Origin of the sequence: Streptosporangium amethystogenes subsp. fukuiense (assembly GCF_042665875.1) — a bacterium.
In the GTDB taxonomy this organism is placed as follows: domain Bacteria; phylum Actinomycetota; class Actinomycetes; order Streptosporangiales; family Streptosporangiaceae; genus Streptosporangium; species Streptosporangium fukuiense.
Genome location: NZ_JBHTEE010000001.1, coordinates 3,838,118 through 4,299,490, shown reverse-complemented (window position 1 = coordinate 4,299,490; position 461,373 = coordinate 3,838,118). Strand labels below are relative to the sequence as shown.

At 70.2% G+C, this 461,373-nt stretch carries 396 protein-coding genes, 1 tRNA gene and 2 riboswitches (2 of these 399 only partly in view); of the genes, 252 read left to right on the top strand and 145 right to left on the bottom strand.

The window, feature by feature from the left end; genetic code table 11:
- Positions 1–163, bottom strand: the 5' portion of a protein-coding gene (locus ACFQVD_RS18135; RefSeq protein WP_343963979.1) for a hypothetical protein. Its footprint begins 92 nt before the window's first position; only the first 163 of its 255 coding nucleotides appear in the window; it begins with the start codon at positions 161–163; its stop codon lies beyond the left edge, outside the window.
- Between the two features lie 84 nt (positions 164–247).
- Between ACFQVD_RS18135 and ACFQVD_RS18130 the strand changes: the two genes are divergently transcribed.
- Complete coding sequence (locus ACFQVD_RS18130; RefSeq protein ID WP_343963977.1) at positions 248–1,300, top strand: excalibur calcium-binding domain-containing protein; 1,053 nt, start codon at positions 248–250, stop codon at positions 1,298–1,300.
- A 27-nt stretch (positions 1,301–1,327) separates the two neighbouring features.
- Here the strand turns inward: ACFQVD_RS18130 and ACFQVD_RS18125 are convergent, their stop codons facing one another.
- From ACFQVD_RS18125 to ACFQVD_RS18110, 4 genes are all read right to left on the bottom strand, one after another.
- Complete coding sequence (locus tag ACFQVD_RS18125) at positions 1,328–2,704, bottom strand: NCS2 family permease (RefSeq protein WP_343963975.1); 1,377 nt, start codon at positions 2,702–2,704, stop codon at positions 1,328–1,330.
- A gap of 36 nt (positions 2,705–2,740) precedes the next feature.
- Positions 2,741–4,984 carry a molybdopterin cofactor-binding domain-containing protein gene (locus ACFQVD_RS18120; protein ID WP_343963973.1) on the bottom strand — a complete coding sequence of 748 codons (2,244 nt, stop codon included), beginning with the start codon at positions 4,982–4,984 and terminating at the stop codon, positions 2,741–2,743.
- A gap of 129 nt (positions 4,985–5,113) precedes the next feature.
- On the bottom strand, positions 5,114–8,077 hold the full coding sequence (locus ACFQVD_RS18115) for an AfsR/SARP family transcriptional regulator (RefSeq protein ID WP_343963971.1): 2,964 nt from the start codon (positions 8,075–8,077) through the stop codon (positions 5,114–5,116).
- 92 nt (positions 8,078–8,169) lie between these two features.
- Positions 8,170–8,604, bottom strand: coding sequence for a helix-turn-helix transcriptional regulator (locus tag ACFQVD_RS18110; RefSeq protein WP_343963969.1), 435 nt, complete (start codon positions 8,602–8,604; stop codon positions 8,170–8,172).
- Between the two features lie 1,495 nt (positions 8,605–10,099).
- On the opposite strand from ACFQVD_RS18110, the gene ACFQVD_RS18105 reads away from it, so the two are divergent.
- From ACFQVD_RS18105 to ACFQVD_RS18090, 4 genes are all read left to right on the top strand, one after another.
- Positions 10,100–11,392, top strand: coding sequence for a helix-turn-helix transcriptional regulator (locus tag ACFQVD_RS18105; protein WP_343963967.1), 1,293 nt, complete (start codon positions 10,100–10,102; stop codon positions 11,390–11,392).
- 82 nt (positions 11,393–11,474) lie between these two features.
- Positions 11,475–12,089 (top strand): copper resistance CopC family protein, encoded by a 615-nt coding sequence (locus tag ACFQVD_RS18100; RefSeq protein ID WP_343963965.1) that lies wholly within the window; start codon positions 11,475–11,477, stop codon positions 12,087–12,089.
- Complete coding sequence (locus tag ACFQVD_RS18095; RefSeq protein WP_364155299.1) at positions 12,086–14,128, top strand: cytochrome c oxidase assembly protein; 2,043 nt, start codon at positions 12,086–12,088, stop codon at positions 14,126–14,128. The genes ACFQVD_RS18100 and ACFQVD_RS18095 overlap by 4 nt, the downstream gene beginning before the upstream one ends.
- A 178-nt stretch (positions 14,129–14,306) precedes the next feature.
- Positions 14,307–14,720 carry a sensor histidine kinase gene (locus ACFQVD_RS18090; RefSeq protein WP_343963961.1) on the top strand — a complete coding sequence of 138 codons (414 nt, stop codon included), beginning with the start codon at positions 14,307–14,309 and terminating at the stop codon, positions 14,718–14,720.
- Between the two features lie 34 nt (positions 14,721–14,754).
- On the opposite strand, the gene map is transcribed toward ACFQVD_RS18090, so the two are convergent.
- Positions 14,755–15,603 (bottom strand): type I methionyl aminopeptidase, encoded by an 849-nt coding sequence (gene map, locus ACFQVD_RS18085; RefSeq protein ID WP_343963959.1) that lies wholly within the window; start codon positions 15,601–15,603, stop codon positions 14,755–14,757.
- A gap of 44 nt (positions 15,604–15,647) precedes the next feature.
- On the opposite strand from map, the gene ACFQVD_RS18080 reads away from it, so the two are divergent.
- A complete protein-coding gene (locus ACFQVD_RS18080) occupies positions 15,648–15,830 on the top strand; it encodes a hypothetical protein (protein ID WP_030921218.1) in 183 nt (60 codons plus the stop codon).
- Between the two features lie 22 nt (positions 15,831–15,852).
- Here the strand turns inward: ACFQVD_RS18080 and ACFQVD_RS18075 are convergent, their stop codons facing one another.
- Positions 15,853–16,431 (bottom strand): hypothetical protein, encoded by a 579-nt coding sequence (locus ACFQVD_RS18075; protein ID WP_343963956.1) that lies wholly within the window; start codon positions 16,429–16,431, stop codon positions 15,853–15,855.
- Between the two features lie 123 nt (positions 16,432–16,554).
- Here ACFQVD_RS18075 and npdG point away from each other — a divergent pair, with 123 nt between their 5' ends.
- From npdG to ACFQVD_RS18055, 4 genes are all read left to right on the top strand, one after another.
- Complete coding sequence (gene npdG, locus ACFQVD_RS18070; protein ID WP_343963954.1) at positions 16,555–17,220, top strand: NADPH-dependent F420 reductase; 666 nt, start codon at positions 16,555–16,557, stop codon at positions 17,218–17,220.
- 130 nt (positions 17,221–17,350) lie between these two features.
- Positions 17,351–17,524: a hypothetical protein gene (locus tag ACFQVD_RS18065; protein ID WP_343963952.1), complete on the top strand. Its 174-nt coding sequence runs from the start codon at positions 17,351–17,353 to the stop codon at positions 17,522–17,524.
- A 32-nt stretch (positions 17,525–17,556) separates the two neighbouring features.
- Complete coding sequence (locus ACFQVD_RS18060) at positions 17,557–18,729, top strand: trans-sulfuration enzyme family protein (protein WP_343963950.1); 1,173 nt, start codon at positions 17,557–17,559, stop codon at positions 18,727–18,729.
- A gap of 91 nt (positions 18,730–18,820) precedes the next feature.
- Positions 18,821–19,732, top strand: a complete 912-nt coding sequence (locus ACFQVD_RS18055) for a threonine/serine dehydratase (RefSeq protein ID WP_343963948.1) — start codon at positions 18,821–18,823, stop codon at positions 19,730–19,732.
- 48 nt (positions 19,733–19,780) lie between these two features.
- Here ACFQVD_RS18055 and panB read toward each other — a convergent pair whose 3' ends face one another.
- Entirely contained in the window at positions 19,781–20,629 is an 849-nt protein-coding gene (gene panB / locus ACFQVD_RS18050) for a 3-methyl-2-oxobutanoate hydroxymethyltransferase (RefSeq protein ID WP_343963946.1), read from the bottom strand.
- 208 nt (positions 20,630–20,837) lie between these two features.
- Between panB and ACFQVD_RS18045 the strand changes: the two genes are divergently transcribed.
- The 3 genes from ACFQVD_RS18045 (at position 20,838) to ACFQVD_RS18035 (ending at position 24,491) form a co-directional block, all read left to right on the top strand.
- Positions 20,838–22,040 (top strand): MFS transporter, encoded by a 1,203-nt coding sequence (locus ACFQVD_RS18045; RefSeq protein WP_343963944.1) that lies wholly within the window; start codon positions 20,838–20,840, stop codon positions 22,038–22,040.
- A 233-nt stretch (positions 22,041–22,273) separates the two neighbouring features.
- The gene (locus ACFQVD_RS18040; RefSeq protein WP_343963943.1) at positions 22,274–23,836 is read left to right on the top strand and encodes an MFS transporter; all 1,563 of its coding nucleotides are present in this window, start codon (positions 22,274–22,276) and stop codon (positions 23,834–23,836) included.
- A 7-nt stretch (positions 23,837–23,843) separates the two neighbouring features.
- Positions 23,844–24,491 (top strand): TetR/AcrR family transcriptional regulator, encoded by a 648-nt coding sequence (locus tag ACFQVD_RS18035; RefSeq protein ID WP_343963942.1) that lies wholly within the window; start codon positions 23,844–23,846, stop codon positions 24,489–24,491.
- A 182-nt stretch (positions 24,492–24,673) separates the two neighbouring features.
- Here the strand turns inward: ACFQVD_RS18035 and ACFQVD_RS18030 are convergent, their stop codons facing one another.
- The 8 genes from ACFQVD_RS18030 to ACFQVD_RS17995 form a co-directional block, all read right to left on the bottom strand.
- Positions 24,674–26,458 carry an NAD+ synthase gene (locus ACFQVD_RS18030; protein WP_343963940.1) on the bottom strand — a complete coding sequence of 595 codons (1,785 nt, stop codon included), beginning with the start codon at positions 26,456–26,458 and terminating at the stop codon, positions 24,674–24,676.
- Between the two features lie 236 nt (positions 26,459–26,694).
- Entirely contained in the window at positions 26,695–27,585 is an 891-nt protein-coding gene (locus tag ACFQVD_RS18025) for a TolB family protein (RefSeq protein ID WP_343963938.1), read from the bottom strand.
- 58 nt (positions 27,586–27,643) lie between these two features.
- On the bottom strand, positions 27,644–29,710 hold the full coding sequence (locus tag ACFQVD_RS18020) for a sensor histidine kinase (protein WP_343963936.1): 2,067 nt from the start codon (positions 29,708–29,710) through the stop codon (positions 27,644–27,646).
- Positions 29,711–29,742: 32 nt separating this feature from the next.
- Positions 29,743–31,236: a BTAD domain-containing putative transcriptional regulator gene (locus tag ACFQVD_RS18015; protein WP_343963934.1), complete on the bottom strand. Its 1,494-nt coding sequence runs from the start codon at positions 31,234–31,236 to the stop codon at positions 29,743–29,745.
- A gap of 85 nt (positions 31,237–31,321) precedes the next feature.
- A complete protein-coding gene (locus tag ACFQVD_RS18010) occupies positions 31,322–33,274 on the bottom strand; it encodes a histidine kinase (RefSeq protein ID WP_343963932.1) in 1,953 nt (650 codons plus the stop codon).
- 175 nt (positions 33,275–33,449) lie between these two features.
- A complete protein-coding gene (locus ACFQVD_RS18005) occupies positions 33,450–34,463 on the bottom strand; it encodes a terpene synthase family protein (protein WP_343963930.1) in 1,014 nt (337 codons plus the stop codon).
- Positions 34,464–34,558: 95 nt separating this feature from the next.
- A complete protein-coding gene (locus tag ACFQVD_RS18000) occupies positions 34,559–35,104 on the bottom strand; it encodes an EF-hand domain-containing protein (protein WP_343963928.1) in 546 nt (181 codons plus the stop codon).
- Between the two features lie 35 nt (positions 35,105–35,139).
- Positions 35,140–35,970, bottom strand: a complete 831-nt coding sequence (locus tag ACFQVD_RS17995; protein WP_343963926.1) for a terpene synthase family protein — start codon at positions 35,968–35,970, stop codon at positions 35,140–35,142.
- A gap of 183 nt (positions 35,971–36,153) precedes the next feature.
- On the opposite strand from ACFQVD_RS17995, the gene ACFQVD_RS17990 reads away from it, so the two are divergent.
- The 3 genes from ACFQVD_RS17990 to ACFQVD_RS17980 all read left to right on the top strand — a co-directional run bounded on the left by ACFQVD_RS17990 (position 36,154) and on the right by ACFQVD_RS17980 (position 39,723).
- On the top strand, positions 36,154–37,515 hold the full coding sequence (locus ACFQVD_RS17990; RefSeq protein ID WP_343963924.1) for a glutamine synthetase family protein: 1,362 nt from the start codon (positions 36,154–36,156) through the stop codon (positions 37,513–37,515).
- Between the two features lie 276 nt (positions 37,516–37,791).
- Entirely contained in the window at positions 37,792–38,517 is a 726-nt protein-coding gene (locus ACFQVD_RS17985; protein WP_343963922.1) for a hypothetical protein, read from the top strand.
- 264 nt (positions 38,518–38,781) lie between these two features.
- On the top strand, positions 38,782–39,723 hold the full coding sequence (locus ACFQVD_RS17980; RefSeq protein WP_343963920.1) for an acyl-CoA desaturase: 942 nt from the start codon (positions 38,782–38,784) through the stop codon (positions 39,721–39,723).
- Between the two features lie 30 nt (positions 39,724–39,753).
- Here the strand turns inward: ACFQVD_RS17980 and ACFQVD_RS17975 are convergent, their stop codons facing one another.
- On the bottom strand, positions 39,754–40,617 hold the full coding sequence (locus ACFQVD_RS17975; RefSeq protein WP_343963918.1) for an alpha/beta fold hydrolase: 864 nt from the start codon (positions 40,615–40,617) through the stop codon (positions 39,754–39,756).
- Complete coding sequence (gene iscB / locus ACFQVD_RS17970; protein WP_343963916.1) at positions 40,614–41,972, bottom strand: RNA-guided endonuclease IscB; 1,359 nt, start codon at positions 41,970–41,972, stop codon at positions 40,614–40,616. The genes ACFQVD_RS17975 and iscB (ACFQVD_RS17970) overlap by 4 nt, the downstream gene beginning before the upstream one ends.
- A 549-nt stretch (positions 41,973–42,521) precedes the next feature.
- Here iscB (ACFQVD_RS17970) and ACFQVD_RS17965 point away from each other — a divergent pair.
- The 3 genes from ACFQVD_RS17965 to ACFQVD_RS17955 all read left to right on the top strand — a co-directional run bounded on the left by ACFQVD_RS17965 (position 42,522) and on the right by ACFQVD_RS17955 (position 47,840).
- A complete protein-coding gene (locus ACFQVD_RS17965) occupies positions 42,522–43,223 on the top strand; it encodes a type 1 glutamine amidotransferase (protein WP_343963914.1) in 702 nt (233 codons plus the stop codon).
- Positions 43,224–43,430: 207 nt separating this feature from the next.
- Positions 43,431–46,412, top strand: a complete 2,982-nt coding sequence (locus tag ACFQVD_RS17960; RefSeq protein WP_343964134.1) for a bifunctional [glutamine synthetase] adenylyltransferase/[glutamine synthetase]-adenylyl-L-tyrosine phosphorylase — start codon at positions 43,431–43,433, stop codon at positions 46,410–46,412.
- Positions 46,413–46,616: 204 nt separating this feature from the next.
- A complete protein-coding gene (locus tag ACFQVD_RS17955; protein WP_343963912.1) occupies positions 46,617–47,840 on the top strand; it encodes a hypothetical protein in 1,224 nt (407 codons plus the stop codon).
- Between the two features lie 39 nt (positions 47,841–47,879).
- Here ACFQVD_RS17955 and ACFQVD_RS17950 read toward each other — a convergent pair whose 3' ends face one another.
- The 5 genes from ACFQVD_RS17950 to ACFQVD_RS17930 form a co-directional block, all read right to left on the bottom strand.
- A complete protein-coding gene (locus ACFQVD_RS17950) occupies positions 47,880–48,716 on the bottom strand; it encodes an LLM class flavin-dependent oxidoreductase (protein WP_343963910.1) in 837 nt (278 codons plus the stop codon).
- 72 nt (positions 48,717–48,788) lie between these two features.
- Positions 48,789–49,400 carry a C40 family peptidase gene (locus ACFQVD_RS17945; RefSeq protein ID WP_343963908.1) on the bottom strand — a complete coding sequence of 204 codons (612 nt, stop codon included), beginning with the start codon at positions 49,398–49,400 and terminating at the stop codon, positions 48,789–48,791.
- Positions 49,401–49,797: 397 nt separating this feature from the next.
- Positions 49,798–49,983 carry a hypothetical protein gene (locus ACFQVD_RS17940; protein ID WP_343963906.1) on the bottom strand — a complete coding sequence of 62 codons (186 nt, stop codon included), beginning with the start codon at positions 49,981–49,983 and terminating at the stop codon, positions 49,798–49,800.
- A gap of 205 nt (positions 49,984–50,188) precedes the next feature.
- The gene (locus tag ACFQVD_RS17935) at positions 50,189–51,151 is read right to left on the bottom strand and encodes an ArsR/SmtB family transcription factor (protein ID WP_343963904.1); all 963 of its coding nucleotides are present in this window, start codon (positions 51,149–51,151) and stop codon (positions 50,189–50,191) included.
- A gap of 1,996 nt (positions 51,152–53,147) precedes the next feature.
- On the bottom strand, positions 53,148–53,381 hold the full coding sequence (locus tag ACFQVD_RS17930) for a hypothetical protein (protein ID WP_343963902.1): 234 nt from the start codon (positions 53,379–53,381) through the stop codon (positions 53,148–53,150).
- A gap of 36 nt (positions 53,382–53,417) precedes the next feature.
- Between ACFQVD_RS17930 and ACFQVD_RS17925 the strand changes: the two genes are divergently transcribed.
- On the top strand, positions 53,418–53,594 hold the full coding sequence (locus tag ACFQVD_RS17925) for a Scr1 family TA system antitoxin-like transcriptional regulator (protein ID WP_386271574.1): 177 nt from the start codon (positions 53,418–53,420) through the stop codon (positions 53,592–53,594).
- Between the two features lie 106 nt (positions 53,595–53,700).
- Here the strand turns inward: ACFQVD_RS17925 and ACFQVD_RS17920 are convergent, their stop codons facing one another.
- Positions 53,701–54,204, bottom strand: coding sequence for a hypothetical protein (locus ACFQVD_RS17920; RefSeq protein ID WP_343963900.1), 504 nt, complete (start codon positions 54,202–54,204; stop codon positions 53,701–53,703).
- A complete protein-coding gene (locus tag ACFQVD_RS17915) occupies positions 54,201–54,422 on the bottom strand; it encodes a hypothetical protein (RefSeq protein ID WP_343963898.1) in 222 nt (73 codons plus the stop codon). The genes ACFQVD_RS17920 and ACFQVD_RS17915 overlap by 4 nt, the downstream gene beginning before the upstream one ends.
- A gap of 1,110 nt (positions 54,423–55,532) precedes the next feature.
- On the opposite strand from ACFQVD_RS17915, the gene ACFQVD_RS17910 reads away from it, so the two are divergent.
- Together ACFQVD_RS17910 and ACFQVD_RS17905 are read left to right on the top strand one after the other, a co-directional pair.
- A complete protein-coding gene (locus ACFQVD_RS17910; protein WP_386271571.1) occupies positions 55,533–65,822 on the top strand; it encodes an RHS repeat-associated core domain-containing protein in 10,290 nt (3,429 codons plus the stop codon).
- A gap of 91 nt (positions 65,823–65,913) precedes the next feature.
- Positions 65,914–67,263, top strand: coding sequence for a WD40 repeat domain-containing protein (locus ACFQVD_RS17905; RefSeq protein ID WP_364155340.1), 1,350 nt, complete (start codon positions 65,914–65,916; stop codon positions 67,261–67,263).
- A gap of 206 nt (positions 67,264–67,469) precedes the next feature.
- On the opposite strand, the gene glnA is transcribed toward ACFQVD_RS17905, so the two are convergent.
- A complete protein-coding gene (gene glnA, locus ACFQVD_RS17900; protein ID WP_343963892.1) occupies positions 67,470–68,894 on the bottom strand; it encodes a type I glutamate--ammonia ligase in 1,425 nt (474 codons plus the stop codon).
- Between the two features lie 170 nt (positions 68,895–69,064).
- Complete coding sequence (locus tag ACFQVD_RS17895) at positions 69,065–70,084, bottom strand: hypothetical protein (RefSeq protein WP_343963890.1); 1,020 nt, start codon at positions 70,082–70,084, stop codon at positions 69,065–69,067.
- A gap of 126 nt (positions 70,085–70,210) precedes the next feature.
- Here ACFQVD_RS17895 and ACFQVD_RS17890 point away from each other — a divergent pair, with 126 nt between their 5' ends.
- From ACFQVD_RS17890 to ACFQVD_RS17875, 4 genes are all read left to right on the top strand, one after another.
- Positions 70,211–70,672, top strand: coding sequence for an RDD family protein (locus ACFQVD_RS17890; RefSeq protein WP_343963888.1), 462 nt, complete (start codon positions 70,211–70,213; stop codon positions 70,670–70,672).
- 101 nt (positions 70,673–70,773) lie between these two features.
- Positions 70,774–71,799: an RNA polymerase subunit sigma-70 gene (locus tag ACFQVD_RS17885; protein WP_343963886.1), complete on the top strand. Its 1,026-nt coding sequence runs from the start codon at positions 70,774–70,776 to the stop codon at positions 71,797–71,799.
- The gene (locus tag ACFQVD_RS17880; protein ID WP_343963884.1) at positions 71,796–72,146 is read left to right on the top strand and encodes a hypothetical protein; all 351 of its coding nucleotides are present in this window, start codon (positions 71,796–71,798) and stop codon (positions 72,144–72,146) included. The genes ACFQVD_RS17885 and ACFQVD_RS17880 overlap by 4 nt, the downstream gene beginning before the upstream one ends.
- Positions 72,147–72,178: 32 nt before the next feature.
- The gene (locus ACFQVD_RS17875) at positions 72,179–73,300 is read left to right on the top strand and encodes a serine hydrolase domain-containing protein (RefSeq protein ID WP_343963882.1); all 1,122 of its coding nucleotides are present in this window, start codon (positions 72,179–72,181) and stop codon (positions 73,298–73,300) included.
- Positions 73,301–73,435: 135 nt separating this feature from the next.
- Here the strand turns inward: ACFQVD_RS17875 and ACFQVD_RS17870 are convergent, their stop codons facing one another.
- The 10 genes from ACFQVD_RS17870 to ACFQVD_RS17825 form a co-directional block, all read right to left on the bottom strand.
- Complete coding sequence (locus ACFQVD_RS17870; protein WP_343963880.1) at positions 73,436–74,230, bottom strand: class I SAM-dependent methyltransferase; 795 nt, start codon at positions 74,228–74,230, stop codon at positions 73,436–73,438.
- Positions 74,230–74,910, bottom strand: coding sequence for a DUF4191 domain-containing protein (locus ACFQVD_RS17865; RefSeq protein WP_343963878.1), 681 nt, complete (start codon positions 74,908–74,910; stop codon positions 74,230–74,232). Before ACFQVD_RS17865 ends, ACFQVD_RS17870 begins: the two co-directional genes overlap by 1 nt.
- 141 nt (positions 74,911–75,051) lie before the next feature.
- A complete protein-coding gene (locus ACFQVD_RS17860) occupies positions 75,052–77,430 on the bottom strand; it encodes a beta-glucosidase (protein WP_343963876.1) in 2,379 nt (792 codons plus the stop codon).
- A gap of 263 nt (positions 77,431–77,693) precedes the next feature.
- Positions 77,694–78,623 carry a lipoyl synthase gene (lipA, locus tag ACFQVD_RS17855; protein WP_343963874.1) on the bottom strand — a complete coding sequence of 310 codons (930 nt, stop codon included), beginning with the start codon at positions 78,621–78,623 and terminating at the stop codon, positions 77,694–77,696.
- 117 nt (positions 78,624–78,740) lie between these two features.
- Positions 78,741–79,418, bottom strand: a complete 678-nt coding sequence (gene lipB, locus ACFQVD_RS17850; RefSeq protein WP_343963872.1) for a lipoyl(octanoyl) transferase LipB — start codon at positions 79,416–79,418, stop codon at positions 78,741–78,743.
- A gap of 28 nt (positions 79,419–79,446) precedes the next feature.
- Positions 79,447–80,184, bottom strand: coding sequence for a Type 1 glutamine amidotransferase-like domain-containing protein (locus tag ACFQVD_RS17845; RefSeq protein ID WP_343963870.1), 738 nt, complete (start codon positions 80,182–80,184; stop codon positions 79,447–79,449).
- Positions 80,185–80,222: 38 nt separating this feature from the next.
- Positions 80,223–81,119: a TIGR01777 family oxidoreductase gene (locus tag ACFQVD_RS17840; protein WP_343963868.1), complete on the bottom strand. Its 897-nt coding sequence runs from the start codon at positions 81,117–81,119 to the stop codon at positions 80,223–80,225.
- A gap of 290 nt (positions 81,120–81,409) precedes the next feature.
- Positions 81,410–82,876, bottom strand: a complete 1,467-nt coding sequence (gene sucB / locus ACFQVD_RS17835; RefSeq protein ID WP_364155349.1) for a 2-oxoglutarate dehydrogenase, E2 component, dihydrolipoamide succinyltransferase — start codon at positions 82,874–82,876, stop codon at positions 81,410–81,412.
- Between the two features lie 36 nt (positions 82,877–82,912).
- Positions 82,913–84,292, bottom strand: coding sequence for a dihydrolipoyl dehydrogenase (gene lpdA, locus ACFQVD_RS17830; RefSeq protein WP_343965919.1), 1,380 nt, complete (start codon positions 84,290–84,292; stop codon positions 82,913–82,915).
- 197 nt (positions 84,293–84,489) lie between these two features.
- On the bottom strand, positions 84,490–86,034 hold the full coding sequence (locus ACFQVD_RS17825) for a leucyl aminopeptidase (protein ID WP_364155353.1): 1,545 nt from the start codon (positions 86,032–86,034) through the stop codon (positions 84,490–84,492).
- Positions 86,035–86,124: 90 nt separating this feature from the next.
- Here ACFQVD_RS17825 and ACFQVD_RS17820 point away from each other — a divergent pair, with 90 nt between their 5' ends.
- From ACFQVD_RS17820 to ACFQVD_RS17810, 3 genes are all read left to right on the top strand, one after another.
- The gene (locus ACFQVD_RS17820; protein WP_343982896.1) at positions 86,125–86,472 is read left to right on the top strand and encodes a GntR family transcriptional regulator; all 348 of its coding nucleotides are present in this window, start codon (positions 86,125–86,127) and stop codon (positions 86,470–86,472) included.
- 90 nt (positions 86,473–86,562) lie between these two features.
- Positions 86,563–87,561, top strand: a complete 999-nt coding sequence (locus ACFQVD_RS17815; protein WP_343982899.1) for a DUF1648 domain-containing protein — start codon at positions 86,563–86,565, stop codon at positions 87,559–87,561.
- A 53-nt stretch (positions 87,562–87,614) separates the two neighbouring features.
- Positions 87,615–88,538, top strand: a complete 924-nt coding sequence (locus ACFQVD_RS17810; RefSeq protein ID WP_343982902.1) for a CPBP family intramembrane glutamic endopeptidase — start codon at positions 87,615–87,617, stop codon at positions 88,536–88,538.
- A 138-nt stretch (positions 88,539–88,676) separates the two neighbouring features.
- Here ACFQVD_RS17810 and ACFQVD_RS17805 read toward each other — a convergent pair whose 3' ends face one another.
- On the bottom strand, positions 88,677–89,630 hold the full coding sequence (locus ACFQVD_RS17805) for an adenosylcobinamide-GDP ribazoletransferase (RefSeq protein WP_343982905.1): 954 nt from the start codon (positions 89,628–89,630) through the stop codon (positions 88,677–88,679).
- Between the two features lie 156 nt (positions 89,631–89,786).
- Positions 89,787–90,830, bottom strand: coding sequence for a bifunctional adenosylcobinamide kinase/adenosylcobinamide-phosphate guanylyltransferase (locus tag ACFQVD_RS17800; protein ID WP_343982907.1), 1,044 nt, complete (start codon positions 90,828–90,830; stop codon positions 89,787–89,789).
- 208 nt (positions 90,831–91,038) lie between these two features.
- Here ACFQVD_RS17800 and ACFQVD_RS17795 point away from each other — a divergent pair, with 208 nt between their 5' ends.
- Positions 91,039–91,245 carry a hypothetical protein gene (locus ACFQVD_RS17795; RefSeq protein WP_030910294.1) on the top strand — a complete coding sequence of 69 codons (207 nt, stop codon included), beginning with the start codon at positions 91,039–91,041 and terminating at the stop codon, positions 91,243–91,245.
- A 138-nt stretch (positions 91,246–91,383) separates the two neighbouring features.
- Here the strand turns inward: ACFQVD_RS17795 and ACFQVD_RS17790 are convergent, their stop codons facing one another.
- The gene (locus ACFQVD_RS17790) at positions 91,384–92,382 is read right to left on the bottom strand and encodes an aldo/keto reductase family protein (RefSeq protein WP_343982911.1); all 999 of its coding nucleotides are present in this window, start codon (positions 92,380–92,382) and stop codon (positions 91,384–91,386) included.
- Positions 92,383–92,426: 44 nt separating this feature from the next.
- Between ACFQVD_RS17790 and ACFQVD_RS17785 the strand changes: the two genes are divergently transcribed.
- Positions 92,427–93,713: an SMI1/KNR4 family protein gene (locus tag ACFQVD_RS17785; RefSeq protein WP_343982914.1), complete on the top strand. Its 1,287-nt coding sequence runs from the start codon at positions 92,427–92,429 to the stop codon at positions 93,711–93,713.
- Positions 93,714–93,872: 159 nt separating this feature from the next.
- Here the strand turns inward: ACFQVD_RS17785 and ACFQVD_RS17780 are convergent, their stop codons facing one another.
- Entirely contained in the window at positions 93,873–94,481 is a 609-nt protein-coding gene (locus ACFQVD_RS17780) for a DUF3043 domain-containing protein (protein WP_343982916.1), read from the bottom strand.
- Between the two features lie 147 nt (positions 94,482–94,628).
- Here ACFQVD_RS17780 and ACFQVD_RS17775 point away from each other — a divergent pair, with 147 nt between their 5' ends.
- The 7 genes from ACFQVD_RS17775 to ACFQVD_RS17745 all read left to right on the top strand — a co-directional run bounded on the left by ACFQVD_RS17775 (position 94,629) and on the right by ACFQVD_RS17745 (position 101,496).
- A complete protein-coding gene (locus ACFQVD_RS17775) occupies positions 94,629–95,456 on the top strand; it encodes a PspA/IM30 family protein (protein ID WP_343982919.1) in 828 nt (275 codons plus the stop codon).
- Positions 95,453–95,731 carry a PspA-associated protein PspAA gene (gene pspAA, locus ACFQVD_RS17770; protein ID WP_343982922.1) on the top strand — a complete coding sequence of 93 codons (279 nt, stop codon included), beginning with the start codon at positions 95,453–95,455 and terminating at the stop codon, positions 95,729–95,731. The genes ACFQVD_RS17775 and pspAA overlap by 4 nt, the downstream gene beginning before the upstream one ends.
- A gap of 9 nt (positions 95,732–95,740) precedes the next feature.
- Entirely contained in the window at positions 95,741–96,643 is a 903-nt protein-coding gene (gene htpX, locus ACFQVD_RS17765) for a zinc metalloprotease HtpX (protein ID WP_343982925.1), read from the top strand.
- A gap of 54 nt (positions 96,644–96,697) precedes the next feature.
- A complete protein-coding gene (pspAB, locus tag ACFQVD_RS17760) occupies positions 96,698–97,273 on the top strand; it encodes a PspA-associated protein PspAB (RefSeq protein WP_343982928.1) in 576 nt (191 codons plus the stop codon).
- A gap of 204 nt (positions 97,274–97,477) precedes the next feature.
- A complete protein-coding gene (locus ACFQVD_RS17755; protein ID WP_386271559.1) occupies positions 97,478–99,931 on the top strand; it encodes a serine/threonine protein kinase in 2,454 nt (817 codons plus the stop codon).
- A 1-nt stretch (position 99,932) separates the two neighbouring features.
- Positions 99,933–100,685 carry a maleylpyruvate isomerase family mycothiol-dependent enzyme gene (locus ACFQVD_RS17750; RefSeq protein ID WP_343970195.1) on the top strand — a complete coding sequence of 251 codons (753 nt, stop codon included), beginning with the start codon at positions 99,933–99,935 and terminating at the stop codon, positions 100,683–100,685.
- A gap of 100 nt (positions 100,686–100,785) precedes the next feature.
- Positions 100,786–101,496 (top strand): SIMPL domain-containing protein, encoded by a 711-nt coding sequence (locus tag ACFQVD_RS17745; RefSeq protein WP_343970192.1) that lies wholly within the window; start codon positions 100,786–100,788, stop codon positions 101,494–101,496.
- Positions 101,497–101,600: 104 nt separating this feature from the next.
- Here ACFQVD_RS17745 and nadA read toward each other — a convergent pair whose 3' ends face one another.
- Positions 101,601–102,755, bottom strand: coding sequence for a quinolinate synthase NadA (gene nadA / locus ACFQVD_RS17740; protein WP_343970189.1), 1,155 nt, complete (start codon positions 102,753–102,755; stop codon positions 101,601–101,603).
- 211 nt (positions 102,756–102,966) lie between these two features.
- On the opposite strand from nadA, the gene ACFQVD_RS17735 reads away from it, so the two are divergent.
- Positions 102,967–103,320, top strand: coding sequence for a HesB/IscA family protein (locus ACFQVD_RS17735; protein WP_030910261.1), 354 nt, complete (start codon positions 102,967–102,969; stop codon positions 103,318–103,320).
- Between the two features lie 159 nt (positions 103,321–103,479).
- A complete protein-coding gene (locus ACFQVD_RS17730; RefSeq protein ID WP_343970180.1) occupies positions 103,480–104,466 on the top strand; it encodes a carbohydrate kinase family protein in 987 nt (328 codons plus the stop codon).
- Between the two features lie 149 nt (positions 104,467–104,615).
- Here the strand turns inward: ACFQVD_RS17730 and ACFQVD_RS17725 are convergent, their stop codons facing one another.
- From ACFQVD_RS17725 to ACFQVD_RS17715, 3 genes are all read right to left on the bottom strand, one after another.
- Complete coding sequence (locus ACFQVD_RS17725) at positions 104,616–105,038, bottom strand: CBS domain-containing protein (RefSeq protein WP_343970177.1); 423 nt, start codon at positions 105,036–105,038, stop codon at positions 104,616–104,618.
- Between the two features lie 62 nt (positions 105,039–105,100).
- On the bottom strand, positions 105,101–105,370 hold the full coding sequence (locus ACFQVD_RS17720) for a sulfurtransferase TusA family protein (protein ID WP_343970174.1): 270 nt from the start codon (positions 105,368–105,370) through the stop codon (positions 105,101–105,103).
- A 25-nt stretch (positions 105,371–105,395) separates the two neighbouring features.
- Positions 105,396–106,532: a cysteine desulfurase family protein gene (locus tag ACFQVD_RS17715; RefSeq protein WP_364155370.1), complete on the bottom strand. Its 1,137-nt coding sequence runs from the start codon at positions 106,530–106,532 to the stop codon at positions 105,396–105,398.
- A 216-nt stretch (positions 106,533–106,748) separates the two neighbouring features.
- Here ACFQVD_RS17715 and ctaC point away from each other — a divergent pair, with 216 nt between their 5' ends.
- The 4 genes from ctaC to ACFQVD_RS17695 all read left to right on the top strand — a co-directional run bounded on the left by ctaC (position 106,749) and on the right by ACFQVD_RS17695 (position 110,926).
- Positions 106,749–107,498 (top strand): aa3-type cytochrome oxidase subunit II, encoded by a 750-nt coding sequence (ctaC, locus tag ACFQVD_RS17710; RefSeq protein WP_343974191.1) that lies wholly within the window; start codon positions 106,749–106,751, stop codon positions 107,496–107,498.
- A gap of 62 nt (positions 107,499–107,560) precedes the next feature.
- Positions 107,561–109,150, top strand: a complete 1,590-nt coding sequence (gene ctaD / locus ACFQVD_RS17705; protein WP_343974194.1) for an aa3-type cytochrome oxidase subunit I — start codon at positions 107,561–107,563, stop codon at positions 109,148–109,150.
- Positions 109,147–109,542, top strand: a complete 396-nt coding sequence (locus ACFQVD_RS17700) for a cytochrome c oxidase subunit 4 (RefSeq protein ID WP_343974197.1) — start codon at positions 109,147–109,149, stop codon at positions 109,540–109,542. The genes ctaD and ACFQVD_RS17700 overlap by 4 nt, the downstream gene beginning before the upstream one ends.
- A 154-nt stretch (positions 109,543–109,696) precedes the next feature.
- On the top strand, positions 109,697–110,926 hold the full coding sequence (locus ACFQVD_RS17695; RefSeq protein ID WP_343974200.1) for a L,D-transpeptidase: 1,230 nt from the start codon (positions 109,697–109,699) through the stop codon (positions 110,924–110,926).
- A 260-nt stretch (positions 110,927–111,186) separates the two neighbouring features.
- Here ACFQVD_RS17695 and qcrB read toward each other — a convergent pair whose 3' ends face one another.
- Genes qcrB through ctaE form a run of 4 tightly spaced genes read right to left on the bottom strand, consistent with a single transcriptional unit; the run spans position 111,187 to position 115,427 of the window.
- A complete protein-coding gene (qcrB, locus tag ACFQVD_RS17690; RefSeq protein ID WP_343974203.1) occupies positions 111,187–112,836 on the bottom strand; it encodes a cytochrome bc1 complex cytochrome b subunit in 1,650 nt (549 codons plus the stop codon).
- Complete coding sequence (gene qcrA, locus ACFQVD_RS17685) at positions 112,833–113,957, bottom strand: cytochrome bc1 complex Rieske iron-sulfur subunit (protein WP_343974206.1); 1,125 nt, start codon at positions 113,955–113,957, stop codon at positions 112,833–112,835. The genes qcrB and qcrA overlap by 4 nt, the downstream gene beginning before the upstream one ends.
- On the bottom strand, positions 113,954–114,793 hold the full coding sequence (qcrC, locus tag ACFQVD_RS17680) for a cytochrome bc1 complex diheme cytochrome c subunit (RefSeq protein WP_343974208.1): 840 nt from the start codon (positions 114,791–114,793) through the stop codon (positions 113,954–113,956). The genes qcrA and qcrC overlap by 4 nt, the downstream gene beginning before the upstream one ends.
- A 16-nt stretch (positions 114,794–114,809) precedes the next feature.
- On the bottom strand, positions 114,810–115,427 hold the full coding sequence (gene ctaE / locus ACFQVD_RS17675) for an aa3-type cytochrome oxidase subunit III (protein WP_343974211.1): 618 nt from the start codon (positions 115,425–115,427) through the stop codon (positions 114,810–114,812).
- Positions 115,428–115,622: 195 nt separating this feature from the next.
- Here ctaE and ACFQVD_RS17670 point away from each other — a divergent pair, with 195 nt between their 5' ends.
- The 3 genes from ACFQVD_RS17670 to ACFQVD_RS17660 all read left to right on the top strand — a co-directional run bounded on the left by ACFQVD_RS17670 (position 115,623) and on the right by ACFQVD_RS17660 (position 118,243).
- On the top strand, positions 115,623–116,021 hold the full coding sequence (locus tag ACFQVD_RS17670) for a hypothetical protein (protein ID WP_343974291.1): 399 nt from the start codon (positions 115,623–115,625) through the stop codon (positions 116,019–116,021).
- A 19-nt stretch (positions 116,022–116,040) separates the two neighbouring features.
- A complete protein-coding gene (gene trpD, locus ACFQVD_RS17665) occupies positions 116,041–117,087 on the top strand; it encodes an anthranilate phosphoribosyltransferase (protein ID WP_343974214.1) in 1,047 nt (348 codons plus the stop codon).
- A gap of 226 nt (positions 117,088–117,313) precedes the next feature.
- On the top strand, positions 117,314–118,243 hold the full coding sequence (locus ACFQVD_RS17660; RefSeq protein WP_343974217.1) for a sensor histidine kinase: 930 nt from the start codon (positions 117,314–117,316) through the stop codon (positions 118,241–118,243).
- On the opposite strand, the gene ACFQVD_RS17655 is transcribed toward ACFQVD_RS17660, so the two are convergent.
- The 3 genes from ACFQVD_RS17655 to ACFQVD_RS17645 all read right to left on the bottom strand — a co-directional run bounded on the left by ACFQVD_RS17655 (position 118,186) and on the right by ACFQVD_RS17645 (position 121,457).
- Complete coding sequence (locus tag ACFQVD_RS17655) at positions 118,186–118,473, bottom strand: Lrp/AsnC family transcriptional regulator (RefSeq protein WP_030910213.1); 288 nt, start codon at positions 118,471–118,473, stop codon at positions 118,186–118,188. The genes ACFQVD_RS17660 and ACFQVD_RS17655 overlap by 58 nt on opposite strands.
- A 43-nt stretch (positions 118,474–118,516) precedes the next feature.
- Positions 118,517–120,241 carry a DEDD exonuclease domain-containing protein gene (locus tag ACFQVD_RS17650; RefSeq protein ID WP_343974222.1) on the bottom strand — a complete coding sequence of 575 codons (1,725 nt, stop codon included), beginning with the start codon at positions 120,239–120,241 and terminating at the stop codon, positions 118,517–118,519.
- A gap of 97 nt (positions 120,242–120,338) precedes the next feature.
- The gene (locus ACFQVD_RS17645; RefSeq protein WP_343974224.1) at positions 120,339–121,457 is read right to left on the bottom strand and encodes a phosphotransferase family protein; all 1,119 of its coding nucleotides are present in this window, start codon (positions 121,455–121,457) and stop codon (positions 120,339–120,341) included.
- Between the two features lie 238 nt (positions 121,458–121,695).
- Here ACFQVD_RS17645 and ACFQVD_RS17640 point away from each other — a divergent pair, with 238 nt between their 5' ends.
- From ACFQVD_RS17640 to ACFQVD_RS17605, 8 genes are all read left to right on the top strand, one after another.
- Positions 121,696–122,958, top strand: coding sequence for an NYN domain-containing protein (locus ACFQVD_RS17640; protein ID WP_364155386.1), 1,263 nt, complete (start codon positions 121,696–121,698; stop codon positions 122,956–122,958).
- 63 nt (positions 122,959–123,021) lie between these two features.
- Positions 123,022–123,651 (top strand): hypothetical protein, encoded by a 630-nt coding sequence (locus ACFQVD_RS17635; protein WP_343974230.1) that lies wholly within the window; start codon positions 123,022–123,024, stop codon positions 123,649–123,651.
- A 150-nt stretch (positions 123,652–123,801) separates the two neighbouring features.
- Positions 123,802–124,779: a C40 family peptidase gene (locus ACFQVD_RS17630; protein WP_343974233.1), complete on the top strand. Its 978-nt coding sequence runs from the start codon at positions 123,802–123,804 to the stop codon at positions 124,777–124,779.
- A 72-nt stretch (positions 124,780–124,851) separates the two neighbouring features.
- Entirely contained in the window at positions 124,852–125,550 is a 699-nt protein-coding gene (locus tag ACFQVD_RS17625; protein WP_343974235.1) for a class I SAM-dependent methyltransferase, read from the top strand.
- Between the two features lie 342 nt (positions 125,551–125,892).
- Positions 125,893–126,052: riboswitch (cyclic di-AMP (ydaO/yuaA leader) on the top strand.
- An 82-nt stretch (positions 126,053–126,134) separates the two neighbouring features.
- Positions 126,135–126,677 carry a C40 family peptidase gene (locus ACFQVD_RS17620; protein ID WP_343974238.1) on the top strand — a complete coding sequence of 181 codons (543 nt, stop codon included), beginning with the start codon at positions 126,135–126,137 and terminating at the stop codon, positions 126,675–126,677.
- Between the two features lie 192 nt (positions 126,678–126,869).
- Positions 126,870–127,709: a hypothetical protein gene (locus tag ACFQVD_RS17615; protein ID WP_343974241.1), complete on the top strand. Its 840-nt coding sequence runs from the start codon at positions 126,870–126,872 to the stop codon at positions 127,707–127,709.
- 210 nt (positions 127,710–127,919) lie between these two features.
- Positions 127,920–129,197, top strand: a complete 1,278-nt coding sequence (locus tag ACFQVD_RS17610) for a M48 family metallopeptidase (RefSeq protein WP_343974244.1) — start codon at positions 127,920–127,922, stop codon at positions 129,195–129,197.
- Positions 129,194–130,318 (top strand): glycosyltransferase family 4 protein, encoded by a 1,125-nt coding sequence (locus ACFQVD_RS17605; protein ID WP_343974247.1) that lies wholly within the window; start codon positions 129,194–129,196, stop codon positions 130,316–130,318. Before ACFQVD_RS17610 ends, ACFQVD_RS17605 begins: the two co-directional genes overlap by 4 nt.
- Here the strand turns inward: ACFQVD_RS17605 and ACFQVD_RS17600 are convergent, their stop codons facing one another.
- Positions 130,319–132,112 (bottom strand): AMP-dependent synthetase/ligase, encoded by a 1,794-nt coding sequence (locus ACFQVD_RS17600; protein WP_343974249.1) that lies wholly within the window; start codon positions 132,110–132,112, stop codon positions 130,319–130,321.
- Between the two features lie 198 nt (positions 132,113–132,310).
- Here ACFQVD_RS17600 and ACFQVD_RS17595 point away from each other — a divergent pair, with 198 nt between their 5' ends.
- The 7 genes from ACFQVD_RS17595 to ACFQVD_RS17565 all read left to right on the top strand — a co-directional run bounded on the left by ACFQVD_RS17595 (position 132,311) and on the right by ACFQVD_RS17565 (position 138,910).
- Positions 132,311–133,078 carry a metallophosphoesterase family protein gene (locus ACFQVD_RS17595; RefSeq protein WP_343974252.1) on the top strand — a complete coding sequence of 256 codons (768 nt, stop codon included), beginning with the start codon at positions 132,311–132,313 and terminating at the stop codon, positions 133,076–133,078.
- Between the two features lie 56 nt (positions 133,079–133,134).
- Positions 133,135–133,572, top strand: coding sequence for an SRPBCC family protein (locus ACFQVD_RS17590; protein WP_343974255.1), 438 nt, complete (start codon positions 133,135–133,137; stop codon positions 133,570–133,572).
- Positions 133,573–133,615: 43 nt separating this feature from the next.
- A complete protein-coding gene (locus tag ACFQVD_RS17585; RefSeq protein WP_343974258.1) occupies positions 133,616–134,785 on the top strand; it encodes an ArsA family ATPase in 1,170 nt (389 codons plus the stop codon).
- Complete coding sequence (locus tag ACFQVD_RS17580; protein ID WP_343974261.1) at positions 134,778–135,755, top strand: hypothetical protein; 978 nt, start codon at positions 134,778–134,780, stop codon at positions 135,753–135,755. Before ACFQVD_RS17585 ends, ACFQVD_RS17580 begins: the two co-directional genes overlap by 8 nt.
- 28 nt (positions 135,756–135,783) lie before the next feature.
- Positions 135,784–136,728: an ROK family glucokinase gene (locus ACFQVD_RS17575; RefSeq protein WP_343974264.1), complete on the top strand. Its 945-nt coding sequence runs from the start codon at positions 135,784–135,786 to the stop codon at positions 136,726–136,728.
- 203 nt (positions 136,729–136,931) lie between these two features.
- Positions 136,932–137,642 carry an endonuclease/exonuclease/phosphatase family protein gene (locus tag ACFQVD_RS17570; protein WP_364155398.1) on the top strand — a complete coding sequence of 237 codons (711 nt, stop codon included), beginning with the start codon at positions 136,932–136,934 and terminating at the stop codon, positions 137,640–137,642.
- Between the two features lie 140 nt (positions 137,643–137,782).
- The gene (locus ACFQVD_RS17565; RefSeq protein WP_343974270.1) at positions 137,783–138,910 is read left to right on the top strand and encodes a hypothetical protein; all 1,128 of its coding nucleotides are present in this window, start codon (positions 137,783–137,785) and stop codon (positions 138,908–138,910) included.
- A 15-nt stretch (positions 138,911–138,925) separates the two neighbouring features.
- Here the strand turns inward: ACFQVD_RS17565 and ACFQVD_RS17560 are convergent, their stop codons facing one another.
- Both ACFQVD_RS17560 and ACFQVD_RS17555 read right to left on the bottom strand, forming a co-directional pair.
- Positions 138,926–139,402: a hypothetical protein gene (locus tag ACFQVD_RS17560; protein ID WP_343974273.1), complete on the bottom strand. Its 477-nt coding sequence runs from the start codon at positions 139,400–139,402 to the stop codon at positions 138,926–138,928.
- 66 nt (positions 139,403–139,468) lie between these two features.
- Positions 139,469–140,233 carry an alpha/beta hydrolase gene (locus ACFQVD_RS17555; protein WP_343974276.1) on the bottom strand — a complete coding sequence of 255 codons (765 nt, stop codon included), beginning with the start codon at positions 140,231–140,233 and terminating at the stop codon, positions 139,469–139,471.
- 149 nt (positions 140,234–140,382) lie between these two features.
- Here ACFQVD_RS17555 and ACFQVD_RS17550 point away from each other — a divergent pair, with 149 nt between their 5' ends.
- Positions 140,383–141,102, top strand: a complete 720-nt coding sequence (locus ACFQVD_RS17550; RefSeq protein ID WP_343974279.1) for a lysophospholipid acyltransferase family protein — start codon at positions 140,383–140,385, stop codon at positions 141,100–141,102.
- A gap of 35 nt (positions 141,103–141,137) precedes the next feature.
- Here ACFQVD_RS17550 and ACFQVD_RS17545 read toward each other — a convergent pair whose 3' ends face one another.
- The 5 genes from ACFQVD_RS17545 to ACFQVD_RS17525 all read right to left on the bottom strand — a co-directional run bounded on the left by ACFQVD_RS17545 (position 141,138) and on the right by ACFQVD_RS17525 (position 147,607).
- Positions 141,138–142,145, bottom strand: a complete 1,008-nt coding sequence (locus tag ACFQVD_RS17545; protein WP_343974282.1) for a LacI family DNA-binding transcriptional regulator — start codon at positions 142,143–142,145, stop codon at positions 141,138–141,140.
- Between the two features lie 105 nt (positions 142,146–142,250).
- Positions 142,251–143,219, bottom strand: coding sequence for an acetylxylan esterase (locus ACFQVD_RS17540; protein WP_343974285.1), 969 nt, complete (start codon positions 143,217–143,219; stop codon positions 142,251–142,253).
- Positions 143,220–143,522: 303 nt separating this feature from the next.
- Positions 143,523–144,380 carry a homocysteine S-methyltransferase gene (gene mmuM / locus ACFQVD_RS17535; RefSeq protein WP_343974288.1) on the bottom strand — a complete coding sequence of 286 codons (858 nt, stop codon included), beginning with the start codon at positions 144,378–144,380 and terminating at the stop codon, positions 143,523–143,525.
- A gap of 192 nt (positions 144,381–144,572) precedes the next feature.
- Complete coding sequence (locus ACFQVD_RS17530; RefSeq protein ID WP_364155402.1) at positions 144,573–146,903, bottom strand: VIT domain-containing protein; 2,331 nt, start codon at positions 146,901–146,903, stop codon at positions 144,573–144,575.
- Positions 146,900–147,607, bottom strand: a complete 708-nt coding sequence (locus ACFQVD_RS17525) for a hypothetical protein (protein WP_386368570.1) — start codon at positions 147,605–147,607, stop codon at positions 146,900–146,902. Before ACFQVD_RS17525 ends, ACFQVD_RS17530 begins: the two co-directional genes overlap by 4 nt.
- A gap of 266 nt (positions 147,608–147,873) precedes the next feature.
- On the opposite strand from ACFQVD_RS17525, the gene ACFQVD_RS17520 reads away from it, so the two are divergent.
- Positions 147,874–148,341 (top strand): Dps family protein, encoded by a 468-nt coding sequence (locus ACFQVD_RS17520; protein WP_343979769.1) that lies wholly within the window; start codon positions 147,874–147,876, stop codon positions 148,339–148,341.
- 203 nt (positions 148,342–148,544) lie between these two features.
- Here ACFQVD_RS17520 and ACFQVD_RS17515 read toward each other — a convergent pair whose 3' ends face one another.
- A complete protein-coding gene (locus tag ACFQVD_RS17515; protein WP_343979766.1) occupies positions 148,545–150,347 on the bottom strand; it encodes a hypothetical protein in 1,803 nt (600 codons plus the stop codon).
- A gap of 253 nt (positions 150,348–150,600) precedes the next feature.
- Entirely contained in the window at positions 150,601–151,434 is an 834-nt protein-coding gene (locus tag ACFQVD_RS17510; protein WP_343979763.1) for a helix-turn-helix domain-containing protein, read from the bottom strand.
- Here ACFQVD_RS17510 and ACFQVD_RS17505 point away from each other — a divergent pair.
- Positions 151,433–151,975: a TIGR03086 family metal-binding protein gene (locus tag ACFQVD_RS17505; protein WP_343979761.1), complete on the top strand. Its 543-nt coding sequence runs from the start codon at positions 151,433–151,435 to the stop codon at positions 151,973–151,975. The two genes, ACFQVD_RS17510 and ACFQVD_RS17505, sit on opposite strands and share 2 nt — an antisense overlap.
- Positions 151,976–152,042: 67 nt before the next feature.
- Here ACFQVD_RS17505 and ACFQVD_RS17500 read toward each other — a convergent pair whose 3' ends face one another.
- Both ACFQVD_RS17500 and ACFQVD_RS17495 read right to left on the bottom strand, forming a co-directional pair.
- Positions 152,043–152,861 carry an HPP family protein gene (locus tag ACFQVD_RS17500; RefSeq protein ID WP_343979759.1) on the bottom strand — a complete coding sequence of 273 codons (819 nt, stop codon included), beginning with the start codon at positions 152,859–152,861 and terminating at the stop codon, positions 152,043–152,045.
- Positions 152,862–153,145: 284 nt separating this feature from the next.
- Positions 153,146–153,679: a GNAT family N-acetyltransferase gene (locus tag ACFQVD_RS17495; protein WP_343979756.1), complete on the bottom strand. Its 534-nt coding sequence runs from the start codon at positions 153,677–153,679 to the stop codon at positions 153,146–153,148.
- A gap of 37 nt (positions 153,680–153,716) precedes the next feature.
- Between ACFQVD_RS17495 and ACFQVD_RS17490 the strand changes: the two genes are divergently transcribed.
- Complete coding sequence (locus ACFQVD_RS17490) at positions 153,717–153,902, top strand: hypothetical protein (RefSeq protein WP_343979753.1); 186 nt, start codon at positions 153,717–153,719, stop codon at positions 153,900–153,902.
- 97 nt (positions 153,903–153,999) lie between these two features.
- Here ACFQVD_RS17490 and ACFQVD_RS17485 read toward each other — a convergent pair whose 3' ends face one another.
- Both ACFQVD_RS17485 and ACFQVD_RS17480 read right to left on the bottom strand, forming a co-directional pair.
- The gene (locus ACFQVD_RS17485) at positions 154,000–155,967 is read right to left on the bottom strand and encodes a serine hydrolase (RefSeq protein WP_343979750.1); all 1,968 of its coding nucleotides are present in this window, start codon (positions 155,965–155,967) and stop codon (positions 154,000–154,002) included.
- Positions 155,968–156,138: 171 nt separating this feature from the next.
- Positions 156,139–159,441, bottom strand: a complete 3,303-nt coding sequence (locus ACFQVD_RS17480; RefSeq protein ID WP_343979747.1) for a P-loop NTPase fold protein — start codon at positions 159,439–159,441, stop codon at positions 156,139–156,141.
- A gap of 199 nt (positions 159,442–159,640) precedes the next feature.
- On the opposite strand from ACFQVD_RS17480, the gene ACFQVD_RS17475 reads away from it, so the two are divergent.
- Positions 159,641–160,771, top strand: a complete 1,131-nt coding sequence (locus ACFQVD_RS17475) for an alkaline phosphatase PhoX (protein ID WP_343979744.1) — start codon at positions 159,641–159,643, stop codon at positions 160,769–160,771.
- Here ACFQVD_RS17475 and ACFQVD_RS17470 read toward each other — a convergent pair.
- From ACFQVD_RS17470 to ACFQVD_RS17450, 5 genes are all read right to left on the bottom strand, one after another.
- Positions 160,749–161,678, bottom strand: a complete 930-nt coding sequence (locus ACFQVD_RS17470) for an ABC transporter ATP-binding protein (protein ID WP_343979741.1) — start codon at positions 161,676–161,678, stop codon at positions 160,749–160,751. The two genes, ACFQVD_RS17475 and ACFQVD_RS17470, sit on opposite strands and share 23 nt — an antisense overlap.
- Entirely contained in the window at positions 161,659–162,693 is a 1,035-nt protein-coding gene (locus ACFQVD_RS17465) for a taurine ABC transporter substrate-binding protein (RefSeq protein ID WP_364149438.1), read from the bottom strand. The genes ACFQVD_RS17470 and ACFQVD_RS17465 overlap by 20 nt, the downstream gene beginning before the upstream one ends.
- Before the next feature lie 12 nt (positions 162,694–162,705).
- Positions 162,706–163,509: an ABC transporter permease gene (locus tag ACFQVD_RS17460; RefSeq protein WP_343979735.1), complete on the bottom strand. Its 804-nt coding sequence runs from the start codon at positions 163,507–163,509 to the stop codon at positions 162,706–162,708.
- Positions 163,506–164,588, bottom strand: coding sequence for an LLM class flavin-dependent oxidoreductase (locus ACFQVD_RS17455; RefSeq protein WP_343979732.1), 1,083 nt, complete (start codon positions 164,586–164,588; stop codon positions 163,506–163,508). Before ACFQVD_RS17455 ends, ACFQVD_RS17460 begins: the two co-directional genes overlap by 4 nt.
- A gap of 188 nt (positions 164,589–164,776) precedes the next feature.
- Positions 164,777–165,679, bottom strand: a complete 903-nt coding sequence (locus tag ACFQVD_RS17450) for a bifunctional helix-turn-helix transcriptional regulator/GNAT family N-acetyltransferase (protein ID WP_343979729.1) — start codon at positions 165,677–165,679, stop codon at positions 164,777–164,779.
- Positions 165,680–165,788: 109 nt separating this feature from the next.
- On the opposite strand from ACFQVD_RS17450, the gene ACFQVD_RS17445 reads away from it, so the two are divergent.
- Together ACFQVD_RS17445 and ACFQVD_RS17440 are read left to right on the top strand one after the other, a co-directional pair.
- Positions 165,789–166,787 (top strand): lactonase family protein, encoded by a 999-nt coding sequence (locus ACFQVD_RS17445; protein ID WP_343979726.1) that lies wholly within the window; start codon positions 165,789–165,791, stop codon positions 166,785–166,787.
- Between the two features lie 332 nt (positions 166,788–167,119).
- Positions 167,120–168,145 (top strand): 6-phosphofructokinase, encoded by a 1,026-nt coding sequence (locus tag ACFQVD_RS17440; protein ID WP_343979723.1) that lies wholly within the window; start codon positions 167,120–167,122, stop codon positions 168,143–168,145.
- Positions 168,146–168,299: 154 nt separating this feature from the next.
- Here ACFQVD_RS17440 and ACFQVD_RS17435 read toward each other — a convergent pair whose 3' ends face one another.
- Positions 168,300–169,157: an MHYT domain-containing protein gene (locus ACFQVD_RS17435; protein ID WP_343979720.1), complete on the bottom strand. Its 858-nt coding sequence runs from the start codon at positions 169,155–169,157 to the stop codon at positions 168,300–168,302.
- A 77-nt stretch (positions 169,158–169,234) separates the two neighbouring features.
- Between ACFQVD_RS17435 and macS the strand changes: the two genes are divergently transcribed.
- From macS to thiI, 3 genes are all read left to right on the top strand, one after another.
- Positions 169,235–170,344 carry a MacS family sensor histidine kinase gene (gene macS, locus ACFQVD_RS17430; protein ID WP_343979717.1) on the top strand — a complete coding sequence of 370 codons (1,110 nt, stop codon included), beginning with the start codon at positions 169,235–169,237 and terminating at the stop codon, positions 170,342–170,344.
- 83 nt (positions 170,345–170,427) lie between these two features.
- Positions 170,428–171,066, top strand: coding sequence for a response regulator transcription factor (locus ACFQVD_RS17425; RefSeq protein ID WP_343979714.1), 639 nt, complete (start codon positions 170,428–170,430; stop codon positions 171,064–171,066).
- A 116-nt stretch (positions 171,067–171,182) separates the two neighbouring features.
- Positions 171,183–172,385 (top strand): tRNA uracil 4-sulfurtransferase ThiI, encoded by a 1,203-nt coding sequence (gene thiI / locus ACFQVD_RS17420; RefSeq protein ID WP_343979711.1) that lies wholly within the window; start codon positions 171,183–171,185, stop codon positions 172,383–172,385.
- Positions 172,386–172,443: 58 nt separating this feature from the next.
- Here the strand turns inward: thiI and aroF are convergent, their stop codons facing one another.
- The gene (gene aroF / locus ACFQVD_RS17415) at positions 172,444–173,481 is read right to left on the bottom strand and encodes a 3-deoxy-7-phosphoheptulonate synthase (protein WP_343979708.1); all 1,038 of its coding nucleotides are present in this window, start codon (positions 173,479–173,481) and stop codon (positions 172,444–172,446) included.
- 342 nt (positions 173,482–173,823) lie between these two features.
- Between aroF and ACFQVD_RS17410 the strand changes: the two genes are divergently transcribed.
- The 3 genes from ACFQVD_RS17410 to ACFQVD_RS17400 all read left to right on the top strand — a co-directional run bounded on the left by ACFQVD_RS17410 (position 173,824) and on the right by ACFQVD_RS17400 (position 176,555).
- Entirely contained in the window at positions 173,824–174,444 is a 621-nt protein-coding gene (locus ACFQVD_RS17410) for a molybdopterin-dependent oxidoreductase (RefSeq protein ID WP_343979704.1), read from the top strand.
- A 59-nt stretch (positions 174,445–174,503) separates the two neighbouring features.
- Positions 174,504–175,697 carry a histidine kinase gene (locus ACFQVD_RS17405; protein ID WP_343979700.1) on the top strand — a complete coding sequence of 398 codons (1,194 nt, stop codon included), beginning with the start codon at positions 174,504–174,506 and terminating at the stop codon, positions 175,695–175,697.
- A gap of 66 nt (positions 175,698–175,763) precedes the next feature.
- Positions 175,764–176,555 carry a LytR/AlgR family response regulator transcription factor gene (locus ACFQVD_RS17400; protein WP_343979698.1) on the top strand — a complete coding sequence of 264 codons (792 nt, stop codon included), beginning with the start codon at positions 175,764–175,766 and terminating at the stop codon, positions 176,553–176,555.
- 571 nt (positions 176,556–177,126) lie between these two features.
- On the opposite strand, the gene ACFQVD_RS17395 is transcribed toward ACFQVD_RS17400, so the two are convergent.
- Complete coding sequence (locus ACFQVD_RS17395; RefSeq protein WP_343979696.1) at positions 177,127–177,975, bottom strand: deoxyribonuclease IV; 849 nt, start codon at positions 177,973–177,975, stop codon at positions 177,127–177,129.
- A 245-nt stretch (positions 177,976–178,220) separates the two neighbouring features.
- Between ACFQVD_RS17395 and uraD the strand changes: the two genes are divergently transcribed.
- From uraD to alc, 9 genes are all read left to right on the top strand, one after another.
- Positions 178,221–178,796 (top strand): 2-oxo-4-hydroxy-4-carboxy-5-ureidoimidazoline decarboxylase, encoded by a 576-nt coding sequence (uraD, locus tag ACFQVD_RS17390; protein WP_343979693.1) that lies wholly within the window; start codon positions 178,221–178,223, stop codon positions 178,794–178,796.
- Between the two features lie 115 nt (positions 178,797–178,911).
- Complete coding sequence (gene uraH, locus ACFQVD_RS17385; protein WP_343979690.1) at positions 178,912–179,223, top strand: hydroxyisourate hydrolase; 312 nt, start codon at positions 178,912–178,914, stop codon at positions 179,221–179,223.
- A gap of 1 nt (position 179,224) precedes the next feature.
- Positions 179,225–180,109, top strand: coding sequence for a factor-independent urate hydroxylase (gene pucL, locus ACFQVD_RS17380; protein WP_343979686.1), 885 nt, complete (start codon positions 179,225–179,227; stop codon positions 180,107–180,109).
- Between the two features lie 5 nt (positions 180,110–180,114).
- Positions 180,115–180,990: an FAD binding domain-containing protein gene (locus tag ACFQVD_RS17375; RefSeq protein WP_343979803.1), complete on the top strand. Its 876-nt coding sequence runs from the start codon at positions 180,115–180,117 to the stop codon at positions 180,988–180,990.
- Entirely contained in the window at positions 180,990–181,496 is a 507-nt protein-coding gene (locus tag ACFQVD_RS17370; RefSeq protein WP_343979683.1) for a (2Fe-2S)-binding protein, read from the top strand. Before ACFQVD_RS17375 ends, ACFQVD_RS17370 begins: the two co-directional genes overlap by 1 nt.
- A complete protein-coding gene (locus ACFQVD_RS17365; protein ID WP_343979680.1) occupies positions 181,493–182,878 on the top strand; it encodes an 8-oxoguanine deaminase in 1,386 nt (461 codons plus the stop codon). Before ACFQVD_RS17370 ends, ACFQVD_RS17365 begins: the two co-directional genes overlap by 4 nt.
- Positions 182,879–183,010: 132 nt before the next feature.
- Positions 183,011–184,222 (top strand): glycerate kinase, encoded by a 1,212-nt coding sequence (locus tag ACFQVD_RS17360; RefSeq protein ID WP_386271531.1) that lies wholly within the window; start codon positions 183,011–183,013, stop codon positions 184,220–184,222.
- 124 nt (positions 184,223–184,346) lie between these two features.
- Positions 184,347–185,660 (top strand): allantoinase AllB, encoded by a 1,314-nt coding sequence (gene allB / locus ACFQVD_RS17355; protein ID WP_343979672.1) that lies wholly within the window; start codon positions 184,347–184,349, stop codon positions 185,658–185,660.
- Positions 185,661–185,706: 46 nt separating this feature from the next.
- Positions 185,707–186,660 carry an allantoicase gene (alc, locus tag ACFQVD_RS17350; RefSeq protein WP_343979669.1) on the top strand — a complete coding sequence of 318 codons (954 nt, stop codon included), beginning with the start codon at positions 185,707–185,709 and terminating at the stop codon, positions 186,658–186,660.
- Between the two features lie 46 nt (positions 186,661–186,706).
- Here the strand turns inward: alc and pknB are convergent, their stop codons facing one another.
- The 4 genes from pknB to thiO all read right to left on the bottom strand — a co-directional run bounded on the left by pknB (position 186,707) and on the right by thiO (position 190,817).
- Positions 186,707–188,644, bottom strand: coding sequence for a Stk1 family PASTA domain-containing Ser/Thr kinase (gene pknB / locus ACFQVD_RS17345; protein WP_343979666.1), 1,938 nt, complete (start codon positions 188,642–188,644; stop codon positions 186,707–186,709).
- Positions 188,645–188,719: 75 nt separating this feature from the next.
- Positions 188,720–189,478, bottom strand: a complete 759-nt coding sequence (locus ACFQVD_RS17340) for a thiazole synthase (protein ID WP_343979663.1) — start codon at positions 189,476–189,478, stop codon at positions 188,720–188,722.
- A 5-nt stretch (positions 189,479–189,483) separates the two neighbouring features.
- Complete coding sequence (thiS, locus tag ACFQVD_RS17335; protein ID WP_030910039.1) at positions 189,484–189,684, bottom strand: sulfur carrier protein ThiS; 201 nt, start codon at positions 189,682–189,684, stop codon at positions 189,484–189,486.
- Positions 189,681–190,817 (bottom strand): glycine oxidase ThiO, encoded by a 1,137-nt coding sequence (gene thiO, locus ACFQVD_RS17330; RefSeq protein ID WP_343979659.1) that lies wholly within the window; start codon positions 190,815–190,817, stop codon positions 189,681–189,683. The genes thiS and thiO overlap by 4 nt, the downstream gene beginning before the upstream one ends.
- Before the next feature lie 271 nt (positions 190,818–191,088).
- Here thiO and ACFQVD_RS17325 point away from each other — a divergent pair, with 271 nt between their 5' ends.
- The 3 genes from ACFQVD_RS17325 to thiE are packed head-to-tail and all read left to right on the top strand — an operon-like array spanning position 191,089 to position 193,311.
- Positions 191,089–192,267, top strand: coding sequence for an NAD(P)/FAD-dependent oxidoreductase (locus ACFQVD_RS17325; protein ID WP_343979655.1), 1,179 nt, complete (start codon positions 191,089–191,091; stop codon positions 192,265–192,267).
- 50 nt (positions 192,268–192,317) lie between these two features.
- Positions 192,318–192,692 (top strand): Rv2175c family DNA-binding protein, encoded by a 375-nt coding sequence (locus ACFQVD_RS17320; RefSeq protein WP_343979651.1) that lies wholly within the window; start codon positions 192,318–192,320, stop codon positions 192,690–192,692.
- Positions 192,670–193,311, top strand: a complete 642-nt coding sequence (thiE, locus tag ACFQVD_RS17315) for a thiamine phosphate synthase (protein WP_343979648.1) — start codon at positions 192,670–192,672, stop codon at positions 193,309–193,311. Before ACFQVD_RS17320 ends, thiE begins: the two co-directional genes overlap by 23 nt.
- Before the next feature lie 113 nt (positions 193,312–193,424).
- Here thiE and ACFQVD_RS17310 read toward each other — a convergent pair whose 3' ends face one another.
- Positions 193,425–194,492: a polyprenyl synthetase family protein gene (locus ACFQVD_RS17310; protein WP_343979646.1), complete on the bottom strand. Its 1,068-nt coding sequence runs from the start codon at positions 194,490–194,492 to the stop codon at positions 193,425–193,427.
- 401 nt (positions 194,493–194,893) lie between these two features.
- On the opposite strand from ACFQVD_RS17310, the gene metF reads away from it, so the two are divergent.
- Entirely contained in the window at positions 194,894–195,826 is a 933-nt protein-coding gene (gene metF, locus ACFQVD_RS17305; protein WP_343979644.1) for a methylenetetrahydrofolate reductase [NAD(P)H], read from the top strand.
- A 24-nt stretch (positions 195,827–195,850) separates the two neighbouring features.
- Here metF and ACFQVD_RS17300 read toward each other — a convergent pair whose 3' ends face one another.
- Positions 195,851–196,399 (bottom strand): GNAT family N-acetyltransferase, encoded by a 549-nt coding sequence (locus ACFQVD_RS17300; protein WP_343979640.1) that lies wholly within the window; start codon positions 196,397–196,399, stop codon positions 195,851–195,853.
- Between the two features lie 51 nt (positions 196,400–196,450).
- A complete protein-coding gene (locus tag ACFQVD_RS17295) occupies positions 196,451–196,927 on the bottom strand; it encodes a YbaK/EbsC family protein (protein ID WP_386271527.1) in 477 nt (158 codons plus the stop codon).
- Between the two features lie 119 nt (positions 196,928–197,046).
- On the opposite strand from ACFQVD_RS17295, the gene ACFQVD_RS17290 reads away from it, so the two are divergent.
- Complete coding sequence (locus ACFQVD_RS17290) at positions 197,047–197,850, top strand: L,D-transpeptidase family protein (protein ID WP_343979637.1); 804 nt, start codon at positions 197,047–197,049, stop codon at positions 197,848–197,850.
- Between the two features lie 369 nt (positions 197,851–198,219).
- Entirely contained in the window at positions 198,220–198,666 is a 447-nt protein-coding gene (locus tag ACFQVD_RS17285) for an SAV_6107 family HEPN domain-containing protein (RefSeq protein ID WP_030910014.1), read from the top strand.
- A 106-nt stretch (positions 198,667–198,772) separates the two neighbouring features.
- On the opposite strand, the gene ACFQVD_RS17280 is transcribed toward ACFQVD_RS17285, so the two are convergent.
- The 3 genes from ACFQVD_RS17280 to ACFQVD_RS17270 form a co-directional block, all read right to left on the bottom strand.
- Positions 198,773–199,906 carry a PP2C family protein-serine/threonine phosphatase gene (locus ACFQVD_RS17280; RefSeq protein ID WP_343979633.1) on the bottom strand — a complete coding sequence of 378 codons (1,134 nt, stop codon included), beginning with the start codon at positions 199,904–199,906 and terminating at the stop codon, positions 198,773–198,775.
- A 222-nt stretch (positions 199,907–200,128) separates the two neighbouring features.
- Positions 200,129–200,623, bottom strand: a complete 495-nt coding sequence (gene bldD, locus ACFQVD_RS17275; protein WP_030910010.1) for a transcriptional regulator BldD — start codon at positions 200,621–200,623, stop codon at positions 200,129–200,131.
- 602 nt (positions 200,624–201,225) lie between these two features.
- Positions 201,226–202,470 carry an arginine deiminase gene (locus ACFQVD_RS17270; protein ID WP_343979626.1) on the bottom strand — a complete coding sequence of 415 codons (1,245 nt, stop codon included), beginning with the start codon at positions 202,468–202,470 and terminating at the stop codon, positions 201,226–201,228.
- 321 nt (positions 202,471–202,791) lie between these two features.
- On the opposite strand from ACFQVD_RS17270, the gene pyrR reads away from it, so the two are divergent.
- The 17 genes from pyrR (at position 202,792) to ACFQVD_RS17185 (ending at position 219,699) form a co-directional block, all read left to right on the top strand.
- A complete protein-coding gene (pyrR, locus tag ACFQVD_RS17265; protein ID WP_281178467.1) occupies positions 202,792–203,361 on the top strand; it encodes a bifunctional pyr operon transcriptional regulator/uracil phosphoribosyltransferase PyrR in 570 nt (189 codons plus the stop codon).
- Entirely contained in the window at positions 203,358–204,287 is a 930-nt protein-coding gene (locus ACFQVD_RS17260) for an aspartate carbamoyltransferase catalytic subunit (protein ID WP_343979617.1), read from the top strand. Before pyrR ends, ACFQVD_RS17260 begins: the two co-directional genes overlap by 4 nt.
- Positions 204,287–205,615: a dihydroorotase gene (locus ACFQVD_RS17255; protein WP_343979614.1), complete on the top strand. Its 1,329-nt coding sequence runs from the start codon at positions 204,287–204,289 to the stop codon at positions 205,613–205,615. The genes ACFQVD_RS17260 and ACFQVD_RS17255 overlap by 1 nt, the downstream gene beginning before the upstream one ends.
- Positions 205,616–205,736: 121 nt before the next feature.
- Positions 205,737–206,873 (top strand): glutamine-hydrolyzing carbamoyl-phosphate synthase small subunit, encoded by a 1,137-nt coding sequence (gene carA, locus ACFQVD_RS17250; RefSeq protein WP_343979611.1) that lies wholly within the window; start codon positions 205,737–205,739, stop codon positions 206,871–206,873.
- On the top strand, positions 206,866–210,162 hold the full coding sequence (carB, locus tag ACFQVD_RS17245) for a carbamoyl-phosphate synthase large subunit (RefSeq protein WP_343979608.1): 3,297 nt from the start codon (positions 206,866–206,868) through the stop codon (positions 210,160–210,162). Before carA ends, carB begins: the two co-directional genes overlap by 8 nt.
- A gap of 50 nt (positions 210,163–210,212) precedes the next feature.
- Complete coding sequence (locus ACFQVD_RS17240) at positions 210,213–211,064, top strand: dihydroorotate dehydrogenase electron transfer subunit (protein ID WP_343979797.1); 852 nt, start codon at positions 210,213–210,215, stop codon at positions 211,062–211,064.
- The gene (locus ACFQVD_RS17235) at positions 211,054–212,028 is read left to right on the top strand and encodes a dihydroorotate dehydrogenase (RefSeq protein ID WP_030909991.1); all 975 of its coding nucleotides are present in this window, start codon (positions 211,054–211,056) and stop codon (positions 212,026–212,028) included. The genes ACFQVD_RS17240 and ACFQVD_RS17235 overlap by 11 nt, the downstream gene beginning before the upstream one ends.
- Complete coding sequence (pyrF, locus tag ACFQVD_RS17230) at positions 212,025–212,738, top strand: orotidine-5'-phosphate decarboxylase (RefSeq protein ID WP_343979603.1); 714 nt, start codon at positions 212,025–212,027, stop codon at positions 212,736–212,738. The genes ACFQVD_RS17235 and pyrF overlap by 4 nt, the downstream gene beginning before the upstream one ends.
- A gap of 185 nt (positions 212,739–212,923) precedes the next feature.
- On the top strand, positions 212,924–213,247 hold the full coding sequence (gene mihF / locus ACFQVD_RS17225) for an integration host factor, actinobacterial type (RefSeq protein ID WP_030909986.1): 324 nt from the start codon (positions 212,924–212,926) through the stop codon (positions 213,245–213,247).
- A gap of 193 nt (positions 213,248–213,440) precedes the next feature.
- Positions 213,441–214,013, top strand: a complete 573-nt coding sequence (gene gmk / locus ACFQVD_RS17220; protein ID WP_051752025.1) for a guanylate kinase — start codon at positions 213,441–213,443, stop codon at positions 214,011–214,013.
- A 12-nt stretch (positions 214,014–214,025) separates the two neighbouring features.
- On the top strand, positions 214,026–214,289 hold the full coding sequence (rpoZ, locus tag ACFQVD_RS17215) for a DNA-directed RNA polymerase subunit omega (protein ID WP_030909981.1): 264 nt from the start codon (positions 214,026–214,028) through the stop codon (positions 214,287–214,289).
- A 9-nt stretch (positions 214,290–214,298) separates the two neighbouring features.
- On the top strand, positions 214,299–215,522 hold the full coding sequence (gene coaBC / locus ACFQVD_RS17210; protein ID WP_343979594.1) for a bifunctional phosphopantothenoylcysteine decarboxylase/phosphopantothenate--cysteine ligase CoaBC: 1,224 nt from the start codon (positions 214,299–214,301) through the stop codon (positions 215,520–215,522).
- A 78-nt stretch (positions 215,523–215,600) separates the two neighbouring features.
- A complete protein-coding gene (locus ACFQVD_RS17205; RefSeq protein WP_030909976.1) occupies positions 215,601–215,969 on the top strand; it encodes a hypothetical protein in 369 nt (122 codons plus the stop codon).
- Between the two features lie 343 nt (positions 215,970–216,312).
- Complete coding sequence (gene metK, locus ACFQVD_RS17200; protein WP_343979587.1) at positions 216,313–217,500, top strand: methionine adenosyltransferase; 1,188 nt, start codon at positions 216,313–216,315, stop codon at positions 217,498–217,500.
- A gap of 106 nt (positions 217,501–217,606) precedes the next feature.
- On the top strand, positions 217,607–217,897 hold the full coding sequence (locus tag ACFQVD_RS17195) for a FitA-like ribbon-helix-helix domain-containing protein (protein WP_343979583.1): 291 nt from the start codon (positions 217,607–217,609) through the stop codon (positions 217,895–217,897).
- Between the two features lie 5 nt (positions 217,898–217,902).
- Positions 217,903–218,349 carry a type II toxin-antitoxin system VapC family toxin gene (locus ACFQVD_RS17190; RefSeq protein ID WP_343979580.1) on the top strand — a complete coding sequence of 149 codons (447 nt, stop codon included), beginning with the start codon at positions 217,903–217,905 and terminating at the stop codon, positions 218,347–218,349.
- Positions 218,350–218,781: 432 nt separating this feature from the next.
- A complete protein-coding gene (locus tag ACFQVD_RS17185; protein WP_343979577.1) occupies positions 218,782–219,699 on the top strand; it encodes a TIGR03619 family F420-dependent LLM class oxidoreductase in 918 nt (305 codons plus the stop codon).
- 369 nt (positions 219,700–220,068) lie between these two features.
- On the opposite strand, the gene ACFQVD_RS17180 is transcribed toward ACFQVD_RS17185, so the two are convergent.
- Entirely contained in the window at positions 220,069–220,545 is a 477-nt protein-coding gene (locus tag ACFQVD_RS17180; RefSeq protein ID WP_343979574.1) for an ATP-binding protein, read from the bottom strand.
- 228 nt (positions 220,546–220,773) lie between these two features.
- On the opposite strand from ACFQVD_RS17180, the gene ACFQVD_RS17175 reads away from it, so the two are divergent.
- Entirely contained in the window at positions 220,774–222,345 is a 1,572-nt protein-coding gene (locus tag ACFQVD_RS17175; protein WP_343979572.1) for a hypothetical protein, read from the top strand.
- Positions 222,346–222,472: 127 nt separating this feature from the next.
- Positions 222,473–222,883, top strand: coding sequence for a hypothetical protein (locus ACFQVD_RS17170; RefSeq protein WP_343979569.1), 411 nt, complete (start codon positions 222,473–222,475; stop codon positions 222,881–222,883).
- Between the two features lie 8 nt (positions 222,884–222,891).
- Here ACFQVD_RS17170 and ACFQVD_RS17165 read toward each other — a convergent pair whose 3' ends face one another.
- Both ACFQVD_RS17165 and ACFQVD_RS17160 read right to left on the bottom strand, forming a co-directional pair.
- Positions 222,892–224,910, bottom strand: coding sequence for a hypothetical protein (locus ACFQVD_RS17165; RefSeq protein WP_386271518.1), 2,019 nt, complete (start codon positions 224,908–224,910; stop codon positions 222,892–222,894).
- A 218-nt stretch (positions 224,911–225,128) separates the two neighbouring features.
- Complete coding sequence (locus tag ACFQVD_RS17160) at positions 225,129–226,478, bottom strand: M14 family zinc carboxypeptidase (RefSeq protein WP_343979563.1); 1,350 nt, start codon at positions 226,476–226,478, stop codon at positions 225,129–225,131.
- A gap of 111 nt (positions 226,479–226,589) precedes the next feature.
- Between ACFQVD_RS17160 and ACFQVD_RS17155 the strand changes: the two genes are divergently transcribed.
- From ACFQVD_RS17155 to rpe, 9 genes are all read left to right on the top strand, one after another.
- A complete protein-coding gene (locus ACFQVD_RS17155; protein ID WP_343979560.1) occupies positions 226,590–228,047 on the top strand; it encodes an amidohydrolase in 1,458 nt (485 codons plus the stop codon).
- 24 nt (positions 228,048–228,071) lie between these two features.
- A complete protein-coding gene (locus tag ACFQVD_RS17150) occupies positions 228,072–230,381 on the top strand; it encodes a primosomal protein N' (protein WP_386271515.1) in 2,310 nt (769 codons plus the stop codon).
- A 49-nt stretch (positions 230,382–230,430) separates the two neighbouring features.
- On the top strand, positions 230,431–232,089 hold the full coding sequence (locus ACFQVD_RS17145; RefSeq protein ID WP_343979557.1) for a hypothetical protein: 1,659 nt from the start codon (positions 230,431–230,433) through the stop codon (positions 232,087–232,089).
- A 40-nt stretch (positions 232,090–232,129) separates the two neighbouring features.
- Positions 232,130–233,506: a hypothetical protein gene (locus ACFQVD_RS17140; RefSeq protein ID WP_343979555.1), complete on the top strand. Its 1,377-nt coding sequence runs from the start codon at positions 232,130–232,132 to the stop codon at positions 233,504–233,506.
- Between the two features lie 76 nt (positions 233,507–233,582).
- Positions 233,583–234,131 (top strand): peptide deformylase, encoded by a 549-nt coding sequence (gene def, locus ACFQVD_RS17135; RefSeq protein ID WP_343979553.1) that lies wholly within the window; start codon positions 233,583–233,585, stop codon positions 234,129–234,131.
- 5 nt (positions 234,132–234,136) lie between these two features.
- On the top strand, positions 234,137–235,066 hold the full coding sequence (gene fmt, locus ACFQVD_RS17130) for a methionyl-tRNA formyltransferase (RefSeq protein WP_343979550.1): 930 nt from the start codon (positions 234,137–234,139) through the stop codon (positions 235,064–235,066).
- Between the two features lie 5 nt (positions 235,067–235,071).
- Complete coding sequence (locus ACFQVD_RS17125; protein WP_343979547.1) at positions 235,072–236,589, top strand: RsmB/NOP family class I SAM-dependent RNA methyltransferase; 1,518 nt, start codon at positions 235,072–235,074, stop codon at positions 236,587–236,589.
- A gap of 99 nt (positions 236,590–236,688) precedes the next feature.
- Positions 236,689–238,542, top strand: a complete 1,854-nt coding sequence (asnB, locus tag ACFQVD_RS17120) for an asparagine synthase (glutamine-hydrolyzing) (protein WP_343979544.1) — start codon at positions 236,689–236,691, stop codon at positions 238,540–238,542.
- Between the two features lie 330 nt (positions 238,543–238,872).
- A complete protein-coding gene (gene rpe, locus ACFQVD_RS17115; RefSeq protein WP_343979541.1) occupies positions 238,873–239,529 on the top strand; it encodes a ribulose-phosphate 3-epimerase in 657 nt (218 codons plus the stop codon).
- 121 nt (positions 239,530–239,650) lie between these two features.
- On the opposite strand, the gene ACFQVD_RS17110 is transcribed toward rpe, so the two are convergent.
- The 5 genes from ACFQVD_RS17110 to ACFQVD_RS17090 form a co-directional block, all read right to left on the bottom strand.
- The gene (locus tag ACFQVD_RS17110; RefSeq protein WP_386271507.1) at positions 239,651–240,697 is read right to left on the bottom strand and encodes an ABC transporter ATP-binding protein; all 1,047 of its coding nucleotides are present in this window, start codon (positions 240,695–240,697) and stop codon (positions 239,651–239,653) included.
- Positions 240,694–241,692 (bottom strand): ABC transporter ATP-binding protein, encoded by a 999-nt coding sequence (locus ACFQVD_RS17105; protein WP_343979538.1) that lies wholly within the window; start codon positions 241,690–241,692, stop codon positions 240,694–240,696. Before ACFQVD_RS17105 ends, ACFQVD_RS17110 begins: the two co-directional genes overlap by 4 nt.
- Positions 241,693–241,706: 14 nt before the next feature.
- Positions 241,707–242,687, bottom strand: coding sequence for an ABC transporter permease (locus tag ACFQVD_RS17100; RefSeq protein ID WP_343979535.1), 981 nt, complete (start codon positions 242,685–242,687; stop codon positions 241,707–241,709).
- Between the two features lie 125 nt (positions 242,688–242,812).
- Positions 242,813–244,597, bottom strand: coding sequence for an ABC transporter substrate-binding protein (locus ACFQVD_RS17095; RefSeq protein WP_343979532.1), 1,785 nt, complete (start codon positions 244,595–244,597; stop codon positions 242,813–242,815).
- Positions 244,598–244,613: 16 nt separating this feature from the next.
- Positions 244,614–245,615 (bottom strand): ABC transporter permease, encoded by a 1,002-nt coding sequence (locus tag ACFQVD_RS17090; RefSeq protein WP_343979529.1) that lies wholly within the window; start codon positions 245,613–245,615, stop codon positions 244,614–244,616.
- 327 nt (positions 245,616–245,942) lie between these two features.
- Here ACFQVD_RS17090 and ACFQVD_RS17085 point away from each other — a divergent pair, with 327 nt between their 5' ends.
- From ACFQVD_RS17085 to ACFQVD_RS17065, 5 genes are all read left to right on the top strand, one after another.
- Positions 245,943–246,758: an oxygenase MpaB family protein gene (locus ACFQVD_RS17085; RefSeq protein WP_343979525.1), complete on the top strand. Its 816-nt coding sequence runs from the start codon at positions 245,943–245,945 to the stop codon at positions 246,756–246,758.
- Between the two features lie 121 nt (positions 246,759–246,879).
- Positions 246,880–247,010, top strand: a riboswitch (FMN riboswitch).
- Positions 247,011–247,339: 329 nt separating this feature from the next.
- A complete protein-coding gene (locus ACFQVD_RS17080; protein WP_343979522.1) occupies positions 247,340–247,975 on the top strand; it encodes a riboflavin synthase in 636 nt (211 codons plus the stop codon).
- Between the two features lie 106 nt (positions 247,976–248,081).
- A complete protein-coding gene (locus tag ACFQVD_RS17075) occupies positions 248,082–249,296 on the top strand; it encodes a bifunctional 3,4-dihydroxy-2-butanone-4-phosphate synthase/GTP cyclohydrolase II (RefSeq protein WP_343979519.1) in 1,215 nt (404 codons plus the stop codon).
- 73 nt (positions 249,297–249,369) lie between these two features.
- Positions 249,370–249,840, top strand: a complete 471-nt coding sequence (gene ribH / locus ACFQVD_RS17070; protein ID WP_343979516.1) for a 6,7-dimethyl-8-ribityllumazine synthase — start codon at positions 249,370–249,372, stop codon at positions 249,838–249,840.
- Between the two features lie 130 nt (positions 249,841–249,970).
- Complete coding sequence (locus tag ACFQVD_RS17065) at positions 249,971–250,429, top strand: PH domain-containing protein (RefSeq protein ID WP_343979514.1); 459 nt, start codon at positions 249,971–249,973, stop codon at positions 250,427–250,429.
- Between the two features lie 71 nt (positions 250,430–250,500).
- On the opposite strand, the gene ACFQVD_RS17060 is transcribed toward ACFQVD_RS17065, so the two are convergent.
- Together ACFQVD_RS17060 and ACFQVD_RS17055 are read right to left on the bottom strand one after the other, a co-directional pair.
- Positions 250,501–251,169, bottom strand: coding sequence for a potassium channel family protein (locus ACFQVD_RS17060; RefSeq protein WP_343979511.1), 669 nt, complete (start codon positions 251,167–251,169; stop codon positions 250,501–250,503).
- The gene (locus tag ACFQVD_RS17055; RefSeq protein WP_343979509.1) at positions 251,162–252,502 is read right to left on the bottom strand and encodes a TrkH family potassium uptake protein; all 1,341 of its coding nucleotides are present in this window, start codon (positions 252,500–252,502) and stop codon (positions 251,162–251,164) included. Before ACFQVD_RS17055 ends, ACFQVD_RS17060 begins: the two co-directional genes overlap by 8 nt.
- 145 nt (positions 252,503–252,647) lie before the next feature.
- On the opposite strand from ACFQVD_RS17055, the gene ACFQVD_RS17050 reads away from it, so the two are divergent.
- From ACFQVD_RS17050 to ACFQVD_RS17035, 4 genes are all read left to right on the top strand, one after another.
- Positions 252,648–253,544 carry an AAA family ATPase gene (locus ACFQVD_RS17050; protein WP_343979507.1) on the top strand — a complete coding sequence of 299 codons (897 nt, stop codon included), beginning with the start codon at positions 252,648–252,650 and terminating at the stop codon, positions 253,542–253,544.
- Positions 253,528–254,736: a vWA domain-containing protein gene (locus ACFQVD_RS17045; RefSeq protein ID WP_343979505.1), complete on the top strand. Its 1,209-nt coding sequence runs from the start codon at positions 253,528–253,530 to the stop codon at positions 254,734–254,736. Before ACFQVD_RS17050 ends, ACFQVD_RS17045 begins: the two co-directional genes overlap by 17 nt.
- On the top strand, positions 254,729–255,853 hold the full coding sequence (locus ACFQVD_RS17040) for an XdhC family protein (protein WP_343979502.1): 1,125 nt from the start codon (positions 254,729–254,731) through the stop codon (positions 255,851–255,853). The genes ACFQVD_RS17045 and ACFQVD_RS17040 overlap by 8 nt, the downstream gene beginning before the upstream one ends.
- A gap of 65 nt (positions 255,854–255,918) precedes the next feature.
- Positions 255,919–256,503 carry a nucleotidyltransferase family protein gene (locus ACFQVD_RS17035; protein ID WP_343979784.1) on the top strand — a complete coding sequence of 195 codons (585 nt, stop codon included), beginning with the start codon at positions 255,919–255,921 and terminating at the stop codon, positions 256,501–256,503.
- A 160-nt stretch (positions 256,504–256,663) separates the two neighbouring features.
- On the opposite strand, the gene ACFQVD_RS17030 is transcribed toward ACFQVD_RS17035, so the two are convergent.
- Positions 256,664–257,569 carry an endonuclease/exonuclease/phosphatase family protein gene (locus ACFQVD_RS17030; RefSeq protein ID WP_343979499.1) on the bottom strand — a complete coding sequence of 302 codons (906 nt, stop codon included), beginning with the start codon at positions 257,567–257,569 and terminating at the stop codon, positions 256,664–256,666.
- Positions 257,570–257,730: 161 nt separating this feature from the next.
- Between ACFQVD_RS17030 and ACFQVD_RS17025 the strand changes: the two genes are divergently transcribed.
- From ACFQVD_RS17025 to ACFQVD_RS16995, 7 genes are all read left to right on the top strand, one after another.
- Complete coding sequence (locus ACFQVD_RS17025) at positions 257,731–258,771, top strand: LLM class F420-dependent oxidoreductase (RefSeq protein WP_343979496.1); 1,041 nt, start codon at positions 257,731–257,733, stop codon at positions 258,769–258,771.
- 121 nt (positions 258,772–258,892) lie between these two features.
- Positions 258,893–259,960: a M24 family metallopeptidase gene (locus ACFQVD_RS17020; protein WP_343979493.1), complete on the top strand. Its 1,068-nt coding sequence runs from the start codon at positions 258,893–258,895 to the stop codon at positions 259,958–259,960.
- A gap of 26 nt (positions 259,961–259,986) precedes the next feature.
- Complete coding sequence (gene efp / locus ACFQVD_RS17015; protein ID WP_343979490.1) at positions 259,987–260,547, top strand: elongation factor P; 561 nt, start codon at positions 259,987–259,989, stop codon at positions 260,545–260,547.
- Complete coding sequence (gene nusB / locus ACFQVD_RS17010) at positions 260,547–260,957, top strand: transcription antitermination factor NusB (protein WP_343979487.1); 411 nt, start codon at positions 260,547–260,549, stop codon at positions 260,955–260,957. Before efp ends, nusB begins: the two co-directional genes overlap by 1 nt.
- 254 nt (positions 260,958–261,211) lie before the next feature.
- A complete protein-coding gene (locus ACFQVD_RS17005; RefSeq protein WP_343979485.1) occupies positions 261,212–261,970 on the top strand; it encodes a class I SAM-dependent methyltransferase in 759 nt (252 codons plus the stop codon).
- 55 nt (positions 261,971–262,025) lie between these two features.
- On the top strand, positions 262,026–263,246 hold the full coding sequence (gene dinB, locus ACFQVD_RS17000; protein WP_343979781.1) for a DNA polymerase IV: 1,221 nt from the start codon (positions 262,026–262,028) through the stop codon (positions 263,244–263,246).
- 147 nt (positions 263,247–263,393) lie between these two features.
- Positions 263,394–263,795, top strand: a complete 402-nt coding sequence (locus tag ACFQVD_RS16995; protein WP_343979778.1) for a DUF3040 domain-containing protein — start codon at positions 263,394–263,396, stop codon at positions 263,793–263,795.
- A gap of 109 nt (positions 263,796–263,904) precedes the next feature.
- On the opposite strand, the gene ACFQVD_RS16990 is transcribed toward ACFQVD_RS16995, so the two are convergent.
- The 3 genes from ACFQVD_RS16990 to ACFQVD_RS16980 are packed head-to-tail and all read right to left on the bottom strand — an operon-like array spanning position 263,905 to position 268,546.
- A complete protein-coding gene (locus ACFQVD_RS16990) occupies positions 263,905–266,319 on the bottom strand; it encodes a transglutaminase TgpA family protein (RefSeq protein ID WP_343979482.1) in 2,415 nt (804 codons plus the stop codon).
- Entirely contained in the window at positions 266,316–267,572 is a 1,257-nt protein-coding gene (locus ACFQVD_RS16985; protein ID WP_343979479.1) for a DUF58 domain-containing protein, read from the bottom strand. Before ACFQVD_RS16985 ends, ACFQVD_RS16990 begins: the two co-directional genes overlap by 4 nt.
- Positions 267,569–268,546 carry an AAA family ATPase gene (locus tag ACFQVD_RS16980; RefSeq protein WP_343979476.1) on the bottom strand — a complete coding sequence of 326 codons (978 nt, stop codon included), beginning with the start codon at positions 268,544–268,546 and terminating at the stop codon, positions 267,569–267,571. The genes ACFQVD_RS16985 and ACFQVD_RS16980 overlap by 4 nt, the downstream gene beginning before the upstream one ends.
- Before the next feature lie 491 nt (positions 268,547–269,037).
- On the opposite strand from ACFQVD_RS16980, the gene mraZ reads away from it, so the two are divergent.
- From mraZ to ACFQVD_RS16890, 18 genes are all read left to right on the top strand, one after another.
- The gene (gene mraZ, locus ACFQVD_RS16975; protein WP_343979473.1) at positions 269,038–269,469 is read left to right on the top strand and encodes a division/cell wall cluster transcriptional repressor MraZ; all 432 of its coding nucleotides are present in this window, start codon (positions 269,038–269,040) and stop codon (positions 269,467–269,469) included.
- A gap of 226 nt (positions 269,470–269,695) precedes the next feature.
- The gene (gene rsmH, locus ACFQVD_RS16970; RefSeq protein WP_343979468.1) at positions 269,696–270,688 is read left to right on the top strand and encodes a 16S rRNA (cytosine(1402)-N(4))-methyltransferase RsmH; all 993 of its coding nucleotides are present in this window, start codon (positions 269,696–269,698) and stop codon (positions 270,686–270,688) included.
- Positions 270,689–270,746: 58 nt separating this feature from the next.
- Positions 270,747–271,181, top strand: a complete 435-nt coding sequence (locus ACFQVD_RS16965; protein ID WP_386271496.1) for a hypothetical protein — start codon at positions 270,747–270,749, stop codon at positions 271,179–271,181.
- A 1,103-nt stretch (positions 271,182–272,284) separates the two neighbouring features.
- Positions 272,285–274,015, top strand: coding sequence for a peptidoglycan D,D-transpeptidase FtsI family protein (locus ACFQVD_RS16960; RefSeq protein WP_449343695.1), 1,731 nt, complete (start codon positions 272,285–272,287; stop codon positions 274,013–274,015).
- A gap of 40 nt (positions 274,016–274,055) precedes the next feature.
- On the top strand, positions 274,056–275,600 hold the full coding sequence (locus ACFQVD_RS16955) for a UDP-N-acetylmuramoyl-L-alanyl-D-glutamate--2,6-diaminopimelate ligase (RefSeq protein ID WP_343982938.1): 1,545 nt from the start codon (positions 274,056–274,058) through the stop codon (positions 275,598–275,600).
- Positions 275,601–275,612: 12 nt separating this feature from the next.
- Positions 275,613–277,151, top strand: coding sequence for a UDP-N-acetylmuramoyl-tripeptide--D-alanyl-D-alanine ligase (locus ACFQVD_RS16950; RefSeq protein ID WP_386271493.1), 1,539 nt, complete (start codon positions 275,613–275,615; stop codon positions 277,149–277,151).
- A complete protein-coding gene (gene mraY, locus ACFQVD_RS16945; RefSeq protein ID WP_343980755.1) occupies positions 277,148–278,206 on the top strand; it encodes a phospho-N-acetylmuramoyl-pentapeptide-transferase in 1,059 nt (352 codons plus the stop codon). The genes ACFQVD_RS16950 and mraY overlap by 4 nt, the downstream gene beginning before the upstream one ends.
- Positions 278,188–279,609 (top strand): UDP-N-acetylmuramoyl-L-alanine--D-glutamate ligase, encoded by a 1,422-nt coding sequence (gene murD, locus ACFQVD_RS16940; protein ID WP_343980752.1) that lies wholly within the window; start codon positions 278,188–278,190, stop codon positions 279,607–279,609. Before mraY ends, murD begins: the two co-directional genes overlap by 19 nt.
- Positions 279,606–280,886: a putative lipid II flippase FtsW gene (gene ftsW / locus ACFQVD_RS16935; protein WP_343980749.1), complete on the top strand. Its 1,281-nt coding sequence runs from the start codon at positions 279,606–279,608 to the stop codon at positions 280,884–280,886. The genes murD and ftsW overlap by 4 nt, the downstream gene beginning before the upstream one ends.
- A gap of 14 nt (positions 280,887–280,900) precedes the next feature.
- On the top strand, positions 280,901–281,989 hold the full coding sequence (gene murG, locus ACFQVD_RS16930; RefSeq protein ID WP_343980746.1) for an undecaprenyldiphospho-muramoylpentapeptide beta-N-acetylglucosaminyltransferase: 1,089 nt from the start codon (positions 280,901–280,903) through the stop codon (positions 281,987–281,989).
- A 116-nt stretch (positions 281,990–282,105) separates the two neighbouring features.
- Positions 282,106–283,512 (top strand): UDP-N-acetylmuramate--L-alanine ligase, encoded by a 1,407-nt coding sequence (gene murC / locus ACFQVD_RS16925; protein WP_343980743.1) that lies wholly within the window; start codon positions 282,106–282,108, stop codon positions 283,510–283,512.
- Between the two features lie 49 nt (positions 283,513–283,561).
- On the top strand, positions 283,562–284,221 hold the full coding sequence (locus tag ACFQVD_RS16920) for a cell division protein FtsQ/DivIB (RefSeq protein WP_343980761.1): 660 nt from the start codon (positions 283,562–283,564) through the stop codon (positions 284,219–284,221).
- 225 nt (positions 284,222–284,446) lie between these two features.
- A complete protein-coding gene (gene ftsZ / locus ACFQVD_RS16915) occupies positions 284,447–285,817 on the top strand; it encodes a cell division protein FtsZ (RefSeq protein WP_343980740.1) in 1,371 nt (456 codons plus the stop codon).
- A gap of 91 nt (positions 285,818–285,908) precedes the next feature.
- Positions 285,909–286,613 (top strand): YggS family pyridoxal phosphate-dependent enzyme, encoded by a 705-nt coding sequence (locus ACFQVD_RS16910; protein ID WP_343980737.1) that lies wholly within the window; start codon positions 285,909–285,911, stop codon positions 286,611–286,613.
- 119 nt (positions 286,614–286,732) lie between these two features.
- A complete protein-coding gene (locus ACFQVD_RS16905; RefSeq protein WP_343980733.1) occupies positions 286,733–287,236 on the top strand; it encodes a cell division protein SepF in 504 nt (167 codons plus the stop codon).
- Between the two features lie 82 nt (positions 287,237–287,318).
- Positions 287,319–287,606: a YggT family protein gene (locus ACFQVD_RS16900; RefSeq protein WP_030909817.1), complete on the top strand. Its 288-nt coding sequence runs from the start codon at positions 287,319–287,321 to the stop codon at positions 287,604–287,606.
- Positions 287,607–287,655: 49 nt separating this feature from the next.
- Positions 287,656–288,513 carry a DivIVA domain-containing protein gene (locus ACFQVD_RS16895; RefSeq protein WP_343980728.1) on the top strand — a complete coding sequence of 286 codons (858 nt, stop codon included), beginning with the start codon at positions 287,656–287,658 and terminating at the stop codon, positions 288,511–288,513.
- Positions 288,514–288,556: 43 nt separating this feature from the next.
- Positions 288,557–290,335 (top strand): hypothetical protein, encoded by a 1,779-nt coding sequence (locus ACFQVD_RS16890; RefSeq protein ID WP_343980726.1) that lies wholly within the window; start codon positions 288,557–288,559, stop codon positions 290,333–290,335.
- 237 nt (positions 290,336–290,572) lie between these two features.
- On the opposite strand, the gene ileS is transcribed toward ACFQVD_RS16890, so the two are convergent.
- Positions 290,573–293,731, bottom strand: a complete 3,159-nt coding sequence (ileS, locus tag ACFQVD_RS16885; protein ID WP_343980758.1) for an isoleucine--tRNA ligase — start codon at positions 293,729–293,731, stop codon at positions 290,573–290,575.
- Positions 293,732–294,202: 471 nt separating this feature from the next.
- Between ileS and ACFQVD_RS16880 the strand changes: the two genes are divergently transcribed.
- Genes ACFQVD_RS16880 through ACFQVD_RS16870 form a run of 3 tightly spaced genes read left to right on the top strand, consistent with a single transcriptional unit; the run spans position 294,203 to position 296,122 of the window.
- Positions 294,203–294,610 carry a TraR/DksA family transcriptional regulator gene (locus ACFQVD_RS16880; protein ID WP_386274343.1) on the top strand — a complete coding sequence of 136 codons (408 nt, stop codon included), beginning with the start codon at positions 294,203–294,205 and terminating at the stop codon, positions 294,608–294,610.
- Complete coding sequence (locus tag ACFQVD_RS16875; protein ID WP_343980719.1) at positions 294,574–295,200, top strand: signal peptidase II; 627 nt, start codon at positions 294,574–294,576, stop codon at positions 295,198–295,200. The genes ACFQVD_RS16880 and ACFQVD_RS16875 overlap by 37 nt, the downstream gene beginning before the upstream one ends.
- A complete protein-coding gene (locus tag ACFQVD_RS16870) occupies positions 295,193–296,122 on the top strand; it encodes an RluA family pseudouridine synthase (RefSeq protein WP_364149521.1) in 930 nt (309 codons plus the stop codon). Before ACFQVD_RS16875 ends, ACFQVD_RS16870 begins: the two co-directional genes overlap by 8 nt.
- Positions 296,123–296,236: 114 nt before the next feature.
- Here the strand turns inward: ACFQVD_RS16870 and ACFQVD_RS16865 are convergent, their stop codons facing one another.
- Genes ACFQVD_RS16865 through ACFQVD_RS16840 form a run of 6 tightly spaced genes read right to left on the bottom strand, consistent with a single transcriptional unit; the run spans position 296,237 to position 303,825 of the window.
- A complete protein-coding gene (locus tag ACFQVD_RS16865) occupies positions 296,237–297,757 on the bottom strand; it encodes a serine/threonine protein kinase (RefSeq protein WP_364149523.1) in 1,521 nt (506 codons plus the stop codon).
- Between the two features lie 60 nt (positions 297,758–297,817).
- Positions 297,818–298,129 (bottom strand): AzlD domain-containing protein, encoded by a 312-nt coding sequence (locus ACFQVD_RS16860; protein ID WP_343973915.1) that lies wholly within the window; start codon positions 298,127–298,129, stop codon positions 297,818–297,820.
- A complete protein-coding gene (locus ACFQVD_RS16855; protein WP_343973912.1) occupies positions 298,126–298,806 on the bottom strand; it encodes an AzlC family ABC transporter permease in 681 nt (226 codons plus the stop codon). The genes ACFQVD_RS16860 and ACFQVD_RS16855 overlap by 4 nt, the downstream gene beginning before the upstream one ends.
- A gap of 23 nt (positions 298,807–298,829) precedes the next feature.
- Entirely contained in the window at positions 298,830–299,663 is an 834-nt protein-coding gene (locus ACFQVD_RS16850) for an AraC family transcriptional regulator (protein ID WP_343973909.1), read from the bottom strand.
- Entirely contained in the window at positions 299,660–301,498 is a 1,839-nt protein-coding gene (locus tag ACFQVD_RS16845; RefSeq protein WP_386271486.1) for a serine/threonine-protein kinase, read from the bottom strand. Before ACFQVD_RS16845 ends, ACFQVD_RS16850 begins: the two co-directional genes overlap by 4 nt.
- Before the next feature lie 50 nt (positions 301,499–301,548).
- Complete coding sequence (locus ACFQVD_RS16840) at positions 301,549–303,825, bottom strand: protein kinase domain-containing protein (RefSeq protein WP_386271484.1); 2,277 nt, start codon at positions 303,823–303,825, stop codon at positions 301,549–301,551.
- A 450-nt stretch (positions 303,826–304,275) separates the two neighbouring features.
- On the opposite strand from ACFQVD_RS16840, the gene ACFQVD_RS16835 reads away from it, so the two are divergent.
- The 5 genes from ACFQVD_RS16835 (at position 304,276) to ACFQVD_RS16815 (ending at position 312,691) form a co-directional block, all read left to right on the top strand.
- Positions 304,276–305,208, top strand: coding sequence for a chorismate mutase (locus ACFQVD_RS16835; protein ID WP_364149532.1), 933 nt, complete (start codon positions 304,276–304,278; stop codon positions 305,206–305,208).
- 97 nt (positions 305,209–305,305) lie between these two features.
- Positions 305,306–308,827, top strand: coding sequence for a DNA polymerase III subunit alpha (gene dnaE / locus ACFQVD_RS16830; protein WP_343968620.1), 3,522 nt, complete (start codon positions 305,306–305,308; stop codon positions 308,825–308,827).
- A gap of 290 nt (positions 308,828–309,117) precedes the next feature.
- Positions 309,118–310,464 carry a galactose-binding domain-containing protein gene (locus tag ACFQVD_RS16825; RefSeq protein WP_343968622.1) on the top strand — a complete coding sequence of 449 codons (1,347 nt, stop codon included), beginning with the start codon at positions 309,118–309,120 and terminating at the stop codon, positions 310,462–310,464.
- A gap of 75 nt (positions 310,465–310,539) precedes the next feature.
- Positions 310,540–311,685 (top strand): MFS transporter, encoded by a 1,146-nt coding sequence (locus ACFQVD_RS16820; RefSeq protein WP_343968624.1) that lies wholly within the window; start codon positions 310,540–310,542, stop codon positions 311,683–311,685.
- A 40-nt stretch (positions 311,686–311,725) separates the two neighbouring features.
- Positions 311,726–312,691, top strand: a complete 966-nt coding sequence (locus tag ACFQVD_RS16815) for a hypothetical protein (protein WP_343968626.1) — start codon at positions 311,726–311,728, stop codon at positions 312,689–312,691.
- 55 nt (positions 312,692–312,746) lie between these two features.
- On the opposite strand, the gene ACFQVD_RS16810 is transcribed toward ACFQVD_RS16815, so the two are convergent.
- Positions 312,747–315,050 carry a transglycosylase domain-containing protein gene (locus ACFQVD_RS16810; RefSeq protein ID WP_386271481.1) on the bottom strand — a complete coding sequence of 768 codons (2,304 nt, stop codon included), beginning with the start codon at positions 315,048–315,050 and terminating at the stop codon, positions 312,747–312,749.
- Positions 315,051–315,120: 70 nt separating this feature from the next.
- Positions 315,121–316,437 carry a UDP-N-acetylglucosamine 1-carboxyvinyltransferase gene (gene murA, locus ACFQVD_RS16805; protein ID WP_343968630.1) on the bottom strand — a complete coding sequence of 439 codons (1,317 nt, stop codon included), beginning with the start codon at positions 316,435–316,437 and terminating at the stop codon, positions 315,121–315,123.
- A gap of 98 nt (positions 316,438–316,535) precedes the next feature.
- On the opposite strand from murA, the gene ACFQVD_RS16800 reads away from it, so the two are divergent.
- Positions 316,536–317,081 (top strand): hypothetical protein, encoded by a 546-nt coding sequence (locus ACFQVD_RS16800; RefSeq protein WP_364149540.1) that lies wholly within the window; start codon positions 316,536–316,538, stop codon positions 317,079–317,081.
- A gap of 15 nt (positions 317,082–317,096) precedes the next feature.
- On the opposite strand, the gene ACFQVD_RS16795 is transcribed toward ACFQVD_RS16800, so the two are convergent.
- Together ACFQVD_RS16795 and ybaK are read right to left on the bottom strand one after the other, a co-directional pair.
- Positions 317,097–318,554, bottom strand: coding sequence for an amidase (locus ACFQVD_RS16795; RefSeq protein WP_343968634.1), 1,458 nt, complete (start codon positions 318,552–318,554; stop codon positions 317,097–317,099).
- An 87-nt stretch (positions 318,555–318,641) separates the two neighbouring features.
- The gene (gene ybaK, locus ACFQVD_RS16790; RefSeq protein WP_343968636.1) at positions 318,642–319,142 is read right to left on the bottom strand and encodes a Cys-tRNA(Pro) deacylase; all 501 of its coding nucleotides are present in this window, start codon (positions 319,140–319,142) and stop codon (positions 318,642–318,644) included.
- A 99-nt stretch (positions 319,143–319,241) separates the two neighbouring features.
- Between ybaK and hisD the strand changes: the two genes are divergently transcribed.
- The 12 genes from hisD to ACFQVD_RS16730 all read left to right on the top strand — a co-directional run bounded on the left by hisD (position 319,242) and on the right by ACFQVD_RS16730 (position 330,899).
- The gene (gene hisD / locus ACFQVD_RS16785) at positions 319,242–320,546 is read left to right on the top strand and encodes a histidinol dehydrogenase (RefSeq protein ID WP_343968638.1); all 1,305 of its coding nucleotides are present in this window, start codon (positions 319,242–319,244) and stop codon (positions 320,544–320,546) included.
- Between the two features lie 41 nt (positions 320,547–320,587).
- A complete protein-coding gene (locus ACFQVD_RS16780; protein ID WP_343968640.1) occupies positions 320,588–321,673 on the top strand; it encodes a histidinol-phosphate transaminase in 1,086 nt (361 codons plus the stop codon).
- Between the two features lie 330 nt (positions 321,674–322,003).
- Positions 322,004–323,311 carry an RNA-guided endonuclease IscB gene (gene iscB, locus ACFQVD_RS16775; RefSeq protein WP_343968642.1) on the top strand — a complete coding sequence of 436 codons (1,308 nt, stop codon included), beginning with the start codon at positions 322,004–322,006 and terminating at the stop codon, positions 323,309–323,311.
- 87 nt (positions 323,312–323,398) lie between these two features.
- Complete coding sequence (gene hisB, locus ACFQVD_RS16770; RefSeq protein WP_364149545.1) at positions 323,399–324,004, top strand: imidazoleglycerol-phosphate dehydratase HisB; 606 nt, start codon at positions 323,399–323,401, stop codon at positions 324,002–324,004.
- A gap of 28 nt (positions 324,005–324,032) precedes the next feature.
- Entirely contained in the window at positions 324,033–324,188 is a 156-nt protein-coding gene (locus tag ACFQVD_RS16765) for a hypothetical protein (protein ID WP_343968644.1), read from the top strand.
- Positions 324,182–324,817 carry an imidazole glycerol phosphate synthase subunit HisH gene (gene hisH / locus ACFQVD_RS16760; protein WP_343968646.1) on the top strand — a complete coding sequence of 212 codons (636 nt, stop codon included), beginning with the start codon at positions 324,182–324,184 and terminating at the stop codon, positions 324,815–324,817. The genes ACFQVD_RS16765 and hisH overlap by 7 nt, the downstream gene beginning before the upstream one ends.
- An 18-nt stretch (positions 324,818–324,835) precedes the next feature.
- The gene (locus tag ACFQVD_RS16755; RefSeq protein WP_343968648.1) at positions 324,836–325,177 is read left to right on the top strand and encodes a hypothetical protein; all 342 of its coding nucleotides are present in this window, start codon (positions 324,836–324,838) and stop codon (positions 325,175–325,177) included.
- A 4-nt stretch (positions 325,178–325,181) separates the two neighbouring features.
- Positions 325,182–325,904, top strand: coding sequence for a bifunctional 1-(5-phosphoribosyl)-5-((5-phosphoribosylamino)methylideneamino)imidazole-4-carboxamide isomerase/phosphoribosylanthranilate isomerase PriA (priA, locus tag ACFQVD_RS16750; RefSeq protein ID WP_343968650.1), 723 nt, complete (start codon positions 325,182–325,184; stop codon positions 325,902–325,904).
- Positions 325,905–325,914: 10 nt separating this feature from the next.
- Positions 325,915–326,685 carry an imidazole glycerol phosphate synthase subunit HisF gene (hisF, locus tag ACFQVD_RS16745; RefSeq protein ID WP_343968652.1) on the top strand — a complete coding sequence of 257 codons (771 nt, stop codon included), beginning with the start codon at positions 325,915–325,917 and terminating at the stop codon, positions 326,683–326,685.
- A 404-nt stretch (positions 326,686–327,089) separates the two neighbouring features.
- Positions 327,090–329,390 (top strand): xanthine dehydrogenase family protein molybdopterin-binding subunit, encoded by a 2,301-nt coding sequence (locus ACFQVD_RS16740; protein WP_343968654.1) that lies wholly within the window; start codon positions 327,090–327,092, stop codon positions 329,388–329,390.
- Positions 329,391–329,466: 76 nt separating this feature from the next.
- Positions 329,467–330,435: an FAD binding domain-containing protein gene (locus tag ACFQVD_RS16735; RefSeq protein ID WP_343968656.1), complete on the top strand. Its 969-nt coding sequence runs from the start codon at positions 329,467–329,469 to the stop codon at positions 330,433–330,435.
- Positions 330,432–330,899, top strand: coding sequence for a (2Fe-2S)-binding protein (locus ACFQVD_RS16730; protein WP_343968658.1), 468 nt, complete (start codon positions 330,432–330,434; stop codon positions 330,897–330,899). The genes ACFQVD_RS16735 and ACFQVD_RS16730 overlap by 4 nt, the downstream gene beginning before the upstream one ends.
- A gap of 289 nt (positions 330,900–331,188) precedes the next feature.
- Here the strand turns inward: ACFQVD_RS16730 and ACFQVD_RS16725 are convergent, their stop codons facing one another.
- The 3 genes from ACFQVD_RS16725 to ACFQVD_RS16715 form a co-directional block, all read right to left on the bottom strand.
- Positions 331,189–332,595: a glutamine synthetase family protein gene (locus ACFQVD_RS16725; protein ID WP_343968660.1), complete on the bottom strand. Its 1,407-nt coding sequence runs from the start codon at positions 332,593–332,595 to the stop codon at positions 331,189–331,191.
- Positions 332,596–332,693: 98 nt separating this feature from the next.
- Positions 332,694–333,251 carry a hypothetical protein gene (locus tag ACFQVD_RS16720; RefSeq protein ID WP_343968662.1) on the bottom strand — a complete coding sequence of 186 codons (558 nt, stop codon included), beginning with the start codon at positions 333,249–333,251 and terminating at the stop codon, positions 332,694–332,696.
- A 315-nt stretch (positions 333,252–333,566) separates the two neighbouring features.
- Complete coding sequence (locus ACFQVD_RS16715; protein ID WP_169750203.1) at positions 333,567–333,728, bottom strand: hypothetical protein; 162 nt, start codon at positions 333,726–333,728, stop codon at positions 333,567–333,569.
- Between the two features lie 397 nt (positions 333,729–334,125).
- On the opposite strand from ACFQVD_RS16715, the gene ACFQVD_RS16710 reads away from it, so the two are divergent.
- From ACFQVD_RS16710 to ACFQVD_RS16690, 5 genes are read left to right on the top strand one after another with little or no spacing between them, the layout of a single operon-like run.
- A complete protein-coding gene (locus tag ACFQVD_RS16710; protein ID WP_343968666.1) occupies positions 334,126–334,365 on the top strand; it encodes a hypothetical protein in 240 nt (79 codons plus the stop codon).
- A 25-nt stretch (positions 334,366–334,390) separates the two neighbouring features.
- Positions 334,391–335,632 carry an NAD(P)/FAD-dependent oxidoreductase gene (locus ACFQVD_RS16705; protein WP_343968668.1) on the top strand — a complete coding sequence of 414 codons (1,242 nt, stop codon included), beginning with the start codon at positions 334,391–334,393 and terminating at the stop codon, positions 335,630–335,632.
- Positions 335,629–336,315, top strand: coding sequence for a DUF1365 domain-containing protein (locus ACFQVD_RS16700; protein ID WP_343968670.1), 687 nt, complete (start codon positions 335,629–335,631; stop codon positions 336,313–336,315). Before ACFQVD_RS16705 ends, ACFQVD_RS16700 begins: the two co-directional genes overlap by 4 nt.
- Positions 336,312–337,529, top strand: a complete 1,218-nt coding sequence (locus tag ACFQVD_RS16695; protein ID WP_343968672.1) for a cyclopropane-fatty-acyl-phospholipid synthase family protein — start codon at positions 336,312–336,314, stop codon at positions 337,527–337,529. Before ACFQVD_RS16700 ends, ACFQVD_RS16695 begins: the two co-directional genes overlap by 4 nt.
- Positions 337,529–338,320: a DUF1295 domain-containing protein gene (locus ACFQVD_RS16690; RefSeq protein WP_343968675.1), complete on the top strand. Its 792-nt coding sequence runs from the start codon at positions 337,529–337,531 to the stop codon at positions 338,318–338,320. The genes ACFQVD_RS16695 and ACFQVD_RS16690 overlap by 1 nt, the downstream gene beginning before the upstream one ends.
- Positions 338,321–338,371: 51 nt before the next feature.
- Here ACFQVD_RS16690 and ACFQVD_RS16685 read toward each other — a convergent pair whose 3' ends face one another.
- Complete coding sequence (locus tag ACFQVD_RS16685) at positions 338,372–339,004, bottom strand: TIGR03085 family metal-binding protein (RefSeq protein ID WP_343968677.1); 633 nt, start codon at positions 339,002–339,004, stop codon at positions 338,372–338,374.
- A 168-nt stretch (positions 339,005–339,172) separates the two neighbouring features.
- Here ACFQVD_RS16685 and ACFQVD_RS16680 point away from each other — a divergent pair, with 168 nt between their 5' ends.
- Together ACFQVD_RS16680 and ACFQVD_RS16675 are read left to right on the top strand one after the other, a co-directional pair.
- Positions 339,173–340,972 carry an ABC transporter ATP-binding protein gene (locus ACFQVD_RS16680; protein WP_343968679.1) on the top strand — a complete coding sequence of 600 codons (1,800 nt, stop codon included), beginning with the start codon at positions 339,173–339,175 and terminating at the stop codon, positions 340,970–340,972.
- Between the two features lie 29 nt (positions 340,973–341,001).
- Complete coding sequence (locus ACFQVD_RS16675; protein WP_343968925.1) at positions 341,002–342,741, top strand: ABC transporter ATP-binding protein; 1,740 nt, start codon at positions 341,002–341,004, stop codon at positions 342,739–342,741.
- A gap of 79 nt (positions 342,742–342,820) precedes the next feature.
- Here the strand turns inward: ACFQVD_RS16675 and ACFQVD_RS16670 are convergent, their stop codons facing one another.
- The 4 genes from ACFQVD_RS16670 to ACFQVD_RS16655 are packed head-to-tail and all read right to left on the bottom strand — an operon-like array spanning position 342,821 to position 346,137.
- Positions 342,821–343,357, bottom strand: coding sequence for a GNAT family N-acetyltransferase (locus ACFQVD_RS16670; protein ID WP_343968681.1), 537 nt, complete (start codon positions 343,355–343,357; stop codon positions 342,821–342,823).
- Positions 343,354–344,349: an ABC transporter substrate-binding protein gene (locus ACFQVD_RS16665; RefSeq protein ID WP_343968683.1), complete on the bottom strand. Its 996-nt coding sequence runs from the start codon at positions 344,347–344,349 to the stop codon at positions 343,354–343,356. The genes ACFQVD_RS16670 and ACFQVD_RS16665 overlap by 4 nt, the downstream gene beginning before the upstream one ends.
- Positions 344,350–344,368: 19 nt before the next feature.
- A complete protein-coding gene (locus ACFQVD_RS16660; RefSeq protein WP_343968685.1) occupies positions 344,369–345,133 on the bottom strand; it encodes an amino acid ABC transporter ATP-binding protein in 765 nt (254 codons plus the stop codon).
- Positions 345,130–346,137, bottom strand: coding sequence for an amino acid ABC transporter permease (locus tag ACFQVD_RS16655; protein ID WP_343968687.1), 1,008 nt, complete (start codon positions 346,135–346,137; stop codon positions 345,130–345,132). The genes ACFQVD_RS16660 and ACFQVD_RS16655 overlap by 4 nt, the downstream gene beginning before the upstream one ends.
- A 334-nt stretch (positions 346,138–346,471) precedes the next feature.
- Here ACFQVD_RS16655 and ppk2 point away from each other — a divergent pair, with 334 nt between their 5' ends.
- Positions 346,472–347,419, top strand: a complete 948-nt coding sequence (gene ppk2, locus ACFQVD_RS16650) for a polyphosphate kinase 2 (protein ID WP_343968689.1) — start codon at positions 346,472–346,474, stop codon at positions 347,417–347,419.
- Positions 347,420–347,430: 11 nt separating this feature from the next.
- Here the strand turns inward: ppk2 and ACFQVD_RS16645 are convergent, their stop codons facing one another.
- From ACFQVD_RS16645 to ACFQVD_RS16630, 4 genes are all read right to left on the bottom strand, one after another.
- Positions 347,431–348,240 carry an ABC transporter permease gene (locus ACFQVD_RS16645; protein ID WP_343968691.1) on the bottom strand — a complete coding sequence of 270 codons (810 nt, stop codon included), beginning with the start codon at positions 348,238–348,240 and terminating at the stop codon, positions 347,431–347,433.
- Positions 348,237–349,112 (bottom strand): ABC transporter permease, encoded by an 876-nt coding sequence (locus ACFQVD_RS16640; protein WP_343968693.1) that lies wholly within the window; start codon positions 349,110–349,112, stop codon positions 348,237–348,239. The genes ACFQVD_RS16645 and ACFQVD_RS16640 overlap by 4 nt, the downstream gene beginning before the upstream one ends.
- A gap of 121 nt (positions 349,113–349,233) precedes the next feature.
- Positions 349,234–350,466, bottom strand: coding sequence for an ABC transporter substrate-binding protein (locus tag ACFQVD_RS16635; RefSeq protein WP_343968695.1), 1,233 nt, complete (start codon positions 350,464–350,466; stop codon positions 349,234–349,236).
- A 16-nt stretch (positions 350,467–350,482) separates the two neighbouring features.
- Positions 350,483–351,511: an ABC transporter ATP-binding protein gene (locus ACFQVD_RS16630; protein WP_343968697.1), complete on the bottom strand. Its 1,029-nt coding sequence runs from the start codon at positions 351,509–351,511 to the stop codon at positions 350,483–350,485.
- Between the two features lie 175 nt (positions 351,512–351,686).
- Between ACFQVD_RS16630 and ACFQVD_RS16625 the strand changes: the two genes are divergently transcribed.
- From ACFQVD_RS16625 to ACFQVD_RS16555, 15 genes are all read left to right on the top strand, one after another.
- The gene (locus tag ACFQVD_RS16625) at positions 351,687–352,415 is read left to right on the top strand and encodes a FadR/GntR family transcriptional regulator (protein WP_343968699.1); all 729 of its coding nucleotides are present in this window, start codon (positions 351,687–351,689) and stop codon (positions 352,413–352,415) included.
- 29 nt (positions 352,416–352,444) lie between these two features.
- The gene (locus ACFQVD_RS16620) at positions 352,445–353,152 is read left to right on the top strand and encodes a cache domain-containing protein (RefSeq protein WP_343968701.1); all 708 of its coding nucleotides are present in this window, start codon (positions 352,445–352,447) and stop codon (positions 353,150–353,152) included.
- Positions 353,142–353,489 (top strand): phosphoribosyl-AMP cyclohydrolase, encoded by a 348-nt coding sequence (hisI, locus tag ACFQVD_RS16615; protein WP_343968703.1) that lies wholly within the window; start codon positions 353,142–353,144, stop codon positions 353,487–353,489. Before ACFQVD_RS16620 ends, hisI begins: the two co-directional genes overlap by 11 nt.
- Positions 353,486–354,061 carry a Trp biosynthesis-associated membrane protein gene (locus tag ACFQVD_RS16610; RefSeq protein ID WP_343968705.1) on the top strand — a complete coding sequence of 192 codons (576 nt, stop codon included), beginning with the start codon at positions 353,486–353,488 and terminating at the stop codon, positions 354,059–354,061. The genes hisI and ACFQVD_RS16610 overlap by 4 nt, the downstream gene beginning before the upstream one ends.
- Before the next feature lie 188 nt (positions 354,062–354,249).
- Entirely contained in the window at positions 354,250–354,660 is a 411-nt protein-coding gene (locus ACFQVD_RS16605) for a DUF4190 domain-containing protein (protein WP_343968707.1), read from the top strand.
- Between the two features lie 76 nt (positions 354,661–354,736).
- Entirely contained in the window at positions 354,737–355,177 is a 441-nt protein-coding gene (locus ACFQVD_RS16600) for a DUF2752 domain-containing protein (protein ID WP_343968709.1), read from the top strand.
- Between the two features lie 169 nt (positions 355,178–355,346).
- Complete coding sequence (trpC, locus tag ACFQVD_RS16595; RefSeq protein ID WP_343968711.1) at positions 355,347–356,156, top strand: indole-3-glycerol phosphate synthase TrpC; 810 nt, start codon at positions 355,347–355,349, stop codon at positions 356,154–356,156.
- A gap of 78 nt (positions 356,157–356,234) precedes the next feature.
- Positions 356,235–357,404 carry a tryptophan synthase subunit beta gene (gene trpB / locus ACFQVD_RS16590; RefSeq protein ID WP_343968927.1) on the top strand — a complete coding sequence of 390 codons (1,170 nt, stop codon included), beginning with the start codon at positions 356,235–356,237 and terminating at the stop codon, positions 357,402–357,404.
- 58 nt (positions 357,405–357,462) lie between these two features.
- The gene (gene trpA / locus ACFQVD_RS16585) at positions 357,463–358,257 is read left to right on the top strand and encodes a tryptophan synthase subunit alpha (RefSeq protein WP_343968713.1); all 795 of its coding nucleotides are present in this window, start codon (positions 357,463–357,465) and stop codon (positions 358,255–358,257) included.
- 232 nt (positions 358,258–358,489) lie between these two features.
- A complete protein-coding gene (locus ACFQVD_RS16580) occupies positions 358,490–358,999 on the top strand; it encodes a MauE/DoxX family redox-associated membrane protein (RefSeq protein ID WP_343968715.1) in 510 nt (169 codons plus the stop codon).
- Positions 358,999–359,763, top strand: a complete 765-nt coding sequence (locus tag ACFQVD_RS16575; RefSeq protein WP_343968717.1) for a DsbA family protein — start codon at positions 358,999–359,001, stop codon at positions 359,761–359,763. The genes ACFQVD_RS16580 and ACFQVD_RS16575 overlap by 1 nt, the downstream gene beginning before the upstream one ends.
- A 26-nt stretch (positions 359,764–359,789) precedes the next feature.
- Positions 359,790–360,914: a prolipoprotein diacylglyceryl transferase gene (lgt, locus tag ACFQVD_RS16570; protein ID WP_343968719.1), complete on the top strand. Its 1,125-nt coding sequence runs from the start codon at positions 359,790–359,792 to the stop codon at positions 360,912–360,914.
- Entirely contained in the window at positions 360,911–361,630 is a 720-nt protein-coding gene (locus ACFQVD_RS16565) for a VIT1/CCC1 transporter family protein (protein WP_343968721.1), read from the top strand. Before lgt ends, ACFQVD_RS16565 begins: the two co-directional genes overlap by 4 nt.
- Positions 361,627–362,472 (top strand): hypothetical protein, encoded by an 846-nt coding sequence (locus ACFQVD_RS16560; RefSeq protein ID WP_386271466.1) that lies wholly within the window; start codon positions 361,627–361,629, stop codon positions 362,470–362,472. The genes ACFQVD_RS16565 and ACFQVD_RS16560 overlap by 4 nt, the downstream gene beginning before the upstream one ends.
- A 71-nt stretch (positions 362,473–362,543) precedes the next feature.
- Positions 362,544–363,164, top strand: coding sequence for a hypothetical protein (locus ACFQVD_RS16555; RefSeq protein ID WP_343968725.1), 621 nt, complete (start codon positions 362,544–362,546; stop codon positions 363,162–363,164).
- On the opposite strand, the gene ACFQVD_RS16550 is transcribed toward ACFQVD_RS16555, so the two are convergent.
- Entirely contained in the window at positions 363,130–364,809 is a 1,680-nt protein-coding gene (locus ACFQVD_RS16550) for a bis-aminopropyl spermidine synthase family protein (RefSeq protein ID WP_343968727.1), read from the bottom strand. The two genes, ACFQVD_RS16555 and ACFQVD_RS16550, sit on opposite strands and share 35 nt — an antisense overlap.
- A 199-nt stretch (positions 364,810–365,008) precedes the next feature.
- On the opposite strand from ACFQVD_RS16550, the gene gltB reads away from it, so the two are divergent.
- The 5 genes from gltB to pyk all read left to right on the top strand — a co-directional run bounded on the left by gltB (position 365,009) and on the right by pyk (position 375,210).
- Positions 365,009–369,514, top strand: coding sequence for a glutamate synthase large subunit (gene gltB, locus ACFQVD_RS16545; protein ID WP_343968729.1), 4,506 nt, complete (start codon positions 365,009–365,011; stop codon positions 369,512–369,514).
- Between the two features lie 70 nt (positions 369,515–369,584).
- Entirely contained in the window at positions 369,585–371,063 is a 1,479-nt protein-coding gene (locus ACFQVD_RS16540) for a glutamate synthase subunit beta (RefSeq protein WP_364149585.1), read from the top strand.
- 229 nt (positions 371,064–371,292) lie between these two features.
- Positions 371,293–372,966: a S8 family peptidase gene (locus ACFQVD_RS16535; RefSeq protein WP_343968731.1), complete on the top strand. Its 1,674-nt coding sequence runs from the start codon at positions 371,293–371,295 to the stop codon at positions 372,964–372,966.
- Positions 372,967–373,187: 221 nt separating this feature from the next.
- Positions 373,188–373,607 (top strand): hypothetical protein, encoded by a 420-nt coding sequence (locus tag ACFQVD_RS16530; RefSeq protein ID WP_343968733.1) that lies wholly within the window; start codon positions 373,188–373,190, stop codon positions 373,605–373,607.
- Positions 373,608–373,779: 172 nt separating this feature from the next.
- Positions 373,780–375,210: a pyruvate kinase gene (gene pyk, locus ACFQVD_RS16525; protein ID WP_343968735.1), complete on the top strand. Its 1,431-nt coding sequence runs from the start codon at positions 373,780–373,782 to the stop codon at positions 375,208–375,210.
- A 247-nt stretch (positions 375,211–375,457) separates the two neighbouring features.
- Here the strand turns inward: pyk and ACFQVD_RS16520 are convergent, their stop codons facing one another.
- The 4 genes from ACFQVD_RS16520 to ACFQVD_RS16505 form a co-directional block, all read right to left on the bottom strand.
- On the bottom strand, positions 375,458–376,264 hold the full coding sequence (locus tag ACFQVD_RS16520) for a maleylpyruvate isomerase family mycothiol-dependent enzyme (protein WP_343968737.1): 807 nt from the start codon (positions 376,262–376,264) through the stop codon (positions 375,458–375,460).
- A gap of 39 nt (positions 376,265–376,303) precedes the next feature.
- Positions 376,304–376,924, bottom strand: coding sequence for a GNAT family N-acetyltransferase (locus tag ACFQVD_RS16515; protein ID WP_343968739.1), 621 nt, complete (start codon positions 376,922–376,924; stop codon positions 376,304–376,306).
- 71 nt (positions 376,925–376,995) lie between these two features.
- Positions 376,996–377,766, bottom strand: a complete 771-nt coding sequence (locus ACFQVD_RS16510) for a helix-turn-helix domain-containing protein (RefSeq protein ID WP_343968741.1) — start codon at positions 377,764–377,766, stop codon at positions 376,996–376,998.
- A gap of 63 nt (positions 377,767–377,829) precedes the next feature.
- Positions 377,830–377,902 (bottom strand) — tRNA-Leu (locus ACFQVD_RS16505).
- A gap of 93 nt (positions 377,903–377,995) precedes the next feature.
- Between ACFQVD_RS16505 and ACFQVD_RS16500 the strand changes: the two genes are divergently transcribed.
- The 6 genes from ACFQVD_RS16500 to ACFQVD_RS16475 all read left to right on the top strand — a co-directional run bounded on the left by ACFQVD_RS16500 (position 377,996) and on the right by ACFQVD_RS16475 (position 384,007).
- Entirely contained in the window at positions 377,996–378,610 is a 615-nt protein-coding gene (locus tag ACFQVD_RS16500; RefSeq protein WP_343968743.1) for an ANTAR domain-containing response regulator, read from the top strand.
- A gap of 338 nt (positions 378,611–378,948) precedes the next feature.
- Positions 378,949–380,121, top strand: a complete 1,173-nt coding sequence (locus ACFQVD_RS16495; protein ID WP_386274339.1) for a branched-chain amino acid ABC transporter substrate-binding protein — start codon at positions 378,949–378,951, stop codon at positions 380,119–380,121.
- 158 nt (positions 380,122–380,279) lie between these two features.
- Positions 380,280–381,248 (top strand): branched-chain amino acid ABC transporter permease, encoded by a 969-nt coding sequence (locus ACFQVD_RS16490; RefSeq protein ID WP_343968745.1) that lies wholly within the window; start codon positions 380,280–380,282, stop codon positions 381,246–381,248.
- Positions 381,245–382,414 carry a branched-chain amino acid ABC transporter permease gene (locus ACFQVD_RS16485; RefSeq protein ID WP_343968747.1) on the top strand — a complete coding sequence of 390 codons (1,170 nt, stop codon included), beginning with the start codon at positions 381,245–381,247 and terminating at the stop codon, positions 382,412–382,414. Before ACFQVD_RS16490 ends, ACFQVD_RS16485 begins: the two co-directional genes overlap by 4 nt.
- A gap of 65 nt (positions 382,415–382,479) precedes the next feature.
- The gene (locus tag ACFQVD_RS16480; protein ID WP_343968930.1) at positions 382,480–383,244 is read left to right on the top strand and encodes an ABC transporter ATP-binding protein; all 765 of its coding nucleotides are present in this window, start codon (positions 382,480–382,482) and stop codon (positions 383,242–383,244) included.
- Positions 383,234–384,007, top strand: coding sequence for an ABC transporter ATP-binding protein (locus ACFQVD_RS16475; RefSeq protein WP_343968749.1), 774 nt, complete (start codon positions 383,234–383,236; stop codon positions 384,005–384,007). Before ACFQVD_RS16480 ends, ACFQVD_RS16475 begins: the two co-directional genes overlap by 11 nt.
- A 70-nt stretch (positions 384,008–384,077) precedes the next feature.
- Here ACFQVD_RS16475 and ACFQVD_RS16470 read toward each other — a convergent pair whose 3' ends face one another.
- Entirely contained in the window at positions 384,078–384,626 is a 549-nt protein-coding gene (locus ACFQVD_RS16470) for a DUF4352 domain-containing protein (protein WP_343968751.1), read from the bottom strand.
- Positions 384,627–384,868: 242 nt separating this feature from the next.
- On the opposite strand from ACFQVD_RS16470, the gene ACFQVD_RS16465 reads away from it, so the two are divergent.
- From ACFQVD_RS16465 to ACFQVD_RS16455, 3 genes are read left to right on the top strand one after another with little or no spacing between them, the layout of a single operon-like run.
- Positions 384,869–385,732, top strand: coding sequence for an ABC transporter substrate-binding protein (locus ACFQVD_RS16465; protein WP_343968753.1), 864 nt, complete (start codon positions 384,869–384,871; stop codon positions 385,730–385,732).
- 3 nt (positions 385,733–385,735) lie between these two features.
- The gene (locus tag ACFQVD_RS16460) at positions 385,736–386,584 is read left to right on the top strand and encodes an amino acid ABC transporter permease (protein WP_343968755.1); all 849 of its coding nucleotides are present in this window, start codon (positions 385,736–385,738) and stop codon (positions 386,582–386,584) included.
- Entirely contained in the window at positions 386,581–387,342 is a 762-nt protein-coding gene (locus ACFQVD_RS16455; RefSeq protein WP_343968757.1) for an amino acid ABC transporter ATP-binding protein, read from the top strand. Before ACFQVD_RS16460 ends, ACFQVD_RS16455 begins: the two co-directional genes overlap by 4 nt.
- Before the next feature lie 215 nt (positions 387,343–387,557).
- Here the strand turns inward: ACFQVD_RS16455 and ACFQVD_RS16450 are convergent, their stop codons facing one another.
- The gene (locus ACFQVD_RS16450; protein ID WP_386274337.1) at positions 387,558–387,977 is read right to left on the bottom strand and encodes a PaaI family thioesterase; all 420 of its coding nucleotides are present in this window, start codon (positions 387,975–387,977) and stop codon (positions 387,558–387,560) included.
- 67 nt (positions 387,978–388,044) lie between these two features.
- On the opposite strand from ACFQVD_RS16450, the gene polA reads away from it, so the two are divergent.
- The 12 genes from polA (at position 388,045) to ACFQVD_RS16390 (ending at position 409,114) form a co-directional block, all read left to right on the top strand.
- Entirely contained in the window at positions 388,045–390,738 is a 2,694-nt protein-coding gene (polA, locus tag ACFQVD_RS16445) for a DNA polymerase I (RefSeq protein WP_343968759.1), read from the top strand.
- 352 nt (positions 390,739–391,090) lie between these two features.
- On the top strand, positions 391,091–392,095 hold the full coding sequence (locus ACFQVD_RS16440; RefSeq protein WP_386368561.1) for a polysaccharide deacetylase family protein: 1,005 nt from the start codon (positions 391,091–391,093) through the stop codon (positions 392,093–392,095).
- Between the two features lie 337 nt (positions 392,096–392,432).
- Positions 392,433–393,929, top strand: coding sequence for a 30S ribosomal protein S1 (gene rpsA / locus ACFQVD_RS16435; RefSeq protein ID WP_343968763.1), 1,497 nt, complete (start codon positions 392,433–392,435; stop codon positions 393,927–393,929).
- 246 nt (positions 393,930–394,175) lie between these two features.
- Positions 394,176–394,625 (top strand): GNAT family N-acetyltransferase, encoded by a 450-nt coding sequence (locus ACFQVD_RS16430; RefSeq protein WP_343968765.1) that lies wholly within the window; start codon positions 394,176–394,178, stop codon positions 394,623–394,625.
- A gap of 311 nt (positions 394,626–394,936) precedes the next feature.
- Positions 394,937–395,536, top strand: a complete 600-nt coding sequence (gene coaE / locus ACFQVD_RS16425; protein ID WP_343968767.1) for a dephospho-CoA kinase — start codon at positions 394,937–394,939, stop codon at positions 395,534–395,536.
- Positions 395,537–395,665: 129 nt separating this feature from the next.
- A complete protein-coding gene (locus ACFQVD_RS16420) occupies positions 395,666–396,853 on the top strand; it encodes an ArsB/NhaD family transporter (RefSeq protein ID WP_343968769.1) in 1,188 nt (395 codons plus the stop codon).
- 313 nt (positions 396,854–397,166) lie between these two features.
- The gene (locus ACFQVD_RS16415; RefSeq protein ID WP_343968771.1) at positions 397,167–400,199 is read left to right on the top strand and encodes an AfsR/SARP family transcriptional regulator; all 3,033 of its coding nucleotides are present in this window, start codon (positions 397,167–397,169) and stop codon (positions 400,197–400,199) included.
- Between the two features lie 284 nt (positions 400,200–400,483).
- Positions 400,484–405,421, top strand: a complete 4,938-nt coding sequence (locus ACFQVD_RS16410; protein ID WP_343968773.1) for a LamG-like jellyroll fold domain-containing protein — start codon at positions 400,484–400,486, stop codon at positions 405,419–405,421.
- Between the two features lie 836 nt (positions 405,422–406,257).
- Positions 406,258–406,818 (top strand): hypothetical protein, encoded by a 561-nt coding sequence (locus tag ACFQVD_RS16405; RefSeq protein ID WP_343968775.1) that lies wholly within the window; start codon positions 406,258–406,260, stop codon positions 406,816–406,818.
- Positions 406,819–407,054: 236 nt separating this feature from the next.
- Positions 407,055–407,597, top strand: coding sequence for a hypothetical protein (locus ACFQVD_RS16400; RefSeq protein WP_343968777.1), 543 nt, complete (start codon positions 407,055–407,057; stop codon positions 407,595–407,597).
- A gap of 496 nt (positions 407,598–408,093) precedes the next feature.
- A complete protein-coding gene (locus tag ACFQVD_RS16395) occupies positions 408,094–408,591 on the top strand; it encodes a hypothetical protein (protein ID WP_343968779.1) in 498 nt (165 codons plus the stop codon).
- Between the two features lie 208 nt (positions 408,592–408,799).
- Positions 408,800–409,114: a GNAT family N-acetyltransferase gene (locus tag ACFQVD_RS16390; protein ID WP_343968781.1), complete on the top strand. Its 315-nt coding sequence runs from the start codon at positions 408,800–408,802 to the stop codon at positions 409,112–409,114.
- Here ACFQVD_RS16390 and ACFQVD_RS16385 read toward each other — a convergent pair.
- A complete protein-coding gene (locus ACFQVD_RS16385; protein ID WP_343968783.1) occupies positions 409,095–410,114 on the bottom strand; it encodes a peptidoglycan-binding domain-containing protein in 1,020 nt (339 codons plus the stop codon). The two genes, ACFQVD_RS16390 and ACFQVD_RS16385, sit on opposite strands and share 20 nt — an antisense overlap.
- A gap of 757 nt (positions 410,115–410,871) precedes the next feature.
- On the opposite strand from ACFQVD_RS16385, the gene ACFQVD_RS16380 reads away from it, so the two are divergent.
- The gene (locus tag ACFQVD_RS16380) at positions 410,872–411,828 is read left to right on the top strand and encodes an AraC-like ligand-binding domain-containing protein (protein ID WP_343968785.1); all 957 of its coding nucleotides are present in this window, start codon (positions 410,872–410,874) and stop codon (positions 411,826–411,828) included.
- 240 nt (positions 411,829–412,068) lie between these two features.
- Positions 412,069–417,780: a LamG-like jellyroll fold domain-containing protein gene (locus ACFQVD_RS16375; protein ID WP_343968934.1), complete on the top strand. Its 5,712-nt coding sequence runs from the start codon at positions 412,069–412,071 to the stop codon at positions 417,778–417,780.
- A 222-nt stretch (positions 417,781–418,002) separates the two neighbouring features.
- On the opposite strand, the gene ACFQVD_RS16370 is transcribed toward ACFQVD_RS16375, so the two are convergent.
- From ACFQVD_RS16370 to ACFQVD_RS16355, 4 genes are all read right to left on the bottom strand, one after another.
- Positions 418,003–418,164, bottom strand: a complete 162-nt coding sequence (locus tag ACFQVD_RS16370) for a hypothetical protein (protein ID WP_386271452.1) — start codon at positions 418,162–418,164, stop codon at positions 418,003–418,005.
- Positions 418,165–418,173: 9 nt separating this feature from the next.
- Entirely contained in the window at positions 418,174–418,353 is a 180-nt protein-coding gene (locus ACFQVD_RS16365) for a GMC oxidoreductase (RefSeq protein ID WP_386271450.1), read from the bottom strand.
- A 715-nt stretch (positions 418,354–419,068) separates the two neighbouring features.
- Positions 419,069–419,287: a DUF397 domain-containing protein gene (locus ACFQVD_RS16360; protein ID WP_343968787.1), complete on the bottom strand. Its 219-nt coding sequence runs from the start codon at positions 419,285–419,287 to the stop codon at positions 419,069–419,071.
- Positions 419,269–420,096: a helix-turn-helix domain-containing protein gene (locus ACFQVD_RS16355; protein WP_343968789.1), complete on the bottom strand. Its 828-nt coding sequence runs from the start codon at positions 420,094–420,096 to the stop codon at positions 419,269–419,271. Before ACFQVD_RS16355 ends, ACFQVD_RS16360 begins: the two co-directional genes overlap by 19 nt.
- A gap of 252 nt (positions 420,097–420,348) precedes the next feature.
- Here ACFQVD_RS16355 and ACFQVD_RS16350 point away from each other — a divergent pair, with 252 nt between their 5' ends.
- Positions 420,349–420,768, top strand: coding sequence for an ATP-binding protein (locus ACFQVD_RS16350; protein WP_343968791.1), 420 nt, complete (start codon positions 420,349–420,351; stop codon positions 420,766–420,768).
- Entirely contained in the window at positions 420,765–421,001 is a 237-nt protein-coding gene (locus ACFQVD_RS16345; RefSeq protein ID WP_343968793.1) for a hypothetical protein, read from the top strand. Before ACFQVD_RS16350 ends, ACFQVD_RS16345 begins: the two co-directional genes overlap by 4 nt.
- Before the next feature lie 196 nt (positions 421,002–421,197).
- Here ACFQVD_RS16345 and ACFQVD_RS16340 read toward each other — a convergent pair whose 3' ends face one another.
- The gene (locus ACFQVD_RS16340) at positions 421,198–422,211 is read right to left on the bottom strand and encodes a hypothetical protein (protein WP_343968795.1); all 1,014 of its coding nucleotides are present in this window, start codon (positions 422,209–422,211) and stop codon (positions 421,198–421,200) included.
- 397 nt (positions 422,212–422,608) lie between these two features.
- Between ACFQVD_RS16340 and ACFQVD_RS16335 the strand changes: the two genes are divergently transcribed.
- From ACFQVD_RS16335 to ACFQVD_RS16325, 3 genes are all read left to right on the top strand, one after another.
- Positions 422,609–424,186, top strand: coding sequence for a hypothetical protein (locus ACFQVD_RS16335; RefSeq protein WP_343968797.1), 1,578 nt, complete (start codon positions 422,609–422,611; stop codon positions 424,184–424,186).
- Positions 424,187–424,303: 117 nt separating this feature from the next.
- Positions 424,304–424,723, top strand: coding sequence for an ATP-binding protein (locus tag ACFQVD_RS16330; protein ID WP_343968799.1), 420 nt, complete (start codon positions 424,304–424,306; stop codon positions 424,721–424,723).
- Positions 424,720–424,938 carry a hypothetical protein gene (locus tag ACFQVD_RS16325; protein WP_343968801.1) on the top strand — a complete coding sequence of 73 codons (219 nt, stop codon included), beginning with the start codon at positions 424,720–424,722 and terminating at the stop codon, positions 424,936–424,938. The genes ACFQVD_RS16330 and ACFQVD_RS16325 overlap by 4 nt, the downstream gene beginning before the upstream one ends.
- Before the next feature lie 130 nt (positions 424,939–425,068).
- Here the strand turns inward: ACFQVD_RS16325 and ACFQVD_RS16320 are convergent, their stop codons facing one another.
- Genes ACFQVD_RS16320 through ACFQVD_RS16310 form a run of 3 tightly spaced genes read right to left on the bottom strand, consistent with a single transcriptional unit; the run spans position 425,069 to position 428,724 of the window.
- Positions 425,069–425,842, bottom strand: coding sequence for a sporulation protein (locus ACFQVD_RS16320; RefSeq protein WP_343968803.1), 774 nt, complete (start codon positions 425,840–425,842; stop codon positions 425,069–425,071).
- A 17-nt stretch (positions 425,843–425,859) separates the two neighbouring features.
- Complete coding sequence (locus tag ACFQVD_RS16315) at positions 425,860–427,110, bottom strand: SPFH domain-containing protein (RefSeq protein ID WP_343968805.1); 1,251 nt, start codon at positions 427,108–427,110, stop codon at positions 425,860–425,862.
- 48 nt (positions 427,111–427,158) lie between these two features.
- A complete protein-coding gene (locus ACFQVD_RS16310; RefSeq protein WP_343968807.1) occupies positions 427,159–428,724 on the bottom strand; it encodes an SPFH domain-containing protein in 1,566 nt (521 codons plus the stop codon).
- A gap of 199 nt (positions 428,725–428,923) precedes the next feature.
- Between ACFQVD_RS16310 and uvrB the strand changes: the two genes are divergently transcribed.
- Together uvrB and ACFQVD_RS16300 are read left to right on the top strand one after the other, a co-directional pair.
- Positions 428,924–431,035 carry an excinuclease ABC subunit UvrB gene (gene uvrB, locus ACFQVD_RS16305; RefSeq protein WP_343968809.1) on the top strand — a complete coding sequence of 704 codons (2,112 nt, stop codon included), beginning with the start codon at positions 428,924–428,926 and terminating at the stop codon, positions 431,033–431,035.
- 136 nt (positions 431,036–431,171) lie between these two features.
- Positions 431,172–431,483 carry a PadR family transcriptional regulator gene (locus tag ACFQVD_RS16300; RefSeq protein ID WP_343968811.1) on the top strand — a complete coding sequence of 104 codons (312 nt, stop codon included), beginning with the start codon at positions 431,172–431,174 and terminating at the stop codon, positions 431,481–431,483.
- Between the two features lie 28 nt (positions 431,484–431,511).
- Here the strand turns inward: ACFQVD_RS16300 and ACFQVD_RS16295 are convergent, their stop codons facing one another.
- Positions 431,512–432,261: a hemerythrin domain-containing protein gene (locus ACFQVD_RS16295; RefSeq protein ID WP_343968813.1), complete on the bottom strand. Its 750-nt coding sequence runs from the start codon at positions 432,259–432,261 to the stop codon at positions 431,512–431,514.
- Between the two features lie 222 nt (positions 432,262–432,483).
- On the opposite strand from ACFQVD_RS16295, the gene ACFQVD_RS16290 reads away from it, so the two are divergent.
- The gene (locus tag ACFQVD_RS16290; RefSeq protein ID WP_343968815.1) at positions 432,484–433,749 is read left to right on the top strand and encodes an APC family permease; all 1,266 of its coding nucleotides are present in this window, start codon (positions 432,484–432,486) and stop codon (positions 433,747–433,749) included.
- A 45-nt stretch (positions 433,750–433,794) separates the two neighbouring features.
- Here ACFQVD_RS16290 and ACFQVD_RS16285 read toward each other — a convergent pair whose 3' ends face one another.
- The 4 genes from ACFQVD_RS16285 to ACFQVD_RS16270 form a co-directional block, all read right to left on the bottom strand.
- Entirely contained in the window at positions 433,795–434,409 is a 615-nt protein-coding gene (locus tag ACFQVD_RS16285; protein WP_343968817.1) for a hypothetical protein, read from the bottom strand.
- A gap of 52 nt (positions 434,410–434,461) precedes the next feature.
- Positions 434,462–435,061, bottom strand: a complete 600-nt coding sequence (locus ACFQVD_RS16280; protein ID WP_343968819.1) for a DUF4126 domain-containing protein — start codon at positions 435,059–435,061, stop codon at positions 434,462–434,464.
- Between the two features lie 238 nt (positions 435,062–435,299).
- The gene (locus ACFQVD_RS16275; RefSeq protein WP_343968820.1) at positions 435,300–436,433 is read right to left on the bottom strand and encodes an NAD(P)H-dependent flavin oxidoreductase; all 1,134 of its coding nucleotides are present in this window, start codon (positions 436,431–436,433) and stop codon (positions 435,300–435,302) included.
- A 70-nt stretch (positions 436,434–436,503) separates the two neighbouring features.
- A complete protein-coding gene (locus ACFQVD_RS16270) occupies positions 436,504–437,301 on the bottom strand; it encodes an acyltransferase (protein WP_343968821.1) in 798 nt (265 codons plus the stop codon).
- A 155-nt stretch (positions 437,302–437,456) separates the two neighbouring features.
- Between ACFQVD_RS16270 and ACFQVD_RS16265 the strand changes: the two genes are divergently transcribed.
- The 13 genes from ACFQVD_RS16265 to ACFQVD_RS16205 all read left to right on the top strand — a co-directional run bounded on the left by ACFQVD_RS16265 (position 437,457) and on the right by ACFQVD_RS16205 (position 450,566).
- Entirely contained in the window at positions 437,457–439,127 is a 1,671-nt protein-coding gene (locus tag ACFQVD_RS16265) for a CTP synthase (RefSeq protein WP_343968823.1), read from the top strand.
- Entirely contained in the window at positions 439,124–439,771 is a 648-nt protein-coding gene (locus tag ACFQVD_RS16260; RefSeq protein ID WP_343968825.1) for an NUDIX hydrolase, read from the top strand. Before ACFQVD_RS16265 ends, ACFQVD_RS16260 begins: the two co-directional genes overlap by 4 nt.
- A gap of 12 nt (positions 439,772–439,783) precedes the next feature.
- Positions 439,784–440,710 (top strand): tyrosine recombinase, encoded by a 927-nt coding sequence (locus tag ACFQVD_RS16255; protein WP_343968936.1) that lies wholly within the window; start codon positions 439,784–439,786, stop codon positions 440,708–440,710.
- Positions 440,711–440,809: 99 nt separating this feature from the next.
- Positions 440,810–441,757 carry a ParA family protein gene (locus ACFQVD_RS16250; RefSeq protein ID WP_343968827.1) on the top strand — a complete coding sequence of 316 codons (948 nt, stop codon included), beginning with the start codon at positions 440,810–440,812 and terminating at the stop codon, positions 441,755–441,757.
- Positions 441,758–441,787: 30 nt separating this feature from the next.
- A complete protein-coding gene (locus ACFQVD_RS16245) occupies positions 441,788–442,612 on the top strand; it encodes a segregation and condensation protein A (RefSeq protein ID WP_343968829.1) in 825 nt (274 codons plus the stop codon).
- Complete coding sequence (scpB, locus tag ACFQVD_RS16240; protein WP_343968831.1) at positions 442,605–443,183, top strand: SMC-Scp complex subunit ScpB; 579 nt, start codon at positions 442,605–442,607, stop codon at positions 443,181–443,183. Before ACFQVD_RS16245 ends, scpB begins: the two co-directional genes overlap by 8 nt.
- A complete protein-coding gene (locus ACFQVD_RS16235) occupies positions 443,180–445,072 on the top strand; it encodes a pseudouridine synthase (RefSeq protein WP_343968833.1) in 1,893 nt (630 codons plus the stop codon). The genes scpB and ACFQVD_RS16235 overlap by 4 nt, the downstream gene beginning before the upstream one ends.
- 80 nt (positions 445,073–445,152) lie before the next feature.
- On the top strand, positions 445,153–445,512 hold the full coding sequence (gene aroH, locus ACFQVD_RS16230; RefSeq protein ID WP_030919183.1) for a chorismate mutase: 360 nt from the start codon (positions 445,153–445,155) through the stop codon (positions 445,510–445,512).
- Positions 445,513–445,546: 34 nt separating this feature from the next.
- Positions 445,547–446,620 carry a prephenate dehydrogenase gene (locus tag ACFQVD_RS16225; RefSeq protein ID WP_364149633.1) on the top strand — a complete coding sequence of 358 codons (1,074 nt, stop codon included), beginning with the start codon at positions 445,547–445,549 and terminating at the stop codon, positions 446,618–446,620.
- A gap of 247 nt (positions 446,621–446,867) precedes the next feature.
- Positions 446,868–447,524, top strand: coding sequence for a (d)CMP kinase (cmk, locus tag ACFQVD_RS16220; protein ID WP_343968838.1), 657 nt, complete (start codon positions 446,868–446,870; stop codon positions 447,522–447,524).
- Positions 447,521–448,942 carry a ribosome biogenesis GTPase Der gene (der, locus tag ACFQVD_RS16215; protein ID WP_343968840.1) on the top strand — a complete coding sequence of 474 codons (1,422 nt, stop codon included), beginning with the start codon at positions 447,521–447,523 and terminating at the stop codon, positions 448,940–448,942. Before cmk ends, der begins: the two co-directional genes overlap by 4 nt.
- 390 nt (positions 448,943–449,332) lie before the next feature.
- Entirely contained in the window at positions 449,333–449,875 is a 543-nt protein-coding gene (locus tag ACFQVD_RS16210; protein WP_343968842.1) for an RICIN domain-containing protein, read from the top strand.
- Between the two features lie 142 nt (positions 449,876–450,017).
- On the top strand, positions 450,018–450,566 hold the full coding sequence (locus ACFQVD_RS16205) for an RICIN domain-containing protein (RefSeq protein ID WP_343968844.1): 549 nt from the start codon (positions 450,018–450,020) through the stop codon (positions 450,564–450,566).
- 70 nt (positions 450,567–450,636) lie between these two features.
- On the opposite strand, the gene ACFQVD_RS16200 is transcribed toward ACFQVD_RS16205, so the two are convergent.
- Positions 450,637–451,791 (bottom strand): SIS domain-containing protein, encoded by a 1,155-nt coding sequence (locus tag ACFQVD_RS16200; protein WP_343968846.1) that lies wholly within the window; start codon positions 451,789–451,791, stop codon positions 450,637–450,639.
- Complete coding sequence (locus ACFQVD_RS16195; RefSeq protein ID WP_343968848.1) at positions 451,788–453,083, bottom strand: D-tagatose-bisphosphate aldolase, class II, non-catalytic subunit; 1,296 nt, start codon at positions 453,081–453,083, stop codon at positions 451,788–451,790. Before ACFQVD_RS16195 ends, ACFQVD_RS16200 begins: the two co-directional genes overlap by 4 nt.
- Positions 453,084–453,204: 121 nt before the next feature.
- On the opposite strand from ACFQVD_RS16195, the gene ACFQVD_RS16190 reads away from it, so the two are divergent.
- From ACFQVD_RS16190 to ACFQVD_RS16175, 4 genes are all read left to right on the top strand, one after another.
- Positions 453,205–453,975 (top strand): GntR family transcriptional regulator, encoded by a 771-nt coding sequence (locus ACFQVD_RS16190; protein WP_343968851.1) that lies wholly within the window; start codon positions 453,205–453,207, stop codon positions 453,973–453,975.
- 100 nt (positions 453,976–454,075) lie between these two features.
- Positions 454,076–454,972, top strand: a complete 897-nt coding sequence (locus ACFQVD_RS16185; protein ID WP_343968853.1) for a Gfo/Idh/MocA family protein — start codon at positions 454,076–454,078, stop codon at positions 454,970–454,972.
- Positions 454,973–455,068: 96 nt separating this feature from the next.
- A complete protein-coding gene (locus ACFQVD_RS16180; protein ID WP_343968855.1) occupies positions 455,069–456,085 on the top strand; it encodes an NAD-dependent epimerase/dehydratase family protein in 1,017 nt (338 codons plus the stop codon).
- Positions 456,086–456,116: 31 nt separating this feature from the next.
- A complete protein-coding gene (locus ACFQVD_RS16175; RefSeq protein ID WP_343968857.1) occupies positions 456,117–457,172 on the top strand; it encodes a dihydrodipicolinate synthase family protein in 1,056 nt (351 codons plus the stop codon).
- On the opposite strand, the gene ACFQVD_RS16170 is transcribed toward ACFQVD_RS16175, so the two are convergent.
- Positions 457,169–458,374 carry a hypothetical protein gene (locus ACFQVD_RS16170; protein WP_343968859.1) on the bottom strand — a complete coding sequence of 402 codons (1,206 nt, stop codon included), beginning with the start codon at positions 458,372–458,374 and terminating at the stop codon, positions 457,169–457,171. The two genes, ACFQVD_RS16175 and ACFQVD_RS16170, sit on opposite strands and share 4 nt — an antisense overlap.
- A gap of 62 nt (positions 458,375–458,436) precedes the next feature.
- On the opposite strand from ACFQVD_RS16170, the gene ACFQVD_RS16165 reads away from it, so the two are divergent.
- The 3 genes from ACFQVD_RS16165 to ACFQVD_RS16155 form a co-directional block, all read left to right on the top strand.
- Positions 458,437–459,606: a DegT/DnrJ/EryC1/StrS family aminotransferase gene (locus ACFQVD_RS16165; RefSeq protein WP_343968861.1), complete on the top strand. Its 1,170-nt coding sequence runs from the start codon at positions 458,437–458,439 to the stop codon at positions 459,604–459,606.
- Positions 459,607–459,677: 71 nt separating this feature from the next.
- Positions 459,678–460,925, top strand: coding sequence for an extracellular solute-binding protein (locus ACFQVD_RS16160; RefSeq protein WP_343968863.1), 1,248 nt, complete (start codon positions 459,678–459,680; stop codon positions 460,923–460,925).
- Positions 460,926–460,979: 54 nt separating this feature from the next.
- Positions 460,980–461,373, top strand: the 5' portion of a protein-coding gene (locus ACFQVD_RS16155) for a carbohydrate ABC transporter permease (protein WP_343968865.1). The gene runs 473 nt beyond the window's last position; the window shows 394 of its 867 coding nt (coding positions 1–394); the start codon lies at positions 460,980–460,982; the stop codon falls past the right edge of the window.

The following is a 461,373-nucleotide window of genomic DNA, read 5'->3' as shown; positions in this document are numbered from 1 at the left end:
CCCCGCCGGTTTTGGTCCCGCCGATCCAAGGTCCGGTGATCCCGGCTCCGAAGGCCCGGGGCCCGGTGGTCAGGACCCCGGTGACCCGAGGTTCGCCGGCCCAGGTCAGGGCGGGCAGGGGCAGGGCGGGCAGGGTCCGGATGCGCCGGGACCGGCTGGTCACGGGGCTGCCGGTCAGGGGCCAGGCGGCCAGGGGCCAGGCGGCCAGGGGCCGGGTGGTCAGGGGCCGGGTGCTCTGGGAGTGGGCGTGCCCGCAGCGGGGGGCCCGGGAGCGGGCGTGCCGGCCCCCGGCGGCAGGCAGGCCGGAGGGTTGCCGCCGAGCGGGGCGCCGGGGGTGCCCCAGGCGAGCCGGGTCACGACCGCGATCCTGGTGTCCACCCTGGTCGTCGTCGTGCTGATCACCGGCGTGCTCGGCACCATCGCGGTGCTCATGACCCGCAACCCCGACATGCCGCTCGGCGCCAAGCCGCCCAGCAGGCTGGCGGTTCCCATCCACTTCGCCCCGGTGACCGAGGCGAAGGCCGGAGCCTGCACGCTTCCGGAGACCTATCCCGACGACCTCGGGCAGAACTGCTACTCGGTCGCCGCCGGGGTCACCGTGAACGCCGTGCGGAAGATCGAGGCGATCCAGGAGAAGAACGGCACCTACTCGGTCAGGATCGCTTTCGCGCCCACCTTCCGCGAGCAGATCACCGACCTGACCGAGGAGGTGGTCAAGGAGGACGACCCGGTCAGGCAGCAGATCGCGATCGTGGTGGGGGAGAAGGTGGTGGCGGCCCCCCGGGTCGCCCAGGCGATCACCGCCGACAGCCTGAGCATCGCCGGCTCCTTCACCAAGGAACAGGCGGACGCGATGGTCGTCCGGCTGCTCGGCTCAAGCGGCATCGGCACCGAGCCGACCACGGACCCCCAGCCGAACGACACCTCGGTCTTCACCCCGCCGGCCGATCCGTCCACGAACCCGCAGCCCGACCAGCCGGTGAACCCGTCGAACAACGGCGTCCCGGACACGACCGCGACGAACCCGCCGGGGACCGACGGAACAGGGACCAACGGAACAGGGACCAACGGAACAGGGACCGATGGGGCAGGGACCGATGGGGCAGGGACCAACCCCGCCACCCGGAACACCTCTCCGGCCACGTCGGGCGATGGAGACCTCGACCCCAGGTACGCCACCTGCAAGGAGGCGAACGACAACGGATACGGCCCCTACCACAAGGGGATTCACCAGGAGTACGACTGGTACATCGACGGGAACAAGAACGGTATCGCCTGCGAGCTGAACGACAGGTCCTGAGCGCGACCCCGTGCGATCCGGACCGGCTCAGAAGAACAGCGTCCCGATGCCGTCGACGCCGAAGTAGATCGCGAAGATCAGGCTGACCACCCAGAGCAGCCACGGGATCCTCCCGGCCCGGCCGAGGGCCGCCTGGATGACGGTGTAGGAGATCACGCCCGCGCCCACCCCGTTGGTGATGCTGTAGGTGAACGGCATCAGCACGATCGTCAGGAACGCCGGGATCGCGATGGCCAGGTCCTCCCAGGGCACGTTCCTGACCTGGGTCATCATCAGCGCGCCCACCAGGACCAGCGCGGGCGCCGCCGCGGCGGCGGGGACGACGGTGGCGAGCGGTGTGAAGAGCAGGGTGAGCGAGAACAGGGCGCCGGTGACGACGGCCGCCAGGCCGGTCCTGGCTCCCTCCCCGACCCCGGCCGCCGACTCCACGAACACCGTGTTCGCCGAGGAGCTCGTGAGACCCCCGATCGCAGCGGACACGCCGTCCACGGTGAGGATCGCCCCCAGCCGGGGCACCCGGCCCTGCTCGTCCACCAGGCCCGCCTCGTCGCTCACCCCGATGATGGTGCCCATCGCGTCGAAGAACCCCGACAGTACGAGCGTGAACAGCACGATGGTGGCGGTCAGCGCACCGGCGCGGGCGAATCCGCCGAACAGGTCCACCTGGCCGACCAGTCCGAAGTCGGGTGCCCCGACCACCGCTTCCGGCATCCGGGGGATCACCACACCCCAGAGCTCCGGCGGGACCGTGGTGAAGGTGTTGACCACGACGGCGAGCACAGCGGTGATCACGATGCCGATCAGGATGGCGCCCTGGACCTTGCGTACGAAAAGGGCGATCACCACCAGCAGCCCCAGGCAGAACAGCGCCACCGGCCAGCCCGTCAGGCGCCCGGTGGTGCCGAGCTGGACCGGCGATCCCGTACCCCTGCCGACGAAACCCGCGTCCACCAGCCCGATCAGCGTGATGAACATCCCGATACCCACGCTGATCGCGTGTTTCAGTGCCAGCGGGATGGAGTTCATGATGAGCTGCCGCAGCCCGGACACGGCCAGCAGCACGATCACCAGCCCCTCCAGCACGACCAGCCCCATCGCCTGAGCCCACGTCATGTGCGGTGCGGCCTGGTAGGCGACCACCGCGTTCAGCCCGAGCCCGGTCGCGACCCCGAGCGGCGCGTTGCCGATCACTCCCATGAGCAGCGTGCTCACCGCCGCCGCGAGGATCGTCGACGTGGTCAGCTGATGGGTCGACAGCTTGGCCCCCGTGACGTCCGTCGCCCCGCCCAGGATGATCGGGTTCAGCAGGATGACGTACGCCATCGCCATGAAGGTGGTTAGCCCACCCCGGACCTCGCGGCCGACCGTCGTCCCCCTGGCCGAGAGCTCGAAGAAGCGATCCATGGTCTCCCCTCCGGAGGCGGAGGGGATGAGCGGTTCCTACCCGTTCAAAGCGATGTCATGGGGGCGAATGGGCACCCGGGGCAACGGCAGACCGGTCGCGGCCCGTACGGCGGCGGCCACCGCGGGGGTGGCCGAGAGGGTGGGGGGCTCGCCCGCGCCGCGCAGGCCGTAGGGGGCGTGCGGGTCCGGGTTCTCCATGATCGACACCCGCATCGGCGGCATGTCGAGGATGGTGGGGATCAGGTAGTCGGTGAACGAGGGGTTTCGCACCACCCCGTCCTGGACCTGGATCTCCTCCATGAGTGCCAGCCCCAGCCCCTGGGCGGAACCGCCGTGGATCTGGCCCTCCAGCGCCAGCGGGTTCATGATCCGGCCCACGTCCTGGACCGCGGCCAGCTCCACCACCTTGACCAGGCCGAGTTCCACGTCCACGTCCACGACCGCGCGGTGCACGCACAGCGCGAGCTGGGTGTGGGAGTCGCCCTGCCCGGTGAGGGGGTCCAGCGGGAAGGTGGGCCGGTGCCGGTACTCCCTGGTCTCCTCCACGGCCCCGGCCACCTCCAGGGCCCGTACCAGCGACGATCCGTCGGCCCGCAGCTTGTCCAGCCGCTCCCGCACGGCCTGGCAGGCCGCCCTGACCGCGCCGCCGGTGACGTAGGACTGGCGGGACGCCGACGAGGACCCGGCCGACCCGACGGAGGTGTCCGCCCGCGCGACCGTCACCGTGTCGATCTCCAGTTCGGTCCTGGCGATCTGCTCCTGGACCATCAGCAGACCCTGTCCCACCTCGGCCGCGGCCGTGTGCACCAGGACGTGCGGTTCCCCGCCGATCAGCTCCACCCGCACCCTGGCGGTCGAGTGGTCGTCGAAGCCCTCGGAGAAGCAGATGTTCTTGATACCCACGCCGTAGCCGACCCCGCGCCGCACGCCCTCGCCGTGGGTGGTCTGTGAGATGCCGCCCGGCATGTTCAGCAGGTCCGTCCCGCCCGCGTCGTCCGAGGCGTCCTCCGAGGCGGTGGGGGTGGCGGGCAGCGGCATCGCGGCGAGTTCGGCGAGCATCTCGGCCAGCGGCGCGGGTGAGTCGATCACCTGCCCGGTGGCCAGCCTCGACCCCTCGGAGACCGCGTTGCGGATCCTGACCTCGACGGGGGAGATCCCGCACGCCTCGGCCAGCCTGTCCATCTGCGACTCGTAGGCGTAGCAGGCCTGCACCGCGCCGAAACCGCGCATCGCCCCGCAGGGCGGGTTGTTGGTGTAGACGCCGTAGGCGTCGATCCACACGTTGTCCACCTCGTAGGGGCCGACCCCCAGCGAGGCCGCGTTGCCGACCACGGCCGGGGAGGTGGAGCAGTAGGCGCCGCCGTCCAGCAGGATCTCCGCTTTGACGTACAGCAGCCTGCCCTCGCGGGTGGCACCGTGCTCATAGCGCATCCGGGCCGGGTGCCGGTGGACGTGGCCGTAGAAGGACTCCTCGCGGTTGTAGACGATCTTCACGGGACGGCCCGTGCGCAGGGCCAGCATGCACGCGTGGACCTGCATGGACAGATCCTCACGGGCGCCGAACGCGCCGCCCACCCCGGCCAGCGAGAGCCGCACCTTCTCCTCGGGCAGTCCCAGGCACGGCGCGATCTGCCTCTGGTCGGCGTGCAGCCACTGGGTGGCGATGTACAGGTCCACCCCGCCGTCCTCGGCGGGCACGGCCAGCCCGGACTCCGGGCCGAGGAAGGCCTGGTCCTGCATGCCGACCTCGTACTCGCCGGTGACGACCACGGGGGCCTCGAACACCGAACCGACCCGGATCGGCTGGTGGCGCAGCACGTTGCCCCCGTCCTGGACGGCGGGGCAGGAAGCGTCGAAGGCGGCCCGGCGTGGGTCGGTGACGGCCTCGCGGACCTCGTACTCCACGACGACGGCCGCGGCCGCCCGCCTGGCGCGCTCGGGGTGGTCGGCGGCGACCAGCGCGACCGGCTCGCCCTGGTAGCGGACCTGGTCGACGGCGAGCACCGGCTGGTCCCTGTGCTCCAGTCCGTAGAACTTCTCGCCGGGCACGTCCTCGTGGGTGAGCACCGCGTACACGCCGGGCATGCCCAGCGCGGGGCCGACGTCGATCGAGCGGATCCACGCCGACGGGTGCGGACTGCGCAGGGTGACCCCCCAGATCATGTCCGCCAGATACAGGTCGGAGGAGTAGGCGAACTCGCCCGTGACCTTCAGCGTCCCGTCGGGACGCAGGACGCTCTCGCCGATGCCCAGGCTCTGCCGCGTTTCGATGCCGCTCACTCCGGTAGTACATCAGCCTGGCACGGGGCCGGACATGGCAGACACGGGGGAACGCGGGAGGCGGTCGTTAGCGACTCTTACGGTTGTGCCCGGCGGGTGCGCGTGATCGGCCCACCGGGCCGGCGGTCCTCAGAGGGCCATCATCCGGCCCGGGGAGGTGGACGGTTTCTCGCGGACGGCCCCGATGGCCGCCCGCTCCGCCGACGCCTTCCTCTCCACCTCGTCGTTCCCCGTCGCCCTGGCGGACGCGATGGAACGCCCCAGGTGGGTCACAGCCTGCTCGGTCTCGCCGAGGAGCAGCAGGGAGCGGGCCAGGCCGAGCAGCAGGTACGGTTCGGCGACGACCACCTGCGCGGCGCGCGCGCAGTCGAGGCCGGCCTCGAAGGAGGCCCTGGCCGCCGCGGCGTCCCCCAGGTCGAGGTGAACGCCGCCCAGTCTCTCGTGCACGGCCGTCTCCTGATACAGGTTGCCGTCCCTGCGGCACTTGAACAGGGCCTCGTCCAGCATGGCCAGTGCCTGCTCGAACCGGTGCAGGCCGTGGTACCCAGAACCGATCATGGTGAGCGCGTAGTGCTCACCTGACCTGTGCCCGATCGCGTCCGCGACCTCCCGCTGTTTCTCGGCGCAGCCGATGCACTTCTCGTAGCAGCCGAGTTCGAGATAGTTCATGGCGAGATTGCCCAGCGCCTTCTGCTCACCGTGCCGCTCGGAGAGCCGGCGGCACAGGATCAGGTGCTGCCGGAAGTGGTGCAGGGCCTCTTCGAGACGGCCGACCATGTTCAGCGCGAGGCCCACGAGGCTGTGCGCCCCCGCCTCCAGCCGGTGATCCTCCAGCCGCTGCCCGGCCGCGAGGGTCCGCCGGCTGATCGTGAGGAGGCGAGCGGGAAGGCCGGCGTGGTGGAGGTGCCAGAAGAGCGCGAAGACCAGGGCGACACCGAGACGCGAGGTCCGCTCCCGGGGAGCGGACATCGCCTGGAAGGCGGCGGACAGGAGATTGGCCTGTTCCCGGTTCAGCCACTCGTGGGCCTCCTGGTAGGAGCCGAGCGGAAGAGGGCCGGCACCGAGATCGACGTCCGCCGACTCCGCGCGAGGGTAGCGGGCCAGCTTCACGGCCAGCCGGGTGGTCCCGACATAGAAGCTCAGCGCCCGGTCCAGCATGGCGTCGCGATCCGTCTCCGTCTCCTCGCGGGCGACCTGCTCGCCTGCGAACAGCCGGATCAGGTCGTGCGGCCGGTACCTTCCCGGCTCGTCCTCCTCCAGCAGGTGCGCGTCGACCAGTCGTTCCATCGCGCGCTCCGCGGTGTCCGCGGGGACGTCCAGCAGGGCGCCGACGACAGGTGCCGTCACATCGGCCGTCTGCAGTACGCCGAGCGCGCGCAGCGCGCGGGCGGCCGTCCGGTCCAGGTGGTGGTCGCTGCCGGCGAGCATGTCGTGACTGACCGCGAGGCTGGACCGGACCGCGAGATCGCCCGCCGCCAGCTCTCGCAGCCGCCCCCGCTCGTCCTCCAGCCGGTTCACCAGGTCGACGACGCCCCAGCGCGGCCGGTTCGCCAGCCGGGCTCCCGCGATGCCGACGGCCAGTGGCAGGCCCCCGCAGAGGTCGATCAGGCGCGCCGTCGCCTGAACGTCCTCGGCGACCCGCTCCTCCCCGATCAGCCTCGCGAGCATCGTGGAGGACTCGGCGCGCCGCATCCTGGAGATCGGCATACGGACACAGTCGTCGAGCAGGGTGAAGCTCTCCCGGCTGGTCGTCAGGATCGTGTTGCCCATCGGCACCGACAGCAGCGGACGGATCTGTGCCAGGTCGGCGGCGTCGTCCAGCACGACGAGGATCTGGCGGCCGTCGAGTTCGCCACGCCACAGGGCGGCGGCCTCATCGAGGTCGGCGGGAATGTCGCGCGGGGACATGCCGAGATCACGCAGGAACCTGCTGATCACCTCGATCGGTTCCAGCCGCCTCATGCCGGGCGTCGCCCCGCGCAGGTTCACGTACAGCTGCCCGTCGGGGAAACGGTCGCGGACCAGGTGCGCGGCCCGGAGCGCCAGGGTCGACTTGCCGGATCCGGGTGTCCCGGTGATCGCGACGACATGCCGGGGCGGGCGGCCGTCCCAGGGAGAGAGCAGCGTTCTGAGCCGCACGAGTTCCTCCGCGCGTCCGACGAAGTCGGTGGGGTCGCGCGGCAACTGGTGGGCCACCTTCCCCCGGGCGGCGGCGCGGTGCCGCGAATGTGAGGGCTCCCGGAGCGGGGGAACCCGTTCCGGGAGCGCGGGGAGCGTCGCCGAGGGCAGATCGAGCAGGGGATCGGCACGCAGGATCAGCTCATGGCACCTGCGGAGACTCTCGTGCGGCTGGATGCCGAACTCCTCGGCCAGCAGGTGCCGGATCTCCTGGTAGACCTTCAGCGCCTCCACCTGTCGGCCGCAGCGGTAGAGCGCGACCATGTGCAGCTCGCGGAGCCTTTCGCGCAGCGGGTGCTCACAGGTCAGGGGGGCCAGCAGGGCCGCGGCCTCCTGGGGGCGCCGGAGCAGGAGCAGCAGGTCCGCGTGCAGCTCCAGCGAGGTCAGGCGTAGTTCGTTCAACCTGTGCCGCTCGAACTCGGCGAACGGGCCGGGAATCCCGCCCAGGCACGTGCCCCGCCACAGTTCCGAGGCCCTGTTCAGGGAGTGCAGGGCGGTCTCGTACGAGTCCTTCGCGTGCGACTTCCTGGCCAGGTCAAGGCAGCGCTCGAAGACCAGGGCGTCCACCTGCTCCGGCGCGAGCCGCAGCGAGTATCCGCCCGGCACGGAGACCAGCGGCCTCGAAGGTCTCCGCGGATCCCGGTCCGGGTCCAGTGCCCGTCTCAGCCTGGACACGTATGTGTAGACGCTCTGTTCCGCCGTCTTCGGCGGCCTCTCGCCCCATACTCCGTCGATCAGCCGGTCCCTGGTGACCGGCTGTCCCGCGTTGATCGCCAGGATGCAGAGGACGGCCTGCTGCCTGGGCTCTCCCAGATCGAGTTCGAGTGAACCCCTCCGGCCGGTCACCGGTCCCAGAACGTCGACACCGAGTCCCTCCGCGGCGCCGGTGGTGGTAATGGCTTCCGTCTCGTCCACCAGGCCTCCACACGCGGTTGGGCATGACACAGCGAAGTCGAGGAGAACGACCTTATCTGACAAGTTCGCGGCGCGGAGTTCCCGCTGATCGCCTAGACGATCCCTGCCTTGGCGATGCGGACCCCGGCCTGGAATCTGCTCTGCGCTCCGAACCGCTCCATCGCGGTGGCCATGTGGCGGCGTACGGTGCGGGAGGTCAGGCCGAGATGGCGGGCGATCACCTCGTCCGTCAGGCCCTCCGCGGACATCCTTAGAACGGTCCTTTCCTGGTCCGTCAGCGAGGAGAGCGGCTCCCGCTCGCGGAGGCGTGGCTCGGCCTGTGACCAGACGCGCTCGAACAGCTCTCCCAGCAACGTGACCAGCGCGGGGGCGCGCACCACCGCCATCCGGGAGGTGTGGCCGGTCATGGCGACGCGGCCGTCGACCATCAGGAATCTCTCGGAGATCAGCGGATCGACCCTCAGTTCCACCGACTCGGGGAAACCGGCCGCTCCGGACGGTGAGTCGACGACGACCCTCGTCCGCACGCCAGGTGGAATGACGGCCGAATTGAAGATGCGAGAAAACGCGACGCCGGTTCTGGGATTGGGCAGGAGAACGGCCACGCTGCGCCTCGCGGACGAGCAGAGGGCGTTGATATCGGGGCGTATCTGGTCTCTCCCCTCTGCCGAAGGAGGGGGCAGGAAAGAATGGGTCATGTGCCCCCCGCGAACTGCGCTTGACCGAACACCCGCGTGTTCCTCCCGGCAGGTGACGCCGCCCTCGGATCGGACTCCGATGGATTTCCGAGGTGATTCGCGATGCGGAAGGGGAGGCGTGTGACACGTGTGCCGGATCCGCCGTCGTACGCGCGCGAGGAAGGGGCGTCCATCGATCGTCCCTCCGTCCTGTCGTTCCGGTCCGCGATGACGAGAGAGGCGCCAGGAAAGGGATTCTCAGACCGGAGGTCCGGAGCAACAGAATCCCGGCCGGTGGTCCTCGCCGGATCTTTCTGGAATTCCCGCCCTCCGACTGTCGCAGGCGGTCCTAGAGATCATCTAGAGATGCCCGGGGGCGGGCCGCACGGGTCCGAGCAGGAGGTCGGGATCCGGGGGGCGAGGCGAGGGCGGGCCGTCCGGTGACCTTCCTTCGGACGAGCCGCGCTCGCGGCCTCACCCGGGGGTGCTTTTACCCGCCTGAAGCAGACAGGCCGCTCCCTCTTCGGGGAAGCCGGCTGACCGGTTTAGGACATTGACTTGATAGCGGATTAGTTCAATGTATTTCTAGAGTAATGGCTGGTTCAAAAGCGGGGGGTCGAGAGACGCGGTCGGTGACACGGAGGCCGGTGACAAAGGGGCCGTGAGCCGACAAGTCCGCGGGCCGGTCGGCGGCACGGGCGGTCGGCTCGAATTCCGCGAGCCGACCGGCCCGCGGACCGGTCGGCGATGAAAGGCGGGCGGAAAGGCATGGCCGATGAGAGGGGGCGGGTGGGCGCCGTCGCCCCCCTCGGTTCGAGCCGTGACCTGCAATAAAATCTATACGTATGTAATGGGATCTATATGTAGGTGTTGCCTGCGGCCGGGATCCTCCGTGAAGGGTGACGCTCTTCCACGGAAGGGTTCTGGATCCCGGCTCCGCCGCTACCCGCGGGTCCCGTCTCGCGGAGCGCGCACGCCGGAGGCCTGCACGCTCACGCCGGTGCGGGCCGCACCGGCTCCGCCGGGGTGGAGTGGCTCGCCGGCTGGAAGCTCTCCACGAGGGCGGGAGGGGTTCTTTCCGTTCCCTGTCCTTACGGCGGGCTGAGCCGTCGCTCAGTCCGGGTAGCCCCAGCCCAGGTGGGACTGGGCGGCGCTCGTCTGCAAAGAATACTTACCGGTGTCCTTCAGGGGGGCAGACGAATCAGCACTCGCGGTCGTAGCATTGCCAGTGACGGCAAAAGCAGCCGTAAATAGCATGGCGAGGGCAGACAAGGCAAGACGTCGGCGCACGGGGAGACTCCTGTCGTAGGTTCTGCTGCTCAAATGATATCTTTCAAGGGGTAACGTGACTGGTCAAGACTTGGTGGGGCAGCGCATCAAAACCGTCCGCCGGCAACGTGGTTTTTCCCAGGCGCAGCTCGCCCATCCAGAACTGTCGGACAGTTACGTATCTCTCATCGAGAGTGGCAAGCGTACTCCGACCCCCGCGGTGCTGGAGCTGCTGGCCGAAAAACTCGACTGTTCCCTTACATATTTGATCAATGGTGTCACGGCCGAGCAGATGCAGGAGATCGAGCTCGCGCTCAGCTACGCGCAGCTGGCCATGGACAACGGCGAGGTCGTCGAGGCTCGCACCCGTTACGCCGAACTCCTCGCCGACAGCGGACTGGCGGGCCTGCCCCAGCTGCGGCAGGACGCCGAGTACGGCCTGGCCCTCTCGACCGAGGCCTGCGGCGATCTGGAGCAGGCGATCGTCCTGCTCAACGGGCTGCGCGAGGGTGACGAGGCGGCCCTGAGCCCCGAGCGTCACGTCGCGGTCGCGGTCGCGCTCTCGCGCTGTTACCGGGAGAGCGGGGACCTGGCCCGGGCGGTGCAGGTCCCCGAGGAGATCCTCACCGGCGCGGTCCGGCCGGCCTGGACGGACGGCCTGATGCGGTTGGGCGGCCAGCTGCTCGCGGCCTACATCGAGCGCGGCGACCTGCTCCGGGCGCGTCACTTCTCCGCCGAGATGATCGCCGCCGCCGAGCTCCTCGCCAGCCCGCAGGCGCTCACCCTGGCGCACTGGGGCGCCGCGATCGTCGCGGTCGAGAGCGGCCACGCCGACGAGGCGGTCACGCAGGCCGAGCGTGCCCTGGCCATCCAGTCCGAGTACGGTGACGCCCGAAGGCTGGCCCGGCTGCGCGGCGACTACGCCCAGGTCCTGCTGATCGTGCGGCCCATGGAGGCCGAGGCCTGGCGTGACGTGCTGTTGAAGGTGGAGAAGGAACTGGCGGAGAGCTCTGCCAGCTCGATAGACAAGATGCGCTGCGCGATGAACCTCGTCCGGGCGGAGCTGCTGCTCGCCCAGCCCGAACGGGCCGAGGAGCGCATGCGCTTCGTCTGCGATCTGCTCGACGGCATGCCGAAGGTCATGCAGGCGGAGGCCCGCCTGCTGCACGGTGAGACCCTGGCGGAGCTGGGCCTGCAGGAGCAGGCCTCGCAGGAACTGCTCGCCGGGACTGAGTGCCTGGAGCAGGCGCCGGAGACCCGCTTCACCGCCCATGCCTGGCTGACCGCGGCCCGGGTCCTGGAACGTATCGACGAGCCGGACCGGAGCGTCGACGCCTACCGGCGGGCGCTGGCCGGCGTCGGGCTGTAGGAGGGGCGGAGGACCCGCGCCGAAGCCGGATCGGACAGGGGGGTCGAGACCGCGTGGTCACGTGGGTAGCCTTGGGGTTGCCATGAAGACTTCCCCTGTCGCGGTCGCCCTCGCGCTTCTCGCCGCCCTCGTGCTCGGCACGGCCTTCGCCTCGCCGGCCTTCGCCCATGACCGGCTCAAGAGCAGTGACCCCGCCAAGGGCGCCAAGGTCGAGAGCCTGGAGGAGGTGAAGCTGACGTTCACCGCCTCGGTGCGCTTCCCGAACGTCGTCGTACGTTCCGGGGACGAGAACCACCAGGACGGCAAACCCGTCCTCGACGGCGCGGTGGTGACCCAGAAGGTCAAGGAGGATCTCCCTCCGGGTGACTACGTCATCGCGTATCGCGTCGTCTCCTCCGACGGCCACCCGATAGAGGGGGAGATCCCCTTCACCCTGCTCGGTTCCGCCTCCCCGTCGGAATCGGCGTCGCCGTCCGCCACCGCCGCCGAGTCCCCGGCGGTGGCCGAGAGCCCGGTCACCGCGGAGACATCGGCAGAGAACGCGCCGGCCGCCGCGCTCAGCCCGGCAGCCGCGGTCGGCGACGAGGAGCCCGGCTCCTCGCAGGGCGTGCCCGGCTGGATGTGGATCGTCGTCGGCGGCGTGACCGGCATCGGCATCGGCATGTTCCTCAGCGTGCGCAACAAGAAGCGGCCATGAGCGGGCCCGCGCGCTCCGCGCAGGCGGCGCGGAGCGAGACGCCGGGGAACAGCCGGGCGGTGAGGCTCGCCCTGGCGGCCGCGGTGGCGGCCGCCGCCGCCCTGGTGATCGCGATGATCGCCGGAGGCGCCGCGACCCCGCGCATCATCCCCGGCCTGCCCGACCAGGGAACCTTCACCCGCTGGGGACTGCCGCTGGCGAAGCTGACGATGGACGCGGCGGGCGTGCTCACCGTCGGCGTGCTCCTGGCCGCCACGGTCCTGCTCCCCAACGACAAGGGTCTGCTGGGCAAACCCGCGCTCGGCTACGTCAAGGCCGCCTCCTGGGTCGCGCTCGTCTGGGCCGGGGCCGCCGCCGCCACGATGGTGTTCAGCCTCTCCGAGGCGCTCGGGCTGCCGGTGGCCGACGTGCTCGGCGGCAACGAGCTCACCAGCTTCGCCAGCCAGGTCTCCCAGGGCATCGCGCTGACCCTGGTCGTGCTCTTCTCGGTCGCGATCGCGCTCTTCGCCCGAGGGGCGATCACCGCCGGCGCGTCCGGCGGCCTGCTCGTCCTCGCCCTGGTCACCCTGCTCCCGCCCGCGCTGACCGGCCACTCCGCCTCCTCGCCCAACCATGACCTGGCCACCACCGGTGTCGCGCTGCACCTCGTCGTCCTCGCGCTCTGGGTGGGTGGCCTCGGCGTGCTCTGCGCGCACGCGCTGCGCCGGCAGCCGTACCTGGAGATCGCCGCCGCCCGCTTCTCGGCCCTGGCACTGTGGTGCTTCGTCGGGGTGGGACTGTCCGGCCTGTTCAGCGTCCTGGCCAGGCTCACCTCGGTCTCCGAGCTCTTCACCTCCGCCTACGGCCTGCTGCTGCTGGCCAAGACCGCCGCGTTCGCGCTGCTCGGCGTCGTCGGCTGGTGGCACCGCAAGCGGACCCTGCCGTCGCTCGCCGCGGGCGGCCCCGGCACCTTCGTCCGCTTCGCCACCGGTGAGATCGTCGTCATGTTCGCGGCCATCGGGCTGGCCGTCGCGCTCTCCCGCACCGCGCCGCCCCCGGCGGTGCTGCCCGTCGACAGGGCCTTCGAGGTGCTCGGCTACACCATGCCGCCGGAGATCTCGCTGGCCAACCTGGCCTCGCTGTGGTGGTTCGACCTGTTCTCCGGCACGGTCATCGCGCTGCTGGCCGGCCTCTACCTCGCCGGTGTCGTACGGCTCACCCGGCGTGGCGACTCCTGGTCCAAGGGGCGTACGGCCGCCTGGTTCACCGGTGTGCTGATCCTGCTGGTCGCCACCCAGAGCGGCGTCGCCCGCTACGCCAAGGTGCTGTTCAGCGTGCACATGGCCGAGCACATGACGCTGTCGATGATGGTGCCGATCTTCCTGGTGCTCGGCGCGCCCGTCACCCTGGCCCTGCGTGCTCTCAAGCCCGCCGCCCGCAGGGGCGACCGAGGGCCGCGCGAGTGGCTGACCACGATCCTGCACAGTAGGTACGTCCGCTTCGTCACCCATCCGGCGATCGCTACCACGATCTTCATCGTCTCCACCTACGCGTTGTACTTCACACCGCTGTTCGCCGCCGCGATGGAGGAGCACCTCGGCCACATCGTGATGACCGTGCACTTCCTGGTCAGCGGCTCCCTGTTCTTCTGGGTGATCATCGGTATCGACCCCGCTCCCTACCAGCTGCCGCACGTGGCCCGGCTCCTCCTGCTGTTCGTGACCATGCCGTTCCACGCCTTCTTCGGCATCGCGCTGATGAGCATGACCACCGTGCTGGCCTCCGACTGGTACGACCAGCTGGGCAGGACGTGGGGCGCCTCCGCCGTCGAGGACCAGCAGACCGGCGGAGCCATCGCCTGGGGGTTCGGCGAGATCCCGACGCTCGTCGTGCTCCTCGCACTGGCCTTCCAGTGGTGGCGCGCCGACGACCGCAGAGCCCGCCGGGCCGACCGCCGCGCCGACGCCGCCGCGGCCCGGACCGGCGGCAGCGGCGACGCCAAACTCGACGCCTACAATGAGTACCTGGCCAAACTCAATAAGCGCGACGGCGTGAAATAGCCGGACGGCCACGGCCTGCTATCTTCCAGCCCTCTCACCGGCACCTCCCGGTAGCCTGGTGTTTCAGGGGGCTCGTGCTCACCGCAGCGGGCGCAGCGCTTCGTCATCGCGCGCCACGCCCAGTCACATATTCGGTCGGGGGGCCGGTGGCTGCAACGTGCATCAGGAAGGTTGAGCAGTGTCCGAGGAACTGCGCGTACGTGAGGGCCGGAGTCGTAGCCTGGCCCAGGCCCTTGAGGGGCATCTCACCGAATGGTCCGAGCGCACCGGGACCACCGTCGAGATCTGGGCGCTGCCCGCCGGCGAGGTTCCGGCCGCGATCACCAAGGCCGTGATGGCCACGCTCGGGGAGGCGCTCACCAACGTCGAGCGGCACAGCGGCGCACGGGTCGTGGCCGTCGCCGTCACCCTCGGCCCCAGTGGCCTGCGCATGACGGTGAGCGACAACGGCGTCGGCTTCTTCGGGCGGGCCGAGGGCCGGGGCGTCACCGCCATGCACGCCCACTTCGACCAGGTCGGCGGCACGCTCAGCGTCAACGGCGTTCCCGGCGAGGGAACCACGGTCAGCGGAGTGGTGCCCCGCCAGGACTAGGCGGCACGAAAGGCGCGGCGCCGGGCGAGCTCCGCTAGGGCAGGGTCAGGATCTCGTGGCCGGTCTCGGTCACCAGAATGGTGTGCTCGAACTGGGCGGTCCGCTTGCGATCCTTGGTGACGGCGGTCCAGCCGTCGGGCCAGACGTCGTAGTCGATGGTGCCGAGCGTCAGCATGGGCTCGATCGTGAACGTCATGCCCGGCTCCAGCGTGACCGCCAGTGACGGGTCGTCGTAGTGCGGGACGATCAGGCCCGAGTGGAACGTGGTGCCGATGCCGTGGCCGGTGAAGTCACGGACCACGCCGTAACCGAACCGCTTGGCGTAGGCCTCGATCACGCGACCGGCCACGTTGAGCTGCCGGCCGGGAGCGATGGCCTTGATGGCCCGGTTGGTGGCCTCACGGGTGCGCTCGACCAGCAGCCGTGACTCCTCGTCGACGTCGCCGACCAGGAAGGTGGCGTCGGTGTCGCCGTGCACGCCCCCGATGAAGGCGGTGATGTCGACGTTGACGATGTCGCCGTCGCGCAGCACGGTGTCGTCGGGGATGCCGTGGCAGATCACCTCGTTGATCGAGGTGCACAGCGACTTGGGATATCCCCGGTAGCCGAGCGTGCTGGGATACGCCCCCCGCTCGCAGAGGAACTCGTGGCCGATCCGGTCGAGCTCGTCGGTGGTGACGCCGGGCGCCACGTGCCTACCGACCTCTTCGAGCGCCTGAGCCGCCAGCTTGCCCGCGATCCGCATCCGCTCGATGATCTCGGGGGTCTTGACGTCGGACTCCCCGGTCTTCGGGGACTTCTTCCCGACGTACTCCGGCCGCTGGATGTGAGAGGGAACCTTGCGGAGGGGAGAGATCCGCCCGGGCTGGAGCAGTGTCGTCATGGTTGCACAGTCTAGTTGCGCTTCCCACTGGGCAGGATTGCCGCATGACTGACCAATGGTGGTTCTGCCTGAAGCACATGGCCGTCGAACCCGACGAGGGTTGCCCGAACAAGGACCGGATGGGGCCGTACCCGACGCGCGAGGCCGCGGCCAACGCGCTGAAGACCGCGGCCGATCGGAACGAGGACTGGAAGAAGGAGGACCAGGCATGGGAGGACGACGACTGAGGACGGAGCGTGGCCGGTACGCCTAGTCGGTGACCTGCGGGCCGCTGACCCGATCCAGCAGCCTGGCCAGGCGGTCACGCAGGGTGGGGCGCCGTTCGACCTCGCCCGCGGCCATGCTCACCAGGTGCTGTGCCCCGTCGAAGGAGAACGGCGCCCGTTCGGGGACCGTCAACGCGTCGTGGGCCAGGCCGGTAAGGTCCGTGTCACCGCCGTCCAGGGCCAGGATCGTGGTGCCGGTCCTGCGGGCGTCGCTCACCCGCTCCAGCAGCGCCTCGGGGGCGCGCTCCTCGGCGACCACGAACAGGGTCTCGCCCCGCCCGGCCTGCCGGATCCGTTCCAGCCCGACCCGCAGGTGCGCGGGCGCGCCGGGGGCGGGTGCCCAGCGGACCAGCGTCGGGGAGAGCTGGGGCAGCCCGGAGAGCCTGGCCTCGTCGCTCAGGTGCGCGGTCAGGTGCCAGGGCTCCTCCTCGGGCGTGCCGACCACCAGCAGGCCGCCGACCGAGCGGGTCGCGCGCAGGGCGAGGCCCAGCTCGCGGGTCCGCTCGATCCAGCCCGTCGAAGCCAGGATCTCGCGCAGCAGTGTCACCGACCCAGCGTCCATGGGCACCATCGTGCACCAGCCCCCCCGCAATGATCCTGGGAATGCGCCCCTGAGAGGATTCGGGACAGACGTTATGGTCGATGAAGTCCGATCTTGAGGGTCGGGGATGATGAGGAGCGGTGAGTGAGCACTGACAGTCCGGACGTGGGCGGAATCTCGATCGGGATCCTGGGCGGGACCGGGGACCAGGGCAAGGGGTTGGCGCGGCGGTTCGCCCTCGCCGGGCACAGCGTGCTGATCGGCTCACGCAGCGCCGAGCGGGCGCAGGCGGCGGCGGCGAGCATCGGCGGATCGGTGCGCGGCGCCGACAACCCGACCGTGGCGGCCGAGGCCGACGTGGTGATCGTGGCCATTCCCTGGGACGGGCACCGCTCCACGCTGGAGTCCCTCCGCACCGAGCTGGCCGGAAAGATCGTCATTGACTGCGTCAACCCGCTCGGCTTCGACAAGCAGGGCGCGTACGCACTCGCGGTCGAGGAGGGCAGCGCCGCCCAGCAGGCAGCCGCGGTCCTGACCGAGAGCCGGGTCGTCGCCGCCTTCCACCATGTCTCCGCCGTCCTGCTGCTGGACCCCGAGGTCGACAAGATCGACCTGGACGTGCTCGTGCTGGGCGACGACCGCGAGGCCACCGACACCGTCCAGGCGCTGGCGGGCCGCATCCCCGGCATGCGCGGCGTGTACGGCGGCCGCCTGCGCAACGCCCACCAGGTTGAGGCGATGACCGCCAACTTCATCTCGATCAACCGCCGCTACAAGGCCCACGCCGGCCTGCGCGTCACCGACATCTAGGTCATCTGACGATTTCGGCTGCCCGGAGGTCTGTGCCGCCGGGGGGTGGGGAAGGCCGTCCGGCGCCGGTCCCGATCGGCGTTCTCGATGTTCACAGACGTCAGACCCGGCCTCCTCGGCGGTCCCGGCGGTGCCGGCCCTGTCGCGCGCCGGTGCTCGTCAGGTGGTCGCGCGCGGCCGCCTGGCGATCTCCTTGGCGAAGGAACGGCGCCGGGCATCCGGGACCGTCACGGTGCTCTTTCCGGTGCCCTGGGCCGGGGTGATCTGTGCTTTTGATGACGAACATCGCACCAGTCAGATCTGACAAACGGCCTGTTAACCGGACATTCTTATCTCATGACTGATTTTCGCCCGGAGACCCGCACCGTCCACCTTCCCCAGCCGCAGCTGAACGGCAGCCGCCCCATCGCGGTGCCGCTCTACCAGACCTCCGGCTTCGTCTTCGAGGACCCGGCCGTCTTCGCCGACGGGATGGGCCGTCCGGACGGGGCCTTCGTCTACGGGCGCCTGTCGAACCCGACGGTCCGCTCCCTGGAGGAGGCCGTCGCCGGTCTGGAGGGCGGTGTCGGGGCCGTGGCCACCGGTTCCGGAATGGGGGCCGTCAACTCGGTGCTGCTCGCGCTGCTGGAGCCCGGTGATCACCTGATCGCGCAGCAGGCGCTCTACGGCGGCACCGCCTCGATGATCAACGACCTGGAGCGGCGCTTCCGGATCTCGGTCTCCTACGTTCCCGGGGACGACCCGGCGGCGCTGCGCGCGGCCGTGCGGCCGGAGACGAAACTGGTCTACCTGGAGACCATCGCCAACCCGGTGACCCAGGTCGCCGACCTGCCGGGCATGTGCGCGGCGGCACGCGAGGCCGGAGTCGTCTCCGTGGTCGACAACACCTTCGCCTCACCGATCCTGTGCCGGCCGCTGGAGCACGGGGCCGACATCGTGGTGCACTCCACGACCAAGTACCTGAGCGGGCACACCGACGTGCTCGGCGGGATCGCCGTCTTCGCCGCGGAGGAGCTGTACCGCAGGGTGTGGGCCTTCAACGTCAAGCTGGGCGCCACCGCGGACCCGTTCGCCGCCTGGCTCACCCTGCGCGGCATCCAGACACTGCCGCTGCGGATGGAGCGCCACTGCTTCAACACCCGCGAGCTGGCCACCCGGCTGAACGACCACCCCGCGGTCTCCGTCGTGCACTGGCCGGGCCTGCCCTCGCATCCCTCGTACGGGCTGGCGGCCAAGCTCCTGCCCGACTTCGGGGGTGTCTTCTCGTTCGACCTGGTCGGCGGCCGGGCGGCGGGCGAGCGGTTCATGAGCTCGGTGCGGCTGGCCCTGCTGGCCCCCTCTCTCGGCGGTGTCGAGACGCTCATCCTGCACCCCGCGACCACCTCCCACCGCTCCCTGACGGCCGAGGAGCTCGCCCGGCACGGGATCGGTGAGGGCACCGTACGGGTGGCGGTCGGCATCGAGCACATCGAGGACCTGTGGGCCGACTTCGAGCAGGCGCTCGCCTGAAGGATCCACGGTGTCTCCTAGACTGCGGCGCGGGGCCGCCGGAAGGACGGGGCGGCCGCTTTCCGAGCCGCTTCGCGGAAAGGGGGCGCGCGTGAGCGTGTCGATCGGGGACGTGCGGCGGGCCGCCGAGCGCATCGCGGGGTACGTCCGGCGTACACCGGTGGTCGAGGTGTCGCCGGGGCTGTTCTTCAAGCTGGAGGGATTGCAGCACTCTGGGTCGTTCAAGGCGCGAGGAGGTTTCAACCGCGCCCTGTCCGGCGGGAAGATCCCCGAGGCCGGGCTGATCGCGGCGAGCGGGGGCAACCACGGCCTGGCGGTGGCGTACGTGGCGCGGAGTCTCGGCGTCCAGGCGGAGATCTTCGTGCCCACGGTGTCCAGCCCGGTGAAGGTGGCCGGGTTGCGCGCGCTGGGCGCGCGGGTGACCCAGGTCGGTGCCGTCTACGCCGACGCCTACGAGGCGTCCGTGAAGCGCGCGGCCGAGACCGGTGCCCTGGACGTGCACGCCTACGACCAGGCGGAGGTGGTCGCGGGGCAGGGCACGGTCGGCCTGGAGATCCTTGAGCAGACCGGGGGAGTCGACACGGTCCTCGTCGCGGTCGGCGGCGGCGGGCTCGTCGCCGGGATCACCGTCGCGCTCGACGGCCAGGCCCGGGTGGTCGCCGTCGAGCCCGAGCTCATCCCGACCCTGCACCGGGCGCTGGAGGCCGGCCGGCCGGTCGGGGTCGAGGTCGCGGGGGTGGGGGCCGACGCCCTGGGCGCGAGCCGGGCGGGCGAGATCGCCTGTGAGATCACGGGCACGGCGGGGATACGGAGCCTGCTGGTCTCCGAGGAGGCCATCGTCGAGGCGCGGCGCGAGATGTGGCGGGAGCACCGGATCGCCGCCGAGCACGCCGGCGCCACCGTGTACGCGGCCCTGCTGTCCGGCGCCTACACCCCGGCCGAAGGGGAGCGGGTGGCCGTGGTCGTGTGCGGTGCCAACACCGACCCCGCCACGCTCGTCTGAACGCCCCGGCGCCGCCAGGGTTTCCTGGGACGCCGGGGCTCGGAATCGTCAGCTGTAGCTGTGCTCGGGAGCGGGGAAGGCGCCGGTCGACACCTCGTCGGCGAAGCTGCGCACCGCCCGGTCCATCTCGTGGGCCAGGTCGAAGTACTTCTTGACGAACTTGGCCGGGCTCGCGGTCAGGCCCATCAGGTCCTGCCAGACGAGGACCTGCGCGTCGGTGCCGGGCCCGGCACCGATGCCGATCGTCGGGATCGACAGGGACGAGGTGACCCGCTCGGCCAGCTCGGCGGGAACGCACTCCAGGACCACGGCGAACGCTCCGGCGTACTCCAGGTCCTTGGCGTCGGCCATCAGCTCGTCACCCGACTGGCCGCGGCCCTGCACCCGGTAGCCGCCGAGCGCGTTGACCGACTGGGGGGTCAGGCCCAGATGGGCCATCACCGGGATGCCCGCCGAGACCAGCGCCTCGACCTGGGGGAGCACCCGCCGCCCGCCCTCAAGCTTGATCGCGTGGGCGCCGGCCTCCTTCATGAACCGGGCGGCCGTCTCCAGGGCCTGCTGGGGAGAGGACTGGTAGGAGCCGAACGGCAGGTCGGCCACGACCATCGCGCGGGAGGAGCCGCGTACCACGGCCGCGGTCAGCGGCATGAGATCGTCCACCGACACCGGCAGCGTCGAGTCGTAGCCGTACACGACCATGGCGGCCGAGTCGCCGACGAGCAGCACGGGAATGCCGGCCTCGTCGAAGACCCTGGCGGTCATCGCGTCGTAGGCGGTGACCATCGGCCACCGCTCGCCGCGCTCCTTGGCGCCGGCGATGTCGCGCACGGTGATCCTTCGCCCGGCCTTGCCGCCGTACAGAGGGGTCGGCCGGCTGGGGAGAGAGGAAGAGGACATGGGACCTCCAGTGAAGTCTCGAGGCGCCCCTGATGGCGTCCCCGGACGGTTCCGATGATTGCACGCGTTCGGCAGGTTCAACAGACCCGGTCGGTTCGGTAATCCGACGGTGGGGGTCCGGGTGGCCTACCACACACCCGCGCGGTAAATCCGGTGGCGGACATGTCGGGGGCATACGGCACAATGCTGACGGAGGTAAGTAATCACAATGGCTGTAGAACCTTACCGCCGCCTGCTGGCACTGCCGGGCGTGCGGTCGTTGTTGCTGGTGGGGCTGCTCGCCCGCATTCCCTCGACCGCGGTCGCCATCACGCTGACGATGCATGTCGTCGACCCCGGCGGTCTCGGCCTCGGCTTCGGCGCGGCCGGTCTGGTGACCATGGCGAGCACCGTGGGCATGGCCGTCGGCTCACCTCTGGCGGGCAGGTTCGTCGACAGGCACGGCCTGCGCCCGGTGCTGGCGGTGACCACGCTCGCCCAACTCGTCTTCTGGTCCACCGCGTGGGCGATGCCGTTCCCGGTGCTGCTCGTCGCCGCGGTGCCCGCGGGGCTTCTCGCCCTCCCGGTGTTCAGCGTGATCAGGCAGTGCCTCACGGCGCTGGTCCCGGTCGACCAGCGCAGGATGGGTTTCTCCCTCGACTCCATAATCGTGGAGCTCTCCTACATGGCCGGCCCCGCCCTGGCGATCGCGGGGGTGACCTCCCTCGGCAGCGTCCCCACCATGGTCCTCGTCGCGGCCGGTCTGGTCGGCTCGGGGACGGCGCTGATCGTGCTGAACCCGCCCATCCGCTCGGCCGAGGAACTCCGTGAGCCGGCGACGAAGGTCGCGCGCCGCCAGTGGCTCACCCCGGGCATGCTCGGACTGCTCGGCACCGTCGTCGCGGCGGCCTTCGTGCTGGCCGCCACCGAGCTGTCCCTGGTGGCGACCATGAAACAGGACGGCGACACCGCGTGGATCGGGCTGGCGATCGCCCTGTGGTGCGCCTACTCGCTGACCGGCGGCTTCGTGTACGGCATGCTGCCCCGTGGGCGCTCGCCGCTGGTCCTGATCGGAGCCATGGGGGTGCTCACCATTCCCGTCGGGCTGGTCGGCGGCGACTGGTACTGGCTGGTCCTGGCCCTGCTGCCGGCGGGCGTGCTGTGCGCTCCCGCGCTGTCCTCCTCGATCGACACCGTGAGCCGCCGGGTTCCCGCGAAGGCCCGCGGTGAGGCGATGGGGCTGCACGGCACGGCGCTACTGATCGGCAGCGCCTCCGCGGCGCCCATCGCGGGCGTGATCATCGACGGCCCCGGTCCGGGCTGGGCCTTCGCCGCCGCGGGGCTGGGCTGTGTGCTGATGGTCGGAGTCGCCCTGCCGTTCTGGCGGCACACCGAGAGCTCGGTGAAGGAGCCGCTCCCGGTCGCGGCCTGAACCCCTGCCCCGGCCGGCGTCGCCCTTGCCGGGGCCGCCCCCTGGCCAGGTCCGGCTCCCGCCCGGCCTGGCCAGGGGGCGTTGCCTGTTTGGCCACGGCAGTCTGCCTTGCCGGTTCGTCGCCAAATGTCAGCACATGTCCTGATAAATACGAAACGACACGGTTGCGTATCGAAAAAGATGGCGCTACGGTGGTGTTTCGAAACTCATACGTATCGAAAAACGGGGCCTTCGTGGAACAACAGCTTGGTCACCCGAGACGGTGGCAGATCCTGGGAGTGCTGGTCTTCAGCCTCCTGGCGGTCGTGCTCGACAACACCATCCTCAACGTCGCGCTGAAGACGATCGCCGATCCGAAGGTGGGTCTGGGAGCCAGCCAGAGCCAGCTGGAATGGGCGATCAACTCGTACACGCTCGTCTTCGCGGGCCTGCTGTTCACCTTCGGGGTGATCGGCGACCGTACCGGCCGCAGGCGCATGCTCATGGTGGGCATGGTCCTGTTCGGTCTGGCCTCGCTGGCCAGCGCCTACGCCCAGGACCCCATGCAGCTGATCGTCGCCCGGGCGTTCATGGGCATCGGCGGTGCCGCGATCATGCCGGCCACGCTGGCCATCATCTCCAACGTCTTCCCCCCGCAGGAGCGCGGCAAGGCGATCGGCGTCTGGGCCGGCGGCGTGGGGCTGGCCGTGGCGGTCGGGCCGATCACCGGCGGCCTGCTCATCGAGCACTTCTGGTGGGGGTCGGTCTTCCTGATCAACCTGCCGATCGTGCTGGTCAGCATGGTGCTGATCGGCCTGGTCGTACCCGAGTCGCGTGATCCGCGCCCGTCCAGGCTCGACCCGGTCGGCGTGATCCTCTCCGTCGTCGGTCTGGTCGCCCTCACCTACGGCATCATCCGGGGAGGCGAGCTGGCCACGGTCGCCAGCGCGGAGGTGCTCATCCCGACGATCCTCGGCATCGCCGTGCTCGGCGCCTTCGTCTGGTACGAGCGCCGCATCGACCACCCGGCCTTCGACGTCCGCTACTTCCGCGACCCGCGCTTCGCCACCGCGGTCGGCATGGTCGGCATCGTGTTCTTCGCGATGATGGGCGCGATGTTCTTCCTGGTCTTCTACCTGCAGATCGTGCTGGGCTTCAGCCCGCTGCAGGCGGGCGCCCTGATGATCCCCTTCGCCGCCGCTCAGCTGATCTTCGCCCCGCTCAGCCAGCAGATGGCCACGCGCTTCGGCGGCAGGCTGACCGCCACCGTCAGCATGGTCATCGTGGCCGGCGCGCTGGCCTCCTACTCACTGATGGACCAGCACACCCCGATCCTCCTGCTGGAGGTCGTGTTCTTCGTCCAGGGCGCGGCGATGGCCAACATCATGCCTCCGGCGACGACCGCGATCATGGAGGCGCTCCCCAGGGAGAAGGCGGGCGTCGGTTCGGCCATGAGCAACACCGTCCGCCAGGTGGCCGGCGCGCTCGGGGTCGCGCTGCTCGGCTCGCTGCTCTCGGCCACCTACCGAGACCAGATCGCCCCCGCGCTGACCGGTCTGCCCGATCAGCTCAGGCACGTCGCCGGGGAGTCGCTGACCGGAACGCTCGGCGTGGCCCAGGGGCTCGGCGGGCGGGGTGCGGCGCTGATCGAACCGGCGAAGCTGGCCTTCGTCGAGGGCATGCACATCACCGCCCTCGTCTCCGCGGCCATCGCGCTGGTGGGAGCCCTGGTGGTGCTCAGGTGGCTGCCCGGCACTCCTTCCGAGGCGCCCGTCCCGCGGGGTATCGATCGCGAGAAGGAACCGGCAGTAGTGTAGGGGTGCGATGACGACCACCGACGAGACCCAGATGGCCGATACCCGGACAGCCCAGGCTCAGACGACCCGTCCCGCGGGCCGTCCCCGCAGCGCCAGGGCGGAGAGGGCCATCATCGAGGCGACCCTGGACCTGGTCGGGGAGAGCAGCGGCCTCTCCGAACTGTCGATCGAGGGCATCGCCGCTCGCGCGGGGGTCGGCAAGACCACCATCTACCGGCGCTGGTCCAGCAAGGAGGACCTGCTCGTTGACGCGCTGGCGACCCTCAAGAAGCCGTTTCCCGCGCCGGGGGGCGTCTCGGTCCGTGAGGATCTGATCACCTACATGCGGGTCTTCCAGCAGGACGCGTGCGACACGCGCAACCGCTGCGTGATGAACATCGCGATGAACGAGGCCGAGCGGCACCCGCGCCTGGTGGAACGCATCCGTCAGGCGACCATCGAGCCGCGCAGGGCGGCGATCGCCGCCCTGCTGCGGCGCGGCATCGCCACCGGCGAGCTCCGGGCCGACCTCGACGTTCGCATCGCGATGGCGACAGTGGTCGGCGCCGTCATGTGGTACATCCGCACCGAGGGCCCGGAAGAGAACGGCGAACTCCCCGCCGACCTGGCCGAACGGATCGCCGACCAACTCCTGGCCGGCCTCGGCCCCGGCTGAGACTCACCGCGGCCCCGCCTCGCCCGGTGAGACACGGTGAGGCACGGTGAGGCACGCAGAGAGACACACGGTGCCGGGCCGGACCTCCGCCCTCCCGCACGCGTTCTCCAGTCCCGCCGCGCCGGCGTCCGGCCGGTCGCGAAGGGGACACGGCCGCGGGCCGGGACCGCGGGAGGTCCCGGTCAGCCGGCGGTCTCGCGCCAGCGGTTGGTGATGGGGAGGCGGCGGTCGCGGCCGAAGTTCTTGGGAGTGATCTTGGGGCCCGGAGGATACTGGCGGCGCTTGTACTCGGCCAGGTCGACCAGGCGGATCACCCGGGCGACCAGCGCGGGATCATGTCCGGCGGCGATCAGCTCGGCCGAGCCCATGTCCCTCTCGACGTAGTCGCCCAGCAGCCGGTCCAGGACCCCGTACTCGGGAAGGGAGTCGGTGTCGCGCTGGTCGGGGCGGAGTTCCGCGCTGGGCTCCTTCTCGATCGAGTTCTCCGGGATCGGCGGCACCGCGAAGGGGTGCAGGAACTCGCCCGAGCGGCCCGCCTGGGCGTTGCGCCAGCGCGACAGCTCCCAGACCAGGGTCTTGAGCACGTCCTTGATGGGCGCGAAGCCACCCGCGGAGTCGCCGTAGAGGGTGGAGTAGCCGGTGGCCAGTTCGCTCTTGTTGCCGGTGGTGAGGACGAGGTGGCCGTGCTGGTTGGACAGGCTCATCAGGAGCATGCCGCGCACCCGGGCCTGGAGGTTCTCCGCGGCCAGGCCGGAGAGCTCGATCTCCTTCTCGAAGCCGCTGACGATGTCGGCGATCGGCACGGTGTGAGCGTTGATCCCCTGCCGGTCGACCAGTTCCTGGGCGTCGCTCAGCGAGTGGTCGGAGGAGTAGCGGGAGGGCATCAGCACCGCGTGCACCCGGTCGGGGCCGAGGGCGTCGGAGGCGATCGTGGCGGTCAGCGCCGAGTCGATGCCGCCGGACAGGCCCAGGATGACCGACTCGAAGCCGTTCTTGGCGACGTAGTCGCGGACCGCGAGGACCAGCGCCGAGTAGATCTCGGCGGTGTCGTCGAGCTGCTCGGCGAGCGTGGGGGGCTCCGGCTCGTACGGCTCCAGGGGGCGGGGCGACACCTCCAGCCGCTCCACCGTGATCACGCTGTTGTCCCCGGCGTCCACCTGGAACTCCCCGAGCCCCCCGTACCTGGCCTCGGGCAGCTCCAGGTCCGTGACCAGCAGTTCCTCGGAGAAGCGCGCCGCGCGCGCGATGAGCTCGCCGGAGGCGGAGACGACGAGCGAGTCGCCGTCGAAGACCAGCTCGTCCTGGCCGCCGACCTGGTTGACGTAGGCGAGGGCGCAACCGGCCTCGCGGGCACGCCTGGCCACCAGCGCCAGCCGTACGTCGTCCTTCTCCTTCTCGTACGGCGAGGCGTTCGGCACCACCAGCAGCCCGGCTCCGGCCTCGGCCGCCACGGCGACGGGGCCGCCCTCCTGCCAGAGGTCCTCGCAGACCGCGATCGCCACGTCGACGCCGTGCAGCCGGAAGATCGGCAGCCGGTCGCCGCGGACGAAGTAGCGGTACTCGTCGAAGACGCCGTAGTTGGGCAGGTGGTGCTTGGCGGTCTTGACGACCACCCGGCCCCGGTGGAGCAGTGCCGCCGCGTCGAGCGGGGCGCCCTTGGGCTGGCCGACCCGCGGGGCGAGATTCGCGCGGTCCACGTAGCCGGCGACGACCGGGATCTCGCCGAGTCCCGCCTCATCCAGCCGTCGCGCGGCCTCCTCGATCGCGGAGATCGACGCCTCCACGAACGAGGTGCGCAACACCAGGTCCTCGGCGGGATAGCCGGTCAGGAACATCTCGGTGAAGACGACCAGGTGCGCGCCGCGGTCCGCGGCGCGCCGGGTCCACTCGACGAGCCTGTCGGTGTTGGCGGCCAGGTCACCGACGGCGGGATTGCTCTGGGCCAGGGCGATACGGAGTTGAGCCACACGCCCATCCTATTGGGACGTACCACGGGATCACCGTTCAGGTGATCTCTCCGGGCGCGCTTTGCCCATATCTCCTGCTATATCGGGATGAAAGGTGCGGTCCAGATCCGGGGACCGTCCGGGAAGCCGGTGAGGTGCGGCGAGAACGGCACGTTCCGGGTTCCGCCGGCCGGTTGCCCGTCGGCCGGCGTCCGATGTCGCCGTCCGGCGGGCAGCACGTGGGCCGTCAAGAGGCGTCAGTCGAGAACCCCGACCAGCCCGAGGTTCCTCGCCCCCGCCGGCTCGGTCACCCGCTGCAGCTCCTTGCCCGCGCGGGAGAGGATCACGATCGTGTTGGCGGTCGTGCCCCTGACACGGACCGCCAGGCGGCCGTCGCGCAGGTAACGCGCGCCGAGCAGCCGCCCCTTGACCGGGATGGCGACCTTCGCCCCGGTCCTGGTGTCGTAGATCGACGGGGAGAACGACAGCGGCCAGGAACCGTCACCGCCCGGGGCGTTCGCGCCGATGGCGTTGACCACCACCCTGCGGCCGTCGGGTGACAGGCTCTCCACGTGGTTGGCGAGCTTGATGCCGGGGCTGCGGCTGGAGACACGCCTTCCGGTGTCCAGGAGGTAGACGCCGTTGACGTCGCCCGCGTACCCGGCGAGAGTCCTGCCGTCGGCCGACCAGGTCAGGTGGCAGGGACCGAGGGTCTTGCCGGCGTTGACCGAGCCCTTGCCGTCGGCGCCGACCACGGCCACGGTGGTGGCCTCGGCCGTGCCCCGCACCGGGTAGGCGAGCCGCTTGCCGTCGGCGGTCCAGGCGGGGGTCAGGCAGGGACCGCCGTAGGCGGCGTTCTTGGCGATCACCTTGTCCCCGGTGGCCGACTTGACGTGCAGCCTGCTCTTGTCGTCGATCCAGGCGACCTTGCCGCCGCCGGGCGCGACCGCGAACTGGCCGGCGAAGGCCCCGCCTCCGGCGGTCAGGCGGCTCCAGCCTCCCCGGTGGGTCAGCGCCTCGACCCCGTTGCCGGTGTGGCGGAAGTAGACGGCGCCCGCCACAGGGGCCGTCCGGGGTGAGGCCACCGCGGGGGTGGCGGTGGCAGACACGGCGAGTGCGGCGCCGGCGGCCAGTGCCCAGTACTTCAAGGAGATCTCCTCGGGTCGATTCCTTAACGGAGTTAGAGTCCCGAGAGTGACAGAAGGTTTACCGGCGGTCGGCCGTGATCGGCAGCACGGCCTCCACGACCGTGCCGCCGCCGGGTGCCGCCTCGATCACGCAGGTCCCGCCCAGCTCGGCGGCGCGCTCGCGCATGGAGAGCAGTCCGACTCCCGAGCGGGGGCCGGCGGGCAGCCCGTGCCCGTCGTCCTGGACACGCACCACCAGTGACTCCCCGCGCCGCAGCGAGATGGTCGCGGAGCTGGCCCTCGCGTGCTTGCGGACGTTGGTGAGCCCCTCCTGCGCGATGCGGTAGGCGGCCACCTCGGCCGCCGCGGGCAGGTCCGACAGGTTGCCCTCGGTCTCCACGGCGACCCTCGGTGTGCCCTCCTGGGCGAGGGCCCGCACGGCCCCCGCCAGGCCCAGATCGTCGAGGGTGGGCGGCCGCAGGCCGTACACCAGTTCCCTGATCTCCTCGCTGACCGCGTCCATGCCGGCGCGCAGCTCCGCCAGGAGCCGGTCGGCGGAGTCGGGGGCGGTGCGCAGGCTGATCCTGGCCATGTTGATGACCATCGCCATGTCGGTCAGCGCGTGGCCGAGCCCGTCGTGCAGGTCCCTGCGCAGACGGCGGCGCTCCTCCTCGCGGGCGGTGAGGATACGCTCCCGGGAGTGCTGCAGGTCGGCGGTCATTCGCGCCGCGTGCACCACGTCGGCGACGTACGGCGTGGCCACCGCGATCAGGCGGTCGTTGTGCGCGGCGGCGAACCTGCGGGGGCCGGGGGAGCCCAGCAGCAGCAGCCCGACCGGCTCGCCGTGCCAGACCAGTGGTACACCGCGTGGCGCCGGGCCCAGCAGGCCGACCTGTATCTGCCTGGCGCCGGGCCCGTACACCTCGACCGCGACCCCGGTGACGCTCAGCCCGTCCTTGACCGCCGCGGCGACGGCGGCGAGCGCGTTGGTCGGTTCGGTCTCGCGGACCTCCCTGGCCAGGCGCGCGGCGAACGCCCGCGGATCGCCGTGCGTGCCGTACATGAGCCGGTCCACCAGGCCTCTGAGCCTGCGCCGGAGCGGATGGAAGATCATTCCGGCGAGCAGGGCCGCGATCAGGCCGCCGATCCGGTCGTATCCCCACAGGGCCAGCCCGGCGACCGCGCCGACCGCGTAGATGACGCTGACCGCGGCGATCAACCCGGCGGCGACGAAGGCGCGGCTGACCACGGTGTCGATGCCGTAGAGCCGGTAGCGCAGCACCGAGAAGGTGATGGCCACCGGGATCAGCCCGGTCCAGAATGTGGCGGCCGGCCACCAGTCGGATCCGGCGAGCAGGCAGGCGACGTAGAAGGCGAACGCGAAGAGCGGCCAGGCGATCTGCCGGCGCAGTACGGAGCCGGCCCGCCGGAAGCGCAACACCAGGGAGACCAGCGCCAGTAACGCGAGAACCGATATCAGGAGGGCGAACGCCTGGCGCAGGGCCATGCTGTAGGGGGCCGTGGCCTCCAGCGCGAGCGGGTTGGGAATGATCCGCGGCCAGGGGTAGCTCGCCTGATCGGGTTTCGGGCGGGTGAGGTCGAGCAGCGTGGCGATCACCGCCACGACCGCGCTGATCGCCACCATCGGCCGCCAGCGCCGGGAGGGCAGCCTGCCGTCGGGGGAGTAGAGCGGGAGTGTGACCGCCAGCAGGATCCCGCCGACCTGGTGGCCGATGACCATGGGCCAGCGGAGGTAGCCGGCCATGTCCATGTCTCCCGCCGCGGCGAAGGCGAACATCACCGACTCGGAGAAGATGTCGATCGCGCACAGCAGGCCGCCCACGCACATCAGCCATGCCGTGGCCGGACGCGCGCGGTGGACCAGCAGGAAGGCGCCCACCACGGGGAACATCAGCCCCGCCATCAGCTGGGGCGTGCCGTTCGCCTCCGGGTGCCACTCGGGCGGCACGTCGAGGCGGAGCACGACCCCGCCGACGATGAGTCCCACGGAGAGGGCGGCCATCGCCACGGCGGCGAGCCGCCGTGGCGAGCGCAGCAGAGTGCGCGCGAGCGGCACGGCGGGCCCGGCGGGCACCGTGAGCGCGTCGACGGCCCGCCTGGGCACGTCGCCGACACCGTCGAGCACCCGACCGTGCTCCCGTGCCCGCGGGTGCATCGCTATCTGCCCACGTCGCCAGGGTTGACCAGCCCGGACTCGTACGCGGTGACGACGAGCTGGGCCCGGTCGAACAGCCCGAGGTGGTCCAGCAGCTTGACCACCGACTGTGAGACCGACCGCTCGGAGACCGCGAGGGTCGCCGCGATCTGCCGGTTGGTCAGCCCTCTGGCGACCAGCTTCATCAGGTCGAGGTCCGCGTCGCCGAGACCGGCGAGGCCGGGCGGCGCGGACGGGTTGGTGCGCCCGGCGAAGGCCGCGATCAGGCGGGTGGTGACGGCGGGGTCGATCAGCGCGTCCCCGGCCTGCGCGGCTCGTATCGCGGTGATGAGCTGCTCGGGCGCCGACGTCTTGAGGACGAACCCGCTCACCCCCGCGCGCAGCGCCGCGTAGAGGTTGTCGTCCGTGCCGAAGGTGGTCATCATGACGACCTTCGGCGGTGCCTCGTCGGCCAGAATCCGCCGCGCGGCGGTCAGCCCGTCCAGCCTGGGCATCTGGATGTCCATCAGCACCAGGTCCGGAGCGGTCTCCCGGACCACTGCGATCGCCTGCTCGCCGTTCTCCGCCTCCCCGACGAGCTCGAAGCCGGGCTCGCTGTCCAGCACCACGCGCAGGCCGGTGCGGACCAGGGCCTGGTCGTCCACCACCACGATTCGCAGCCCGGGCAGCGCCCGCGCCCGCTCCTCGGTGGCCGCCGGGCGTGGTGCCGCCGGTTCCGCCGGGCGCGCGGCGACCGGCTCCGCGGGCGGGTCGAGGTGAACGGCCTGGGCCAGCATGTCGGACTCCAGGCGCTGCAGGGCGGCGCCGAGGTCGAGGCCGAGCTCGTCGCGGAGCATCCCCCTGGCCCGTCGGAGCGCTCCCAGCGCGTCCCCCTGCCTGCCGTTGCGGTACAGGGCCAGCGCGAGCAGCCGCCAGGCCTCCTCCCGCAGCGGGTGCGCCGAGGCGTGCGCCTCCAGGTCGGCGACCAGGGCACCGGAGTGACCGAGGAGGAGTCCCGCGTCGGCGCGGCGTTCGACCGCGATCAGCCGCAGCTCCTCCAGCCGGCCCGCCTCGGTCACCGCCCACGGCAGGTCGGAGAACTCGGCCAGGGCCGGGCCACGCCAGAGTGCGAGGGCGGTCTCCAGCCGACTCCACACCTCGGCGGGCTCGCCACCGGCCTTGACCGCGTTCTCGAACATCCAGGAGTCCACCTGGTCCGCTGAGGCGCGCAGCGCGTAGCCCGGCGGGGCGGAGACCAGTACCTCGGCCTCCTCCCGCGGCGCGCGGCCGGGTTCCAGGGCACGCCGCAGCCGCGACACGTATCCCTGGATGGTCGACAGGGCCTGGGTCGGAGGTTCACCCGGCCACAGCTCGTCGATCAGCATGGTCACCGGGACGGCGCGGCCACCGGCTACGAGGAGCCGGGCCAGCACCGCCATCTGGCGCTGGCCGCCGAGATCGAGCAGTGCGCCGTTGTGGCGCGCCTGGAACGGTCCGAGAGCACGAAATGTCAGCATTGCAGGCGTAAGGGTAGAGCTACCTGGGCCAACGTCATAGGGCAATACTCACCATCGTTCGCAGGCTGTAAGAAATCATCGGTGGTCATATCTCCACATTCAAGTTCACCGGAAGAACGGCTTCGACCATGGTGCCCCCTTCGGGAGGTGTCGTGATCATGCATGTCCCGCCGAGTTCGGCGGCTCGCTCGCGCATCGAGGCCAGCCCGATCCCCAAGCGACGCTCCGCGGGGATGCCGACCCCGTCGTCGTGCACCCGGATGCTCAAGAAGTCCTCGCCGCGTTCCAGCGACAGCCGCACCGTCGTGGCGCCGGCGTGCTTGCGGGCGTTGGTCAGCGCCTCCTGCGCGATCCGGTAGGCGGCCACCTCGGTGGCGGCGGGCAGCCCCGACAGCTCGCCCCTGACCTCCACGGTGGCGCCGGAGCCCGCCATCTCCGCCACCGCGCCGGCCAGGCCCAGCTCGTCGAGGGTGGGCGGTCGCAGGCCGTACACCAGGTGCCTGATGTCGCTGGTGACGCTGTCCATGCCGGAGCGCAGCTCGCTGAGCATGCGCTCGGCCGTCTCGGGGGAGACGCGCAGGGAGTGCCTGGCCGCGTTGATGGACATCGCCATCCCGCTGAGCGACTGGCCGAGGCCGTCGTGCAGGTCGCGGCGGAGGCGGCGGCGTTCCTCCTCGCGGGTGGTGACGATCCGCTCCCGGGAACGCCGTAGCGCGCCGACCAGCCGGACCGCGTGGGCCGCGTCCGCCACGTACGGCGTGAGCGCGGCGATGACCCGCTCGTTGTGCGCGGCCGGCAGGCGCCTGGCACCCGGGGGGCCGATGAGCAGGCGGCCGACGGGCTCGCCGTGCCACACGAGCCGGATGTCGCGCGCCACCTCCTCCAGCGTCCCCGCCGTCGCCTCCTCGGGCCAGCCGCCGGAAAAGCGCACGCCCGTACCGGTGACGGCCAGACCGTCGCGCAGCACCTCCAGGGCGGCGGCCAGCCCGCCCGCCGGATCGGTGTGCTGCAGCCTGCGCCCGAGTTCGGCGGCCAGTGCCACCGGGTCGCCCTTGCTGCCGTAGAGCAGGCGGTCGGCGCCGCGCTGGAGCACCCGCCGTATCGGCTGGAAGAACGCCCCCGCGCAGAGCGCGGCGACCAGGCCGCCGATCCGGTCCACGTCGGACAGGAACAGGCTGGAGGCGGTGCCCACCGCCACGTACACCCCGCCGATCACGCCGACCAGGCCCGCGCCGACCAGGGCCCTGGTGACGAGCGTGTCGATCCCGTAGAGGCGGTACCGCAGCACCGAGAAGATGATCGCGAGCGGGACCAGCGGAATCGTGAACGACGCCAGCCACCACACCGGGTTGCCGAGCACCCAGGGGACGATGACCATGGCGATCGCGACCAGCGGCCACAGGATCTGCCTGCGCCCCTCCGGGCCCGATCTCCGGAACCGGGCGGCCAGCGAGACGAAGGCCAGGAGTATCACCGCGTTGGTGATCATGTACAGGAACAACGTGAAGGGGTGCGGCTCCGACCGCTCGGGCGAGGATATGAATTCCATCGCGAACGCCTCGACCGCCAGGACGGCGACCGAGCCCCAGACCAGCGGTCGCCAGCGCGGGGAGGGCAGTCTCCCGTCCGGGTAGAGCAGCGGCAGCAGCACGACCAGAAGCAGGATGGTCAGACTCCAGCTCACCCCGGCGACCGTCCAGAGCACCTTGGGTGCGGTCGTCCAGTCCCGTATCACCCCCAGCAGGGCGAGGTTCACCGTGAGGCTGTTCAGCGCGGAGAACAGTCCGCCCAGGCAGAGCAGCCAGCCGATGACCAACCGGGGCCGCTGGAACGCCAGCAGCGCCCCAAGGATGGGGAACGCGGTGCCGGCCACGTCCTCCGGCGCGAACGGCAGCGGCGTGTAGGAGGGTGGTGGGAGCTGCGCCGTGACCCAGACGTTGACGCACACCATCGCGACGGACGCGCTGGTGATCAGCACCGCCGCTACCCGCCCCTGGACGGGCGTCACCCTTGGGATCGACAGGTTCAGCCCGCGCATGGTGGTTCAGGCCCTTCATCTGGTACTTGGAAGGACCTTAACCGGCTTGAAACGCAAACCAATCAATAAGAGATCAAAGCAGGGCGTATCTCGTACGAAGCCCCGGAGCCGGCGGGCGCTTTCACCCGGCCCGCTCCCACCCGGGCGGACTCGCCCGGGTGGGAGCGGGTGCCGGTCACGGCACGTCGTACCGGCTGGACTCCAGGAGCCATTCCAGCTGCGCTCTCGGCGCCGCGAGGAACGCGCACGCGACCTTGCTGACCTCCCTGGCCTGGCCGGTCGACAGCTCGAACCGGTCGAACAGCGCCGGCAGCCGGCGCGCGGAGATCCGCAGATCCTCGGCGCGGACGGCGATCCGGTCGTTCACCCAGGTGACGGCGGCGCCGTCGGAGAGCCCGAACGCGGTCGCGGCGACCGTCACGTAGTTGTGCACGTCGCCGTTGGCCCGCTCCTTGTGGTGCGAGGCGACGTCGTTGCACCACGCGGTGACGTCGTTGCAGGCGTCCACCAGCGTCCGCCACGTCGTGCTCTCGCGCAGCCCCGCGGGTACCTCCACCCCCAGGCACGGCTCCACCAGGTCGAACAGGTAGGGGCCCGCGGTGCCCCGCCGCAGCCGCGGATACTCCGCGGGGGAGGGCACCCGGCCCGCGCACCGGTTCTCGGCCTCGGTGCGGCACGCCTCGCCCTGCGCCGCCAGCCCCGCCAGGAACCGGTGCCGCCACCGGGTGCTCATCCGCCCCGCGGTGATCTTCCAGAGGTCGGCGAAGGCGACCTCGACGGGCGAGGAGGCGTGGCCGGGAGCGCGCGCGACGAGGTCGAGCCTGGCGAAGGCGGTCTCCACGATCTCGGCCGCGCGCCCGGCGGGCTTCTCGTCCCACTCGTCGTCGAAATGGAACAGCCAGGTCAGCCATTTGGCGAACAGCAGCGCCGCCTCCACGCCGAACCCGGCGAAGGCCCGGCCCGCCATCCGCTCGAACCCGGCGCGCGGGGGAGCCTCCAGCCCGGTCTCGCGGGCCCAGCCGGCGAGTCCGGCGCCGATCAGGTCGACCGAGGGATGCATCCGGCACGGTGCGGACATCGCCGGTACGAGCTCGGCGAGGGGGAGCAGCGAAGCCGCGGCCACCCCGGAGAGGGGTGGCGGCTCCGGGCATCCCGCGGTCCCGGGGGGCGGGGCGGCGAAGGGACGCATGACAGGTGCGGGAGATGGGTGCAGGGAGTGCGACAAGGGCTGTGAGTGGGGTCGGGGAAAGGTCAGGGGATCGCCGAACGTTGGGGTGAGAGCCACTACAGCGGACCGAACAGCCAGTTGCCGGCCACGTCCGGATCGGCGCTCGTGTAGAACTGCCGGGTCGCCTCGACCAGTTCGCCCACGGACACCGCGCCGTCGCCGTCGCCGTCGAGCCGCTGGAAGGCGGCCGTCACATCCTCGCGGGAGGTGCCGAACGCGGCCATCATGACCCAGAACTCGTCCGGCCCGACGACGCCGTCGCCGTCGGGGTCGCACAGCCAGGCCACCGCCTCGGCCGCGGGCCCGAAGACCGCGTCGAACCGGTCGCCCTCGACGAACGCGGAGGTCATGCCGGCGCGGAACTCCTCCGCTGAGATCGCACGGTCGCCGTCGGCGTCGATCTCCGCGGCCAGTGTCCGCCAGATCCCCTCGAAGCCCTGCTCGAGCCTGCTGCCGGCCGGGGAGGTCGGCGACTCACCGAAGCCGACGAGGATCCGGGCTCCGAGGCCGAGAAGGTCCTCGCGCCCGATCGATCCGCTGCCGTCGACGTCCATGTGCTCGAAGGCACGGTCGAGCTTGCGGTTGAGGAGCCTGGTGCTCATCGTTTACTCCGTCGTCACTTGATGGACTCGAACTATTACCCTAAGTGACGATAGCGGGGCGTTTCCAGGAGCCACTCCAGATAAGCCCTCGGGATGGTCAAGAAAGCACATGCCACCCGCGTCACGTCCTGGGAGACGGCGAGGCCGAGATCGTGTCGTTCGGTGAGCGCCGGGATCGCGCGGGCCGCCGTCCACAGCTCCTCCATCCGGGCGGCCACGCGGTCGATCACCCGCTCCTCCGCCCTCCGATTGGAGCGTTCCAGGAACGCGCCTGGCACGCCGTCCTGTTCGGCCGCCGCCTCCGCGCACCAGGCGGTCACGTCGCCGCTCGCCTCGACGAGCGCCCGCCAGCGCGGGCTCCGCCGCACCGGGGCGGGCACCTCCACCCCGTAGCAGGGCTCCACCAGGTCCAGCGGCAGGCGGCCGAAGGCGTTCGCGGGCACGCCGGTGGCCAGTCCGGCGGTGAAGCGCTCGCGCCACGCGTCACTCATCCGGGGGGCGCAGGCTCCCCAGAGATCGGCGAAGGCCCGTGTCAGCGGTGCCGTGCCCGGCTCGCCGCCCCCGGCCACGGCGAGGACCGGGGTGAGCGCCGCGGGCTCCTCGCGCAGCCGTGCCCCCCAGGTCAGCCAGCGGGCGAGCAACGTGACCGCGCGGGTTTCGCAGCGGGCGAACGCCCGCCCGGCCAGCCAGGAGGCGGCGGGGTCCGGGGCCAGCCCGGCCAGCCGGGCCCAGTCGGACGCCGCGGCCTCGACCAGGTGTATCGACGGGTGGACGGGGCAGGGCATCGTCAACGCCGCGAGGCGTTCGGTGAGCCTGACCGGTGGCGAGACCGCGTACGGTGGTTCGTGAACTTCGGTGCGCGTCATCGTTTCCCCCCGGATCGAACTTCCAGCGGCTCCGGTCGCACACTGTAAGAGGGGACGGGGCCTGTCACGCGGAGGCGCGACGCGCATCTCACTGTTCTTCCTCGTAACGTGTGCGAAACACTTAGCGGGCAAACTGATAGACCACCAGGCGTGTCGCAGCACGTCGGCAATGAAGGAGAAGCCTTGGACCGCCAGCAGGAGTTCGTTCTCCGCACCCTTGAGGAGCGCGACATCCGGTTCATCCGGCTGTGGTTCACCGATGTGCTCGGGTTCCTGAAGTCGGTGGCGATCGCCCCGGCCGAACTTGAGGGAGCCTTCGCCGAGGGCATCGGCTTCGACGGCTCGGCGATCGAGGGCTTCGCCCGGGTCTACGAGTCGGACATGCTCGCCAAGCCCGACCCGTCGACCTTCCAGATCCTTCCGTGGCGCAGCGAGACGCCGGGCGCGGCCCGGATGTTCTGCGACATCCTCATGCCGGACGGCTCGCCCTCGCACGCGGACCCGCGCTGGGTGCTCAAGCGCACCCTGTCGAAGGCCTCCGACATGGGCTTCAGTTTCTACACCCACCCGGAGATCGAGTTCTTCCTGCTGAAGAACCGGCCCGAGGGCGGTGAGCGGCCCGAGCCGATCGACGACGGCGGCTACTTCGACCACACTCCGCACAGCTCCGGCCACGACTTCCGGCGTAACGCGATCATGATGCTGGAGTCGATGGGCATCTCCGTCGAGTACAGCCACCACGAGGGCGGTCCCGGCCAGCAGGAGATCGACCTGCGCTACGCCGACGCGCTCACCACCGCCGACAACATCATGACCTTCCGCCTGGTCATGAAGGAGGTCGCGCTGGAGCAGGGCATCTGGGCGAGCTTCATGCCCAAGCCCTTCACCGAGCATCCCGGCTCCGGCATGCACACCCACATGTCGCTCTTCGAGGGCGACCGTAACGCCTTCTACGAGCCGGGCGCCGACTACCAGCTCTCCAAGATCGGCCGCTCCTTCATAGGGGGCCTGCTGGTGCACGCCGCCGAGATCACCGCGGTCTGCAACCAGTGGGTCAACTCCTACAAGCGGCTCTGGGGCGGCGCCGAGGCGATCGCCGGAGCCGGCGGCGAGGCCCCGAGCTACATCTCCTGGGGACACAACAACCGCTCGGCCCTGGTCCGGGTGCCGATGTACAAGCCGCACAAGGGCGGCTCGACCCGCATCGAGTTCCGCTCGCTCGACTCCGCCTGCAACCCCTACCTGGCCTTCGCCGTGATCCTGGCGGCCGGTCTGAGGGGAATCGAGGAGGGGTACGAGATGCCCCCCGGCGCCGAGGACGACGTCTGGGCGCTGACCTCGGCCGAGCGCAGGGCACTGGGCATCCAGCCGCTGCCCCAGTCGCTGGACGAGGCCATCGCGGTCATGGAGCGCAGCGAGCTCGTCGCCGAGACCCTCGGCGAGCACGTCTTCGACTACTTCCTGCGTAACAAGCGCGCCGAGTGGAACGAATACCGCCGCCAGGTCACCGAATTCGAGCTCGGCCGCTACCTGCCGGTCCTCTAGCCGCCTCCGTGTTTCCGGCGCGGCGGGCGTCAGGGCTCCCGTCGCGCCGACGACCACGCGGACCGTGCCGTACGGTCGCCGGGGGTGTGCCGACATGTCTCGGAGACGGGTAATCCGACGCCGCCCGCCGAACGTCATACCGGTGTTACCCGCTGCTAATCGAGGCGTCATCGACCCCGAGTTGGCTGTATGTACAAGCAGTCCGGTAAAATCGGCCAGTCCGAATACCGTTGTTTTTAAGGATAAATCGCCCTAAAAGGCGACAGGAGGTGCGGCATGACGACGGCTGCCGAGCTGCAGACCGTGCTGACCGTTCCGGCGCGTTTCCGCGGCCCCGAGGGGTCCGCGAACGGCGGATGGATCGCGGGCACGGTCTCCGAGGCGTTGCACGGCGCCCGGCACGACTCGGCCGTCGAGGTCACGCTGCACGCGCCCACGCCACTGGACACCGAGCTGTCCCTGCGCCACCTCGCCAACACCACGACCCTCACCGACGGTGAGAGGCTCCTCGTCGAGGCCATCACGGTCACCGAGGAGTTCGACGTACCGGCCTTCGTGCCCTTCAACGAGGCGGCGCGGGCCGAGGGCGGCTTCGCCGGCCTCGTCGAACACGCCTTCCCCGGCTGCTTCGCGTGCGGCATGCGCGATCCCGGCGACGGCCTGCGGATCTTCCCCGGCCCGGTCTCCGGCACCGGCCTGATCGCCGCCGGCTGGCGGGTCCCGATGACCGTCACCGACGAGGACGGCGCCGTCCCCGACGCGATCGTCTGGGCGGCCCTCGACTGCCCCACCGGCTGGGCGCACTTCCAGCCGGGCGAGTTCGCCCTGCTCGGCCGGCTGACCGCGCGGCTGCACCGCCGGATCTATCCCGGCGGCACCTACTCCGTCGTCGCCCGCGCCAGTGGCCGCGAGGGACGCAAGCTCTTCGGGGAGAGCGCCATCTACGAGACCGACGGCACCCTGGTCGCCGCCGCCAAGGCCGTCTGGATCGCTCCCGCCTAGGTCCCGCCCTCCGAAACCCCTGCCCGCCGTGGCCCGCCGGGCGGTTCCCCGCCTCGGCGGGATCCGCCGGACGGGGCCTGGCGCGGGCGATCGCGGAGCACCCCGAGACAGGCGGCACGCCGCTCGGGGAGGCCCGGCGAAGGTCTGTGATCCACCGCACCGGGCCACACCCGTGGAGATTGTCATCGGGCTGACAAGCGCGAGGTGATAAATCGCCCTGAGGCGTCGAGCTTTCCGCGCGGCGGGCGATTAGCTTCGGCAGGCATGGCATCCTCCTCCGCCGTCGCGCCGCAGGACCTCGCCGACCGGCCCGTGCCGTGGTTCGAACGCCTCCTGATCGTCCTGTTCGTCGTCGCCCCCTTCCTCGCCGTCCTGGCCGCCGTGCCCTTCGCCTGGGGGTGGGGGCTCGGGTGGCGGGACGTGGTCATCGCCGCGGTGATGTACCTCGTCACCGGGTTCGGCGTCACCGTCGGCTACCACCGGCACTTCACCCACCGCTCGTTCCAGGCCCCCACCTGGCTCCGGGTGGTGCTGGCGATCGCCGGGGGCATGTCGTTGCAGGGCCCGGTGATCCGCTGGGTGGCCGACCACCGCCGGCACCACAAGTACGCCGACAGGGACGGCGACCCGCACTCGCCGTGGCGCTTCGGGCCCGGATTCGCCGGGCTGTCCAGGGGACTCCTCCACGCCCATGTCGGCTGGCTGTTCAGTCCCGAGCAGACCTCCAGGCGGCGTTTCTGCCCCGACCTCCTCGCCGACCGGCCGATCAGGTTCCTCTCGCACAACCTGGCCTACGTGCCGGTCGTGCTGCTCTCGGTGGGCCTGCCCGCGCTGGCCGGGGGACTGTGGGGCGGCTCCTGGCAGGCCGCGCTCACCGCGGGTTTCTGGGGCGGTCCGGTACGCGTCTTCGTCCTGCACCACGTGACCTGGTCGATCAACTCGATCTGCCACACGTTCGGCAGGGAGGAGTTCTCCGTCAGGGACCGCTCCCGCAACGTGTGGTGGCTCGCGGTGGTCTCGCTGGGAGAGGCGTGGCACAACCTGCACCATGCCGACCCCACCTGTGCCAGGCACGGTGTCCTGCGCGGCCAGGTCGACCCGAGCGCCCGGCTGATCTGGCTGCTGGAACGGGCGGGCTGGGCCACCGACGTCCGCTGGCCCGACGCCGGACGGCTGGCCGCCCGCCGGGTGACCAGGACCGCCTGACGCCGGTGCCCGTCCGCGCGTTCCCCGCGGTCAGTGGGTGAGGCGCTCGGCGATCAGCGAGGCGCAGCGGTCGTCGAAGAGGATCGTGTAGTGGTTGCAGTCCTCGACCACCTCGTCCTTCAGCGAGGGCAGCCGCGCGGTCCAGGCGGCGGCGAGCTCGTCGGGCAACATGCCGACCGGCTGGTTCAGCAGTCCCCGGGGGGCACGCAGCAGCGACAGGGGGGAGGTGATCGCCGACAGCGCGGCACCGATCGCCTCGTCCTCGGTGAGCATCCACCGGCCGTCCTCGCGGACCGGCTCCTGCCGTGCCCGCGAGCGCACCGCGCCCTCCGGTCCCGAGGCGTCGTAGCGGACGTACTCCTCCGCCTCCTCGGTCCACGCGTCGACGAAGGCCGGGTGGGCCTTGAAGAAGTCCACGTACGCTTCGACGCTCGGGAAGGTCTGCTCCAGCCGGGCGACGGCGGGCCCGAGTATGGCCTCGATGACCGCGTCGGGGTCCGCTCCGGGAGGCATCGGCAGCGGGAGGCCGCCGTCGACCAGCACGACCCTGGCGTAGTCGTGGCCCGCCGCGGCGAGCGCGGTGACGTAGGCGCCCATCGAGTGGCCGGTGAGCACGATGTCGGACTCCGCGCCCACGGACCGGGCGACGAGGTTCACGTCCTCGGCGTGCCTGGCCAGACCGTACGGGCCGGGGAGCCCGGCGCTGTGGCCCCGGCCGCGCAGGTCCATCGCGACCAGCGACCAGTCGGCGGGCAGCCTGCGGGCGACGCCGGTCCATGACATGAGCGAGGCGGTGATGCCGTGCACGGCCACGATCACGCGCGGCCCGGTTCCGAACCTGGCGACGCGCAGCGCGCCGCCGGGGACCTCGACATCACTCAGGACGGGATTCATCGGATACCTCCAGCGTGGAGACCCCCGCCTTCAGGCGGGGGAGGAAACGCGGCCCGGTGCCGCGTTTCCGGGTGGGTGGTGTAGCCGTAGCCGTCGGCTCGCTGGAGCAAGTGGACGTGGCGGTGGCCGATTCCCTGCACGGTGCCGTGCCGGGTGGTGATGTTGAAACTGCCGGTGGAGCGGACCGCGACCCGCCCGGTGTGAACTCCGGCCTTCTTGCCGGCCGGGACGGTCGCGCGGACCAGGTCGCCGGTGGCGAACCCCCTGACCTGCTTGGTCCGGGGTAGCCGCAGGCGGGGAAAGCCGTAGCGGTCGGGGCGGGTGCGGGCGTAGGCGCCGCGACCGGTCGCCTTGACCACCAGGACCGCCGATGGCCAGGCGGTGACGTCCCCCAGCGGGCCGACGTGCAGCGCGTCCAACGTGTGGGACTTGGCGGCACCGGTGCGAGAGCGGTTCCACTTCGTGCGGCCACCGGAGGCGGTGTGAACCGACAGGCCGGTCGCCTCCAAGGCCCGCCACAGCGCCCACCGGGTGGCGTTGACCGCCGCCGCGTCGCGCAGCGGAGCCTTCGCCTGCTTGAGGATCCTCGCCAGCAGGGCGGGCTTGTCCTTGAGGAACTCCTGCACGGGGGTGGCGTTCTTGGTCTGGTTGCAGCCGATGCAGGCCAGGGTGAGGTTGCTGATCCGATCCGAGCCGCCCCGGCTGAGGGGGTGGATGTGGTCGAGGTTGAGCGGTACGCCGCTCGCGCCGCAGTAGGCGCAGGTGCGCTCCCATTTGGCCAGCAGGTATTCGCGGACCTCGTACCCGGCCAGGGTGCCCTGCTGGTACTTCACCCCTTCGAGCGGCCGCCCGGCAGACAGGGCGTGGGTGTCGAAGGAGACCCTCTCCACGTGAACGGCTGTGACGGGCGCCCACCGGGTCAACCGCGCCACCCACGACATGGTGGTCTCGACGCGGTGTCGCAGGGACGGTGCGAGCCACCCTGGCGGTTTGGTGCGGTTGAGGAACCGGGGTGCGCGGTGGCGCAGGTTGCGTGACCGTCTCCCCCGCCGGTACGCGGCCCGCGAGGCGAGCTTGTCGCGGATCGCCGCGCCTCGGTGGTCGAGCTGGATCGCATACCGTCCGGCCCGGCTTCCGTCGTGGCCGGTGAACACGGCCAGGCCGGTGTGTTTGGAACCGGGATCGATACCGATCGCGACGCCGTTCACCACGCAGTCGGCGGCCGACCGGTCTTTGAGGCGGATGACGAACGGAGTGTGGCGCACCACCACCGCCCGCCCGGCCGCCAGCAGGCGGCGGGCACGGGCAGGGTGGCAGGGGTCAAGCGGGTGGCCGCGCCTGTCGAGGACGAACACGGCCGGATGAACCTCACGGTTCGCTCCCTCAGGCGCCGAGGCGCCCTCGGGGTGACGCCGGTCCGGCGGTGCGGCCGAACCGATCTCCCCTCGCCCAGGTTCCATGCCGGTGCCCGGCGTCGCCGGGAGTCCGTGAGCCGTTTCGTGCCCACCCCCGGGCGTGTCTGCTCCCACGGATTCCAGAGCGGCAGGCTGAGGAAGCACCCGCCGGTGGGTCTGCTCACCTACATGAAACGTAGCCATCTGGATCACACCTCCAGTTCGTGACGGCTAGGGCTGGTCAACGCGGGGCTTGTAAAGCGCATCGCTGCGCATCAAGCCCCCTCCTTCAGGAGGGGGTCGTTGACCGGCTCTCCTCAAGTACGGATACCTCTGCCTTCCGGCGAAGGGGAGAAGGCGGCCCGGTGCCGCGTGCCTCGGCAATGTATCCGGTGGCGGCCACGGCCAGGTCACCGGGAGGACGGCGGCGGGTGCCTCCGCTCAAGGATCCCGGTCTCCTGCGTCCACTCCCGCGCTGGGCTTATCCCCATTTCAGCCCATAATTGCCGTATGAGAATTACCGTCATCGAGCACGAGGCGGACGCGGGCCTCGGGTTCCTCGCCGATTGGCTGTCCGGAGCCGGGGTCGCCTGCGAGATCGTCCGGCCCTACCTGGGTGAGGCCGTGCCCGAGCGGGCCGCCGACGGGCTGATCGTCCTCGGCGGCGAGGCGGCGGCCTGGGAGGACGAGCAGTATCCCTGGCTGCCCGCCACCCGAGACCTGATCCGCGGCTGTGTCGAGGCGGGCGTGCCCACCCTGGGGATCTGCCTGGGCGCCCAGCTCATGACGCTCGCCTGCGGCGGCGCCGTCGAGCGCGGAGAGCACGGGCTGGAGGTCGGCGCGACCGAGGTCGTCCCGCTGCCGGCCGCCGGGGCGGACCCGCTGTTCACCGGTCTCGCCCCCTCCCCCGCCGTCCAGTACCACCGCGACGCGATCACGCGGCTCCCCGCGGGCGCGGTGCCGCTGGCCACCGGCGACCCCTACCCCAACCAGGCGTACCGGCTGGGGGAGAACGCCTGGGCGGTGCAGTTCCACCCCGAGGCCACCCCGGAGATCTTCGCCGGCTGGACGGCCGGCTCGGCCGACCGGCTGACCGACCTGGGTCACCCGGTCGAGGAGCTCAACGCGCAGGTGAAGGAGGCCGGAGAGCGGCTCGTCGCCGCCTGGAAGCCGCTCGCCGAGCGTTTCGCCACCGCCGTCCAAACCGCGTGACCGAGCGATTACGTTCCGAATCCGCTAACGACGGCGCACAGTTTCGGGATTAACCTGTGCGGCGACGCTCCGAATGCCCAAGGTGCGCGCCGAGGCCGACGCGACCGCGAGGGGCGTGCACCTTTGATCGCTCGGGGTAAGGATTGAGGAAGGGCACCCGTGCCTGTGATCGAGGACCATGGAGGGTCGGTGGAGACCGTGCCCCGGATGCAGACGACCGCCGGGCGTCTGGCCAGGCTCGGCTTCGCCGACGGGGCCAGGGCCGAGCGGCTGCTCGACGAATTGGGGCCGGAGGCCTTCGGAGACATCGACCTGCTGACCTCGCTGGTCGCCGCGGCCGATCCCGACCTGGCGCTCACCTCGCTGAACCGGCTGGCCGAGCAGGACCCCAGCGTTCTTGGAGCGCTCCGAGCGGATTCCGGGCTGCGAGACCGGTTGCTCGGCGTCTTCGGCGTCAGTGCCGCGCTCGGCGACCATGTCGTCAGGCACCCGGAGCACTGGCGACTGCTCGGCGGGGCGTCGGCGATGGGGCGCCCGGGCGAGGGGGAGCTCCGCGCGGAGCTGCTGCTCGCGGTCGGCGCCGAGCCCGACGACCCCGAGCCGAGGGCCGCGGACGCCTCCACCGACACCCTCTCGGCGCTGCGCGTCGCCTACCGGGGCCGCCTGCTCCACCTCGCCGCGCGCGACGTCACCGGGGCCGTCTCGCTGTCGGAGGTGACCGCCGAGCTGTCCGACCTGGCCGGGGCCGCGCTGGAGGCGGGGCTCGCCGTCGCCAGGTCGGAGCACCCGGAGGCGGGGGCGGTGCGGCTGGCCGTCATCGGCATGGGCAAGTGCGGGGCACGCGAGCTCAACTACATCAGCGACGTCGACGTCGTCTTCGTGGCCGAGCCGAGAGAGGGTGCCGACGACTCCCTCGACGAGCACGGGGCCATCAAGCTCGCCACCCGGCTGGCCCAGGGCGTGATGCGCGCCTGTTCGACCAGCACCCCGGAGGGGGCGCTGTGGGAGGTCGACGCGGCGCTGCGCCCCGAGGGCAAGGCCGGGCCGCTGGTCCGCACCCTCGCCAGCCACCTGGCCTACTACCGGCGCTGGGCCAAGACGTGGGAGTTCCAGGCACTGCTGAAGGCGCGACCGGTCGCGGGTGACACCGAACTCGGCGAGCAGTACGTCGCCGCGGTGAACGAGATGGTCTGGCAGGCCGCCACCCGGGACAGGTTCGTCGAGGACGTGCAGGCCATGCGCCGCCGGGTGGAGGACCACGTCCGCGGTGGCGAGGCGGAGCGCCAGCTCAAGCTCGGGCCGGGCGGGCTGCGCGACATCGAGTTCGCGGTGCAGCTGCTCCAGCTCGTCCACGGCCGTCTCGACCCGCTGCTGCGCCGCCGTGCCACGCTTCCCGCGCTCGCCGCCCTCTCCCGCGGCGGCTACGTGGGCAGGGACGACGCCAAGGCCCTCGCCGAGGCGTACACCTTCCTGCGCCAGGTCGAGCACCTCATCCAGCTGCACCGGCTCCGCCGCACACATGTGGTGCCCGAGGGAAACGCCGACCTGCGCCGCCTCGGCAGGAGCCTGGGCATGACCGCCGACCCGGTGGGAGAGTTCACCACCAGGTGGCGGCGGCACGCCATGGAGGCACGACGCCTGCACGAGAAGCTGTTCTACCGGCCGCTGCTGCAGGCGGTGGCCCGGCTGCCCGAGTCCGAGGACCGGCTCTCCACCGCCGCGGCCAAGGCCCGCCTGGAGGCGCTCGGCTACAAGGACCCGGCCGGGGCGCTGCGCCACATCAGCGCGCTGACCACGGGGGTCTCCCGTCGTGCCGCGATCCAGCGCACCCTCCTTCCGGTCATGCTCGGCTGGTTCGCCGACGCCCCCGACCCCGACGCCGGCCTGCTCGGCTTCCGCCAGGTCTCCGACAAGCTCGGCTCCACCCCGTGGTACCTGCGACTGCTGCGCGACGAGACCGCGGTGGCCTCGCAGCTGGCCCGGATGCTCGGTACCAGCCGTTACGTGACGGGGCTGCTGATGAACGCACCGGAGTCGGTCGCGATGCTCGGCTCGGACACCGAGCTGGCCCCCAGGCCCGCCGAGGCGCTGCTGTCGGAGGCGCGGACCGTGGTCGCCCGTCATCCGGGGGACGCCGAGGGCGCGGTGGCCGCGGTCCGGGGGCTGCGCCGCAGGGAACTGCTCCGCACCGCCGTCGCCGACCTCTCCGGGCTCATCGACATCGAGGAGGTCGGCCGGACGCTGTCCGGGCTCAACGACGTGACGATCCAGGCCGCGCTCGACGCCGCGATCGACAAGGTCGAGATGGAACGCCGTACCCCGCTGGGCACCAGGTTCGCGGTGATCGCGATGGGCCGCCTGGGCGGGATCGAGTCCTCCTACGGCAGTGACGCCGACGTGATGTTCGTGCACTCGCCGCTGGAGGGGGTGGCCGAGCGCGAGGCCACCGAGACGGCGTTCGAGGTGGCCAACGAGTTGCGCCGGCTGCTGTCCCTGCCCGCCCCCGACCCGCCGCTGCTCATCGACCCCGGCCTGCGTCCCGAGGGTAAGGCCGGGCCACTGGTCCGCACCCTGGCCTCGTACGCCGCCTACTACGAGCGGTGGTCCTCGCCGTGGGAGTCGCAGGCGCTGCTGCGCGCCCGCTTCTCCGCCGGGGACGCCGAGCTCGGCGTCGGCCTGCTGCACCTGGCAGACCCGCTGCGCTATCCGCCGGAGGGCATCTCCGAGGCGGCGGTGGTGGAGATCCGCAGGCTCAAGGCCCGGATGGAGGCCGAACGCCTCCCGCGCGGCACCGATCCCGCCCTGCACACCAAGCTCGGCCCCGGCGGGCTGTCCGATGTGGAGTGGGTGGCCCAGCTCATCCAGCTCCGCCACGCCGGGCGCCTCCCGGCGTTGCGGACCACCCGCACTCTGGAGGCACTGAGCGCGGCGGTCGCCGAGGGGCTGCTCGCGGAGGCCGACGAGGCGGTGCTCGCCAAGGCATGGCGGTTCGCCTCGCGCATCCGCGACGCCATCGTCGCGGTCCGGGGCCGGGCCTCGGACACGGTCCCGGTGGACGCCCGCGAGCGCATGCTCATCGCCCGTGCCCTCGGCTACCCGCCCGACGGTACGGAGGACTTCGTGGACGACTACCGCCGCGCCACCCGCCGGGCCCGCCGGGTCGTGGAACGCGTCTTCTACGAGGGCTGACCGTTCTCGCGGCCGACAGGACCGGGGCCTGCTCCGGCCACGCGCGAGGAAGCGGCGACCCACCCGAAGCCCGCGCGGCGGGCGAGGGTCTCCGTTCCCCGGGGCGGAGTGAACGCCTGCCACCCGACCCGGACCGTCACGAAAACCGACCCGTTTTGGTGATCTCGTTGCGCCGCCGGATGAGGGCGTGTATCAACGGTCCGGGTGATCCTTTTGATATCGGTTTACATTGATCTGGCCATCGGCCTGATCCTGGCCTTCCTGCTCCTGTCGCTCCTGGTGAGCGGGATCAACGAGGCCATCGTCCGGTTGCTCGGGATCCGCAGCAAGTTCCTCTGGGCCTATCTCAGGGACACTCTGGACGGTTCAGAGGACGGCAGGTCGTGGATCCCGTCGAAGATAGCCGACGTCTTCGCGAAGCTGCCCTTCTCCGGTAACGATCCGCGCCCGGCGCACAGTCCCGATCCGGCGCCCGCCGTGGTCGAACCGATGCGGGTCGACTCCGCCACGGTCCTGGCCGCCGAGAACGCCGAGGAGAAGGTGTCGGAGGAGATCGCCGAGGGGATCGCTCCGGAGGGCACCGCGGGAAAGACCGCAGAGGAGACCGGACCCGATGAGGCGGGCGCCGGTGGGCCCGCGGCCGAGGACCGCGCGGAGCCGCCCACGCCCCCGGTCGACATGACCGCGCGGCTGTACGAGCGGCTCCAGGAGATCGACCACCCCAAGGGCACCCGCACCAGCATCGCGAACATCCCGCCCGAGCGGTTCTCCGGTGCCGTGATGGAACTGGTCGCCGCGGAGGAGGGTGGGATCGACGGCCTGCTCGCCAAGCTGGAGGCCATCCGCAGCCCGCTCGCGGGCCATCTCAAGGGCGTCTGGGAGGGTGCCCAGCGGGACGCGCAGAAGTTCCGGAAGGGCGTCGAGGACTGGTTCAACGGGGAGATGCAGCGCCTGTCCACCCTCTACGCCCGCTACGTCAGGTGGGTGGTGTTCGCGCTGGGTCTGGTGCTGACCCTGCTGTTCAGCATGGACGCGCTGGAGTACGGCAAGACCCTGCTGCGCGACAACGCCTACCGCGCCGGGGTGGCCGCCATCGCGGGCGGCGGTGGGGAGGGGTACGCCGAGTTGAAGGAGAAGTGCGCCGCCGCCGGTGCCGAGCTCGCCGAGCCGTACCGGTGCGTGACCGAGTCCCTTAGCTCCCCGGCGCTGGTCAAGATCTTCGACCACGCGATCGTGAGCGTCACGATCCCCCCCGACGGCTCCGACGATCCTTCCTTCCACTGGAACGGCGGAGCCTGGTGGGACCGGCTCGTCACCCCCGGCCACTGGCCGGGTTACCTGCTCACCATGGTGGCGCTGCTGTTCGGCGCCTCGTTCTGGTGGGACGTGCTGCGCCGCCTGACCGGCGTCCGGGGCAACCGTTCCTAGCCCCGGCGCGCCGCTGTTCGGTGCCCGGCGCGACCGCCCCTAGCGGAGCTCGGCCAGCAGCAGGTCGACCTGGGGGAGCGGGTCGGGTCCGAACGGGCGGACCACGACGGTGCGGGCACCCGCCTCCCACAGTGACCTGACCTGGTCGGCGGCCTCCTCGGCGGAACCCACCGCCATCACCACCTCGTCCGGGGCGATCTTCAGGAACTCGGCGGAACCCTCGGCCAGCGCGGTGACCGTCGCGGCGTCGCCGCCGACGTAGAGGTTGACGAAGACCACCAGCTCGTGATCGCCCCCGCCGGTCAGCGTGAGGGCCTCCTCGATCTTCCCGGCACCGACCCCCTCGGGCAGGATCGTGCCCTGCGCCACCCGTCCCGACAGCTCCAGCGAGCGGGGCCGCAGCACCCCGGCCAGCAGCGGCGGCACGACGGCGGGGGGATGCACCAGGCGCACCCCGTCGAGGCTCACGGCCCTGCCCTGGAGGGTGACCGTCTCACCGCGCAGCAGGTCCCGTACCGTGGTGATCGTCTCCTCCAGCAGCGCCAGCGGCGAGGGCGCGAGAGCGCCCACCTGGCGCATCCAGTCCTGGACGCCGTGCCCGATGCCCGCCGCGAGCCGGCCCGGGTGCAGCCGGGCCAGGTTGCCCAGCTCCATGGCCAGCAGGGCGGGGTTGCGCAGCGGCGCCGGGGTGATCCCGATGCCCACCCGCAGGCGCTCGGTGACGGCGAGCGCGGTGGCGGCCGACGAGATCGCCCCGGTCCAGCCGAGATCCTCCACCACCCAGACGTCGTCCACCTCGGCCGCGTCCAGATGGCGGCAGAAGGGGATGAGCGACTCGGGGGGAAGGTCGCGATCGAACATGACACCCAGACGCATGTCTCTCCTACGGTTGATGTCTTACCCGGTTCCTGCCGTGCGGTTCTCCTGGCGCCCCGTTCTCGGGGCGGCTCAGAGGGCCCCCGCGTAGCGGAAGTAGCCGGCGAGGTCGTCGAGGGCCGCGACGCGGTCGATCCGCACCTCGGTCCCGGTCCTCCGTGCATTGATCATCTTGCCCTGGCCGATGTAGACGCCGACATGATGGGTGCTGACCTTACGCTTGCCGATCTTGCCGTAGAAGACGAGGTCTCCCGGCCTGGCCATGGCGGCGGGGATCCTCTTGAGCCGCTTCACATGGTCGTCGGTGTTGCCGGGCCCCAGCACGTCGCGCCCGTAGGCGAGGTGGTAGACCCAGCGGGCGAGACCTGAGCAGTCCAGGCCGAGGGTCCGGGTGGCCGGGCAGGGCCGGATCGTCCCCGTGTAGCCCTGGCAGGTGCCCAGGGAGGGGCCCGGCCTCTCGCTGTGACCGCCGCCCCAGGAGTACGGGATCCCGCCGCCCCGCCAGCCGGGCTGGTGCCGTCCGGCCTCGATCGCGTACGCGATGGTGGTGATCCGGTTGAGGGCGGCCGGCAGGGTCGGCACCGAGGCGCTCAGTAGCAGGAGCATTCCCAGCAGCACGGCCGCCGCGGCCTGCCGCCGGTGCCCGAGAAGATCGCGAAGTCGGTGAGGGCCGGCCTCTGTCACGTCACCTCGCCTGATTTATCCGCATAAGTCACGACCAGTCTGCCCAAAAACCCGACCCAGCGCGTCTTATGAAGACTTCGGGGAGACTCCGCCCGGTCACCTTCACGGTCGACCCGCGACCGTACGAGTCCCGTCGGCTGCTCGCCGCCCGCAGGCTCCACGGGGCCACACGGCACCTACGTTGAGGGGTCGCTGCCCGCAGGACTATCCGTCGGTCAGGACACCGGGCCGCTGCCACCCGGGACGTCCCGCGGCCCTGGCCCGGCCCTCACCGGGCGTCCCCTCGCCTTGATGAGCTTTTGCGAGCGCGTGGAAAGCGCCCGGCATGCCGCGACCCGCGTGCCGGGCACGCGGGTCGCGGTGAAGCGGGCGACGCCGTTCGCCGCCTCCCTGGTGATCAGTTGCCGTCCCCGTCGTCGTCCGCACCGCCGTCGTCGTCCACCGCGGGCCCGGTCGTGTTGACCACGTCCGGGCCGTCGTCCCTGTCGTCGTCACCGTCGCCCCCGCAACCGCCGACCAGGCCGACGAGCGCCGCCGTCGCCGCGGCGGCCAGCGCCGCCTTCCGGGTGCTCTGAGCAAGCATGCGCAACCTCCAGGTAGTGATCTCCGACCGGGCCCGTTGCCGCCCGGCCCCACCCCCTCTGTCCCGTTCACCGGAGATCTAACGACAGGAGGGGGCCGTCCTTGAACGTGGGGACTGTGGAATACGCGGCCTTCCTTTTGCCCCGTCCGGGTCGACTAGCGCCTCCGCGCTCTGTCGGCCTCCGTGAGCGAGCCATGGGACACGTTCAGCCAATGGCGGAGTCGCCGGCCAGCAGGGACAACCCCAGGGGGGTCAACGCGTGGAGGACCGCGCTGCCCATCCGAGAGGTCGAGATCAGTCCGGCGTTACGCAGCACGGTGCTGTGCTCACTGGCGGACGCGCGGGAGATGGCGAGCTGGTCGGCCAGCTCGCTGGTCGTGGCCGGGCGTCGCAGCGTGGCCAGGACGGCCGCCCGGGTACGGCCGAGCAGGGGACCCAGCGCGTCCGTCGCGGTGGCCGGCCGATCTCCGGCATACATGGGGTACACCAGCACGGTGGAGTGGCGGGGCCGGTAGGCCAGCAGGGGGCCGGAGGCGAAGTACGACGGGATGAGCAGTAGCCCGCGCCCACACAGCTGAACATCGTATTCAACGTGGGTCTGAATATGCAGAACCGGTGGCTCCCAGCGAAAGCGATCGCCCAGCGTCGCGAGCAGAGCGTTGACCCCGCCGCGTAGCAGTGTCTCGGCGCGCAGACCCCGGTCCACGACGGCCGTGTCGCGTACCAGTGGCCACCAGGGGGCCAGTGAGGAGGAGAAGTAGCCATACAGGTCGTCGATGAGGGTCTGCCACGCAACCGCCTCGCCGCAGGCCAGCTCGCGCCTCCATGATCCGCTCACGGCCGACAGCGGCAGCCGGCCCAGATCGTCTGCGAGCTGCTCCGCGGGAGTCCGCCTGGCCAGCTCCACACCCATGGAAAAGTCACTGGCGTCCGGCTGGAAAAGGAAGTCCGGTATGAACCTGCCCTGGCGGGGGACCACGTCCAGCAGCACTCCAGCGCGTTTCGCCAGGCTGCCTTTCACCAATCGGCGCCATTGCTGGAGCTCGGGTCGTGAACAGCCCATGCCGGATGGCAGGCGGACGCTCAGGGCGGTCTCCAGCAGTGCGTTCGGGCTTGGCGCGAAGGTGATGTCAGCCAGGTCGGCGGCAGTGAAATGCAGGCGTGTCATGTCGGCTGATTCTTCTTGGAGCGGCCTTTCTGGAAAAGCCTTTCGGCCAGGGCCGAAACATGTGGTGGACCCGTTCGGGCCGTGACAGGCTTCTTCGCGGGTCGACCTCCTGGGCATTGGAGAATGCATTGAAGAACGCCATGGTGCAGATCTCGCCGTGCCGGTCATCGCGTCTCGACCATCGTGGCGCCGACAACGCCCTGGGATTTAGTCCAGGTGCCGAGGTGTCCCGGGGGCGGGAACTTCTCGGTGCCTGAGGAGGTACGAAGGGCCCGAGCGCTGGGGTGTTCCCGCCACCACCGACAGCGGTTACGCCTCCGTGTCGAAGTACGGAAATAAGGCAAGAGGGCTCAAAAAAAGTCACGCTGAGCCCGAAGTGTTCTGGTGCCGGCTGGGCGGCGCCATTCCCGTGAGGAGCAGAATGAAGAAGCTGGGAAAAGCGCTACAGATGGTCGCGGTCAGCGGGGTGCTGGCAGCCGGCGCACTGACCGGATCGGCGACGGCCGCACACGCGACTCCCTCCAACTGTCAGGGCATTTATACGTCGCACACCTACGAAGTGTTCTGCTATCAGGGAACGGGCGAGTTTCGAGCAGTGGTCAGGTGCTACAAGCTCGGTACCGAAAAGTACACGACCAGGTACGGAGAGTGGAAGAGGGCCGGCACCGCGAGGTCCGTGGCTACTTGCACGAGCACCGAAGATCCGGCGAGCGGTTATTGGCAGTTTCGATAAGGGCCGATGGCCGGCAGGTGGCAGCGGCCTGCTCGCCTGAAGTTCACACAGTCGCGACAGTGAGATGACAGTGGTCAACCGCTTGGCCGAGCCCATTCATGACAACCACGCGGAGCAGCCGGCGAGCTGACGACCGCGAAACCGCTGTCATCAACTCCCACCGGTGAAGAACGGCCCGGCACCGATTGTGGTGCCGGGCCGTTCTGTTCGGTCTCTGTTCGGTCGGGCGTCGCTCAGCAGCGACAGACAACGACAACGTTTTCCCAGCTCGGCGCCCGTTTCTGGGAAACCGCGCCGTCACACGTCGTAGATCCGATCCGCCATGATGACCGACCTGCGGCGATTTCCTAGAAGGCGTTCTGAGCTGGGCTCTTGGCGTTCACTGGTTCTCATCGTTTCGCGCTGCTTCTCGCGCCCATGTGCCCTGAGCGTGCCCGCCCCTCGTGAATCTGGGTGATCCCCGATGCCCCGCCTGCCCACCTGAGGAAACATGTCGACCAGGAGCCTGAGCAGGGGTTACGGTTGCGACTGGCTCTCGACGTTTCTCGCTGCTCTTGGCCATCCCATGGAACAGTGACGGAACAGGGCAGGAGGTTCCCTCATGGCAATGCCGAAGAAGGGTTCACGGCTGATCACCGTCGACGGCACTGGGTTCCGCTGGCGCATTCGTCGTAAGCCCACGTACTGCCAGGGGAACAGCTGGGGCCCAATGACGTTCGCGGTGGAACCGGCCGACGCGTCGGGTCGCGTACTCCTGGTGTCACTTCCCTGCTCCCGGCCGGACGCGTGGTTGGGAGAGCGAACGACCGCCGTACGGCCGGCGCTCGTGACGGCGACCATACGCATGGCGCTTGATCGCGGTTGGGATCCGCAGCGAACGGGCAACGCTTACAACCTCGAACTCACCGATGGTGACCTGACCGACTTGATGAACGGCCCGCCTGCGTACAGCGTCCCTTTCATGCGGAGATAACTTCCTCCACAACCACGTCACCTCGCCTGACTTGTTGATATAAGCCATGACAAGTTTGCCCAATAACCCGGTCCGGCGTGTCTCATGAAGGCTCCGAGGAGACTCTTCGGTCACCTTCGCGAACGACTCGCGGACCCGACCGCGCACCGCCCTGGACCGTACGAGGTCACCTGGCACCTACGCCGAGGAGTTCGACCTGTTGGCCGGGGCGCGCAGCCGTTGCGCATCACCTTCATGCACGCGACCGCGATGCCCCGGAGGCGTGGTCCGGGGCATCTTTCCCCGACCGGTCAGACGGCGCTCTCGCCGAGCCAGACCAGGTCGGAGCCCAGCCGGCGCGCGGCCCGGTGGGCGTTCGTCCACCGGCCGAACCCGTACCCGTTCCTGGTGACGGTCGCCGCCGTCCCGTCCGGCGGCGCCAGCCCGTACGCCACCACCTCCGGCGAACTGCGCCCGTCCCTCTCGTCGTCCTCGTCGAACTCCTGGACCAGGGCGAACATGCGCGGGAGAGCATCGGGCGGCATGCGCACTCTCCGGGCAACGCTCGCCGAAACTCTGACGTGACCTGTGTAGAGACTCGGGGAGGCGCCGTCTACACCGAAGTGGCAGAGGGTGTGGAGAACTTCGCGCAAGCGTACGATTCCCTACGTAGCACCGCGCTCACCCCGGATGAGTCCGCGACCGTCATCCGCTCCGCGATCGGTCGTGCCAAACTCGCGAAAGGGAGGAGTACGTGATGATCAGCCCCGAGGAACTGGCGGGCGTCGCCTGGCACATCAGCACCCGGAGCCCGGTCGGCAGGGGCGACGCCGCCCCTGCCGAGTGCGTGGACGAGACGGTCGTTCAGTAACCGCGAACCTCGGCCGCTTGGCGGATCTTCGCTCCGCCGTACTGACCGCGCGGGACGCATCCGGGACACGGGCAGGGGAACCTGCCGTGGGCGTTGGGCATGTATCTCCAGCCGGTCACCTGGTTCACGCCGCGAACGCGGTGGACCTCCTTGGCGGTGATCGCCCGTGGGATGAAGACCTCGTAACCCCGGGGGTCCTCGCACCCGGCGATCAGGGCCGCGGCCTCGGCACTGGGAAGCCGTTCGTGTCCCCCGGAGAAGTAACCCACGAACACCGGCTCGTCATCGGGCACCCGAAAGTCGACGGCCACCATCACGGTGCGTCGGCCACCGCGTTTCAGCTCGCGGGCCCACTGGTGAGTGAGCTGGTAGGAGGGGAGAATCGGCAGGCAGAAAACTCCCGGCAGGCCGTCATGGTTCCGGCTCCGCGCGCGGATACCGGCCCGCCGCACCGAACGGACCTTCTTGGCCGCGGTGAGATGGACGAAAAGGGTCATGAGCCGTGCCGTCCGGGGTGTGACATCCGGCCTGCCAAAGGCACCTCTTTCAGGAAGATCAACAAGAGCGTGGTCAGCAGCGTAACCCGGCAGGTGAATATGCCAAACAGCTTTTTCATCGCGAAGTGGGCCGCGGCTGTCGCTTCGCTTGGCCGAAGGCCACGCACTACTGCGTCGAGATCGACGCGGTGAACCGTGACCGTGGAGGCCGACTCCATATCGAGTACCACGACACGTGGTGATGTGAGTCGGACCGACCGCGTCGCCGAAGCCTGTGGGCACCCCGCCGCTCGCGGGTCCATGGCGAGTATGTTCCTGTGCCGACATGAGGGCCCTGGGTTCAGGGTACGGATTTTCGGGCCGTCAGGGGAGAAGCGCATCCTGTCCTTATAGAGCTTTGTGATCTCCGCGGTTTGATCTGCTCGCCTAATGCTCATTGATGTCGACAACAGCGCCTCCGCTGGAGGGGTCGCCTAAGCCTGCCTAATCCCGGAATAATTAATGTGATCTATATCATAGTTTGAACTGATATGTCCTGCCAGCTGCGTTCATGCCGGAACGCTGTTGAGTATTCCTGTCCCCGCCAAGATTGCCCCTATCGCCATCTATGCCGCCACCGGCTATTCGGCTATACAAGGGATGATCTTCTTTACGTGGAACTTACGGCGACCAACGAGGCCTACATGTCTTTACGCCGGGGGGACCTATCGCGGCAGGATTGGTGACGCATGATGTTTTCGCGTGCGCGGGTTAGGGCAACTGGCGTGATGGGGCGCAGCGGTTTTGGTTTGGCCCCAAAAGGGGCGGGGCGCTGGTCGGCTCGAACAGCATTGGTGGTTTTGGTCGCGCTGATCCCGAGTCTCGTTCAGCTGACGATCCAGCCTGTGATGGCGGACCCCGTTCCGGCGCATTTGGACATCCCTTCGTCGCCGTCCTCCGGCTCCTCTAGTAGTGGCCCGGTTCAGCTCTCTGGAACTGCCCGAAACCTTCCTCACCTGGTCGAACCCGAAGCCACGCAGTCCAAGCTCGACACCGCCACCGGGAAGGCCGGCAAGCGGCCCAAGGTCGCGTTACCGCTGGACCAGCCCCATGAGTTGGCCGATCCGGATATTGCCGGCTTGAGAACACCACCACCGCTTCGTACGGAGACATCGGAATCCGGCTCGCAACAGGCCGTGCGTCCCGCCGAACGAACACCGGTTGTCACCCCGGCGCTCCGCCCGGCGAGAACGGGGAGCGACTCGCAGAGGTCGCGTTCCGTCAGCCTGACCGCCGCCGAACCCGTCGTGTCCCTGCCGGCAGCCGGCCCGGGCACCTCTGGCACGGGCATGATGATCCTGTCGTCACCGAAGCCGTGGTTCGAGGCCAGGGTGATCGACCCTGACGGGCGCAACGTGGGGCTGAGCATCGAAGTCGAGCACGACCCGTCCGTTCCCGCACAGGGCACCGGCCAAATCTGGACGTACATCGGAGGGACGGGCAGCGCATCGGGCTCGACCATCCGGTACACGATCGACTCAGGGAAGCTTCAGGACGGCTGGACGATTCGCTGGCGGGCGCGCGGTCTGACCTCCAGTTCGACCGGCGCATGGTCGGTGTGGCAGACAGCCAAGCTGGATGTCAGCAAGCCCGCCGTGTCCCTGCTGGCATCAGGCCCAGGCACCGCCATCTCCGGAACGATGATCCTTTCGTCGCCCAGGCCGTGGTTCGAGGCCAAGGTTACCGACCCCGACGGGCGCAACGTGGGGCTGAGCATCGAGGTCGAGCACGACCCGTCCGTTCCCGCACAGGGCACCGGCCAAATCTGGGCCTACACCGGAGGAGCGGGCGACCCGAACGGTTCCACGGTGCGGTTCACCGCCTCGTACGGTGTTCTAAAGGATGGCTGGCTGATCCGCTGGCGGGCGCGCGGCATCACCCCCACCGAGAGCTCCCAAACCTTGTACGGCCCCTGGTCCGGCTGGCAGACAGCCAAGCTGGACATCAGCAAACCGGCCGTGTCGGACCTGGCGGCCGGGCCCGGCGCCTCGGGCGACGGTCAGTCGATGCTGTCGTCCTTGACCCCGTGGTTCGAGGCCAGGGTGATCGACCCTGACGGGCGTAATGTGGGTATGAGCGTCGAGGTCGAGCACGACCCGTCGGCCGCCGGCCAGGGCAATGGCCGCATCTGGTCTTTCACCGGTGGCTCCGCCGATCCCTCAGGATCGTACGTCTCTTACAACATGCCCTCCGGACGGCTGAAGGATGGCTGGCTGATCCGCTGGCGGGTCCGCGGCATCACCCCGACCGAGACCAGCGACACCCTTTACGGCCCGTGGTCGGGCTGGCAGGCCGCCCGGGTGGACATCAGCAAGCCTGCTGCGTCGAACCTGGCTTCCGGACCGGGTACGACGGTGTCGGGACTGACGGTGCTGAGCACGTTGACGCCCTGGCTGGAGGCGAAGATCTCCGATCCCGACGGGCGTAATGTGGGTATGAGCGTGGAGATCGAGCATGATCCGTCGGTCCCATCGCAGGGCAGCGGCAAGATCTGGAGCTCCACGGGCGGCGCGGGCAACGCGAACGGATCCGTGGTGAGCTTCACTGTGAGCTCGGGCGTGCTGAAAGATGGCTGGCTGATCCGCTGGCGGGCGCGCGGCATCACCCCCACCGAGAGCTCCCAAACCTTGTACGGTCCGTGGTCGGGCTGGCAGACCGCCAGGTTGGACATCACCAAACCCGCCGTATCCGCGCTGTCGGCCACGCCCGGCGTATCCGGGACAACCTTGTCCACGCTGACCTCGCTGACGCCGTCCTTCGGCGCGACCGTCAGCGACGCCGCAGGACGCAATGTCGGCCTGTCGGTCGAGGTCGAGCACGATCCCTCCGTCCTGTCGCAGGGCAGCGGCAGGATCTGGAGCTACACGGGCGGCGCGGGTAACCCGTCCGGCTCGGCCATCGGCTTCACCATCGACTCAGGGAAGCTTCAGGACGGCTGGCTGATCCGCTGGCGGGCGCGCGGCATCACCCCCACCGAGAGCTCCCAAACCTTGTACGGTCCGTGGTCGGGCTGGCAGACCGCCAGGTTGGACATCACCAAACCCGCCGTATCCGCGCTGTCGGCCACGCCCGGCGTATCCGGGACAACCTTGTCCACGCTGACCTCGCTGACGCCGTCCTTCGGCGCGACCGTCAGCGACGCCGCAGGACGCAATGTCGGCCTGTCGGTCGAGGTCGAGCACGATCCCTCCGTCCTGTCGCAGGGCAGCGGCAGGATCTGGAGCTACACGGGCGGCGCGGGTAACCCGTCCGGCTCGGCCATCGGCTTCACCATCGACTCGGGCAAGCTCCGTGACGGCTGGCTGATCCGCTGGCGGGCGCGCGGCATCACCCCGACCGAGAGCTCCCAGACGCTGTACGGGCCCTGGTCGGTGTGGCAGACCGCCAGAATCCAGGTGAACAATCCCGCAGGCAGCGGGCTCGGCGCGGTCCCCGCCACCCAGGGGACGGGCCTGTGGACGTTCTCCTCGCTCACGCCCTGGCTCTACTCGAAGATCACGAGCCCGAACGGTGCCGCGGCGTACCTGGGTGCCGAGGTCGAACACGATCCGTCAACCCCTGATCAGGGCGCGGGTCTGATCTGGTCGGGCCAAGGCACGACCGCGTACGCGTCCGGGTCCAACGTGTGGGTGCAGGTGCCTTCGGGCAAGCTCACGGACGGCTGGCGAATCCGCTGGCGCGTGCGCGGCGTACCGACGTCCGGCATGGCCGGCGCCTGGTCGGACTGGCAATCGGCCGTGGTGGCGCTCACTCAGCCGAGCGTGGCCGGCGCCGGCATGACCCCCGGCACCTCCGGCGCCGCCGGCTGGACGATCTCCTCTCTCACCCCGTGGGTGTTCGGCAAGGTCACCTCGTCCGAGGGGCGCGCCTCCTATCTCGGCGTCGAGATCGAGCACGACCCGTCGGCCTCCGCCCAGGGAACCGGGCTGATCTGGGCCGGGCAGAGCACCACCTCCTACGCGTCCGACGCCAATGCCTGGCTCCAGGTCCCTTCGGGCAAGCTCACGGACGGCTGGCAGATCCGCTGGCGCTCGCGGGGCGTGACCACCACCGGCGTCAAGGGTCCCTGGTCGGACTGGCAGGCGGCACGGGTGAACCTGAACGTCCCGTCCGTGGAAGGGCTCGGCATGGCCCCGGCCAGGCGCGGCACCGCGTCGTGGTCGGCCACCACCCTGACACCCTCCCTGTACGCCAAGGTCACCGACCCCGACAACCGCGCCTCCCAGCTCGCCGTCGAAATAGAGCACGACCCGGCCGTCCCCGAGCAGGGCACCGGCCAGATCTACGCCGGCAAGTCCACCACCTCCTATCCCTCCGGCAGTAACGCCTGGATGGCCGTCCCGACGGGCAAGCTGCAGGACGGCTGGCTCTTCCGGTGGCGTGTGCGCGCCGTCACCACGACTGGAGTGAACGGCCCCTGGTCGGGGTGGCAGTCGGGTGTCGTGACGGCGCTGCCGTTCATCAGCTTCGCACCCGAGCACAACAGCCAGGCCGGGAGCCTGGAGCCGACGCTGTCGGCGCACGCCCAGTCCGCGAACGAGAACCCCGTCACCTACTGGTTCCAGCTCTGCGCGGGCACGCCGTCGAACTGGACGTGGTGCGAGAGCACCCCCACCTGGGAGAAGTCGGGAACCTGGTCGCTGTCCAACTCCAGCGTCTCCGGCGCGCACAAGTTGGCCTGGGGGCAGACCTACTGGTGGCAGGCCAAGGCAACCAGCGGCACCATGACCGTGACCTCGTCGTGGCGGGCCTTCACTCCCACGCCCGAGCAGGGCACGATCAACTCCTCCCTCGGCGAGGGCACCAACGGACGGGCCTTCAACCACTCTTCCGGAAACTTCACCCACACCGAGACGGACGTGGCGGTGGCCGTGACCGGGCCACCGCTGTCGGTGATGCGCACGTACAACAGCCTCGATCCCCGCACCGGCGAGGCGTTCGGTGCGGGCTGGTCGACCCGTTGGGACATGCGGATCGAGCCCGAACCACAGACGTCCACCTTGCTGGTGACTTATCCGGGCGGCGAGCAGCTACGCTTCGCCGCCAAGGGCGACGGCACGTACGCCTCGCCGTCGGGCACATACGCCACCCTGGCGAGCTTGCCCGAGGGCGGCTGGCGGCTGATGGACAAGTCGGCCACCTCGTACTGGTTCGATGCGAGTGGCCGCCTCACCAAGGTCGCCGACCACCGTAACCGCACCCAGGAGCTGATCTACGGCGCGGACGGCAAGCTGGCCAAGGCCACGGGCACCGGCGGCAGGTCGCTGACATTCACCTGGACAGGCGACCACGTGACCGGCGTGTCCACCGACCCCGTCAACGGCGCGCCCCTGACCTGGACCTACACCTACGACGGCGACAAGCTGGTGAAGGTCTGCCCGCCCAACACCGGAACCGCCTGCTCGGTCTACTCCTACGGGGACGCCTCCCGCTACCGCAGCGCCGTCCTGGACTCGGGTCCCGAGGGCTACTGGCGGCTCAACGAGACGGCCACCGCCACCGGAACCAAGATCGTCAACTCTTCCCCGGTCCTCGGCTCGGAGGAGGCCAAGCTCACCGGCACCACGGCCGACGCCACCAGCGTCCCCGGCGCGCTCACCGGCTCGCCGGACACCGCGCTGCGCTTCAAGAGCACCGCGGGCTCCACGTACGTCGCGCTCCCGCAGGCGACGATCAGTGGCCAGGGTGGCCACCTCGCGGTGGAGGCGTGGTTCAGGACCACCGGCTCCGGCACGATCATCGGCTACCAGAACTCGGCGGCCAACACCCCCACGGCCTTCACCCCCGGCCTGTACATCGGCACGGACGGTAAGCTGCGCGGCCAGTTCTACACGGGTACCCCCGCACCGATCACCTCGTCCGGCCCGGTCAACGACGGGAACTGGCACCACGTGGTGCTCTCCGGCGCCCACGACTCCCAGACCCTCTACCTGGACGGTCAGGCCGTCGGCACACTGGCCGGAAAGATCACCCACGTCGGCCAGTGGGAGACGCGGATCGGAGCGGGCTTCGGCTCGTCGGCCTGGCCCGCCACCACGAGCTCCACCGCGGCTTTCCCGTTCGCCGGTGACATCGACGAGGTCGCCGTGTACGGCAAGCCGCTCGGCGCGCAGGTCGTCAGAACCCACTACGCGGCCCGCCAGCCGCAACCGCAGCTGACCAAGGCCGTCGCGCCCTCAGGCCGGACGGAGGCGGAGAACGTCTACGCCGCCGACGGCGGACGCCTGACCCAGCACACGGACGTCAACGGCGGAGCGTGGAAGCTGTCGGCGCCGGTCCACGCGAAGGAGACCACCGTCTACACCTCGGCCACGACCACGGTGACCGACCCGCACGGCGGGACGCTGACGTACGTGGACGACGTCTCGCGCGGCGGCCGGCAGGTCTCCATGGCCGACCAGCTCGGCCAGACCAGCCGCTATACCTACGACGTCGGCGGGTACCCCGCCAAGATCTTCGACCCGAACGGCAACGTCACCGAAGTGGCGTTCAACGCCCGCGGCAACCTGGTGTCCAAGAAGACGTGCCGGACGGCGGACAACTGCTCCAGCGAGTACTTCAACCACTACCTCAACATCGACAACCCGTTCGACCCGCGCAACGACCTGAGGACCGGGCACCGGGACGCCCGCTCGGCGTCGGCGACCGATGAGACGTACATGACCTCGTGGTCGTACAACGCCTTCGGCGAGGAGACCAAGCACACCACGCCGCCCACATCGGACTTCCCGCAGGGCCGCTCGACGGCGAAGGTGTACACCGACGGCAGCGAGCCCGCCGTCGGCGGCGGCCTCACCCCGGCCGGTCTGGTGAAGTCCAGCAAGGACTTCAAGGGCAACGAGACCACGTACGCCTACACCGCCGCCGGCGACCTGGCGACGGAGACCAGTCCGACCGGCCTGGTCAGGAAGTACGAGCACGACGCGCTCGGCCGGCTGGTCACGCAGACCGAGATCTCGGAGGCGTTCCCCGACGGCGTCAAGACGACGATCACCTATGACGGGCTGGGCAAGGTCACCTCCCGCACGGGCACCGGTGTCAAGAACGACGTCACCGGGGTGACGCACACCTCGCAGTGGACCGGCACCTACGACGCGGACGGTCTGCCACTGACCGAGTCGGTGGCCGACCTGACCGGCGGCGACGCCACGCGCACCACCACCTACACCTACGACGACTACGGTCGGGTGGAGACCATCACAGGTCCGGAAGGCGGCGTGCAGCGGTTCGGGTACGACCACAAGGGCCAGAAGACCGGCTTCACCGACGAGCGCGGCACGACGTACCACTACGGCTACACCGCCCGCGGCGAGCCGGCCACGACCACGCTCAAGGGCTGGACCGGCAGCCCGGTCAACCCGCAGCCGGCCGCTGATGTGGTCATGAGCTCCATGGCCTACGACCCGGCGGGGCGGCTGGCCTCGCAGACCGACGCGATGGGGCGTACCACCGCCTACACCTACTTCACCGACAACCTCCCGGCCGAGAAGATCGCCAAGGGCGCCCGGCTGAACGGCTCGACCACGCCCAGGGACGTGGTGCTGGAGTCCAGGCTTTACGACGCCGCGGGCAACCCCACCCGGCAGATCACCGGCAACGGCACACTGCGGGTGGATGCCACCTACGACGCCGCCCGGCGCCTCGTCACCCAGACCGTGGATCCCGGCACGCTGAACCGCGTCACCACCGCCGCGTATGACGCCAACGACAACATGGTCAAGGTCAGCCAGAGTGTGGGGGGCACCGGCCGCACCGAGATCACCGAGTACGCCTACGACGCCGCGGACAAGCCGATCCGCCAGACCGTGCGCAACGACGGGCAGGACCTGGTCACGACCTTCACCATGGACGACCGCGGCCTGGTCACCGAGGTGACCGACCCGCGAGGCAACGCCTCGGGCGCCGACCCGGCAGCGTTCACCACCTCCGTGACCTACGACGCGGCCGGCCTGCCCACCCGGATCCAACTGCCGCCGGTCACGGTGGAACGCGCGGGCGCCCCGACGTCCACCCTGCGCCCGACCACCAAGCTGGGCTACAACACCTTCGGAGACAGGACGCGCCAGGTCGACGCCGAGGGTCGTACCACCACCTCCACGCTGGACCGGGCCGGGCGGATCGTCGAGCAGATCTTCCCCGCCTACACGCCGCCCGGCGGGCAGCCGATCACGCCCAAGGCGAGTGCCGGGTACGACGCCGCGGGCCAGCTGATCAGCTCCACGGACCGGAGTGGCCAGACCACCACCGCCGTCTACGACGCGCTCGGCCGCAAGGTGCGGGCCACCGCGCCCAGGGCGGGCGCCGCACCGGCCGCGGTCTGGATCTACGACTACGACCTGCTGGGCGAGGCTCTGGGGACCATAGACCCCACCGGGGCTCGCTCGGAGTCCACCTATGACGACCTCGGCCGTCAGATCACCCTGACCACTATCGAGCGGAAGCCGTCTCAGGCGGTCTACGTCACCAGGATGGAGTACGACGACGCCAACCGGGTGGTCAAGACCATCCGGCCGACCGGCGACGCGAGCACGCGCGCGTACGACGCCACCGGAGCGCTCACCGCGCAGACCGACGCGCTGGGCAACACCACCACCTTCGCCTACGACCTGGCCGGGCGGCCCGTCAAGACGACCAACCCGCTGGGCCTGTCCACCACGGCCACCTACGACCTGGCCAACAGGAAGACCGAGACACGAGAACTGGACGCCGACGGCGCGACGCTGCGTACCAGGACGTTCGGCTACGACCTGGCCGGCAACCTGATCAGCCAGACGTCGCCGGAGGGCCACACCGTCAACCAGGTGTTCGACGCCGCGAACCGGCTGATCGAAGTGCGGGAGCCGGTCTCGGCCACCGAGAGGATCACCAGCACCTTCGGCTACAGCGCCACCGGCGGTCAGACCCGCTCCACCGACGGACGAGGGAACGCCACCTACACCACCTATAACAGCCTCGGACTGATCGAGTCGGTCATCGAGCCCAGCACCGCCGCGCACCCGAACCCGGCCGACCGGACCTGGACGACCGGCTACGACGCCGCGGGCAACCCGGTGACCAGCCTCATCCCCGGCGGCGTTCGCGTCGACCGCGTCTTCGACGAGCTGAGCCGGCTGACCAAGGAGTCGGGCATCGGCGCCGAGGTGGCCACCGAGGACAAGACCTTCGGCTACGACCTGGCCGGCAGGGTCGTCAGCGCGAACGACCTGAGCTTCACGCTGAACGACCGCGGCCTGCTGCTGAAGACCACCGGCACGGGCGGCGACGTGAACGCTTATGCCTACGACGCCAACAGCCGGCTCACCCAGCGTGTCGACATCACCGGCACGACCGCGTTCACCTGGGATGACGCCGACCGGCTCACCCAGTCGGCGGACCCGGTCAGTGCCACCGTGATCGACTACGGCTATGACAAGGCCTCCCGCCTGACCTCCATGACCTACGGCGCGGCGGGCGCGCGCCGGGGCTACACCTATGACGCGCTCAACCGGCTGACCAAGGACCGGCTCACCACCTCATCGGGCGGCGCCATCGCCTCCATCGAGTACGGCTATGACCTTGACGACAACCTGACCTCCAAGACGACCTCGGGCACCGCGGGCGCGGGGCAGAACACCTACACCTACGACTGGTCCAACCGGCTGACCTCCTGGACCGCCCCCGACAACAAGAAGACCGACTATGCGTGGGACGCCGCGGGCAACCGGATCAAGGCCGGAGACAAGACGTTCGCCTACGACGAACGCAACCGCCTGACCTCGGGCGACGGCCACACCTACACCTACACCGCACGCGGCACGCTCAAGGAGGACGCCAAGGGCATCGTCCACATCACCAAGTTCGACGCCTTCGACCGCCTCATCAACGACGACACCGTCACCTACGACTACGACGCACTCGACCGGATCCAGAGCCGCACCCAGGGCGGGCAGACAGCCCACCACGTCTACGACGGCCTGACCGACAACCTCGTGGCCGTCACCGACGCCGCCAACGTAAAGAAGGCGAGCTTCGGCCGCGACGCGCTGGGCCGCACGCTCGGCATCAGCGATGGCGGCAGCAGCGCCCAACTGGCCTTCTCCGACCTGCGGGGAGATCTGGTCGGCGCCTTCACCGCGGACGGGACGGCGCTGGTGGACTCGGTGGCCTACGACCCGTTCGGCGAGGTGATCACCCGTACCGGGGCCACGCACACGCTCGGCTACCAGGGTGGCTACACCGATCCCAGCAGCGGCAAGGTCAACATGGCGGCCCGCTGGTACCAGCCGAGCACGGGCAGCTTCGTCTCCCGTGACACCCTCACCCAGAACCCCGACCCCAGCGTGCAGCTCAACCGCTACGCCTACGCCAATGACAACCCGCTCACCAACATCGATCCCGACGGCCACAAGGCCAAGAAGGCCACAAAGGTAGCGGTGAAGGCGACGAAGACGACGATGAAGACGACGAAGTCGTCATCCGGCACTTCGGTAAACAGCGCCAAGTGTCCCAAGGGCGCCAAGAAGGGCAAGGGGGCGATCTGCAACGACGCAGCCGGCGAGTACAGGGACTGCAGGAAGGAAAAAAACAGCACGGGAATCTGCCAGGGTATGAAGAACGACTACGTCAGTTGTCGCGGTGAGAAGCGGGCCGGGAACTACAAGGGCAATCACGGCGTCTGCTCTGAGTTCGCGAACGATTACGTTACATGCCGCACGGGAAGCGACTACTACAGCGGGCAGAGTCATGGTGTCTGCAGCGGCGCGGGCAGGGAGGTTCGCCGCTGCCAATACGGAGAAATCGATAACGATAAGGCAGGGTACGGCCAGTCGACCGGATCCTGCAGAAACGTGCGATTCGACTATTACTCGTGCCGCGCGGACAAGAGAGGCGACGATCCGGGATGCAGCACCTTCTCCGAGGTCAGCTACAAATGCGCGCTGCACAAAAACGTCCAGTGCAACGACCTGGAGGGTAAGTTCCTCTCGTGCTACAAGGGAGGTAGAGGAGGCTCGGCGAACGAATGCGCCTTCGGCGTGAACATGCTGGTCCATTGCCGCGACAGCGCGAACAGGAAGGTCTTCGAGGACAAGAACACCTGTAACAACACCTGGAAGACCTTCTTCAAGGAATGCCAGGGATCGAACGGACTCGACGGCACGGTCTGCACCAAGGGCGAGAGTTGGCAGGACGTGTCATACGCGATCTGCGAGAAGCGCAAGCACGGCCACATGTGCGTGACCTACATCAGCCCGCAGGACGGACTGAAGATCGACAAGGGCGGCAGTCTGCCTCTCGTGTTCGTGACCGCCGGGCTCGACATCTGCGCGGCTGTTCTGGGCCCGACCAAGCCGGTGGTCGCCGGGGGCTGTGGCGTCGCGAAAGCGGTGATCGACATCATCAACGGCATCATCGATGAGATCGAACAGAGCGCGATCAGCACCGCGCTCGACGGAAGCACCGCACACGGTGAGGGTGGAGGCATTCAGATGATCACTTGGACCTATGACTGCCCGGTCAGCACCGCGACCCGCCAGTACGGCCCCAAGGACTGCGGCCCGCAGCACGAGCGCGTCATCCGAAAAGAATACGCACCATTGTGAGCCGGATGGTTTGGAGACCGAAGTGAATGACCTGCCAGAAGCCCGGCAAGCGGATCCGCGCGGCGGCGCCCGCTGGAGAACGTCCGCGATCATGCTTGCCGTGCTCCTGGCTGTCTCCCTGGTCGTCGCGGGACTCGCGTGGAAGCGTGAGTACGACAGGGCCTTGGCTCAGGAACGCGTCGCACTGGCTCATGGGCTCGCGCTGCACGCCGCGGACCTGCGCGACGCCGCCCCAGGCACGGCCCGGAACCTCGGTGTGGCCGCAGTCAAGATCCACTCTGACGGGCAGACCCGGGCGGGACTGATCGACACGCTGGTCGCGAGGCATGGCAGCGAGCTCACACCGAACGCCTCCAGGAAGGTGGCGCTGAGCGGCGACGGGCGGCTCGCTCTGACCGGTGACGGCGACGAGGTGAGCGTGTGGGACCTGACGACCTGGCTCGATCCCAAGGTCATCCTGAAATCCGATCGGGTCGCCACCTTGAAGGGCCACAAGGAGGGCGTGGACGCGGTGGCACTGTCCTTCGACGGGCGGACCGCGCTGACCGGCGACGAAGGCGCCACCTTCGTATGGGATCTCACCGATCCGGCCAAGCCGATCCGGGTGGCCGTGTTGGCGGGTGAGAGGAACACCGACAGCGTGCGGGCGCTGGCGTTGTCACACGACGGTCGTACGGCGGTGATCGCCAACGACGTCGGCGACATGGCCGTGTGGAATCTGACCGACAGGTCTCGTCCAGCGCGCCTGTCGGTGACGAGAGCGCACACCTCCTCCATCCGCGGCCTCGGGCTCAGCGCGGACGGCCGGACCGCCGTCACCGTGGACAACGATGATGCGGTGACGGTCTGGGATCTCGCCGACCCCTTGCATCCGGTCAAGTCGGCCGACCTGCCCCCGCCCGAGAGATCCGAGAGATCCATGGTGGCGACGGCGATGAGCGCGAACGGACGTGTCGTCCTCGTCGGGAACGGGCCTCGGGTCGAGGTCTGGAACCTCGATGACCGGTCGCGTCCGGCTCGCACGGCCGTGTTCGAGGTGCCCCTCGGTTACATGTACGACATGACCTTGACCTCCGATAAGAAGACCGCCCTGCTCGCCGGACCGAGCGATTCCGTGTTTCTCTGGGACCTCTCCGACCTGTCCAGGCCGACACGGCTGGCCGCGTTGAAGGGATACGCGAGGGAGATTGAATCCGTGGCTTTCAGTGCCGATGGCGGCATCGCCCTGGCGGCCGGCCCCAGCGGGGTCTCCCTGTGGGATCTCAGGAACCTGGCCGAGGTCGTCGCTGACCCGGAGGAGGCGGCTTGCCACGGTAACACCAACGAGCGGCTCAGCAAGGCGGACTGGGCTCGCTACGCGGGAGACGCGGACTGGTCGGACTACGGGGGAGAGGTCTCGGGCGGCCTTGCCGTTTGCTTCATCACTCCGGACCCCACATGACGCCCTTGACGGGAAGTGCGCGGTAGCGGAGGGCCATTCCGGGCCACGGGCGGCCGGGTTCACCACCTGCGCGCACTTCGTGCCGCCGAGGGAGGAGCACATGCGACAGGCCGTCGAGCGTGCCCTCCTGTGAGGGGCGGTCGACGGCCTTTCGCGAGACGCCTTAGTTTCCTGACCGGCGTTTACCCAAGTCAGAAGCCAGCGGCTCAGACGTCGTAGTAGAGCTCGAACTCGTGCGGGTGGGGGCGCAGGCGGATCGGGTCGATCTCGTTCTCCCGCTTGTAGGAGATCCAGGTCTCGATCAGGTCCGGCGTGAACACGCCGCCCTCCAGCAGGTACTCGTGGTCGGCCTCCAAGGCCGCGAGCACGTCCGTCAGCGAACCGGGGACCTGCGGGATGTTACGGGCCTCCTCCGGGGGAAGCTCGTAGAGGTCCTTGTCGACCGGCTCGACCGGCTCGATCTTGTTGCGGATGCCGTCGATGCCGGCCATCAGCTGGGCGGCGAAGGCGAAGTACGGGTTGCACGACGGGTCCGGGACGCGGAACTCGATGCGCTTGGCCTTCGGGTTGGAGCCCGTGATCGGGATGCGGATGCACGCCGAGCGGTTGCGCTGGGAGTAGACCAGGTTGACCGGGGCCTCGTAGCCGGGCACCAGGCGGTGGTAGGAGTTCACCGTCGGGTTGGTGAAGGCCAGCAGCGACGGGGCGTGCTTGAGCAGGCCGCCGATGTAGTAGCGGGCGGTGTCGGACAAACCCGCGTAGCCGACCTCGTCGTAGAAGAGCGGCGCGCCGTCCTTCCAGAGCGACTGGTGGCAGTGCATGCCGGAGCCGTTGTCACCGAAGATCGGCTTGGGCATGAAGGTGACCGTGTGGCCGTGCTCCAGGGCCGTGCTCTTGACGATGTACTTGTACAGCATCAGGGTGTCGGCGGCCTTGAGCAGCGTGTTGAACCGGAAGTCGATCTCCGCCTGGCCGGCCGTGCCCACCTCGTGGTGCTGCATCTCGACGTCGATGCCCGCGTCGATGAGGCGGCGCACCATCTCCGAACGCAGGTCGGTGAAGTGGTCCATCGGCGGGACCGGGAAGTAGCCGCCCTTGAACCGCGGCTTGTAACCGAGGTTGCCGCCCTCCTGGGCCTTGCCGCTGTTCCAGGCACCCTCGATCGAGTCGATGTGGTAGTAGCTGGTGTGCGCGTTGGTCTCGAAGCGCACGTCGTCGAAGATGTAGAACTCGGCCTCGGGGCCGAAGTAGACGGTGTCGGCGATGCCGGTGCCCTTGAGGTACTCCTCCGCCTTGCGGGCGACGTTGCGCGGGTCACGGCTGTAGGCCTCGCCCGTCAGCGGGTCGTGCACGAAGAAGTTGATGTTGAGCGTCTTGTGCTGCCGGAACGGGTCGAGCACGGCCGTGGACGGGTCGGGCAGCAGCAGCATGTCCGACTCGTGGATGGCCTGGAAACCGCGGATCGACGAGCCGTCGAACATGAGACCGTCGGTGAAGACGCCGGCTCCGAAGTTCTCCGAAGGGAACGTGAAGTGGTGCGTCGTCCCCGGCAGGTCGGTGAACCTGACATCGACGAACTGCACTCCTTCGTCCTTGATGAACTTCAGGACGTCGTCGGCGGAGTTGAACACGCGAACCTCCCATGGGGCACGGGCTATCAGGCCGAAGGTATGCCTGCGCCGTTACCGCCCCGTGTCTCGTTTGTTTCACTCGTGTTAAGCGAAAGTCGCCTTCACGCTAGTTCTCGGACCCCGTCTGGACGGGTATACCGAGCCTTCCTTTGCCCGGTTTTGCCGGATTTTCACGTGTTCGACTTCAGCACCCTGCACTCGTCCGAGGGCTCGTCCTCAAGCGAGTAGGGGTCCACGGGAGGGCCGTCGGTCTTCAGCTTCCGGTCAGCAGGCGAGTCCGGATAGAACGGGTGTACGTAGGCGTCGTCGACGTCGCACCGGGCCGGGGCGGCCCCACCACCGTTCCAGTTCTTGACCCAGAAGCGCAGCCGGCCGTCCTGGCGCCACACGTCCAGTTCACCGATGTTGTGTACGACGAGCCTGGTCAGGGTGTCCGGTCGGCCTGGTCGCTGGATCGCGTACACGAACAGATAGTTGACCTTGACCTGGACGCCCCTGAGGCCGTTCTCCTTGAAGACGGACAGCCGGGTCTTGCCGTGGACCTTGAAGGTCTCGCTGGCGAGTTCGGCGCTCTTCGGGGCCAGGCTGGCCACCCAGGCCCGGCTCTCGTACGCGTTCTTCCTGCCGGGGTGCTTGAGTCCCTTGACGAACGGTGCGCGCTGCTCGGGGTCCAGCAGCCGGATCAGCTTGTTCGGTCTGCCGCCCAGCAGCACCTTCCGGTCCAGGTGCGAGGCCGCCAGAAGCTCTTTCGCGTGCCGGATGGCCGCGGCCACCTCCTTGCGGCTCAGCCCGCCGATCGCTCTGGGCTCCGGCATGACCAGCCCCTTTACGCCATTGGCGTACTTCTGGGCCGGTGAGCCGTCGAAGGGGGAGACCTGTGCCGGCTCCACCGGGGCCGGTTCGGCGCTCCGCCCGGCCGTCGGATCGGCGGACGGATCGATGCCGAAGTCCGCGAGGACAGCGGCGCGGACCTGCTCGGCGGTTTCGGGCCGGTAGACGACGAACCCTCCGGCCGCCGCCACCAGGACGGCCACCGCGACCGCGGTCCACCGCCGCCTGCGGCGACGCCGGAGGCGGGGCTGCCGTGCCCATTCCTGCTCGGCGATCTTCATCATCCGCTTGCGTTCGCGACTGCCGATCTGAGCGGTGAGCGCCTCGAAGCGCTGGTCGATGTCACCGTTGTCGGGCACGAGGTCTCCGGGGGGAATGTGCTTGCCGAGATGTCAGTGCAAATGATCCATTGCTCTGGCCCGATCCAGGTAGCCGAGGGATCGGGCGGATGCGGGAGCGGCACCGGGGGCGGCTACCGTTGGGGCATGAGCAGCAAGCAGCCGCGTTGGACCCAGACCTGGCTCGGTGGCGTCAGATCGGCCGGAGTCGACCTTGGTTATCCGGGGGAGCGGCTCGGGCTGCCCGCAGAGGGCAGCGGCTCGGTGGCCGGGTTCGGCCGCAGGCTCGGCGCCATCGTGGTCGACTGGCTGATCTGCACCTGGGCCATCACCCAGGGGCTCCTGCGGATCGACCCCGCCCATTCGGCCTGGGTCCCGATCCTGGTTCTGGCCGCCGAATACCTCCTGCTGGCGGGCACCATGGGGATGACCTTCGGGATGCGCCTGTTCGGCATCAGGATCGCCGCGCTCGACGGTGGCCGCCCCGGGTTCGTCTCCGTGCTGGTACGGACCGTCCTGCTGTGCCTGGCCCTGCCCGCCCTCATCTGGGACCGCGACCAGCGGGGCCTGCACGACCGCGCGGCGAACACCGTGGTAGTACGCCTCTGAGGCGCGTCCCCACGCCCGCAGCCGATTCCTTTTCCCTCCGGCGACCGTCACAACGGCGGGCGCCCGCGCCGGGCGGGCCGCGGTATGGGAGAGATGTCGTTGTGATCAAGGAAGAGGAGAGCGCGGTCCTGGCCGCCGCGCTGGCGGGTGACGAACCGGCGTTCGGCACGCTCGTCGAGAGGTACCGGCGGGAACTGCGGGTGCACTGCTACCGGATGCTCGGCTCCTTCGAGGAGTCGGAGGACCTGGTGCAGGAGACGTTCCTGCGCGCCTGGCGCAAGCGGGAGAGCTTCCAGGGGCGCTCGACCTTCAGGGCCTGGCTGTACCGGATCGCGACCAACGCCTGCCTGGACTTCCTGGACCGTCATCCGCGCCGCCCGCGCCCGCGTGAGGCGCCGGTGCTGGCCACTCCAGGCGTGTCCGCACCGTCGCCGACCGAGGTCTTCTGGCTGCGTCCCTACCCGGACCGGCTCCTGGAGCCGCCCGCGCCCGCCGGCGCCGAGCCGGACGCCGAGGTGGTCGCCAAGGAGACGATCGAGCTGGCCTTCCTGGCCGCCATCCAGCACCTGCCTGTCCGGCAGCGGGTGGTGCTGATCCTGCGCGACGTGCTCGGCTGGTCGGCACAGGAGGCCGCCGCGCTGCTGGAGGTGAGCGTCGCGACGGTGAAGAGCGCCCTGCAGCGGGCCCGGTCGACGATGCGGGAACACCTGCCCGCACAGCGCCTGGAGTGGGCGCCCTCCTCGGACCCGACCGAGGGGGAACGCGCGGCGCTGCGACGCTACATGGACGCCGTCGAGCAGGCGGATCCCGAGATCCTGGCCGGGGTGCTGCGCGCGGACGCCTGGCAGGCGATGCCACCGGCCCCGATCTGGATCCTGGGCGGGAAGGCGATCGTCGAGGCGTGGCGCCCGGCCATGATCGGCCCCGAGGCGTGGGGTGACTGGCGCGTCCTGCCGACCCGCGCCAACCGGCAACCCGCGGCGGCGGCCTACCTCAGGCGCCCCGGCGAGTCCGAGTACCAGGGCTCGTGGCTCGGCGTCCTGCGGGTCGAGGACGGGCTGGTGACCCAGATCACCACCTTCGGTGCCGAGATCTTCCCGGCGTTCGGCCTCCCCGCGGCGCTGTGACGGACAGCGGCGAGGACCCCGGACGGTTCGGACCGTCGTTCCGGGTACGGAGGGTCGTCGTCGAGCCCGGCGGCTCGCTGGATGGGGCCGGAGCCGGATGGCGGGACGCGATCGTCCTGCTTGAGCGCGGACGGATCGAGCTCGTCCGCTCCGACGGCGATCGCCTGGCCTTCCGCCGCGGCGACGTGCTGTGGCTGGACGGGCTGCCGGTGCGAGCCGTGCACAATCCGGGACGGGAACCCGCCGTCCTGCTCGCGATCTCACGCAGGTCCGGGTCCCACCGAGCCCGGGCTTCCGGAAACCGACCCCCACGGAGCGATTCCTTTCGCGGTCCCCGGCCGTCGTAACGGTCACACACCGCAGCACGGAAGGGATGATCATGAACGATATACAGAAGCGGGTCCAGGAGGCGGCCGACAGGCTCGTGGAGTCCGGGACCGAGCGGGGCCTGCAGGTCGCCGTGTACCGGCACGGCGAACCGGTGGTCGACGTCGTCGCGGGTGTCGCCGACCCGGCCACCGGGCGTCCCGTCACGCCGGACACACCGTTCTACAGCGCCTCGACCGGCAAGGGCGTCACCTCGACCGTGCTGCACGTGCTCGTGGAGCGGGGCGTTCTCGGCTACGACACGCCGATCGTCGAGCTATGGCCTGAGTTCGGCGCCCATGGCAAGGAACGCGCGACGGTGCGGCATGCCCTGACCCACTCGACGGGCGTGCCCGGCGTGCCCGCCGGGACCACGCCCGAGGACCTGTGCGACTGGGACGGGATGTGCGCGGTGATCGCCGATGCCAAGCCCTGGTGGGAGCCGGGTACCAGGACCGGCTACCACCCCCAGTCGTTCGGTTACCTCATCGGGGAGATCGTCCGCCGGAGCACCGGCAGGCCGATCTCGCAGGTCCTGCGGGAGGAGGTCGCCGGACCGCTCGGGGTGGCCGGTGAGCTGTTCTTCGGCGTTCCGGAATCCGAACTGGGCAGGCTGGCCCGGCTGGAGGACGCGCCGAACGACTTCGAGATGTCCGCGGAGATGTTCGCCGACATACCGTTCTTCAGGGTGGTGGACGGCTACACGGCGGCGCCGATGGCGGCGATGCCGGATGCCGGTTTCGGCAACCGTGTCGACGTGCTGACCTCCGACATCCCGGCGGGCGGCACCATGTCCGCCCGTGCCGTGGCCCGCATGTACGCCGCACTGCTGGGCGAGGTGGACGGCGTCAGGCTCGTCTCACCGGAACGGCTGCGAGAGATCACCGAGGTGGCGGTCACCGGCGTGGACGAGGTCACCGGCACTCCGGTCACCAGATCCCTCGGGTACGCCGTCGGTGCCACCGAACTGCTCGACGCCCCTACCCTGTTCGGGATGGCGGGCAGCGGTGGCTCGGCCGCCTACGCCGACACGGCCGGCGGGATCGCGATCGCCATGACCAAGAACCTGGTCTCCGGCGGAGACTTCGGCACCTTCGACGAGATCGGCCGGATCGTCATGAACGCCGGCCGCTAGGCCCGCGCTCCCGGCCGGTCCCGGACGACCGCCCGCGACATCGGATCTCACCTGGCAACCGGCCTGTGACGATCTCCGGCGGGCGGGAAAGGCGGCCGGGACGCCGTCCGTGTCGCATGGCGGGCGGGTGCGCGTCTACCGGACGCAGGTGAAGATCGCGGTGCCGGGCAGGTGGTGGCCGCGCAGCGGGCTCCAGCCGCCCCACTCGCGGTCGTGGCCCGGCGGCCACTCAGGCTCGGTCAGCTGCCGCAGCACCAGTCCGGAGGCGGTGATGAGCCCGATCCAGTCGGCCATCGTGCGGTGGTGCTCGACATAGGACGGACGCCCGTCCTCGCCGATCTCCACGTACGCCGAGCGGTCGAAGTAGGAGCGGTCGGAGGTCAGCCCGGCGGGGCCGGGGTCGTCGGGGAAGGCCCAGCGGATGGGGTGGCTCACCGAGAAGACCAGGCGGCCCCCGGGGCGCAGCACCCGGTGGACCTCGGCGAGGACGGCTCCGGCGTCGGCCACGAACGGCAGCGCGCCGTAGGCCGAGCAGGCCAGGTCGAACGCCCCGTCGGCGAAGGGCAGGACCTCGGCGTCGGCCTGGACCACGGGGAGCGCGGCGCCCGCGTCCAGGTCGATCCGGCGCGAATGCTGAAGCTGGCGGAAGGACAGGTCGAAGGCGGCCACCCTGGCGCCCTGGCCGGCCAGCCAGCGCCCGCACTGCCCGGCACCGCAGCCGATCTCCAGCACGTTCTTGCCCGCGACATCGCCCAGCAGGCGGGCGTCGGCCTCGTCCAACCCCTCGGGACACCAGACGAACCCGGAGTCGCGCAGGAACTCCCCGTGCTCGGCCTGGTAGTCGTCGGCGGCACCGTCCCACCAGCCGCGGTTGGCCCGGGAGGTGGCCGCGGCGTCCACCTGATGGCGGCCCACCCCCGCGGAGCCCATCAGCGCATCTTCGGGCGGGGCATCTTCGCGCCGCGCGGCAGCGGGCCCTTGGGCATCGGCAGCGTCTGCGGCAGGGCCTTCAGCCGGTTGTTGATCTCGTACAGGGCGGGCTTCTTGAGGTTGCGGGGCAGCTTCATCAGGTGCCGCTGCAGCTTGGCCAGCGGGATCTGCCCCTCGCCGTCACCGGACTGGATGTCGTAGACGGGCACGTCCAGCGCGACTCGCTGGACGCGCTTCTTCTCGGCGACCAGTATCCTCTGCACCCGGCTGCCCGGCCCCTCCGAGACCAGGATGATGCCCGGGTAGCCGACCACGCGGTGCACGATGTCCTGGTCGCGGGTGACCGCGACGGCCGGGGTGACCTCCCAGTTGCCGCGCATGCCCTGCAGGATCGCGGCGGCGGCGCCGACCTGCCCGTGCAGCATGGAGTACTGCGCCTTCTGGGCGAGCTGGCCGAACACCACCAGCCCGACGGTCAGGGCCAGCAGGATCCCGATGAAGAGCAGGTACCAGAACCAGCCCGTGACCAGGCCGATCACCACGAACAGCGCGAGCGTGCCCAGCGCCGAGGCGTAGACGATCGGCATCCCCTTGGGGTTGGCCTCCTTGATGATCTTCGCGATCATGCGGAGTTGCTTGATGCGCCCCGGGCGCTCTGAGTCTTCGGGCTTCTTGGCCATGTCTGAAGGATACAAATCCATGGCTCAAGAAGTGAAAACGTGACCTGCCCGGGGCCGGCTCCGGCGCCGGGGCCGAAGGCCGCGGAGCACCGGAAAGGCCGGTGGCGCCAGCAGGAACGCCCCGACCGGCTTTTACCTGGATTATCCGGTCACGGTCCCGCTCAGGCGGCGGTCGGCGACGCTGCGGCCCACCTCGACCGTGTAGTCCCCCGGCACCGTCGACCAGCCCCGATCCGTCCACACCTGGAAGGCGCGTTCGGGCAGGTGGACCGTGGTGACCACCGTCTCACCGGGGGCCGCGTCGACGACGGAGAATCCGGCGAGGGCACGGGCGGGCCGTCCCGGGTCCCGGTCCTGGGGGGCGAGGTAGAACTGGACGATCTCGCGGCCGGGGCGTTCGCCGGTGTTGGTCACCGCGACGGTCACGGTCTTCCCGGTGACGGCGACGGAGTCGTAGGACCATGCGGTGTAGCCCAGGCCGTGGCCGAACCAGAACGCCGGTACACGGCCGGCGCGCTCCCAGGCGCGGTATCCGACGAAGACGCCCTCCTCGTAGGCGAGTTCGCCCCCGGTGGGCGTCACCTGCAGAACCGGCGCGTCGGGCTCGCGGACCGGCCAGGTGGTGGGCAACCGCCCCGAGGGCTCCGCGTCGCCGAACAGCACGTCGGCCAGCGCGTTGCCCGCCTCCTGCCCGGGAAACCAGGTCAGCAGCACCGCGGGGACCCGCTCCAGCCAGGGCATCTCCACCGGAGAACCGGCGTTGACCACGACGATCGTGCGAGGGTTCGCCTCGACGACCCTGGCGATCAGCTCGTCCTGGCGTCCGGGCAGGGCCAGGCCGGTGCGGTCGAAGCCCTCGCTCTCCACCTCGGGGGTGGTCGAGGCGACCACGATCGCCACGTCCGCCCCCGAGGCGGCCCGCACCGCTTCGGCGATCAGCGCGTCGTCGCCGGGGGAGGGGGCGGCGTGGCACAGGGCGAACGCCACGAACGCCATGCCGGTGAACTTCGCCCGGGGATGCCGTACGACCAGCTCGACGGGAACACCGGAGGTGAGCGTGACGGTGAACCGGCGCTCCGGAGGCGCCAGGAACGCGGCGGCCGGGTCACCGCCGGTCAGCGAGATGGTCTCGTCGAGGACCGTCTTCCCGTCGACCTCGACGGTGAACGCGCCGACGCCCACCACGGAGAACTCATGCGGGCCGCTCACGTCGGGCAGGCAGGCGGCGCGGATCTCGACGGCCGCCAGACGGCCGGTGTCGACGTCCGAGGGCAGCCGGCCGATCCAGCGGGCCTCGGCGCCTGCCAGCCGGTGCTCGGCCAGGACCCCGCCCTCCGCGTCCAGGAAGAGGGCCCGACAGGGGACGGCGAGCGGCGCCAGCCGTATCCGGGGGTCGGTGCCGAGCGCGTGGCGCACCTCTACGTCCCCGCGCGCACGGAGCCCCTCCAGCGGTGAGACGATCCGGTCGGGGAACACCTGGGCGCTGCCGCCCCCCATGATCCGGGCCTCCGCGGCCGCCGACCCGATCAGTGCCACGCTCCGCACGCCCGCGAGCGGCAGCAGGCCGCCCTCGTTGCGCAGCAGCGTGAACGACCGCGCGGCCACCTCACGGGCGAGGGCGGTCCCGTCGATCGCGGCACACCCGTCTGCGGTCGCGTCATCGGGGGTGAGCCGCAGGGCGCCGACCCGCAGGGCCAGGCGCAGGACGCGGCGGACCTGGTCGTCGACGACCTCCTCGGCGACGCGGCCCTCGCGGACCGCCGCCTCCAGCTTCGCGCCCCATGGGCCTGACGGGCCCGGCATGGCGACGTCGAGGCCGCCCTCGGCGGTCGCCTCGGTGGACCTGGCGGCCATCCAGTCGGAGACGACGAAGCCGTCGAAGCCCCACTCGCCCTTCAGCAGGTCGCGCTGGAGTGCCCGGTGCTCGGTCATCGTGGTCCCGTCGACCGAGTTGTAGGCGGCCATCACGCCCCAGGCGCCGGCCCGTACGACCCGCTCGAACGGGGCCAGGTAGACCTCCCGCAGAGCCTTCTCACCGACCTTGACGTTCACTGTGAACCGGTCGGTCTCCGAGTCATTGGCCACGAAGTGCTTGGGCGTGGTGGCCACGCCGCAGGATTGGACGCCCTCGACGTAGGCGGCGCCGATCTCGCCGGTCAGGTACGGATCCTCGGAGAAGCACTCGAAGTGCCTGCCCCCGAGCGGGCTGCGGTGCAGGTTGAGCGTCGGGGCGAGCAGCACGTGCACGCCCTTGCGCCGGGCCTCCGCCGCGAGCAGCCGCCCCGCCTCGCGGACCAGCTCCACGTCCCAGGTCGCGGCGAGCGCCGTGGGGCTGGGCAGCGCGATCGACGGATCGTCCGACGACCATTCCTCGCCCCGGACACCGATCGGGCCGTCGCTCATCACCAGCCGGGCGAGCCCGATCTGTGGCAGCGCGGGCAGGGACCACATGTCGGCTCCGGTCAGCAGACGCACCTTGGTGCCCAGGTCAAGCTTTCCGATCAGCTCTTCGATGTCCATGCCGACAGTCTCACCTTGGAACCGACCGCTTGGTAGGTCTGGCGGCAACCTCGTCGCACAACGTGGGAGACCCTGCCCCTGGAGCAGCCGGGCGATCGCCGACACCAGAGAGGGAGACGGACGAAGAACCCCGGGTGCCGACCGGAGCCCGCCTTGAGCCGGTCGCAACCGTTCCCGGGGAGGAACCCGAACGGAAACCGGAAGGGTCCCGCTCCTGGCCAGGAGCGGGACCCTTCCGGTTCGCCAGAGCGCGCGGGCCGGGCTCAGGCGTGCTGGCGGGCCTCGACCGCCTGCTTGTACAGGCGGCCCGCCCGGTAGGAGGAGCGAACCAGCGGCCCGGAAAGGACTCCGGCGAAACCGATGGCCTCCGCCTCCCTGCCCAGCTCCACGAACTCCTCCGGCTTCACCCAGCGGTCGACGGGGTGGTGGCGCGGGGTGGGCCGCAGGTACTGGGTCACGGTGAGCAGGTCGCACCCGGCCTCGTGCAGGTCGCGCATGGCCTGGACGACCTCCTCGCGCTCCTCACCCATGCCGAGGATCAGGTTGGACTTGGTCACCAGGCCGGCCTGGCGGGCCTTGGTGATCACTTCAAGGGAGCGCTCGTAGCGGAAGGCGGGCCGGATGCGCTTGAAGATCCGCGGCACGGTCTCGACGTTGTGCGCGAACACCTCGGGCCTGGCGGAGAAGACCTCCTCCAGCTGGGCCTGGTCACCGTTGAAGTCGGGCACCAGCAGCTCGACGCCGCAGCCGGGCAGCAGCGCGTGGATCTGCCGCGCGGTCTCCGCGTACAGCCACGCGCCGCCGTCGGGCAGGTCGTCGCGGGCGACACCGGTCACGGTCGCGTAGTTGAGGCCCATCTGCCGCACCGAGTCGGCCACGCGGCGCGGCTCGTCGGTGTCGTACGCCTTGGGCTTGCCGGTGTCGATCTGGCAGAAGTCACACCGCCGGGTGCACTGGTCGCCGCCGATGAGGAAGGTGGCCTCGCGGTCCTCCCAGCACTCGGAGATGTTGGGGCATCCGGCCTCCTGGCAGACCGTGTGCAGCCCCTCGCGCTTGACCAGCGCCCGCAGCTCGGTGTGGTTCGGGCCCGTCCTGAACCTGGTCTTGATCCATTCGGGCTTCTTCTCGATGGGGGTCTCGGCGTTGCGGACCTCCAGGCGGAGGAGCTTCCGCCCTTCGGGTGCGACGGTCATGCGAGCTCCTTCGTCGGTCGAGGGACCGAGGTGTTGCACGTCGAGGTGGGGTAAATGTGGTCACGCTCGCTCACCTGTCCAGCTTATGTCCCACCGCGAGCCGCGAGGCTCCGGGGGTCAGCGCCGGAACAGGTCTTCCTCGGGCAGCTCGAAGGCCCGCGCGCCGAGCGCCTCCGCCAGGTGCTTCTCGGCGTACGGCAGGACCTCGTCGACCACGATCCGCCGGCCGGTCTCGGCGGACAGCGAGGAGACCCCGGCGTCGCTGATGCCGCACGGGACGATCCGGTTGTACCAGCTCGGGTCGTTGGAGCAGTTGAGCGCGAACCCGTGCATCGTGACGCCGCCGGAGACCCGGATGCCGATGGCTCCGACCTTCCTGTCCGGCAGGCCGTGCGAGGGGTCTCCGGCCACCCAGACGCCGCCGCGCCCCTGGACTCGGCCCGCCTGCACCCCGAAGTCGGCGCAGACGGCCACCAGGGTCTCCTCCAGGAGTCGCACGTAGGCGTTCACGTCGAGCGGGCCGCCGAGCCTGATGATCGGGTAGCCGACCAGCTGGCCGGGGCCGTGCCAGGTGATCCGGCCGCCCCGGTCGACCTCGACGACGGGAGTGCCGTCGGAGGGCCTCTCGTGCGGCGCGGTTCGTTTTCCCGCCGTGTAGACCGGCGCGTGCTCAAGCATCAGGCAGGTGTCGGGAATCTCCTCGGCCACGCGGCGTGCGTGGATGCGCCGCTGAAGATCCCAGGCCTGCTCGTAGGGGAAGTCAACGCCAAGACGGACGATTGCCAGGTCACTCACGTCTCAAGAGTAGTTGACCCGTTCGTGGTCACGACGTGAGAAGCCGAGGCTCGATGCGGAACTCCTTGGCCCCACCCGCCCCGTCGTGCTCGACCTTGTAGGCGTAGGCGCCCGGGTGCACGCTGACGGCCTGGATGAACTCGGTGCCCACGTAGTGCAGCGCCACCCCCTCGTCCGCCGCGTAGCCCCCGGGCAGTTCGCCCGAGGCCACCGCCTCGTGCAGCAGCGCGCGGCGCTGCGGGTCGGAGTCGTAGTGGACGCCGCACGAGTGGGGCAGCAGACCCAGGCCCTCGGACCACACCCGCAGCGTCGGGCCGAAGGAGTCGGTGTTGCCGCCCACGTGCCAGCAGAGCGCCCCGGCGCTCTGGCCGCTCAGCACCACGCCGGCCCGCCACGCCTCCTCGAAGATCTCGTCCAGGCCGTGCAGCCGCCACAGGGCCGCCAGGTTGGCCACGCTGCCGCCGCTGACGTAGATGACGTCCTGGCCGAGCACCCACTCGCGCGGATCCTCGACGTTGGGCATCGGGAACACCGTCAGGTGGCTGACCTCGACGTCCCACTCGCGGAAGGCGCCGTACATCTTCAGCAGCCAGTCGGCGTCGTCGCCGGTGGCGGTGGCGAGCAGGCCCAGCTTCGGCCGGTCCTGGCCGGTCAGATCGAGGGCGTACCGCAGCAGCGCGCTCGCCTCGATGAACCCGTGGCGCTCGGACGGGCGGAACGAGCCGCCCCCGATGGCGAGGATGTGAGACTGCCCGGAACTGCGCATACGTGACCTCTTCGACGGCTTTGGCGGAAACAGGGACCCTAGAGTACGGCGGCCAGCGCCTCGTTGAGGCGCGTATGCCGGAACGTGTAACCAGACTCCAGGAGGCGCCGGGGCAGCACCCGCTGCCCGGTCAGCACCCCCTCCTCCGCGAACCCCCCGATGGCCGTGCGCAGCGCGAACCCGGGTACGGCGAGCGGCATGGTGGGCCGGTGCAGGGCCGCTCCGAGCGCCTTGGTGAACTCCGCGTTGGTGACCGGCTCGGGCGCCGTCAGATTCACCGGCCCCGAGATTTCAGGATTTTTCAGTATGTGTTGTACGGCGAGAACCCAGTCGTCGATGGAGATCCATGACCAGTACTGCTCTCCCGAGCCCAGAGGCGCTCCCAGCCCGAGTTTGAAGATCGGCAGGATCTTGGCCAGAATGCCGCCCGCGCGGCTCAGCACCAGGCCGGTACGGAGTCGGGCCACCCGGACGCCCGCCTCCTCGGCGGGTGCCGTCTCGGCCTCCCAGGGCGCCACCACCTCCCGGGCGAGGAATCCCTCGCCCGGCGGGGCCGTCTCGTCCACCTCGCGGTCCCCGGTGTCTCCGTAGTAGCCGATCGCGGACGCCGACAGCAGCGTCGGAGGCCTGTCCGGCAGCTCCGTCAGCGCTCTCACCAGCGTCCTGGTTCCCTCGACCCGGCTGCGGACCAGTTCGCGTTTGACGTCGTCGTTCCAGCGGCGGTCGCCGATTCCCGCTCCGGCGAGATGAACCACGGCCCGCGCGCCCTGCAGGGCCGCCGGGTCGATGAGCCCTTTGCCCGGGTTCCAGAACGTCTCGTCGGCGCCCTGCGGCGCCCGCCGTACCAACCTGACCACCCGGGTGTCGTCGGCCCGCAGGGCCTTGACCAGAGCCGATCCCAGCAGGCCCGAGGAGCCGGTCATGATGATCGTCATATCGCCCAATGTAATCGACCTCCTTCGAGGTCTTCGGAAACCGAAGGCCGATCGGATTCGCGCCGTTTCCGAGAGAGCCCCGATCCCGTACCGGCGGCGCCTTTGGCGTACCGAAAAGGCGAGGCGCGACACGCGGGAGAGAACGCACCGGGCCGGCCCGCGAAGTCGCGGGCCGGCCCGGTGCGTCTGGATCCTTCCACTGCGGTCAGGCGGCGCCTCGCCGAGTTCCCGACGCCTGGTGAGGCACCGCCTGACCGATCCTTGGCACGGCGAGATCCGCCTGGCGGAGCCTAGGCGTTGAGGCCCAGCTGGTTCTCGAAGCGGCCCTCCTCCAGGCGACGCTTGATCGTCGTCAGGAAGCGGGCGGCGTCGGCGCCGTCGACCAGGCGGTGGTCGTAGCTGAGCGCGAGGTAGACCATCGAGCGGACGGCGATGACCTCGCCCTCGGCGGTGTCCAGGACGACCGGTCGCTTGACGACCGCGCCGGTGCCCAGCATGCCGACCTGCGGCTGGTTGAGTATCGGCGTGTCGAACAGCGCGCCCCGGCTGCCGGTGTTGGTCAGCGTGAACGTGCCGCCGCCGAGCTCGTCCGGGCTCACCTTGTTGGTGCGGGTGCGCTCGGCCAGATCGGCGATCTTACGGGCCAGCCCGGCGATGTTGAGGTCGCCCGCGTCCTTGATCACCGGGACGATCAGGCCGCGCTCGGTGTCCGTCGCGAAGGCCAGGTGCTCGGCGTCGAAGTAGGTGACCTCGTTGGTCTCGCTGTTGATCGTGGCGTTCAGCTTCGGGTGCTGCTTGAGCGCCTCGATCGTGGCGAGGGCGAAGAACGGCATGAACGAGAGCTTGACGCCCTCACGCCGCTGGAACTCGGCCTTCGCGCGGTCGCGCAGCTGCGCGATCTTGGTGACGTCGACCTCGACCACGGTGGTGAGCTGGGCCGAGACCTGCAGCGACTCGACCATGCGCTTGGCGATGGTCTGGCGCAGCCGCGACATCTTCTCGGTGCGCCCGCGCAGCGTGGTGTCCACCGCGACCGGCTCGGGGGCCTGCGCGGGCGCGGCCGCCGGAGCCTGGGCGGCGGCCTGCGGGGCCTGGGCCGGGGCCTGGGCCGCCGCGGCCCGCTCGCGCTGGTCGCGGGCCGCTTCCAGCACGTCCTGCTTGCGGATGCGACCGCCGACACCGGTACCGCTCAGCGAGTCGAGGTCGACGCCGTGCTCGCCGGCGAGCTTGCGCACCAGCGGGGTGACGTACGGGCTCTCACCGGAGGGCTGAGCGGCGGGCTCGGCGGCCGGTGCCGTCGCGATCGGGGACGGCGGCGCGGCCGGGGAGCTCTGGACGGCCTGGGGGACCGGGGCCTGCACCGGTGCCGGTGCCGGTGCCGGGGCGGGGGCGGGGGCGGGGGCCTGCGGGGCGGGCTGCGGGATCGAGGAGACCGGCTGTGCCTGCTGCTGGGGGGCTGGCTCGGGCTCGGGCTCCGGTTCGGGGGCCGCCTCCTGTGCCGGGGCGGCGCCCTCGGTGCCGTTCTCGTCGATGACGGCGAGCTCGGCGCCGACCTCGACCGTCTCGTCCTCGGCCACCACGATCTTCGTGAGGATGCCCGCGGCCGGAGACGGGATCTCGGTGTCGACCTTGTCGGTGGAGACTTCGAGAAGCGGCTCGTCGGCCTCGACGCGCTCGCCCTCCTTCTTCAGCCAACGGGTGACGGTGCCCTCCGTGACGCTCTCACCGAGCTGGGGCATCTGTACGGACTTCGGCATTGGTGTCTTCTCTCGCGTTCCGAGTGAGGGCTTACGTTAGTTGTGGACGTGGAGCGGCTTGCCGGCCAGCGCCAGCATCGCCTCGCCGACGGCCTCGGACTGGGTCGGGTGGGCGTGGATGAGCTGGGCGACCTCGGAGGGCAGGGCCTCCCAGTTGTAGATCAGCTGCCCCTCGGTCACGAGCTCGCCGATGCGACGGCCGACCATGTGCACGCCGAGCACCGGGCCGTCCTTCGCAGAGATGATCTTGACGGCGCCCTGCGTCTGCAGGATCTGGCTCTTGGGGTTGCCCGCGAGGTCGTAGGTGAACTCGACGACCTCGTGGCCGCGCTCCCTGGCTTGGGCGGAGGTGATGCCCACCGAGGCCACCTCGGGATCGGAGTAGGTGATCCGCGGCACGCCGTCGTAGTCGATCGGCACGGGGTTCAGCCCCGCGATGTGCTCGGCCACCAGGATGCCCTCGGCGAAGCCCGCGTGGGCGAGCTGCAGGGTCGGGATGAGGTCGCCGACCGCGTACACGCCGGGCACGCTGGTCTGGCAGAACTCGTTCACGGTGACGGTGCCGCGCTCGATGGCGATGCCCGCCTCCTCGAAGCCCATGCCCGCGGAGACCGCGCCGCGGCCGACCGCGACGAGCAGCAGCTCGGCGTCCAGGGTCTTGCCGTTGGCCAGGCTGACGACCACGCCGGTGTCGGTGGTCTTGACGCCCTCGAAGAAGACGCCCAGCTCCTGCTTGATGCCGCGGCGGCGGAAGGAGCGCTCGAGCAGCTTGGAGCTCGACTCCTCCTCCAGCGGCAGCAGGTGCGGCAGGCCCTCGACGATCGTCACCTCGGCGCCGAAGGAGCGCCAGACGCTGGCGAACTCCACGCCGATGACGCCGCCGCCCAGGACGACCACGGAAGTGGGCACCCGGTCGAGCTTGAGCGCGTGCTCGCTGGTGATGACACGCTCGCCGTCGATCTCCAGGCCGGGAAGGGACCTGGGCGCGGAGCCGGTCGCCAGCACGATGTTGCGGCCCTCGTAGATCTCGGAGCCCACCGCCACCCGGTTCGGGCCCGCGAGACGGCCCTCACCCTCGATGATCGTGATGCCCTTGCTCTTGAGAAGGCCCTGCACGCCCTTCCAGGCGCGATTGACGATCTTGTCCTTGAACGCGTGGACCGCGGGCACGTCGATGCCCTCGAAACGGGCCTTGACGCCGTAGGTCGCGCTTTCCCGCGTCTCGTCGGCGACCTCCGCGGAATGCAGAAGCGCCTTGGTGGGAATGCACCCCCGGTGCAGACAGGTGCCGCCGATCTTGTCTCTCTCGATCAGCGCGACCGTCTTGCCCAGCTCGGCCGCCCGCAGAGCGCAGGCATACCCGCCGCTACCGCCACCCAGGACGACGATGTCGTAGGGGCCGCTGCCATCAGCCACAGGAAAGCTCCTTGTCGGATTGGAATACCGTGTTCACGGTCGCGCCCCTTCCGTGCCCTGGCCGGCCGCGCGGATCCTCGATCGCATCCACGTCGCCGCCTGACTCGGCTCGGCGCCCAGTCGGTGCCCGCCCTTGGCCCGGCACCGACAACCGCATCTTTTCATCTGTCTGTGTTGCTTGTGACCCGCACGCGCGGCTACGCCGACGCCTGGGCGGACCCGGTCGCGTAGCGCTCGGCCAGGCCGACGAGCGTCCGGGTGACCGCCCCGGTACCGCCCTTCGGCGTGTAGCCGTGCGGCTCCCCCTTGTTGAAGGCGGGACCGGCCATGTCAATGTGTGCCCAACGGACACCGTCCGGCACGAATTCCCGCAGGAAGATCGCCGCGGTGAGCATCCCGCCGAAACGCTCGGGGTGCAGGTTGGCGATGTCGGCCACGGGCGAGTCGAGCCCCTTGCGAAGCTCGTCGGGCAGGGGCATGGGCCACGCGGCCTCGCCCTGCGCGCCCGCCGTCGCGACGATCTCGGCCCGGAGGTCGTCGTCGTTGGCCATGACGCCCGCCGTCCGCCAGCCCAGCGCGACGATCTGCGCGCCGGTGAGCGTGGCGACGTCGACGATCACGTCGGGCTCGTCCTGACCGGCGCGGGCGATGCCGTCGATCAGGACCAGGCGGCCCTCGGCGTCGGTGTCGAGCACCTCGACCGTCTTGCCCGCGAAGCTGGTGAACACGTCGGAGGGACGCTGCGCGGTGCCGCTCGGCATGTTCTCGGCCAGGCAGAGGTAGCCGACCGCGTTGACCTTCAGGCCCAGCCTCGCGATCGCGAGCATCGCGCCGAGGACGGCGCCCGCGCCGCCCATGTCCGACTTCATCCAGTCCATCGCGGCCGACGGCTTGAGCGACAGGCCGCCCGAGTCGAAGGTGATGCCCTTGCCGACGTAGGCGAGCTTCTTCTCGGCCTCGGGGTGGCTGTAGGCGAGGCGTACCAGGCGGGGCGGGTTCGCCGATCCCTGGCCGACGGCGACGATGCCGCCGTAGCCGCCCTCCTTGAGCGCCTTCTCGTCCAGGACCTCGACCGACAGGCCGGCCTCGCCGCCCACCTGGTCGGCGATCTCGGCGAAGCGCGCGGGCCACAGGTCCGAAGGCGGGGTGTTGACCAGGTCACGGACGAACGAGACCGACTCGGCCAGCGTGCCGGCGCGCCCGATCGCGGCCTCGGCGCCCTCGGCGTCGGTCAGCACGGCCAGCTCGGCCACCGGGGCGCTCGGCTCGTCGGCGGTCCGGTACCTGGTGAAGGAGTACGCGCCGAGCAGGCCGCCCAGGGCGACGGCGCCGGCGTGCTCGGCGCTCGCGGTGGGCAGGGCCAGCGCCACCCGGCCGGTGCCGGCCAGGGCGCGGACCGCGGTGCCCGCGGCACGGCGCAGGGCCTCGGCGTCGTAGCCGTTCTCGGGGGCGTCGCCCAGGCCGACGACGACCAGCAGGGGCGCGGTCAGCGCGCCGAAAGTGGGGATCTTGGAGATCTCGCCCGGCTTCCCCTTGGCGCCCACACTACCGAGCGCGGCGGCGAGCCTGCCGCCGAGAGCCTGATCGAGGCCGTCAGCCCCGGGAGCGGGGCGCAGGCCGTCCGGTCCGGTATGGACGCCGACGACCAGTGCGTCGGTATCGAACGAGACAGCGTTGTCAGTTGGGGTCAGCCGCACAGTGGTCACACAAGCCGATGCTAGTAGGGCTTGCGCAGTACTCATAAACGAGGGTTCGTCCTACGAATCGCACCGTCCGATGGTGCTACCGGGAGTGGCATCATCGAGAGGGATGGTGCTAATGTCACTAGCACTATGTTGCTCACCTTGGATATGGGCGATCCCCGGCCACTGCACGAGCAGGTCGCCGAGGCGATCAGACGTGCCGTCGCCGAGGGGTCCTACGCCCAGGGAGACCGGCTCCCACCGGCGCGCGACCTGGCCGCCGCGCTGGGCATCAACGCCAACACGGTGTTGCGTGCCCTGCGGGACCTGCGTGACGAGGGGGTGCTGGAGTTCCGTCGCGGCCGCGGCGTGAGCGTGCTCAGCCGCCCCAACCCGCGCAGCGTCATCGAGGAGAAGCTGCGCTCCCTGCTCGCCGAGGCGGTCCAGTACGGCTACCGCCATGACGACGTCATCGAACTCATCAGAGAACTGTCTTGATTTCCTCCCCAGGGCTGAAGCCCGGGGTCCCCACGCTGAAAAAGTCAGATGATCGGGTCGGAGACCCGGTCCTTCGAAGGGAAGACCGAGATGGGCCAGCGAGCCCGATTCCTGTCCGTGGCGGCCGGCTGGTCCGTGCTGGTGGCCGCCGTCCTGGTCGCCGCGCCGCTGACGCTGCGAGACCGGCTGCCCGATCCGATCGCCACGCACTGGGGCGGCTCGTCCGGCGCTCCCGACGGCTCGATGCCGTTCACCGCCTCGGTGCTGTTCCAGGTCGGCCTGTGGGTGCTGATCTCGGGCGTCCTCTGTGCGATCGTGCTCGTCAACGCCGGGAAGCTCAGGAACAGGGCGAACCGCATGGCGCTCGGTGCCGTGCTGGGCGGTGGCGGCCCGTTCTTCCTGGGGTTGCAGGCGACCACGTTGTCGGCCAACCTCGACGTCCCCGACTGGAGGCAGGCAGATCACCTGGGGTGGAGCGCGCTGCTCGTGGTCGCGGCGCTGCTGCTGGGCGGCTGGCTCGGCGCCCTGATGGCCCGTCCGGGTCCCAACGATTCCCCGGAGCCGAAAGCGACTTCTCCACGCCGGGTCCCGCTCGGTCCCGGCCAGCGCGCGGTATGGGTTTCCTGTTTGCGCAACGGCCTGCTCGTCGCGCTCGGCTGCTCCTTCCTGGCCGCGGGGATGGGGCTCGCGGTGCTCGCCCTGCTCGGTGGCGACGGCATGCTCTGGATCCCCGCGACGATCATGGGTCTGGTGGGTCTGGTAGGCGTGATCTTCAGTTCGGTACGGGTGCAGGTCACCGAGGAGGGCGTCGTCCTCTTCTATGGACCGCTCCACCTGCCCCGCAAGCGCATCCCGATCACCAGAGTGGAGCGGGCCTGGTCGGAGGAGCTGTTCCCGTCCAATGTCGGAGGCTGGGGTGTCCGCGGCCTGCCGGGTGGCACGACGGTCATGCTCCGCGGCGGGGAGTGCCTTGTGATCGGCTACGTCTCCGGTGGTCGCTTCGCCGTCTCGATCGACGACGCCGAGAACGGCGCCGCCTTGCTGAACACCCTCGTGGCCAGGACGTCCACCGCTTCCGGCCTCCGCTGACCTCCACCTTCGCGGACCTTCCCCCCCGAAACCGAGCATTGGAAGGTGATCTCATGCCCCGCCGATCCACTGATCTGTGGCTGTTTCTGCTCGTCGCGTTCGGCCTGTCCTGGCTGTTCGCCCTGCCCCTCTGGCTGACGGGTGCGCGGATCGGCGCGCCCGCGTTCATAGCGGTCGGAGTGGCGATGATGTTCACTCCGACGCTGGGCGTCCTCGCCGTCCGGCTTTGGGGCAGACGGCTCGGAGAACTCGCCACCGGTTGGCGTGAGTGGGCCGGGCGGACCGGCCTGTGGATGGGGGAGCGTCGCGGGCGCACGCTCGCGCTCGTCGCGCTGGCCTGGTTCGGCACCCCCCTGCTGGTGATCGTCGCGATCGCGCTCAGTGCCGCCCTCGGCCTGCTCTCCGTCGACCTGTGGGGGCTCAGCCTGTTCCGCGAGAGCCTGGCGGCGGCCTCCCCGGGCCGATCGCTTCCGGTGGAGCCAGGAGTCCTGGCGGTCGTGCAGATCGCGGTGGTCTTTCTGATCGCTCCGCTGATCAACTCGATCGCGGCATTCGGAGAGGAGTGGGGGTGGCGGGGCTGGCTGCTGCCCCGCCTGATGACGCTCGGCACCTGGCGGGCGCTCCTGGTCTCCGGGGTGATCTGGGGAGTCTGGCATTTCCCGCTCACCCTGCGCGGATACAACTACCCCGAGCTGGGTGCGTGGGCGGCACCGATGTTCATCGTCTTCTGCGTGGTCTTCGGAGCGCTGCTCGGCTGGTTCCGTCTCTACTCCGGGAGTGTCTGGCCAGCGGTCGTCGGGCACGGCTCCCTGAACGCCTCCGCCGGCCTGACCCTGCTGGTCGGTAACGCGGCGGACCCGCCCAATCTGGCCATCGCGGGGATCACCGGGCTGGTCGGCTCGGCGCTGCTGGCCGCGGTCTTCGCGCTGGTGATCAAACGCTGGCCGATCGAGCCACAGCCCCAGGCCATCGGCTGAGAGTCGAGGAGAGGAATGCTCCTGCAGCCCTCGCCGATGGGCCTCCTCTGTCCGGTCCGTCCGATTCGCCGAATCCGGCTGCTCTGCTCGGGTCAGGCAGGTCCGCAGGGTCTGGCACGGCTGGAGGAGGCTGGAAGGTCAGCTCACGAGTACCGTGCTCACCAGCAGGGCCGTGACGGTGGTGATCTCGACCAGGGCTCCCAACACGTCCCCGGTGATGCCGCCGAGCCGGCGCACCGCTCGGCGCCGCACCACCCAGGCCGCCAGCAACCCGAGGAGTACGGCCGCCGGCAGTCCCCAGGAGGCGGAGAGACTCCCCAGCCCGGGATCAAGGTCGCTGAGGCCGCCCGGTGCGGCTCCCCGGGAGCCGGAGAGCGAGTCGATTCCCGAGGCGAGCCCGTGGTTGTCCTGATGAGTGCCGAGGAACGCAGAAGAGGACGACCGGACGTCGAGGGCGCCGGTGTCAGGCAGGAAGAGCAGCGCGGCCGACCCCGCGAGCACCAGCACGGTCATGCCCACCGCGACGCTCCGTCGCACGGTGCCCGCGACCATCGCACCGAGCCCGCCGGGGCGGGCCGGGGGGATACCCGCTCGGCAGGCCCAGGTGAGGGCCAGCCGCCCGGCCGCGCAGGCGGTGACCAGGACGATCGGCCCCGACCCCGTGTAGGCGAGTTCCGACAGGGCCGCCACCTGGAGTAGCAGGGTGCAGACCAGGGTCACCACCCCGAACGGGCCGATGTCGGACCGTTTCATGATCTCCAGCGCCCGTTCGGCGGGCTTCCCGCTGCCCAGCCCGTCGGCGAGATCGGCAAGCCCGTCCAGGTGCAGCCCCCGGGTGAGCAGTGCGAGGACCGCCACGGCGAGCACCGACGCCGGAAGCGGCGTCATCCCCAGCCGGAGCGCCATCGCCAGCACCAGTCCCGCGACGGCCCCGAGCACCGCCCCCACCAGCGGGGCCATCGCCATCGCGACACCCCCCGCCCGGCGGTCGACCACCCCGGGCCGGACCGGGAACACGCTCAGTGTGCCGACCGCGAGACGCACCCCGTCGGCGAACGTCGACGACCTGTCGGGAGGCGGGGGCGCGGGCATGACCGCAGATCATAGCCCTCCCGGGCGCCCGGGACGCGGGGATGGTGGGGCCGGCGACGTTCTTTGATCCGGGTACTCGGCGTCTCTTGGCGAACGGAGGCTCGGAGGGACCGGCGCTGTCCCCGGGGTCTCGGTGTCACCTCGTCGAGGAGAGGCTCAGTAGGGAAGGGGGAGGAGACGGCCGGCGACGACGAGGGTGACGTCCTCGGATTCCGCGGCGAGGCGCTGGTTCAGGCGGCCTAGGACATCACGGAACATCCGGCCGCTGGCGGTGGCGGGCACCACGCCGAGGCCGACCTCGTCGGAGACCGCCACGACCCGGGCCCGGGTCTGCCGCCAGGCCGCCACCAGGTCGTCGCACCGGGGCGCGACCGCGTCCAGGCCGTCCCCGCCCGACCAGGCGTCGCACTCGTCGAAGACGGAGGCGACCCAGGTGCCGAGCCCGTCGATCAGCAGCGGGGTCCCGGCGGACCGCAGCAATCCGGCCAGGTCCGCGGTCTCGGTGGTCTCCCAGTGGGCGGGTCTGCGGTCACGATGCGCCCGGACCCGGCGCAGCCACTCGGGATCGCCGTCGCCGGACGGCCCGGTCGCGACATAGCGGACCTCGGGTTCGGCCGCCAGCCGTAGTTCGGCCTCCGCGGACTTGCCCGACCGGGTCCCGCCCAGCAGCAGGGTCCTTCGGGGCGGGGGAGCCGGAAGTGGCGGGGGCTCGCCGATGTCGAGGACCGTGCCATCCGGTACGGCGCGCACCCCCCACAGGTCTGCCCGCCTGGCCAGCTCCGCCTCCGTCGGTACCCGGTGGTCGAGGTCGACGGCCAGCACGTGTGTTCGCTCGCCGACCAGGCCCCGCCGGCGCAGGTCCCCCAGCCGTGCCGGCCGGTCGAGCACGTCCAGCAGCACCAGGTCCAGAGCCGCTCCCGGGCCTGCGGGCTCTCGCTCCTCGTAGGGGGGAGGGGCGGGCGGGCCGGCGGGGGCGTAAAGGACGCGACGGTCGCCGGGGGTGGTGACGGTGAGGCCGTCCGGACCGGGCGAGGCGCGGTAGCCGGGTGGGAGCGGGCCGGCGGACGGCAGCCGCACGGAGCCGCCGAGCAGCACGGACGTGGGGCGGCGGCCGGGGGCGATCCGGGCGCAGGAGACGCACCCGCAGCCCGGGGCCGGCCAGCCCGCCGCAGCCGCGGTACCGGAGATCAGGACCTTCACACCCGGCCTCCCATCGGGTTCAAGGAGTTGCGAGCCGCCACCTTCCGGCGGAAGCGGATGACCTCCGCAGCGTACGGGGGGTCGGGAACAGCCGGGCGACGGGGCACGAGACCATGATCCTGCCTCCACGCTCGGGGGCACCCTGGAGAGGTAGGGTTCGCTGAGCCGCCGAACGGCACTGGCAGGATCCGTGAGAAGGAGCTATGGCATGACGTGGCGCTGGCGTTATGAAAACGCGAATGGCGGCGAGGTAGTCGAGGGGGTCGCGCCGTCCGACACGTTCCCGAGCCAGGCCGATGCCGAGTCGTGGCTCGGTGAGAACTGGCGTGAGCTGCTGGAGGCGGGGGTCGAGAAGGTCACCCTGCTCGAGGACGAGAAGATCGAGTACGAGGGAATGTCCCTGCGCCCGGAGTGAGGGAAGGACCCGCTGATCGGGCGGGCCGCTCGGCAGAGGGGCGGATGCGAACCGGCGATCACCGAGGAACGGCGAGTGGTGCACCGGCCCTTCGCCCCTCGGTGAGAAGGGGCGAAGGGATCTCGACCGGGACAGGTTCTAGGGACGCCGTTTGGGGCTGACGGTCTTGGCGGGGTCGCGCTCGACGACCGGGCCGAGGACATCGTCGATCTTCTTGAGCACCTCGGCGTCCAGCCTCACCCCGGAGGCCCTGACGTTGTCGCGGACCTGCTCGGGCCTGCTGGCGCCGACGATGGCCGAGGACACGTTCGGGTTCTGCAGCACCCAGGCCACCGCGAGCTGGGCCATGCTCAGCCCGAGATCGGCGGCGATCGGCCCCAGTCGCTGGACGCGGGTGAGCACGTCGTCGTCGAGCATCCGGGAGATGAAGTTGCCCCCGGTGGGGTCGGTGGCTCGGGAACCGGCCGGGGGCGGCTGCCCCGGCAGGTACTTGCCGGTGAGCACGCCCTGGGCGATGGGGGAGAAGACGATCTGGCCGACGCCCTCCTTCTCGCTCAGCGGTACCACCTCTGCCTCGATGACCCGCCACAGCATGGAGTACTGGGGCTGGTTGGAGACCAGGCGGTCGAAGCCCATCTCATCAGCGATCTTCAGGGCCCGGCCGATCTGCTCGGCGGTCCACTCGCTGACGCCGACGTAGAGGACCTTGCCCTGGCGTACGAGGTCGTCGAAGGTCTTGAGGGTCTCCTCAAGCGGCGTCTCGTAGTCGAAACGGTGTGCCTGGTAAAGGTCGACGTAGTCGGTCTGCAGACGGCGCAGCGAGCCGTGCAGGGACTCGGTGATGTGCTTGCGTGACAGGCCGCGATCGTTGGGCCCCTGACCGGTCGGCCAGTAGACCTTGGTGAAGATCTCCAGAGACTCGCGGCGGACTCCCGCGAGGGCGCGGCCGAGAACCTCCTCCGCCTTGGTGCCCGCGTACACGTCGGCGGTGTCGAAGGTGGTGATCCCCTCATCGAGCGCCGCCCGCACACACTGCTTGGCGGCGTCCTCCTCTACCTGGGAACCGTGGGTGATCCAGTTGCCGTAACTGATCTCACTGACCATGAGACCGCTCCGGCCAAGGTGGCGGAATTCCATGCTCTGACATTAGTAGGTGACCGATTCGGGATACTCTGCCGGGCGTGTTGCGGTTGATCACTTCGCGGAGGGTACGGCTGGCGCTCGCCGCCGGGCTGCTGGCGGCGGTCGTCGTGCTGGTCGTCCGCCTGTGGCGGAGACCGGAGGGCGGTCCGGGGGGCGACTCCCCGAAGAAGGCGTCGATCGGCTCACCGGCGGAGAAGACGGCCTCCGGGGCCGGGCACGCGCGGCGCCGGCCTCCCGCGCCGCTCCTCGGCGTCCCCACCGAGGAGGATCTCAGGCGGTACGCCACCGGTCCCCCTTCCGCCTTCCGGTCCGCCTTTGAGCGGACGTTCGCGCCCAGGCAGCCGCGCGAGCCGCTGGACGGGGCGGTCAAGGGCCGCCTGGTCCGCTGGGGCGCCGTCGGGATCGGGCTCTGCCTGCTCGCCTTCGGCACGCAGGTCCTGGAGAAGGCGGTCTTCTCGGAGGGGACGCGGGCCGCCGAGGGAACCGCCCTCTGGAGCCCGCCGGGTGTGAAGGACGGGTGCGAGCCGAGGGCGGGGCAGGTGCTGGAGCCGGGGATGCGTCACCCGGCGGAAGAGGGGCCGATGATCCGGCCCACCGGCCCGTGCCCGGTCGATGTCGTGGCCGTCACGGACTCCGACGTGGCCGACCCCACCTCGCCGCCGGACGAGCCCTCCGCGGCGGTTCCCGACGCGGACTGCCGGCCGCAGGCGAGGGTCCCGCGGGTGCGGGTGATCGACCCCCGGATGACCAGGGCGGTGAACCGCCAGTGGCGCCGCATCGAGCGGTGGCTCGCGGCCAACGCCCCGGAGAGCCTTCGCACGCTGGGCAGGCCCGCCAGGGCCCGCACGATCGCCGTCGCCGAGGCACAGATGGGCCTGCGCTTCCCCGACGACCTGCGTGCCTCCCTGCTACGGCACGACGGGGCCCGTGTCGTGGGCGACATCTGGCCGTTCGGCTTCATCGGCAACCGGAACCAGGGGGTTCGCGAGATCCGTGACACCTGGCGGCGGTTCTGCGGGATGGACGGGGAGGACATCGGCGCAGAGGCAGGCGTCGACGCGCGGGCGGAACGGTGGGACGGGCGGATGATCCCGTTCGGCGCCAACGGAGGCGGCGACCACCTGGTGATCGACTCCGTGGCGCGCGACGTCGGGCGGACCGACCACGAGGGCCGGATGAGCTTCACGCCCGGCGGCATCCGGATCCGCTCGTACTACGGCCTGCTGAAGGCGACGGCCGACGCCCTGGAGACCGGCGGGTCGGTGGGCTACTGGAAACCCAAGGTGACCGGCGGAGAGTTGGCCTGGGACGTCGTGCGGTCGTGATCGCCGTCCCTCCCGCCCGAGAGCGGGTGCGGGGACTGCCGGGAAAGCCCTTCGGATCCGCTCCGCGGCCGTTGCGCGGGACAAGAAGAACCCCGCCCCTTTCGAAGGAGGGGCGGGGTCCGAAAGCCGGTGGGCCGAGGTGCTCCCGGGGGCCGCGAACTACTTCTTCGGCGGGACCGGCCTGCCGCCGGGCAGGACGGTGGGCGGGGGGAAGCGCAGCTTGCGGATCTGCAGCGCGCGCATGGCGGCGTAGAAGCCGACACCCTTGAGGTTCTCGCCGGGGAACTTCTCGGCGGCGAGCTTCTTCACCTTCCAGGACACCCAGATCGAGGTGAGCAGCACGCCGACCATCATGATCGGCCAGCCGATCGTGATCACCGCGACGTAGACGTAGCCGCGGACGTCGGTCGGAAAGGGGATCCAGGTGAGCAGCAGGATCAGCAGGGAGAACGGCAGGAAGTACTGGCTGACGACGCGGCGGGAGTCGACCCAGTCGCGCGCGAACTTCCTGACGGGCCCCCTGTCGCGGGCCGGGTAGTAGCGTTCGTCGCCGCGCAGCATCCCCTCGCGCGCCTTGGCCCGGTCGTTCGCCTGGCGCTCGCGGAGCTGCTTGTAGGCCTCTTTGCGGTTGTTGGGGGCGTTCACCGGCTGTCGGCGACGGCCTTCGGCGTCCCGTCGCTTGGGTGTGGGACGCCCCTTGCCCGCAGGCTTAGGATCGTTAGCGGAGGCGGGGGAGTCGTCCGCGGTGGTCTGGGTACGTCGGAACACAACGTCAGCCTACCGGGAGTGCAACTTAGTGACGCCCCCGCGCGTTATGCGTAGGGTGAACCCTATGGTGGCTCCGGTGCTTTTCGGGGGGCTGGAATCACTTGGGGTGACCCGAAGCGCACTTGAAGAAGGGGACGGCCGACGCGCATGAGCGTGATGAAGAGACTTTCGCTGATCTTCAGGTCCAAGGCGAACAACGCGTTGGACAAGATGGAGGATCCTCGCGAAACCCTGGACTACTCATATCAGCGCCAGCTGGAGTTGTTGCAGAAGGTACGCCGGGGCGTGGCGGATGTCGCCACCTCGCGCAAGCGTGTGGAGCTTCAGATCAACCAGATCGAGGCGCAGGCGCGCAAGCTTGAGGAGCAGGGCCGTAAGGCGCTCGGGGTCGGTCGCGAGGACCTGGCCCGCGAGGCGCTGACCCGCCGCGGCAGCCTGCAGACCCAGATCGCGGACCTCCGTGTGCAGCACGACAACCTGCAGGCCGAGGAGGAGAAGCTCACCACGGCCTCCCACCGGCTGCAGGCCAAGGTCGACTCCTTCCGTACCAGGAAGGAGACGATCAAGGCGACCTACACCGCGGCCGAGGCGCAGACGCGGATCAACGAGGCCTTCTCCGGCATCTCCGAGGAGATGGGCGACGTCGGTCTGGCGATCCAGCGCGCAGAGGACAAGACGGCCTCCATGCAGGCCCGCGCGGGTGCCATCGACGAGCTGCTGGCCAGCGGCGCGCTCGACGACTTCAGCGGGCAGCGTGGCGACGACATCCAGGCCGAGCTCGACCGCATGGGCGGCGGCCACGACGTGGAGCTGGAGATCGCCCGGATGAAGGCCGAGCTCGGTCAGGGCACCGGGCCCCAGGGGGCGATCACGTCCGGCCCCGCCCAGCAGCAGCCCCAGCCGCAGCAGCAGCCCCAGCAACACCCTCAGTCCAACCAGACGCAGCAGCTGCGCCAGCCCGGGGAGGGCCTGTGATCGTCCGCATCATGGGGGAGGGGCAGATCGACATCGCCCCCGCCGATCTCGACGTGCTCAACACCCTGGACGCCGAGCTGGAGGCCGCGATCGAGGCGGGTGAGGAGGAGGTCTTCCGCACCCGGTTGCACGCCCTGCTCGACAAGGTCCGCCATGTCGGCAAGGCGCTGCCCGACGACAGCCTGGAGTCCTCGGAGCTGATTTTGCCCCCGGCTGACGCTTCCATGGAGGAAGTTCGGGAGATGCTCGGCAACGAGGGCCTGATTCCCGGATAGCCTGGGCATATGGTACAAACCCGGTTCGCCCCGGACCGGGGCCTGACCAGGCGCATGGTGATCACCATGTTCCTGCTCGGATTGCTCTATGTCGTCTTCGTGGCCGTACTGATCGCGTTGGGCGTCCGTGCGGTCGCGGTACTGCTGATCGCCGGCGTCATGCTCTTCGTGCAGTACTTCATGTCCGACCGCATCGCGCTGTTCGCGATGCACGGACGTGTCGTGTCCCCGCAGGAGGCGCCGGAACTGCACGGCATGATCGACCGGTTGTGCGCTCTGGCCGACATGCCCAAGCCGCGGGTGGCGATCGCCGATTCGGATGTTCCGAACGCGTTCGCCACCGGCCGCAACCAGAAGAACTCCGTGGTCTGCGTGACCACGGGGTTGCTGCGCCGGCTCGACGCCGGCGAGCTGGAGGGCGTGCTGGCCCACGAGATGTCCCACGTGGCGCACCGGGACGTCGCGGTCATGACGATCGCGTCCTTCCTCGGCATAGTCGCCGGGCTGATGACCAGGGTCGCGCTCTACAGCGGCCTGGGACGCGGGCGCGACGACCGGGGCGGGCTGCCGATCGGCCTGATCATCATGCTCGTCTCGATCCTGGTGTACGCGGTCAGTTTCCTGCTCACCCGGGCCCTGTCGCGCTACCGGGAACTGGCCGCCGACCGTGCGGGAGCGCTGCTCACCCAGCGCCCGTCGGCCCTGTCCAGCGCCCTTGTCAAGATCAGCGGCGAGATGGCGCGCATCCCGACCAGGGATCTGCGCGAGGCCGAGCCGTTCAACGCCTTCTTCTTCGCGCCGGCCCTCTCCGGCAAGGCGAGCCTGAGCGCGCTGCTGGCGACCCACCCGCCGCTGGAGCAGCGCCTTGACCAGCTCGGCAGGATCTCCGCCCAGCTCGGGCAGGGCGGGTGACGCGGCGGGAGCGCCGTTCCGTGGAAGTGGAAGCCGTGAAGGGGAAGGGACCGGATGCGCTGGTGGGATGCCCTGCTGGGCCGAGGTAAACCGGCCAAGGCCGACCTGGACGCGCTGTTCGCGCTGCCCTCGGCCGCGGTGACCCTGCAGGCGGCCACCGACCTGGCGCCGACCGGGCTTGGGGCGGTCTGCTTCCGCTCGGCCGAGGGCGGGGCGTTCGCCGCCCTTGAGCGCGACATCACCCAGTTGCTGGACGCCGGAGGCGGCCCGCCGGTGGAGGTGTCGAAGGACGCCTACGGCTACACATGGCTGCTGGTCCGCCGCACGCCCGAACTGCTCGGCGATCTGGTCACCGACCTGCACGCGGTCAACTCCTCCCTCGAGGCGGCGGGTTTCGGCCCCTCGCTGCTCTGCTCGCTGGTCTCCTTCGCGGCCCCCGACGGTCGCGGGCTCGCCATGGTCTACCTCTACAAGCAGGGCACCTTCTACCCGTTCGCCCCGCTGCCCGGGCAGACGGGGCGCCGGGACAACGCGCTGGAGCTGCAGGTACGCGGTGCGATCGGCGGTGAACTGGAGATCGAGCCGGATCTCGGCCGCTGGTTCCCCCTCTGGGGCGCGCCCGGCCTCTGATCCGTCCGTCCGGCCCGGTCCGGGCCGGCCCTCCGCAAGATCGTCTCTGGCTCTCACGCAAGGGGTCCCGCCCGTTCCGAGGATCCTGAAAGGCCGTCTGGAACGCGCTACCGAGGTCCGTCCGACTTGCGGTTTGATGTACGTCCTGTGACCCTTTGCCCCCACAATGGGTCCGGAAGTTCATCACGGAAGAAGGGTGTGACCATGGCGGACCTCGCGTCCTTGCGGCCCGGGGATCCCGAGCACGTGCGGGAGTACCGGCTCACCGCCCGGCTCGGTGAGGGTGGCCAGGGAACGGTCTACCTGGGAATCTCCCCGACCGGTGCCCGTGTCGCGGTCAAGCTGCTCCGCGCCGACCTCGCGCAGGACGAGGAGGCGATGGAGCGTTTCGTCCGTGAGGTCAGCACGACCCAGCGGGTCGCTCCCTTCTGTACCGCCGCGGTGATCGACACCGGGGTCGACCAGCATCGCCCGTACATCGTCAGCGAGTACATCGACGGCCCGACGCTCGACGCGGTCGTGGCCACCGAGGGTCCCCGGCACGGCGCCTCCCTGCACCGCCTGGCGATCGGCACGGTCACCGCGCTCGTCGCGATCCACCAGGCGGGAATCGTCCATCGCGACTTCAAGCCCTCCAACGTGCTGCTGGCCCCCGACGGCCCCCGAGTGATCGACTTCGGTATCGCCAAGGCGCTCGACCGCACCTCCACGCTGACCGCGATGGCGATCGGCACCCCCTCCTACATGACCCCCGAGCAGCTGGCGGGGGAGAACGCGGGCTCACCCGCCGACATGTTCGCCTGGGGCTGCACGATGGTCTTCGCGGCCACCGGGCAGCCGCCGTTCGGTACGGACAGCCTGCCTGCGATCTTCAACCGGATCATGAACATGGAGCCCGACCTGGGGGCGATCGCCGATCCGGCGCTGCGCGACCTGGTCGGGCAGTGCCTGTCCAAGGACGCCACCCAGCGGCCCACGGCGGGCGAGGCGCTGCTGCGGCTGCTCGGCCACGCGGGCGGGCCGGCGGCCGGCGCCGTGCTGCCCACCGCACCCCGCGGCATCCTCGCCGAGGGCTCGGCGGCCGCGGCGCAGCAGACCGGGCCCGGCCCCGGCGGCTACCCCGCCGGGAGCGAACCCGCCCCCACCGCCACCACTTACGGGCGGCGGCACCCGGGAGGCGACGACCGCACGCGGCAGGGCTATCCGCATCACCCGGAACAGCAGCCGTATCCCCAGCAGGGCGGTCCCGGCGGGGGATACCCCGGGCAGGGCCCGCAGGGCGGCCCGGTGGGCTACCTCCAACACTCCGAACCGCGTGGTCACACCCAGCCGTCCATGCCCCACGGTTACACGCAGCCGTCCGAGGCCCACGGCTACGCCCAGTATCCGCAGCAGGGGCCGGGATACCCGCAGCAGGGATACCAGGGGCCCCAGGGGCCCACGGGACCACAGCCCTACGGCGGTCCCGTGCCCCATGCCTCCCACGACGGTGCCCCGTACCAGAACCCCGGATCACCCGGATATCCGGGACACCCCGCGCCCGCCAGGAGCGGGCGCGGAGTGTGGCTCGCGGTCGCGGGCGGCCTGCTGGCCACCGCCCTCGTGGCCGGAGGCGTCGTGCTGGCGGTGCGCGGCGGCAGTACCGAGACGCCGGGCGACCCCCAGGCGGGCACCACCCAGAACGGCGACCCGCAGACCGGCGGTACGGAGCAGGCGAGCCCCCCCGCCTCCGCGACCCCGACCCCCGAAGCGCCGACGGTGCCGCAGGCGACCAACAAGATCAAGCTGCCCGGCAGTTCGATCACGCTCCATGAGAGCCCCCAGGACCCGATCAAGCTGAGTTCCTACAGTCTCGACTGGGAGAAGACCCTCTACGTCAGAAAGTACGGCACCGACCGGTTCGCCAAGAACGACAAGTACTTCCACTACACGCTCAACGCCGCGGGCACCCAGGCGCTGGGGACCGACCGGATCTACGACGCGCAGAACTACTCGATCGTGTCGGTCATCGACCAGCGCACCGGCGCGGCGAGCAAGATCAGGATCACCAAGGCGCCGGTCTACCCGACGCTGCCGCAGTGGTCGCCGGACGGCAAACGCGGACTGGTGACGCTGTACGAGGCCGTGGACGACACCAGCAAGGAGTACGGCTTCGCGATCATCGACACCGTCACGAAGAAGGCCAGGATCGTCCGGGTGAAGGAGAAGGACGCGGGCACGTGGAGCTACTTCTGGCGGGGTGACGGCCGTGCCGTCGGCACCTGGGCGCTCACCGGCAAGACCCAGCGCATCCGCTTCTACGACCTGCAGGGCACCGTGCTGCAGACCCTGCTGGACGTGGGAACCCCGATCACCGTCGAGGGCGACGACATCTCCCCGTCGGGATCGTCACTGCTCACGTACTGCAAGGAGAGCGAGAAGGAGATCTGCGTCTGGTCCACCGCCTCCGACGCCCCGGCGAAGGTGCGGATCCCGTTCGAGACCGAGCGGCTCATCGGCTGGTACGACGACAAGCACATCGCGGGCTGGCGGCGCAAGGGTTCCGGCTACGAGGCCGTGGTGTTCGACTTCAAGGGACGGTCGCAGCGGGTGCTGGCCACCACCACCGACGCCAAGGAGTACGAGAAGCAGTTCATGCGCTTCACCCGGGAGGGCTGACATGAGGGAATGGACCCATGCCGAGCATGTCTCGGCGGCCGCCACGGAGATCGCCCGGATGGCCGATGTCCTGAGGGGGCGGGAGATGTCCGTTCCCGTGCTGACCTGTCCCGGCTGGGATCTGGCCAGGCTCGTCACCCACACCGGTGGCGTACACCGGTGGGCGGCCACCATGGTCGCCGACCTGGCCGAGCGGCGCTACGACCGCCGCGGGATGGACATGGGCCTGCCCGCCGACGCGAGCGGTTATCCCGCCTGGCTCGGTGCGGGGGCCGCCTTGCTGTCCGAGGCGCTGCTGTCGCAGGATCCACAGGCGCCGATGTGGACCTGGGGCGGGGAGCGGCGGGTGCGCTTCTGGTCCAGGCGGATGCTCCACGAGACCCTGGTGCACCGGATGGACGCCGAGCTCGCGGTGGGCATCCCGACTCTGGTCCCCGAGGACGTGGCGGCCGACGGGGTCGAGGAGTTTCTCGACATCCTGCCGTACGCCCTGTGGAACCCGGGTGTGGCCGAGCTGAGGGGCGGGGGCGAGACGATCTCCCTGCAGGCCGACACCGGAGCCGGGTGGGTGATCACCCTTGACCCCGACCGCTTCCACCACCGGCGGTCCCTGCAGCCGGGGAGCGTGACCGTGCGCACCGCCACCTCGGCGGACCTGCTCCAGGTCGTGTGGGGGCGGCGCAGCGTCGACGACTACGCCGTCGAGGGCGACGCGGGGCTGCTGGGCTGGTGGCGGGAGCTCGCCCGGATCTGACCGGCGGAAGGTAAACACCCGCCCCGGGATTCGGCCAAGACACGGCAGATCTCCAGGAAGGTCCGCCGCCGAGACCGCCGCCCCGTGGTGCCATGCCCCTATGATCAAGATGTCTCAGGCGGTGACCTCGGCCGCGCTCGTCTCCGTGGGCCTGTTCGGTGGCACGGCGCTCGCGGACTCCACGCCCTCCACGGCGACGGTGAGGGAGGACCGGCCGCAGATAACGATCGTGGGCGAGGGGCGGCTGTCGGTCACCCCGGACGTCATGAAGCTGGACGCCGGTGTCGAGGTGGTCCGTTCCACCGCGGGAGAGGCGTTCACCGCCGCCCGTGCCGCCGCCGCCGCGCTGACGAAGGCGTTGCTGGCGGCCGGCATCGCGGCCAAGGACCTGCGGACCAACGAGCTGTCCCTGGGCCCCCAGTACAAGGACTACCCAACGATCTCCGGCTACCGGGCCGCGCAGGGGGTCGAGGCGGTGGTGCGGGACCTGGACACCGCGGACGACGTGATCGACGCGGCGGTCGCGGCCGGCGAGGCGGTCCGGCTGGACAGCGTCTCCTTCGAGGTCGCCGACAACCGTGCGCCGCTCAGGCTGGCCCGCGAGGCCGCGTTCAGGGACGCCAGGACCCGCGCCACGCAGTACGCCAGGCTCGCGGGGCGCAGGCTCGGCCGCGCGCTGGAGATCAGCGAGGAGAACGTCACCCCGCCGCGGCCGTTCTTCGCCGCCGGCGCGATCGCGGACAAGGCGTCGATCAGCCCGGGCCGCCAGGACGTGTCGGTCAGCGTCAGGGTGGTCTACGAGCTGGATTAGGCCCCGCTCACGCGGTGCTCCCCCGATCCCGGGTACGCGACAGGTTCCCGGCACACGACGGGCCCCGGCGGGTCACCACCCGCCGGGGCCCGTCCACCTCGTGCTCAGGGCAGCGCCAGCATCCTGTCCAGGGCGACCCCGGCCCAGTGGGCGGTGTCGTCGTCCACGGTGATCTGGTTGACGACCTGGCCGGCGGCGAGCGACTCCAGCGCCCACACCAGGTGCGGCAGGTCGATCCGGTTCATCGTCGAGCAGTAGCAGACGGTCCGGTCCAGGAACGTCACGTCCTTGTCGGGGAACATGGCGCCGAGCCGCTTGACCAGGTTCAGCTCGGTGCCCACCGCCCAGGAGGACCCGGCGGGAGCCGCCTCGATCTTCTTGATGATGTACTCGGTCGAGCCGACATGATCGGCCTTGGTGACGACCTCGTGCCTGCACTCGGGGTGGACCAGCACGTTGACGCCGGGGATGCGGGCGCGGACGTCGTCCACGCACTCGGCGGTGAAGCGGCCGTGTACCGAGCAGTGCCCCTTCCACAGGATCATCTTGGCGCCCGCGAGCTGCTCGGCGGTCAGGCCGCCGTTCGGCCGGTGCGGGTTGTAGACGACGCAGTCGTCCAGTGACAGGCCCATCTCCAGCACCGCGGTGTTGCGGCCCAGGTGCTGGTCGGGAAGGAAGAGCACCTTCTCCCCGCGGGAGAAGGCCCACTCCAGGGCGCGCCTGGCGTTGGAGGAGGTGCAGACGGTGCCGCCGTTGCGCCCGCAGAAGGCCTTGATGTCGGCGCTGGAGTTCATGTAGGTGACGGGGACGGTGCCGCCGGCGATCCCGGCGTCCTGGAGCGCCTCCCAGCACTCCTCGACCTGGTCGAAGGTGGCCATGTCGGCCATCGAGCACCCGGCGGCGAGGTCGGGCAGCACCACCTTCTGGGAGTCGGAGGTGAGGATGTCGGCGGACTCGGCCATGAAGTGCACGCCGCAGAAGACGATGTACTCGGCGTCGGGCCGGGCCGCGGCCTCCTTGGCGAGCTTGAACGAGTCGCCGGTCACGTCGGCGAACTGGATGACCTCGTCACGCTGGTAGTGGTGGCCCAGTACGAAGACCCTGTCGCCGAGCGCCGCCTTCGCCTTCCTGGCGCGTTCCACCAGCGCCGGGTCGGACGCGGCCGGCAGCTCGCCGGGACAGTCGACACCGCGCTCGCTGTGCGGGTCCACGCCCCTGCCCAGGACGAAGAGCGGAAGCCCGGTCTCGGTGGTCGTCATGGCCACACCCCCTTATCGTCGAAGTGACGACTAATGATGACACACGCTGTTGAGGCTTTATTCCGTGGGAGGGAGTTTTGTCCGAAGAGGGGAAGTGTGAGTCGTCCCAGGAATGTGTAAGCGGGGACGGGTGTTGGTAGCGTCTAAGAAGGACGTCAGAAACAGACAGCCGTTCCCGGGGAGCGGCTGACGCAGACGCGGGAGTCACCACATGTCGGTTGAGAGCAGCGAGACCACGGCGCAGGGCCTGATCCTCAGTTCCGCGGCCGCCGCGAAGGTCAAGAGCCTGCTGGAGCAGCAGGGCGAGGAGGGCCTCCAGCTGCGCGTGGCCGTGCAGCCCGGCGGCTGTTCCGGTCTGCGCTACCAGCTCTTCTTCGACGACCGTTCGATGGACGGTGACGTCGTCTCCGACTTCGACGGCGTGAGCGTGGTCACCGACCGGATGAGCGCGCCCTACCTCGTGGGTGCCACCGTCGACTTCGTCGACACGATCGAGAAGCAGGGCTTCACGATCGACAACCCCAACGCCACGGGGTCGTGCGCCTGCGGAGACTCGTTCAACTAGGCAATCGCCCGACCGGACGAGACCGGACGAGACAACGAAGGCCCCGCGCGGTGACATCCGTCACCGCGCGGGGCCTTCGTGCGCCCACAAGGTCGCGTATTCTTGCGTGGCCCGATCGCCCACGTTCCCAGAGATGCTGACAACGAGGAGAAGAACCCCGTGCGCATCGCCGTCACCGGCTCAATCGCGACAGATCACCTGATGACCTTCCCGGGCCGCTTCGGCGACCAGCTCATCGCCGATCAGCTCCACCGGATTTCCCTGTCGTTCCTCGTGGACGACCTGCAGATCCGCCGTGGCGGCTGCGCGGCCAACATCGCCTTCGGCATGGGCTGCCTGGGTCTTCGGCCCGTCCTGGTCGGCGCGGTCGGCGCGGACTTCGCCGACTACCGCTCCTGGCTGGAGCGCCACGGCGTCGACTGCGACTCCGTCCACGTCTCGGAGCTGCATCACACCGCCCGCTTCCTGTGCACGACCGACGACGACCACAACCAGATCGCGTCGTTCTACACCGGTGCGATGGCCGAGGCCCGTCTCATCGAGCTCGGCCCGATCAGCCAGCGGCTCGGTGGCCTGGAGCTGGTGCTGATCAGCCCCAACGACCCCGAGGCGATGCTCAGGCACACCGCCGAGGCGCGCCAGCGCGCGATCCCGTTCGCCGCCGACCCCTCCCAGCAGCTCGCGCGCATGCCCGGCGAGGATATCCGCGAACTGGTCGACGGCGCCGCCTACCTGTTCGGCAACGACTACGAGAAGGGCATGATCGAGCAGAAGACCGGCTGGACCGACGAGGAGATCCTCGGCCGGGTCGGCGTCCGCGTCACCACGCTCGGCCCCAAGGGCGTCGTCATCGACCGCAAGGACGAGCCGCCGCTGCACGTCCCCCCGGCGCCCGAGCTGGGCAAGGCGGACCCCACAGGCGTGGGAGACGCCTTCAGGTCCGGTTTCCTGGCGGCGCTGGCCTGGGGCCTGTCCCTGGAGCGCTGCGGCCAGGTCGGCAACCTCACCGCCACCCACGTTCTGGAGCGCGTCGGCGGCCAGGAGTACGAACTCGGTCAGAAGGTCTTCCTGGAGCGTTTCGCCGACGCCTACGGCACCGACGCCGCGGCCGAGGTGGCCGGCTTCGTGAACTGCCACCACGCCTGAGCCGCCGCTCGAACACCGGCCGGCCGGCACCGGGCGCCGCCCGGGTCACCGGTGGCCGGACCCGCCGCCGGACCGGCGGCTGAGCCACGCCCGGCTGAGATCACCCGACATCGGGCACTCAGCCGGGCGGGATGCCGTCCACGCAGGTGTCAGGTGCTCGCGTAGATACGGTGCACGAACTCGGCGAGCTTGTCGTCGGGCAGGTGCCTGGCCAGGTCGGCCTCGCTGATCATGCCGATGATGCGGCCGTTCTCGATCACCGGCAGCCGCCGTATCTGGTTCTGCTCCATCTTGGCCAGCGTCTCGTCGACGCTGGCGTCCGACGACACCCAGACCAGCCCGGTCGCCAGCTCACCGGCGGTGACCTTGGACGGGTCCATGCCGTGGGCCACGCACTTGACCACGATGTCGCGGTCGGTGATGATCCCCTTCAGCCGGTCGTCGCTGCCGCAGATGGGTAGCGCGCCCACGTTCATGTCGCGCATCATCTGTGCGGCCCGGTCGAGCGTCTCGTGCGCCTCCACGCAACGGACCCCGGCATGCATCAGACTCCTGGCGGTCTCGCCGCTCATAACTGTCCCCCCGAACCGTTTGATGGATTTTCGGGGAGAGTCATACCCAGTTTCAGGACAAGTCAGTAGTTGCGGCGCACGTGGATGGACCAGCCGCGCTCGGGAAGCTCGTAGCTGGCCACGTGGTGGTGCGACTTCAGCCGGCACCAGGCCGGGATGTCGGTGAAGGCGGCGGGGTCGTCGGCCAGGACCGCGACGATCGCGTTGAGCGGCACGTGGTTGATCTGCTCGGCCAGCATGATGATGGGAATCGGGCACTTCTTGCCCAGCGCGTCGATGGTCAGTGCCGGGCTCTGGGCCGATCCCGCCGGGTTGGCCTGGCTGGACGTCATGGAGTCTTCACTTCCCAAATGTTGATCACAGTTTAACCCCCGCCTCCTCGCGGATCCTGCGTACCGTGCCGGGCAGGACGGTGAGGAAACGGTCGACATCCGCCGCCGAGGTGCCTCTGGGCAGCGACACCCGCACGTTCCCGTGGGTGAGCACGCCCATGGCCTCCAGAACATGCGATGGACGAAGCGTACTCGCCGTGCAGGAACTGCCGGACGATACCGAGAATCCGGCCTTGTCGAGTTCGGTGAGCAGTGCCTCACCTTCCACGTAAAGACACGAAAAGGTGACGATGTGCGGCGCCCGCACGACCGGATCACCGATGACCTCGACGTCGGGGACCAGCCGGGGCACCTCGGTCCTGACCCGGTCCACGAGCGTGGAGAGCCTGGCCGACTCCACGGCCGACTCGGCCACCGTGGCACGCAGCGCGGCGGCCGCCGCGACGATCGCCGGCACGTTCTCGAAACCGGGGACCCGGCGGCGCTCGCGGTCGTCCTCGGGCAGCGGGCTGCGCCACCGGGTGCCCTTGCGGACCACCAGCACGCCGACCCCCGCGGGGCCGCCCCACTTGTGCGCGCTCGCGGCCAGCACCGACCAGCCGCCGGGCAGCGGCATCCGGCCCGCGGTCTGGGCGGCGTCCACCAGCAGCGGCACCCCCGCCTCGGCGCACGCCGCCGCCGCCTCGGCGACCGGCTGGACGGTCCCGACCTCGTGGTTGGCGCTCTGCAGGCAGGCCAGGGCGGTGCCCTCGGCGAGGACCGCCTCGCGGAAGGCACCGGCCTCGACGGCGCCGGTGATCCCGACGCCGACCGTCTCGACCGAGCCGCCGTCGCGCTCGTGGATGCCGGCCGCGTGCAGCACGCTGGAGTGCTCCACGGCCGAGGTGACCAGGCGGCGGCCGCTCCTGCGGCGTCCGTGCAGGGTGCCGAGCACGCCCAGGTGCACCGCCTGGGTGCCCGAGGAGGTGAACGAGACCTCGTCGGGCCTGGCGCCCAGGGCCTCGGCGACCTCGGTCCTCGCCTGTTCCAGTAACATCCTTGCCCGGCGAGCGGAACCGTACAGCCTCGCGGGGTCGGCCCAGCCGACGTCGAGGGCCGCGATGAGAGCCTCCCGAGCCTGGGGGTGCAGCGGCTCCGTGGAGGCCGCGTCGAAGTACGCCACGCTCCAATCGTCGCACCACGCGCGGTGCGGGCGGGGGCTGCGCGGGGGGGCGACGGTTGTCCGCGCTAATGTGTCCCCCAGCGTGAAGCTGTGAACTACAAATCTTGAACGTGAACAAACGACCGCCCAGGAGCGACTCCTGGGCTTCATCTGTGGGGTAGGCGATCCGTGAGTCCGACCCGCCGTTCCGCACGGCGTCCGTTGGCCCGCCGCCGGGTGCCACGCGCTGCCGCTCTGGCGCTGCTGCTGGTTTCCCTGACGGCGTGCAGTGCCGAAGAATGGTCCCGAGGCGGCCTGCCCGAGGGCGTCACCAAGCAGTCCGAATCCGTCCAGAGCCTGTGGAACGGATCGTGGATCGCCGCCCTCGCCACCGGTGTGGTCGTGTGGGGTCTGATCCTCTGGTCCGTCGCCTTCCACCGTAAGAAGAAGAACTCCTCCGAGGAGTTGCCGCCTCAGGTGCGGTACAACCTGCCGATCGAGATCCTCTACACGGTGGTGCCGATCATCATGGTCGGCGTGTTCTTCTTCTTCACCGCGCGGGACCAGAACTACATCAACACCCTGTCCGGCAAGCCCGACGTGAAGGTCAAGGTCGAGGGCTTCCAGTGGAGCTGGCGCTTCACGACGGAGTACAACGGCAAGACCGTCCAGGTCGTGGGCCTGCCCGCGGCCGACTACACCAAGGGTCCCGAGCTGATGCTGCCGGTGGGGAAGAACGTCGAGTTCGACCTCCACTCGCCGGACGTCATCCACTCCTTCTGGGTACCGGCGTTCCACTTCAAGCGCGACGTGATCCCGGGCGTGAACAACAAGTTCGAGGTCCAGACGCTGAACAAGACAGGTGTCTACGCCGGTCGCTGCGCCGAGCTCTGCGGTGTGGACCACAGCCGGATGCTCTTCTCGGTGAAGCTCGTGCCCCAGGCCGAGTTCGACCAGTACATCGCTAGCCAGGCGGGTGCCCAGTGACCGCGCATAACCCAGCACTTCCCCTTCCCCCGACCCGCAAGGGCTCGGTCGTCGTCAAGTGGATGACGTCCACCGATCACAAGATCATCGGACACCTCTACCTGATCACCTCGTTCGTCTTCTTCCTGATCGGCGGCGTCATGGCGCTGATCATGCGGGCGGAGCTGGCCCAGCCGGGCCTCCAGCTGACCACGAACGAGCAGTTCAACCAGCTGTTCACCATGCACGGCACCGTCATGCTGCTGATGTTCGCGACCCCGCTGTTCGCCGGGTTCGCCAACGAGCTCATGCCGCTGCAGATCGGCGCCCCCGACGTCGCCTTCCCGCGGCTGAACATGGTCAGCTACTGGCTCTTCACCTTCGGCAGCACCATCGCCCTGTCGGGCTTCCTCACCCCGGGCGGCGCGGCCAGCTTCGGCTGGTTCGCCTACACCCCGCTGTCGAACGCGATCAGCTCCCCGGGCATCGGCGGCGACCTGTGGATCGTCGGCCTGACCATCAGCGGTCTGGGCACGATCCTCGGCTCTGTGAACTTCATCACCACGATCGTGTGCATGCGCGCGCCCGGCATGACGATGTTCCGCCTGCCGATGTTCACCTGGAACATCCTGCTCACCTCGATCCTGGTGCTGATGGCCTTCCCGGTGCTGGCCGCCGCGCTGCTGGCGCTGGAGTCCGACCGCAAGCTCGGCACGCACATCTTCGACTCCAGCACCGGCGGGGCGTTGCTCTGGCAGCACCTGTTCTGGTTCTTCGGCCATCCCGAGGTCTACATCATCGCGCTGCCGTTCTTCGGCATCGTGACCGAGATCCTGCCCGTCTTCAGCCGCAAGCCGCTGTTCGGCTACATCGGCCTGGTGGCCGCGACCATCGCCATCGCGGGTCTGTCGATCACGGTGTGGGCGCACCACATGTTCGCCACCGGGCAGGTGTTGCTGCCGTTCTTCTCCTTCATGACGTTCCTCATCGCGGTGCCCACCGGGGTGAAGTTCTTCAACTGGATCGGCACCATGTGGCGCGGCCACCTGTCGTTCGAGTCGCCGATGCTGTTCTCGATCGGCTTCCTGGTGACGTTCCTGTTCGGCGGTCTGACCGGTGTCATCCTGGCCTCCCCGCCGCTGGACTTCCAGGTGTCCGACTCCTACTTCGTGGTGGCGCACTTCCACTACGTGGTGTTCGGCACCGTGGTGTTCGCGATGTTCGCCGGCTTCTACTTCTGGTGGCCCAAGTTCACCGGCAAGATGCTGAACGACAGGCTGGGCAAGATCCACTTCTGGACGCTGTTCGTCGGCTTCCACGCGACCTTCCTGGTCCAGCACTGGCTGGGCGCGCAGGGCTTCCCGCGCCGCTACGCCGACTACAGCCCGATCGACGGGTTCACCGACCTCAACATGGTCTCCTCGGTGGGCGCGTTCCTGCTGGGTGCCTCCACGCTGCCGTTCCTCTACAACGTGTGGAAGACCCACAAGACCGCGCCGCAGGTCACCGTGGACGACCCGTGGGGCTACGGCAACTCCCTCGAATGGGCGACGTCCTGCCCGCCGCCGAGGCACAACTTCATCTCGCTGCCCCGCATCCGGTCCGAGCGCCCGGCGTTCGACCTCAAGTACCCGCACACCCCGGCCCCCCGTGAGCTGGAGGAGGTCCGATGAAGGTCCAGGGCTGGTTGTTCATCCTCTGCGGCATTTTCTTCGCCGCCGTGGACGTCGTCTACTGGTACTGGTCGAAGGAGCCGGTCGGCACGACGGCGATGGCCATCTCGGTGGGCTTCGCGCTCATGATCGGCTACTACCTGATGTACACGGCCCGCCGGATCGGCGACCAGCCGGAGGACGACAAGCAGGGCGAGATCAGCGACGGCGCCGGGGAACTGGGCTTCTTCAGCCCGCACAGCTGGTGGCCGCTCTTCGTCTGCCTGGCCGTCTCGCTCGCCGCCGTCGGCCTGGTCATCGGCTGGTGGCTGTTCCTGATCGGCGTTTTCGCGATCATCATGAGCATGATCGGTTTCGTTTTCGAGTACTACCGGGGCAACTTCTCGCACTGACCCCGCGTCCCACCGCGAAAGCGGGTCACGGAAAAACTTCCGTGGCCCGCTTTTTGGCGTTTATTTGGGGCTCAGGGTGGATGTCTTATGTGGTGAACCGCTTACTCCGGGTAATAACTGAATCAGTGGTTCAGTCCGGGACAGGGGAGTTCATGTGGGGCACGCGATCCGTGGTTCGAGCCAGGGAGCGGGACTGCTGGCCCTCGTGCTGGTGACGACCTCCTGCTCGACAAGCACCGCCGTACGCCAGGAGCAGACGCCGCAGGCGTCCCAACAGGCGGAGTCCGCCGCCGCCGTGGTCACCGTGGCACCGCTCAAGGGGGCCAGGGGAGTGCCCACGGACACCCCCGTCCTGGTCGCGGCGCAGGGCGGCACCCTGAAGTCGGTCACCGTCAGGGCCGTGAAGGGCGCCAAAGGCTCTCTGCAGGGCGTTCTCAGCGCCGACGGTACACAGTGGCGCAGCCGCGGTACGGCGGCTCCAGGGGCCTCCTACGAGGTCTCGGTGACGGCGGTCAATCCGGAGGGCGCCCTCACCCGGACGACCTCGTCCTTCTCCACGGTGAAGGGCCGCGAGACCTTCGCGATCGAGAGCTTCATGCCGGACCGGGACATGACCGGTCTGACCGTCGGCGTCGGCATGCCGGTGATGATCACCTTTGACCACCCCGTCACCGACCGCGTCTCCGTCGAGCGCAACCTGTTCGTCCGCACCTCCAGGCCGGTCGTGGGGGCGTGGCACTGGTTCGACGACCGCAACGTGCACTTCCGCCCGAAGAACTTCTGGCCCTCGGGCACCAAGGTCAGGGTCGAGGCCCGGCTGGCCGGGGTGCGCGGCGGCGCCGGCCTGTACGGCGCGGCGAACCGGACGGTCAACTTCAAGGTCGGCCGCGCGCAGATCACCCGGGGCAGCATTCTCTCCCACCACCTCACGGTGCGGCGCAACGGCAAGGTCGTCAGGGAGATCCCGATGAGCGCGGGCCAGGGCGGCGACTGGAAGTACCACACGACCAGCGGCGTGCACCTGGCCATGTCCAGGGAGAACGTCACGGTGATGACCTCTCCGGGCATCGGGCCCGGCTCGCCCGGCTACTACCAGCTGACCGTCTACGACACGGTCCGCATCTCCAACAGCGGCGAGTACATCCACAGCGCCCCGTGGTCGGTCGGCTCCCAGGGCTACTCCAACGTCAGCCACGGCTGCGTCAACGTCAGCCCGAGCAACGCCAAGTGGTTCCTCGACAACACCCTGATCGGGGATCCGATCATCATCACCGGCTCGCCCCGCGTCCTGGAGCCCACCAACGGCTGGGGTCACTGGCAGGAGAGCTGGCGGGAATGGCTCAAGTGGAGCAGCCTCAAGCACTTCACCACCGACGACGTCTGAGACCGACGACGTCTGAGACCGACGACGTCTGAGACCGACGGTGTCTGAAACCGGGCCCCCGCCGGCCGTAGGTGCCCGCGGAGACCCCTGAGGGGGCGTCAGCCGTCGCGGAGAGGCTTCGGGGTCATGGACCCGGGCTCGGGGATTCGGGGGCTCAGGGGCGGCCCTCCGGCGGGGCGTCGGGAAAAGGGTGTGGAAAGACGTCGAGGCCCGGACACCGTGCGGTGTCCGGGCCTCTCGTGTGGCGTCAACCCCGGGGGTCAGTGGGTCAGGGACCTGTCCTCTCCACCCTGACCGACCGCCGTGTGCTCCTCGTGCCCCTCGCCGTGGCCGTGGCCGTCGTCGAGCGGGATCTTCTCGCCGCCGTAGGCCGCGCTCATCTTGTTGCGGAGCTTGCCGAGCGGGCCGCGCATCGCCTTGGACGGGATGCCGTCGTCGTCTCCGCCGCCGCCCCCGGTGAGGACCGGGACCGGCTCCTTGCCCCGCATGTGGGCCTCGATGGCCTCGTTGGGCGGGACGTGGACCTCGATGTACTCGCCGTGCGGCAGTCGCTTGATCACGCCGGACTCCACGCCGTGGCCGATGATGGCCGCGTCGGCGCGCTGCAGACCCAGGCAGATCCGGTAGGTGACGTAGTAGGCGATCGCCGGACCGGCGAAGATCAGGACCCGGCCGACGTAGGTCGTCCAGTTCAGCGACACCTGGAAGAACGCGGCGATCTCGTCGTTGGCGCCGAGCAGCCACAGGACCCCGTAGAAGGTCATCGCCGAGATGCCGATCGAGGTGCGGTGCGGGTTGTTGCGGGGACGGTCCACGACGTGGTGCTCGCGGCGGTCTCCGGTGACCCACTGCTCGATGAACGGGTACAGCGCCAGACCCGTCATGACGATGCCCATCGGCACCAGCGCCGGGATCAGCACGCTCATCGGCAGCGTGAAGCCCAGGACGTTGATCTCCCAGGCGGGCATCAGCCGGAGCGAACCCTCCAGGAAGCCCATGTAGAAGTCGGGCTGAGAGCCCGCCGAGATGTCGGCCGGGGTGTAGGGACCGTACAGCCAGATCGGGTTGATCTGGGCGAAGGTGCCCAGCAGCGCGATGACGCCGAAGGTGAACATGAAGTAGGCGCCGGCCTTGACCATGAAGGCCGGGTAGAACGGCGCGCCCACCACGTTCTCGTTGGTGCGGCCCTTGCCCGGCATCTGCGTGTGCTTCTGGACCCACATCAGGATCATGTGAGCCGAGATGAGCGCCAGCAGGATGCCCGGGATGAGCAGGATGTGCAGCGAGTAGAACCGGGAGACGACGTCCACGCCCGGGTACTCGCCGCCGAAGAGGAAGAACGTGATCCAGGTGCCGACCAGCGGCAGCGAGATCGCCACACCCTCGGTGATCCGCAGACCGGCGCCCGACAGCAGGTCGTCGGGGAGGGAGTAGCCGGTGAGTCCCGCGGCCAGCGCCAGGGTCAGCAGCAGCACGCCGATCAGCCAGTTCAGCTCGCGCGGCTTGCGGTAGGCGCCGGTGAAGAACACCCGCAGCGCGTGCACCATCATGCCGCCGATGAACAGCAGGGCGGCCCAGTGGTGCATCTGGCGCATCAGCAGGCCGCCGCGCACGTCGAAGCTGATCTCCAGCGACGACGCGTACGCCTCGGACATCCCGACGCCGTACAGCGGGCCGTAGGAGCCGGTGTACTCCACGTGGGCCATGCTGGGCTTGAAGAAGAACGTCAGGAACGTGCCGGTCAGCAGCAGGACGATGAACGAGTAGAGCGCGATCTCACCGAGCAGGAACGACCAGTGGTCGGGGAAGATCTTCCGCAGGTTCCGCCGCAGGAAGTTCCCCGCCCCGATGCGGTCGTCGACGAAGCCGCTCGCGCCCGCGATGGGCTTCGGAACGGGCTGGGTGCTCATGATTGGCCTCCCTTCTTGGCCTCGGCCTCACGGGCCTCGGCCTCGGCGTCGCCGCGCTCCCAGAAGCTGGGCCCGACGGGGACGGGGAAGTCCGCCGTCGCCACGAGGTATCCCTCTTCGTCCACGGCGATCGGCAGCTGCGGAAGAGGCCGGGCCGCCGGGCCGAAGACGACCTTGGCGCCGTCGGCGGCGTCGAAGGTCGATTGGTGACACGGGCACAGGATGTGGTGCGTGCTCTGCTCGTACAGGGCCGCGGGGCAGCCGACGTGCGTGCAGATCTTGGAGTACGCCACGATCCCGTCGTGGGCCCAGTTCAGGTTCGTCCCGGACTTGAGCTCCTCCGGGCGGAACTTGATCAGGATCAGGGTGGCCTTGGCCAGTGCGTTCAGGTCGTGCTCGTATCCCTCGGGCACCACGGAGAGGATGCCGCCGGGGGAGTTGAAGTCGGCCGCCCGGATGGGTGATCCGCTTCCCTCGACGAGGAGCTTGCGGTTCTTGCCGTCCTTGGTCTTCTCTCCCCAGACGGTGTGCCGCAGCTTGGCGGGGAAGTCCTTGTAGCTCGGGCCGAGGTCGCGCAGCAGGACCAGCGGGGCCAGGCCGAGCGGGGCGGCGGCGAGCAGCAGGGTGCGGCGCAGCAGCGGGCGCTTGGTGATGCCGCTCTCGGCCGCGCCCTGCAGGAAGGTCTCGCCGACGTAGGACCGGGTCTCGGTGTCGGAGGCCATCGGGTGGCGCTCCTGGACCAGGTTGTACTTGGGCATGACCAGGCGGACCCAGGTCACCATGCCCGCGGCCAGCCCGAGCAGGGCCAGCGTGAGCGTGCCGCCCAGCGCGAGGTTGGAGACCTGCGTCTTCTCGATGTCGCCGACCTGGAAGACGACGTACGACACCACGAAGCCGATGCCGGCCAGGAAGGCGACGAGGAAGCAGAGGGCGGCGTACTTCTCGCCCTTCTTCGCGGTCGCCTCGTCCTGCGGGGTCACTCCGGGAACCTGGGCGACCTCGGTCGACGGGCGCTCCTCGGTGCCGAGCAGGGAGGTGCTCGCCGCGGGTGGGGGGGTGCCGATGACGCGCCTTGGCGCGCGTTCCTCCGGCTGTTCGATGCCGTGATTGTTCTCAGTCATTTGGCCTGTCGCCTCTTCGCGGTGATCCAGATGGCGGCCAGGGAGAGGAGGCTGAGTCCGACGACCCAGGCCACCAGGCCCTCGGTGACCGGGCCGATGCGGCCCAGACCGGCGCCGCCCGGGTTGGGCTCGTTCCGCACGCCCACGATGTAGGCGATCATGTCCTTCTTCTGCTGAGGGGTGATGATGCTGTCGTTGAACACCGGCATCGCCTGGGGGCCGGTGACCATGGCCTCATAGATCTGCGTCGGGGTGGCCTCGTGGAGCGGCGGAGCGTACTTGCCCTGGGTCAGGGCGCCGCCCGAGCCGACGAAGTTGTGGCACTGGATGCAGTTGGCGCGGAAAAGCTCGCCGCCCTTGGCCTTGTCTCCCATGGCGGGGTCGACCTGATCCTTGTCCGGGATGGCCGGGCCGCCGCCGAGCGACTGGATGTAGGCGGCGAGCTGGTCGACGGCCTCGTAGGTGCCGTCGGGGCGCTTGGTCTTGGCGACCCACGGCGGCGGGGGCTTGCGCGGTGCCTGCGCGCCGGGGTTGGCCAGGGGCATGCGGCCGCTGCTGACCTGGAAGTCCACCGAGGCGGCGCCGACGCCGATCAGGGTCGGACCCTGGGCGGTGCCCTCGGCGTTGAGCCCGTGGCAGCTGGCGCAGCTCTGCTCGAAGAGTTTCTTGCCCTCGGCCACGTCGTCGGCCCTGCCGGACGCGATGGCGGCGTCGGCCTGACTGCTGGAGGAGACCGTCAGGGCAACGGTGTAGACCCCGCCGATCAGGGCCAGGGCCAGGAGCAGGACGGCGTATCTCGCGAGGGGATGCCGCCGCCCAGCGGTGATCCTATTCACAGAGATCCCCGATTCCTTATTGAATTCCATAGATGGTCACGAAAAGGCCGATCCAGACCACGTCGACGAAGTGCCAGTAGTAGGACACGACGATCGCGCTGGTCGCCTGCTCACGGGTGAAGCGCTTCGCGGCGTACGTGCGTCCCAGCATGAAGAGGAACGCGATCAGTCCACCGGTCACGTGGAGGCCGTGAAAGCCCGTGGTCAGGTAGAACACCGAGTCGTACGCGGTGTGCGACAGGGTGTGTCCTTCGTGGACCAGCTCGTTGTACTCGTACAGCTGGCCGGCCACGAACACGGAGCCCATCAGGAAGCTGACGATGTACCAGAAACGCAGCTTGGCGACCTGGCCCTTCTCAGCCGCCCACACGCCCAGCTGGCAGGTCACACTCGACAGGACCAGGATGATCGTGTTGCCCAGGGCGAAGGGGACGTTCAGGGGGGCCTCCGGCCAGGGCAGTCCCTGGCTGAGGCTCACAGACCGGATGGTGAAGTACATCGCGAACAGCGCCGCGAAGAACATGAGCTCGGAGGACAGCCAGACGATCGTCCCGACGCTGACCAGATCGGGTCTGCGGGACGAGTGTGCTGTCGTCGTCGTTGAAATTGCGGATGCTGTCGCCACGGGCAGCATTATTGCGGCTCTCCTGCTCGGGTCGCCGCACGACCCCCCGATAGGGGGGGCATACGCCCATAAAAAGGGGACGTATGGGGCATTTTGTTCAGCTGTGGCTCCGGCCTGGGTCTCCAGGCCGGCTGACCGGTAGCATCCCAGGTGACCATACATCGACGAGGGATAGTGAGCGCGACCGTGAGCACCGACGACAAGATGAGGGTCCTCGTCTACAGCGACGACGCGAGCACCCGCGAGAAGGTGCGGCAGGCACTCGGCCGCCGCCCCGCCGCCGACGTGCCCCTCGTGGAGATCGTGGAGTGCGCCACCCACGCCAAGGTCGTCCAGCACTTCGACTCCGGTGAGATCGACGTCGCCGTGCTCGACGCCGAGGCCCAGCCCGCGGGCGGCATGGGGGTGGCCCGTCAGGCCAAGGACGAGGTCCACGACTGCCCGCCGATCTGCCTGCTGATCGCCCGCCGTGACGACCGCTGGCTGGCCGAGTGGTCGCGCGCCGAGGCCGTGGTGCCGCAGCCGATCGACCCGGTCGGCCTCGCGGAGACCGTCGCCGACCTGATGCGCCGCCGCCTGTCCACTCGTCTGACCGCCCGGTAAAACCCCCCTGGAGAACCGCATGGACGCGCGCACCACCTGGCCGGCGCTGTTGTCCGCCCTGCTCGCGGGCGAGCACCTGACGGCGGACGAGACCGCCTGGGCGATGAACCAGATCATGTCCGGCTCCGCCACGCCCGCCCAGATCGCAGGCTTCGCGGTGGCGCTGCGGGCGAAGGGCGAGACCGTCGCGGAGGTGACCGGCCTGGCGCGCACGATGCTGGAGCTGGCCACCCCGCTGTCGGTCGAGGGGCCCGTCGTCGACGTCGTCGGCACCGGTGGTGACCGGGCGCACACCGTCAACGTCTCCACCATGGCCGCGATCGTGGCCGCCGCGGCGGGGGCCAGGGTCGTCAAGCACGGCAACCGGGCAGCCTCCTCCTCGTGCGGCGCCGCCGACGTCCTGGAGCACCTGGGGATCGTGCTCGACCTGCCCCCGGCGGACACCGCCAGGGTCGCGGTGGAGGCCGGCATCGCCTTCTGCTTCGCGCCGGCCTACCACCCGGCGCTACGCTTCGCGGGCCCGCCGCGCAAGGAGCTCGGCATCCCCACGGTCTTCAACTTCCTGGGCCCGCTGACCAACCCGGCCAGGCCCGCCGCCCAGGCGATCGGCATCTTCGACGCGGGCATGCTCCCCGTCGTCGCCGGCGTCTTCGCCGAGCGCGGGGTCTCCGCCCTGGTCTTCCGGGGCGACGACGGGCTGGACGAGCTCACCATCGCCACCACCTCCACGGTCTGGGTGGTGCGCGAGGGCGGCGCCGAGCAGACCGTCTTCGACCCGGCGGTCCTCGACATCCCCAGGGCGGCGCCCGACGCGCTGCGCGGCGGGGACGTGGCCTTCAACGCCAGGGCCGTGCACGACCTGGTCGGCGGCAAGACCGGCCCGGTCCGCGACGCGGTGCTGCTGAACGCCGCGGCCGCGCTGGTCGCCCTCGACGGTGCCGGCGGTGACCTGAACGCCGCGATGGCCGCGGGCTACGAGCGCGCCGTGCGAGCCGTCGACTCCGGTGCCGCCGGCGAGACCCTCGACCGGTGGGTCGCGGTCAGCCGGGCGTCGAAGCCGTCCTGAACCGTGCTCGTCCCGCGGCGCGGGGCCGGGGGCATGGGCCGTCGTGAACCCTCCCGGCGGTGTCTCCGTGGGAGAGGAGCGTCCCGGCACCGTCCGGACCGTCACTGGAACGTGACCGGGCCGAGACTCTTTCGTTACCGGCCGGAACGTCTCCGCTCCCGGGTGGATGGAAGATCCACCCGGGAGCGGATGTGCCGTCTCGGCGTGCCGTTCTAGGTTGCGACCCATGTGGCATGCTGACCCCCTGACCGAGCAGATGTTCCCCGTCCTGCTGGCGTGCGTGGCGCTCGGACTGTGCGTGGCCGTCGTGAGCCTGGCGTGGGATCGCAGGCTCCTGCTGCTGAGGCTCAAGTCCGCAGAGGACAGGTTCGTCGGTCAGCAGGAAGAACTGGTCCGCGCCCAGTTCGCCGAGAGGCGGGCGCGCATCGCCCGTGAGCTGAACGACGTGGTCGCGCACGGGATCAGCATGATGACGCTCGGCGTGGGCGCCGGACGGATGATCATGGACAAGGATCCCGACCGGGCCAGGCGGACCTTGCGGGTTGCCGAGGAGTCGGGGCGTCAGGCACTGGTCGAGCTCCAGCGCACCCTGTCGCTACTCGATCTCGACGGCCCCTCGGCGGGCAGGACGCCCCAGCCCAGGCTGTCCGACCTGCGGGACCTTTTCACCGAGGTCCGCGCGGCGGGCCTGGGGGTGGACATGGTCGAGGAGGGCAGGCCCGCCGAGGTCGCGCTCACCCTCGAACTGGTGGCCTACCGCATCGTCCAGGAGGCGCTCGCCAACACCCTACGACACGCTGGTGCCCGTTCGGCCCGCGTCACGCTGCGCTGGCGCCCGGGTTTCCTCGACGTGCTGGTACGGGACGACGGCCAGGCCGACCCCTCGGCGACCGCGGGGCACGGCCTGCTCGGCATGCGCGAGCGGGCCGCCCTGTTCGGTGGGACGCTGGCGGCCGGGATCCTGCCCGGAGGGGGGTTCGAGGTGCGGGCGCGGCTACCCGTCTCGGGCGAGGCGGTCCCGGACAGCACCCGTACGGCCATGGGGGACGTCACCGACCTCGAACCGACCCGCCCTCTCCTCCGTCCCGCCGGCGCGGGTCAGTCGGACTCGCCGAGGCCGATTGAGAAGGCGGCGTCCAGATCGTGCCGGGAGTAGGCGCGGAAGGCGATGTTGGTCTCGGTGTGCAGCACCCCCGCCACCTTGTTGATCCGCCCGGGAATGACCTCGGCGATCTCCTCGTAGGCGGTGACGCGGACCATGGCCATCAGGTCGTACTCCCCGGTTATGGAGTAGACCTCGCTCACCCCGTCGATCTCGGCGATCGTCTGGGCGACCTCGGGGATCCGGTCCACCTCGGCGTTGATGTGAACGATCGCGGTGACCACGAGCTTCCTCCTCGTTGAGTGTTGCCTGCCGTCTTCGACGCTATCAGCGCAGCGGACGGCCCTCGCGCGCCCGGCGCGGCTCGGCCGCCTGGTAGGCGCGATCGATGCGGGCCTTGAGCCGGCCGGCACCCGAGACGGGCAGGCTCCAGGTGCCCTCCACCTGCACCAGTCGCACCCCCGGGGACTCCAGCCAGCGCAGCACGCACTCGGTCTCCTCGGCGCTGGCGGCGGGGACCGGCCCGGGGCCGGGCGGCACCGTCTCGGCGGTGGCCGCCAGCGCCTCGACGAACGGGGTGGGGTGGGCGCCCCTCGGCATCACCCCGGCCGAGGCGAGCCGTCCGTACCGGATGACGTGGATCTCCCAACGGCCGTCCGCCACGGGGGCGGCCGCGACCATCTGGGAGATGGCGGTCAGCGACCGCAGCCGCTGCATGCGGGCCGAGGTGCGGATGTAGGAGGCGAGCCGGTCGCGGTCGGCCGCGGCCTCCTCGTAGCGCTGGTCGAGGGCCAGACGCTCCATCCTGGCCTCCATGGCGGAGAAGACCCCGGCCGCGTCCAGTTCCAGCGCCCGGCGCGCCGCCCCGACGTGCACCGCGTACTCGTCGGGGGTCTCACGTCCCTCGCACGGCGCGCCGCACCTGCCGATCTCGGCGAGCGCGCAGGCGGAGCGCCTGGTACGCGGAGTGATCCGTTCGGTGCACTGCCGCAGCGGGATCGTCTCGTGCAGCGCGGTGCGGGCGTCCTCGGCGGCGCGGGTGCTGGTGAACGGGCCCAGGTAGGACGCCTCGTCGTCCTTGACCTCGCGGACCACCGACAGGCGGGGGAAGAGCTCGTCGGTCAGCTTGAGCCAGAACATCTTCTCCGGATGGCGCGACCTGCGGTTGTAGCGGGGCTTGGCCGAGCCGATCAGCCTGAGTTCCCTGACCTCCGCCTCCAGTGGGGTCGCGCAGGCGATGGACCTGACCCGCGCGGCGATGCCGATCATCTCGCGGACGCGGGGCCGGGTCTCGCTCGCGGTGAAGTAACCGCGCACGCGGTTGCGCAGGTTGGTGCTCTTGCCGACGTAGAGCGGGTCGCCGCCGGAGTCCTCGAAGACGTAGACGCCGGGTCCCGTCGGCACCGAGTCGGCCAGGTGCCGCTTGCGGCGCTGCTCGGGGGTGGGCGCGCGGACGAAGCCCTTGAGCTCCTCCAGCGTCTGCACCCCGAAGGAGCCCGCCCGTTCCAGCAGGGCGTGCAGCACGTCGACCGTGGCCCGCGCGTCGGCGAGCGCCCGGTGGCAGGGCTCGGTGCGGCTGAAGATCGCGGCCAGCGTGGACAGCTTGCAGTTGGGCGCCTCGTCGCGGGTCAGCAGCTTGCGGGCCAGGTCGACGGTGTCGACCACCTGGTGGGCGGGCGGTGGATACCCGTGCGCCGCACAGGCCGCCCTGATGAATCCCAGGTCGAACCCGGCGTTGTGTGCCACCAGGGTGGAGCCCGCGGCGAACTCCAGGAAGGACGGCAGTACCGACTCGATCCGCGGCGCCGCCACGACCATGCCGTCGGTGATGCCGGTCAGTACCGAGATGAACGGCGGGATCGGCGAACCGGGGTCGACCAGGGTGCCGAACTCACCGAGCACCTCGCCGCCCCTGACCTTGACCGCGCCGATCTCGGTGATCGCGTGCTCGCCCGCCGAGACGCCGGTGGTCTCCAGGTCGAACACGACGAAGGTGACCTGGCTGAGCGGGGTGCCCAGCTCGTCGAGTGTTCCCTGCACGGCGTAGTTCACGATTCACGACCATAGAAGCCCCGACCGACATTCACCGCACCGGGCTCTCTCGGCGCCGGAGGCCCCGCGCACCCGTGGCCTGCGCGTGGGAAAGGCGTCAGCTCCAGTAGCTCCCGTCCAGCATCCGTTCGAGGGCGGCCCGGTGCAGCACCAGGTCGTCGGGGTCGTCCGGCATGGGCTGCTCGCCGAAATGGATGCGGCGGTGCCAGACGCGGGCCATGATGACGCCGTGCCTGAGCGCGGCGTACATCTCGTAGAACTCCATGTCGCGCGGCTTATATCCTGTTATTTCCTGATACGTCTCGCAGACGTCCTCGCGCCGCATGAAGTCGGGCAGGCCGGGCAGTTCCATGACCTCGGCGATCTCCTGGAAGAACCGGTGCAGAAAGATCATCCAGGCGAGGTCCAGCTCGCGGGGGGCGATCGCGGCCATCTCCCAGTCCAGCACCGCCACCGGGGTGAAGTCGCGGTACATCACGTTCCCGATGCGGGCGTCGCCCCAGCTCAGCACGTCGGGCCCCGGATCGTTCGGCCAGTGCTCGCACAGCCAGTCGAACGCCCGCTCCAGCAGCGGGATGCGCATCGAACCGTGTGCCCACTCGTAGTAGGACCGCTGGTCGTCGACGTGCCTGCGCAGCGCGGACTCGCCCGTGCCCGCTATCTCCAGCGGGCGCAGCTCCTCCACGGTGAACGGGGCGTCGTGCAGTCTGGCCAGGATCTCGACGCTCTGCCGTTGCAGCCGTGTCCGGTCGGCGGGGGAGGCGTCCAGCAGCCAGCCCTCGAAGGTGTAGGGCAGGACGTCCGGCGGCACGTCGCCGGTGAGCCGCTCCATCACGAAGAACGGGGTGCCCATCGGTGCGGGGTCGGGCTCGTACCACAGGGTCCGGGGCGCGAGCACCCCGGCGCGCTCCCTGACCATCCGCATGACCTCGAACTGCCTGCCGAGGTCGTAGCTCGGGAAGACCGGCACGGCCTCGCTCGCCGGGGCCATCCGGGCGACACAGCCGATCTCCCGCCCGCCCTCCGCCGCCGTCCAGGAGGCGTCGAAGAGCAGGGTCTCGCTGGACATGCCGTTGCCCGAGGGCGCCGACAGCCGGGAGAGCGTGACGGGGGATCCCACCCTGCCGGAGAGCCAGGAGCGCATCCGTTCGTGTAACTCATCGAGGTCGCGGGTGGATGTCCGCATATCCTCGGCCTGCCGGCGCTGCTGATCCATCGCGCTCTCCCGGGTGGCGTACGTCACAAGGTGATCCGCACAGTCGTAACCTAAGAGCAAGCGCTTGTCCATAAAGAGTTCACGGCCGGGTCGGCCGCCGTCCGCCTTACGGTCAGGTCGGGGTCAGGGTGCGGTAGCCGTACCCTTGACGTGAAGACCGATCCGAGTAGGGGCCGTGATGAGTTCAGCCGGAGAGGGCCTGTCTCGTCCGTTACCCGAGCAGGTTCGCTTACACGTCGTGGAACTGGCGTCCCAGATCCTCGGCTCCATGCCCGCCGCCTCGGTGCCGCCGCCGCTGAAGGGGATCGCCAGATTCGACCCTCGCAAGCGCGCCAGGCTGGGGGGCGCGCCCATCGCCGCGCAACTGGAGACCGACAAGAAGTTCCGCGAGCTGGTCGCGGAGACGCTGACCGCGGGCTGGCCGGAACTGATCGCGAGTCTCGCCGAGGGCGCGGTCCCGCCGGCCGCCGAGCCCGTCATGGTGGCCGCGGCCGCCTACCTGACCCGGCCGCCCGGCTGGGCGGACATGGTGGAGGCGGCCCGCGCGGACCTGGAGCGATCGGCCGCCGCCGCCGAGGACTCCGCGCAGGAGCAGACGCTCTCCCGGCTGCGCGAACAGTTGGCCGGCCAGAAGAGCGCGGCCAAGGAGGAGTCCGAACGGCTGCGCGAGCAGCTCAAGGCCTCGCGCTCGGAGGTCTCCGACCTGCGCCGCAGGCTGCACGAGGCCCGGGAGCGGGCCAGGGCGGCCGAGGCGCGTGCCGCCGAGGCCTGGGAGGCGGCGGAGGAGGCGAAGACCGCCGCGGTCTCGGCGGGGAGCAGCGTGGAGAGCGAGCTGCGCCGCCTGCGCGAGCGGCTGGCCGACGCCGAGCGTCAGCTGGAGTCGACGCGCAGGGCGGCCCGCGAGGGCCGCAGCGTGGAGGACACCAAGGTCCGCATGCTGCTCGACGCCCTGCAGGACGCCGCCGCGGGGCTCCGCAGGGAGCTCGCCCTGCCCTCCGGCATCCACCGTCCCGCCGACTCGGTGGCCTCGGTGGCGCCGGGCAGGCAGGGGGTCCAGGCGGTTCCCGCGCGGGCGCTCGCCGACGACGACCCCGCCCTGCTCGACCAGCTGCTCGCGCTGCCGCAGATCCACCTGATCGTCGACGGCTACAACGTGACCAAGACCGGTTACGGTACGTTCACCCTCGCCGACCAGCGCAATCGCCTCCTCACCGGCCTCGGTGCGCTCTACGCGCAGACCCGAACCGAGCTGACCTGCGTTTTCGACGGCGCCGAGCTGAACGGGCCGGTCCCGGTGTCGGCCCCCAGGGGGGTGCGCGTGATGTTCAGCGCGCCGGGGCAGATCGCCGACGACCTGATCCGCCAGCTGGTCCGCGCCGAGCCCACGGGACGCGCGGTCGCGGTGGTCTCCTCGGATCGGGAGGTGGCCGAGTCGGTCCGCAGGATGGGCGCCCGGCCGGTCCCCTCACTGCTTCTTCTCAGGCGTCTGGGACGGGCGTGAACCTTTTCCGGTGATGGCGCATCGAACTACCGGAAGGTATTTCGATCTCCCCAGGGGCACTCGATGAAGAAGATCATAACGCTCGCCGTCGCCGTGCTGGCCATCGGGGCGACCGTCGCCACCCCCGCCGCGGTCGCGGCGGCCGGCATCCCCAAGGGCTTCCTGCTCTATGAGAAGGACGCGGCGAAGAAGCCCGTTCTCGCCGAGAGCAGCTGGAAGGTCAGCGACTCGGCCAAGGTCCGGCTGGCGATCAACCCGTGCGACCGGGCCACGCTGGCCAGAACCGGCCGGACGGCCGCGCGGACGGTGACCTACACCAGCGTCCCGGACTTCCAGAAGGTCGAGCAGGTGATCCTGTACCGCTCGAAGGCGGCCGCCGCCGGAGCGGTCGCCCAGGTGCGCTCCGCCCTGACCGCCTGCCGCTCCAACACCAACGGGGGCTCCGCCTACCGCTACGTCTCCTCGCGCCTGACCGGGCTCGGAGACGAGGCGCTGAAGGTCTCCGGGCAGGTCTACTACAAGGGGAAGGCGGGCGTGGGGGGTGACCGGAGCGTGCTGGTCAGGAAGGGCAACGCGGTCCTGGTCTATCTCTGGGCCGGGGAGTACTACAAGCCCGCGCGGAGCGACTGGGCCACCCAGTTGCGCGACGCCAGAAAGATGACCGGAAAGATCTGCGGCGTCGCCGACTGCTGAGGGGCGCCCCCGGTGCTCGCCCGGGATATCGGAGCTGCCACCTGCGGCAATAGCGCAAAACATGTGAAAAGGTGATCTAAACCTTACTTGTTCTGTACTATTCGCCGCAGGTCTGTGCAGTCTGGAGGCGTTGACGTGGCCGTGGCGGGTATGCCGGTTGGACTCATTCGGATACCGGTGGCGGCCGGGCTCGCCCTCGCGATGCTGATGACGCCGGTGAGCGGGGCCTCCGCGGAGCCGAAGCCGACGCTCGCCCAGGCCAAGAAGAAGCTGGAGAAGCTCAACGAGCAGGCCGACCAGATCGTCGAGAAGTACAACCAGGCCTCGGAGAAGTGGAAGCGGGCCAGGAAGAAGTACGCGACGCTGAACAGCGAGCTCGCCCGGCAGAGCGAGCAGGTCGCCGGGCTGCGTAAGGAGCTCGTCGCGATGGCGGTCAGCACCTACCAGTTCGGCGCGGTCAACAGCTGGGAGGGCATGGTCTACCAGACCGACCCCGGCGCGCTGCTGAGCGGCCTGGCCTCGGTCGACCAGATGTCGGCCTCCCGGGCCCAGTCGCTGAGCGCCTTCGACGAGGCCACCAAGGCGCTGCGGCTCAACAGGAACCTGGCCAAGGGCGCGCTGAGCGAGGCCGACGAGACGCGCGACGAGCTGGCCAAGGAGAAGGCCAAGGCCGACAAGATGGTCAAGGCTCAGACGAAGCTCCTGCGCGAACTCAACGTCTTCAAGGCGGGCAACCCCGAGAGCGGCGGAATCCAGTACACCGGCTCCGCCTCGGGAAACGCCCGCGCCGCCCTGCAGTTCGCCTTCGCACAGGTCGGCAAGCCCTATCAGTACGGCGGCACGGGCCCCGGCGGCTGGGACTGCTCGGGCCTGCTCCAGGCCGCCTGGCGCAACGGGGGAGTCAGCCTGCCGCGTACCACCTGGGAGCAGTGGAGTTGGGGCGCGAACCGCAAGGTCTCGCTGAACGACCTCCAGCCGGGCGACCTCATCTTCAGTGAGGGCCTGGGCCACGTCAGCATGTACGCGGGCAACGGCCAGATCGTGCACGCCCCGCAGACCGGCGACGTGGTCAAGGTCGTCCCGCTCTCGGCCTACGGCCGTCGCCTCGTCGGAGCCGTCCGCCCCTGACGCACGGCGCGCGGGTCCCAGTGGCCGGAAAACCGGGTGCGCCGCCCGCGGCGGCGCTGTCAGCATCGGAAAATGATCAGTTCATGGATGCTCGACGAACTCGCCCATGCCGGTCCCGAGCACCTCGACGCCGCGTTCGTCGCCGGGTTCGACCGCAAACAGGGCAGGCCCGATCCGGGGGAGGATCTCGCCGCGCTCGCCGGGCGCGGCGTGGGGGAGACGGCGACGGTCGTGGAACTCGGCGCGGGGACGGGGCAGTTCGCCCTGGCCGCGGCGCGGCGGTTCCGGCGGGTGGTGGCGGTTGACGTCTCCCCGGCGATGCACGACTTCCTGACCGTCCGGGCCGCCGAGGACGGCCTGGCCAACATCGAGTGCGTGCGGGCGGGTTTTCTCTCCTACGAGCACGCGGGGCCACCCGCGGACGCGGTCTACACCCGTCACGCCCTTCATCAGCTCCCCGACTTCTGGAAGGCGGTCGCGCTCGACCGCATCGCGCGGATCGTACGGCCCGGGGGCGTCCTGCGCCTGCGCGACCTGATCTTCGATTTCCGGCCGGCCGAGGCCGGCGCCGTGCTCGGCCGCTGGCTCGACGGCGCGGCCGACGATCCCGCGCTGGGCTACACCCGCGAGGACTACGCCGAGCATCTGCGCACCGAGTACAGCACCTTCCGATGGCTTCTCGAACCGATGCTCGACGCAGCCGGGTTCGAGATCGTCCAGGCGGACTTCAGGGAATCGATCTACGGCGCCTACACGTGCGTCCGGCGCTGACGCGTGCTCGGCGGCGGGGGAGGGCCCCTCACGGCTTCAACCGTGAATGATGGTAAATGTGATGAACATTACAGAAATCGTGATTTGTCGGGTGTGATTCCAGAGGTGTGACGAGGGTCATATCTCAATAGCATAAATGGCCATTAAGCAGGGGTAACGGGAAGATCACGAACGCTTGTCGATCTTCTTGTTTGGCGAATGCTTTGCCGAAAGTTGGAGATCGGGGTAACTTCTGGCCTCGCGACGTGCAAGCCATGCCGTCGCGGTGAATGTCGGTCTTCGGGCCGGTGTCCCTATAGAAATCCAACCGGCCGCCGCTCCCCCGTCGGGGGCGGACCTCATCGCGGCGGCCCGCCGAATCCACGCAGCCAGGAGGCATGGAACCGGGGACCCAAAAGGCCCGAGACAACGTGGCCAGGGGTGAATCAGCGCATTTGCGCCGTAGGGCATCTTCCCAGCCCGAACCCGTCAGCTAACCCGGTAGGCATCAGTGGAAGCACCAAGGAGAAATCCTGTCTACCACCCCGTGTAACACCCGTCTGTCGCGCCTTTTCCGCCTTTCCCTCGGCGGTATCGCCCTCACCTTGACCGCCTCAGCCGGAGCGGTCACCCTGGGGTCGACGGCGGCCGGAGCGACGACGGACAGCACCCCTGAGATCCTGGTCAACACCGCGGCCGGAGTCTCCGAGCAGACCGATCGGGCTGCGCACAAGGCCAAGGCCGGTACCAAGGTCAAGACCAAGATGAGCAGGGTGGCCCTGCAGAAGGTTCGGGCCCGCAAGGCCGTTTCGACGGCCAAGAAGCAGATCGGCGATCCGTACCGGTGGGGTGCCTCCGGTCCCGGCGCGTTCGACTGCTCGGGGCTCGTCAAATACGCCTGGCGCAAGGCGGGCGTGTCCATCCCCCGGATCACGCACAGCCAGTACCGGGCGATCAGGAAGAAGGTCTCGTGGAGCCACCTGCGCCCCGGTGACCTGATGTTCTTCAGTGGAAAGGGCCACGTCGGCATGTATGTCGGCAAGGGCAGGATGGTCCACTCGCCGAGCAGCGGCAAGACGGTCCGGATCGTGAAGCTGGAGGGGTACTACAGGTCATCCTTCGCCGGAGCGGTCCGGCCCGGAGCCTGACCCGGGCAAGGGGCGCCGGCCCCGTTCCTCACATGTGGAGGGGCGGGGCCGCTCCGTTTCCGGTAGGGGCCGCGAGCGTGCCGCCCAGGCGGATCCGCGCCTCCGGCAAGGAGCGTCGCGATGCCGGTCGATCGACGGCCCCCGGCCCGGAGGCCGGAGCACCGGCCGGCATTCCGATAACATCGACTCGTTATGTCCGTCCCGAAGGGGCGCCGCACCGTGCTCGCCGGGATGCTGGCGCTGATGAGCGTGGGCCCGTCGGCCGGGACGGGACCTCTCCTGGCCGGAGCCGGCCCGCTTCCTCACGATCCTCTCCAGCGCGCCGGAGAACTCCCCGTCGGCCTTCGAGACCTGTGGCCCGGCGCCGCCGTCGTCGTCCGGGGTGAGCACTCCCTCGTGATCGGCCACGACCTCGCGCCCGCCGTCCTGCGGGACCTGGCCGCCAGGGCCGACCGGGCCCGTCGCGCGGTCGCGGCGATCTGGGGGCCGGTCCGAGCGGTGATCCTGTTCCCCGCCACCGATGCCGAGGCCGCGGCACTCGCCGGAGCGGAGAGCACCCGGGGCCTGGCCGCGATGGCGACCGCGGACCGGGTGATCGTCCTGCCTTCGGGCTACGCGAGGCTCACCATGACCGGCAGGGACGTGGTGATCACGCACGAGCTGGTGCACGTGGCCACCGGCGCGACCCGCGGCGGCCGGGTGCCGATGTGGCTGTCGGAGGGCTTCGCCGACTACGTCGGCTACCGCGATGCCGGAATCCCGGTACGGACGGCCGCCGCCGAGCTGGCCGCCGAGGTGCGCGCCGGAGTCCTGCCCGCCCGTCTCCCGGGCCCCGCCGACTTCGCCCCCGGCGCTCCGCGGCTCGCACAGGCGTACGAGGAGGCCTGGCTCGCCTGCCGGTTCATCGCGGAGCGCTTCGGTGAGAAGGCCCTGGTGAGGCTCTACGGTGGCGATGTCACCGACACGCTCGGCCTGTCGCCCGCCCAACTCACCGTGGCGTGGCGTGACTATCTCGGAGAGGAACTCGCCTGACATCCTTGTGTCCTTCCCGGTCCAGGCCCCACCTGGCGGATCTCGCCGTGGCGAGGAGCGGTCGGCGGGTGCCTCGCAGGGCGCGGGAGGGAGCCGCGGCGTGCCGCGGTGACCGGTGACGACACGGCGAGGCGCCGTCCGGCCGACCGCGGCAGGCGGAGGATCCAAAGGACGGGGCCCAGGGTTCGGGCTCCACGCTGGAGGTGTTTGATGACGCTGAGCACGACGGACGCGCCCTCGGGTGTGCGGTCGGCGGGGTGGGCGCTGGCCGCGCTGGGGGTGGTCACCCTGGCGGTCGTGGCGGTCGCCACGCCCTGGCGGGCGCTGCCCGCGGGAACCCCGGCGGTCGTCCCCGATCCGGGCCGCGACTTCACGGCCGAGCAGATCGCCAGGTCCGAGGCGTTCGACAGACTGGTCAGCGTACCGGGTTACCTCTCCCTCGGCCTGACGCTGGTGGTGGCGGGGGTGCTGGTGGGCACCCCGCTGGGCGCCCGGCTCGTCGGCCGGCTGCGGGGGCCGTGGTGGCTGCGGGTGCTGCTCGGCGTGCTGGTGTTTTCGGTGGCCGTCGCGATGCTGCGCTGGCCGCTGGGGATGTGGTCGGAGACCTACCTGCGCGACTTCGGGTTGTCCACCCAGACCTGGCCGACCTGGACCGTCGACCGGATCAAGAGCCTGGGCGTCGGCACCGCGCTGACCGCGATCATGGTTCTGGCGGTGGTCGCGCTGGCGCGGCGCTACCGGCGCTGGTGGATCCCGGCGGCGGCCGGCGCGTTCGCACTGACGGTGGCGGCCTCCTTCGCCTACCCGGTGCTCATCGAGCCGATCTTCAACGACTTCAGGCCGATGGAGGCCGGACGACTCCGCGACGACCTGCTCGCCATGGCCGCCAGGGACGGCGTGCCGGTGGAGGACGTGCTCGTCGCCGACGCCTCCCGGCGGACCACCGCGCTCAACGCCTACGTCTCCGGATTCGGCGCGACCCGCAGGATCGTCGTCTACGACACGCTGCTCCGGGCGCCCGCCGACGAGGTCGAGCTGGTGGTCGCGCACGAGCTCGGTCACGCCAAGGCGGGCGACGTGCTCTCCGGTACGCTCGTCGGAGCCCTGGGCGCGGCGTTCGGGGCGTGCCTGCTCTACGTGGTGACCTCGGCGGGGGTCGTGCGGCGTCGCGCGGGGATCTCCTCCATCGGTGACCCGAGGGCGGTGGGTTTGGTCATGGGGTTGCTCAGCCTGGCCGCGGTGCTGTCAGGACCGGCGCAGAACCTGGTGAGCCGGCACATCGAGGCCCGTGCGGACGTCCACGCGCTGGACCTGACCAGGGATCCGGCGACGTTCGCCGCCATGCAGAAACGGCTGGCGGTCACCAACATCTCGGATCTGTCGCCCGACCTCGTGGAGTACGTGCTCTACGCCTCGCATCCCACCGCGCCGCAGCGCATCGCGCTGGCGCGCTCCTGGGCCCGGCTGAACGGTCTCTCCGAGCCATGAGGCGCACGCTGGTGGTCACGAACGACTTCCCGCCTCGCGCCGGGGGGATCCAGTCCTTCGTGTACGGTCTCATCGCCCGCCGCCCGCCCGGCTCCGTCGTCGTCTACGCCCCCCGATGGCCCGACAGCGAGGACTTCGACCTGCGGCAGCCCTACCCCGTGGTGCGGCACCCCACCTCGTTGATGCTGCCCACCCCCGCCGTCGCCCGCCGGGCGGCCGCACTGGTCGCCGAGTTCGGGTGCGAGACCGTGGTCTTCGGGGCGGCGGCGCCGCTCGGGCTGCTCGCGCCCAGGATGCGCGAGGCCGGGGTCCGCCGCGTCGTCATGGTCACCCACGGCCACGAGGCGGGCTGGACGGCGCTCCCGGTCGGCCGCCGGGTGCTCGCCAGAATCGGCGCGCACGCCGACGTGGTCACCTACCTGGGGGAGTACACCCGGCGGCGGCTGGTCAGGGTGATACCCGGGGACAAGCTGGTGCGGCTCGCGCCCGGCGTCGACACCGAGGTGTTCGCGCCCGGGGCCGGGAGAGAGCGGGTGCGCGCGGCGCTCGGACTGGGAGAGCGGCCGGTGGTGCTCTGCCTGTCCAGGCTGGTGCCGCGCAAGGGCCAGGACACGCTGCTGCGGGCCTGGCCCGGTGTGCTGCGGGACGTTCCCGACGCGATGCTCCTGATCGTCGGCGGTGGCCCGTACCGCAGGACCCTGGAACGGCTGGCCAGGCCGATGAACGGCTCGGTCCAGATCACCGGCCCCGTGCCGGAGGCCGCGCTGCCCGGCTATCTGGCAGCGGGAGACGTGTTCGCCATGCCGTGCCGTACCCGCCTGGGCGGTATCGACGTGGAGGGGCTCGGCATCGTCTATCTGGAGGCGTCCGCCAGCGGACTGCCCGTGGTGGCGGGCTCCTCGGGCGGTGCCCCCGACGCCGTGCTACGCGGGCAGACCGGCCTGGTCGTCGACGGCACCCGCCCGGACGAGGTCACGGCGGCCCTGGTCGACCTGCTCAAGGACCGGGCCGGGGCGCGTGCCATGGGTGAACGCGGGCGCGAGTGGGTCGCGCGCGAGTGGAGCTGGGATCTCGCCGCCTCCCGCTTCGCCCGCGTTCTGGAGTCCGTGGAGACCCCCTGACTAGCCGTAGAGGGACTCGACCTGCTTGGCGAAGTCGCGCATCACGACGGCGCGCTTGACCTTGAGGGTCGGGGTGAGGTGCCCGCTCTCCTCGCTGATGTCGACGTCGAGCACCGTGAACTTCTTGATCTGCTCGGCCCTGGAGACGAACTTGTTGGCGTTGTCCACGGCCTTCTGCACCTCGGCGACGATGGCCGGGTCGGAGCTGAGGGCGGCGAGGTCCGCGTCCGTCCTGCCGTTGGCGGCCTTCCACTGCTCCAGGGCCTCGGTGTCGAGCGTGATGAGGGCCGCGACGAACGGCCTGTCGTCGCCGACCACCATCGCCTGGCTGATCAGCGGGTGGGCGCGGATGTGGTCCTCCATCGGGGCCGGGGCGACGTTCTTGCCCGCGGCGGTGACGAGGATCTCCTTCTGGCGGCCGGTGATGCGCAGGTAGCCGTCCCCGTCCAGCTCGCCGACGTCGCCGGTGTGGAACCAGCCGTCCTTGTCGATCGCCACGGCGGTGGCCTCGTCGTTGTTCCAGTAGCCCTCGAAGACGTGGCGGCCCTTGACGAGCACCTCGCCGTGCTCGCCGATGCCGATGGTGACGCCGGGGAACGGCTTGCCGACGGTGCCGATCTTGTTGGCCCCCGGCAGGTTGACCGAGGAGGGCGCCGAGGTCTCGGTCAGGCCCCAGCCCTCAAGCACCTCGATGCCCACGCCGCGGAAGAAGTGGCCGAGCCGCTCGCCCAGGGCGGAGCCGCCGGACACGGCCGCCGTCAGCCTGCCGCCGGTCGCGGCGCGCAGCTTGCCGTAGACGAGCCTGTCGAACAGGGCGTGCTTCAGCCTCAGGCCCAGCCCCGCGCCGCCGGTGGACTCCGCCCTGCTCCAGGCGATGGCGGTCTCCGCCGCGGCGTGGAAGATCTTCCCCTTGCCGTCGGCGGTGGCCTTCTGCTCGGCGGCGTTGTAGACCTTCTCGAACACGCGGGGCACGCCCAGCAGGAACGTGGGCTTGAAGGCCTGCAGGTCGGGGCCGACGTTCTTCATGTTGGGAGTGTGCGCGAGGACCGTGCCCGTCTCGATCAGCACGATCTCGATGATGCGGGCGAAGACGTGCGCGAGCGGCAGGAAGAGCAGGGCCGCCCTGTCGTCCACGGTGAAGAGGCGCTCCAGCGGGCCGTGCGCGACGTTCCTGGCGGTGAACAGCAGGTTGTCATGGGTCAGCCGGCAGCCCTTGGGCCGGCCGGTGGTGCCCGAGGTGTAGACGATGGTGGCCAGGTCGGCGATGCCGCGGCCGGCCCTGCGCTCGGCGAGCGTGTCGTCGCCGACCTCGGCGCCGAGCGCGGTCAGCTCGTCCAGGGCACCGCCCTCGATGCGCCAGACGTCCTTGAGGCCGGGCAGCTCCGAGATGCCCTCGCGGACCGTCTCCTCGTTCGAGTCCAGCTCGACGAAGACGGCCTTCGCGCCGCTGTCGGAGATGATCCAGGAGACCTGGTCGGCCGAGGAGGACTCGTAGATCGGCACGCTGACCGCGCCCGCGGCCCAGATCGCGTAGTCGATCACGGTCCACTCGTAGCGGGTGCGCGACATCAGCGCCACCCGGTCGCCGGGTTCGACGCCGGCCGCGATCAGGCCCTTGGCCACTTCCGCGACCTGGTCGCGGAACTCGCGGGCGGTGACGGCGGCCCAGTCGTCGCCGACCTTGCGGCGCAGGGCGACGGCGCCCGGCTCCTCTTCGGCGCGCCGGAACACCGTGTCGGTCAGGTTGGCGGAGGCGGGGACATCCACCAGCACGGGGACGCTGTACTCACGCACGGATCACTCCTGGAGACGCACGGATCGATGGGCTGCCTGGAAGCTATCGCGATAAGTTACGCATGAGTAAATTCGTCACCCAGGCGTTATCAACGGGAATTTCACCGTACCAACTGCTCTCGTCTGGAGTGGTTGGCCGCGCCGTCGTGTGAGGTTTGTTACTTATGCCGGTATTTGCGGGTGGTTAGGATGTCCGGCATGCGGGTTCATGTCGTCAGCGATGTACACGGGAGAGCTGACGCGCTGGCCCGCGCGGGAGAGGGCGCCGACGCCCTGATCTGCCTGGGGGACCTGATCCTGTTCGTCGACTACGACGACCACTCCCAGGGCATCTTCGCCGAGCTCTTCGGGGCGGAGCGGGCGGCGGAGTTCATCGCGCTGCGGACGGCCAAGCGGTTCGAGGAGGCGCGGGCGATGTCCTCGGCGCTCTGGGCGTCGCTGGAGGGTGGCCCGCGCGAGCACATCGAGCGCTCCGTCAGGCGGCAGTACGGTGAGATCTTCGCCGCGATGCCGACCCCCGCCTACCTCACCTACGGCAACGTGGACCTGCCGCGCTACTGGCCCGAGTACGTGCGCGAGGGCCACCGGGTGCTCGACGGCGAGACCGTGGAGATCGGCGGCCTGCGCTTCGGCTTCGTCGGGGGCGGGCTGCGCACCCCGTACCGGACCCCGTACGAGATCGACGAGGAGGAGTTCGCCCGCAAGGTGGAGGCCGTCGGCGAGGTCGACGTGCTCTGCTGCCACATTCCGCCGGCCATCCCCGAACTGCTCTACGACGTGGTGGCCCGGCGGTTCGAGCGGGGCAGCGAGGCCACCCTGGAGGCGATCCGGCGGACCCAGCCGCGCTACGCCCTCTTCGGTCACGTACACCAGCCCCTCGCCGCCCGCACCCGGGTCGGCAGGACCGAGTGCCTCAACGTGGGGCACTTCAGGAACCGGGGTGTTCCCTTCGCGCTGGAGTGGTAGCCGGCCGCGGCCCCGCTAGGCGTACGCGGACGATCGTGAAGCAGTACGGTTGGCCCATGGCTGATCGCACCACCTCCAGCATCACGATCGGCGCGGACCGGTCGAACATCATGGCGGTCATCGCCGACTTCCCCTCCTATCCCCGGTGGGCGGGCCAGGTGAAGTCCGCGCGGATCCTCTCCACGGGGGAGGACGGCCGCCCGGCCACGGTCAGGTTCGTCCTCGACGCGGGTGTGATCAGCGACGAGTACACCCTCCGCTACACCTGGTACGGCGACGAGTCGGTCGACTGGCACATCGCCGAGGCGGGGAAGATGGTCTCCGGGCTCACCGGGAGCTACCGTCTCGCCGACGCGGGCGGCGGCACCGAGGTGACGTACGAACTCGCCGTCGACCTCAAGGTTCCGATGATCGGCATGATCAAGCGGAAGGCGGAGAAGGTCATCGTCGACACCGCCCTGAAGGGGCTGAAGAAGCGCGTCGAGACCCGATGAGGGAGCGGGGCGTGATCGCGGAACCGTCCCTCGGGAGGACGACGTGAGCCGGGTCCTGCTCTTCACCGGCAAGGGCGGCGTCGGCAAGACGACCGCCGCCGCGGCCACCGCCACCCTCGCCGCCCGGTCCGGCCTCAAGACCCTGGTGGTCTCCACGGACACCGCCCATTCGCTGGCCGACGCCCTCGGCGTGCACGCCGCGACGGAGCCCACCGAGATCGCCCCCGGCCTCTCCCTGCAGCAGGTCGACACCCAACGGGCGCTGGAGCGCCAGTGGGGTGAGCTGCGCGACTATGCCAGGGGCGTCTTCGCCGAGCTCGGCCTCGACGAGGTGACCGCCGAGGAGATCACGGTGCTGCCCGGCGCCGAGGAGGTCATCGCGCTGCTGGAGCTGCGCGAGCAGGCGAGCACCGGACTGTGGGACGTCATCGTCATCGACTGCGCCCCGACCGCCGAGACGCTCAGGCTGCTGGCCCTGCCCGAGGCCCTCGACTGGCACGTGAACCGGCTGCTGCCCGTCGGCAGGCGGCTGCTGCGCACCCTCTCCCCGCTGATCCGCCGCCTGGCGCAGGTCAGTGTGCCGGAAGACCACGTGGTGGGCGCCGGGGAGCGGCTCCACCGGGGATTGCTGGAGGTGCGAGAGCTGCTCACCGGGCCCGACGCGAGCGTCCGGCTGGTGCTCACCCCGGAGGCCGTCGTGCTGGCCGAGGCCCGCCGCACGCTCACCTCCCTCAGCCTGTACGGCTACCGCGTCGACGCGGTGATCGCCAACCGGGTCTTCCCCTCGGAGGGCGCCGACGAGTGGCGGCAGCGGTGGGTGCGGGCCCAGGCCCTGCACCTGGCCGAGGTCGAGGAGTCCTTCGCGCCGCTGCCCGTGCACACCGTGCCCTACCTCGAGGCCGAACCCGTCGGCCTCGACGCCCTCGCCGGTGTCGCCGAGGCCATGTACCGGGGGAGCGACCCCTTCGCCCCGCCCTCCGTCGACCCGCCGCTGCGGATCACCGCCGAGGGCGAGCTGATCCTGGCCCTGCCGCTCGCGGACAAGAACGAGGTGGATCTGGCGCGCAAGGGCGACGAACTGATCGTCAACGCCGGTTCCTACCGCCGGGTCCTGGCCCTGCCCGCCGCGCTGGCTCGCAGGTCGGTGCGGGAAGCCGCGCTCCGAGACGGGTTTCTCCGGGTACGGTTCGAAGCGGGAGGGCCTGATGACTGATAACACGAATGACGCAGAGAAGACCCCGAAGCCGCGTGCGCCCAGAAAGCCGGGTAAGGCGGCTGACGCCGTGACACCGGAGGTCGCCGCCGAGACCGCCGGCACCGGAGCCGCCGAGAAGACCTCGAAGTCGCGTGCGCCCAGGAAGCCGGGTAAGGCGGCTGACGCCGTGACACCGGAGGTCGCCGCCGAGACCGCCGGCACCGGAGCCGCCGAGAAGACTCCGAAGAGCCGTCGTGCGAAGCCCGCCGGGGGAGCCGCGCGGTCCGGGCGTGCCCGGCGTACCGGATCGGCCGAGTCCGTCGAGTCGGTCGAGGCGGCTGAGGCGGGGATCGAGCCCGTCGAGCGGATCGAGGTCGCGCCCGGGGCTTCGGATCCCGGGCGGGCCCCGGCCTCGGAGCAGGCCGAGCGCGACGCGCGCGCCGAGTGGTTCGAGCGCGCCGATCGGGCCCGGCGCGAGGAGCGGACCGGCTGGACCCCGTGGGGCCGCCCCGGCGAGCGCGAGGAGCCGGGCGGGACCGAGGAGCGCGGGCGAGACGAGCGGGCCCGTGAGGAATGGGCCGAAGCAGGTAGGGACCCACTGGGCAGCGCCGCCGAGGAGGCGTTCAAACTCTTCGACACGCTGCAGCAGAAGGCGACCAGGGAACTGCGCAAGAATCTGATCAAGGGCACGATGACCGGTTTCGGCAGCGCGTTCTCCGGTGGCGGCCGAGGAAGAGAGCGGGACGTGTGGGAGGAGGCGGTCTCCGAGCCCGAGGAGTACATCTGCCGGGCCTGCCCCGTCTGCCGCGCGATGGCCGCGCAGCGTGAGTCGGGAGCCGCCGTCACCGATCACCTCATGCAGGCCGGCACCGAGTTGTTCGCCGCCTTCAAGTCGGCGGTCGAGGGGCTCGGCAAGCCCGCGCCAGGCCAGCGGGCACGGGAGCGCGAGCGCGAGGACACCCCCGTGGAGCACATCGACCTGGGGTGAGCCCCAGGGGGAGAGGAAGAAACGGACAATGGCGCTGACCATCGGCGTGGACATCGGCGGTACGAAGGTCGCGGCGGGAGTCGTCGACGAGGACGGCCGGATCGTCGCGCACCTGCTGCGGCCCACCCCGGCCGAGAACCCCGAGCGGGTCGCCCACACGATCGGTGACGTGATCCTGGAACTCGCCAGGGACCGCGAGATCGAGGCCGTCGGTCTCGGCGCCGCCGGGTTCGTCGACGAGACCCGGTCCATCGTCCGGTTCGCCCCCAACCTCGCCTGGCGCGAGGAGCCCCTGCAGAAGAAGGTCTCCGACCTGGTCGGCCTGCCCGTCGTGGTGGAGAACGACGCCAACGCGATGGCATGGGGTGAGGCCAGGTTCGGCGCCGGTCGGGGGGAGAGCCACCTGGTGTGCGTGACCGTCGGCACCGGCATCGGCGGCGGCATCGTGTTCGACGGTTCCCTCTACCGGGGGCGCTGGGGCATGGGCGCCGAGTTCGGCCACATGCAGGCGGTCCCCCAGGGACGCCTGTGCGGGTGCGGCAACCTCGGCTGCTGGGAGCAGTACGCCAGTGGCAGCGCCCTGGTCAACGAGGCCAGGAAGATCGCCGAGGCCGAGCCGGACAGGGCCGTCACGCTCCTGAAGATCGCCGGCGGAACGCCGGAACAGATCGAGGGCCACGAGGTCACCGAGGCGGCCAGGCAGGGCGACCCGGCCGCGCTGGCCGCGTTCTCCTCGATGGCCCGCTGGATCGGTCAGGGGCTGGCCGACCTCGTGGCCGTCCTCGACCCCGGCTGCTTCGTGCTCGGCGGCGGTGTCTCGCGCGCCGCGGATCTGTGGATCGACGAGACCCGCGAGTTCTTCGCCACGCACCTGAGTGGCCGGGGGCACCGCCCGCTGGCCGACATCCGGCTGGCCGAACTCGGTGCCTCGGCGGGCCTGGTGGGCGCCGCGGATCTCGCCCGCCGGCGCTGACCGGGGTCTTCCTCCCGAAAGCCGCTCAGGGGAGCCTTTCTCCGGTCCGCCGGGCGGGGCACCACCGGGCCGCGTCGGCCGGAGACCCCGCTCGGGGCACATCGCCGCCCGCCGACGGCCCGCATACCGATCAGGGGCGGATGGCTGGTATATCCGGCGGTGCCCGGTTACCCTCGCGTCACGCGTCGCGAAGTGAGGTAGCCGTGGTGCTCAGGATCGCCAGCTACAACGTGCGTTCCATGAGGGACGACATCCCGGCGCTGGAGCGAGTGGTCGCCGCGCTCCGCGCGGACGTGCTCTGTGTGCAGGAGGCACCCCGGTTCCTCTGCTGGCGCCGCAGACGCAGACGGCTGGCCGCCTTCGGCGGACTGTCCGTGGCGGCCGGCCGCCGCAGGGGCGGCGTCGCCGTGCTGACCGGTCCCGGCGTGCGGCTGCTGCACGGGGAGGGGCGTCTGCTGGAGTCCTTCTTTCCCCTGGAGCGGCGGGCCATCGCGATCGCCGTGGTGGAGGCGGAGGGACGGCGGATCGCCGTCGGCTCCATCCACCTCGACCTCGACGAGACGGCCAGGCGCCGGCACGCGGGCGAGGCGGTGAGGCTCCTGGGAGAGGTGGCCGACCGGTTCGGCGCGCTGCCGGTGCTGGCCGGAGACATCAACGAGCAGTCCGGCCAGCCGAGCTGGCAGCACCTCGCCGAACGGCTGACCGACTGCTACCCGGTCTCACCGCGCGGTGACGGCTTCACCTTCCCGGCCAGGGGGCCGCACAAGCGGATCGACGCGATCTTCGCGATGGCCGGCCTCTCCGTGGCCTCCTGCGGGGGTGTCGAGGCCGATCCGGCGGACCTGGTGGCCGCCACCGACCACCTGCCGGTGATCGTTGAACTGGATCTTCGGCACCCCGGGCCCCACCTCTGAGGAGCCCGCCTTCCGGGGAGCCGGGAAGACCGGCGGGATCAGGGTTTTCGTGACGAACGGCAGGGAGTCTTCCCGGATCACGCCCGTCAACTGGAGAGACCGGGACACGGGGAGGGGAGGAGCCCCGTACCATTTGAAACATGACCCGTCGCCTTCCGCGGCGTGCGCTGGCTCTCTGCGCGGGAGGCCTGCTCCTGCTGTCCTCGCACACCTCTCCAGCACATGCCGATCCCGTCAGCCCGCCCGTGGCCGATGCCTGGCAGGCTCCGGCCAGCGCGGGCCTGAGCAGTGACGGATCGCTCTCCGACGTGGTGGGCGTCTCGGCCACGAGTGTGTGGGCGGTGGGTCAGCAGAGCGTCTGGGACGTCTGGCAGAGCCGTGGCGCGATCACCCACTGGAACGGTTCCTCCTGGAACGAGGTCGGCATCCGCAACGACCCGACGGGCGCGGGGCCCCTGCGTTCCGTCGCGGCGGCCTCGGCGTCGGAGCTGTGGGCCGTCGGCGAGGGACATGACGGTCTTCCCTACCTGGCGAAGGGAGACGGGGCGGCCTTCGACAGGGTCGTCGTCGACAAACTGCACGCGGGTGACTGGCTGGGCGGGGTGGCGGCCGTCCCCGGTCGGGTGGTCGCCGTCGGCCGCCGCGGCAGGCTGCCCCTGATCGTGTCCGGCGCCGGTTCGAAGTGGAAGCTCACCCAGCTTCCCGGCAGGGGCACGCTGTACGGCGTGGCGCTGTCGGGCAGGAGCGACGGGTGGGCGGTGGGCGACGCCGCGGGCAAGCCGTTGATCATGAGGCAGTCCGGCGGGCGCTGGAAGCCTTTCAAGACCCCCGAGATCCCCGGCGGCTACCTGCGTGACGTCCACCTCGACGGGCCGAAGCGGGCGATCGCCGTCGGCGGCCTCTACCGGGGGGCCGGCGAGACCGTCCCGTTGATTCTGTCGTGGAACGGTAAGAAGTGGTCCCGGGTGTCCCCGCCCGCCGGTGACATCCGCCTGTACGGGGTGACCGGCGACCGCAGGGGCCACTTCTGGATCTCCGGGGTCGACCTGGACCGGCCAGGCGAGGCGTTCCTGCTCCGCTACGACGGGCACAAGGTCAAGGCGTTGCGCGGTCCCGAGACCACCGACTCCCGGACGGTGCGGCTCCAGGCCGTGACCTATCTGCCGGGCACCGGCACCGTGTGGTCGGTCGGCCACGTGGTCGACGCCTCCGGCAAGTACACGGACGTGATCGAGCGCTTCGGCACCCCGATGCGCGCCAAGCCGTAAGGCGAGGCCTCCCGCTCAGATGACCGCGCCGTCGTCCCAGCCGGAGTCGTTGGGCGGACCGTCGCCCATGCGGACCACCAGCGCCACGAAACCACCGATGAACGCGGCGACCGCGGTGAACAGCATCCAGCCCTGCAGGTTCCAGCTGAGCGCGGCGCTGAGCAGCAGGTAGGCGGGCCCGCCGAACAGGGCCAACCATGCGATCTTGGTGGCGGCGTCGGTCTTGGGCAGCGGGGGTGGTGGCGGAGGCACGTAGTGCTCCTCCTCTTCGCCGTCACTCCGTTCGGTGTCGGTGTCTGCGTCGTCGTCGACCAGGTCGTCCTCACGCAGGAGGTCTTCCTCGTCCGACTGCTTGATCACTCGTCGCGGAGGTTCGGCCGGCAGGTTCTCGCTGTCCGGCCACGGCTGATGTGCCGAGTCATGCTCGGCGGGGTCGTTGAAGGATGCGATGATCTGACGCCAGACCTCGTCCTCGTCACTTTGAGGTGTCACTTAGCTGGGCCCGTTGTTCATCGGCCGATCACTTTCTCCCGGAGACCGCGCATCCTCCGCTCGGGATCAGTCTCTCTGCAAGGGTACAGACGCGTTCGTCTTGATGAACTCCAGGCTCCCCGCAAAGATCTGATCCGCATCATTGTCAAGAGTCGCGACGTGGTAGCTGTCGGCGAGCTCCACCACATTCAGATTCCCCCCGGTCAGCTTCTCACGCAGAATACGCACACTCGCCGGTTTCACAACATGATCCTGTGGGCTATGAAAAACCAGTACGGGTTGGGTGATCTTGCTCAGCTCCGACTGCGTCAGCGCCCAGAGCCGGGGGAGGGTGGCCGCGGCCTTGACCGGTGTGCGCGGATAGCCGAGCTCGGTCGCCCCCTCCTTCTTGATGTCTCCCGCCACACCGGGCACCGACGCGATCACGAACCTGAGCAGGGGGGCCAGCCTGAGCAGCGGCACGTCGTTGGTCACCGACGGGTTGACGATCACCAGCCCGCTGATCCGGTCGCCGTGCACCTCGGCCAGCCGCAGCGCCATGCAGCCGCCGAGCGACAGGCCCATGACGAAGACCTCGGCGCAGGCGCCGCGCAGGTCCGCCAGGGACTTGTCCAACTCGGCGTACCAGTCCTCCCAGCGGGTGTGGCTCATCTCCTGCCAGGTGGTGCCGTGGCCGGGCAGCCGTGGCAGCGAAACGGTGATGCCCGCCGCCGCCAGGTACTCGCCCCACGGACGCAGGGACTGCGGTGATCCGGTAAATCCATGACAGAGCAGGACGCCGATCTGTCCTCCCGCATGGTGGTACGCCTCCGCACCGGGCATGACTGGCATCGCGGCTCCTTGTAAGGTTCGCCCGATCGTCGCACGACTGGGGCGTGTTTTGCGAGAGGTCGATTTGGGTGGTTCGGTGGTGTAGGTGACCGAGGCCGGAAGTGGGAGGATAACTCCAGGTCCTCGCCTGTCAACTGAAGGAGCATGGAGTGTTCTACTGGGTGGTGAAGGCGATCCTCGGACCCCTACTCCACGTGATTTTCCGCCCGTGGGTGGAGGGCGTGGACAATGTGCCGAGGCAGGGGCCGGTGATCCTGGCCGGAAACCACCTGTCATTCGCCGACCATTTCTTCGGTGCGCTCTTCCTGCGGCGCAAGGTGATCTCTCTCGGCAAGTCCGACTACTTCACCGGCCGCGGCCTCAAGGGCATGGTGAGCAGGGCCTTCTTCAGTGGCGTCGGCACCGTCCCGATCGACCGCTCGGGGGGCAAGGCCAGCGAGGCGGCGCTCCGCACCGGCAGGCGCATCCTTGACGAGGGCCATGTGCTCGCCATCTATCCCGAGGGCACCCGCTCCCACGACGGACGTCTCTACAAGGGCAAGACCGGGGTGGCCCGCCTGGCGCTGGAGTCACGCGTGCCGGTCATCCCGTGGGCGATGGTCAACACCTTCGAGATGATGCCTCCCGGCCGCATCCTGCCCAAGCTGGGCATCCGTCCCGGTGTGAAGTTCGGCAAGCCGCTGGACTTCACCCGCTACTACGGAATGGAGGAGGACCGCCTCGTGCTGCGCGCCGTCACCGACGAGATCATGTACGCGCTGATGGAGCTCTCCGGCCAGGAGTACGTCGACAGGTATGCCGCGAGTGCCAAGGCCGAGGCCGCCCGCGCCGCCAAGGAGGCCGTCGTTCGGGCACGCGAGCGCACCTGAACGTCCCGGGTCTCCGCACGGGCGGCCGGCGGAGATCAGCGGGTCGACTCGCGGACGACCAGTTCGGGCTGGAACATGACCTGCCGGTGGGCGTGGGACTCCGGGTTGTCGCACTCGTCGAGCAGCAGTTCGGTGGCCACCCTGCCGAGCCGGTGGGTCGGCTGCCGGATCGAGCTGAGCGAGACCGCGGACGCCGAGGCGAAGTCGATGTCGTCGTAACCGATGAGCAGGACGTCCTGGGGGACCCGCACGCCCGCGTGGAGCAGCCCCCGCAGCACGCCGAGGGCCAGCAGGTCGTTCGCGCAGAACACGGCGTCCGGCAGCCGCCCCTCGGCGACGAGCTTCTCCGCGGCCTGCTGACCGGACCTGGCGTTCATCGCGCTCATCGCGACCTCCTCCAGCACCTGCCCGGGGTCGCGGCCCGCCGCGGACAGCGCCCGCTCGGCCCCGGTCAGGCGGTCGGCGCACTGGCGGATGGTGAGGGGGCCGGTGACGTAGGCGATCCGGCCGGCCCCGGCGGCCAGCAGGTGGGAGACCGCGAGGGAGCCGCCGGTGATGTCGTTGACCGCCACCGAGCACTGGTCGGCGCGCTCGGCGGGGTGATCCACCAGGACCACGTTGATGCCGCGCCCCCTGAGCTGGTCGAGCTTGGCCAGGTCCCCCCCGGCGGGGGTGATGAGCACTCCGCGGACCCGCTGCTCGGCGAAGACCAGGAGATTGCGCTCCTCCTTGAGCCTGTCGCCCGAGGAGTTGCCCAGGATCACCGCGTACCCGCGCTCGCTGGCCACCTCCTCGACCCCGGCGGCCACATCCGTGAAGAAGGGGTTGCCGATGTCGATGACCGAGAGGCCGACGGTGCGGCTGTGCCCGGCCCGCAGGCTGGAGGCGGAGCCGTGCCGGACGAACCCCAGCTCGCGAATGGCCTTCTCGACCCGGGAGCGGGTGGACTCGGCGACCTTCTCCGGGCGGTTGAGCACGTTGGAGACCGTTCCCGGGGAGACTCCGGCCCGCGCGGCCACTTCCTTGATGCTCACCGAACTCATGTGCACTGATTAAAACGTAACAACCGTACGAGCGCCAGCGAAGTCACCGTTTACAGCTCACCTCTGGCTTTTAACTAAAACGTTTCGACAAGCATATCCGGCCGGTCAGCCTGTCAGCAGTTTCCTGGCGACGCTGAGCTGCTCGGCGATCTGGTCGGACTCGCCCCCCTCGTGGCCGTTGAAGGCCCACACCCGGATGTCCTTGTCACCGGCGTAGTGGTTGTAGGCGGCGAAGACCGTGGAGGCGGGGGTGATGCCGTCGCGCAGGCCGACGGAGAAGAGCGCGGGCGTGGTGTTGCGGGCGGCGAAGTTCATGCCGTCGAAGTGGTCGAGGGTGGCGAAGACCTGGTCGACCCGGCGGCGGTTGGACTTGAGGAACCGGCCGAGCTCGGCGTAGGGGTCCTCGTCGGTGATCTCGGCGGCGCGGCGGATGTGCGACATGAACGGCACGTCGATGAAGGCGAACAGCAGGCCGGGTACCAGAGCGCTCACCGCCATCGCGAGGCCGCCGCCCTGGCTGCCGCCGGAGACGACGATGCGCGAGGCGTCCACCAGCGGGTGCGCGCGGGCGGCCTCGACCGCCCTGACCCCGTCGGTGTAGAGGCGCCGGAAGTAGTAGTCGTCGGGGTCGGACACGCCCTGGGTGAGCTTGCCGCTGCTCTGCGCTCCGGTGCCTCCCACCGGATCGGGCGTGTCACCGGGCCGCCAGCCTCCGCCCTGCCCGCGGGAGTCCATGACGAGGACCGCCCATCCGGCCGCAGGCCAGGTGAGCCAGTCGTGCGGCAGCCCCCGGCCGCCGTTGTAGCCGATGTACTGCACCACACACGGCAGCGGCTCCTCGGCCGCGGCGGGCAGCAGCAGCCAGCCCTTGATCTCCTGGCCGCCGAAGCCCGCGTAACCGACGTCGAAGCAGCGGACCAGGGCCAGGTCCGTCTCCACCTCGGTGAAGACGGCGTTCAGGTCGTGCTCGCGGGTCTCGGCAAGCGTCCTCGCCCAGAAGGCGTCGAACCCGTCGGGTTCCCGGCGCTCGGGCCGGTACTCCCTGAGCTGGTCGAGGGGCATGTCGACGAACAAGAGACCTCCTGGGGGCGGAACGCGCTCCGGCGTCCTGGGCGCCGGCCGATCACTACCGTAGGCCGTCGCGGTGCCCGGGGGTAGTGCGGGGTTCCGGCCGGCGAGAACGTATCAATCCGGCGATCCCGCCTGGGGCGTTGAGGCGGCATCGATGGTGCCCGACCTGCCGCTCGGCCTGTTCGTCACTGCTGAAACGTTTTTAAGCCTGGTCGCGACCCGGCACCTGGAGCGCTGCGGCGGCGCTGCGGCCCCGACCCGGTCGCCGAGGTCCCGCCGGCGAGGTGACGGCGGGACCTCGCCTGATCAGGCCAGGTGGGCGCGGATCTGGCGGATGTGTTCCGGCGTGGTGCGGCAGCAGCCGCCGACGAAGGCGGAGCCCGCCGCGTTCCACCCGGCCGCCGCCTCGCCGAACTCCACCGGGTCGGCCAGCCCGAGCCAGCGGTGGTTCGCCGAGTCCCAGACCTCGCCGGAGTTGGGGTAGGCCATGGTGGGCTTGCCCTTGATCTGGGAGATCAGGTTGAGCACGTGGCGCGGTGCCGTGCAGTTGACGCCGATCGCGATCACCTGGGGGTTGCCGGCGAACAGGCGGGCCGCGGTCCGCAGCGGGGTGCCGTCGTTGATGTGCTCGCCGTCGCGGCAGGAGAAGCTCACCCACGCCCGCATCCCCGGCGTCTCGGCCAGCAGCCGCCGGAGCGCCCTCGCCTCGGGGTAGGAGGGGATGGTCTCGCAGGCCAGCAGGTCGGCCTCGCTGTCGGCCAGGATGTGCCAGCGGTCGCGGTGCCAGTCGGTCAGGCCGTCCTCGTCGAGGTCGTACTTTCCGGTGTACTCGGCGCCGTTGGCCAGGTAGGCGCCGTACGGTCCGACGCTGGCGGCCACGGTGCCCGAGCCGTGGGTGTCCCTGGCCTGGGCGGCGAGGTGCACGGAGAGCAGGATCAGGTCCTCGGCCTCGGCGGCGCTCAGTCCCCGCCGCAGGAACGCCGGTATGCTCGCCTGATAACTCGCCGTTATCGCCACCTCGGCACCGGCGGTGAAGTAGTCGAGATGCGCCTGCCGGATCACGGAGGGGTTCTCCAGCAGGAGCTTCGCCGACCACAGGTCGTCTCGCAGGTCCGCGCCCAGCTCCTCCAAATGGGTGGCCAGGCCGCCGTCCAGAATCACCATTCCGCTACTTTATGTGGAGCCGCGAGGCCGGGAAGCCCGCTGTCCCGTACCGGCCCCGCCGAACCATGCCCGTGGTGCCGGGAATCGCGGACCTCCGGTGTCCTGCGCCGGAGAACGCCACGGGCGACGGAGTTCAGCGGACACCTTCTCCGGGCCCGGCCCGTCCGGTGGTCCGTCCGGGCCCGGAAGAGGTCATCGCTTCCAGAACGGACGGCGTCCGCCGGTGCCCACCAGGGCCTCCAGAACCTCCACGGCCCGCTGCCACAGGGCGTCCACGTCCCCGCCGGCCCGCAGCTCCTCGGCCAGGGCCGCCAACTCCGCGTGGCCGCCGAGGTAGATCACCAGGGCCGCGAGGCGGCTGCCCAGGTCCTCCAGCACGCACAGCCGTTCGGCGGCGGGCAGGGACGCCGCGGCGCGCAGCCGCTTCAGCTCCTCGGCGAGCAGCTCCCGCGGCGGCTCCTGCGGCCTGCCCTGCGGCTCGGGGGCCGGCACCGGACGGGGCAGCATCCGGGCGCGGTCGTCGAAGCCGCCGGCCGCCGCCTCCTGCGGCAGGCCGCCGCCGATCGCGCTCGCCGCGAACTTCGGCATGGAACCGGGAGCGGCCATCCCGGGCGGCCCCATGGGCGGTTTCGGCATCGCGCTCGGGGCGGCCATCGAGGTCAGCATCATCGGCGCGGCGGCGACGGGGTTCTCCCAGCCGCTGGGCGGCTCCACCGGCTGGATCACCCGGTGCCCGGGACCGCCTTCGGCGACCACCTGCGTGTCGACCGCGACGAAGGCGGTGAAGCGGCAGAGCACCCCGTACCTGAGCGAGGTCTCCACGATCTCGGCCTCCAGCGACCGGTCGCCGATCGCGTAGCGGTCCTCCAGGGTCCGCAGCCGCCCCCGAGCCCAGATCGCCCGTACCGCCGGGTTGTCCACCGTCGCCGAGGCGACCCGCCGCTCCCACGGCAGGCCCGCGGCGTCCCGGCCCCGTACGGTCAGCGCCCCGGTGGCGGCGCCACGGTAGCGGCCGAGGACGGTGAGCGGGACGCCGGAGTAGATCGAGCCGACGTGGCCGACCGTCTCGGTGATCAGGTCGAGCCCGTCGGAGTGCAGGGCCAGGTCGGTGACCAGGGGAGCGCCGATCCTGCGGTGGATGTGCTCCATCGCCTCGTCAAGCCGGTCCTCGGACTCGACCAGCTCGCACCGGCCCCCGCCCAGCCCGGCGAGCCTGCCCAGGAACCCGGCGTTGACCGCCCTGTCGATGCCGACCGTGTGCACCCGCACACCGGCCAGCCGGGATCCGGTCCGCTTCAGGATCTGGTCCTCGTTGCCCACCTGCCCGTCGGTGACCAGCACCAGCACCCGGTCCCTGGCGGAGTCGGCGAGCAGCGCGGCGGCCTGCTCAAGCGGGGCCAGCATCTCGGTGCCGCCGCGCGCCTCCAGCCTGGCCAGATGTTCCACGGCCCGGTAGCGGTTGCGGTCGGACGCCGCACAGAGCCCCTCGCCGAGCCCGTCCGGCCGCTCCACGACGGTGTCGAAGGAGAGCACCGCGAACCGGTCGCGCGAGGTGAGCGTGTCGACGATGCGGGCGGCGGCGCGCCGGGCGGCCACCATCTTCCAGCCGGTCATGCTGCCCGAGCGGTCGAGCACCAGCACCACGTCCTTGGCCCTCGCTCCGGCGGGTGCCGCCTCGGGGACGACGGTCAGCGTGAACGTGCCCTCGCCGTTCTCGTCGTCGGGGACCACCGCCAGGGAGGTGGAGGCGTTGAAGGCCAGACGCAGGATGAAGTCGCGGTCCAGCCGCTCGCCCGGCTGGAGGCGGATCGTGCCGCCCTCCTGGAGAACCGCGTGCAGGCTGGAGCGGATCTCGCGCAACTCCAGCCCCGCCGGGTCGACGGAGACGGCCAGCGAGAGCCGTACCGGGTTGGGGAAGCCGGGCAGCAGCACCGGCGGGGTGATCCGGGAGGCGTCGGGGACCGCGTCGGTGTCCGGGGTCCACCCGTCGCCCGCCCGCTCGCCGTCCAGCGGCGTGCCGGGGATGTAGCGGGGGGCGACGACCAGCGGGAAGCGGAAGGTGGCCGCGCCGTCCTCGTACGGGAGCGGCTGGTTCAGCGTGAGATGGACGGTGACCCGCTCGCCGGGCACGATGTTGCCGACCCTGATGGTGAAGACGTCGGGGCGGTCCTCCTCGGCGATCGCGGCCCGCCTGCCCTGGGCGATCGCCTGGTCGTAGTCGGCCCTGGCCTGGCCGCGCTCCTTGAGCACGCCCTCGATGACCCGCCCGTCGGCCTCCATCCTGAAGGCGGTCACGGCGGCGCGGTCGGGCAGCGGGAAGACGTACGTCGCCTCCAGTGCCACGTCGTGCGGGTTGTGGAAGCCCTGGACCACCTCGAGGTCGGCCATCAGGCCGGACACGGCGGCGGTCACCTCCACGCTCTCCAGCGGCAGGTTGCCGCGTTCGGTGGTGAGCGTCCCCAGCCCGGCGTCCGGGACGGGCGAGCACTCCTCCGGTGACAGTGTTGCGATCGAGGTAATCATGGTTGCGTTCCTTCCGGAGGTGTGAGGCCGCGTTCGCGCAGGAGCGACAGGAGCTCCCGCGACGCGGCGGCTATCTCGGCGAGGTCGTCGGGCGAGGGGGTGCGTCCGCCGCTGCCGCCGCCGTCGAGCAGCAGCGTCACGCCGTCCGCCAGGCGTACGCCGTGCACGATCACCGCGGGCGGCCGGGTTTCCGCGGCCGGACGGGGGGCCGCCGGAGGGGGCGGGGGCGTTGCGGGTACGCCCGCCCGGGGCACGGGCCGATGGGACGGGGCCGGGCCGTGCGCGGTCTGGCCGGGTGTGGTCTGGCCGGGTGTGGTCTGACCGGACGGGGCGGGGCGGGGCTCTGCCCGGCCGGGTGGAGGCGTGGCCCCGCCGGACGACGCCGGAAGGGGCGGGGTGTCGGCGGGGGCGGGTTTCGGTGGTGGCACGGGTTTCCGCGGTGCGGTGAGGCCGGTCTCCGCCGGAGCCGAGGACGGCTCGGCCCAGAAACGCGGGCGTGCCGCCCTGGGGGAGACCGTCTCGGCGGGGTGCTCCGGCGACCGCTCGGGGATGCGGGCGATCGACTCCAGGGTCTGGTCGGTGGCCCCGGTCAGCTCGGCCTGGATCTCGGCGATGGTCCGGCCGTCGGCCTGGCGCCGCTTGACCGCGATGAGCTGGAGCAGGTGGCGCCTGCCGTACAGGGCCACCCGGCCGCGCCGGGCCAAGGGGGGGGTCGAGTAGGCCGATCGTGGCGTACCACCGGATGAGCCGCTCGTTGGGCACGTCCCTGACCCGCCCGTTGAGCCGGGCGGTGGGGGTCAGAGCCGCGGACGCCCGCTCGGCCAGTTCACCGATGGTCCATTCCATGTATCGATAGTGACACTGTCATCATGACACTGTCAATTTAAGAAGCTGGATAGGGATGCGGATAGGTGGGTACGGACATTTCGTAGCAAACGGGAAACCGAGCTCGAAATAGGGGGAAAATTTCATGTCCTCGATCACCAGTCCACTCAAGCCAGAAGACAAGAAGGTCGTCGGCCAGGTGCTCCAGGGTGCGCTCGTCGATCTGCTCGACCTGTCGCTCCTGACCAAGCAGGCCCACTGGAACGTGATCGGCCATAACTTCCGCACACTCCACCTGCAGCTCGACAAGATCGTCTCGTCGGCCAGGAAGCACGCGGACACCGTCGCCGAGCGCGCGGTGGCCGTCGGCTGCAACCCCGACGGCCGGTCCACCACGGTCGCGAACCACACCGAGGTGCCGCAGCTGGAGGCGGGCTACATCAACGACGGCAAGGTCGTCGCCGCCATGACGGACATTCTCGGATCCATCGTCCGCCGGATGCGCGAGCGGATCGCCGCCACCGAGAAGCCCGACCTGGTGACCCAGGACCTCCTGATCGAGATCACTCAGGACCTGGAGAAGCACCACTGGATGATCGAGGCCCAGCGCTAGATCGTCTCACCGAGGCGCCCCGGCCCGCCGGCCGGGGCGTTTTTCGGCCGGGAGGCTCCCGGGGATGTGACGGTTCCGCCGGAGGCGGAACCGTTCGCCGACACCTGTTTCGCGGGGGATGAGAGCGGCGAAGGCGCCTGGAGAACGTGAAAGCCCGTGGTTCCCCTGTCCCGGCAGGGAGACCACGGGCGAGATGATGCCGATCAGATGCAGTTCACCGGATACGCGGCCTGCTTGGTCGGCTTGTTGTGGTTCAGCACCTCGATGGCGACCGTTCCGCTGGTCTTCGAACTCCGGGTCCAGTGGAAGGCCTGGATGTTGAGGAATCCGCTGGACTCGGCCTTGTGCGTGCGGGTCTCATCCGGCTTCCCGTCGATGACCCAGCGGTAGCTGATCTCCGTGTTCGGAGCCGCCTGCAAGGTCGCCCATGCGGTCGGGTACGGCGCGGCGTCGCAGTCGCCGTGGTAGGCCACCGAGGTCAGCCCGCCGATGCGGACCGCACCCGGCGTCGGGTCCTTCGGCACACAGGTCCAGGAGTAGGTCTGCTGGGTGAACGGCTTGTTGTGGTTGAGCACCTCAAGCCGTACGGTGCCGTTTCCGCTGCTCTGCGCTGACTTGTTCCAGAAATCGCCGATCGTCTGAACGACGCCGGGCTTGAGCACCTGGCTCCTGACCGGCCCCGGCTGGCCGTCGGCCACCAGGCGGTACCTGACCTCGGTCTCCCGGTCCGTCGTGAACAGCCCGTCCACGCGCATGCTGAAGGAACGGTCGCAGTCGCCCGCGTAGAGCGGCACGAGCACGTAGCGGAAGGTCACATTGGCGTCGTTGGGCCCCTCGTCGCAGGTGAAGGTGTACGAGCGCTCGTCAGGCTGGGAGGGGCCGCCCTCGACCATGAGGCCGACCTTGTGCGCGCCGCCCCCGGCGGCACCGAGGGTCCAGGAGGCGGAGACGTCCTGGGAGCGGGCCTGGGCGGAGGCGGGGAAGTCCAGCACCTGCTTCTGCCAGGCGGCGCCGTCCACGAGCCACCAGTACGTGACCTGCTGCGCGGCTCCGGCGGGGAGCGTGACCCGCCCGGTGGCCCGGTACGCGACAGGCTCCACGCAGGTGCCCGCGTAGTCGCCCGGGGTGAGCTCCACGATCTGCCGTCCCGGCGTCACCGGAGGCTGCGTGGGCGTGGACGTCGGGGTGGAGCTCGGCGTGGAACTCGGGGTGGACGTCGGAGTGGACGTCGGGGTGGGCGCCGGGCCGCTCTTGCAGGTCACCGCGTAGTCGGCGCGGCCGGAGTCGTGTCCGCCGGGGGTGAGGATACGGACGGCCTTCCAGCCGCGGGTGGAACTGCCCACGCTCATCGGCAGCGTGACCTGGCGGAGGCGCGGTCCGCCGGCGGCGAAGTACAGCGACTCCGGCCGTCCCTCGCCGGTGATGCTGTCGATCCACCGGTAGTCGACGGTGGCCGGGGTGCGCGAGACCTGGATGGTCGCGGTGAACCGTACCGTCGCCGGGCAAACGCCGTTGTAGGCGGCCGGGCTGACGTCCACGTCCGCCGCCGACTCCAGCGGCCGTCCGGGCTGGGCGGGCAGCGGGTGGGAGACGTCCCACACCTGTGCGGGACCGTCACAGGCGACGCTGAACCGCGCCTTGCCCGACAGACCCTTCTTGCCCAGGATCTCGACGGCCTGCCAGCCGGTGGTGTCGCGGTCGAAGGTCTGCCGGTCTCGCACGACCACCTTGCGCGAGCCGTTGACGCGGAGGCTCTTGACGACGCTCTTGCCGCCGTCGCCGCGTACCCACCTGTAACGGATGATGCCCTTGCCCTTGGCCGCCACCACCGCGGAGAATCCCACCGTGGTCGGACACGCGCCCGACCGCTTGGCGGGACTCGCCTTCACCTGGGCCACAGCGGTCTTGAGCGCGGGGGCGGAGGGTGCGGCGGCGTATGAGGGGGTGGTGGCCAGCAGCCCGCTGAGCACCACCGTGCTCAGCAGTAACGCTGTCCTCTTCATCATGATCCTTTCTGCTTCGCGAAAAGAATCATGATCGAGTTCCTCACTTGCTGATCACTTGGTCTTTGGTTGTCACCCCGGCCGACCTGGCGGTCGGTGCGAGGTCGATGAGCGGTCCGGTTCGTACCGGGAGGCGGATACTCGTGTGCGCCCGCCGGGTGAGACGCGGAAACGTTCACGGCCGGCCGGTCCCCGGTGGCCGAGCCGGCCACCGCTCTCATCTGTCACCGTCGCCTCGCCAGCGGAGAGACGGGCGTCAGGATCGGGCCTGGCCGCTGAGCCGGGCGTAGGCGGCGGGTGGCATGCCGACCGCGGCGGTGAAGTCGCGGGTCAGATGGGCCTGGTCGGTGTAGCCGAGCTCGGCGGCCAGTGTGGCGAGGTCGAGGCCCCGGTATACCCGCTCCGCGGCCTCGTGCAGCCGGAAGCGGCGGATCACCCACTTGGGGCCGATGCCGACATGGTCCCGGAACAGCCGCTGTAGCGAGCGCACCGACCGCCCCGATCTGGCGGCCAGCTCGTCGACCCTGGTCACGGACACGTCGCTCGCCACCATCGCCACCAGCGCCGCGACCTCCTCCGTCAGCGGATCCTGATCCGGCCCCAGACCCAGTAGGAACGCCTCGGTGAGCGCGATGGCGGCCCGCACGTCGGGCTCGGCCAGGACCTGTTCGACCAGGGTCGCGCCCGCTGCGCCGTACATCTCGTCGATCCCCACGAAACGGCCGGTCAGCCGGGACACCGGGCCGCCGAGGAACGGCCGGAAGCCGCCGGGGCGGAAGCGCGTGCCGAGCACGCGGCCGCTGCCCCGCATCGTGTAGGAGAACCCACCCTTGATCACTCCCGCGATCCGATGGAAGTCCTGGGTGATCGTCATGTTCACGGTGGGATGCGAGACGATGCGCTGTTCGTACGGCTCGGCGAGGTCGGTCCAGCTGACGACCCAGAAGTAATCCACATACGCCGAAATTTCGGGTGATGGCGCCTGGCGGGCGAAATTAAAGGCGCTGAGCCCCGCGTACGGGTCGACCCAGCCGCGCTGTCGCGTTTCTACAAGCCGCGCCTCGGGCAGGCGGGGCACGATGGCTGCCATGGACGACATGATGCCGCTGATGACGCACGCCACCGAACGGACCGCGGGATTGGTACGCGCGGTACGGCAGGAACAGCTCGGGGCCTCGACGCCCTGCGCGAAGTTCGACGTCAAGGACCTGATCAACCACCTCGAGTGGGTGGCGGAGATGTTCGAGTCGCTGGGTCGCAAGGGGCCGAACGTCGAGCAGGGGCCCTACGCGGGGGACTTCCCCGAGCGGGCGGAGCGCATGCTGGCCGCCTGGTCACGGCCCGAGGCATGGGAGGGGACCAGCCCCGCCATGGGCCTGCCGATGACCATGCTGGCCCACATGTACCTCGTCGACATGGTCGTGCACGGCTGGGACCTGGCCAGGGCCACCGGTCAGGAGTACGAGCCGGACCCCGAGGCCGTCTCGCGGGCGCTGGACTTCACCGGCCGGATGGCGGAGACGGGCAGGCAGCGCGGCGCCTTCGGGCCGCCGGTGGCGGTGCCGGACGACGCCCCGCGGTTCGACCACCTGCTCGGCCTCATCGGCCGGGACCCGGCCTGGACACCGTGATCCGCTCCAGCCCTTCAAAACGGCTCCCGGCACGATGTTCCGCGCTGGGAGCCGATGCCGGTGGTCGTCACCACCAGTAGGTGGGGTAGCGCGGGGTCACCCCGCTGCGTCCGACGAGCATGCCGACGAGCACCAGGATGACGGTCGCGGCGACGAGTATCGGCAGGAACGGCACCAGGGGCTGTTGCTGGGCGACCACGAGCGTCGCGGTGGCGGCGGCGGGCGAGTGCGGCGTACGCGTCAGGGCCGTGACCCCGAGGGCCAGGCCGCCGGCGACGGCGGCGGCCCAGACGGAGGAGCCGGCGACGGCCAGTACGGCGAATCCGGTGAGCGCCGCCAGGAACTGGCCGCCGATCACGCTTCGCGGCTGCGACAGCGGCAGGGTCGGCGCGCCGAAGACCAGGGCGGCGCTGGCGACGAGCGGGGGCATCAGCCAGACCTGGTCCAGCACGGTGCCGAACGCGACCAGGGTGAGCAGGGCGATCGTGGCACCCGCGGTGAAGACGGCGATGGCCGCCGTCTTCGGCCGGGCGGGTGCGCGGCTCCTGAGACCACGCCAGGCGTCCGTCGCGGTGGTCTCGTCGTTCCCGCTCGCCGGTGAGACGAAGGCCGTCCTCTCGTCGTCCCTGCCGAAGGCGACCGGGGGCGCCACATAGGCGGTCCGCCAGGGTCGCGACGGCTCCACCCCGGTCTCCGGATCCGGTCCGGCCTCGCCGGGCCCCTTCGGGTGCGTCCTGCCTCCCGGCGAGACCTCCTTCGTGTCCCCGACGGCCCGCGGATCGAGCCGCGCGGCCGCCAGGACCTCTTCCGGTCCGGACGCCTGCGGCGGGAACGGCGTCGTCCACCTGCGCATCCGGTCGGCCGGGAAGAAGTTGCGAACCCCCATGGAAAATCTCCTGCGATCTCGGTATCGGTCACCAAAATTCGCAGAAGGTACTTGCGCCTTACTTGGAGGTCAGCGCAAGCGCCTGCCCGCCTGGCGAACATCGGCTGATACGGCACTGCGGTGGTTCGTCAGGGCGGGGAAGCGGTTGCGGGGGCCTCCTGCGGACGAGGGCCTGCCCGACCGGTTGCGCCACCAGCGTCGCAGCAGTGCGCCGGGGGCGGCCGACCGCAGATCGCGCGGACGCCGTCGGGGCGGGGCAGGGGACTCCAACCCCTACCGCGGATTCAAAAGACAGGCTCTGGCAGAGACAGCCGGTAGTAGACCTCCTCTATCGGCGGAAGGGGAGCCGACAGGAGTTGGACACGGCCGGACGGAACGAAGCCGAAACGCTCATAGAAGCGCCGGGCTCGGGTGTTGTCGGCCGCTACCCACAGGCCGATCTCCTGGTGTCCGTCAGCGCGGAGCCGCTCCGCGGCGGCCGTCATGAGCGCGTGGCCGAGACCGTCGGACTGCGCCTCAGGCAGCACGTAGATGGCGAAGACCTCGCCGCCGCCGATGTGCTCGTCACGGCAACGGCCGAGGTTGACGAAGCCAACGATCCTGCCGCCGATCTCGCCCACCAGAAGCGGTGTGAGTCCCTCGGCCAAGGCGTTGGCGAGTGCCTCCTCCATGCGCGCCACCGCGTCCGGCTCGACCTTGAGCGCGTCGAGGTAGTCGTCGGGCATGATCCCGCGATAGGCGGCCTTCCACGTGGTCACGCGTACGTACTCGCGGGCTTCGACGTCCTCGGGCACGCCCGGGCGGACTTCATACGTCACGCGCATATGATGCCCCTCGGTCATGATTATTTGAAGCGTGGCCGGACCACTGCAACGGCGCGACAGCGGTCCCGGCGAGATGACGGATGTCGCCCCGGTGCTCGGCCTGCTGACGCTGACCATGACCAATCTCTACTGTGACCAGCACGGCGACGTGACCGAGTACGCGGTGGACTTCCTCGCTCCCGAGCGTGAACTTTCGGCCGACTACGACCTCGAATAGTCTCGCCCCTCATTGCCGACGGAGGTGGCCCGAGAGGTCCATCCCTCGTGGAGGAACCGCCGAGCCGGATGGTCGAGGGTGGTCACGGGGAACGTCCTCAGAACAGGTCGTGGGAGGGCCAGACGGCGATCTGCTGGAACACCTCCCACATCATCGTGTCGAGGTCGACGCCGTTGCCGTTGGCGAGTGCCGCCCAGCAGAACTCGTTGCTCGTCCGGGCGAGGATGCTCTCCGTGCCGTAGGGAATCAGCCGGCCGCTGTGCCACCAGTTGCCGAGGGTGTTGACACCCCAGCCGCAGGCGTACGCCGGTTCGGCCGCCGACGGTGCGGTCATCGTCGCGATCGTGTCCGGCCGGAGCAGGTCGGGGACGGTGGGAAAGCCGTCGGCCCGCAGCGCGAAGCGGACGACGTCGACGGGTGATGCGAGCCAGCCGCCGTGGGAGTCCATCCGCCGCGCCGGGATGCCGTACGGGTCGCCGGTGCCGTAGTAGACCACCTCGTCGGGGCGTCGTTCGGCGCGGGTGTTCCCGGCGAGGTGCATGTTGGTGATCCCGCTGGGCGTGAGCACGCTCCGGCGTACGAAGTCGGCGTAGGGCTCCCCGGTGACCTGTTCGATGATCCGGCCCAGCAGGCAGTAACCGAAGTTGGAGTACAGGTGGGTGGTGCCGGGCGTGTGCTGGAGGGGCCGGTTGTCGAGCACCCAGCCGATCAGCTGGTCGTGGTTCATCGCCGGGTTGCCGAACATGGGGTCGTCGCCGTCGTTGGTCCAGCCCCCGGCGGTGTGCTGGAGCAGGTGCCTGACCGTGATGGCCTGGAGCCCCGCGCCGTAGGGCCTGCTGCCGTACCGGGTGCCGAGGATGCCGCCCGCGCCGAGGACGCGCCGGTCGAGCGTGAGCAGGCCGGCTTCGACGAGCCGCATGACCGCGACCGCGGTGATCGGCTTGGAGACGCTGGCGATGCGCATCAGGTGCCGTTCGGTGAGCCGCTCGCCGGTCTCCCGGTTCGCCAGCCCGTACCCTCGGGCGAAGACGAGCGCGCCGCGCCGGGCGATCGCGAGTGACACGCCGGCCACTCCGGAGGCCCTCATGTGGCGGTCGACGACCGCGTGGACGGCGGCGAAGGCATCGTCCACGATCCTGTCGCTCAGCCAGATCCCCGCGAACCGCTCCGAGCCGGAGCCGTAGCCGCTGACCCGGGCGGGCCGGTAGCCGTCTCGCTGGTGCTCGTCGAAGACCCCCTGGTAGTCCGCCCCCTCCACGCCGTGGCGGGCCGACCAGGCCGGGCCCGCGCCCCGCACCCAGATCGCCGCGTACAGATCGGTGCCGCCGACGGTGTAGCCGCTGACGTGGAAGGGGCGGTATCCCTTCTTTGTCAGCTCGTCGAACTCGGCCTGGTACCGTGCCCCGGTCAGGTCGTGGCGGGCCTCCCAGTCGGGCCCCTGGGCTCCCCAGACCTTCTCCCAGATCGCCGCGAAGTGTGCCTTTCCCGCGATCCCGTACCCGTCCACGTGGATCAGCCGGTACCCCTCCTTGAGCAGCCGGTCGAACTCGGCCTGGTACCGCTCCGAGGGCATGTCGTGCTGGGCGACCAGGTGCGGCCCGCCGGTGAGCTCCCAGATCGCCGCGAAGTACACCTTCCCGGCGACCTCGTATCCGGCCACGTGGACCAGGCGGTAGCCCTCCTTCTCCAGCCGCCGGTACTCGGCCCGATACTCCGGCTCGGTCAGGCCGTGGCGGGCGAACTGCGGCGGCCCCGGCGCGTGTTCCCAGATGGCCGCGTATCCCGCCTGGCCACCCATCTCGTAGCCGTCCACCTGGATCAGGCGGTACCCCTCCTTGGCCAGGCGGTCGAACTCGGCCTGGTACCGCTCCGAGGTCAGGCCGTGGCGGGCCACCCACGGGAACGTCCCGGCCGACATCGCCGCACCGGTACGGAGCCTTTCCACGCTTTCCGCGACGCGGGCCGCCGAGGCGACCCCTGATCGTTCGAGACCGAGGAACACGGCCAGCCCGAGCCCCGCCAGGAGCGCGCCGCGACGGCTGAACGGCACCGATGAATCCCGCACGTCGAACCCTCCATCCCGGGCTGTCGCGCCCGGCCGATAGCCGAATATCCGAATAAGCGGGGCCGCCGCCTTCAGTGTGCGAACCGGCGCCGCCCGGGAGATGAGTACGCCCCTACTCATCTCCGCCTCCACTCGCACCACCACCGGTCGTGGAGCCGGGGGACCCGGTGTTCAGAGGAGATAGCGGGCCAGGTCGGCGATGGGGTGGGGGCGGGAGAGCAGGTCGCGCAGGGCTTCCAGGTGGGGGGAGTCGTAGGTGGTGAGGCCGGTCTCGTCGACGATCCGCTCCCAGGTCGGGTCGTCGCCCGCGGCGGCCTCCAGACGGCGCAGGATGCTCACCCCGTCGACCTCCCTGGCCAGCAAGGTCAGCAGGTGCGGCCACTGGACGGCCAGCGCGGCGAGCTTGGCGACCTCGCCGTCCGAGGCGGGGATCGCCCCGGCCAGGGCGCGGCGGTAGGTCAGGAACGAGTAGAAGCGGAAGACGTTCACGTACCGCTTGATCTCGCGCGGGTTGAAGAAGGTCAGCGCGGGGAGCACGAACTCGATCGCCAGGTAGGCGTTCTCGTCGCTGTAGAGGTCGTCGAAGACCCGGTCGGCGGCCTCACGGGTCGCCGCGCACAGGCCGCCGACGGCGTCCGAGCACTCGATGCCCAGGGCGTCCTGGGCCAGCCGCGCCGCCTCGTCGAGTGTCGTCGTGGTCGGGCGCAGTGCCCAGATGGCGTCCTGCAACCGGCTCACCTGGACCGGGTCCGGCGGATCGGCCGCCCACGAGCCCGGTGCCGGGTGCGATCCCGTCAGGTCCGCCGGTGGGGGCGGTCCCAGCGCCTCGACCGGTGCCCACAACTCCAGCCTCCGCGCGCCCGGCGTATGCCGCCCCTGCACGGCCGCTCCCGACCGCGTGGCGGTGCCGGGCGAGCCCGGCGCGGCCGCGTCGTGCGGGAAGGGCCGTGCGGGAGGCAGGGGACCGCGCGAACGCGGTCCGGCCGGATCCGGGGGCGGGTCGAGCCGTTCCAGGGCGGCTGGGGGACCCGCCGGACGCGGTCCGGCCGGATTCGGTGTCCGTATGGCGCCCGGGTCACCCGGTCGTACGGTCTTCAGGTCGGGAAGGACGTCCGCGGGCCGGACGGTGTCGGCGACGCCGAGCAGCGCCCGTACGAAGGCGGGCAGCCGGTCGGCGTCGTCCAGCAGCGGCACGCTCAGCGGTAGCTGCACGATCTTCTCCAGGAACCGCCAGCCCAGGCCGGACCGCCCGCCGACGGGCAGCGTCCCGGCCAGTTCCGGATAGGCGGCCTCGACGTGCGCGACGACCACCTCCGGCTCCATGGCCAGTACGAACACGCAGTTGGGGAACTCGCCGGCGAGGAACAGGTTGATCGCCTCGATGACCTGCGCCACCGTTCCGGACGAGCAGCGGTCCAGGTCGTCCACGAACACCACCAGCGGGCGCTCCTCGGTGGCGACCAGGTTCAGGACCTGTCGCATGTCGGTCTGCACCAGGTGCAGGAAGCCGGTCTTGGACCGGTATCCGGGAGCGGTCGCGCCCTCGCCACCCGCCCCGTCGGCCGCGCCCGGGCCGAGCAGGTCGGGTTGCGTGACCAGGCCGCGGAAGGCGTTGTCCGCCGACTCCCCGAAGAACCGGGCCAGCCGCAGCGCGCCCGCCCCCACCACGGCCGCCGCACCCGCCGAGCCGACGGCCGCCGCGGCGTTCCCCAGCAGGGAGCCGAAGGCGGGCAGCAGCGCGGCGGCGGCCAGCAGCGCCCCGGTGAGGACGAGGGTGGCGACCAGGCCGAGGGCCACCGGGGCCAGGCGGGTCAGCGCCAGGTGGTAGGCGCGGCCGCGGACCGCCTCCCGGTCGATCCTGGACAGGTTCAGCTCCAGCCAGAACCGCTCCCGCTCGGCGCGGGGCAACCGCCGGGTGACCTGACCGATGATCTCGTGTGCCAGTCCGGCCCAGACCTGCTCGCCGTTCTGGTACATCCACGGGTTGAACCAGACCGTGGGCCGCCAGTCCGCCCGCCGCAGCGGGAGCGGGTCCGGCTCCGCCTGCCCGGCGCTCCCCCTGGGGCGCCGGCCGGTCCTGGCCAGCACCTCGGCGTTGGTCAGCGCCCGCTCCGCGCGGGAGCCGGGCAGGTGGATCGGGGCGGGATCGTCTCCGGCGGCCCCGGGGTCCAGCAGGTCCTGGATCATCCGCATCAGGGAGGTCTTGCCGGTGCCCCACGGCCCCTTGACGCCGATCGTCAGCGGGGGCCGGGTCTCGGGGTGACGGACGAACGCGGCGATGGCCTCGGCGTAGACCCGGTGCCCGAGCTGGTCCTCGGTGGTCCACCGGTCGGCGGTGAGCCTGGCCCGGGGCCGCACCGTACGGAGCCCGGCCCGGTGGCGGCGGAGCAGCGCCGAGGTCTGCGCCCGTTCGGCCACCGAGAGCCGCGAGTGGCCGAACCTCCGCACGTCCGGATGGACGAACGTGGTCGTGTCGCCCAGCAGGCCCCACTGCCTGAGCTCGGCGGCGTCGCCGAGGATCTCGTCGATCGGCTCGCCCTCGTCGAGCAGGGCGGCCCTGCGCAGCAACTCCCTGGCCGGCTCGCTCAGGTGGAGTTCGTAGACCCGCCGGACGATCTCGATCCCGCAGCTGGGCGGGGTGTGGTCGCCGAGCCGCGCCAGAGCGCGGGTGAAGGCGGCGTGCGGGGCGGCGGCGTCCCTCGCCGGGGTCAGGGCGACACCGGCGACGGCTCCGTAGGCGATCAGGATGGGGGTGCGGGCGGCCGAGACCGCCGTGTAGCGGGCGAGCGCGTAGGCGTGCAGGTCCCCGACGCTGATCGCCCCGTCACCGTCGAGGTCGGCGGCCCGCGTCAGCAGGCCCTCCGCGATGACGTCGGTCAGCGTGCGCACCGGGCCGGGTACCGTCTCGTCGAGCCTCAGCGTGAGGGTCAGCGCCGCCGCCGCCACCTTCGGCTCCCCGGCCACGGCGAGCTGCCTGACCGGTTCGGCGGAGCCGTCAAGGGCGCTCCAGCCGAAGTCCACGATCAGCAGCACGGCGGCCGCCAGCGACTCGCCGACCTGCCGTCCGAACGTGCCGATCATCGATCCCAGCTGTCCCGAGGTCCAGCCGCCGTCGGCGGGTAGCCGGATCAGCAGCAGGTCTCCCTCCCGCGCCGAGCGCAGCAGGTTCCACACCCGCTCGCCGTCCGCGTTCGCCCCGCCGCTGCTCTCGGCGTCGACGGTGAACCCCTCGGCGCGCAGCGCGCTCGCCAGCCGCGCGTCCGGCCGCCCGGCACCGGGCCCCGCGGCACGCGGATCGGTGTGGGTGCCGGGGGGCGGCGTGCCGGCCCGGTCGTGTGGCGGGGCCGGGTGCGGGGCGGGAGTCCGGGGCGGGAGCGTGTCCGGCGGGGAGTCGAGGAAGACGAGAGCTCGGCGGGTGCCCACCCGGGGCGCGGTCTCGAAGACTGGATTCGCGAACGCGAGTCCCTCGCTCAACGGTCCTCCCGATCCGACGACGGTGAAGATTCCACTGTGGACGCTTCCGGCGGGACAGATGGCGATCTTGGTGATAGGCCGACCTGGTTTGGCGGATGTTTGTCCTCCGGTTCGCGCAAAGTTTGCGCTCAAGGAGTCTCGGCGTTCATGTGAGTTCGATCGGCTTGCGGCGTACCGTGAGGGACGACGAGGAGGGGCCATGCTTCGCCGCACGTTTGTGCGCACCGGATGTCTGACCGCCGGTGCGGTTCTCGCGGGCTCGCTCTGGCAGGGGGTCGCGGGTGCCGTCGCCCCGAGCTTCGAGGGCCCCTACGGTCCGCTCGGCGAGCCCGACGCCAACGGGGTCGCGCTGCCCGAGGGGTTCACCAGCCGGATCGTCGCCCGCACCGGCCGCCGGATCGGCGGGCTGCTCTGGCACCCGGCGCCGGACGGCGGCGCGTGCTTCCCCGACGGCGACGGCTGGATCTACGTGTCCAACTCGGAGATCCCGCTGCTCGGCGGGGCGTCGGCCATCAGGTTCGGGCCGGACGGAGCCGTCGTCGGCGCCTACCGCATCCTGTCGGGCACCAACCTCAACTGCGCGGGTGGCCGCACCCCGTGGAACTCCTGGCTGTCGTGCGAGGAGGTCTTCCGCGGCCGGGTCTTCGAGTGCGACCCCTACGGCTCGCGGGCCGCGATGCCGCGCCTCGCCATGGGCCGGTTCAAGCACGAGGCCGCGGCCTGCGACCCGGAGCGGCGGGTGGTCTACCTCACCGAGGACGAGCCCGACGGCTGCTTCTACCGGTTCCGGCCGGTCTACTGGGGTGACCTGACCTCGGGCACCCTGGAGGTGCTCTGCGCCTCCGACTCGGGCACGGTGACCTGGCGGCGCGTGCCCGACCCCGGCGCGCTGCTGAAGGCCACCCGCGACCAGGTCGCCGGCGCCACCCGCTTCTCGGGCGGGGAGGGCTGCCACTACGCGGACGGCGTGTGCTTCTTCACCACCAAGGGTGACAACCGGGTGTGGGCCTACGACACGGAGAACGAGCACCTGGGTGTCGTCTACGACGCCGACGCCCCGCTGAACGGTGTCGACAACATCACCGGCACCCCGTCCGGGGACCTCTACGTCGCCGAGGACGGCGGTGACATGGAGATCAACCTGATCACTCCCGAGCGGGTCGTCACCCCCGTCCTGCGGATCGCGGGCCACGCCAGGTCGGAGATCACCGGACCCGCTTTCTCACCGGACGGCGACCGCCTCTACTTCTCCTCACAGCGCGGCGCCCGCGGTGACGCCGCCGGCACCGACGGCGTCACCTACGAGGTCACCGGCCCCTTCCGCCGCTGAGCGCCGCTGAGCGACGCTGAGCGACGCTGAGCGACGCGGCCTGTTTGACCACCTCGGTCAGCTCCTCGCGCAACCCGGCGAAGAGCGGGTCGGTGCGGGGACGCTCCCCGTACGGCACGGCCGAGGCGCGGTCGGAGACCACCCGGCCGGGCCTGCCGCTCAGCGCGAGCACCCGGGTGCCGAGGTAGACGGCCTCGTCCACGCTGTGGGTGATGAAGACCACGGTCGTGCCGGCCCGCCGCCACAGCTCGCGGACCTCCTCCTGCATGCGCTCCCTGGTGAAGGCGTCCAGGGCGGCGAACGGCTCGTCCATCAGCAGCAGCGCGGGGTCCGGGGCGAGCGCGCGGGCGATCGCCGCGCGCTGCTGCATGCCTCCCGACAGCTCATACGGCCTGGCCTTGGCGACGTCGGCCAGGCCGGTCAGCTCCAGCAGTTCGGCCACCCGCTCGCGCCGCGCCGCCCTGGGCAGGCCGCGCAGCCCGAAACCGACGTTTCCGGCGACCGAGAGCCAGGGGAAGAGCCGGTGCTGCTGGAACACGAAGCCCCTGGTGGGGGCGGGCCCCGACACCGCCGCGCCGGAGGCGGTGATGGTCCCCGCCGACGGCGCGGTGAAGCCCGCCACCAGCCGGAGCAGCGTGCTCTTGCCGCACCCCGACGGGCCCACGATCGTCACGAACTCCCCGGCGGCGATCTCCAGGTCGATCGGCCCCAGCGCGTCGACGGTCCCGGCGCGCCCCCGGTAGGAGTGCGACACCCCGGCGAGGGCGAGCGCGGTGTCCCGCGGCCCTTCCGGCCCCGCGCCCGGACCGGCCGCAGGGAAGGCGACGGTCTCGTGCGCGGCGCCGTTCGAGGTGGCCGGGCCCGCTCCGGGGGCGGTGGTGCCCGTGTCAGTTTCCGGCGAAGGCATCCGCGAGCTCCTGCGTGGCCAGGCCCTTCTGGAAGACCGCTAGCTCGGGGACGGTGTCGACCTTCTGCTGGTCCTTGAGGAACTCCGCCGCGCTGTGCAGGTTCTCGGCGAGCTTGCCGGGAGCCTCCGGGGTGCCGAGATAGTCGGCGGAGCGCTGCTCGCTCGCGTCGAGGAGCACGAGCTGGCCGAGCTGGCGCGCGGCCTCGGCCGGGTCGAGGTTGAGCTGGCGGCCGATGGCCGCGGCGGCGGCGCCGGTGTCGCTCCTGGCCAGCTTGACCGCGCGGTCCTGCTGCTGGAGCCAGATGCTCAGCGCCTTCGGGTACTTCTTCGCGAAGTCGTCGCTCACCACCGCGAGGTCGGCGGTGAGCTTGCCCCGCTGGGCCAGCTCCCGGCTGGTGACCAGCGTCGTGCCGCCGTTCTTCTCCAGCTCGGCCAGGGTGGGCGTCCAGACGTAGGCGGCGTCGATGTCGCCGCGCTGCCAGGCGGCCTGGATGTCCGGTGGTTCCATGTCGAGGATCTTCACGTCGGACTCGGAGAGGCCGGCCTCGGTGAGCGCGGCGAGCAGGCTGTAGTGGGTGGTCGAGGCGAAGGGGGCGGCGACCCGCTTGCCCGCGAGGCCCTTGACGTCGGTCACCCCGCCCCGGGCGACGAGCGCCTCGTTGTCACCGATCACGTCGAAGATCCACGGCACCCGGTACGGGATGTCGAGCGGCGCGGACAGGCCGCGGGTGACCGGGCTGCTGCCCGCCAGCCCGATGTCCAGCGAGCCGGCGATCATGGCGGTGTTCACGTCGCCGCCCGAGTCGAACCTGCTCCAGGTGATCTTGGTGTTCGGCAGCGCCCTCTCCAGCCACTGCTGGTCCTTGACGATCAGGTCGCCGTTGGGAATGAGCTGGTAGCCGATGCGCAGGGTCGCGGGAGAGCCGTCGGCGGCGGGCTTGGCCTCCTCCGTACCGGATCCGCAGGCGGTCAGGGCGAGGGCGGCGGCTGTCAGGGCGAGGGCTATGCGTTTCATTTCGGGTCTTTCCTAGGTGCGGCCGCGCCAGGGAACCAGGCGGCGGTCCAGAGTTTGCAGAAGGAGGTCGATGAGCAGGCCTGACAGGCCGATGACGATGATGCCGAGCACGACCACGTCCGTCTGGTTGTAGCGCTGGGCGTCACGGACCATGCCGCCGATGCCGGGCACCCCGTTCACGGTCTCGGCGGCGACCACCGTGGTGTAGGCGACGCCCACGGCCACCCGCACCCCCGTGACGATCTCGGGTAGCGCGCTCGGCAGCACCACGCGGAGCGGCAGCTCGTACCGGCGGGCGCCGAGCGAGCGGGCCGCGTTCAGATAGTCCTCGTGCACGCCGCGTACCGCGTCGGCGGTGGCCACCGCGACCGGCGGGAGCGCGGCCAGCAGCAGGAGCCAGACCTTGGGCTCCTCGTCGATGCCGAACCAGATCACCAGCAGGCTGAGGTAGGCCAGCGGCGGCAGGGTGCGGACGAAGGTGACCAGGGGGCCGAGCAGCGCGCGCAGCGTGGGGACCATGCCGATCAGCAGTCCCAGCACGATGCCGCCGCTCACCCCGTACAGGCAGCCGAGCCCGATCCGGCGCAGGCTGGTGAGCAGGTGTTCCTGCAGGGTGTGGCCGCTCACACCGTCGGCGGTGGTGCGCAGGAACCGGTCCCAGACCGCGACCGGCTCCGGCACGAAGACCGGTGGCCAGATCTCGGCCATGGCCACGGCCTGCCAGATCGCGACCAGCGTGACGATCGCTCCGGCCCGCAGCGCCAGGGCTCGCCAGAGGGTGCGGCCGGTGCCCGGCCCGGCTCCGAGGACGCTCACGCGACGAGCGCGGGGGCCGCCAGCCGGGGAAGGACGAAGTCGCCCACCCGCCAGGCCTCCTCCAGGTGCGGCCAGCCGGACAGCACGAACTCCGACAGGCCCAGCTCGGCGTATTCGCGGAGGCGCTCGGCGACCTCCGGGTAGCTGCCGACCAGCGCGGTACCGGCGCCCTCGCGGACCAGGCCGACCCCGGCCCAGAGGTTGGGGGAGATCTCCAGGGATTCGGCGGAGCCGCCGTGCAGGTCGGCCATCCGGCGCTGTCCCACCGAGTCCATCCGGGCGAACCGCGCCTGGGCGGCGGCGATCCTGCCGGGGTCCATGCCCGTGAGCAGCCGCCCGGCGTACGCCCAGGCCTCGTCGGCGGTGTCGCGGGCGATGACGTGGAGCCGGATGCCGTACCGGAGTTCGCGGCCCGCCTCGGCGGCGAGCCTCCGCATCCGGGCGACCCGCTCGGCGATCATCGCCGGGGGCTCGCCCCACATCAGGTAGACGTCCGCCCCGGCGGCGGCCACCCGCTCGGCGGCGGGGGAGGCCCCGCCGAAGTAGATGTCGGGGGTGTCGAGCAGTGGCGTGGCCAGTCCGCCGCCCGCCACCCGGTAGTGGGTGCCCCGGTGGTCGAACGGCTCGCCGGTCCAGGTGCGCCTGAGCACCTCGATGAACTCGCCGGTCCGTTCGTAGCGGGCGTCGTGGTCGAGGAAGTCGCCGTAGGCGCGCTGCTCCTGCGGGTCGCCGCCGGTGACCACGTTGAGCAGCAGCCGCCCTCCGCTGATCTGCTGGAAGGTCTGCGCCTGCTGGGCGAGGAGCGTCGGCAGGGTGAAGCCGGGCCGGAAGGCCACCAGCAGCTTGAGCCGCTCGGTCCGCGCCGCGACCGCGCCGCACGCCACCAGCGGGTCGGGGCAGCCCGCCCCGACCGGGGTCAGCGCCGCCTCGAAGCCCGCGGACTCCGCGGCCCGAGCCACCTGGGACAGGTAGTCGAGCGTCGCGGGCCGGTCCGCGACGGCACCCGCCGCGACGGTGGTCGTGGCGGGCCTGACGTGGTGGCCGTCGCCGGTGGTCGGCAGGAACCAGTGCAAGCGCATCTTCGCCTCATACGGAGCTCATACGGAACGGGCCGGTGCCATCCGATATTAACCACATAATACCGATCTATAAAGAGGGAATTAGGGGGAGGTGGGGTGAGGAAGCCCGCTGGCCGAGTCTCGCCGCGCGGCGCCGTCGACGACGGCAGGCCTGGTCGGGGGTGGTGAGCGGCCGAGGCGGGATCGGATCAGAGGTCGCGGACCCAGATCTCGTCGACGATGTCGCCGTGCTGTTCCTTCTCGACGAGCTCGAAGCCCGCAGCCCGGTAGATGCGCCTGGCGCCCAGCAGCACGTCCCTGGTCCACAGCCGCATCCGCCGGTAGCCCGCGGCCCTGGCGAAGCGCACACACTCCGCCACGAGCCGGCCGCCGATGCCCATGCCCCGCGCGGACGGCTCGACCAGCAGCAACCGCAACTGGGCCGTCTCGTCGTCCTTGCGCACGCAGAAGACGCAGCCGACCCGCTCGCCGTCCACCTCGGCGATCCAGCCCGCCTCGCGCGCCGGGTCGTGGTGGTCCACGTAGTCGGCCGCGACCCTGGCCACCAGCGCCTCGAAGTCCATGCCCCAGCCCTGCTCGGAGCTGTAGAGCGTGCCGTGCCGGTAGATCACCCAGCCGAGGTCGCCCGGACGCAGCGGGCGCAGGAGGTAAGGAGAGCCCGCCCTCGGCTCCCGGCCGAGGATCTCCTCGATGGCCGCCATGCTCGCGACCAGCCGCCCGCGGTCCTCGTCGGTCACCCCGGCCAGCAGTTCGCGCACCTCTTCGGCCGCGCGCCCGTCGAAGAGCGCGAACCTGGCCCGGCCCTCGTCGGTCAGCTCGACCACCTGCCGCCGCGCGTCGGTGGCGGACCGCTTCCGGACCACCAGCCCGTCGCCCTCGAACCTGGTGAGCATCCGGCTGAGGTATCCGGCGTCGAGCCCGAGCAGCCGCCGCAGGTCGCCGGTCTCCATGCGGTCCGCTCGGTCCAGCTCGAACAGCACCCTCATCTCGGTGAGCGAGTAGGGGGTGTCCAGGATGCCCTGGTGAAGCACGCCGATGAGCCGGGTGTAGAAGCGGTTGAAGGCCCGGACCTCCGCCACGTGTCTCTCCATGCTTGACAGCATCAACGATTTCATTGACCAGGTCAATGAAATCGCAGGGGTCTTTCCGGGCAGGCGACTGTGAGATCGCCGGCCGACTGCGCTAACTTCGAATTTTGCCTTGGAACGGACGATGAGCTGGGACGGCGCGTGCCGTGCCCACGGCGGGAGCATGATGGCTGAGGTCGCGTACATCGGTGGGTACACCCCGGACACCGAAGGATCCGGGCCGGGGATCACCCTGATAGAGCTGGGGAGCCTCGCCCGTCTCGGAGAGACGCCCGCCTCGGGGCCGTCGTTCCTCGCCGTTCACCCGGTCCTCCCGATCCTGTACGCGGTGGGGGAGAGCGAGCGCGGTACGGTCGGCGTCTTCGCCCGCGCCGACGACGGCAGGCTGAGCCCGCTCGCGCAACGGTCCAGCGAGGGAACGGCCCCCTGCCACCTGGCGGTGGACCCCACCGGCACGCGCCTGGCGGTGGCCAACTACGGCGACGGCACCCTCAGCGTGCACGGCATCGACGGATCCGGCCTGCTGACCGACACGTGGATCTTCCCCTACCGTGAGGGGGCCCACGCCCACCAGGCGGTCTTCGGCCCCGACGGCGTGCTGTACGTGAGCGACCTGGGCGCCGACGAGATCCGTCGCTACCTGGTCGGTGACGAGGTGGTCCCGCATCCGGAAGGACCGGTCAGGCTCGCGTCCGGCATGGGCCCCCGGCACATGGCCACGGCGAGCGGCCACTGGTACGTGGCGGGGGAACTGGACGGCACCGTGCGCGCCTACGACGCCGAATGGCGCGAGATCCACGTCGTCCCGGCCAGCGGGAGCGGGGAGCGGAACCAGCCCTCACACCTGGAGGCCCGTGGCGAGCTCGTCTACGTCGCCAACCGGGGGCCCGACACGATCTCGGTCTTCGCCGGCCCCGAGTTGAAGCCGGTCGCGGAGGTCGCCTGCGGTGGCGCCTGGCCGCGGCACTTCGCCATCGCCGACGGCCGCATGTACGTGGCCAACCAGCGCTCGGACACCGTCGCCGTGCTTCCGCTGAAGGACGGCGTCCCACGGCCCGCGGGAGAGCTCTTCGCCGTCGGCACCCCGTCCTGCGTGCTGCCGCTGCCCTGAACCGCCGGTGCGGAGGGGATCGGTGGTTCCGAGCGGGTATGACCCATGAGGTGACCGGGGGATTCCCGAGTCCGGAGTCCCGCCGGCGCGCCTGATCTGCCCGTGATGTGCGCGCCCCCGTTCGGAACCGGACCTCGGGCCCGGTGGAGGCGCTCATATGTCGCTTCTCTGCCGATCGAGGGAGGCGACATGTGGTGACTAGTTCTATTTGGTCTAGACCACTGGCGCATCTGACGGCAGAATGCGTTCCGTCGGTGGCGGAAATCCGTCGCCGACCGGCCCATGCCCTTTAGTCTGATCATCTTGGCTCGGACTCATAACCGGAGGATGTCATGCGTATCGGAGTGCTCACCGGGGGCGGCGACTGCCCCGGCCTGAACGCCGTTATCCGCGCTGTCGTGCGTAAGGGAGTGGGCGTCCACGGGCATGAGTTCGTCGGGTTCCGCGACGGCTGGCGGGGTCCCCTGGAGGGCGAAACCATGCCGTTGGACATCGAGGCCGTACGCGGCATCCTGCCGCGCGGCGGGACGATCCTGGGTTCGTCGCGGACCAACCCGATCAAGATCGACGGTGGTGTTGAGAAGATCAAGGAGAATCTCGCGAAGGGCGGGGTCGACGCGCTGATCGCGATCGGCGGCGAGGACACCCTCGGTGTGGCCAAGCAGCTCTTCGACAAGGGGGTGAAGGTCGTCGGCGTGCCCAAGACGATCGACAACGACCTCAACGCCACCGACTACACCTTCGGCTTCGACACGGCGGTCAACATCGCCGTCGAGGCCATCGACCGCCTGCACACCACCGCCGAGTCCCACCACCGCGCGCTGATCTGCGAGGTCATGGGCCGCCACGCGGGCTGGATCGCGCTGCACGCCGGTATGGCGGGCGGTGCCAACGTCATCCTCATCCCGGAGAAGCCCTTCGACATCGACCGGGTCTGCGCCTACGTCGAGTCCCGCTTCAAGACGAAGTACGCGCCGATAATCGTGGTCGCGGAGGGCGCGCACCCGGTGGAGGGCCAGATGACGCTGCAGGCGGGCGAACTCGACGCCTTCGGCCACGTGAGGCTCGGCGGCATCGGCGAGAACCTCGCCAGCGAGATCGAGAAGCGCACCGGCAAGGAGGCCCGCACCACGGTGCTCGGCCACATCCAGCGTGGCGGCACCCCCACGGCCTTCGACCGGGTGCTGGCCACCAGGTTCGGCCTGCAGGCCATCGACGCGGTGCAGGACGGCGACTTCGGCAAGATGGTCGCCCTTCAGGGCACCGAGATCGTGCGGGTGGGTCTCGACGAGGCCACCAAGGAGCTGAAGACCGTGCCGGCCGGCCGTTACGAGGAGGCCGAGGTCTTCTTCGGCTGAGGCGTCAGTGCGGTCCGTCGCGGAGAGTGGCCGACTGCAAGCGTTCTGCAAGTGGCCGGCCCTAGCCTCCTGACCGGGCGGCCGGCCGCCTGCGATTCCCCTCCATGTACGGCTTGCGCCCTGACCGAGCGGCCCGGCGGGCGCAGGCCGTACATCATCGCTCTTGGGAGTCGAACAGGGAACGGCCCTTCGGCGCCTGAGCGGCGGGCGGGGTGACCGGCTCGTGCAGCCGGGCCTCGGCGCGGCGGTTCTCCAGCCTGGCCAGCAGGGCGGCGTCGTGGTCCAGTTCCGGCTGCGACGGCGACAGGATGACGGTGAGCAGCAGGCCGATGGTCAGCAGGCCCAGCACGGCCAGCGTGGGCAGCATGAAGTCGATGCCCTTGGCCCCTCCGAGCGGCGCGGGTGAGAGCCGGGGGCGCACCTCGAGCGCGAACATGCCGGTGTAGTGCATGCCGCAGACCGCCAGGGCCATGATCATCGCGGCTCCGCCGGTGGCGAGCACGCCGCTGACCCGCAGGCTGAACCAGAGCGCCACGATGGACGCGGCGATCGCGATCGCGACCGAGATCCCGACCAGCGTCGGATCGTAGGAGAGGTGGGCCGGCATCTTCATCGCGAACATGCCGATGTAGTGCATGCCCGCCACGCCGAGACCGGTGAGCACGCCGCCGGAGACGAGCGGCACGAACCTCTCGCCCCGGTAGGAGACCAGGAACAGGCCCACGCCCACCACGACGACGGCCAGGGTCGCCGAGCCGATCGTCAGTGGCACGTCGTAGCGGATCTGGCCGTCACCGACGGAGAAGCCCATCATGGCGACGAAGTGCATGACCCAGATGCCGGTGCCGCCGATGGACAGTGCCCCGCCCACCAGCCAGCGGGCCCGTGCCGCTCCCACCGCCTCGCGGGCTCTGGCGGTGAGCAGGAGTCCGAGCATGCATCCGACGCTCGACATGACGTAGGCCAGCGCGGGGGTGAGCAGGCCGTAAGAAAAGTGATCTACGTGGGACATGTTCCAGTTTTTCGTGAGAGAGAAATCGGTGGATTATTGCAGTACGCCGCTTTCTTGCTGAGAGGTAGGGCTGGCGGGTGACCGGAATCGAGGGGCCGTTCTGGCGGGCGGTCGCGGTGTTCCGCGTCGCGTCCCTTGGCTACGCGGCGGTTCTGCTCATCCGTGCCGGGGGGTACGCCCACCCGGCGACCGGCTGGCTGGTGATCGGCGTCATGGCGCTGTGGACCGTGGGGACGATCTTCGCCTACTCCGTCGAGGAGCTCCGCGGCCGGCCGCTGCTCGCCGCCGACATGCTCGTGACCGTGGGCTGCCTGCTCGCCACCCCGGCGGTGCAGGGCGCCTACCAGGAGGGCAGCCTGCCGATCACCGGCACCTGGATGGGCGGCGCGGTGCTCGCCTGGGGCGTGTACGGCGGACGGCGGGCGGGGGCCGTGGCCGCGTTGATCGTCTCGCTGGCCGACCTGTGGCTGCACGGCGTGCCCGGAGGCGGCTTCGAGACGCTGCCGATCAACGGCACCGTCCTGCTCTTCCTCGCCGGGACCGTCGTCGGGCACGTCGCCCGGCTGGCCAAGAAGGCCGAGGAGCGCATGGAGCAGGCGATCGAACTGGAGGTCGCGGGGCGGGAGCGGGAGCGGCTCGCCAGGGGAATCCACGACTCGGTGCTCCAGGTGCTCGCGCTGGTCCAGCGGCGTGGGCAGGAGATCGGCGGCGAGGCGGCCGAGCTGGGCAGGCTCGCGGGCGAGCAGGAGGCCGCCCTGCGCGAGCTGGTCAGGCTCAGGCCCGAGGCACCCGCCGCGGGCACCGCGGACCTGTGCGCCCTGCTGCACAGGTACGGTTCGGCCACGGTCACCGTCTCGGCCCCGGCGACCCCGCTGGTCCTGCCCGCGGCCACCGCGGCGGAGATGGCCGCCGCGGTCGGAGCCGCCCTGGACAACGTCGCCCGCCACTGCGGGGCGCGCGCGCCCGCGTGGGTCTTCGCCGAGAGTGACGACGGGCTGGTCACCGTGACCGTCAGGGACGAGGGGCCGGGCATGGCACCCGGACGCCTGGAGGAGGCCGCCGCCGACGGGCGGCTCGGCGTCGCGCAGTCCATCCGGGGCCGTGTCGCGGACCTCGGTGGCACGGTCAGTGTGATCTCCGCTCCCGGCCGGGGCACCGAGATCGAGATGTCGGTGCCGACCGCCTAGACCGCCTCTCGCGGCCGCCACGGTGGGCGGGCCGGGCCGCCCGGGGACGGACGCCCCAGGAGGAACGGGCCTAAGGTAGGCCAATGCGCGTGATGGTGGTGGACGATCACCCGATGTGGAGGGACGGGGTGGCCAGGGACCTGGCCGAGGCCGGATACGAGGTGGTGGCCGCGGTCGGGGAGGGGCGGCAGGCGGTCCGGGTGGCCGCGGCGGTCCGGCCCGAGCTGGTGGTGCTGGACCTGCGGCTGCCCGACCTGCCGGGGGTCGAGGTGGCCAGGAGGCTGGCCACCTCGGAGCCGCCGCCCAGGGTGCTGGTGCTGTCGGCCAGCGGCGAGCAGGAGGACGTGCTGGAGGCCATCAAGGCGGGAGCCTCCGGATATCTGCTGAAATCCGCGAGCAAGGAGGAGTTCCTCGACGCGGTCCGGCGCACCGCCGGGGGCGACGCGGTCTTCACCCCCGGGCTGGCCGGGCTCGTGCTGGGGGAGTACCGGAGGCTGGCGGCCAGATCCGCGCCCGAGGCGACGCCCCGCCTGACCGAGCGGGAGACCGAGGTGCTCCGCCTGGTCGCCAAGGGGTTGTCCTACAAGCAGATCGCCGAGCGTCTCGTGCTCTCCCACCGGACCGTGCAGAACCACGTCCAGAACACGCTGAACAAGCTTCAGCTCCACAATCGGGTGGAACTGGCCCGCTACGCCATCGAGCAGGGCCTCGACGAGTCGTAGTCCCGACTAAAGTAACAAGGTCGAGAGGTTGTCTTTGCGCCAACGCGCGAGAGACTTGACGAAGCCCTACCACAAAGCCCCTCATATCCCCTCGAAGCTCTACCGGAGGTTGCACCATGACCATGTCCGCCTTGGGCGAGCCCTGCGTTCTGCTCAAACTGGGCGAGGTCGTCCTCAAGGGCAACAACCGTGAGCTCTTCGAGCGGAGGTTGCAGGCCAACATCAAGGCCGCGCTGAAGGATGTCGGCGTCAAGGTCGACGTCCGGCAGCGCCACGGCGTCATCGCGATCTTCCTGCCGGACGGCACCGGGGTCGAGGTCGCGGACACGGTCGCCGAGCGTGTCTCGTACATTCCCGGGCTGGTCTGGATCCACCGCGCCTGGCGGGTGGCCAAGGACCCCTCGGCGATCACCAAGGCCGCCATCGAGTTGCTGGCCGACCGCGACGACGTCAGGCGCGGCGTCTCCTTCGCGGTCCGCTCCCGCCGCCGCGACAAGCGCTTCCCGCTCACCTCGATGCAGCTGGACCGCTCGGTCGGCGGCGAGCTCAACGACATCTACGGGCTGCCGGTCGACCTGAAGCGCCCCGAGCTGGTGGTCTCCATCGAGGTCGATCGCGACGAGGCGTTCGTCTTCACCGGCGGGTTGCCGGGCCAGGGCGGGCTGCCGGTCGGCACCAGCGGCCGGGGCCTGGTCCTGATGTCCGGTGGCATCGACTCCCCGGTGGCCGCCTACCGGATGATGCGCCGCGGCCTGCGCGTCGACTTCCTGCACTTCTCCGGCATCCCCTTCACCACCTCCGAGTCCATCTACAAGGCGTACGCGCTGGTCAGGGCACTCGACAGGTTCCAGGGCGGGTCCCGGCTGTGGGTCGTCCCCTTCGGCAAGGCCCAGCAGTCCATCAAGGCCTCCGGCCAGGACCGCCTGGCGGTGATCACCCAGCGCCGTCTGATGCTGAAGACCGGCGAGGAGGTCGCCCGCCGGCTGCGCGCCGGTGCCCTGGTCACCGGCGACTCCCTGGGCCAGGTCTCCTCGCAGACCCTGCAGAACATCACCGCCCAGGACGACGCGGTCGACATGCCGATCCTGCGGCCGCTCATCGGCCTCGACAAGACCGAGATCATGGCCGAGGCCCGCCGCATCGGAACCCTGGCGATCTCCGAGCTGCCGGACGAGGACTGCTGCTCGCTGCTGGCCCCCCGCCGCGCCGAGACCGCCGCGAAGGTCGCCGACCTGAAGAAGATCGAACGCCGCCTGGACGCCGAGGAGCTCGCCGTCCAGCTCGCCGGATCCCTGCAGGAGTACCGGCTCGACGCCTGAGATCGGATCTCCCGGCCCCGGGTGTGTCCGGGGCCGGAAGCCGCGGCGAGCGGGTGGGTCAGGCGGGGGCCAGGGCGTCGACGGCCGCGACCTTGCCCAGCAGCGGCGGGAACCGCTCCATCACCCGGGCCAGTTCGTCCAGGTCGCCGTCGACCAGCGCCTGGGGGCCGTCGCAGAGGGCCTGGTCGGGGCGCGGGTGGACATCGATGATCACGCCGTCGGCACCGGCCGCGATGGCGGCGCGGGTGAGCGGCAGGACCAGGTCGCGGTGGCCGCCGGAGTGGGACGGGTCGACGATGACCGGCAGGTGCGACAGCCGCTGGGCGAGCGGCACCGCGGAGACGTCCAGGGTGTTGCGGGTGGCGGTCTCGAAGGTGCGGATGCCGCGCTCGCAGAGCACGACGTCGAGGTTGCCGCGCTGGGCGATGTACTCGGCGGCCATCAGCCACTCCTCGATGGTGGCGTTCATCCCGCGCTTGAGCATCACCGGCTTGCCGGCGGCGCCGACGGCCTGGAGCAGCGCGAAGTTCTGCGCGTTGCGGGTGCCGACCTGGAGCATGTCGGCGTAGGAGGCCACCAGCGCCACGTCGCCCGCGTCGACGACCTCGGTGACGACCGGAAGCCCGGTCCGCTCGCGCACGTCGGCGAGGATGCGCAGGCCGGCCTCGCCGAGCCCCTGGAAGGCGTACGGGGAGGTGCGGGGCTTGTAGGCGCCGCCGCGCAGCAGGGTGGCCCCGGCCGCGGCGGCCATCCGGGCGGCCTGAAGGGTCTGTTCGGGGGTCTCCACCGCGCACGGGCCGGCGATCAGGGTCACCGTGCCGGGACCGATCGGCACACCGCCGACGCGGACCGTGGACCGCTCGGGGTGGTTGTCGCGGCTCACCAGCTTGTACGGCGCGCTCACCCGCATCACGTCGGCCACCCCGGTCATGCCTCGCAGGTCGAGGGTGGTGAACTGGGCGACATCGCCGACCAGGCCGATGATCGTGCGGCTCACGCCCCGGCTGACGAACGCCTCGCCGCCCGCCGTGCCGATGACCTCCACGATCGCCTCGACGTCCTGCTCCGTGGCGCCGGGTCCCATGACGATGACCATGTCTCTCCCTCTTCGACGGCTCCGGCCGGTCCGGCCGGCTCCGAGGTCTGTGGTGTGTTCGATGAAGGCCGGGAAAAGCAGAAGGCCCCGAGTCCGAAACCGGACCCGGGGCCTTCTGTTCGCCAGGCTGTCAGCGCAGCATCTGGTGGCGAACGGTCCGACTCACGGGTCCGTCGCCATAAAAAAACCAGAACGCTGTACGCATAGTGGGAAATGATAGCGCACGGTCAGAGCGCCTCCGTCCCGTCAGGTGAAAGAACGTTATTCGGTAGCCGCCGAGGCGGCGGGAAGTCCGCGATGGCAGGATTACCACGTGCCATAGGGGAAACGGCGAAGGGAGTGATGGTGGAGCAGTCCGAACCTTCGTGGGAGGAGCCTCGTCTGCCTCCGGGCCAGTACGTCCCCCGGGGCCGACCGGTGATCCACTACGGCCGGGTGCCCCGGTTCCGCCCGGAGACCTGGCAGCTGCACGTCATGGGGGCGACGGCCTCGGGTGAGCAGCACCGTTTCACCTGGCCCGAGTTCTCCGCGCTGCCGCGTACCACGGTGGTGGCCGACTTCCACTGCGTCACCAAGTTCTCGATCATGGGTAACGAGTGGGGCGGGGTGTCCGCGGCGACGCTGATGGAGGTCGCCCCGCCCGCACCCGAGGTGAAGCACGTGATGATCTGGGGTGAGTACGGCTACAGCGCCAACGTGCGGATAGGCGACTTCGACCGTGCACAGACGATGTTCGCGCTGGAACTGGACGAGAAGCCCATCGCCCTGGAACGCGGGTTCCCGGTGCGGATGATCGTCCCGCACCTGTACGCGTGGAAGAGCGTCAAGTGGGTGCGCGCCGTGGAGTACCTGCTGGAGGACAGGCGCGGCTTCTGGGAGGAGCGCGGCTACCACAACATCGCCGACCCCTGGCGCGAGCAGCGCTACTCCTATCAGGAGGAAGCGGGCGAAGGCCCACCCTGATCGGTCCGTGATCGGCGTTCGCCCCCGATCTCCGGGGCGGGTTGACTACGGTTTTCCGCATGTCGACCACGGGCTGGGTGCTGCTCTGCGCCTTCAGTGCCCTTCTCGGACTCGTCCTTCCCCGTCCGCGCCGGCGGCACCCGGACCGGCAGGGCGGTCCGACGGACGAGGCCACCTTCCTGACACTGCACATCGCGGCGATGGCGGCTCCCTCGCTGCGGGCCGGGCTCACCCACGAGTCCGCCCGTAAGGCGGTCCGCCACCTGCGTACCCTGCTGGGTACCAGCGCCGTCGCGGTCGCCGACGGCGGTGGCCTGCTCGCCTGGGACGGCGCGGCGGGCTGCCACCGCGACCACGCGCCCGAGCACGCCAGGATCGTCCTGGCCTCGGCGCGCCCGCACGTGGTGACCGGGGAGGCGCCGGCCTGCGACGCGCCGGGCTGTGCCACCAGGGGCGGGGTCGTCGTACCGCTCACCGTCGACGGGCGGGTGGTCGGGACGCTCGCCGCCTATGACGCCGTGGTGAGCGTGGCACTGGTGCGGACCGTCACCGAGGTCGCCAGGTGGGTCTCGGGGCAGCTGGAGCTGGCGGAGGTCGACTCCTCGCGGCGGCGGACGATGGAGGCGGAGATGCGGGCGCTGCGGGCCCAGATGTCTCCGCACTTCGTCTACAACGCGCTGACCACCATCGCCTCGTTCGTCCGCACCGACCCCGAGCGGGCGCGGGAGCTGCTGGTGGAGTTCGCCGACTTCAACCGGTACGCGCTGCGCCGGGCGCGTGACTTCACCACCCTCGCCGAGGAGCTGCACTGCGTGGACCGCTACCTGCTCCTGGAACGTGCCAGGTTCGGCGACCGGCTCCGTTTCACCCTCAGGGTAGCGCCGGAGGTGCTGTCGGTCTCCGTCCCGTTCCTCTGCCTGCAGCCGCTGGTGGAGAACGCGGTCAAGCACGGCGTGGCGGCCGCGGGACGTCGTGGAGAGGTGCGGGTGGTGGTCAGCGACGCCGGGGCCGAGGCCCACATCAGCGTGCAGGACGACGGCCTGGGCATGCCGCCCGAGCGGGCCAGGGGGCTCCTCGACGGCTCCGTGCCGCCGCCGGGAGAGGAGGGCGGGATCGGGCTGGCGGGCGTCGACGTGCGGTTCCGCCAGATCTACGGCGAGGACTACGGGCTGATCGTGGAGAGCGCGCCGGACGCGGGCACGACGGTGCGGCTCCGCGTTCCCAAGCTCCACCCCGCCAATAGCTATTTGTAGTCAAACTATTACCCGAAGTTGCCATGAGGCTTGCGGCGGATGCGGTTCAGAGGGCAGCGTGGGGTCATGTTGCGAGTCCTGGCCGTTGACGACGAGGTCCCCGCCCTTGAGGAGATCGCCTATCTCCTCCGCCAGGACCCCCGTATCGAGCACGTCTCCACGGCCGCGAGCGGGGTCACCGCGCTTCAGGACATGGTCCAGATGCTCGGCACGGGCGAGCGGTTGGACGGGGTGTTCCTCGACATCCGGATGCCGGGACTGGACGGCCTCGACCTGGCCAGGCTCATCGCGGGGTTTCCCAACCCGCCCCGGCTGGTCTTCGTCACCGCCCACGAGGAGTGCGCGGTGCAGGCCTTCGAGCTGGAGGCGGTCGACTACCTGCTGAAGCCGGTCAGGGCCGACCGGCTGGCCGAGGCGGTAAGGCGCCTGGAGTCCATGATTCCGGCGACGGCCGAACCCGTGCCGGAGGACGTCATCCCGGTCGAGCTCGCGGGACGGACGCGGTTCGTGCCCCAGCAGGCGGTCTGGTTCGCCGAGGCGCAGGGCGACTACGTCCGGCTCCACACCGACGAGGGCAGCTACCTGGTCCGCATGTCGCTGGCCGCCCTGGAGCGGCGCTGGGCGGGATCGGGGTTCATCCGGGTGCACCGCAGCACGCTGGTCTCGGTGCGGCACGTGAGCGAGCTGCGCTTCGACGGCGGCAGGGTGATGCTCCGGGTGGGCAACGAGACGCTTCCGGTCAGCCGCCGGCACGCCCGCGAGGTCCGCGAACGGCTGGTCCGCCAGTTCCGTGACCGCCCGGCCGTCCCCGGCGTGGTCCGGGCCAGACCCCTGCCCTCCGCGCCCGCCCTGCGGTAACGCGGCACGCCCTCCGCGGTCCCCGCACGGTGGTTCGCGCCCGTGCGGGCCTCCGGCGGCCGTTCCGCGGTCGCCGTCCTTCTCGTGCGTCCCCGCTCGCCGTCCGACCCGGTGCCTTCCGTGCGCCGTTCCGTGGTCGTACGGCTCATCGGCGTTTCCCGGCACGGGGCGGGTCACAGGGGTCCCACGAGCCCCCGATCGACCGTTCGTCGCCTGCCGTGCGCCGTTCGTCGTGTCGGCACTCTCCGCACATCGACAACTACTGACCGTTAATCGCGCTGGCGGGAAAGCGCCGCTCGCTCGTCTGGACGCGCCTCTAGTGTTCCCTCATCGGAGAGCGAGACCCGCCGGATCAGGGGGGACAGGGCCGTAAGGCTCGCACAGGACCTGATGCGCGGACACGGGGTGACCGCCGGCATCCGGCCACCGGGTCCTTGACCGGAAGGGGGAGGGGTCGCCGCTCTCCGAGTGCGACGGGACGCCCGCGTTAGCCAGCGGGCCGGACCGTGATCCGGCCACACGGGGGCGGCCGGATCACGAGGACGGGCGTCCCGTCCGACCTTCGGGAAGGTCAGGAACCCACCCGGTCGCGGAGCTTCTTGAGCGCCTCGATGTCCTCGCGGTGCTTCTCGGCGCCGCCCGGTGTCTCGATGCAGAACGGCACCCCGGCCATCACGGGATGGCTCAGCATGTCGGCGAAGGGCTCGGCACCGATGTGGCCGGAGCCGATGTTCTCGTGCCGGTCCTTCCTGGAGTCGCACACGTCCTTGGAATCGTTGGCGTGGACCAGCTTGAGCCGCCCGGGGGCGATCGCGTGCAGGGCCTCCAGAGTCTCCTTGACGCCCTCGGAGGTCGACAGGTCGTGCCCGGCGGCGAAGGCGTGGCAGGTGTCGAAGCAGACCCCCGCCTTGGGGTGCCAGTCGAGGGCCGCCAGGTAGGGCTCCAGGTCCTGGACCGTCGCGCAGAGCACCGCGCCCTGCCCGGCCATCGGCTCCAGCAGCAGGTCGGGTCCGTCGTCGGGGATCTCGTCCAGGAGCGGCAGGAGATGTTCACGCAGCTGGCGCAGCGCCTCGTCGCGGGACTGGCTCACCGCCGACCCCGTGTGGACGACCACTCCCTTCGCGCCGATCGCGTGGCCGCGCAGCAGGTTGTGCCGCACGGTGGCCACCGACTTCTCCAGTGTCTCCGCGCTGGGCGAGCCCATGTTGACCAGGTAGGGCGCGTGCACGAAGGAGAGCACGCCCGACTCGAGGAGCTTGGCGTCCTGGGCGGGGTCGCCCACGGCGAGCGCCCAGCCACGAGGGTTGGTGACGAACACCTGGATCATCTCGGCACCGATGTCGGAGGCGTAGCGCAGCCCGCCCTTGGCGAGGCCGCCGGTGACGGAGACGTGTCCGCCGATGGGGGAAAGGGAAGTCATGGTGACGCCAGTTTAGGCGCCGCCCCCGGCGCTTCACAGCCGACAGGCCGCCCAGCCGGCCTGTCCTCCCCGCACTCCGGGGCGAGGTGACCGGTGAGGCGCGCTCAACCACGTCTCCCAAGGAGAACCGAGCGCCGGGTACCAGCGGGTTTGGAGTATGTTGCGGAAATCTGCGGCAAACCCTTGGCACAGTTTGGGGTGCTTGTCGCTGGACTGTACGCGCCGGTGGTGTGTGTACTGCTCCCATGTCTAACCCGCACTCCGCGCCGCAGGTCGCGGGGCTGGCCGCCTTCAACGCGCTGGGCACCGAGGAGGCCGAGGCCGAACTGCTGGCCTGCTGCGCCTGCCGGGACTTCGCCGCGCGGGTGGCGGCGTCACGCCCCTACCGCGACCTCGACCGGCTGGCCGAGGTCGCGGAGGCCACCGTGCGGAGCCTGGACTGGTCCGGTGTGCACGAGGCACTGGCCGCCCACCCCAGGATCGGCGAGCCGCCCCGCGAGGGTGGCCCGGCGGCCGGTCGTTCCGGGAGGGAAGGGGCCTGGTCCCGCCGCGAGCAGTCGGGGGTCGAGGCGGTGGGGCGGGAGGTCCTGGACCGGCTGGCGGAGGGCAACCGCGCCTACGAGCGGCGGTTCGGCCACGTCTACCTGATCTGCGCCACCGGCCTGTCGGCCGAGGAGATGCTGGCCCGCCTCACCGAGCGGCTCGGCAACGACGAGGACACCGAGCAGAACGTGGTCAGGGCCGAGCTCGCGAAGATCACTCGTCTTCGGCTCGGGAAACTCCTCGAAAGCGGCCACTCGTCTCCGGGACCGGCCACATGAACTCCGCGCGCCCCGTGGCCCATGTTCCCCGAAAGCCGTTGGACGATCCCCGTACCTCCGGGAACGGGCAGGTAGGCACCGCGCTCCCCGAACCCACGCTTGCGGAAGGTCCCGTATGAGTCTGTCCACGCATGTGCTCGACGCCGCCCTGGGCAGGCCGGCGGCGGGTGTCGCCGTACGCCTGGAACGGGACGGCGAGGTGCTCGCCGAGGGCGTCACCGACGCCGACGGGCGGATCGCGGGGTGGACGTGCGGGGCGGGCGCCCACCGGCTGGTCTTCGAGACCGGGGCCTACTTCGCCGCCCGCGCGGTGGACGCCTTCTACCCGCGGATCTCGATCGACTTCACGGTGGCGGACCCGGGGGAGCGCCACCACGTGCCCCTGCTGCTCAGCCCGTTCGCCTACTCGACGTATCGAGGGAGCTAGCATGCCCGTCGTTCTCGGACCCAACCGCTACGGCAAGGCGGAGACCCGCCTGGTCCGTGTCGTCAGGGACGGTGACGTCCACCACATCAAGGACGTCACCGTCGGCTCGGCACTCTCCGGTGACATGGAGGCGGTCCACCTCACCGGCGACAACGCCGCGGTCCTGCCGACCGACACGCAGAAGAACACCGTGTACGCCTTCGCCAGGAAGCACGGTGTCGCCCAGATCGAGGACTTCGCGATCCTGCTGGCCCGTCACTACGTGGACTCCCAGCCCACGGTCCACCACGCCCGGGTGGAGATCGAGGAGTACTTCTGGGATCGGATCCCGGGAGCCTCGGGAGCCGGGGGCGGGCGGCACTCCTTCGTTCGCTCCGGCAGGGAGACACGCACCTGCGTCGTCCACCACGACCGGGACGGCAGCACCACCGTGGTCTCCGGGCTGAAGGACCTGGTGGTGCTCAACTCGACGGGGTCGGAGTTCTCCGGTTTCGTCCAGGACGAGTACACCACCCTGAAACCCACCGGGGACCGTGTCCTGGCCACCGAGGTCTCGGCCCGCTGGCGGCACCTGCCGGGAGCGTCCCCGTACGGGGAGTCCTACGACGAGGTGCGCCGCTGCCTGCTCGGCGCGTTCGCCGAGACCTACAGCCTGTCGCTGCAGCAGACGCTCTACGCGATGGGCGAGCGGGTGCTGAACACCCGGAAGGAGGTCTGCGAGGTGCGCCTGGCGATGCCGAACAAGCACCACTTCCTGGTGGACCTCACCCCCTTCGGGCTGGACAACCCCAATGAGGTGTTCTACGCCGCCGACCGTCCCTACGGGCTGATCGAGGGCAGTGTGCTCCGCGACGACACCCCCGACGCACGCTTCGCCTGGGAGTGATGACCATGGATTTCCTGCGACCCGCCACCTGGGCGGAGGCGCTGGCCGCCAAGGCGGACCGGCCGGAGGTGGCACCCATACAGGGCGGCACCGACATGATGGTCGAGCTCAACTTCGACGTGCGAAGGCCCGCCGGGCTGCTCGACCTGAACCGGATCGCCGAGCTCGCGACCTGGAGCGAGGAGGCGGACGGCAGGCTCAGGGTCGGTGCGGGCGTGTCGTACGCCCGGCTGATCGCCGAGCTGGGCGACCGGCTGCCGGGTCTGGCCCAGGCCTCCCGCACCGTCGGCTCGCCGCAGATCCGCAACCGGGGCACGGTGGGAGGCAATCTCGGCGCGGCCTCGCCCGCGGGGGACAGTCATCCGCCGCTGCTCGCGGGGGACGCGGTCATCGAGGTCGCCTCCGCCGCCCGGGGCGTGCGGATGATCCCGGCCGCGGCCTTCTACCTCGGGGTCAAGCGCAACGCGCTGGAACCCGACGAGCTGATCAGGGCGTTCTGGATGAGCCCCGCGAGCGGCCCGCAGTACTTCTCCAAGGTCGGTACCCGCAACGCCATGGTGATCGCGGTCTGCTCGTTCGCGATCGCGCTCCATCCCGCGGAGCGCCGGGTCGGCACCGGCATCGGCTCGGCCGCCCCGACTCCCCGGCGCGCCGTCGCGGCCGAGGAGTTCCTGGCCGCCGAACTCGACTGGGAGGCCCGGCTCGACCCCGCGCTGCTCGGGCGCTTCGGTGAGCTGGCCGCCGAGGCCGCCTCGCCGATCGACGACGTGCGCGGCACCGCCGACTACCGGCGCCACGCCATCGCGGTGATGGCGCGGCGCACCCTGACCTGGGCGTGGAACGAGCTGCGCTCCGGGCGCTTCGAGAGGAGGGCAGGCTGATGCGCGTCACCTTCACGGTCAACGGCCGCAGCGAGAGCGCCGACGACGTCTGGGAGGGCGAGAGCCTCCTGTACGTCCTGCGCGAACGAGTGGGCCTGCCGGGTTCCAAGAACGCGTGCGAGCAGGGCGAGTGCGGCTCCTGCACCGTCTACCTCGACGGGGTGCCCGTCTGCGCGTGCCTGGTCGCGGCGGGGCAGGCCGAGGGCCGCGTGGTCCGCACCGTCGAGGGACTCGCCGACGGCGACCGGCTCGACCCGGTCCAGGAGGCGTTCGTCGAATGCGGAGCCGTCCAGTGCGGTTTCTGCACCCCCGGCCTCGTCGTCCAGGCCCACGACCTGATCGAGCGGATCCCGCGCCCGTCCGACGCCGAGATCCGCGAGGCCCTGGCGGGCAACCTGTGCCGGTGCACCGGCTACGAGAAGATCCTCGACGCGGTACGTCTCGCCGCGGCCCGCAAGGCCGGTGCGGGTTCGGGGCCGCGTGGCGAGGAGAAGGGGTCTCGTTGAGCACCATCCTGATCGAGAACGTGCACATCGCCCCGGTCGTGGGCCCGGAGATCCCCACGGGGCACATCCACGTCGAGGGTGACCGGATCGTGGCCCTCGGCGCGGGCCCCGCCCCGGCCGTACCCGGTGCGGTCAGGATCGACGGCACCGGCTGCCTGGCCACTCCCGGCCTGGTCAACACCCACCACCACCTCTACCAGTGGGCCTCCCAGGGGCTCGCCCAGGACGCCACCCTGTTCGAGTGGCTGACGGCGCTCTACCAGGTGTGGGCCGCCATGGACGCCGAGGTGGTGAAGGGCGCGGCGGGCGCGGGGCTGGGCTATCTGGCCCTGTCCGGCTGCACCACCTCCAGCGACCATCACTACATCTTCCCGAAGGGACGCGGGGATCTGTTCGCCGCGGAGATCGAGGCGGCCCGGGAGGTCGGGCTCCGTTTCCACCCCGCCCGGGGCTCGATGGACCGGGGGAGGTCGCAGGGCGGCCTGCCGCCGGACGTGGTGGTCGAACGGCTCGACGAGATCCTCGACGCCACGGCCGAGGCCGTCGACACCTACCACGACCCGTCCTTCTCCTCCAGGCTCCGCATCGCGGTCGCCCCCTGCTCGCCGTTCTCCGTCAGCGCCGACCTGATGACCGAGGCCGCCGCGCTGGCCAGGTCCAAGGGGGTACGGCTGCACACGCACCTCGCCGAGACCCTCGACGAGGAGGAGCACTGCCTGCGGCAGGTCGGGCAGCGCCCGGTCGACTACATGGAGAAGCTCGGCTGGCTCGGCCCGGACGTGTGGTTCGCCCACGCCGTCCACCTGAGCGACGGCGACATCGACGTCTTCGCCCAGACCGGTACCGGCTCCGCGCACTGCCCGAGCTCCAACGGCCGCCTCGGCGCCGGCATCGCACGCGTCTCCGAGATGCTGCGCAGGGGCGCGAACGTCGGCCTGGGGGTGGACGGCAGCGCCTCGGCCGAGCTCACCTCGCTCTCCGGCGAGATGCGCCAGGCCCTGCTGTTCCAGCGGGCCAGGTACGGGCCCACCGCGCTCACCGCCCGTCAGGCCCTGGAGATCGCCACCCTGGGCGGGGCGAGGAACCTGGGCCGGCAGGAGGAGCTCGGCTCGCTGGAGGTGGGAAAGCTCGCCGACATCGCCCTCTGGCGCACCGGGGCCTTCGCCTCCGCGGTCGCCGACCCGGTCTGCGCCCTGGTCTTCGGCACCCGGCAGCCACCGCTGGCCCGGCTGCTGGTGGGCGGTGAGACCGTCGTCGAGGACGACGAGCTGCGCACCGTCGCCCAGGACGAACTCGGCCGCGCCGGTGGCGAGGCCCATCGCCGCCTCATGCGGCTGGCCGCCGAGCAGGGCTTCACCGCGGGCCAGGAGGTCGGCGGATGAGGACCGGGTGTCGGGGGCGCCCGTCGGTGGATGTGATGATTGTGCTCCGTTTCACCGGGGTCAGGCATCCGCTCCCCACCGGCTCGCACGGGCGGGTGGCGCGTGCCGCCCATCCGCCATTGGGGAGCAGGGTTGTCTGAGTCGTCGGGACATGTCGTTATCGCCCCGGACAAGTTCAAGGGCTCGCTGACCGGTGCCGAGGTCGCCGCGCGGATCGCCGCGGGTCTCGGGCCCGGCGTCGCCACGGTCGCGCTGCCGGTGGCCGACGGCGGTGACGGCACCGTGGACGCGGTCGTGGCCTGCGGGTTCACCCGGGTCGAGGTCGAGGTCACCGGCCCCGTCGGTGAGCCGGTACTCGCCTCCTACGCCTGGCGCGACGCCCTCGGGGAAGGAGACGTGGCCACCGCGGTCGTCGAGCTGGCCGAGGCGTCAGGGCTGCGGCGGTTGCCGGCCGCCTCGGCGGCGGGCTCGCTCGCGCACGAGGGCGTCGAGACGGCACCTCTCACCGCGACCAGCCACGGCACCGGCGAGCTGATCGCCCACGCCGTACGGCGCGGGGCCCGGCGGATCGTGCTCGGTCTCGGCGGCAGCGCCTGCACCGACGGGGGCGCGGGCATGATGCGGGCGCTCGGCGTCCGCTTCCTGGACGCCGACGGGCGGGAGCTCCCGTTCGGCGGAGCCGCCCTCGGCGACCTGGCAAAAATCGATAAATCCGGCCTTATCAAGATTGATGATGTCGAGTTCGTCGTCGCGGGCGACGTGGACAATCCGCTGCTCGGTCCGCACGGAGCCGCCGCCGTGTACGGGCCGCAGAAGGGCGCGAGCCCCGACGAGGTGAGGCTGCTCGACGCCGCCCTCGCCCGGCTGGCCGCCGTCGCCGCACACACCCACGGCCTGGTCGGGGCCGCCGAGCACGACGGCGTCGTCCGTTCGATGGGCGTGGCCGGGCAGCCGGGCGCCGGTGCCGCGGGGGGAGTGGGATTCGCCGCGCTGGCCTTCCTGGCCGCCGAGTTCCGGCCCGGCATCGAATACCTCCTCGACCTGCTCGGATTCCACGACAGCCTGGAGGGCGCGCGCCTCGTCGTCACCGGTGAGGGCTCGCTCGACGAGCAGACGCTGCGCGGCAAGGCGCCGGCGGGGGTCGCGAGCGCCGCGGCCAAAGCGGGGGTCCCCGTCGTCGTGGTCTGCGGGCGCCGGGCTCTCGGCGACGAGGAGCTGAGCGCGGCGGGTATCACGGCCGCCTACGCGCTCACCGACATCGAGCCCGATCCGGCCGTGTGCATGTCGCAGCCGGGCCCGCTGATCGAACGGCTCGCGCGCACGGTCGCCGAGAGGCACCTTTGAGCGCCGTTCCGGCGACGTCCGGGCGCGGCGGGAAAGAGGGCCGCGGGAGCGGGAAGGGGACGCCGGGTACGGGCGCTCGGACCGGCACGTGCCGCGGCGAGAAGCAGGCAGGAACGGAGAGCCGATGAGTGCGAGGGCTGAGGACGTGCCGGATCTGGTCATCCGCTCCCGCCGGGCCGTGCTGCCCGGGAAGGAGGGACCGGCGGCCGTCGCGGTCAGGGACGGGAAGATCGTCGGGATGCACGCCCACGACGCCCGGTTGAACGCCGCCGAGCAGGTCGACCTCGGCGACGTCGCGCTGCTGCCGGGCCTCGTCGACACCCACGTGCACGTCAACGAGCCCGGCAGGACCCACTGGGAGGGATTCGCCTCCGCCACCCGGGCCGCCGCGGCGGGTGGGGTGACCACCATCGTGGACATGCCGCTCAACTCGCTGCCGCCGACCGTGAACGCGGAGGCCCTGGCGGTGAAGAGGAGCGCCGCGGACGGGCGGTGCGCGGTGGACGTCGCCTTCTGGGGCGGCGCGATCCCCGGCAACGTCGCGGACCTGAGGGCGCTGCACGAGGCGGGGGTACGCGGGTTCAAGTGCTTCCTGTCCCCGTCGGGGGTGGAGGAGTTCCCGCCGCTGGACACGGACGGGCTGCGGGCGGCCATGGTGGAGATCGCCTCCTTTGACGGCCTGCTGGTCGTGCACGCCGAGGACCCCGCGCTGCTCGCGGACCCGGTGGGACCGCGGTACCCGGAGTTCCTCGACTCCCGCCCGGGGGAGGCCGAGCGCCGTGCCGTCGAGCGGGTCGCCGCGCTGGCCGCGGAGACCGGGGTGCGGGCGCACATCCTGCACGTGTCGTCCGCGCTCTGCCTGGAACCGCTGGCCAGGGCCAGGCGGCAGGGGATCAGGCTCACCGCGGAGACCTGCCCGCACTACCTCACGCTGGTGGCCGAAGAGGTGCCCGAGGGCGCCACCCAGTTCAAGTGCTGCCCGCCGATCCGTGCCGCGGCCAACCGCGACGAGCTCTGGCGCGGGCTCGCCGACGGGGTGCTCGGCTGCGTCGTCTCCGACCACTCGCCCTCCACCCCCGACCTGAAGGTGCCCGACTTCGCCGCCGCCTGGGGCGGTATCTCCTCCCTGCAGCTCGGCCTGACCGCGGTCTGGACCGAGGCGGCGCGGCGCGGGTACGGTCTGGGCGACGTCGTGCGCTGGATGGCCACCAGCCCGGCCGAACTGGCCGGGCTGCGCGGCAAGGGCGCCATCGTCGAGGGCGCCGACGCGGACCTGGTCGCCTTCGACGCCGACGCGGTGCACACCGTGGACGTCGCCAGGCTGCACCACAGGAACCCGGTCACGCCCTATCACGGCAGGACGCTCACGGGCATGGTCCGCACGACCTGGCTGCGTGGCCGGGCCGTGGGGAAGGACTTCGGCGGCGTCCTGCTTTAGCGCTCCCGCGGCCGGGACTTCGCCCCTCGCGAGAAAGGTTCTCTTCTTGATCGAGTTCACCGCACTGCCCGACCTCGCCCTGCGTGCCCTCGGTGGCTCGGTGATCGCGGCCAACGACGAGTCCTTCGCGGAGAAGGAGAGCCTCATCAGGCCGGGGCGCCCCGGCTTCCGCCCGCACACCTTCGGCGCCAAGGGCCAGGTCTACGACGGCTGGGAGACCCGCAGGCGGCGCGAGCCCGGCCACGACTGGGCCCTGGTCAGACTCGGCATGCCCGGGGTGATCCGGGGTGTCGTGATCGACACCGCCTGGTTCAAGGGAAACTACCCGCCGCACGCCTCCGTCGAGGCGTGCGAGGCCGAGGGCCATCCGACGGTCGCCGAGCTGGAGGCGGCCGACTGGGTGGAGATCGTTCCCATGAGCGACCTCAAGGGGGACGCCGAGCACTTCTTCGAGGTGTCCGGAGAGCGCCGCCACACCCACGTGCGGCTGAACATGTTCCCCGACGGGGGCATCGCCAGGCTGCGGGTGCACGGCGAGGTCAGGCCCGACCTGTCGGTGTACGAGGGACTCGGCCTGGACCTGGCCGCACTGGAGAACGGCGCGCTCGTCACCGCCTGCTCCGACGAGTTCTACTCCTCGCCCAACAACGCCATCTCCCCGGGCCTCGCCCGCCACCAGGCCGAGGGTTGGGAGACCGCCCGCCGTCGCGACGGCGGCAACGACTGGCTGGTCATTCGCCTGGCGGGGCCCGGGATCGTCAGGCTCGCCGAGATCGACACCACCAACCTGGTGTTCAACGCTCCCGCCGAGGTCTCCGTCACCGGCAGCGCGGACGGCGTCACCTGGTTCCCGCTGCTGCCCAGGACCCGCCTGCTGCCCGACACCCGGCACCGCTTCCGCGTCACCGACGCGCCCGAGGCCGCGTACGCCAGGGTGGACATCCACCCCGACGGCGGTCTCGCCAGGATCCGCCTGCACGGTTTCCTGACCGAAGGCTGAGCGCGCGGAGGTCCGCCCCGGCGCGGGTACCGGGCCCGCCCGGCCGTCAGTACCAGATGGTGACCTCGGTGCCGACCGGGACGGTCTGGCCGCCCGGCGGGATCTGGGCCAGCACCCTGCCCTTGCCCAGGGTCCGCCTCAGCTTCACCGTGACCCCCGCGGCGCGCAGTTCGTCGCGCGCCGCCCTGAAGTCCTTGAACATGATGTTCGGGATCTGCACGACGTTGCCGCCGTCGCCGGGAGGCTGCTCGCCGTTGTTCTCCCAGGGCCAGTGCCACTCGCTGGCGCACTGCGAAAGGGTCAGCCGGACCACGGCGCCCTTGTCGGTCTCGGCCTTGGGGCGGGGATCCTGGGCGATGACCGTGCACGGCTGGGCGGCGTCGGTCTGCTCGACGAACTCGGGAACGAATCCCGCCCCGCGCAGCACCCCGTCCGCCTGGTCGCGGGGCATGCCCATGACGTCCGGCATGAGCAGACCCGCGCTGATGACCAGGTCGACCTTGCTGCCCTCCTTGACCGGGTTTCCCACGGCCGGCACGGTCCGCATCACCTGGCCGCGCGGCACGGTGTCGCTGGCCTGCTTCCTGACCTTGCCGGCGACGAGCGAGTCCTCCGCCAGTCTGCTCCTGGCCTGGGGCTCGGTCATGCCCACCACGTTGGGCACCGCGACCCGCTTGGGGCCGGCCGAGGCGATCAGGATCAGCTTGCTCCCCGGCTCGGCCTCGGTGCCCGCCACGGGGTCGGTGCGGAGCACGCTGCCCTTGGGCACCTTCTCGTCATGCTCGGCCTCGCCCTCCTCGACGGTGAAGCCGCGCTGTCTGGCCTCGCTGGTGGCGACCGTGATGTTCTTGCCCACCAGGGCGGAGGGCACCACGATGGTGGTGTTCTGCGAGAACAGCCAGCCGGTCACCCCCACCGCGATCACCATGACCACGGCCAGCGCGAGCAGGAACCAGCGGGCGCCGGACATCCTGCGCGCCGGGGGCACGGGCGCCGGCTGGTCGCTTACCGGGCCGGTGGGCAACTCGACGCGGGGCTGGATCAGCGTGTGGTTGGCCGGCGCGGGCGGTGCGGACACCGTGGTCTCGTGGGTGTGCGGCGGCCCGACGGGGACGGACGGCACCGGGCCGCTCTCCCTGGGCAGCATCCGGTGCGCGTCGACGGCGGCGACCAGCAGCGCGGTGGCGTCCGCGGGACGGTTCGCGGGATCGCGGGCCGTCGCCCTGGCCACCAGGGTGTCGAGCAGCGGGGGAGAGCCGGGGAGCAGCGCGGAGGGCACGGGCACCGTGTCGTGTACGTGCCGGTAGGCCACCGACATCGGGGTGTCGCCCTCGTACGGCTGGCGGCCGGTCAGGAGCTCGAACAGCATGATGCCGGCCGCGTAGACGTCGCTGCGGGCGTCGGCGGCCCCCGAGGTGACCTGCTCGGGGGACATGTAGCCGATGGTGCCGATCATGACACCGGTGCGCGTCTGGTTGGTCGCCTCGATCGCGCGGGCCAGGCCGAAGTCCACCACCTTGACCCGGCCGTCGTCGGCGAGCAGCACGTTCTCCGGCTTGACGTCCCGGTGGACCAGGCCCGACTGGTGGGCCGAGCCCAGCGCGGCGAGCACCGGGATCATGACCTCCAGTGCCTCGCGGGCGGGCAGCCTGCCACGGTCGCGAAGCACGTCGCGCAGGGTCCGGCCCGGCACGTACTCCATCGAGAGGTAGACGTTGTCGCCATCCGTGCCCTGGTCGAAGACGTGCACCACGTTGGGGTGCGACAGGCTCGCCACCGACTTGGCCTCGCCGATGAACCGCCGTACGAAGGCGGGGTCCTCGGCGAGCGAGCGGTGCATCACCTTCACGGCGACAGTGCGGTCGAGCCGGATGTCCAGGGCCAGATAGACGGTCGCCATTCCGCCCCGGGCGATCCGGGACTCGACGCGGTAACGCCCGTCGAGGAGTTTCCCGACCAGGGGGTCCGTAAGCGTCGTGTCCACGTGGCCGAGTTTACGGGCGATTTGACGCCGACAGGGTCCCTGAATCCCAAACCGATGCCGAGACGTGGTCGTTTTCTATCGATGAAGAGGGGAGGAGGCTTCCGCGTAGCGACGCCGGGGTATCCGTCCGGCCAGGCGGGCCGCCCGGCCCGCCGCGACGGCCGAGCGCATGGCCTGCGCCATCAGCTCCGGACGCTGCGCACGGGTGACCGCGGTGGCCAGCAGAACCGCGTCACAGCCCAGCTCCATGGCCAGTGCCGCGTCGCTGGCCGTGCCGATCCCCGCGTCCAGGATCACCGGCACGCTCGCGAACTCCACGATCAGCTCGATGTTGTGCGGGTTGCGGATGCCGAGGCCGGAACCGATGGGCGCCCCCAGCGGCATCACCGCCGCGCAGCCCGCCTGTTCCAGCCTGCGTGCCAGCACGGGGTCGTCGCCGATGTAGGGCAGCACCACGAACCCGTCGGCGACCAGCCGCTCGGCGGCGTCGAAGGTCTCGATGGGATCGGGCAGCAGGGTGCGCTCGTCGGCGATGACCTCCAGCTTCACCCAGTTCGTCTCCAGCGCCTCCCTGGCCAGCCTGGCGGTCAGCACGGCCTCCCCGGCGGTGAAGCAACCCGCGGTGTTCGGCAGCACCCTGATGTCGCGCCGGCGCAGCACGTCGAGCACCGAGCCCCGCGCGGCCGGGTCGAGCCGCCGCATCGCGACGGTGGTCAGCTCGGTCCCCGAGGCGGCGAGCGCCGCGTCGAGGATCTCCAGGGACGGGGCGCCCCCGGTGCCCATGATGAGACGGGAGGAGAACTTCTCGCCGCCGATGATCAGATCGTCCACCATGCCGCTCATCCTCCCTGAACCGCGGTGAGCACCTCGACCCTGTCGGCCTCCGCGAGCGCGGTGGCCTCCCAGGCGCCGCGCGAGACGACCTCGTCGTTCACCGCGACGGCCACCCCGCTCCGCATGCCGGTCAGCCGCTGCACGGCCTGCGCGACGGTCGCCCCGGCGGGCAGCTCGTGCGCGGCGCCGTTGATGGTCACGTTCATGACAGCTCCTGCGGTGGGTGCTCCTGGAAGCGGAGGGGTGAGCAGATCGAGGAGAGCTCCGGGTCGCTCTCGCCCGAGCAGAGGTCGGCGGTGAGCGGGGCGAGCAGTACCCCGCCCCGGTGGTGCCCGGTGGCCATGTGCAGACCGGGCACGATCGTGGGACCGACCAGCGGCAGGTTGTCCGGGGTGCCGGGGCGCAGTCCCGCGACGACCTCGGCCACCTCCAGCTCGGTCACGCCGGGGACGAGCTCCCGCGCGTCGCGCAGCAGCTCCCACAGCCCACCGGCGGTGACACGGGTGTCGAAGCCCATCTCCTCCTGCGTGGCGCCGAGGACGACCTCGCCGTCGCCGCGCGGCACCAGGTAGACGTTCGAGCCGTGCACGACCCCGCGCACGCATCGCCGCAGGATCGGCGCGGGGGAGCGCAGCCGCATGATCTGGCCCTTGACCGGCCGCACCGGGGGCAGTGCCTCGGGCGGCATCCCCGGCAGGGAACCCGACCAGGCGCCGGCGGCGAGGACCACCCGCTCGGCCCCGACGCTCTCGCCGGTCGCCAGCCGCACCCCGGTGACCGCTCCGGCGGCCGTGAGCAGCCCGGCCACCCGGGCGCGCACCAGGGTGCCGCCCGCCCGCTCCAGGGCGGTGAGGAGCGCGCTGGTGACCTTCCTGGGGTCCACCCAGGCGTCGCCGCCCGCCAGCATGCCGCCGCGGACCGCGGGGGCCAGCATGGGTTCCAGGCGGCGGCACTCGCGGCCGGTGAGCCGCTCGGCGGACAACCCCAGCTTGGCGACGAAGGCGGCGAGATCGTCCAGCGCGGCCAGATCGTCCGAGCCGAAGGCGACGTCGAGGGTGCCGTCGGCGCGGTGGTCGAGGTCGTGCCCGCTCGCGTCCGCCAGTTCGGCGGCGAAGGCGGGCCAGCGTTCCAGGGAGGCCAGGCCCAGTCGCAGCAGCGGCTCCTCGGTGTAGGTGACCTCGCTGACCGGGGCCAGCATGCCCGCCGCCGCGTGCGAGGCGCCGGAGGCGGGCGCGGGGTCGGCCACCGCCACCTTCAGTCCCCGGCCGGCGGCACGCCAGGCCACCGACAGTCCGATCACCCCCCCGCCGACGACGAGGAGGTGGAAATGGTCCGCCATGTGTACTCCGCTCCCTTCGCCGGCATGACCCGGATCAGGTTCGTGGCGGTCGAGGGCCCGCTCGCGGTCGTCTCCGGACCTGGCTCGCGCCGGGTCCTTCGTCGCTCCGCGGCCCTCCTCTCAGCCCGGTGCGTTCCGGGCTCCCGCGCGTCTTCCCCCCACCCTAAGGGGTCCGGCAACACGCTTAGAGCGTCAGATGTGAGGTAAATACCGTTTTCGTTATCAACGACCGTTGGTAGGAGTACGGTGCTGACGCTTATGGTCGGGAAGTGTGAATCATGTCGTGGTGGTAGGCGCCGGTCTGGCCGGCGTACGCAGCGTCGAGGCGTTACGGGCCCGCGGGTTCGGCGGCAGGATCACGCTGATCGGGGAGGAGCGGCACAGACCGTACGACCGTCCACCCCTGTCCAAGGGGGTGCTGCTCGGCGAGACCGACTCCACCGTCGTCGACTCCGACCTCGACGCGCTCGAGGTCGACTTCCGCGCGGGCGTCTCCGCCAAGGGGCTCCACCCCGGCGTGGTCGAGACCACCGAGGGCGAGCTGGCCTACGAGGGCCTGGTCATCGCCACCGGCGCGCGTCCGATCCGGCTGCGCGGGGACGGCCCGCAGCACGTGGTGCGCACCATCGACGACGCGCTCCGGCTGCGTTCCCTGCTCGGCAGGGGGACGAGGGTCGCCGTGATCGGCGCGGGCTGGATCGGCGCCGAGGTGGCCACCGCCGCCCGCAGGGCGGGATGCGCCGTGACCGTGATCGAGGCGGCCGACGTCCCGCTGTCCGCCGCGCTCGGCCAGGTCGGCGCGTACACCGCCGCCTGGTACGCGGAGGCCGGCGTCGACCTGCGCCTGGGCACCATGGTCGCCTCGGTCGACCAGGGGGGACTCACCCTGGCCGACGGCTCCGCGGTCGAGGCCGACGTGGTCGTCACGGGCGTCGGCGTGCGGCCCGCGACCGAGTGGCTGGCCGGCTCCGGTGTCCGGCTCGACAACGGCGTGGTCACCGACGAGCACCTGCGCACCTCGCTGCCCGGAGTGGTCGCCGTGGGCGACTGCGCGGCCTGGTGGTCGCGCCGCTACGGGGTGCGCCTCCGCGTCGAGCACTGGGACACCGCCCTGGGCGCCCCGGACGTGGCCGCGGCCACGCTCGTCGGCGACGTCGCCGTCTACGACCCGGTCCCCTACTTCTGGTCCGAGCAGTTCGGCCACATGGTCCAGTACGCCGGGTACCACGACGGCGCCCGCCTGATCCGGCGCGGCGACCCGGAGGCCGAGGGAAACACCAGGTGGGCGGTGTGCTGGGTGACCGAGGACGACCGGCTCGCCGCGGTCCTCTCGGTCAACCGCCCCCGCGACCTCGTCCAGGGGCGCCGCCTCATCGAGGGTGGACGGCGCCTCGACGTCAATCGCCTCGCCGACCCTGCGATAGCGTTGCGCGACTGTACGGTGGCGTAACCTCGCCGCCAGGTGTTTGGCGAAGGGCTCGATGTGGTAGTGGTGGATTCGTGACGCTTTCTGTTGCGCAGATCGACCGGGAGACCGACCAGTTGGTGGGCGAGTGGCTCACCCTGACCGAGGTTGCCAGAAGGCTCAACCTGAGCGCCGGTCGCGCCAAGCAACTTCTCAAGGACCGCAAGCTCATCGGAGTGCGCAGGGGCGGTGGCGAGCCACAGGTCCCCGCGGCCTTCCTCGCCGGCGGGGACGTCGTCAAGGGGCTGCCGGGCACTCTCACGGTGCTCCTCGACGCCGGATACGACGACGTCGAGTCGCTCCGCTGGCTTTTCACCCCCGACGACACGCTGCCGGGCTCGCCGGTCGACGCGATCGTGGCGGGCCGCCACACGGAAGTGAAGAGACGTGCCCAGGCCCTCGGTTTCTGACGCCCGTCTGTATCTGTGCACCGACGGACGGCGTGACCGGGGAGATCTCGCGGACTTCCTCGACGCCGCCCTGGCGGGCGGGGTCGACATCGTGCAGCTGCGCGAGAAGGGTCTTGAGGCGCGCGAGGAGCTCGACCTCCTCGCCGTCTTCCGCGAGGCCTGCGACCGGCACGGCAAGCTCCTGGCCGTGAACGACAGGGCCGACATCGCCTACGCGATCCGCCCCGACGTGCTCCACCTCGGCCAGGGCGATCTGCCGGTGCCGGTCGTGCGCGACATGCTCGGCGACGACATCCTCATCGGGCGTTCCACTCACGCCCCCGAGGAGGCGTCCGCCGCGGCGGTCGAGCCCGGCGTCGACTACTTCTGCTGTGGCCCGATCTGGCCGACGCCCACCAAGCCCGGCAGGCACGCTCCGGGCCCCGGCCTGCTCAGGCATGCCGCGGCCCTGGAGACCGAGCGGCCCTGGTTCGGCATCGGCGGCATCGACCTCACCAACCTGGACGAGGTCATCTCCCATGGGGTGCGCCGGGTCGTGGTGGTGCGGGCGATCACCGAGGCCGACGATCCCAAGGCGGCGGCGGAGGAGTTCAGGCGGAGGCTGGCGGCCTCCGTCTGAGGTCCTTCCGCCCGGCGGGAGCGTGTCTCCGGCCGGGCGGACGGGACGCCGAGGGCACCGGCCCGGTGCACGGATCAGGCGCGCGGTTCGGATGCGTGGTTCGGATACGCGGTTCAGGTGCTCCGGGAGGTGGCGGCCACCGCGAGGTCGGCCAGGGCCTCCCGGGCGTCGGGCCGGATCGGGGCGCCCTCCAGCGAACCGAGGGCGTTCTCCAGGTATCCCTTGATCAGGTCCTCGCACGCCACGAGAGCCCCCGTCTCCTCGATGATCCGGCGCAGCCGGTCCACTCCGGCCTCGTCCAGGTCCGGGTCACCGAGCGTGGTGCGTACCACCTGTGCCTGGGAGGCCGAGGCGGCGGCGAGCGTGCGGGCGATGAGCATCGTCCGCTTGCCCTCGCGGAGATCGTCGCCGGCCGGTTTGCCGGTCTCGCCCGGGTCGCCGAACACGCCGAGGATGTCGTCGCGAAGCTGGAAGGCGATGCCCACGGACCGCCCGTACTCCTCGCAGAGCCGGTCGATCCAGGGCTCCCTGCCCTGGGCGGCCAGTACCAGCCCGAGCCGGAGCGGCTGCTCCACGGAGTACTTGCCGCTCTTGAAGAGGGCGACTCGCAGCGCGCTGTCGAAGGTGCCCTCGCCGTGCGCCTGCTCCAGCAGGTCGAGATACTGGCCGCACATCAACTCGGTGCGCATGTCGTCGTGCACCTTCTGCGCCGCCGCCAGCGAGGCGGCCGGCAGGCCGCTGTTGCGCCACATCTCACCGGACCAGATGAGCATCAGGTTGCCCAGCAGAATGGCCGCACCCTCGCCGAACTGCTCGGCGGAGCCGTGCCAGCCCGCCTTTCTGTGCAGTTCCTCGAACCTGCGGTGCGCCGAGGGCATGCCCCGGCGCAGGTCGCTGGCGTCCATCACGTCATCGTGCACCAGGGCGCTCGCCTGGAGCAGCTCAAGGGAGGCGGCCGCGGCGAAGAGCGCGGGGTCGTCGCCCCCGCCCGCACCGTGCCAGCCCCAGTAGCAGAAGGCGGGGCGCAGCCGCTTGCCGCCCGAGAGGAAGTCCTCGGCCGCGGAGACAAGAGGGGCCAGCTCTGGAGCGCTGACCTGCGGACGCTGTTGTTCGACGAACCGCCGGAGAGCATGGTCGACCTCGGACCGGATCATGTCCAGCGCGGTTGCAGAAGTGATCATCGAATACCTCCGGTATGGAAACCCTGGGCTTCAGCTCTGGGGAGGAAACGCGGTACGGTGCCGCACGCCCTGGCACCGTGTCCGGCGGTGATGACCCCCCGACCACCGTACGCATGGCCGGCACGAGCCTGCCCGCCGGGGCGGTGGAGAGGCGGAACGGTTGTGGGGCCGGTGCGAGACACGACACCTCCGGGTTTCGCGCGACTGGTCATGAGGCAGGAAACCCAATCTATGAAAGTTGGGATCCTCCGGCTTCGGCGCCGGGACGAGGTCAAGTAATGAGATTAACGGTCTAAGGGGATATTTCGATCTAGAAGAACGGTTGTTCCGCGTGAAGGTCACTCCGTGGGCGGCCGCGATCTGATCGGGCATCCGAGCGGCCGGGTCGGTATCCTTGCCCCATGGCTCTGGGTCGCCCGTCCGTTCTTCCAGATCGTGTCGCCACCGTCCGCGAACTCCTCGCCGCCGGTGCCCACTCGTTCTCCTTCGAGTTCTCCCCCCCGAAGACCGATGAGGGAGCGCGCCAGCTCTGGCGTGCCGTCCGCGAGCTGGAGGCGCTACAACCCACCTTCGTCTCCGTCACCTACGGTGCCGGAGGCAGCACCCGCGACCGCACCGTCGACATCGTCGAGCGGATCGCCCATGAGACCACGCTGACCCCGGTCGCCCACTTCACGGCCGTCAACCACTCCATCCGCGAGCTGCGCCACCTGGTCGGCCGGTTCGCCGGGGCGGGCGTTCGCAACATCCTCGCCGTGCGGGGCGACCCGCCGGGCGACGTGACGGGCGAGTGGGTGCGCCACCCCGAGGGCGTCCTGTACGCCGAGGAACTGGTCAGGCTCATCCGCCAGTCCGGCGACTTCTGCGTGGGCGTGGCCGCCTTCCCCTACAAGCACCCCAGGTCGCGCTCGATCGAGTCCGACACCGAGTACTTCGTACGCAAGTGCCGGGCGGGCGCCGACTACGCGATCACCCAGATGTTCTTCCGCGCGGACGACTACCTGCGGCTCCGTGACCGGGTGGCGGCCAGCGGCTGTGACACACCGATCATCCCGGGCATCATGCCCGTCACGCAGATGAGCACCATCGCCAGGTCGGAGCAGCTCTCCGGCGCGCCGTTCCCGCCCGAGGTGGCCGAGAGGTTCGCGGCCGTCGCCGACGACCCGGCCGCCGTGCGCAGCCTGGGCATCGAGCTCGCCGCCGAGCTCTGCCAGACCCTGCTCGACGAGGGCGCGCCCGGCATCCACTTCATCACCTTCAACCGCTCCAGCGCGACCCGCGAGGTCTTCCAGGCGCTTGACCACACGCCGAAGGCCCCTTCGCTGGGGGGCTGAGCGGGAAGTCTCCCGCTGGGCGGCTCAGCCGTCCAGCGGAAGGACCGCCCCGAGGATCGCGTAGCGCTCGTGCCCGCCGGGGAAGACGAACTGTGTGAGCAGGTCCGCGAAGCCGAGGCTCCGGTAGAGGTGCCGGGCCGCGGTGGGCCGGTCACGGGTGGACAGCACGGCGGTGCGCTCCAGGCGGCCCGCGCATATTCCCATGATCATTGACCGTCCGATGCCCTTGCCCTGGTAGTCGGGGCGGACGTGGATCTCGGCGAGCTCCAGTGCGTCGCCCAGCCAGCCGCGGGCGCTGCCCTCGCCGTGCTTCTCGGCGAGGGCCCGCCGGACCACGTCGTGCCACCACTGGCCGGAGACTCCGTGGAAACCGTAGGCGATGCCTATCGGGGTGCCGTCGGAGAGCTCGGCGAACAGGCAGGTGAAGGCGGGGTTGGTGGCGTGGCTCCCCATGATCGCCTTGCGACCGGCGATCTGGTCGGCGGGCGGGTTCATCGCCTCGGTGTAGACGTCAAGGACCGCGTCCAACCGGAGCGTGAACTCGTCGGGGCCGATCCGTCGCAGTCCGATCACGCGTCGCACCCTAGCAGGGAGGACATGACGCGGGTCATCGCCGGATCGCGGTCACTCGACCTCGACGGGGACTCCGCCGGTGATGCGGACGAGCTCGTCGAAGGAGGTCGGGAAGACGGTGTGCGGGTGGCCGGCGGCGGCCCAGACGACGTCGTACTTGCCCAGCCAGGTGTCGACCAGCGTCCTGACCGGGGCGGGGTGGCCGACCGGGGCGACGCCGCCGATGACCTGGCCGGTGGCCGCCCGCACGAAGGCGGGGTCGGCGCGCTTCACCTTCGCCACACCGGCCGTCCCGGCGATCAGGTCGGTGTCGACCCGGTGGGCTCCGCTGGTCAGTACCAGGAGCGGCTCGCCGTCGGCGTCGAATATCAGGCTGTTGGCGATGGCGCCGACCTCGCAGCCGAGCTGCGCGGCGGCGCTGGCGGCGGTCGGGGTGGCCTCGGCGAAGGTGACGATCTCGCCGGGGACGGCGTGCTCACGGAGCACGGCGGCGACTTTCTCAACGTTCGGATGCAACTTTTCTGGCACCTGGCCACTCTAAACGGGTTGACCGTTGATTTCCGCTTCATAACCGGTCGCTTGCACGGGGAACCCGTGCGCTATGGTCCCTTGACCTGATCCATAGTGATATGAGGAGTTGATGGAAAGTGGGGGTTGGACAGCGGCTGGGAGCGGCCGCGCTGATGACGGCGGGGGCCGTGCTCCTCTCTTCCGTGGGCGTCACCCTTTCCGCGGGCGTCGCCGAGGCCCAGGCCGCGGTCTCGGCCGCGCCGGCCGTCGCGACGAGGACCGAGGCGTCCCGGTTCGTCGCACCGGGCAAGACGCTCAGGCTCGGCGCGAAGGGCGCCCCGGTGAAGGCGCTCCAGGAGAGGCTGGCCGAGCTCGGCTACGCCCCGGGCAGGATCGACGGCCGCTACGGCGGTGCGACCCTGACCGCGATCTGGGCCTTCCAGAAGGTCAACGGCATCTCGCCGACCAGCACGGTGGCGCGCAGGACCTGGCAGGCCCTGGAGAGTCCGCTGGCGCCGAAGGTGCTCGTCCCCGGGGGTAAGCCGACCCGGGTGGAGGTGAACCTCGCCACCCAGGTGATGGTCCTCTACGTCGACGGCGCGGTGCGGCTGATCAGCCACACCTCCTCGGGCAGTGGGATCGCCTACTGCGAGACGGCCACCTGGGAGGGAAAGACCCAGCGGTTCTGCGGCGACGCCCGCACGCCGACGGGCGACTACAAGACCACCTGGCGCAGGGACGGCTGGCACAAGTCCTACCTGGGCCAGCTCTACAACCCGATCTTCTTCAACGGCGGCATCGCCTTCCACGGCGCGCTGTCGGTGCCGCTGGCACCCGCCTCCCACGGCTGTGTCCGGTTGCCGATGCACGTGGCGGAGGTCCTTCCCGGTCTGCTCGGCACCGGGGTGCCGGTGCACGTCCGGGGCAGGTTCGCCCGGTAGCGCGGCGGATCGGGCGAACCGGCGGGCGGATCGGCGCTCGGCGAGCGGAGGCCCCGGGAGACGGAGATCTCCCGGGGCCTCCGTCATGTCTGTCATATCGGAAGATCGAACTTTTGTTCGCTGTTTTACTTGACAGTATTAGTGGTCGAATTTATGTTCGATGTAATGACGCGGGTCTGGTAACCCGTGTCCAGGGTGGTCGGCCGGATCCACGTCGTCGGAGGAGACGATCGGGCCCAGGTCGGGGCGGACGGGGAGAGGGGAAGCTCCTCGTCCGGCCACCCGGTGGATTTGTCGGTGGGGTCTGCGAATGTTGACACCGCCGGTGAAAACGCCGGGAGCCGCTTGCGACCAAGGAGGCTGACGCACATGACCCCTCGGCTCGGCGATTCCGGTGGGCCCCGACTCTCCCCCACGGTGCGAGCGCACCTCACAGACGCGCGTGACTGCCTCGAAGAGGCCGCCGCCGCCCGGACCTCCGCCGCTCGTTATGTCGCGGCCCACCTCGCGGCGCTCAGGGCGGCCGCCGCCGTCCTGGCCGCGCGACCCCGTCCCATGCAGGGCCGCAGGCGCAGGCTGCGCAGCGCCTGGGAGTTGCTCCCCGAGGCCGAGCCCCGGCTGGCCGAGTGGGCGCCCTACTTCGAGACGAGCGCGGCCAAGCGGGCCGCCGCCGAGGCGGGGCTGACCCGCACGGTGTCGTCGCGAGACGCCGAGGAGCTCATCTCCGAGGCGGAGCGCTTCGTCGTCGAGGTCGAGAACCTGCTCGGGGTGCCGGCGCAACCCGTGCTCCCCGGCCACGTCCCCCTGGCGGGCTAGGGTTCCTCTCCGTCCTGGCGAGGGTCGGCCGGACGGTGTCGCGGTGACCGTCGACGACGCGGGGGGCGCCGTCCGGCCGGCCTCGGCGGGCAGGACCCGCGGCGGTCTACGCCGCCGAGGAGTTCTCCTGGACGGCGCGGTGGCGCAGCAGGAGCATGGCGGCGTCGTCGCCCAGCGGTCTGCCCACGTGCTGGAGCAGGTCCGCGCGGAGCGCGTCCAGCGACCCCTGAGGGTCGTCCTCACCGTCCAGCAGGTGCGCCCGCTCCGGCAGCGGGTAGAACTCGCCGAACCCGTTGCGCGCCTCGATGACCCCGTCGGTGTAGAAGAGGACCTGGTCTCCCGGCTCGAAAGGGATGTGGTGCGGCTGCGGCTTGCTGGCCTGTAGTGCGCTCATGCCCAGCGGCAGGGCCTCATCCGGCGGGTCGGCGAACCAGATCGTGCCCTCGGCGTCCAGCACCATGGGCGGGGGGTGGCCGCAGTTGATGACGGCGATGGTGGAACCGCCACGGATCTCGGCCAGCACGGCGGTCACGAACTGCTCGCCGGACAACTCGCGGGTCAGTGCCTTCTCCAGCCGTGCCACGACGCCCTGGAGCTTCTTCTCGTCGTGGGCCGCCTCCCGGAAGGCGCCGAGCACCACGGCCGCGGTCTCCACCGCTTCCAGGCCCTTGCCCTGCACGTCTCCCACGATGATCCGGACCCCGTGCGGGGTGGTGACGACCTCGTACAGGTCACCGCCGATCCTGGCCTCGGCCGTGGCGGAGGTGTACGAGACGGCCACGCCTATGCCGGGACCGGCGCGGCGGGGCACAGGGCGCAGCAGCACCCGCTGGGCGGCCTCGGCCACCGAGCGCACGTCGGCGAGCTGGCGTTCGTGGCGCAGCCGCCCGGCGCTGGCCAGCACGCTGGCCACGGTGACGCCGAGGATGGCGAACATGGTGATGTTGGTACGCGGTGTCCAGAGGATGTCGTTGTAGAGGCCGAGCGCGACGCACAGCACCAGGGCGACGACGCCGATCACGGTGGTGCGGGCCAGGCCGCAGGCCACACTGGCGAAGGCCGGGCCGAGGGCGAGCAGCGGGAGAAGGCCGGACGTGGGGCCCGAGCCGAAGTCGATCACGGCCACCACGGCCATGACGACGAACGGCAGCAGCTTCAGGGTGTCCTGAGTCCCGGTGGTGCCGATCGACGCCAGCAACCGCAGGAAGGTGCGCGTCTTGGTCGATCCCAGCGACACCATGACCGAGTGGAGGCGGCTTTTTGGGCGCGGCCGAGAGTGATCGAGCCGATCATCTCCCGAAGTCATGTCCACCGTATCTCGCCAATCGAATGTTTGCCTTTTCCTACCACAGTGGCCGTGGGCCGGGGCGGAATGCAGCCAACGTTCTGCTGAGAGCAAGATTTTTCGGGGCGGGGCGGGGTGGGCACGCCGGTTCCGGCGCACCCACGACCGGTCAGACGGTCAGAAGGACTCGACGGCGCGGCGCGCCTCGGGGTCCAGGACTCCCCAGCCGATGAGCTCCTCGGTGAGCTCGCTGGGGGACTTGTCATAGATCACGGCAAGGGAGCGGAGGTCCTCCTGGCGGATGGACAGCACTTTGCCGTTGTAGTCGCCGCGCTGGCTCTGGATGGTGGCCGCGTAGCGGGCAAGCGCACCGGCCTTCTCCTTGGGGAGCTGGGCAAGGCGCTCAAGATCGATCACAAGTTTCGGTGTCGGGCCCAGCGGGCTGGGGGCAGCCCCTCCGGGCAGCAACTCCGAGACCGGCACCCCGTAGAAATCGGCCAGCTCGGCAAGCTTCTGCACGGTGACGGCACGGTCGCCACGCTCGTAGGAGCCCACGACGACCGCCTTCCAGCGCCCGCGGGACTTCTCTTCGACTCCATGCAGGGACAGGCCCTGCTGGGTGCGAATGGCGCGGAGTCGTGCACCCAGCGACTTGGCGTACTCAGACGGCATGGTGTGGCCCCCCGGCTCTGTATGTACTGCTCTCAACTTGATTGTGCTACCTCGCAACTTATGCCCCGGTCACCGGGTTGGCGCCCGGGGAGGCGTCTTCGATGACCGGTGCGTCAGGGTTCACCCGATAACGCCACGAGGTGTGGTTACGGACAGTGACGGTAAAGCTGTGGGCGCCTAAGGTCAAGCTGATTGGAAAAAAGATGTCGAATCCGGTCCGATGTGGTCCGCCTCAAACGCGGTAGTTGTCCTACCGTGCATCGCGAAACCTCTAGTTTTTACGGGATTTTCGCTGGATTCTGGCTTCTTCCGGAGGATTCGGGCAACATCATCTTCGGGTGCGGCGACAAGAGTATGATCTTCGACGACGCGGCCGGGAGGAATACCCGGTGCGACGATCCCGTCCATCCGGACGGTGCGGATCGGCGGTGTGCCCGCATGCCGGTCGAGGCTCGCCGGTGCCGTCTCCGCGGCGGCCCGCCGGCGGCCGCCTGCCTCGCCCGACGCCCCGATCGGGACGCGGGCGGCGGAGGCGGGCGAGCCGGGCTCCTCACCTCGGCGGTGCCTTTCGTGGCGGCGATCCGCCCGGCCGCCGGGAGGGCTCAGACGCCGTCGCGTTCCAGCGGGCAGCTCATGCAGCGCGGGCCGCCCCGGCCCCTGCCGAGCTCGCTGCCCCGGATCGTGATGACCTCTATCCCGTTGCGGCGCAGGTGGTTGTTGGTGGTGGTGTTGCGCTCGTAGGCCACGACCACGCCGGGTCGCAGGGCCAGCACGTTACAGCCGTCGTCCCACTGCTCCCGTTCGGAGGCGTACACGTCCTGTGTCGCGCTGAGGACCTTGATGTCGTCCAGGCCGACGGCCCGCGCGATGGCTCTGTGCATGTCCTCGGGGGGATGGTCGGTGATCTTGAGTTCCTTCTCGTTGTCGCCGGGCTCGACGGTGTAGGAGGGCAGCATGCCCAGCCCCGCGAACTTGGTGAACACCCCGACGTCCACGTTGGTCATCACCGTGTCCAGGTGCATGAAGGCCCGCGCCTTCGGCATGTCCAGCGCGACGATCCTGGTCGCGGCGCCCTTCGCGAACAGGCTCCGCGCGAGCATCTCGACAGCCTGCGGCTGGGTGCGCTCGCTGATCCCCACCAGCACCGCGCCCCGGCCGATGACGAGCACGTCGCCGCCCTCGATGGTGGCCGGAGCCGCGGGGATGCCGGGCATCCAGACGTGGTAGCCGCCCTCCTCGGGCCGGTCGTAGCCGGAGGCGAAGGCGGGGTGGTAGCGGTAGATCGCCTCCATGTTGACCGTCTCGCGGCGGCGGGCCTTCTTCCTCATCGCGTTGATCGAGACGCCGTCGTAGATCCAGCAGGAGGTGTCGCGGGTGAACAGGTGGTTGGGCAGCGGGGGCAGGACGAAGTCGTCCGGCCTGAGCGTGTGGAAGGCGAGGCTTTTGGGATCGGTGCCCATGTCCACCAGTTCGCGCTTGGTGATGCCGCCGGTGAGATAGCGCTGGAGCATCGTGGAGTCCATCGAGTCCAGCGCGTTGCGGATGGCGTCGACGGCCATCGGGCCGAAGTAGCGTTCGTCGGCGATGCCGTCCAGGATGTGCTTGCGCGCCTGGGGGATCTCGACGGTCTCGTGGAGCAGGTCGGAGAGCATGTGGACGGTGACCCCCTGGTCGACCAGGAGCCTCTGCCACTCCTCGTGCTCCTCCACCGCGCGCTGCACCCACAGCACGTCGTCGAAGAGGAAGTCGTCCTTGTTCGAGGGCGTGAGCCGTTTCAGGGCGAGTTCGGGCCGATGAAGCAGGACCTGGTGGAGCCGGCCGACCTCGGAGTCGACGTGAAAGGCCATTTCTCTTCCTTCGCGGCTGGTGACGAGAGAGTCGGGAGGGCGGCGCCCCGGACACCGTGGGTCTCTGTGGGCCTCTGTGGGTCTCCGTGGGCGCGCTCGCCATACCTCGCGTTGGTACGGATCTAAAGCGCATACCCGCCAGAACCATGGGAAGTCAGTGAAGATCACGATATTTATTCACTTTTGGGAAGATCCCTGGGGCGGTGTCCGGCATCCGCCGAGGTGGGGCCGGTCAGGGCGAGCCTTCGAACGGCTGGTAACGTAAGAGCGCTGACTTCCTTTAAGACCCGTCCTGTGAGGCGGGAAAGGTGGTGTTACTCCTTGACCGATGCCATTTCGCATGCGCTGAGCGGTGCGCGCGCCGTTCTCGAGCAGCCCGATATCAACCGGGCCCTGGTCCGCATCTCCCACGAGATCCTTGAACGGACCAAGGGCGGCGAGAACGTCGTCCTGCTGGGCATCCCCACGCGCGGGGTCCACCTGGCCCGCCGCCTGGCCGCCCACATCAAGCAGTTCGAGGGCCGTTCCGTGCCCGTCGGCTCCCTCGACGTCACGATGTACCGAGACGACCTGCGCCTGCGTCCCGCCCGCGCGCTGGGCCGCACCGAACTGCCCGCCGACGGCATCGACGGCAGGACCGTCGTCCTCGTCGACGACGTCCTCTACTCCGGCCGCACGGTCCGTGCCGCGCTCGACGCGCTCAACGACCTGGGCCGCCCGCAGGCCGTGCAACTCGCCACCCTGGTCGACCGCGGCCACCGCGAGCTGCCCATCCGCCCCGACTACGTGGGCAAGAACCTGCCGACCTCCAAGTCCGAGAGCGTCAAGGTCTACCTGGAGGAGAACGACGGCCGCGACGCGGTCCTGCTGCTGAAGGAGGAGGGCCGGTGAAGCGGCACCTGATCTCGGCGGCCGATCTGACCCGTGACGACGCCCTGCTCATCCTGGACACCGCGGACGAGCTGGCGAAGATCTCGGAACGTTCCATCAAGAAGCTCCCCACCCTGCGGGGCCGCACCGTGGTGAACCTCTTCTTCGAGGACTCCACCCGGACCAGGATCTCCTTCGAGGCCGCGGCCAAGCGCCTGTCGGCGGACGTCATCAACTTCTCCGCCAAGGGATCCAGCGTCTCCAAGGGCGAGTCGCTCAAGGACACCGCGCTCACCCTGGAGGCGATGGGCGCCGACGCCGTCGTCATCCGGCACGGCGCCTCGGGCGCCCCGTACCGGTTGGCCGGCTGGGTGCGCGGCAGTGTCGTCAACGCCGGTGACGGCACCCACGAGCACCCCACCCAGGCCCTGCTCGACGCCTTCACCATGCGCCGCCGCCTGGGCTCGCTGGACGGCAGGAAAGTGACCATCGTCGGCGACGTGCTGCACAGCAGGGTGGCCCGCTCCAACGTGCTGCTGCTGGCCACCCTCGGTGCCGAGGTGACCCTGGTCGCCCCGCCGACCCTGTTCCCGGTCAACGTCGACTCCTGGCCGTGCGAGGTCTCCTACGACCTCGACGCGATGCTGCCCAAGTCCGACGTGGTGATGATGCTGCGCGTGCAGCGCGAGCGGATGAACGCGGCGTTCTTCCCCACCGAGCGGGAGTACAGCCGCCGCTACGGGCTCGACCGCGAGCGCGTCGCCAGAATGCCCGACCACGCCATCGTGATGCACCCCGGCCCGATGAACCGGGGAATGGAGATCGCGGCCGAGGTGGCCGACTCGCCGCGCTCGACGATCGTCGAGCAGGTCGCCAACGGTGTGACCGCACGCATGGCCGTTCTGTACCTGCTGCTTGGCGGCGCCGACCTCGGGGGAGAGATCTGATGAACGACCGCATCGGGACCACGCGTGACGGCATCGTCATCAGGGGCGCCAGGATCCTCGGCGGGGAGCCCGCCGACATCCTGATCCGCGACGGTCTCCTGGTGGAGATCGGCCAGGGGCTGAGCGTCGGCGAGACCGTCGAGACCGTCGAGGCCGAGGGGTTGATCGCCCTGCCCGGTCTGGTGGACCTGCACACCCACCTGCGCGAGCCGGGGCGTGAGGACGCGGAGACCGTCACCACGGGCACCCGCGCCGCCGCCCTCGGCGGCTACACCGCCGTGCACGCCATGGCCAACACCGACCCGGTCGCCGACACCGCCGGCGTCGTCGAGCAGGTCTGGCGCCTGGGCCAGGAGGCGGGCTACTGCGACGTGCAGCCCGTCGGAGCCGTCACGGTCGGCCTGGGCGGCGAACACCTGGCCGAACTCGGCGCGATGGCCGACTCGGCGGCCCAGGTGCGGGTCTTCTCCGACGACGGCAGGTGCGTCTCCGACGCGGTGCTCATGCGCCGCGCGCTGGAGTACGTCAAGGCGTTCGACGGCGTCGTGGCCCAGCACGCCCAGGAGCCGCGGCTGACCGAGGGCGCGCAGATGAACGAGGGCGCGGTCTCCGGCAGGCTGGGCCTGACCGGATGGCCCGCGGTCGCCGAGGAGGCGATCATCTCCCGCGACTGCCTGCTGGCCGCGCACGTCGGCTCGCGCCTGCACATCTGCCACGTCTCCACGGCGGGCTCGGTGGAGCTCATCCGCTGGGCCAAGTCCAAGGGCTGGGACGTCACCGCCGAGGTGACCCCGCACCACCTGCTGCTGACCGACGACCTCGTCGAGGACTCCCCGGTCGGCTCCTACAACCCGATCTACAAGGTGAACCCGCCGCTGCGCACCCGCGCCGACGTCGAGGCGCTGCGCGCGGCCCTGGCCGACGGCACGATCGACTGCGTGGCCACCGACCACGCCCCGCACCCGGTCGAGGACAAGGAGGCCGAGTGGGCCGCCGCCGCGATGGGCATGATCGGCCTGGAGACGGCGCTCGCGGTGGTCCAGGAGGCGATGGTGGAGACGGGGCTGCTCGACTGGGCCGGTGTCGCCGAGCGGATGTCCTGCGCCCCGGCCAGGATCGGCAGGCTTCGGGGACACGGGCAGCCGATCGAGGTCGGCGCGCCGGCCAACCTCACCCTCTACGACCCGGCGGTGCGCGCCGCGGTCGACCCGGCGGGCTACGCTTCCAAGAGCCGCAACACCCCCTACCAGGGCCTTACCCTGCCCGGCCGGGTCGTGGCGACCTTCCTGCGCGGCAGGCCGACGGTCCTGGACGGGAAGCTCACGTGAGGACCTCCCGCCTTCCCGCACCGGGACGTGGGGGCGTTCCGCCCGGTGCGGCGACGGCGGACCGATGTGCCAGATATTTCATACTTTGCGGAGCTGTAGCCGAGATGATCGGGGTGTGTGAGTGACCGCAGTGCTAGTGCTGGAAGATGGACGAGTCTTCCACGGGACCCCCTACGGCGCCGAGGGCGAGACCTTCGGCGAGATGGTCTTCAACACGGGGATGACCGGCTACCAGGAGACGCTGACCGATCCGTCCTACCACCGCCAGATCGTCGCGATGACCGCGCCGCACATCGGGAACACCGGGATCAACGACGAGGATCCGGAGTCCTCGCGGGTGTGGGTGGCCGGTTACGTGATCCGCGAGCCGGCCCGGGTGGCCTCCAACTGGCGCTCCAACCGTTCCCTGGACGACTACCTCAGGGAGCAGGGCGTCGTCGGCATCGCCATTCCCGGCACCCGCGCCCTGACCCGTCACCTGCGGGAGCGGGGGGCGATGCGGGCCGGGGTCTTCTCCGGCAAGGCCCTGGCGCCGGTCGAGGAACTGCTGGAGCGGGTGCTGGGCAGCCCCGTGATGGAGGGTGCCGACCTGGCGGGGGAGGTCTCCACCGCCGAACCGTACGTGGTGCCCGCGATCGGCACGCGGCGGTTCACCGTGGCCGCGGTCGACCTCGGGATCAAGGCGATGACGCCGTACCGGATGGCCGAGCGCGGCTGCGAGGTGCACGTGCTGCCTGCCTCGGCCACCGCGGAGGAGATCCTCGCGCTCGGTCCGGACGGGGTGTTCTTCTCCAACGGCCCCGGTGACCCCGCCACCGCCGACGGACCGGTCAAGGCGCTTCGCGGGGTCCTCGACGCGGGTGTCCCGTTCTTCGGCATCTGCTTCGGAAACCAGCTCTTCGGGCGCGCCCTGGGGCTGGGCACCTACAAGTTGCGTTACGGCCACCGAGGTGTCAACCAGCCGGTACAGCACCGGGGCACCGGCAAGGTGGAGATCTCCGCGCACAACCACGGTTTCGCGGTGCGGGCCCCGCTGGAGGGCGTGTTCGACACGCCGTACGGCCCGGCGGAGGTCAGCCACGTCAATCTCAACGACGACTGCGTCGAGGGGCTGCGGCTGCTGGACCGTCCGGCCTTCAGCGTCCAGTACCACCCGGAGGCCGCGGCCGGCCCGCACGACTCCGCAAGCCTGTTCGACGACTTCTGCGCGTTGATGGAGCGGGCAACGATAAGTACGGAGGGAAGCAAGGGTGCCTAAGCGCACGGACATCCAGTCGATCATGGTGATCGGCTCAGGACCGATCGTGATCGGCCAGGCATGCGAGTTCGACTACTCGGGTACCCAGGCCTGCCGCGTACTGCGTGCCGAGGGCTTCCGCGTGATCCTCGTCAACAGCAACCCGGCGACCATCATGACCGACCCCGAGTTCGCCGACGCCACCTACGTCGAGCCCATCACCCCGGAGATCGTCGAGAAGATCATCGCCAAGGAGCGGCCCGACGCGCTGCTGCCCACCCTGGGCGGGCAGACCGCGCTGAACACCGCGATCTCCCTGTACGAGGCCGGCGTTCTGGAGCGCTACGAGGTCGAGCTGATCGGCGCCGACGTCGACGCCATCCAGGCGGGCGAGAACCGCGAGCTGTTCAAGGGCATCGTGGCCAAGGTCGCCGAGGAGTACGGCCTCAACGCCGAGTCGGCCCGTTCGTTCGTCTGCCACACCATGGACGAGTGCCTGGCCGCCGCAGGAGAGCTGGGCTACCCGCTGGTGGTGCGGCCCTCCTTCACCATGGGCGGGGTCGGCTCCGGTTTCGCGCACGACGAGGAGGGGCTGCGCCGCATCGCCGGGGCGGGCCTCGACGCCTCGCCGACCACCGAGGTACTCCTCGAGGAGTCCATCCTCGGCTGGAAGGAGTACGAGCTGGAGGTCATGCGCGACCGGGCGGACAACGTGGTGATCGTCTGCTCGATCGAGAACATCGACCCGATGGGCGTGCACACCGGCGACAGCGTCACCGTGGCCCCCGCGCTGACCCTGACCGACCGCGAGTACCAGAACATGCGCGACGTGGCCATCGCGGTCATCCGCGAGGTCGGCGTCGACACCGGCGGCTGCAACATCCAGTTCGCGGTCGAGCCGCGCACCGGCCGCATGGTCGTCATCGAGATGAACCCGCGCGTCTCGCGCTCCTCGGCGCTCGCCTCCAAGGCCACCGGCTTCCCGATCGCGAAGATCGCCGCGAAGCTCGCCATCGGCTACACGCTGGACGAGATCCCCAACGACATCACGAAGGAGACCCCGGCGTCGTTCGAGCCCTCGCTGGACTACATCGTGGTCAAGGTGCCCCGGTTCGCGTTCGAGAAGTTCTCCGGGGCCGACGTGACCCTGACCACCCACATGAAGTCGGTCGGCGAGGCCATGGCGATCGGCCGGTCCTTCCCCGAGGCCCTGCAGAAGGCGCTGCGCTCGCTGGAGAAGAAGGGCGCCTCCTTCACCTGGGCGGGCGATCCGGGCGACAGGGACGAGCTCCTGGCCGCCTGCCGTATCCCGCACGACGGGCGGCTGTTCACCATGCAGCAGGCCATCCGCGCCGGAGCGGGCGCCGAGGAGCTGTTCGAGGCCACCCGTGTCGATCCGTGGTTCGTCGACCAGCTGATCGCGATCGACGAGATGGCCACCGAACTGCGCGAGGTACCGCAGCTGACCGCCGAGGTGCTGACCAGGGTCAAGCGGTACGGCTTCAGCGACTCGCAGATCGCCGAGCTGCGCGACATGACCGAGTCGCGGGTGCGCGACCTGCGCCACGCGCTCGGCGTCCGCCCGGTCTACAACACCGTCGACACCTGCGCCGCCGAGTTCGCCGCGCAGACCCCCTACCTGTACTCCACCTACGACGAGGAGACCGAGGTCCCCTACGGGGAGCGCCCCAAGGTCCTCATCCTCGGTTCGGGGCCCAACAGGATCGGCCAGGGCATCGAGTTCGACTACGCGTGCGTGCACGCCTCCTTCGAGCTGTCGGCGGCCGGCTACGAGACCGTCATGGTCAACTGCAACCCCGAGACGGTCTCCACCGACTACGACACCTCCGACCGGCTCTACTTCGAGCCGCTCACCCTGGAGGACGTCCTGGAGGTCGTCCACGCCGAGCAGCAGACCGGCCCCGTCGCGGGCGTCATCGTCCAGCTCGGCGGCCAGACCCCGCTCGGCCTGGCCCAGGCGCTCAAGGACGCCGGTGTCCCGATCGTCGGCACCTCGCCCGAGTCGATCCACCTCGCCGAGGAGCGCGGCGCGTTCGGCCGGGTCCTCGCCGAGGCGGGCCTGCCCGCCCCCAAGCACGGCGTGGCGGTGACCTCCGACGAGGCGCTGGCCATCGCCGAGGAGATCGGCTACCCGGTGCTGGTGCGCCCCTCCTACGTGCTGGGCGGCGCGGGTATGGCCATCGTCTACGACGACGAGACCCTGACCGCCTACATGGCCAAGGCGGGCGCGGCCAGCGACCACCCGGTGCTGGTTGACAAGTTCCTCGACGAAGCCGTGGAGATCGACGTCGACGCGCTCTTCGACGGCGAGGAGCTCTACCTCGGCGGCGTGATGGAGCACATCGAGGAGGCCGGCATCCATTCCGGCGACTCGGCGTGCTCGCTGCCGCCGATGACGCTGGGAAGCTACGACATCAAGCGCATCCGCTCCGCCACCGAGGCCATCGCCAGGGGCGTGGGCGTGCGCGGCCTGCTCAACGTGCAGTACGCCATGTCGGCCAACATCCTGTACGTGCTGGAGGCCAACCCCCGCGCCAGCCGTACCGTGCCGTTCGTCTCCAAGGCCACGGCGGTGCCGCTGGCCAAGGCGGCGGCCCGGGTGATGATGGGCGCCACGGTGGCCGAACTGCGCGCCGAGGGCCTGCTGCCGGAGAGCGGCGACGGCGGCACCATGCCGCTGGACGCGCCCATCGCGGTCAAGGAGGCCGTGCTGCCCTTCAACCGGTTCCGCGGCGTGGACATCGTGCTCAGCCCCGAGATGCGCTCCACCGGCGAGGTCATGGGCATCGACGAGTTCTTCGGCACCGCCTACGCCAAGTCGCAGGCCGCCGCGTACGGCTCGCTGCCCACCAAGGGGCGGGCGTTCGTCTCGGTCGCCAACCGCGACAAACGCGCCATGATCTTCCCGGTCAAGGCCCTCGCCGACCTCGGCTTCGAGATCCTCGCCACCGAGGGCACCGCCGAAGTCCTGCGCCGCAACGGTGTCCGTGCCAAGATCGTGCGCAAGCACAGCGAGGGAGCCGGTCCCGCGGGCGAGCAGACCATCGTCCGGCGCATTCTGGACGGGGAGGTGGATCTCATCGTCAACACCCCCTTCGGCAGCCCCGGCCAGTCGGGACCCCGCCTGGACGGCTATGAGATCCGCACCGCCGCGGTGCTGCGCGCCATCCCCTGCATCACCACGGTCCAGGGCCTGGCCGCGGCGGTACAGGGCATCCAGGCGATCGTCCGCGGCGACATCGGCGTACGGTCCCTCCAGGAGCACGCGAAGCGGTTGCGGAGCGGTTGAGGAGTGAGGCCGGCGCCCCAGCGGAGGTGAGGAAGACGCCTGTTACTCCGGTGCAGGTGACGGGCACGGTGCTGACGACGCGCCGCGTCGACGCCTACCATGCGCTCACCGTGGTGGCGCCCGGCATCGCCGAGCGCTTCCGGCCCGGCCACTTCGTCGGGGTGGCCGTGGGCGGGGCGCAGACGTCGATGCTGACGCGCCGCGCCTTCTTCGTCCACGACGTCAAGCCCGACTACGGCGGCACCGTCGAGTTCGTCTTCTCGGTGAGCGGGCCGGGCACGGCCTGGCTGGCCGACCGGCGCGCCCGTGACACCCTCGATCTGGTGGGCCCGCTCGGCCGCCCGTTCCCGCTGCCCAGGGACCCGGTGACCTGCGTCCTGGTCGGTGCCGAGCACGGCTCGGCGACGCTGTTCACCGTGGCCGACGCCCTCCAGCGGCGTGGCTGCCGCGTCGACTTCGTGCTCGGCGCGGCCTCGGCCGACCGGGTGTTCGGCGCCCTGCGGGCCAGGAGGATGGGGGAGACGACCACGCTGACCACCGAGGACGGCTCCCTGGGCATGCGCGGCCGGGTGACCGACGTGCTGCCCGGCGTGATCGCCGACGTACGGGCCGACGCGGTGTACGCCTGCGGTCCGATGCCGATGCTGCACGGCGTCACCACGGTGGCCGTCGAGTTCGACATCCCCGTCCAGGTGGCGGTCGAGGAGCGGATGGCGTGCGGGATCGGCGTGTGCATGACGTGCGTGCTGCCGGTCATCGGGGACGACGGGGTGACCCGGATGGTGCGCTCGTGCGTCGAAGGACCGGTCTTCAGGGGCGAGCGCGTCCGCTTCGACGACGTGGGGACGATCCCGTTCGACGCGCTGGGAGCACCCGGTGGAGGAACACGGAATGCCGGTTGACATGCGGACGTACCTGGGGCACGTGGAGCTGGTCAACCCCGTCACCACGGCCGCCGGGTGCGCGGCGTCCGGCTCCGAGCTCGCCCAGTTCTTCGACCTCGCCCGGATCGGCGCGCTGACCACCCGGTCGATCACGATGGCCCCCAGGGCGGGCCGCCCGACCCCCAGGATGGCCGAGACGCCCTCGGGCATGCTCAACGCCGTCGGGCTCCAGGGGCCGGGTGTGGACGCCTTCCTGGAGCGTGAGCTGCCCTGGCTGGCCCAGCGGGGCGTGCGTACCGTGGTGTCCATCGGCGGCGGCACCGTGGCCGAGTACACCGCGCTGGCCCGCAGGCTCACCGACGCGCCCGGGGTCACCGCCGTGGAGGTCAACCTGTCGTGCCCCAACATCGAGGACCGGGGCCGGGTCTTCGCCCGCGACGGCGCGGCCTCCGCCGAGGTGATCGCCTCGGTGCGGTCGGTGATGCGCTACGACGTGCCCGTGGTGGCCAAGCTCTCCCCGGACGTCATGGACATCGTGAGCGTGGCCCGCGCGTGCGTGGACGGCGGCGCCGACGCCCTGTCGATGATCAACAATCCGCTCGGCATGAGCATCGACACCGAGGCCATGCGGCCCGTGCTCGCCGCGGTCACCGGCGGCCTGTCGGGCCCCGCGGTCAGGCCACTGGCCGTACGCTGCGTGTGGCAGGTCCACGCGGCCCTGCCCAGCGTGCCCATCATCGGCATGGGCGGCGTGCTGACCGGCAGGGACGCCTTCGAGTTCATCCTCGCCGGGGCCTGCGTCGTCGCGGTGGGGACCGCACTGTTCCACGACCCCTACGCCTGCCTGCGCATCCTCCGCGAGCTTGAGGAGATCCTGGCGGCCCGGGGGTTCCACCGGCTGGCCGACGCGGTCGGGCTGGCACACCGCCCGCCGGGGGCGTCCACCCGGCACCGGATAGACCTTGAGGAGAGTTCCCTGTGACGCCCGCACCCATCGCCGTCGCCCTGGACGCGCCAGACCTCGAGACCGCGGCTCACTGGGCCAGCCTGGTCACCCCACACGTCACCACGGTCAAGGTCGGGCTGGAACTCTACCTCCGCTACGGCCCCGACGTGATCGCCTCGGTCCGGGGGGCGAGCGGGGTGCGGGTCTTCCTCGACCTCAAACTCCACGACATCCCCAACACCGTCGCCGGTGCCGCCAGGGCCGTGGCCAGGCTCAAGCCCGCCATCCTGACGGTCCATGCCACCGGCGGTCCCGCGATGATCCGGGCGGCGGTGGAGGCCGTGCCCAACACCCAGATCGCGGCGGTGACGTTGCTCACGTCGCTCTCGGAGGCCGATCTGGAGCAGATGGGCGTCAGGGGCCCCACCGAGGACGCCGTGCGCCGCCTGTCGGCCATGGCCGTCGCCGCGGGCGCCCAGGCCCTCGTCTGCTCGCCGCGCGAGGTGGCCGCGGTGCGTGCCGAGGTCGGGCCCGACATCACGCTCATCACCCCCGGCGTCCGCCCCGCCGGCGCCGAGAGTCAGGATCAGGCAAGAGTAGCGACTCCCGAGCGGGCTTTCGCCGACGGGGCGGATCTTCTCGTGATCGGCCGCCCGATCACCGGCTCCGCCGACCCCGGCGCGACGGCCGCGGGCATCGCCGCGGCCCTCCGGCGCACCTCCGCGGCCACCGGACACGGCGCATGACACAGGCCCGGAAAACTCGGCGTTGAGCGTAGTTTTGTCCACACAGCGCGACGCTGCGGGCACGGAAAGTCACGAAGTAGATTTTCTGGAGGGATAAAGTGGTCTTGACGTTGCTTGAAGCGCCATGACCAGCTAGTTTCCCTTCCCGTCCGAGTACATCGACAGGAAATTCGAGGTGACCCGGCGTGGCTCTTCCTCCCCTAACCCCTGAGCAGCGCGCCGCAGCCCTAGAGAAGGCTGCCAAGGCCCGCCGAGAGCGTGCCGAGGTGAAGAACCGCCTGAAGCACGGTGCGGTCTCTCTGGCTGAGGTGCTCAAAGACGGGCAGGCCGACGACGTCATCGGCAAGATGAAGGTTTCGGCCCTTCTTGAGTCGCTCCCCGGCGTGGGCAAGGTTCGCGCCAAGCAGCTCATGGAGCGGCTTGGCATCGCCGAGTCCCGCCGCGTGCGGGGCCTGGGTACGAACCAGCGGGCTTCGCTCGAGCGTGAGTTCGGCGGGGCCGAGAGCTAATCTCGGTTCATACGACCACGTTCACCCCATATGGGGACAGCATCACGGGGGGTTTGGAGTGACCGGAACGTCGCGGTCCGGCGAGAGCCGGGCTCCGGAGGCAACCGCCGAGGGCGGAGCCGGTCGCTCCACATCCTCGGCCGGAGGTCCGAAGGGGGCGCGAGCCCTCGCCGGACTCCCGGCCGGTAGGCGTCTGACGGTCCTGTCCGGGCCGTCGGGCGTCGGCAAGTCCACGGTCGTCGCCGAGCTTCGGCGGGCACACCCGGAGGTGTGGCTGTCGGTCTCGGTGACCACCAGGAAACCCCGTCCAGGGGAGACCCACGGGGTCGAGTACTTCTTCGCCGACGACGAGGAGTTCGACCGCCTCGCCGCCTCCGGCGAACTGCTCGAGTGGGCCGAGTTCGCCGGGAACCGGTACGGAACACCGCGCGGCCCGGTGCTCGAGAAACTCGCCGCCGGGGTGCCCACGCTGCTGGAGATCGACCTCCAGGGCGCCAGGCAGGTCCGGGCGACCATGCCCGAGGCCCTGCTGGTCTTCCTGGCCCCCCCGACCTGGGAGGAGCTGGAGAAGCGGCTGCGCGGCAGGGGCACCGAGCCCGAGGACGTCATCGCCCGCCGCCTGGCGGCCGGCCGGATCGAGATGGCGGCCGAGCGGGAGTTCGACCTGACGCTCGTCAACACGTCAGTCCAGGATGTATGCCATCGGCTGATAGCCTTGTTGGCTGATGCTCCCGAGGGTTCACGCCTCGGACGTTCACCTAGCTAGGGGAAATCACACGTGGCAACCAGCGCCGCCTACTCCGAAGGCATCACCAACCCGTCGATCGACGCCCTGCTCGACATCGTCGACAGCAAGTACAGTCTCGTGATCTTCGGCTCCAAGCGGGCGCGTCAGATCAACGCCTACTACTCCCAGCTCGGCGAGGGCCTGCTCGAGTACGTCGGCCCGCTCGTCGAGACCCACGCGCAGGAGAAGCCGCTCTCCATCGCGCTGCGCGAGGTCAGCGAGGGCCTGCTCACCTCCGAGCCGATCGAGGGCTGACCCACCTCGATGCCGACCTCCGTGGTTCCCCGCAGGCCGAGGGTCGTCCTCGGTGTGAGCGCGGGCATCGCCGCCTACAAGGCGTGCGAGCTGCTGCGTCTGTTCACCGAGTCCGGCCACGAGGTGCGCGTGGTCCCGACCAGGGAGGCGCTCCGCTTCGTCGGTGAGCCGACCTGGGCCGCGCTGTCCGGCAATCCGGTCACGACCGACGTCTGGGAGTCGGTGCACGAGGTGCCGCACGTCCGCATCGGGCAGGACGCCGACCTGGTGGTCGTCGCGCCGGCCACCGCCGACGTGCTCGCCAAGGCCGCCCACGGGCTGGCCGGCGACCTGCTGACCAACACCCTGCTCACCGCGCGCTGCCCGGTGGTGTTCGCCCCCGCGATGCACACCGAGATGTGGGAGCACCCCGCGACCCGTGCGAACGTGGCCACGCTCCGCGAGCGCGGTTCGATCGTCGTCGATCCCGCGGTGGGCCGCCTGACCGGGGCCGACACCGGTCCCGGCCGCCTGCCGGACCCGAAGGAGATCTTCGAGGTCTGCCGCGGCGTCCTCTCCGGGCGCCCCGCGGACCTGGCGGGCCGTCGCCTGGTGATCTCCGCGGGCGGCACCCGCGAGGCCATCGACCCGGTCCGTTTCATCGGCAACCGTTCCTCGGGGCTGCAGGGTTACGCCCTGGCCCGCACGGCCGTCGCCCGGGGGGCCGAGGTCACCCTGGTGGCCGCCAACGTCGCCCTGCCCGACCCCGCGGGGGTCAAGGTGGTCCGGGTCACCTCGGCCCTGGAGCTGCGCGACGCCGTACTGGAGGCGGTGGAGGACGCCGACGCCGTGGTCATGGCCGCCGCCGTCGCCGACTTCCGGCCCTCGGCGCGGAGCGGGTCGAAGATCAAGAAGACCGCCGATGAGCCTGACGCCATTCATCTGGTGAAAAATCCCGACATCCTTGCGGAGTTGGGGGAACGGCGCCGTGCGGGGCTCAAGCCGTACCCTCGGGTGATCGCGGGATTCGCGGCCGAGACCGACGACGTCCTCGCCAACGGGCGGGCCAAACTCACCCGCAAGGGCTGCGATCTGCTCGTCGTCAACCAGGTCGGCGACGACCTCGCCTTCGGCACCCCCGACAACGCGGCGGTGGTCCTCCTCGCCGAGGGGGAGCAGGTCGACATCCCGCGCGGCCCCAAGGAGGCCCTGGCCGACGTGGTCTGGGACCTCGTCGCCGCGCGCCTGGCCTGACCACTTGCCGTAGCCCGGCTCCCGGCGGATACTGCCTCCCAGAGCCCTGCCACATCGCAGCCGGGAGGGGTTTGGATCATGCCTGTCGCCGCCGCGGTCAGGGCACGGTGCCGAGCGCTGCTTCCTCCGGGGGAGGAGATCCACTATGTTCTGCCGGCCTTGTCGGTGGGCACCCCGGGCATGGCGACCTTCCTCATCGTGATCACTGACCGCACCATCTACCTGCTCTCCACCAAGTTCTTCGACCGCGACGCGCCGACCTCGGTGTACGCCACCCACACCCGGCGCACCCGGCTCGGTCCGCTGGAGTTCTCCGCGGGCGCGGCCATCGAACTCGGTGGCATGGTGTTCGAGATCGAGGAGGAGTACGCCGCGGTGATCTCCGCCGCCGACGCGGAGGTCTTCGCCCCGGAGACGCTGCCGCCCGACCCGCTGCCCGATCTGTGAACCGGGCTGTGAGCCCCTGGGAAGCCGGGTGGGCGGGGCTGCGCATCCCGCCCGCGAGATGTGGACGAGCCCGAGAGGCGGGCAGTTCGCGGGCTCCGGGCACTTTGGGGGCCGGCTTTCGGAACGCGCCCCGCCGTACGTCGCGGCAGGTTGGTTTCCCCGCGACGGATTCCGGTGAACCCGCAGCTCTTCCACTACATGATCTGAACATTTAGGGTGACACGATCTGAGATGGTTTCGCGGCCCCGCATCAGGTGGGGCTAGAATTCGCCGGAGCGCTACTGGTGTCCTGCCGATGCCAGAGCCCCAGACGCCAGCAGCCGCTGCATGAGGAGCCACTGACTTGTCCCGTCGCCTGTTCACCTCCGAGTCGGTCACAGAGGGCCACCCGGACAAGATCGCCGACCAGATCAGTGACGCGATTCTCGACGCAATGCTCAAGGGTGACCCCAAGAGCCGCGTCGCGGTCGAGACGCTGATCACCACCGGTCAGGTCCACGTCGCCGGAGAGGTGACGACGGAGACCTACGTCGACATTCCCGGTCTCATCCGGGAGAAGATCCTCGAGATCGGTTACGACGCCTCGCACAAGGGCTTCGACGGCGCCTCCTGTGGCGTGTCGGTGTCCATCGGCGCGCAGTCGCCCGACATCGCCCAGGGCGTCGACGACGCCTACGAGAACCGCGAGGGCGAGGCGGGCGACGAGCTCGACCGCCAGGGCGCCGGTGACCAGGGCCTGATGTTCGGTTACGCCTGCCGCGAGACCCCCGAGCTGATGCCGCTGCCGATCCAGTTGGCGCACCGCCTGGCCGAGCGCCTGTCGCAGGTCCGCAAGGACGGCACGGTGCCCTACCTGCGCCCCGACGGCAAGACCCAGGTCACCGTCGAGTACGACGGCGACAAGCCGGTCCGGCTCGACACCGTGGTCGTCTCCACCCAGCACGCGGCCGAGATCGACCTCAAGGAGATGCTCGCTCCCGACATCAAGGAGCACGTGATCGACCCGGTCCTGGCCGGCCTGGAGATCGAGACCGAGGGCTACCGCCTGCTGGTCAACCCGACCGGACGCTTCGAGATCGGCGGCCCGATGGGCGACGCCGGCCTGACCGGTCGCAAGATCATCGTTGACACCTACGGCGGCATGTCCCGCCACGGTGGCGGCGCCTTCTCCGGCAAGGACCCGTCCAAGGTCGACCGCTCGGCCGCCTACGCGATGCGCTGGGTCGCGAAGAACATCGTGGCCGCGGGCCTGGCCGACCGCGCCGAGGTCCAGGTCGCCTACGCCATCGGCAAGGCGCACCCGGTCGGCGTGTTCGTCGAGACCTTCGGCACCGAGAAGATCGAGATCAGTAAGATCCAGGAAGCCGTGGTCAAGGTCTTCGACCTGCGCCCGGCCGCGATCATCCGCGACCTCGACCTGCTCCGCCCGATCTACTCGGGCACCTCCGCCTACGGTCACTTCGGTCGCGAGGGCTTCTCCTGGGAGTCCACCGACCGCGCCGACTCCCTGCGCGCCGCCGCCGGTCTCTGACCCGCACGTTTCAAGACGGCCCCCGTGAAAAACCGTTCACGGGGGCCGTCGCATACCCGGCGGCAAGTGATATCCCTTTTAGGGCTTCGATTGATATCGTTGGAGTATGAAGCAACTACTTCTTCGAATCGATGACGATCTGCATCGGCGGATAACCCGGAGGGCTCGCCGTACCGGCCGCTCCATCAACGCCACCGCCGGGGAGATCCTCGCCCACGGCGTGTCCGACGAGGTGCTGGATGCCCGAGCAGAGCTTCGCGCACGCGCTCGTCGGCTCGGCGTGCTCGCCGAGCGCCCCCCCGCTCCTCCGGTGACCGAGGCAGATCGTGAGCGTGCGCTTGACGCCACCAGGGGCATCGGCCCAGTCCTCGACGACCTCTGGGCCGAGGGCCGCTGACCATCGTGCTCACCTACGTCGACTCCTCGGTCCTGGCCTGCGCCTACCTCCACGACGAACCGGGTCACGGCCGAGCCAGGGAACTCCTGGAAAGCCCCGAGCATCTGCTTGTCACCGGCACCCTGACGGTGGTGGAGGTGACCGGCGTGCTGGTGCGCGCCTCTCGTGCCAGGCGGCTGCTGGAACTGGACACCAGGCTTGCCGTACTGGCGGCGGACCTTGGAGAGGACGGCCCCGTCACGTTGCTGACCGCTCCTCGCAACACCGTGGAGCAACGGGCTACGGAGATCGTCTACACCCATGCCCTTCGCGCGCTCGACGCGATTCACCTCGCCGTCGCGGAGTTGGCGGCCGTCCCGCTACTGGAGGATCCGGGAGACAAACTCGGCTTTGCCAGTCGTGACAACGCCCAGAGCGAGGCGGCTGCGGCACTTGGTTTCACTTCCGTCTAGAAGATCACTGAAGATCTCGCGTTCTTGCTCCGCCCCGGAAGAGATCAAGGCGGACGCCTGGATCGTGGCCCGCGGCAGCCGACGATTGCGCTACATCGGCACCACCAAGAACAACGCCTGGCTCCACACCCGGGCCGCCGCCGTCAATCTCCGCGCGCTCATCAACCTCGGACTTGTCCGGACCGACGGTACGTGGACGCCGGTACAGGAACGCCACGGCCGTGCCGCCCCCGCCGGGGACATCACAGCAAGATCTTAAGTGGGCCTTTAGGCCCAGAGGCCACATCCCAACCCGATAGCAAATCATATCCAAGAGGTGTTGCCTAACATCTCCCTGGACGCTGACCGGGAACGTCCAGATATCGAGATGCGTACGCAATATGCACCTCAGTTCCTCCCGGCCTTCCATGGCGAAGTATCAAGGAATTTCTCATGCAGATCGGATATGCAGTCCCGCAGTACGGCGCCTTCGCCGACCCGGATTTCATCCGGCAGGCCAGCGCGGATCTGGAGGCCATGGGCTACAGCAGCCTGTGGGCGGGTGATCGAATCATGTTGCCGCTCGCACCCAGCGATCCCTACCCGGGAGGAGACGGCGAGGTCCCTCCGGCCTTCGCGACGTTCTTCGACCCGCTGACCGCATTGACGCTGGCCGCCGTCAGCACTCGGGAGGTCCGGCTGGGAACCAGCACGCTCAACGCGCTGTGGCAACCGCCGGTCTTGCTCGCCCGCATGCTGACCTCGCTCGACCTGCTCAGCCACGGACGGCTGGACGTCGGCATCGGTCTCGGCTGGCTGCGTGACGAATACACCGCGACCGGGGTGCCCTGGCAGGGGAGAGGAGACCGGCTCGAAGAGACGCTCGACGTGATGGAGGCCGCCTGGAGCAGTGAGGTGGTCGAGCACAAGGGCACGCTCTGGACCGTGCCGCCGTCGCACATCGACCTCAAGCCCTTCCAGCGGCCGCGCCCCCCGATCCTGCTCGCCGGTTACACGCCCTCGGCTCTGGAGAGGATCGGCAGGCGAGCCGACGGCTGGCTGAGCGCGGCGATACCCATGCCCTATCTGACCGCCCTGTGGGATGTGGCGCTGCAGACCGCGGCACGCGTCGACCGGGACCCGTCGGCCCTGCGAATGGTGGTGCGCGTCAATCCGAAGATCACCGATTCTCCCGCGCCCGACGACCAGGTGCCGCACGCCGGAACCGTGCAGCAGATCGGTGACTACCTGCTGACCCTCGCCCAGGCCGGTGCCCACGAGGCGTTCGTCGACCTGCAGACGACGACATCCTCACGCGATCAGTTCCTGGACGTCGCGCATGAGCTCATCACCAGGCTGCACGCCGGCTGAGCTCGCCCGCCCAGCCCACGCTCGACACCGTGGCACCGCAGGCGCATCCGCCCACCGGCGCCGTCCCTCCCTCGTCAGGCCGTTACGCACGCGGTGCGCGGCAGGCCCATGGGGGTGAGCCGTTGCGCATCTGCCAGGTGGAGGCTCGGCGTGATGGAAGGCTGGGATGGTGCGTGGAGATCCGGCCGACGAGGAGTGGGAGCCGGTCAGGCCGCGAACGGCGTCGCCGTCCGCTGTCGTTCGTGCTCACCGCCGGGCAGGCGGCCGACAGTCCCCGCTTCACCGCGGTGCCGGAGCGGACCAAGGTGTGCGGACCCATCTAGAGATCCGGACTCCGAGCAGGCCCGAGTGCTCATGACGGCCCGCTCCTCATGGGCACTCGGGGGATGCGGGGTACTTCTCGCCGGTGAACTGGGCCCAGACGGCGTGGCCGTGGGACTGGCTGCCTCGGCAGCCGACCTGGGAGGCCAGGGCGGTGACCAGGGGGAGTCCTCGGCCGCCCTCGCCGAGGAGGGCGGGGTGGACGATGGCGGGGACGGAGCCCCGGCCGGAGTCGTAGACCGTCACCCGGGTCACCTCGGGTCTGCGGACGACCTCGACGACGAACGTGCCGTACGGGCGCCCGCTCGCGGTGTGGCGGATCGCGTTGGCGGCGAGCTCGGCGACGACCTGCTCCGCGTCCTGGCCGAACGGGGAGTCGACCAGGAGAAACCGGACGAAGCGTCGAGCCTCGGGAACCCGGTGAGGATGGCCGGGGAAGGTCCGCCGCCAGGTCATACCGCCCGGACGGAGCCGTACCATCGCCTCGATGAGTTCCGGGGCCACGCCGTCGTGGGTAGTGGTCATGTGCTCTCCTGGTCTCCCGGTCAGAGGAAAATTGTCAGCTGAACAGTGGCCCGGTGCTCCCACGTGGTAGCCCTCCGGGACGCCGCCGATCGGATACTCCGTGCACAGTGGCGCTGACCTGCGAGAACATCGCCTCCGACGGTCGAGGATCCCCACTTGTCCCACGGACTGTCGTTCTCTGTGACCACGGGCATACGATCCGTGTGTGTTCGGGGAAGGGAGTCGAGGATGCCCGGAGAGGGATACCGGATCCTGCTGGGATGCAGGCGGCGTAGTGAGGCACTGCGGGCCTGTCGCCTCACGTTCGACCAGATCGCCGGCGTGTTCGCCCTCGATCACCAGGTCGGCCCGCTGCGGCTGTACCGCTACGCGCACGGCCGTACGGCGGGCGACGTGGTGGCGGCCTACAACGACCTCGATCCGGCGGGCACCGCCACCCTGCGGGCCGCGCGCTTCTACGACTACGAGGCCTGGCCGCAGGCCGGGCGGCGTCCGGGCGCCGCTGCGGTGGCCGTCTTCGCCCGGATCTACCAGACCACCGCCCGTCGCCTGGTCGCCGACGAGGTCTACGCCTCCTACGGGGTTCGCGACCGGGACCTGATCGACCGGACCGACCACCGCCACCTCGATCCGCACTACCGCCGGGAGGTGTCCGCCCCGGCCATCGCGGGCACCAAGGGAACGAAGGCACTTCCCCCACTCGTTCCCGCGCCCACCCTCTGCGCCGACCTGCTGCGCGCGGTCGGCGCAGAGGAGGCCGACGTGAAACGCCGCGAACTGCTCTTCGAGTTGGCCCTGGTCTTAGGTGGGACACCCGCTCTGGGCCTGCTGCGCCACCTCACCCCGCCGGAACGGGAACGCCTGGCAGTTGCCGCCCGGCACCAGCACCCGATCGACGCGGCCACCCTTGACGTGCTGGAGCGACTCACCGCCCGGCTGTGGGCCATGGACGAGGCATCCGGCCCCCAGCAGGTCCTGCCGATAGCCGAGGCCAAGCGTGCCATGGTCGACGACCTGCTGAAACAGGGCTCTCTCACCTCACCTCTGCGTGAGCGGCTGCTGCGCCTTTACTGGAGCCTGAGCCACATGACGGGCTGGTGTCACTTCGATTTGAGGGACTACGTCGTTGCCGCTCGTCGGTACGCCGAAGGGCTGACAGCGGCCCATGAGCTACGTGCCCCTGCCCTCCTTGCTCACCTGCACGGGCTGGCGGCCTATATGGCGCTTTATGAAAAGAAGCCCACGGTGGCCATGGACCATGTCTTCGCCGCTGAAGGCTGGGCCAGAGAGAGCGGCAACCCCCTACAGCAAGCGGCGACCTCCATCCAGGTGGCTCGGGTGATCTCCAGCACCAGGCGCGACCATGGCGGGCTCCGGCTCCTCGATCGCGCCACCGATCTGGCGGGTGCGAAGCCAAGTGATCCGAATCTCCGCCACCTGTTCTGGCTCAACCAGGATCGCGTCGCTTCCTACGGTGTGTTCTGTCTCATCGAACTCAAGCAACCAGACCGGGCGATAACCGAAGCCGAGCGGCGGCTTGCCAGGATGGGGGCCGACTCTGTGCGAGAGCGGGGCATCCTGCAACTGGAATACGCAACCGCCTTGATCCAGAAGCGTGAGATTCCCGAGGCTGTCGCGGTGATCGGTCAGGCCACGAACATCATCACGACTCACAGCTCCGAGAGGCTCGCGAAGTCCGTCCGACAGGTGCGCGCCCGACTTCAGCCGTGGGCAGAGAGCAGACATGTTCGAGATCTGGATGAGCGACTACGTTCTCTGGCCATCGTGAGTGACGTTTAAGGAATTCCGTCTGGAAATTTCATAACTCTCGGACATCATGGGAGCTAAGTGATGTCGGCTGACGTGGATGGTGAGATTCGTGGCGCACCCTGCTTTCGCTCGTATCGGGTCAGCTATGGTCGCTGCCTTGGGAGTGCTGACCCTGGGGGCTTGTTCCTCCGATCCTCCAGGACCGACGGCGGCGCAGGCCGAGATGACACTGAAGGCGGACATCGACTGGTTGATGAAGCTGCTTCATGTGAAAGACGTCCAAGTGACGGACGAGGGAGGAAGGGACATTCCATGCGGGGAGGGGAAGGCGAAAAGGACCTATGCCATTACTGGCGTCAACACATCCGGGGTGGATGGCTCGGTCAATACGCTCAACATGTTGGCCGGTGGTCTGGGCAGGCGGGGCTACAAGGTTGCTTCCGTTGACTGGAGCGCGCCGAAAGACGAGCTAGTGAAGAAGGAGTCGTATGTAAAGATAGTAACCACATCTTTGCGTGAAAAAGACTTCATCCTTTCGGGAGAAACGGAATGCCTGAGGGTAAGCTGAAGTCAACTTCACCCAAACGGGGTGGGCGTGTTCTGAACCTTTTCCTTGGCGCCTCCGAAAGAAATGTCGAGCTGTGTCGCCGCTTCTCCGACAGTATTCAAATCTCCGCTCCCGGAGCCGTTTCGGATCATCCAGTCGGCGAGATTCTTCAACGCCTTCGGATCCTTGGCCAGTTTGCCGAAGGGGAGCAGGTTGCCATCTTTTCCGGTGATGGGGGGTTGGCTGAAGGCGGGATCGTTCGGGGGCACCGTGTAGGAGAACCCGTAGCGCTTCAACTCGTGAAAAATCCAGTATTCGCGGCCAAGGGCGGCCAAGCGGTTGGTCTCCTTGAGTTTATCGAGGCGGGTTACGTCGATGTCCTTGTGCGAGTCGAGAGTCTCGGTGGTGGACTTGCTGATCAGATACCAGACGAATTCGTCGAGCTGGGTTTCCACGATTTTCAACCCCGACAGGGTGAGCCCTGTGGCGTCGACTCCCAAACCCAGGTAAAAGAAGAGCCGATCCTTCATTTCCTGGTCGTACTCGTCCATCTTCCCTTGGACTTCGTTCGCGGCGGCGAACTGCATGCCGGACACATACCCGAGGCTCGCGAAGGTGTTTGCGAGGTGCTTGATGCCTGTCCCCTGATCCTTGGCGGCCGCCGCGTCCATGAGATGCCTGGAGAATTTCCCCAATCCCGCATTGAACGGTTTCATCCGCTCCGCCGAGTCGGCGAAGGTCTTGATGAAACGGTAGGTGTCGCCGGGGCTGAGGCGGAACTTCGGGTGCAGGCCGGCGGTGAGTGCGGCGGTTTTCTCGAACGCGCTGTCCTGCGTCCGATTGGCGTCCCCGGCGTTGGCGCCCTCGATCATTTCGGCGGGGTAGGCGCCCGCGAGCATCGACATGAAGATTCTCGCGCCCTTCGCCACCTCCATCGGCTGTCCCTCCGGATTGCGGAAGTCCACCCCGGTACGGAGGTTCCCCATGGTCGTCATGGCGTTGAAGGCGAATCGCACCGCCCCCGGCCCGGGGGAGCGCTTCTCGAAGACACCGGCTCCGGCGGCGAGCATCCGGCCGAACTCCGCCTCCAGGTCGAAGGCGATCGGGTCGTACTCATTGGGATAGAGCGAGACCTCCCCGTTGAGTTCGGAGAACAGGTTCCGCAGATCCTCGCGCGGCAGGTCGTTGAACAGGGCCCTGGCCGTTTCCGGATTGTTGGCCAGCGCGGACAGGAAGTGGCTCAGGTCGGCGGTCCAGCGGGCGAGAACCCCGTCCCCTGGGGATTTCCGGACATGGGGGCGGACCACCTCGGTGAGCCATCCGGCGGGGAACCTGCCATGCCCGAGCAGCAGACCCAGGTCGGCCGCCGACGCCTTCCCCAGGCTCTCCGGTTCCCAGGCCGGGCCGAGCGTCTTCGGTCGCCGGGCCACCGCCGTGGCGAGGGCCTCGCCCATGGTCTTCCAGTGTTTTCGCGCGGACTCGCCCCCGTAGTGGTTCAGCTTCCGGAGCGCGGCCGCCGCGCCCTTCGGGCCAAGGACGGCGAAGAACCCGGCGGTGAAGTCGGCGTCCTCGCGCCGATCGGTGAGTTGCTCGAAGATCCGGTCATAGCCGTTCGGTGTGGAGTACGGGTCCCTCCCGGGCGTCCGGCCGAGGGTCTCGGCGAGCTTTCTCCCCTCGCTGTCGGCGAGGGCGCGCGTCGCGAGGTCCTTCTCGTCGAATGCCAGAAGCCCTCCGGCCCCTGGGGAACCCGGCCCCGGCGGTCCGGCGGTCCAGTCGGGAAGGGAGTCGGTCTCCTGGATCATCTGGTTACGCCTGCGCAATCGCGGGATCTCCTCGTCCAGCCAGCCTTCGACCTCGCGGAATCGCAGCACCGCGGACCGGTCGGCGTCCACCGCCGACAGTGCGGTCAGGATTCTCGGAATCCCCTCGCCCAGGATTTTTCGCGCCTGCTCCAGCGACGCGATGAATTGCTCCATCAACTCCGGATTAATTCCTGAGTATTCATCCGGAGATGACCCGTTTTCCGATGACGCAGGCGTCGGCCCCATATCGAAAGTCTCCTACCGAAGGCAACCCCCAGTTTTACCTTAGACATCTGGATTGCCGTCAGACAGGAGTTTGATTGACTGGGAAGGCCAGGTCTCGACGCGAGGCCGAGCGAGGTGGAAGGTCAGGGGGACGGAGGTGGCCGCCGTGCCCTGGAGAGGGGAGATCCTTACTCACGGGGTGGTCGCGTCGTGAGGTCCTTTCTGATCGTCTGGGAGTCTCAGGCGTGGGCGGCTCCGGCGAGGATGCCGCCGTACTGGATGGCGACCAGGTGGCGGATCGGGATCGTCTCGTCGGGGGTGCCCGCCTCGGCCTCGGCGCACCATTTGGCGTAGGTGTCCGACAGTGCGCGGGCCCGCGCCCGGATGGTCGGGGTGCCGTTGCCGACGGCGAGTTCACCCTCCAGCGCGCGCAGCAGCATGCCCCCGAACCTGAGCCGGACGCTGTGCGCGGTGTCGCGGCAGGACTGCCGTTCGGCGACGGTGGCCGGCCGGTCGCTCTCCGGCGCCCGCGCGTGGTGCTCGACGGTGGTGGCCACCCCCTCGATGAACGGCACGAAGAACCTGCTGGCCCGGACGAACGGGGAGCGGGTCGCCAGGTCGCCGGCGACGGCGCCGAGCGTCTCGTCGAGGACGGCGAACGTCTCGCGCAGGTCCGCCGCGTGGGTCCGGATCAGATCGGCGTACCCGACCCCGGCCGGGGAGCGGTCGTCGGCCGTGGGATCCCGCCAGTAGGGCAGTTCGGCGGTCAGGCAGAGCGTGCCGTACCGGGCGGCGTAGGAGTCGCTGGACCCGCCGGTGAGCTGCGCCGCCGGATCCTCGCCGAGCGCCTCGATGTAGTCGTAGGTGTCCTCCATCCGCGGGGCGAGGAAGACCGACTCCTCCAGGGACCGTACCGAGGGGTGCTCGGGCTCGCCCGCGTGCAGCGGCACGCCGTACCGGCCCGGCAGGGATTTGAGCACGGCCTGCAGTTCGGGCACCGGGCGGTTGAGGTAGAAGAACGCCCCGCCCATCTCGCTGTTGTGCAGGGTGGTCATGAACGCCGGGCGGGTGTCGTCGATCAGCCGCATCAGCGCCAGGGTCTCGGGCATCACCCGGTCGAAGTAGGCGCGCTTGTAGGCGAAGGGGAAGGTCCACTCGACCTGCTCGTCACCCGCCGGGCGGTAGAAGTGCCTGCCGTAGTGGGCCTTGGTGAACGGCCCGGCGAACCACCCCTCGTTGAGCCTGGTCCCGTCCGGGTCGAGGCAGCCCACGATGTGCCAGGTGTGGCCGGTGGCCTCGCGCAGCGCGGCGCTTTCGCACAGCCGGGTGGCGAGGTGGATCACGGTGAGCCCGCCGATGGGCTCGTTGGGGTGCGGCATGGCGCCGACCAGCGCGTGGCGCGGCCCGTCACCGACGCTCAGGCAGAGGATCGGCTCACCCAGGGCGGAGCTGCCCACCCGCCTCAGCGAGGCGACGCCGGGATGATCGGCGGCCAGCCGGGTGAGGGCGGCCGCGATCTCGTCCACGGTGGCGAACCGGTCATGGTCGGGAACGGAGTCGAGTTCGTCGTTCAGCAGGGGGTCTGTCACCCCCGACAGTCTGCCGAGCGCGTCTCGGTACCGGGAGTCCGGGGATGAGTGATCGGCCGGGTTCGCCGGGCGGGGGGAAGGGGACGTCGGCCGTCCGCCTAGAGTCTCCTCATGTCCTCTCCCTCTGCTCGCCTGCTGCTGCGTAACGCGCGGATCGGTCTCGGCGGCCCGCTGCGCCATGTCCTGATCGTTGACGGCCGGGTCGCGCAGGTGGCCCCGGAACCCTCCGCCTGCGACGAGTCGGTGGACGTCGGGGGCGCCACCCTGCTGCCGGGGCTGTGGGACGCGCACGTGCACTCCGTGCAGTGGGCGCAGGCCCGGCGCAGGATCGACCTGACCTCGGCGCGGTCGGCGCGGGAGGCGGTCGATCTCGTCGCCCCGCGGGCGGGTACGGCCGGGTTCACGGTCGGCTACGGCTTCCGCGACGGCCTGTGGCCGGACACGCCGGACAAGTCGCTGCTGGAGGCGGCGGCGCCGGGCTGCCCGATCGTGCTGGTGAGCAACGACCTGCACACCGCCTGGTTCAGCCCGGCCGCGCTGGCGGCGATCGGCAGGGGCGATCACTCGACGGGGGTGCTGCGCGAGCGCGACTGCTACGACGCGATGGCCGAGATGCCACCGCCGCCCGAGGAGGAACTGGACCGCTGGGTGGCCGAGGCCACCACCGCCGCCGCGGCCAGGGGCGTCGTCGGCGTGCTGGACTTCGAGTTCGCCGACAACGTCACCGACTGGACCCGGCGGATCTCGCGGGGGGCGGTCGACGTCCGGGTCGGCTGCTCGATCCCGGTGAACCGGCTGGAAGAGGCGATCGATCGCGGGTTGCGCACCGGTGAGCCGGTCGCGGGCTCGGGGGGCCTGCTGGAGGTCGGGCCGGTGAAGACGTTCGTGGACGGTTCGCTGAACACCAGGACCGCCTACTGCGCGGACCCCTATCCCGGTGGCGAGGCGCGCGGGCTGCTGGAGACCCCGCCACAGGAGCTGTACGGGGTGATGGAGCTGGCCGCGAGGCACGGGATCGCCCCGGCGGTGCACGCCATCGGCGACCTGGCGGTGGGCATCGCGCTGGACGCCTTCGAGCGGGTCGGCTGCCCGGGGCGGATCGAGCACGCCCAACTGGTCCGCCCGGAGGACTTCGGGAGGTTCGCCAGGCCCGGTCTGGTGGCGGGGGTGCAGCCCGCGCACGCGCCCGACGACCGGGAGGTGGCCGACCTGCACTGGCGGGGGCGGACCGGACGGGCCTTCGCCTACGCCGACCTGCTGGCCGCGGGGGCGAGGTTGGAGCTGGGCTCCGACGCTCCGGTGGCGCCGCTCGACCCGTGGGACGGGATCGCCTCCGCGGTGGCCAGGACCGACGACGAGCGCCCGCCGTGGCACCCGGAACAGGCGATCTCGCTGCCGGTGGCGCTGGCGGCGGCGGCCAGGGGCCGCGCCGGGGTGCGTCCGGGCGACCCCGCCGACCTGATGATCACCGAGTACGACCCGGCGGGGCTGGACGGGGACGGCCTCCGTCGGATGCCGATCCTCGGCACCCTGCTCGGTGGCCGCTGGACCCACCGCCGCGCCATCTGACCCGGCTTCTGGTAGGACAGGCGGGTGACCCACGCCAACCCCTCGCCGGACGATGACGCCCTCCTGCCGCTCGACGCCGTACGCGAGCGGCCCGGGCCCGGCAGGGCCGCCAGGGCGCGGCCGGGGGTCGTCCGGGCGGCGGGAGTGGCCCGGGAGCAAGGGGTGGCCGAGCAGGTCAGAGGGGTGCCGGAGCCGGCCGCGGAGCTGCCGGTCGCCCGGGTGGTCGTCGACACCCCGCTGCCGCATCTCGACCGGTTGTTCGACTACCTCGTCCCCGCCCCCCTGGACGCCGCCGCGGTGCCGGGGTGCCGGGTCCGGATCAGGTTCGCGGGCAAGCTCGTCGACGGGTTCCTGATGGAACGGGTGGAGACCACCGAGCACCAGGGCAGGCTGACCCGCCTGGAGCGGGTCGTCTCCGCCGAGCCCGTGCTCACCCCGGAGATCGCCGCGCTGGCCCGTGTGGTGGCCGACCACTACGCCGGGACCATGGCCGACGTGCTGCGCCTGGCCGTCCCACCCCGCCACGCCAGGGTCGAGGCGGAGGCGGTCGCCGCCTCAGGGACCGGCACGGACCCGCGGGCGGAGAGCGAGGCGGCCGAGCCCTCCGGGGAGCCCGGATCCGAACGGACGGCAGGAGAGCCGGAGACGGGAGAAGCGGGGCCGAGGCCGCCGGAACCGGTAAGGGAACGAAGAGAACACGGACCGGGCGAGGAGCAGGGGGTCGTGCCGGGGCCGGGGCAGGGAGGCGACAGCGAGCCGGAGCGGGGACCGGGGCCGTGGGCGGACTACCGGGAGGGGGAGGCGTTCCTGGCGGCTCTGGCGAAGGGGGGTTCCCCCCGAGCCGTGTGGACCGCCCTGCCGGGCACCGACCAGGACGGGCCCGGGTGGCCGAGGGCGGTCGCGGTTGCCGTACGGGAGACCCTGCACGGTGGCAGGGGAGCCCTCGTGGTGCTTCCCGACGGCAAGGACGTGGCCCTGGCCGACGCGGCGCTGAGCGCCGTCCTGGGGCCCGGCGCGCACGTGGCGCTGACGGCGGACCTCGGGCCCGCTGAGCGCTACCGGCGGTGGCTGCGCCTGTCCAGGGGGCAGGTCCGGGTCGCCGTCGGCACCAGGGCGGCGGCGTTCGCCCCGGTCGCCGACCTCGGGCTGGCGGTGATCTGGGACGACGGCGACGACCTGCACTCCGAGCGGCTCGCCCCCTACCCGCACACCAGGGAGGTCCTCGCGCTGCGTGCCCACCGGGCCCGCGCGGGCCTGCTCATCGGCGGGTACGCCCGCACGGCGGAGGCCACCCAGCTCATCGCCACGGGCTGGGCGGGGCCCATCGTCGCGGCCCGCCAGGCGGTCAGGGCCAGGGCGCCGAGGGTGCGTCCGGCGGGGGAGGACTCGGAGCTGGCCAGGGACGAGGCGGCCAGGGCCGCCCGGCTGCCCAGCCTCGCCTGGCGGATCCTGCGCACGGGGTTGGAGAGCGGCCCGGTGCTGGTGCAGGTCCCCCGGCGGGGCTACCTGCCCGCGCTGGCCTGCCAGGGCTGCCGGGCACCGGCCCGCTGCGGGCACTGCGGCGGGCCCTTCGCGCTACGTGGTGGCCACGTGGCCCCGTACTGCCGCTGGTGTGGCCGGATCGCCGGTGAGTGGCGCTGCCCCTCCTGCGGCGGTGCGCGGGTGCGGGCCCAGGTGGTCGGTGCCCGCCGTACCGCCGAGGAACTGGGGCGGGCCTTCCCCTCCGTACGGGTCAAGACGTCGGGCAGGGACGGGGTACTGGCCACGGTCGGCGCGGCCCGGGCACTGGTGGTGGCCACCCCGGGAGCCGAGCCGGTGCCCGAGGGCGGATACGCGGCGGCGGTGCTGCTGGACGGCTGGGCGCTGCTCGGCAGGCCGGACCTGCGCGCCGCAGAGGAGACGCTGCGCCGGTGGATGAACGCGGCGGCGCTGCTGCGGCCCTCCGCCGAGCTGGTCGTGCTGGCCGATTCCTCGTTGCCCGTCGTGCAGGCGTTGCTGCGCTGGGATCCGGTGACACATGCCGAGAGAGAACTGGCCGACAGGACAGAACTCGGTTTCCCCCCGGCGGTGAAAATGGCGACGCTCACCGGATCTCCGGCGGGGGTCAGGGAAATGCTCGGTGAGGTGGCGCTGCCCCCCGAGGCACAGGTGCTCGGCCCGGTCCCGGTGGCCTCGCCCAGGGGGGATCAAGTGCGGGAACGTGCCATGGTGCGGATCGCGCGAGGCTCCGGTGCCACGCTGGCCGCGGCTCTGAAAGGAGCCGTGGGAGTGCGCTCCGCACGCAAGGCCGCGGAGGTGGTCAAGGTATGCATTGACCCCCTAGATGTGATTTGAGTTGTTTCCCCGATTCGCGGTGCTGGCAGTAAGCCGTTAATTTTCCCCTGTGTCGATCGAATGGGTGAATCGGGCCGTAGACGACCTGCGCGCGTGGGGGCGTGCGCGCGGCCTGGACGTTGACGTGGACGAGGTGCGGCTGCTCTGCGACTACGCGAGTGACTATCTGGACGTGAACGAGCTGGGTGATTTCACCCCCGTCGCCTTCGAGGAACTGCTGCTCAACATCTATCCACGCAAGGTCATCGCCCCGCCGGAGAGTGCCCCCGAGACCGTCGCCGCCGCCCGCACCCTGGTCGACTTCCTGCTCTCGACCGAGGAGATCGGCGGCAAGATGGCCGTCCGGATGAGGAGCGTCCTCGACCGGATCGAGCCCGAGATGCCCATCGCCCTCGCCGACACCTCCAGGTTCGGCATGGCCAAGAGCCTCTTCAGCGCGATGGGCGCGGACTCACTGGAGCAGCAGGCGGGGGATGCGATCCTCTCCGTCTCGGCGGTGCAGGAGGAGCCCGTCGTCGAGCACTGCGACTGCCCCGGCTGCTCGCCGCTTCCCCCGGTGCGCCTGGCGCCCCGCGAGACGCTCGTCCAGAGCGCCCTGCGGGTGCCGCTGCTGACCGACGCGCGCAGGCTGGTCCAGTGGATGCTCGCCGGAGGGCGCACCCCGACCGCCAAGGGCAGGCTCAGGGTCCGGGACGCCACCGAGGCGATCGCCCAGCTCTCGGTGACCGACCCCGGCCTGCTCTGGGAACTCGCGGTCCACACCGGCCTGGTCACCGTCGAGGGCACCGCCATCTTCGACGGCGAGGACTTCGACCCGCTCGACATCTGGGCCGCGACCGTCGAGTTCGTCGTCGAGAAGGAGACCGGCGGTGCCGTGACGGGCGAGGTCTCCCTGGACGAGGAGCTCTACGGCCTGTGCGACATGCTCTACCGGCTCCAGGCGCCCGTGCCGATCCCGCTGGTCAGGGAGTACCTGGACGAGATCGGCCTGGTGGAGGAGGGGGAGATCGACGTCCCCGAGGTCGTGCGGCGGCTCGCCTACTGCGGGATGGCCGAGCCGGGCGACGAACTCCTGGAGCTCACCCCGCTGGCCCTGTGGGGGCTGCACAGGCTCTACACCGACCTGGGCATCGAGGCGCCCCAGGCGGCCGACCTGGCCCTCGCCGACGCGCCCGAGCTCATCGAGGGGCTGCTGTCGGGGATGCCCGCCGAGATGGCCGAGGCCGACATCGAGGGCTGGCTGCGGCACCGGAGCCCGGCGCAGGCGGTCGCCGAGCTGCTCGGCTCCGTCTCGGGGGCGCCCTCGGTCGCCAGGGGCATAGCGGTGACGATCGTCGACCGGCTCGGCCCCGACGCGGAGGAGGCGGTGCGCGCCTTCCTGGAGGAGCCGGAGCTGCGCCCGCACGCCATCCACTGGCTGACCGCGCGCGGCCTGGCGGCCCCCGCGCTCACCTCGGAGGAGGTGCTCTGGATGAGCGTGGACATGCTCGTCCTGGCCATGCCCTCGGCCGAGGAGGATCCGGAGACGTTCGCCGAGAACATGTCCGCCTCCGGGCCGCCGCAGAGCGTGATCGAGGAGATGTGGCGGGTCGACCACCCCGAGGTCGTCGAGGTTCTTGAGCTGCTCGGACGCTCCCTGAGGGACCACAACGCGGCCAAGGCGGCCCGCAAGGCGGCTTTCAAGGCACGTTCCCGCGCCATCGGCTGAGCCGTGTATGCGTGAGGCGCGAGTGCAGTAAGTTTCACGGGTGGCAAAGAGCGGGAACAGTGGGAACGTCTTCGACATCGGCGAGCTGCGCAGGCTTGTGGACGAGCTGGGAGCGGCACCCCGCGAGCTGCGAACAGCCGTTCTGGAGGAGTCGGTCACAGCAGCGGGCCGTGACTGCCCCCCGCGCGGCGACGCGCTGAGCTTCCCGCCGGTCGACCTCGCCCCGGACGCCGAGCTGGCCGCGTCCGTGCCGCTGGTGCCGCTGGTGCTCGACGCCCAGCGGCTGGCCGCCTGGACCGGCACCCGCGCGGTGACCCCCGAGGGACTGCTGCCCGACCCGTTCGGACCGTGCGCGGAACTCGGCCTGCCGGGCCCGGCGCGGCTGCACCTGCTCTGGGTGGTCGCGGTCAACACCGGCATGCTGCGCATCTCCCGCGGGCGGGTGGACCCCGGCCCGCTGGCGCTCTCCGCCGACCTGCCGCACCGGGCCGTGCTGGGGTTCTGGGACGGCGTGGTCATGGACGTCCTCGACCGCGCGGACGACGACCTGACCGGATCCCCCGTGATCGACGATCACCTGGCCGAGATGCTCGCCACGCTGTACGCCGTGCGCGAGGGACTGTCCACCGCGACCCTGGTCAAGGGCATCCTGCAGTCGCACCGGGTGGCCTGCGGGGCCGGTCCCGCCGAGATGAGGACGCTGACCGGCACGCTGCCCGCCCAGCTGGAGTCGGCACTGTCGCTCCTGGGCTACTGCGGGCTGGTCGAGACCTCGCGGGCGGGCAGGCCCCGGCTGACCCCGCTCGGCATGTGGGCCGTCCGCCAGGACCTCATCAGGGAGGGCCACGACGCGCCGACGGGCGCCGAGGTCGCCGTCTTCACCGACCTCGGCGCGCCCGAGCTGGTCGAGGCGATCATGAAGGGTTCCGCCGCGCCCAGCGCCGTCACCGTGTGGCTGGAGTCCCGCCACCCCGAGGCCGCCGCGCGCGAGCTGGTCAAGGTCGCGGCCTCGGGCACGGCGGGCCGGCGCGGGGTCGCGGGCGCGATCCTGGAGGAGCTCGGCCCCGAGGCCGAGGCCCCGCTCAGGGAGGCGCTCTCCGAGCCCGCCATGTGGCGCTACGCCGCCTCCTGGCTGCACATCCGCGACCTGCCCGCGCCCGCGCTCACCCCCGCGGACAACACCTGGCTCGCGGTCGACTCGCTCGCCTCGCTGCTGGAGCGGGGCGAGGCCTCCGAGGCGATCTGCGAGTTCGACGCGCTCGAACCCGGAGAGGACCTTACGCGCGTGGTCGAGGAGATGGCCCTGGTGGAGCACCCCGACACGTTCGCCGTCCTCGACCTGCTCGGCTCCAGGCACGGCACCGCCGCGGTGGCCAAGTCGGCCCGCAAGGCCGCCATGAAGGCCCGCTCCCGCTGAGGCGCGCGGGAAGGCCCGGGGAAGGCGGCCGGCGCCCTTAGACTGGGGCGATCCCCTGAAGCGTGAGGAGACCCCGTTGGCCATTCAGCCGATCCGCCTTTTCGGCGACCCGGTGTTGCGCACTCCGGCCGATCCGGTCAAGGACTTCGACAAGGAGCTGCGCAAGCTCGTCAAGGACCTCACCGACACGATGATGGACGCACCGGGGGCCGGGCTGGCGGCACCCCAGATCGGGGTCGGGCTCCGGGTCTTCACCTACTACGTGGACGACCAGCTCGGGCACCTGATCAACCCCAACCTCGACCTGTCGGACGAGGCGGACGAGGAGGGCGAGGAGGGCTGCCTGTCCTTCCCCGGCCTCTCGTTCCCCACGCCCAGGGCGCTGCGGGCCGTGGCGACCGGTTTCAACATGCACGGCGAGCCTGTGACGCTTGAGGGCACCGACCTGATGGCCCGCTGCTTCCAGCACGAGACCGACCACCTCGACGGCGTGCTGTTCATCGACCGGATGGACGCCAAACAGCGCAAACTCGCCATGAAGGCGATCCGCGAGGCCGACTGGAACGGTCTGTCGGCCCCCGCGTTCAAGTTCTCCCCGCACGCCACCCACGGGAAGGCTCTGTAGGAACCTTGCGCCTGGTCTTCGCCGGAACCCCGGACACAGCCCTGCCCGCGCTGCGGGCTCTGATCGACTCGCCCCGCCACGACGTCGTCGCCGTCGTCACCCGGCCGGACGCCCAGTCGGGCAGGGGCCGCAGGGTCCACCCGAGCCCTGTCGCCGAGCTCGCCGAGGAGGCGGGCATCGAGGTGCTCAGGCCGCAGAAGGCGGGTGACCCGGCCTTCCTCGACCGGCTCACCGAGCTCGCCCCCGACTGCTGCCCGGTGGTCGCCTACGGTGCGCTCCTGCCCCAGGCCGCCCTGGACATCCCCCGGCACGGCTGGGTCAACCTGCACTTCTCGCTGCTGCCGGCCTGGCGCGGCGCGGCGCCGGTGCAGCACGCCGTGCTGCACGGTGACGCGATCACCGGCGCGGCCACCTTCCGGATCGTCAGGGAGCTGGACGCGGGCCCGGTCTACGGCGTGGTCACCGAGGAGATCCGCCCCGCGGACACCAGCGGGGAGCTGCTCGCCCGGCTCGCCGAGTCCGGTGCCGGGCTGCTGACGGCCACCCTCGACGGGATCGAGGACGGCAAGCTGGAGGCCGTGCCGCAGCCCGCGGAGGGGGTCAGCCTCGCCCCGAAGATCAGTGTCGACGACGCCAGGGTCGACTGGTCCGCGCCCGCCATGCGCGTCGACCGGCTGGTCCGCGCCTGCACCCCCGCCCCGGGCGCGTGGACCGAGTTCCGCGGTCAGCGGGTCAAGCTCGGCCCCCTGCGACCGGTTCCCGACGCCTCACCTCTGGCCCCCGGCCGGATCGCGGTGTCCAAGAACACCGTCCTGGTCGGCACCGCCACCTACCCGGTCGAGCTGGGCGAGGTGCAGCCGCAGGGCAAGCGTCTGATGGGGGCGGGGGAGTGGGCCCGCGGCGTGCGGCCCACGGACGAGGATCGGCTGGCCTAGAGATCATGAGCAGTGCTGGTGGTGACGGCCGTAACGCCGCACGGGGCGGGCGCGGTCAGGGGCCTGCTCCGCGCGGCCGCGGAGCAGGCGGGAACCGAGGTGGGGGCAGGGGGCCGGCCGGGGCCGGGCGTCCGCCCAAGCCGGTCCGCGACGAGGCGCGCAACACCGCGTACGACCTGATGCGTGCCGTCGACGAGCGGGACGCCTACGCCAACCTGCTGATGCCCACGCTGCTGCGCGAGCGCCGCCTGTCGGGGCGGGACGCGGGACTGGCCACCGAACTGGCCTACGGCACCCTGCGCGGTCTCGGCACCTACGACGAGATCATCGCGGCCTGCAGCGACCGGGCGCCGGAGGACGTCGACCCGCCGCTGCTCGATGCCATCCGGCTGGGCGTGCACCAGTTGCTCAAGACACGGGTGCCCCCGCACGCCGCCGTGGGCACCACGGTCGACCTGGTGCGGCTGCGGGTGGGCATCGGCGCCTCGAAGTACGCCAACGCCGTGCTGCGCAAGGTCTCCACCCGGTCGCTGGAGCAGTGGGTCCCGATCGTGGCGCCCGACCCCGCCGACGACCCCGTCGGCCATCTGGCGGTGGCCCACAGCCACCCGAGGTGGATCGTCGAGGCACTGCGCGACGCCGTGGGCGGCGACTTCGACGAGACGGCCGCCCTGCTCGCCGCCGACAACGAGCGCCCCCGGGTGACCCTGGTCGCCCGTCCGGGCCGCTCGTCGGTCGCGGAACTCCTCGACGCGGGCGCCGAGCCCGCCGGATACTCCCCGTACGCGGCCTACCTGCCCGAGGGCGACCCCGGGGCGATCCTCGCCGTGGCCGAGTCGCGGGCCGCGGTCCAGGACGAGGCCAGCCAGCTCGTCGCGCTGGCCCTGACCCGGGTCCCGGTGGAGGGCGCCGACTCGCGCTGGCTCGACCTGTGCGCGGGCCCCGGCGGCAAGGCCGGCCTGCTCGACGCCATCGCGACCCACGGTGACGAGGCGGGCCTGGCGGCGGGCGCCGGACCGGCCGCCTTCCCCGGCGGGGCGCGCCTGCTCGCCGCCGAGCTGCAGTACCACCGGGCGCGGCTGGTGTGGCAGACGACCCGGCAGGCCAAGGTGATCACCGCGAACGGCACCGTGCCCGCCTGGCGGCCCGGAGTCTTCGACCGGGTCATGCTGGACGCCCCCTGCACCGGTCTGGGCGCGCTGCGCCGCCGCCCCGAGGCCCGCTGGCGCCGTGATCCCCGGAGCCTTCCCGAGCTGGGCAGGCTCCAGCGCGACCTGCTCACCTCGGCGATCGAGGCGGTCCGTCCCGGTGGCGTCGTCGGGTACGTGACCTGTTCGCCGCACCTGGCCGAGACCGACGTCGTGGTCGGCGACGTGCTGCGCCGCCGCGACGACGTCGAGGTGCTGGACGCCCGCGCCTACCTTCCCGAGGTCGAGGGGCTGGGCGAGGGGCCGTACGCGCGGTTCTGGCCGCACCGGCACGGCACCGACGCCATGTTCCTGGCCCTGCTCCGCCGCCGCTGAGCGGACCTCAGGGTCATCGTCGCAGGTCAGGGCATATATGGATGCCGCACACCGTTCGACTGGGCATAACTGCTTCCAAGGGGACGTGGGGGTGGCGAAATGTGCGGAATCTGCGGATGGGTGGACTTCGAGGGTGATCTCCGGCAGTCACCGGACATCGCGAAGGCCATGACCGACACCATGGCCTGCCGGGGGCCCGACGACGAGGGGATCTGGCTCGCCCCGCACGTCGCGATAGGCCACCGGCGCCTGGCGGTCATCGACATCGAGGGCGGCCGCCAGCCGATGGTCGTCGCGGAGGAGGGGCTGCCGCTCGCCGTCCTCACCTACAGCGGCGAGATCTACAACTTCGTCGAGTTACGCGCCGAACTGGCCGCCCACGGCCACCGCTTCCAGACCCGGAGCGACACCGAGGTCGTGCTGCGGGCCTACCTCGAATGGGGGGAGGACCTCGCCGACCGGCTGAACGGCATGTTCGCCTTCGCGATCTGGGACACCCGCCGCGAGGAGTTGCTGCTCGTCCGCGACCGGATGGGGGTCAAGCCGCTGTACTACCGCCCCACCGCGCACGGCGTGCTGTTCGGCTCCGAGCCCAAGGCGATCCTCGCCAACCCGCTCGCCGGGACGCCCACCGTCGACGCCGACGGGCTGCGCGAGCTGATCGCCTCAGTCAAGACCCCCGAACACGCCGTCTACCAGGGCATGTACGAGGTTCGCCCCGGCCAGGTCATCCGGGTGACCCACGAGTTCCTGTGCCGGCGCCGCTACTGGCGGCTGAACTCCCACGAGCACGTCGACGACCTCGCCGGCACGGTCGCGGGCGTACGCGACCTGCTGGACGACATCGTCGGCCGCCAGCTCGTCGCAGACGTGCCGCTCTGCGCCCTGCTCTCCGGCGGCCTCGACTCCAGTGCCGTCACGGCACTCGCCGCGCTGGGGCTCCGGGAGCGGGGAGAGGGGAGGATCCGGTCGTTCTCCGTCGACTTCGCCGGATACACCGAGAACTTCCAGCCCGACGAGATGCGCGACACCCCCGACACGCCGTACGCGCACGAGGTCGTGCGGCACGTCGACGCCGACCACACCGACATCGTCCTGGACGCAGCCGACCTCATGGACCCGGCGGTGCGCGACGCGGTCCTGCGGGCGCGGGACCTGCCGATCGGCGTCGGCGACATGGACACCTCGCTCTACCTGCTGTTCCGCGCCATTCGGGGGCACTCCACCGTGGCGCTGTCCGGGGAGTCGGCCGACGAGGTCTTCGGCGGCTACCGGTGGTTCCACGACCCGGAGGCGGTCGCCGCCGACACCTTCCCGTGGCTGGTCTCCCCGGGGATGGAACGGTTCGGCGGGCTGGGGGCGCTCCTCGACGAGGACCTGATGCGCAAGCTGGACATCCCCACCTACCGGGCGGACAGCTACCGGCACGCGCTGGACGAGGTGCCCCGGCTGCCGGGTGAGGAGGGGCTGGAACGGCGGATGCGGGAGATCTCCTACCTGAACCTCACCCGGTTCGTACAGATCCTGCTGGACCGCAAGGACCGGATGAGCATGGCCGTCGGGCTGGAGGTCCGGGTGCCGTTCTGCGACCACCGGCTGGTGGAGTACGTCTTCAACGCCCCATGGGCGATGAAGAGCTTCGACGGGCGGGAGAAGAGCCTGCTCCGCGCCGCCACGGCGGACATCCTGCCGCCCTCGGTCGTCCACCGCCGCAAGAGCCCCTACCCCTCGACACAGGACCCCTCCTACGGCGTGGCCGTCCGCGCGGAGGCGGCCCGGCTGCTCGGCCGCGGGGACATCGCGGCCGCGCCGCTGATCGACAGGGAGAAGGTGCGGGCGGTGATCGACCGGCCGGAGACGGACGGCGGCCCGGCGGGAGGCCGGGCGGCGCTGGAGGGGTTGCTGCAGTTCAACGCCTGGCTGGAGAGGTACCAGGTCCGGGTCGACCTCTGAACGCGCCGATGGAGGTTGAAACCCGGTCAAAGTAAAGACTTTCGGGTTTAGCATACCGTTTCATTCGATAATTCGAATGATTCTCAAAGGGAATTACTCGGACGATCTCCCGCTCGCCGGGATGGTTGCGAATTCGCATCCTGTGAAACCTCGGCCGTCCGCGAGTTCGGCGCCGGAGCAGCAATAGTGAGAAAGGATGAAATACGACCATATGTCTGATATGTCATGTGGTGTGCGGCGGGTGTCGAGCCCGGACGGCGCGTGACGCGGGTCACCCGGTGGACGGCGGGTGACGGAGGGCAGGGCGCCGCCTCATAGAATCGGCCAATTATGGCCGTACAGATCTCGCCCAGCATCCTGTCCGCTGACTTCGCCCGCCTCGCCGAGGCGGCCGAGGCGGTCCCCAACGCCGACTGGCTGCACGTGGATGTCATGGACAACCACTTCGTCCCCAACCTGACCCTCGGGCTGCCGGTGGTCGAGTCCCTGCTCAAGGCGACCTCGATGCCGCTCGACTGCCACCTCATGATCGAGGACCCGGACCGCTGGGCCCCGTCCTACGCCGAGGCCGGAGCCCAGAGCGTGACCATCCACGCGGAGGCGGCCAAGGCCCCGGTGCGCACGCTGCGCCAGATCCGCAGCGCCGGTGCCCGCGCCGGCCTGGCGCTGAACCCCGCCACCCCCGTCGAGCCGTACGAGGACCTGCTCGACGAGCTCGACATGCTGCTGCTGATGACCGTCGATCCCGGTTTCGGCGGGCAGAAGTTCCTCGACATGGTGCTGCCCAAGATCCGCCGGGCCCGCGAGCTGATCGACCGCTGCGGCGGGCAGGTCTGGCTCCAGGTGGACGGCGGCGTCTCCGAGACGACGATCGAGCGCTGCGCGGAGGCGGGCGCCGACGTCTTCGTGGCGGGCAACGCCGTCTACGGCGCCGAGGACCCGGCCCGCGCGGTCGACGGTCTGCGCGCCCGGGCCACTCGCGGCTGACCGGTCCCGTCCGGGAAGCACCCTGGAAGCCCGAACGGCGGAGGGCGGACCCGGGATGGGTCCGCCCTCCGCCGTTCTCTCACCGGGGATCACCGGTCGCGAGGACCGGCGACGGCCGGCGTCAGGTCTGCAGCGCCGGGTCCAGCACCACGTCCTGGCCGTGCACGGTCGGCTCCTCGGGGAAGTGGCAGGCGGTCAGGTGACCCTCCCTGTTGCCCTCCAGCCTGAGCAGCGGGGGCTCCTCGGTGGCGCACTTGTCCTGGGCCTTCCAGCAGCGGGTGCGGAAGCGGCAGCCGGACGGCGGGTTGATGGGGGAGGGCACGTCCCCCGCCAGGCGGATGCGCTCGCGCGGCTCGTCGTCCTCCTGCACCTCGGGCACGGCCGACAGCAGCGCGTGGGTGTAGGGGTGGCGGGGGCGCTCGTACAGGGAGGCGCGGTCGGCGACCTCGACGATCTTGCCGAGGTACATGACCGCGACCCGCTGGGAGAAGTGCCTGACGATCGCCAGGTCGTGCGCGATGAACAGGAACGCGATCCCCATGTCCCGCTGGAGCTGCTGGAGCAGGTTGACCACCTGCGCCTGGATGGAGACGTCGAGGGCCGAGACCGGCTCGTCCGCGATGATCAGCTTGGGGTTGAGGGAGAGCGCGCGGGCCACCCCGATCCGCTGCCGCTGGCCGCCGGAGAACTCGTGCGGGAAGCGGTTGTAGTGCTCGGGGTTGAGACCGACGATCTCCAGGAGCTCCTGGACCCGCTTGGTCGTGCCGCCCGGCGGGTTGATCCCGTTGATCTCCATCGGGCCGCCGATGATGGTGCCCACGGTGTGCCGGGGGTTGAGCGACGAGTACGGGTCCTGGAAGATCATCTGGATCTCGGCCCGGATCGGCTTCAGCTCCCTGCGGCTGGCGTGGCCGATCTCGCGTCCGGCGTAGCGGATGTTGCCCGCGGTCGGCTCCAGCAGCCGGGCCGCCAGCCGCCCGGCGGTGGACTTGCCACAGCCGGACTCGCCGACCAGGCCGAGCGTCTCACCGGCGTGCACGGTCAGATCGATGCCGTCCACCGCGTGGACCCGGCCGACCGGCCGTTTGAAGATGAGACCGCCCATCACCGGGAAGTGCTTCTTCAGACCGGACAGCTCCAGCAGCGGCTCGGAGGTCGTCTCGCTCACTTGTGGATCTCCCGCTTCTGGGCCAGGGTCAGATAGCACGCGTCGCCGTGGCCGCGGTGCGGGGACAGCTCGGGCCGCTCGGAGCGGCACAGCTCGGGCCCCGCCACCTCCATGAAGTCGCACCGCGGGTGGAACGGACAGCCGGACGGGACGTTGATCAGGCTCGGCGGGGTGCCGCGTACCGGCCGGAGCGGAATGTCCACCGACGCGCTCAACCGGGGCATGGAGGCCAGCAGGCCCCAGGTGTAGGGGTGGCGGGGCTCGTGGAGGACCTCCTTGACGCTCCCGCGCTCCACCGCACGCCCGGCGTACATCACCAGCACCTCGTGCGCGGTGTTGGCGACCACGCCGAGATCGTGGGTGATCAGGATGATCGAGGTGCCCATCTGGTCCTGGAGGTCCTTGAGCAGGTCCAGGATCTGGGCCTGCACCGTCACGTCCAGCGCGGTGGTGGGCTCGTCGGCGATCAGCAGGTCGGGGTCGCAGACCAGCGCCATCGCGATCATCGCGCGCTGCCGCATGCCGCCGGAGAACTGGTGGGGATAGTCGTCCACCCTGGTCTTCGGCTGCGGGATGCCGACCCTGGTCAGCATCTCGACGGCACGGGCCCTGGCCTCGGCGCGGCTCGCGCCGGTGTGCTTGCGGTAGACCTCGGAGATCTGCTTGCCGATGGTGTGGTACGGGGAGAGCGAGGTCAGCGGGTCCTGGAAGATCATCGCGACCTTGTTGCCGCGCAGCCTCTCCATGGTGGACCTGGAGGCGCCGATCAGCTCCTCGTCGTCCAGCCGGATCTCCCCGCTGATCGTGGTGGTCTCCGGGTTGTGCAGGCCGAGCACGGTCAGGTTGGTCACCGACTTGCCCGACCCGGACTCGCCGACGATGCCCAGCGTGGTGCCCTTCTCCACGTCGAAGGAGAGCCCGTCCACCGCGTGGACGACGCCGTCCTCGGTGTGGAAGTCGACGGTCAGGTCGCGGACCGAGAGGAACGTTGACACTTTCTTCAGGACTCCTAACCCAGCCGCACGCGGGGGTCGATGAAGGCGTACAGGACGTCGACGACGATGTTGAAGAAGACGATCGCCCCGGCCGCCACGAGCACCGTTCCCATCAGCAGGGGCAGGTCGGAGTCCTCGACGGCCTTGATGGAAAGCCGGCCGAGCCCCTGTAGCCCGAAGGTGGTCTCGGTGATGATCGCGCCACCGATCAGCGTGCCGAGGTCCACGCCGAAGATCGTGATGATGGGCGTCAGGGTGCCGCGCAGGGCGAACCTCATCACCACGGTCCGGCCGGACATGCCCTTGGCCCGCGCGGTGCGGACGTAGTCCTCGCTGAGCTGCTCCACCATCGTCGAGCGCGTCATACGGGTGTAGTTGGCGGTGAAGATGATCGCCAGCACCACCCAGGGCAGCGCCAGCCCGCTCGCCCAGGCGATGGGATTCTCGGTGAACGGCAGGTACTGGGGCCGTTCGAGGATCTGGCCCTTGTAGACGAAGACGTAGAGCGCGAGCGTGCCGATGAAGTAGATCTGCACGGAGGCGCCGACCAGGGACGCCACGCTGGCGATCTTGTCCAGTGGTTTGCCCTGGCGCAGGGCCGCGATGATGCCGGTCGCCATGCCGAAGATGAGGAAGACGACCGCCGCGCCGATGGTGAGGGAGACGGTGACCGGCATCCGGTCCAGGATCGTCTCGAACACCGGCTCGCGGTTGACGAACGAGTAGCCGAGGCAGGGGGCCGGGCAGTAGTCCAGGTTCTCGTAGTCGCGGCCGACGAAGATGCCGGCCAGCCAGGCTACGAACTGGGCGAACAGAGGCTGGTCCAGTCCCAGGTTGTGCCGCGCCTGCTCAAGGAGGTCGGGCGGGCACACCTTGCCGCAGGCGAGCCTCGCCGGGTCGGCGGGCACGGCGAAGAAGAGGAAGAAGGTGACCGCGGCGATGATCAGAAGCGTGACCGCGGCGCCGAGCGTGCGGCGAGTGATGAATGGAAGCATTGCCTGTTTCCCGAGGTGGCTGGGACCGCTGCGGGGGCCTGACGGCCCCTTGGCCGCGGCCTCGCGGGGAGTGTCGTCCTACCGCGAGGCCACGGCCGCCGGTGTCTCCTAAGGCTTCGTGGGCGTTACTGCTTCACGAAGATTCTGTTCGGCTGGACGACCCACGACTGCGGGTCGATCTCCGCGCCGCCGATCTTGGAGCCGTGCAGGGTGTTGGCGATCCGGTTCTCGGCGACGACCAGCGGGGTGATCGTCTCCTGGATCTCCTTGTCCAGCGCCATCCACGCGGCGTTCTGCGCGTCGATGTCGGTCATGGCGGTGATCTCTTCCATCTTCTTGGTGATGGCCTCGTCCTTCAGGTGCGAGTAGTTCGGCGCACCGTCGGCGATCGGGCCGAAGATGACCGGCATGACCGTCGAGCCGGACGGCCAGTCGGCGCCCCAGCCACCCCAGTACAGGTCGAACTCGTTCTTCGTCAGGCCGATGGAGTCGTAGTAGGTCTTGCGGTCCAGCGGCTTGGCGACGACCTTGATGCCGGCCTTCTCCAGGGCGCTCTTGATCACGACGGTGACCTGCTCCTGGACCGGCGTCTGGTTGTAGGCGTAGACGATGGTCGGCGTCGGGTTGCTCGACTCGGCCAGCAGCTGCTTGGCCTTCTCGATGTCACCCTCGGGCTTGGTCGTCTTGTTGAACAGGTCGTAGGGCTGGTAGCCGACCGTGGTGTTCTCGTTGAGGATGGTGGTCGGCAGCGCCGCGGCGGCCGGGCCGCCCATGGTCTGCTGGATCTGCTTGGAGGGCCATGCGTAGTTGATGGCCTGGCGGATCTTCTGGTCCTTCATCCGGTCAAGGTTGAAGTAGTAGTAGTTCCCGTACGGCGAGGGGCTCTTCATCAGACGGGGCGCCAGCGCGGGGTCGCCGAGCACCTGCTGCAGCCGCTCCGGGGGAACCGTCGCGTAGAAGGTGAAGGCGGTCTGGTCCGGGCCCGCGTCCGCCATCAGGCGGTCGGTGATCTGCAGGGCCTCCTGGCCGAACTCCAGGCGCCACTTGTCGGGGTAGGCGCCGCGGATCGGGTCGGTGGCCGCGTCCCAGTTCGGGTTGCGCTCAAGGTCGATGGACTTGTCGACCACGTGGTTCTTGATGATGTACGGGCCGCTGGAGACGGGGGCCTTGTCGTACTTCTCCTTGGTGTCCTTGGCCTTGGGCACGATGCCGTAGCCGCCCATGGCGAAGGCGTAGTTGGCGTCGGCGTGCGGCGTCTTGAACTTGTAGACGATCGTCTTGTCGTCCGGCGTCTCGATGCTGTCCAGGCGCTTGCCGTCGTAGGGGCCCTGGTAGGCCTTCTTGTGGTCGACCTCGGTCAGCCACTGCTGGATGTAGGTCGGGCCCTGGGTGATGAAGGAGGCGAACGTCCGCTCCATGCTCCACTTCACGTCCTCGGACGTGATGGGCGTGCCGTCCTCCCACTTCACCCCGTCCTTGAGGGTGAAGGTCCAGGTCTTGCCGCCGTCGGAGGGGGTGCCGGTGTCGGTGGCCAGGTCGCCGACCAGCTTGTACTCGCTCTTGCCCGTGCGCTTGTAGCCGGTCAGGGTACGCGCGATCAGGAGGGAGAAGTTCGTCTCGGTGTTGACGTAGAGCTGGCCCGGGTCCATGTGGGAGAAGTCGTCCCGGTCGATCATCGTGACGGTGCCGCCCTTGACGACGCCCTCCGGCTCGATGGCGGGACCCTTGGAGTCCTCCGCGGTGCCGACCGTGATGGTCGGCGCCTTGTAGGCCTCCACGGCGGGGGCGGACGCGCCGGCCGAGCCGCTGGGAGCGGCGGGGGCGCCCTGGTTGCCCTCGGCGCACGCGCTGGTGAGTGCGAGCGCGCCTATGGCGAGTACGGCCATCGCTGACCGCGTACGGACTTTCATCTCTCTCCTATCGGATCTAACGCTTGAGCTTGGGATCGAAGGCGTCGCGGACCGAGTCACCGAGCAGGTTGAACGCGATGACGAAGATCAGCAGAGCCGCGCCGGGGAAGATCAGGAAGGTGATGTCGTTCTGGTAGACCTGGGTGCCCCGCAGGAACATTCGGCCCCAGTCGGGGATGGGCTCGATCATCCCGACGCCCAGGAAGGACAGGGCCGCCTCGGCGGTCACCATCGCGGGCAGCAGCAGGGTCGACTGGATCAGGATCGGCGTCCACAGGTTGGGCAGCAGTTCCTTGAAGATGATCCGGGCGGGGGAGGCGCCGGTCACCTTGGCGGCCTCGACGAACTCCCGCTCGCGCATGGAGAGCACCTGGCCGCGCAGCAGCCGGGCGATGCCGGCCCAGCCGAAGGCCGTCAGCAGGGTGATGAGCGTCACCGCCCGCAGCCAGACCGGGGTCTCCTCGGAGGGGTCGACGAAGAGGTTCTCCACCACCGGCATGAACGCGATGATGAACAGGGTCGAGGGGAACGACAGGACGAGGTCGATCAGCCGGCCGATGAAGTAGTCGGTCTTACCTCCGGCGTACCCGGCGACGATGCCCATGACGATGCCGATCACCGAGATGAGGACCGTCGCGACCATCGCGATCAACAACGAGGTCCTGATCCCGTAGACGAGCTGCATGAACACGTCCCGGCCCAGGTTCGGCTCGACGCCGAACCAGAAGTCCGAGCTCATGCCGCCGTTGGGCAGCACCGGGTAGCCGAAGTCGTTCAGCAGTCCCGGGGTGTCCTGGCCGTAGAGGGTGTAGGGGTCCTTGCCGTAGAGCCAGGAGATGACCGGCGCGAGGATCGCGACAAGGAAGAAGAAGATCACCACGCCGGCCGAGGCGATGCCGGTGGGGTCGCGGCGGAAGCGCAGCCACATCAACTGGCCGGGGGAACGGCCCACCGTCTCCGGTGTCTTCACCGCGGGGGGTTCCACGGTGGTGGACGCGGCTGGTGCAGGGATGGTCATCGTGCGGGCGCTCCCAACGAGCATGGTTGAGCCTGATCCCTGGAACCATCGCAAAACAGTCAAGGTCAAATCAATGGTCTGGTCCTTGCTCATTTTATTGTTGTGTAATTTCCATCTGTTTGTAGCTTCAATTCCGTTGACGCGGTGGGGGGGTGGAGTGAAAGAATCGAGGCACTTAAAAGCTGCTTTTCACGGATCTGTGACACTTTGATGACCTGGTCGTGACACCCTCGTCTGGATCCCGTTCCGCTTGTGTCACAGGCCCGGGACATGTGTGCCCAGACCCCCTCAGGTAACGTAATTAACCACTTACGAGGGAGGCGGCGTATGGATCACGGGTTGTTCGGGCCGGATTCGGTGACCTGGAAGGTGATGGGCGAGCCGATCCTGCTCGTCGGAGGCTTCAGGGCGCTGCTCATGCAGGGTCTGCACCCCCGGGCGATGCGCGGGGTCGCGCAGAACTCGGCGCTCATGGACCCCGCGGAGGCCTGGTCCCGCTTCGCGCGCACCACCGAGTTCGTCCGGGTGCGCACCTACGGCACGACCGAGGAGGTCGCCCGCGCGGGGGCCAGGGTCAGGAAGATCCACGCGAGCCTCACCGCCCTCGACCCCGACACCGGCGAGCGGTTCCGCCTCGACGACCCCGCCGCGCTGCTCTGGGTCCATGTCGGCGAGGTCGACTCCTACCTGTCGGTCGCCCGGCGGGCCGGAGTGCGCCTGAGCGGTGCGGAGGCCGACAGGTTCGTCGCGGAGTGGCGCCGCGCGGCCGAGGTCGTCGGCCTGCGCCCCGAGGACGTGCCCGGCTCGGTCGGCGAGATGGACGACTACATCCGGGCCTGCCGTCCGGGTCTCTATTTCGCGCCCGAGGTGCCCCACCCGCTCAGACAGTCGCTCAACGCGCCGCTCCCGGCGCGCCTGACCCCGCTGAAGCCGGTGTTTCCCATGGTCACCCTGCTCGCCTTCGCGACCCTGCCGCGCTGGGCCCGCAGGCTCTACGGGCTGCCCGCGACCCCGCTGGGGGACCTGTGGGCGACGGCCTCCCTGCGGGCGCTGCACACCGGCATCGGTCTGGTGCCCGCCCCGGTGCGCTACTCCCCGGACGCGAGGAGGGCTCGGAAGGTGATCGCCGAGCACGCGGCATAACTTGACCAAGCGCTCGCTTGGTTCATATGCTGGAGGGGTGTGCGGTGCGGTTTGCCGGACATGGCACACTGGTGTACGGGAAGCGGGTCGGCTGTGGCGCGCTTCCCGAGGCAAGGCAGAGCAGCGTGCTCCGGGGTCGGTGAAATTCCGAGCCGGCGGTTACAGTCCGCGACCCGGTCGAATCCATCGGCCGGTTGACCTGGTGAAACTCCAGGACCGACGGTTAGAGTCCGGATGGGAGGAAGCGCGCGAGCGGAGAGTGCCCTTTGGCGCCCTCCGCTGATCGGGTGTACGCACCTGTCGAATTCCCCGGGGCCCGCCGTGGCAGACAGCTACTGGCGAGTAGGAGACCTCGGGTGACTGATCGAACGCGGACGCGCCCAGCGGCCGGGTACGCCCCCCACGGGCATGGCGCCGCCGGCCCCCACCATTTCCTGACCGGGCGCACCGGCCTGTCCCGCTCTCCGAGCGCGGGCCCCGACGGCCCCCACGCGGCTTCCCGCCCGTCGGCGACGTTCCGTCTCCGGTCCCGCGACACCTCGGCCGCCCGCCTTCGCGCGGTCCCCCGCAAGGAGCTGTGAATGTTCACCGGAATCGTCGAAGAGCTGGGGGAGATCGCCGGGATCGAGCAGCTGGGCGACGCGGCCCGGCTGTCCATCCGGGGCAGGACGGTCACCTCGGACGCCGGGCACGGCGACTCGATCGCCGTCAACGGCGTCTGCCTGACCGTGGTGGACGTGGCCGGTGAGGTCTTCACCGCCGACGTGATGAAGGAGACCCTCGACCGCAGCTCCCTCGGCGCGCTGAGGCCCGGCTCCCCGGTCAACCTGGAGCGCGCGGTCCGCGCCGACCAGCGCCTGGGCGGCCACATCGTGCAGGGTCACGTGGACGGGACGGGCGTCCTGCTGTCGCGGGAGCCCGGCGAGCACTGGGAGGTCGTCCGCGTCTCCCTCCCGCCCGACCTCGACCGCTACGTGGTCGAGAAGGGGTCGATCACGGTCGACGGCATCAGCCTGACCGTGGTGAGCGTCGGCTCCGGCGGCTTCACCGTCAGCCTCATCCCCACCACCCTGCGCCTGACCACCCTCGGTGCCAAGCAGCCCGGAGACCCGGTGAACCTCGAGGTCGACGTGATCGCCAAGCACGTCGAGAAGCTCGTCGGCGCGTACGCCCCCCCGAGCACGGACGGCCAGGCCGGCCGGGGGGACGAACGGTGAACCGGGCGGAAGCGGGATTCGAGGCACCCGTGCCGGTCCCGGTCGAATTCGTCAACTGGCTCAAGGAGCACAGGTCGCGGACCGTGCTCGTCCCCGAGGAGGCCGTGTGATCAAGCTGGACCCGATCGAACGCGCGATCGCCGACACCCGCGAGGGCAAGGCGGTCGTGGTCGTCGACGACGAGAACCGGGAGAACGAGGGCGACATCATCTTCGCCGCGGCCAAGGCCACGCCGGAACTGCTGGCCTTCACCATCCGGCACAGCAGCGGCGTGGTCTGCGTGCCGATGCGCGGTGAGGACCTCGACCGGCTCGGCCTGCCGCTGATGGTGCACGACAACAGGGAGCGCCTGCGCACCGCCTACACGATCAGCGTGGACGCCAGGGACGGGGTGAGCACCGGGATCTCCGCCGCCGACCGGGCCCGCACGATCCGTCTGCTGGCCGACTCCGCGACCGACCCGTCCGAGCTGGTACGGCCGGGTCACGTCTTCCCGCTCCGCTACCGGGAGGGCGGTGTCCTGGTCAGGCGCGGTCACACCGAGGCGGCCGTGGACCTGGCCAGGCTCGCCGGGCTGAGCGAGTCCGGCGTGCTCGCCGAGGTCGTCAACGACGACGGGACCATGATGCGGCTGCCGGAGCTGCGCCGCTTCTGCGACGAGCACGACCTGGCGCTCGTCTCGATCGAGCAGCTGGTGGAGTTCCGGCGCAGGACCGAGCGGATGGTGACCAGGGTCGCCGAGACCCTGCTGCCGAACAGGTTCGGCGTGTGGCGGGCCTACGGCTTCGCGAGCTCGGTGGACGGCGGCGAGCACCTGGCCCTGGTCTTCGGCGACATCGAGGACGGCGAGAACGTCATGGTCCGGGCGCACTCCGAGTGCCTGACCGGCGACGTGCTCGGGTCGCTGCGGTGCGACTGCGGGGTGCAGTTGGAGCACGCGATGTCCCGGATCGCCGCCGAGGGCCGAGGCGTGATCGTCTACCTGCGCGGGCACGAGGGGCGCGGCATCGGGCTGCTGGCCAAGTTGCGGGCGTACAGTCTCCAGGACGCCGGCAGCGACACGGTCGACGCCAACCTGGAGCTCGGACTGCCGGTGGACGCGCGGGAGTTCTCCAACGCCGGGCAGATCCTCGCGGACCTGGGGGTGAAGTCGATCCGGCTGCTGACCAACAACCCGGCCAAGCTGCGCGGCATGGACGGCTACGGCATCAAGGTGATCGGCCGTGAGCCCATGCCGGTGGCGATGAACCCCTACAACGAGAAGTACCTGTCGGTCAAGCGCGACCGCCTTGGCCACGACATCCCCCAGGAGCGCCAATGAGTGAGCGTGGCGAAGGAGCCGGTATGGACGGGGTGTTCGCGAACGCGAACCGCGAGCGGAGCGGGTTGATCGGATGAGTGGGACAGGACGGCCGGTGGCGTCGGCCGTGGACGCGCGGGGGCTGACCGTCGGCATCGTGGCCGCCCGGTGGCACGGGGAGATCACCGATCAGCTCGTGGCGCGGGCCGTGCGGGCCGGAGAGGACAGCGGCGCGGAGGTGAGCGTGGTCCGGGTGGCCGGATCACTGGAGATCCCGGTCGTGGTGCAGGCCCTGGCCAAGCGCTGCGACGCGGTCGTCGCCCTCGGAGCCGTGATCCGCGGTGAGACCGCCCACTTCGACTACGTCTGCGACTCCGTCACCGCGGGCCTGACCCGGATCTCCCTCGACGAGCAGGTCCCGGTCGGAAACGGAGTGCTGACCTGCGAGTCCCTCGACCAGGCCGTGGACAGGTCGGGGGTGCCGGGCAGCCACGAGGACAAGGGCTACGAGGCCACCGTCGCGGCGCTGGAGACGGCGCTGCTGCTGCGCGAACTCCGCTCCTAGAGCACCCGGACGCACCCCGCCGCGCCGTGTGATCGGTGCGGCGGGGACGTGCGATAGGTTGCCATCGGCACCGTGACCAGCCGTCACAGCCGTTTTGATCGGTGGTTTCCCGAAGGATCGTGATCTGAGAGTGAGCCCGGAGAGCGTCTCCCCGCCCCCGTTGCCCGTCGTCTGGCGGCCCAAGAGCGGGCGGATCGTGGCCTACGGCTTCGCAGGTGTGATCACGCTCGGCGCCATCCTGATGGCGATCTTCCTGCCGGCGCCGTTCACGCCGGCCGACAGGATCGGGATGCTCGTGCTGGGCCTTCTCATCGCCGGGGCCCTCCACCTGCTGGGGCGGTGCCGGGTGGAGGCCGACGAGCGGGGGATCACCGTCGTCAACCCGCTGAGGGTGCGCCGTTACGAGTGGGCCGAGGTGCTCGGGGTCACCCTGACCGACCACGAGCCCTGGGCGAAGATCGACTTTGCCGACGGGATCACGGTCGGCGCCATGGGTCTGCAGGGATCGGAGAAGAAGCGCACGACGCGCCAGGTCGGCGAGCTCGCCGCCCTCATCAGGGAGCGCGGCGAGGCGGACGAGGCCCGCTGAACCGCCGGCGGTCCGGTCACCTCGACGCCGCCGTCACCGCCTGAACGCGCCGGATCCGGGGTTCTCGGCGCTCAGGTCTCCTCGGCGAACCGCTCGGTCTTGTCGGTGTCGCCCGCCACGAGCAGGATGTCGCCGCTCTGCACCACCGTCTCGGAGGTGGCGTAGGTGAACCCGCCGCCGGGCTTCTTGATGCCGACCACGGTGACCCCGTACTCGCTGCGGATGCCCAGCCGGGCCAGGCTCTTGCCGTCCGCCCACCCGGGCGCCATGGTCTTGATCAGGGCGTAGCCCTCGTCGACCTCCAGATAGTCCAGCATCCGCCCCATGACCAGGTGCGCGACCCGCTCGCCCATGTCGTGTTCCGGCTGCACCACGCGGTGCGCGCCGACCCGCTGCAGGATCCGGCTGTGCTGCAGACTGATCGACTTGGCCCAGATGTCCGCCACCCCCAGGTCGGTCAGGATCGAGGTGGTCAGGATGCTCGACTCGATGTCGGTGCCGATGCCGACCACGGCCCGGCCGAACTCCTCGACACCGAGCTGCCGGAGGGCGTCCGGGTCCGTGGAGTCCGCGCACACCACGTGGGTCAGCCTGCCGGAGAAGTACTGGACGTTCTTGGGGTCGTTGTCCACGCCGAGCACCTCGACGTCGCGGCTCACCAGCTCCGCCGCCAGCGCGCCGCCGAACCGCCCGAGACCGATGACCACGACCGCGTCGCTGCGGTTCTTCTTGTCAACCAACGAGGGGACGCTCCTCCGGATAGCGGAACCGACGAGTCTGGACGTGCAGCGCCAGCGCCGCGCCCAGGGTCACCGGGCCGAGCCGCCCGACGAACATCAGGACGGTCAGGATCAGGTGCCCCGCGGTGCCGACGTCGGCGGTGATCCCCGTCGACAGCCCGACCGTGCCGAAGGCGGAGATCACCTCGAACAGTACGCGGTCGAGCTTGAAGGGGGTCGCCATCATCAACGCGAACGTTCCCACCGCGACCGACGCCACACTCAGCAGCGCGATCGTCAGGGCCTGGCGCTGGAGCTGCTCGGGGACGCGGCGGCGGCCCGCCGAGACGTCGGGCTCGCCGCGCAGCTCGGCGAGGATCACGAAGCCCAGAAGTGCGAACGTCGTCACCTTGATGCCGCCCGCGGTGCCCGCGCTGCCCGCGCCGATGAACATCAGCACGTCGCTGACCAGCCAGGAGTTCTCGCTCATCTGGGAGGTGTCGATGGAGTTCAGGCCGCCGCTGCGGGTCATCGTGCTGTGGAAGAACCCGGCCATGATCCGCAGCCCGGGGGAGAGACCGCCCATCGTGCCGGGGTTGCTCCATTCGATGGCGGTGACGGCCAGCGTCCCGCCGAGCAGCAGCACCGCGGTCATCCACAGCGTGATCTTGGCGTGCAGCGTCCAGCGCGACGGACGGCGCCAGTTCTCCCTCAGGACGGCGTAGACCGGGAAGCCGAGACCTCCGGCGATCACCGCCAGTGCGAGCGGGAGGCAGATCCACGGGTCGGTGACGAACCCCATGACACTGTCCGACCAGAGGGCGAACCCGGCATTGGTGAATGCTGAGATCGCGTGAAAAATCCCGTAATAGATGGCGCGTCCGACCGGCTCCCCGTACCCGGTCACGAAGCGGGCGGCGAGCACGGTGGCGGTCAGCACCTCGGCGATCACCGTGACCTTGGCGACCCCCACGATCACCCGTCGCACGTCGCCGGGCCCGAGGGTCTTGGTCTCCGCCTGGGTGTTCAGGCGGGCGCGCAGGCCGAGCTTGCCGGAGACGAGCACGGCCAGGATCGAGGAGAGCGTCATGATCCCGAAGCCGCCGATCTGCATCAGCACCAGGAGCACGATCTCGCCGAAGAACGACCAGTGCGCCGCGGTGTCGTGCATGGCCAGCCCGGTCACGCAGACCGCGGAGGTGGCGGTGAACAGGGCCGACGTCCACGAGACATGCTGACCCTCCTCGACCGCCACCGGCAGCGACAGCAGCCCGGTACCGGTGATGACCACGGCCAGGAACGCCACCACGACGACCCTGGACGGGGTGTTGATCTGGCCGAGGAGGTTCTTCACAGGGGCTGAGGATACTTCTTCGAGGGACGGCGGTACGCCTGTCCGTCCTCGGTACCCGGCGCCGTCCTGTGAAGCGAGGGACTCCCGGTGCCGCGGGTACGGCGCGACCACGCGGGAACCCGGCCTCCGGGCGTAACCTGAGGTGGTGGTGAGGCGGACAATCGAGGCATCTGACGTGGAGTCCCCCGAGCAGCTGGCGGAGCTGCTCGACGAGCGGTCCTACCTGGCCGACAAGGGGCTCGCCACGGCGGCCTTCCTGGCGCTGCGGATGGGCCGCCCGCTACTGCTCGAAGGCGAGGCCGGAGTCGGCAAGACCGAGCTGGCCAGGACCCTGGCCGCGCTGCTCGGGGCGCCGCTGATCCGCCTGCAGTGCTACGAGGGGCTGGACGCCTCCCAGGCGCTCTACGACTGGGACTTCGCCCGCCAGCTCCTGCACCTGAAGGCGGCGGAGGCGGGTGGGATCGCCGACGCCGCCCGGCTGGAGGGGGAGGTCTACGATCGGAGGTTCCTGATCGCCAGGCCGTTGCTGAAGGCGATCGAGACCCAGCCCTCGGTGCTGCTCATCGACGAGGTCGACCGCGCCGACGTGGAGTTCGAGGCGATCCTGCTGGAGGTGCTCTCGGACTTCGCGATCTCCATTCCCGAGATCGGCACGGTCCGTGCCGCGCGGCCGCCGGTGGTCGTGCTGACCTCCAACCGCACCCGTGAGGTACACGACGCCCTGAAACGGCGCTGTCTCTACCACTGGCTGGAACACCCCTCCTTCGAGCGGGAGGTGGCGATCCTGCGCAGGCGGCTCCCCGACTGTTCCGCGATCCTGGCCGAGCAGGTCGCTCACGCGACGGGCCGGCTCCGCGCGGCCGACCTGATCAAGCCGCCGGGGATCGCCGAGACCCTCGACTGGACCGAGGCGCTCCTGGCTCTCGGATCCCGCGAGCTCGACCCCGACGTGGCGGCCGCCACCCTGGGCGCCCTGCTCAAGCACAGGGAGGACCACGAGACCGTGCTCGGGAACGGATTCCTCGGTGCGGCCCGGCGCTGACGGCCGCGGCCTCCCCGCCGGTGCGCCCGGTGCCCCGGCGGATCGGGACATCGGCGGCCCGCCCGCCGCGGATGACGGCGCGGCCCTTGCCGCCGGGAGCGGTGAGGACCTGGTCGCGGTCATGACCGGTTTCGCCAGGACCCTGCGTGCCGCGGGGGTGCCCGCCGATCACGAGCGGACCCAGGGCCTGCTCCGCGCCCTGACCCACCTGGACGCCGCGGAGCCCACCGACGTCTACTGGGCGGGCAGGCTCACGCTGTGCGCCTCGGCCGACGACCTGCCCCGCTACGACCGGGTCTTCGCGGCCTACTTCGAGGGGCGGCGCGCGGGCCGCGCGAGACCGGCGGCGATCACCGTCACCCGGCACACCGCGGTGCTGCCGCAGCGGGGGCCCGACCGGGAGGAGAGCGGTGACTCCCCCGCGCTCGCGGCGACCGCGAGCGCGACGGAGGTGCTGCGCACCCGTGACGTGGCCAGGATGACGGGACCGGAGCTGGCCGAGGTGCACCGGCTGCTCGCCCTGCTGCGGGCGGGCAGGGAACGGCGCCGGTCACGACGTTTCAGGCCTTCGCGCCGGGGGCGGCTGGACGGCAGGGCGACGATCCGCGAGACCCTGCGCAGAGGCGGGGAGATCGCCGGTCTCCGCTACCGCGCGCACCGGACCAGACCCCGCAGGGTCGTGCTGCTGGTCGACGTCAGCGGCTCCATGACCCCGTACGCGGACACGCTGCTCCGCCTGGCCCACGCGCTGGTCAGGTCGGAGCCCGGGGCCACCGAGGTGTTCAGCGCGGGCACCCGGCTGACGCGGCTCACCGCGGAGCTGAGCCACCGCGACCCGGCCGCCGCGATGAACGCCGTCTCCCGCGCCATTCCGGACTGGAGCGGCGGCACCCGGCTGGGAGAGGAGCTCCGGCGGCTGCTGGCCCGGAACGACGCGGCCGGCGCGACGGTGGTGATCGCGTCCGACGGGTGGGAACGCGGCGACGCCTCGCTGCTGGGGGCGGAGATGGCCAGGCTGTCGCGGACGGCCCACCGGGTGATCTGGGTGAACCCGCACAAGGGGCAGGAGGGCTACCAGCCGCTCACCGCCGGCATGCGGGCCGCCCTTCCGCACATCGACGACTTCGTGGCCGGGCACAGCCTGGCCGCCTTCGAAGAGCTGGCAATGCTGCTGGGAGGCACGCGTGCGTGATGTTCTGTCGCAGGTCCTGCGCTGGTGGGAGGCGGGGGAGACGTTCGGCCTGGCCACCGTGGTCGACACCTTCCGCAGCGCCCCCCGGCCGCCGGGGGCGTCCATGGCGGTGCTCGGCGGCGAGGCGGAGGGCAGTGTCTCGGGCGGCTGCGTCGAGGGAGCCGTCTACGAGCTGGCCCAGGAGGTGGTCTCCTCGGGCAGGCCCGTCCTGCAGCGGTACGGCGTGAGCGACGACGACGCCTTCTCCGTCGGCCTGACCTGCGGCGGCATCCTGGACGTGTTCGTCGAGCCGGTCTCCGCGGAGACCTTCCCCGAGCTGGGGTCGGTCGCCGCCTCGGTGCTCGGGCACGAGCCGGTGGCGGTGGCGACGATCCTGTCCGGGCCGGGCACGGTGGGCAGCCGCCGGGTGATCTGGCCGGACCGCTCCTCGGGCTCCCTGGGGGTGGACCGGCTGAACGAGGCGGTGGACGACGACGTACGGGGCATGCTGGCGCAGGGGCTGACGGGCGTTCGCAGGTACGGGGGCCGGGGGGAGCGGCGGCTCGACGAGTTGTCGGTCTTCGTGCAGTCCTTCGCGCCGCCGCCCCGGATGCTGGTCTTCGGCGCGATCGACTTCGCCGCCGCGGTCGCCAGGATCGGCAAGTTCCTCGGTTATCACGTGGTCGTGTGCGACGCCCGGCCGGTCTTCACCACGGCCAAGCGCTTCCCCGAGGCCGACGAGGTGATCGTCAAGTGGCCGCACGACTACCTCACCTCGGTCACCGTGGACGAGCGGACCGCGATCTGCGTGCTCACCCACGATCCCAAGTTCGACGTCCCCCTGCTGGAGGTGGCCCTGCGCACTCCGGCGGGCTACGTCGGCGCCATGGGATCGCGCCGTACGCACGAGGACCGGCTGGCCAGGCTCGCGCAGGCGGGGCTGGGGGAGGCCGAGCTGAAGCGGCTCCGCTCGCCGATCGGCCTGGACCTGGGCGCGCGTACCCCCGAGGAGACCGCGGTCTCCATCGCCGCCGAGCTGATCCAGCTGCGCTGGGGCGGCTCGGGCAGGCCGCTGACCGACGGCTCCGGCCGGATCCACGGCGACGGCCCGGTTCACCGCGACGGGTCCGGCGCGTGAGCGCGGCCGGAGAGGTACCTGGGGAGACCGTCGGGGCGGAACCCGCGGGGACGACGAGCGCGGGACTGCTGCTGGCCGCCGGGTCCGGCTCGCGGCTCGGTACGCCGAAGGCGCTGGTGGAGTTCGACGGGGAACGGCTGGTGGACCGGGGGGTCAGGGTGCTCCAGGACGGTGGCTGCCGGTCCGTGGTCGTGGTGCTCGGGGCGGCCGCCGCCCGGGTGCCGGGGGCGGTGACCGTTCACAACCCGGACTGGGCCCTGGGAATGGGATCCTCGCTCAGGGCCGGTCTGGGCGCGATCCCCGCCACCGCCGAGCACGTGGTGATCAGCCTGGTGGACCAGCCGTTCGTCGGCCCGGCGGCGGTGGAGCGGCTCATCCGGGCCGCGGAGCGTGGTGCCTCGGTCGCCGTCGCCACCTACGGCGGGGCGCGGCGGAACCCGGTGCTGATCGCCAGGGAGCACTTCGCGGAGGTCGCCCGGCTCGCGACCGGCGACGCCGGAGCACGCCCGTTCCTGAAGGCCCATCCCGAACTGGTCGTCGCGGTCCCCTGCGACGACGTGGCGGACCCGGCCGACATCGACACCCCGGCGGATCTGTCGGAGCTGCGGGCCCGTTCCGGCCTGGCCGCCCGAGCCGCCCGGCCCGGCTGAGCCGGGCGGCTGCACCGGCCCGTTCCGGCCTGGCGGCCCGGGGCCGTTGTCCGAATCCCGGGTCCCATCCGGGCGGACGCCGGGACCGAGGGCCCGTGCCGGCCTCGTCGCCCGACCTCTCCGGGCCTTCCGGCCCCGCAGACCCGGCCGGCCGGTCAGGTCAGTCCGGTTTCCGGGAGGTCAGGCGCAGCGAGGCGAAGGCGGCGCGGTGGTCGCTGCCCGCCGCCCGCTCGACGCCCGCCCCGGTGGCGGTCAGGCCGCGGTAGAGGATGTGGTCGGGGCGGGTGACGGGGAAGGCCGCGGGCCAGGTGAAGCCGAATCCCGTACCGGCCTCCTGCTGGGCGTCCGACAGCGGCGGCACCAGGCCGGAGCGCTTGCGGTCGGTGGTGGCGGTGTTGAGGTCGCCGAGCAGCAGCAGGCGCGCGCTGTCGTCCTTGTCGATCATCCTGCGGGCGTAGGCGAGGGTCTCGTCACGCTGGGCGGTCTGGCCCGGCCGGGCGGAGGCGAGATGCATGACGTACACGGTCAGCCTCCCCTTGGGGGTGGCGACCACCGCTCGCAGCGCCCGCGCCCAGTCGAGGCCGATGTCGGCCTTGCGGGCCTCGACGATCGGGAACCGGCTCCACAGGCCGACCGTGGCGATCCGGTAGTGGTGGGGAAAGCGTTCGCTGAGGACCTCCGCCGCCGGGCCTCCTGGAGTCAGCTCCTGCACCGCGACCAGGTCACGGCCCTTGGAGACCGACCGTACGGCCTCGGCCGAGTCGGCGTTCGCCGCGCCCACGTTGAGCGTGGCGACCGACAGGTCGCTGGGACCGCCGGGCGGGCTGCGCAGCAGCGTCGGGCCGAACATGAGACCCCAGACGGTCGCCGGGAGCAGCGCCGCGAAGATCACCTGCCATGAGCGGGTGGCCAGCGCGCAGATCAGCAGGACGGGTATCGCGACGCCGAGCCAGGGAAGGAGGCTCTCCAGCACGGGAGTGAAACCGCCCAGTTCCGGCAGGAACCGGTGCCCTCCGAGAATCAGGGCCAGGACTCCCGCCACCACGATGATCGACCGCCTCAGCACACCCCTCCTTGCCGCCGCCGAAGATCCTCTACCCCGGAATGCGTAGGCTACCGGCCCGGCGGTGCGGGGCTTGGTGCTTCGGCGGTGAGTCGATAGCCTTTGTAGCCAAGGCAACGGAACAACATTCGGTTTCGTCGGCGCTGCGGAAGGACGATCTCACGATGCGTATCGGTATGGCCCTGAGCTACTCGGGGGGCTTCAAGGAGACGGTGGCCGAACTGGCCGACTACGAGAAGGCCGGTCTCGACATCGTCTTCGTCGCCGAGGCATACAGTTTCGACGCGGTCAGCCAGATGGGCTACATCGCGGCCAAGACCGAGAGGCTGCAGATCGCCTCCGGCATCCTGCCGATCTACTCCCGCACCCCCGCACTGCTGGCCATGACCGCGGCGGGCCTGGACTACGTCTCCGACGGCCGCTTCACCCTCGGTCTGGGGGCCTCGGGGCCGCAGGTCATCGAGGGCTTCCACGGCGTCCCGTACCACGCCCCGCTCGGACGCACCCGCGAGGTCATCGAGATCTGCCGCCAGGTGTGGCGGCGTGAGCGCCTGAACTACGAGGGCAGGCACTACACCGTCCCGCTCCCCGCGGATCGGGGGACCGGTCTCGGCAAGCCGTTGAAGCTCATCAACCACCCGCTCCGCGACCGCATCCCCGTCGTGATCGCCGCCATCGGTCCCAAGAACGTCGAGCTGGCCGCCGAGCTGGCCGAGGGCTGGGAGCCGATCTTCTACATGCCGGAGAAGGCCGCCGAGGTGTGGGGCGCCTCCCTGGCGGCGGGCCGGGCCAGGCGGGACCCGGCGCTGGGAGAGCTGGACGTGATCGCCCAGGCGTCGCTGGCCATCGGCGACGACGTCTCGGGCTGGCTGGAGCTGGGCCGCCCGATGGCCGCCCTCTACATCGGCGGGATGGGGGCCAAGGGCAGGAACTTCTACAACGACCTCGCCCGCAGGTACGGCTACGAGAAGGAGGCCGAGCAGATCCAGAACCTCTACCTGGAGGGGAAGAAGGACGAGGCCGCCGCGCTCGTTCCGCAGGAGATGCTGGAGAAGATGTCGCTGATCGGCCCGGAGGGGCATGTCAGGGAGCGGCTGCAGGCGATGCGCGAGTCGGGTGTCACGACCATCAACGTCGCCCCGCTGGGACGCACCCACGCGGAGCGCCTCCGGCTCATCGAGAAGGTCAGGGAACTCGCCTCCTGACCCCCTCGCGGGGACCGGGACCCGGCGGGCGGGTGATCGGCGGGTCCAGGTTCCGTGAGGGGGCCGACGAGATCGGGTCAAGGTGACGACATTGGTCAAATCGGCCAATAGCATGCGTGCCATGACCGTCATCCACGTACAGCGCCGCGAGAACCTCGCGGCCCTGCTCCCCGCTCACGAGGCGGATGCGATCCTGGTCACCGGCGGCGTGAACGTGCGCTACCTGACCGGCCTGGCCAGCTCCAACGCGGCGGTCCTGATCCGGGCCGACGGCGGCGCCACACTGGCCACCGACTCCCGCTACATCGGGGCCGCCCGGCGGTTGTGCGCCGACATAGAGGTGGTCGAGGAGTCCGACGTCGCCGGGGCGCTGCTGCCGGAGAGCGGCCGGACCGGGGTCGAGGCCGACCACATGTCGGTCGCCACCTACTTCAGGCTGGGCGGCGGCCACCTGCGCCTCTCCGGGCTGGTGGAGGCGGTGCGCATGGTCAAGGACGACACCGAGATCGATCTCATCCGCACCGCGTGCGAGCTCACCGACCGGGCCTTCGCCGAGGTCCTGCCCGAACTGCGCCCGGGGCTGACCGAGAAGGAGGTCGCCAGGGCGCTGGAGCGCCGGATGGCCGAGCTGGGCGCGGACGGGCTCGCCTTCGACACGATCGTCGCGAGCGGGCCCAACGGCGCGATCCCGCACCATTCGCCCTCGGACCGGCCGCTGGAGCGCGGAGACCTGGTCACCATGGACTTCGGGGCGCTGCATGAGGGCTACCACGCCGACATGACCAGAACCGTGGCGATCGGCGAGCCCGCCGACTGGCAGCGCGAGCTGTACGACCTGGTCCGCGCCTCCCAGCGGGCCGGTTGCCGGGCGGTGCGGACCGGTGCGGCGCTCCACGAGGTGGACGCCGCGGCCCGCGACCTGATCGCCGAGGCGGGATACGGGGAGTTCTTCAAGCACGGTCTCGGCCACGGGGTCGGGCTGGAGATCCACGAGAAGCCGTTCCTGTCTCCGCGAAAGCCAGAGCCTGACCACGAGCACGCTAGAATAGAGGACCGAGTTCCGGTCACGGTTGAACCTGGGGTATATCTTCCCGGCAAGGGCGGTGTCCGCATCGAGGACACGCTCGTGGCGCGTGACGGCGGGCCGGAACTTCTCACCCGGACGACCAAAGAGCTGCTCGTCCTCTAAGAGCGGCCGTACGCAGGAGAGAACTAGTGGCGACGACGAACGACCTCAAGAACGGCCTGGTGCTCAAGCTCGACGGCGGTGAGCTCTGGGCTGTCGTGGAGTTCCAGCACGTCAAGCCCGGCAAGGGCGGCGCGTTCGTCCGCACCAAGCTCAAGAACGTGCTATCGGGCAAGGTCGTCGACAAGACCTTCAACGCGGGCGTCAAGGTCGAGGTGGCCAACGTCGACAAGCGCGAGATGCAGTTCTCGTACATGGACGGCGACGACTACGTCTTCATGGACACCGAGACCTACGACATGCTCCATGTCTCCAGGGTCGCGGTCGGCGACTCCGCCAACTACCTGCTGGAGAACATGCTGGCCACCGTGGCGATCAACGAGGGCAACGTCCTCTACGTCGACCTGCCCGCGGCCGTCGAACTGATCGTCGCCGAGACCGAGCCCGGCCTCCAGGGCGACCGCTCCACCGGCGGCACCAAGCCCGCCAAGCTGGAGACCGGTGCCGAGATCAAGGTGCCGCTGTTCATCACCACCGGTGAGAAGGTCAAGGTCGACACCCGCACCGGCGATTATCTCGGCCGCGCCTGATGTCGGCACGGGGTAAGGCGCGCAGGCGCGCGCTGGACATCCTCTTCGAGGCGGAGGCACGGAGCGAGGACCCGCTCAGCGTTCTCGCCGAGCGCCTGGAGCGGGCCGAGCCGCCCGTGAACGAGTACACCACGACGATCGTCGAAGGCGTGTGCAGGCACCGGGCACGTATCGACGAGCTGATCACCGCCTACGCCGACGGCTGGACGCTCGACCGCATGCCCGCGGTCGACCGCAACCTGCTGCGCGGCGGCACCTACGAGCTGCTGTGGATGCCCGACGTCCCCGAGGGCGTCGTCATCAGTGAGTGGGTCAGCCTGGCCTCCGAGCTGTCGACCGACGAGTCGCCGCAGTTCGTCAACGGCCTGATGGCCAGGTTCAAGCAGCTCAAGCCGTCGCTGACGCTCTGACCGCGCCCCGCGGGGAGCCGGTCCCCGTCTCCCCGCCTCGGCGCGCACCCGCACGGCTCCTCATCCACCCGCACACCCCGCACCCGCACGGGCCGGTCCCCGCGGCCCCGACCGCCCTCCTCGTGGCCGGACGGCCGGGTCCGTCCATCCGGGGAAAAAGACTCGATCAATTACGAGTGTGGATAGTCCTTGGGCCGCGCCGGGGGACGCGCGGCGTAGGCTGGGCTCGTCACGTATGAGGAGGCGATCTGAAGTTGCACGCCGTAGGCATCTCACGGCACGCAGGCACCCCGGCGGTCCGCACCGCGGTCGTATGGGACGTCCTGAGCGCCGTGCTGGCCGAGCGGGTGGCCGCGACGGGCCGTGATCGGCTCGACATCGTCGACGCCGGGGGCGGCACGGGTGGTTTCGCCGTTCCCCTGGCCGACCTGGGCCACGCCGTGACGGTCGTCGACCCCAGCCCCGACTCGCTCGCCGCGCTGGAGCGCCGTGCGGCGGAGGCGGGGGTGCAGGTGCGCGCCCTGCAGGGGGACGCCGCGGACCTGGGGGAGCTGCTCCCGAGCGGTGGCGCCGACCTGGTGCTCTGCCACAGCGTGCTGGAGTACGTGGAGGATCCGATCGGCGCGGTGACGGCCATGGCCGACCTGCTGCGCGAGGGCGGCGTGATCAGCGTGCTCGCCGCGAACCCGCTCGCCGCCGCGCTGCACCGGGCCTTCGCCGGACGCTTCGACGAGGCCCGCCGGGCCCTGGACGACCCCGAGGGCCGCTGGGGTGACCGCGACCCCACACCCAGGCGCTTCACCCGGGAGGCACTGGAGCGGCTGCTCACCGTGACCGGCTTCGCGCCCGGCGAGGTGCACGGTGTGCGGATCTTCGCCGACCTGGTGCCCAGCAGGCTGCTCGACGGCGAACCCGGAGCCGCACGCGCCCTGGTCGACCTGGAGCAGGCGGCGGCGGTGCACCCGGTGCTCCGCGACATCGCGACCCAACTGCACGTGCTTGGCCACCGGTGAGCACCACATCGAACGCGTGTTCCCGTAGGATGGCGTCGTGTCGAGAAAGCAGCAGATGCCGCGCCCGGAATCGGATCTGGGAACGGACGACACCGGCTGCCCGATCCTCCATGTCGACATGGACGCCTTCTACGCCGGTGTCGAGTTGCGCGAGCGCCCCGAGCTCAGCGGAGCCCCCGTCATCATCGGCGCGCCCGGCGCGCGCGGGGTGGTGCTCAGTGCCACCTACGAGGCCCGGAGGTTCGGGGTGCACTCGGCCATGCCCATGACCCGGGCCCGACGGCTCTGCCCTCACGCGGTGATCATCCCGCCGAGCCGTGGCAAGTACGCGGAGGTCTCCCGGCGTGTCATGGAGATCTTCCGAACCTTCACCCCCGAGGTCGAGCCGATAGCCTCCGATGAGGCGTTCCTGGACGTCGGCGGGGCACGCAAGCGCCTCGGCCCCCCGGCGGAGATCGCCCGGATGATCCGTGAGCAGGTCGTGCGCGAGCAGGGCGTCACCTGCTCGGTGGGAGTCGCCAACAGCAAGTTCGTGGCAAAGCTCGCCTCGCGCCACTGCAAGCCGGACGGGCTGTTCGTGGTGCCCGCCGACCGGGTGGTCGACTTCCTGCACCCGCTCCCGGTGGCGGCGCTGTGGGGTGTCGGGGAGCGCACCGAGCGGTCGCTGGCCCGGCTCGGCATCAAGACGGTCGGCGACCTCGCCAGGGTCCCGGTGGACACGCTCCGGCGCGAGCTGGGCCAGGCGGCGGGCGAGCACCTCGCGGCGCTCGCCTGGGGGCGCGACGAGCGCCCGGTGACCCCGCACGTTCCGGACAAGAGCATCGGCGCGGAAGAGACATTCGCCACAGACGTCGCGGACCCCGTGGAGATCCGCAGGGAGCTTCTCCGGCTCTCCGAGCGGGTCGCGGCCAGGCTCAGGCAGGGGGGCAGCGTCGGCCGCACGGTCAGCGTCAAGCTCCGCCGTGCCGACTTCACCACCCTGTCCCGCTCCCGGAGCCTGCACGAGCCCACGGACGTGGCCAAGATCCTGTACGACGTCGCCTGCGCCCTCTACACCGCCTCCGGCCTGGAGAACGTCCAGCTGAGGTTGGTCGGAGTACGGGTGGAGAACCTCAGCCCGGCCGACGGGGCGAGCAGGCAGCTCGGCCTCGGAGAGCGTGAGACGGGCTGGCGGGAGGCCGAGCAGGCGATGGACAGGGCCGCCCGCAGATTCGGTCACAATGCGGTGCTCCCGGCCTCCCTTGTTCGCCCGCCGTTTGATGGAATAGACCCATGACGCGGCCTCCGGTTTGGACTACGTTGGACGTTTTCTTTCGTCTACGTCTACAGCCTCGTATTCTGGGGATAACCGACCGCGAGGTTCGGACACCCCGTGTCGTCCGTCACCGTCTTCCCCGTCCTGGGGCTGTCCTTGGGAGGCGCCGTGCCGCTCTCTGAGCACGAGCAGCGCTTGCTCGACCAGATCGAGCAGGCACTCTACGCCGAGGACCCGAAGTGGGCCAACACCGTCAGGATCAGTGATCCCCGCAGCCACTACAGGCGCCGCCTGGTGAAGGCCTCCATCGGCTTCATCCTGGGTGTCGTCCTGCTGATGGTCGGCGTTGTGATCATCAACATCCCGCTCGGCGTCGGCGGTTTCGTGGTCATGCTCGCCGCGTGTCTGTGGGGTCTGTCCAGCTGGAAGCGGATGAACGGGTTCGGTGAGGCCGGCGCGGCCGTACCGTCCGATCAGCCGCGGGGCAAGGGGGGACGCCGCGGTGGCTCCCGCCAGAGCTTCATGGAACGCATGGAGGAGCGCTGGCGCCGTCGTAACGACGAGCACTAGCCGCCGGGCTCGCCGCCGTTCGCGGCGGCGGATCTCCTCCCCGACCCCCTGACGACAAGGGCCGCTCCCGATTGGAAGCGGCCCCTGCCATCCGGTGAATCCGCCTTGCTCAGGCGCCCCTCCCGGTCGGCCTGCGGAGCCGGATGTTCTCCAGCCGGTCGAAGCCGTCCAGCACCCGCCCGCCGAGCCCTCGCATCCGCAGGAGCGTGGAGGGCGGCAGCAGCACGGCCCTGATCCGCCTGCCACGGGTCACGGTGGCGGCCAGCGCCCGCCGCACACTTCGCAGGTCCGCACGGAGCGTGCCGGTCTCACCCGGGGTCCTGGCGTAGAGCATCCGCTCCACCGCCGAGGTGATCCTTTCCAGCGCGGCGGCGGCCTCCGGCTCGAACCCGTACTGCTCGGTCAGCCGCCTGGCCAGCGCGCGCGGGCTCTCACTCGCCTGCCGCGACATCCCGTAGTCGCACAGGGCGTCGTCGAGTTCGGCCCAGGACGCCCTCACCGCCGACTCCCGCCGGATGCCCCTGAGCGCCGTGGCGCCGGCCGGATCCTCCCCGTCGGGATCCCTGACCCGCCGGGTGTGGTACCTGCCGCGGCGGGCCCGCAGCTGCCAGCGGATCATCGCCGGGATCAGCGCGACCAGCAGCGCGATCACGACTCCGATGCCGATTCGCGCGGCCGGCGGCATGCCCTCGTCCAGTGCGACCGGCAGGCCGCCGGAGTCGAGGTCGAGCGTCCGGTCACGGCGGCCGGCCGCCGCCCCGCCGGTGGGGTCGGAGTCGCCGGGGTCCGCCGACGGGGCCGTGATCGGCTCGTCGGGGGTGGCCGACGCCACCTCGGGCCGGGTGTAGGAGGGGACCGTCGCGCTGCCCTGGCCCGCCCCGCCCGTCGGCGTGGGCTCGAAACGGAGCCACCCGGTTCCCTCGAAGTACAGCTCGGGCCAGGCGTGCGAGTCATGGGTGCGCACCTGCCACTGCCCGGACAGGCTGCCGCCGCCGGTGTAGCCGATGGCGACCCGGGAGGGGATGCCCAGGACACGCGCCAGCACCGCCATGGAGGCGGCGAACTGCTCGCAGTAACCGGTCCGGTTGCGGATCAGGAAGTCGGTCAGCGCCGGGCCGTCGTGTCCCTGGGTGGCCAGGCTGTAGGTGAATCCGCCCTTCTCCGTGAAGAACTCCTGCAGCTGGATCGCCTGCTCGTACTGGCTGGAGTCACGCTTGGTCACCCGGGTGGCCAGTTCCCTGATCTCCTCGGGCAGGCTCTCGGGCAACGCCAGGTACCGTTCCCTGATCGCCGGATCCGCCGGATCCGCCGCCTTGAGCCTCTCCGCCGTGGGCTCGGGCTCGGCGGTGACCACCTGGTAGGTCAGGCCCCCGGCGGTGTTCCTGGTGGAGAAGACCATGAGCGTGTCGCGGTCGGGCCGCCAGTCGCCCTCCACCGCGACCCTGGACGCGGGGTAGGGCAACGGCAGGAAGCTCAGCCTCCTGACCTGCTCGCTCACCGTGATGTCGAGGGTCGCCGGCGTGACGGGCAGGTCCGCGCCCTGGCCTGGGGGCGGTGGCATCGGTGAGTCGGAGGTCCGGTCCTCAGGGCGGCCCCTGGGCTCCGACATCGTCCACTGCTCGCCGTCGAAGACGTCGAGGGAGTACATCCGCAGGTAGCGCGGCGTGCCGTCGCTGACCGTGTAGGTCAGCACCGTGGAGTTCTCCGGCAGCGACAGCTGGCCGCGCAGGTTGACGATGGGGTTCGGGATGCTGATCGAGTTGCCGCCACCCTTGCCGTTGCCCACACCGAACGAGAACAGCGGGTTGGGCTCCAGCGGAGGGAGCAGCAGGGGCAGCAGGACGGCCAGCACGATCGCGGTGAAGCCGATGCGCCTGCCGGACAGCCGTAGCGTCCCGGCATCGGAGGAGGGCCGCGTGACGGTGAAGGAGGACGTCCGGCGCACCAGCACCGCCCGGCCCCAGTGGCTGACCCGCTCCCGTCCGTCGGCGACGAGCACGCCGAGATAGCCCAGGGCGCCGATGATGAACGCCGGCCAGCTGATCGGCTCGGCGACCACCGCCGCCGGGACGGTGAACAGCGCCAGCAGCGGCAGCCCGGTGAGGGCCGCCCTGCGCAGCCGCGCGGCCAGCAGGTCGGCGGTGATCGCGATCAGGCCGACGCCGCCGCAGGTGAGCAGGACGATTCCATCGTTGTCCGGCACCGGGGCGGCGAACCGCTGGATGTCGGCGAAGCCCGTCGCCAGCAGCTCGGCCAGTGCCAGGACCGACTCCTTCGTGGGCATCGCCCTCGCCCACGCCTCGTCGCCGACGAACACCGCGGTCAGGTAGATCCAGAGCGCGAGCACCTGGGCGGGCGGCACCAGCCAGCCGGGCAGCCTGTAGTGGCCGGCCAGCACGCCGATCCCGGTCACGACCAGGATCGCGCCGAGGCTGCTCCAGAACCAGGCGCCGCCCTGGAAGAGGGGATAGAGCGCGATCGCGACCGCTCCCGTGGCCACGCCCGACGCGATGGGAAGTCTCATGCGTTGCCCCTGCTCGCCAAGGATCGCCCGCGCTGCGCGGCGTCCTGCCACACGCTCGCGACGGAGACGCCGGCGGCCAGTCGCACGACGCGCCAGCCCGTCCCCGTCAACACCGCCCGCGCCGCCTGGAAGTTCTCGTCCTCGCCGAGTTCGGGCTGCTCCCATCCGGCCACGTCCAGCATCACGGCCACGCCGGTCATGTTGCCGTGCCTGACCCTGGCCAGCTCCCGGGCCTGGTCGAGGTCCATCCTGCCGAGCACGGCCACGATCAGCCCGTCGCCGCCGCCCTGGCGCAGCGCGCCGACGCCGTACTCCAGCGACCGCGCCGGGCTGGTCTTCACCACGGCCAGGGTGTCCAGCAGCGACAGGCTCAGCCCGCTGTCGGTGAGGTGCTCGGCCCCCTGGTCGGTGACCAGGCGCAGGCCGAGACCCTCATGGGCCAGGTGCACGCCGATGGAGGCGGCGGCCGAGACCGCGGTCTCGAACGACGAGCGCGGGCCCTCACCCCGGTGGGCGTACCGCCGCGTGTCCAGCAGCAGCGCACCTCTGCTCTGCCACTGCTGCTCCTCGCGCCGGACCATCAGCTCGCCGTGCCTGGCGGTCGAGCGCCAGTGCACCCGCCGCAGGTCGTCGCCCTGCCGGTACTCGCGCGGGGCGACGTCGTCGTCCCCCGCCGCCGCGACGCTTCTGGTACGGCTGTCACCGCCACCGGTCCACTCGCCGGCCAGCCGGACGTGGGGCAGCGCCACCACCTGGGGCGTCACCATCAGCGTGTCGCTGATGGTGAACGACCTGGTCAGCTCGACCAGGCCGAAGGGGTCGCTGATCCGGATGGAGAGCGGGCCGATGGTGAAGCGGCCGCGCAGGTCGGAGCGGACCCGGTAGTCGATCTCCCGGATGCCCTGCGGCTCCACCCGGTCCAGCACGAACCTGGGCCGGGCGCCGAGGGCGTAGGGAACGGTGTCCTCGACCATCAGCAGACCGGTCGGCAGCCGGGTGACGTTCTCCAGCCGCAGCGTCACGGTGGCCTCGCTGCCCATCTCGGTCCTGGGCGGATCCAGACGCCGCGCGCAGCTCAGCCGGTAGCGGGTACGGGCGACCACCATGGCCGCCAGCAGCGGCAGCGAGACGATCAGCACGCCGATCCTGAGCAGGTCGTGCTCGCCGAGGAGGAAGGCGCACAGCAGCGCCGCGACGCCGGACGCGATGAAGGACCGGCCGCGGGCGGTGAGCGCCTTGAGGCCGGAGGTCACCGGGCCTGGGCCTCGGGAACGGGAACCCGGCGGACCAGGTCGGCGATCACCTGCTCGGGCGGGCGGCGCTGCCCCTGAGCCTCGATGCTGGGCAGCAGCCGGTGCGCCAGTACGGGGACGCACAGCTCCTGCAGGTCGTCGGGGATGACGTAGTCGCGGCCGGCGAGCGCCGCGTGCGCCCGAGCGGCCCTGACCAGTTGCAGGGTCGAGCGGGGCGAGGCGCCCAGCCTCAGGTCGGGGGACTGGCGGGTGGCGGTCACCAGGTCGATCGCGTACTTCTTGATCGGCTGGGAGACGTAGACCCCGCGCACCGCCGAGATCAGCGCCTGCACCTCTTCGGTGGTGGCCACCGGCTCCAGCTTGTCCAGCGGGGAGGCGGCGCCGTGCACGTCGAGCATCTCCAGCTCCGCGGAGGGGGCCGGGTAGCCCATCGCGATCCTGGCGGTGAACCGGTCGCGCTGAGCCTCGGGCAGGGGGTAGGTGCCCTCCATCTCGATCGGGTTCTGTGTCGCGATCACCATGAAGGGGGAGTCCAGCCGGTAGGTCGCTCCGTCGACCGTGACCTGCTGCTCCTCCATGCACTCCAGCAGTGCCGACTGGGTCTTCGGCGAGGCACGGTTGATCTCGTCACCCACCACGATGTTGGCGAAGACCGGGCCCGGCTTGAACTCGAACTCCCTGGTCTGCTGGTTGTAGGCGCTCACTCCGGTGATGTCGCTCGGCAACAGGTCGGGGGTGAACTGCACGCGGCGCACCGGGCAGTCGATGGAGCGCGCCAAGGCCTTGGCGAGCATGGTCTTGCCGACTCCGGGCACATCCTCGATGAGCAGATGGCCCTCGGCGAGTAGTACGGTCAAGGTCAGGCGGATGACGTCACTTTTGCCTTCGATCACCGATTCGATCGACTGGCGGATCCGGTGCGCGGTGACAACAAGATCATCGAGCTGAGGTGAGACGTCATGAGTTACTGCCACCAGGCCTCCATGAGGATGCGGCGGTTGTGCGCCGGGGGTTGCCGTTGCGGAATCTTTGCGATCCCGTTACTCATTCTGTTTACGACCCTACGGCGCCACGCGTTCCGGCGGCGACCTTATGTGGTCATCAAGGATGATTTCGGGTGATCAGCCACAGTGTGTGCCATGATCGTCGCGTTTCTGTGCGAGTGACGTGTCGATCCTGTGACGGGCACGGTGCTGTTTCACCTTCCACCATTCTTCACCGCCTTACAGCCCATTTCATGATCTTTGGACTATTCGGCAATCTTCCCGACACGCCCGTGACGTATGCCGGGCCGCTTACCCCCTCCACTCCGCACCACCCCATTTGAACTGGGGAAATGTCGGCGAAACCCGCCGCGAAGAGGCGCGGAATCAGTTGACGGTGGAGAGAAGTGGAGTATGGTGGTGCGCAGTGGAGGGCAAGGCCGCGACGCCTGGTTCTCCGCTGGGCACGGGAGGTGGAGCCGATGTTCCTCGGCACTCACCACCTGCGTCTCGATGAGAAGGGACGGCTGTTCCTGCCGGCGAAGTACCGTGAGGAGCTGGCGGAGGGTCTGGTGATCACCAAAGGCCAGGAGCGTTGCCTCTACGTCTTTCCCGTAGAGGAGTTCCAGCGCATAACCGAGGCTCTGCGCAACGCACCGGTGACCGCCAAGGCGGTCCGTGACTACAGTCGCGTCCTTTTCGCCAGCGCATCCGACGAGGTCGCCGACAAACAGGGGCGGATCACCGTTCCGCAGGCTCTGCGCGAATACGCCGGCCTGCGCCGTGACTGTGTGGTCATCGGAGCCAACACCCGGCTGGAGATCTGGGACGAGCACGCCTGGAGCGCCTATCTGGCCGACCAAGAGCAGGCTTTCGCCGATCTGTCGGAGGAGGTGCTGCCAGGGATTTTGTGACTCCACGGTCGACTCATCGGTAAAACGTCGTTCGGCGAGGTCTCCACCCGCAACCACCTGCCCGTCAGCTGATGCACCTTCCCCGGTGTCAGGTGACGGACGGATACGCGGGTGCGGATGGGGACCTGGCCGGACGGCCCCGGGGGTGGGGGCCAGTTTCAAGACACCGGTGAGCGTCCGCCGCGCGTCCGTGGGACGGGGCGGGAAATAAGGAGGGTTGCGCTTCATGCGCGCCGAAAACCACAGCCATGATCTCCAGGCGCCGGGGGGACACGTCCCCGTCATGCTCGACCGGGTGCTGGAGTTGCTCGCTCCGGCGCTGGCCCGCCCCGCCCCCGTGCTCGTCGACGCCAACCTCGGGCTCGGCGGCCATGCCGAGGCACTGCTCGCCGCGCACCCCTCGCTCCATCTGATCGGGATCGACCGCGACCCCACCGCCATCGAGCGCTCCACGGCCAGGCTCGCGCCGTACTCGGACCGGATCACGCTGGTGCGCGCGGTCTCCGACGAGCTCTCCGAGGTGTTGGCCGACGCCGGCCATCCCCGGGTCGACGCCGCCCTGTTCGACCTGGGGGTCTCCTCTCCGCAGCTGGACGAGGCCGAGCGCGGTTTCGCCTACTCCTACGACGCGCCGCTGGACATGCGGATGGACCGTGACGAGGAGCTCACGGCCGAGATCGTGGTCAACACCTACCCGGCCGCCGAGCTGATCCGGATCCTGCGGGATTACGGAGAAGAACGATTCGCCCCGCGTGTCGCGCATCTAATCCTCAAGGAAAGGGCCAGGGAGGCCATAACGTCTACCAAGCGGCTTGCGGAGATCGTCCGGACGGCGATCCCCGCCGCTACCCGCAGGACCGGGGGCAACCCCGCTAAAAGGACTTTTCAGGCGTTGCGGATCGAGGTGAACGCGGAGTTGACGGCGCTGGAACGCGCGCTCCCAGCCGCGCTCGACGCATTGACGCTGGGCGGGCGCGTCGTCGTGCTCGCGTACCACTCCCTCGAGGACCGGCTGACAAAGCAGGTCATCACCGCGCGGACCAGGGACACCGGCCCCGTTGGCCTCCCTGTCCCGCTGCCGGCTCACCAGCCGCGGTTCGCGCTCCTGACGAGGGGAGCCGAGCTTCCGAGCGAAGAGGAGGTGGCCCGCAACCCGCGGGCGGCCTCTGCCCGGTGTCGGGCGGCAGAGAGGATCCGTGAGGCAGTTGACGAGGAGTGAGACAGACGTCCGACGTGCCGCGCCCAGCCGTGCCGTGCCCGGTCGCGGCGCGCGTCCCGTGCGCGTCCCCCGTGCGATGCCGCAGGGGCGCCGCGGCCCGGCCAGGCCCGTGCCCGTCTCCGGTCCGGCCGCCCCGGCCGCGGCCCGTCGCGCGCGGGCGCCGAGGGCTCCCTTCGTGCTGCTCGTGGTCGGCCTGCTCTGCGGCGGCCTGGTCAGTCTGCTGCTGCTGAACGCCGTGCTCGCCAAGGACTCCTTCAGGGCCAACGGGCTGCGCAAGGAGATCAGCGGGCTGCGCATCGAGAAAGAGGCGAAGAAGAGCGCGAACACGCGGCTGGAGATGCCCGACGCGGTCGCGAAGAGCAACGAGTACCAGGGGCTTGGGCCCGACTGGGACACCGCGCGTGTCATCACTCCCGACAAACCCGCCAGCAGGGCCGCCAGTGACGGTCAGACGCCCGCAGGGCAGGAGCGAGTGCCGGGCACGGGCCAGTGAGAGAGAGCGGCGGACGGGGGCCCGGACAGGGCCGTGGCGGCTCCTCGGGCGGATCGGCGGGAAGCCCGGGCCGGCGCTCTCCCGGCGGTCCCGGCCGGACGGGCAGACCTGGCGGAGGAGCCTCGGACGCCCCCGGCAGGCCGGGTTCCGAGGGCGCCGGGCCCTCGGGTGCTCCCGGCGTCCCCGACGGCCCCGGCGGGCCCGCCTCTTCGGGCAGGCCCCCGGCGTCCGGCAGGTCCGGTCCGCCGAGATCGTCCGGTTCCTCTGGTTCCGGCCGTGCGGGTTCCGCCGGCCGGGCGCAGGGCGCCGATGGGCCGGGCAGGCCCGGTTCCTCGGGCAGGTCGTCCGGTTCCGGTCGCGCGGGCTCTTCGGGCAGGCCGTCCACCACGGGTTCCGGCCGGGCGGGTTCTCCGGCCAGGGGACGGGGGGACGAGAAGGCGTCCGGTGCCGCCAGGGGGCGATCCTCCGCCGAAGGCCCGGGTAAGGGCCAGGGGACGGGGCGGACCGGCAGGTCGGGCTCCGCCGCGAGGCCGTCCGCTTCGGGCGGCTCCGGCCGGGCGTCCACCTCCGGCGGTCCCGGCAGGACGGGCTCGCCCGGCCGGCCGGCGGCCTCGGAGGGCACCGGCAGACCTGGCAGATCCGACAAACCCGATAAATCCGATAGGTCCGCCAAGCCCACCAGGTCCGGCTCTCCGGCGAGGCCGCCGGCCGCGGGCACGTCCGGCGGCTCCGGCTCTCCCGGTCGGCAGGGTTCCACCGGCAGGCAGGGAACAGGCACGAGGCCGCCCGTCCCCTACCCGCCCGGCCGGGCGGGCGCACGTCCGGGCAGGGGTGCCTCCGGGGTTCCGGACGTCCCCTCGATACTCCGGACCACGGGTGGCTCCGGCAGGTCCGGCGGCCCCTCGGCGCCGCGCAGGCCCACCGGCTCCGAGACCGCGCGCGGACCGGCGCGGTCCGCGCGACCCCAGGAGTCACCGGGCCCGCAGGGCCGGGCGCGGCCCGCGCCAAGACGCGGAACCGAGCGGCCGCAGGAGCAGGAGCACACGCGCGCGATGGGACGCGGCGGCGGCAGGCCGCCGCGGCCTCCGGCGCGCCCGTCCGCGGTGCTGCGCCTGGGCAACCCCCGCAGGCGTATCGGCATCGGCCTGATGGCGATGACCTTCGTGCTGTCCATCTTCGCGGGGCGGCTCATCCAGCTTCAGGGCCTCGACTCGAAGGTCTACACCGCCGAGGCGGCCAAGCAGCGCGTACAGGGTGAGAAGCTGCCCGCCAGAAGGGGCTCGATCACCGACGTCAACGGACACGAGCTCGCGCTGACCGTGGAGGCGCGCGAGATCTTCGTCGACCCCTCGCAGGTCGTCGCCGCGCAGCGCGACCGGGTGGCCACGGCCCTGGCCAAGGAGCTGAACGAGCCCAAGGAGCCGATCGCCGCCAAGCTGGCCGACGCCACCAGCCACTACGCGCAGGTCGCCGCCGCCGTCGATCCCGCACTCGCCCAGCGGATCATGGCGTACGGGTTCAAAGGCGTCGGCAGCAAGCACCGCTACCGGCGCGACTACCCGGGCGGTGACCTGGCGGGCAGCCTGCTGGGTTTCGTCGGCACCGACGGCACGGGACTGGCCGGGCTGGAGAACACCTACGACAGGCTGCTCGCGGGCCGAGACGGCGAGCAGATCATCGAGACGGGCGCCAGGGGGCAGCGCATCCCGATGACCCGCAGCACCCTGCGGGCGCCCATCGAGGGCAGGGACGTGCGGCTGACCATCAACCGCGACGTCCAGTGGGCCGCGCAGAAGGCGATCGGCGAGCAGGTCAAGGCCACCGGGTCGCGCACCGGCAGCGCCATCGTGATGGACACGCAGACCGGTCAGGTGATCGCCATGGCGAACGCGCCGGAGCTCGACCTGAAGAACTGGAAGGACTCCCCGGTGGAGGACCGGGGCAACCGGTCGGTCACGGACGTGTTCGAGCCGGGCAGCACCAACAAGGTCATCACCGCCGCGGCGGCACTGGAGTCGGGGGCCGTGCGGCCGGACACCCTGTTCACCGTCCCCGACCAGATCAGGTGTGCCGACCGGGTGCTGAAGGACGCCCACCCACATGCCGTCGAGCGCCTGACCTTCTCGGGCGTCGTGGCGACCTCCAGCAACGTGGGCACGATCCTGGCCACCCAGAAGATCGGCGACGAGAAGCTCCACTCGATGCTCCAGCGCTTCGGTTTCGGCGCGAGACCCGGCACCGGGCTGCCGGGGGAGGAGGCGGGGCTGCTGCCCGACTGGAAGGACTGGTCGGGCAGCCAGCGCTGCACGATCGCCTACGGCCAGGGCATCTCGGTGACCGCGCTCCAGACGGCGAGCGTCTACCAGACCATCGCCAACGGCGGGGTGCGCGTCACCCCGCAGATCGTGGCCGGCACGACCGGCGAGAACGGCGCGTTCACGCCGTCCGCGCCGGGTAAGCGGACCCGGGTGGTCAGTGAGCGTACGGCGCGGGAGATCGCCGCCATGCTGGAGGCCGCGGTGAGCGAGGAGGGCACCGGCAACCTCGCCGCGATCGACGGCTACCGGGTGGCGGGCAAGACGGGCACCGCGATGCGCTACGACACCAGCTGCCAGGGCTACTGCGGATATACCGCGACGTTCGTTGGCTTTGCTCCGGTGGACAAGCCCCGCCTGGTCGTCCTGGCGGTGCTCCAGGACCCCCAGCAGGGCCACTACGGTGGGGAGATCGCCGCCCCGGTCTTCAAGCAGCTGATGACGTTCGCGTTGAAGAGCGGAAAGATTCCCCCGACCGGAACCCGGCCCTCCCCGGTGCGGATACGCGCAGGGAGGTGACGAGTGAAGGTACGCTCTCGCCGTGCATCCCCCGTCGTCCATGCGACCCTCAACCAGTTCACCCCGTCCGCTCTCCGGGCTGGCGAGCCTCATCGGCGCGCCCTCGGGCACGTCACGAGCGCCGCTGGCCGCGGTGTCCGGGATCACCATCGACTCGCGCCAGGTGTGTCGTGGAGATCTCTACGTCGCGCTGCCGGGAGCCACCGCCCACGGGGCCGACTTCTCCGCGCAGGCCCTCGCCGCGGGTGCCGCCGCGATCCTGACCGATGAGGCGGGCAGACAGGCCGCGGTCGCGACCGGCCTGCCCGTCCTCGTCGTGCCCAACCCACGCCGCCTGCTGGGACAGGTCTCCGCCTGGGTGTACGGCAATCCCGCGGCGGACGTGATGGTCATCGGCGTCACCGGTACCAGTGGCAAGTCCACCACCACCTTTCTGCTGGAGGCCGGACTGCGGGCCGCGGGACACCGGCCGGGGCTGATCGGGGGTGTGGAGATCCACGTCGGTGAGCTGCGTTTCGCGCCGAAGCTCACCACGCCGGAGGCCAGCGACCTGCAGGGCCTGTTCGCCCTGATGCGTGAGCGGGGCGTCACCGCCGCGGCCATGGAGGTCTCCAGCCACGCGCTGGCGCTGGGCCGGGTCGACGAGGTGTTCTACGACGTGGCGCTGTTCACCAACCTGTCGCAGGACCACCTCGACTTCCACCGGGATCTCGACGACTACTTCGCGACGAAGGCCCGGTTGTTCACCCCCGAGATGAGCAGGGTGGGCGTCGTCAACATCGACGACGCCCACGGGCGGGAGCTCCTCGGCACCGCGAAGATCCCGATGACCACCTTCTCCGCCGAGGGCGCCGTGGAGGCCGACTGGCGGGCCGTGGACGTGCGGCTGGGGCCCGAGGGCAGCACCTTCAAGATCGTGGGCCCCGGCGGCGTCGAGGAGGCCGCGACGATCGCCCTGCCCGGCCCGTTCAACGTGGCCAACGCCCTGGGCGCCGTCGTCGCGCTGGTGGAGGCCGGTGTGCCGCTGCGAACCGCGGTGGCGGGCCTGGGTACGCTGGCAGGGGTTCCGGGCCGGATGGAGCGGGTTCCCGGCGGGGAGGACTTCCAGGCCATCGTCGACTACTCGCACAAGCCCGGTGCGGTCGAGTCCGTCCTGTGCTCGCTGCGCGAGGTCACCACGGGCAGGCTCATCGTGGTCCTCGGCTGCGGGGGCGACCGTGACCGTGGTAAACGCCCAATGATGGGAGAAGCCGCCGCAAGGCTGGCAGATGTGGCTATTCTCACCAGCGACAACCCCCGCTCCGAGGATCCCCTGCGGATCCTCGCGGAGATGATGGACGGAGTTCTCGGTGTGTCCCAGGATGGACGCGCACATGTGATCATTGAGCCTGATCGTGCCGCGGCCATCGACCTGGCCATCGGCCGGGCGGGTTTCGGCGACGTCGTCGTCGTGGCCGGCAAGGGTCACGAGCAGGGCCAGTACATCGGCGACCAGGTGCTTCCTTTCGATGACAGGCAGGTCGTGGCCGACGCGATCGTCAGGCGCCGGAACCGCACCGGGCGCCGAAGCACGTATGGAGAGTAGGGAAGACGCATCATGATCCCGTTGCCGCTGGCCAGAATCGCCGAGATCACCTCGGGGGCCCTCGCGGGCATGGCCGACCCACGCGCGGTGGTGCGCGGCCCGGTCGTCATCGACTCCCGCGCCGTCGAACCGGGGTCGCTGTTCGTCGCGATCAAGGGTGAACGGGTCGACGGGCACGACTTCGCCGCCCAGGCCGTCGAGGCCGGGGCGGTCGCCGTGCTGGCCTCCCGGCCGGTCGACGTCCCCGCCGTCATCGTCGGCGACACCGTGGCGGCCATGACCGGCCTGGCCACCGCCGTCTGCGCCGAACTGCCGGCCACCACGGTCATCGGCATCACCGGCTCGGCGGGCAAGACCACCACCAAGGACCTGCTGGCCAGGCTCACCGCCAGGATCGGTCCAACGGTCGCCCCCGTCGGGTCGTTCAACAACGAGATCGGCCACCCGCTGACCGTGTTGAAGGCCGATGAGAACACCCGCTACCTGGTGCTGGAGCTCAGCGCACGCGACGTCGGGCACATCGCCCACCTGGCCCGTATCGCCCCGCCGAGGATCGGCGTGGTCCTCAACGTCGGCACCGCCCACCTGGGCGTGTTCGGCGGCAAGGAGGAGATCGCCAGGGCCAAGGGCGAACTGGTCGAGGCGCTGCCCGCCGACGGCGTGGCCGTGCTCAACCTCGACGACCCGCTGGTGGCCGCCATGGCCGGGCGCACCGGCGCCCGCGTCACCTGGTACGGCCGGAGCGAGGACGCCGACGTACGGGCCGAGAACGTGACCGTCGACGAGCGGGGGCGCGCCTCCTTCGTACTGCGCACCCCGTCCGGCGCCGCCCCGGTCGCCCTCCGCCTGTACGGTGAGCACGCGGTGGAGAACGCGCTGGCGGCCGCGGCCGCCGCCTACGAGCTCGGCCTGCCGGTCGCCACCATCGCCGAGGAGCTGTCGGAGGCCGAGCCCCGCAGCCGCTGGCGGATGGAGGTCACCGACCGCGAGGACGGGGTGACCGTGATCAACGACGCCTACAACGCCAACCCCGACTCCATGCGCGCCGCCTTCGGCGCTCTGGACGCGCTCGCGGGCGGTCGCCGCCGCTTCGCGGTCATCGCCGCCCTGCGCGAGCTGGGCGAGGAGGGGCCCGCGCTCAACGAGGAACTGGGCCGGCTGGCCGGGGGCGCGGGTCTGGCCGCTCTGTTCGTCGTCGGCCCCGACGCCGAACCGATCCTGGCCGGGGCGGAGGCCGCCGTACGGGAGGCGGCGGGCCGCACGCCCGCGGCGCACGCGGAGGCCCCGCGCGAGGTGGACGGCCCGCCGGGGGCGGGAGAGCCGCCGGGCACCGGTCCGGCGGCACGCCTCTCGCCCGTCACCTCCTTCGGCGACGCCCCGGAAACCGGGATCCAGGGCGCCACCCGGGTCTCGCACGCCGCCGACGCGGCACAGGCGGGTGCGGAGCTGTCGGCACTGCTGGCCCCCGGTGATGTCGTGCTCGTCAAGGGACCGCGCGCCGCGGGTCTTGAGCGGGTGGCCGCGGCGCTGCTCGGAGGTGATCGCCGATGAGGGAGATCCTCGTCGCGGCGGCGATCAGCCTGCTGCTGTCCATGCTGGGCACGCCGCTGGCGATCCGCCTGTTCTCCCGGCGCGGCTACGGGCAGAGCATCAGGGAGGAGGGACCCTCCGGCCACCACGACAAACGCGGCACCCCCACCATGGGCGGCACCGTGATCGTGATCGCCGCGCTGGTCGGCTTCGCCTGCGCCCACCTCTACAGCTTCACACCGCCCACGGTCTCCGCGGTCCTGGTGCTGTTCCTGATGACGGGCCTGGGCGCGGTCGGCTTCCTGGACGACTTCATCAAGATCTACAAGCAGCGCAGCCTGGGCCTGCGCAGCGGTGCCAAGGCGCTGGGCCAGCTCATCGTCGGCGCGGTCTTCGCGATCCTGGTGACCCGTTTCCCCAACGCCTACCTGATCACCCCGGCCGAGACGCGCCTGTCGTTCCTGAGGGACTTCGGCCCCTCCATCGGGCTCATCGGGTTCATCATCTGGGTGCTGATCATGATCGTGGGCTTCTCCAACGCGGTGAACCTCACCGACGGTCTCGACGGCCTGGCCAGCGGTGCCACCGGCGTGGTGCTGGCCTCGTACGTGCTGATCGGCAACTGGCAGCTGCGCAACAGCTGCACCACCCAGCTCGGGCCCAACTGCTACTGGGTCCGCGACCCGCTGGACCTGGCCGTGGTCGCCGCGGCGGTGCTCGGCGCGCTGGTCGGCTTCCTGTGGTGGAACGCCCCACCGGCGAAGATCTTCATGGGTGACACCGGTTCGCTGGCCCTGGGCGGCGTGCTCGCCGGACTGGCCATCACCACCAGGACCCAGCTCCTGCTGATCATCCTCGCCGGGATGTGCGTGCTCATCACCATGTCGGTGATCATCCAGGTCGGCTCCTTCAAGATGACCGGTAAACGGGTCTTCAGGATGGCCCCGCTCCAGCACCACTTCGAGCTGAAGGGCTGGGCCGAGACCACCATCGTGGTCCGCTTCTGGCTGATCGCCGCCCTGTGCGCGGCCGCCGGGCTGGGGATCTTCTACGTGGAATGGATGCCCAGGCTGTGAGTGGGAAAGGCCATGTGATCTGCGTCGCCGGGCTGGGGGTCTCGGGCACGGCCGTGGCCCGCACGATGGCCGCGAGGGGCGAGAAGGTGGTCGTCCTGGAGGGCAGGGACGACGAGCGGGCCAGGGCGCTCGCGGGCGAGCTCGCCGAGCTCGGTGTCGAGGTCCGCTTCGGTGAGTCCGCGGAGCCCCCGGCGGGCACCTCGCTGATCGTCACCACGGGCTGGCCGCCGCACCACCCGCTGCTCGCCGCCGCCGCGGCGGCGGGGATCGAGGTGATCGGCGAGGTCGAGCTGGCCTGGCGGCTCCGCCCGGGCCAAGCCGCTCCCTGGCTGGCGCTGACCGGCACCAACGGCAAGACCACCGTGGTCCGGATGCTCACCTCGATGCTCCTGGCCGCCGGGCATCGGGCGCTCGCCGTCGGCAACGTCGGCACCCCGGTGGTGGAGGCGGTCGCCGGAGCCGGCGACGTGCTGGCGGTGGAGCTGTCCAGCTTCCAGCTGCACCGCTCGCCCAGCATCGCCCCGTACGCGGCCGCGGTGCTCAACGTGGCTCCGGACCACCTCGACTGGCACGGCTCCATGGAGGAGTACGCCCGGGTCAAGGGGGAGATCTTCGCCAGGGCCGGGACCGTCGTGTACAACGCCGACGACGAGTGGGCGACCCGTCTCGCCGCGCCGTACGAGAGCGCGGCGGCACGCAGCGTGGGCTTCACCCTCGGCGTGCCCGCGCCGGGCCAGCTCGGCGTGGTCGAGGACCTGCTGGTGGACCGGGCGTTCGTGGCCGACCCCGCGAGCAACGCGGAGGAGCTCGCCTCGTTCGACGACGTCCGCCCGTTCGCGCCGCACAACGTGGCCAACGCGCTCGCCGCCGCGGCGCTGGCCAGGGCCTACGGGGTGAGCGCCGCCGCGGTGCGCGAGGGCCTGCTGGCCTTCGTGCCCGACCCCCACCGGATCGCGCACGTGGCCAGGGTCGCCGAGGTCGACTACGTGGACGACTCCAAGGCCACCAACCCGCACGCCGCCGCCGCCTCGCTGGCCGCCTACCCGTCGATCGTCTGGGTGGCGGGCGGGTTGCTCAAGGGCGCGGACGTCGGCGAGCTGGTACGCCGCGCCGCGCCCCGCCTGCGCGGCGCGGTCCTGCTGGGCGCCGACCGCGAACGAATTCGCGAGGCTCTGGCGCGACACGCCGGGAATGTTCCGGTGGTGGAGGTGGCCGGGCAAGACACTGGGGTCATGGACCGTGTCGTCACCGAAGCCGCCAGGCTCGCCACCCCCGGAGACACCGTGCTGCTGGCCCCGGCCGGCGCCTCCTGGGACATGTTCTCCGGTTATCCCGCCCGAGGGGAGGCGTTCGCCCGAGCCGTGCACCGTCTCGCCGCAGGGCACGACGGGGGACGGGTGTGAGCGCGACGGCGCAGGAGGGCGCCCCCCGGGGCCAGGACGGCTTCCGCGAGCACCTGCTCGCCTTCCGCGAGCTGCTCAACCGGCCGTTGACCTCGTACTACCTGATCCTGGGGTGCAGCGCCCTGCTGCTGGTGCTCGGCCTGATGATGGTGCTGTCGGCGTCCAGCATCGAGGCGCTGCAGGAGATGGGCGATCCCTTCTACTGGTTCTTCAAGCAGTCGATCTCGGCCGCGATCGGTCTCCCGCTGATGTGGGTCTGCGCCCAGCTGCCCCCCCGGTTCTTCAGGCTCGCCGGCTACCCGCTGATGGCGCTGTCGATCCTCGGGCTGGTGCTGGTGCTGTTCGTCGGCACCTCCCAGCTCGGCGCTCAGCGCTGGATCGACCTCGGCCCCATCTACCTGCAGCCGTCCGAGCCCGCCAAGCTCGGGCTGATCCTCTGGGGTGCCGACCTGCTGGCCCGCAGGGCGCGCAACGGCCTGATCGAATGGCGCAGCCTGTTCATCCCGCTGATGCCGGGCACCGCCATCCTGGCCGTCATGGTCATGCTGGGAAGCGACCTCGGCACCACGCTGGTGCTGATGATGATCTTCCTGTCGCTGCTCTGGGTGGTGGGCGCGCCGCTGAGGCTGTTCGGCGGGATCCTCGCGGTGGCGGTGCTCGCGACCATCGTCATGATCAGCACCGAGGGCTACCGCTCGGACCGGATCACGGGCTGGCTCGACCCGTGGGGCAACGCCCAGGGGTCCGGCTTCCAGGCCGTGCAGGGACAGATCGCGATGGGCAGCGGCGGCTGGTTCGGGCTGGGCCTGGGATCCAGCAGGCAGAAGTGGAGCTGGATCCCGCACGCGGAGAGCGACTTCATCTTCTCCATCCTCGGTGAGGAGCTCGGGCTGATGGGCACGCTCGTCGTGGTGGCCCTGTTCGGGCTGCTGGGCTACGCGGGGCTGCGGGTGGCCACCCGGGTGAAGGACCCGTTCGTCCGGCTCGCCTCCGCCGCCGCGGTCGCCTGGATCGCCGGTCAGGCGATCGTCAACATCGGCGCCGTCATCGGCGTGCTGCCCATCACCGGTATCCCGTTGCCGCTGGTCTCCTACGGTGGGTCGGCCCTGCTGCCCACCCTGGCCACCCTCGGCATGCTCCTGTCGTTCGCCAAGCACGAACCCGGCGCCCGCGAGGCTCTCGCGGCCCATGGCCCCGGACCGGTGGCGCGGGGCCTAAGCTGGCTTGGCCTGGGTGGTCCGGCCAGGAAACGACGGCCGGGCCGTGGAAGACGATAAGCGAAAGGACCGACATGAGGGTGGTCCTCGCCGGCGGCGGGACGGCTGGTCATATCGAACCGGCGCTGGCTCTGGCCGACGCGCTGCGCCAACTCGACCCCAACATCGGGATCACCTGCCTCGGCACGGAGCGAGGCCTGGAGACCAGGCTGGTCCCGGCCAGGGGGTATGAACTGCAACTGGTGCCCGCGGTGCCGCTGCCCCGGACACTGACGCCCCAGTTGCTGAGCGTGCCGGGCCGCCTGGCGGGCGCCATCAACGCGGCCGCCGCCGTCATGGACCGGGTCCAGGCCGACGTCCTGGTCGGCTTCGGCGGCTACGTGGCGACCCCCGCCTACCTGGCGGCGCGGCGGCGCGGCGTGCCGATCGTGGTCCACGAGGCCAACCCGCGCCCCGGACTGGCCAACCGGCTGGGCGCGCGCCTCACCGACCACGTGTTCACCGGCCACCCGGACACGCCGCTGAACCAGGCCGAGTACATCGGCATCCCGCTGCGCCGTGAGATCGTCAACCTCGACCGGCTGTCCATGGGCGACAAGGCCAGGGCCTGGTTCGGCCTGGAGGCCGACCTGCCCACGCTGCTGGTCACCGGCGGCTCCCAGGGGGCCCGCTCGCTCAACCAGGCGGCCCTGGCCGCCGCCCCCGCGCTGCGCCGGGCCGGAGTGCAGGTGCTGCACGTCATCGGCCCGAAGAACACGCTGGAGGAGGAACCGCCGCCCGGCGACCCGCAGTACGTCGTGCTGCAGTACGTCGACCGGATGGACCTGGCCTACGCCGCCGCCGACTTCGCCCTGTGCCGCAGCGGTGCGATGACCTGCGCCGAGCTGACGGCGGTGGGCCTGCCGGCCGCGTACATCCCGCTGCCGCACGGCAACGGCGAGCAGCGGCTCAACGCCACGCCGATCGTGCGGGGCGGCGGCGGCCTGATGATCGATGACGCCGAGTTGTCAGCGGAGTGGATCATTCAGAACGTGCTGCCCATCCTGTCCGACCCCGAACGCGTGGTCACCATGTCCGAGGCGGCGTCTCGGATGGGCAGGAAGGACGCCGACGTGACACTGGCGCGCAGGGTGCTGCAGATCGCGGTGCGGGGGAGAGGCTGAGTGGGCGCGGAGCGGATCCGACGCGGTGAGCGCGGGGCTGCCCGTGCCCGTCTCCGGCGAGAGGGCCGGGCGGGACGAGAGCGTCCGTGCGGCGAACGAGGAGGGGTGAGCGGCCGATGAGCCTGGTCAAGCTGGTGGATCCGGTTGCGGCCGGAGACCTGGGACGGGTCCACTTCATCGGGATCGGCGGTTCTGGGATGTCCGGAATCGCGCGCATCCTACTTAAACGGGGCGTGCAGGTCTCCGGCAGCGACGCGCGGGGGTCGGACATCGCGACCGAGCTGCGGGAGCTGGGGGCCAGGGTGCACATCGGCCACGCCGCCTCGCACATCAAGCAGGTCGACACGGTCGTGGTCTCCACCGCGATCCGCGACTCCAATCCCGAGCTGGGCGAGGCGCTCCGCCAGGGCCTGCGGGTCATCCCCAGGGCCGCCGCGCTCGCCTCCGTCATGGCGGGCAGGACCGGCGTCGCGCTGGCCGGCACCCACGGCAAGACCACCACGACCTCGATGCTCACCGTGGCGCTGCAGAAGTGCGGCGCCGACCCCTCGTACTGTGTGGGCGGGCAGCTGGTGACGACGGGGCTGGGCGCCGACGAGGGCTCGGGCGAGGTGTTCGTCGCCGAGGCCGACGAGAGCGACGGCTCCTTCCTCATGCTGGCCCCCGACATCGCCGTGGTGACCAACGTCGAGCCGGACCATCTGGACAACTACGGTGATCCGCGCGCGGTTCACGATAGCTTCGCCCGGTTCGTGGAGCGCGTCGCCGGCACCATGGTCATCTGCGCCGACGATCCCGGCTCCGCCGCGCTGGTCCCGATCGCCCGCGCCCGCGGCCTGAAGGTGATCACGTACGGTGAGGCGGAGGACGCCGACCTGCGGGTGGGCGAGGTCTCTCCCGACGGGCTGGGCATCACCTTCACGGTCCACGGGCACGGGGAGGTCAGGCTCGCGGTCCCGGGCCGTCACAACGCGCTCAACGCGGCCGCGGTCATCGCGGTGGCGGGGGAGCTGGGCGTCTCCTTCGGTGAGATCCGTGACGGTCTGGCGGCCTTCACCGGTGCCAAGCGCCGTTTCGAGGCCAAGGGTGAGGCGGGCGGGGTGGCGGTCTTCGACAGCTACGCCCACCACCCGACCGAGCTGGCCGCCGACCTGCGCGCGGCGCGGGACGTGGTGGCGTCCTTCTCGGGAGACGGCAGGGTCATCGCGGTCTTCCAGCCGCACCTGTACTCGCGCACCAGGTTCTTCGCCGACGAGTTCGGCATCGCGCTCGGGCTGGCCGACGAGGCCGTCGTCCTGGACGTCTACGGCGCCCGCGAGGATCCCGAGCCCGGCGTGTCGGGGGCGCTGGTGGCGGGCAAGGTGCCGCTGCCCGCGGAGCGGGTGGCCTACGCCCCCCAGCGGGACAGCGTGCCCGCCCTGGTCGCGAGCCTGGCCAGGCCGGGGGACATCGTCCTGACCATGGGCGCGGGCGACGTGACCGAGCTGGGTCCCAGGATCGTGGCGGAGCTGGCCGCGCGGTGACCCATGCCAGCGGGCGCGGGTCGCCGGAGGGGGAGTGGCATTGAACGGCGTGTGGCGGTCGGCCTTCCTGGCCCTGCTCACCGCGGGGGTGGTGGGCATCGCCGCGTGGCTGGTGTTCTTCTCCCCAGTGCTCGGGGTCCGGGAGATCCAGGTGGTGGGCAACGCGGGCCTGTCCACCGAGGAGATCCGGCGGGCGGCGCAGGTGGCCGGCGGCAAGCCCCTCGCCACGGTCGACCTGGCCGAGGTGGAAGACCGGATCGGCAGGATCACCCAGATCGAGTCGGTGACGGTCAGCCGCGCCTGGCCGGGGACCCTGCGGGTGAAGGTCGTGGAGCGCAGGCCGGTGGCGGTGGTGCCGGTCGGCGACAGGTCGGCGCTGATGGACCGGCACGGGATGGTCACCGAGGTCAAGGACGTCGCGCCGCCGGCACTGCCGGTGCTGCGGGTGGACCGGCCGGGGCCGGGCGACCCGGCGACCGCGGCGGCGCTCACGGTCATCGCCGCGCTGCCGGAGAATCTGGCCCGCCGGGTCGCGGAGGTGCTCGCACCGTCGGCCGAGACGGTCTCGCTGCGGCTGAAGGACGGCCGTGCGATCGTGTGGGGCGGCGGCGACCGTCCCGCGGACAAGGCGCGGATCCTTGTTACGCTGCTCAGACGTCCGGCCGACACCTATGACGTCAGTTCGCCTGACGTCGTGACGGTTAAGTGATCTCATCGGATGGCGGGCGTTGCCGGAAAAGGACGGCCCGCGACACGCTGGACGTGCTTGCGGCGCGGTTAGTTGACCCGCCAGGAGCGTAACTCCTACTGTCCGTATCACTCCTCAGGTTGACATAAAGCTAAATCTCAACTTGAGGGTGAGGGTTTTGGAAACGACGGCACGGGCCCCGTGCCGCATGAAATTGCAAGTCAACGAGCGGAAAGGCCCCTCGTCGTGGCAGCACCGCAGAACTACCTCGCGGTCATCAAGGTTGTAGGAATCGGCGGAGGCGGAGTCAACGCCGTCAACCGGATGATCGAGGAGGGACTCAAGGGCGTCGAGTTCATCGCCATCAATACCGACGCCCAGGCGCTGCTGATGAGTGACGCCGACGTCAAGCTCGACGTCGGGCGCGAGCTCACTCGCGGCCTCGGCGCGGGAGCCAATCCCGAAGTCGGGCGCAAGGCGGCCGAGGACCACCGTGAGGAGATCGAAGAGGTCCTCAAGGGCGCCGACATGGTTTTCGTCACGGCCGGGGAGGGCGGTGGCACGGGCACCGGAGGCGCCCCGGTGGTGGCCAACATCGCCCGTACCCTGGGCGCGCTGACCATCGGTGTGGTGACCCGGCCCTTCAGCTTCGAGGGGCGGCGCAGGGCGATGCAGGCCGACGCCGGCATCGAGACCCTCCGCGAGGAGGTCGACACCCTCATCGTGATCCCGAACGACCGGCTGCTGTCGATCTCCGACCGGCAGGTGAGCGTGCTGGACGCCTTCAAGGCGGCGGACCAGGTGCTGCTCTCCGGTGTCCAGGGCATCACCGACCTGATCACCACGCCCGGACTGATCAACCTCGACTTCGCCGATGTGAAGTCGGTCATGTCCGGTGCCGGCTCGGCCCTGATGGGCATCGGCCACGCGCGCGGCGACGACCGTTCGGTCGCGGCGGCCGAGATGGCCGTGTCCAGCCCGCTGCTGGAGGCCAGCATCGACGGTGCGCACGGCGTGCTGCTCTCGATCGCCGGCGGCTCCGACCTGGGCCTGTTCGAGATCAACGAGGCGGCCCAGCTCGTCTCCACCGCCGCGGCACCGGACGCCAACATCATCTTCGGTACGGTCATCGACGACGCCCTCGGCGACGAGGTGCGCGTCACCGTGATCGCGGCAGGCTTCGACGAGCCCGCTCCCGAGCCCAAGCAACTCCCGCAGCCGGCGTCCCGCCCGCAGCCCGCCTCACGTCCCGCCCCGCCCTCGGCGGCCGCCCCGGTCCGCCCGCTGGCGCCCACGGTCAAGGCGGAGCCCCGCCCCGAGCCCCGTCCGGAGCCCAGGGTGGAGCACACGCCGCCCTCGCCGGTGCGGCAGGTCGTCACCCCGCCGGCGGAGCCGACGCCTCCGCCCCAGCAGATCCACCCGGTACAGCCGGTGGAGCACGCCGAGCCGCACCGCGTGGAGGAGCCGCACTCCCCTCCGCTGTCGATCCCGCGTCCGACCCCCGAGCCCTCGCAGCCGACGCCGATCTCCGCGCGGGTCACCGACCCCGCCCGGCGGCGCCCGGTGATCTTCGAGGAGCAGGAAGAGGAACTGGACGTTCCCGACTTCCTGAAGTGACATCGCTCACGGTGGGGGCGGGTGAAGAGCCACCCGGCCGTGCCGGGAAGAATGGGCTCCGCCGGTTTGCCAGTGTCCGAGCGGCGGAGATGTGACGGAAACAACACGACGAGATGAGATCGCGGCCGGGCTGGCCCGGGTCGAGGCGGAGATCGCCGAAGCCTGCCGGGCCGCCGGCCGCAGTCGCGAGGAGCTGACGCTCATCGCGGTGAGCAAGACCTACCCCGCCTCCGACGTGCGGCTGCTGGCCGGACTCGGGATCACCGACGTCGGGGAGAACCGCGACCAGGAGGCCTCGGTCAAGGCGCGCGAATGCGCCGACCTCGGCCTGCGGTGGCACTTCGTCGGCCAGTTGCAGACCAACAAGGTCCGCTCGGTGGTCGGCTACGCGGACGTCGTCCACTCGGTCGACCGCCCCCGGCTGGTCACCGCCCTCAGCAGGGAGGCGCTCGGGGTGGGGCGCCGGATCACCTGCCTGGTACAGGTCGCGCTCGACGGTGACCCCGCCAGGGGCGGGGTGGTGCCGCAGCAGGCCGAGGCGCTGGCGGACGCCGTCGCCGGAGCGCCGGGGCTTGAGCTGGGCGGGGTGATGGCGGTCGCGCCGCTGGAGGAGGAACCGGGCAGGGCGTTCGCGAGGCTGAGGGAGATCGCGCGGTCCGTCCAGGACGCCCACCCGGGCGCCGACGTCATCTCGGCGGGGATGAGCGGGGATATGTCCCAGGCCATTGCCAACGGTGCGACACACCTGCGTGTTGGTACGGCGTTGCTCGGTCGCAGGAAGCCCTTCGTCAGGTAATGTCCCTTCAAGTGGACCTTGGCGTCCGCGTACCCGGACAGCGGTCGAACGGTGGTGAGCTCAGGGCGGTCGGGCTGGCCCCTCGGGCACATCGAAGTAAGACGGAGGAAGAAGTAGCGATGGCCGGCGCGATGCGCAAGATGGCGGTCTACCTCGGTCTTGTTGAGGACGACCGCTACGAGAGATACGACAGCTACCCCGACGACGAGTACGAGGAGTTCGACGACACGCGCCGGGAGGGCGACGAGCGTCCTGGCACGGTCCACGACCTGTCGGACGACACCGACCCGGGTGTGCCCGCTCCGCGGCCCACGACGGCCGTCCTGGAGCGCCGTACGACCGATCTGGCGCGCATCACCACCCTTCATCCCCGCACGTACAACGAGGCGCGGACCATCGGCGAGCACTTCCGTGACGGCACCCCGGTCATCATGAACCTGACCGAGATGGTTGACAGTGACGCAAAGCGGCTCGTTGATTTCGCGGCAGGTCTCGTCTTTGGCCTACATGGCAGCATTGAACGTGTTACCAACAAGGTGTTCCTGTTGTCCCCAGCCAATGTCGAGGTGACCGCCGAGGACAAGGCTCGAATCGCGGAACGCGGATTCTTCAACCAGAGCTAGAGTTCCACCATGAACAGTGACCGGCCCGACAGGTCCCGATGGGACGAAGGACGGCAGAGCGGAGTGGAGGCGAGGACGGACCGTGGGGATCGTTAGCGGGATCTTGGTCTTCGTCCTGTCCATCTACCTCGTTCTGCTGATCGGCAGAATGATCTTTGAGACGGTGCAGGCGTTCGCACGTCAGTGGCGCCCCACCGGCATCGTCCTGGTGCTGGCGGAAGCCGTATACACGGTGACCGACCCACCTCTCAAGTTCCTCCGCCGTTTCATTCCACCACTCCGGTTGGGTACGGTGGCCTTTGACCTAAGCTTCACAGTGCTGTTCATTGTGGTCTTGGTCTTGATCCAACTCGTGTCCGCGCTTCGTTGATCGGGTACCGTCCCCCCGGACAGACTCCAAGCGCGCCAAGGAGACCGAAATGCCGCTGACTCCCGCCGATGTGCGGAACAAGCAATTCAGTACGACCCGCCTTCGGCCGGGTTACGACGAGGAAGAGGTAGATGCCTTCCTCGATGAGGTCGAGTCCGAGTTGGACCGTCTCATTCAGGAGAACGAGGAGCTCCGCGCCAAGCTGGCGGAGTGCCTGCGGGGCAAGGTCCCCGGCGGGATGGGCATGGCCATGGCGCCCGCCCCCATCGCCGAGCCCAAGCCCGAGATGATGATGCAGCAGCCGGAGCCGATGCGCGCTCCCGAGCCGGTGCAGCATCAGCAGCCCGTTCCCGTCGGAATGGGAATGCCTCCGGCCGAGGACAACATGGACACCGCGGCCCGGGTGCTCGCCCTCGCGCAGCAGACCGCGGACCAGGCCATCGCCGACGCCCGCCGGGAGGCGGACGAGACGGTGACCCGGGCGCGCCGCGAGGCCGACGACATCCTCGGCAAGGCACGTCGCCAGGCCGAGCAGGTCATCGGTGACGCACGTGCCCGAGCCGAGACGCTGGAGCGCGACGCGCAGGAGCGGCACCGCCAGGCCATGGGCTCGCTGGTGCAGACCCGCGACGAGCTCGAGCGCAAGGTCGAGGAGCTTCGCAGCTTCGAGCGCGAGTACCGTAGTCGCCTGAAGCTGTATCTGGAGAACCAGCTGGCCGAACTCAACGTGGCTGCCGAGGGCAGCGGCGGGTTCCCGATCGTGAGCGGGCCTCCGGCCATGTCCCACGCGGTGGCCCCGGGTGGTCAGCCGACGCTCCAGGGCGCGCCCAACCCGTTCGGCGGCGACCCGTCGCAGCATTCGGGCGCCTTCCAGGGCGTTGACGGTCCTCACAACGACCGCCGCTAAGGTGTCGGGTCACCCCCTTTGACCCGCATCCGGGAGTCTTTCTGTGATCCTTATCAGCGCCGGTTTGGTACTCACGGCCATCGTCCTGCTCATCGTGGGGATCGTGCTGGCCAAGCCGTTTCTGGTCATGTGGTCGATCGCGGTCAGCGTGCTGTCCGCCGTCTTCCTGGTGATCGGGGCGTTGTTGCGGCGCCACGAGCTGTTCCCCGGCGGGCAGGCCGGGGCCGCTCAGCCCCTTCCCGAGAAGGGACCGATGCCGGCCGGGTCCGTCCCCGTGCCGCACGGTGTGCCGAGCCACCCTCCCGTGCCACCGCACATGATGGCGCAGCACGGGATGCGACAGCAGATGCCCGTGGCCCCTACCCAGCCGCGACGAGGCCCGGTGGCCGGGCCGGCCACCGCCACCGCCGCGAGACGGGGCGCCCTGGACGCCGAGGCGATCGTGCTGGTCATCCCCGGCCGCAAGCGCTATCACGTCGCGGGGTGCCGCCAGCTGGCCGGCAGGGATCATGAGGAACTCACCCACGAGGAGGCTCGTGAGGAGGGCTTCACGCCCTGTACCAGCTGCCTGCCGGAACCCGTCGCCGGAAGCAGGCCGTACCAGGCCCCGCCCGGGGGACGGGAGCCCGCCGAGCCCCTGAGCGCCTCCCCGGAGTCCGGCCCCGCGGGCGGCGCCGGCGAGCCCGGCCCGCACGAGGCCACCGCCAGGTTCACCGCCCCGTACCGTCCCGCACGGCCCGCGGCCCCCGCCGAAGGGCAGCAGGCCCCCGGAGCGCGGCCCGAGCCCCAGCCAAGGCCGGAGCCCGCCCCCAGGCGAGAGAGCGCCGTCTCCCGGCAGGAGCCCCCGCAGGAGCCCGTCGTCCCGGTCGCCCGGCCCTACATTCAGTCCTCCGAGCCACAGGGACGGCCCCAGGAGCCCGTGAGCCCCCCGCTCCGCGCGGCGGAGTCCCCGACCCCCTCGGTGCCGATCCGGCTGCCGAAGGTCCCCGAGATCCCGCACGCCGACTCCGAGGCCACCAGCTGGTTCAGCCGCGACATGGTCGCCCAGGCGTCCAAGCCGGAGGCCCCGGCGGCTCCGGCCAGGCCCGAGCCCGAGGCGGCCGGGCCCGCCGGGCCAGGAGCGGCGGTGGGCGGCGCCTCCGCGAGCCGGGGAGAGGCGCCGGAGAGCGCCAAGCCGGAAACCGGCGAGGCCGAGCGCACCGGCTCCGAGGCCGTCGAGCCCGAGCCCACCGTGTCCGAGATCACGGCGTCCGAGGGCGCCGCGTCCGGGGCCGCCAAGGCCGGGGCCGAGGCCGGGGCGCAGGCCGAGGCCGAAGCCGGGCCTTCGACGCCCGGGGCCCGCCCGGGGGCCGAGACCGCCGGACGGGACTCCGCCCCGCCGGAGCCGTCTTCCTCGGGCACGTCCGGAGCCGCCGGCTCAGGCTCCTCCGCGGAGCCTGAGCGGTCCGCGGAACCGGTGCCCCGGGAGGAGCCGGGTGCCGGGCAGGCCACCGACGGCACCACACCTGAGCCGGTGGAGCCGGCCGAGACCGCACCCGGGCGCGCCGGGCAGGTAGCGGCCGACTCCACCCCGGCGGAGCCCGCGGCCGATCCCGCTGCCGAGGACCACGACGCCGACGACGCCCCCGGAGCCGGGAAGCGGCCGGCGGGTGATGGGACCGTCATGGTCATCATCGGCACCCGTCGCTTTCACGACCCCGCCTGCCCTCTGATCAAGGGCGCGGGCGACAGCGGCACCGAGGTCGTCTCCCTGGTCGAGGCCGAGGGGGCCGGCCTGGTCCACTGCTCGATCTGCCTGAGCGACCACCGGGACCAGAGCTGATCCCTGGCGTGACCACCGCCCGCCTGGCGCACCGTTCACCACGAGGAGGCGGGCCTGTCGCGGTGCCCGCGGACCGCCGGGTCCGCGGGCACCGTGCGGTGACGGCCCTCTCCGGGTCGCGGCGGGCGCCGGGCACCACCTGAGGCGCCGGGCCCGTCGGGCCGGCCCCGGTGTGAACCGGAGCGGCCGGGCTCCCAGGGAGCCCGGCCGTCCCGTGACGCCGGAACGCTCCGCCCGTCAGGCCGTGGCCGTCGTGCGGCGGAGCTGGAAGGTCAGGCCCAGCTCGGCGTCGCTGTGGGTGGGAAGGCCGTCGGCGCCGCCCTCGGTGAGGGAGACGGCGAGGACCTCGTCGGCCACCGCACGGCCCTGGGTGCGCAGGGCCTCGGCCAGGTCGGCGTCACCGGTGGACCACCACACGTCGATCCGGTCGGAGATCGACAGGCCGGTGGACTTGCGGGTGTCCTGGAGCAGGCGGATGACGTCGCGGATCAGACCGGCGCGGCGCAGCTCGTCGGTGATGGTCAGGTCGAGGGCGACGGTCTCGCCGGAGGCGGCCTCCACCGCCCAGCCGGACCTGGGCTGCTCGGTGACGATCACGTCGTCGGCGCCGATCTGCACCGCTCCCAGCTCTCCCGCGTCGAGCGGGACCGGCGAGCCGGTACGGAGCGCGCGGGCCAGCTCCGCGGGCTCGGCGGCGGTGACGGCCGCGGCGACCAGCTTGGTCTGTGAGCCGAACCGCTTGCCCAGCGCCCGGAAGTTGGGCTTGACCGTGAAGGAGACCAGGTCCGCCCCGATCCCGGACAGGTCCTCCAGGCCCTTGACGTTGAGCTCGTCGGCGATCAGTTCGCGCAGCTCGGGCGGGAGCGTGGCCCAGCCGGGGGCGCCGACCAGGGCACGACCGAGCGGCTGGCGGGTCTTCACCCCGCTGGAGGCACGGGCCGAGCGGCCCAGCTCCACCAGGCGGCGGACCAGGGCCATCCGCTCCGACAGCCTCTCATCCAGGAGCTCGCCGTTGACCTCGGGCCAGCCGGCCAGGTGGACCGAGGCGGGGGCGTCGGTGTCGCGGAGCACGTCCCAGACGTAGTCGGTGGTGAACGGCACCACCGGTGCCATCAGCCGGGTGACGGTCTCCAGGCACTCGTAGAGCGTGGCGAAGGCCGCGGTGTCACCGGCCCAGAAGCGGCGGCGGGAGCGTCGCACGTACCAGTTGGACAGGTCGTCGAGGAACTCCGAGAGCCGCCGCCCGACGCGGGCGGTGTCGAAGACGTCCATCGACGCGGTGACCTCGGCCACCGTCCGGTGCAGCTCGGCGAGGGCCCAGCGGTCGATCAACGGGCGCTCGGCGTACGCGGGGGCCTCGGCGAGCCTGGAGGGCGACCAGGACTCGGCGCCTGCGTACAGGGTGAAGAAGGAGGCGGTGTTCCAGTAGGTGAGCAGGACCTTGCGGACGATCTCCTCAAGGGCGCCGTGCCCGACCCTGCGGGCCGCCCACGGTGAGCCGGAGCAGGCCATGTACCAGCGCAGCGCGTCGGCGCCGTGCTGGTCCATCAGCGGCATCGGCTGGAGCACGTTGCCCAGGTGCTTGCTCATCTTGCGGCCGTCCTCGGCCAGGATCAGGCCCAGGCAGAGCACGTTCTCGTACGAGGACCGGTCGAAGACGAGCGTGCCGACCGCCATCAGCGAGTAGAACCAGCCACGGGTCTGGTCGGTGGCCTCGCAGATGAACTGCGCCGGGTAGGCCCTCTCGAGCATCTCCTCGTTGCGGTACGGCGCTCCCCACTGGGCGAACGGCATCGAGCCCGAGTCGTACCAGGCGTCGATCACGTCGGGCACCCGCCGGGCCTCGGCCCCGCAGGTGGGGCAGGGCAGCGTGACGTCGTCCACGTAGGGGCGGTGCGGATCGAGCGCGGAGACGTCCCGGCCGGACAGCCGGCTCAGCTCCTCCAGCGAGCCGACGCACGTGACGTGCGATTCGTCGGCGGTGCAGATCCACAGCGGCAGCGGGGTGCCCCAGTAACGCGAGCGTGACAGCGACCAGTCGACGTTGTTGCGCAGCCACTCGCCGAAGCGGCCCCACTTGATCGTCTCGGGGTACCAGTTGGTCTTCTCGTTCTCGGCGAGGAGCCGGTCCTTGATCGCGGTGGTGCGGATGTACCAGGCCGGCAGGGCGTAGTAGAGCAGCGCGGTGTGGCAGCGCCAGCAGTGCGGGTAGCTGTGCTCGAAGTGGCTGCCCCGGTAGAGCAGGCCGCGCGCCCGCAGGTCGGCGGTGAGCCCCTCGTCGGCGTCCTTGAAGAACCGGCCGCCGACCTGGGGCACGCTGTCGAGGAACCGGCCGTCGGGGCCGATCGGGTTGACCACGGGCAGCCCGTAGCGCTTGCAGGTCGTCATGTCGTCGGCGCCGAAGGCGGGTGCCTGGTGGACCAGGCCGGTACCGTCCTCGGTGGTGACGTAGTAGCCGAGCACCACGTAGTGCGCGCCGGGGATGTCTACCAGGTCGAAGGGGCGCGAGTAGGTGGTGTGCTCCAGGTCGGCGCCCTGGAAGGAGGCCAGGATCTCGGCATCCTCGCCCAGCGCGGAGGCGACCAGCGGCTCGGCCACCACCAGGACCTCGTCGGACCCGGCGGGGCGCGCCGCGACGTAGGTCACGTCGGGGTGTACGGCCACGGCGGTGTTGGAGACCAGCGTCCAGGGTGTGGTGGTCCAGATCAGCAGCGAGGCGCCGAGGTCGGCCAGCGGTCCCGAGGTGGCGGGCATGCGGACGTAGACCGACGGGCTGGTGACGGTCTCGTAGCCGCCGGGCTGGCCCAGCTCGTGGTCGGACAGGCCGGTACCGCAGCGGGGACAGTACGGGGTGATGCGGAAGTCGCGGGAGAGCAGGTCCTTGTCGAAGATGACCTTGAGCGACCACCAGACGGACTCCACGTAGGCCGGGTCCATCGTGCGGTAGGCCTGGGACAGGTCGATCCAGTACCCCATCCGCTCGGTCATCTCCTCGAAGGCGTCCACGTGCCGCAGCACCGACTCGCGGCACTTGGCGTTGAACTCGGCGACGCCGTACGCCTCGATGTCCTTCTTGCCGGAGAGGCCGAGGGACTTCTCGACGGCGACCTCGACGGGCAGCCCGTGGCAGTCCCAGCCCGCCTTGCGGGGCACGCTGTAGCCCCGCATCGACTTGTAGCGGGGGAAGACGTCCTTGAAGACGCGGGCCTCGACGTGGTGGACGCCCGGCATGCCGTTGGCGGTGGGCGGGCCCTCGTAGAAGACCCAGGTGGGGCCGCCGGCGTTCTGCTCGACCGAGCGCTCGAAGATCTTGCCGTCCCGCCAGCGGTCGAGCACCTCGTGCTCAAGCGCGGGAAGATCGACCTGCGCAGGAAGAGAGCGGAAATAGGCGGACATGATGGGCTGGACCTCCACGCTGGAATCGGCTGTGGCGTGGAGGGACGAGGCTGTCGGGGCCCCGCGGTACCACCCTCCTTGGCCTTCGCGTGCGAGAAGGCCCTCTTCCTTTGGTCTGCTGCCGGGTCTACTGGGCCGTCACGGCCGTTCTTCCGGCGGCTCCGGGGTGATCTTCCCTCCGCGCCTCGCCCCGGGCTCGCACCGTCCCCGGGTCGCTCGTGCGAGGGGGTGCGGAGGTTGCTGTCCCCATCAACGCCGTGCAGGCTCAAACGATAACGCACTCGCCTGCCGGAAGCTTCCCCATATCAGAGGCGGCTGGGGGGAATCAGGGAGAAGCGACCGGATGTTACTAGATTGGCAAACATTGCGGCGGGTCGTTTGCCGCTCCGTTATGAGGGACCTAAGCTGCCCGCACCGTTTACCACATTGGATACGGTCCGATCGAGCAAGGAGGTCGCCATGGCCGCGACCGTGCGCGCAGACAACAGCGCGGCAGCGCCGTCATCCGACGGGGCCGTCGTCACCTGGTCGGCCGAGGAACTCGCGGAGGTCCGCGGGCGACTGGTCGCGGAGAGCCGCGAGCTCACCAAGGAGATCGCCAAGGCCGAGATCGAGATCGCGTCGAGCGACGTTACCGACGGTGCGGGCGATGATCAGGCCGACGCCGGAGCGCGGACGTATGAACGTGAGCGCGAAATCGCCCTTACCCTGAACTCGCGCGACCTGGTCGCGCAGAACGAGCGAGCGATCGCCCGGATCGACGCGGGGACATACGGAGTGTGCGAATCGTGCCATCAGCCGATCGGAAAGGAGCGCCTTCAGGCGTTTCCGAGGGCGACGCTGTGCGTGGCCTGCAAGCAGCGGGAGGAGCGCCGCTGACCGGCGACACCGAGAACGGGGCGGCCCCCGCCGCCCCGCTCGCGGCGCGGCGGATCGCCGTGCTCGCGGTGATCGTCCCCATCGTCTACGCCCTCGACCTCGCCACGAAGACCATCGTGCTGAAGACCCTGGAGGGCAGGGAACCCGTCGTGGTCATCCCCGGCGTGCTCCAGTTCCGGGTGATCTTCAATTCCGGGGCCGCCTTCGGCCTCGGCACCGGGATGACGATCGTCTTCACCTGCGTCGCGGCCACCGTCGTGGTGGCGATCCTGCGTACCGCGCGCAACCTGCGCAGCCTGCCCTGGGCGATCACGCTGAGCCTGCTGCTCAGCGGGGCGCTCGGCAACCTCACCGACCGGATCTTCCGCTGGCCCTCGGGCTTCGGTTCCGGCAGGTCCGCGCCGCTGCAGGGACACGTGGTCGACTTCGTGGAGACCTTCCCCGGTCACTTCCCGATCTGGAACGTCGCCGACTCGGCGATCGTCTGCGGCGGCATCCTGGCGGTCTTCCTCGCCTGGCGGGGCTACCAGATCGACGGCACACGCGACACGGGAGCCGAGCAGGAAGCGAAGGAGAACGACAATGGCTGACCGGCGGAGTCTCCCCGTCCCCGACGGGCTGGAGGGCGAGCGTCTCGACGCCGCCCTGTCGCGCCTGTTCGGCCTCTCCCGCACCCGGGCGGCCGAACTGATCGTCGCCGGTGACGTACTGGTGGACGGCTCGACCGCGGCCAAGTCCGACCGGCTCCACGGGGGCGCCTGGCTGGAGGTCATCCTCCCGCCGCCGCCCACCGCGCCGATGCCGGTGGCGGAACCGGTGCCCGGCATGCACATCGTGTACGAGGACGACGACATCGTCGTCGTCAACAAGCCCGTCGGCGTGGCCGCCCATCCGACCACCGGCTGGACCGGACCCACCGTGATCGGCGGCCTGCTCGGCACCGGCCACCGGGTGGCCACCAGCGGCGCGGCCGAGCGCCAGGGCATCGTGCACCGGCTGGACGCCAACACCACCGGCGCGATGGTCGTCGCCAAGAGCGAGCACGCCTACTCCCACCTGAAGCGGGCCTTCAAGGAGCGCACCGTCGACAAGCGCTACCACGCGCTGGTCCAGGGCCACCCCGACCCGCACCGCGGCACCGTGGACGCGCCGATCGACCGCCACCCCGTCGGGGACGGCCGCTGGGCGGTCGTGGCGGGGGGCAAGGAGTCGGTCACCCACTACGACACGATCGAGGCGTTCCGCGCGGCGTCGCTGCTGGACATCAAGCTGGAGACGGGCCGGACCCACCAGATCCGGGTCCACATGTCGGCGCTGCGCCACCCGTGCGTCGGTGACATGCTGTACGGGGCCGACCCGACCTTGGCCGCGCGGCTGGGAGTGAGCCGGCAGTGGCTGCACGCGGTCTCCCTGGCCTTCGAGCACCCCGCCACCGGCGAGTGGGTCTCCTTCACCACCGCCTACCCCGACGACCTGGCCCACGCCCTGAAGGTCGTCGCCGCCGAGTCCTAGCGCGGCCCGCCGGTCCCCGCGACCGGCCCCGGCCACTGCGCGGCGGGCGTGCCCTCGCGCCGGTCGCCCCGTCGGCGCGTCCGGCCGTTGCCGGACTCCCCGTTCGGCGGTCTCTCAGGCACCGCCCCGGGCGCTCGCGCCGAGGGCGGCCGCCCCGGCGTCGGGGGCGATCTGGTCGGGGGAGTCGCCCTGCTGCCCCCGCCCCGGCGCGTCGCCCTGGCCCGAGCCCTCCTCGGTCCCCTCGCCCCCGTCATCCTGTCCCTGGTCGCCCTCTCCGCCTTCGTCGGGGGAGGGCTCCTCGGGCTGCTCGGAATCGTCCTGCGACGGCTTGCCCGAAGGTTTACCCGTCGGCTTGTCCGACGGTCTGTCCCGAGGGGCGGGGTCGTCGGCCCCCGACCTCTCGGGGGCCGGGCGGGTGGCGGCGCCGTCTCCGGCACCGTCGTTCCTGGCACCGTCGTTCCTGCCGCCGTCGTCTCTGGCGGGGGCGTTTCGGGCGGGGACCTTCGCCCGCTCGGGCTCGGCGGTCGGCGTGTCCTTCCCGGAGGGCACGCTCACCGGGATCGGCGGCCTCGCGGGGTTCTGGTCGACGGAGTTGGCGGCGACCCACGCCATCCCGGCCGAGGTCAGGGCGACGGCGAGCGCCATCGCGACCATCGCCGCGACCGCCGGGCGCCGTCGCCTCCCCGGGGCGGCCACCGGGCCGGCTTCTGGCCCCGGCCGCCCGGCCCCGGCGGGGGCGGTGGGCGCGCCCGCGAGAGCGGCGGCCGGTACGGGGGCCGCCGGGGGCAGCTCGATCGGCATGGTCGGCTGCGGAGCGGTCCCGTTCACCAGCGAGGCCAGGTGGACCTGCACCTCCTGGGCCGACATGCGTTGCGCGGGATCCTTGCGGAGCAGACCGAAGATCACGGGAGCGAGCGGCCCGGCGAACCGCAGCGGCGGGGGCTCCTGGTGCATGACGGCGCTGAGCGTCGCCAGCGGGTGGGCGCGCTCGAAGGGGGAGCGTCCCTCGACCGCCATGTGCAGCGTCACGCCGAGCGACCACAGGTCGGAGGCGAACTCGGCGGGTCCGCCGCTCGCCCGCTCGGGCGCTATGAACGCCGGGGTACCGATGAGCGAGCCGGTCCTGGTGATCGACGAGTCGCCCTCCAGGACGGCGATGCCGAAGTCGGTGAGCACGGCCCGCCCGTCCTTGGAGAGCAGGACGTTGTCCGGCTTCACGTCCCGGTGCAGGACGCCCGCGTGATGGGCGGCGAGCAGCGCGCCGAGCACCTCCAGCCCGATCCGCGCCACCCGCGCCGGCGGCAGCGGCCCGTCCTCCCTGATCACCGCTCCGAGCGTGCGGGAGTCGACCAGTTGCATGACGATCCAGGGGCGCCCGTGCTCCTCGATCACGTCGTACACCGTGGCGACCCCCGGATGCCCGATCCGCCCGGCGGCCCGGGCCTCCCTGAGCGTCCGCACGGTGAAGGCCTCGCGCTCGGGACCGGTGAGGTCGGGGGAGGGGATGACCTCCTTGACCGCCACATCGCGCCCCAGCACCTCGTCCCGTGCTCGCCAGACCGTCCCCATGCCTCCTCGGCCGATGTGTTCGAGCAGGCGGTAGCGGGCTCCGATGATCCCCTGAGAATCGGTCATGCGCCGACGCCTACCCAGGATTAATCCCGACATTCAGGATTAGCTACGCAGGTCACCTTCTCAGCTCAGCAGGTGGCGCAGTGCGGCGGTGACGACGGCCGCCACCGCGAGGACCACCAGGAAGGGGGCACGCAGCAGCAGCGCCAGCACGGCCGCGCCCATCCCCGCGGTGCGCGGCCAGTCCAGATGCAGCGCCTGCCCGTGCCCGAAGGTCTGCACCGCGATCAGCGCCGCCAGCAGGGCCACCGGGACCAGCGTCGCGAAGCGCTGCACCCCCGGGTGGTCGAGGATCCGGCGCGGTGCCGACAGCCCGGCGAGCTTCAGCGCGTAGCAGGCCGCGCAGGTTGCGACGATCGCCCACCAGAGGGTCACTTGGGCCTCCTCAGGATCACCGCGAGCACGGCCATGGACGCGAGCAGTACGGGCACACCCGGTGGGGTGAACGGGGTCGAGGCCAGCGCGATCGCCGCGCCGCCGCCCGCGATCAGCCGCAGCGCGCGGGTCTCGGGGCCGCTCCCGGTGAGCCGGGGCCACAGGATGGCCAGGAACGTCGCGGGACCGACCGCGTCCAGGCCGAACACCGCGGGGTCGGCCACCCAGGAGGTGCCCAGCGCGCCGAGGAGGGTGGTGGCGTTCCAGGTCAGGTAGAGGCTGACGAAGGTGACCAGGAACGCCGTCCTGGACGACTCCTCGTCCGGCTGGGCCAGGGCGACCGCGGTCGTCTCGTCGATCACGCCCTGGGCCGTCAGCGGCCTGCGCCAGCCCCGGATGTCGAGCACGCCGGCCATGCGCAGGCCGTACAGGCTGTTGCGGGCGCCCAGCAGCATCGCGCCGGCCGTGCCCGCGACCAGGTTGCCGCCGCCCGCGACGACTCCGACAAGGGCGAACTGCGAGGCGCCGGTGAAGGCGAACAGGCTCAGCACGCACGCCTGCGCGACGCTCAGCCCCGCGGTGACCGCCGCGGCGCCGAAGGCGACCCCGGACAGCCCGACGGCGATCCCCACGCCCAGTCCGTCCCTTGTCGCGGAGGAGCGAGTGGTTGTTTCCATGGAAAGGGAGCTTATGTCTGGTTTTAACTTCCGGTCTTGTACGTTCCTGCACGCTGGTACGCGGCGGGGGGAACGCCCACCATCCGTTTGAAGTGCCTGCTCAGGTGGGCCTGGTCGGTGAACCCCACGTCCCCGGCGACCTGCGCGGGAGGCGTGCCCGCCTGGAGCAGCCGCCGGGCACGCATGATCCGCAACGTGTTCAGGTAGGCGTGCGGGGGCAGCCCGGTGGCCGCCTTGAAGGCCCGGATCAGCGCGAACGGCCTGGCGTCGACAGCCCGTGCCAGGTCCTCGATCGTGGGCGGGTCGACGAGCCGCTCGTGCAGGATCTCCCTGGCGCGCCGCACCCCCGGGTCCTGGTCGCTGGAGCGCGCCTCCGCAGGAGGGCGGGCGGCGTGCCGCCGGAGCAGGGCGGCGAAGGCGGTGCGGGCCAGCGTCGAGGAGGCGAGGTCGTCGCCGTGCTCCGCGGCCTGGTGCGCGGTCCGCAGCAGTTCCACGGTGGGCTGGTGGTAGGTGACGGTCTCGGGGAAGCAGGGGGTGCCGCGCCCGGTCAGCACCTCGGCGGCGATCCCGGAGACGAACTCGACGGACGGGTAGAGAACCCGGTAGCTCCACCCCTCGGGGACGCCCGCGTGGCCGTCGTGCGCCTCCTGGGGGTTGAGCGTGCTCAGGCTGCCCGCGCCCGCGCGGTGGCGGGCGCCCCGGTAGCCGAACTCCTCCACCCCGGAAAGGACCAGCGCGATCGCGTAGCTTTCGTGCGCGTGCGGGGTGAAGCGGTGGGTCACGTACCTGGCCTTGAGCAGGTCCACCCCGGGCAGTCCCGGGCTGCGCCAGAAGCGCGCCCTCTCCGGCCCGTTCATGGGCGGAAGGTCCTGGTGAAGCCGTCGAAGAGGGAGCGGTCCCACTCCGACTCCGGGCTCTCCCAGTAGATCGCGTACGGCCGGTCGGCGAGGGTGCGGAAGCCCCGGTCCAGGACGTGCGTGCGGACCCCGCCCCTGAGGTAGGTGAACTCCCAGTCGGCGGCGGGCACCCCCCGGTATCTCAGCGAGGTGATGCCGATCCGCTCGTAGCCCGGCCAGACGTTGTCGGCCCTGCCGGCCCGCTCCACCTTCTGCCAGTGCCTGAGCGGGTCCTTCTCCGGGTCGTCCGTCGACTCGATCCACAGGAAACCGCTCGCCCCGGGGGCGCGGAACTCCACCCGGTCGCGGCCGGAGAACCGCTTGACCTGCCATCCCCTGGGCACCGCGACGGAGAAGCCCATCGGGTCGCGGTGCAGCCGCCAGCCCGCGGGGATCGTCCGGCTCGGACGCGGGGTCACCGTCGGAGTCACCGTCGCCGCCGGGGTGGAGGCCCGGGGTGTCTCGGGCAGGCCGTGACCGGTGTCGGCCGTGGTGTTCTGGGCCCGCACGACCAGCCATCCGCCGACCCCGACCGCCACCACGAGCACGGGGATTCCGGCCAGGAGCGCCAGCCGTCCCGCTCCGCTCCGCCGCACGGGCTCGTCCCCGGTGCCGGTGGGCTGTTCCCGCACCGGCCAGGAGCCCGGATGCGGGTGCTCGTAGCCGTACGCCCCCTGGTCGGGGCGCGTGTGCTCGGCACGGTACGCGGCCGGGGGCTGGGACCGCTGTTCGGGACGGGTGTGCCCGGCCGCGTACGGGGGCTGCTCGGGGCGGGTGTGCGCGGGTGGGTACGGGGGGTTCTGGTGACCCGGCCGCCACCCGCTCCGCGCCGCCTCCGGGTGCGGCTGTCCGAGGTACAGGGGGACGGCGTGTGACGGGTCGGGGTGAGGTCCGGGGGAGCCGTGCGGCTCCCGTCCCGCGACAGGTCCCGCGACAGGTCCCGCGACAGGCCCCGCGGCCGGCCCCGAGGAGCCCGGTGAGGACGCGGGACCGGAGGAGGCGCGGTTGAGCAGGGCCTCGGCCTGGTCGGGCGCCATCCGGGCGGCCGGATCCCTGGCCATCAGGCCGAGGATCGCCATCGCCAGGGGGCCCGAACGGGTCATGGGGCTCGGCTCGCCGTGCAGGACGGCCATCATGGTGGCGGCGGCCGTGGGCCGCTCGAACGGAGGCCGGCCCTCGGCCGCCGCGTACAGCGTGGCCCCGAGCGACCACAGGTCCGACTCGGGGGTGGCGGGCAGCCCGTGCAGCCGCTCGGGAGGCAGGAACGCGGGTGTGCCGACCATCCCGCCGGTGCGGGTGATACCGGTCTCCTGCGTCATGGAGGCGATGCCGAAGTCGGTCAGCACCACCCGGCCGTCGTCGGCCAGCAGCACGTTCTCCGGCTTGACGTCGCGGTGCAGCACCCCCGCGGCGTGTGCGGCCCGCAGCGCGCCCAGCACGTGCAGTCCCACCGAGGCCACCCGCTCGGGCGGGAGGGGGCCGTGGACACGGACGATCTCCCCCAGCGACCGGGACCTGACCAGCTGCATGACGATCCAGGGACGCCCCTCCTCCTCGACCACGTCGTGCACGATGATCACGGATGGGTGGTCGAGGCGCCCGGCGGTCCTGGCCTCGCGGATCGTGCGCCGGTTCAGATCGGCGCGGGCGGCCTCGTCGGCCCCCCGGTGACGGACCTCCTTGACGGCCACGATCCGGTCGAGGAGCTCGTCATGGGCTCGCCAGACGATGCCCATGCCGCCCTCGCCGATGTGTTCGAGCAACCGGTAGCGGCCCGCCACCTTTCTCTCCGACATCTCCCCGTCTCCCTCCCAGCCTCCCGAATCGTAGCCGGTAGGGATCCGCCCTACTTTTTCGAGGAGAAGGTCGCGGCGAACCCCTCGAAGTAGTGCAGGTTCTTCTTCCAGTCCTTGGCCAGGGTGTGCCAGTAGATGGCGTACCCCCGGCCGCCCTTGGTGACGAACCCCCGGTTGAGCACCCGGGCCTTGCCCGAACTCATCTGCCAGGTGAACTCCCAGTCGGCGGCCTTCACCATGTAGTCGACCTTCTCGATCTTGATCCGCTTGTAGCCGGGGAAGTTGCCGCGGCTGTACCCCTCCTGGTTCTCCCAGTCCCGCTTGGGGTCGGGGCCCGCGCGGTCGACGTACTCGACGAAGACGAAGCTGCTCCGATCGGGGCCGCGGAACCACACCTGCTGGCCGGGCCGTTTGTCCACGCTCCACCCCTTGGGCAGGCCGATCGAGAAGCCGTTGGAGTCCTTGTGCATCCGCCAGCCGGAGGGCAGGGCGGACTTCTTCTCGGTCTTGGTGGGGGTCGGGCTGGGCGGGGGAGAGGACGTCGGCTCGGGTGAGCCCTGCGGGGTCGTCCTGGCCCCGTCGCTCGGGGCGTTCGGCGCGCCGGAGGTGCTCGGCTTCCCCGAGCCGGCCCGCGCGGCCTCCTCGTTCTCGCGGCTGCGCATGCCGAGCCAGCCGGCGACCCCGCCGACGACCAACAGCGCGGGCAGGAGCACCAGCAGCCCCCGCTTCAGCTGGGAGCCGCCGCGCTTCTGCGAGGTCAGGGTGGCCGCCTCGTAGTCGTGGTCGGCGTAGGAGGGGGCCACGGGCTCTCGCCGCCGGGCGGGTGCGGGCTCGGCGGCGGGTGCGGGCTCGCTCGCGGGCTCGGCCCTGGGCGAGGGCTCGCGGCCCACCGGCGGGAAGGGGTTGGGCCGCGAGACGGGGACGGGCCTCCGGCGGGCGAACCCCTGCTCGGCCGCGGCGGGAGGGGCGCTCTGGCGGCTCGCCGCGGGTCGCTCCTCGGGCGCGGCGGCGGGCTTCACCTCCGGGGCCGGCACCGGCTCGGCAGCGGTGCCGGAGCTCGCGGCGGACCTCGCCGCTCCGGCCGCTCCGGCCGCCCCGGCCGCGGCTCCGGCGGCCTTGGCGCCGGAGGGTGCCCTGCTGGTGGGCCGGTTCGCCTCGGAGTCGTCCGCGGCCTTCGGAGCGGGGCCTCTCCCGGCGCCGGGGGTGGCCTTGGCGCCGGGCTTCGCCCCCGGCGCCGCCTTCGAACTGCTCGCCTTCGCTCCGGCGCCCGGCTCCTGCCGTACGGCTCCGGCGGGCGGCTCCAGGGTGGCCTTCGGCGGCTCCTCGCCCCGCGCGGGCGCCATCTCGTCCCTGGGCTCGGCGGGTACGGAGTCCAGCTTCGCGCCCGTCTCGGGGAGGGCGCCGGCCTGGAAACGGGCTCCGGGGTCGGTGTCGGCCGCCGGGCTCACGGCGGGCATGACGGTGGGCATGACGGCGGTCCTGGCGGGCCGGTCACGGTTGCCCGCCCCCTCGGCCACCCTGCGCAGCAGCCGCTCCGCCTCCTTGTAGGGCATGCGCAGCGCCGGGTCCTTGCGGAGCAACCCCTCCAGGATCGGGGCCAGCGGCCCGGCGTGGACCGGGGGCTCGGGCTCGTCGTTCAGGACGGCGTGCATGGTGGGCAGCGCACCGCCCCGGTCGTGCGGGGGCTTGCCCTCGACGGCGGCGTACAGGGTCGCGCCGAGCGACCACAGGTCCGACTCACGCTGCGCGGCGCCGCCCTTGATGCGTTCGGGAGGGATGAACGCCGGGGTGCCCGCGATGCCGGTCATGGTCAGCGCGGTCTCGGCTTCGAGCGTCGCGATGCCGAAGTCGGTCAGCACCACCCGGCCGTCGTCGGCCAGCAGCACGTTCTCCGGCTTGACGTCGCGGTGCAGCACTCCCTGGGCGTGGGCGGCGCGCAGCGCCTCCAGCACCTGCAGGCCGATCTCCGCCACCCGCTGCGGCGGCAGCGGCCCGTCCTGCCTCAGCACCTTGCCGAGGGAGCGCGACTCCACCAGCTGCATGACGATCCAGGGACGCCCGTCCTCCTCGACGACGTCGTGGACGACCACCACGTTCGGGTGGGTCAGACGCCCGGCGGCACGTGCCTCGCGCTTGGTGCGCCGGTTGAAGTCCTCCTGGTTGTCCTCGCCGAGCATGTCGGCGTAGCGGACCTCCTTGATCGCGACCTCGCGGTCCAGAAGCTCGTCATGGGCCCGCCACACGATGCCCATGCCACCCCGGCCGATGGCTTCGAGCAGGTGGTAACGGGAGGCGATACGGCGCCCCTCGGGCTGTGCTTCGGCCATCAACCGGCTTACCTCCTTCGGAACCCCCGAATACTCTCATAGCCCAGTAAAGTGATCGACTCACTCGCTGGGGAAAAGTCCATATCCTGAGATGCGCTGTCCAGTACGTGGTGGGTGTCCGGTAGATGACCTAAGATTGGGCCTATGACCTGTTGTTTCGTGTTCACCGGCCCGGCCCCGGAGAGACCGGTCGCGACAGCGTGATCTGGTCCGCTGTCCCGCGGATCTTACCGTGGCGAGGGCCGGTCGGGCGGTGTCTCGCAAGACGGAACAGTGAGCCGCGGCGGGCGGGGGAGCGGTGGGCAGGAGATTCGAGGGACAGGGCCCGGCGACCAGCCGGAGCCGGCACCGGGCGGAGACGCGAAGTCTCTGCCTTTTTCATTTGGAACACCTCTTTCCGAACGGCCGCCGGTTCGCGGGACGCGCGCCGGCCGAGCATGGGGGAGCCTCATGTCGACCACCGCACATCTGGAACGCGCAGCGGTAGGGCTGGGCGCGCTCACGGTGGGGACCGGGCCGGCCGTGGTGATAGGCGGCTCCGGTGCGGACGCCCGCTGGATCAGCCTGCGGGACCGGCACGGTGAGGTCCCCGCCGCCGAGTCCGTGGTGGCGGCCCGCGCCGAGGGGGCGGGGCCGCTCCTGGTGGAGCCGTCCTCGGCGGGAGACCTGCCGGTGATCGCCGAGAGCGCGGACGGCGTGGTGGTCGGCGCGGCCTGGATGCGGGATTCGGAGCTGGTGCGCGCCACGGCCAGGCTCGGCCTGCCGGTGCTCGTCCAGCGGGCCTCCTCCGCGACGCTGGAGGAGTGGCTGGCGGTCGCCGGCCACTGCGCGGCGGAGGGCAACGACCAGATCATGCTCTGCGAGAGCGGCCGCGCCCACCCGGACGGCGCCACCTTCGACCTCGCCCTGATGCGCGCCGCGCGGACGAGGTCGGGCCGCCCCGTCCTGGCCGACCTCGGCGCGGACCCCGCGCTGGCCGCCGCCGCGATCGCCGCCGGTGCCGACGGCCTCCTGCTGGATCCCGGCGTCACCGAGCAGGACGCGCTGGCCGCGCGGGAGGCCACCAGGATCGTCGGTGCCGTCACCCGCAGGGAGGAGCCCGACTCGGTGTCCGCCGCCCGCGACGCCATCGACCGGGTCGACGCCGCCCTCGCCGTCCTGCTGGAACGCCGCGCCGAGCTCGCCGGAACCATCCAGCGCCTCAAGCCCGTCGGAGGCTTCGCCGGTCGTGACGCCGTCCGCGAGCGCCAGGTGGTCGCCGAGATGGCCCGCCGCGCCCCCGTGCTGGGCGAGGCCCGGCTCGCCCCCATCATGAACGCCGTCATCGAGGCGGGCCTGCACCTCGCCGAGGAACGCCGCTCGGCGCCCGCCGAGCGAGACTGAGAGGGAGAGACGACCCGAAGCACACGGGTCACTTCGGGAACTCGGATTTGGATACGCTTTCCCCGCCGACGGTGCGACTAGGGGAGGACGGGGCCGCATGTCAGACTCGTTTGTGCATCTGCACGTTCACACGGAGTACTCCATGTTGGATGGAGCCGCCCGTTTGAAGCAAATGTTCAAGCAGGTCGGCGACCTGGGCATGCCCGCCATCGCGATCACCGACCACGGCAACATGCACGGGGCCTACGACTTCTACAAGCAGGCGACCGGGGCGGGGATCAAGCCGATCATCGGCATCGAGGCCTACGTCGCCCCGGCCTCCCGGCACCAGAAGAAGCCGGTGCTGTGGGGCGAGCCGCACCAGAAGCGCGACGACGTCTCGGCGGGTGGCTACTACACCCACATGACCATCTGGGCGAAGAACGCCAAGGGTCTGAGCAACCTGATGAAGCTCTCCTCGCGCGCCTACACCGAGGGCTTCGTCCGTAAGTGGGCGCGGATGGACGCGGAGATCCTCGCCGAGCACGCCGAGGGGCTGATGGCCACCACCGGCTGCCCGTCGGGTGAGGTGCAGACCCGCCTGCGCCTGGGGCAGTACGACGAGGCGGTCGCGGCGGCGGCCAGGTTCCAGGAGTTGTTCGGCAAGGAGAACTACTACCTGGAGATCATGGATCATGGGCTCGACATCGAGCGCAGGGTCCGGGACGGGCTGACCCGCATCTCGCGCGAGCTGGACATCCCGCCGCTGGTGACCAACGACTCCCACTACACCTACGAGTCGGACGCGACCTCCCACGACGCGCTGCTGTGCATCCAGACCGGCAAGCAGCTGTCCGACCCCGACCGCTTCCGGTTCGACGGCAGCGGCTACTACATCAAGAACGCCGACGAGATGCGCGCGGTCGACTCCTCGGACCTGTGGGCCGAGGGCTGCCGCAACACCCTGCTGGTCGCCGAGAAGGTCGATCCGAGCGGCATGTTCGGTTTCAAGAACCTGATGCCGACCTTCCCCCTGCCCGAGGGGGAGACCGAGGAGAGCTGGTTCCGCAAGGAGATCTGGCGGGGCATGGAGCGGCGCTTCCCCGAGGGCGTCGACGACGAGCACCGCACGCAGATCGAGTTCGAGATGGGCGTCATCCTGCAGATGGGGTTCCCCTCCTACTTCCTCGTGGTCGCCGACTTCATCATGTGGGCCAAGAACAACGGCATCCGGGTCGGTCCCGGCCGTGGCTCGGCCGCCGGCTCGCTGGCCGCGTACGCGCTGGGCATCACCGACCTCGACCCGCTGCCGCACGGGCTGATCTTCGAGCGGTTCCTCAACCCCGACCGCGTCTCCATGCCCGACGTCGACATCGACTTCGACGAGCGCAGGCGCGGCGACGTGATCAGGTACGTGACGGAGAAGTACGGGGCCGACAAGGTCGCCATGATCGCCACCTTCGGCACCATCAAGGCGAAGGCCGCCATCAAGGACGCGGCTCGCGTCCTGGGCCATCCGTACGCGCTGGGCGACAAGGTCTCCAAGGCGTTCCCGCCCGCGGTGATGGGCAAGGACATCCCGCTCTCCGGCATCTTCGACAAGGATCATCCGCGCTACAACGAGGCCGGCGAGCTGCGCAGGCTGTACGAGGAGGACGTCGACGTCAAGTCGGCGATGGACCTCGGCAGGGGCCTGGAGGGCCTGATCCGGCAGACCGGCGTGCACGCCGCCGGGGTCATCATGTCGGCCGAGGTGCTGACCGACTACATCCCGATCATGCGCCGGGACTCCGACGGTGTGATCATCACGCAGTTCGACTACCCGACCTGCGAGACGCTCGGCCTGCTGAAGATGGACTTCCTGGGCCTGCGCAACCTCACGATCATCGACGACTGCCTGAAGATGATCGAGGCCAACACCGGCGAGCAGATCGACCTGCTCAAGCTGCCGCTGGACGATCGCAAGACCTACGAGCTGCTCGGCCGGGGCGACACCCTGGGGGTGTTCCAGCTGGACGGCGGCGGCATGCGGTCGCTGCTGCGGCTGATGAAGCCCGACAACTTCGAGGACATCTCCGCCGTCGGTGCGCTGTACCGGCCCGGCCCGATGGGCGCCAACTCGCACACCAACTACGCGCTGCGCAAGAACGGCCAGCAGGAGATCGTCCCGATCCACCCGGAGTTCGAGGAGTCGCTGCAGGAGATCCTCGGCACCACGTACGGCCTGATCGTCTATCAGGAGCAGGTCATGGCCATCGCGCAGAAGGTCGCCGGGTTCTCGCTTGGCAAGGCCGACCTGCTGCGCCGCGCGATGGGCAAGAAGAAGAAGGCGGAGCTGGACAAGCAGTTCGAGTCGTTCGAGCAGGGCATGAAGGACAACGGCTACTCCGCGGCCGCGATCAAGACGCTCTGGGACATCCTGCTGCCCTTCTCCGACTACGCCTTCAACAAGGCGCACAGCGCCGCCTACGGCCTGGTCTCCTACTGGACCGCCTACCTCAAGGCCAACTACCCGGCCGAGTACATGGCCGGGCTGCTGACCTCGGTCAAGGACGACAAGGACAAGTCGGCCCTCTATCTCAACGAGTGCCGCCGGATGGGCATCAAGGTGCTGCCGCCGGACGTCAACGACTCCGACTTCGACTTCACGCCGCGCGGCACCGACGTCCGGTTCGGCCTGTCGGCCATCCGCAACGTCGGCGGCAACGTGGTCGACGGGATCATCGCCGCGCGCAGGGAGAAGAGCCGCTTCGCCGACTTCAAGGACTTCCTGCGCAAGGTCCCCATGGTCGTCTGTAACAAACGGGTCATCGAGTCGCTGATCAAGGCCGGTGCCTTCGACTCGTTCGGGCACGTGCGCAAGGGCCTGGTGATGGTCCACGAGCAGGCGGTCGACAGCATCATCGGCATCAAGAAGAACGAGGCCCAGGGGCAGGACTCGCTGTTCGGCGCCGTCGAGGGGGCCGAGGACCAGACCTTCGACGTGCAGATCCCGGTGGGCGAGTGGGACAAGAACACGCTGCTGCAGTTCGAGCGGGAGATGCTCGGCCTGTACGTCTCCGACCATCCGCTCTTCGGCGTGGAGCACATCCTCGCCTCCGGCGCCGACTGCTCGATCGCCTCGCTCCAGGACGAGCACCGTCCCGACGGCCAGGTCGTCACCGTCGGCGGCATCCTGAGCGGGGTGCAGCGCAAGGTCACCAAGAAGGGCGACACCTGGGTGCTGACCCAGCTGGAGGACCTGGAGGGTGCCATCGAGGTGATGATCTTCCCCTCGGCCTACCAGCTCTGCGCGACCGTGCTCGCCGAGGACGCCATCGTCTTCGTCAAGGGCCGCCTGGACAAGCGCGAGGACGTCGGAAAGATCATCGCCATGGAGGTGACGGCTCCGGACCTGACCCGTGAGGCCGGTGGTCCCCTGGCGGTCAGCCTCGCCCTGACCCGCTGCACCCCGCCGGTGGTCGGCCGGCTCAAGGAGGTGCTGACCGCCCATCCGGGCACCACCGAGGTGCACCTGCAGGTGCACAACGGCCCCAAGACCACCATCATGCGCCTCGACGACCGGCTGCGGGTCTCGCCGTCCCCGGCCCTGATGGGCGATCTGAAGCAGCTGCTCGGCCCCGCCTGCCTGGGGGCGTGAGAGCGGGCGCCGAGTCGCCTCCGTGGCACGCCGCCTCCGGGCACATCGCGATGTGCCCGGAGGCGGCGTTGTGTTCCTCCGGTACGCCGGGTTTCGGGTTAGGAAACCTTCCTAACTTCCGTTGACAGCCTCCCCGGCGGCTTGTCACTATGCCGGAGAGTGGCTTGGCGCGGCGTCCCGGAGGGGACGTGACGCGCTCAGCGAGGGATCGTGCTGCCCCGGCCACGTTGTGCACGGCGCCGCGACGGGCGTCGTGATCGTCGTCTCTAGCCCCCACAGGAGACAAGCACGTGTCATCAAGCACGCCTCACCCCGCCCCCCACCGCCTCCTTCTCATCCTCTCTGCGGTCACCGTCCTCCTCGCCGGGGTCCTGGTCACCACCGGCCGCGCCGAAGCCGCCGAGACCCTGCTGTCGCAGGGCAGGCCCGCCTCCTCCTCGTCCAAGGAGGGCTCCTCCTACAGCTCGGGCAAGGCGGTCGACGGCGACCTCACCTCGACCCGCTGGGCCTCCCTGGAGGGCAGCGATCCCCAGTGGATCCGCGTCGACCTGGGGGTGATCTCCCCGATCTCCCGGGTCAAGCTGTTCTGGGAGGCCGCCTACGGCAAGGCGTACACGATCCAGGTCTCCGACGACGCCGCGAACTGGACCACCGTCTACTCCACGAGCAGCGGCGACGGCGGCCAGGACGACCTGACCGGCCTGTCGGGCTCCGGGCGCTACGTCCGCATGCACGGCACGGTCAGGGGCACCTCCTACGGCTACTCCCTGTACGAGTTCCAGGTGTTCGGCGGCGGCACCTCCACCCCCGGCCCCACCCCGACGGTGACTCCGGGCGACACCTTCGTCGTCGCGGCCGCCGGTGACATCGCGGCCCAGTGCACCGCGAGCTCCAGCTCCTGCGCCCACCCCAAGACGGCGGCACAGGTCCAGGCGATGAACCCCGAGTTCGTCATCACCATGGGCGACAACCAGTACGACGACGCCCGGCTCTCGGACTTCCAGAACTACTACGACAAGACGTGGGGCAAGTTCAAGAGCAAGACGCGCCCCGCCGTCGGCAACCACGAGACCTACGACCCGGCCGGGACCTACGCGGGATACAAGGGCTACTTCGGCTCCATCGCCACCCCGCAGGGCAAGACCTACTACAGCTACGACCGGGGCAACTGGCACTTCATCGCCCTTGACTCCAACTACTTCGACCAGACGGCCCAGATCAACTGGCTCAAGGCCGACCTGGCCGCGAACACCAAGGGCTGTATCGCCGCCTACTGGCACCACCCGCTGTTCAGCTCCGGCGAGCACGGCAACGACCCGGTCGGCAAGCCGGTCTGGAAGATCCTCTATGCCGCCGGAGCCGACCTGGTGCTCAACGGCCACGACCACCACTACGAACGGTTCGCCCCGCAGAACCCCGACGCCCAGGCCGACCCCAAGGGCATGGTGGAGATCCTCGGCGGCATGGGCGGCGCCTCACCGTACGGGATCACGAACGTCCAGCCCAACAGCCAGAAGCGGCTGGTGGACGTCTACGGCGTGGTCAAGATGACCTTCGCCCCGGCCGCGTTCTCCTGGCAGCTGATCGGCACCGACGGTTCGGTCAAGGACACCGGCCCCACCTACGCCTGCCACTAGATGTACGTCTCGGCAAGCCGGACCGCGGACGGAGCACGTCCGCGGCCCCGGTTCTCCCGGGCCGTCCCCGGGAACGTGTTCGCGCTCGGGGCGGTCAGCCTGGTCACCGACATCTCCTCGGAGATGGTCACGGCCGTGCTGCCGCTCTACCTGACGCTCTTCCTCGGTCTCAGCCCGTTGCAGTTCGGCCTGCTCGACGGGCTCTCCTTCGGCGTGACGGCGCTGGTCCGCCTCGCCGGGGGCAACCTCGCCGACCGGTGGCAGCGGCGCAAACTCATCGCCGGGATCGGGTACGGGCTGTCCGCGCTCTGCAAGCCGGCCCTGCCGGCGGCGGGCGGCTCGGTCGCGGCGCTGAGCGCGGTGATCGCCGTCGACAGGACCGGCAAGGGACTGCGCACGGCCCCGCGTGACGCGCTGATCTCGCTGAGCGTCCCGGCCGGCAAGCTCGGTCAGGCGTTCGGCGTGCACCGGGCCATGGACACCGTCGGCGCGCTGCTCGGCCCGCTGGTGGCGTTCGCCGTCCTGACGGGCACCGGCGGGGCCTACGACGCGGTGTTCGTGGTCAGCTTCTGCGTGGCCGCGCTCGGCGTGCTGCTGCTGGTCATGTACGTCCGTGACCGGCGCACCCCGCTGTCCGCCCCGCGCCCGGCCACCTCGCCGCGCGCCGCGCTGGGACTGCTGCGCGACGCGGCGTTCCGGCGGGTGTGCGTGGTGGCCGCGGTTCTCGGCCTGGTCACCGTCGGGGACGCGTTCGTCTACCTGCTGCTGCAGAGGCGCGGCGGGATCGACGCGGTGTACTTCCCGCTGTTGTCGATCGGCACGGCCGCCGTCTACCTGCTGCTGGCCGTGCCCGTCGGGCGGCTCGCGGACCGGCTGGGCCGGGTGCCGGTCTTCCTGGCCGGGCACGCCGCCCTGATCGTCGCCTACCTCGTGCTGCTCGGACCGGGATGGCTCGTCGCGGTGCTGATCCTGCACGGGACCTTCTACGCCGCGACCGACGGCGTGCTGATGGCCGTGGCCGGGCCGATGCTCCCCGAGCACCTGCGTACGAGCGGCCTGGCCCTGCTCCAGACCGGTCAGGCGACGGCCCGGTTGCTGTCATCCGTCCTGTTCGGCGCCGTCTGGACGGCGTGGGGAAGCACCCAGGGACTGGCCGTCATGGCGGCGGGCCTCGCGGCCTGCGTGCCCGGCGCCTGGTTCGTGATGAGGAGGTACCTGTGATGTCGCTCCCGGTGTCGCCACTTCGGGCGGGGAGGCGGTCGTGACCCCGGTCAGGCGCCTGCCGGCGCTGCTCGTCGCGGTGGCCGTCCTCGGCGGCACGGCGGCCGGCTACGCGGCCTGGGCCGCACGCCGCGACCCCGTCCCGGTCTCGGCCCCGGCGGCGGACGGCGGAGTACTCCGTCCCGGGCGGCTGATGTTCCGTACGGCCGCCGGCCAGGTCGCCGGGGTGCCGCTCGGCGACACCTCGGCCCTGCCCGCCGCCGCGGGTCCGGTCTGTGACCGGTTCTCCACGGCGGGTGGCACCTCGATCTGCCTGGTCGCCAGGCCCGGGGCGCTGGTCAGCACGGACGCGGTGATCCTCGACCGCTCCATGCGGGAGACCCGGCGGATCAGGCTGGCCGGGATCCCGAACCGGGCGCGGATGTCGCAGAGCGGCCGGATGGCGTCGTGGACCGTGTTCGTCACCGGCGACTCCTACAACGAGGGCGGCTTCTCCACCTGGACGGGGATCCTCGACACCCGCACCGGCTATGCCGTGACCAACATGGAGGACATCCCGCTGACCCTGAACGGCCGCCGTCACCACGCGGTCGACGTGAACTACTGGGGGGTGACCTTCGCCGCCGACGACAACCGGTTCTACGCGACCCTCGCCACCGGCGGGAGGACCTATCTCGTCGAGGGCGACTACGCCGACTGGCGGGTGCGGGCGCTCAGGGAGAACGCCGAGTGCCCGTCGCTGTCTCCCGACGGGACCCGGCTGGTGTTCAAGAAGCGGGTCTCCGCCGACCCGCGCCGGATGTGGCGGCTCCACCTGCTGGAGCTGTCGACGATGCGGGAGACACCGCTGGCCGAGACCGCGAGCATCGACGACCAGGTCGCGTGGCTCGACGGGCGTACCGTGATGTACGCCAAGGGGCCGGACGTCTGGTCGGTCCCCGCCGACGGATCCGGTGCCCCGGCCCCGCTGGTGAGGGGGGCGTCGTCCCCGGTCGTGGTCCGGTGACCACGACCGGCCAGGCCCAGGTCGTCCGGCGGCGGCCGGACGACCTGGGCCGGTCCTACCACGCGTCGCCGGGCGGCAGGCCGCCTCCTCTTTCCTCGTCGTGATCCTCCGAGGCCGCGGCCCGGGGGAAACCGTGGTCCCGAGGGAAACCGCGGTTCCGGAAGAAACCGCGGTTCCGGAAGAAACCGCGAGGCCGGCGGGGCCCGTCCGCGTGGGCGTCCTCCCCGTCACGGCGCCCCCCATTACGGCGCTTGGCCTTCTCGGCCTCCTCGGCCTCCTTCAGGCCCGGGGTGAACCCACCGCCGAAACGGCCCATGTCCGGCTGGTGGAAGGAACGCGGCGAGACGTCCCGCAGGGCGGCGGACATGGACGACACCCAGATCGGCCCCGGCAGGGAGGCCCCCTGGACCGCTCCGTAGTACTCGCCGCCGATCTCGACGTCGCGCAGCGGGTAGCGGTAGGAGCCGCGGATGTCGCCCACGCTGACCGCCGCGGCCAGGTCGGGGGTGTAGCCGGCGAACCAGGCCGACGTGTAGCCGTTGTTGGTGCCGGTCTTGCCCGCCGCCGGGCGGCCGATGCTCTGACCGGTCATGGTGCCCTTGGTGAACACCCCGGACAGCAGGTAGTTGACCGCGTCGGCCACGTCGCGCTCGATCGCCTGCGCGCAACTGGGCGGGACGCGGAAGTGCCTGCCGTTCCGCTCGACGATCTCGACGATGGACAGCGGACGGCAGTAGCGGCCCCGCGCCCCGAACGCGGCGAACGCCGCCGCCACGGTCACCGGGTCCATCTCGTTCACCCCCAGGGTGAAGGTCGGCACCTCCCGCAGCGGGGCGCCGTCGGCGCGGGCGATGCCCATCGCCTTGGCGGTCCTGACGACCGGGCACAGGCCCACCCGCTGCTCCAGCATCATGTAGAAGATGTTCACCGACTTCCAGGTGCCGGTGGACAGGCTCTGCGGGCCGCCCTTGCCTTCGCCGCTCGCGTTGAAGATCTCCGCGCCGGGGTCGTTGACCTTGCGGCCCCGGCAGTCCCTGAAACCGCTGTCGGGCACGAAACTGCCGGGCGTCATGAACCCCTGGTCGAACCGCCAGCCCTGGCCGAGCGCGGTCGCCAGGGTGAACACCTTGAACGTCGACCCGGCCTGGAATCCCTGGCCGCCTCCGTGCGCGGTGTCGGCGACCAGGTTGTAGGTGGTGCGGGGGCCGTTGTTCCTGTTGCCGCTGTTGAGACCGTACTTCTTGCTCGCCGCCATGGCCCGGATCCGCCCGGTGCCAGGCTGGATCATGGCCTCGGCGGCGACCTCGGTGTCCTTGGTGCCGACGCGCGCGGCGATGGCGCGTTCCGCGGCCCGCTGGGCCCTCGGCGCCAGGGTGGTGCGGAGCACCAGCCCGCCCCTGGCCAGGCGGCGCTCCCGCTCCGCGCGGCTGTGGCCGAAGACCGGGTTGGTCAGCAGCTCCCTGTGCACGTACAGGCAGAAGTAGGGATAGACGCTCCCGTCGCAGCCGCCGGGCTGCGGCTGCAGCCGGAGGTTCAGCGGCCGTCTCATGGCGGCCTCCGCCTGGGGCCGGGGGACGTACGACAGCTGGGCCATCCGCTCCAGGACGATGTCCCTGCGCTCTCGCAGCCTCTTCCTGCGCGCCGCGTCCAGCGACGGGTCCGTGGCGTACGGGGTGCGGACCGCGCCGGCCAGTGTCGCCGCCTGCGCCAGGGTCAGCCGGGAGGCCGCGACCGAGAAGAACCGCTGGGCGGCGGCCTCCACCCCGAAGGCCCCCGCGCCGAAATAGGCGATGTTGAGGTAGCGCTCCAGGATCTCGGCCTTGGTGTACTTCTTCTCCATCGCCAGCGCGTACCGCAGCTCGGTGATCTTGCGCTGGATACTGGGCGCGCGGGCCTGGGCGCGTTCGGTCTCGGTCTCGGAGTTCTCGACCAGGATGTTCTTCACGAGCTGCTGGGTGAGCGAGGAGCCGCCCTGGCGCACCCCGCCCGCCTTGGTGTTGGTCACCAGGGCGCGCAGGGTGCCCTTGACGTCCAGGCCCGCGTGCTCGTAGAAGCGCGAGTCCTCGATCGCCACGATCGCCTCACGCATGACGGGGGCGACCTGGTCGAGTCGTACGACGGTCCGATTCTCCGTGTAGAACTGGGCGAACCGCCTGCCGTTCCGGTCCAGGAGCACGGTGCGCTGGGCGAGCGGGTTCTCCCGGGGGCTCGGCGGCAGGTCAGTCAGGGTTCTCGTGACGTTGTTGACGGTGATCCCCACCGTGCCGACCAGCGGCAGCGCGGCCAGGGCGGCCAGCAGCCCGCCGAGCACCCCGCAGGCCGCCAGAACGCGCAGGCACGCGCCGGGTCCGCGTCTCACCTCCGGGTGCGATGTCACACAAGGTAACGTGCAACCGGATGATCACCCATAAACACCCGGTTGCCAATCCTTACCCGTCCTGCACCTTTTCTCGACTGATCTTCAGCCCGAGAGAGGCGAACTGCTCGAACGGCCGGTGGTAGCCCCGCTCGATGTGGTGCACCCCGCGCAGCGTGGAGACACCCTCCGCGGCGGCCGCGGCCAGCACGGCGGAGAACCCGGCCCGGATGTCGGGCAGCGTCACGTCGGCGCCGCTCAGCCTGGACACGCCGCGCACGACCGCCGAGTGCTTGGCGTTGGTGTCGTGGTAGCGGCAGGCCGGGCCGCCCAGGCAGACGTCGAACACCTCGATCTCGCAGCCCATCTTCTGCAGGGCGGGCACGTAGACCAGGCGGTTCTCGAACACGGTCTCGTGCAGCACCGACATGCCCTGGGCCTGGGTGAACAGCACCATCAGGGGCGTCTGCCAGTCGGTCATGAACCCCGGGTGCGTGTCGGTCTGCACCGCGGCGGCCCGCAGCCCGTGCGGCGCCGACGCCGACAGGTAGTCGTCGGTGATGTCGACCTCGGCGCCCATCCTGGCCAGGGTGGTGATCGCGGTGACCAGCCGGTCCTGCGGGCAGCCGTGCACCCGTACCTGGCCGCCGGTGATCAGACCGGCCGCCAGGTAGGAGAACGCCTCGATACGGTCCCCGTTGAGCCAGGTGGAGGCGCCGTGCAGGCGCTCCACCCCCTCGATCACGATGCGCCGGTCCGGGCTCAGCTCTATGCGCGCGCCCATGCGCTGCAGGAACAGGGCGAGCTCCACCACCTCGGGCTCCATCGCCGCGCCCTTCAGCACGGTCTTGCCCTCGGCCAGCACCGCGGACATCAGGATCGTCTCGGTGGCGCCGACGCTGGGGTAGGGCAGTTCGAGCCGGGTGCCGCGCAGCCGTTTGGCCTTGGCGTACACGCCGGTGTCGCTCACCTCGACCTCGGCGCCCATCGCGCGCAGCGCCTCGACGTGGAAGTCGACGGGCCGGCGGCCGATCGGGTCGCCGCCGACCAGCGGCACGAACGCCTCGCCCGCCAGGTGCAGCAGCGGGCCCAGCATCAGGATCGGGATCCGGTTGAGGCCGGTGAACGCCGCCGGGACGTGCGGGTTGACCTGCTCTCCGGGAGCGACGGTGATCTCCCCGGAGCTGATCTCCACGTCGATGCCGAGCGCCCTCAGCATCTGCGCGGTGATCCCCACCTCGCCCACGTCCGGGGCGTTCTGGATCGTGCTCTCACCGGTGCCGAGCATCGCGGCGACCATGTGCTTGGAGACGCCGTTCTTGGAGCCGCGGACCTCGACGTCACCGCGGAGCGGCCCGGAGGGTTCGATCAACCATGCCTCTTCGTTCACCCCGTAAGCGTAACGGGATTCGGTCGGGACCTCGGGTGGCGCCGGGCGGGCGGATGGGTAACATCGGGCACATCTGCACAGAGGGTGAGGGGGCCGTGGTGCGCGCTGTGCGTGACTTCGTGATCACCGTGCTGGTGCTCGCCCTGGCCGGAGCCGGCGCCGGGATCCTGTGGTCGCTGGCCGCGCCGCGCCCCCCGTACGTCATGACGGGCAAGGGGCCGCTGCTGGCCGATCCCTCCACGCAGGCGCTGATCGCCGCCGACGGCTGGTTCGCCGTCATCACGGGCGTGCTCGGGCTGGTCTGCGGGGTCATCGGCTACGGCGTGTCGCGCGGGGGCCGCCCGCTGCCGGTGGTGGTGGGCCTGGCCGCGGGCGGCCTGCTCGGCGCGCACCTCACGCTGCTGGTCGGCGAGGCGGCCAACCTCGGCGCGGTGAGCGTCGTCGCCTCGGGGAGCTCCGTGCCGCTGGTCCCGGGGCCGCTGGCGCTGACCGCCAGGGGCGTGCTGTACGCGTGGCCGACGCTGGCCGCCGGCGCCTTCTTCGTCCTGGAGGGCGTCGCGGGCTACCGCGACTCGCCGCTGCGCCATCCGTTCGGCGGCGACCCCTACGGGCCGCTGCCGCCGCACGACATCGACGGCCGGTAGGCGCGGCGGCCGCGGTCAGCGGGGCGGCCTGCGCGCGCCGTGCCCGGTGGCGCGCTCGAAGGCGTGGGCCAGCCGGAGCACCGCCATGTCGGCGAAGGGGCGCCCGACGATCTGCACGCCCACCGGCAGCCCGTCCGAGGTGAACCCGCACGGCACCGACGCCGCCGGTGCGTGCAGCACACTGATCCAGTAGGCCGAGCGCATCCACGCCAGGTAGTCGGGCAGCGCCTGCCCGTTGATCTCCGAGACGTGCGGGGCGTCCACCGGGAACGGCGGTACCTGACTGACCGGGGCGATCAGGAAGTCGTACTCGTCGAAGAAGGCGTCCATCCGCCGGTAGAGCCCGCTGCGCAGCCGTTCGGCGCGGGCCAGGTCGGCCCCGGTCACCTCGCGGCCCCGCTCGACGTTCCAGCGCACGTTCGCCCCCAGGCGCTCCTGCGGCAGGTCGCCGTAGCAGAGCGCGTAGTACCACGCCCGGTAGATCCGGAAGGCGTCCTCGGCGTCCGACAGGTCCAGCTCCACCCGCTCCACCCGCGCGCCCAGCTCCGCGAGCACGGCCGGGGCGTCCGCGGTGACCTTGGCGGTCTCCGCGTCGACGGGCAGCCCGCCCAGGTCCGGGCTCCAGGCCACGCGCAGCCCGGTCAGGTCCGCCTCCAGCGGCCCGGCGAAGACGGTGCCGCTCTCGGCGATCGACAGGGGGGAGGAGGCGTCGAACCCGGCGATCGCGCTCATCAGCAGCGCCAGGTCCCCGGCGGTACGGGCCATCGGCCCCGGCACGCCGAGGGTGAACCAGGCCGCGACGGCCGACGGCGCCGGCACCCGCCCGGGGGTGGGCCGCAGCCCCGCCACGTTGCAGAAGGAGGCGGGGTTGCGCAGCGAGCCGCCCATGTCGGAGCCGTCGGCCAGCGCCACCATGCCGGTGGCCAGCGCGGCGGCGGCCCCGCCACTGCTGCCCCCGGCCGACCTGGTCGGGTCGTAGGGGTTGCGGGTGGCGCCGAAGATCTCGTTCACGGTGTGCGAGCCGGTGCCGAACTCCGGGGTGTTGGTCTTGCCGACCGTGATCGCCCCGGCCTCGCGCATCCGCCGCACGATCGGCGCGTCGGTGTCGGGGACGTGGTCGGCGAAGAGCGGCGAGCCGTACGTGGTGCGGATCCCCGCGGTGTCGGCCAGGTCCTTGTGCGCGACCGGCAGCCCGTGCAGCGGTCCCCGCCAGTGGCCGCGGGCCAGGTCCCGGTCGGCCTCCTCCGCCTCCCGCCTGGCGCGTTCGGCGGTCAGCGTGACGATCGCGTTGACCGCCGGGTTGACCTCCTCGATCCGCCGCAGGTGCGCCTCCAGCAGCTCGACCGCGCTGACCTGCCTGGTGCGCAGCAGTTCGAGCATCTCGGTAGCGGTCAGGTAGTGCATCTGTCCCCCGATCGGTACGGCCTGTCGCAGAAGAGTCTGGCCGAACGTCGCCGCGTGCCGCCTCGGCAACCTTCGACAGGACCGCCCGGGGACCTCCGGCCCACCTTGTGCGGTGGGCCGGGGCCTGGCCGGCTCCCCTCCGGCGGAAAGCCTTCGCTAGCCGCTCTTGCCGATGGGCGCGGTGACGGCTCCGGTGAGGCGTACCAGCTCCGAGGGGGAGGTCTCGATCTGCAGCCCGCGCCGGCCGGCGGAGAAGTAGATCGTCGGAAAGTCCAGCGCGGAGGCGTCGACCACGGTCGGCAGGCGCTTGCGCTGTCCCAGCGGGCTGATGCCGCCGACCACGTAGCCGGTCACCCGCTCCACCTTGGCCGCGTCGGCCATCGCGGCCCGCTTGCTGCTCAGCGCCGCCGCGAACGCCTTGAGATCGAGTTTGCCCGCCACCGGCACCACCGCGACGGCCAGCCCGCCCTCCACCTCGGCCACCAGGGTCTTGAAGATCTGCCCGTACGGCACGCCGAGGGCGTCCGCCGCCTCCTCGCCGTAGGCCTGCGCGTTCGCGTCGTGCTCGTAGGGGTGCAGGGTGAAGTCGGCTCCCGCCTGGGTCAGGGCCACGGTCGCGGGGGTTCCCTGACCGCCCTTGCTCTTGCTCTTGCTCACGGGGAGAGCGTAGCGGCTGGTTAAAATCTACATAGTAAAGGCGCTGTCCGGATAATGGACGCGACGATACCGGGTGGCGGACCTCCGTAGACTGAACAAGTGATTTCGCGTACCGACCTGCGAGGCCCTCTGCCCGAGGACCTTCGCGACGTGCTGCCCCGCGCCGACCTCGACGTCGAAGCCGCCCTGGAGAAGGTGCGGCCCATCTGCGACGACGTGCATCATCGTGGGGCCGCCGCGGTGCGGGAGCTGACCGCCAGGTTCGACGGCGTCGAGCTGGAGTCCACCCGGGTGTCGGCCGAGGCGATCTCCGGGGCGCTGCAGGGGCTCGACCCGAAGGTCAGGGCGGCCCTGGAGGAGTCGATCCGCCGCGCCCGCCTCGTCCACCGTGACCAGCGGCGCACCGACGTCACCACCCAGGTCGTGCCGGGCGGCACCGTCACCGAGCGCTGGGTGCCCGTCGACCGGGTGGGGCTGTACGTCCCCGGCGGCCGGGCGGTCTACCCCTCCAGCGTGGTCATGAACGTCGTCCCGGCCCAGGAGGCGGGGGTGGCCTCCCTGGCGGTCTCCTCGCCCGCGCAGCGCGAGTTCGGCGGCCTGCCGCACCCGGCCATCCTGGCGGCGTGCGCGCTGCTCGGCGTGGACGAGGTCTACGCGGTCGGCGGCGCCCAGGCGGTGGCGATGTTCGCCTACGGCACCGAGGAGTGCCCGCCGGTCACCATGGTCACCGGCCCCGGCAACATCTGGGTCGCCGCGGCCAAGCGCCTGCTCAAGGGTCGTATCGGCATCGACTCCGAGGCGGGTCCGACCGAGATCGCGATCCTCGCCGACTCCACGGCCAACCCGGTGCACGTCGCCGCCGACCTGATCAGCCAGGCCGAGCACGACACGATCGCCGCCGCCGTGCTGGTCACCGACTCGATGGAGCTGGCCGAGGCCGTCGAGCGGGAGCTGCCCCGGCAGGTCGCCGCCACCAAGCACACCGAGCGGATCACCGAGGCGCTCTCCGGGCGCCAGTCCGGCATCCTGCTGGTCGACGACATGGAGGCGGGGCTGCGCGTCGTCGACGCCTACGCCGCCGAGCACCTGGAGATCCACGCCGCGGAGGCGTCCGCGCTGGCCGCCCGGGTCCGCAACGCCGGGGCGATCTTCGTCGGGGCGTACGCGCCGGTCTCGCTGGGCGACTACATGGCCGGTTCCAACCACGTGCTGCCCACCGGCGGCTGCGCCTGCCACTCGTCGGGACTGTCGGTGCAGACGTTCCTGCGCGGGGTGCACGTCGTCGACTACAGCCGTGAGGCGCTGGCCGGTGCCGCCGCCCACGTGTGCGTGCTGGCCGACACCGAGGACCTGCCGGCGCACGGCGCGGCGATCAGGGCGCGGTTCGCCTGGGAGGTGCCCTAGTGAGTGCCCTTCCCTTTCCGGTTCGAGGTGGAGATCCCGTCGTGAAGCTCGAAGACCTGCCGATCCGAGACGATCTCCGGGGGCGCACGCCGTACGGTGCCCCCCAGATCGACGTCCCGGTGAGGCTCAACACCAACGAGAACCCCTACGGGCCCTCGGCCTCGCTGGTCGCCGAGCTGGCGGAGGCCGTACGGGGCGTCACCGCCGACCTCAACCGCTACCCCGACCGCGACGCGCTCGACCTGCGTCGGGAGCTGGCGGGCTATCTCGGTCACGGCCTCGCCGTGGAGCAGGTCTGGGCCGCCAACGGCTCCAACGAGGTGCTCCAGCAGATCCTGCAGGCCTTCGGCGGCCACGGCCGCGCCGCGATGGGCTTCGAGCCGTCCTACTCGATGCACCCGATCATCACCACCGGCGCCTCGACCGAGTGGATCTCCGGGGCGCGTGAGGACGACTTCGGGATCGACCCGGGCAAGGCGGTCGCCGCGATCGAGGAGCACCGGCCCGACGTCGTCTTCCTGACCTCGCCCAACAACCCGACCGGTACCGCCCTGGACCCGGAGGTGATCGCCCGGATCGTCGAGGCGGCGCCGGGCATGGTGGTGGTGGACGAGGCCTACTTCGAGTTCGCCCGTACCGGCACCCCGTCGGCGCTGACCCTGCTGCCGGACAACCCCCGGCTGATCGTCACGCGGACGATGTCCAAGGCGTTCGCCATGGCCGGCACCCGGCTCGGTTACCTGGCCGCCCATCCGGCGGTGGTCGAGGCGTTGCTGCTGGTCCGCCTGCCCTACCACCTGTCCACGCTCACCCAGACGGCGGCGCGCGTCGCGCTCGCCCACCGCGCCGAACTGCTCGGCGCCGTCGACGAGCTGCGGGCCGAGCGCGACGCCGTGGTGGACTGGTTGCGCGCCCGGGGGCTGAAGGTCGCCGACTCGGACGCCAACTTCGTGCTGTTCGGGCTGTTCCCGGACCGGCGCGCGGTGTGGCAGGGCCTGCTGGAGCGCGGGGTGCTGATCCGCGAGGTGGGACCGCCCGGCTGGCTGAGAGTGTCCATCGGAACGACAGAGGAGATGGCGGCGTTCCGCGCCGCCCTGGAGGAGATCCTGTCAACGACCCCCTCCTGAGGGAGGGGGCTTGAGGTGCAGCGATGCGCTTGACAAGCCCCGCGTTGACCAGCCCTGGCCATCAGCTCAAGGAGGTGCGTTTTGATGGCTACGTTGAACACGAGATCGCAGACCCACCGGCGGGTGCTTCCTCAGCCTGCCGCTCTGGAATCCGTGGGAGCAGACACGCCCGAGGGTGGGCACGAAACGGCTCACGGACACCGCCTCGCGGCGGTACCTGGTGTTCGACCTGGGCGAGGGGAGATCGAGCGGACCGGCACCCGGTCCGCTCGGCGTCACCCCGAGGGCGCTTCGGCGTCCGAGGGAGTGAACCGTGAGGTTCATCCGGCCGTGTTCGTCCTGGACGCCCACGGTCACCCGCTCGACCCCTGCCACCCCGCCCGGGCCCGTCGCCTGCTGGCGGCAGGGCGAGCCGTGGTGGCCCGTCACACCCCGTTCGTCATCCGTCTCAAAGACCGGTCGGCCGCCGACTCCACCGTGGCAGGCGTGCAGGTCGGTATCGACCCCGGCTCCAAGCACACCGGTCTGGCCGTGTTCACCGGCCATGAGGGGAGCCGGGCCGGACGGTATGTGATCCAGCTTGACCATCGGGGCGCGCTGATCCGTGACAGGCTCACCTCGCGGGCCGCGTACCGGCGAGGTAGGCGGTGGCGGAACCTGCGTTACCGCTCCCCCCGGTTCCTCAACCGCACCACACCGAAAGGATGGCTCGCGCCGTCGCTGCGACACCGCGTCGATACCACCGTGTCGTGGGTGGCGCGGCTGACCCGGTGGGCGCCCGTGGCCGCCGTCCACGTAGAGAAGGTCTCCTTCGACACCCATGCCCTGTCGGCCGGGAGGCCGCTCGAAGGAGCGGAATACCAGCAGGGCACCCTCGCCGGGTATGAGGTCCGCGAATACCTGCTCGCCAAGTGGGGGCGCACCTGCGTCTACTGCGGCGCCAGCGACGTACCGCTCAACCTCGACCACATCCATCCCCGCAGCCGGGGCGGCTCCGACCGCGTCAGCAACCTCACCCTGGCCTGCATCCCGTGTAACCAGACCAAGAGCGCCGCCCCCGTGCAGGAGTTCCTCAAGGACAAGCCCGCCCTGCTGACGAAGATCCTCAAGCAGGCGAAGGCTCCGCTGCGGGACGCCGCCGCCGTCAACGCCACCCGATGGGTGCTGTGGCGGGCACTGGAGGCGACCGGCCTGTCCGTTCACACCGCCTCGGGCGGTCGTACGAAGTGGAACCGCTCGCGCACCGGCGCGCCGAAGTCGCACACGTTGGACGCGTTGCACGTCGGCGAACTGGAGACCGTGACCGCCTGGCCGTCCACGGTCCTGGTGGTCACGGCGACCGGGCGCGGCGCCTACGCCCGCACCACCCCCGACCGATACGGGTTCCCCCGCCTTCTCCGGTCACGGATCAAACTGCGCCACGGCTTCCAGACCGGCGACCTGGTCCGGGCGAACGTTCCGGCGGGTAAGAAGGCCGGGGTCCACACCGGGCGAGTCCTGGTCCGCTCCTCCGGCTCGTTCGACATCACCACCCGGCACGGTCGCGTCACCGGGATCAACCACCGGCACGTCCGCCACCTTCAGCGCGCGGACGGCTACGGCTACACGACTCAGAAAGAAGCTGATCGAAATGACTGACCGGTCAGGGCACGCTCGGGCCTGGGCGGCACTCCCGCTCCCAATGCCTCCCCGGCCTGAAGGCCGGGGCATCCTCGGGAGGTTCTGGTGAGTATCACCGCACCGCGTCGCGGTCGCGTCGAGCGCGTCACCAAGGAGACCTCGGTGCTGGTCGAGGTCGACCTCGACGGCACCGGGAACGTCGAGGTGTCCACCGGTGTCGGGTTCTTCGACCACATGCTGAACCAGCTCGGCAAGCACGGGCTGTTCGACCTGCTCGTGAAGACCGAGGGTGACCTGCACATCGACGCCCACCACACGATCGAGGACACCTCGCTCGCGCTGGGCGCCGCGTTCCGTGAGGCTCTGGGCGACAAGTCGGGCCTGCGGAGGTTCGGCAACGCCTCCTGCCCGCTGGACGAGTCGCTGGCGGAGGTCACGGTCGACCTGTCGGGGCGGCCGTACCTGGTGCACAGCGAGCCCGAGGGCATGGCTCCGATGATCGGTCCGGAGTACGACACGACGATGACCAGGCACATCCTGGAGTCGTTCGTCGCCCAGGCCGCGATCTGCCTGCACGTGCGCGTCCCCTACGGCCGCAACGCCCACCACATCGTGGAGGCGCAGTTCAAGGCCCTGGCCAGGGCGCTGCGGGCGGCGTCCGAGCGTGACCCGCGCGCCACCGGGGTGCCGAGCACGAAGGGTGTGCTGTGATTCTTCCCGACGGGAGGGGGAGGCGACCGTGAGTGACAACTGGTCGGCCATGGTGATGGCCTTCGTCGCGCTTTTCCTGGTGGGTGGGATCGTCTCATTCCTCAAACAGGGTCTGAAGAAGGGCGCGGTGCTGCTCGCCGCTCTCGCGGCCCTGGCGACCACGGCGGCGGTGCTCTGGTGGTGAAGAAGGTAACCGTTCTCGACTACGGCTCGGGCAACCTCCGTTCGGCGGAGCGAGCGCTGGCCCGGGTCGGCGCGGAGGTCACGGTGACCGCCGACTACGAGGCGGCGATGGAGGCCGACGGGCTCCTGGTTCCCGGCGTGGGGGCGTTCGCCGCGTGCATGGCCGGGCTGCGCGCGGTGCGGGGTGAGCGGATCATCGCGCGGCGGCTGGCGGCCGGGCGGCCGGTGCTGGGCATCTGCGTCGGCATGCAGATCCTCTTCGAGACGGGCGTCGAGCACGGTGTCACGACCGAGGGATGCGGGGAGTGGCCGGGCACGGTGGAGTCCCTGGAGGCGCCGGTCCTGCCGCACATGGGCTGGAACACCGTCAAGGCACCCGCCGGGACCGTGCTGTTCGCCGGGCTTGAGGCGGACACCCGCTTCTACTTCGTGCACTCGTACGGCGTGCGATCCTGGGAGCTCCAGCCGGGGCCGGGGTTCGCCGACCCGTTGGTCACCTGGGCCGAGCACGGGGTGCCGTTCGTCGCGGCGGTGGAGAACGGCCCGCTGATGGCCACCCAGTTCCATCCGGAGAAGTCGGGCGACGCCGGAGCCCAGTTGCTCACCAACTGGCTCGGGACCGTCGGGTGAGTTCTTGATGGGCCTTCGATGAGTAAGGAACGGGCCAGGCGCAGGGCCGAGCGGGAGGCCGAGCAGGCGCGCTTGGCCGCGCTGCGCGCCGAGCGGGAGGCGCGGCTGGCGCGGCGGCGTGAGCGCATCGGCAAGGTGACCGCGTTGCTGCCGGGCAGGCCCGTCCGGATCGTCTCCCAGGGGGGCATCATGGCCCGCCGCCGCCGGGCGCAGAACGGCGTCGCGGCGGTGCTGTTCCTGATCGTGCAGGTGATCGTCTGGCTGCTGTGGTCCTCCTGGGCGGCGCGGTTCGGCGTGCTCGTGCTTTCCTTGCTGTTCGTTCCGCTTTTTCTCACCCTTGTCTTCGACCGGAGGTCTTGAACAGATGTCGCTTGAGCTGCTCCCCGCCGTGGACGTCGCCGACGGTCAGGCGGTCCGCCTGGTCCAGGGCGCGGCCGGCACCGAGACGTCGTACGGCGACCCCCTGTCCGCGGCGCTCGCCTGGCAGGAGGCCGGAGCCGAGTGGATCCACCTGGTCGACCTCGACGCGGCCTTCGGCCGGGGCAGCAACCGCGAGTTGCTCGCCACGGTGGTCGGTGCGCTGGATGTGAAGGTGGAGCTGTCCGGGGGCATCCGTGACGACGTCTCCCTGGAGCTCGCGCTGGCCACCGGCTGCCGCCGGGTGAACATCGGTACCGCGGCGCTGGAGAACCCCGCCTGGTGCTCCAAGATCATCTCTGAGTATGGTGACCGGGTCGCGATCGGCCTCGACGTCCGGGGGACCACCCTGGCCGCCCGGGGCTGGACCCAGGAGGGCGGTGACCTGTGGGAGGTGCTGGCCCGGCTGGAGAAGGACGGCTGCTCCCGCTACGTCGTCACCGACGTCACGAAGGACGGCACGCTGCGCGGTCCCAACCTGGACCTGCTCCGCGAGGTCTGCTCCCGCACTGACAAGCCGGTGGTCGCCAGTGGCGGGGTCTCGTCCCTGGAGGACCTGCGCGCGCTGGCCTCGCTGGTCCCGATCGGCGTCGAGGGGGCCATCGTGGGCAAGGCGCTGTACGCGCAGGCCTTCACCCTCGAAGACGCCCTCGCCGCCGTCCGTTCGTGAGGAGTCGTCGATGAGTGTCGCGGTACGAGTGATTCCCTGCCTGGACGTGGACGCCGGGCGGGTGGTCAAGGGTGTCAACTTCGAGAACCTGCGCGATGCCGGGGACCCGGTCGAGCTGGCCCGCCGCTATGACGCGGAGGGGGCCGACGAGCTGACGTTCCTTGACATCACGGCCTCCAGCTCCGACCGGTCGACGATGTACGACGTGGTCAGCCGGACGGCCGAGCAGGTGTTCATCCCGCTGACCGTGGGTGGGGGGGTGCGCTCGGTCGAGGACGTCGACAGGCTGCTGCGGGCGGGCGCGGACAAGGTGGGGCTGAACACCGCGGCGATCGCCAGGCCCGAGCTGCTGACCGAGGCGGCGCAGCGGTACGGGGCGCAGTGCATCGTGCTCTCGGTGGACGCCCGCCGGGTCGTCGACGGGCCGCCGACGCCGTCCGGCTTCGAGGTGACCACGCACGGTGGCCGCCGGGGGACCGGGATCGACGCGGTGGAGTGGGCCCGGCGGGGCGCCGAACTGGGGGCGGGGGAGATCCTGCTCAACTCGATGGACGGTGACGGGACCCGGGACGGCTACGACCTGGAGATGATCCGGGCGGTACGGGCGGTGGTGTCGGTTCCGGTGATCGCCAGCGGTGGTGCGGGTTCGGTCGCCGATTTCCCTCCGGCGGTGGAGGCGGGGGCGGACGCCGTGCTGGCGGCGTCGGTGTTCCACTTCGGGCAGCTCAAGATCGGTGATGTGAAGGACGCTTTGCGGGGGGCGGGGCATCCGGTTCGCTGATGTCGTGCGGCGAGCGGCCGGGGCTGTTTCGGCTCGCCGGTCGGCGTGGTTCGCGTTGCGGCGGGCCGGTGTTCCGGGCGGGGCCGTCGTGGCGGGGGTCTGGTTCTTCAGGCCTCCGGTCTGCCCGGGGGTGCGCTTTCTTGTGCGCGGCCCGGGCTGCTTTCCTCGGCTTCTCTGAAGCTTGAGACGGTCGCGCCTTCTTCATCCATTTTATCGATTTGCGAGGCCTGGGAGTTATTTCTGGTTTGAAGTGAGTGGTTACTTTGGTGCAGGCATAGTGGATTTTTGGTGATATTTATGCTGCAACCCTGATTCCACTAGGCCTTGGTTCAAGGTAATATATAAGTTTTGTGGCGTTATGTGAGTTAGAATTGCTGGGCTGAATCCGGGGGGCGGAGGACGTCGTGGCACATGGCTGGGCTAGGCGGGAAGACGCGCGGCTGCTCACCGGTCATGGCCGCTACGTCGCCGACATCGCGGTGCCGGGGTGCCTGGACGCGGCGTTCGTACGAAGTTCTGTGGCACACGGCCGGTTGTGCGGGGTGGACTGTGCTCCGGCTCGTCGGATTCCCGGGGTGCGAGGGGCCTGGGCGGCGGCCGATCTTCCGGGGTTGCCGCCGGTTCCCCTGACGGCTCTCGCGGGGATGTCCTCGGCGGAGGTGGTGGCGGGGCGGGTTTGGCCGTCGCTGGCTGTCGACCGGGTGCGGTACGCGGGTGAGGCGGTCGCGGTGGTGGTCGGGGAGGACCGTTACCGGGCCGAGGACGGGGTGGCCGAGATCGTCGTGCGGACGGACCCGCTTCCGCCCGCGGTGTCGGTGGCCGAGGCCCTGGACGGCTCTGTTCCGTTGTTCGAGGGCCTGGACAACGTGGTGCTGGAACGGTCGGTCGGTGTGCCGATCGACGAGGCCGTCTGGGGACGGGCGGCGGTCGTGGTGCAGGCGCGTTACCGCCAGCAGTTGCTGCTGCCGTCGCCGATGGAGTGCCGGGCGTTCCTCGCGGTCCCCGAGAAGGACCGGCTGACCGTGTGGTGCTCCCACCAGGCGCCGTACCGGCTCCGGCGGGAGCTGGCCGGAGCGCTGGACCTGCCCGTCGAGCGGATCAGGGTGGTGACGCCCGACAGCGGCGGTGCGTTCGGGTCGAAGAGCGCCACCTTTCCCGAGTACCTCACGGTCGCCTTTCTGGCGTTGACGCTGGGGGCGCCGATCCGGTGGATCGAGGACCGCGCCGAGTCGCTGCTGGCCGCCACCCGGGGCCGGGGGCAGGACCAGCGGGTCCGGCTGGCCGCCGACGCCGAGGGGCTGCTGCTCGCGTACGAGCTGAGGATCGACGCCGACGTGGGGGCCTATCCGCACATCGGGGCGGGGCTGCCGATGCAGACCGCCCGGATGGCCACCGGCGCCTATGCCACGCCCCTGGTGCACGCCACGGTTCGTTCGGTGCTGACCACCACCATGCCGACCTACCCCTACCGCGGCGCCGGGCGGCCGGAGGCGGCGTTCGCGCTGGAGAGGTCGATGGACGTGCTGGCCGATCGGCTGGGCATGGACCCGGCGGAACTACGGCGACGCAACTTCATCCCACCCGAGCGTTTCCCGTACGAGACGCCCACCGGCAGGCGCTACGACAGCGGGAACTACGCCGGGGCGCTGGATCTGGCGCTGAAGACCCTCGACTACGACGGGTGGCGGGCCGAGCGGGTTCGGCGCCGGGCCTCTGTGACCGCCCTGCCCCTGGGCATCGGGCTCTCCTGCTACGTCGAACGATCCGGGGGTGAGGAGGGCGGCCTGCACGAGTTCGGCGGTGTCGAGGCGTGCCCGGACGGCACGGTGATCGCCAGGTGCGGTACCGCCTCCAGCGGGCAGAGCCACCAGACGACCTTCTCCGCGCTGGTGGCCGCCACCCTCGGCCTGGACTCCTCGCGGGTCCGGTTCGCGGAAGGAGACACCGACGAACTGGCCGACGGGGTCGGCTCGTACGCCAGCCGCTCGGCACAGGTGGGCGGCCCGGCCCTGCACCGCGCGGCCACCGCGCTGATCGGCCTGGCGCGGGAACGGGCCGCGCGGCTGTGGCGACTGCCGGTCGGGGAGGTGGCCTGGTCCGGCGGCACGCTGAGTTCCCGCGCGGACGACGCGGTCGCGCTGGACCTCGGCGAGCTGGTGCGGGTCACCGGGTCGTTGCGGGTGGACGAGCGGTTCGAGTCGGGTATGGCGTTTCCGTTCGGCACCCACGCCGCCGTCGTCGAGGTCGACCCGGGGCTGGGCACCGTACGGGTGCTCCGGCTGGTGGCGGTGGACGACTGCGGGGTGATGCTCAATCCGGCGGCGGTCGAGGGGCAGGCCAGGGGGTCGATCGCGCAGGGGATCGGGCAGGCGCTGTACGAGGGGGTGCCCTACGACGAGGCCGGGGTGCCGCTGCTGCCCTACGGCCTGCTGGACTACCTGCTGCCGACGTTCGCCGAGATGCCGCCGCTGGAGGTGCGGGAGACCAGCACTCCGACGCCGTGGACGCCGCTGGGAGCCAAGGGGGCCGGAGAGTCGGGGTGCATCGGCACTCCCGCGGCCATCGTCAACGCGGTCGCCGACGCGTTGGGGGTCACCGATCCCGACCTGCTGCGGATGCCGCTCACCCCGGACGTGGTGTGGCGAGCGGCCCGCGCCGCGGCGGTCGGCTCCGAGGCGGGGTCGACGGCGGGGGAGGGGCCGTGAGGCCCGTTGTCCTCGGCCATGCCGTGCCGGCTACCGGCGCGGCTCCGATGGTGGGGCCGACGGTGGGGGAGGGGCTGTGAAGCCCGCCGCTTTCGACTACATCGTGCCGGGGACCGTGGGCGAGGCGGTGGGCGCGCTCGCCGAGGCCGGGGAGCGGGCGCGGATACTCGCCGGCGGGCAGAGCCTGATCCTGGAGATGCGCTGCCGGCGCTGTCTCCCGGAGTTGGTGGTGGACATCAACCGGGTCCAGGGCCTCGATCGGCTGCGGGTGGAGGACGGCGGGCTGCAGGTCGGGGCCCTGGTCCGGCACCGTGCCTTCGAGTCGCCCCGGGTGGCGCCCGGTCCGCTCGGCAGGCTGCTCTCGCGTACCGTCGTCAACATCGCGCACCCGCCGATCCGCGCTCTGGGCACCATGGCGGGCAGTCTGGCCTGGGCACACCCCGCCGCCGAATGGGGCGCCGTCGCCGTCGGCCTGGACGCCGACATCGAGTTGCGCGGGCGCGCGGGAACGCGGACGGTCGCGGCTCATGACTACTTCCACGGTCCTCACCGGACCGAGTGCCGGCCGCAGGAGATGATCACGTCTGTCCGGCTGCCGCTGCTCGACGACACCGTCGGGGTCGCGTTCGTCGAGCACCGGCGGACGCGCGCCGGCTTCGCCCAGGTCGCGGTCGCGGTGGCCCTGACCGTGCTCGACGGAGTGATCACCCAGGCGTTCATCGGACTCGCCAACGCCGCGGACCGGCCGGTACGAGCGCAGGTCGCCGAGCTGTCGTTGATCGGTGCCGAGATCGGCGCGTCCCTCTGCGGCCCGGCCCTCTTCGGTTCGGCTCACTTCTACCCGGATTCGCTTGACGGCCATCCGTTCGGTCATGCCGCCCGGATAGCCGCCGAGGGTGACGCCGACCCCTGCGCCCGGCCCTACGCCGACGTCGAATACCAGCGGCAGGTCGTCGCCGTCCTCGTCGGCCGCGCCCTGTGTCAGGCGGCCTCGGATCGGCAGGCGCACGCCGGACATGACGGATCCGCTGGGGAGTGGCGATGAACATCACGCTCACGGTGAACGGCCGGGTGCACCGCCTGGATGTGGAGCCCCGGCGCGCGCTCGGTGACGTGTTGCGTGAGGACTGCGGGCTGACCGGCACGCACCTCGGCTGCGAACAGGGAGTCTGTGGTTCGTGCACGGTCGTGGTCGACGGCCGTGCGGTCCGTTCCTGCCTGCTGCTGGCCGTGCAGTGCGACGGGTGTTCGGTGCGTACCGTGGAGGGGTTGGCGGGTCGCGACGGTGAGCCGCATCCGCTCCAGCGGGCGTTCTCCGCCGAGCACGCGCTGCAGTGCGGTTTCTGCACGCCGGGGTTCCTCATGCTCGCCGTCGCCGCGCTGGAGTCCGACCCCGCGATCGTCGACGACCCGGAGCGGCTGCGGGAGCTGCTCACCTCCAACCTGTGCCGGTGCACCGGGTACGAGCCCATCCGCCGGGCGATCATGCGTGCCGCGGGGCGGCCGTAGTCTCAGGCGAGGTTTCCAGGGGCGATGGTCAGGGGGACGGGGCTCGGGTACTGAACCCTCGCGAGGACCGGTTGCCGTCGGAGCCGGTGCTGGTGACGATTGACACGCGGGGTTATCCGGCCGCCCGGTAGCGGGAGGCGGTCTCGTCTGACGGTGCCCGTGCCGCGGTGTCTCACCTGCCGTCGGCGTCGGCGGCTCCCTTAGCCGGTGCCGGCCGTTTGTCACCCGCCATGCCGGCAGCCTGTCCGGCCCCGCCGTCGAGGTCACTCGGTGTCGCCCACTGGAATGGTCAGAAGACCCGGAAGTGGTGGAACAGTTCGTAGGCGGCGTCGTGGGCGGCGAAGGAGCGGACCTCCGAGCGTTTGACGGCGAGGTAGGCGGAGGCGCGCAGCGGGCCGAGAGCGCGCATGAGGACGTCGTCGGCCTCCAGGGCGTCCAGGGCCTCCTCCAGACAGGCCGGAAGGCGGGGGACCTGGCCGGCGGGGAGGGTGGCGGGGTCGACGTTGACGGGGGCACCGGGGTCGAGTTGGCGGCGGATGCCGTCCAGACCGGCGTGGATGACGGCGCCGAGCGACAGGTAGGGGTTGGCCGAGGAGTCGGAGGGTTTCAGCTCCAGGTTGGTGGACGCCGCGGCGTCCTGACCGGTGGGGGAGCAGATGCGCACCGCGGCCTCCCGGTTGTCCATTCCGTAGCAGGCGTACGCGCTCGACCACGCCCTCGGGGTGAGACGCCGGAAGCTGTTCACCGAGCCGCAGGTCAGCGCGGTGAGCGCGGGCAGGTGGGCGATCAGGCCGCCGATGAAGTGGTAGGCCGTGACCGACAGGCCGTACCGGTCGGCGGGGTCGGCGAAGACGTTGGTGCGCAGGGCGGGGTCCCAGAGGGACAGGTGCAGGTGGGTGCCGTTGCCCGCCTGGTCGGCGAGGGGTTTGGGGGCGAGGGAGGCCCACATCGACATGCGGGTGGCGACGCCCCTGACGGTCTCGCGGTAGATCAGGTGGTTGTCGGCGGCGTGCAGGGCGGAGGTGTGGCGGATCGACAGCTCCTGCTGGCCGTGGCCCAGTTCCGGGTGGTAGTGCTCGATCCGCAGGCCCTGGCTCTCCAGGGCGTGGATCAAAGTCGTCGCGTAGTCGTGGGCCTGGTTGAAGCCGGTCGTCGAGTAGCAGAGGCTGTCGTCGGCGGGGATCAGGCGGTCCAGGCCGCCGCCGGGGTCGGGCTCGCGGCGGCCGAGGGTGAACTCGGGTTCGAAGGCGGCGACGAGGACACGGTCCTCGTCGGCCAGGGCGGCCACGGCCTCGCGCAGGAAGGTGCGCGGGCAGGCGGGCCAGGGGGAGCCGTCGACCTGGCGCAGGTCCGACAGCATGGCGGCCGAGCCGGGGGCGTAGGGCAGCTGGACGAAGGTGGTCGGGTCCGGGACGAGGCGGACCTCGCCGACCGGGCCGAGACCCGTGACGTCCTGGAGTTCGTCGAGCATGTTCATCGCCATCATCGCGACGGTGTGCCCGATGCCGGTACGGAGCCGTTCGGCCAGCATGGCGCGGGAGGTGGCCTTGCCTCTGATCACGCCGCCGTGGTCGGCGTACAGGAAGCGGATCAGTCTGATGCCGTCGGTGTCGACGCGTTCGATGATGCGTTCGACGACGCGCCGTGTCGGGGCATCGAGCGTGTCGGCTCCGCCGGTGTCGCGATGATCTCCCACGCTTTCTGCCTAACACGTCCCCGGGAAGAGTGGAAGCACCCCGGTGTTTCCACTGGATCGGTTCGTGGGGTTCCAGCATGTTTTGTGGTGGAACTGCGCTACTGCCGGGCGTTCGGCGTCGCGGGGGCGGCAGGGGAGAGCGGGCGGGCGCAGCGGCAGGTGACGGTGATCGTCACCGCCCCTCCGGCGCAGGCGCCGGAGGGGGTGCACGCCTCGACCGGGACCGTCCAGATGCCGGGCACCCGGGAGGCGCCGCCGAGCAGGCCGTCGGCGTCGATCGTGATCCCGGCGGGCAGCAGGGTGGGGTCGGCCACCCTGAAGGCGAGCCTCGCGCCGGTCGGGTCGGCCAGGGTGATCCTGCCCCTCAGCGGCCGGTCGACGGGGGCTCCGAAGTGGCCGAAGAACGGGTGGGCGGAAGGCGGCGGGGAAGCGGTGCCCCGCACGACGGGCCGCCCGGTCCCGTCGCCGGCCGTCGTCCCCACCGTTGCCGGACCGTTGGGGCCGGACATCGGGGTGGAGGCCGGTGATGGGGTGGGGGACGGTGCCCGGACCGATACGGGGGTCGCGAAGGCGACCTGTGAGGTCGCCGGTAGGCCGAACGTGACGGCTCCGGCGATGAGCGACCCGACCAGGGAGAAACCCCGCGTGCCCCGCATGAACGATCTCCCCGTACGAGAAACGGACCTTCCCTTCAAGGTGCCGGAAAGATCATCAAGGGAGTGCCGTGATGTTTCCCGTGGTCGTCCATGATCGGGTCAGGGCGTTCGCCGCGCGGCTCTGGGCGGCGGATGGGGTTTCGTCGGGGGCTCACGGGTAGGGGGTGGCGGCCTGCGGCGATCCTTGTGACGTGCTCTCGGGATCGGCGAAGCAGACGGTGCGGCGGTCCGGTGTCGGGGAGTGGGGCGCTCCCCCGTGGATCGGTCGGGAGCGCGGATGACATGGTTCGGGGCGGGTGGGTCCCCGCCGGTCGGTCAGCTAAGTACTCGTGTCACGAACAGAGCCAACTGGTCTGCTCCCCTCACGATCCCGTCGAAGACTCCGTTGACCGCGCCCGCCGCCTCGGCGGGCTTGGTGAACAGATAGAAGACCACGAACGCTACCCCGAGGTAGGTGAGGACCTTCTTGACCTGCATGGGGGCCTCCTGGCAGTTCCAATCCCAGCCGTATATACCCGAATTTTATCGATCTTTGGCATCTGCGGCCCGGGTGGCTCCCGGATTTTGATGATCATACCCATCCCACAGGGGCAAACCATGGTCTGGTCGCGAGTTTGGCATAGGTCACACCAGCCATCGTGCGGTGGCTGAGGCTCTCCTGTCCAATCCTCACAGCCAGGTATACCGGTAGGGCTAGGGGCGGGCGGCGGGATCGCGGATACCGGTGTGTGGGAACCTCTGCCGAAAAAACCAAGGGGACTTGGTGGCCGGTGGCATCCGGGTGCCCCGGGGTTCCGAATAAAGGGGCGAACCGACCCGAGGGGCCCCCATATGACCCGATTTGTCCGCGCGGTGCTCACCCTGCACGGCGGGCGTGCTCACAGCCATCGGCCCGCGGCCGATCCCCTTCGAACGGGCCGCGTACCGGGCCGTGCGCGGACACGACGTCGTGGTCCCACGGCCGAGGTTCCGGACGCGTGGCCGGAACGGCGAGGAGGTCTCGCCGGTGGCGGACCCGCGCGAGACCGCCGAGCGGCTCGGCGTGCCCGCGATACCGGTCGGGCGCTCGACGGGCACGCGTGCCCCCGCGGGGCCGCCCCGACTGACGGTCTGATCTGCCCTGTTATGAGAGGACATTGATGGAAAGGCGCAGGATCGCCGTCGTGGGCAGCGGGGTGGCCGGGCTGACCGCGGCGTACGTGCTGCAGCGGAGCGACGACGTCACGCTGTTCGAGGCCGACGAGCGGATCGGCGGGCACGCCCACACCCACGACGTGCCGTCGGGCGACGGCCGCACGCTGGCGGTGGACAGCGGGTTCATCGTGCACAACGAGCGGACCTATCCCCACCTCACCCGGCTCTTCGCCGAGCTGGGCGTGCGGACCCAGCCGTCCGACATGAGCATGTCGGTCTCGTGCGGGGGCTGCGGCCTGGAGTACGCGGGCGGCAGGAAGGCGTCCGGCCTGTTCGCCACCGCCTCCAGCCTGGCCCGCCCCGCCTACCTGAGAATGCTCGCCGAGGTGCCGCGCTTCCACCGGCTGGCCCGCGCGGCGCTGGAGCGCGGCGACGACCGCACGCTGGGAGAGTTCGTCGCGGGTTTCTCCCCCTACCTCGTCGCCCACTTCGTGACCCCGCTGGTGTCGGCGGTCTGGTCGTGCCCCCCGTCCGTCGTCGGGCGCTACCCGGCGCGCTACCTGTTCGCCTTCCTGGCCAACCACGGCATGCTCAGCGTCTCGGGCTCCCCGAAGTGGCGTACGGTCACCGGGGGCTCGCGCGAGTACGTCGAGCGGATCGCCAAGTCCCTCACCGCCGTGCACACCTCCACCCCGGTACGGGCACTGCGCCGCACCGGTGCGGGAGTCGAGTTCCAGGCCGACGGCGCCGTACACCGCTTCGACGCGGCGGTCGTCGCCACCCACCCCGACCAGGCGCTGCGCCTGCTGGCCGACCCCACCCCCGGCGAGCGCGACGTCCTGGGCGCGTTCGCCTATTCCCGCAACCCGGCGACCCTGCACACCGACGCCTCGGTGCTGCCCGGCGCGCGGCGCGCGCGGGCCTCGTGGAACTACCGGATGGACTCGTGCGCGGCGGGTGCGGACGGGGTGCGGGTCACCTACGACATGAACCGGCTGCAACGGCTGGGCGCGCCCGAGGCGCACCTGGTGAGCCTGGGCACCGAGATCCCCGACGAGCGGGTGATCGCCAGGATGGTCTACGAGCATCCGGTCCACACCCCCGAGTCGGTCGCCGCCCAGGAGCGGCTGCCCGGCCTCGACGACGGGGTGGTCGCCTACGCGGGCGCCTACCACGGCTGGGGTTTTCACGAGGACGGCTGCCGCTCGGGTGCGCGCGCGGCCGAGGCGCTCGGGGCGCGCTGGTGAGCGCGCCGGCCGAGGCCGCGCTGTACGAGTGCGTGATCACTCACGTCCGCTCGGCGCCGGTGCGCAACGCCTTCGGCCACCGCTCCTACATGTGGCTGGTGGACCTGGACCGGCTGCCGCGCAACCGCCCGCTGGCCGCGTTCCACGCGCGCGACCACGCCGGCGACCCCGCGCTGAGCATCAGGGAGAACGTCGAGGTCTTCCTGGCCGCGTGCGGGATCGTCGCGGGCCGGATCAGGATGCTCACCCACGCCCGGGTGCTCGGCCACGTGTTCAACCCGCTGACCGTCTACTGGTGCGACACCGCCGACGGCGTCGTCGTGGTCGCCGAGGTGCACAACACCTACGGCGGGCGCCACCGCTACCTGCTGCGCCCCGGCGAGAGCGAGGTGGCCAAGGAGTTCCGCGTCTCGCCGTTCAACGGCGTGGACGGCCACTACCGGCTCAGCCTGCCCGAGCCCGGTGAGCGGCTCGCGCTCAGCGTCGTGCTGCACCGCGAGGGGCAGCCGCCCTTCGTGGCGGGGCTGCGCGGGCGCCGCCGCCCGGCGACCGCGGCCTGGCTCTACCGGCTGGCCGCCAGATACCCGATGGCCCCCCTGGCGGGCAGCGTCAGGATCCGCCGCCAGGGCATCTCCCTGTACCTGCGCGGCCTCGAAACAATTCCCCCGGGAGGGTCCAGATGACCGCGACGACCGGACACGCCCCCGTGTTCTGGCCAGACGTCCGCACGGTTCCCGGCTCGCGATCGCGCGGCGCGATCGCCCGGCTGCTCTTCCGGCGCGCCGTACGGCGGCTGCCCCTGACCGTCGAACTGCCCGGTGGCGAGCGGCTCGGCGCCGGCGGTCCGGTGATGCGCCTGCGCCGCCCCGAGGACTTCCACCGCAGGGTCGGCGCCTCGGGACTGATCGGCTTCGGCGAGGCGTACATGGCGGGCGACTGGGAGGCCGACGACCTGCCCGGGGTGCTCACCGTGCTGGCCGAGCGGCTGACCACGCTGGTGCCGCCCGCGCTGCAGCGGCTGCGGCGGCTGGCCGTGCGCCGGATGCCCGGCGACCAGCGCGGCGCGGAGCGGGACGCCCGGCGTAACGTGCGTCGCCACTACGACCTGTCCAACGAGCTGTTCGCCGAGTTCCTGGACGAGACCATGACCTACTCGGCCGCCCTGTTCGACGGGCCCGCGTCCTGGGAGACGCTCGCCGGCGCCCAGCGGGCCAAGATCGACAGATTGCTCGACCAGGCGGGGGTCGGTGCCGGTACCCGGCTGCTGGAGATCGGCACCGGCTGGGGCGAGCTCGCGCTGCGCGCCGCCTCGCGTGGCGCGGCCGTCACCACCGTCACGCTCTCGCAGCAGCAGCGGGCGCTGGCCGGCGCGCGGATCGCGGAGGCGGGGCTGTCGGACCGGGTGGAGATCCTGCCGGCCGACTACCGCGAGGTGGACGGGAGCTACGACGCGATCGTCAGCGTCGAGATGATCGAGGCGGTCGGTGCCCGCTACTGGCCCGTCTACTTCCGCACGCTGGAGGAGCTGCTGGCTCCCGGCGGCCGGATCGCGATCCAGGCGATCACCATGCCGCACGACCGGATGCTGGCCACCCTCGACACCCACACCTGGGTGCAGAAGTACATCTTCCCCGGCGGCATGCTGCCTTCGGTGCGGGCGGTCGAGGAGAACCTCGGGAACCTGCGCGTGCTGGACCGCCTCTCGTTGCGTGAGGACTACGCCGAGACGCTGCGGCTCTGGCGCGAGCGCTACCTGGAGCGCGTCCACGCCATCGGCGCGCTCGGCTTCGACGAGGTCTTCCACCGGATGTGGACGCTCTACCTCGCCTACTCGGAGGCGGGTTTCCGGTCGCGCTACCTGGACGTCTGGCAGTTCACCCTCGAAAGGAGATCGTGATGTTCTGGTGGTCCCTGGCGGCCTCCGCCGCCGCCGTCGCGGTGCTGCTGGTGCTGACCCTGGCCGTGGCGCTGAGGGTGGGCCGGCACTCGGTGATCGACGTGGCCTGGGGGCTCGGTTTCGCGCTCGTGGCCCTGGTGTCGTACCTGCTGTCCGAAGGGGATCCGCTGCGGCGGCTGCTGGCGCTGGCGCTCACCGTGATCTGGGGGGTCCGGCTGGCGGTGCACATCGGGCGGCGCAACGTCGGTGAGGGAGAGGACCCTCGCTACGAGCGGATGCTCGCCCGCGCGCCCGGCAGCCGGACCTGGTACGCGGTTCGCGTGGTCTACCTCATCCAGGGCGCCAGCCTGCTGTTCGTCTCGCTTCCGGTCCAGGTGGCCATGCTCGGCACCGAGCCGCCGGGCCCGGTCGCCTGGGCGGGGACGGTCGTCTGGCTGGTGGGGTTCGTCTTCGAGGCGGTCGGCGATCAGCAGCTCGCCCGCTTCCGCGCGGACCCGGGCAGCAGGGGCAAGGTGCTGGACACCGGGCTGTGGCGCTACACCCGCCACCCCAACTACTTCGGCGACGCCTGCGTGTGGTGGGGGCTGTTCCTCATCGCCGCCGACCAGTGGCCCGGTGTCCTGACGGTGCTCTCCCCGGTGCTCATGACGTACTTCCTGGTGGCCAAGACCGGCAAGCCGCTGCTGGAGAGTCAGCTGTCGCGCTCTCGTCCGGGCTACGCCGACTACGTCCGCCGCACCAGCGGCTTCTTCCCGCTCCCGCCGAAGGCCCCGCGCCGGAACGTGGGCTGATCGGGCCGTACGGCCCGGGAGGCGGCGGCCTCGTGCCGCCGCCGGTCCGGCTCAGACGCCCAGGGGGGCGTCCATCAGCCTGGCGACCGCCTCGTCGCCGCCGCTGACGTCGACCTTGGCGTGGGCCTGGCGGCCGAAGCAGAACAGCAGCAGCTCCCCGGCCCGGCCGGTCACCTCGACCTGCTGCGGGGCGTCCCTGGGGCCGCCGATGGCGACGCCTCCGCCGATGCGGTGCAGGACCACCCGGACGGGGGAGCGGCGGAGGAACACCCGGATGCCGGCGCGGATCTGCTTCCAGAACCTCTCCTCAAGGTCGGCGGGCAGCTCGCGCGGCTCCCAGACCCGCTGCGCGCGCCGTACGTCCTCGTGGTGGATGAAGAGCTCCGCGGTGTTGACGGTCTGGTCGAGGCCGGGAAGGCGGTAGAACCCGGACGGCCCCGAGCGCACGAGCTCGACGAGGCCCGGGTAGCCCTTCCTGGTCTTCAACGACTCCTGCACCCTGTCGGTGTATCCGGCCAGCGGCTTGAGGAGGATGCCGCCGAGCGCGTCGGGGCGGCGCTCGCGCAGCACGAGGTGGGCGGCGAGGTCGAAGGTGGTCCAGCCCTCGCAGAGCGTAGGGGCATCCGGGCCGAGCCGGGCGAACAGGTCGCTGAGCGCGGCGCGTTCGGCGCGGGCGTGATTCATTCGGTGATCCTAACAAGGTCGTTGTGCGAGCAACCAGAGGTGTGGGTGTGATCTTGTCGGAGGTGGTTCGGGAATAACCAGATGATCCAGAGTGATTGGGATTCAGGTAGCAATGTTTCCCGTCGAAAGGACACCTCCCGCGTGGCGAGCAAGGTGACAGGCGCGGTCATGCGACAGGGACTCGGTGTCCTCGGGGTGGCGATCCGGGCCGAGAAGTCGATCTTCGCTGCCGCGGTGCTGTCCAGCGCCCTGTACGGCCTGATGACCGTCGCCGCGGCGTGGGCGCTCGGCTGGGCGACCGACCACGTCGTGCTGCCCGCCTTCGAGAACGGGCGGATCACGACCGGCGCGCTGGCCGTCGGCGCGCTCCTCATCCTCGGAGTCTCCCTGCTCAAGGCGCTGGGCGTGGCGGGACGGCGGTATTTCGCCGGGGTCATGCAGTACCGGATGCAGGCCCGCTCCCGCCAGGACGTCACCCGCCAGTACCTGAGGCTCCCGCTGGCCTGGCACCACCGGCACCCGACCGGGCAGCTGCTGTCGAACGCCGGCGCCGACGTCGAGGCCGCGTGGGCGCCGCTCGCGCCGCTGCCGATGGCGGTCGGCGTCGTGGTGATGCTGGTCACCGCGGCCGTCGCAATGGTGATCACCGACCCGATCCTTGCTCTCGTCGGTTTCCTGGTCTTTCCCGCCATCGCCGTGCTCAACCTGGTCTACCAGCGCAGGCTCAACCCGCTGGCCACCCGCGCCCAGCAGTTGCGCGCGGAGGTCAGCGAGATCGCCCACGAGAGCTTCGACGGAGCCCTGGTCGTCAAGACACTCGGCCGCGAGGACGAGGAGACCGCCAGGTTCCTGGCCAAGGCCGATGAGCTGCGCGACGCCAACATCGCCGTCGGCCGGGTCCGCGGCCTGTTCGACCCGGTCCTTGAGGCGCTGCCCACCCTGGGCGTGCTCGCCGTGCTGCTGATCGGCGCGATGCGGCTGGAGAGCGGCGCGATCGGCTCCGGCGTGCTCGTCCAGGTCGCCTACCTGTTCACCCTGCTGGCCTTCCCGATCCGCGCGCTGGGCTGGGTGCTCGCCGAGCTGCCCCGGGCCGTCGTCGGCTACCAGCGGATCCGGGCGGTGCTCGACGCGACCGGCTCCATGGAGCACGGCGCCGCCGAGCTGGCCGGCACCGCCCCCGCCGGGCTGGAGGTCCGCGGCCTCGGTTACGCCTACGGCGGCGGTGACGGTGACGCCGACTTCCCCGTTCTGCACGACGTGAGCCTGGAGGTCGCCCCCGGCCGCACCGTCGCACTGGTCGGCCCCACCGGGTCGGGCAAGTCCACGCTCGCCCAGACCTTCGTCCGCCTGGTCGATCCGGTACGGGGCACCGTCCTGCTGGACGGCACGGACCTGCGCGAGGTCACCAGGGGCGGGGTCAGCGACGCGGTGGCACTGGTGCCGCAGCAGACGTTCCTGTTCGACGACACCGTACGGGGCAACGTCACCCTCGGCCGGCCGGTCGGCGACGAGGACGTCTGGGCGGCACTGCGCCTGGCCCAGGCCGAGGGGTTCGTCAGCGCCCTCCCCTCGGGGCTGGACACCCAGGTCGGCGAGCGCGGCACCAGCCTCTCCGGTGGCCAGCGCCAGCGGATCGCGCTGGCCCGCGCGCTGGTGCGCCGTCCCCGGCTGCTCGTCCTGGACGACGCCACCTCCAGCGTCGACCCGCAGGTCGAGGCCAGGATCCTGTACGGGCTGAGGGACGCGGCCCAGGCCTCCACGGTGGTCGTCATCGCCTACCGGATGGCCACCATCGCCCTGGCCGACGAGGTCGTCTACCTGGAGCACGGCCGGGTCGTCGACCAGGGCGGCCACGCGGAGCTGCTCGCCCGCTGCGAGGGCTACCGCAACCTGGTCACCGCCTACGAACGTCAGGAGGCCGAGCGCGAGGCGCTCGACGCCGAGCAAGAGGAAGAGGTCAGCGCTTGAGCTCGTTTCAGGGGGTCGAGCGTTCCGGGATGGCCACCGTCAGGCATGGGCTCTCGCTCACGCCGGAGTTCCGCAAGGGGCTGGCCGGGACGCTCGCGCTGGCCGTGGTGGCCACGGTCGGCAAGATCATCGTACCGATCGCGGTGCAGCAGACCATCGACACCGGGCTCGGCGGAGCGGCCCCCGACCTGGCCTACGTGCGCACCGCGGTGCTGTGGTGCGCCGCCGCCGTGGTGCTCACCGCGCTGTGCGCGTACCTGATGAACGTCCGCCTCTACCGGGCCACCGAGTCCTCCCTGGCCACGCTCAGGGTGCGCGGCTTCCGGCACGTGCACGACCTGTCGGTGCTCACCCAGAACTCCGAGCGGCGCGGCGCCCTCGTCTCCCGGGTCACCGGCGACGTCGACCAGATCAGCACGTTCATGCAGTGGGGCGGGCTGATGATCATCATCGCCCTGGGGCAGCTCCTGGTCGCCACCGTGCTGATGTTCGTCTACTCCTGGCAGCTCACCCTGACCGTGTGGGCCTGCTTCCTGCCGCTCATGGTCGTCCTGCCGCGCTTCCAGCGGTGGCTGTCGGGCGCCTACACCCGGGTCCGCGAGCGCACCGGCGACATGCTCTCGGCGGTCAGCGAGTCGGTGGTCGGCGCCGCGGTGATCAGGGCCCACGGCTCCGAGGCCCGTACCGCGGAAAGGCTCGACGTCGCGATCGACGCCAACAAGGCGGCGCAGGCCCGCACCCAGCGGATCGTCGCGACGGTGTTCCCGCTGACCGAGATCGTCGCCTCGGTGGCCCTGGCCGCCGTGGTGCTGGTCGGGGTGCGGCTCGGCCTGGCCGGCGAGATCACCGTGGGGCGCCTGGTCGCCTTCCTGTTCCTCATCACGCTGTTCGTCTCGCCGATGCAGATCGCCACCGAGGTGCTCAACGAGGCGCAGAACGCCATCGCCGGATGGCGGCGCATCCTCGGCGTGCTCGACACCCCGCCCGACGTCGCCGACCCGGGCCCGGAGGGGGTCGAGCTGCCGCGCGGTCCCATCTCGGTCTCCTTCGAGAACGTCGGGTTCGCCTATCCCGGCGGGGCGCCGGTGCTGCACGAGGTCTCGGCGGACATCCCGCCACGCTCGCGGATCGCGGTGGTGGGGGAGACCGGCTCGGGCAAGACCACCTTCGCCAAGCTGCTCACCCGCCTGATGGACCCGGTCTCGGGACGGATCACGGTGGACGGCCACGACCTGCGGACCGTGAGGTTCTCCTCGCTGCGCCGGCGCATCGTCATGGTCCCGCAGGACGGGTTCCTGTTCGACGGCACCCTGGCCGAGAACATCGCCTTCGGCCGCCCCTCGGCGACCGAGGAGGAGATCCGGCTGGCGATGACCGAGCTGGGGCTCGCCGACTGGCTGGAGGGGCTGCCCGCCGACCTGTCGACCAGGGTGGGCCAGCGCGGCGAGTCACTGTCGGCCGGCGAGCGCCAGCTCGTCGCGCTGGCCCGCGCCTACCTGGCCGACCCCGACCTGCTGCTGCTGGACGAGGCCACCTCCGCGGTGGACCCGGCGACGGAGGTACGGCTGGCCCGCGCCCTGGAGGGCGTCACCCGGGGCCGCACCGCCGTCTCCATCGCCCACCGGCTCTCCACCGCCGAGGCGGCCGACGAGGTGTTCGTCTTCGACCGGGGCCGGATCGTGCAGCGCGGCCCGCACGCCGAACTGGTACGGCAGCCGGGCGTCTACGCCGACCTGCACGCCTCCTGGGTCTCCTCGGCCCGTTCCTAGGGCCGGTGTCCGGCGGGCACTGCCCGCGAGCCGAGTGCCGGGGAGCGTCCGCCGGAACGGCCGGCGGGCGGCGGCGCGGTCAGCCGGTCCGCGCCTCCCGGATGGTCTTCTCGAAGGGGTGCGGGCCGATCGTCTCGGGGTCGGCGTCCTGGTCGTAGAGCGGGGTGTATCCGGTCGCGAGATACAGCCCGGCGGCCTCGGGCTGACGGGGACCGGTGGTCAGGTGGATCCGGCGGTAGCCCTGCCGCGCGGCCTCCCGCTCCAGTTCCCGGACGACGGCGACGCCCAGGCCGCGGCGCCGGTGGCCCGGATGGGTCCAGATCCGCTTGAGTTCGGCGGTCTCCTCGTCGCGACGGAAGAACGCGCCCCCGGCGACGGTCTGCCCGTTCTCGGTGAGGATGAGGAACGCACCCCCTCGCTCCGGGGTGAACCGCTCGTCGGGGTAGCGGTTGATCTCCTCGTTGGGACCGTACCGGCTGTTGTACTCGGCGTGCAGGTCCTCAAGGAGCGGCCTGACCCGCGGGTCACGGACCGCTACGTGATGCACCTCGACGGTTGCGCCGATCCGTGGGAGGTCCTCGGCGCCGGTGGCGGGTCTGGTGGAGTCGACCGTCATTTGGGCTGCCTCGGCAGGCCGGGCGGGTTGATCAGTGACCTGGACAGCGCCTCGTTCTCCAGGCCCCAGCGCTTGAGCACCTCGATGTACCTGCCGTTCTCGATCAGCGTGTTGATCGCCTCGCTGATCGGCTGGACCAGGCCGTTGCCCTTCAGGGTCATGACCGCGATCAGGCCCTCGACCGACCCGCCGCCCGAGAGCGTCCCGACGATCCTACTGTCGCCGCCGACGGCGACCTGGTAGGCGATGGGCGGGTTCGGGCCCAGGTAGGCCTGGATGCGCCCGGATTTCAGGGCGAGCAGGACGTCACCGTACTTCTGGTAGTACTGGATCTGCGCGGCCTCGAGCCCGGCCTTCTGGTTCTGCGCGTCCCACTCCAGCAGGATCTTCTCCTGGTTGGTGCCCGACCCGACGGACACGTTCAGACCGGCGATGTCGGCGGGTTTCTCGATCTTGGTGATCGGGCTGGAGGCGCCCACCTGCCAGGCGAGCTGGTCCACCCGGTAGGTGGCGAAGTCGTAGATGTCCTTGCGCTCCTCGGTCACCGTGACGTTGTTGAGCACCGCGTCGTACTTGCCGGACTTGACGGCCAGGAACAGGTTCTCCCAGGAGGTGTTCTGCTCCTTCACCTTCAGGCCCAGCACGTCGGCGATCAGATAGGCGAGATCGGTCTCGACGCCGATCAGGGTGGTGTCGTCGTCGGCCAGGGACACCAGGGGCGGCGCGCCCTCGCCGTTGAAGCCCACGGTGAGCTCGCCCCTGGACCGGATCGCCTCGGGGACCTTGGCGGCGATCGCGTCCACCTTGTCGGCGCGGATCCGGTTCTGTTCCGGCGATGTGTTGATCCTGACGCCGCCGGTCCCGGACGGGGCGGCGGCGACCGGGACCTCGGCCCGGTCCGTGGTGCCGGCGGAGGGTTCGGTGGTGCCGCAGGCGGCGAGGAGGAGAGGCAGGGCGACGGCGGCGGGGGCGAGCCTCGATATGAACGACATGTCGGTCCTTGTTCGGGTTTCAGAGAACTTTGCTGAGGAACAGGCGGGTGCGCTCGTGCCGGGGGGCGTCCAGCACCTCGGCGGGGGGACCCTGCTCGACGATCCGGCCCTCGTCCATGAAGACCACCGTGTCGGCGACCTCGCGGGCGAAGCCGATCTCGTGGGTGACGACGATCATGGTGGTGCCGCTCCCGGCGAGGTCCCGCACCGCGTCGAGCACCTCACCGACGAGTTCGGGATCCAGCGCGGACGTCGGCTCGTCGAAGAGGATGACCTTGGGCTCCAGGGCCAGGGCGCGGGCGATGGCCACCCGCTGCTGCTGGCCGCCGGAGAGCCGGCCGGGGTAGGCGCGGGCCTTGTCGGCGAGCCCGACGCGCTCCAGCAGCCGGGTCGCCAGCGCGTTCACCTCCGCCTTCGGCCTGCGCTGGGCCGACAGGGGCGCCTCGGTGACGTTCTGGTGCACGGTCAGGTGCGGGAAGAGGTTGAAGTTCTGGAAGACAAAGCCGATCTTGGTCCGCTGCCTGAGGATCTCGCGCTCGGGCAGCTCGTACAGCCGGTCGCCGACCCTGCGGTAGCCGACCAGCTCGCCGTCGACGCTGATCGACCCGCTGTCCACCTTCTCCAGGTGGTTGACGGTGCGCAGCAGCGTCGACTTGCCCGACCCCGAGGGACCCAGGATCACCGTGACCTCGCCGGGGGCGACCCGCAGGTCCACCCCGCGCAGCACTTCGAGGGGGCCGAAGCTCTTGCGCACGCCCCGCAGTTCGACCATCGCGGCGCTCATCCGCGGCCCCTGCCGTAGTACCGCTCGACGTAGTGCTGCGCGACGGACATCACCGAGGTCATGACGAGGTACCAGATGGTCGCGACCAGCAGCAGGGCGATGACCCGGCCGTTGCGGTTGTAGATCACCTGGACCTGGTAGAAGAGCTCGGGCAGGGCCATGATGTAGACGACCGAGGTGCCCTTGATCAGGCCGATGATCTCGTTGCCCGCGATCGGCACGATCGACCGCATGGCCTGCGGCAGGACGATCCGGAACAGCTGCCTGGTCCTGGGGATGCCCAGCGCGGCGGCGGCCTCGCGCTGGCCGCGGTCCACCGAGAGCAGCCCCGCCCGGACGATCTCCGCGGCGTAGGCGGCCTGGTGTAGGGCGAGGCCGAGCGCGGCGGCGGTGACCGGGCCGATCAGGTCCATCGTGCCGATGTCGAAGAACGCCGGGCCGAACGGCACACCGAAGGAGATCCTCGGATACAGCAGCGCCAGGTTGTACCAGAACAGCAGCTGCAGGATCAGCGGGACCGACCTGAACAGGGCGATGTAGCCCCAGGCGACCGAGTTGAGCAGCGGGTTCCCCGACAGCCGCATGAGCGCCAGGACGGTGCCGAGCAGGAAGCCGAAGACGATTCCCAGCGCGGTCAGTTCCAGGGTGAAGACGACGGCCCGCAGCACGGAGGGGGCGAACAGGTACTCCCCGACCACCTCCCACTCCCAGGCGGGGTTGGTGATCAGCGCGCTGGCCGCCATGGCCAGCAGCACCGCGATGCCCGCGGCCGCCACCCACCGCCAGGGATGACGGGTGGTGACCACTTTCAGCAGAGGCCCACCGGCCTCCGTGTCCGCCGTGCCGTCCGCCGGGAGTGCGGCGGTCCGGGCGGGCGCGGCGGCGAGCAGCACCCGGTTTCCCCCGTAGCCGCGATGGGCGCGCACCCGGGGGGCCGGGGGCGGTGCCTTCGCGGATGCTCCACGTGTGTCACCGCCGTCGGTGTCCGAGAATTCGACGGGCATGGTCGAGGCCTTTCTGGCTGGTCCGTCCAGGAGGAGGGGGCGGGCGCGAGGGGGCGCGTCGCCGGCGAATCGTCAGCGGGTCAGCGGTGACACGAGGAAAGGCGGAGGGGGCGCGGGCCGATGTGCCCGCGGACCGTCGGCCGGAGCTCTGGGCGCATGACATCACTTCAGCACGCGTCCATAATCCCGTCAAGACCTACTGGTTTAGTAGGTTTTATGTGACGCCGTACGGGACCGGTGCGAACCGGGCCGCCCGCCGATGATTAGCCTGCTCAAAGCGAGGTAGAGGGCAGGACGGGGGCGGATCCCGTGTCCGCCCGAGGGGAAGGGAACGATGGTGGAGGCGGAGCCCGCAGAAGGGCGGTTTCCCGTTCTGGACCTCCGTTCGGCACTGGCCCGCGGCGGCCTGCTCGACGACCTGTCCAGCCTGCGGGTCGACGACGATGACGACGACGACCCCATCCTGATCCGCCTGGACGGCACCCCCGTCGACACCTGGCGGGAGAAGTATCCCTATGGGGAACGGATGAACCGGACCGAATACGACCGGCTCAAGCGGCTGCTCCAGATCGAGATGCTCAAGCTCCAGTACTGGATCAAGGACACCGGGGGGCGCCTGGTCGTCCTCTTCGAGGGGCGTGACGCGGCGGGCAAGGGCGGCACGATCAAGCGGTTCATGGAGCACCTCAACCCCCGCGGGGCGAGCGTGGTGGCGCTGGAGAAGCCGAGCGAGCGCGAGAGCACCCAGTGGTACTTCCAGCGCTACGTCTACCACCTGCCGTCCGCCGGAGAGATGGTCTTCTTCGACCGTTCCTGGTACAACCGCGCCGGGGTCGAGCGGGTGATGGGCTTCTGCACTCCCGGGGAGTACCTGGAGTTCCTGGAACAGACGCCGGAGTTCGAGCGGATGCTCGTCCGCGACGGCATCCACCTGGTGAAGTTCTGGTTCTCGGTCTCACGTTCCGAGCAGCGCACCCGGTTCGTCATCCGCCAGGTCGATCCGATACGGCAGTGGAAGCTGTCGCCGATGGACCTGAAGTCGCTCGACAAGTGGGAGGAGTACACCGCCGCCAAGGAGGACATGTTCGTCCACACCGACACCGAGGAGGCCCCGTGGACGGTGATCAAGAGCAATGACAAGAAGCGGGCCAGGGTCGAGGCCATGCGCCATGTGCTGAGCCTTTTCGAGTACGAGAACAAGGACCACGAGATCGTCGGCACCCCCGATCCCAGGATCGTCGTCCACGCCGCCGACGTGCTCGACGACGACCGCGCCCGCTGAGCCGCCCCCGCTCAGCGGACTCCCGCGTCACCGCCCGACAGGCGCTGGGCGAGATAGATCGGGACGACCGAGGCGACGATGAGAGCCGCGGCGACCACGTTGACCACGGGCGCCTGGTTGGGGCGGAACAGGTTCTCGAAGATCCACAGAGGCAGGGTCCTGACCCCGGCCCCGGCGGTGAACGTGGTCACGATGATCTCGTCGAAGGACAGGGCGAAGGCCAGCAGCCCGCCCGCGAGCAGTGCCGAGCGCATCATCGGGAAGGTGACCAGCCGGAACGTGGTGAAGGTGTCGGCACCCAGATCGGCCGAGGCCTCCTCCAGGGAGGTGCCGGTCCGCCGCAGCCTGGCCAGCACGTTGTTGTAGACGGTCACCACACAGAAGGTGGCGTGCCCGACGATCACCGTGAACAGCCCCAGACTCACCCCGAACGGGCTCAGCACCGCGCGGAAGGCGTTGTTGAGCGCGATGCCGGTGACGATGCCGGGCAGTGCGATGGGCAGCAGGACCAGCAGCGAGACCGCGTTCTTGCCGAAGAAGTCGTAGCGCTGGATCGCGAAAGCCACCATCGTGCCGAGCACCAGGGCGATCACCGTGGCGCCCGCCCCCGCCTGGACCGAGGTCCACAGCGCGTCACGCACGCCGGTGGAGTTCCACGCCGCCTCCCACCAGCGCACCGTGAACCCGCTGGGCGGCCAGGCGAACGTCCGGTCGGTGTTGAAGGAGTTGAGCATCACGATCAGCAGCGGAACGTAGACGACGCCGAGCCCGGCGGCCAGCATGGCCCACAGCGCCGTGCGCGCCGTACGGGACAGGTTCACAGGTTCTCCAGGGCACCGGTGCGGCGGACCGCGGCGAGGTAGATCAGCATGATCATCACGGGGACGGTGGCGACCGCGGCGGCGAAGGGGAGGTTGTTGGCCGCGCCGATGTTGTCGTAGACGACGTTGCCGATCAGCTGCGAGGTGCCGCCCACGATCTTCACGGTGATGTAGTCGCCGAGCGACAGCGAGAACGTGAAGACCGAGCCCGCGATCACGGCGGGGAGGGCGAGCGGCCACACCACGGTGCGAAACGTCCGCCGGCCACGCGCCCCGAGGTCTCCGGCGGCCTCCAGCAGCGAGTCCGGCAGCCGCTCCAGCCCGGCGTAGATCGGCAGGATCATGTACGGCAGCCACAGGTAGGACAGGGTGAGGACGGTGGCGGTCAGCCCGTACCCCCAGCCGAGAAGGCCCTCGGAGCCGAGCATCACCCGCCAGGCGTACGCCTTGACCAGGTAGGAGGCCCAGAGCGGGGTGAGCACGGCGATCACCAGCCAGCGCTGGGCGCGCGGCGAGGCCAGCTTGGCCATCGCGAACGCCATCGGGAAGGCGATCAGCAGGTCGATCAGCGTCACCGCGACCGCCACGCCCACCGAGCGCAGCGCGATCGTGCGGTAGACGTCCGCGGTGAGCAGGTCCTGGAAGTTCCTCCAGGTCGGCACCCTGACCAGGTCGCCGGTGAAGGTGTCGGTGCTCCAGAAGGCCGTCACGAACAGGGCGGCCAGCGCGCCGAGATAGGCGAGGCCGAGCCAGAGCGCGGGGGCCGACAGCAGTAGTGAGAGCCGCACCCCCGCGTGCCGGTGCAGGAAGGCCGCGAGCCTGCGTCGAGGGGTGCGGGGCGGTGTGGGTCTCGCCGGTGCCGCGGTGTTCAACGTCGGCTCCTTCCCGGTCAACGTCGGTTCTCTCCCCGGGCGAGGCGGGTTTCCGGCCCTTCTCGCGGGGCGGGCGCGGCGGGCACCCGGGTGCCCGCCGCACGGGTGGTTCCGGCGGGGCTCAGCCCTTGATCTCGGTCCAGGCCCTGGTCCACTCGGAGTAGTCCTTGCAGGTGACGTCGGTGCGCCCGTCCAGGCACTGGGCGATGGGGGTGGTCCAGTACCAGACCTTCGAGTAGTAGTCCTCGTCGGTCGCGTGGAAGGTCTCGCAGTGCTTCGGGTCGGCGGTCAGCTCGCAGGACTTCGCGTTCGAGGGCGCCTCCCCGAAATACTCGGCGACCTGGGCGTTGGCCTGGGGCGAGATGATCCAGTCGAGCCACCTGTAGGCGCAGTTCGGGTTCTTGGCGGCGGCGGCGACCATCCAGGTGTCCGACCAGCCGGTGGCCCCCTCCTTGGGCAGCGTCACCTCGACCGGCGCCTTGTCGGCCAGGGCCACATTGGCGATGACCTGCCAGGTGGTGCCCAGCACGGAGTCACCGCTCTTGAAGGCCTGGACCTCCTTGGTGTAGTCGGACCAGTACTCGCCGATGATCTTCCTCTGCTGCTTGAGCAGATCGACCGAGGCCTGGAACTGCCCCTCGTCCAGGGAGTACGGGTTCTTGATGCCGAGTTCGGGCCTGGTCGCCATCAGGTACAGCGCCGCGTCCGCGATGTAGATCGGGGAGTCGTAGGCGGTGATCTTCCCCGCGTACGGCGAGGCGGGGTCGAACACCGCGCCCCAGGAGTCGGGTGCGGGCTTGACCTGGTCGGTGCGCCACATGAGCAGGTTGGCCCCGCGTCCGTGCGGCACGCCGTAGGCGGCCCCGCCGGCCGAGTTCCACGCCTTGTCCTTCAGGCCGGCGAAGACGTCGGCGTAGTTCGGGATCAGGGCGGTGTTGACCGGGGCGACGGTCCCGCCGGCGATCAGCCGCAGCGAGGCGTCTCCCGAGGCGGAGACCGCGTCGTACTCGCCGGTCTTCATGAGGTTGACCATCTCGTCGGAGGTGCCGGCGGTCTTGGAGTTGACCTGGCAGCCGGTGGCCTTCTCGAACGGGGTGACCCAGTCGACCTTGGGGTCGTTGCTCCCGTCCTCGACGTACCCGGCCCAGTTGACCAGGTTGACCTGCCCCTCTCCCGGGCCCAGTGACTGCAGCGCCTTGATCTCGGGCGGGGTGAAGCCGGTCTGGCCGGGGGCGGCGGAAGGGGCACCGGGTGCGGGCGCGGAGCCGGCGCCGCAGGCGGTGACGGTGGCCAGGGCGAGCGCGGAGAGGACGACCGCGCCGTGCCTGAGGACAATCCGGGGGGTGGACCGCATGGGATGACGACCTTTCTTACGGGACGATCGCGAACTCGTGCCGGCGCTGCCAGATGAGCCGGACCCTGGTGCCACGCAGGCCCATCACGTCCATCGACGAGACCTGCAGGTTCTGCTGGAGGGCGATGAGCCGCCCGCCCGCGTCGAGTTCGACCACGAACCGGGTGGCGGGGCCCGCGTAGACGACCTCGGCGACGGTGCCCGTCGCGCTGTGCTCGGTGCCGTCGACCGTCTCGTCGAGGCCGGCGAGGCGCAGCTTCTCCGGGCGCACGCTGAACGTGCCCTCCCGGCCGAGCACCGCCTGCGCGGCCCGGCCGGAGATCAGGTTGGAGGTGCCGACGAACCCCGCGACGAACGTGCTCGCGGGCCTCTCGTAGATCTCGGCCGGGGTGCCGACCTGCTCGATCCGTCCCCGGTCGAACACCGCCACCCGGTCGCTCATGGTCAGCGCCTCCTCCTGGTCGTGGGTGACGAACAGGAAGGTGATGCCGACCTCGCGCTGGATCGACTTGAGCTCGACCTGCATCTCCTCGCGGAGCTTGAGGTCCAGCGCGCCGAGCGGCTCGTCGAGCAGGAGCACCCGGGGACGGTTGACCAGGGCGCGGGCCAGGGCGACCCGCTGGCGCTGGCCGCCGGAGAGCTGGCCGGGTCTGCGCCGCTCCATGCCCTCCAGCCGGACCGAGGCCAGCGCGGCCAGCGCGCGCTCGCGCCGCTCGGCCCGGGGGACCCGCTTGACCCGCAGGCCGTACTCCACGTTGTCCGCCACGTTCATGTGCGGGAACAACGCGTAGTCCTGGAAGACCGTGTTGACGTCGCGCTCGAAGGGGGCGAGCCGGGTGACGTCGACCCCGCCGAGCTCGACGGTGCCCGCGCTGGGCGTCTCGAAGCCGGCGATCATCCGCAGCACCGTCGTCTTGCCCGAGCCCGAGGGGCCGAGCATGGCGAAGAACTCGCCGTCGGCGATGTCGAGGTCGACGCCGGTGACCGCGTCCACGGCCCCGAAGCTCTTGCGAAGGCCGGTCAACCGCACCGCTGGGTCTGACATGACCGAAAACATATGAGGTTAGATGTTTTATGGCAAGAGCCGTTCGGACATCACCGCAGAGGGGAGGCGAAGTGAGGTCCTCGGGGCGGTGCCGGCCACCCGGGGGCACCCGGGGGGACCTCGGACGGGACCCCAAATGGGAGACTTTATGACCGTCTAAGGCGAGGGAGGGCGCATGAGCACGGCAGACATCTCCGGTGGTGCCCGTCTGGCCGCGTTCGCGCCGGTCGACAGCACCGCCCGGGTCGACGCCGTGGTCAGGCGGCTCACCGACGCCATAGTGCTCGGCCTGGTGGCCGACGGCGAGCAACTGCCCAGCGAGGCGGAGCTCGCCGCCCAGCTGGGCGTGTCCACGGTCACGCTGCGGGAGGCCCTGATGGCCCTGCGCCAGCAGGGCATGGTCGAGACGCGGCGAGGGCGCGGAGGCGGTAGCTTCGTGCGGGCCCCGCGTGAGGCTCCCCAGGCGCTCGATCGGCTGCGCGCCCTCACCGCGGAGGAACTCCGCGACCTGGGCGACCACTACGCGGCCATCGCCGGGGCCGCCGCGAGGCTGGCCGCGCAGCGGGCACTGCCGGAGGACATCGCGCCGCTCCGCCGCACGCTGCAGGAGATGGCCGGCTCCCGAGACCAGTCCCACCTGCGCAGGCTGCACGGGCGCTTCCACATCGAGGTGGCCGCGGCCTCCCAGTCGGCACGACTCACTCAGGAAGAGATCAGGTTACAGGCTGACATCGGACCATTGCTCTGGTCCGCCCACGGGAGAGACGATGGAACGTCGGCTCGGCACCACGCCATCGCCGAGGCCATCCACCGCGGGGACGACGACCACGCCAGGCTCCTGGCGGAACGGCACGTGCTCGACGCGATGGAACACCTCATCGAGCTGCGTCTGCGCGAGCCGTGATCGTCGGATGCCCGGGGCGGATGGATCAAGTGAGTGAACACGGTGCGCTGCTGGCGCCCGGCGACGCGGCCGAGGCGGCCGTAGCCGTCGGCGGCATCGTCGAGGACGTCTTCGAGGGGCTCCACCAGGTGCGCGACGCCGTGGTCGGGCTGGTGGGCGGCGCGCCGGTGCGCGACGACCTGGCCGCGCTGCGTCCGCTGCTCTTTCCCCGGCTGGGCGGGCTGATCTCCGGCATCGGGTTCATCGCCGCGCCCGGCCTGCTCGTCGACGCGCCCTGGTATCTGGAGTGGTGGCAGGAGGGCGCCTCGGGCGAGCCCGTGCAGCTGCTCCGGGACATGGACCCCTCCAGCAGTGCCTTCTACGACTACACGCACTGGGACTGGTTCGCCGGTCCGCGCTCCGGTGCCGAGCACACTCTCACCGGCCCGTACGTCGATTTCCTCTGCAGCACCGAGTACTCCCTGACCCTGTCGGTGCCCGTGCTGAGGGGCGGGGAGTTCATCGGCGTGGCGGCGGCCGACGTGTTCGTGCGTCGCTTCGAGGTCGCCGTCTCGCCGCTGCTCCGCGGGGTGGGAGGACCGGCCTTCCTGGTGAACGCGCACGGCAGGGTGGTGGCCTCCACCACCGCCAGATGGCTCGCCGGGTCGGTCTTCAGGGGCGCCCCCGGTCTGCTCGCGAGGCCATGCCGGACGCTACCCCTCTCCCTGGTTGCGGCACAATTGCCACATGCCCCTTGACCCTGCCATCGCGGCCCGGCTGAAGCGCACCGCCGACGGGCTGGTTCCCGCCGTCGTCCAGCAGTACGACACCGGCGAGGTGCTCATGCTCGCCTGGATGGACGACGAGGCGCTGCATCGCACGCTCACCACCGGCAGGGCCACCTACTGGTCGCGCAGCAGAGGGTCCTACTGGGTGAAGGGGGAAACCTCGGGCCACGTCCAGCACGTCAAGTCCGCCGCGCTCGACTGTGACGGCGACACCGTGCTGCTCAGGGTCGACCAGGTGGGCGCCGCCTGCCACACGGGCGATCGGACCTGCTTCGACGCCGACGAGCTGACGGTGACCCGGGCGTGACGGCCAGGCGGGAGCTGTGGACCTGGCTGGCGGCGTGTGCGGCCGGCGCCGCGCTCGTGCTGCTCGCCGCCGGGCGCGACTGGTTCACCGTGACGTACGGCACCCGCGAGGTGGCGGTCCCCGCCGCGGAACTGGCCCCCGCGCTGGGGCCCGCGGCCTGGGCGGCACTCGCCGCAGTGGTCGCCGTGCTCGCGACGGCGGGCGTGTGGCGCAGGGTCGTCGGCGCGGTGATGGCACTCTGCGGGGCCGGGGTGGTGGCCGCCTCCTGGTGGGGGAGCGGCGCGAGCGCCGCGCTGCGGATCTCCGCTGAGCAGGCGCCGGTGGTCGTGGACTCCGTGCCGCGGGTCGCCTCGGCCGTCGTCTGGCCGATCGTCGCCTCCGCAGGGGGGCTGCTCCTGCTGGCCGGGGGAGTGACGGCCCTGCTGCGGGGTGGCCGATGGCCGGGCATGTCCGATCGCTACAACCGCCGGGGCTCCGCCCCCGCCGAGAGCGCCCCCAGCGATCGGGCACTGTGGGACGCCCTCGACGAGGGCACCGACCCGACGATCGATCAGGATCCCCGGGAGCGCTGACCTCGGCGGAAACGCGGCCTGCGCGCGTCCGGCGCGCTCTCCTCGACGCCGTGCCCCGAGATCCGAGATCCGATGTCCGAGGGGTGTGCGCCCCGGCTACGACTTGCTTACGGCGTGCCCGGACCCCTTCGGCCCGGGAGTGTTTTCGCTAAGATTTCGCCCTCAACTTAGATAAACGGGAGTCATTCATGAGCTACGGCAATCAGCCGGGTGGTTACGGGCAACCCCCGGGGGGCGGTGGCTATGGCTCTCAGGGGGGTTACGGTTCGTCCGGCGGTTACGGCCCGCCGCCCGGTGGCGGCTACGACGCCTACGGCGGTTACGGTGCGCCGCCTCCTCGGGGTAACAACGGCATGGCCATCGCTGCGCTGATCATGGGGATCGCGGGGCTGTTCGTCTGCGGCCTCACCTCGATCGTGGGTGTGGTGCTGGGCCACGTCTCGCTGGGGCAGATCAAGCGGACGGGCGAGGAGGGGAGGGGCATGGCCATCGCCGGCCTGGTCCTGTCCTACTTCGGGATCGCGTGCTGGCTGGCGGTGCTGGCCTGGCTGATCGCGGTCGGCGCCATCGTCGGCAGCGCCTCGCTGACGGGTGCCTGACCTGACGGTCGTCTGAGGCGGGGCCGCGTCCGGCGCGAGTAGGGTGGCCGGTGAGGGGGTGCCGACGGCCGTGCTCATGGGGAAGATCGCTGGTTCGCGCGCGCGGGCCATGCTGCCGCCGCTGGGTGCCGCGCTGGTGGCGGGTGCCGCGGTCGCGTTCGTGGGGGCGGTCGACCCGAACGAGCCCGGCCACTACCCGACCTGCCCGTTCCTCATGCTCACCGGCCTGTACTGCCCCGGCTGCGGCGGCCTGCGGACCGTGCACGCGCTCGTGCACGGCGATCCGGTGACGGCGCTGGGGCTCAACCCGCTCGTCACCCTCATGGTCCCGGCGCTGGTCGTGCTCTGGGGCCGCTGGGCGCTGCGTGCCTGGTGGGGTGGCCGGTCCGGGAGAGAATCGGGTGGGCCGCCCGTGGTGAAATCCATACGTCCGGCCTATGTCTGGCTATTTCTGGCTTTAATGATCGTGTTTTGGATAGTACGAAATCTCCCTTTTGGGGAATTCTTGGGCCCATAGTCGCCTTTGTGCTTCACCCGGTGGCGGGGCGACCCCGGTTGGGCCGATAGCATCGGCGGGACAAGGGCAGTCGATCGGGAGGGGCCTTACTCGTGAGCGAGCGGAGCGAGCGAACCACGGGCACGGCAGCGTTCGCGAACCTGGCCTCTGAACTTCGCGGGGAGGGCAAATGAGCGTGCTTGAGGAAATCCTCGAAGGAGTCCGCGCCGACCTGGCCGAGCGGCAGGAGAGGGTGTCGCTGGCCGAGCTCAAGGAGCGGGCCGGGCGGGCGCCCGCCCCCCGTGACGTCTACGCGGCGCTGGGCGGCGACCAGGTGGCGGTCATCGCCGAGGTCAAGCGTTCCAGCCCGTCCAAGGGCGCGATGGCCGCGATCGCCGACCCCGCCGCGCTGGCCGGCGACTACGAGTCGGGCGGCGCCCACGTCATCAGCGTGCTCACCGAGCGGCGCCGCTTCGGCGGCACCCTCGACGACCTGGCCGCCGTACGCGCCGTCGTCGACATCCCGGTGCTGCGCAAGGACTTCATCGTCACCTCGTACCAGCTCTGGGAGGCCCGCGCCTACGGCGCCGACCTGGCGCTGCTGATCGTCGCGGCGCTCGACCAGAACGCGCTGGTCTCGCTCATCGAGCGGGCCGAGTCGATCGGGCTGACCCCGCTGGTCGAGGTGCACACCGAGGAGGAGCTCGACCGGGCGCTCACCGCCGGAGCCAAGATCATCGGTATCAACGCGCGGAACCTCAAGACGCTCGAGGTGGACCGCGACGTGTTCGCCAAGCTCGCCCCCAAGGTTCCCGACGGGGTCATCAAGATCGCCGAGTCGGGCGTGCGCGGCCCCCACGACCTGCTCGCCTACGCCAGGGCGGGCGCCGACGCCGTCCTGGTCGGCGAGAGCCTGGTGACCGGCAAGGATCCGCGGGCCGCCGTGGTCGACCTGGTCACCGCCGGTGCCCACCCCGCATCCCGACCCGAGGGGCAGTAAGCAGTGACAACGCACGAAGGAACCGTCCTCACCGCCGCGGACCTCGCCGGAAACGGCCTTCACGGCAACGATCCGGACATCCACGGCAAGTTCGGCGTCTTCGGCGGCCGCTACGTGCCCGAGGCGCTCATCCCGGCCCTGGACGAGGTCGCGGCGGAGTACGACAAGGCGAAGAGCGACGTGGCGTTCCTTCGGGAGTTCGACCACCTGCTGCGCACCTACGCCGGGCGGCCGACCACGCTGACCGAGGTGCCCCGCTTCGCCGAGCAGGCGGGGGGCGCCCGGATCATCCTCAAGCGCGAGGACCTGACCCACACCGGCGCCCACAAGATCAACAACGTGCTCGGCCAGGCCCTGCTGACCAAGCGCCTGGGCAAGACGCGGGTGATCGCCGAGACCGGCGCCGGCCAGCACGGCGTCGCCACCGCGACCGCCGCCGCCCTGCTGGGCCTGGAGTGCGTGATCTACATGGGGGCCGTCGACTGCGAGCGTCAGGCGCTCAACGTCGCCCGCATGAAGCTGCTCGGCGCCACGGTCGTCCCGGTCACCAACGGCAGCCAGACCCTCAAGGACGCCATCAACGAGGCCTTCCGCGACTGGGTCGCCAACGTCGACCGCACCCACTACCTCTTCGGCACCATCGCCGGGCCGCACCCGTTCCCGGAGATCGTCCGCGACTTCGCCCGCATCATCGGCGTCGAGGCCCGCCGTCAGGTGCTGGAGCTCACCGGCAGGCTGCCCGACGCGGTCGCCGCGGCGGTCGGCGGCGGTTCCAACGCGATCGGCATCTTCCACGCCTTCCTCGGGGACGAGGGCGTCCAGCTGCACGGCTACGAGGCGGGCGGCCGGGGCCTGGAGAGCGGCGAGCACGCGCTCACCCTCACCGAGGGCTCCGTCGGGGTGCTGCACGGCTCGCGCACCTACGTGCTGCAGGACGAGGAGGGGCAGACCCTCGAGTCGCACTCGATCTCAGCCGGGCTCGACTACCCGGGCGTCGGCCCCGAGCACGCCTGGCTCAAGGACACCGGCCGCGCCACCTACCACGGCATCACCGACGCCGAGGCGATGGACGCCTTCTCGCTGCTCGCCCGCACCGAGGGCATCATCCCCGCGATCGAGTCCTCACACGCGCTCGCCGGTGCCCTCAAGCTCGGTCGCGAGATGGGTTCCGAGGCGACGATCCTGGTCAACCTCTCGGGACGGGGCGACAAGGACATGGGCACCGCGATGAAGTACTTCAACCTCTGACTACCGACTTGCCTCCCCTCCGGCGTGCCGGAGGGGACGAACCGCAACGGAAACAACGATGACGACTCTTCAGACGGTGTTCGCCAAGGCCAAGGCGGACGGCCGCGCCGCCCTCATCGGATATCTCCCCGCTGGGTTCCCCAGCAAGGAGGGCGCGATCGCCGTCGCCGCCGCCATGGTGGACGCCGGCTGCGACGTGATCGAGATCGGCCTGCCCTACTCCGATCCCCTCATGGACGGCCCGACGATCCAGGACGCCGTACACCGGGCGCTGACCAACGGCACCCGCATCGCCGACGTGCTGCGCACCGTCGAGGGCGTGGCCAAGACCGGTGCCGCCACCCTGGTCATGACGTACTGGAACCCGATCGACCGCTACGGCGCCGACCGCTTCGCCCGTGACCTGGCGAACGCGGGCGGGGTGGGCACCATCACCCCCGACCTGACCCCCGAGGAGGCCGGGCCCTGGCGCGAGGCCAGTGCCGGGGCCGGGATCGACACGGTCTTCCTGGTCGCGCCCAGCTCCACCGAGGCCCGTATCAAGGCGGTCGTCGACAGCTGCACCGGCTTCGTCTACGCGGCCTCGCTGATGGGCGTCACCGGCGCCCGCGACTCGGTCGGCGCGGCCGCTCAGGGCCTGGTCGAGCGTACCCGCTCGCACACCTCCCTCCCGGTCTGCGTCGGCCTGGGCGTCGGCACCGGCAGGCAGGCCGCCGAGGTGGCTGGTTACGCCGACGGCGTCATCGTGGGGTCGGCGTTCATCCGCCGCGTTCTCGACGCGCCGGACGAGGCCTCGGGGCTGGCCTCGGTCCGTGAACTGGGCGCCGAGCTGGCGGCGGGTGTCCGCGGCTGACGAGCCCGTTCGAGAGCGGATCCCCTACTCGAAGAAAGGGGCCGCTCCCACGTCAGCGCCTGCCAGGCGGGCTTATTCGATGCTTATCGGGCTCGTGATGAGGTTTTCCTCGAATACCTGGCATTCGCCGAAGACGTCTGTGGCCGGGGCTTGGAATAGGAGAATGGTGCTCGTGACCTCTGATAACCCCGCGCCCAATAGGTCGCGTATCGTGATTTCGGCGCTACCCTGGGTGACGACCGTCTCACGGCTGGTGCTGGCGGGAGTGCTGATCGTCGCGGGTTGGGGCAAGATCGGCGCTCCGGTGCTCTCGGTTCAGGCGGTCGAGGCATACGATCTGCTCCCCAAATCGCTCGCCACGGCGGTCGGCTACGGCCTGCCGATCCTGGAGATCGTCGTGGGGTTGTTGCTGGTCGTCGGGCTGCTCACCCGAGCGGCGGGTGTCATCTCGGCGCTGCTCATGCTGGCGTTCGTCATCGGCATCGCCTCGGCGTGGGCGCGCGGGCTGCGCATCGACTGCGGCTGCTTCGGCGGCGGCGGTCAGCTGGCGGCCGGGGTGGAGCCCGACTATCTCATCGACATCCTGCGTGACTTCGGTCTCTTCGGACTCGGTGTGTTCGTCGCGATCTTCCCTCCGGGCCGCTTCGCGCTGGACTCCGCGCTCGGGCTCACCCCGGGCGAGGAGTCGTACGAGGACGTCGAGAGCGATGACGGGGAGCTTCAGGAGAAGGAGGCTTACTGATGGGCAAGGCCGCGCGGGAGCAGTCGGCGCGTGATCGGATCAAGGCGCAGCGCGAGGAACAACTGCGGAGAGAGAAGCGCAAGCGGGTGGCGACCATCGCGACCGCGGCCGTCGTCGCGATCGCCGCCGTCGGGGGTGGCTGGTGGTTCGCCGCCCAGAGCAGCAAGTCCGAGCAGGTCGGGGCCTCGCTCGCGCCCATCACCGTCGCCGGGGACGGTTCGGTGGTCATGGCCAGGCCGGGGGTGGAGAAGCCGGTCCTGGACGTCTTCGAGGACTTCCAGTGCCCCGCCTGCAGGGCGCTGGAGGAGACCAGCGGCCCGACGATCAAGAACCTGGCGGCCGAGGGCAAGGCCAAGGTGGTCTACCACCCGATCACGATCTTCCAGGAACAGACCAACAAGGGGATCACCCGGGCCAACTCGCTGCGCGCCGCGTCGGCGATCCGCTGCATCCCCGGGGGCGCTCCCTGGATCGCCTTCCACGACAAGTTGTTCAAGGAGCAGCCCTCGGAGCTCGTGGAGGGTTTCAAGATCCCTGATCTGATCGCCTGGGGCAAGGACGCCGGAGTGACCGACCCCGGTTTCGAGTCGTGCGTGACCAGTCAGGAGAAGGCGCCCGCGCACCTCGAATACAGCACCAAGGTCATGGAATCCCAGAAGCTCACGGGCACCCCGACGCTGAAGCTCAACGGTACCGAGTTGGACACGAATGTGGCTTTCAAGCCGGCCGATCTGCGTCAGGCCGTTCTTGATGCCGCCAAGTAGCCCGGGACACGGTAACGTCACCTGACATGCCCCTCGCCTCGATTCCCAGCCCCTCCCAGGGGGTCTGGTATCTGTTCGGTGTGGTCCCCATCCGGGCCTACGCACTGTGCATCGTGCTCGGCGTCGTCGTCGCGGTAGTCATCGGCGAGCGCCGCTGGCGTGCCCGCGGCGGTGAGCCGGGGACGATCGTGGATCTCGCCGTCTGGGCCGTGCCGTTCGGCCTGGTCGGCGGACGTCTCTATCACGTCATCACCGACTGGCAGCTCTACTTCGGGCCGGACGCACCCAACGAGCCGATCGAGGCGCTGTTCATCTGGAACGGCGGCCTGGGCATCTGGGGTGCCGTCGCGCTCGGTGGAGTGGGTGTCTGGCTGGGGTGCCGCGGCAGGGGGATCTCCCTGACCGCGGTGGCCGACACCGTCGCCCCCGGGATCGCGGTGGCCCAGGCCATCGGCCGCTGGGGCAACTACTTCAACCAGGAGCTGTTCGGCAGCCCCACCGACCTGCCGTGGGGTCTGGAGATCGACCCCGACCGGCCGGGCACGGTGCCGGGCGAGGACACCTACCACCCGGCCTTCCTGTACGAGTCGATCTGGGACCTGGGCCTGGCACTGGTCCTCATCTGGGCAGGGCGCAAATTCGCGCTCCGGCACGCCCGCCTGTTCGCGCTCTACGTCGCCGGCTACACGGTGGGCCGCTTCTGGATCGAGGGGCTGCGGGTCGACACCGCCCACCACATCCTCGGTCTGCGGCTCAACCAGTGGACCTCGATCGTCCTGTTCATCGGGGCGATGGCCTACTTCTGGTACGCCAGGAACAAGAGCGACGCCGAGCAGGTCCGTCCGCAGCCCGATCCGGCCGTCGAGCCCGTGCAGGGCGAGACCGGCGACGCGGACAAGGGCGAGGCCGGAGCCGGCACCGAGGCCGAGCCGGCCGTCACCCCGGCCGCCTCGGACGGGGAGGATACCGCCGACCCGGCTCACCCGTCCGACCTGGCCGACCCCGACGAGAGCGACGAGAGCGACGAGAGCGACAGGGTGAAGGAGGACGGCGAGCCGAGGCTCGTCTCCGGCGCGCTCGCGGCCGACGACTCGGTCGATCCGGCCCACCCGTCCGACCTGGCCGACCAGGAGGAGAAAGGGTCCCGGTGAGCGGTGACGACTCGGGGGGCCGCGCCGAGATGCACCACCGGCATCGCGACGTCAACGGCGGCTGGCTGCGGCCGTCGGTGTTCGGCGCGATGGACGGTCTCGTCTCGAACTTCGCCCTGATCGCCGGTGTCGCCGGCGGCACCGCCAGCACCACGGTCATCGTGCTGGCCGGGGTCGCGGGGCTGGCGGCGGGCGCGTTCTCCATGGCCGGGGGTGAGTACGTCTCGGTGGCCAGCCAGCGAGAACTCGCCCTGGCCGAGATCGACGTCGAACGGCGCGAGCTCGAACGCCACCCCGAGGCCGAGCAGCAGGAGCTCGCCAAGCTCTACGAGGACCGGGGCGTCGAGCCCGCCGTGGCGGCCGAGGTGGCCCGGCAGATCTCGATGGACCCCGACCGGGCGCTCGAGGTGCACACCCAGGCCGAGCTGGGGGTCACCGCCCAGGACCTGCCCTCGCCCAGGATCGCCGCGATCTCCTCGTTCCTGTCGTTCGGCGTGGGCGCGCTCCTGCCGCTCCTGCCGTACCTGCTCGGGGTCACCAGCCTGACGACCTCGGCGGTGATCTCCTGCCTGGCGCTGTTCGGCGCGGGCGCGCTGGTCTCCCGGGTCACCGCGCGCAGCTGGTGGTACAGCGGGCTGCGCCAGCTTCTTGTCGGCGCGGTCGCCGCGGCCCTGACCTACGGCCTGGGCACCCTCCTGGGAGGGGTCGGACTGTGACCCCTCCGGCCGGTCCGCCCGCCACACCCGTGCGTAAGCGCCGCCGCACCTCCGCCAGGGCGCAGCCCCAGACCGAGAACATCACCCGGCTGGACGAGTGGGGGCTGACCCGGCCCCAGCAGCGGCTGCTGATGATCCTCGGGGCGGTGGCGGGCGTGCTGGTCGCCGCCCTCGCCCTCACCCTCGCGATCTCCGCGATCGGCAACGACTACGTGCCCGAACGGGCCACCGCCTCGGTCATCGGCACCGAGCCGAGGCCCGACACCTACAAGGGCTGGCCCTCCTCCAAGGTGTTCGCCCCGATCGCGCAGAGCAAGGCCGACCCCAAGCCGCTGACGGTCAAGGATCTCTTCGCGACCAGGACCCTCAAGGAGGGCAGGGTCACGCTGAGACTGGCGGCCACCCGCCTGGAGGCCGACTGCGCGATGGCGACCTGGGGCCAGGGGCTCGCCGACCTGCTCGTCCAGGGCGGGTGCACCCAGGTGGCCAGGGGCCTCTACGTCAGCGCGGACGGCCGCCACGTGGCCCAGTACACCCTGTTCAACCTCCGCGACACCGCCTCGGCCGACACGTTGGTGAACACGCTGACCACCCTGCACCGGGGTGGTTGGGTCCGGCCGCTCCAGGCGGGCAAGGCCGTCTTCCCGGCCGGGGGTCACACCGAGTCCAGCGGGCACGCCATGGGGCACTACGCGGGCCTGGTCTGGATCGGCAGGGCCGACGGCGCCGATCCCGGCCCGAAGGACGACTTCGTCTCGCTGTCCCTGACGGTCCGCGGCGTGGAAAAGGCGATCTTCCGCCGCATCGTCGCGGTCTCCCCCGCGCCCGCTCCGTCCAAGTAGCCCGCCGCTTCCGTGTCCGCCTCGGCTCAGTGGTCCCTGCCGTCCCGCCTGTCGAAGTAAGCTCTCTCCCCATGCGCAAGTGGATCGCCGTCGCCGTCGCCGTGCTGGTCGTGGTCGCCGGGGTGGCGGCCTTCCTCCTGCTGGGGGGCGGGCCCGACCCGCGCGCCGCCGTCCTTCGTGCGGAGCCCAGCACGGCCCACTACGCGCCCATCGCGACCCGCGCCCTCGACCCTCAGCCGCTGACCGTCGCCGAGATGTTCCCCGGCCCCTCGGTGTCGGCGGGCACCACCAGGCTCGCGCTCAAGGCCACCGAGACCCTCGCCGACTGCGCCGAGGCGGCCTGGGGGAGCGCGTTGGACGCGCTCGACGGGTGCACGCAGGCGCTGCGGGCCCGCTACGAGAGCGAGGACGGCGAGATCTCCGGCCAGTTCCTGATTTTCAACCTCGCGGACTCCGCCGCCGCGGACAGGCTCGTGACGGCGCTCAGGGGCGACGGCTTCGTCCGGCCCGCCCCCGACACGCCCGAGGGTTTCGACGGCTCCCGCAGCTGGGCACAGGCCCGTGCCCTGGGGCACTACGCCACGGTGAGCTGGGTCGCCCCGGTGGTCGAGGGGGGCCGGGTGGACCTCACCTACCCGCAGGTCGCCGTGGACGGCCTCAGCCTGGCGATCCAGCGCCGGCTGGTGCGCTGAGGGAGCTTCGCACCGCGGCCTGGAGTTCCAGGAGCCGGTGGGCGGGCAGTTCGAGGACCGTGACCTCCTCCGTCCACGGAGCGACGGCGGCGATGACCGCCCTGGCCTGCTTCTTCGTCAACTCGCCCCGGACCTTGATCAGGGCCTCGCGCCAGGTGTTGGCGAGCTTGCCGTGCGCGTTGTCCAGGACGCGGCGCAGGATCCGGGCCGCGTCGTCCTGGCGAGGCGCCGTCCGTACGGCGCGTACGGACGAGCCCTCGACGGTGAGGTCGTAGACGGGGGCGAGCAGGTCGGCGGGGAGGTTTACCGGGGCCGCGGCCAGGGTGACCCGGACCTCCCCGGCGCGGGTGGCCAGCAGCAGCCGGGGCAGCGCGGCCTCCAGTCCGGCCGGTACGGAGATCGCCACCCTGGCCGGGGCGCTGGCGTAGGGTTTGGCCAGCCAGGTCGCCAGGCGCGCTCTGGGGGCTTTGGGCAGCACGTCGCGGGGCCACTCGCCCACCAGCACCTCCGGGACGAACCCGTCCTCGAACCCGGCCGCGAAGTCCGGGGCGGAGGCCGCTGCCGAGTCCGCCGACTCCACCGACTGGGGCCCCTGCGTGTAGATGGCGGTGCCTGAGGAGTCGGTACGGGCGGCGGCGGCCGGCCAGGTTCTCGTGGTGGGGCGCAGGACGTACAGGTCGGCGGCCGAGCCGATGGCCTCGGCGCCGAGGTAGCGGTTGAAGTCGGGGTAGATCGCCTCGTTGACCAGATTGAGCTGGGACAGGGCCTGCTGCACCTTGAGGGCGAGCGCGGGGGTGCGCTCGCTCGCGCCGTACGCCAGCATGATCCGGCCCTGTTCGCGGTCGCGCAGTCCCTCCGCGCAGCGGGCGACGAACAGCCCGACCCCTTCGGGGGTGTAGGGCGGGTCGGTGATCGCCAGATCGGCCCAGCTCCGCGCGGAGGCGGGCAGTCCCAGGCGCAGGTCGGCCCAGCGGGTCCGCACGGCCAGCCCGAGCCGGTCGGCCTGGCCGGCGATGTAGGCCAGGATGCGCTCGTCGACGTCGACGACCGTCACCTCGACGCCGGGGTGCAGCATCGCGGTGGCCAGCGAGGTCAGATCGTGGTCGCCCACGCACAGCAGCCGGGCGCCGTCCAGCCAGAACCGGGCGTCCAGCAGCAGTGCCCGCCGCACCACGGTGTCGCCGGTCGCGGCGACGTGGTCCAGCGTGTGGCGGCCACGGGGGGCCTTGGCGATCAGCTCGTCCATCCGCGCGACCAGTTCCGCCCGGCCGGAGAGGAGATGCGCCACCGGGTCGGCCGGGGCGAGGACGCTCACCTCCTGCCCGGCCCAGTGGGCGGGCAGCCTGAAGCGGTCGCCGGAGCGTTCCAGCTCCCCGTCCACCTCGCGCAACAGCGCCTCGATGGTCCGCCGCGACGTAGCGGTCCGCCTGACCAGGTCGGCGAGAGTCCACCAGCGGCCGTCGCCCAGCGCCGCCAGCGCGATCCTCAGCCGCCTGCCGTCGACGCCCAGCCGGGCGACGAGCGCCCTGACCCCCTCGTGGGCGGCCGGGCCGCCCGGCACCTCCGACACGCCCGGGGCGTCAGCGGTTCCGTTGTCCGTCAGGCCGGTGGGGTCGCCCGATTCGGCGGGGGCGCTCGGTTCCATTCGGCCACCTTAAAGCCCGGACCTGGAATGTCGTGCCATCAGCGCGTGTTAAACAAACCGGGCGAATCGGCGCCAAATCGGTGTGACCTGACCGGGTAGGCCGGTATCCGGCAGGGTACGGTAACCTCTACCCACCACGCAGCAGGGCCAACGTCGTCCCTTGCTTGTTCCAAGGAAGCAAGACGACGGGAGGGATTCGATGCCCGCTGCCCACCTCGGCTTTCCCGAGCCCCAGGGCCTGTACCACCCCTCACACGAGCACGACGCCTGTGGCGTCGCCATGGTCGCGGACGTGGCCGGCCGCCGCAGCCACGACATCGTCGCGAAGGCACTGACCGCTCTGTGCAACCTCGATCACCGGGGCGCACAGGGCAGCGAACCGGACACCGGCGACGGCGCCGGGATCCTGACGCAGATCCCCGACACCTTCTTCCGCACGGTGGTGGGCTTCCCGCTGCCCGCGGCCGGAGCCTACGCCGCCGGCACGGCCTTCCTGCCCGCCGACGCACCGGCCCGCGCCAGGGCGGTGCGGCTGATCGAGGAGATCGCCGAGCAGGAGGGCCTGACGGTCATCGGCTGGCGAGACGTGCCGACCACCCCCGACCTGCCCGGGCCGAGCGCCCGCGCGGTGATGCCGTTCTTCGCCCAGCTGTTCGTGACCTCCCCCAACGGCGAGACCGGCCTGGAGCTGGACCGGCTGGCCTTCTGCCTGCGCAAGCGGGCCGAGCACGAGGCGAACGTCTACTTCCCCTCGCTGAGCTGCCGGACCATCGTCTACAAGGGCATGCTCACTCCGCTGCAGGTCGAGCAGTTCTTCCCCGACCTCAGCGACGAGCGCTACGAGACCGCGATCTCGCTGGTCCACTCGCGTTTCTCCACCAACACCTTCCCCTCGTGGCCGCTGGCGCACCCGTACCGCTACATCGCCCACAACGGTGAGATCAACACGGTCAAGGGCAACCGCAACTGGATGCGGGCCCGCGAGGCCATGCTGCGGACCGCGAACCTGCCGGGAGACCTGTCGCGGCTCTTCCCGATCTGCGACCCGGCCGGCTCCGACACCGCCTCCTTCGACGAGACCCTGGAACTCCTGCACCTCGCCGGGCGCCGGCTGCCGCACGCGGTGCTGATGATGATCCCCGAGGCGTGGGAGAACCACACCGAGATGGACCCCGCCCGGCGGGCGTTCTACGAGTTCCACTCCACCCTCATGGAGGCCTGGGACGGCCCGGCCTCGATCACCTTCTCCGACGGCACCCTGGTCGGCGCGGTACTCGACCGCAACGGCCTGCGCCCGGGGCGGTTCTGGGTCACCACCGACGGCCTGGTCGTGCTGGCCTCCGAGGCCGGCGTGCTCGACATCGCCCCCGAGGACGTGGTCCGCAAGGGCCGCCTGCAGCCCGGCAAGATGTTCCTGATCGACACCGAGCTCGGCAAGATCATCGAGGATGACGAGATCAAGGCCGAGCTGGCGGCCGAGCTGCCGTACGCGGACTGGCTGCACGCCGGGCTGGTCCGCTTCGAGGAACTGCCCGCCCGCGCGCACGAGGTCCCGACGCACGAGGCGCTGATCAGGCGGCAGCAGACCTTCGGCTACACCGAGGAGGAACTGCGGATCATCCTGGCGCCGATGGCCAGGGCGGGCGCCGAGCCGATCGGCTCGATGGGCACCGACACCCCCGTCGCGGTGCTCAGCGAGAAGCCCCGGCTGCTGTTCGACTACTTCAGCCAGCTGTTCGCGCAGGTCACCAACCCGCCGCTGGACGCGATCCGGGAGGAGCTCGTCACCTCCCTGGCCACCACCATCGGCCCCGAGGGCAACCTGCTCGACCCGGGCCCGGCCTCCTGCCGTCAGCTGGTGCTGCCCTACCCGGTGATCGACAACGACGAGCTCGCGAAGATCATCCACATCAACGACGAGGGCGCGCTGCCGGGCTTCCGCCCACACGTGGTCCGCGGCCTGTACGAGGTCGCGGGCGGCGGCGAGGCACTGCTCGGCCGCATCGAGGAGATCCGCGCCGAGGTCTCCGAGGCGATCGAGGGCGGGGCGCGGATCATCGTCCTCTCCGACCGGGGCTCCTCCGACGCGCTGGCGCCGATCCCGTCGCTGCTGCTCACCGGTGCCGTCCACCACCACCTGATCGCCGAGAAGACCCGCACCAGGGTCGGGCTGGTCATCGAGACCGGTGAGGCGCGCGAGGCGCACCACATGGCGCTGCTCATCGGCTACGGCGCGGGCGCGGTCAACCCGTACCTCGCCATCGAGACCGTCGAGGACATGGTCGACTCCGGTGCGCTGCGGGTCGAGCGGCACAAGGCCGTGCGCAACCTCATCAAGGCGTACGGCAAGGGCGTGCTGAAGGTCATGTCCAAGATGGGGGTGTCCACCGTCGCCTCCTACACCGGTGCGCAGATCTTCGAGGCGCTCGGCCTGAGCCAGGAGGTCGTCGACGCCTGCTTCACCGGGACCACCTCCCGGCTGGGCGGTGTCGGCTTCGACGTCCTCGCCGAGGAGGCGGCGCTGCGCCACCGGCGCGCCTACCCCCGGGCCGAGAACGCCCACCGCCGTCTGGAGGTCGGCGGCGAGTACCAGTGGCGCCGCGAGGGCGAGCCGCACCTGTTCAACCCCGAGACCGTCTTCAAGCTGCAGCACGCCACCCGCTCACGCCGCTACGAGATCTTCAAGGAGTACACCGGCCTGGTGGACTCCCAGGCCGAGCGGCTGATGACGCTGCGCGGCCTGTTCAAGCTGAAGGACGGTGTCCGCGAGCCGGTGCCGATCGACGAGGTCGAGCCGGTCAGCGAGATCGTCAAGCGGTTCTCCACCGGCGCCATGTCGTACGGCTCCATCTCGATGGAGGCGCACGAGACGCTCGCCATCGCGATGAACCGGCTGGGCGGCAAGTCCAACACCGGTGAGGGCGGCGAGGACCCCGAGCGGCTGCACGACCCGGTCCGCCGCTCGGCCATCAAGCAGGTGGCCTCCGGCCGGTTCGGCGTGACGTCGGAGTACCTGGTCAACGCCGACGACCTGCAGATCAAGATGGCCCAGGGCGCCAAGCCCGGCGAGGGCGGCCAGCTGCCCGGCCACAAGGTCTACCCGTGGATCGCCAAGACCCGGCACTCCACCCCGGGCGTCGGCCTTATCTCTCCGCCGCCGCACCACGACATCTACTCCATCGAGGACCTCGCCCAGCTCATCCACGACCTGAAGAACGCCAACCCCGCCGCCCGCGTGCACGTCAAGCTGGTGGCCGAGGTCGGCGTCGGAACGGTCGCGGCGGGCGTGTCCAAGGCCCACGCCGACGTCGTGCTCATCTCCGGCCACGACGGCGGCACCGGCGCCTCCCCGCTGACCTCGCTCAAGCACGCGGGTGCCCCCTGGGAGCTCGGACTGGCCGAGACCCAGCAGACGCTGCTGCTCAACGGCCTGCGCGACCGGATCACCGTCCAGGTCGACGGCCAGCTCAAGACCGGCCGCGACGTGGTCATCGCCGCGCTGCTCGGCGCCGAGGAGTACGGCTTCGCCACGGCGCCCCTGGTCGTCTCCGGCTGCGTGATGATGCGCGTCTGCCACCTGGACACCTGCCCGGTCGGCGTCGCCACCCAGAACCCCGAGCTGCGCAAGAGGTTCACCGGCAAGCCCGAGTTCGTGGTCAACTTCTTCGAGTTCGTCGCCCAGGAGATCCGCGAGTATCTCGCCGCGCTGGGCTTCCGCAGCCTGGAGGAGGCCGTCGGCCACGCCGAGCTGCTGGACACCACCTCGGCCGAGAACCACTGGAAGGCCGCGGGGCTCGACCTGGCGCCGATCCTGCACCAGCCCGAGTTGCCCGCCGGCGCCTCGCTCCGCCGCGTGGTGGGGCAGGACCACGGGCTGGCAAGGGCGCTGGACAACACCTTGATCCAGCTCGCGGAGGGCGCGCTCAAGGACGGTTCCCGGGTCACCCTCGAACTGCCCATCCGCAACGTCAACCGCACCGTCGGAACCATGCTCGGCCACGAGGTGACCAAGCGGTACGGCGGCGCCGGCCTGCCCGACAACACCATCGACGTGCGTTTCACCGGCTCCGCGGGCAACTCCTTCGGCGCCTTCCTGCCCAGGGGCGTCACGCTGCGGCTGACCGGCGACGCCAACGACTACGTCGGCAAGGGCCTGTCCGGCGGCCGGATCTCGGTCCAGCCGCACGAGGCGGCCTCGCTGGAGGGACACATCATCGCCGGCAACGTCGGCCTGTACGGCGCGACCTCCGGCGAGGCGTTCATCCGCGGCGTCGTGGGGGAGCGGTTCTGTGTCCGCAACTCCGGCGCCACCGCGGTGGTCGAGGGCGTCGGCGACCACGGCTGCGAGTACATGACCGGCGGCAAGGCGGTCGTCCTCGGCCCGACCGGCCGCAACTTCGCGGCCGGCATGTCGGGTGGCATCGCCTACCTGCTCGACCCCGACATCGAGCGGGTCAACCGCGAGATGGTGGAGATCGAGGAGCTCGACGAGGCCGACTCCGAGACGCTGCGCGAGATCGTCGAGGCGCACCTGGCCGAGACCGGCTCCACGGTGGCCAAGGCGCTGCTGGTCGACTGGGACCCGTCCCGGTTCGGCAAGATCATGCCGACGGACTACAAGCGGGTCCTGCGGGCCGCCGAGTCCGCCCGGCTGGAGGGCCGCGACATCGACGAGGCGGTCATGACCGCCGCGGTCCAGGGGTGAGGCCGATGTCCACGCCCACTCATACCGTTCACACCGCTCAGGCTGTTCAGGGATAAGGGAGGTACGACCGATGGCCGACCCCAAGGGTTTCCTCACGCACGGACGCGAGCTGCCGGCGCGCCGCCCGGTGGACGTCCGCATCCGCGACTGGCGGGAGGTCTACGAGGACTTCCCCAAGCCCGCGCTGACCAAGCAGGCGGCGCGATGCATGGACTGCGGCATCCCGTTCTGCCACAACGGCTGCCCGCTGGGCAACCTGATCCCCGAGTGGAACGACCTGGTCTACCGGGACGACTGGCAGGAGGCCGTCGAGCGCCTGCACGCCACCAACAACTTCCCGGAGTTCACCGGCCGCCTGTGCCCGGCTCCGTGCGAGGCGGCGTGCGTGCTCGGCATCAACTCCGACCCGGTGGCGATCAAGCGGGTCGAGGTCGAGATCATCGACCGCGCCTTCGACGAGGGCTGGGTCACCCCCCAGCCCCCCGCCTCGAAGACCGGTAAGCGGGTCGCGGTCGTCGGCTCGGGGCCCGCGGGCCTGGCCGCCGCGCAGCAGCTCACCCGCGCCGGGCACGACGTGGTGGTGTTCGAGCGCGCCGACCGGATCGGCGGCCTGCTCCGCTACGGCATTCCCGAGTTCAAGATGGAGAAGCGGCACATCGACCGCCGGCTCGCCCAGATGCGGGCCGAGGGCACCGAGTTCCGTACCGGCGTCAACGTCGGAGTCGACATCACGGCGGCGCGGCTGCGTGCGGAGTTCGACGCGATCGTGCTGGCCGGCGGCGCGACCCAGTGGCGGGACCTGCCCGTCGCCGGGCGCGACCTGAAGGGCGTCCACCAGGCGATGGAGTTCCTGCCGCCCTCCAACAAGGTCCAGGAGGGCGACTTCCCGGTCTCGCCGATCAGCGCCGAGGGCAAGCACGTCGTCGTGATCGGCGGCGGCGACACCGGCGCCGACTGCATCGGCACCGCGATCCGGCAGGGGGCCGCCTCGATCACCCAGCTGGAGATCATGCCCCAGCCCCCGGCGGAGCGCCCCGGCAGCCAGCCGTGGCCCACCTTCCCCATCCTGTTCAAGATGGAGAGCGCCCACGAGGAACTGGCCGACGGCGGCGGCGACCGGGTCTACGCGGTCTCCACCACCGAGTTCGTCGGCGACGCCGACGGCAACGTCCAAGCACTGCGCCTGGTCGAGGTGGAGGGCCCCGGCGCCGGTTTCAAGCCGGTGCCCGGTTCCGAGCGGGAGATCCCCGCCGAGCTGGTCACCCTGTCGATGGGCTTCGTGGGACCGGAGAAGAAGGGTCTGCTCACCGAGCTCGCCGAGGTCGCCGAAGGCGAGTTCTTCGACGCCAGGGGCAACGTCGCCAGGGACAGGGGTTACATGTCCTCGGTCGACGGCGTCTTCGTCGCCGGGGACATGGGCCGCGGCCAGTCCCTGATCGTGTGGGCGATCGCCGAGGGCCGCTCGGCCGCCTCGGCCGCCGACCGCTACCTCACCGGCTCCACGGCCCTGCCGGTGGCGATCCCGCCTACCGCGAGGCCACTGGTCTGAGCACAGCCGGTCTGAACACTGAGTAGGTTGTATTTGGTCCGTGTATGTCACGGCCGGTAGGAGCACGTCACGGCGTTCCCGGGTGCGGAACCGCACCCGGGAACGCCTGTGTACCGGCCGTCTCACCGACCCCTTCGCGGAAAAACGCGCAGAGCGGATATTGAGTTCGCTTTGTCGTGCGTATCCCTGAAGGATAGATTTTCGTGATCAGGCCAGGTGCGGAGGATCGATGAGACGCGGGATCAGAAGGCTGACGGGCGCGGGAACGGTTCTCGCCCTGGCGGCCACTCTCACGGCGGGAGCCCTGGACGGCGGGGCCGGCCCGGTCGCGAGCCAGGCCCGCGAGTACCTGGTCTTCTACGCCGACGGCGCCCACGACCGCGCGATCGACGCGATCGACGCGAGCGGCGGCACCGCGCTGTCCACGGAGACGCGACTCGGCTACGTCGTCGCCAGCGGCCCAGGCTCCCGGTTCGTGGAGAACCTCGCCGGCAGCGACGCCGTCGTGGGAGTCTCCTCCGACCGCAGGATCGGCTCCGCCACCGCGATCCCCGCGACCCTTCCCCCCTCCGGAGCCCTCGGGCAGAGCGGTACTCCGGGCACCAGGAAGGCCGGAACCGGCGCCCCGGAGCCGCTGGCCGAACGCCAGTGGGACATGAAGATGATCGGCGCCACCGCGGACGGCTCCTACGCCACCGCCCCCGGCAGCAAGAAGGTGCTGGTCGGCGTCATCGACACCGGCATCGACGGCAGGCACCCCGACATCGCCCCCAACTTCAACTACGCCCTGAGCCGCAACTTCGTGACCGACCGGCCCAAGGACCCCAACGGCAAGACCCTCGACGGGCCCTGCGAGTTCAAGAACTGCAAGGACCCGGTCGACTGGGACGACGACGGCCACGGCACCCACGTGGCCAGCACCATCGCCTCGCCGGTCAACGGCCGGGGCGTCGCCGGCGTCGCCCCCGGAGTCTCCCTGGTGAACCTGCGCGCCGGCCGGGACTCCGGCCTGTTCTTCCTCAAGCCCAGCATCGAGGCGCTCACCTACGCCGCGGACGCCGGGATCGACGTGGTCAACATGAGCTTCTACGTCGACCCGTGGCTGTTCAACTGCAAGGCCAACCCCGCCGACTCCAAGGCCGAGCAACTGGAGCAGCGCGGCGTCATCACCGGCATGCAGCGCGCCCTCGACTACGCCCGCAAGCGGGGCGTCACCCTCATCAGCGCCATCGGCAACGGCTCCACCGACCTCGGCAGGCCCAAGACGGACGAGACCAGCCCGGACTACCCCAAGGAGGCCGAGCGCACCCGCAAGATCGACAACTCCTGCCTCAACGTCCCGGCCGAGTCCAAGGGCGTCATCTCGGTCTCCTCGGTCGGCCCGAGCCAGCGCAAGGCCTACTACTCCGACTACGGCATCGAGCAGACCGACCTGTCGGCACCCGGCGGCGACGAGTTCGACGGCAGCGCCCGCTACGACACCACCAAGGGCATCCTGGCCGCCGCCCCGGAGAACGCGCTGCGGGCCAAGGGACAGATCAGCGCCGACGGCACGCCGAAGGACAGGTCGATCATCCGGGAGTGCCGCGACAACGTCTGCGCCTACTACCAGTACCTGGTCGGCACCTCCATGGCCGCCCCGCACGCCACCGGCGTGGCCGCCATCCTGATCAGCCGCTTCGGCAAGCCGGACAAGAGCGGCCTCACCATGCCCCCCGCCGACGTCCAGCGCCTGCTGTACGCCACCGCCACGAGCAAGGCCTGCCCCTCGCCCCGCAAGTACGTCTACAAGATCGACCTCCTGGCGGACGAGGTTCACAAGTGCGAGGGTTCGAAGACGCGCAACGGCTTCTACGGCCACGGCATCGTCGATGCCGCCAAGGCGGCCTCCGTCACCCCCTGAGGCCGCACCGAGGCCCCTGAGGGTCCGTCGGTGTTGCCTCCGGGGAGCCCGCGCCGCTCCGGCTGATGAGGTGTCGCTGACAGAGGCCGGGGCCAACGCGGCAAACGGCGCTCCGTTATGTTCGTTTTGTCACGTTCAAAAGAGGATCAACAGGCGGGTGGAGCGGTCAGGCCGGGGAAGGAGAACGATTTTCCGGCCTCATCTCGTCACTGTGAGGATCCATGAGACTTCTAGCGCGCCCCCACCAGCTTCCACCCCGGGCCGCCGCCGGTGTGATCATCCTGAACTCGGGGCTGAGCAAGTGGTCCGCCGACGAGGAGACCGCCGCGGGAGTCCACGGGATGGCGGCGGGGACCTACCCGTTCCTCAAGAAGATCGAAGCGACCCGGTTCGTGAAACTGCTCTCCACAGCGGAGATCGCCCTGGGTACGGCACTGCTGGTCCCCGCGGTGCCCTCGCTGCTGGCAGGCGCCGGGCTGACCGCCTTCGCCGGAGGACTGCTCGGGCTCTACCTCAAGACACCGGGCATGCGGGAGGAAGGCGGCCTGCGCCCCACCCAGCAGGGCCTCCCCATCGTCAAGGACCTCTGGCTACTGGGCATCGGCACCGGACTGGTCATGGAAGAACTCATCTACGAGTGACCACGGGCCTCCGAGCTTTAGGTCACCGATAAGACAGAGTGCGGTGAGCGTGACGTGAGGGGCGATTCGCAACCTCCCGTTCACTGACGGTAGCGTTGATGTCACCGAATTTTTCATCGCCGCCATGACCAACGTCACGACCAAGTGGTCTGTACCAATTAGGGTGGGATCCGTGACTCGTCGCGCGAAAATCGTCTGCACTCTCGGCCCCGCCACCTCCTCTCCCGAACGTCTCCGCGAACTGATCGCGGCCGGGATGGACGTGGCCCGTTTCAACCTCAGCCACGGCAGCCACGAGCTGCACAAGGAGGTTTACGACAGGGTGAGGGAGGCTGCCGCCGAGCTCGGACGTGGCGTAGGTCTGCTGGCCGACCTCCAGGGCCCCAAGATCCGGGTCGGCAAGTTCGAAGAAGGCCCTGTCCGCCTCGGCTTCGGTGATGTCTTCACGATCACCACCGAGGAGGTCCCCGGCGACCGTGAGCAGGTCTCCACCTCCTACCAGGGACTCCCCAAGGACGTTCACCCCGGAGACAACATCCTGGTCGACGACGGCCGGGTCCGCCTGGAGGTGACCCGGGTCGACGGCCAGCGCGTCACCACCCGCGTGATCATCGGCGGCATGATCTCCGACAACAAGGGCCTCAACCTGCCGGGCGTCAAGGTCAGCGCCCCCGTCCTCACCGACAAGGACGAGACCGACCTGCGCTGGGCCCTGCGCACCGGCTTCGACCTGGTCGCGCTCTCCTTCGTCAGGCGCCCCTCCGACGCCGACGTGGTGCGCAACATCATGGAGCAGGAGGGCATCCGCCTCCCGCTGCTCGCCAAGATCGAAAAGCCGGAGGCGGTGGAGCGGCTCCCCGAGATCATCGAGGCCTTCGACGGCATCATGGTCGCCCGCGGCGACCTCGGCGTCGAACTGCCCCTCGAAGAGGTGCCCATCGTGCAGAAGCGGGCCATCGAGCTCTGCCGCGAGAAGGCCCGCCCGGTCATCGTCGCCACCCAGATGCTCGACTCGATGATCACCGCACCGCGTCCCACCCGGGCCGAGGCCTCCGACGTCGCCTACGCCGTCATGGACGGCGCCGACGCGGTCATGCTCTCCGGGGAGACCTCGGTCGGCAACTACCCCATCGAAGTCGTCGAGACCATGAGCCGCATCGCCACGACCGCGGAGAAGAGCTCGCTCCAGGCCACCCACAGCCTCGAACGGCTGCCGGAGACCACCGGCGGCGCCATCGCCCGCGCCGCCGCCGAGGTCGGCGCCATCGTGGGCGCCAAGGCACTGGTGGCGTTCAGCATGTCCGGCGAGACCGCCCGCCGCCTGGCCCGCTACCGCTCCCCGATCCCGCTGCTGGCCTTCACCTCCGCCAGCCACGTCCGCAACCAGCTCGCGCTGACCTGGGGCGTGGAGACCTTCGAAGTGCCGTTCGTCCACCACACCGACGACATGGTCCGCCAGGTGGAGGCCGCGCTACTGGCCCACTCCCGCCTGCAGAAGGGCGACAAGGTCGTCATCGTGGCCGGCGCCCCTCCCGGCACCGCGGGCTCCACCAACGCCCTGCGCGTGCACACCATCGGAGCGGCGGTCTCCAACCCCACCTGAGCGACACACGCGGGTACGGCCACCGCTCCGGCGGTGGCCGTACCCGTCTTCGAAGGGTGTCTCCGGGGGGGCACTCCTCGAAGACGGGTACCGCCTTCGACCCGCTACCGCTCCACCACGCCGCGAGCGGGCCGGCCTCTACCACATCTGCCCGGATCTGTCCGGAGCATGAACCGGCCCGCCGGGGCCGCGCACTGCCCTTCGGATCCGCGATGAGGGCCTGACCAGATGCCCCGGGCACCAGGCGTCAGATCCCCGGAAACACCCGGCGCAGATCGTCCAACGTGACGCCGTCACCGGTGACGCTCACCGACGGCGGAGTGTGCTCGGGCGCCAGCCTGCCGCCGAGCAGCCGCACCCACGCCTCCGCCGGAAGCGACAGGGTGTCAGCAGGCTCAGGGACCTCGCTGAAGCCGACGGTCTCACCGAGGGTGAGACCCAGCACCCGCTCCGGATCACTCGTCTCGACCCGAAGAGTCGTGGCGAGGCGCGGATCGAGGGCATCGGGCCTGCCCATGAAACCGACCATGAAATCAAGCGGCCCCGAGTACAGATCGGTCAGCACCCCGGCCGTGTCCGGCGCCACGACGGCCGCCGGATCGAAGGCGACCCTGACGTCCCAGGAATGCAGAGCGGCCTCGTTCAGCCGCATCCCGGCCACCAGAGCGACATCAGCGGGCGCGGGCAGGAACCCCAGCTTGACCCGGAGCCGTTCACGAGCATCCGCGTCAAGCCCCTCGAAGGCCGAGACGATCTCCGCGTCCGCGACGAGAAAGTCCTTGGCCTGCGCCTCGGGGTCCTTCGCGTTCCAGCGGTCCCAGACCCCGTGGTTGAAATCCTGGCCCGGAGCCTCCCGACCGCCCAGCGCCGCCCGCAACGTCGCCAGACCGATCTCCGCGCCGCTGCCCAGGTGACTGAGCACCTGGGCGACACTCCACTCCGAACAGGCCGAAGGCCGGGTCAGGTCGGCGGCGTCCAGGCCGCGGACAAAGGCCGCCAGCTCGTCATGGGTGATACGCAGGGCCGCGATGGTCCGCTCAGCGAGTGTGCTCATGATTCTCCTGCCAAGACGCAAGAAGATGGATTGTCGTGGTCAAACCGGACGCGCACCGGATGTCTCCTCACCCGCCCCCTCGTACTCCCACGTCCGCAGCGCTATCGGCCGGCCCTTCTCCTCGGAGGGGACCGGCGGCGCGTCCGTCAGCCGGTACCCCGCCGCGCGGGCCACCGCCACGCTCGCCGCGTTACCCGCCTCGATCTCCAACAGCAACCGCGACACCCCCACCGTGTCACGGGCGAACTCCGTCATCACCCGCACCGCCCCCCGCGCCAGCCCCCGCCCCCGGAAGGCGGACCCCACGCTGTAACCGATCTCCGCGACGTCCAGGCCAAGACCACTCAACATCAGCAACACCTCACCCATGGGCTCACCCCCGTCCACGGTGATCGCCAACTGCAGCCGCTCCCCGGCCGCCCGCCGCTGCCGGGCCCGGTCCAGATAGGCCCGCGCCGCCTCCGGATCGAACGGCGAGACCAACGGCGTCCAGTACGCCACCTCGGGGTCGTCGAACAGCTTCACCATCGCCCCCAGATCGCCCTCCTCCCACTCCCGCAGCACCACCCCGTGCCCGTGGAGCCGCACCCCCTCCGGAAGACACACCCGCCCGGCACCGGGACCACTCGGCTCCGCCTGGCCGTTCTCCACGATCTCCACACATCCCCCTCTGTCACGCCGTCCTCCGAGCAACCTACTCGCCCGCCGGGGGCGCCCCCCACCGGACCACCTCAGTACTTCGGCCCCACGAACCCGTCCAACCGCTCGACGGCGGCCCGCTTGGCCACGGAGATGGTGTTGGGCTTGGAATAACGCCAGGCCACGCCCAGCATGTCGAGCGCTTCACCGCAGAGAGCGAGGATGTCCCGGGACTCGTTCACGAAGAGGTAGCGCGGGTACTCGTACCAGTGATCGCTGCCGTTGAGATGATGACGAACGCGGTTGATGCCGCGATAGCCGTCCGAGTGCATCAGACCCCGTACGAGATGGCCCGGATTCGCTGCGACGATCTGACGTTGCCAGGTTTCCAGTTCGATCAGGCGAGTGTGCTTCTTCCCTGACCCGTGTTGCGGGAACAAGTGCGGCCAATGTTTGGAGAAGGAATTGATTTCGGTGCAGCCCTGTCTGGGCAGCATACGGACCTTGTTGTCCGGTCTGATGGATATAAGTGCTTTAATGCACTCTTCCTGTAGTCCTGGCCATGTATCGGCGCACATGATGCGCAATGACCACACTTGCTTGGAAGGGTCGCCGATGCTGCTGATGTAGCCGTCTCCAAGGTAGAGACCGAGAAGGTAGGCGTACTTGTCCGGTGGAGCGGGAAGTTCCGGGACCTCCAGGCACCGCGGGCAGGAAGCCACCCGTCGGACTGGGTGATCTGGACGTTCCCGCCATGCCCGGACGGTCGACCGTGAAATGCCGGTGTGGCGGCTGACCGCGCTGATCGTTTCACCCGAGTCGAGGAGATTGCGAACTCTTTCACGGATAGTTACGTCGTACATACGGAAAGTGTTTCAGCTGGGTACGACAAAACCGCCCGGCCGTGCGGCCGGGCGGTTGAAGTGTGCCCCGGGTGGGATTCGAACCCACACTGTGCGCTGTTTGAGAGCGCCCTCTCTGCCGTTGGAGTACCGGGGCTTGTTCAATTCAAGGTGAGCAATTGCATCATAACGCTCTCATGCCCTGCCCTGACGTGGTCCCAATCTAGCGGACGTCGGTACTCTCTTGCTCGTGAGTACGCAGCGGCGAGTGGTGATCGCGGAAGATGAAGCACTGATCCGTCTCGACCTCAAGGAGATGCTAGAGGAAGAAGGATACGAGGTCGTCGCGGAGGCCGGGGACGGGGAGTCGGCGGTCAAGCTGGCCATGGAGCAGCGGCCCGATCTGGTGATCCTGGATGTGAAGATGCCCGTCCTGGACGGGATCTCGGCGGCCGAGCAGATCGTGTCGCAGCGGATCGCGCCGTGTCTCATTCTCACGGCCTTCTCGCAGCGTGACCTGGTGGAGCGGGCGAGGGACGCCGGGGCGATGGCGTACCTGGTGAAGCCGTTCACGAAGTCGGATCTGGTGCCGGCGATCGAGATGGCGGTCAGCAGGCACCAGGAGATCGCCGCGCTGGAGCGGGAGGTCGGGACGCTCTCGGAGCGGTTGGAGACGCGCAAGCTGGTGGAGCGGGCGAAGGGTCTGTTGATGGCGCGGCACGGGTGGAGTGAGCCGCAGTCGTTCCGGTGGATCCAGAAGGCGTCGATGGATCGCAGGCTGAGCATGCGGCAGGTGGCGCAGATCGTGGTCGCGGACGCGGACAAAGGTGGGGGTGGCTCCGAGGCGGGGGCTGAGGAGCCCTGAATCGGACTCTGCGCCTCTTTCCGCAAGCCCGCGCCGCAAGGGGGTGTGGCTCGCGGGGGAGGCGATGTGGGCTTTCTGGGGGCCGGGACGACGGGTCGTGGAGGTGGCGAGGTCGCCAGTGACCATGGCTTTTGCATCTGATAGCCGAAAAGGATCGGTGTTGTAAAGAAACGGTAACGGTAGGCCGTCCTGTATCGACCCGTGACATCGGCTGGCTGTACTAACCGACACAACCCCCTGGCCACCCGCCAGGGAAGGGCATCTGTGAACCCGGTCCTGACGAGGGAACGGGCGAAAGGAAGGCAACCTTGCGGCCTAAGACTGCACGCCTCGGTGGAGTGCTTGCCGCCGGTGTGGCGCTCACCCTCGGTCTCGCTGCCTGCGGTGACGGTGGTACGGAAGCCACGCCGGCTGAGGGTGGCTCCAGTGCTGCCGCCCCCGGTACCGTCAAGCTTGGCTTCATGGGAGACCTGACCGGCGCCAACGCCGGCATCGTCATTCCCCCCCGGAACGGTGCGAAGCTCGTCATCGACGAGTACAACAAGACCAACCCGGCTGTGAAGATCGAGCTGGTCGAGTACGACAGCCAGGCGGACCCGTCGAAGGCGGTCGCCCTGGCCCAGCAGGCCATCAAGACCGACAAGATCGTCGGCCTGATCGGTCCCGCGTTCTCCGGTGAGTCCGCCCAGGTGGCGCCGGTGCTGGAGGAGGCGAAGCTGCCGAGCGTCTCGGCGTCCGCCACCAACGCCGCGCTGTCGGCGAACGGTTGGAAGTACTGGCACCGCGTGCTGCCGAGTGACAACGTTCAGGGTCCCGGCATCGGTGACTTCATCGCGACGGGTCTCGCCGCGAAGAACGTTTTCGTCATCGACGACAAGTCCGAGTACGGCAAGCCGCTGGCCGACGCGGTCAAGGGTGCGCTTGAGGCCAAGAGCGTGAAGCTGACGACGGACTCGCTCGACCCGACCGAGAGCGACTTCTCCTCGGTGGTGAACAAGGTCGCGGCGGCCAAGCCTGACGCGATCTTCTTTGGTGGTTACTACGCCGCGGGCGGCAACCTGCTCAAGCAGCTCCGCGACAAGGGTGTCAAGGACGCGAAGTTCCTGTCCGGTGACGGTTCGCTGGACAAGGGTCTGATCGACGGCGCCGGTGCCGCGAACGCCGAGGGCGCGCTGGTCGGTTGCCCGTGCTACATCGCGACCCCGGATGTGACCGACGCCAAGGTGAAGGCGTTCGCCGAGGCCTACAAGGCCGCCTACAGCGCTGACCCGGCCATCTACGCGGCCGAGGGTTACGACGCCGCGACGGTCTTCGTCGAGGCGATCAAGGCGGGCAACACCACGGCTGAGAAGATCAACGAGTTCATCGCCACGGTGGACTTCGCGGGTGTCTCCAAGCAGGTCAAGTTCGAGGCCAACGGTGAGGTCTCGGCGAAGGACATCTACATCTACCAGGTCAAGGACGGTGCGATCGGCCTCCTGGGCAAGGCCACCGAGGCCAAGCTGGGTTAGTCCTGGGCTGAAGGAGAGTAGGTAGTCGACGCGCGGGGAGCGGGAACGCGCAGTGCGTTCCCGCTTCTCGCGTACTTCCAGAGAGTCCACGAGGTTCTGCTGGAGGCGGTGTGCTACCCGGAAGTGCAGGCGACCCCCGCTAGAAGTGGTAAACCCTAGTGCTCAATGACTTCATCAATCAGTTCTGGCCGGCGACGATCGACGGCCTGGCCTTCGGCTCGATCTACGCCCTGATCGCGCTCGGCTACACCATGGTGTACGGCGTGCTGCGGCTGATCAACTTCGCGCATTCAGAAGTTTTCATGATCGGTACGTTCGGTGCGATGCTGGTGCCGTTCGTGTTCGGCATCAACTCCCCGCTCACCGGCATCGCGCTGGTCGGTGTCGTGGTGGCGATGATCCTGGCCGGCATGCTCGCCTCGGCGGGTACCGCGATCGCGCTGGAGCAGATCGCCTACCGGCCGTTGCGCAAGCGCGGCGCGTCCCGACTGGCGGCGCTGATCTCGGCGATCGGTGCCTCGATCTTCCTCCAGGAGTTGTTCGCGCTCCTGGTGATCCCGGAGGTCTTCAACCGTCCGGAGCAGGGGCGTATTCAGATGGCTCTGCCCCGGCTGATGGAGCGGAGCGAACTTTTCTCGATCTTCGGGCATTCTGTCCGGCTCGACCAGATATTCGTCATCCTCGCGGCGATCGGCATGATGATCGCGCTGGACGCCCTGGTGAATCGCTCGAAGATCGGCCGGGGTATTCGCGCTACCGCGCAGAACCCCGAGGCGGCCGTGCTGATGGGCGTCGACATCAACAGGATCGTCCGGATGACCTTCCTCATCGGCGGTGGCATGGCCGGTGTGGCGGGTGCGCTCTATCTGATCTCGTACGAGAACACGCACTACTTTGTCGGATTCCTCTTCGGTATCAAGGCGTTCACCGCGGCGGTCCTGGGTGGCATCGGCAACCTGCGCGGCGCCCTGGTCGGTGGAATCACGCTCGGGCTGGTGGAGAACTACGGAGCCATCTTCTTCGGCTCCGACTGGAAGCACGTGATCTCCTTCACCATCCTCGTCTTGGTCCTGATGTTCCGCCCCACCGGAATCCTCGGTGAATCACTCCAGCAGGCGCGCGCATGAACCAGAAGAATTCCCTGGCAGGTATCCGCAACGGTCTCGGTCGCTTCGGCGACGCCATGCACGATCGCTGGCTGAGCACTCCCGGCTGGCAGCGCTGGATCCTGTACGTGTTCCTGATCATCGGGGCACTGCTGCTGCCGTCGGAGAGTCTCGCTCCCTTCATGTCGCCCTACACCGACTGGGCGAGCATCCTGTTCTTCCCGATCGGGACGTACGTGGTCCTGGCGATCGGCCTGAACGTGGTGGTCGGCCAGGCGGGTCTGCTCGACCTGGGTTTCGTCGCGTTCTACGCGGTGGGCGGTTACGCGATGGCGTTGATCGGCACCCGGCTGGGCTGGAACTTCTGGCTCATCCTGGTGGTCGGCATCGGGATCTGTGCCCTGTCGGGTCTCACGCTGGGCGCTCCGACGCTGCGGTTGCGCGGTGACTATCTGGCGATCGTCACGCTGGGTTTCGGCGAGATCATCCGTATCACCGCCCGCAACACCGACGAGATCGGTGGCCCGAACGGCATCCGCGGCATTCCGCACCCGCCGAGCATCGAGGACTTCAGTCTCTTCGGGATCAACTTCTCCGAGGTGTTCGGGGTGGATCCGCTCAAGTACGGCGTGCTGGACCCGCGGCCCTACTACTACCTGCTGGTCGCGCTGGCCGTCATCGTGATCATCCTGGTGAAGCGCTGGGAGAAGAGCCGGGTCGGGCGTGCCTGGGCGGCGATCCGTGAGGACGAGGACGCGGCCGAGGTCATGGGCGTGCCGACGTTCCGCTTCAAGATGCTCGCCTTCGCGATCGGTGCCTCCATCGGTGGCGCGATGGGTGTGCTGTGGGCGGCGAAGGCCATCTCGATCAACCCGAACGACTTCCAGTTCCTGCTGTCGGCGACGATCCTGGCCGCGGTGGTCATGGGTGGTTCGGGCAACCTGCCGGGTGTCATGCTGGGCGCCTTCCTGGTGGCCTGGCTGCCCGAGCGGTTCCGTGGCCTGCAGGAGTACCGCATGCTGATCTTCGGTGCGGTGCTGGTGGCGCTGATGATCTTCCGCCCGGAGGGTCTGCTGCCGTCGCGTCAACGCAAGGCGGAGTTGCAGGAGGGAACAGGCGGGATGGGTACGCTCGGGGCCGAGGTCCCCGGGCCCGATTCGCAGGTTGAGGAGGTGGCTTCCAAGTGAGCGCCGAGGTGAATCCGGCCACTGTGACCTCGGAGGTGGCACAGGCGGAGCGGAGCGGCCGCACCATGTTGGAGCTGCGGAACCTCGTGATGCGGTTCGGCGGTGTCACAGCGCTGCGCGAGGTCGACCTGACCATCAAGGAAGGGGAGATCTTCGCGCTCATCGGCCCGAACGGCGCCGGCAAGACCACGGTCTTCAACGTGGTGACCGGGGTCTACCAGCCGACCGAGGGCGAGGTCCGCTTCCTGGACGAGAAGATCAGCGGCGTCAAGCGCTTCAAGATCACGAAGCGGGGTATCGCCCGCACGTTCCAGAACATCCGCCTGTTCCACAACATGACGGCCATCGAGAACGTCATGGTGGGCGCGGACGCGCACCACAGGTCGGGCATGGTCAGCGTGGCGCTGGGGCTTCCCTGGCACCGCAAGGCCGAGCGCGAGGGGCGCGCACTGGCGATGGAGCTGCTCGACTTCGTCGGCATCTCGCACCGCGCGCAGGACCACGCCAAGAACCTGCCCTACGGTGACCAGCGTCGTCTGGAGATCGCCCGCGCCCTGGCGACCAACCCGAAGCTGCTGCTGCTGGACGAGCCCGCCGCCGGTATGAACCCGGCGGAGAAGGTGGCGCTGCAGCAGCTGATCCGGGACATCCGCGACGCCGGGCGGACGATTCTGATCATCGAGCACGACATGAGCCTCATCATGGGCATCAGTGACCGCATCGCGGTGCTGGACTTCGGCCAGAAGATCGCCGATGGCCTGCCGGACGAGGTGCGGACCGACCCCCGGGTCGTCGAGGCGTATTTGGGAGCTCCCGCCGATGCTTCTTGAGGTCAAGGACATCCATGTCCACTACGGCAAGATCGAGGCGCTCAAGGGCATCTCGGTCGAGGTGAACGAGGGCGAGATCGTCACGCTCATCGGGGCGAACGGGGCGGGTAAGACCACCACCCTGAAGACGATCTCGGGCCTGCGCCCGCTGTCGTCGGGGAGCATCACCTTCGACGGCAACGACATCAGCAAGATGCCCGGCCACCAGCGGGTCGTCGCGGGTCTGGGGCAGGCGCCCGAGGGCCGGGGCGTGTTCCCGGGCATGACGGTGCAGGACAACCTGCTCATGGGCGCCTACACCCGCTCGGGTGATTTCAGCGCCGACCTGGACGAGGTCTACGAGCTCTTCCCTCGCCTGCTGGAGCGCAGGACCCAGATGGGCGGCACGATGTCCGGAGGTGAGCAGCAGATGCTCGCCATCGGCCGCGCGCTGATGGCCAAGCCCAAGCTGCTCCTGCTGGACGAGCCGTCGATGGGTCTGGCGCCGCTGATCGTGCAGCAGATCTTCTCGATCATCGAGGAGATCAACCGCCGGGGCACCACGGTGCTGCTGGTGGAGCAGAACGCCCAGCAGGCGCTGAAGCTGGCCCACCGCGCCTACGTCCTGGAGACCGGGCAGGTGGTCAAGAGCGCGCCCGCGGACGAGCTGCTCAACGACCCGGCCGTGCAGGCCGCCTATCTGGGCGGTGGAGCGGCGCACGACCTGGTCGAGGAGGCGGCGGGTGCTCCCGGCTCCGCCTCCGTGCCGGAGGAGCCGGCCTGATCGGTGCCTTTCACGGCAGAGGTGAGCCCGCCGCGCGTCGGCGCGGCGGGCTCACCCATGTCGGGGCGGCTCAGGACAGTGGCACCTGCACGCCGTCGGTGGTGCCTCCCACGCCGAGGGGCGGATCGCCGAACAGCCTGATCGCGGTGACCTTCGCCTCTTTGGGGATGTCGTACCACAGGTCCATTTCGATCCTGACGCCGGCGCCGAGCGGGAGGGTGTCCGGCTGGCGCTTGATGGCCTGCGCGAACTTGTCGATCGGGTGGCCGGTGCCGTCGGCGGTGATGAGCCGCTGCCGCTTGGCGTCGAAGCGCGAGTTGGTGCGCCCGGGGTTCTCCACGAGAATCCGCACGACCACGTACTGGCCCTTGGCCTGCCATTCGGCGTGGCTGCCGAAGAAGCCGCTCAGGCCCTTCTGCAGGCCGATCACCTGGAACCGGGTGTCGCCGTCGGTCACCGGCGCGGCCCTGATGGGGCTCTCGCCCGGTCGTACCGGGCGCGGCGGGAGCTCGTAGGTGGAGGTGGGGGAGGCGGTTGGAGCCGGCTCCTCCGCGGTGCAGCCGGACAGCGCGGCGACGACGAGAGCGACACCGGTGAACAGGGCTAGGGGGGCACGCACATCGGGCAATGTAACCGGGGCGGACCCCGAAGTTCAACGACCGGCCCGGCCGGCGTTGACGATCCGGCAAGTGCCCGTATCCCGGTCCGCGGTGGGAGCAGGGTGTGGGTCGGGGGGCTCCTGACACGGTTGTTGTCCGAATTGTGTCATACCGGTGATCTGCACGATTACGCAGGTGATGGAGCATGACCTGCATTGAGGTATCCATAAAAGAAGCGACATTTGACCGTAAGGAGGCCTTTGTGGGCCTGAGTTTTGTTTCCCGTCGTGCGATCACGGTGGGCGCCATGGTCGTCGCCGGTGCGCTCGGCCTCACGGCCTGCGGCGGTGGCGAGACCACCAGCGCGAGCCCGAGCGATGGTGCCTCGGCAAGCGCTCCCGCGGCCGCGGCCGGCCCGCAGGTGATCACCCCCGGCAAGCTGACCACCTGCACCAACCTGCCCTACGAGCCCTTCCAGTTCAAGGAGGGCGAGAAGGTCGTCGGCTTCGACGTCGACATCGTCGACCTGGCGGCCAAGAAGCTCGGCCTGACGCAGGAGATCGTCGACATCGACTTCGCCGTCATCAAGAGTGGTGCGGCGATGGCGGCGGGCAAGTGCGACGTGGCCGCCGCCGGTATGACGATCACCGAGGAGCGCAAGGCCAACATCGACTTCTCCGAGCCCTACTTCGACGCCACGCAGGCACTGCTGGCCAAGAAGGGAGCCGGCGTGGCGACCCTCGACGAGGTCAAGGCCAAGGGCCTCAAGCTCGGCGCCCAGGCCTCGACCACGGGCCTCGACTACGTCAAGGGCAAGGGCCTGGACCCGAAGGAGTTCGCCGACTCTCCCAAGGAACTGCTCGGCCTGCAGTCCGGCCAGGTCGACGTGATCGTCCAGGACCTTCCCGTCGTCCTGACCTGGCTGAAGAAGCCTGAGATCGCGGAGAAGTTCGAACTGGTCGCCAGCCTCGACACCGGCGAGCAGTACGGCGTCGGCCTGAAGAAGGGCGCCGACCCGGTCCTGCTCAAGGCGATCAACGACGCGATCACCGAGGCCAAGGCGGACGGCACCTACGAGCAGATCTTCGTCAAGTGGTTCGGTAAGAAGCCCGGGGAGCTCGGCTAACCGATGACGGACCAGTCAACGACGACCGAGCCCACTCCCGGCGGGGGCGCCCCCGCCGGGAGTGGGCTCAGTCCCCGTAAGAGACAGCAGATCAGCCGGGCCGTCCAGTACGTCGTACTGGCGGCCGTGGCCGTCTTCCTGGCCCTGACCATCGAGTGGGGCGAGCTCGGAAAGAACTTCGCCAGGCTCGACGTCGCGGAGAAGACGCTTCCCGAGCTGTTCACGATCGCGCTGAAGAACACCATCATCTACTCGGTCGGTGGCTTCGTCTTCGCCTTCCTGCTCGGTCTGCTGTTCGCGCTGATGCGGATGTCGTCGGTGCGGCCCTACCGGTGGATCGCGATCGCCTACATTGAGATCTTCCGCGGCCTGCCCGCGCTGCTGATCTTCCTGCTCATCCTGTTCCTGCCGCTGGCCCTGAGCGGCTTCCAGGTGCCGGGCGGCACCTACGGCGAGGGCATCCTGGGTCTGACGATCGTCGGTTCGGCCTACATGGCGGAGACGCTCAGGGCGGGCCTCCAGGCGGTGCCCAAGGGGCAGATGGAGGCGGCGCGCTCGCTGGGCATGTCGTACACGCGGGCCATGGTCTCCATCGTCATCCCGCAGGCCGTGCGCATCGTGATCCCGCCGACGACCAACCAGTTCGTCTCCCTGCTCAAGGACTCCTCGCTGGTGCTGTTCCTCGGCGTCTCCGGTGACTACGTCGAGCTCACGAAGTTCGGCAACGACATGGCCTCGACCCATGCCAACGCCACGCCCATCCTGGTCGTGGGCGTGACATACCTTCTGGTCACCATCCCGCTGGGCTATCTCGCGTCCCGGCTGGAGAAGCGCCAGGCGAAGGGACGGTGACTCCGGTGAACCACGCGGTTGAGATCCGTGACCTGCACAAGCGCTTCGGCAAGCTCGAGGTTCTCAAGGGCATCGACTTCGCCGTCGACCCCGGCCAGGTGGTCTGCGTCATCGGCCCCTCGGGGTCGGGAAAGTCCACCCTGCTGCGCTGTGTGAACCTGCTGGAGCAGCCGACGTCGGGCAGGGTGGTCGTCCACGGGGTGGAGCTGACCGACCGCGACGTCGACATCGACGCCGCCCGCCGCGGCATCGGGATGGTCTTCCAGCAGTTCAACCTGTTCCCGCACATGACGGTCCTGCAGAACGTGATGATCTCGCAGCGCCGGGTGCTGAAGCGGGGCAAGGCCGAGGCCGAGAGGATCGCCAGGGAGAACCTGGACAAGGTCGGCATCGGTGAGAAGTGTGACGCCTACCCCGTTCAGCTCTCCGGTGGCCAGCAGCAGCGGGTGGCCATCGCCAGGGCGCTGGCCATGAGCCCGGCGCTGATGCTCTTCGACGAGCCCACCTCGGCGCTCGACCCCGAACTCGTCGGTGACGTGCTCACGGTCATGCGCAAGCTCGCCGAGGAGGGGATGACGATGCTCGTGGTCACCCACGAGATGGCGTTCGCCCGCGACGTGGCCGACCGGGTGGTCTTCATGGACGGCGGCGTGATCGTGGAGGACGGCCCGGCGGAGCAGGTGATCGGCGCTCCGCGGCACGAGCGCACGAAGACCTTCCTGAGCCGGGTGCTCGACCCGACGCACACGGACATCTGAGTCTCGTACCACAGGGCCCGCACCCGCCCGGTGCGGGCCTTCGCGCGATGAGGGTCGAGGTAGGCCGAGGTCAGGGAGCCCGGGGGAGGCCTTTGGCGCCGTACGGAGCTTCCCCGACCCCGTACGTTTTCTACTCGGCCTCCCCGCGGGCATCGCCGTCACCCACCGTAGCGGAATCGTCGCTCGATGATGGCAAAAAGGCGGCCCGGGTGTGTTCAGGCGTCGCGCAGCATGCAGGTGAGACGCGCGGTGCACACCTTGCGGCCCCGGTCGTCGACGATCTCGATGTCGTAGGTGGCGAGGGTACGGCCGCCGTGCAGCCGGGTGGCCACGCCGGTGACCAGACCGGAGGTGGCCGAGCGGTGGTGGGTGGCGTTGATCTCGATGCCCACCGCGATCCGCTCGCGGCCCGCGTGCATCGCCGCGCCGACCGAGCCCAGGGTCTCGGCCAGCACGCATGAGGCGCCGCCGTGCAGCAGGCCGTACGGCTGGCTGTTGCCTTCGACCGGCATCGTGCCGACCACCCGTTCCGGGGTGGCCTCGGTGATCTCGATGCCCATCCGCTCCACCAGCGTGTTCGCGTGGGCGACGCTCATCTGCTCCTGGAGGGACCGGGTCTCGTCGGGGTCGGTCATGGTCAAGGGGACGTCTCCTGTCAGGTGAGTCAGACGTTCTGTCGTACCAGGAGACTAGGCTTTCGCTGTGCCGAAGAACGAAGCGACCCCCACTCGTCCGTGTCTCCTGCTGCTGGATGGGCATTCACTCGCCTATCGGGCCTTCTACGCCCTGCCGGAGGAGAACTTCTCCACCACCACGGGCCAGACGACCAACGCGGTCTACGGGTTCACCTCGATGCTGGTCAACGTGCTCCGCGACGAGCGGCCGACCCACGTGGCGGTCTGCTTCGACCGTTCCGAGCCGACGTTCCGCCACGAGGAGTACGCCGACTACAAGGCGAACCGGAGTGCGAGTCCGGACAGCTTCCGCAGCCAGATGAGCCTGATCCACGAGGTGCTCGACGCGGTGCGCGTGCCGCACCTGTCGCTGGCCGGATACGAGGCCGACGACCTGATCGCCACCCTCGCCACCCGCGCCGCCGAGCAGGGCATGAACGTGCTGATCGTCACCGGCGACCGCGACGCGCTGCAACTCGTCGACGAGCGGGTGACCGTGCTGATGACCCGTGTCGGCATCAGCAACATGACCCGCTTCACCCCCGAGGCGGTCCTGGAGAAGTACGAGCTGACCCCGGCCCAGTATCCCGACTTCGCGGCCATCCGCGGCGACTCCAGCGACAACCTGAAGAACATCCCCGGTGTCGGGGAGAAGACCGCGGCCAAGTGGATCCGCGAGTTCGGCTCGCTGGAGGAGCTGGTCAACCGGGTGGACGAGGTCAAGGGCAAGGTCGGCGACAAGCTCCGCGACCACCTCGACCAGGTGCTGATGAACCGGCGCCTGACCCAGCTGATCCGCGACGTCCCGCTGGAGCAGGAGATCTCCGGGTTGACGGTCGGCGCGGCCGACCGCGACGAGATCAACAAGATCCTCGACACGCTGGAGTTCCGCGGCGAGATCCGTGACCGGCTGTTCAAGACGATCGGTTCGCCCGAGGCGGAGACCGAGGAGGGCTTCGAGGTCGAGGTCGTCACCCTCGGCCCCGACGAGGTGGACCCGTGGCTGCGCGCGCTGCCCGAGGGCCGCGCCGGCCTGGCCTTCAAGGGCACGTACGGCAGCGGCACCGGCCGCGTCGACAGCATCGCCATCGCGGCGGTCGGAGCCGGGGCCGCGTTCATCGACCCGACCACGCTGACCGAGGCCGACGAGGCGGCCCTGCGCGCGTGGCTGGCCGACGCCGGAAAGCCCAAGGCGGTGCACGACGCCAAGGGCCCGATGCTCGCGCTGTGGGCGCAGGGAATGGAGCTGTGCGGCCTCACCTGTGACACCGCGCTCGCCGCCTACCTGGCGACGCCCGGGCAGCGCTCGTTCCCGCTGGAGGACCTCGTGCGGGTCTATCTGCGGCGCGAGCTGCGCGGTGAGGCCGACAACGGCGGCCAGGCCAGCCTCTTCGACGACCAGGACGAGGACGCCGCCCGCGACCTGGCCCTGCGGGCACTGGCGGTCGGCGAGCTCGCCGACGCGCTGGAGGCGTTCCTGGAGCCGCTGGGCGGCATCCATCTGATGCGCGACGTGGAGCTGCCGCTCGTCACCGTGCTGGCCGAGCTGGAGCGGGCCGGCATCGCCGCCGACAAGGAGTATCTCAGCGGCCTGGAGGCCGAGTTCGGCGCCGCGGTCAAGCAGGCGGTCGAGGCGGCGCACGCCTCCGTGGGCGGTGAGCAGTTCAACCTGGGCTCGCCCAAGCAGCTTCAGGAGATCCTGTTCGTCAAGCTCAACCTGCCCAAGACCAAGAGGACCAAGACGGGCTACACCACCGACGCCGGCGCGCTGGCCTGGCTGGCCGCCCAGACCGAGCACGAACTGCCGACGATCATGCTGCGCCACCGTGACCAGGCCAAGCTGAAGGTCACGGTCGAGGGCCTGATCAAGGAGATCGCCGACGACGGCCGCATCCACACCACGTTCAACCAGATCGTGGCGGCCACCGGCCGGCTCAGCTCGGAGAAGCCCAACCTGCAGAACATCCCGATCCGCACCGCCGAGGGCCGCCGCATCCGGCAGGGCTTCGTGGTCGGCAAGGGCTTCGAGACCCTGCTGACCGCCGACTACAGCCAGATCGAGCTGCGCATCATGGCTCACCTGTCCGGCGACGAGGCGCTGATCGCGTCCTTCGAGTCCGGGCACGACTTCCACAAGGCCACCGCGGCCCGGGTCTTCGACACCGAGCCCGAGCAGGTCACCGGGGAGATGCGGGCCAAGATCAAGGCGATGAACTACGGCCTGGCCTACGGACTGTCCGACTTCGGGCTGTCGGAGCAGCTCAACATCCCCGTCTCCGAGGCCAGAGCGCTCAAGGAGGGGTATTTCGAGGAGTTCGGCGGCGTCCGCGACTTCCTCAACGCGATCGTCGCGCAGGCCAGGAACGACGGCTACACCGAGACGATCATGGGTCGGCGCCGCTACCTGCCCGACCTCAACAGCGACAACCGCCAGCGCCGTGAGATGGCCGAGCGGATGGCGCTCAACGCGCCCATCCAGGGCTCGGCGGCCGACATCATCAAGGTCGCCATGCTCAACGTGCAGGGCGCGCTCAAGGAGGCGGCGCTCGGCTCCCGGATGCTGCTGCAGGTCCATGACGAGCTCGTCTTCGAGGTGGCTCCCGGTGAGTTGGAGACGTTGCGCGAGCTGGTCACGGACCGGATGAACGCCGCCTACGCCCTGCGCGTCCCGCTGGCGGTCTCGGTGGGCGTCGGCCGTACCTGGGAGGACGCCGGGCACTGACGCCGGGCACTGACGCCGGACGCCGACGCGGGGCACTGCCACGGGCCGCTGACACGGGCCACCCAGGCCCGGGCACCGACGACCGCCCCAAGCGCCGGGGGCCGCTGGGAGCCGCTCACCGGCCGGGTGAGGGCCGCCTGCCTGCTCGGTGCCCCGCTGGGGGCGGTCACCGACGGCCGCCTTCTCGGTGCCCCGCCCAGTGTCCCGCAGGGGGAGGGGCGGGCACTGACGACGCCTCCGAGTGGGCGGCTGACCTCCCCGGGAGGGCTGAACTCCGCCGATTGGTCGGGCCTGTCCGAGTCTGTTCTAGGCTGGTGATCCAGTCGATAAGCTCAACGGGCGCGGGAGTGCTGTGCGGAGTCCAATCCCCCTGACGCAGATCATCATGCTCACCAATGTGGTGGTCGTCGCGGTGGCGGTGGTGGTGCTCCTGGTGCTCCCGGCACCACCCGGTCCGCCGGGCGCGGCCGGGGTCTCCGGGACGGGCCGGGTGTCCAGTCCGCCCCCGCCGTCCGCGACCCCCTCGCCGACACCGGATCTTCCCTCGGCCGAGCTGCCGCCGCCGGTCACCGCCACGCCGGAGTTCGCGCGGCAGGTGAAGGCCAACGAGGCCGGCATGGTCCCGATCCTGATGTACCACCGGATCATCGGCAAGCGGCTGGCGTCGATCGACCGTACGCCCGCCCAGCTGCGCAAGGAGCTGGAAATGCTCGCCAGGGACGGTTACGTACCGGTCACCGCGCGGGAGTTCGCCACCGGGAGGATGGACATCCCCGCGGGCAAGTACCCGGTGGTGCTGACCTTCGACGACGGTCATCCCAGCCACTTCGCGCTGGAGGCGGACGGCACCCCGGCCAGGAACACCGCGGTCGGAATCATCTATCAGGTGGCCAAGAAACACCCAGATTTCCGGCCCGTCGCCACTTTCTGGGTCAACCAGCAGCCTTTCGGCTTGCGGAACGCCAAGGATCAGGCGCGGGCCGTGCAGTGGCTGAACTCACGGGGTTTCGAGGTGGCCAACCACACCTGGGGCCATCCCCACCTGCCGAGCCTGCCCAAGAAGAAGATCGCCGAGCAGCTCGCCCGGGTCGAGCGGCTGCTGAAGCAGCTCGGCGTGCCCCCTCCGAGACGATGGCGCTGCCGTTCGGCGCGATGCCCCGCAAGAGGTCCACGGTGCAGTCGGGAAGGTGGCAGGGTGTCTCCTACCGGTTCAAGGCCGTCTTCCTGGCCGGTGCCGAGCCGTCGGTCTCGCCGTTCGCCAAGAACTACGACCGGCGATCGGTCCAGCGGATCCAGAGCAATGGTAAAAAAGGCGAGTGCCGGAAATGGTGTTCCCAATACTGGCTGGAGTGGCTGAACAAGCACCCCCGGCAGCGCTACACGGCGGACGGCGACCCCGAGCGCATCTCCGTCCCACGGGCGCTTCGGGGTAGTATCAGGGTTGATCGGAGAGAGATGATCAACGCCTATTAGGCGAGATCGTTATCCTTTCGGCACGCGGGAGCGTAGTGTCGTCGGATTGACCACACCCGTCTGGTCTCATATGCTGATCGCTGCGTTGTGGGCTCGCGCGTGTCTCGGACGGAGTGGGCTCGCGCTCGATCACGCCGATGTGAATTCATTCGGCTGACGGTAAGAAGCCTGCCGCGCGTTCGCCACATCGACATCTGTCCGCGTTCGGAGCAACTCCACACATGACGAGCAGCACTGAGGCCACCTCGAGCACCCCGCAGGTAGCGGTCAACGACATCGGCTCCGAGGAAGAGTTCCTCGCAGCGATCGACCTGACCATCAAGTACTTCAACGACGGCGACATCGTCGAGGGCACCGTCGTCAAGGTCGACCGAGACGAAGTTTTGCTCGACATCGGCTACAAGACCGAGGGCGTCATCCCCTCGCGTGAGCTCTCGATCAAGCACGATGTCGATCCGGCGGATGTCGTCGAGGTTGGCGAGCACGTCGAGGCCCTTGTTCTCCAGAAGGAGGACAAGGAAGGCCGCCTGATCCTGTCCAAGAAGCGCGCTCAGTACGAGCGGGCCTGGGGCACGATCGAGAAGATCAAGGACGAGGACGGCATCGTCACCGGCACCGTCATCGAGGTCGTCAAGGGTGGTCTCATCCTCGACATCGGCCTGCGTGGCTTCCTGCCGGCGTCCCTGGTCGAGATGCGGCGCGTCCGCGACCTCCAGCCTTACGTGGGCCGCGAGCTCGAAGCGAAGATCATCGAGCTCGACAAGAACCGCAACAACGTGGTTCTGTCCCGCCGCGCCTGGCTTGAGCAGACCCAGTCCGAGGTTCGCCAGACGTTCCTCAACACCCTGCAGAAGGGTCAGGTCCGCAAGGGCGTCGTCTCCTCGATCGTCAACTTCGGTGCGTTCGTCGACCTCGGCGGCGTCGACGGTCTGGTTCACGTCTCCGAGCTCTCCTGGAAGCACATCGACCACCCCTCCGAGGTCGTCGAGGTCGGCCAGGAGGTCACCGTCGAGGTGCTCGACGTCGACATGGAGCGCGAGCGCGTCTCCCTGTCGCTCAAGGCGACGCAGGAAGACCCCTGGCAGCAGTTCGCCCGTACCCACCAGATCGGTCAGGTCGTCCCGGGTCGCGTCACCAAGCTGGTGCCGTTCGGTGCGTTCGTCCGCGTCGAGGAGGGCATCGAGGGCCTGGTCCACATCTCCGAGCTGGCCGAGCGCCACGTCGAGATCCCCGAGCAGGTCGTCCAGGTCGGCGACGAGATCTTCGTGAAGATCATCGACATCGACCTGGAGCGTCGCCGGATCTCGCTCTCGCTCAAGCAGGCGAACGAGGGTGCGATCGGCGCCGACGTCGAGTTCGACCCCACGCTGTACGGCATGGCGGCGACCTACGACGAGTCGGGCAACTACATCTACCCCGAGGGCTTCGACTCCGAGACCGGCGAGTGGCTCGAGGGCTTCGACAAGCAGCGCGAGGAGTGGGAGCGGCAGTACGCCGAGGCTCAGACCCGCTTCGAGGCTCACAAGAAGCAGGTCGAGGAGGCCCGCAAGGCCGAGGCCGAGGCGGGCGAGGCTGCCCCCACGTCCTACTCCGGCGAGACCCCGTCCTCGGGTGCCGGCAGCTCCACCAGCGGCTCCTCCGCTCCGGCGTCGGGTGCCCTCGCCTCCGACGAGGCTCTCGCGGCCCTGCGCGAGAAGCTCGCGGGCGGCCAGAGCTGACCTGTGCGGTAGAAGTTCCAACGGAAGGGCCCCGCTCCGGCGGGGCCCTTCCCGCGTTCCCGGCGTCTTTTCGGTACCGCGTGGCTGTTCGAGCCCTTGGACCCGATGCCTCCCCGCCGACGCGGCGTCTTGGGAACCGCCCTCCGTCGTGTCTCCTGGGTATGACCCGGTGTTCCGGGTAGCCCCGGGCGCTCTTCAGGAGGCCGCTACGAACCTTGATCGCCCGCTAGGGTAGGTGCCGTGGTCATGATCGAGTGGGCGGAGCCCGAGGACGTAGGCGAGATCCTGACCGTGCAGCGCGCCGCCCACGTGGGTGAGGCCCAGCTCTACGGCGATCCCTTCATCGCGCCCCTGGTGGAGTCGGTCGACCAGGTCCGCAGCGCGGTCGAGACGGCCATCGTGCTCGTCGCCCGGGACCGGACGCGGATCGTGGGCGCGATCCGGGGTCGGATGTCCGGCACGACCTGCCTGGTCGGCCGCCTGGCGGTCGCCCCGGACAGGCAGGGCGCGGGGATCGGCGGCGAGCTGCTGGCGGCACTGCACGACGAGGCCGCCGCGGCACTCGCCTTCGATCTGTTCACCGGGCACCTGTCGGAGGGCAACCAGCGGCTCTACCGCCGTCACGGCTACCGCGAGACCCGCAGGGAGCGGATGAGCGACCACCTGACGCTGGTGCACATGCGCAGGGAGCCGTAGGGGCCTTCAGAGGCCCTCCGATACGGCGGATGGAAAGGGGTCGCAACCGACACAAAGGGGCGGCAGAAGCCACCTCTGGCGCCGCGAAGGGCGGCTCCGGCCACCCGTCGACGGACTACCAGGGTGCGCGAGACGGGACGTGATGACCCCTCCCGGGCGACAGGGGAGACACCGACCGTCCTGTGTGGCAGCCGGTGAGGCGGGGGAGAGCAGGGGACGTAAGCGGCGAGGCGGCCTTCCGGCGCGGACCGGCGGAAGGATGTGGGGACCACGCCGCCGGTGGGCGATCCGTACCGCGTATGCTGCGGATCATGTTGAAGGTGGGTCTTACCGGCGGTATCGGGTCGGGCAAGAGCGAGGTCTCCCGGCGGCTGTCCTCCCGAGGCGCCGTGGTCATCGACGCCGACAAGATCGCCCGTGAGGTGGTCGAGCCGGGGACCCCGGGCCTGGCGCGCGTGATCGGGGTCTTCGGCACCGAGATCCTGCACGAGGACGGCTCGCTCAACCGGGAGAGACTCGGCTCGATCGTCTTCGCCGACCCGGAGAAGCTGGCCTCGCTCAACGCCATCGTCCACCCGCTGGTCGGTGCGAGGGTCGCCGAGCTGCAGGAGCAGGCGGCCCCCGGCAGCATCGTGATCTACGACGTCCCGTTGCTGGCGGAGAACAGGCTCGCCCCCATGTACGAGGTGGTGATCGTCGTGGACGCCGCCGACGAGGTGCGGGTGGCCCGGCTGGTCGAGCTGCGCGGCATGAGCGAGCAGGACGCCAGGGCCAGGCTCGCCGCCCAGGCGACCCGCGAGGAGCGCCTGGAGATCGCCGACATCGTGGTACCGAACGAGGGGACCCTGGAGGAACTGGAGGCCAGGATGGACGGCCTCTGGAAGGACCTCACCGCCCGCGCCGCCGGCTGACCGAGGTCGGGGCCGATCCCACCCCGCGGTCTCCGGCCTGGTCGGATCCAGGTGATCTGCGTCGCCCGTGCCACCGACCGAGCGCGATCACCCCTCCTGGGCCGGTCCGCCCAGGTGAGGCGTGCGATCATGGCCGATGTGCTGCGACGACTGGGCATCCTGGATTGGATCCGCTTCGGACTATTGGGCCTCGGACTCCTGTTCGTCGCGACCGGTCTGCTTCCCGTACGGGAGGCGTGGAGCGAGATGGAGCGGATCGCGTCGATCCTGCTCTTCCTGGCCGCAGTGGTCGTCCTCGCGGACCTGGTCAAGGAGGCCGGGCTCTTCGACGCGATCGCGACCCGGCTGGCGATGCTGGGACGGGGAGACCACGCCGCGCTGTTCCTGCTCTGCACGGCCTTCGCGTCGCTGGTCACCATCTTTTTGAACCTGGACACCACCGCGGTGCTGCTGACGCCCGTCATGCTCGCCCTGGCGGCCAGGACCGGGATCGCCGCGCTGCCGCTGGCCATGACGACACTCTGGCTGGCCAACACCGCCAGCCTGCTGCTGCCGGTCTCGAACCTGACGAACCTGCTGGTCGTGGGGCGGGTCGGGATGTCCGCCCGCGAGTTCGCCGGAAGGCTCTGGTTCCCCCAGCTCGTCGCGATCGCGATCACCATGATCTTCCTGTGGGTTTTCTTCTGGCGCCGGGGCCGCCGCGGCGCCGACCGCTACGTCCCGCCGATCCCCGAGCCGATCGCGGACCCGGTGCTGTTCCGGACCGCGACCGGGGTGTGCGTACTGTTCATCGCCGCGATCCTGCTGGAACTGCCGATCCAGTTCGCCGCCCTGGCCGGGGCGGCCCTGATGGTCGCCGCCTTCGCCTGGCGCGACCGCGCCAAGCTCACCTTCGCCCTGGTCCCCTGGCAGTTGCTCATCTTCGTGGTGGCCCTGTTCCTGGTGGTGCCCACCCTGAGCCGGCACGGCCTGGCCGCCCTGATGGGTACCCTGATCGGTGCCGACACGGGCGACGGAGCCTACCGGGTGGCGGCCGCCGGCGCGGTGCTGTCCAACCTGATCGACAACCTGCCCGCCTACACCGCGCTGGAGCGGGTCGTTCCCACCGACGATCGGGAACCCCTCCTCGCCCTGCTCATCGGCACCAACGTCGGCCCTGTGATCACTCCGTGGGCCTCCCTGGCCACCCTGCTGTGGTTCGAGTGGTGCCGCCGCAGGGGAGTACGGGTGCCGATGCGAACCTTCATGCTGACCGGGACCGTACTGGTCACGGTGGCCGTCCCGGCCACCGTGGCGGCACTGCTGTTCACCGCCTGAACCGTCCGGGCGACCGACGCCCATTTCGGTTTCACCGGGACACCGACGAGTGGCCCATGTGCTGGTATCGCATTCAGCGGTGCTCACCTCTCCTCCGCCCCCTATAAAGCAGGGAAAAGATCCTCATATGGATCCGGGAGAGGTTTCACCACTTCGGTTTTTGTAAATATCTTGATCTTGTATGGTTTGACACGCTACGTCGGTGTATTACGACGGCCCCGAAGGCGATGTGACTGTATGCACATGTGTTGAAACAGTACGCCAGAATTGCCGTGCTTTTTGAGACGCATCGAAGGAATCCAGAAAGGAAGACATGGAGTTTCGCGTACTCGGACCGGTGGGGATCTGGCGTGACGAGCGGTTCGTATCAATCGTCGGGCAAAAACAGCGGACCCTGTTGGCAGTCCTGGTGCTGAACGCGAACCGCGTGGTCTCACATGATCGGCTGCTGGTCGCACTGTGGGGAAGTGCCGTCCCGGCCTCCGGGCGGCGGCTGCTCCACAACCATCTGTGGTCCCTGCGCCGCCTACTGGGTGATATCGCCGCTCTCGCGAGCTCACCCGCGGGGTACGCGCTACAGCTCCCCGCCGGTTCCTCGGACCTTGACGTCTTCGACACCAAAGTAGAACAGGCTCGGACGGCCTTGTCCGCAGGTGATGCCGCACAGGCGGCGGAGCGGTTCCGCGAGGCCCTGTCGCTCTGGCGTGGTCCTGCGCTCGCCGGTACTCACCCCGAGTTCCAACTGACCGAAGGTCCCGGGCTGGAAGAACGGCGGGTCGTCACTCTCACCGAGCGAATCGACGTCGATCTCGCCCTGGGCGGGAACTCGGAACTCATCGCCGAGCTGAGGCGATTCGTTGCCGAGAATCCACTGCATGAAAAATTCCGCGGCCAGTTGATGCTTGCCCTCTATCGTGAGGGGCGGGCAGCGGAAGCGTTGGAGGAATACCGGATCGTGCATCGGCACTTCCGGAACGAATTGGGGCTGGAGCCGGGGGAGGACCTGGCCAGACTTCATCAGGCGATTCTCTCGGCCGATCCGTCACTCGATCCGGAGCCACGGCGCCTTGAAGTGCCTGTTGCTCCGCGCTCGCTGCCGATTCCCCGCCAGTTGCCCTCCGACATCGCCCGGTTCACCGGTAGGAAGGATGATCTGCGGCAACTGGACCTGATGTTGTCCACAGGCAAAGGCGGTGTCCCGGCCATGGTGATCACCTCCATCGCCGGTACGGCAGGGATCGGGAAGACCGCGCTCGCGACACACTGGGGACACCGGGTGGCCGGACTGTTTCCCGATGGACAGTTGTACGTGAACCTTCGCGGCTATTCGCAGGGGCAGCCCGTAGCGGCGGCACAGGCACTGCATCGCCTCCTGCGCGGACTGGGTGTGGCCGTGGAGGAGATTCCGCAGGAGGTGGATGAACGGGAGACCCTCTATCGGTCACTCCTGGCCGACAGGCGGGTTCTCGTCGTGCTCGACAACGCGGCGAGTCCCGATCAGGTCCGCCCGTTGCTTCCCGGCTCGCCTTCGTGCAAGGTGATCATCACCAGCCGGGATTCCTTACGAGGGCTCTGGGTCACTCACGATGTTCGCGGTATGACTCTCGACGTCCTCTCGGCCGATGAGGCACGGGACCTGCTCGTGGCCATCCTGGGAACCGAGCGGGTCCGCGGAGAAGCCGAGGCCCTGTCCCAACTGGCCCGGCTCTGCGGTCACCTGCCCCTGGCGCTCCGCCTGGCCGCCGCGCACCTCACGGGCCAGCCAAGCCTGTCCGTTGACGACATGGTGGCAAGGCTCCGGGATGAGAACCCACTGGTCGCCCTGGACATCGGAGAGGATCCACACTCCGGGGTCCGCGCCGCTTTCGAGCTCTCCTACCGGGCGTTACCCGAAACCGCTCGGCGGGTCTTTCGGCTGATGGGCTTCCATCCCGGACCCGACATCGGAGTCGACGCCGTTCTGGTCCTGGCAGGTCTGCCTTCCAGCGAGGGGCGAGCGGCGATCGACAGGCTCGTCGCAGCCCACCTGATCCAGCGAGGGGAGGGGGGACGGTTGGCGATGCACGATCTGGTGCGTGTCTACGCGCGCGACCGCGGCGATCAGCACGACCCGGCCACTGATCGCCGCGACGCGTTGTCACGTCTGTTCGAGTGGTACCTGCACACGGCCGACGAGGCTATGAACTCCATCGACCCCGGGCGGCTTACCATGCTGCACGACGTTTCCCCCGAGGCTCGTATAGGCAAGAAGTTCACCCAATCAAATGACGCCTCGGAATGGCTGGAAGCCGAGTATCAGTCACTGGTGGCCGTCATCGGCCACTGCTCATCGTATGGATGGCCTGTCCATGCTTGGAAAATGGCGCGTACCCTGTCGCGCTTCTTCTACTTTCAAGATCGTATAGAGGATTGGCTAGTCAGCCACGAGCAGGCTCTGACCGCGGCCCGGGAACTCGGGGACCGGCGGGCGGAAGCCGAGGTGCTGGGCTCGTTGGCGTACGCCAACGTGTTCGCCGGAAACCACGAGGAGTATCTGAATCTGCAGTGGCGTGTCCTGGAGTTGTGCCAGGCCGCCGGGAATCGCAAGGGTGAAGCGAAGGCTCTCTGCGACGTCGGCTACGGCCTGCTCCGCATCGGCCGATTACCTCAGGCCATCGAAGCCTGCCTGCGGTCCCTGGAAGTCGAGAAGGCGACCGGCGCCCGGCCCAGCGCAACTGGGGGGCTCTACCGCCTGGCAATAGCCTACAAGCAGGTAGGGAGGCTGGAAGAGGCACTTGATTGCCTGCGTGAATGCCTGCTCCATGTGCGGGAGAAAGGAGATCGCCGCAACGAGAACGAGGGATACATTCTCATCCACCTGGGTGAGGTCCAGAATGGGCTCGGCCACACGGAGGACGCGTTGAGGTCCCATCTGGAGGCTTTCGGAATTGGCCGGCAGGCTGGGAACTCCCGTCTTGAAGCGGACGCCCTCAACAACCTCGGCCGAGGGTATCGGCGACAGGGCCGCTACCTGGAGGCCGTCGAACATCACGAGAAAGCCCTCATGCGGGCGAGAGAGCTGCGTAATCGGGAGCTCGAATGCGACGTTCTCATCGCCCTGGGACGCACTTTTCTCGCGATGGGAGAGCACGACGACGCCTTGGACAACCATCAGGCCGCCTTGAAATTGTCCGTGGACATCAAGTACGTCTACTTCGAAGGTCACGCGCACAAGGGACTTGCCGAGGCGCTGGACGGTCTGGGGCGAGAAGAGGAGGCGAGGGTTCACCGAAAAGAGGCTCTCACCCTCTTCGCGCGAATGGGGATTCCCCAAATCGCGGTCATCGAACGATCGGCGGTTCTTTGAGGTGGCGGCCCGATCGTGAGTCGGTAGGTCGACGGATTCGGTACCGCGATGTCAGGCGCGGGCTGCGGCGGTCCGGCTTACCAAGATCGCGACAATATGACAGACAAGATCAACAGTGCTGTCCAGCATGCTTGCGGTGATCATCCCCGGCCGGTTCTCCCCTTGTTGTGTCCGGCCGGACTGTCCCCTCAAGACTGGAGGTATCGGTGGGATCTTTCCTGCCGCACCACCCGTCCACGCCGCCGCCACGGCGTGGATCATCTAAACGAACTCCTTTCACCGTCGTGACCGTCTCAGCCTTGGCAGCCTCACTCCTGGTAGCCGGTGGCACCCTGCCCGCCCAGGCCGACCCGAAACCGAACGCCACGCCTGTCGCGCCCGTCGTGACGACCTTTCCTCGCCCTGAGGATCCGGACGCCGCGCTCCGGGCCGGTATCGAGGAGGCCAGAAAGCAGAACAGGCCCGTCGAGGTGGAGGCCGCCGGTACCGAGAAGTCCAGATCATGGGCGAATCCCGACGGCACCATCACCATGCAGTCCTACGCGGCTCCGGCCAGGGTCAAGCAGGCGGACGGGTCCTGGGCATGGATCGACACGACCCTGCTGGAACGCGACGGCGTTCTCAAGCCCAAGGCCGGCAGGGCGGACATCGCCTTCTCGCAGGGAGGTGACGGCAAGGCATTCGCGTCGATGGAACGTGGGGAGAAGGGACAGCGGTTCGCGCTGGACTGGCCGACCTCTCTTCCCCGTCCGGAGGTGACCGGCAACGTCGCGCGCTATGTCGACGCGGCCGGTACCGGTGCGGATCTGGTGCTCACCGCCCTGCCCACGGGCTTCCGCCACGACGTGGTGTTGCGTGAGAAACCGAAGGGCGACGTGGAGTTCCGCATCCCGGTGCGGACCGAGGACCTGAAGCTCACGGAGTCCAAGGACGGTCGGCTGAGGCTGGCCGATACCAAGGGCAAGGTGGTGGCCGAGGCGCCGGCGCCCGTCATGTACGACAGCACCGAACCGGACACCACCGGTAAGGGACTTCACAGGTCCGGTGCGATCGACACCCGGGTGGTCACCGAGAACGGTGAATCGGTGCTCGTTCTTAAACCCGACGCGGCCTTTCTCGCGGACCCGGTCACCGTCTACCCGGTCGTGGTGGACCCCACCACGACGCTCACCCTTCAGACCGACACATATCTCCATTCCAACTACACAGGCAACGACCAGCCCGGCAGCACCTCGCTGAAAGTCGGTGGTGAGACCTGGCGTCCCAGCGGCAGCACGGCGACCGTCATTGACTACAACCGATCCCTGCTCAAATTCGACACCGCGTCCCTGGTCGGCAGGGCGATCGCCAGTGCCCAGTTGGAGCTGTGGGCGCCCAGCGGTTCGCGGTGCGACGTCTACGGCGGTGGTCTGAAGGTTTCGCGCCTCGGCGGCGCGTGGACGGCCGGTCAGGTCACCTGGGCCAACCAGCCCAGCACGGTGGAGAGCGGATCCCAGCTCCAGCTCTGTCCGGCGTACGCCGATGGCGTCTACCCCAGGACGTTCACTTGGGCGATCAAGGACATCGTCAGCAGCTGGGCGGGCGGCACCTCCAACCACGGCCTGCAGGTCCGCATCGCGAACGAATCGATGACCTGGGGACAGAACGGTGCGATCGAGTTCCACTCAGCTGAGACAACCGGGACTGATGCTCGCCCACCGAAGCTGACCGTTGACTACATGCTGCCGCCTGAGATCCCCGCGGTCACGGCGGAGTCCATCGACTCCATGGCCGGCAACGATGCGATCGCGCGCAGTACCAGTGTCAAGGTCGGTTTCAAGTCCAGCGTCGCCGAGGCCAGCAACCTCGACTACACCGTGACAGTCAACGACTCCACCATGGGCACCCCGCCGGCGATCCCAACGGGCGAGACCGCGTACTGGAAGTTCGACGAGGCCTCCGGCACGACGGCGACGGACTCGTCCGGCGGGGGATTCCCCGCGACCCTCAAGGGCACCGCGAGCCGTGACACCGGGCAGCTCGGCAAGGCACTGAAACTGGTCAACGACGAGTTCACCGATCCCAACGACGCCTACGCCGTCACCACCAAACCGGTCCTGAACACCAACCAGAGCTTCTCGGTCAGCGCCTGGGCGCGCCTCGACGACAGCGTCGGCACCTACACCGTCGTCAGCCAGCTCGGCACCACCCAGTCCGGATTCGAGCTCGCCTACCACGAGTACCAGCAAAAGTGGTGGTTCGCCATGCCCACCGCTGACGTCACCCCCACCACCAAGGTGGTTCTCGCCTCCGACCGGCCCGCCCAGATCAACACCTGGACCCACCTGGTCGCGGTCTACGACGCCACCGCACAGAAACTGCGCCTGTACGTGGACGGGCGGCTGGCGGGGGAGAAGGCCCACACCAGCACGTGGAACGCCCGGAGCAACTTCCAGATCGGGCGTACCAAGGTGGACGGCAGCTTCTCCGACTACCTCAACGGCGCCATCGACGACGTCCACGTCTACAGCCGTGTCCTCACCGACTCCGACGTCCGAGCCCTGCACGGCTCACCCACCGCCACCACCCACAACGGCATTCCCTCCGGCCAGGTCATCGACAAGATCTTCGCCCTCGACAACCCCGCCAGCTTCAAATTCGTGGTGAAGGCCTGTCGCAGCGGAGTCACCCCGCCCTCCTGCAACGAAAGCCCGGCCTACCGCATCACCTCCGACGCCCCGATGCTGCCCACCGACACCGAGACCGGTATGGCCGACCCGATGAGGCCGATCCTGTCCGGCATGGTGAACCGTCCTTCGGGGGACCCGGTCACCGCCAAGTACTTCCTGTACGACAGCACCGGTGCTCCGGTTGGCTCCAGCCCACTCGGCGAACGCAACGTCAACGGCGGCGAACGCGCGTCCTTCCAGCTTCCGGAGAACACGGTCCAGCCCGGCGGGACCTACACCTGGCAGATGCAGACCTGTGCCCTGGAGATCTGCACCGCCAAGACCACCCCGGTCAGCTTCACCACCCCGGGCACCCCACCAGACCCCCCGGCCGAAACCGTCAACCACCTGACCCTGCTCAAGGACAACTTCGTCTTCAAGACCGCCAAGGTCGATCCCACCGCCTGTGGTGGTTCGCCCTGTACGGTGACCGACTCGACAGTCATGCAGATCGGCGGCAGCGGCACCGACAAGACGGTAGCGGTGATCGGGTTCAAACTCGACGAGCTCCCCGATGGCGCGGGTGTCTCGGAAGGCATCCTCAAACTCGGCACCCCGACCTGTCCGGCCGGGACCTGTCCGGCGGACGCGATCATCACCGCCACCCCGTTGAAGAGCCAGGTCACCGGTGAGACCAAGGGGCCGGACCTGGCGGGCGACGTAGATACCAGCACCACGCCTTACTCCCTGCCGTTGAGTGGTCCGCAGGCGGACATTGCCGGCAGTGAGTACCAGTGGCTGATGCTCACCTCCAACAAGGACGAGGTCATCACCTTTGGCGACACGGCTGCGGCCGAGCAGCCTTCACTGGCGCTCACCTACCTTCCGGCGGGGCCGCCGAGCAAGGTACTCAACCTCACCACCCAGGGAGGTGACGCCAGTGCGATTGCAAGTTGGGGCCTGCCTGAGAGCAACGGCGGCATCGCCATGCTGGATGGTTACGACGTCGAGGTAACTGAGAGCAGTGGCGCCGTCATCGAGACCCTGGATGTCAAGGACCCATGGGTAGCCATCACCGGACTGGCGAACGAAACTACCTACACTGTGCGAGTGCGGGCCAAGACCGCGTTCGGTGTCGGAGGCTGGGAAACGGCTTCGGTTACGACGAAGGCTGTCCCACCGCCACCCGTGCGAGGCGGAGGTGCGACATGCGTCCCGTTCTTGGATTCCCGCTCCACGAGCTCGACTGCGAACGTGGAGTCAGGAGCTCAGGCTTACATCGACAGGGTGAAAGCGTATTACCAGGCTCAGGACGCTGTTCTCGAAGGCCGCGCCAATACCATCTGGGATGCACCAGGGGTGACCGCTGATGCACCCAGCACGGCCAAGCTATCTCTGCTCAACGCGGAGTTGGTACATGCGAAAACCGCCATGGATGAGACCGGCACCGTTCGGTCGGGCTCCGTTGTGGAGATCCCAAGCGCTGTCGTCCAGGCACTGCCCGATGGCACGGTACGAGTGACTGCGGAGGTCAAGCGTAGCTGGATTGAACAGACCTCGGCTACGTCGGCATCGGCGAAGGCAGTCAGGTCGGCCGCGGGTACTCCTGGCCAAGTCGAGCCGAGCGAAGCCATAATCGACATCTTCGTTTTCGACCGTTGCGGTGGTACGACCATCATCCAAGTGCCGCTCGAAGTCGAGCAGGACTCGACAGACTTCTACTACGATGAAGAATGGGAAGCGTACCTCTCGACAGGTCTTATCCCGGGCGAGACCGTTCCGCTGGCTACTACTCAATCACAGGCGAAGGTGGATGCTGCCAACGCCGTATCGGGTGAGTGTGACGCCAATCCGGAGGATGGAAACAATGGCAAGGATGGCTCCTGGGTCAAGGAGAAGCCCGGATATAGTCAATACAAGCTTCTAAAAAAGCAGAGGCATCCCACCACAAGGATCTTATGGAAGGGCTGGCAGCTCCACGCTGAGGCGCGTTCTATCTGGTGCCACCCGAACGGTGAGGATTATTCGTCCCTTACCACGGAGACCTGGAGGATTCCAAGATTTATTAATTATGTTCGGGTCTACACGATCGGTCCATGGAAGCTTAGGACAAATGACGAACTTGCCGAATACAAGTATATCCTTAATAATCTCGTTATCAAATCCGCTGGAGAGGCTTGCTTTAAGGTAGAGCAAGACGGTACCACGGCTGGAATTAGTGTCGCTATTGACGCGGACAAGGTGGGAACTGCGGGGGTTTACTTAGAATTAAACGGATCCGTCGAAGCAACATGTAAGCCATATGAAAAGGCGGGCCCTATAAAGCCGACTAATCCTGATCCGAACGATACGTTCCGCCTAAAGGCGGTCTGGACGAAGAAGACAGCAAAGGCCGAATGCTTCGAGGGCCCTACGAGTCGCTGTGAGTTGACGGGCTACCAGCATCGCTTCGAGCCGGAGGTTACGTTTTGCCACCATGTCACCGCGAGGGTCGCCGATTGCTCCGAGTGGATTCCTAACCCCTATTACAGCTGGTGGCACGACTTCCTGGGCCGAAAGAATGGAAGCGGCTAGAGTAGGCTGATCGTTAGACGGTAGGCGGGGCCGCGAGTGGAATCACTCGCAGCCCCTTGGAGCCCCTGAATTCCCTTACGTGCACAACGACTAGCTGAGAGAGATTTTGAATGGCTCCCGCAGGAAGACGTAAAACTTTGCTGATTCTGGTTATGGTAAGGAATGCGTTCCTTATTTTGGGAACGCTCCTGACTCTCGCCGGAGTAGGCCTTACACTCTTCGACCCTCCTTCCCTCTATTGGAATTCACGTATGGCGTCCACTCCCGATTTCCTTGTCCTGATTGCCCTGAGTAAGCCATTTAGTCTTATACTCGGCGGGCTGGGTATGATGCTCGGTAGCATCGCAGCAGCCATCGGATGTCTGTCTATAATTAATTTCGCGACGCAAGCCAATCCGACCGTGAATCAGTAGGTTCTTAGGGATATTTTTTTAAATCTCTCGCGCATATGAGCCGAGTGGCCGGAGGGTGAGATTCTCTCCGGTTGCCTCGCCGCTTAGAGGTCGATCCCGAGTTGGCATATGAATTATAGGGGCGGGGAAAATTTTGGCGCACAATAAGAAATCAAGGGCAGCGCAGTTAGCGCACTGGTTTCGTTGCGCGTGGCCTTTCGCCACAGGTAGCGCGGCTGGTAGACCATCCGCGGATACGCTCAGTGAAGATCGCGGATATCGTTATGAACGACTTATCGATCTCACCACGCAACGCCTGCACACGTAGCGGACAGTAACAATGTCGAGGCCGACTCGAACCGTGGACAACATGTCCAAATCCGGTAAACGCTTACGATCACTGCGCTAGCCTGAGGGGCCGAGATTGGAGTGAGCGTGATGTCGATGTCGAAGAGGGATCTGCTTTCTCTCGTTCTTGGTGCGCCGGATTTCGTGGTCCGTCGGCCTCCTGGGCGTGGGGAGGTCGCCCCCATCGCCCGGTGGCGGGACGTGGAGGCTGGGCTGGGGGCGGTCTTGTTCCTGCGTCACCGGAAAAACGGAATTTTGGCCTCTGAGATGTCAGTGGCGGAGAGAGGGCAGGCGGGTGGTTGGGCTTCCCTGGACATCGATTCAGGTTCGGCGGACTATCCCGACTTCTTTTCCGAGAGCATTGCTGCCTCAGATGAGGTCGTGCATATCGGGTCCTCCGAGAGGTGGGTTTCCGACCCTGGCCTGAATGATGGTGAAGGGGCTCCGCTCTGTCTCTTCGAGGTTGCCGTCGGGGAGTCGATTGAGAAGATCACTTGTTCTGTGGGCGGCAGGGTCGTCGAGCAGGAAATATCCCCACTTCGAGTTGCTTTGCTTGGTGTGTGGTCAGAGCAGCCGGCCACCTTCCATACCTACACCAGGGACGGCGTACGACGTGAGCTCCCGGTGAGCACCTCGCCCTTCGAATTCGGATGGTGAATCATCATGCCTACCTGCTTAATCGTCCGGTGCGGCCTGCCGACCGTCCGGTGGTTGGAACCGCCTGTTCGAGGAGCGGAAATGTGGGTGCGATCCAGCATGGCGATGAAACCTGAAAAGCTCCCTTAGCAAGGCTGGAAAACCGATGTAGGGTAGGCGCTCAAACAATCATCGGTGAGTGATGGGCGGGATCGAGAGTCGGTGTCCATGGCGTTTGTGACGAGGTGGGGAGTGGCGTGCACGACGAATTCGTTCTGAGGAAAGAGGTGAGGCATTCGTTCTGGCTGCGTTGGGTTCCTGAGGAGATCGCAGGGGCCTACGCCTTGTCCGTGGTCTCCTTGGCTGAGTTGACCTCGGAGGGGGTTCTGGGTGACCATCTTTATGGTCATCTCTTGATGGGATTTATGGCACTCCCTTTCTCCATCGCCGAAGCTGCCACAGGTCTTGCGATGGAGAGCCTGACCCCTCAGGTTCTCACCAGCGGTACCGCGGAGTGGGCGTCGTTGCTCTGGCCGGGGTTACTTCAGGCCCTGCTGCTGTGGTGGCTTCTGCGTCGGGGAAGGCATTCGGCGCGTAGCGAGCGCTGGGGCCGACTGCTCGCCACACTGACGACATTCCTGGTGATCGTCTCAGGAATGGTCGTTATTTTCGATCAGTGGGCTCCCCGCCGGCCAGGGGGTATTCCGTTGCTTGTTCTGGGAGTTCTGCAGGCTTTCTTCGTGTTCGTGTACGCCTATAACCGCTCGTTCGCACTGCCGCTGTCCAAGACGGAATCTTGACAGGGGCCAAAGTTCATCGATGCGATGAGTGATTGCCGACAGGCCGTCGTCGTGGAACGTGAGGCCGCTATCGGGTTGGCATCTGAATGAGATGGCGGGGAAAGTTTTGGCGCGTAACAAGAAATGCAAGAGCGGTGCAGCTCGTGCGCCGGTTCTGTTGGTGGCCTTCGTTTTCGTGGTCTTGTCTGGGTGCACAACCGGGGGGCCGGTCGGCCTCGGGCGTGAGGGAAAATATATAAGTTGTGATCGGCTTCGCCTTGTTCTGTTGAATGCTTTGGCGGTTGCCCATCCGGACTACAGGGTCTCCTGGGATTATGCCTGGCAGAGCCCGAAGTGTACCGGTGGGGTTTCGGAATCCGATGCCCGAATCCCCGTTGGCCTTACTCCCAGATCACTGTCGACGCCTTTCAAGTCATTCGCTGATCCTGTGTCGGTCGGCGAAATAGGTCAGAACTCTTTCGGTCAGGTGAAGGCGCCCTTTATCAGTGAGTGGAGGATGAGTCGGATCATCAAATCTCTTGGTGGAGGCGGTGTCGCAGAAGAAGGGGAAGGCGTGGATCTCCTTGCTGCGGCCATGGGCAAGGACATCGACGTACAGGCTGTCGTCGAGCTTGAGTCGCCTCTGCTGGAAGAGGATGTGGAGAAGATTTGGTCCACGCCTGATGTCTTTTTCTTTTCCCCTGGTGGTGAACGGAATCCTATCGGCTGGGACTGGGAGTTTCCCGGCCTCTCCTGTGACACCAGAGGGTTTGACTTCTGCCGGGGAAGTAAGTTGGCGACCGCGGCCTTCCGCCAATGGGTTTCGCTGTTAAGGCCGGAGGACGCTCCTGTGCTGCGGGAGTTCGGGATCGACTACCGAGAGTTGCAGCGGCGAGCTGACAGCGGCAGAATCCACGGATTCGTCATGCACAACCTTCCGCCGCAGGTGGCGCGGTTGGCGGCTCACCCGCAGGTACGATCGGTGAAGATCGTGGATGTCGCCGCAAACGACTGATCAGCTTCCTTTCTAGCACGGCAGCCGCCATTTGCTGTGTGAGCTGGGATGATGCGGTCATAGTCGATGCGGTCTTGTGACGGGATCCCGGCGCAACGAGAGCAGCCGCTCATGATCAAGTACAAGATCCAGAGCGGCTGCCGCCCTCACAGTAGAGGCCGCGCGGGGCCAGCGGAGCACCGAGGAACTCATGACCACACTCGCTCCGATGTTCACGGCATCAACACCGTGCACCTGGCCTACGTCTGGGGAGGGCCCGGATCGCCTGGTCGGCTACGTCCAGGCCACCGTGGCCGCCGGCCAGGCGTCCGTGGCCTGGGTCGTCGGCACCCCCTGGCAGGGCAGGGGGATCGCCGGCGAGGCCGCGCTCGCCCTCCTCTCCTGGCTCAGGGGGCACGGCGTCACCGACGTCGTCGCGACGATCCACCCCGACCACAGCGCCTCCTCGGCCCTGGCCCGCCGCCTCGGTCTCGTGCCGACCGATGCCCGGATGGACGGCGAGGTCATCTGGCGCTCCGAGTGACCTCTCTGTCCGGGGTCACCGGCAGCGCCCCCGGCTGGCACGACCAGTGCCGGAAGTCTCCGGTGCGCCGCCACAGGGCATGGGCGGCGCGGATGTTCCACTCAGGGTCGAGGGCCATCGCCTGGGTTGCGTCGGCGCGATAAACCTCCAGGTCGGTGAACTGGAACAGGCCCCACCTGCGCACGCCGGGCTCGGTGCTGTAGATCCACAGGGGGTCGGCGTTGGACAGGCAGTGCACCAAGGCGACCGCCCCCGAGGGGTCGGCGGTGAACACCTCGCGCAGCCGCCGCTCGACCCGGGAGGCCGGCCACCGGGCGCCGACCTCGAACCCGGCGGAGGTGAGCGCTGACCACGTCTCGTCGTCCGCCATTCCGGTGTTCGCCAGCCCCACGAGGGTCTGGAAGGCGACCATGCGCATCTTGGTGTACGGGCCGTACCACGCGTCGGCGGGCAGATCCAGGCCGCGCCGTCGCAGCTGTTCCTGCAGCCTTCTGACACACGTGCCGTACGCGCCGACCATGAGCGGGCGCGGGCACTCCTCGACGGCGATGCTCCCTTGGGAGAAGGCGGACGAGGAGACGTACGCCGAGCCACCGGCAACGGCGAGCAGCAGCGCGGTCCCTGACGCCACCACGGCGAGCCACCGCCGCCGGGGCGGGCGGGGTGCCGGGCGGGGCGTGACCGCCGGGGAGACGTCGGCCGGTGCGGCCTCGGCGACCGCGAGTCTTCTGCGGGCGGTGACCCACGCGGTGACGGCCTCCGGCCCGCATCCGCACGCACGGGCGTACGCCCGCAGCAGCTCCTCCCGTGGCAGCCGGTCCCTGCGTAGCACGGCCACCAAGGTGCTGTGCGGAAGAACGTCACCCGCCCCCGCCGCGTTGCGCTCCAACTGGCGGAAGGTCAGTCCCGACCACGCACGCAACCGTCGCATCTCACCGACGAACTCCGCCGCGCTCCCCGCGCGCCCTGGGTCGGGCGGCTCCTCCGCTCGCTCGGCCATCGTCCCTTCCCTCCGCCGGTCCGATGAACAGCTCTACCTGCAGGGACAAACCAAACCATAGTGGACCACTCATATGCCTTGCCGCCAAGGAGGCGTCCAGCACAGTGTCGGGCCCAGCACCCGCCGATCACCTCGATGAAGGAGTATCCTTGCGCCGCCGTATCGCCGCCGCTCTCTTCGCCGTCCCGACGACCCTGGGCGCCGTCGCCGCCGCTCCCGCCGCCGGGGAGTGACCCCCTGCTGCTGAGCCCTGGGGGCCCGCGATACCGACCAGGGGATCACCGAAGGTGGCGGGCTCCGGCCTCGCCTCGGACGATGGCGGGTTCATGCCGGCGTTATGCCAGGTGAGTGAGGCGGAGAACCGGCCCGGCGGGTAGCGGGTTCGGGTCCTTGGTCGGGCATCGCGAGGCGTCGTTCCCGGCCGCACTGTTCACCGACACCTGTCCCTCACTTGGCGGGCGCCTCGGCACGCCGCCGCAGGCGCCGGCCGCGATGCTGCCGTTGCAGACGCTGTACGGCGCCGCACGAACGGGGGCCGGGCCCTTGGCCACCCCACTCACCCTCGCGCAGCACCCGGTAGGGCGCCGCATGGATGGACGCCCCTGGAGCGGAGTGGAGGTGAACGGGGGCCGTTACCGGCGGACCCCGTACACCACATCCGTGGACTCAACCTGAATCACAGGGGGCACACATGGTAGTCACGGAATTGCGGACAGAGAACCTGGCTCCAGAGGATCGCTTTCCCTCCTGGTTCGAGATGGCATCGAAGACTCACCTGTCCTCCCGGGTTCGCATCGATGGCGAAGCCGATTTTCAGGCCTCGGTGCGGGTGCTGGACCTCGGCGAGGTGCAGGTGTCGGTGCTGACCCATCCGGCGCTGTGGTCGGAGTGGACTCCCAAGCTCGTCCGGCAGTGCGATCTGGAGGTGTACCAGCTCCATCTCATCGTCAGTGGTGGTGGCACCCTGGCGCAGGGCGGCCGGGAAGCCGTGTTCGGCGCCGGGCAGTTCATTCTCATCGATTCCTCTCATCCCTACCGGGCCTGGCGGTCGGCGAAGGACGGCAGGAGCGAGACCGTGGTCGTCCAGTTCCCCCGGGCTTCGCTGGGCCTGCGCTCCAGCACCGTCGGCCGGCTCGCCGCGGTGCCGTTCTCCGCCCGCGGCGGGATCGGCGCCGTACTGGCCGGCCACCTGTTCGAGCTGATGAGAAACGCCGAGGACTACACCGAGGCCGACAGCGCCGCCCTGGGCGGCATCACGCTGGACCTGATCGCGGCCGGCTGCGCCCACCAGCTCGACGCCGCCGCCTGCCTGTCGCCCGAGGCGCGGCAGCGGGCCCTGATGGCCCGGATCCATCGTTTCATCCGCGACCGCCTCGGCGACCCGGCCCTGACCGCGGATCTCATCGCGGCCGCCCACCAGATCTCCACCCGGCACCTGTACAAGCTGTTCCAGGCACAGGGCATGACGGTCGCGGCCTGGATTCGCCAGTGCCGTCTGGAGCGATGCCGCCGCGACCTGGCCGACCCCGCCTTGGACTCCCGTCCGATCCAGGCCATCGCCACCCGCTGGGGCTTCGTCGACGGCGCGCACTTCAGCAGGGTCTTTCGCGCCGCGTACGGCACCTCGCCCCGCGACTACCGGAACCTGGCCCGGCACGACGACGCCGTGCACGAATTGACAAGAACCGTGCAGAAAACGTCAATAACCTCCTAACCGATTTCCGGCATGATCATGGAACAAAGGTGCCGGAACATCAGCGACCTGTCGACAAGCTTCACCTCGAAGGCTGTGCTCACCCAGTATTTATGGTGATTCTTCTTGTATTGCTAGGTGAACTTGGCTAAAGGTGAGGCTTGTTTGCTGGTTGCCCCTTAACGGAAAAGGGTGTCAGTGAACAATTTAGTCAGTGTGGCGAGGTGGTCAAAACCACCTCGTCTTTTCCTGCCTGTGGCGATGGTGCTCACAGTCACGGCATCGGTGCTGGTGGCAGGCGTATCAGCGTCCGCCCAGGCCGATCCGCAACCGACCCCGCCCCCCACACCTTCGACAACCACCTTCCCACGTCCGGAGGACCCGGACGCGCCGCTGCGTGCGGCGGTCGCGGAGGCCAGGAAGCAGAACAAACCGGTGGCGGTGGAGGCCGCCTTCACCGAGACCTCACGCACCTGGGCGTATCCGGACGGGCATCTGTCCACCCAGTCCTACAACGGCCCTGCCCAACTGCGGCAGGCGGACGGCTCCTGGGCGTGGATCGACACCGCGCTCGTCGAAGAGAACGGCGTGCTCAAGCCGCGTCTGGCCAAGGCCGGTCTGCGGCTGTCGGCCGGGGGTACCACACCGTTCGCCACTATGCGGCTGGGCCGTACGGACAGCTTCGGCCTGTCCTGGCCCACAGCGCTGCCGAAGCCGCAGGTCAACGGCAACGTGGCCACCTACGCCGGGGCCGCCGGCCCGTCGGCGGACCTGGTGGTGACCGCGCTGCCGACCGGGTTCCGGCACGATGTGGTGCTGCGTGAGCGGCCGAGTGGGCCGGTGGAGTTCCGGCTGCCGGTGCACGCTCCGGGGCTCACACTTCGTGAGACGAAGTCCGGCATGCTCACCTTGTCAGCGGGCAAGGGCCGCAAGGTAGCCTCCGCTCCCGCGCCACGCATGTGGGACGCGACCGCCGCCAAAGCCGACGCCAAGCAGCCGGGCCGGGAAGCCAAGGTCGACACCGAGGTGAGGGCCGAGAACGGCGGCACCGTGCTGGTGCTCAAACCGGACCCGAAGTGGCTGGCAGACCCGGCCACGCAGTATCCGGTGACGGTGGACCCCACCACCACGCTCGGGGTGACGCAGGAGGTGTCGGTCAAGTCCCCGGTCTCCCAGCAGGGGCCGGGCCTGGTCGCCCGGTCCAACCAGAAGAGCTGCCCGACACTCGGTAACTGCAGCTATCCCAACGAGTACGCCACCCGTGCACTCTTGGCGTTCGACACCGCTGCCATCACCGGCCGCCATGTGGTCAAGGCGACCATGCAGCTGTACCTGAACGGCGACGCCACGTGCGGCACCCTGCAGTCGGTCGCGGCCCATCGGATCACCGAGGCGTGGGTCGCCGATGACACCTTTTGGGAGAACCAGCCGGCCACCAGCCCCAATGAACGCTCCTCGCTCGACCCGTGCGCCCAGGTCACCACGGACGGCGCGGTCTGGAGCTGGGACCTGACCACGATGACCCGCGCCTGGGCCTCAGGCACCCCCAACCACGGCCTGCAGTTGCGGCTGGGCGACGAGCTCCCGGTCCCCAGGGACACCAGCGAGAGCTACTCGTTCTGGGCCCAGCTGTGGGGCGGCCCGAAGGTGCCCAAGCTGAGCGTGGACTGGGTACTGCCGCCGGATATCCCCACCGTCTCCGCCGAGTCGATCGACTCCATGGTCGGCAACGACGCCATCGCCCGCAGCACCAACGTCAAGGTCACCTACAAGTCCAGCATCCCTGAGACGGCCGACCTGGACTACACCGTCACCGTCAACGACTCGACCATGGCGCCCCCGGCCGCGCAACTGCCCGTCGGGGAGGCGGCCTGGTGGAAGCTGGACGAGACCTCCGGCACCAGCGCCGCCGACGCCACCGGCAAGGGCTTCAACGCCACTCTGAGCGGCACCTACAGCCGCATCCCTGGCCAGCTCGGCCAGGCGGTCAAACTGTCCCCCGGCGGACGGGCCCGCACCAGCGGACCCGTCTTGAACACCAACCAGAGCTACACGGTCACCGTCTGGGCCCGGCTCGACAGCGGCGCCGCCGACCAGGCCGTGTTCTCCCAGATGGGCACCAACCAGCCCGCCTTCAGCCTCGGCTACCTCACCTCCAACGCCGCCGAGCTGGACCAGCGCTGGATCTTCAACGTGATGGACAGCGACAGCGCCACCGACATCGATCCCATCCCCATCGGGTCGAGGAAGCTGGCGAGCGTCGGCCGCTGGACCCATCTCGCGGTGCAGTACGACGCGACCGCGCACAAGACGCGCCTGTACGTCGACGGTGAGCTCAACGCCGAACGCGACCACACCGTCACCTGGAACGGCCGTGGCGCCTTCGAACTCGGCCGCGGCAGTCTCTTCGGCGAAGCGGACACCACCTTCGACGGCGCCGTCGACGACGTGCACGCCTACCAGCGCGTCCTGACCGGTGACGAGATCCGCTCACTGGTCGGCGTGCCCGGCACCACCACCCACAACAACATCCCCTCCGGCCAACCGCTGGACAAGGTCTTCACCCTCGACAACCCGGCCAGCTTCAAGTTCGTCGTCAAGGCCTGCCGCAGTGGCGTCACCCCGCCCTCCTGCAACGAGAGCCCGGCCTACCGCATCACCAGCGACGCCCCGACGCTGCCCTCCGACACCGAGACCGGCATGGCCGACCCGGTCCAGCCGATCCTGTCCGGCATGGTCAACCGCCCCTCCGGCGGCGCGGTGACCGCCAAGTACTACCTCTACGACACCAACGGGCTACCGGTCGGTTCGGCCCCCCTCGGTGCCCGCACCGTCAACGGCGGCGAACGCGCCTCCTTCCAACTCCCGGCCAACACCGTGCAAGCCGGCAGCACCTACAAGTGGCAGATGACCGCCTGCGTCACCGGCCCGCAGGACGGGGGCGACCCCGGCACCGATCCCACCCCCAACCCGACACCCACCCTCACACCAACGCCGACAACCACCCCCACACCGACACCGACTCCGACCCCGACCCCGACGCCTGCCGGACTGGTGGCGGCCTACGGCATGAACGAAGGCACCGGCACCGCCGTCGCCGACGCGACCGGCACCAACAACGGCACCGCAAGCGGCACCACGTGGACCACCGGCAAATTCGGCCAGGCCCTGTCCTTCAACGGCACCACCAGCTGGGTCACCGTCAACAGCTCCCCCTCCCTGCGGCTGACCAACGCGCTGACCCTGTCGGCCTGGGTCAGGCCCACCGCGCTGGACGGCTGGCGCACCGTCATCGCCAAGGACCACAACGGTTTCGACGACCTGTCCTACAGCCTGTACGCCACCGCCGAAGGAGCCCCCACCGGCTGGTTCACCATCGACGACGTACCTGAAGTCGTCACCGCGACCACCGCCCTGACCACCAACACCTGGGCACACCTCGCCGTCACCTACAACGGCAGCACCGCCCGCCTCTACCACAACGGCACCCAAATCGGCCAAGCGGCCATCACCGGCGCGATCATGAACGACGCCGGAAAGCTCCACATCGGCGGCAACACCGCCTACGGCGAATATTTCAAGGGCGCCATCGACGACGTCCGCATCTACAACCGCGCCCAAACCGCCGCCGAGATCACCACCGACATGAACACCCCCCTCGGCGGCACCACACCCTCAGCTGTCGCGCCAAGGGCGGCTACCAGCGCCACCACACCAGACGGTTCAGGCATCGAAGAGATCTGCACCCCCAAGACCGCCCCCGCTTCCTTCACTACGCCCGGTACACCGCCGCCGCCCCCGGTGGAGGATGTCCGGCATCTGACACTGGGCAAGGACAGCTTCGTCATCAAAACCGCCAAGACCGACCCCACCGCCTGCAACGGAGAGCCGTGCACCGTGGAGGACGTCACCGTCATGCAGGTCGGCGGCACCGGCGTCGGCAAAACAGCAGCGGTGATCGGGTTCAAGCTCGACGAACTGCCGGATGGGGCGGCCATCTCCGAAGACATCCTCAACCTCGGCACTGCCACCTGCGCGGGAGCCACCTGCCCGGCGGATACCGTCATCACAGCGACGCCGTTGAAGACGCCAGTCACCAGCGAGAGCAAGGGGTCGGATCTACCGAACGATGCCGACACCAGCGGTAACTTCTCACTGCCGATCGGCGATCCGAAGGCGAACATCGGCGACGACACTTTCCGGTGGCTGCTGCTCACCTCTAACAAGGACGAGGTCATCACCTTCGGCGAGACGACAGCGGTTGAGCAGCCGTCGTTAGCGCTCACTTACCTGCCGGCGAAGCCGCCAAGCAAGGTACTCAATCTCGCTGCGCAGGCAGGCGATGCCAGTGCGGTCGTCACTTGGGGCCTGCCCCTGGACAACGGCAGCATGGCGATGCTGGACGGCTACGATGTTGAGGTAGTCGATAGCGCCGACTCCGTGGTGAAGACCCTGGTGGTCAAGGACCCGTATGCGGCGGTCACCGGGCTTGCAAACGGCGAATCCCACACGGCGAAGGTGCGCGCCAAGACCGCATTCGGGCACAGCGACTGGGCGGAGACGACGGTCACCCCCAAGGCCGTGCCACCAGCACCGGTCAAGGACACGTCCAACCCGTGTATTCCATTCCTGGATGGGAAACAGCCGTTGGCTAGGGCTGTCGCCGCTGAAGAGTCTGGGGCGCAAGAGTACATCAACCGGGTCAAGGCCTACTACCAGGCGCAGGACGCTGTCCTCGAAGGCCGATCAGCCACGATTTGGGACGCGGCTGGCGTTACCCCCGCCGGGCCCAACACGGCGAAACTCTCACTCCTCAACGCTGCCCTGGTTCATGAGCAACGGGCTCTGGAGGACAGAGGCATCACTCGAAGTGGCTCCGCAGTAGAGGTGCGCAACGGCGTGGTGCAAGCCATGCCCGATGGCTCTGTTCGGGTCATCGCCGAGGTGAAGCGCACCTGGACCGATACCAGCGATTCCGCGCCCAGCACGGCCATGACTGCGGCGCGATCGACAGCCAGCGCGGCGGGTCAGGTGGAGGGCATCGAATCCACCATCTCCATCTCCGTCTTCGACCGCTGCGGGAATCACACCTTCATCGACGCCCCGCTGCCGAACTACCAAGACGGGACCGACGGGTATGACCCGTGCTCCGGCTTCGTGCACCCCGATGGCAGGGTCGAAGAGGTCTGTGGGGTATCGGGGGGCTCCACGGGCGGTAGTGCGGGACCAGGTCAGTGCGCGACGTATCACTTCAGTTTGTATTGCGAGAAGACCGACTACCTCGGGAGGAAGGGGTGGCATGTCCGCACCTCCATCGAGTCCAGGTGGCCTGACCATGAAAGGTATGGCAGCCTGAATCTCATGCAGCGGTGGGATATAGATACCTTCAGGAATTACATGTATCTATATCCGACCAACGCGAAGTGGGGGTGGGGAACCGAGTTCGGCAAGGCTGTAGTTAAAGCCCTTAAGGGCAAGCAGCAGGGCTCCGGAATGGGCATCAAGGCGTTCACTACCTTCCGCCACAATCTCCAGGTGACCGAGGCCAAAGCCGGTGTCACGGTTGATCCGTCATTCTGGAATGGCTCCGGCACGACGGGAACAATCATCGGCGAACTGGCGGTCAAGTACGATCAGGACCAGAAGATCGGCGAGCACGTCGCGGTCAATGACGACCCGAATAACCCAACTACGGTCGAGGAGTCCTACAGGCATATCATATCGGAATGCAAGGCGCCCTATTTGGGTGACTGCGAAATCGATCGGTTCGGCCACTATATGGAAAGCGGCCTTAAGCTCTTCTTCACGTTCAAGGGCAAGGGGTATTCAGTCAAAGTTCGCCATACCGTCCGCTGCGATGTGGAGAGGTACGGGATCGAGAACGACTGGGGAGCGTACGTCAAGGGAGTCACCATCCCCCTGAAGTGCGTTCGGGGATCCACTCTGGAAAACCAGAAATTCCCGATGGACTAACCTGCCCTGTTCGGTGACGCGACGGATGGAGGGGGTGGATTCTCGAAGTTCGAGAATCCACCCCCTCCATCCTAAAATGATCGTGATGGCACGTAAGAATTCAAGCACGGCGCGATCAGGATAATCCTGTACTCCTCAACCAGTCAAAGTGATCGCATCGATACCCGGAGATCACCTTTCGGTGCATGTCGGAGACGTAGGCGTCACACCGAGCTTTTGGCCTCAGTGGCGGGCTGTCCCGTCGCGGTGGCGATAGAAGTCCACCTGCTCGGCGGCGAGTGGGGTGTTGCCCAGGATCAGGTCCGCCGTCTTCTCAGCCACCATCGTTACTGGCGCGTAGAGGTTGCCGTTGGTCACGTACGGCATCACCGAGGCGTCCACCACGCGCAGCCCCTAAAAACCGTGCACCCGCATGAAGAGCGGGTCCACCACGGACATGTCGTCGACGCCCATCCGCGCGGTGCACGAGGGGTGCAGTGCGGTCTCGCCGTCCCGGGTCACCCAGTCGAGGATCTCCGTCTCGGTCTCGCCCCCGGGGTTCGGCAACAGTTCCCCCGCGTTGAACTCGTCCATGGCCGGCCCAGCTCTCCCTTGGGCAGCGCGTACATCCAGGTGTAAATCGCCTCATGAGACACCGTGTCCACCGTCTCCCGAAACACCGGGCATACTTCAGCCGGCCCGCGATCTAATCAGGCGACCACCCATGCCGCAACCGTGACACCACCGCCCGCTTCGGGCAGGGGGCACCGTCCAAATTCCGGTCTTTTGGGCGGTGCCTCTCCGCCTCGGCGCGTTTTTGCGCCGCGTGAGCACGGCACGTTTCACGACCACCATTACGGAGGATTTTCCGGCATATCACCGACTCGCTCCGGTTGATATGTCGCACTATCTCTTTGTTTGAGAGATTGACGCCAGGCATCGCGAGATTTCCTCGCGATCTTCCAACGTCAATGGACGTCGCTGTTCCCTCACGGGCCACTTCTCAACGATCGGTCCGTCGAGGCTCCCAAAAGAAAAAGCTCAACGAGGGCCGGGTGCCTACTTCTCCCTGTAGGTCCCGAACTCATCGATTCTCCAAAAGGTCCGATTGCCTTCACCTCCTGGGGCCAAGAAGTACTGACCTGTCGAAGATATCTGTCCTTATGGATCGAACACCGTCAGGGGTGAGCCATGCCCCATATCAAAACAACACCCGACCGTTGGGACGGTCGGGTGCGTATGGTTTTCGGGCGAGAGTGGATCTCCGAGCGGGTATTCGAGGTCCGGTTGCAGAGAACGGTCTTGTTGGTCAGTCGAAGTGGCCGGATTTTACGGCGGTGAGGAAGGTGTGCCATTCGGTTGGGGTGAAGGTGAGGGCTGGGGCGGTGGGGTTTTTGCTGTCGCGGATGGCGATGGCTCGGGGGAGGGGGGCGACTTCGACGCAGTTTCCACCGCTCTCGCCGCTGAGGGAGCTCTTCTTCCAGGTGGCCTTGGAGAGGTCGAGGCCGGTCAGGTCTGTTGCTTCCATTGGTCCCTCGCTTCTTTGATCATATCTAGCGACTGGCTGGGACGAAGTGCCTCTGTTCGGATCCTGTCATATCTATCCCAGACGACACTTACCAGACTGTGTTCCGCTGAAACTTCGCCTTCTCCCGCCGACTCTATGGAGACGGCGGTCGGCGCGTCCGAGAGTTCGGCGAGAACGAATCCGGACAGCAGCCCTGTCGTGCAGGAGGTGTCGTGGGGAACGATCTGCACCTTTACGTTCTGCCAGTCGGCGGCGGAGGCGAGATGGTCGAGTTGCTCGTACATGACCTCCGGACCTCCCATAGGGCGGCGGAGCACCCACTCGTCGAGAAGCGCCCACAGGATGGTCGGGGTCTCCCTTTTGAAGATCAGCTGTCGTCGGACGCGAGCGCTGACCTGGTTTTCGACCTCCTGCTCCGAGGCGGCCAGGCCGCCACGGACAACGGCTCGTGCGTAGTTCTCCGTCTGGAGCAGGCCGGGGACCAGGAGCGGGTCCCAGCAGCGCAGCACGCGGGCGCGGGGTTCGATCTCTTCGGACCATCTCAGGAACCAGCGTGGTCCGGTGGGGGCGGTGATGTTCCGGCAGAGGTGGGTGAAGTGGTCGTCCGTCTTGAAGAACCTGTCGCAGCGGGCCGCCAGGTCAAGGCTGGGGTTCCGGTTGCCGATCTCGATGTGGCCGATGAGCGACGACGAGACGCCCAGGTGAGTGCCGAGCCGGGTCTGTGACAGGCCCGCCTCCCTGCGGGCCCGCGCCAGCTCGCGGCCGAAGCGCTGGGCTGGTGTCAGGCGCGGGTCGAGGTCGTTTCCCATTTCACCTCTCCAACGTTTTGATGACGTCGGCCGTCAAATAAATGACAAATGGCTACACCGTGTGTAGAGGGTCGTCGTTCATTTGTCGGTCGATTCTTTCTGTAATGGCAGCCTAACTCTGTGCACTCTATGGTGCCAAGTGTTTATCCAGACGATGTCAAGGAACTAAATGGACAATTCGCCTGGTTAACGGAGACATTGTGACAGGCGTTTTCTGAGCGCCTGGCACCTCGTAGGAATGGCGGTGATCCAATGGGCGCCGAAGCGGTTCCCGCGCTCGGTCTGCTGGGCAGTGTCGAACTGCCCGGGGTGGCCGAGTCGGTCGGCACGGCCCGGCGATACGTCAGGGGAGTGCTGGAGAAGTCAGGTCTGCGGGACACCTACGACGCCGAGCTTCTGGTCAGCGAACTGGTGTCGAACGCGGTGCGGCATTCGGAGTCGGGACGCGCCGGCGGGCTGGTGACGGTCGTGGTGGCGAACTGCGGCGAGACCGTCCAGATAGCGGTGGGCGACAGCGGCTCCGCCACGTGCGTTCCCAGGGTGCCGGCCGAACCGGACGAGGACGCCGAGGGCGGCCGTGGGCTCTGGCTGGTCAGCGAGGTCGCGCTGTCCTGGGGTTGGTACGAGGGCGCGGTGGGCCGGATCGTCTGGTTCCGGCTGGCGCGGCGATGACCGGTGTGCCGGCCCCGGGAGAGATGGCCGTCCTGATCGCTCGGTACGGCAGGCAGTGGCTCATCTCCGAGGCTGCCGGAGGCGGCTACTACGCGGTACGCCGCCATGGCCTGTCCGAGGAGGGTGGCCTGTCCAATGTGGTGTGCATGGCCACCCTCGGTGAAATGGCCCGCCGCCTGGCAGCCGAGAGGAGACGCGAGAATCGGCCACCGGGACGGTCGTTCGCGGGCTGAGGTTCGGTGGTCGAGCAGACCGTTGTTTCAATCAATCGCGAGGCGTCATATGTTGACGACCGCCCGCGCCCCCGTCCTTTCCTTAAGCGACCAAATGAGGTGTCAGGGGTGCGTAATCCATATGCCTATCGGGAGGGCGAATCAATGCCCCGGACCGCTTCGAGGAATGAGGCGGCCCGGGGCGGGAGGCTCACCGCTAGTCGGGGCAGTAGAACCAGTAGCGGGCCTGGCCGGACACGCTCGCGTACGGCTCGTCGATCTCAAGGCGCCAGTACCCCTGCTCCCCGCGCCGGCCGGCGGGCACCGTCCACTGCTTGGACACGTCGACGATGCCGGCCGAGGTGAGCGTCAACGAGGTCCACGGGTCGCGGACCCAGGCGTTGTTCGTCTGGGCGCTCTTGCGCGCGTACGCGTAGCGGATGGGGCCCGGCCCCAGCGCGGTGATCGAGCCCTTCAGCGTGAAGATGGCGGGCTTGGGCAGCTCGCAGCTCTCGTCCTCGCTGGTGAACTCCACCTGGGTCAGATTCGGCGTGGCGAGGGGCCGGCAGGTCGTGGACCAGGCGGTCAGGCCGGACATGAGGGGGGTGGAGTTCAGGTCGGGGAACAGGAGCGCCACCTTCCCGCTGCCCGGACGCTGTCGCGGCAGCCGCGGGCCGTCGACGTACTGCGTGCCGCCGTCCTCCGTGATCTGTACGGTCTGCACATCGCTTCCGAGCAGCGGCTGTTCGTTCTCGTCGACCCACTGGTAGCGCGTCGTCCCCTTGCCGGAAGTGATCTTGGCCCGCAGCGGGGTCGAGAAGGCCGGACCGCACGCGCCGTCGTAGTTCAGCTCGCTCACGGTGGCGATGTCGACGGGCGGGGCCGCGCAGGTCGTCGTGCTGCTCTGACTCAGGGTGCGATGCGAGGCGGGTGCGGTGATGGCGAGGTGGTAGCTGGTCCAAGCCGTACGTGTGCGGAGCAGGACGCAGGTGATCTCGCGGGATCCCGGGCCGTCGAAGACGAGTGTCAGATAGGTCTCGCCTGGGCCGGTGTAGGTCAACCGCGCGGTCACCCTGACACCGTTCTCGGCTCCCCGGCACAGCCCGGTGTAGGTGGGGTCGGCCTGGACGCTGTGGACGACCAGTTGCCTCTCCGCGGCGACCGCCTGGGCGGGGGCCGGTGACAACGCGGTGAGCAGGCCTAAGACGAGCAGGGTCGTGACACGTTTCACGGGACCTTCGTTTCGCCATCGGAATGTCGTGGGCGGCGACCGATCCCCGGGCGGGCCACGACGTCGCGCCGTGGCCCGCCCGGACACGTGGCGCGGAGCCTTCCCCGTGTTCACTCCGTTCGCCACCGCTCATCGCGCCCCTCCTCAGGCGGAGGCATCCCGCTGTCGCATGCTCGCCCACGGCGCTGGGAAGCGGCTTGTGGACCACTGAAAAGGCCGGAATACGGGGTTCAGGACAGGCGGCCCGGACCGCCTTCGCAGGTGGTGGCCTGGCAGCCACTTCGTGGGCGACGGCGCGAGCCGGGAACCGGTCGGTGGGGTCTTCATTCACGTACAAGTGAACAACAAGCGGCGGTTGAGACCTTGGTCTGGTGTCGGGGGTGTCCAAGGAGGATTCATGCGCTTACGAAGATCGTCGCTGACCGCCGCGATCGCGCTGCTCGCTCTGCTCTGCGTGCCCGCCCTGCCGGCCCAGGCGTACCCGGTACAGGGCGACCTGCCCTGGTCGGTGCTGCTGTGCAAGTTCGCCGACCGTCCGGAGGAGCCCAGGCCCCCGCAGTTCTTCCGGGAGCTGTTCACCGACGCGGGCAAGGGCCTCGGCGGGTTCGCCGACTACCTGGCCGATCAGTCGGGCGGTCGGACGAGCGTGGCGGGATCCGTGGTGAAGGGCTGGTACACGATGCCCTTCACTCTGGAGCAGGCCAGGACCAAGAGCCGGTGGCAGCGAATCGAGGACTGCGTGCAGACGGCCGCCGCCGCGGGCTACACCGTTCCGTCCAACCACTGGACCGCCGTCATGATCAACGCCCCGGTGGACTCCGGCAGCTGGGGAAAGCGGGTGCTGCTGGACCCGCTCGCCTGGAACCTCGGATTCGCCACCCACGAGTTGCTGCACGGCTACGACAGGGACCACTCCTTCTCCGACGACCCCACTTTCCGCCTGGTCGACTGGGCACAGTTCGGCGAGTACGACGACCAGTGGGACATCATGAGCGCCATGCACATCCACACGTACCGGACAGAGAGGTTCGGCACCAGCGCGGTCGGCCTCAACGGTCCCACCCGTGACGAGATGGGCTGGCTGGAGCCGCACCGGATCGTCACGCTCGGCGCGGACGGCGTGGCGAGCCGGACCGTCCGCCTCGTACCGCTGGACCAACCCGGCAAGATCGGCACACGGATGGTACGCGTCCCGTTCGACGCCGCCGACCCGTTCCACTACTACACGGTGGAGTTCCGCAAGAAGACCGGCCAGAGCGCCGGCATCCCCGCCGACCTCGTGCTGCTGCACGAGGTCAAGAACGGCGTGTCGTACCTGCTGAAAGACCGTATAACGCGCAATCCCGTGACGTCGCTGAACACCAACGGGGTCAGCGTCTCGATCGACTCCGTGGGGCAGGAGGAGGCGGTCGTCACGGTCAGCACCGATCTCCCCCAGAAGTGTCTGAACGGCTACGTCCACCGCAAGGCGACGTACGACGACCTGGTGTGCGTGACACCGGCCGTCTACGAGCAGACCCAGGCCGACACCGCGGACGCCCCGAACTGGCAGGAGGACGGCCAGTGCGTCTTCGCGTACACGCGGCGACTGGCCACGCCGCACGACAATGTGTGCGTGTCCCCCGGCACGCGCCGTCAGGTGATCTCCGACAACGCCGCCGCCGCATCACGGAGCAACCCGGCCAAGCTCGTCCTGGGCCCCAACGCCTGCAAGCCGGGCTATGTCTGGCGAGGAGCCGACGACTTCGACCAGGTCTGCGTCACCCAGGAGGTCCGCGACCAGGTCATCGCCGACAACATGATGGGGGCCGGTCGCTGGACGGACGGCCCGGACGGGCCGCGCAGTTGCATCCAGGGCTACGTCTGGCGGGAGGCGTTCGCCGGGGACAACATCTGCGTGACACTCGACCGGCGCGAACGCGCCCACCATGACACGCACACCTCCTGGGACCGGGTCCTGCGCCCGGCAGGTTAGCGGCACCCGCCCGCCCCCATCGGATGTCGTCGGGCAGTCGTGCGTCACAGCAAAGCGGAGACATCGTGACAGGCGTTTTTCGAGCGACTGGCACCTTGCAGGAATGGTGATGATCCAATGAGTGCCGAAGCGGTTTCCGCGCTCGGCCTGCTGGGCAGGGTCGAACTGCCCGGGGTGGCCGGGTCGATCTGTACGGCCCGGCGATATGTCAGAGGCGTGCTGAGGAGATCAGGTCAGCGGGATACCTACGACGCGGAGCTTCTGGTCAGTGAACTCGTGTCGAACGCGGTGCGGCATTCGGAGTCGGGACGCGCCGGCGGGCTGGTGACGGTCGCGGTGGCGAACTGCGGGGAGAGCGTCCAGATAGCGGTGACCGACAGCGGGTCCGCCACCTGTGCCCCCAGGATTCCGCCCGGGCAGGACGAGGGCGCGGAGGGCGGCCGTGGGCTCTGGCTGGTTCGCGAGCTGTCCCTGTCGTGGGGTTGGCACGAGGGCGCGGCGGGCCGGATCGTCTGGTTCCGACTGGCGCGACGATGACCGGGGGACCGGGGGAGATCGCCATTCTGGTCGCCAGGTACGGCAGGGACTGGCTCATCTCCGAGACGGCCGGCGGCTACCGTGCCATACGCAGGCACACCCTGTCCGAGGAGCTCCTCGGCGGGGATGACCTGCTCAACGTGATGTGCACGGAAACCCTCGGCGAAATGGCACGCCGCCTGGCGGCCGAGAGGAAGCGCGGGAATCGCCTCTGAAAGTAGGCCGTCTGAAACGCGAAACGGCCGCGCCCCGATGACGGGGCACGGCCGTGTGTGAGAGGTCAGAATCAGCCGTGTTTCTGGGCCATGGCCCCGATGGTGGGGGCCCGGCCGTGTGTGTGAGAGGTCAGAACCAGCCGCGCTTCTGGGCCATGGCCTGGAGGCCGCCGCGCAGCGACTGCTCGACCTGGCCCGGGTGGTCGTTGTAGTGGATGGTGAAGCGGCTGTAGCTGTCGTGGCTGGAGGACAGGAAACCGCCGCGCTTGTCGGCCTCCAGGATGACGTCCATCGCCTGGGGGCCGGCGATGAAGGTCAGCTCCAGCTCGTTGAAGTGGCGGTGGTACTCGCCGCCCGCGTAGTACTCGATCTCCTGGAAGAACGGCATCCGCGAGCCGTGCAGGGTGCCCCGCTCCAGGTCGGCCTTCTTGAAGCGGAAGCCCATCCGGTCCAGCGCGCCGAGCAGGTGGTCCTGGGCGGGCAGCGGGTTGACGAACAGCGGGTCGAGGTCGCCCTTGTCGAGCGCGCCGGCCAGGGCGAGCTCGGTGGAGACGCCGAGCTGCATGCCGCGCAGCGGGTGGCCGCCGATGGCGCTGATCGGGGTCTCCCAGGGGACCTGGATCTGGAAGGGGGCCGACTGCGGGGCGCCCGCGGCCAGGTGGAACGGCCCGGTGATCTGCTGGCGCAGGAAGCTGTAGGTCGACTTGTACTCGTTGTCGCCGCTCTCGACCTCGACGACCGCGGTGAAGTCGATGAAGATGCCCTCGACCCGGTAGTCGGAGCCGCCGCCGCGGAAGTTGACCTGCCCGCGCAGGACCTCGCCGGGCCGTACGTGCGAGTTCTGCAGGACCGTGTCGACCTCGACACCCGCCCCGAACGCGGCCATCAGCTTACGGAACACCATCTTGACTCCAGGTTTTCTCAGGGGATTTGGTTCGGCGGGGCGACCTGGCCGTTGCCGCCGCCCAACTGGGGCAGGAGCTGGGCCAGAAGCAGGGTGGACAGTGCGGAGGTGTCGCCGGAGGCGCCGGTGGTGCGGACGACGACGGGACGAGGTGCGCTCTCCGCGAGTTTGGCGCCCACGTCGAGCCTGCGGCGGGCCAGCTCGTACTGGAGCACGGCGCGGTTGTCACGATAGGAGTCGGCCAGCCTGCGCAGCCCCTTCGCCTCGTTCTCGGCGGAGGTGAGCTCGGCCCGGCCCCTGGCCTCGATCTCCCAGCGCACCCGCTGCGCCTCGGTCTCGTGCTCCTCCAGCATGCGGGCGACGTCCTTACGCGCCGTGTTGGCGGCGGCGCGCACCTCGACGATACGCGCGTCCCGCGTCTTCTTGGCGCGTTCGATCTCCATCAGCAGGGTGTCGATCCTGCGCTTGCGGGTGAGCTCCCACTCGCGCTCGAAGGCCGACAGCTCCTTGGCGACCTTCTCCCGGGTGGCCAGGTGCTGCTGGTACTGGTCGGGCAGCTGCACGTCGGGGATGTTGGCGCCGGTGATCCGCACGCCGTACCGGCCGAGCTGGCGGGTGAGGAGTTCCTGCATGTCGCCGACGTCGGAGCCGCGCAGGTCGTAGGCGCGTTCGGTCCGCACCAGGCGGCTGCGCTGGCGGATGGCGTCCTGTACGGCGCTGCTGAGCACCAGGTCGAAGTTGCCGGCGCCGATCGTACGGACGAAGGCCACCGGGTCGACGATGCGGAACTTCAGGAAGAACTCGATCGACTTGAGCGGGACGTTCTCCGCGGTCGGGCAGGCCACGATCGGCGCGGAGTAGGGGATCTCGGTGGAGGTGTCCACCACCGCGTCCACCCGGTCCCACGGCAGCCACAGGTAGTGGCGGCCGGGAGGCAGCGTGCCGACGATCGCGCCCCACCGGCTGCGCACGCCGGTGGTGCCCTCCTCGATCTCGATGATCGCCCGGCGCCAGAGCCAGATCAGCGCCACCACCAGGAAGAACACCGCGCCGACCGCGGCCAGCAGGGAGAACACCCCGTCGGCCAGCGCGGCGGTGCCCGCCAGGTAGAGGGCGAAGAACAGCAGCGTCACCCAGGCGAAGCCGCGCCGGTCCTTGGGGATCACCACCGGGACCAGCTGGCCCGACTCGCCGCCGCGCAGCAGCTGGCGGATCTCCGACCAGGAGGCCAGAGATTCCTTGATCTTGGAGAATTCTCCGTTGCTCACTGGGTCCTCACCGCTCCTCGTTCGCCTCGTGGTCCGTTCCGGTGCACGTCAGTCCTCGTCTCGTACCGGAGCGGCGACGTCGGCGGGGGGATTGAGCAGGGCGGTGATCTCCGCCCCGCGCTCCTCGACGCGGCCGCCGATCTCGGCCATCCGGGCCCTGATCGCGGCCATGTCCGCCTCGGAGAACAGCTGTGCCTCGCGGCTGCCGACCAGCTGCCTGGCCAGCGCGAGCAGGTCGAGGTCGACGTCCTCGCCGACCTGCACCAGGCGCGGCAGGTGCGAGGCGACGGACTCCAGCTTGTCGAGCAGGTCCTGCTGGAACCGGTAGTCGAGGATCTCCGGCGCCTCGGCGGCGCTCAGCGCGCGGATGTCCAGCGCCTGGGCCTCCAGCAGCGCCGCGTTGGCCTTGGCGGTGGACTCCGCCTCCACCAGCCGCTGGCTCGCCTGGGCCTTCGCCTGGTGCGAGGCGCGTTCCAGCGCGGTGTCCATCCGGGCCTGGTATCCGGCGATCTCGGCGTGGATGGCCGACAGCTGCTCCTGCAGCCCGGCCAGCTCCTTGATCAGGTCACCCTCGTTCTGCTCCTTGCGCAGCTGGAGCTCGTACTCGTAGGTGTACGCCTCCTTCGCGACCCTGATCATCTCGGGGGCGGCGAGGTCCATCCGGTACTCCTGGCTGGACGGCTCGGCGTGCGTGATGTTGACGTCGGTGAGCCGTACGGCGGGCAGGAACTGCTGGTTGAGGTTGTCCAGCATGCCCATCGTGCTCTCGCCGACCAGGTCGTAGATCTCCTCGGCGCGCTGGGAGTAGATCAGCGAGCGGGTGACCTCGCTGATGGCGTTCTGCAGCTTGGCCTGGAAGCCGCTGACCGAGCCGAGCACGAAGATGAACTCGGCCGGGTCCTCGATCCGGAACTGCAGGAACAGGTCGACGCTGGCCTTGACGCCCTGCTGGGTGGGAGCCTCGCGGATGGGCGCGTTGAAGGGGTACTCGCGGGTGGTGTTGACGATGTAGCTGACCCGCTTCCACGGGTTGAACAGCGTCACCCGGCCCGGCTCGGCGATCTGCACGAGCTTGCCGAACTTGGTGATCAGGGCCTTGCAGCCCTCGGGCACCATGACCACGCTCCTGCGCCACCACAGGAACACCGCGGCCAGCACCAGCACGGCCCAGTAGTGCGGGCCGAACAGCACCCGTGCCCCGTCCGGGAGGCCGGTGGCGACCAGCCCGACCAGGCCGAGGCCGGCCAGCACCACCAGCGGGATGATCACCTTGGCGGCACCGCTCTTGGGGATGACCACGGGGGAGATGACGTGGACGGACTCGCCGTGCTGGCCCTTGCCGCCGAAGCTCCGGTTGACGATCTCGCCCGCCTCGTTGAGCGGCGCGCTGCGGGCCTCGATGACCGTGCCCGGGGAGGCGCCCTGGTCACGGGCGGCCGCGAAGTCGGAGGGGTTGAGCGCGAAGCCCGCGTTCCCCGAGCCTCCGGAGTCACCCGGTCCACCGTTGGGCTGCCCTGTCATCTGGCCCGCGAACTGTCCGACGGCCTGCCCGACCACCTGGCGCATGTCGCCGCCCTGCCCTATCGTCTGGGCCGCGGCCCTCGCGTACTGCATGGCTTCTCTTGGCCGGGACATCACACCTCCGAGGTAGTCGTATGTCGAAAGCTCGATATATCACGCTTTGTGAGCGCAGGCACGTCGACCAGTAAAGGGGACCTCGCTTGCGGTTCACTTGCTTCGCGGTTAATCCGGGTGCCCCGGTGAGGGACCGTACGGAGAAGGATTGTCGGTCACGCCGCCTACAGTGGAACAGGTGAGGCCGGTAACAGATTTGCAGCGCAAGGTGGCCCCCTTCGAGGTCGTCACCGACATGACCCCTTCGGGCGACCAGCCCACCGCGATCGCCGAGCTCGAACGGCGCGTCAAGGCGGGTGACAAGGACAACGTCCTGCTGGGCGCCACGGGTACGGGCAAGACCGCCACGGTCGCCTGGCTGATCGAGCGCCTCCAGCGACCCACCCTGGTCATCCAGCCCAACAAGACGCTCGCCGCCCAGTTCGCCAACGAGCTGCGCGAGATGATGCCCAACAACGCGGTCGAGTACTTCGTCTCCTACTACGACTACTACCAGCCCGAGGCGTACGTCCCGCAGAGCGACACCTACATCGAGAAGGACTCCTCGATCAACGAGGAGGTCGAGCGGCTGCGCCACTCGGCGACCAACTCGCTGCTGACCCGCCGCGACACGATCGTGGTCGCCTCGGTCTCGTGCATCTACGGCCTGGGCACCCCGCAGGAGTACGTCGACCGGATGGTCAGGCTCAAGGTCGGCCAGGAGATCGAGCGCGACAGTCTGCTGCGCCGCCTCGTCGACATGCAGTACACCCGCAACGACCTGGCCTTCACCCGGGGCACCTTCCGGGTGCGCGGCGACACCGTCGAGATCATTCCCAAGTACGAGGAGCTCGCCGTCCGGATCGAGATGTTCGGTGACGAGATCGAGAAGCTCTCCACCATGCATCCGCTGACCGGCGAAGTGATCACCGAGGACACCGAGCTCTACATCTTCCCGGCCTCGCACTACGTCGCGGGCGCCGAGCGGATGGAGAAGGCCATCCGGGGCATCGAGGCCGAGCTGGCCGAGTCCCTGGAGACCATGGAGCGCCAGGGCAAGCTCCTTGAGGCCCAGCGGCTGCGCATGCGCACCACCTACGACCTGGAGATGATGCGCCAGATCGGCAGCTGTTCCGGCATCGAGAACTACTCGCGGCACATGGACGACCGCGAGCCGGGCAGCGCGCCCAACACCCTGCTCGACTACTTCCCCGAGGACTTCCTGCTGGTCCTGGACGAGTCCCACCAGACCGTCCCGCAGATCGGCGCGATGTACGAGGGGGACGCCTCCCGCAAGCGCACCCTCGTCGACCACGGCTTCCGCCTGCCGTCCGCGATGGACAACCGCCCGCTGAAGTGGGAGGAGTTCCTGGAGCGGATCGGCCAGACGGTCTACCTGTCGGCCACCCCCGGCCCCTATGAGCTGGGCCGCTCCAAGGGCGACGTGGTCGAGCAGGTCATCCGGCCGACCGGCCTGATCGACCCCGAGGTGATCGTCAAGCCGACCAAGTCGCAGATCGACGACCTGATCCACGAGATCCGCACCCGCACCGAGAAGGACGAGCGGGTCCTGGTCACCACGCTGACCAAGAAGATGTCCGAGGACCTCACCGACTACCTGCTCGAACTCGGCATCCGGGTCCGCTACCTGCACAGCGAGGTCGACACCCTGCGCCGCATCGAGCTGTTGCGCGAGCTGCGGATGGGCGAGTTCGACGTGCTGGTCGGCATCAACCTGCTCCGCGAGGGCCTCGACCTGCCCGAGGTGTCGCTGGTGGCCATCCTCGACGCCGACAAGGAGGGCTTCCTCCGTTCGGAGACCTCCCTGATCCAGACCATCGGCCGCGCGGCCAGAAACGTCTCCGGCCAGGTGCACATGTACGCCGACCGGATCACCCCCTCCATGGAACGGGCGATCGACGAGACCAACCGCCGCCGGGCCAAGCAGATCGCCTACAACGAGGCCAACGGCATCGACCCGCAGCCGCTCCGCAAGAAGATCGCCGACATCCTCGACTCGCTCAGCCGGGAGGACGCCGACACCGCCCAGCTGCTCGGTGGCAGCGGCCGCCAGCAGTCGCGCGGCAAGGCACCCGTCCCCGGTTTCGCGGTCAAGCAGGCGGGCCAGCACGCCAGGGCGATCGCCGGAGAGATGCCCAGGGCCCAGCTGGAGGCGCTGATGGAGTCGCTCACCGAGCAGATGCACCAGGCCGCCGCCGACCTGCAGTTCGAGGTCGCCGCCCGGCTCCGTGACGAGATCAAGGAGCTCAAGCGAGAGGTCCGCGACATGCGCGAGGCCGGGGTCTCCTGACTCACCCGTGGCCGAGGTGGCGTGCACGCGTCCCTCGACCACGGAACCACCGGTGGCTCACCGCGAGGGCGGCTATCGGTATCGTCATTTCTCTGTCACCGAACGTTCACCGGTGACGCGGAAGGCAGGGGGGCGCATGCGGGAGTTTCTGCGTGGTGCGGTGCGGCTGCACATCCTGCACCACGCGGCCGAACAGGATATCCACGGTGCCTGGATGGCAGAGGAGCTGAAGCGGCACGGATATGCGATCAGCCCTGGCACGCTGTATCCGACCCTGCATCGGCTGGAGGCGGACGGGTTGCTGACCTCTGAGCAGCGCACCGTCGAGGGGCGGGTGCGCCGGGTGTATCGCGCGACCCAGGCGGGACGCGCCGCTCTCACCCAGGACCGGGCCGCGCTGGCCGAGTTGGCCCGCGAACTCCTCACCGAGGCCGAGTGGCGGTCCTAGACCACAGGGACGACTGCCGGCACGGGTTTCACACCCGCGGGGTGAACCGGGCCAGGTCGTAGATCCCGAGAGCCTTTTCGATGTCGGCGACCTGGCCGACCACGCCGGTGAACCCGCTCTGGCCGAAGCGGCGGTGCTCCTCGTCCTCGAAGGTCTCTCCCAACCGGAGGAACTCCTTGGCGGGGACGACGTCGCGGAAGACGGGGAAGACGACGGTGTCCTCGCGGGCCTCGTGCGGCTCGTACATCCGGATGAAGGCGGCCATGGCGGCGACCAGTTCGCGGCGATCCCCCGTTCGCGGTGTGGCCGATGCGCCGGTGGCCCGCAGGATGCGGTCGGTCAGGACGCGACCTCTCTGATGCTGAAGCAGTAGAACCGAGACGGTGTCGGTGAGCTTGCCGGCCTCGCGCAGCCGCGGGAACACGTACTGCTCTTCCAGATGCTCGTGGTAGTCCTGGATGAAGTCGCGGATGATGCGCGCCCCGGCGTTCAGCGGCTGAGCCGGCACCGGCTCGCCGCCCTCGATCCGCCGGATCCCCTCCCGGTAGATCAGCAGGACGCGTTTGAGCACCCCGTGTTCACGCATGAGATCTTCCGGTGGTGTCACCGGCGCCTCCTGCTCCTGGGCGGCGGATCCCGACGCGGATGGGGACGCCCCGGCTTCGACCGGGCTCACCGAGCCGCCGCAGGCGGCAAGGGGGAGACCTCCCGCCATGGCGGCGGCGGACAGTCCCAGTAGGTCACGTCGGCGCACCTCGGGCGACTGCGAGCTTCCCATCGGGCCCCCCTTTTTTCTGGCCGCTGTCCCACCGTCCCTGCCTCCGGGTCATTCCCGTGGGGCAGGGCCTCACGCGACGGCCTTGGCAATGCTCCCGTCGACTGCGCACATCGCGGTCACGGCTTTGCCGGCCGGTTCCGGGGTGGGGGGATTCCTGCACGGCTCGACTCGATATCGTGAACCGATATCGAGTTTCGTTTTATGTCGGACGGAGCGTGTGCCATGGCGGAGGTATCGGCCGGAGCCGGGCAGCAACGGCTGGAGCGTCGCCTGGGTCTGGGAGACGCGGTGGTGATCGGCCTGGGCGCGATGATCGGAGCCGGGGTCTTCGCCGCACCGGCCCCCGCGGCCGCCGCGGCCGGATCGGGACTGCTGCTGGGGCTGGCGCTCGCGGCGGCGGTGGCCTACTGCAACGCCACCTCCTCGGCACGGCTGGCGGCGCGCTACCCCGCCTCCGGCGGCACCTACCTGTACGGCCGGATGCGCCTGGGCCCCTTCTGGGGGTACCTGGCGGGGTGGAGCTTCGTGGTCGGCAAGACCGCCTCCTGCGCGGCGATGGCCCTGACCGTGGGCCTCTACCTGTGGCCGGGACACCAGCGGGAGGTGGCCGTGGCCGCCGTGGCGATGTTGACCGCGCTGAACTACACCGGGGTGCGAAAGGCCGCGTGGCTGACCCGCACCATCGTCGTGGTCGTGCTGGCCGTGTTGACCGCCGTGGTGGCGGCGGGCCTGACGAGCGGGCCTGCGCGGCCCGTCCTGCCGGACATCGTCTCCGAGGCCGGCGCGGGCGGGGTGTTGCAGGCCGCGGGCCTGCTGTTCTTCGCCTTCGCCGGATACGCCCGCATCGCCACCCTGGGTGAGGAGGTGCGGGATCCCGCTCGCACCATTCCCCGGGCGATCTCCATCTCGCTGGGCGTCACCCTGGTCGTCTACGTCTGCGTGGCCGTCACCGCCCTGGCCGTCCTCGGCCCCCGGCGCCTTGCCGAGAGCTCCGCGCCACTGGCCGAGGTGGTCGCCGCCGCGGGCCTGCCGGCCCTGGGCCCGGTCGTCCGCGCCGGTGCCGCGGTCGCGGCTCTGGGTTCGCTGCTCGCGCTGATCCTCGGGGTTTCCCGCACCACCATGGCCATGGCCAGGGACCGGTACCTGCCGCCCGCCCTGGCCGCCGTTCACCCGCGCTTCAAGGTGCCGCACCGGGCGGAACTCGCCGTCGGCGTCATCGTCGTCGTACTCGTGCTGACCACCGACCTGCGCGGCGCGATCGGGTTCTCCTCCTTCGGCGTCCTGGTGTACTACGCCATCGCCAACGCCTCCGCCTGGACCCTGCCCCCCGGTGAAGGCCGCCCGCCCCGGGCCGTTCCCGTGCTCGGACTGGCCGGTTGCGTCGCGCTGGCCTTCAGCCTCCCGCCGATGGCGGTGCTCACCGGCGGCGCGGTCCTGGTGATCGGGGCCGTTCTGTACGGGGCACGCCAGAGGCTGAGCCGCCGCTGACCCCACCCGGGGTCTCCGCCGCGAGCGGCGACGGCGCGCGCGGGGTCAGCGGAGGTCGTCGGGGAGGGAGCGGTTGATCGTGGTGCGTTTGTAGAGCTCGTCGATCTGGTCCAGCGGGTCGGGGGCCCGGCGGCGGGCCTCGATCTCCAGGTCGGTGCGGTCCTGGATCTGGTCGATGCCCCCGGCCGAGTGCGCCATCTGGTCGTTGCGCAGGTCGGCCCTGATCCGGGCGCAGGACGTGGTCAGCTTGGCGTGGTGCTCGCGCAGGCGGCCCAGCGCCGTGTGGTCGATGTAGGGCGAGACCCGCCGCTCCTGGGCGTAGTGGGCGAGCTGGGCGTCGAGCTGCTCGGCGTGCGTCGCGATCTCTCCCACCAGCTGGGGCAGATCGCCCAGTCCCCAGCCGTCGCGCAGCGCGTGGTCCACCGCCTGGCGGGTCAGGGAGACCTCGCGCCGCAGGTCGAGACGCATCCGTTCGGTCTCCGCGGCGTCACCGGTGCCCATCGCGGCCATGTGGGAGGCGACCCGGGTGGAGACGCTCTTGGCCTTCTTCGTGGCCTTCTTGCCGACCTTGACCAGCAGATAGATCCCGACTGCTCCCAGGAGAAGGAAGAACAGCAGGATCACCAGCAGGATCATGAGGAATTCGCCGATCGGAACCACCTCCCCACGGGGGTTGGACGAGATGTTTAGAGCATAGTCCGCGAGCGCGGTCTCATCGCAGGCTCGGGCCGGTCACCCGGCTCCGCCTCCGTCGCCGTATTCCGCGAATCGCCCACCAGGCGAGCAGCGCCAGCCCCGCCACCACCAGGACGACCAGGACGGGCAGGAAGATCGCCACCAGGCTGATGCCCAGTGCCCCGGCGTCCTCGACGGTGCTGACCACGGGCGCGCCCACCCCGGCCGTGGTGGCGTTCACCACGGGCCTGGCGGTCGTCTTCATGACGTGCACGGCCAGCGCGATCCCGATGCCCAGCACCCAGCTGAGCCAGGGGTTGTGGCTCATCCAGGTCGAGCCGTCCAGCCGGGCCGCGGCCTCGGTGGCGCTGAAGACGACACCGCCGGAGGCCGGGCGGACGACGGTCTGGATCATGTCGTTGACGCTGTCGACCACCGGGACCTTGTCGAACACGAACTCCGCCAGGAGCAGCACGCCGATGATCCCGAGCACCCAGCCGTTGGCGAGCCAGGCGAACTCCTGTGGCAGCCGTACCTGGTCGGTGAAGTTGGCGAGCAGACCGACCACCAGCAGCGGGATGTAGGCGTTGAGCCCGGCCGCGGTGGAGAGCCCAAGGCCCGTCAGTGCCGCGAGCATCGCACCTCCATTGTCCTCTCTGCCCCCTCCAACGTCTCACGGCGGCTGATCGATCCCGCTCGGTTCCCTCTCCGGGTATCGCTCCGGTCTCGGTGGCCGCCCCGGGGAGCCGGAGGGGTCCCGGGTGACCAGGGGATACGGAAAGAGCCCATCGGGCGTCACCGAGGCCGAGAAATCCACCGAAACCGGGGGCGCGCCGAAACAGCTGGAACAGCAGGAACCCGAGGAGGGGAGCCGGTCAGGTGCCGGTGAGGCGGTCGAGGCGCTCGACCGCGGCGGCGAACTCCTCGATCATGTCGTGGACCACCCGGCGGGCCGGTCTGATCTGGTTCATCTGTCCGACGACCTGCCCGACGAAGTAGGTGGCGAGCTCCCCGGCGCCGGGGGAGCCGCTCTCGGCGGCCCTGCCGATCCTGGCCATCGCGCCCTCGGCGAGGAGCATCTGCAGCGGCATCGGCAGCGCGCCCGGGCTCTCCGGGGCCCCGTCCCACTCGTCGGTCCAGGCGGATCTCAGCTGCCGGGCGGGCTTGCCGGTGCGCGACCGGGACCGCACGGTGTCGGAGGAGGTGGCGGCCAGCATCTTCTGCTTGACCAGGGGCAGGGTCTCGGCCTCCTCGGTGGTCAGCCAGACCGAACCGCACCACACCCCCTCGGCGCCCAGCGCGAGCGCGGCGGCCATCTGGCGGCCTCCCGCGATGCCGCCGGCCGCCAGCACCGGGACGTCCACCGCGTCCACGACCTGGGGGACGAGCACCATCGTGGAGATCTCGCCGGTGTGGCCACCCGCCTCGGAGCCCTGGGCCACGATCACGTCGGCTCCGGCGGCGACCTGGCGGCGGGCGTGCTCGACGGTACCGACCAGCGCCGCGACCGGCACCCCGGCCTGCCTGGCCTTTGCCGTCATCTCCGGCGGAGGCGGGCCGAGCGCGCTGGCGATGAGGCCGATCGGGTGTTTGAGGGCCACGTCGATCAGCCCGGTGGCGCCCTCGGCGGTCACCCGGCGGCCCATCTCGTCGGCGCGGCCGGCCGTGGCGCGGGTGAACGCCTCGGCCCCGCCCACGCCGTACTTGCCGAGCAGGTGTGCCACGAAGTCGCGGTGCCGCTGGGGGATGTGGTCGGTGAGGCTGGTGTTCCGGCTGGCGGCCGAGGCGTCGATCTTGCCGGGAACGAGCACGTCCACCCCGTACGGGCGGCCGCCGACGTGTTCGTCGATCCAGCTCAGTTCGGTGTCGAGCTGCCCGGGGGAGTAGGCGACGGCGCCGAGCACGCCGAACCCGCCCGCGTTGGTCACCGCGGCGACCACGTCGCGGCAGTGGCTGAAGGCGAAGAGCGGGAACTCGACGCCGAATCTCTCACAGATCGTGGTCCGCATGAGGTGACCGTAAGTCACAGAACCTTGTTCGGTCCAGTGTCGTGACCGGGTACGGAACCGTGCGGTCGACCTACGCCGGGGAAGGCGGTACGGCCGGTCCGGCCAGGGCGCCGGTCGGCTCCGCGGCCTCGCCCTCCGGGCCGCCGGAGGTCTCCGGGCCGTCAGGAGTCTCCGGGCCGCCGGAGGTCTCCGGGCGGTGGGGAGTCTCCGGGGCGGGAGGCTCCGCGCCGCCGAGGTGGGGTGGCAGCCAGCCTTCGCCGGGCACGTAGTGGCGTACCACCTTGGCGGGGATGCCCGCGATCACACTGTGGTCGGGGAACTCCCCGCGCACCACGGCCCCGCCGGCCACCACGCACTGCCTGCCGATCCGGGTGCCCGGCAGGATGATCGCACCGGTGCCCAGCCATGATCCCGACCCGATGGAGACGGGGTTGTTGCGCGGCCACTGGCGGCCGATCGGCATCTCGGGGTCGTCGTAGACATGGTTCTGGTCGGTGATGTAGACGTACGGGCCGGTGAAGACGTGGTCGCCGATGTCTATCGACTGGTGGCCCACGATGTGGCTGCCCCGGCCGATGGAGCAGCTTCCGCCGATCCGTACGATCGAGTTCGGGCCCAGGTCCACCCCGGGGCCCATGCCCGCGGAGATGGAGACCCGCTCGCCGACCAGGGTGTGGTCGCCGATCTCGATCCAGGCCTCGCCGAAGACGGCCCCGACCGGGAACGACAGGCAGGCGCCCTCGCCGAGGCGCCGGAACCGGTATCCGGCGGGACTGGCGGGGCTGACGGTGCCGGCCGCGCGGATCGCCGCCCAGAGTCGGTGGATCAGGCTGCCCGCGGCACGCCGTACCACCCCACGAAGTGACATAACGGATCAAGTTACTGCTTGGTTAGGTTTGGTAGGAATGCGGGTGGGGGTTGTTCGGGCACTTCGCCGGTACCGTTTGATATTCTGAGAGCCCGTGGACCTGTAGGCCATTCACAAGGGTGTGCCGACTGATCTTCAACACCACGGGAGCCTTCTTGCGCAGCGCCGCACACACCAAGCATCTGTTCGTCACAGGCGGCGTCGCCTCCAGTCTGGGTAAGGGACTGACGGCGTCAAGCCTCGGCCGTCTTCTCAAGCTGCGCGGCCTGCGGGTCACCATGCAGAAGCTCGACCCCTATCTCAATGTCGACCCCGGCACCATGAATCCGTTCCAGCACGGCGAGGTCTTCGTCACGGACGACGGCGCCGAGACCGACCTCGACGTCGGCCACTACGAGCGGTTCCTCGACACCGAACTGCACGGCTCGGCGAACGTGACCACCGGTCAGGTCTACTCCAACGTCATCGCCAAGGAGCGACGCGGCGAGTATCTCGGTGACACCGTGCAGGTCATCCCGCACATCACCAACGAGATCAAGGACCGCATCCGGTCGATGGCCGGTCCCGACGTGGACGTGGTCATCACCGAGGTCGGCGGCACCGTGGGCGACATCGAGTCGCTGCCCTTCCTGGAGGCCGTCCGCCAGGTCCGCCACGAGGTCGGCCGCGACAACGTGTTCTTCCTGCACGTCTCGCTGCTGCCGTACATCGGGCCGAGCGGAGAGCTGAAGACCAAGCCGACCCAGCACTCGGTCGCCGCGCTGCGCAGCATCGGCATCCAGCCCGACGCGATCGTGCTGCGCTCCGACCGTCCGGTCACGAACGCGATCAAGCGCAAGATCAGCCTCATGTGCGACGTCGACGAGGACGCGGTCGTCTCCGCCGCCGACGCCGCCAGCATCTACGACATCCCCAAGGTGCTGCACGCGGAAGGCCTGGACGCCTACGTGGTGCGCCGCCTCGGCCTGCCCTTCAGGGACGTCGACTGGAAGGAGTGGGAGCAGCTCCTGCGCCGGGTGCACCGCCCGGCCAACGAGGTCACGATCGCGCTCGTCGGCAAGTACATCGACCTGCCCGACGCCTACCTGTCGGTCACCGAGGCGCTGCGCGCGGGCGGTTTCGCCAACGACGCCCGCGTCAACATCCGCTGGGTGAAGAGCGACGACTGCGAGACCCCCGAGGGGGCGGCCCGCGAGCTCGACGGCGTCGACGGCGTCCTGGTCCCCGGCGGCTTCGGGGTGCGCGGCATCGAGGGCAAGGTCGGCGCGATCCGGCACGTCAGGGAGAACAAGATCCCGTTGCTCGGCATCTGCCTCGGCATGCAGTGCATGGTCATCGAGGCGGCCCGCAACCTCGCGGACATCGAGGACGCCGGCAGCACCGAGTTCGACGAGGAGACCACCCACCCGGTCATCTCCACCATGGCCGACCAGCAGGACGTCGTCTCCGGCGAGCGCGACATGGGCGGCACCATGCGGCTGGGCCTCTATCCGGCCAGGCTCGGTGAGGGCACCCTGGCCCGCCAGCTGTACGGCATGGCGAAGGTCGACGAGCGTCACCGCCACCGCTACGAGGTCAACAACTCCTACCGCGAGCAGCTGGAGAAGGTCGGCATGGTCTTCTCGGGTCTCTCGCCGGACGGCCGCCTGGTGGAGTACGCCGAGCTGCCCACCGATCTCCACCCCTTCTTCATCGGCACCCAGGCGCACCCCGAGTTCCGCTCCCGGCCGACCCGCGCGCATCCGCTGTTCAAGGGCCTGATCGGCGCCGCCCTGGCGTACGCGGAGACCCGTGGCAGCGTCGCCAAGGCCGGGCGGGGCAAGTGAGCGACACGCGAGAGGGACGGAGCGAGGGCGTCCTGGAGGTCCTGGACGTTCCCGAGGAGTGGAAGGTCACCTCCTCCACCGAGCACTTCCGCGCCCGGGTCATCACCGCCGTCACCGACGCGGTGGTCATGCCGGAGGGCGAGGTCGTCAACCGTGACTACGTGGTCCACCCCGGCTCCGTGGTCGTCGTCGCCCTCGACGACCGGGAGCGGGTCCTGATGATCCGCCAGTACCGCCACCCCGTCAGGCGGCTGCTGTGGGAACTGCCCGCGGGGCTGCGCGACGTCCGCGGAGAGTCCCTGCAGGCGGGGGCGGCCCGCGAGCTCGCCGAGGAGGCGGGCTACCGGGCGGACACCTGGCACACCCTCGTCGACGCCTTCACCTCGCCGGGAATGACCGACGAGCGCACCCGGATCTTCCTTGCCAGGGACGTCGCCCCCATTCCCGAGGGGGAGCTGGACTTCGTCCACCGGCACGAGGAGGCCGACATGCCGGTGGTCTGGATTCCCCTGTCCGACGCGGTTCGGCGTGCCATGGCGGGAATGATCCACAATTCCCAAGCCGTGGCCGGTATTCTCGCCGCATACGCCGCTTCGGCGGATGGATTCGCCTCGCTGCGGCCCGCCGACGCACCGGAGGCATGACAGGAGGACACCCTGAGCGAGACGGAGGCCGTCCTCTTGCGCTACCTCGCCCACCTGGCGGGGGAGCGGGGCCTGGCAGCCAACACGCTGGCCTCCTACCGCCGTGACCTCCTGCGATACGTGGAGCATCTCAGGCGCCGCGGTCGCGTCACGTTCGCCGAGGTCGCCGAGGACGACGTCGCCGCCTTCGTGGCGGCGCTCAGGGAGGGCGACGGGGAGCATCAGGCCCTCGTCGCCGCCTCGGCGGCGCGGGCCGTCTCCGCGGTGCGCGGGCTGCACCGCTTCGCGCTGAGTCAGGGCCTCTGCCACCACGACCCCGCCCACGAGGTGCGCCCGCCGCGCCAGCTCAGGCGGCTGCCCAAGGCGATCAGCGTCCGCGACGTGGAGCGCCTGATCGCCGCCTCCGGGCCCGACGGCGCCCCTCTCACCCTGCGCAACCGGGCACTGCTCGAACTGCTGTACGGCACCGGCGCGCGTATCTCCGAGGCGGTCGGGCTCACCGTCGACGACGTCGAGCTGGGGGCGGAGGCCCAGCGGGTGCGCCTGCGAGGTAAGGGCGGGCGTACCCGCCTGGTGCCCCTGGGCGGCTTCGCGGGGGAGGCGCTGGGCGCCTACCTCACCCGTGCCCGCCCCCGCATCGCCTCCCATGGCCGCGGCACCTCGGGGCTCTTTCTCAACGCCAGGGGTGGCCGGCTCACCCGGCAGGGAGCCTGGGAGGTGCTCCAGGGCGCCGCCGAGCGCGGCGGGCTCGAAGGAGTGTCGCCACATATGTTGCGACATTCGTTCGCAACCCACCTCCTTGACGGCGGTGCGGACGTTAGGGTGGTTCAGGAACTACTCGGCCACGCCTCGGTGACCACCACCCAGGTGTACACGCAGGTCACGGTCGACAGGCTCCGGGAGGTCTATGCCGTGGCGCATCCGCGCACGCGGGATTGACCTTCCTTATGTCCGGGCGTGCCGCCTTGCCGCATACGTGTTGACGCCATAGTGTCCGTCCGGACGGTCCGGTTAGAGGCCGTCAGGGAGGTTCGACTGGTGACTGTGACCACCGACGGTTCTATCCGGGGAGCGGCCCCGGCAAACCCCGAGAATCCCTGGGGCGACACCAAGACCGCCGGGACCCCTCGCAGTGGGGGAGTCCTCGGCCCGACCGGGCGTCCCCGCCCCGTTTTCCCTGATCCGCCCCCTCGCGCCGTGCACGGACCGGCGAGGGTCGTCGCCATGGTCAACCAGAAGGGCGGCGTCGGCAAGACGACCACCACGATCAACCTGGGCGCCGCGCTGGCGGAGGCCGGGCTCAAGGTTCTGCTGGTCGACTTCGACCCGCAGGGTGCCCTCTCGGTCGGTCTTGGGATCAACCCCCTCCAGCTCGACCTGACGGTCTACAACCTCCTCATGGAGCGGCAGATCACGGCCAGGGACGTGCTGCTGGAGACCGGTGTCGAGGGCATGGACCTGCTGCCCAGCAACATCGACCTGTCGGCCGCCGAGGTCCAGCTCGTCACGGAGGTCGCCCGCGAGCAGGTGCTCGGCCGGGTCATCAAGCCCCTCCTGCCCGAGTACGACGTCTGCCTGATCGACTGCCAGCCCTCCCTGGGGCTGCTCACGATCAACGCGCTGGCCTGCGCGCACGGCGTCATGGTGCCGCTGGAGTGCGAGTTCTTCGCGTTGCGCGGTGTCGCGCTGCTCATGGACACCATCATCAAGGTCCAGGAGCGCATCAACGACGAGCTGGTCATCGAGGGCCTGCTCGCCACCATGTACGACGCGCGCACCCTGCACGGCCGCGAGGTGCTGGCCCGGGTCGTCGAGGCGTTCGACGACAAGGTCTACCACACAGTGATCAATCGGACGGTTCGCTTCCCCGACGCGACCGTGGCCGGTGAGCCCATCACCAGCTTCGACTCCTCCTCGCTCGGCGCCAGCGCGTACCGCGAGCTCGCCAGGGAAGTTCTCGCCAGGTGGGCCGCGCTGGAGCGGTGATCCCACCCGCCGGTACGGGACAATGGAGGGATGACCGAGCAGCCGAAGACCGCCGATGACACCTTCAAGGTGCATCTGGAGGTCTTCGAAGGCCCATTCGACCTCCTGCTCGGTCTGATCTCCAAGCACAAACTGGACATCACCGAGGTCTCGCTCAGCCAGGTCACCGACGAGTTCATCTCCTACATCCGGGCCAGGGGCCCGGAGTGGGACCTGGACCAGACGAGCCGTTTCCTGCTCGTCGCGGCGACCCTGCTCGACCTCAAGGCGGCCAGGCTGTTGCCCGCCGGCGAGGTGGACGACGAGGAGGACCTGGCTCTTCTGGAGGCCCGCGACCTGCTCTTCGCCCGCCTCCTGCAGTACCGGGCCTACAAGGAGGTCGTCAAGGTCTTCTCCGCCAGGATGGCCGAGGAGGCGCTGCGCTTCCCGCGTACCGTGCCGATGGAGGCCCGGTTCGCGGGCCTGCTGCCCGAGCTGATCCTCGGCATCGGCCCCGACCGCCTCGCTGAGATCGCCCGGCGGGCCTTCGCCCCCAAGGTGCCCCCGTCGGTTTCCGTGGCCCACATCTACCAACCACTCGCCAATGTCCGCGATCAGGCGGTTATCCTTGTCGAGCGGCTGCGGCGGTTACGCCGGGCGACCTTCCGGGCACTCACCTCCGACTGCGCCGGCACCTTCGAGATCGTCGCTCGTTTCCTGGCGGTCCTGGAACTCTACCGGGAGGCGGCCGTCTCCTTCGAGCAGATCGAGCCTCTCGGGGAGCTGCACGTGACCTGGACCGGCAGTGACGACGGTGACGTCGCCGTGGCCGACGACTACGACGAGACCCCGAAGAGAGAACCCGCCGATGACTGACGTGGCGTCCGAGCCTGAGCCGAGCGCCGGTCCCGACCTGCGCGCCGGGCTGGAGGCCATCCTGATGGTGGTCGACGAGCCCGTCGCCGAGGTGACCCTCGCCCAGGTGCTGGAGCGGCCCGTCCACGAGGTCGGCAGGGTGCTCCGGGAACTCTCGGCGGAATACACCGAAGCCGGGCGGGGTTTCGACCTGAGAGAGGTCGCGGGCGGCTGGCGTTTCTACACGCGGGCCGGGTGCGCCTCACTCGTGGAGCGGTTCGTCCGCGACGGCCAGCAGACGCGTCTGACCCAGGCCGCGCTGGAGACCCTGGCCGTGGTCGCCTACCGGCAGCCGGTGAGCCGGGCCCGGGTGGCGGCCATCCGCGGTGTCAACAGCGACGGCGTCATGCGCACGCTGGTGACGAGGGGGCTGGTCGAGGAGGCCGGCACCGAACCGGAGGGCCAAGCCGTGCTCTACCGGACAAGTTCGTATTTTCTCGAGAGGATGGGCCTGCGGGGGCTCGACGAGCTTCCAGAACTGGCGCCTTTCCTGCCCGACGACATGGAATCCCTAGAGGAGCAGAAGCAGTGAACAACAGCCGTAGCACCCCGTCCGGTGATGGACGCGGTCAAGGCCGTGGCGGAGCCCCGCGCGGTGGCAATCCCCGTGGGGGCTCGCAGTCCGGTGGATTCCGGGGCGGATCCTCCCGAGGCGGATCCTCGTCCGGCAGGTCCTCGTCAGGGGGCTCCCGTGGTGGTTCGCAGGGCGGTTACCGTTCGGACGGTCCGCGTCGTGACGACCGCGGTGGTTTCCGCGCCGAGCGCGACGGTTCGCGCAGCTCGTCCGGCAGGTCCTCGGGTGGTTTCCGGTCCGACGGTCCGCGCCGTGACGACCGTGGTGGTTCGCAGGGCGGTTACCGTGCTGACGGTCCGCGTCGTGACGATCGTGGTGGTTTCCGTGCTGAGCGTGATGGTTCGCGCGGCTCGTACGGGAGCAGGCCCTCGGGTGGTTCGCAGGGCGGTTTCCGGTCCGACGGTCCGCGCCGGGACGACCGTGGCGGTTCGCAGGGCGGTTTCCGCGCTGACGGTCCGCGCCGTGACGATCGTGGTGGTTTCCGTGCTGAGCGTGATGGTTCGCGCGGCTCGTACGGGAGCAGGCCCTCGGGTGGTTCGCAGGGCGGTTACCGGTCCGACGGCCCGCGCCGGGACGATCGTGGCGGTTACCGGTCCGACGGGCCGCGTCGCGATGATCGCGGCGGTTCGTCGTTCGGCGGGTCCCGCGACGGTTCGAGGAGCCGGTACGGCAGGCCCTCCGAGGGCTCCCAGGGCGGCTACCGCTCCGACGCTCCGCGCCGTGAGGACCGTGGCGGTCCGAGGAGCGATTTCCGGTCCGATGCCCCGCGTCGTGACGACCGCGGTGGTTCGCAGGGTGGTTTCCGTGCGGACCGGGACGGCTCGCGTGGCAGGCCCGGTTCCGACCGTGGTCGCGGTGGCGCGCCCGCCGGTGGTTCCCGCGCCCGCTTCGGCAGGACCGGCCGCCGGGACGACGTCCAGACGATCGGCGGTGACCGCGCCGGGGCGTACGGCGAGCGTCGCGCCCCCGCCGGCCGCTCCACCGGCCGCGCTCCGGAGGCGAAGGCCCCGCTGCGGCCCGGCGCGATCGCGAACGACCGGTTCAAGACCGCCCGCCAGCCCAAGCGGGACTCCGACTTCTACGACCGTGACTACGTCGACGAGCGCGACACCACCGAGGTCCCCGACGGCGTCCGGCTGCAGAAGGTCCTCGCCCAGGCGGGCGTCGCCAGCCGCCGGGCCTGCGAGGACATGATCGGCGACGGCAGGGTGACCGTCGACGGCCAGGTGGTCCGCCGCTTCGGCGCCCGGGTCGATCCCGCCAAGCAGGTCATCCACGTCGACGGCAAGCGCCTGCCGACGATGCCCGACCTGGTCTACTTCGCGATCAACAAGCCGATCGGCGTCGTCAGCACCATGTCCGACCCGGACGGCCGCCCCTCGCTGGCCGACTTCGTGGCCGACCGCACCGAGCGCCTGTTCCACGTGGGCCGTCTCGACACCGAGACCGAGGGCCTGATCCTGCTCACCAACGACGGCGAGCTGGCCAACAGGCTCACCCACCCGAGCTACGGCGTGCAGAAGAAGTACTGGGCCAAGGTCCCCGGCCGGATCGAGCGCGATCTCGGCCGCCGGCTGAAGAAGGGCATCGAGCTGGAGGACGGCCTGGCCAAGGCCGACTCCTTCACCCTGGTCCAGGAGCACGGCCAGCAGGCCCTGGTCGAGATCGTGCTGCACGAGGGCCGCAAGCACATCGTCCGCCGCATGCTGGAGGAGGTCGGGCACCCGGTCATCGACCTGGCCCGTATCGAGTTCGGCCCGGTCAAGCTCGGCCGCCTCAAGCCGGGCACCCTCCGTGCGCTGACCCTCACGGAGGTCGGGGAACTCTACGCCGCGGTCGGGCTGTAGCCTTCCCTGACACGCACGTTCAGGACGCGCCGGATCACCCCTCGGGGTGGTCCGGCGTGGGTGGATATGGAGGAACGACGATGGTGCGGGCGATCCGCGGTGCGATTCAGGTCGAGGCGAACGACCGGGACGCGATCCTGTCCGGAGTCACCGAACTGGTCACGGAGGTGATGGGGCGCAACAGGCTCACCACCGAGGACGTGATCAGTGTGATCTTCACGGCCACGCCCGATCTCACCGCCGAGTTTCCCGCCTTGGCCGCCCGCAAGCTTGGTTTCCACGATGTCCCGTTGATCTGCGCTTCCGAGATCGACGTGCCGGGCGCCCTGCCCCGCGTGGTCCGGCTGATGGCCCATGTCGAGGTCGACCGGCCCCGCCAGGAGGTCCAGCACGTCTACCTGCGCGGCGCGGTCGCCCTTCGGGTGGACATCGCCCAGTGAGTCCTTTAGGCATCGTGATCTCGGGGGAGTGGGCGTGAGCGGTCTGGAGAGCGTCCTGGTCGTCGGTACCGGGCTGATCGGCACCTCGATCGCCCTGGCCCTGCGCGAGCAGGGCGTCGCCGTCCACCTGGCGGACCGGGACGAGGGCTCCCTGCGGCTGGCACGCGAACTGGGCGCCGGGGTGGAGTGGGCCGAGGGCGTGCGAGTGGACGTCGCGGTCATCGCGGTTCCGCCCCATGCGGTCGCGGGGCGGCTCGCCGCCCTCCAGAAGGAGGGCGCGGCCCGTTTCTACACGGACGTGGCCAGCGTCAAGGCCCTTCCGCTCAGAGAGGCCGCGAGCCTCGGCTGCGACCTGACGAGCTACGTCGCCGGACACCCGCTCGCCGGCCGTGAGCGCTCCGGGCCCGCCGCGGCGCGGGCCGACATCTTCCTCGGGCGCCCGTGGGCGCTCTGCCCGACCGAGGAGACCTCGCCCGACGCGGTGGAGGCCATGTACGGCCTCGTCAAGCTCTGCGGCGGCGAGGCGGTCAGGGTCGGCGCCGAGGAGCACGACAGGGCCGTCGCGATCGTCTCGCACGCCCCGCATGTGACCGCCTCCGCGGTGGCCGCCCGTCTCGCGGACGCGCCGGCCACCGCGCTCGGCCTGGCCGGGCCGGGGGTGCGCGACGTCACCCGCATCGCGGCGGGCGACCCGAGGCTGTGGACCGGGATCCTGTCGGGCAACGCGCTGCCGGTGGCCGAGGTGCTGGAGGCGGTGGCGGCCGACCTGGCCGCCGCGGCCGCCGCGCTCAGGGAGGCCGCCGATCCCGGGGCCATGGCCCGCGTCACCGAACTGCTGCACCGAGGCGTCACGGGCACCGGCAGGATCCCCGGCAAGCACGGAGGCCCCGCGCGCGCCTATGCGACGGTCCAGGTCATCATCGGTGACCGCCCCGGCGAGCTGGCCCGGCTGTTCCAGGTGGCCAAGGAGGCGGGCGTCAACATCGAGGACGTCCGGCTTGAGCACGCCCCCGGCCTGCCGCTGGGCGCCGCCGATCTCTCGGTGCAGCCGGAGGCGGTGCCGAGGCTGTCCGAGGCCCTGCGCGCGCACGGCTGGCACCTGCCGTAGGCGCCCGACGCTCCCCGTACGGGGAGCGTCGTGATCGTCTGGGGCGGTTCTCCGCGGGGTCGTTCGCTCGATGCGCTCCGTGCGCGGACCTTGTGATCGTCTGGTTCGCATGCCGTTTTCGGCGTCTGGGACGGCTTTCCGCGCGGGCCACCTCCCGCGGTGGCCCGCTCGCTCGATGCGCGGTTCCCGCCCGGCTCCCGGTAGCCTCGTACGGACAACTGAAGCGGGCTGCAAGGGAGAAGGCGTCGTGACCGGACTGGTCGTCGCCATGGACGGTCCTTCGGGATCGGGCAAGTCGAGCGCGTCACGAGGGGTGGCGCGGGCGCTGGGGCTGCGTTATCTCGATACCGGGGCGATGTACCGGGCGATCACCTGGTGGATGCTCCAGCGGGGCGTCGACCTCGCCGACCCCGAGGCGATCGCGGCCAGGGCACTCGACCCGATCCTCACCCTGGGCGCCGACCCCGACGCCCCCACGGTGGCGGTCGACGGTGTCGACGCCGCCGGGCCGATCCGTACCGCCGAGGTCACCGCGGCCGTCTCGGCGGTCAGCGCGGTACCCGAGGTACGGCGCCGCCTGGTGGCCGAGCAGCGTGAGATCATCGGTGCCGGCGGCATCGTCGTCGAGGGCCGTGACATCGGCACGGTGGTGGCGCCCGACGCGGTGGTCAAGATCTACCTGACCGCGAGCGCGGACGCCAGGGCGCTGCGCCGCACGGCGGAGCTCACCGGCACCACGGTGGAGGTACAGCGGGCCGCGATGGCCCGCCGGGACACCCTCGACTCGACCAGGAAAGCCGACCCGCTGGCGAAGGCGGCCGACGCCGTCGAACTCGACACCACGGCGCTGAACCTCGAAGAGGTCGTCGCCGAGATACTGCGTGTGATTAAGGAAAAAGTGTGACCGGGGAATACGACGACGACAACGGCTGGATCGACGCGGAGCTCGCCGATTCAGGGACCGATCACAGCTCTCAGGAGGCGGGGCCGGACACCGCCCCGCAGCCGGTCGTGGCCGTGGTGGGCCGCCCCAACGTGGGCAAGTCCACACTGGTCAACCGGATCATCGGCCGCCGCGAGGCGGTCGTGGAGGACGTGCCGGGGGTGACCCGCGACCGGGTCACCTACGACGCCACCTGGCGCGGGCGCCGGTTCACGGTGGTCGACACCGGTGGTTGGGACCCCGACGCGACCGGCATGGCGCTGAAGATCGCCGAGCAGGCCCAGGTGGCGGCCGAGCTGGCCGATGTGATCCTGTTCGTGGTCGACGCCGTGGTGGGCGTGACCGACGCGGACGAGATCGTCGGCCATGTGCTGCGCGGGTCGGGCAAGCCGGTCATCCTCGCCGCCAACAAGGTCGACAACCAGCAGATGGAGCTGGAGGCCGCCGGGCTCTGGTCTCTCGGCCTCGGCGAGCCGCAGCCGGTCTCCGCGCTGCACGGCCGCTCCAGCGGTGACCTGCTGGACGTGATCCTGGAAAAGCTGCCGGACACGCCCGAGCAGCGGTTCGGCGCCGAACGCGGGCCGCGCAGGGTCGCCCTGGTCGGCAAGCCCAACGTGGGCAAGTCCTCGCTGCTGAACCAGCTCGCCGGCCAGGAGCGGGTGCTCGTCGACCCGATGGCGGGCACCACCCGCGACCCGGTGGACGAACTGGTCGAGCTCGGCGGCAAGACCTGGCGCTTCGTCGACACCGCGGGCATCCGGCGGCGTGACCGCGAGCTCAAGGGCGCCGACTTCTACGCGAGCATGCGTACCAGGGCCGCGCTGGAGCGCTCGGAGATCGCGGTGGTGCTCATCGACGCCAGCGAGGTGCTGACCGAGCAGGACCTGCGGATCATCTCGCTGGTGATCGAGTCCGGCCGGTGCATGGTCGTGGCGTTCAACAAGTGGGACCTGCTGGACTCAGACCGCCGCTACTACCTGGAGAAGGAGATCGACCGCCAGCTCGTCCGGGTGCCGTGGGCGCTGCGGGCCAACATCTCCGCCAAGACCGGTTGGCACGTCGACCGGCTCGTCCCGGCGATCGAGAAGGCGCTCGACTCCTGGTCGACCCGGGTGCCCACCGCCCGCCTCAATGCCTTCCTGACCGACCTGGTCGCGGCCACCCCGCCGCCGGTCCGCAGCGGTAAGCAGCCCAAGATCCTCTTCGCCACCCAGGCGTCGACGGAGCCGCCGAAGTTCGTGCTGTTCACCTCGGGCTTCCTGGAGGAGACCTACCGCCGCTTCATCGAGCGCCGGATCCGCGAGGAGTTCGGCTTCGCCGGATCGCCCATCGAGGTCACCATGAAGATCCGGGAGAAGCGCCAGGCGCAGAAGAAGTAGGGAACCCCCTCACGAACGGCCCGGCCCGCGCCGGGCCGTTCGTCGTCGCGGAGTGCTGTCGGGGCCCGATGTTCCGTTCCTCAACGAAGGTCGCGAATTCGGCGTCCTGCGGCAACGTGGACCTGTGCGGCCGGTTGCGACGGGAACGCCGCACTGACACCGAGAGGTTGGTTTTGCCCCGTTCCCGATCCTGAACCGGAGGCTGCTCCGCGTTCGCGGAAAGGCTCCCGGCGGTCGCGCGCTGTGCGGAGACGCCTGTCTCGCCATTGTTCGACGAGACGCCACCGGGGATGCGACACGACGTCATTACTTAACGTAGCTGTTCGCTACGTTGGGTGATCCGTGTTATCAAGGGTTTGTTGATCTTTAAGGAGCGTCTCGGGAGGTTCGATGGGACTCGTTGGCGCAGGTCAGGTCCTGGCTCTGGCCGCGACCCTGTTTGTCGTCCCGGTCGCCGGTACGCCGGCGGCGGAGGTCGTGGCCACCGGTGCGCCGGAATGGGGTGGGGGTAGATTCACGGCCGGCCTGGTGGCCCGGCACAGTGGCAAGTGCCTGGACGTGCAGGGCGGCGGGATGGACGACGGGGCCAACATCCAGCAGTGGACCTGTAATGACAAGGGAAATCAGGAGTGGAGTCTGACGGCGACAGGTGGCGGCTACTACACCCTCAAGGCCACGCACAGCGGTAAGTGCATGGACGTGCTGGGCGACAGCTTGAGCATCGGGGCCGGCATCCAGCAGTGGACCTGCCTGATCGGGGCCCGGAACCAGGAATGGGGGCTCAGCCAGCGGGATGACGGTTACTTCGTCCTGGTGGCCCGGCACAGCGGCAAGTGCCTGCAGGTGATGGACAGTGACATACGTGACGGTGCCCGCGTCCGGCAGTGGACCTGTGTCAGAGGACGGAAGAACCAGGAGTGGCGGCTCGCGTGAGTCGACGGCGCGGACTCGCCTGGGCTTGACGGCTCCAAGAGGTGCGTACACGGGTTGCTTGCCTGGCGTAGCTGTTCGTCGCGTTGGGCGCTTCGCGTTATCAAGGGTTTTTTGATCTTCAGGGAGTGCCTCGGGGGGCTCGATGAGACTTTTTCACGCCGGTCAGGTGTTCGTCCTGGCGGCGGCTCTGCTCGCGGTCCCGTCGGCCGGGTGGGCGTCGGCCGGCGGGGTCGCCGGTGCGCGGGAGGGGTTTCGGGCCAGGTTCACCGCGATCCTGGTGGCCCGGCACAGCGACAAGTGCCTGGACGTGTTCACTCTGAGTGATGAGCTGAAGTTGGGGACCAGTGTCCAGCAGTGGCCCTGTAGCGACGACCACGATGGTCAGGTGTGGAACCTGACGGCGACCGGCGGCGGTTACTACAACTTCAGGGACGTGGCCAGCGGCCTGTGCATGGAGGTGCTGCCGGCCGACAGGCACAGTGGTGCCGGCCTCCAGTTGTGGACCTGTGTTCCCGGACATCGCAACCAGGAGTGGAAGTTGGTCCAGCGGGACAACGGTTACTTCGCGGTCGTGGTCCGGCACACCGGTATGTGTCTGGACGTACGGAATGCGCTGCTCAGGGATGGGGCCAACGTCCGGCAGGTGACCTGTGTCAGAGGACGGAAGAACCAGGAGTGGCGGCTCGCCTGAGGCTCCTCGCCCGGTCGCGGGCCAGGCGCCGGCCGGGGTTCGGCGTCCCGGCCAACGCCGTGCTGTGATGTCAGTGCGGCAACCGGTGCAGGGTGACACCTCGCACCACTCGGTTGACCTCGCCCGAAGGGAACGGGTTGTCAGGCCGGGTTCCTCGGAGCACAGCGGCGTTGAGGCCGATGAGCTGGGCACATACGACGGCGGGCAGGGCCAGCGCCGCGTCCTCGATGTCCTCGACACCATGGAGCAGCCAGTTCTCCTCGTCCGGCGTGCCGTCGGTCCCGGCTTCGATCGCGATAACACTGCCGGGCGGCATGGTCGAGCGTAGTTCTGCGATGATGTCCAGATCGTACTGGCGGGTGTACGGGTCGTTCGACACGTACACGATCACAACGGTGCGCTCACTCAGCACGGCCTTGGGGCCGTGGCGGAATCCCAGGGCGGAGTCCGAGGTCGTGACGATCGCCCCGCCGGTCAGTTCGAGCGCCTTCAGCGCCGACTCCGCGGCCAACCCCCTGAGAGCCCCGCTGCCCAGGTAGACGATCCGTTCGGGATCGCGGGCCAGTAGCGCGCCGATGTTCTTGTCGAAGACGCCGTCCTGAGTGATCCGCTCGGCTGCCCGGGCCAGCCGCTCCGCGACACCGGCATAGGCGGTTCCACCGAGGGCGAGCAGGGCGGCGAGCGTCATTCCGGTGAAACTCGATGTCATCGCGAAGCCACGGTCATTGGAGGCGGGCGGCATCAGGAGCACACACGAGGTGGTCCTCCCGGAATGTTCCCGAGCCAGCCGCCCCTCCTCATTGCAGGTGATCACGAGGTGGTGCACATCCGACAGGCACTGCTCGGCGAGTCCGGTGGCCGCGAGGCTCTCCGGGCTGTCCCCGGACCGGGCGAAGGAGACGAGAAGGGTCGGCAGATCCTCGGCGAAGCAGCCTCGCGGGTCGGCGACGATGTCCGTGGTGGACACGGCGTCGACTCGCCGCCCGAGCCGCCGCGCCAGTGTCGTGGCCAGCACCTGCCCCGCGAAGCCCGAGGTGCCGGCGCCGGTGAGCACCACGCGCAGGTGGTCGCGAGCCACCAGCGGCTGGAGGAATCCGTCGAGCGTGGCCCGGGAGGCGGCGACGATACCGTCGATTTCCCGCCAGATGCCGGGCTGCTGCGTAATCTCACGGACAGTGTCACTGGCCCCGGTGTTGCGAGCCAGGGCGCCGAGAAGGCCGGTCACGAATACTCCTTGTGGTGGGGATCGCACGCGCGATCGTAGTCGCGCAGCACATCGCGGATGTGGTCGATCACCAACGCCCGCGGCTTCGCGGCGAGTTCCCCGCGGCGAACGCGCGCGTACTGATTGGGCAGATAGGCGCTGAGGAGCGATAGCGGAATGTCCCGCGCCGCGAGGTTGCCGAGGAGTCGCTCCTGCGCTTCGGTCACCTCGGGATCCGGCCAGTAGTAGCGCATCCGGTCGCTGTAGCTGTAGCGCCGGGCGAGGCGCCGCTCGGTGTCGTCGCTCGGGTAGTGGCCCTCCCAGTGGTCGGGCTCGGCGAGCATCCGCTGTTCGACGGCCTCGGGCAGCCGGGACCGTTCGCCCACGGGCACCAGTTCGTCCTCGATGGCTGCGAGAGCGAACAGCGCCTCACGGAGCGCGAAGGTCAGCCCGGGACCGACCTTGAGGACGGCCCAGTGGTCCTTGACCAGTGCTGTGAGTGCTTCGGCCAGTTGGTAGTCGGTCGAGTGCGCCTCGAACGCCATGGTGGGCTCCTCGTTGAGGACCGCTCCGAGCTCCGCGGTCCTCTCCGGCCGGTAGTCGATCACCTGCTGATGGTCGAACTCCACGCCCGGCTGGACGACGAGTGCCATGACGCGGGGCCAGACGTCCTCAAGCCCGTGCCCGGCGAACGCCTCGCGGTGACGTTCCAGGGTCGCCCGTGCGGCCTGCGCCGAGGTGGGCATGAGTTCGTTCAGTGTTTCGTGAGCGCCACCGGGCGTCGGCACCTCTGTTCCGATCACGTAGCGGATCCGGGCGGCGCCGCGCTCCCCCGCCGTGTCCTCGGCCACCCGTATCAACCGGGCGGCGCGCTCGGCGACCACGTCGTCGGTGAGCGGCGTGGGGTCGCCCGCGCAGGGGAAGCTGCAGTCCAGGTGGATTTTGGTGAAACCGGCCGTGACGTAGGCGGCGACAAGGGCTTCGGCCCGCTCCATCGCCTGGTCCGGTGGCAGGGCGCGCCACCGGTTGGGGCCAAGGTGGTCACCGCCGAGGATGACGCGGTCCAGTGGTAGACCCTGCTCGGTGGCGATGGCGTACACCAGGTCACGGAAGTCGTCGGGTCGCATGCCCGTGTAACCGCCGTACTGGTCGACCTGGTTGGAGGTCGCCTCCACCAAAACCTGCCTCCCGGTTTCGCGCGCCTGGAGCACAGCCGCCTCGATCACCAGCGGATGCGCCGAACAGACGGAGGTGATGCCACTGGGCTCACCTGCCTTCTGACGCCGGACCACCTCGTCCAACAAGCTCCACATGATCCGCTCCTGTTCTCGCCCACGTTCCGGGTCGCGGCGCGCTCTTACGGCCGGCGACAAGCCGGAACAGTACTGGTCTGGTTTTTGGTCGTCAATGGCCGGAATCTGGTATGGTTCTGGTATGGCTTACTCGGATACACCCTCCTTCCCCAAAGGCCTGCTGAGCGATGACGCCCTGCCCCGCTACGTCCAGGTCGCCGCACGGCTCTGGGATGACATCTCGGCCCGCGGCGCCAGGGCGGGGGACCGGTTGCCATCGGAACGGAGTCTGGCCACGCGATACGAGGTGTCGCGGGAGACGCTGCGCGCCGCTCTGGCCGAACTGGCGGGCCGGGGCCTGCTCGAGTCCGCCGCGGCCCGCGGCTGGTTCGTCGCCGAAAGCGGCGAGGCTGTCAGGCTGACGGGTGGGCACACGGTGGAGGGGTTCGCCGACTACGCCCTGAAGCACGGCCTGGCCGTCCGCAGCCAAGTGCTGGAATCGGGAACCAGGCCGGCGACCGTGGATGAGGCCGAGACGCTGCGCATCGGTCCGGGCGCCGCGCTGTTCGAGATGCGGCGACTGCGTTTCCTCGACGACCTCGTCGTCGTACTGGAGCACAACCGGGTGCCTTTGACGCTCTGTCCCGCGCTGGCCGACACCGACTTCACCGCCGCGTCGCTCTACGCGACCCTGCGAGGCGCCGATCCGGCGCAGCTCCCCCGGGTCGCGGACTACTCGGTGGAGGCCCGGCAGCCCGAGGCTCGGGAGCGGGATCTGCTGGAGATCAAGGATGGGACTCCGGTGCTGGTCGCCGAGCAGCTCTCCTTCAATCAGGACGGGCGGCCGCTCGAACTGACGGTGCAGGTCTACCGAGGGGACCGCTACCGCTTCCGGGCTTCCATCACCGACTGACAGTGAGCGGGTGGCTATGGGGAGGAGCACCCAGGGGCAGGGGGCGCCGCCAGGCCCGTGAGGTACGGTCGGTAGCTCTCTCACCGACCAGGAGAATGTCGTGCGCATCGCCATCGCCGGACTGGCCACCAGCCACCCCTACACCGACGCCCGCACCCTCGCCTCCCGCGCCGACCTCATCGTGTGGGAGGAGGACCAGGCCCGGCTGGCCCGTTTCACGGAGGAACACCCCGCGGCCGAGGTCGCCGACGGGCTGGACGATCTGCTCGCCGCTCGCCCCGACGGGGTGGTGCTGACCGTGCCCAACCCGGGGGTGGCTCCCGCGCTCGCCCGGGTGCTGGCGGCGGACCTGCCGTGCTTCGTCAACAAGCCGGCCGCCGCGACCGCCGCCCAGCTCGCCGCCGTCGACGTGGTGGCCTCCTCGCGGCCCGAGCTGGTGCTGTCCACCTCGGTGCTGCGTTTCGCGCCCGCCTTCACCGCCCTGGTGGCCGAGGACCTCGGGGAGGTGCTCTCGGTGCGGGCCACCGTACGGCACGACGTGGGCCTGTGGGCGGGCGGCCACAACCCGTGGCAGGACGACCCGGCCGTGGGCGGCGGCACGATGGTGACGATGGGCGTGCACGGCGTGGAGCTGCTGGTCGCCCTTCTCGGTCCCGCCGTAAGGCTGGCCGGGGCGGCGGCCGCCACCCGCTCCTACCCCGCGCTGAAGTCGGAGGACATCGGCATCATGGCGCTGGCCTGGGAGAACGGCGCGGTCGGCGCCGTGGAGGTCATCGGGGTCACCGACGAGGAGTCTTACACGGTAAGCGTCCACACGCGCGCCGGCACCCGCGAGGTCGTGGTGGAGCCTGGCGCCGACCCCCTCTCCGGCCTGGGCTACCGGGGCACCGTGGAGGCGTTTCTGGCCATGGTGGGCGGTGCCCCGAGCCCGGTGCCCTGGGAGCAGACCAGGGCCGTACTCGGCATGCTGGTGTCCGCCCGCGAGGCCTGCGCCTAGCTGGGATCCCGTCCGCCCGGCACGCCGGGCGGACGTTGACAGCCTAACTCTCTCCCAGTTACGGTCTGGACCGTAAATGAGAGTGAGGAGTTCCGCGTGCGGACCATCGCAGAGCTGGAAGAACGCCTGTCACGCCCCCGTGACGGGCTGGTCGAGGATCTGGGCAAGCTCGACGGCGACATCATGGTGCTCGGCGCCGGAGGCAAGCTCGGCCCCAGCCTCGTCCGCCTGGCGCTGAACGGGGTCAGGGCGGCCGGGGGCGGCAGGCGCGTCATCGCGGTGTCGCGTTTCTCCGAGCCCGGCCTGGCGCAGGCGCTCAGCGACGAGGGCGCCACGGTCGTGGCGGCCGACATCGCCGACGAGAACGCGCTGCGGGAGCTGCCCGACGTGCCCAACGTGGTCTTCCTCGTCGGTGCCAAGTTCGGCACCCAGGGGCGCGAGCACGCCACCTGGTTCACCAACGCCTACCTGCCCGGTCGCGTGGCCGACCGGTTCGCGGGCAGCAGGATCGCCGCGCTGTCGACGGGCAACGTCTACCCGCTCGTTCCGATCGCCTCCGGTGGTTCCACCGAGGACTCGCCCACCGGGCCGGTCGGCGACTACGCCATGAGCTGCCTGGGCCGTGAGCGTATGCTCACTCATTTCGCCGAGGAGCGCGGCACGCCGACGGCGCTGATCCGGCTCAACTACGCCGTCGAGATGCGCTACGGCGTGCTGGTCGACCTCGCGCAGAAGATCGTCGCCGGACAGGCCATAGACGTGACCACCGGCCAGGCGAACGTGGTCTGGCAGGGCTACGCCAACGAGGTGACGCTTCGCTCGCTGCTGCTGGCCTCCGTTCCGCCGTACGTGCTCAACGTGACCGGACCCGAGCTGGTCTCGGTACGGCAGGTCGCAGGCGACCTCGGCCGCCTGCTGGGCAGGGAGCCGGTCTTCGTCGGCGAGGAGGCCTCCACGGCGCTGTTGTCCAACGCCGCGCGCTGCCACGGTCTGTTCGGCTACCCCGATCTCACGCTTGCCGAACTGGTCGAGCACACCGCCCGCTGGGTGGGTGACGGAGGGGCGCTGTTGGGCAAGCCCACCAAGTTCGAGCGCCGTGACGGCGCGTTCTGACCGCATCGGCGAGAGTGAAAGGGGAACGTACGTGCTCAGCACGGCACCTGAGAGACATGGTTCCGTCCACGACCTGTTCCGCAAGGGCATAGTCATCCCGGCGCACCCGCTGGCGCTGACCGAGGACCGGCGGCTCGACGAGCGGCGGCAGCGGGCGCTGACCCGCTACTACGTCGAGGCCGGGGCGGGCGGTCTGGCCGTCGGGGTGCACACCACCCAGTTCGCGATCCACGGCACGGGCCTGCTGCCTCCCGTGCTGGAGCTGGCCGCCGAGACCGCCCGTGGCTACGAGCGCGAGGTGGTGCTGGTGGCGGGCGCGACCGGGAGCACCGCGCAGGCGGTGGCGGAGGCGGAGCTGGCGGCCTCGCTCGGTTACCACATGGTGCTGCTGAGCCCGTATCGCGAGCTGGACGAGGATCAGCTCATCGAGCGGACCCGCGCGGTGGGGGAGGTGTTGCCGGTGATCGGCTTCTACCTGCAGCCCGCCGTCGGCGGCCGGGCGCTGACCCGCGACTATTGGACGCGTCTGGCCTCGATCGAAGCGGTCGTCGGCATCAAGGTCGCCCCGTTCAACCGTTACCGGACGCTGGACGTGCTCCATGGCGTGGTGAGGGCCGGACGCACCCGTCAGGTGGCGCTCTACACCGGCAACGACGACCACATCCTGTCGGACCTGATCACCTCGCATCGCGTCGTCGTGGACGGCGAGGAGGTCGACGTCGAGTTCGTCGGTGGTCTCCTCGGCCAGTGGGCGGTGTGGGTGAAGCGGGCGGTCGAGCTGCTCGACGAGGCACGGCGCGCCCGTGGCGGCGACGACGCCGCCGTACGCAGGCTGCTCACCCTCGATGGGCACCTGACCGACGCCAACGCCGCCATCTTCGACGCCGAGCACGGCTTCCGCGGCTGCATCCCCGGTATCCACGAGGTTCTGCGTCGCCAGGGTCTGCTGGCCGGGCGCTGGTGCCTGGATCCGGAGGAGGAGCTCTCCTCCGGGCAGCTCGCCGAGATCGACCGGATCTGGGCGGCCTATCCGTGGCTACGCGACGACGAGTTCGTCGCCGAGGGCTTGGACCGGTGGCTGCGCTAAAGGGTCAGGCGGTAGAGCGTCAGCGGGCGGCCGCTGGAGCCGCTGGAAAGGTTACCGGTGCGTTCGGCCAGCCCGGCCAGCTCCAGGCGGTGCAGCATCCGGCGGGCCGTGCGCTGCTGCACCGCGAGCCGCTCGGCGATCTCGCGGGTGGTCAGTGGCTGATCGCCCACCGTCGCCCGCGCCTCCAGCAGCTTCTCCAGCGTCGCCACCGACAGGCCCACCCGGCGGGCCAGGAGCGGCAGGTTCGTATCTCTGGCCGGGGGCGGGGCGACCGACTCCAGCACGACGTCGGTGTCGGCCCGCAGCGACAACACCGCGGCCACGTCGCCGATGCGCCGGGCCCTGGCCAGCGCCCTGCGGGCCAGGCTCTCGGCCTCGGCGGCGCTGCGGCCCAGGCCGAACCCGGCCCGCACGACCCGGCTGTAGGCGGCCAGCCGCGACAGCATCGGCAGGGAGGAGAAGCCGCCCGTCGCGTCGTGCAGCGGGCCGCGGGTGGTGACCAGCAGGTGGACGCCGCCCCGGAAGGCCGCGAGCGTGCCGCCGAGCGCGGTCGCCTCGCGCAGCAGGCCCTCCTCGCCGTCGAGCTCGATCAGGCCCAGCGCGATCTGCGCGTCCTCCTGCGCCTGGCCCTCCGCCGACAGCAGGAGCCGGCGCAGGGCGATGCGGACCGAGTGCGTCGACGGCACCAGGCGCAGCACCGGGAGTTTGCCGCGCAACGCGTCGTGCACCGAGCTGAGGCAGGTGATCACGGTGTGCTCGCCGCCGCGGCGGTGGAAGGCGATGGCCGACCGCGAGGTCAGGCCGCTGCGCCAGGGGAGCACCCGCAGTTCGTCGGTGGGCAGGCCGGCCTCGGCGAACGTGGCGGCCACGTCGGCGCTCGACAGGGTGTCGATGGACAGACGGGTGACGTCGTGGCCCTGGTGCTGGAGCCGTACGAGGGCGCTGAGCAGGGTCGCGCCCGAGTAGTCGACGAACGCGGTGGGACGCGTGAGGACATCGGCCTCTTGCGCGAGCATGTACGGCACGACGCCGGTGAACAGCCAGCCCTCCACCGCGCCGGCGTGCGCCTCGACGATCGTGGGCGCCTGCGACTCGTGGTCGTAGTCGAGCCGCAGCGTGCTCACACCCGGTTGTTCCTCACAGATGGCCGCCACATCGTCGACCAGGTCGTGGGGGCCGACCACCCCGATGAGGATCCCCACTGAGACCTCCTGGCTAAATTACGGTCAAGACCGCTATTACTTTATCTGGTGCGAGGTGTTGCGTGACTCCGAAATTCCCCAGCGCCGCGGAAGCGGCCGGCAGGACACTCGGCGACGAGGAGGTGGCCGCCGCCGAGCGGGTGATCCGCTCGGGGATGCTCAACTCCGTCTGGGGCACCGAGACCAGGGCGCTCGAACGCGAGATGGCCGAGCTGTGCGGCGCCCGGCACGCCGTGGCGTGCAGCTCGGGCACCGCTGCCCTGCATCTCGCGGTCGTGGCGGCCGCTCCGAACCCGGCCGACGAGATCATAACGACGCCCATGACCGACTTCGGAACCGTGGCCCCCATCCTGGCGCAGAACGCGATCCCTGTCTTCGCGGACGTCGATCCGCTGTCCGGGAATCTCGATCCGGCCGCGGTGCGGGCCGCGATCACCCCGCGCACCAGGGCGATCATGGCGGTGCACCTCTTCGGTGCGCCCGCCGCCGTGGACGAGTTGCGGACGATCGCCGACGAGCACGGGATCATGCTGATCGAGGACTGCGCGCAGGCGTGGCTGGGCGAGCTGCCCGGCGGCCGGCCGGTGGGCGCCGCCGGCGAGATCGGCTGCTTCAGCCTGCAGCAGTGGAAGCACGTCACCTGCGGCGACGGCGGTCTCGTGGTCACCGACGACGACGCGCTGGCCCGGACGATGCGGCTGTTCTCCGACAAGGGCTGGGACCGGGCCGACGGGCGGCACCATCTGAGCTTCGGGCTCAACTACCGGATGACCGAGCTGCAGGCCGCGGTGGCCCGCGCGCAGCTGGCCAAACTGCCGGGCGTGGTGGCCGCCCGGCGGCACTGGGCCATGCGGTTGCTGCGGGAGCTGGCGGGGCTGCCGGGCCTCGCTCTGCCCGATCCGCGCGGGCACGCGTGGTGGTACTTCCCGGTCGTGCTGCCGGGCGGAGGAGCGCCGGAGCTCGCCGCCAGGCTGGCCGCCGACGGGATTCCGGCCCGGTCCGGGTATCTTGCCGAGCCGCTCAACCGGGCACCGCTGTGGGACGGGCCGATGTACGGTACGTCCAGGTTTCCGCTGTCGGCGCCGCCGGCCGCCTGCCCCGAGGCGGACCGCCTGGTCGGCGAGACGTTGCTGATCGTGGACCTGAACGAGAACTACACCGCCGACCATGTCGCGGCGATCGGCGATGGATTCCGTCGTTACGTTCAGATGTCGGGCATTGACCCTTCATAAGAGTGGTCGCTACATTTCGGTCTGGACCGGTATTGCCAATAAACCGGTGTTTCCAATGAAAGGAAGGCCTGATGAGGAAGGTCGCACTCGCCGGCCTCGCGGCCGCCCTGGGAGTCGCGCTCACCGGATGCGGCGGCTCCGGCTCAGGGTCGGACAAGAACACGGTGACAGTCTGGATGTACCCCGTGATCGGGGATCAGGCCAAGAACCAGGCGTTCTGGGCCAAGATCGAGAAGGACTTCGAGGCCGAGAACGCCACGATCGATCTCAAGGTCGACCATCAGCCCTGGGAGGGCCGTCAGGAGAAGATCACGACGGCGCTCGCCTCGAAGAAGGGCTTCGACCTGGTCGTGCTCACTCCCGACCAGATCCCGCAGTACGCCGAGCAGGGCGCCCTGGCCCCGGTGGACGACGTGGTGGCCGCCGCCAAGTCCTCCTTCCTGCCCAACGCCCTCACCGCGCTGAGCGTGGCGGGCAAGCTCTACGGCGTGCCGATCTACCAGACCATCACCGCGCCGATCTACAACAAGAAGGCGTTCACCGACGCGGGCGTGACCGAGTTCCCCCAGACCTGGGAGGCGTTCAAGGCCGCCGCGCCCAAGCTCGCCGCCAAGAAGGTCGCGATCCTCGACTACCCCGGCGCCCCCGAGGTCAGCCTGAACCAGAGCTTCTACCCGCTGCTGTGGGGCAACGGCGGCAGCGTGTTCGCCGCCGACGGCAAGAGCGTCGTCTTCAACGGTCCCGAGGGCATCGGGGCCCTGCAGTTCCTGCTCGACCTGCAGAAGCTGGGCGGCCTGCCGGAGAACGCGGCGACCAAGAAGAACGAGATCGAGGGCGGCGCCCTGGCCGGGGGCAAGACGGCCGTCTACCACGCGGCCACCGCGCTGCAGGTCACCCAGCTCGGCGCGGCGATCGGCGAGGACAACGTCGGCGTCGGGCTGCCGCTGGAGAACACGAAGAAGGTCGCGTTCGGCATCCCCGGCGGGCTCGTGCTGGCCAAGCACTCGCCGAACGCCGAGGCCGCCAAGAAGTTCGCCGCCTTCCTGTCCGCGCCGGAGGCCTCGGCGGCGCTGGCCAAGGAGTCGGGCTTCTTCTCCGCGCGTACCGATGTGACCGTGCCCGGCACCTCTCCGGTCGTGCAGGAGTTCGCCAAGTCGCTGGAGTACGCCTTCCCGGGTGACACCCACCCGATGGCCCGTCAGGTGATGGCGCTGATCGCGCCGGAGATCCAGGCGGCCCTGCTCGGCCAGAAGGACGCCAAGACGGCCCTGGACGACGCGGCCAAGGAGGCCAATGCGCTGCTGGCCAACGGCGGCTGATGCGGTTCGCCCCCATCGTGGCGGGGGCCGTTACGTGCGAAAGGCGAGAACCTGATGCGACAGCGCTTGCGGGACCCCATGGCGGGCCTGCTGTTCGTCCTCCCCATGCTGGTGCTCTTCCTGGTCTTCAGGTTCGTGCCCATCCTGGGTGCGGGGGGCATGAGCCTGACCGACCTGAATCTCGGCGGGGAGTGGAACTTCGTCGGCGTCGACAACTACGCCCGGTTGCTCGACGACCCGAAGTTCTGGGACAGCCTGCGGATCACGCTGGTCTATGTCGCGATCTACGTGCCCCTGACCGTCCTCGTCGCGCTCGGCACCGCGCTGCTGCTCAACGCGGTCGTCTTCATGCGCGGCCTGTTCCGGGGCATGCTCTTCCTGCCGTACGTCACCAGCTTCGTGCTGGCGGGTGTGATCTGGCGGTGGATCTACGAGTTCGACGGGATGA

Coding starts and splice junctions, on each gene's coding strand:
- ACFQVD_RS16870 (WP_364149521.1), top strand. CDS start 295,193: ATGGCTGACCGGCGGAGTCTCCCCGTCCCCGACGGGCTGGAGGGCGAG.
- ACFQVD_RS17605 (WP_343974247.1), top strand. CDS start 129,194: ATGAGGCGCACGCTGGTGGTCACGAACGACTTCCCGCCTCGCGCCGGG.
- thiI (WP_343979711.1), top strand. CDS start 171,183: ATGACCATGTCCGCCTTGGGCGAGCCCTGCGTTCTGCTCAAACTGGGC.
- ACFQVD_RS16555 (WP_343968725.1), top strand. CDS start 362,544: ATGCGCAAGTGGATCGCCGTCGCCGTCGCCGTGCTGGTCGTGGTCGCC.
- ACFQVD_RS16520 (WP_343968737.1), bottom strand. CDS start 376,264: ATGAGCACACTCGCTGAGCGGACCATCGCGGCCCTGCGTATCACCCAT.
- coaE (WP_343968767.1), top strand. CDS start 394,937: ATGTTGAAGGTGGGTCTTACCGGCGGTATCGGGTCGGGCAAGAGCGAG.
- ACFQVD_RS16395 (WP_343968779.1), top strand. CDS start 408,094: ATGAGTCGGATCATCAAATCTCTTGGTGGAGGCGGTGTCGCAGAAGAA.
- ACFQVD_RS17860 (WP_343963876.1), bottom strand. CDS start 77,430: ATGGACATCGAAGAGCTGATCGGAAAGCTTGACCTGGGCACCAAGGTG.
- ACFQVD_RS17805 (WP_343982905.1), bottom strand. CDS start 89,630: ATGCCCGCGCCCCCGCCTCCCGACAGGTCGTCGACGTTCGCCGACGGG.
- ACFQVD_RS16355 (WP_343968789.1), bottom strand. CDS start 420,096: ATGGGAAACGACCTCGACCCGCGCCTGACACCAGCCCAGCGCTTCGGC.
- ACFQVD_RS17395 (WP_343979696.1), bottom strand. CDS start 177,975: ATGACTTCCCTTTCCCCCATCGGCGGACACGTCTCCGTCACCGGCGGC.
- ACFQVD_RS17575 (WP_343974264.1), top strand. CDS start 135,784: ATGGCGCTGACCATCGGCGTGGACATCGGCGGTACGAAGGTCGCGGCG.
- nusB (WP_343979487.1), top strand. CDS start 260,547: ATGTCGGCACGGGGTAAGGCGCGCAGGCGCGCGCTGGACATCCTCTTC.
- ctaD (WP_343974194.1), top strand. CDS start 107,561: ATGACGTCCACCGATCACAAGATCATCGGACACCTCTACCTGATCACC.
- ACFQVD_RS16270 (WP_343968821.1), bottom strand. CDS start 437,301: ATGTCACTTCGTGGGGTGGTACGGCGTGCCGCGGGCAGCCTGATCCAC.
- sucB (WP_364155349.1), bottom strand. CDS start 82,876: ATGCCGAAGTCCGTACAGATGCCCCAGCTCGGTGAGAGCGTCACGGAG.
- ACFQVD_RS17500 (WP_343979759.1), bottom strand. CDS start 152,861: ATGGGGGTTCGCAACTTCTTCCCGGCCGACCGGATGCGCAGGTGGACG.
- mraY (WP_343980755.1), top strand. CDS start 277,148: ATGAGGGAGATCCTCGTCGCGGCGGCGATCAGCCTGCTGCTGTCCATG.
- ACFQVD_RS17845 (WP_343963870.1), bottom strand. CDS start 80,184: ATGCGCAGTTCCGGGCAGTCTCACATCCTCGCCATCGGGGGCGGCTCG.
- ACFQVD_RS16365 (WP_386271450.1), bottom strand. CDS start 418,353: ATGGACGAGTTCAACGCGGGGGAACTGTTGCCGAACCCCGGGGGCGAG.
- ACFQVD_RS16855 (WP_343973912.1), bottom strand. CDS start 298,806: ATGGAAACAACCACTCGCTCCTCCGCGACAAGGGACGGACTGGGCGTG.
- ACFQVD_RS17450 (WP_343979729.1), bottom strand. CDS start 165,679: ATGGAGAGACACGTGGCGGAGGTCCGGGCCTTCAACCGCTTCTACACC.
- ACFQVD_RS16510 (WP_343968741.1), bottom strand. CDS start 377,766: ATGTACGACGTAACTATCCGTGAAAGAGTTCGCAATCTCCTCGACTCG.
- asnB (WP_343979544.1), top strand. CDS start 236,689: ATGTGCGGAATCTGCGGATGGGTGGACTTCGAGGGTGATCTCCGGCAG.
- thiS (WP_030910039.1), bottom strand. CDS start 189,684: ATGAACGTGACCATCAACGGCGCCGCGCACGAGCTGCCCGCCGGGGCG.
- ACFQVD_RS17995 (WP_343963926.1), bottom strand. CDS start 35,970: ATGACGCGCACCGAAGTTCACGAACCACCGTACGCGGTCTCGCCACCG.
- ACFQVD_RS17185 (WP_343979577.1), top strand. CDS start 218,782: ATGCAGATCGGATATGCAGTCCCGCAGTACGGCGCCTTCGCCGACCCG.
- ACFQVD_RS16840 (WP_386271484.1), bottom strand. CDS start 303,825: ATGGCCGAAGCACAGCCCGAGGGGCGCCGTATCGCCTCCCGTTACCAC.
- ACFQVD_RS16190 (WP_343968851.1), top strand. CDS start 453,205: ATGGCTTACTCGGATACACCCTCCTTCCCCAAAGGCCTGCTGAGCGAT.
- ACFQVD_RS17180 (WP_343979574.1), bottom strand. CDS start 220,545: ATGACCACTACCCACGACGGCGTGGCCCCGGAACTCATCGAGGCGATG.
- ACFQVD_RS17020 (WP_343979493.1), top strand. CDS start 258,893: ATGACCGTCATCCACGTACAGCGCCGCGAGAACCTCGCGGCCCTGCTC.
- ACFQVD_RS16420 (WP_343968769.1), top strand. CDS start 395,666: ATGGCCGATGTGCTGCGACGACTGGGCATCCTGGATTGGATCCGCTTC.
- ACFQVD_RS17750 (WP_343970195.1), top strand. CDS start 99,933: ATGAGGGAATGGACCCATGCCGAGCATGTCTCGGCGGCCGCCACGGAG.
- ACFQVD_RS17165 (WP_386271518.1), bottom strand. CDS start 224,910: ATGGGGCCGACGCCTGCGTCATCGGAAAACGGGTCATCTCCGGATGAA.
- ACFQVD_RS18095 (WP_364155299.1), top strand. CDS start 12,086: ATGAGCGGGCCCGCGCGCTCCGCGCAGGCGGCGCGGAGCGAGACGCCG.
- mmuM (WP_343974288.1), bottom strand. CDS start 144,380: ATGGTGATTCTGGACGGCGGCCTGGCCACCCATTTGGAGGAGCTGGGC.
- ACFQVD_RS17465 (WP_364149438.1), bottom strand. CDS start 162,693: ATGAAACGCATAGCCCTCGCCCTGACAGCCGCCGCCCTCGCCCTGACC.
- ACFQVD_RS17410 (WP_343979704.1), top strand. CDS start 173,824: ATGGTGGAGCAGTCCGAACCTTCGTGGGAGGAGCCTCGTCTGCCTCCG.
- murG (WP_343980746.1), top strand. CDS start 280,901: ATGAGGGTGGTCCTCGCCGGCGGCGGGACGGCTGGTCATATCGAACCG.
- ACFQVD_RS16655 (WP_343968687.1), bottom strand. CDS start 346,137: ATGCCCGTCGAATTCTCGGACACCGACGGCGGTGACACACGTGGAGCA.
- ileS (WP_343980758.1), bottom strand. CDS start 293,731: ATGTCCGCCTATTTCCGCTCTCTTCCTGCGCAGGTCGATCTTCCCGCG.
- ACFQVD_RS16160 (WP_343968863.1), top strand. CDS start 459,678: ATGAGGAAGGTCGCACTCGCCGGCCTCGCGGCCGCCCTGGGAGTCGCG.
- ACFQVD_RS17840 (WP_343963868.1), bottom strand. CDS start 81,119: ATGACGATCATCATGACCGGCTCCTCGGGCCTGCTGGGATCGGCTCTG.
- uraH (WP_343979690.1), top strand. CDS start 178,912: ATGAGTCTGTCCACGCATGTGCTCGACGCCGCCCTGGGCAGGCCGGCG.
- ACFQVD_RS18000 (WP_343963928.1), bottom strand. CDS start 35,104: ATGAGCACCAGGCTCCTCAACCGCAAGCTCGACCGTGCCTTCGAGCAC.
- ACFQVD_RS17920 (WP_343963900.1), bottom strand. CDS start 54,204: ATGACCCTTTTCGTCCATCTCACCGCGGCCAAGAAGGTCCGTTCGGTG.
- ACFQVD_RS17580 (WP_343974261.1), top strand. CDS start 134,778: ATGACTGATAACACGAATGACGCAGAGAAGACCCCGAAGCCGCGTGCG.
- ACFQVD_RS16325 (WP_343968801.1), top strand. CDS start 424,720: ATGACCGGGGGACCGGGGGAGATCGCCATTCTGGTCGCCAGGTACGGC.
- ACFQVD_RS17930 (WP_343963902.1), bottom strand. CDS start 53,381: ATGCCGCCCGATGCTCTCCCGCGCATGTTCGCCCTGGTCCAGGAGTTC.
- ACFQVD_RS16550 (WP_343968727.1), bottom strand. CDS start 364,809: ATGGAACCGAGCGCCCCCGCCGAATCGGGCGACCCCACCGGCCTGACG.
- ACFQVD_RS17875 (WP_343963882.1), top strand. CDS start 72,179: ATGAACGATATACAGAAGCGGGTCCAGGAGGCGGCCGACAGGCTCGTG.
- ACFQVD_RS17285 (WP_030910014.1), top strand. CDS start 198,220: ATGACCCCTCGGCTCGGCGATTCCGGTGGGCCCCGACTCTCCCCCACG.
- ACFQVD_RS16730 (WP_343968658.1), top strand. CDS start 330,432: ATGAACATCACGCTCACGGTGAACGGCCGGGTGCACCGCCTGGATGTG.
- ACFQVD_RS17755 (WP_386271559.1), top strand. CDS start 97,478: ATGGCGGACCTCGCGTCCTTGCGGCCCGGGGATCCCGAGCACGTGCGG.
- ACFQVD_RS16865 (WP_364149523.1), bottom strand. CDS start 297,757: ATGACCGATTCTCAGGGGATCATCGGAGCCCGCTACCGCCTGCTCGAA.
- ACFQVD_RS17615 (WP_343974241.1), top strand. CDS start 126,870: ATGTCCGTCCCGAAGGGGCGCCGCACCGTGCTCGCCGGGATGCTGGCG.
- ACFQVD_RS17820 (WP_343982896.1), top strand. CDS start 86,125: ATGTTGCTCACCTTGGATATGGGCGATCCCCGGCCACTGCACGAGCAG.
- ACFQVD_RS17590 (WP_343974255.1), top strand. CDS start 133,135: ATGGCTGATCGCACCACCTCCAGCATCACGATCGGCGCGGACCGGTCG.
- ACFQVD_RS17625 (WP_343974235.1), top strand. CDS start 124,852: ATGATCAGTTCATGGATGCTCGACGAACTCGCCCATGCCGGTCCCGAG.
- ACFQVD_RS17405 (WP_343979700.1), top strand. CDS start 174,504: ATGTCGACCACGGGCTGGGTGCTGCTCTGCGCCTTCAGTGCCCTTCTC.
- ACFQVD_RS17375 (WP_343979803.1), top strand. CDS start 180,115: ATGGATTTCCTGCGACCCGCCACCTGGGCGGAGGCGCTGGCCGCCAAG.
- ACFQVD_RS17795 (WP_030910294.1), top strand. CDS start 91,039: ATGACGTGGCGCTGGCGTTATGAAAACGCGAATGGCGGCGAGGTAGTC.
- allB (WP_343979672.1), top strand. CDS start 184,347: ATGAGTGCGAGGGCTGAGGACGTGCCGGATCTGGTCATCCGCTCCCGC.
- ACFQVD_RS17790 (WP_343982911.1), bottom strand. CDS start 92,382: ATGGAATTCCGCCACCTTGGCCGGAGCGGTCTCATGGTCAGTGAGATC.
- ACFQVD_RS16685 (WP_343968677.1), bottom strand. CDS start 339,004: ATGAATCACGCCCGCGCCGAACGCGCCGCGCTCAGCGACCTGTTCGCC.
- ACFQVD_RS16955 (WP_343982938.1), top strand. CDS start 274,056: ATGCGACCCTCAACCAGTTCACCCCGTCCGCTCTCCGGGCTGGCGAGC.
- ACFQVD_RS17095 (WP_343979532.1), bottom strand. CDS start 244,597: ATGAAAGTCCGTACGCGGTCAGCGATGGCCGTACTCGCCATAGGCGCG.
- murD (WP_343980752.1), top strand. CDS start 278,188: ATGGATGCCCAGGCTGTGAGTGGGAAAGGCCATGTGATCTGCGTCGCC.
- murC (WP_343980743.1), top strand. CDS start 282,106: ATGAGCCTGGTCAAGCTGGTGGATCCGGTTGCGGCCGGAGACCTGGGA.
- ACFQVD_RS16485 (WP_343968747.1), top strand. CDS start 381,245: ATGAACCAGAAGAATTCCCTGGCAGGTATCCGCAACGGTCTCGGTCGC.
- ACFQVD_RS17610 (WP_343974244.1), top strand. CDS start 127,920: ATGACGCTGAGCACGACGGACGCGCCCTCGGGTGTGCGGTCGGCGGGG.
- ACFQVD_RS17025 (WP_343979496.1), top strand. CDS start 257,731: ATGCGTATCGGTATGGCCCTGAGCTACTCGGGGGGCTTCAAGGAGACG.
- ACFQVD_RS17100 (WP_343979535.1), bottom strand. CDS start 242,687: ATGCTTCCATTCATCACTCGCCGCACGCTCGGCGCCGCGGTCACGCTT.
- ACFQVD_RS16905 (WP_343980733.1), top strand. CDS start 286,733: ATGGCCGGCGCGATGCGCAAGATGGCGGTCTACCTCGGTCTTGTTGAG.
- ACFQVD_RS17085 (WP_343979525.1), top strand. CDS start 245,943: ATGGATCACGGGTTGTTCGGGCCGGATTCGGTGACCTGGAAGGTGATG.
- panB (WP_343963946.1), bottom strand. CDS start 20,629: ATGTCCTCTTCCTCTCTCCCCAGCCGGCCGACCCCTCTGTACGGCGGC.
- ACFQVD_RS18035 (WP_343963942.1), top strand. CDS start 23,844: ATGACGACCACCGACGAGACCCAGATGGCCGATACCCGGACAGCCCAG.
- ACFQVD_RS16850 (WP_343973909.1), bottom strand. CDS start 299,663: ATGAACGGGCCGGAGAGGGCGCGCTTCTGGCGCAGCCCGGGACTGCCC.
- ACFQVD_RS17870 (WP_343963880.1), bottom strand. CDS start 74,230: ATGGGCTCCGCGGGGGTGGGCCGCCATCAGGTGGACGCCGCGGCCACC.
- ACFQVD_RS16535 (WP_343968731.1), top strand. CDS start 371,293: ATGAGACGCGGGATCAGAAGGCTGACGGGCGCGGGAACGGTTCTCGCC.
- coaBC (WP_343979594.1), top strand. CDS start 214,299: ATGCCGACCTCCGTGGTTCCCCGCAGGCCGAGGGTCGTCCTCGGTGTG.
- hisI (WP_343968703.1), top strand. CDS start 353,142: ATGCCCCTTGACCCTGCCATCGCGGCCCGGCTGAAGCGCACCGCCGAC.
- metF (WP_343979644.1), top strand. CDS start 194,894: ATGGCTCTGGGTCGCCCGTCCGTTCTTCCAGATCGTGTCGCCACCGTC.
- ACFQVD_RS16605 (WP_343968707.1), top strand. CDS start 354,250: ATGAGCTACGGCAATCAGCCGGGTGGTTACGGGCAACCCCCGGGGGGC.
- ACFQVD_RS17985 (WP_343963922.1), top strand. CDS start 37,792: ATGACGACGGCTGCCGAGCTGCAGACCGTGCTGACCGTTCCGGCGCGT.
- priA (WP_343968650.1), top strand. CDS start 325,182: ATGTCGCTTGAGCTGCTCCCCGCCGTGGACGTCGCCGACGGTCAGGCG.
- trpA (WP_343968713.1), top strand. CDS start 357,463: ATGACGACTCTTCAGACGGTGTTCGCCAAGGCCAAGGCGGACGGCCGC.
- ACFQVD_RS18010 (WP_343963932.1), bottom strand. CDS start 33,274: ATGCGCGGGCTGAACCTGTCGATCCCAAGGGTGACGCCCGTCCAGGGG.
- ACFQVD_RS16390 (WP_343968781.1), top strand. CDS start 408,800: ATGTTCACGGCATCAACACCGTGCACCTGGCCTACGTCTGGGGAGGGC.
- ACFQVD_RS16330 (WP_343968799.1), top strand. CDS start 424,304: ATGAGTGCCGAAGCGGTTTCCGCGCTCGGCCTGCTGGGCAGGGTCGAA.
- ACFQVD_RS16660 (WP_343968685.1), bottom strand. CDS start 345,133: ATGAGCGCCGCGATGGTCGAACTGCGGGGCGTGCGCAAGAGCTTCGGC.
- ACFQVD_RS17435 (WP_343979720.1), bottom strand. CDS start 169,157: ATGTCCCACGTAGATCACTTTTCTTACGGCCTGCTCACCCCCGCGCTG.
- ACFQVD_RS17125 (WP_343979547.1), top strand. CDS start 235,072: ATGAGCAGTGCTGGTGGTGACGGCCGTAACGCCGCACGGGGCGGGCGC.
- ACFQVD_RS17195 (WP_343979583.1), top strand. CDS start 217,607: ATGAAGCAACTACTTCTTCGAATCGATGACGATCTGCATCGGCGGATA.
- ACFQVD_RS16705 (WP_343968668.1), top strand. CDS start 334,391: ATGGAAAGGCGCAGGATCGCCGTCGTGGGCAGCGGGGTGGCCGGGCTG.
- ACFQVD_RS18045 (WP_343963944.1), top strand. CDS start 20,838: ATGGCTGTAGAACCTTACCGCCGCCTGCTGGCACTGCCGGGCGTGCGG.
- thiO (WP_343979659.1), bottom strand. CDS start 190,817: ATGGCGGACCATTTCCACCTCCTCGTCGTCGGCGGGGGGGTGATCGGA.
- ctaE (WP_343974211.1), bottom strand. CDS start 115,427: ATGCTGCCCGTGGCGACAGCATCCGCAATTTCAACGACGACGACAGCA.
- ACFQVD_RS16385 (WP_343968783.1), bottom strand. CDS start 410,114: ATGGCCGAGCGAGCGGAGGAGCCGCCCGACCCAGGGCGCGCGGGGAGC.
- ACFQVD_RS17890 (WP_343963888.1), top strand. CDS start 70,211: ATGAGCAGCAAGCAGCCGCGTTGGACCCAGACCTGGCTCGGTGGCGTC.
- ppk2 (WP_343968689.1), top strand. CDS start 346,472: ATGGTGGAGGCGGAGCCCGCAGAAGGGCGGTTTCCCGTTCTGGACCTC.
- ACFQVD_RS17545 (WP_343974282.1), bottom strand. CDS start 142,145: ATGAGTTCGGTGAGCATCAAGGAAGTGGCCGCGCGGGCCGGAGTCTCC.
- ACFQVD_RS16450 (WP_386274337.1), bottom strand. CDS start 387,977: ATGACCGACCCCGACGAGACCCGGTCCCTCCAGGAGCAGATGAGCGTC.
- ACFQVD_RS18125 (WP_343963975.1), bottom strand. CDS start 2,704: ATGGATCGCTTCTTCGAGCTCTCGGCCAGGGGGACGACGGTCGGCCGC.
- ACFQVD_RS17400 (WP_343979698.1), top strand. CDS start 175,764: ATGTTGCGAGTCCTGGCCGTTGACGACGAGGTCCCCGCCCTTGAGGAG.
- ACFQVD_RS16310 (WP_343968807.1), bottom strand. CDS start 428,724: ATGCAGTACGCGAGGGCCGCGGCCCAGACGATAGGGCAGGGCGGCGAC.
- ACFQVD_RS16635 (WP_343968695.1), bottom strand. CDS start 350,466: ATGCGGTCCACCCCCCGGATTGTCCTCAGGCACGGCGCGGTCGTCCTC.
- ACFQVD_RS17735 (WP_030910261.1), top strand. CDS start 102,967: ATGTCGGTTGAGAGCAGCGAGACCACGGCGCAGGGCCTGATCCTCAGT.
- map (WP_343963959.1), bottom strand. CDS start 15,603: ATGACGACACTGCTCCAGCCCGGGCGGATCTCTCCCCTCCGCAAGGTT.
- ACFQVD_RS17270 (WP_343979626.1), bottom strand. CDS start 202,470: ATGGCCTTTCACGTCGACTCCGAGGTCGGCCGGCTCCACCAGGTCCTG.
- ACFQVD_RS17235 (WP_030909991.1), top strand. CDS start 211,054: ATGCCGGTTGACATGCGGACGTACCTGGGGCACGTGGAGCTGGTCAAC.
- ACFQVD_RS17280 (WP_343979633.1), bottom strand. CDS start 199,906: ATGGTGTCGCTGGGATCGACCAAGACGCGCACCTTCCTGCGGTTGCTG.
- ACFQVD_RS16530 (WP_343968733.1), top strand. CDS start 373,188: ATGAGACTTCTAGCGCGCCCCCACCAGCTTCCACCCCGGGCCGCCGCC.
- ACFQVD_RS17440 (WP_343979723.1), top strand. CDS start 167,120: ATGCGTATCGGAGTGCTCACCGGGGGCGGCGACTGCCCCGGCCTGAAC.
- ACFQVD_RS17505 (WP_343979761.1), top strand. CDS start 151,433: ATGGACGACATGATGCCGCTGATGACGCACGCCACCGAACGGACCGCG.
- ACFQVD_RS17520 (WP_343979769.1), top strand. CDS start 147,874: ATGTCCTCGATCACCAGTCCACTCAAGCCAGAAGACAAGAAGGTCGTC.
- rpe (WP_343979541.1), top strand. CDS start 238,873: ATGGCCGTACAGATCTCGCCCAGCATCCTGTCCGCTGACTTCGCCCGC.
- ACFQVD_RS17155 (WP_343979560.1), top strand. CDS start 226,590: ATGTCCTCTCCCTCTGCTCGCCTGCTGCTGCGTAACGCGCGGATCGGT.
- ACFQVD_RS16715 (WP_169750203.1), bottom strand. CDS start 333,728: ATGCAGGTCAAGAAGGTCCTCACCTACCTCGGGGTAGCGTTCGTGGTC.
- ACFQVD_RS17965 (WP_343963914.1), top strand. CDS start 42,522: ATGAGAATTACCGTCATCGAGCACGAGGCGGACGCGGGCCTCGGGTTC.
- ACFQVD_RS17630 (WP_343974233.1), top strand. CDS start 123,802: ATGCCGGTTGGACTCATTCGGATACCGGTGGCGGCCGGGCTCGCCCTC.
- ACFQVD_RS16630 (WP_343968697.1), bottom strand. CDS start 351,511: ATGTCAGACCCAGCGGTGCGGTTGACCGGCCTTCGCAAGAGCTTCGGG.
- ACFQVD_RS17205 (WP_030909976.1), top strand. CDS start 215,601: ATGCCTGTCGCCGCCGCGGTCAGGGCACGGTGCCGAGCGCTGCTTCCT.
- ACFQVD_RS16375 (WP_343968934.1), top strand. CDS start 412,069: ATGGTGCTCACAGTCACGGCATCGGTGCTGGTGGCAGGCGTATCAGCG.
- ACFQVD_RS17825 (WP_364155353.1), bottom strand. CDS start 86,034: ATGAGTACTGCGCAAGCCCTACTAGCATCGGCTTGTGTGACCACTGTG.
- ACFQVD_RS16210 (WP_343968842.1), top strand. CDS start 449,333: ATGGGACTCGTTGGCGCAGGTCAGGTCCTGGCTCTGGCCGCGACCCTG.
- ACFQVD_RS18075 (WP_343963956.1), bottom strand. CDS start 16,431: ATGGACGCTGGGTCGGTGACACTGCTGCGCGAGATCCTGGCTTCGACG.
- ACFQVD_RS16835 (WP_364149532.1), top strand. CDS start 304,276: ATGTCGACCACCGCACATCTGGAACGCGCAGCGGTAGGGCTGGGCGCG.
- lipA (WP_343963874.1), bottom strand. CDS start 78,623: ATGACCGTCGCACCCGAAGGGCGGAAGCTCCTCCGCCTGGAGGTCCGC.
- ACFQVD_RS17425 (WP_343979714.1), top strand. CDS start 170,428: ATGCGCGTGATGGTGGTGGACGATCACCCGATGTGGAGGGACGGGGTG.
- rsmH (WP_343979468.1), top strand. CDS start 269,696: ATGCGCGCCGAAAACCACAGCCATGATCTCCAGGCGCCGGGGGGACAC.
- ACFQVD_RS16480 (WP_343968930.1), top strand. CDS start 382,480: ATGTTGGAGCTGCGGAACCTCGTGATGCGGTTCGGCGGTGTCACAGCG.
- ACFQVD_RS16755 (WP_343968648.1), top strand. CDS start 324,836: ATGAGTAAGGAACGGGCCAGGCGCAGGGCCGAGCGGGAGGCCGAGCAG.
- ACFQVD_RS16625 (WP_343968699.1), top strand. CDS start 351,687: ATGAGCACGGCAGACATCTCCGGTGGTGCCCGTCTGGCCGCGTTCGCG.
- ACFQVD_RS16245 (WP_343968829.1), top strand. CDS start 441,788: ATGACCGAGCAGCCGAAGACCGCCGATGACACCTTCAAGGTGCATCTG.
- ACFQVD_RS17555 (WP_343974276.1), bottom strand. CDS start 140,233: ATGCCAGTCATGCCCGGTGCGGAGGCGTACCACCATGCGGGAGGACAG.
- ACFQVD_RS16895 (WP_343980728.1), top strand. CDS start 287,656: ATGCCGCTGACTCCCGCCGATGTGCGGAACAAGCAATTCAGTACGACC.
- ACFQVD_RS17475 (WP_343979744.1), top strand. CDS start 159,641: ATGCTTCGCCGCACGTTTGTGCGCACCGGATGTCTGACCGCCGGTGCG.
- ACFQVD_RS16430 (WP_343968765.1), top strand. CDS start 394,176: ATGATCGAGTGGGCGGAGCCCGAGGACGTAGGCGAGATCCTGACCGTG.
- ACFQVD_RS17745 (WP_343970192.1), top strand. CDS start 100,786: ATGATCAAGATGTCTCAGGCGGTGACCTCGGCCGCGCTCGTCTCCGTG.
- ACFQVD_RS16475 (WP_343968749.1), top strand. CDS start 383,234: ATGCTTCTTGAGGTCAAGGACATCCATGTCCACTACGGCAAGATCGAG.
- ACFQVD_RS17660 (WP_343974217.1), top strand. CDS start 117,314: ATGTGGCATGCTGACCCCCTGACCGAGCAGATGTTCCCCGTCCTGCTG.
- ACFQVD_RS16275 (WP_343968820.1), bottom strand. CDS start 436,433: ATGCGGACCACGATCTGTGAGAGATTCGGCGTCGAGTTCCCGCTCTTC.
- ACFQVD_RS17905 (WP_364155340.1), top strand. CDS start 65,914: ATGCTTGCCGTGCTCCTGGCTGTCTCCCTGGTCGTCGCGGGACTCGCG.
- ACFQVD_RS17935 (WP_343963904.1), bottom strand. CDS start 51,151: ATGACACGCCTGCATTTCACTGCCGCCGACCTGGCTGACATCACCTTC.
- trpD (WP_343974214.1), top strand. CDS start 116,041: ATGGACGCGCGCACCACCTGGCCGGCGCTGTTGTCCGCCCTGCTCGCG.
- ACFQVD_RS17470 (WP_343979741.1), bottom strand. CDS start 161,678: ATGCCTTCGCCGGAAACTGACACGGGCACCACCGCCCCCGGAGCGGGC.
- mraZ (WP_343979473.1), top strand. CDS start 269,038: ATGTTCCTCGGCACTCACCACCTGCGTCTCGATGAGAAGGGACGGCTG.
- ACFQVD_RS16350 (WP_343968791.1), top strand. CDS start 420,349: ATGGGCGCCGAAGCGGTTCCCGCGCTCGGTCTGCTGGGCAGTGTCGAA.
- ACFQVD_RS17670 (WP_343974291.1), top strand. CDS start 115,623: ATGAGGGTCCTCGTCTACAGCGACGACGCGAGCACCCGCGAGAAGGTG.
- qcrA (WP_343974206.1), bottom strand. CDS start 113,957: ATGACTGAGAACAATCACGGCATCGAACAGCCGGAGGAACGCGCGCCA.
- ACFQVD_RS16295 (WP_343968813.1), bottom strand. CDS start 432,261: ATGGGAAGCTCGCAGTCGCCCGAGGTGCGCCGACGTGACCTACTGGGA.
- ACFQVD_RS18015 (WP_343963934.1), bottom strand. CDS start 31,236: ATGCTGACATTTCGTGCTCTCGGACCGTTCCAGGCGCGCCACAACGGC.
- ACFQVD_RS16460 (WP_343968755.1), top strand. CDS start 385,736: ATGACGGACCAGTCAACGACGACCGAGCCCACTCCCGGCGGGGGCGCC.
- ACFQVD_RS16335 (WP_343968797.1), top strand. CDS start 422,609: ATGCGCTTACGAAGATCGTCGCTGACCGCCGCGATCGCGCTGCTCGCT.
- ACFQVD_RS17175 (WP_343979572.1), top strand. CDS start 220,774: ATGCCCGGAGAGGGATACCGGATCCTGCTGGGATGCAGGCGGCGTAGT.
- ACFQVD_RS16345 (WP_343968793.1), top strand. CDS start 420,765: ATGACCGGTGTGCCGGCCCCGGGAGAGATGGCCGTCCTGATCGCTCGG.
- ACFQVD_RS17915 (WP_343963898.1), bottom strand. CDS start 54,422: ATGGAGTCGGCCTCCACGGTCACGGTTCACCGCGTCGATCTCGACGCA.
- dnaE (WP_343968620.1), top strand. CDS start 305,306: ATGTCAGACTCGTTTGTGCATCTGCACGTTCACACGGAGTACTCCATG.
- ACFQVD_RS16360 (WP_343968787.1), bottom strand. CDS start 419,287: ATGGAAGCAACAGACCTGACCGGCCTCGACCTCTCCAAGGCCACCTGG.
- ACFQVD_RS18080 (WP_030921218.1), top strand. CDS start 15,648: ATGACTGACCAATGGTGGTTCTGCCTGAAGCACATGGCCGTCGAACCC.
- ACFQVD_RS17090 (WP_343979529.1), bottom strand. CDS start 245,615: ATGACCATCCCTGCACCAGCCGCGTCCACCACCGTGGAACCCCCCGCG.
- dinB (WP_343979781.1), top strand. CDS start 262,026: ATGCCGCGCCCGGAATCGGATCTGGGAACGGACGACACCGGCTGCCCG.
- ribH (WP_343979516.1), top strand. CDS start 249,370: ATGAGTGGGACAGGACGGCCGGTGGCGTCGGCCGTGGACGCGCGGGGG.
- ACFQVD_RS17865 (WP_343963878.1), bottom strand. CDS start 74,910: ATGGCCAAGAAGCCCGAAGACTCAGAGCGCCCGGGGCGCATCAAGCAA.
- ACFQVD_RS16320 (WP_343968803.1), bottom strand. CDS start 425,842: ATGGTGTTCCGTAAGCTGATGGCCGCGTTCGGGGCGGGTGTCGAGGTC.
- ACFQVD_RS16415 (WP_343968771.1), top strand. CDS start 397,167: ATGGAGTTTCGCGTACTCGGACCGGTGGGGATCTGGCGTGACGAGCGG.
- ACFQVD_RS16690 (WP_343968675.1), top strand. CDS start 337,529: ATGTTCTGGTGGTCCCTGGCGGCCTCCGCCGCCGCCGTCGCGGTGCTG.
- ACFQVD_RS17645 (WP_343974224.1), bottom strand. CDS start 121,457: ATGGATCAGCAGCGCCGGCAGGCCGAGGATATGCGGACATCCACCCGC.
- ACFQVD_RS17635 (WP_343974230.1), top strand. CDS start 123,022: ATGAAGAAGATCATAACGCTCGCCGTCGCCGTGCTGGCCATCGGGGCG.
- ACFQVD_RS17815 (WP_343982899.1), top strand. CDS start 86,563: ATGGGCCAGCGAGCCCGATTCCTGTCCGTGGCGGCCGGCTGGTCCGTG.
- ACFQVD_RS17515 (WP_343979766.1), bottom strand. CDS start 150,347: ATGATGAAGAGGACAGCGTTACTGCTGAGCACGGTGGTGCTCAGCGGG.
- ACFQVD_RS17775 (WP_343982919.1), top strand. CDS start 94,629: ATGAGCGTGATGAAGAGACTTTCGCTGATCTTCAGGTCCAAGGCGAAC.
- ACFQVD_RS16675 (WP_343968925.1), top strand. CDS start 341,002: ATGGCCACCGTCAGGCATGGGCTCTCGCTCACGCCGGAGTTCCGCAAG.
- ACFQVD_RS17950 (WP_343963910.1), bottom strand. CDS start 48,716: ATGCGTCTGGGTGTCATGTTCGATCGCGACCTTCCCCCCGAGTCGCTC.
- ACFQVD_RS16600 (WP_343968709.1), top strand. CDS start 354,737: ATGGGGAAGATCGCTGGTTCGCGCGCGCGGGCCATGCTGCCGCCGCTG.
- ACFQVD_RS18060 (WP_343963950.1), top strand. CDS start 17,557: ATGACTGATTTTCGCCCGGAGACCCGCACCGTCCACCTTCCCCAGCCG.
- trpC (WP_343968711.1), top strand. CDS start 355,347: ATGAGCGTGCTTGAGGAAATCCTCGAAGGAGTCCGCGCCGACCTGGCC.
- ACFQVD_RS17960 (WP_343964134.1), top strand. CDS start 43,431: ATGCAGACGACCGCCGGGCGTCTGGCCAGGCTCGGCTTCGCCGACGGG.
- ACFQVD_RS17810 (WP_343982902.1), top strand. CDS start 87,615: ATGCCCCGCCGATCCACTGATCTGTGGCTGTTTCTGCTCGTCGCGTTC.
- ACFQVD_RS16990 (WP_343979482.1), bottom strand. CDS start 266,319: ATGAGACTTCCCATCGCGTCGGGCGTGGCCACGGGAGCGGTCGCGATC.
- ACFQVD_RS17975 (WP_343963918.1), bottom strand. CDS start 40,617: ATGAATCCCGTCCTGAGTGATGTCGAGGTCCCCGGCGGCGCGCTGCGC.
- ACFQVD_RS16380 (WP_343968785.1), top strand. CDS start 410,872: ATGGCATCGAAGACTCACCTGTCCTCCCGGGTTCGCATCGATGGCGAA.
- ACFQVD_RS16720 (WP_343968662.1), bottom strand. CDS start 333,251: ATGCGGGGCACGCGGGGTTTCTCCCTGGTCGGGTCGCTCATCGCCGGA.
- ACFQVD_RS17310 (WP_343979646.1), bottom strand. CDS start 194,492: ATGATCACTTCTGCAACCGCGCTGGACATGATCCGGTCCGAGGTCGAC.
- ACFQVD_RS18100 (WP_343963965.1), top strand. CDS start 11,475: ATGAAGACTTCCCCTGTCGCGGTCGCCCTCGCGCTTCTCGCCGCCCTC.
- aroH (WP_030919183.1), top strand. CDS start 445,153: ATGGTGCGGGCGATCCGCGGTGCGATTCAGGTCGAGGCGAACGACCGG.
- ACFQVD_RS18005 (WP_343963930.1), bottom strand. CDS start 34,463: ATGCGTCCCTTCGCCGCCCCGCCCCCCGGGACCGCGGGATGCCCGGAG.
- hisF (WP_343968652.1), top strand. CDS start 325,915: ATGAGTGTCGCGGTACGAGTGATTCCCTGCCTGGACGTGGACGCCGGG.
- ACFQVD_RS16195 (WP_343968848.1), bottom strand. CDS start 453,083: ATGTGGAGCTTGTTGGACGAGGTGGTCCGGCGTCAGAAGGCAGGTGAG.
- ACFQVD_RS17940 (WP_343963906.1), bottom strand. CDS start 49,983: ATGCTTGCTCAGAGCACCCGGAAGGCGGCGCTGGCCGCCGCGGCGACG.
- lgt (WP_343968719.1), top strand. CDS start 359,790: ATGCCCCTCGCCTCGATTCCCAGCCCCTCCCAGGGGGTCTGGTATCTG.
- ACFQVD_RS17980 (WP_343963920.1), top strand. CDS start 38,782: ATGGCATCCTCCTCCGCCGTCGCGCCGCAGGACCTCGCCGACCGGCCC.
- ACFQVD_RS17455 (WP_343979732.1), bottom strand. CDS start 164,588: ATGCGCTTGCACTGGTTCCTGCCGACCACCGGCGACGGCCACCACGTC.
- pspAB (WP_343982928.1), top strand. CDS start 96,698: ATGCGCTGGTGGGATGCCCTGCTGGGCCGAGGTAAACCGGCCAAGGCC.
- ACFQVD_RS17565 (WP_343974270.1), top strand. CDS start 137,783: ATGACCCGTCGCCTTCCGCGGCGTGCGCTGGCTCTCTGCGCGGGAGGC.
- ACFQVD_RS16405 (WP_343968775.1), top strand. CDS start 406,258: ATGTCGAAGAGGGATCTGCTTTCTCTCGTTCTTGGTGCGCCGGATTTC.
- qcrB (WP_343974203.1), bottom strand. CDS start 112,836: ATGAGCACCCAGCCCGTTCCGAAGCCCATCGCGGGCGCGAGCGGCTTC.
- nadA (WP_343970189.1), bottom strand. CDS start 102,755: ATGACGACCACCGAGACCGGGCTTCCGCTCTTCGTCCTGGGCAGGGGC.
- ACFQVD_RS17080 (WP_343979522.1), top strand. CDS start 247,340: ATGTTCACCGGAATCGTCGAAGAGCTGGGGGAGATCGCCGGGATCGAG.
- ACFQVD_RS17910 (WP_386271571.1), top strand. CDS start 55,533: ATGATGATCCTGTCGTCACCGAAGCCGTGGTTCGAGGCCAGGGTGATC.
- ACFQVD_RS17725 (WP_343970177.1), bottom strand. CDS start 105,038: ATGAGCGGCGAGACCGCCAGGAGTCTGATGCATGCCGGGGTCCGTTGC.
- ACFQVD_RS17530 (WP_364155402.1), bottom strand. CDS start 146,903: ATGATTACCTCGATCGCAACACTGTCACCGGAGGAGTGCTCGCCCGTC.
- ACFQVD_RS16205 (WP_343968844.1), top strand. CDS start 450,018: ATGAGACTTTTTCACGCCGGTCAGGTGTTCGTCCTGGCGGCGGCTCTG.
- ACFQVD_RS16540 (WP_364149585.1), top strand. CDS start 369,585: ATGGCCGACCCCAAGGGTTTCCTCACGCACGGACGCGAGCTGCCGGCG.
- gltB (WP_343968729.1), top strand. CDS start 365,009: ATGCCCGCTGCCCACCTCGGCTTTCCCGAGCCCCAGGGCCTGTACCAC.
- ACFQVD_RS16670 (WP_343968681.1), bottom strand. CDS start 343,357: ATGACGGTCGACTCCACCAGACCCGCCACCGGCGCCGAGGACCTCCCA.
- ACFQVD_RS16665 (WP_343968683.1), bottom strand. CDS start 344,349: ATGTCGTTCATATCGAGGCTCGCCCCCGCCGCCGTCGCCCTGCCTCTC.
- ACFQVD_RS17595 (WP_343974252.1), top strand. CDS start 132,311: ATGCGGGTTCATGTCGTCAGCGATGTACACGGGAGAGCTGACGCGCTG.
- bldD (WP_030910010.1), bottom strand. CDS start 200,623: ATGCCGTCTGAGTACGCCAAGTCGCTGGGTGCACGACTCCGCGCCATT.
- aroF (WP_343979708.1), bottom strand. CDS start 173,481: ATGGTCATCGTCATGGGACCCGGCGCCACGGAGCAGGACGTCGAGGCG.
- ACFQVD_RS17700 (WP_343974197.1), top strand. CDS start 109,147: ATGAAGGTCCAGGGCTGGTTGTTCATCCTCTGCGGCATTTTCTTCGCC.
- ACFQVD_RS16845 (WP_386271486.1), bottom strand. CDS start 301,498: ATGTCGGAGAGAAAGGTGGCGGGCCGCTACCGGTTGCTCGAACACATC.
- ACFQVD_RS17720 (WP_343970174.1), bottom strand. CDS start 105,370: ATGACGTCCAGCCAGGCCAACCCGGCGGGATCGGCCCAGAGCCCGGCA.
- htpX (WP_343982925.1), top strand. CDS start 95,741: ATGGTACAAACCCGGTTCGCCCCGGACCGGGGCCTGACCAGGCGCATG.
- ACFQVD_RS16300 (WP_343968811.1), top strand. CDS start 431,172: ATGCGGGAGTTTCTGCGTGGTGCGGTGCGGCTGCACATCCTGCACCAC.
- ACFQVD_RS16950 (WP_386271493.1), top strand. CDS start 275,613: ATGATCCCGTTGCCGCTGGCCAGAATCGCCGAGATCACCTCGGGGGCC.
- ACFQVD_RS16575 (WP_343968717.1), top strand. CDS start 358,999: ATGGGCAAGGCCGCGCGGGAGCAGTCGGCGCGTGATCGGATCAAGGCG.
- ACFQVD_RS16680 (WP_343968679.1), top strand. CDS start 339,173: ATGCGACAGGGACTCGGTGTCCTCGGGGTGGCGATCCGGGCCGAGAAG.
- ACFQVD_RS16290 (WP_343968815.1), top strand. CDS start 432,484: ATGGCGGAGGTATCGGCCGGAGCCGGGCAGCAACGGCTGGAGCGTCGC.
- pucL (WP_343979686.1), top strand. CDS start 179,225: ATGCCCGTCGTTCTCGGACCCAACCGCTACGGCAAGGCGGAGACCCGC.
- uraD (WP_343979693.1), top strand. CDS start 178,221: ATGTCTAACCCGCACTCCGCGCCGCAGGTCGCGGGGCTGGCCGCCTTC.
- ACFQVD_RS17510 (WP_343979763.1), bottom strand. CDS start 151,434: ATGGCAGCCATCGTGCCCCGCCTGCCCGAGGCGCGGCTTGTAGAAACG.
- rpsA (WP_343968763.1), top strand. CDS start 392,433: ATGACGAGCAGCACTGAGGCCACCTCGAGCACCCCGCAGGTAGCGGTC.
- ACFQVD_RS16695 (WP_343968672.1), top strand. CDS start 336,312: ATGACCGCGACGACCGGACACGCCCCCGTGTTCTGGCCAGACGTCCGC.
- ACFQVD_RS17340 (WP_343979663.1), bottom strand. CDS start 189,478: ATGGTGGACGATCTGATCATCGGCGGCGAGAAGTTCTCCTCCCGTCTC.
- scpB (WP_343968831.1), top strand. CDS start 442,605: ATGACTGACGTGGCGTCCGAGCCTGAGCCGAGCGCCGGTCCCGACCTG.
- ACFQVD_RS17255 (WP_343979614.1), top strand. CDS start 204,287: ATGAACGACCGCATCGGGACCACGCGTGACGGCATCGTCATCAGGGGC.
- ACFQVD_RS16280 (WP_343968819.1), bottom strand. CDS start 435,061: ATGCTCGCGGCACTGACGGGCCTTGGGCTCTCCACCGCGGCCGGGCTC.
- ACFQVD_RS17370 (WP_343979683.1), top strand. CDS start 180,990: ATGCGCGTCACCTTCACGGTCAACGGCCGCAGCGAGAGCGCCGACGAC.